This window comes from Roseobacter fucihabitans (assembly GCF_014337925.2).
Classification (GTDB): domain Bacteria; phylum Pseudomonadota; class Alphaproteobacteria; order Rhodobacterales; family Rhodobacteraceae; genus Roseobacter; species Roseobacter fucihabitans.
On sequence record NZ_CP143423.1, the window covers coordinates 2496229 to 2957601 of the forward strand.

431 protein-coding genes, 1 tRNA gene, 21 pseudogenes and 1 riboswitch (2 of these 454 cut by a window edge) are annotated in these 461373 nt (G+C 57.8%); of the genes and pseudogenes, 190 read left to right on the plus strand and 263 right to left on the minus strand.

The window, feature by feature from the left end; all coding sequences use genetic code 11:
* On the plus strand, positions 1–97 hold the final stretch of the coding sequence (locus tag ROLI_RS12240) for a hypothetical protein (protein ID WP_187429593.1). 608 nt of this gene lie to the left of the window's left edge; only the last 97 of its 705 coding nucleotides appear in the window; the start codon falls outside the window, past its left edge; it ends in the stop codon at positions 95–97.
* Positions 98–103: 6 nt separating this feature from the next.
* Here ROLI_RS12240 and der read toward each other — a convergent pair whose 3' ends face one another.
* Genes der through ROLI_RS12255 form a run of 3 tightly spaced genes read right to left on the minus strand, consistent with a single transcriptional unit; the run spans position 104 to position 3719 of the window.
* Entirely contained in the window at positions 104–1582 is a 1479-nt protein-coding gene (der, locus tag ROLI_RS12245; RefSeq protein ID WP_187429592.1) for a ribosome biogenesis GTPase Der, read from the minus strand.
* Between the two features lie 51 nt (positions 1583–1633).
* Complete coding sequence (locus tag ROLI_RS12250) at positions 1634–2983, minus strand: PQQ-like beta-propeller repeat protein (protein WP_262386460.1); 1350 nt, start codon at positions 2981–2983, stop codon at positions 1634–1636.
* 58 nt (positions 2984–3041) lie between these two features.
* Entirely contained in the window at positions 3042–3719 is a 678-nt protein-coding gene (locus ROLI_RS12255; protein WP_187429591.1) for a hypothetical protein, read from the minus strand.
* A 218-nt stretch (positions 3720–3937) separates the two neighbouring features.
* Between ROLI_RS12255 and ROLI_RS12260 the strand changes: the two genes are divergently transcribed.
* The 3 genes from ROLI_RS12260 to ROLI_RS12270 all read left to right on the plus strand — a co-directional run bounded on the left by ROLI_RS12260 (position 3938) and on the right by ROLI_RS12270 (position 9563).
* On the plus strand, positions 3938–5215 hold the full coding sequence (locus ROLI_RS12260) for an efflux RND transporter periplasmic adaptor subunit (protein WP_187429590.1): 1278 nt from the start codon (positions 3938–3940) through the stop codon (positions 5213–5215).
* Positions 5212–9024 carry an efflux RND transporter permease subunit gene (locus ROLI_RS12265; protein WP_187429589.1) on the plus strand — a complete coding sequence of 1271 codons (3813 nt, stop codon included), beginning with the start codon at positions 5212–5214 and terminating at the stop codon, positions 9022–9024. Before ROLI_RS12260 ends, ROLI_RS12265 begins: the two co-directional genes overlap by 4 nt.
* Before the next feature lie 80 nt (positions 9025–9104).
* On the plus strand, positions 9105–9563 hold the full coding sequence (locus ROLI_RS12270; protein ID WP_187429588.1) for a DUF302 domain-containing protein: 459 nt from the start codon (positions 9105–9107) through the stop codon (positions 9561–9563).
* 50 nt (positions 9564–9613) lie between these two features.
* Here the strand turns inward: ROLI_RS12270 and ROLI_RS12275 are convergent, their stop codons facing one another.
* Positions 9614–11467, minus strand: coding sequence for an ABC transporter ATP-binding protein/permease (locus ROLI_RS12275; protein ID WP_187429587.1), 1854 nt, complete (start codon positions 11465–11467; stop codon positions 9614–9616).
* Between the two features lie 114 nt (positions 11468–11581).
* Complete coding sequence (locus ROLI_RS12280) at positions 11582–13129, minus strand: LysM peptidoglycan-binding domain-containing protein (RefSeq protein ID WP_187429586.1); 1548 nt, start codon at positions 13127–13129, stop codon at positions 11582–11584.
* Positions 13130–13263: 134 nt separating this feature from the next.
* On the opposite strand from ROLI_RS12280, the gene ROLI_RS12285 reads away from it, so the two are divergent.
* On the plus strand, positions 13264–13815 hold the full coding sequence (locus tag ROLI_RS12285) for a TIGR00730 family Rossman fold protein (RefSeq protein WP_187429585.1): 552 nt from the start codon (positions 13264–13266) through the stop codon (positions 13813–13815).
* Between the two features lie 641 nt (positions 13816–14456).
* On the opposite strand, the gene ROLI_RS12290 is transcribed toward ROLI_RS12285, so the two are convergent.
* The 3 genes from ROLI_RS12290 to ROLI_RS12300 all read right to left on the minus strand — a co-directional run bounded on the left by ROLI_RS12290 (position 14457) and on the right by ROLI_RS12300 (position 17024).
* Positions 14457–15488: an IS110 family transposase gene (locus ROLI_RS12290; RefSeq protein WP_187428280.1), complete on the minus strand. Its 1032-nt coding sequence runs from the start codon at positions 15486–15488 to the stop codon at positions 14457–14459.
* 264 nt (positions 15489–15752) lie between these two features.
* A complete protein-coding gene (locus tag ROLI_RS12295; protein ID WP_187432067.1) occupies positions 15753–16352 on the minus strand; it encodes a superoxide dismutase in 600 nt (199 codons plus the stop codon).
* 468 nt (positions 16353–16820) lie between these two features.
* The gene (locus ROLI_RS12300; protein ID WP_187432068.1) at positions 16821–17024 is read right to left on the minus strand and encodes a hypothetical protein; all 204 of its coding nucleotides are present in this window, start codon (positions 17022–17024) and stop codon (positions 16821–16823) included.
* 274 nt (positions 17025–17298) lie between these two features.
* On the opposite strand from ROLI_RS12300, the gene ROLI_RS12305 reads away from it, so the two are divergent.
* The 4 genes from ROLI_RS12305 to ROLI_RS12320 all read left to right on the plus strand — a co-directional run bounded on the left by ROLI_RS12305 (position 17299) and on the right by ROLI_RS12320 (position 19852).
* Positions 17299–17490, plus strand: a complete 192-nt coding sequence (locus ROLI_RS12305) for a hypothetical protein (protein ID WP_187432069.1) — start codon at positions 17299–17301, stop codon at positions 17488–17490.
* A 410-nt stretch (positions 17491–17900) separates the two neighbouring features.
* Complete coding sequence (gene ccmI, locus ROLI_RS12310; protein ID WP_187432070.1) at positions 17901–19133, plus strand: c-type cytochrome biogenesis protein CcmI; 1233 nt, start codon at positions 17901–17903, stop codon at positions 19131–19133.
* Positions 19130–19618: a Holliday junction resolvase RuvX gene (ruvX, locus tag ROLI_RS12315; protein ID WP_187432071.1), complete on the plus strand. Its 489-nt coding sequence runs from the start codon at positions 19130–19132 to the stop codon at positions 19616–19618. Before ccmI ends, ruvX begins: the two co-directional genes overlap by 4 nt.
* 3 nt (positions 19619–19621) lie before the next feature.
* Positions 19622–19852, plus strand: a complete 231-nt coding sequence (locus tag ROLI_RS12320; RefSeq protein WP_187432072.1) for a DUF1289 domain-containing protein — start codon at positions 19622–19624, stop codon at positions 19850–19852.
* On the opposite strand, the gene ROLI_RS12325 is transcribed toward ROLI_RS12320, so the two are convergent.
* Positions 19853–20995, minus strand: a complete 1143-nt coding sequence (locus ROLI_RS12325; RefSeq protein ID WP_187432073.1) for a DUF3095 domain-containing protein — start codon at positions 20993–20995, stop codon at positions 19853–19855. It lies immediately after the preceding gene.
* A 143-nt stretch (positions 20996–21138) separates the two neighbouring features.
* Positions 21139–22044, minus strand: coding sequence for a LysR family transcriptional regulator (locus ROLI_RS12330; RefSeq protein ID WP_187432074.1), 906 nt, complete (start codon positions 22042–22044; stop codon positions 21139–21141).
* Positions 22045–22132: 88 nt separating this feature from the next.
* Here ROLI_RS12330 and metF point away from each other — a divergent pair, with 88 nt between their 5' ends.
* Positions 22133–23002: a methylenetetrahydrofolate reductase [NAD(P)H] gene (metF, locus tag ROLI_RS12335; RefSeq protein WP_187432075.1), complete on the plus strand. Its 870-nt coding sequence runs from the start codon at positions 22133–22135 to the stop codon at positions 23000–23002.
* A gap of 301 nt (positions 23003–23303) precedes the next feature.
* Here the strand turns inward: metF and ROLI_RS12340 are convergent, their stop codons facing one another.
* The 3 genes from ROLI_RS12340 to ROLI_RS12350 form a co-directional block, all read right to left on the minus strand.
* The gene (locus ROLI_RS12340) at positions 23304–24383 is read right to left on the minus strand and encodes a DUF2235 domain-containing protein (RefSeq protein ID WP_405048955.1); all 1080 of its coding nucleotides are present in this window, start codon (positions 24381–24383) and stop codon (positions 23304–23306) included.
* Positions 24361–26658 (minus strand): xanthine dehydrogenase family protein molybdopterin-binding subunit, encoded by a 2298-nt coding sequence (locus ROLI_RS12345; RefSeq protein WP_187432076.1) that lies wholly within the window; start codon positions 26656–26658, stop codon positions 24361–24363. The genes ROLI_RS12340 and ROLI_RS12345 overlap by 23 nt, the downstream gene beginning before the upstream one ends.
* Positions 26659–26754: 96 nt before the next feature.
* Positions 26755–26994, minus strand: a complete 240-nt coding sequence (locus ROLI_RS12350) for a hypothetical protein (RefSeq protein WP_187432077.1) — start codon at positions 26992–26994, stop codon at positions 26755–26757.
* A 305-nt stretch (positions 26995–27299) separates the two neighbouring features.
* On the opposite strand from ROLI_RS12350, the gene ROLI_RS12355 reads away from it, so the two are divergent.
* From ROLI_RS12355 to ROLI_RS12365, 3 genes are read left to right on the plus strand one after another with little or no spacing between them, the layout of a single operon-like run.
* Positions 27300–30515: a valine--tRNA ligase gene (locus ROLI_RS12355; protein ID WP_187432083.1), complete on the plus strand. Its 3216-nt coding sequence runs from the start codon at positions 27300–27302 to the stop codon at positions 30513–30515.
* A 9-nt stretch (positions 30516–30524) separates the two neighbouring features.
* Complete coding sequence (locus ROLI_RS12360; RefSeq protein ID WP_316247506.1) at positions 30525–30635, plus strand: DnaJ family domain-containing protein; 111 nt, start codon at positions 30525–30527, stop codon at positions 30633–30635.
* A complete protein-coding gene (locus ROLI_RS12365) occupies positions 30589–30786 on the plus strand; it encodes a hypothetical protein (RefSeq protein ID WP_316247507.1) in 198 nt (65 codons plus the stop codon). Before ROLI_RS12360 ends, ROLI_RS12365 begins: the two co-directional genes overlap by 47 nt.
* A gap of 102 nt (positions 30787–30888) precedes the next feature.
* Here the strand turns inward: ROLI_RS12365 and ROLI_RS12370 are convergent, their stop codons facing one another.
* Complete coding sequence (locus tag ROLI_RS12370; RefSeq protein WP_187432078.1) at positions 30889–31677, minus strand: crotonase/enoyl-CoA hydratase family protein; 789 nt, start codon at positions 31675–31677, stop codon at positions 30889–30891.
* Between the two features lie 112 nt (positions 31678–31789).
* On the opposite strand from ROLI_RS12370, the gene ROLI_RS12375 reads away from it, so the two are divergent.
* Both ROLI_RS12375 and ROLI_RS12380 read left to right on the plus strand, forming a co-directional pair.
* Positions 31790–32899 carry a pyridoxal phosphate-dependent aminotransferase gene (locus tag ROLI_RS12375; protein WP_187432079.1) on the plus strand — a complete coding sequence of 370 codons (1110 nt, stop codon included), beginning with the start codon at positions 31790–31792 and terminating at the stop codon, positions 32897–32899.
* Positions 32900–32949: 50 nt separating this feature from the next.
* A complete protein-coding gene (locus ROLI_RS12380; protein WP_187432080.1) occupies positions 32950–33165 on the plus strand; it encodes a hypothetical protein in 216 nt (71 codons plus the stop codon).
* Here ROLI_RS12380 and ROLI_RS12385 read toward each other — a convergent pair.
* Both ROLI_RS12385 and ROLI_RS12390 read right to left on the minus strand, forming a co-directional pair.
* Entirely contained in the window at positions 33162–34370 is a 1209-nt protein-coding gene (locus ROLI_RS12385) for an alanine--glyoxylate aminotransferase family protein (protein ID WP_187432081.1), read from the minus strand. The two genes, ROLI_RS12380 and ROLI_RS12385, sit on opposite strands and share 4 nt — an antisense overlap.
* Before the next feature lie 91 nt (positions 34371–34461).
* A complete protein-coding gene (locus ROLI_RS12390) occupies positions 34462–35136 on the minus strand; it encodes a TIGR04283 family arsenosugar biosynthesis glycosyltransferase (protein ID WP_338469159.1) in 675 nt (224 codons plus the stop codon).
* 68 nt (positions 35137–35204) lie between these two features.
* On the opposite strand from ROLI_RS12390, the gene ROLI_RS12395 reads away from it, so the two are divergent.
* The gene (locus ROLI_RS12395) at positions 35205–35945 is read left to right on the plus strand and encodes a folate-binding protein YgfZ (RefSeq protein WP_187431767.1); all 741 of its coding nucleotides are present in this window, start codon (positions 35205–35207) and stop codon (positions 35943–35945) included.
* 13 nt (positions 35946–35958) lie between these two features.
* Here ROLI_RS12395 and efp read toward each other — a convergent pair whose 3' ends face one another.
* On the minus strand, positions 35959–36522 hold the full coding sequence (gene efp, locus ROLI_RS12400; RefSeq protein ID WP_187431766.1) for an elongation factor P: 564 nt from the start codon (positions 36520–36522) through the stop codon (positions 35959–35961).
* A 219-nt stretch (positions 36523–36741) separates the two neighbouring features.
* On the opposite strand from efp, the gene ROLI_RS12405 reads away from it, so the two are divergent.
* Positions 36742–37062 (plus strand): DUF6280 family protein, encoded by a 321-nt coding sequence (locus ROLI_RS12405; RefSeq protein WP_008228933.1) that lies wholly within the window; start codon positions 36742–36744, stop codon positions 37060–37062.
* Between the two features lie 246 nt (positions 37063–37308).
* Complete coding sequence (locus ROLI_RS12410; protein ID WP_187431765.1) at positions 37309–38775, plus strand: cobyric acid synthase; 1467 nt, start codon at positions 37309–37311, stop codon at positions 38773–38775.
* Positions 38776–38785: 10 nt separating this feature from the next.
* Here ROLI_RS12410 and ROLI_RS12415 read toward each other — a convergent pair whose 3' ends face one another.
* From ROLI_RS12415 to ROLI_RS12425, 3 genes are all read right to left on the minus strand, one after another.
* The gene (locus tag ROLI_RS12415; RefSeq protein ID WP_187431764.1) at positions 38786–39400 is read right to left on the minus strand and encodes a hypothetical protein; all 615 of its coding nucleotides are present in this window, start codon (positions 39398–39400) and stop codon (positions 38786–38788) included.
* Between the two features lie 83 nt (positions 39401–39483).
* Positions 39484–40926: a TolC family outer membrane protein gene (locus ROLI_RS12420; protein ID WP_187431763.1), complete on the minus strand. Its 1443-nt coding sequence runs from the start codon at positions 40924–40926 to the stop codon at positions 39484–39486.
* 48 nt (positions 40927–40974) lie between these two features.
* Positions 40975–41628 carry a protein-L-isoaspartate O-methyltransferase gene (locus ROLI_RS12425; RefSeq protein ID WP_187431762.1) on the minus strand — a complete coding sequence of 218 codons (654 nt, stop codon included), beginning with the start codon at positions 41626–41628 and terminating at the stop codon, positions 40975–40977.
* A 584-nt stretch (positions 41629–42212) separates the two neighbouring features.
* Between ROLI_RS12425 and ROLI_RS12430 the strand changes: the two genes are divergently transcribed.
* Positions 42213–42286 (plus strand) — tRNA-Cys (locus ROLI_RS12430).
* 166 nt (positions 42287–42452) lie between these two features.
* The gene (locus ROLI_RS12435; protein WP_338469160.1) at positions 42453–43868 is read left to right on the plus strand and encodes a tyrosine-type recombinase/integrase; all 1416 of its coding nucleotides are present in this window, start codon (positions 42453–42455) and stop codon (positions 43866–43868) included.
* Positions 43869–43942: 74 nt separating this feature from the next.
* Here the strand turns inward: ROLI_RS12435 and ROLI_RS12440 are convergent, their stop codons facing one another.
* From ROLI_RS12440 to ROLI_RS12460, 5 genes are all read right to left on the minus strand, one after another.
* Entirely contained in the window at positions 43943–44587 is a 645-nt protein-coding gene (locus tag ROLI_RS12440; RefSeq protein WP_187431760.1) for a TIR domain-containing protein, read from the minus strand.
* Entirely contained in the window at positions 44584–44985 is a 402-nt protein-coding gene (locus ROLI_RS12445) for a hypothetical protein (protein WP_187431759.1), read from the minus strand. Before ROLI_RS12445 ends, ROLI_RS12440 begins: the two co-directional genes overlap by 4 nt.
* Before the next feature lie 147 nt (positions 44986–45132).
* Positions 45133–45555, minus strand: a complete 423-nt coding sequence (locus ROLI_RS12450; protein WP_222869672.1) for a hypothetical protein — start codon at positions 45553–45555, stop codon at positions 45133–45135.
* A 145-nt stretch (positions 45556–45700) separates the two neighbouring features.
* A complete protein-coding gene (locus ROLI_RS12455; protein ID WP_187431758.1) occupies positions 45701–46390 on the minus strand; it encodes an ATP-binding protein in 690 nt (229 codons plus the stop codon).
* Positions 46391–46447: 57 nt separating this feature from the next.
* On the minus strand, positions 46448–47224 hold the full coding sequence (locus tag ROLI_RS12460) for a hypothetical protein (RefSeq protein ID WP_187431757.1): 777 nt from the start codon (positions 47222–47224) through the stop codon (positions 46448–46450).
* A 292-nt stretch (positions 47225–47516) separates the two neighbouring features.
* On the opposite strand from ROLI_RS12460, the gene ROLI_RS12465 reads away from it, so the two are divergent.
* From ROLI_RS12465 to ROLI_RS12475, 3 genes are all read left to right on the plus strand, one after another.
* Complete coding sequence (locus ROLI_RS12465; protein WP_187431756.1) at positions 47517–47687, plus strand: hypothetical protein; 171 nt, start codon at positions 47517–47519, stop codon at positions 47685–47687.
* A gap of 118 nt (positions 47688–47805) precedes the next feature.
* On the plus strand, positions 47806–48141 hold the full coding sequence (locus ROLI_RS12470; RefSeq protein ID WP_187431755.1) for a DUF6626 family protein: 336 nt from the start codon (positions 47806–47808) through the stop codon (positions 48139–48141).
* Positions 48138–48749 carry a hypothetical protein gene (locus ROLI_RS12475; protein WP_187431754.1) on the plus strand — a complete coding sequence of 204 codons (612 nt, stop codon included), beginning with the start codon at positions 48138–48140 and terminating at the stop codon, positions 48747–48749. Before ROLI_RS12470 ends, ROLI_RS12475 begins: the two co-directional genes overlap by 4 nt.
* A 383-nt stretch (positions 48750–49132) precedes the next feature.
* Here the strand turns inward: ROLI_RS12475 and ROLI_RS12480 are convergent, their stop codons facing one another.
* Positions 49133–50065 (minus strand): retron St85 family RNA-directed DNA polymerase, encoded by a 933-nt coding sequence (locus ROLI_RS12480; RefSeq protein ID WP_187431753.1) that lies wholly within the window; start codon positions 50063–50065, stop codon positions 49133–49135.
* Between the two features lie 175 nt (positions 50066–50240).
* On the minus strand, positions 50241–51086 hold the full coding sequence (locus ROLI_RS12485) for a retron St85 family effector protein (protein WP_338469161.1): 846 nt from the start codon (positions 51084–51086) through the stop codon (positions 50241–50243).
* Between the two features lie 406 nt (positions 51087–51492).
* On the opposite strand from ROLI_RS12485, the gene ROLI_RS12490 reads away from it, so the two are divergent.
* The 3 genes and pseudogenes from ROLI_RS12490 to ROLI_RS12500 all read left to right on the plus strand — a co-directional run bounded on the left by ROLI_RS12490 (position 51493) and on the right by ROLI_RS12500 (position 55131).
* Entirely contained in the window at positions 51493–52062 is a 570-nt protein-coding gene (locus tag ROLI_RS12490) for a site-specific integrase (RefSeq protein ID WP_187431751.1), read from the plus strand.
* A gap of 168 nt (positions 52063–52230) precedes the next feature.
* Positions 52231–54672, plus strand: coding sequence for a M48 family metallopeptidase (locus tag ROLI_RS12495; RefSeq protein ID WP_187431750.1), 2442 nt, complete (start codon positions 52231–52233; stop codon positions 54670–54672).
* A gap of 356 nt (positions 54673–55028) precedes the next feature.
* Positions 55029–55131, plus strand: a pseudogene (locus ROLI_RS12500).
* A gap of 86 nt (positions 55132–55217) precedes the next feature.
* On the opposite strand, the gene ROLI_RS12505 reads toward ROLI_RS12500, so the two are convergent.
* The 5 genes from ROLI_RS12505 to mobC form a co-directional block, all read right to left on the minus strand.
* On the minus strand, positions 55218–55454 hold the full coding sequence (locus ROLI_RS12505) for a hypothetical protein (protein ID WP_262386649.1): 237 nt from the start codon (positions 55452–55454) through the stop codon (positions 55218–55220).
* 582 nt (positions 55455–56036) lie between these two features.
* A complete protein-coding gene (locus tag ROLI_RS12510; RefSeq protein ID WP_187431749.1) occupies positions 56037–56366 on the minus strand; it encodes a DNA-binding protein in 330 nt (109 codons plus the stop codon).
* A gap of 1 nt (position 56367) precedes the next feature.
* On the minus strand, positions 56368–56697 hold the full coding sequence (locus tag ROLI_RS12515) for a type II toxin-antitoxin system RelE/ParE family toxin (protein ID WP_187431748.1): 330 nt from the start codon (positions 56695–56697) through the stop codon (positions 56368–56370).
* Positions 56698–56748: 51 nt separating this feature from the next.
* The gene (locus ROLI_RS12520) at positions 56749–58263 is read right to left on the minus strand and encodes a relaxase/mobilization nuclease domain-containing protein (protein ID WP_187431747.1); all 1515 of its coding nucleotides are present in this window, start codon (positions 58261–58263) and stop codon (positions 56749–56751) included.
* Complete coding sequence (mobC, locus tag ROLI_RS12525) at positions 58257–58424, minus strand: plasmid mobilization relaxosome protein MobC (protein ID WP_316247493.1); 168 nt, start codon at positions 58422–58424, stop codon at positions 58257–58259. The genes ROLI_RS12520 and mobC overlap by 7 nt, the downstream gene beginning before the upstream one ends.
* Before the next feature lie 125 nt (positions 58425–58549).
* Between mobC and ROLI_RS12530 the strand changes: the two genes are divergently transcribed.
* Positions 58550–58720, plus strand: coding sequence for a hypothetical protein (locus ROLI_RS12530; RefSeq protein ID WP_187431746.1), 171 nt, complete (start codon positions 58550–58552; stop codon positions 58718–58720).
* On the opposite strand, the gene ROLI_RS12535 is transcribed toward ROLI_RS12530, so the two are convergent.
* The 11 genes from ROLI_RS12535 to ROLI_RS12585 all read right to left on the minus strand — a co-directional run bounded on the left by ROLI_RS12535 (position 58717) and on the right by ROLI_RS12585 (position 69020).
* Positions 58717–59181 carry a hypothetical protein gene (locus ROLI_RS12535; protein ID WP_187431745.1) on the minus strand — a complete coding sequence of 155 codons (465 nt, stop codon included), beginning with the start codon at positions 59179–59181 and terminating at the stop codon, positions 58717–58719. The genes ROLI_RS12530 and ROLI_RS12535 overlap by 4 nt on opposite strands.
* A 339-nt stretch (positions 59182–59520) precedes the next feature.
* Positions 59521–60650 (minus strand): IS3 family transposase gene (locus ROLI_RS12540; RefSeq protein ID WP_338469156.1). Its coding sequence is split into 2 segments (ribosomal slippage): positions 59521–60404 and positions 60404–60650, totalling 1131 coding nucleotides; the frame shifts between segments, so codons are not numbered across the junction.
* 12 nt (positions 60651–60662) lie between these two features.
* Positions 60663–61166: a relaxase/mobilization nuclease domain-containing protein gene (locus ROLI_RS12545; RefSeq protein WP_262386712.1), complete on the minus strand. Its 504-nt coding sequence runs from the start codon at positions 61164–61166 to the stop codon at positions 60663–60665.
* Positions 61163–61717, minus strand: coding sequence for a plasmid mobilization protein (locus ROLI_RS12550; RefSeq protein WP_316247519.1), 555 nt, complete (start codon positions 61715–61717; stop codon positions 61163–61165). The genes ROLI_RS12545 and ROLI_RS12550 overlap by 4 nt, the downstream gene beginning before the upstream one ends.
* A gap of 546 nt (positions 61718–62263) precedes the next feature.
* The gene (gene ptsP / locus ROLI_RS12555; protein ID WP_222869725.1) at positions 62264–64450 is read right to left on the minus strand and encodes a phosphoenolpyruvate--protein phosphotransferase; all 2187 of its coding nucleotides are present in this window, start codon (positions 64448–64450) and stop codon (positions 62264–62266) included.
* Positions 64451–64553: 103 nt separating this feature from the next.
* On the minus strand, positions 64554–65792 hold the full coding sequence (locus ROLI_RS12560) for an aspartate kinase (RefSeq protein ID WP_187432317.1): 1239 nt from the start codon (positions 65790–65792) through the stop codon (positions 64554–64556).
* Between the two features lie 163 nt (positions 65793–65955).
* Positions 65956–66594, minus strand: a complete 639-nt coding sequence (locus ROLI_RS12565; RefSeq protein WP_187432316.1) for an SDR family NAD(P)-dependent oxidoreductase — start codon at positions 66592–66594, stop codon at positions 65956–65958.
* A 4-nt stretch (positions 66595–66598) separates the two neighbouring features.
* Positions 66599–67024 carry a DUF1178 family protein gene (locus ROLI_RS12570; RefSeq protein WP_187432315.1) on the minus strand — a complete coding sequence of 142 codons (426 nt, stop codon included), beginning with the start codon at positions 67022–67024 and terminating at the stop codon, positions 66599–66601.
* A 64-nt stretch (positions 67025–67088) separates the two neighbouring features.
* Positions 67089–67559, minus strand: coding sequence for an NUDIX hydrolase (locus ROLI_RS12575; RefSeq protein ID WP_187432314.1), 471 nt, complete (start codon positions 67557–67559; stop codon positions 67089–67091).
* A gap of 146 nt (positions 67560–67705) precedes the next feature.
* Positions 67706–68467, minus strand: a complete 762-nt coding sequence (locus tag ROLI_RS12580) for an EcsC family protein (protein ID WP_338469162.1) — start codon at positions 68465–68467, stop codon at positions 67706–67708.
* Between the two features lie 46 nt (positions 68468–68513).
* Positions 68514–69020 carry an N-acetyltransferase gene (locus ROLI_RS12585; RefSeq protein ID WP_316247441.1) on the minus strand — a complete coding sequence of 169 codons (507 nt, stop codon included), beginning with the start codon at positions 69018–69020 and terminating at the stop codon, positions 68514–68516.
* 85 nt (positions 69021–69105) lie between these two features.
* On the opposite strand from ROLI_RS12585, the gene ROLI_RS12590 reads away from it, so the two are divergent.
* The gene (locus ROLI_RS12590) at positions 69106–69711 is read left to right on the plus strand and encodes a flavin reductase family protein (RefSeq protein ID WP_187429948.1); all 606 of its coding nucleotides are present in this window, start codon (positions 69106–69108) and stop codon (positions 69709–69711) included.
* Between the two features lie 223 nt (positions 69712–69934).
* Here ROLI_RS12590 and ROLI_RS12595 read toward each other — a convergent pair whose 3' ends face one another.
* Positions 69935–71563 carry a SulP family inorganic anion transporter gene (locus ROLI_RS12595; RefSeq protein ID WP_187429949.1) on the minus strand — a complete coding sequence of 543 codons (1629 nt, stop codon included), beginning with the start codon at positions 71561–71563 and terminating at the stop codon, positions 69935–69937.
* Positions 71564–71847: 284 nt separating this feature from the next.
* Between ROLI_RS12595 and ROLI_RS12600 the strand changes: the two genes are divergently transcribed.
* Complete coding sequence (locus tag ROLI_RS12600; protein ID WP_187429950.1) at positions 71848–72723, plus strand: S-methyl-5'-thioadenosine phosphorylase; 876 nt, start codon at positions 71848–71850, stop codon at positions 72721–72723.
* Positions 72724–72767: 44 nt separating this feature from the next.
* Here the strand turns inward: ROLI_RS12600 and ROLI_RS12605 are convergent, their stop codons facing one another.
* Complete coding sequence (locus ROLI_RS12605) at positions 72768–73460, minus strand: hypothetical protein (protein WP_187429951.1); 693 nt, start codon at positions 73458–73460, stop codon at positions 72768–72770.
* A 275-nt stretch (positions 73461–73735) separates the two neighbouring features.
* Between ROLI_RS12605 and ROLI_RS12610 the strand changes: the two genes are divergently transcribed.
* On the plus strand, positions 73736–74359 hold the full coding sequence (locus ROLI_RS12610; protein ID WP_187429952.1) for a LysE family translocator: 624 nt from the start codon (positions 73736–73738) through the stop codon (positions 74357–74359).
* Positions 74360–74369: 10 nt separating this feature from the next.
* Complete coding sequence (locus tag ROLI_RS12615; RefSeq protein ID WP_187429953.1) at positions 74370–74900, plus strand: adenine phosphoribosyltransferase; 531 nt, start codon at positions 74370–74372, stop codon at positions 74898–74900.
* A 61-nt stretch (positions 74901–74961) separates the two neighbouring features.
* Here ROLI_RS12615 and ROLI_RS12620 read toward each other — a convergent pair whose 3' ends face one another.
* The 11 genes from ROLI_RS12620 to coxB form a co-directional block, all read right to left on the minus strand.
* The gene (locus tag ROLI_RS12620; RefSeq protein WP_187429954.1) at positions 74962–76377 is read right to left on the minus strand and encodes an FAD-binding oxidoreductase; all 1416 of its coding nucleotides are present in this window, start codon (positions 76375–76377) and stop codon (positions 74962–74964) included.
* 38 nt (positions 76378–76415) lie between these two features.
* Positions 76416–77231, minus strand: coding sequence for an MBL fold metallo-hydrolase (locus ROLI_RS12625; protein WP_187429955.1), 816 nt, complete (start codon positions 77229–77231; stop codon positions 76416–76418).
* A 133-nt stretch (positions 77232–77364) separates the two neighbouring features.
* Entirely contained in the window at positions 77365–77949 is a 585-nt protein-coding gene (locus ROLI_RS12630; protein ID WP_187429956.1) for a GNAT family N-acetyltransferase, read from the minus strand.
* Positions 77949–79211 (minus strand): pitrilysin family protein, encoded by a 1263-nt coding sequence (locus ROLI_RS12635; protein WP_187429957.1) that lies wholly within the window; start codon positions 79209–79211, stop codon positions 77949–77951. The genes ROLI_RS12630 and ROLI_RS12635 overlap by 1 nt, the downstream gene beginning before the upstream one ends.
* Positions 79208–80596 carry a threonine synthase gene (gene thrC / locus ROLI_RS12640; RefSeq protein ID WP_187429958.1) on the minus strand — a complete coding sequence of 463 codons (1389 nt, stop codon included), beginning with the start codon at positions 80594–80596 and terminating at the stop codon, positions 79208–79210. Before thrC ends, ROLI_RS12635 begins: the two co-directional genes overlap by 4 nt.
* A 5-nt stretch (positions 80597–80601) precedes the next feature.
* Positions 80602–81282, minus strand: a complete 681-nt coding sequence (locus tag ROLI_RS12645) for an SURF1 family protein (protein ID WP_187429959.1) — start codon at positions 81280–81282, stop codon at positions 80602–80604.
* A 68-nt stretch (positions 81283–81350) separates the two neighbouring features.
* Positions 81351–82172, minus strand: coding sequence for a cytochrome c oxidase subunit 3 (locus tag ROLI_RS12650; protein ID WP_187429960.1), 822 nt, complete (start codon positions 82170–82172; stop codon positions 81351–81353).
* 22 nt (positions 82173–82194) lie between these two features.
* Complete coding sequence (locus tag ROLI_RS12655; RefSeq protein WP_187429961.1) at positions 82195–82779, minus strand: cytochrome c oxidase assembly protein; 585 nt, start codon at positions 82777–82779, stop codon at positions 82195–82197.
* Complete coding sequence (locus ROLI_RS12660) at positions 82779–82943, minus strand: cytochrome C oxidase assembly protein (protein WP_187430024.1); 165 nt, start codon at positions 82941–82943, stop codon at positions 82779–82781. Before ROLI_RS12660 ends, ROLI_RS12655 begins: the two co-directional genes overlap by 1 nt.
* Before the next feature lie 2 nt (positions 82944–82945).
* A complete protein-coding gene (gene cyoE / locus ROLI_RS12665) occupies positions 82946–83884 on the minus strand; it encodes a heme o synthase (RefSeq protein ID WP_187429962.1) in 939 nt (312 codons plus the stop codon).
* A 58-nt stretch (positions 83885–83942) separates the two neighbouring features.
* Entirely contained in the window at positions 83943–84824 is an 882-nt protein-coding gene (gene coxB / locus ROLI_RS12670; RefSeq protein ID WP_187429963.1) for a cytochrome c oxidase subunit II, read from the minus strand.
* Between the two features lie 179 nt (positions 84825–85003).
* On the opposite strand from coxB, the gene tldD reads away from it, so the two are divergent.
* The 5 genes and pseudogenes from tldD to ROLI_RS12695 all read left to right on the plus strand — a co-directional run bounded on the left by tldD (position 85004) and on the right by ROLI_RS12695 (position 91884).
* Complete coding sequence (gene tldD / locus ROLI_RS12675) at positions 85004–86425, plus strand: metalloprotease TldD (RefSeq protein ID WP_187429964.1); 1422 nt, start codon at positions 85004–85006, stop codon at positions 86423–86425.
* 103 nt (positions 86426–86528) lie between these two features.
* The gene (gene dprA, locus ROLI_RS12680; RefSeq protein WP_187429965.1) at positions 86529–87689 is read left to right on the plus strand and encodes a DNA-processing protein DprA; all 1161 of its coding nucleotides are present in this window, start codon (positions 86529–86531) and stop codon (positions 87687–87689) included.
* A 241-nt stretch (positions 87690–87930) separates the two neighbouring features.
* Positions 87931–90495 (plus strand): type I DNA topoisomerase, encoded by a 2565-nt coding sequence (gene topA / locus ROLI_RS12685; RefSeq protein ID WP_187429966.1) that lies wholly within the window; start codon positions 87931–87933, stop codon positions 90493–90495.
* A 215-nt stretch (positions 90496–90710) separates the two neighbouring features.
* Positions 90711–90842: pseudogene (locus ROLI_RS12690) on the plus strand (succinyl-CoA--3-ketoacid-CoA transferase); the annotation flags it as partial.
* A gap of 16 nt (positions 90843–90858) precedes the next feature.
* On the plus strand, positions 90859–91884 hold the full coding sequence (locus tag ROLI_RS12695) for a PAS domain-containing protein (RefSeq protein ID WP_187429967.1): 1026 nt from the start codon (positions 90859–90861) through the stop codon (positions 91882–91884).
* Between the two features lie 27 nt (positions 91885–91911).
* Here the strand turns inward: ROLI_RS12695 and ROLI_RS12700 are convergent, their stop codons facing one another.
* A complete protein-coding gene (locus tag ROLI_RS12700) occupies positions 91912–92730 on the minus strand; it encodes a lytic transglycosylase domain-containing protein (protein ID WP_187429968.1) in 819 nt (272 codons plus the stop codon).
* Between the two features lie 351 nt (positions 92731–93081).
* Between ROLI_RS12700 and ROLI_RS12705 the strand changes: the two genes are divergently transcribed.
* The 16 genes from ROLI_RS12705 (at position 93082) to ROLI_RS12780 (ending at position 108824) form a co-directional block, all read left to right on the plus strand.
* The gene (locus ROLI_RS12705; protein ID WP_187429969.1) at positions 93082–93297 is read left to right on the plus strand and encodes a Flp family type IVb pilin; all 216 of its coding nucleotides are present in this window, start codon (positions 93082–93084) and stop codon (positions 93295–93297) included.
* A gap of 93 nt (positions 93298–93390) precedes the next feature.
* A complete protein-coding gene (locus ROLI_RS12710) occupies positions 93391–93591 on the plus strand; it encodes a Flp family type IVb pilin (protein WP_187429970.1) in 201 nt (66 codons plus the stop codon).
* 311 nt (positions 93592–93902) lie between these two features.
* A complete protein-coding gene (gene cpaB / locus ROLI_RS12715) occupies positions 93903–94751 on the plus strand; it encodes a Flp pilus assembly protein CpaB (RefSeq protein ID WP_187429971.1) in 849 nt (282 codons plus the stop codon).
* 194 nt (positions 94752–94945) lie between these two features.
* On the plus strand, positions 94946–96370 hold the full coding sequence (locus ROLI_RS12720; protein ID WP_187429972.1) for a type II and III secretion system protein family protein: 1425 nt from the start codon (positions 94946–94948) through the stop codon (positions 96368–96370).
* A 4-nt stretch (positions 96371–96374) separates the two neighbouring features.
* Positions 96375–96752, plus strand: coding sequence for a hypothetical protein (locus tag ROLI_RS12725; protein WP_187429973.1), 378 nt, complete (start codon positions 96375–96377; stop codon positions 96750–96752).
* 216 nt (positions 96753–96968) lie between these two features.
* The gene (locus ROLI_RS12730; protein ID WP_187430025.1) at positions 96969–98216 is read left to right on the plus strand and encodes an AAA family ATPase; all 1248 of its coding nucleotides are present in this window, start codon (positions 96969–96971) and stop codon (positions 98214–98216) included.
* Positions 98217–98236: 20 nt separating this feature from the next.
* The gene (locus ROLI_RS12735) at positions 98237–99643 is read left to right on the plus strand and encodes a CpaF family protein (protein WP_187429974.1); all 1407 of its coding nucleotides are present in this window, start codon (positions 98237–98239) and stop codon (positions 99641–99643) included.
* 150 nt (positions 99644–99793) lie between these two features.
* A complete protein-coding gene (locus tag ROLI_RS12740; protein WP_187429975.1) occupies positions 99794–100756 on the plus strand; it encodes a type II secretion system F family protein in 963 nt (320 codons plus the stop codon).
* 18 nt (positions 100757–100774) lie between these two features.
* Positions 100775–101752 (plus strand): type II secretion system F family protein, encoded by a 978-nt coding sequence (locus tag ROLI_RS12745; RefSeq protein ID WP_222869503.1) that lies wholly within the window; start codon positions 100775–100777, stop codon positions 101750–101752.
* Complete coding sequence (locus tag ROLI_RS12750) at positions 101752–102336, plus strand: tetratricopeptide repeat protein (RefSeq protein WP_187429977.1); 585 nt, start codon at positions 101752–101754, stop codon at positions 102334–102336. The genes ROLI_RS12745 and ROLI_RS12750 overlap by 1 nt, the downstream gene beginning before the upstream one ends.
* Before the next feature lie 32 nt (positions 102337–102368).
* Positions 102369–103220: a lipopolysaccharide assembly protein LapB gene (locus ROLI_RS12755; protein WP_187429978.1), complete on the plus strand. Its 852-nt coding sequence runs from the start codon at positions 102369–102371 to the stop codon at positions 103218–103220.
* A gap of 3 nt (positions 103221–103223) precedes the next feature.
* Positions 103224–103721: a prepilin peptidase gene (locus tag ROLI_RS12760; RefSeq protein WP_187429979.1), complete on the plus strand. Its 498-nt coding sequence runs from the start codon at positions 103224–103226 to the stop codon at positions 103719–103721.
* A 79-nt stretch (positions 103722–103800) separates the two neighbouring features.
* Positions 103801–105108 (plus strand): ATPase, encoded by a 1308-nt coding sequence (locus tag ROLI_RS12765; protein ID WP_187429980.1) that lies wholly within the window; start codon positions 103801–103803, stop codon positions 105106–105108.
* Between the two features lie 136 nt (positions 105109–105244).
* Positions 105245–107692, plus strand: coding sequence for a ligase-associated DNA damage response DEXH box helicase (locus ROLI_RS12770; RefSeq protein ID WP_187429981.1), 2448 nt, complete (start codon positions 105245–105247; stop codon positions 107690–107692).
* A gap of 40 nt (positions 107693–107732) precedes the next feature.
* Entirely contained in the window at positions 107733–108395 is a 663-nt protein-coding gene (pdeM, locus tag ROLI_RS12775) for a ligase-associated DNA damage response endonuclease PdeM (protein ID WP_187429982.1), read from the plus strand.
* A 9-nt stretch (positions 108396–108404) separates the two neighbouring features.
* Complete coding sequence (locus ROLI_RS12780; RefSeq protein ID WP_187429983.1) at positions 108405–108824, plus strand: PaaI family thioesterase; 420 nt, start codon at positions 108405–108407, stop codon at positions 108822–108824.
* A gap of 3 nt (positions 108825–108827) precedes the next feature.
* On the opposite strand, the gene folD is transcribed toward ROLI_RS12780, so the two are convergent.
* The 18 genes from folD to ruvC form a co-directional block, all read right to left on the minus strand.
* Positions 108828–109730: a bifunctional methylenetetrahydrofolate dehydrogenase/methenyltetrahydrofolate cyclohydrolase FolD gene (gene folD / locus ROLI_RS12785; RefSeq protein ID WP_187429984.1), complete on the minus strand. Its 903-nt coding sequence runs from the start codon at positions 109728–109730 to the stop codon at positions 108828–108830.
* A gap of 11 nt (positions 109731–109741) precedes the next feature.
* A complete protein-coding gene (locus tag ROLI_RS12790; protein WP_187429985.1) occupies positions 109742–110215 on the minus strand; it encodes a hypothetical protein in 474 nt (157 codons plus the stop codon).
* Between the two features lie 85 nt (positions 110216–110300).
* Positions 110301–111977 (minus strand): formate--tetrahydrofolate ligase, encoded by a 1677-nt coding sequence (locus ROLI_RS12795; protein ID WP_187429986.1) that lies wholly within the window; start codon positions 111975–111977, stop codon positions 110301–110303.
* Positions 111978–112124: 147 nt separating this feature from the next.
* On the minus strand, positions 112125–112721 hold the full coding sequence (locus ROLI_RS12800) for an MOSC domain-containing protein (protein WP_187429987.1): 597 nt from the start codon (positions 112719–112721) through the stop codon (positions 112125–112127).
* 115 nt (positions 112722–112836) lie between these two features.
* Positions 112837–114762, minus strand: a complete 1926-nt coding sequence (ftsH, locus tag ROLI_RS12805; protein WP_187429988.1) for an ATP-dependent zinc metalloprotease FtsH — start codon at positions 114760–114762, stop codon at positions 112837–112839.
* Between the two features lie 80 nt (positions 114763–114842).
* Entirely contained in the window at positions 114843–116090 is a 1248-nt protein-coding gene (gene tilS, locus ROLI_RS12810; protein ID WP_187430026.1) for a tRNA lysidine(34) synthetase TilS, read from the minus strand.
* A gap of 4 nt (positions 116091–116094) precedes the next feature.
* The gene (gene ybgF, locus ROLI_RS12815; RefSeq protein ID WP_187429989.1) at positions 116095–116916 is read right to left on the minus strand and encodes a tol-pal system protein YbgF; all 822 of its coding nucleotides are present in this window, start codon (positions 116914–116916) and stop codon (positions 116095–116097) included.
* A 3-nt stretch (positions 116917–116919) separates the two neighbouring features.
* Positions 116920–117435 carry a peptidoglycan-associated lipoprotein Pal gene (pal, locus tag ROLI_RS12820; RefSeq protein ID WP_187429990.1) on the minus strand — a complete coding sequence of 172 codons (516 nt, stop codon included), beginning with the start codon at positions 117433–117435 and terminating at the stop codon, positions 116920–116922.
* A gap of 89 nt (positions 117436–117524) precedes the next feature.
* Complete coding sequence (tolB, locus tag ROLI_RS12825; RefSeq protein WP_187429991.1) at positions 117525–118856, minus strand: Tol-Pal system beta propeller repeat protein TolB; 1332 nt, start codon at positions 118854–118856, stop codon at positions 117525–117527.
* Positions 118853–119971, minus strand: coding sequence for an energy transducer TonB (locus ROLI_RS12830; protein WP_187429992.1), 1119 nt, complete (start codon positions 119969–119971; stop codon positions 118853–118855). The genes tolB and ROLI_RS12830 overlap by 4 nt, the downstream gene beginning before the upstream one ends.
* A gap of 6 nt (positions 119972–119977) precedes the next feature.
* On the minus strand, positions 119978–120478 hold the full coding sequence (tolR, locus tag ROLI_RS12835; RefSeq protein WP_187429993.1) for a protein TolR: 501 nt from the start codon (positions 120476–120478) through the stop codon (positions 119978–119980).
* Between the two features lie 3 nt (positions 120479–120481).
* On the minus strand, positions 120482–121177 hold the full coding sequence (gene tolQ / locus ROLI_RS12840; RefSeq protein WP_187429994.1) for a protein TolQ: 696 nt from the start codon (positions 121175–121177) through the stop codon (positions 120482–120484).
* Between the two features lie 98 nt (positions 121178–121275).
* Entirely contained in the window at positions 121276–121674 is a 399-nt protein-coding gene (gene ybgC, locus ROLI_RS12845) for a tol-pal system-associated acyl-CoA thioesterase (protein WP_187430027.1), read from the minus strand.
* Entirely contained in the window at positions 121671–122087 is a 417-nt protein-coding gene (locus ROLI_RS12850) for a nuclear transport factor 2 family protein (RefSeq protein ID WP_262386497.1), read from the minus strand. Before ROLI_RS12850 ends, ybgC begins: the two co-directional genes overlap by 4 nt.
* The gene (locus tag ROLI_RS12855; protein ID WP_187429995.1) at positions 122047–122670 is read right to left on the minus strand and encodes a hypothetical protein; all 624 of its coding nucleotides are present in this window, start codon (positions 122668–122670) and stop codon (positions 122047–122049) included. The genes ROLI_RS12850 and ROLI_RS12855 overlap by 41 nt, the downstream gene beginning before the upstream one ends.
* Before the next feature lie 27 nt (positions 122671–122697).
* Positions 122698–123720, minus strand: coding sequence for a Holliday junction branch migration DNA helicase RuvB (ruvB, locus tag ROLI_RS12860; protein ID WP_187429996.1), 1023 nt, complete (start codon positions 123718–123720; stop codon positions 122698–122700).
* A 27-nt stretch (positions 123721–123747) separates the two neighbouring features.
* Entirely contained in the window at positions 123748–124407 is a 660-nt protein-coding gene (gene ruvA, locus ROLI_RS12865; RefSeq protein ID WP_187429997.1) for a Holliday junction branch migration protein RuvA, read from the minus strand.
* Positions 124404–124910 carry a crossover junction endodeoxyribonuclease RuvC gene (gene ruvC / locus ROLI_RS12870; protein WP_187429998.1) on the minus strand — a complete coding sequence of 169 codons (507 nt, stop codon included), beginning with the start codon at positions 124908–124910 and terminating at the stop codon, positions 124404–124406. The genes ruvA and ruvC overlap by 4 nt, the downstream gene beginning before the upstream one ends.
* 331 nt (positions 124911–125241) lie before the next feature.
* On the opposite strand from ruvC, the gene ROLI_RS12875 reads away from it, so the two are divergent.
* Positions 125242–125460 (plus strand): DUF1127 domain-containing protein, encoded by a 219-nt coding sequence (locus ROLI_RS12875; RefSeq protein WP_187429999.1) that lies wholly within the window; start codon positions 125242–125244, stop codon positions 125458–125460.
* Positions 125461–125591: 131 nt separating this feature from the next.
* On the opposite strand, the gene ROLI_RS12880 is transcribed toward ROLI_RS12875, so the two are convergent.
* From ROLI_RS12880 to ROLI_RS12895, 4 genes are all read right to left on the minus strand, one after another.
* Positions 125592–126467, minus strand: coding sequence for a 50S ribosomal protein L11 methyltransferase (locus ROLI_RS12880; RefSeq protein WP_187430000.1), 876 nt, complete (start codon positions 126465–126467; stop codon positions 125592–125594).
* Entirely contained in the window at positions 126467–127858 is a 1392-nt protein-coding gene (locus ROLI_RS12885; RefSeq protein WP_262386498.1) for an MATE family efflux transporter, read from the minus strand. Before ROLI_RS12885 ends, ROLI_RS12880 begins: the two co-directional genes overlap by 1 nt.
* Entirely contained in the window at positions 127855–129087 is a 1233-nt protein-coding gene (locus ROLI_RS12890; RefSeq protein ID WP_187430001.1) for an MFS transporter, read from the minus strand. Before ROLI_RS12890 ends, ROLI_RS12885 begins: the two co-directional genes overlap by 4 nt.
* Before the next feature lie 68 nt (positions 129088–129155).
* Positions 129156–131378, minus strand: a complete 2223-nt coding sequence (locus tag ROLI_RS12895; RefSeq protein ID WP_187430002.1) for a primosomal protein N' — start codon at positions 131376–131378, stop codon at positions 129156–129158.
* A 94-nt stretch (positions 131379–131472) separates the two neighbouring features.
* Between ROLI_RS12895 and fsa the strand changes: the two genes are divergently transcribed.
* The 6 genes from fsa to ROLI_RS12925 all read left to right on the plus strand — a co-directional run bounded on the left by fsa (position 131473) and on the right by ROLI_RS12925 (position 135381).
* Positions 131473–132126 (plus strand): fructose-6-phosphate aldolase, encoded by a 654-nt coding sequence (gene fsa, locus ROLI_RS12900; RefSeq protein ID WP_187430003.1) that lies wholly within the window; start codon positions 131473–131475, stop codon positions 132124–132126.
* A gap of 146 nt (positions 132127–132272) precedes the next feature.
* Positions 132273–132980: a DUF484 family protein gene (locus ROLI_RS12905; RefSeq protein ID WP_187430004.1), complete on the plus strand. Its 708-nt coding sequence runs from the start codon at positions 132273–132275 to the stop codon at positions 132978–132980.
* Positions 132977–133897: a tyrosine recombinase XerC gene (locus ROLI_RS12910; protein ID WP_187430005.1), complete on the plus strand. Its 921-nt coding sequence runs from the start codon at positions 132977–132979 to the stop codon at positions 133895–133897. The genes ROLI_RS12905 and ROLI_RS12910 overlap by 4 nt, the downstream gene beginning before the upstream one ends.
* 105 nt (positions 133898–134002) lie before the next feature.
* Entirely contained in the window at positions 134003–134356 is a 354-nt protein-coding gene (locus tag ROLI_RS12915) for a hypothetical protein (protein ID WP_262386499.1), read from the plus strand.
* Between the two features lie 3 nt (positions 134357–134359).
* Positions 134360–134587 (plus strand): hypothetical protein, encoded by a 228-nt coding sequence (locus ROLI_RS12920; protein ID WP_262386500.1) that lies wholly within the window; start codon positions 134360–134362, stop codon positions 134585–134587.
* Between the two features lie 95 nt (positions 134588–134682).
* Positions 134683–135381 carry a phosphatidylcholine/phosphatidylserine synthase gene (locus ROLI_RS12925; protein ID WP_187430006.1) on the plus strand — a complete coding sequence of 233 codons (699 nt, stop codon included), beginning with the start codon at positions 134683–134685 and terminating at the stop codon, positions 135379–135381.
* A gap of 93 nt (positions 135382–135474) precedes the next feature.
* Here the strand turns inward: ROLI_RS12925 and ROLI_RS12930 are convergent, their stop codons facing one another.
* From ROLI_RS12930 to ROLI_RS12955, 6 genes are all read right to left on the minus strand, one after another.
* Entirely contained in the window at positions 135475–135930 is a 456-nt protein-coding gene (locus ROLI_RS12930; protein WP_187430030.1) for a methylated-DNA--[protein]-cysteine S-methyltransferase, read from the minus strand.
* Positions 135931–136079: 149 nt separating this feature from the next.
* Positions 136080–139085, minus strand: a complete 3006-nt coding sequence (gene ileS / locus ROLI_RS12935) for an isoleucine--tRNA ligase (RefSeq protein WP_187430007.1) — start codon at positions 139083–139085, stop codon at positions 136080–136082.
* A gap of 224 nt (positions 139086–139309) precedes the next feature.
* Entirely contained in the window at positions 139310–140926 is a 1617-nt protein-coding gene (locus ROLI_RS12940; protein WP_187430008.1) for a cyclic nucleotide-binding domain-containing thioredoxin-disulfide reductase, read from the minus strand.
* Between the two features lie 41 nt (positions 140927–140967).
* Positions 140968–141975: a YcjF family protein gene (locus ROLI_RS12945; RefSeq protein ID WP_187430009.1), complete on the minus strand. Its 1008-nt coding sequence runs from the start codon at positions 141973–141975 to the stop codon at positions 140968–140970.
* Positions 141951–142433 (minus strand): GNAT family N-acetyltransferase, encoded by a 483-nt coding sequence (locus ROLI_RS12950; RefSeq protein ID WP_187430010.1) that lies wholly within the window; start codon positions 142431–142433, stop codon positions 141951–141953. Before ROLI_RS12950 ends, ROLI_RS12945 begins: the two co-directional genes overlap by 25 nt.
* The gene (locus ROLI_RS12955) at positions 142430–143845 is read right to left on the minus strand and encodes a YcjX family protein (protein WP_187430011.1); all 1416 of its coding nucleotides are present in this window, start codon (positions 143843–143845) and stop codon (positions 142430–142432) included. Before ROLI_RS12955 ends, ROLI_RS12950 begins: the two co-directional genes overlap by 4 nt.
* Before the next feature lie 113 nt (positions 143846–143958).
* Here ROLI_RS12955 and truA point away from each other — a divergent pair, with 113 nt between their 5' ends.
* On the plus strand, positions 143959–144732 hold the full coding sequence (gene truA, locus ROLI_RS12960; RefSeq protein ID WP_187430012.1) for a tRNA pseudouridine(38-40) synthase TruA: 774 nt from the start codon (positions 143959–143961) through the stop codon (positions 144730–144732).
* Between the two features lie 300 nt (positions 144733–145032).
* Here the strand turns inward: truA and ROLI_RS12965 are convergent, their stop codons facing one another.
* Together ROLI_RS12965 and ROLI_RS12970 are read right to left on the minus strand one after the other, a co-directional pair.
* A complete protein-coding gene (locus ROLI_RS12965) occupies positions 145033–145620 on the minus strand; it encodes a hypothetical protein (RefSeq protein WP_187430013.1) in 588 nt (195 codons plus the stop codon).
* 620 nt (positions 145621–146240) lie between these two features.
* On the minus strand, positions 146241–147476 hold the full coding sequence (locus ROLI_RS12970) for an acyl-CoA dehydrogenase family protein (protein ID WP_187430014.1): 1236 nt from the start codon (positions 147474–147476) through the stop codon (positions 146241–146243).
* 96 nt (positions 147477–147572) lie between these two features.
* On the opposite strand from ROLI_RS12970, the gene ROLI_RS12975 reads away from it, so the two are divergent.
* From ROLI_RS12975 to ROLI_RS13005, 7 genes are all read left to right on the plus strand, one after another.
* Entirely contained in the window at positions 147573–148592 is a 1020-nt protein-coding gene (locus ROLI_RS12975; RefSeq protein WP_187430031.1) for a phosphotransferase, read from the plus strand.
* 1 nt (position 148593) lies between these two features.
* Positions 148594–149208: a 2-hydroxychromene-2-carboxylate isomerase gene (locus ROLI_RS12980; protein WP_187430015.1), complete on the plus strand. Its 615-nt coding sequence runs from the start codon at positions 148594–148596 to the stop codon at positions 149206–149208.
* Between the two features lie 67 nt (positions 149209–149275).
* Positions 149276–150463 carry an FAD-binding oxidoreductase gene (locus tag ROLI_RS12985; RefSeq protein ID WP_187430016.1) on the plus strand — a complete coding sequence of 396 codons (1188 nt, stop codon included), beginning with the start codon at positions 149276–149278 and terminating at the stop codon, positions 150461–150463.
* 19 nt (positions 150464–150482) lie between these two features.
* Positions 150483–151316 (plus strand): NAD(P)-dependent oxidoreductase, encoded by an 834-nt coding sequence (locus tag ROLI_RS12990; RefSeq protein ID WP_187430017.1) that lies wholly within the window; start codon positions 150483–150485, stop codon positions 151314–151316.
* A 162-nt stretch (positions 151317–151478) separates the two neighbouring features.
* The gene (gene hutG / locus ROLI_RS12995) at positions 151479–152261 is read left to right on the plus strand and encodes an N-formylglutamate deformylase (protein ID WP_187430018.1); all 783 of its coding nucleotides are present in this window, start codon (positions 151479–151481) and stop codon (positions 152259–152261) included.
* Between the two features lie 614 nt (positions 152262–152875).
* Positions 152876–153154, plus strand: a complete 279-nt coding sequence (locus ROLI_RS13000) for a hypothetical protein (protein WP_187430019.1) — start codon at positions 152876–152878, stop codon at positions 153152–153154.
* Entirely contained in the window at positions 153138–153632 is a 495-nt protein-coding gene (locus tag ROLI_RS13005) for a hypothetical protein (protein WP_187430020.1), read from the plus strand. The genes ROLI_RS13000 and ROLI_RS13005 overlap by 17 nt, the downstream gene beginning before the upstream one ends.
* A gap of 53 nt (positions 153633–153685) precedes the next feature.
* On the opposite strand, the gene ROLI_RS13010 is transcribed toward ROLI_RS13005, so the two are convergent.
* Positions 153686–153820, minus strand: a complete 135-nt coding sequence (locus ROLI_RS13010) for a hypothetical protein (RefSeq protein ID WP_262386501.1) — start codon at positions 153818–153820, stop codon at positions 153686–153688.
* Between the two features lie 59 nt (positions 153821–153879).
* On the minus strand, positions 153880–155244 hold the full coding sequence (locus ROLI_RS13015) for an MATE family efflux transporter (RefSeq protein ID WP_187430021.1): 1365 nt from the start codon (positions 155242–155244) through the stop codon (positions 153880–153882).
* Between the two features lie 307 nt (positions 155245–155551).
* On the opposite strand from ROLI_RS13015, the gene ROLI_RS13020 reads away from it, so the two are divergent.
* The 8 genes and pseudogenes from ROLI_RS13020 (at position 155552) to ROLI_RS13055 (ending at position 161449) form a co-directional block, all read left to right on the plus strand.
* Positions 155552–156835 carry a dienelactone hydrolase gene (locus ROLI_RS13020; RefSeq protein ID WP_187430022.1) on the plus strand — a complete coding sequence of 428 codons (1284 nt, stop codon included), beginning with the start codon at positions 155552–155554 and terminating at the stop codon, positions 156833–156835.
* A gap of 189 nt (positions 156836–157024) precedes the next feature.
* Positions 157025–158211, plus strand: a pseudogene (locus ROLI_RS13025) (IS3 family transposase).
* Between the two features lie 172 nt (positions 158212–158383).
* A complete protein-coding gene (locus tag ROLI_RS13030) occupies positions 158384–158704 on the plus strand; it encodes a hypothetical protein (protein ID WP_262386629.1) in 321 nt (106 codons plus the stop codon).
* Positions 158705–158784: 80 nt separating this feature from the next.
* Positions 158785–159552 carry a CDP-alcohol phosphatidyltransferase family protein gene (locus ROLI_RS13035; protein ID WP_187431516.1) on the plus strand — a complete coding sequence of 256 codons (768 nt, stop codon included), beginning with the start codon at positions 158785–158787 and terminating at the stop codon, positions 159550–159552.
* A gap of 35 nt (positions 159553–159587) precedes the next feature.
* Positions 159588–160406, plus strand: coding sequence for an NTP transferase domain-containing protein (locus ROLI_RS13040; RefSeq protein ID WP_187431515.1), 819 nt, complete (start codon positions 159588–159590; stop codon positions 160404–160406).
* Between the two features lie 63 nt (positions 160407–160469).
* Complete coding sequence (locus ROLI_RS13045; protein ID WP_262386628.1) at positions 160470–160598, plus strand: hypothetical protein; 129 nt, start codon at positions 160470–160472, stop codon at positions 160596–160598.
* 155 nt (positions 160599–160753) lie between these two features.
* Positions 160754–161032 carry a hypothetical protein gene (locus tag ROLI_RS13050; protein WP_187431514.1) on the plus strand — a complete coding sequence of 93 codons (279 nt, stop codon included), beginning with the start codon at positions 160754–160756 and terminating at the stop codon, positions 161030–161032.
* 192 nt (positions 161033–161224) lie between these two features.
* Positions 161225–161449 carry a hypothetical protein gene (locus ROLI_RS13055; protein ID WP_187431513.1) on the plus strand — a complete coding sequence of 75 codons (225 nt, stop codon included), beginning with the start codon at positions 161225–161227 and terminating at the stop codon, positions 161447–161449.
* A gap of 105 nt (positions 161450–161554) precedes the next feature.
* On the opposite strand, the gene ROLI_RS13060 is transcribed toward ROLI_RS13055, so the two are convergent.
* From ROLI_RS13060 to ROLI_RS13075, 4 genes are all read right to left on the minus strand, one after another.
* Positions 161555–162316, minus strand: coding sequence for an SDR family NAD(P)-dependent oxidoreductase (locus ROLI_RS13060; RefSeq protein WP_187431512.1), 762 nt, complete (start codon positions 162314–162316; stop codon positions 161555–161557).
* Positions 162317–162327: 11 nt separating this feature from the next.
* Complete coding sequence (locus ROLI_RS13065; RefSeq protein WP_187431511.1) at positions 162328–163311, minus strand: acetamidase/formamidase family protein; 984 nt, start codon at positions 163309–163311, stop codon at positions 162328–162330.
* 138 nt (positions 163312–163449) lie between these two features.
* Positions 163450–164760, minus strand: a complete 1311-nt coding sequence (locus tag ROLI_RS13070; protein ID WP_187431510.1) for a glutamine synthetase family protein — start codon at positions 164758–164760, stop codon at positions 163450–163452.
* A complete protein-coding gene (locus tag ROLI_RS13075; protein WP_187431509.1) occupies positions 164757–165605 on the minus strand; it encodes a MurR/RpiR family transcriptional regulator in 849 nt (282 codons plus the stop codon). Before ROLI_RS13075 ends, ROLI_RS13070 begins: the two co-directional genes overlap by 4 nt.
* A 193-nt stretch (positions 165606–165798) precedes the next feature.
* Here ROLI_RS13075 and ROLI_RS13080 point away from each other — a divergent pair, with 193 nt between their 5' ends.
* From ROLI_RS13080 to ROLI_RS13110, 7 genes are all read left to right on the plus strand, one after another.
* The gene (locus ROLI_RS13080; protein WP_222869649.1) at positions 165799–166461 is read left to right on the plus strand and encodes an isochorismatase family cysteine hydrolase; all 663 of its coding nucleotides are present in this window, start codon (positions 165799–165801) and stop codon (positions 166459–166461) included.
* A gap of 27 nt (positions 166462–166488) precedes the next feature.
* A complete protein-coding gene (locus ROLI_RS13085) occupies positions 166489–168363 on the plus strand; it encodes an ABC transporter permease subunit (protein ID WP_187431507.1) in 1875 nt (624 codons plus the stop codon).
* Positions 168360–169511, plus strand: a complete 1152-nt coding sequence (locus ROLI_RS13090; protein WP_187431506.1) for an ABC transporter substrate-binding protein — start codon at positions 168360–168362, stop codon at positions 169509–169511. The genes ROLI_RS13085 and ROLI_RS13090 overlap by 4 nt, the downstream gene beginning before the upstream one ends.
* 12 nt (positions 169512–169523) lie before the next feature.
* Entirely contained in the window at positions 169524–170237 is a 714-nt protein-coding gene (locus ROLI_RS13095) for an ABC transporter ATP-binding protein (protein WP_187431505.1), read from the plus strand.
* A gap of 3 nt (positions 170238–170240) precedes the next feature.
* Positions 170241–171128 (plus strand): branched-chain amino acid ABC transporter permease, encoded by an 888-nt coding sequence (locus ROLI_RS13100; protein WP_222869648.1) that lies wholly within the window; start codon positions 170241–170243, stop codon positions 171126–171128.
* A 40-nt stretch (positions 171129–171168) separates the two neighbouring features.
* Complete coding sequence (locus ROLI_RS13105; RefSeq protein WP_187431504.1) at positions 171169–171945, plus strand: N-formylglutamate amidohydrolase; 777 nt, start codon at positions 171169–171171, stop codon at positions 171943–171945.
* A gap of 207 nt (positions 171946–172152) precedes the next feature.
* Entirely contained in the window at positions 172153–172383 is a 231-nt protein-coding gene (locus ROLI_RS13110) for a hypothetical protein (RefSeq protein WP_187431503.1), read from the plus strand.
* Between the two features lie 616 nt (positions 172384–172999).
* Here ROLI_RS13110 and ROLI_RS13115 read toward each other — a convergent pair.
* The 12 genes and pseudogenes from ROLI_RS13115 to dld form a co-directional block, all read right to left on the minus strand.
* The gene (locus ROLI_RS13115; protein WP_187431502.1) at positions 173000–176011 is read right to left on the minus strand and encodes an aminotransferase class III-fold pyridoxal phosphate-dependent enzyme; all 3012 of its coding nucleotides are present in this window, start codon (positions 176009–176011) and stop codon (positions 173000–173002) included.
* A gap of 220 nt (positions 176012–176231) precedes the next feature.
* Positions 176232–177233 (minus strand): 2-hydroxyacid dehydrogenase, encoded by a 1002-nt coding sequence (locus ROLI_RS13120; protein ID WP_187431501.1) that lies wholly within the window; start codon positions 177231–177233, stop codon positions 176232–176234.
* Positions 177234–177347: 114 nt separating this feature from the next.
* Positions 177348–179015, minus strand: coding sequence for an L-lactate permease (locus ROLI_RS13125; protein WP_187431500.1), 1668 nt, complete (start codon positions 179013–179015; stop codon positions 177348–177350).
* 188 nt (positions 179016–179203) lie between these two features.
* Positions 179204–179857: an LUD domain-containing protein gene (locus tag ROLI_RS13130; protein ID WP_187431499.1), complete on the minus strand. Its 654-nt coding sequence runs from the start codon at positions 179855–179857 to the stop codon at positions 179204–179206.
* Positions 179854–181278 (minus strand): lactate utilization protein B, encoded by a 1425-nt coding sequence (locus ROLI_RS13135; RefSeq protein ID WP_187431498.1) that lies wholly within the window; start codon positions 181276–181278, stop codon positions 179854–179856. Before ROLI_RS13135 ends, ROLI_RS13130 begins: the two co-directional genes overlap by 4 nt.
* On the minus strand, positions 181275–182054 hold the full coding sequence (locus tag ROLI_RS13140; protein ID WP_187431497.1) for a (Fe-S)-binding protein: 780 nt from the start codon (positions 182052–182054) through the stop codon (positions 181275–181277). The genes ROLI_RS13135 and ROLI_RS13140 overlap by 4 nt, the downstream gene beginning before the upstream one ends.
* A gap of 55 nt (positions 182055–182109) precedes the next feature.
* The gene (locus ROLI_RS13145; RefSeq protein WP_187431496.1) at positions 182110–182556 is read right to left on the minus strand and encodes a phasin family protein; all 447 of its coding nucleotides are present in this window, start codon (positions 182554–182556) and stop codon (positions 182110–182112) included.
* 38 nt (positions 182557–182594) lie between these two features.
* On the minus strand, positions 182595–184340 hold the full coding sequence (gene lpdA / locus ROLI_RS13150; protein WP_187431495.1) for a dihydrolipoyl dehydrogenase: 1746 nt from the start codon (positions 184338–184340) through the stop codon (positions 182595–182597).
* A gap of 12 nt (positions 184341–184352) precedes the next feature.
* Positions 184353–185600 carry a 2-oxo acid dehydrogenase subunit E2 gene (locus tag ROLI_RS13155; protein WP_187431494.1) on the minus strand — a complete coding sequence of 416 codons (1248 nt, stop codon included), beginning with the start codon at positions 185598–185600 and terminating at the stop codon, positions 184353–184355.
* 24 nt (positions 185601–185624) lie between these two features.
* Positions 185625–188282, minus strand: a complete 2658-nt coding sequence (gene aceE, locus ROLI_RS13160; RefSeq protein ID WP_187431493.1) for a pyruvate dehydrogenase (acetyl-transferring), homodimeric type — start codon at positions 188280–188282, stop codon at positions 185625–185627.
* 208 nt (positions 188283–188490) lie between these two features.
* Positions 188491–189387, minus strand: a pseudogene (locus ROLI_RS13165) (acetyl-CoA C-acyltransferase); the annotation flags it as partial.
* 25 nt (positions 189388–189412) lie between these two features.
* The gene (gene dld, locus ROLI_RS13170) at positions 189413–191095 is read right to left on the minus strand and encodes a D-lactate dehydrogenase (protein WP_187431517.1); all 1683 of its coding nucleotides are present in this window, start codon (positions 191093–191095) and stop codon (positions 189413–189415) included.
* 163 nt (positions 191096–191258) lie between these two features.
* Here dld and ROLI_RS13175 point away from each other — a divergent pair, with 163 nt between their 5' ends.
* Entirely contained in the window at positions 191259–192071 is an 813-nt protein-coding gene (locus tag ROLI_RS13175) for a FadR/GntR family transcriptional regulator (RefSeq protein ID WP_187431491.1), read from the plus strand.
* A gap of 170 nt (positions 192072–192241) precedes the next feature.
* On the opposite strand, the pseudogene ROLI_RS23970 reads toward ROLI_RS13175, so the two are convergent.
* Both ROLI_RS23970 and ROLI_RS13180 read right to left on the minus strand, forming a co-directional pair.
* Positions 192242–192397 (minus strand): annotated as a pseudogene (locus tag ROLI_RS23970) (IS630 family transposase); the annotation flags it as partial.
* A gap of 642 nt (positions 192398–193039) precedes the next feature.
* Positions 193040–193789 carry a Crp/Fnr family transcriptional regulator gene (locus ROLI_RS13180; protein ID WP_187431345.1) on the minus strand — a complete coding sequence of 250 codons (750 nt, stop codon included), beginning with the start codon at positions 193787–193789 and terminating at the stop codon, positions 193040–193042.
* A gap of 614 nt (positions 193790–194403) precedes the next feature.
* On the opposite strand from ROLI_RS13180, the gene ROLI_RS13185 reads away from it, so the two are divergent.
* The gene (locus tag ROLI_RS13185; RefSeq protein WP_187431344.1) at positions 194404–195036 is read left to right on the plus strand and encodes a hypothetical protein; all 633 of its coding nucleotides are present in this window, start codon (positions 194404–194406) and stop codon (positions 195034–195036) included.
* Positions 195037–195065: 29 nt separating this feature from the next.
* Here the strand turns inward: ROLI_RS13185 and ROLI_RS13190 are convergent, their stop codons facing one another.
* Positions 195066–196046 carry a hypothetical protein gene (locus ROLI_RS13190; RefSeq protein WP_187431343.1) on the minus strand — a complete coding sequence of 327 codons (981 nt, stop codon included), beginning with the start codon at positions 196044–196046 and terminating at the stop codon, positions 195066–195068.
* Positions 196047–196536: 490 nt separating this feature from the next.
* Between ROLI_RS13190 and ROLI_RS13195 the strand changes: the two genes are divergently transcribed.
* The 7 genes and pseudogenes from ROLI_RS13195 to ROLI_RS13215 all read left to right on the plus strand — a co-directional run.
* A complete protein-coding gene (locus ROLI_RS13195) occupies positions 196537–197136 on the plus strand; it encodes a DUF2589 domain-containing protein (protein ID WP_187431342.1) in 600 nt (199 codons plus the stop codon).
* Positions 197084–197362 (plus strand): transposase, encoded by a 279-nt coding sequence (locus ROLI_RS13200; RefSeq protein WP_187431341.1) that lies wholly within the window; start codon positions 197084–197086, stop codon positions 197360–197362. The genes ROLI_RS13195 and ROLI_RS13200 overlap by 53 nt, the downstream gene beginning before the upstream one ends.
* On the plus strand, positions 197359–197862 hold the full coding sequence (locus tag ROLI_RS13205; protein ID WP_187431340.1) for an IS3 family transposase: 504 nt from the start codon (positions 197359–197361) through the stop codon (positions 197860–197862). Before ROLI_RS13200 ends, ROLI_RS13205 begins: the two co-directional genes overlap by 4 nt.
* Positions 197792–197953, plus strand: coding sequence for a hypothetical protein (locus ROLI_RS23815; RefSeq protein ID WP_350340404.1), 162 nt, complete (start codon positions 197792–197794; stop codon positions 197951–197953). The genes ROLI_RS13205 and ROLI_RS23815 overlap by 71 nt, the downstream gene beginning before the upstream one ends.
* Positions 197954–198204: 251 nt before the next feature.
* Complete coding sequence (locus tag ROLI_RS13210) at positions 198205–199323, plus strand: IS110 family transposase (RefSeq protein ID WP_187431339.1); 1119 nt, start codon at positions 198205–198207, stop codon at positions 199321–199323.
* Positions 199324–199470: 147 nt separating this feature from the next.
* A pseudogene (locus ROLI_RS23820) lies at positions 199471–199659 on the plus strand (integrase core domain-containing protein); the annotation flags it as partial.
* A gap of 400 nt (positions 199660–200059) precedes the next feature.
* Positions 200060–200182: pseudogene (locus tag ROLI_RS13215) on the plus strand (IS630 family transposase); the annotation flags it as partial.
* A gap of 467 nt (positions 200183–200649) precedes the next feature.
* On the opposite strand, the gene ROLI_RS13220 reads toward ROLI_RS13215, so the two are convergent.
* Positions 200650–202770, minus strand: coding sequence for a N,N-dimethylformamidase beta subunit family domain-containing protein (locus tag ROLI_RS13220; protein ID WP_187430299.1), 2121 nt, complete (start codon positions 202768–202770; stop codon positions 200650–200652).
* 138 nt (positions 202771–202908) lie between these two features.
* Between ROLI_RS13220 and ROLI_RS13225 the strand changes: the two genes are divergently transcribed.
* Positions 202909–205212 carry a molybdopterin guanine dinucleotide-containing S/N-oxide reductase gene (locus ROLI_RS13225; protein WP_187430300.1) on the plus strand — a complete coding sequence of 768 codons (2304 nt, stop codon included), beginning with the start codon at positions 202909–202911 and terminating at the stop codon, positions 205210–205212.
* 46 nt (positions 205213–205258) lie between these two features.
* Here the strand turns inward: ROLI_RS13225 and ROLI_RS13230 are convergent, their stop codons facing one another.
* From ROLI_RS13230 to ROLI_RS13270, 9 genes are all read right to left on the minus strand, one after another.
* Positions 205259–206896 carry an ABC transporter ATP-binding protein gene (locus tag ROLI_RS13230; protein WP_187430301.1) on the minus strand — a complete coding sequence of 546 codons (1638 nt, stop codon included), beginning with the start codon at positions 206894–206896 and terminating at the stop codon, positions 205259–205261.
* Entirely contained in the window at positions 206893–207723 is an 831-nt protein-coding gene (locus ROLI_RS13235; protein WP_187430302.1) for an ABC transporter permease, read from the minus strand. The genes ROLI_RS13230 and ROLI_RS13235 overlap by 4 nt, the downstream gene beginning before the upstream one ends.
* Positions 207724–207726: 3 nt before the next feature.
* Positions 207727–208713: an ABC transporter permease gene (locus ROLI_RS13240; RefSeq protein WP_187430303.1), complete on the minus strand. Its 987-nt coding sequence runs from the start codon at positions 208711–208713 to the stop codon at positions 207727–207729.
* A 79-nt stretch (positions 208714–208792) separates the two neighbouring features.
* Complete coding sequence (locus tag ROLI_RS13245) at positions 208793–210376, minus strand: ABC transporter substrate-binding protein (RefSeq protein WP_187430304.1); 1584 nt, start codon at positions 210374–210376, stop codon at positions 208793–208795.
* Between the two features lie 370 nt (positions 210377–210746).
* Positions 210747–211685 carry an acetamidase/formamidase family protein gene (locus tag ROLI_RS13250; RefSeq protein WP_187430305.1) on the minus strand — a complete coding sequence of 313 codons (939 nt, stop codon included), beginning with the start codon at positions 211683–211685 and terminating at the stop codon, positions 210747–210749.
* 455 nt (positions 211686–212140) lie between these two features.
* Positions 212141–212893 carry an SDR family NAD(P)-dependent oxidoreductase gene (locus ROLI_RS13255; protein ID WP_187430306.1) on the minus strand — a complete coding sequence of 251 codons (753 nt, stop codon included), beginning with the start codon at positions 212891–212893 and terminating at the stop codon, positions 212141–212143.
* A gap of 3 nt (positions 212894–212896) precedes the next feature.
* Positions 212897–213454, minus strand: coding sequence for an SIS domain-containing protein (locus ROLI_RS13260; RefSeq protein WP_187430307.1), 558 nt, complete (start codon positions 213452–213454; stop codon positions 212897–212899).
* Complete coding sequence (locus tag ROLI_RS13265) at positions 213451–214824, minus strand: sn-glycerol-1-phosphate dehydrogenase (protein WP_187430308.1); 1374 nt, start codon at positions 214822–214824, stop codon at positions 213451–213453. Before ROLI_RS13265 ends, ROLI_RS13260 begins: the two co-directional genes overlap by 4 nt.
* 10 nt (positions 214825–214834) lie before the next feature.
* Positions 214835–215848 (minus strand): ABC transporter ATP-binding protein, encoded by a 1014-nt coding sequence (locus ROLI_RS13270; protein ID WP_187430309.1) that lies wholly within the window; start codon positions 215846–215848, stop codon positions 214835–214837.
* 138 nt (positions 215849–215986) lie between these two features.
* Between ROLI_RS13270 and ROLI_RS13275 the strand changes: the two genes are divergently transcribed.
* The 5 genes from ROLI_RS13275 to ROLI_RS13295 all read left to right on the plus strand — a co-directional run bounded on the left by ROLI_RS13275 (position 215987) and on the right by ROLI_RS13295 (position 221530).
* Positions 215987–217327 carry a sugar ABC transporter substrate-binding protein gene (locus ROLI_RS13275; RefSeq protein ID WP_187430310.1) on the plus strand — a complete coding sequence of 447 codons (1341 nt, stop codon included), beginning with the start codon at positions 215987–215989 and terminating at the stop codon, positions 217325–217327.
* 75 nt (positions 217328–217402) lie between these two features.
* Positions 217403–218269, plus strand: a complete 867-nt coding sequence (locus ROLI_RS13280; protein WP_187430311.1) for a carbohydrate ABC transporter permease — start codon at positions 217403–217405, stop codon at positions 218267–218269.
* A gap of 1 nt (position 218270) precedes the next feature.
* Positions 218271–219095 (plus strand): carbohydrate ABC transporter permease, encoded by an 825-nt coding sequence (locus ROLI_RS13285; RefSeq protein ID WP_187430312.1) that lies wholly within the window; start codon positions 218271–218273, stop codon positions 219093–219095.
* Positions 219096–219107: 12 nt separating this feature from the next.
* The gene (locus tag ROLI_RS13290; protein ID WP_187430313.1) at positions 219108–220076 is read left to right on the plus strand and encodes a sugar-binding transcriptional regulator; all 969 of its coding nucleotides are present in this window, start codon (positions 219108–219110) and stop codon (positions 220074–220076) included.
* Positions 220073–221530: an FGGY-family carbohydrate kinase gene (locus tag ROLI_RS13295; RefSeq protein WP_187430314.1), complete on the plus strand. Its 1458-nt coding sequence runs from the start codon at positions 220073–220075 to the stop codon at positions 221528–221530. The genes ROLI_RS13290 and ROLI_RS13295 overlap by 4 nt, the downstream gene beginning before the upstream one ends.
* A 172-nt stretch (positions 221531–221702) precedes the next feature.
* Here the strand turns inward: ROLI_RS13295 and ROLI_RS13300 are convergent, their stop codons facing one another.
* Both ROLI_RS13300 and ROLI_RS13305 read right to left on the minus strand, forming a co-directional pair.
* Entirely contained in the window at positions 221703–222551 is an 849-nt protein-coding gene (locus tag ROLI_RS13300) for a sugar phosphate isomerase/epimerase (RefSeq protein WP_187430315.1), read from the minus strand.
* Entirely contained in the window at positions 222551–223525 is a 975-nt protein-coding gene (locus ROLI_RS13305) for a sugar-binding transcriptional regulator (RefSeq protein ID WP_187430316.1), read from the minus strand. Before ROLI_RS13305 ends, ROLI_RS13300 begins: the two co-directional genes overlap by 1 nt.
* Before the next feature lie 228 nt (positions 223526–223753).
* On the opposite strand from ROLI_RS13305, the gene ROLI_RS13310 reads away from it, so the two are divergent.
* The 6 genes from ROLI_RS13310 to ROLI_RS13335 all read left to right on the plus strand — a co-directional run bounded on the left by ROLI_RS13310 (position 223754) and on the right by ROLI_RS13335 (position 229973).
* Positions 223754–224743 (plus strand): autoinducer 2 ABC transporter substrate-binding protein, encoded by a 990-nt coding sequence (locus tag ROLI_RS13310; RefSeq protein ID WP_187430317.1) that lies wholly within the window; start codon positions 223754–223756, stop codon positions 224741–224743.
* Positions 224744–224815: 72 nt separating this feature from the next.
* Positions 224816–226312, plus strand: coding sequence for a sugar ABC transporter ATP-binding protein (locus tag ROLI_RS13315; protein WP_187430318.1), 1497 nt, complete (start codon positions 224816–224818; stop codon positions 226310–226312).
* Entirely contained in the window at positions 226309–227310 is a 1002-nt protein-coding gene (locus tag ROLI_RS13320; RefSeq protein ID WP_187430319.1) for an ABC transporter permease, read from the plus strand. Before ROLI_RS13315 ends, ROLI_RS13320 begins: the two co-directional genes overlap by 4 nt.
* A gap of 7 nt (positions 227311–227317) precedes the next feature.
* Positions 227318–228331 carry an ABC transporter permease gene (locus ROLI_RS13325; protein WP_187430320.1) on the plus strand — a complete coding sequence of 338 codons (1014 nt, stop codon included), beginning with the start codon at positions 227318–227320 and terminating at the stop codon, positions 228329–228331.
* A gap of 44 nt (positions 228332–228375) precedes the next feature.
* Entirely contained in the window at positions 228376–229377 is a 1002-nt protein-coding gene (locus tag ROLI_RS13330) for a dihydroxyacetone kinase subunit DhaK (protein WP_187430321.1), read from the plus strand.
* Complete coding sequence (locus ROLI_RS13335; RefSeq protein ID WP_187430322.1) at positions 229374–229973, plus strand: dihydroxyacetone kinase subunit L; 600 nt, start codon at positions 229374–229376, stop codon at positions 229971–229973. Before ROLI_RS13330 ends, ROLI_RS13335 begins: the two co-directional genes overlap by 4 nt.
* 24 nt (positions 229974–229997) lie before the next feature.
* Here ROLI_RS13335 and ROLI_RS13340 read toward each other — a convergent pair whose 3' ends face one another.
* The 5 genes from ROLI_RS13340 to mtnK are packed head-to-tail and all read right to left on the minus strand — an operon-like array spanning position 229998 to position 235140.
* Entirely contained in the window at positions 229998–231077 is a 1080-nt protein-coding gene (locus ROLI_RS13340; RefSeq protein WP_187430323.1) for an aldo/keto reductase, read from the minus strand.
* Between the two features lie 15 nt (positions 231078–231092).
* Complete coding sequence (locus tag ROLI_RS13345; RefSeq protein ID WP_187430324.1) at positions 231093–231767, minus strand: class II aldolase/adducin family protein; 675 nt, start codon at positions 231765–231767, stop codon at positions 231093–231095.
* Positions 231764–232771 (minus strand): sugar-binding transcriptional regulator, encoded by a 1008-nt coding sequence (locus ROLI_RS13350; protein WP_222869533.1) that lies wholly within the window; start codon positions 232769–232771, stop codon positions 231764–231766. The genes ROLI_RS13345 and ROLI_RS13350 overlap by 4 nt, the downstream gene beginning before the upstream one ends.
* A gap of 9 nt (positions 232772–232780) precedes the next feature.
* A complete protein-coding gene (gene mtnA / locus ROLI_RS13355) occupies positions 232781–233884 on the minus strand; it encodes an S-methyl-5-thioribose-1-phosphate isomerase (protein ID WP_187430326.1) in 1104 nt (367 codons plus the stop codon).
* Positions 233881–235140, minus strand: coding sequence for an S-methyl-5-thioribose kinase (gene mtnK, locus ROLI_RS13360; RefSeq protein ID WP_187430327.1), 1260 nt, complete (start codon positions 235138–235140; stop codon positions 233881–233883). Before mtnK ends, mtnA begins: the two co-directional genes overlap by 4 nt.
* A 129-nt stretch (positions 235141–235269) precedes the next feature.
* Here mtnK and ROLI_RS13365 point away from each other — a divergent pair, with 129 nt between their 5' ends.
* From ROLI_RS13365 to ROLI_RS13385, 5 genes are all read left to right on the plus strand, one after another.
* Positions 235270–236787 (plus strand): sugar ABC transporter ATP-binding protein, encoded by a 1518-nt coding sequence (locus ROLI_RS13365; RefSeq protein WP_187430328.1) that lies wholly within the window; start codon positions 235270–235272, stop codon positions 236785–236787.
* Positions 236784–237794, plus strand: a complete 1011-nt coding sequence (locus ROLI_RS13370) for an ABC transporter permease (protein ID WP_187430329.1) — start codon at positions 236784–236786, stop codon at positions 237792–237794. Before ROLI_RS13365 ends, ROLI_RS13370 begins: the two co-directional genes overlap by 4 nt.
* A 25-nt stretch (positions 237795–237819) precedes the next feature.
* Entirely contained in the window at positions 237820–238860 is a 1041-nt protein-coding gene (locus ROLI_RS13375) for a substrate-binding domain-containing protein (RefSeq protein ID WP_187430330.1), read from the plus strand.
* Between the two features lie 180 nt (positions 238861–239040).
* Entirely contained in the window at positions 239041–239253 is a 213-nt protein-coding gene (locus tag ROLI_RS13380; protein WP_187430331.1) for a hypothetical protein, read from the plus strand.
* A 459-nt stretch (positions 239254–239712) separates the two neighbouring features.
* Positions 239713–240216 (plus strand): hypothetical protein, encoded by a 504-nt coding sequence (locus tag ROLI_RS13385; protein WP_187430332.1) that lies wholly within the window; start codon positions 239713–239715, stop codon positions 240214–240216.
* Between the two features lie 48 nt (positions 240217–240264).
* Here the strand turns inward: ROLI_RS13385 and ROLI_RS13390 are convergent.
* The 3 genes and pseudogenes from ROLI_RS13390 to ROLI_RS13400 form a co-directional block, all read right to left on the minus strand.
* A pseudogene (locus tag ROLI_RS13390) lies at positions 240265–240384 on the minus strand (IS630 family transposase); the annotation flags it as partial.
* Positions 240385–241566: 1182 nt separating this feature from the next.
* Positions 241567–243789 (minus strand): TRAP transporter fused permease subunit, encoded by a 2223-nt coding sequence (locus ROLI_RS13395; RefSeq protein ID WP_187430333.1) that lies wholly within the window; start codon positions 243787–243789, stop codon positions 241567–241569.
* A gap of 120 nt (positions 243790–243909) precedes the next feature.
* A complete protein-coding gene (locus ROLI_RS13400; protein ID WP_187430334.1) occupies positions 243910–244896 on the minus strand; it encodes a TAXI family TRAP transporter solute-binding subunit in 987 nt (328 codons plus the stop codon).
* Positions 244897–245112: 216 nt separating this feature from the next.
* Between ROLI_RS13400 and ROLI_RS13405 the strand changes: the two are divergent.
* Both ROLI_RS13405 and ROLI_RS13410 read left to right on the plus strand, forming a co-directional pair.
* Positions 245113–245411: pseudogene (locus ROLI_RS13405) on the plus strand (helix-turn-helix domain-containing protein); the annotation flags it as partial.
* A gap of 1259 nt (positions 245412–246670) precedes the next feature.
* Positions 246671–247096 (plus strand): annotated as a pseudogene (locus ROLI_RS13410) (IS30 family transposase); the annotation flags it as partial.
* Between the two features lie 42 nt (positions 247097–247138).
* Here ROLI_RS13410 and ROLI_RS13415 read toward each other — a convergent pair.
* The 7 genes from ROLI_RS13415 to ROLI_RS13445 form a co-directional block, all read right to left on the minus strand.
* Positions 247139–247396, minus strand: coding sequence for a hypothetical protein (locus ROLI_RS13415; RefSeq protein ID WP_187430335.1), 258 nt, complete (start codon positions 247394–247396; stop codon positions 247139–247141).
* A 392-nt stretch (positions 247397–247788) separates the two neighbouring features.
* Entirely contained in the window at positions 247789–250068 is a 2280-nt protein-coding gene (locus tag ROLI_RS13420; RefSeq protein WP_187430336.1) for a hypothetical protein, read from the minus strand.
* 635 nt (positions 250069–250703) lie between these two features.
* Positions 250704–252170, minus strand: coding sequence for an aldehyde dehydrogenase (locus tag ROLI_RS13425; RefSeq protein ID WP_187430337.1), 1467 nt, complete (start codon positions 252168–252170; stop codon positions 250704–250706).
* 15 nt (positions 252171–252185) lie between these two features.
* Positions 252186–253223 carry an LLM class flavin-dependent oxidoreductase gene (locus ROLI_RS13430; RefSeq protein WP_187430338.1) on the minus strand — a complete coding sequence of 346 codons (1038 nt, stop codon included), beginning with the start codon at positions 253221–253223 and terminating at the stop codon, positions 252186–252188.
* 3 nt (positions 253224–253226) lie between these two features.
* Positions 253227–254144 carry a flavin reductase gene (locus ROLI_RS13435; protein WP_187430339.1) on the minus strand — a complete coding sequence of 306 codons (918 nt, stop codon included), beginning with the start codon at positions 254142–254144 and terminating at the stop codon, positions 253227–253229.
* Positions 254141–254947 (minus strand): alpha/beta fold hydrolase, encoded by an 807-nt coding sequence (locus ROLI_RS13440; protein WP_187430340.1) that lies wholly within the window; start codon positions 254945–254947, stop codon positions 254141–254143. Before ROLI_RS13440 ends, ROLI_RS13435 begins: the two co-directional genes overlap by 4 nt.
* Complete coding sequence (locus ROLI_RS13445; protein WP_187430341.1) at positions 254919–255521, minus strand: amino acid synthesis family protein; 603 nt, start codon at positions 255519–255521, stop codon at positions 254919–254921. The genes ROLI_RS13440 and ROLI_RS13445 overlap by 29 nt, the downstream gene beginning before the upstream one ends.
* Positions 255522–255622: 101 nt before the next feature.
* On the opposite strand from ROLI_RS13445, the gene ROLI_RS13450 reads away from it, so the two are divergent.
* The 4 genes and pseudogenes from ROLI_RS13450 to ROLI_RS13465 all read left to right on the plus strand — a co-directional run bounded on the left by ROLI_RS13450 (position 255623) and on the right by ROLI_RS13465 (position 257665).
* Positions 255623–256327 (plus strand): GntR family transcriptional regulator, encoded by a 705-nt coding sequence (locus ROLI_RS13450; RefSeq protein ID WP_187430342.1) that lies wholly within the window; start codon positions 255623–255625, stop codon positions 256325–256327.
* Positions 256320–256589, plus strand: a pseudogene (locus ROLI_RS13455) (DUF1330 domain-containing protein); the annotation flags it as partial. The gene ROLI_RS13450 and the pseudogene ROLI_RS13455, both read left to right, overlap by 8 nt.
* A gap of 57 nt (positions 256590–256646) precedes the next feature.
* A complete protein-coding gene (locus tag ROLI_RS13460; protein WP_187430359.1) occupies positions 256647–257027 on the plus strand; it encodes a carboxymuconolactone decarboxylase family protein in 381 nt (126 codons plus the stop codon).
* Between the two features lie 338 nt (positions 257028–257365).
* Positions 257366–257665, plus strand: coding sequence for a chorismate mutase (locus ROLI_RS13465; protein WP_187430343.1), 300 nt, complete (start codon positions 257366–257368; stop codon positions 257663–257665).
* A 239-nt stretch (positions 257666–257904) separates the two neighbouring features.
* Here ROLI_RS13465 and ROLI_RS23825 read toward each other — a convergent pair whose 3' ends face one another.
* Positions 257905–258150, minus strand: coding sequence for a helix-turn-helix domain-containing protein (locus tag ROLI_RS23825; protein ID WP_350340418.1), 246 nt, complete (start codon positions 258148–258150; stop codon positions 257905–257907).
* Positions 258151–258304: 154 nt separating this feature from the next.
* On the opposite strand from ROLI_RS23825, the gene ROLI_RS13470 reads away from it, so the two are divergent.
* The 3 genes and pseudogenes from ROLI_RS13470 to ROLI_RS13480 all read left to right on the plus strand — a co-directional run.
* Positions 258305–258508, plus strand: coding sequence for a hypothetical protein (locus tag ROLI_RS13470; protein WP_187430345.1), 204 nt, complete (start codon positions 258305–258307; stop codon positions 258506–258508).
* Positions 258505–258693, plus strand: a complete 189-nt coding sequence (locus tag ROLI_RS13475; protein WP_262386522.1) for a hypothetical protein — start codon at positions 258505–258507, stop codon at positions 258691–258693. The genes ROLI_RS13470 and ROLI_RS13475 overlap by 4 nt, the downstream gene beginning before the upstream one ends.
* Positions 258694–259038: 345 nt before the next feature.
* A pseudogene (locus tag ROLI_RS13480) lies at positions 259039–259568 on the plus strand (class I SAM-dependent DNA methyltransferase); the annotation flags it as partial.
* A 444-nt stretch (positions 259569–260012) separates the two neighbouring features.
* On the opposite strand, the gene ROLI_RS13485 reads toward ROLI_RS13480, so the two are convergent.
* Both ROLI_RS13485 and ROLI_RS13490 read right to left on the minus strand, forming a co-directional pair.
* A complete protein-coding gene (locus tag ROLI_RS13485; RefSeq protein WP_187430346.1) occupies positions 260013–260501 on the minus strand; it encodes a YbjN domain-containing protein in 489 nt (162 codons plus the stop codon).
* A gap of 18 nt (positions 260502–260519) precedes the next feature.
* Positions 260520–263525 carry a DUF4157 domain-containing protein gene (locus tag ROLI_RS13490; RefSeq protein WP_187430347.1) on the minus strand — a complete coding sequence of 1002 codons (3006 nt, stop codon included), beginning with the start codon at positions 263523–263525 and terminating at the stop codon, positions 260520–260522.
* A gap of 736 nt (positions 263526–264261) precedes the next feature.
* Between ROLI_RS13490 and ROLI_RS13495 the strand changes: the two genes are divergently transcribed.
* Entirely contained in the window at positions 264262–265899 is a 1638-nt protein-coding gene (locus tag ROLI_RS13495; RefSeq protein ID WP_187430360.1) for a glucan biosynthesis protein, read from the plus strand.
* A gap of 288 nt (positions 265900–266187) precedes the next feature.
* Here the strand turns inward: ROLI_RS13495 and rhaI are convergent, their stop codons facing one another.
* Together rhaI and ROLI_RS13505 are read right to left on the minus strand one after the other, a co-directional pair.
* The gene (gene rhaI, locus ROLI_RS13500) at positions 266188–267462 is read right to left on the minus strand and encodes an L-rhamnose catabolism isomerase (protein ID WP_187430349.1); all 1275 of its coding nucleotides are present in this window, start codon (positions 267460–267462) and stop codon (positions 266188–266190) included.
* A gap of 11 nt (positions 267463–267473) precedes the next feature.
* Positions 267474–269576, minus strand: coding sequence for a bifunctional rhamnulose-1-phosphate aldolase/short-chain dehydrogenase (locus ROLI_RS13505; protein WP_187430350.1), 2103 nt, complete (start codon positions 269574–269576; stop codon positions 267474–267476).
* 186 nt (positions 269577–269762) lie between these two features.
* Between ROLI_RS13505 and ROLI_RS13510 the strand changes: the two genes are divergently transcribed.
* The 8 genes and pseudogenes from ROLI_RS13510 to ROLI_RS13545 all read left to right on the plus strand — a co-directional run.
* A complete protein-coding gene (locus ROLI_RS13510; protein ID WP_187430351.1) occupies positions 269763–270575 on the plus strand; it encodes a DeoR/GlpR family DNA-binding transcription regulator in 813 nt (270 codons plus the stop codon).
* 25 nt (positions 270576–270600) lie between these two features.
* Entirely contained in the window at positions 270601–271596 is a 996-nt protein-coding gene (gene rhaS, locus ROLI_RS13515) for a rhamnose ABC transporter substrate-binding protein (protein ID WP_187430352.1), read from the plus strand.
* Positions 271597–271671: 75 nt separating this feature from the next.
* Positions 271672–273204: a sugar ABC transporter ATP-binding protein gene (locus ROLI_RS13520; RefSeq protein ID WP_187430353.1), complete on the plus strand. Its 1533-nt coding sequence runs from the start codon at positions 271672–271674 to the stop codon at positions 273202–273204.
* Entirely contained in the window at positions 273201–274193 is a 993-nt protein-coding gene (locus tag ROLI_RS13525; protein ID WP_187430354.1) for an ABC transporter permease, read from the plus strand. The genes ROLI_RS13520 and ROLI_RS13525 overlap by 4 nt, the downstream gene beginning before the upstream one ends.
* Positions 274190–275194: an ABC transporter permease gene (locus ROLI_RS13530; RefSeq protein ID WP_187430355.1), complete on the plus strand. Its 1005-nt coding sequence runs from the start codon at positions 274190–274192 to the stop codon at positions 275192–275194. Before ROLI_RS13525 ends, ROLI_RS13530 begins: the two co-directional genes overlap by 4 nt.
* Positions 275191–275508 carry an L-rhamnose mutarotase gene (locus tag ROLI_RS13535; RefSeq protein ID WP_187430356.1) on the plus strand — a complete coding sequence of 106 codons (318 nt, stop codon included), beginning with the start codon at positions 275191–275193 and terminating at the stop codon, positions 275506–275508. The genes ROLI_RS13530 and ROLI_RS13535 overlap by 4 nt, the downstream gene beginning before the upstream one ends.
* Positions 275505–276893: an FGGY-family carbohydrate kinase gene (locus tag ROLI_RS13540; protein WP_187430357.1), complete on the plus strand. Its 1389-nt coding sequence runs from the start codon at positions 275505–275507 to the stop codon at positions 276891–276893. Before ROLI_RS13535 ends, ROLI_RS13540 begins: the two co-directional genes overlap by 4 nt.
* Positions 276894–276937: 44 nt before the next feature.
* Positions 276938–278044 (plus strand): annotated as a pseudogene (locus ROLI_RS13545) (IS3 family transposase); the annotation flags it as partial.
* A 255-nt stretch (positions 278045–278299) separates the two neighbouring features.
* On the opposite strand, the gene ROLI_RS13550 reads toward ROLI_RS13545, so the two are convergent.
* The 5 genes from ROLI_RS13550 to ROLI_RS13570 all read right to left on the minus strand — a co-directional run bounded on the left by ROLI_RS13550 (position 278300) and on the right by ROLI_RS13570 (position 282612).
* The gene (locus ROLI_RS13550) at positions 278300–279028 is read right to left on the minus strand and encodes an amino acid ABC transporter ATP-binding protein (protein ID WP_187431269.1); all 729 of its coding nucleotides are present in this window, start codon (positions 279026–279028) and stop codon (positions 278300–278302) included.
* Positions 279025–279681: an amino acid ABC transporter permease gene (locus tag ROLI_RS13555; protein WP_187431268.1), complete on the minus strand. Its 657-nt coding sequence runs from the start codon at positions 279679–279681 to the stop codon at positions 279025–279027. Before ROLI_RS13555 ends, ROLI_RS13550 begins: the two co-directional genes overlap by 4 nt.
* Before the next feature lie 3 nt (positions 279682–279684).
* Positions 279685–280404 carry an amino acid ABC transporter permease gene (locus ROLI_RS13560; RefSeq protein WP_187431267.1) on the minus strand — a complete coding sequence of 240 codons (720 nt, stop codon included), beginning with the start codon at positions 280402–280404 and terminating at the stop codon, positions 279685–279687.
* Positions 280405–280464: 60 nt separating this feature from the next.
* Positions 280465–281331, minus strand: a complete 867-nt coding sequence (locus ROLI_RS13565) for an amino acid ABC transporter substrate-binding protein (protein ID WP_187431266.1) — start codon at positions 281329–281331, stop codon at positions 280465–280467.
* A gap of 330 nt (positions 281332–281661) precedes the next feature.
* The gene (locus ROLI_RS13570; protein WP_187431265.1) at positions 281662–282612 is read right to left on the minus strand and encodes a LysR family transcriptional regulator; all 951 of its coding nucleotides are present in this window, start codon (positions 282610–282612) and stop codon (positions 281662–281664) included.
* 118 nt (positions 282613–282730) lie between these two features.
* Between ROLI_RS13570 and ROLI_RS13575 the strand changes: the two genes are divergently transcribed.
* From ROLI_RS13575 to ROLI_RS13615, 9 genes and pseudogenes are all read left to right on the plus strand, one after another.
* Complete coding sequence (locus ROLI_RS13575; protein ID WP_187431264.1) at positions 282731–283744, plus strand: D-cysteine desulfhydrase; 1014 nt, start codon at positions 282731–282733, stop codon at positions 283742–283744.
* Between the two features lie 12 nt (positions 283745–283756).
* Positions 283757–284488, plus strand: a complete 732-nt coding sequence (locus ROLI_RS13580) for an amino acid racemase (protein ID WP_316247476.1) — start codon at positions 283757–283759, stop codon at positions 284486–284488.
* A 379-nt stretch (positions 284489–284867) separates the two neighbouring features.
* Complete coding sequence (locus tag ROLI_RS13585) at positions 284868–285206, plus strand: P-II family nitrogen regulator (RefSeq protein ID WP_187431263.1); 339 nt, start codon at positions 284868–284870, stop codon at positions 285204–285206.
* A 43-nt stretch (positions 285207–285249) separates the two neighbouring features.
* Positions 285250–286653: a type I glutamate--ammonia ligase gene (gene glnA / locus ROLI_RS13590; protein WP_187431262.1), complete on the plus strand. Its 1404-nt coding sequence runs from the start codon at positions 285250–285252 to the stop codon at positions 286651–286653.
* A 265-nt stretch (positions 286654–286918) separates the two neighbouring features.
* Positions 286919–287703: pseudogene (locus tag ROLI_RS13595) on the plus strand (IS5 family transposase).
* 95 nt (positions 287704–287798) lie between these two features.
* The gene (locus tag ROLI_RS13600) at positions 287799–288725 is read left to right on the plus strand and encodes an alpha/beta fold hydrolase (protein ID WP_187431261.1); all 927 of its coding nucleotides are present in this window, start codon (positions 287799–287801) and stop codon (positions 288723–288725) included.
* Positions 288726–288967: 242 nt separating this feature from the next.
* On the plus strand, positions 288968–290308 hold the full coding sequence (gene dddP, locus ROLI_RS13605) for a dimethylsulfonioproprionate lyase DddP (protein WP_187431260.1): 1341 nt from the start codon (positions 288968–288970) through the stop codon (positions 290306–290308).
* Positions 290309–290587: 279 nt separating this feature from the next.
* Complete coding sequence (locus ROLI_RS13610; protein ID WP_262386594.1) at positions 290588–291280, plus strand: VPLPA-CTERM sorting domain-containing protein; 693 nt, start codon at positions 290588–290590, stop codon at positions 291278–291280.
* Positions 291281–291447: 167 nt separating this feature from the next.
* On the plus strand, positions 291448–292668 hold the full coding sequence (locus tag ROLI_RS13615; RefSeq protein ID WP_187431259.1) for a bifunctional alpha/beta hydrolase/OsmC family protein: 1221 nt from the start codon (positions 291448–291450) through the stop codon (positions 292666–292668).
* A gap of 325 nt (positions 292669–292993) precedes the next feature.
* Here the strand turns inward: ROLI_RS13615 and ROLI_RS13620 are convergent, their stop codons facing one another.
* The 4 genes from ROLI_RS13620 to ROLI_RS13635 all read right to left on the minus strand — a co-directional run bounded on the left by ROLI_RS13620 (position 292994) and on the right by ROLI_RS13635 (position 294929).
* Positions 292994–293242, minus strand: a complete 249-nt coding sequence (locus ROLI_RS13620; protein WP_222869613.1) for a hypothetical protein — start codon at positions 293240–293242, stop codon at positions 292994–292996.
* A gap of 456 nt (positions 293243–293698) precedes the next feature.
* Positions 293699–294304 (minus strand): biotin transporter BioY, encoded by a 606-nt coding sequence (locus ROLI_RS13625; protein WP_187431257.1) that lies wholly within the window; start codon positions 294302–294304, stop codon positions 293699–293701.
* Positions 294305–294379: 75 nt separating this feature from the next.
* Positions 294380–294796, minus strand: coding sequence for a DUF6314 family protein (locus tag ROLI_RS13630; protein WP_187431256.1), 417 nt, complete (start codon positions 294794–294796; stop codon positions 294380–294382).
* Positions 294783–294929 (minus strand): hypothetical protein, encoded by a 147-nt coding sequence (locus ROLI_RS13635; protein WP_187431255.1) that lies wholly within the window; start codon positions 294927–294929, stop codon positions 294783–294785. Before ROLI_RS13635 ends, ROLI_RS13630 begins: the two co-directional genes overlap by 14 nt.
* Positions 294930–295012: 83 nt before the next feature.
* On the opposite strand from ROLI_RS13635, the gene purB reads away from it, so the two are divergent.
* The 4 genes from purB (at position 295013) to ROLI_RS13655 (ending at position 298341) form a co-directional block, all read left to right on the plus strand.
* Positions 295013–296317: an adenylosuccinate lyase gene (gene purB, locus ROLI_RS13640; RefSeq protein ID WP_187431254.1), complete on the plus strand. Its 1305-nt coding sequence runs from the start codon at positions 295013–295015 to the stop codon at positions 296315–296317.
* Positions 296318–296421: 104 nt separating this feature from the next.
* Positions 296422–296586 carry an adenylosuccinate lyase gene (locus tag ROLI_RS13645; protein WP_187431253.1) on the plus strand — a complete coding sequence of 55 codons (165 nt, stop codon included), beginning with the start codon at positions 296422–296424 and terminating at the stop codon, positions 296584–296586.
* Between the two features lie 99 nt (positions 296587–296685).
* The gene (locus ROLI_RS13650; protein WP_187431252.1) at positions 296686–297210 is read left to right on the plus strand and encodes a hypothetical protein; all 525 of its coding nucleotides are present in this window, start codon (positions 296686–296688) and stop codon (positions 297208–297210) included.
* A 63-nt stretch (positions 297211–297273) separates the two neighbouring features.
* The gene (locus ROLI_RS13655) at positions 297274–298341 is read left to right on the plus strand and encodes a FliG C-terminal domain-containing protein (protein ID WP_187431270.1); all 1068 of its coding nucleotides are present in this window, start codon (positions 297274–297276) and stop codon (positions 298339–298341) included.
* Positions 298342–298458: 117 nt separating this feature from the next.
* Here the strand turns inward: ROLI_RS13655 and ROLI_RS13660 are convergent, their stop codons facing one another.
* Complete coding sequence (locus ROLI_RS13660; RefSeq protein WP_187431251.1) at positions 298459–299154, minus strand: thioredoxin family protein; 696 nt, start codon at positions 299152–299154, stop codon at positions 298459–298461.
* A gap of 228 nt (positions 299155–299382) precedes the next feature.
* Between ROLI_RS13660 and acnA the strand changes: the two genes are divergently transcribed.
* Positions 299383–302070, plus strand: a complete 2688-nt coding sequence (gene acnA / locus ROLI_RS13665) for an aconitate hydratase AcnA (protein WP_187431250.1) — start codon at positions 299383–299385, stop codon at positions 302068–302070.
* Positions 302071–302210: 140 nt separating this feature from the next.
* Here acnA and ROLI_RS13670 read toward each other — a convergent pair whose 3' ends face one another.
* The 11 genes from ROLI_RS13670 to yajC all read right to left on the minus strand — a co-directional run bounded on the left by ROLI_RS13670 (position 302211) and on the right by yajC (position 309632).
* Positions 302211–302579, minus strand: a complete 369-nt coding sequence (locus ROLI_RS13670; protein WP_187431249.1) for a hypothetical protein — start codon at positions 302577–302579, stop codon at positions 302211–302213.
* A 184-nt stretch (positions 302580–302763) separates the two neighbouring features.
* Positions 302764–303306 (minus strand): DsbE family thiol:disulfide interchange protein, encoded by a 543-nt coding sequence (locus ROLI_RS13675; RefSeq protein ID WP_187431248.1) that lies wholly within the window; start codon positions 303304–303306, stop codon positions 302764–302766.
* Positions 303299–303454 (minus strand): heme exporter protein CcmD, encoded by a 156-nt coding sequence (gene ccmD / locus ROLI_RS13680; RefSeq protein WP_405049025.1) that lies wholly within the window; start codon positions 303452–303454, stop codon positions 303299–303301. The genes ROLI_RS13675 and ccmD overlap by 8 nt, the downstream gene beginning before the upstream one ends.
* Complete coding sequence (locus ROLI_RS13685) at positions 303454–304215, minus strand: heme ABC transporter permease (RefSeq protein WP_187431246.1); 762 nt, start codon at positions 304213–304215, stop codon at positions 303454–303456. The genes ccmD and ROLI_RS13685 overlap by 1 nt, the downstream gene beginning before the upstream one ends.
* A gap of 52 nt (positions 304216–304267) precedes the next feature.
* Positions 304268–304924 (minus strand): heme exporter protein CcmB, encoded by a 657-nt coding sequence (ccmB, locus tag ROLI_RS13690; RefSeq protein ID WP_187431245.1) that lies wholly within the window; start codon positions 304922–304924, stop codon positions 304268–304270.
* Positions 304921–305538, minus strand: a complete 618-nt coding sequence (gene ccmA / locus ROLI_RS13695; RefSeq protein ID WP_187431244.1) for a heme ABC exporter ATP-binding protein CcmA — start codon at positions 305536–305538, stop codon at positions 304921–304923. Before ccmA ends, ccmB begins: the two co-directional genes overlap by 4 nt.
* Before the next feature lie 42 nt (positions 305539–305580).
* Positions 305581–305934 carry an Mth938-like domain-containing protein gene (locus tag ROLI_RS13700; protein ID WP_187431243.1) on the minus strand — a complete coding sequence of 118 codons (354 nt, stop codon included), beginning with the start codon at positions 305932–305934 and terminating at the stop codon, positions 305581–305583.
* An 8-nt stretch (positions 305935–305942) separates the two neighbouring features.
* Positions 305943–306695: a sulfite exporter TauE/SafE family protein gene (locus tag ROLI_RS13705; RefSeq protein WP_187431242.1), complete on the minus strand. Its 753-nt coding sequence runs from the start codon at positions 306693–306695 to the stop codon at positions 305943–305945.
* Positions 306688–307656 carry a protein translocase subunit SecF gene (gene secF / locus ROLI_RS13710; protein WP_187431241.1) on the minus strand — a complete coding sequence of 323 codons (969 nt, stop codon included), beginning with the start codon at positions 307654–307656 and terminating at the stop codon, positions 306688–306690. The genes ROLI_RS13705 and secF overlap by 8 nt, the downstream gene beginning before the upstream one ends.
* Position 307657: 1 nt before the next feature.
* The gene (gene secD, locus ROLI_RS13715) at positions 307658–309319 is read right to left on the minus strand and encodes a protein translocase subunit SecD (protein WP_187431240.1); all 1662 of its coding nucleotides are present in this window, start codon (positions 309317–309319) and stop codon (positions 307658–307660) included.
* Positions 309320–309353: 34 nt separating this feature from the next.
* Positions 309354–309632 carry a preprotein translocase subunit YajC gene (gene yajC / locus ROLI_RS13720; RefSeq protein ID WP_187431239.1) on the minus strand — a complete coding sequence of 93 codons (279 nt, stop codon included), beginning with the start codon at positions 309630–309632 and terminating at the stop codon, positions 309354–309356.
* An 830-nt stretch (positions 309633–310462) separates the two neighbouring features.
* Positions 310463–310575: riboswitch (TPP riboswitch) on the plus strand.
* Between yajC and ROLI_RS13725 the strand changes: the two genes are divergently transcribed.
* From ROLI_RS13725 to ROLI_RS13740, 4 genes are all read left to right on the plus strand, one after another.
* Complete coding sequence (locus tag ROLI_RS13725; RefSeq protein WP_187431237.1) at positions 310569–311177, plus strand: YkoF family thiamine/hydroxymethylpyrimidine-binding protein; 609 nt, start codon at positions 310569–310571, stop codon at positions 311175–311177. Its footprint overlaps the riboswitch before it by 7 nt.
* A 4-nt stretch (positions 311178–311181) precedes the next feature.
* The gene (locus ROLI_RS13730; protein WP_187431236.1) at positions 311182–311970 is read left to right on the plus strand and encodes an ABC transporter permease; all 789 of its coding nucleotides are present in this window, start codon (positions 311182–311184) and stop codon (positions 311968–311970) included.
* Positions 311967–312722, plus strand: coding sequence for an ABC transporter ATP-binding protein (locus ROLI_RS13735; protein ID WP_187431235.1), 756 nt, complete (start codon positions 311967–311969; stop codon positions 312720–312722). Before ROLI_RS13730 ends, ROLI_RS13735 begins: the two co-directional genes overlap by 4 nt.
* Positions 312719–313708 carry an ABC transporter substrate-binding protein gene (locus ROLI_RS13740; protein WP_187431234.1) on the plus strand — a complete coding sequence of 330 codons (990 nt, stop codon included), beginning with the start codon at positions 312719–312721 and terminating at the stop codon, positions 313706–313708. Before ROLI_RS13735 ends, ROLI_RS13740 begins: the two co-directional genes overlap by 4 nt.
* A 73-nt stretch (positions 313709–313781) precedes the next feature.
* Here ROLI_RS13740 and ROLI_RS13745 read toward each other — a convergent pair whose 3' ends face one another.
* The 5 genes from ROLI_RS13745 to ROLI_RS13765 all read right to left on the minus strand — a co-directional run bounded on the left by ROLI_RS13745 (position 313782) and on the right by ROLI_RS13765 (position 318490).
* Entirely contained in the window at positions 313782–315065 is a 1284-nt protein-coding gene (locus ROLI_RS13745; RefSeq protein WP_187431233.1) for a TRAP transporter large permease, read from the minus strand.
* Entirely contained in the window at positions 315062–315610 is a 549-nt protein-coding gene (locus tag ROLI_RS13750) for a TRAP transporter small permease subunit (protein ID WP_187431232.1), read from the minus strand. Before ROLI_RS13750 ends, ROLI_RS13745 begins: the two co-directional genes overlap by 4 nt.
* A 27-nt stretch (positions 315611–315637) precedes the next feature.
* Positions 315638–316669, minus strand: a complete 1032-nt coding sequence (locus tag ROLI_RS13755) for a TRAP transporter substrate-binding protein (protein ID WP_187431231.1) — start codon at positions 316667–316669, stop codon at positions 315638–315640.
* Between the two features lie 24 nt (positions 316670–316693).
* Entirely contained in the window at positions 316694–317518 is an 825-nt protein-coding gene (locus tag ROLI_RS13760; RefSeq protein ID WP_187431230.1) for a putative hydro-lyase, read from the minus strand.
* Positions 317519–317611: 93 nt separating this feature from the next.
* On the minus strand, positions 317612–318490 hold the full coding sequence (locus ROLI_RS13765) for a LysR family transcriptional regulator (protein WP_187431229.1): 879 nt from the start codon (positions 318488–318490) through the stop codon (positions 317612–317614).
* Positions 318491–318706: 216 nt separating this feature from the next.
* On the opposite strand from ROLI_RS13765, the gene ROLI_RS13770 reads away from it, so the two are divergent.
* The 3 genes from ROLI_RS13770 to ROLI_RS13780 all read left to right on the plus strand — a co-directional run bounded on the left by ROLI_RS13770 (position 318707) and on the right by ROLI_RS13780 (position 321147).
* Complete coding sequence (locus tag ROLI_RS13770) at positions 318707–318916, plus strand: hypothetical protein (RefSeq protein WP_262386593.1); 210 nt, start codon at positions 318707–318709, stop codon at positions 318914–318916.
* Positions 318861–319100: a nuclear transport factor 2 family protein gene (locus ROLI_RS13775; protein ID WP_405049026.1), complete on the plus strand. Its 240-nt coding sequence runs from the start codon at positions 318861–318863 to the stop codon at positions 319098–319100. Before ROLI_RS13770 ends, ROLI_RS13775 begins: the two co-directional genes overlap by 56 nt.
* An 862-nt stretch (positions 319101–319962) precedes the next feature.
* The gene (locus tag ROLI_RS13780; protein WP_187431227.1) at positions 319963–321147 is read left to right on the plus strand and encodes a hypothetical protein; all 1185 of its coding nucleotides are present in this window, start codon (positions 319963–319965) and stop codon (positions 321145–321147) included.
* A gap of 567 nt (positions 321148–321714) precedes the next feature.
* On the opposite strand, the gene ROLI_RS13785 is transcribed toward ROLI_RS13780, so the two are convergent.
* The 6 genes and pseudogenes from ROLI_RS13785 to ROLI_RS13810 form a co-directional block, all read right to left on the minus strand.
* Positions 321715–322002, minus strand: a complete 288-nt coding sequence (locus ROLI_RS13785) for a hypothetical protein (RefSeq protein ID WP_316247475.1) — start codon at positions 322000–322002, stop codon at positions 321715–321717.
* 8 nt (positions 322003–322010) lie between these two features.
* Positions 322011–322349 (minus strand): annotated as a pseudogene (locus ROLI_RS13790) (transposase); the annotation flags it as partial.
* Positions 322350–322435: 86 nt separating this feature from the next.
* A pseudogene (locus tag ROLI_RS13795) lies at positions 322436–323898 on the minus strand (IS1182 family transposase).
* Between the two features lie 75 nt (positions 323899–323973).
* A pseudogene (locus ROLI_RS13800) lies at positions 323974–325365 on the minus strand (transposase); the annotation flags it as partial.
* Positions 325366–325444: 79 nt separating this feature from the next.
* Positions 325445–325957 (minus strand): IS66 family insertion sequence element accessory protein TnpB, encoded by a 513-nt coding sequence (gene tnpB, locus ROLI_RS23975; RefSeq protein ID WP_405048962.1) that lies wholly within the window; start codon positions 325955–325957, stop codon positions 325445–325447.
* A 492-nt stretch (positions 325958–326449) separates the two neighbouring features.
* Positions 326450–327895 (minus strand): exopolysaccharide biosynthesis polyprenyl glycosylphosphotransferase, encoded by a 1446-nt coding sequence (locus tag ROLI_RS13810; protein ID WP_187429273.1) that lies wholly within the window; start codon positions 327893–327895, stop codon positions 326450–326452.
* Positions 327896–328324: 429 nt separating this feature from the next.
* Here ROLI_RS13810 and ROLI_RS13815 point away from each other — a divergent pair, with 429 nt between their 5' ends.
* Positions 328325–329584 (plus strand): aminotransferase class V-fold PLP-dependent enzyme, encoded by a 1260-nt coding sequence (locus tag ROLI_RS13815; RefSeq protein WP_187429171.1) that lies wholly within the window; start codon positions 328325–328327, stop codon positions 329582–329584.
* Between the two features lie 160 nt (positions 329585–329744).
* Here the strand turns inward: ROLI_RS13815 and ROLI_RS13820 are convergent, their stop codons facing one another.
* The 6 genes from ROLI_RS13820 to ROLI_RS13845 all read right to left on the minus strand — a co-directional run bounded on the left by ROLI_RS13820 (position 329745) and on the right by ROLI_RS13845 (position 335884).
* The gene (locus tag ROLI_RS13820) at positions 329745–330962 is read right to left on the minus strand and encodes a CaiB/BaiF CoA-transferase family protein (RefSeq protein ID WP_187429172.1); all 1218 of its coding nucleotides are present in this window, start codon (positions 330960–330962) and stop codon (positions 329745–329747) included.
* Complete coding sequence (locus ROLI_RS13825) at positions 330959–331735, minus strand: enoyl-CoA hydratase/isomerase family protein (protein ID WP_187429173.1); 777 nt, start codon at positions 331733–331735, stop codon at positions 330959–330961. The genes ROLI_RS13820 and ROLI_RS13825 overlap by 4 nt, the downstream gene beginning before the upstream one ends.
* A complete protein-coding gene (locus tag ROLI_RS13830; protein ID WP_187429174.1) occupies positions 331732–333012 on the minus strand; it encodes a TRAP transporter large permease in 1281 nt (426 codons plus the stop codon). The genes ROLI_RS13825 and ROLI_RS13830 overlap by 4 nt, the downstream gene beginning before the upstream one ends.
* Positions 333012–333578 carry a TRAP transporter small permease gene (locus tag ROLI_RS13835; protein ID WP_187429175.1) on the minus strand — a complete coding sequence of 189 codons (567 nt, stop codon included), beginning with the start codon at positions 333576–333578 and terminating at the stop codon, positions 333012–333014. Before ROLI_RS13835 ends, ROLI_RS13830 begins: the two co-directional genes overlap by 1 nt.
* A 111-nt stretch (positions 333579–333689) precedes the next feature.
* Positions 333690–334670 (minus strand): TRAP transporter substrate-binding protein, encoded by a 981-nt coding sequence (locus ROLI_RS13840; protein ID WP_187429176.1) that lies wholly within the window; start codon positions 334668–334670, stop codon positions 333690–333692.
* A 56-nt stretch (positions 334671–334726) separates the two neighbouring features.
* The gene (locus tag ROLI_RS13845; protein ID WP_187429177.1) at positions 334727–335884 is read right to left on the minus strand and encodes an alanine--glyoxylate aminotransferase family protein; all 1158 of its coding nucleotides are present in this window, start codon (positions 335882–335884) and stop codon (positions 334727–334729) included.
* Positions 335885–336074: 190 nt separating this feature from the next.
* Between ROLI_RS13845 and ROLI_RS13850 the strand changes: the two genes are divergently transcribed.
* The 3 genes and pseudogenes from ROLI_RS13850 to ROLI_RS13860 all read left to right on the plus strand — a co-directional run.
* Positions 336075–338912 (plus strand): FAD-binding and (Fe-S)-binding domain-containing protein, encoded by a 2838-nt coding sequence (locus ROLI_RS13850; protein ID WP_262386429.1) that lies wholly within the window; start codon positions 336075–336077, stop codon positions 338910–338912.
* Positions 338913–338928: 16 nt separating this feature from the next.
* Entirely contained in the window at positions 338929–339621 is a 693-nt protein-coding gene (locus ROLI_RS13855) for a GntR family transcriptional regulator (RefSeq protein ID WP_187429179.1), read from the plus strand.
* Positions 339622–340169: 548 nt separating this feature from the next.
* Positions 340170–340313, plus strand: a pseudogene (locus tag ROLI_RS13860) (IS630 family transposase); the annotation flags it as partial.
* Positions 340314–340370: 57 nt separating this feature from the next.
* On the opposite strand, the gene ROLI_RS13865 reads toward ROLI_RS13860, so the two are convergent.
* Entirely contained in the window at positions 340371–341063 is a 693-nt protein-coding gene (locus tag ROLI_RS13865) for a helix-turn-helix transcriptional regulator (protein WP_187429180.1), read from the minus strand.
* A 72-nt stretch (positions 341064–341135) separates the two neighbouring features.
* On the opposite strand from ROLI_RS13865, the gene ROLI_RS13870 reads away from it, so the two are divergent.
* Both ROLI_RS13870 and ROLI_RS13875 read left to right on the plus strand, forming a co-directional pair.
* Positions 341136–341459, plus strand: coding sequence for an NIPSNAP family protein (locus tag ROLI_RS13870; RefSeq protein WP_187429181.1), 324 nt, complete (start codon positions 341136–341138; stop codon positions 341457–341459).
* Complete coding sequence (locus ROLI_RS13875) at positions 341456–341809, plus strand: antibiotic biosynthesis monooxygenase (RefSeq protein ID WP_187429182.1); 354 nt, start codon at positions 341456–341458, stop codon at positions 341807–341809. Before ROLI_RS13870 ends, ROLI_RS13875 begins: the two co-directional genes overlap by 4 nt.
* Here the strand turns inward: ROLI_RS13875 and ROLI_RS13880 are convergent.
* The 3 genes from ROLI_RS13880 to dctP are packed head-to-tail and all read right to left on the minus strand — an operon-like array spanning position 341806 to position 344912.
* A complete protein-coding gene (locus tag ROLI_RS13880) occupies positions 341806–343206 on the minus strand; it encodes a TRAP transporter large permease (RefSeq protein WP_187429183.1) in 1401 nt (466 codons plus the stop codon). The genes ROLI_RS13875 and ROLI_RS13880 overlap by 4 nt on opposite strands.
* Positions 343206–343835 (minus strand): TRAP transporter small permease subunit, encoded by a 630-nt coding sequence (locus tag ROLI_RS13885; RefSeq protein ID WP_187429184.1) that lies wholly within the window; start codon positions 343833–343835, stop codon positions 343206–343208. The genes ROLI_RS13880 and ROLI_RS13885 overlap by 1 nt, the downstream gene beginning before the upstream one ends.
* Positions 343836–343895: 60 nt before the next feature.
* Positions 343896–344912, minus strand: a complete 1017-nt coding sequence (dctP, locus tag ROLI_RS13890) for a TRAP transporter substrate-binding protein DctP (RefSeq protein ID WP_187429185.1) — start codon at positions 344910–344912, stop codon at positions 343896–343898.
* Positions 344913–345358: 446 nt separating this feature from the next.
* Between dctP and acs the strand changes: the two genes are divergently transcribed.
* Together acs and ROLI_RS13900 are read left to right on the plus strand one after the other, a co-directional pair.
* Positions 345359–347323: an acetate--CoA ligase gene (gene acs / locus ROLI_RS13895; protein WP_187429186.1), complete on the plus strand. Its 1965-nt coding sequence runs from the start codon at positions 345359–345361 to the stop codon at positions 347321–347323.
* Between the two features lie 181 nt (positions 347324–347504).
* A complete protein-coding gene (locus ROLI_RS13900; RefSeq protein WP_187429187.1) occupies positions 347505–348017 on the plus strand; it encodes a flavin reductase family protein in 513 nt (170 codons plus the stop codon).
* A 9-nt stretch (positions 348018–348026) separates the two neighbouring features.
* On the opposite strand, the gene ROLI_RS13905 is transcribed toward ROLI_RS13900, so the two are convergent.
* The 8 genes from ROLI_RS13905 to ROLI_RS13940 all read right to left on the minus strand — a co-directional run bounded on the left by ROLI_RS13905 (position 348027) and on the right by ROLI_RS13940 (position 360604).
* The gene (locus tag ROLI_RS13905; RefSeq protein WP_222869438.1) at positions 348027–351641 is read right to left on the minus strand and encodes a translocation/assembly module TamB domain-containing protein; all 3615 of its coding nucleotides are present in this window, start codon (positions 351639–351641) and stop codon (positions 348027–348029) included.
* Positions 351641–353443 carry an autotransporter assembly complex family protein gene (locus ROLI_RS13910; protein ID WP_262386430.1) on the minus strand — a complete coding sequence of 601 codons (1803 nt, stop codon included), beginning with the start codon at positions 353441–353443 and terminating at the stop codon, positions 351641–351643. Before ROLI_RS13910 ends, ROLI_RS13905 begins: the two co-directional genes overlap by 1 nt.
* Positions 353444–353710: 267 nt before the next feature.
* Complete coding sequence (locus tag ROLI_RS13915; RefSeq protein ID WP_187429188.1) at positions 353711–354112, minus strand: DUF3307 domain-containing protein; 402 nt, start codon at positions 354110–354112, stop codon at positions 353711–353713.
* A gap of 163 nt (positions 354113–354275) precedes the next feature.
* Complete coding sequence (locus ROLI_RS13920) at positions 354276–355376, minus strand: ABC transporter ATP-binding protein (protein ID WP_187429189.1); 1101 nt, start codon at positions 355374–355376, stop codon at positions 354276–354278.
* A gap of 27 nt (positions 355377–355403) precedes the next feature.
* Complete coding sequence (locus ROLI_RS13925) at positions 355404–357056, minus strand: alpha-glucosidase (RefSeq protein ID WP_187429190.1); 1653 nt, start codon at positions 357054–357056, stop codon at positions 355404–355406.
* A 15-nt stretch (positions 357057–357071) separates the two neighbouring features.
* Positions 357072–358196, minus strand: a complete 1125-nt coding sequence (locus ROLI_RS13930; protein WP_187429191.1) for a carbohydrate ABC transporter permease — start codon at positions 358194–358196, stop codon at positions 357072–357074.
* Complete coding sequence (locus ROLI_RS13935; protein WP_187429192.1) at positions 358196–359176, minus strand: carbohydrate ABC transporter permease; 981 nt, start codon at positions 359174–359176, stop codon at positions 358196–358198. Before ROLI_RS13935 ends, ROLI_RS13930 begins: the two co-directional genes overlap by 1 nt.
* A 72-nt stretch (positions 359177–359248) precedes the next feature.
* Positions 359249–360604: an ABC transporter substrate-binding protein gene (locus ROLI_RS13940; protein WP_187429193.1), complete on the minus strand. Its 1356-nt coding sequence runs from the start codon at positions 360602–360604 to the stop codon at positions 359249–359251.
* 252 nt (positions 360605–360856) lie between these two features.
* Here ROLI_RS13940 and ROLI_RS13945 point away from each other — a divergent pair, with 252 nt between their 5' ends.
* A complete protein-coding gene (locus tag ROLI_RS13945) occupies positions 360857–361888 on the plus strand; it encodes a LacI family DNA-binding transcriptional regulator (protein WP_187429194.1) in 1032 nt (343 codons plus the stop codon).
* Position 361889: 1 nt separating this feature from the next.
* Positions 361890–363203, plus strand: coding sequence for a GH1 family beta-glucosidase (locus ROLI_RS13950; RefSeq protein WP_187429195.1), 1314 nt, complete (start codon positions 361890–361892; stop codon positions 363201–363203).
* A 289-nt stretch (positions 363204–363492) separates the two neighbouring features.
* Here the strand turns inward: ROLI_RS13950 and ROLI_RS13960 are convergent.
* The 25 genes and pseudogenes from ROLI_RS13960 to fabD form a co-directional block, all read right to left on the minus strand.
* Positions 363493–363916, minus strand: a pseudogene (locus tag ROLI_RS13960) (DDE-type integrase/transposase/recombinase); the annotation flags it as partial.
* A gap of 481 nt (positions 363917–364397) precedes the next feature.
* The gene (locus ROLI_RS13975; RefSeq protein WP_262386432.1) at positions 364398–364514 is read right to left on the minus strand and encodes a transposase; all 117 of its coding nucleotides are present in this window, start codon (positions 364512–364514) and stop codon (positions 364398–364400) included.
* 400 nt (positions 364515–364914) lie between these two features.
* A complete protein-coding gene (cysE, locus tag ROLI_RS13980) occupies positions 364915–365733 on the minus strand; it encodes a serine O-acetyltransferase (RefSeq protein ID WP_187429196.1) in 819 nt (272 codons plus the stop codon).
* Positions 365734–366243: 510 nt separating this feature from the next.
* Positions 366244–370188, minus strand: coding sequence for a glycoside hydrolase TIM-barrel-like domain-containing protein (locus ROLI_RS13985; RefSeq protein ID WP_338469164.1), 3945 nt, complete (start codon positions 370186–370188; stop codon positions 366244–366246).
* A gap of 2 nt (positions 370189–370190) precedes the next feature.
* Complete coding sequence (locus ROLI_RS13990; RefSeq protein WP_187429198.1) at positions 370191–370634, minus strand: peptidase; 444 nt, start codon at positions 370632–370634, stop codon at positions 370191–370193.
* On the minus strand, positions 370631–371518 hold the full coding sequence (locus ROLI_RS13995; RefSeq protein WP_187429199.1) for a DUF2163 domain-containing protein: 888 nt from the start codon (positions 371516–371518) through the stop codon (positions 370631–370633). The genes ROLI_RS13990 and ROLI_RS13995 overlap by 4 nt, the downstream gene beginning before the upstream one ends.
* A complete protein-coding gene (locus tag ROLI_RS14000; protein ID WP_187429200.1) occupies positions 371518–372150 on the minus strand; it encodes a DUF2460 domain-containing protein in 633 nt (210 codons plus the stop codon). The genes ROLI_RS13995 and ROLI_RS14000 overlap by 1 nt, the downstream gene beginning before the upstream one ends.
* A gap of 18 nt (positions 372151–372168) precedes the next feature.
* Entirely contained in the window at positions 372169–372825 is a 657-nt protein-coding gene (locus ROLI_RS14005; RefSeq protein WP_187429201.1) for a phage tail tape measure protein, read from the minus strand.
* Positions 372815–373024, minus strand: a complete 210-nt coding sequence (locus ROLI_RS14010) for a rcc01693 family protein (protein WP_187429202.1) — start codon at positions 373022–373024, stop codon at positions 372815–372817. The genes ROLI_RS14005 and ROLI_RS14010 overlap by 11 nt, the downstream gene beginning before the upstream one ends.
* Positions 373021–373338 (minus strand): gene transfer agent family protein, encoded by a 318-nt coding sequence (locus tag ROLI_RS14015; protein ID WP_187429203.1) that lies wholly within the window; start codon positions 373336–373338, stop codon positions 373021–373023. The genes ROLI_RS14010 and ROLI_RS14015 overlap by 4 nt, the downstream gene beginning before the upstream one ends.
* A gap of 2 nt (positions 373339–373340) precedes the next feature.
* Positions 373341–373754, minus strand: a complete 414-nt coding sequence (locus ROLI_RS14020) for a phage major tail protein, TP901-1 family (RefSeq protein WP_187429204.1) — start codon at positions 373752–373754, stop codon at positions 373341–373343.
* Between the two features lie 28 nt (positions 373755–373782).
* Entirely contained in the window at positions 373783–374193 is a 411-nt protein-coding gene (locus tag ROLI_RS14025) for a DUF3168 domain-containing protein (protein WP_187429205.1), read from the minus strand.
* Positions 374190–374528 carry a phage head closure protein gene (locus tag ROLI_RS14030; protein ID WP_187429206.1) on the minus strand — a complete coding sequence of 113 codons (339 nt, stop codon included), beginning with the start codon at positions 374526–374528 and terminating at the stop codon, positions 374190–374192. Before ROLI_RS14030 ends, ROLI_RS14025 begins: the two co-directional genes overlap by 4 nt.
* A complete protein-coding gene (locus ROLI_RS14035; RefSeq protein WP_187429207.1) occupies positions 374525–375124 on the minus strand; it encodes a head-tail connector protein in 600 nt (199 codons plus the stop codon). The genes ROLI_RS14030 and ROLI_RS14035 overlap by 4 nt, the downstream gene beginning before the upstream one ends.
* Positions 375125–375283: 159 nt before the next feature.
* Positions 375284–376462 carry a phage major capsid protein gene (locus ROLI_RS14040; protein WP_187429208.1) on the minus strand — a complete coding sequence of 393 codons (1179 nt, stop codon included), beginning with the start codon at positions 376460–376462 and terminating at the stop codon, positions 375284–375286.
* Positions 376463–376529: 67 nt separating this feature from the next.
* A complete protein-coding gene (locus ROLI_RS14045) occupies positions 376530–377087 on the minus strand; it encodes an HK97 family phage prohead protease (RefSeq protein ID WP_187429209.1) in 558 nt (185 codons plus the stop codon).
* Between the two features lie 38 nt (positions 377088–377125).
* The gene (locus ROLI_RS14050; RefSeq protein WP_187429210.1) at positions 377126–377347 is read right to left on the minus strand and encodes a hypothetical protein; all 222 of its coding nucleotides are present in this window, start codon (positions 377345–377347) and stop codon (positions 377126–377128) included.
* Positions 377340–378518 (minus strand): phage portal protein, encoded by a 1179-nt coding sequence (locus ROLI_RS14055; protein ID WP_187429211.1) that lies wholly within the window; start codon positions 378516–378518, stop codon positions 377340–377342. Before ROLI_RS14055 ends, ROLI_RS14050 begins: the two co-directional genes overlap by 8 nt.
* A 179-nt stretch (positions 378519–378697) precedes the next feature.
* On the minus strand, positions 378698–379924 hold the full coding sequence (locus tag ROLI_RS14060; protein WP_262386436.1) for a DNA-packaging protein: 1227 nt from the start codon (positions 379922–379924) through the stop codon (positions 378698–378700).
* Positions 379925–380598: 674 nt separating this feature from the next.
* Positions 380599–381756, minus strand: a complete 1158-nt coding sequence (gene mltG / locus ROLI_RS14065; RefSeq protein WP_187429277.1) for an endolytic transglycosylase MltG — start codon at positions 381754–381756, stop codon at positions 380599–380601.
* Positions 381756–383015, minus strand: coding sequence for a beta-ketoacyl-ACP synthase II (gene fabF, locus ROLI_RS14070; RefSeq protein ID WP_187429212.1), 1260 nt, complete (start codon positions 383013–383015; stop codon positions 381756–381758). The genes mltG and fabF overlap by 1 nt, the downstream gene beginning before the upstream one ends.
* A gap of 89 nt (positions 383016–383104) precedes the next feature.
* Positions 383105–383638 carry a GNAT family N-acetyltransferase gene (locus ROLI_RS14075; RefSeq protein ID WP_187429213.1) on the minus strand — a complete coding sequence of 178 codons (534 nt, stop codon included), beginning with the start codon at positions 383636–383638 and terminating at the stop codon, positions 383105–383107.
* Between the two features lie 167 nt (positions 383639–383805).
* Positions 383806–384039 (minus strand): acyl carrier protein, encoded by a 234-nt coding sequence (locus ROLI_RS14080; RefSeq protein ID WP_187429214.1) that lies wholly within the window; start codon positions 384037–384039, stop codon positions 383806–383808.
* 251 nt (positions 384040–384290) lie between these two features.
* Positions 384291–385028 carry a 3-oxoacyl-[acyl-carrier-protein] reductase gene (gene fabG, locus ROLI_RS14085; protein ID WP_187429215.1) on the minus strand — a complete coding sequence of 246 codons (738 nt, stop codon included), beginning with the start codon at positions 385026–385028 and terminating at the stop codon, positions 384291–384293.
* Positions 385029–385034: 6 nt separating this feature from the next.
* Positions 385035–385967 carry an ACP S-malonyltransferase gene (gene fabD, locus ROLI_RS14090; RefSeq protein ID WP_187429216.1) on the minus strand — a complete coding sequence of 311 codons (933 nt, stop codon included), beginning with the start codon at positions 385965–385967 and terminating at the stop codon, positions 385035–385037.
* 199 nt (positions 385968–386166) lie between these two features.
* Here fabD and ROLI_RS14095 point away from each other — a divergent pair, with 199 nt between their 5' ends.
* Entirely contained in the window at positions 386167–387366 is a 1200-nt protein-coding gene (locus tag ROLI_RS14095; protein WP_187429217.1) for a cytochrome b/b6 domain-containing protein, read from the plus strand.
* Between the two features lie 63 nt (positions 387367–387429).
* On the opposite strand, the gene ROLI_RS14100 is transcribed toward ROLI_RS14095, so the two are convergent.
* Complete coding sequence (locus ROLI_RS14100) at positions 387430–388002, minus strand: YceI family protein (RefSeq protein ID WP_187429278.1); 573 nt, start codon at positions 388000–388002, stop codon at positions 387430–387432.
* A gap of 371 nt (positions 388003–388373) precedes the next feature.
* Between ROLI_RS14100 and rpsF the strand changes: the two genes are divergently transcribed.
* From rpsF to rplI, 3 genes are read left to right on the plus strand one after another with little or no spacing between them, the layout of a single operon-like run.
* Complete coding sequence (gene rpsF, locus ROLI_RS14105; protein ID WP_187429218.1) at positions 388374–388727, plus strand: 30S ribosomal protein S6; 354 nt, start codon at positions 388374–388376, stop codon at positions 388725–388727.
* Positions 388728–388753: 26 nt separating this feature from the next.
* Complete coding sequence (gene rpsR, locus ROLI_RS14110) at positions 388754–388981, plus strand: 30S ribosomal protein S18 (protein WP_011569173.1); 228 nt, start codon at positions 388754–388756, stop codon at positions 388979–388981.
* Between the two features lie 10 nt (positions 388982–388991).
* Positions 388992–389621, plus strand: a complete 630-nt coding sequence (gene rplI / locus ROLI_RS14115) for a 50S ribosomal protein L9 (RefSeq protein ID WP_187429219.1) — start codon at positions 388992–388994, stop codon at positions 389619–389621.
* 96 nt (positions 389622–389717) lie between these two features.
* On the opposite strand, the gene ROLI_RS14120 is transcribed toward rplI, so the two are convergent.
* Positions 389718–390212: a GNAT family N-acetyltransferase gene (locus ROLI_RS14120; RefSeq protein ID WP_187429220.1), complete on the minus strand. Its 495-nt coding sequence runs from the start codon at positions 390210–390212 to the stop codon at positions 389718–389720.
* Between the two features lie 262 nt (positions 390213–390474).
* On the opposite strand from ROLI_RS14120, the gene ROLI_RS14125 reads away from it, so the two are divergent.
* Positions 390475–390912, plus strand: a complete 438-nt coding sequence (locus tag ROLI_RS14125; protein WP_316247417.1) for a lytic transglycosylase domain-containing protein — start codon at positions 390475–390477, stop codon at positions 390910–390912.
* Between the two features lie 202 nt (positions 390913–391114).
* Here ROLI_RS14125 and tig read toward each other — a convergent pair whose 3' ends face one another.
* A complete protein-coding gene (gene tig, locus ROLI_RS14130) occupies positions 391115–392446 on the minus strand; it encodes a trigger factor (protein WP_187429221.1) in 1332 nt (443 codons plus the stop codon).
* A 532-nt stretch (positions 392447–392978) separates the two neighbouring features.
* Complete coding sequence (locus ROLI_RS14135; protein ID WP_187429222.1) at positions 392979–393362, minus strand: hypothetical protein; 384 nt, start codon at positions 393360–393362, stop codon at positions 392979–392981.
* A gap of 468 nt (positions 393363–393830) precedes the next feature.
* Between ROLI_RS14135 and ROLI_RS14140 the strand changes: the two genes are divergently transcribed.
* Positions 393831–394520 (plus strand): hypothetical protein, encoded by a 690-nt coding sequence (locus ROLI_RS14140; protein WP_262386433.1) that lies wholly within the window; start codon positions 393831–393833, stop codon positions 394518–394520.
* Here the strand turns inward: ROLI_RS14140 and ROLI_RS14145 are convergent, their stop codons facing one another.
* On the minus strand, positions 394521–394928 hold the full coding sequence (locus ROLI_RS14145; protein WP_187429223.1) for a c-type cytochrome: 408 nt from the start codon (positions 394926–394928) through the stop codon (positions 394521–394523).
* 108 nt (positions 394929–395036) lie between these two features.
* Between ROLI_RS14145 and ROLI_RS14150 the strand changes: the two genes are divergently transcribed.
* Positions 395037–395471, plus strand: a complete 435-nt coding sequence (locus ROLI_RS14150) for a DMT family transporter (protein ID WP_187429224.1) — start codon at positions 395037–395039, stop codon at positions 395469–395471.
* A 101-nt stretch (positions 395472–395572) separates the two neighbouring features.
* Here the strand turns inward: ROLI_RS14150 and ROLI_RS14155 are convergent, their stop codons facing one another.
* The 6 genes from ROLI_RS14155 to ROLI_RS14180 form a co-directional block, all read right to left on the minus strand.
* Positions 395573–396556 (minus strand): Ldh family oxidoreductase, encoded by a 984-nt coding sequence (locus tag ROLI_RS14155; RefSeq protein WP_187429225.1) that lies wholly within the window; start codon positions 396554–396556, stop codon positions 395573–395575.
* A gap of 74 nt (positions 396557–396630) precedes the next feature.
* Complete coding sequence (locus tag ROLI_RS14160; RefSeq protein WP_187429226.1) at positions 396631–397314, minus strand: ABC transporter ATP-binding protein; 684 nt, start codon at positions 397312–397314, stop codon at positions 396631–396633.
* The gene (locus ROLI_RS14165; RefSeq protein WP_187429227.1) at positions 397307–398593 is read right to left on the minus strand and encodes a lipoprotein-releasing ABC transporter permease subunit; all 1287 of its coding nucleotides are present in this window, start codon (positions 398591–398593) and stop codon (positions 397307–397309) included. Before ROLI_RS14165 ends, ROLI_RS14160 begins: the two co-directional genes overlap by 8 nt.
* Before the next feature lie 52 nt (positions 398594–398645).
* The gene (locus ROLI_RS14170) at positions 398646–399143 is read right to left on the minus strand and encodes a DUF2937 family protein (protein ID WP_187429228.1); all 498 of its coding nucleotides are present in this window, start codon (positions 399141–399143) and stop codon (positions 398646–398648) included.
* Between the two features lie 69 nt (positions 399144–399212).
* Positions 399213–400604 carry a proline--tRNA ligase gene (gene proS, locus ROLI_RS14175; protein ID WP_187429229.1) on the minus strand — a complete coding sequence of 464 codons (1392 nt, stop codon included), beginning with the start codon at positions 400602–400604 and terminating at the stop codon, positions 399213–399215.
* A gap of 33 nt (positions 400605–400637) precedes the next feature.
* Positions 400638–400928, minus strand: a complete 291-nt coding sequence (locus ROLI_RS14180; RefSeq protein ID WP_187429230.1) for a hypothetical protein — start codon at positions 400926–400928, stop codon at positions 400638–400640.
* Between the two features lie 90 nt (positions 400929–401018).
* On the opposite strand from ROLI_RS14180, the gene ROLI_RS14185 reads away from it, so the two are divergent.
* The 4 genes and pseudogenes from ROLI_RS14185 (at position 401019) to ROLI_RS14200 (ending at position 406648) form a co-directional block, all read left to right on the plus strand.
* Positions 401019–402086: an AI-2E family transporter gene (locus ROLI_RS14185; protein WP_187429231.1), complete on the plus strand. Its 1068-nt coding sequence runs from the start codon at positions 401019–401021 to the stop codon at positions 402084–402086.
* 1 nt (position 402087) lies between these two features.
* Entirely contained in the window at positions 402088–402762 is a 675-nt protein-coding gene (locus tag ROLI_RS14190; protein WP_187429232.1) for an HdaA/DnaA family protein, read from the plus strand.
* A 41-nt stretch (positions 402763–402803) separates the two neighbouring features.
* Entirely contained in the window at positions 402804–404978 is a 2175-nt protein-coding gene (locus ROLI_RS14195) for an RNA degradosome polyphosphate kinase (RefSeq protein WP_187429233.1), read from the plus strand.
* 89 nt (positions 404979–405067) lie between these two features.
* Positions 405068–406648, plus strand: a pseudogene (locus ROLI_RS14200) (Ppx/GppA family phosphatase).
* Here ROLI_RS14200 and ROLI_RS14205 read toward each other — a convergent pair.
* The 6 genes from ROLI_RS14205 to ROLI_RS14230 form a co-directional block, all read right to left on the minus strand.
* Positions 406645–406965 (minus strand): hypothetical protein, encoded by a 321-nt coding sequence (locus tag ROLI_RS14205; RefSeq protein WP_187429234.1) that lies wholly within the window; start codon positions 406963–406965, stop codon positions 406645–406647. The pseudogene ROLI_RS14200 and the gene ROLI_RS14205 overlap by 4 nt on opposite strands.
* Positions 406966–407171: 206 nt before the next feature.
* Positions 407172–407852: a molecular chaperone DjiA gene (locus ROLI_RS14210; RefSeq protein WP_187429235.1), complete on the minus strand. Its 681-nt coding sequence runs from the start codon at positions 407850–407852 to the stop codon at positions 407172–407174.
* A 50-nt stretch (positions 407853–407902) separates the two neighbouring features.
* Positions 407903–408382, minus strand: a complete 480-nt coding sequence (locus tag ROLI_RS14215) for a GNAT family N-acetyltransferase (protein ID WP_187429236.1) — start codon at positions 408380–408382, stop codon at positions 407903–407905.
* A complete protein-coding gene (locus ROLI_RS14220; RefSeq protein WP_187429237.1) occupies positions 408379–408990 on the minus strand; it encodes a VOC family protein in 612 nt (203 codons plus the stop codon). The genes ROLI_RS14215 and ROLI_RS14220 overlap by 4 nt, the downstream gene beginning before the upstream one ends.
* A 244-nt stretch (positions 408991–409234) precedes the next feature.
* The gene (scpA, locus tag ROLI_RS14225) at positions 409235–411364 is read right to left on the minus strand and encodes a methylmalonyl-CoA mutase (protein ID WP_187429238.1); all 2130 of its coding nucleotides are present in this window, start codon (positions 411362–411364) and stop codon (positions 409235–409237) included.
* Positions 411327–412268, minus strand: coding sequence for a hypothetical protein (locus tag ROLI_RS14230; protein WP_187429239.1), 942 nt, complete (start codon positions 412266–412268; stop codon positions 411327–411329). The genes scpA and ROLI_RS14230 overlap by 38 nt, the downstream gene beginning before the upstream one ends.
* Between ROLI_RS14230 and ROLI_RS14235 the strand changes: the two genes are divergently transcribed.
* Positions 412251–412892, plus strand: coding sequence for a DUF4174 domain-containing protein (locus tag ROLI_RS14235; RefSeq protein ID WP_316247413.1), 642 nt, complete (start codon positions 412251–412253; stop codon positions 412890–412892). The genes ROLI_RS14230 and ROLI_RS14235 overlap by 18 nt on opposite strands.
* Before the next feature lie 40 nt (positions 412893–412932).
* Here ROLI_RS14235 and ROLI_RS14240 read toward each other — a convergent pair whose 3' ends face one another.
* The 6 genes from ROLI_RS14240 to ROLI_RS14265 all read right to left on the minus strand — a co-directional run bounded on the left by ROLI_RS14240 (position 412933) and on the right by ROLI_RS14265 (position 418418).
* Positions 412933–414933, minus strand: coding sequence for an acetyl/propionyl/methylcrotonyl-CoA carboxylase subunit alpha (locus tag ROLI_RS14240; protein WP_187429240.1), 2001 nt, complete (start codon positions 414931–414933; stop codon positions 412933–412935).
* Between the two features lie 292 nt (positions 414934–415225).
* Positions 415226–415573, minus strand: coding sequence for a hypothetical protein (locus ROLI_RS14245; RefSeq protein WP_187429241.1), 348 nt, complete (start codon positions 415571–415573; stop codon positions 415226–415228).
* Positions 415574–415658: 85 nt separating this feature from the next.
* Entirely contained in the window at positions 415659–416033 is a 375-nt protein-coding gene (locus ROLI_RS14250; protein WP_187429282.1) for a DUF6497 family protein, read from the minus strand.
* A 2-nt stretch (positions 416034–416035) separates the two neighbouring features.
* Complete coding sequence (locus ROLI_RS14255; protein ID WP_187429242.1) at positions 416036–416434, minus strand: cupin domain-containing protein; 399 nt, start codon at positions 416432–416434, stop codon at positions 416036–416038.
* A complete protein-coding gene (locus ROLI_RS14260) occupies positions 416431–416916 on the minus strand; it encodes a hypothetical protein (protein ID WP_222869432.1) in 486 nt (161 codons plus the stop codon). Before ROLI_RS14260 ends, ROLI_RS14255 begins: the two co-directional genes overlap by 4 nt.
* Positions 416886–418418: an acyl-CoA carboxylase subunit beta gene (locus ROLI_RS14265; protein WP_187429244.1), complete on the minus strand. Its 1533-nt coding sequence runs from the start codon at positions 418416–418418 to the stop codon at positions 416886–416888. The genes ROLI_RS14260 and ROLI_RS14265 overlap by 31 nt, the downstream gene beginning before the upstream one ends.
* A gap of 181 nt (positions 418419–418599) precedes the next feature.
* Here ROLI_RS14265 and ROLI_RS14270 point away from each other — a divergent pair, with 181 nt between their 5' ends.
* Complete coding sequence (locus tag ROLI_RS14270) at positions 418600–419829, plus strand: multidrug effflux MFS transporter (RefSeq protein WP_187429245.1); 1230 nt, start codon at positions 418600–418602, stop codon at positions 419827–419829.
* A 222-nt stretch (positions 419830–420051) separates the two neighbouring features.
* Here ROLI_RS14270 and ROLI_RS14275 read toward each other — a convergent pair whose 3' ends face one another.
* From ROLI_RS14275 to ROLI_RS14290, 4 genes are all read right to left on the minus strand, one after another.
* A complete protein-coding gene (locus tag ROLI_RS14275; RefSeq protein ID WP_222869434.1) occupies positions 420052–420597 on the minus strand; it encodes a hypothetical protein in 546 nt (181 codons plus the stop codon).
* Positions 420536–421051, minus strand: a complete 516-nt coding sequence (locus ROLI_RS14280) for a hypothetical protein (RefSeq protein ID WP_222869435.1) — start codon at positions 421049–421051, stop codon at positions 420536–420538. Before ROLI_RS14280 ends, ROLI_RS14275 begins: the two co-directional genes overlap by 62 nt.
* Positions 420997–421815: a CoA-transferase gene (locus ROLI_RS14285; protein WP_222869436.1), complete on the minus strand. Its 819-nt coding sequence runs from the start codon at positions 421813–421815 to the stop codon at positions 420997–420999. Before ROLI_RS14285 ends, ROLI_RS14280 begins: the two co-directional genes overlap by 55 nt.
* A 370-nt stretch (positions 421816–422185) precedes the next feature.
* Positions 422186–422695 carry a MarR family winged helix-turn-helix transcriptional regulator gene (locus tag ROLI_RS14290; RefSeq protein WP_187429247.1) on the minus strand — a complete coding sequence of 170 codons (510 nt, stop codon included), beginning with the start codon at positions 422693–422695 and terminating at the stop codon, positions 422186–422188.
* Between the two features lie 167 nt (positions 422696–422862).
* Here ROLI_RS14290 and hmgA point away from each other — a divergent pair, with 167 nt between their 5' ends.
* From hmgA to ROLI_RS14320, 6 genes are all read left to right on the plus strand, one after another.
* A complete protein-coding gene (gene hmgA, locus ROLI_RS14295) occupies positions 422863–424212 on the plus strand; it encodes a homogentisate 1,2-dioxygenase (RefSeq protein WP_187429248.1) in 1350 nt (449 codons plus the stop codon).
* A 5-nt stretch (positions 424213–424217) separates the two neighbouring features.
* On the plus strand, positions 424218–424406 hold the full coding sequence (locus ROLI_RS14300) for a glutathione S-transferase N-terminal domain-containing protein (protein WP_316247414.1): 189 nt from the start codon (positions 424218–424220) through the stop codon (positions 424404–424406).
* Entirely contained in the window at positions 424370–424618 is a 249-nt protein-coding gene (locus ROLI_RS14305; protein WP_316247415.1) for a hypothetical protein, read from the plus strand. The genes ROLI_RS14300 and ROLI_RS14305 overlap by 37 nt, the downstream gene beginning before the upstream one ends.
* Positions 424618–424848 (plus strand): hypothetical protein, encoded by a 231-nt coding sequence (locus ROLI_RS14310; RefSeq protein ID WP_316247416.1) that lies wholly within the window; start codon positions 424618–424620, stop codon positions 424846–424848. The genes ROLI_RS14305 and ROLI_RS14310 overlap by 1 nt, the downstream gene beginning before the upstream one ends.
* A 10-nt stretch (positions 424849–424858) precedes the next feature.
* Positions 424859–426109 carry a fumarylacetoacetase gene (gene fahA / locus ROLI_RS14315; RefSeq protein WP_187429249.1) on the plus strand — a complete coding sequence of 417 codons (1251 nt, stop codon included), beginning with the start codon at positions 424859–424861 and terminating at the stop codon, positions 426107–426109.
* A gap of 231 nt (positions 426110–426340) precedes the next feature.
* Positions 426341–427741: a short-chain fatty acyl-CoA regulator family protein gene (locus ROLI_RS14320; protein WP_187429250.1), complete on the plus strand. Its 1401-nt coding sequence runs from the start codon at positions 426341–426343 to the stop codon at positions 427739–427741.
* Here the strand turns inward: ROLI_RS14320 and ROLI_RS14325 are convergent.
* The 7 genes from ROLI_RS14325 to ROLI_RS14355 form a co-directional block, all read right to left on the minus strand.
* Positions 427738–428403 (minus strand): thermonuclease family protein, encoded by a 666-nt coding sequence (locus tag ROLI_RS14325; protein ID WP_187429251.1) that lies wholly within the window; start codon positions 428401–428403, stop codon positions 427738–427740. The genes ROLI_RS14320 and ROLI_RS14325 overlap by 4 nt on opposite strands.
* Before the next feature lie 66 nt (positions 428404–428469).
* A complete protein-coding gene (gene betA, locus ROLI_RS14330; protein ID WP_187429283.1) occupies positions 428470–430128 on the minus strand; it encodes a choline dehydrogenase in 1659 nt (552 codons plus the stop codon).
* Positions 430129–430213: 85 nt separating this feature from the next.
* A complete protein-coding gene (betB, locus tag ROLI_RS14335; RefSeq protein ID WP_187429252.1) occupies positions 430214–431671 on the minus strand; it encodes a betaine-aldehyde dehydrogenase in 1458 nt (485 codons plus the stop codon).
* 42 nt (positions 431672–431713) lie between these two features.
* Positions 431714–433222 carry a choline-sulfatase gene (gene betC, locus ROLI_RS14340; protein WP_187429253.1) on the minus strand — a complete coding sequence of 503 codons (1509 nt, stop codon included), beginning with the start codon at positions 433220–433222 and terminating at the stop codon, positions 431714–431716.
* The gene (gene betI, locus ROLI_RS14345) at positions 433219–433794 is read right to left on the minus strand and encodes a choline-responsive transcriptional repressor BetI (RefSeq protein WP_187429254.1); all 576 of its coding nucleotides are present in this window, start codon (positions 433792–433794) and stop codon (positions 433219–433221) included. The genes betC and betI overlap by 4 nt, the downstream gene beginning before the upstream one ends.
* Positions 433795–433862: 68 nt before the next feature.
* Positions 433863–434768, minus strand: coding sequence for a DMT family transporter (locus tag ROLI_RS14350; protein WP_187429255.1), 906 nt, complete (start codon positions 434766–434768; stop codon positions 433863–433865).
* 39 nt (positions 434769–434807) lie between these two features.
* A complete protein-coding gene (locus ROLI_RS14355) occupies positions 434808–435407 on the minus strand; it encodes a LysE/ArgO family amino acid transporter (protein ID WP_187429256.1) in 600 nt (199 codons plus the stop codon).
* Between the two features lie 90 nt (positions 435408–435497).
* Here ROLI_RS14355 and ROLI_RS14360 point away from each other — a divergent pair, with 90 nt between their 5' ends.
* Together ROLI_RS14360 and ROLI_RS14365 are read left to right on the plus strand one after the other, a co-directional pair.
* Positions 435498–436403 carry a LysR family transcriptional regulator ArgP gene (locus ROLI_RS14360; RefSeq protein WP_187429257.1) on the plus strand — a complete coding sequence of 302 codons (906 nt, stop codon included), beginning with the start codon at positions 435498–435500 and terminating at the stop codon, positions 436401–436403.
* A gap of 88 nt (positions 436404–436491) precedes the next feature.
* Entirely contained in the window at positions 436492–436749 is a 258-nt protein-coding gene (locus tag ROLI_RS14365; RefSeq protein ID WP_187429258.1) for a hypothetical protein, read from the plus strand.
* Between the two features lie 342 nt (positions 436750–437091).
* Here the strand turns inward: ROLI_RS14365 and ROLI_RS14370 are convergent, their stop codons facing one another.
* Positions 437092–437388, minus strand: a complete 297-nt coding sequence (locus tag ROLI_RS14370) for a hypothetical protein (protein ID WP_222869437.1) — start codon at positions 437386–437388, stop codon at positions 437092–437094.
* 133 nt (positions 437389–437521) lie between these two features.
* Between ROLI_RS14370 and ROLI_RS14375 the strand changes: the two genes are divergently transcribed.
* The 3 genes from ROLI_RS14375 (at position 437522) to ROLI_RS14385 (ending at position 440208) form a co-directional block, all read left to right on the plus strand.
* Complete coding sequence (locus ROLI_RS14375) at positions 437522–437884, plus strand: hypothetical protein (protein WP_187429260.1); 363 nt, start codon at positions 437522–437524, stop codon at positions 437882–437884.
* 386 nt (positions 437885–438270) lie between these two features.
* A complete protein-coding gene (locus tag ROLI_RS14380) occupies positions 438271–440040 on the plus strand; it encodes an AAA family ATPase (protein WP_338469165.1) in 1770 nt (589 codons plus the stop codon).
* A 33-nt stretch (positions 440041–440073) separates the two neighbouring features.
* The gene (locus ROLI_RS14385) at positions 440074–440208 is read left to right on the plus strand and encodes a hypothetical protein (RefSeq protein WP_338469166.1); all 135 of its coding nucleotides are present in this window, start codon (positions 440074–440076) and stop codon (positions 440206–440208) included.
* A 59-nt stretch (positions 440209–440267) separates the two neighbouring features.
* Here the strand turns inward: ROLI_RS14385 and xrtE are convergent, their stop codons facing one another.
* The 3 genes from xrtE to ROLI_RS14400 form a co-directional block, all read right to left on the minus strand.
* A complete protein-coding gene (gene xrtE / locus ROLI_RS14390) occupies positions 440268–441944 on the minus strand; it encodes an exosortase E/protease, VPEID-CTERM system (RefSeq protein ID WP_338469167.1) in 1677 nt (558 codons plus the stop codon).
* Positions 441945–441980: 36 nt separating this feature from the next.
* Positions 441981–442175: a VPEID-CTERM sorting domain-containing protein gene (locus tag ROLI_RS14395; RefSeq protein ID WP_187429699.1), complete on the minus strand. Its 195-nt coding sequence runs from the start codon at positions 442173–442175 to the stop codon at positions 441981–441983.
* Between the two features lie 130 nt (positions 442176–442305).
* Positions 442306–445350: an SdrD B-like domain-containing protein gene (locus ROLI_RS14400; RefSeq protein WP_187429698.1), complete on the minus strand. Its 3045-nt coding sequence runs from the start codon at positions 445348–445350 to the stop codon at positions 442306–442308.
* A gap of 493 nt (positions 445351–445843) precedes the next feature.
* On the opposite strand from ROLI_RS14400, the pseudogene ROLI_RS14405 reads away from it, so the two are divergent.
* A pseudogene (locus ROLI_RS14405) lies at positions 445844–446086 on the plus strand (transposase); the annotation flags it as partial.
* Here the strand turns inward: ROLI_RS14405 and ROLI_RS23980 are convergent.
* From ROLI_RS23980 to ROLI_RS14435, 6 genes are all read right to left on the minus strand, one after another.
* On the minus strand, positions 445968–446396 hold the full coding sequence (locus ROLI_RS23980) for a type IV secretory system conjugative DNA transfer family protein (protein WP_405049027.1): 429 nt from the start codon (positions 446394–446396) through the stop codon (positions 445968–445970). The pseudogene ROLI_RS14405 and the gene ROLI_RS23980 sit on opposite strands and share 119 nt — an antisense overlap.
* Positions 446397–446807: 411 nt before the next feature.
* On the minus strand, positions 446808–447746 hold the full coding sequence (locus ROLI_RS14415; RefSeq protein WP_187429697.1) for a hypothetical protein: 939 nt from the start codon (positions 447744–447746) through the stop codon (positions 446808–446810).
* Between the two features lie 96 nt (positions 447747–447842).
* The gene (locus ROLI_RS14420; RefSeq protein WP_262386471.1) at positions 447843–448079 is read right to left on the minus strand and encodes a site-specific integrase; all 237 of its coding nucleotides are present in this window, start codon (positions 448077–448079) and stop codon (positions 447843–447845) included.
* A gap of 528 nt (positions 448080–448607) precedes the next feature.
* The gene (locus ROLI_RS14425; protein ID WP_187429696.1) at positions 448608–448790 is read right to left on the minus strand and encodes a hypothetical protein; all 183 of its coding nucleotides are present in this window, start codon (positions 448788–448790) and stop codon (positions 448608–448610) included.
* A 160-nt stretch (positions 448791–448950) separates the two neighbouring features.
* On the minus strand, positions 448951–449166 hold the full coding sequence (locus tag ROLI_RS14430) for a WGR domain-containing protein (protein WP_187429695.1): 216 nt from the start codon (positions 449164–449166) through the stop codon (positions 448951–448953).
* 5 nt (positions 449167–449171) lie between these two features.
* Positions 449172–449768: a site-specific integrase gene (locus ROLI_RS14435; protein WP_262386470.1), complete on the minus strand. Its 597-nt coding sequence runs from the start codon at positions 449766–449768 to the stop codon at positions 449172–449174.
* A gap of 336 nt (positions 449769–450104) precedes the next feature.
* On the opposite strand from ROLI_RS14435, the gene ROLI_RS14440 reads away from it, so the two are divergent.
* Together ROLI_RS14440 and ROLI_RS14445 are read left to right on the plus strand one after the other, a co-directional pair.
* On the plus strand, positions 450105–450596 hold the full coding sequence (locus tag ROLI_RS14440) for a hypothetical protein (RefSeq protein ID WP_222869474.1): 492 nt from the start codon (positions 450105–450107) through the stop codon (positions 450594–450596).
* Entirely contained in the window at positions 450593–450955 is a 363-nt protein-coding gene (locus ROLI_RS14445) for a hypothetical protein (RefSeq protein WP_222869473.1), read from the plus strand. Before ROLI_RS14440 ends, ROLI_RS14445 begins: the two co-directional genes overlap by 4 nt.
* A gap of 323 nt (positions 450956–451278) precedes the next feature.
* On the opposite strand, the gene ROLI_RS14450 is transcribed toward ROLI_RS14445, so the two are convergent.
* From ROLI_RS14450 to ROLI_RS14460, 3 genes are all read right to left on the minus strand, one after another.
* The gene (locus ROLI_RS14450; protein ID WP_187429690.1) at positions 451279–453348 is read right to left on the minus strand and encodes a hypothetical protein; all 2070 of its coding nucleotides are present in this window, start codon (positions 453346–453348) and stop codon (positions 451279–451281) included.
* 257 nt (positions 453349–453605) lie between these two features.
* Positions 453606–453884 carry a chromosome partitioning protein ParB gene (locus ROLI_RS14455; protein ID WP_187429689.1) on the minus strand — a complete coding sequence of 93 codons (279 nt, stop codon included), beginning with the start codon at positions 453882–453884 and terminating at the stop codon, positions 453606–453608.
* Complete coding sequence (locus ROLI_RS14460; RefSeq protein WP_222869472.1) at positions 453868–454203, minus strand: hypothetical protein; 336 nt, start codon at positions 454201–454203, stop codon at positions 453868–453870. Before ROLI_RS14460 ends, ROLI_RS14455 begins: the two co-directional genes overlap by 17 nt.
* A 418-nt stretch (positions 454204–454621) precedes the next feature.
* Between ROLI_RS14460 and ROLI_RS14465 the strand changes: the two genes are divergently transcribed.
* From ROLI_RS14465 to ROLI_RS14475, 3 genes are read left to right on the plus strand one after another with little or no spacing between them, the layout of a single operon-like run.
* The gene (locus tag ROLI_RS14465) at positions 454622–455137 is read left to right on the plus strand and encodes a 2Fe-2S iron-sulfur cluster-binding protein (RefSeq protein ID WP_187429687.1); all 516 of its coding nucleotides are present in this window, start codon (positions 454622–454624) and stop codon (positions 455135–455137) included.
* The gene (locus ROLI_RS14470; protein ID WP_187429686.1) at positions 455134–456120 is read left to right on the plus strand and encodes a xanthine dehydrogenase family protein subunit M; all 987 of its coding nucleotides are present in this window, start codon (positions 455134–455136) and stop codon (positions 456118–456120) included. Before ROLI_RS14465 ends, ROLI_RS14470 begins: the two co-directional genes overlap by 4 nt.
* Positions 456117–458315, plus strand: coding sequence for a xanthine dehydrogenase family protein molybdopterin-binding subunit (locus ROLI_RS14475; protein ID WP_187429685.1), 2199 nt, complete (start codon positions 456117–456119; stop codon positions 458313–458315). Before ROLI_RS14470 ends, ROLI_RS14475 begins: the two co-directional genes overlap by 4 nt.
* Before the next feature lie 210 nt (positions 458316–458525).
* Here the strand turns inward: ROLI_RS14475 and ROLI_RS14480 are convergent, their stop codons facing one another.
* Complete coding sequence (locus ROLI_RS14480; RefSeq protein WP_187429684.1) at positions 458526–458954, minus strand: hypothetical protein; 429 nt, start codon at positions 458952–458954, stop codon at positions 458526–458528.
* A gap of 322 nt (positions 458955–459276) precedes the next feature.
* On the opposite strand from ROLI_RS14480, the gene ROLI_RS14485 reads away from it, so the two are divergent.
* The 3 genes in view from ROLI_RS14485 to ROLI_RS14495 are tightly spaced (at most 48 nt apart) and all read left to right on the plus strand, a layout consistent with a single transcriptional unit that may run on beyond the window.
* Positions 459277–459918 carry an NAD(P)-dependent oxidoreductase gene (locus tag ROLI_RS14485; RefSeq protein ID WP_187429683.1) on the plus strand — a complete coding sequence of 214 codons (642 nt, stop codon included), beginning with the start codon at positions 459277–459279 and terminating at the stop codon, positions 459916–459918.
* 6 nt (positions 459919–459924) lie between these two features.
* The gene (locus tag ROLI_RS14490; RefSeq protein ID WP_187429759.1) at positions 459925–461151 is read left to right on the plus strand and encodes an MFS transporter; all 1227 of its coding nucleotides are present in this window, start codon (positions 459925–459927) and stop codon (positions 461149–461151) included.
* A gap of 48 nt (positions 461152–461199) precedes the next feature.
* A protein-coding gene (locus ROLI_RS14495) for a CIA30 family protein (protein WP_187429758.1) crosses the window boundary here: on the plus strand, positions 461200–461373 show its beginning. 303 nt of this gene lie beyond the right edge of the window; 174 of the gene's 477 nt are visible here — the first part of the coding sequence; its start codon is at positions 461200–461202; the stop codon falls past the right edge of the window.

Below are 461373 nucleotides of genomic sequence, written 5' to 3' on the forward strand. Positions count from 1 at the left end.
GGTGCATAACCTCAGCGGGGATCAGACCGTGGCGGCGCTGGCGGCGGGCGGTGCGATTGCCCTCCTGGTGCCCACCTGGAAAGCCGCCCGCACCTGAAAGCCGTCACTCCCGGCGACGCCCATCTGTGTGTTTACGCAGCTTTGAAGGCGGTGCTTTCTTGCGTCCCTTATAGGGGTTGGCGTCGTTCTGCCCGCGCATCCAGAGCCGGATCGGCGTGCCGGGCATGTCGAAATCGACCCGCAGACCGTTCACCAGATAGCGGCTGTAACTCTCAGGCACCTTATCGGGATGCGAACACATCACCACAAACCCCGGAGGCCGCGTTTTGGCCTGCGTCATGTAGCGCAGCTTGATGCGTTTGCCTTGGGGGGCGGGCGGCGGATGCGCCTCGACCATACCCGCCAGCCAGCGGTTCAATTGCGCCGTCGGCACCCGGCGGTTCCAGACCTCATAGGCCCGCATAATCGCCTCTTGCAGACGATCAAGCCCGCGACCGGTCTTGGCCGACACCGTAATCAAAGGCGCGCCGCGCAACTGTGGCAACAGCCGCTCGAAGCTCTCCTTGAGCTCCTTGAGCTTGGCCTGACGGTCCTCTTCGACATCCCATTTATTCACCGCGATGACGACCGCGCGCCCCTCGCGCTCGGCCAGATCGGCAATACGCAGGTCCTGCTGCTCAAAGGGAATCTCGGCATCGAGCAGAACCACGACGACCTCGGCGAATTTCACCGCGCGCAACCCGTCACCGACGGAGAGCTTCTCAAGCTTTTCCTGAACCTTGGCCTTCTTGCGCATGCCTGCCGTATCGAAAATGCGCATCGGAACGGCGACACCATCCGGCCCCGCCCAATCCATGCGCAGCGAAATCGCATCCCGCGTGATCCCCGCCTCCGGCCCGGTCAGCAAACGATCCTCCCCGAGGATCTGGTTGACCAGCGTGGATTTTCCCGCATTCGGGCGCCCGACCACGGCCACCTGCAAGGGTTTGGCATTGGTCGGCATCGGGATGGCGGCTTCCATGTCGCCGTCATCCTCATCAAGGGTCACATCGGTTTCAGGTGCATCTTCTGCGGCCCGTTCGGCAAACTGATCGGCCAGCGGCATCAGATGCGTATAGAGATCATTGAGACCCTCGCCGTGCTCCGCAGACAAGCGGATCGGTTCACCCAGACCCAGCGAATAGGCCTCGATCACACCGGCATCCGCCGCCGAGCCTTCGCCCTTATTGGCGGCAAGAATCACATGGGCGGAGCGTTTGCGCAGGATGTCGGCGAACACCAGATCGGACGGCGTGATCCCCACCCGTGCATCCACCATGAAGAGGCAAATATCGGCCATATCGACAGCGCGTTCGGTGAGGCGGCGCATGCGCCCCTGAAGGCTGTCATCTGTGACCTCTTCCAGACCCGCCGTGTCAATCACCGTAAAGCGCAAATCGGCCAGACGCGCAGCCCCTTCGCGCAGATCGCGGGTGACACCGGGCTGGTCATCGACCAGCGCCAGACGCTTGCCCACCAGACGGTTGAACAGCGTGGATTTCCCCACATTGGGGCGCCCTACTATGGCGAGCGTAAAGGACATGATCGTGGCTCCGACATCCGGATTAAAAACGCGCTGTACCTTAGTTAGCGGTCAACGGAAAGCGTGCAATTGCCCTTTGGTGGAGACAACGTAGAGCACCCCCCCCGCCACAACCGGTGCCGTGGTTGCCCCACCATCGATTTCGATCGAACCGACAAGCGCCCCGGAGGCGGGGTCAAAGCTGCGGATCAACCCATCGTTGGAGGCCAGATAAATTCGCCCCCCCGCCAGAATTGGTCCGTGATGCGCGACCACTTCGGAGCGACGTTTGGGCTTATCCTTGACGAAATTGGGCAGCTGCGTGCCCCAGATGCGGGACCCGTCCGAGGCGCTCAGACGCAGCAGTTCGCCCAATTCGGAAATCACGAAAATGCTGTCGCCCACAGGCAGCGCCGGGCTGATTGCCCCCTCGCGCGTTGTCCAAGCGCGCGCACCCGAGGCGAGATCAAGCGCCACGACGCGGCCCGCCTGGTTGCCGATATAGACTCGGTTTCCCGATATGACCGGCGATCCGGTGACATCCCCGACCGACCCCAAAGCCCGCGCCGCACGCTTGCCCAGAGCCGAGGCATCCCAGCGCCGCAAACCGCCACGCCGGAAAACCGCCTGAATTTCGCCCGACCCAAACGCAAAGATCGCCAGATCATCCGACACCGCCGGCGCTGGTCCGCCCAGCACGTTATTCACGTCCTCTGATGCGGCGAGTTGCCATTCAATCCGCCCATCCGCAGCCCGCAAGGCCCAGCCGGTATCATCCCCCGAGGTCGCATAAACCAGATCACCAAAGACGGTCGGGCTGCCCGAGCCGGTGCCTTCCAGGCGCTGACGCCATTTCTGCGCGCCCGTCGCAGCGTCCAGAGCCACCAGCGAACCATATCCGAGCGATACAAACACCGTCCCGTCCTTGAACGCCAAGCCTCCGCCCGTTGCACTGCCTGAATTATCGCGGGGCGGTCTGGTATCCTGTTGCCAGATCCGTTGCCCACTGGTCGATGTCGCCGTTACCAAAGCATCCGCATCCAGCGTATAAACCACGCTCCCTGCGACCACAGGATCCGCCGTAATGCGCTGGCGGCGGCTGTCACCGGCACCGATGTCGGCGCTCCAGGCCAATTGCGGGGCACCGCTCAGCGCGGCATTGCCAACACGTGTGGAGGGCGTGCCGATACTCTGCGTCCAATTAGCGTTGGATTGCAGCGCCGGAAGCGAAATGGCGCGCGGCGCATCCGGTGTGGTTTGAACGGCCTGCACCGATTCTTCGCTTTGCAGCGCGGAGCGGATGTCTTCACGCTTGCCGGGCAGGATAATATCAGGCTCAGAACAGGCCGACAAAAGCACTGCCACGGCGACGGCGGCGAAGGGGCAAAGCCTGCGCGCAGGTGTTTTCAGTATTTGCATCATGACCAGCCCGTTTTGTCCCTTGTAACACCCGATACCGAAAAACAGTGTGACCGTTGGGTCAGTTTCCTGTGATTGGCAAGTTTTCCAGATCCGGCGTGCCTCCGAGCGCCACAATCACCTGTAAGGCGCGTTGTTGCAAGTCCGAGGTCACGGCGGCATCCTCGATAATGCTCTGATACCGCGCGATGGCCGCGTCCTTGGCACCACTTGCAACATCCATCAAGGCCAATTGCTCAACCGCCAGTAGACGCAAGGGGGAGCCTGCCATGGCCAGCGCCTCATAGCCCTGCCGCCGCATCCCCGAATCCATCGTGTCCCCTTGCAACGTCAGCGATTTGAAACTGGCAATCTGGCGATAGATTTCTGCAATCTCGGGGTCGGATGCAACCGCATCAAGCTGCTGGGCTGCGATGTCGAGATCCCCCGTACGCTGCGCCTCGCCCGCTGCAAGCATCGCCACCAACGCATTGCCGGTCGGATTTGACGCCGACACATCCTGCAATGCCACCATGCGCGCGCCGTTTTCATCGCTGGACAGCGCCATCAGCATCGCATCCCCAAGGGCTTCGGCCTCTGCCCTGGACTGGGCTTTGCGAAACTCCGACCATGCCGCGCCGCCGACAATCAATACGACCGCCAAACCACCGATCCAGCCATAGCGTTTGAGCAGGCCAAAAAGCCTGTCGCGCCGGACTTCGTCGTTCACTTCTTCGATAAAACTTTCGCTGTCGCTCATGGGATCCTGCCACTATGCCTTTGCGCCCCTCTTAGCGCGCTCCTTGCTGCAAGCCAAGAGGCGCAATCAGACCGGCTGCGGCGGCGCATTGCGCAGGATGGAATAAATCGCTAATCTGAACTGGTCAGTTCAGTATTTATGTCATACACAATGCCTGCGTCCGAACGACGTTTTTTAGCCGCAGGTTGCTCAGGCGGTTCTGGTTTAAGGCACATAAAATGCGTATTTTATCGATCTTTGCGGCTCTTCTGGTTTCGGCGGTGCTGGCGTTGTTCATTCTGGACCGTCCGCGTTTGCTTGCGCTCTTTGGCGGTGACACAGGCACCACAGAGACAACAACCGTTGTCGCCGCCGATGCCCCAACCCGCCCGGACACGGTTGATGCATCTTTGGTCAAGGTGGTCGTGCAAAAATCCATCGCACGCCAAGTTGACACTGCCGTGGTGTTGCGCGGCCAAACCGAAGCGGCCCGGACAGTAGATATTCGCGCAGAGACTTCAGCCACGGTGATTTCACCCCCCCTGCGCAAAGGCGCGCGGGTGGAGACCGGTCAGATGCTGTGCCAGCTGGATGAGGGTACACGCGGCACAGCCCTGGCACAGGCCCGCGCACAGTTGGACGAGGCCCGCGCCCGTGTGCCCGAAGCCGAAGCCCGCCTCAATCAATCCCTTGCCCAGCTTGATGAGGCCAAGATCAACCAAAACGCCTCCTCAAAGCTCAGCGCGGGCGGTTTCGCCTCCACCACACGCGTGGCCAATTCCGATGCCGCCGTGGCAACCGCCGAGGCCGGTGTACAAAGCGCACGCGCCGGGCTTCAGGCCAGCCAATCCGGCATCCAGAGCGCGCAGGCCGCCGTGGCAACCGCAGAAAAGGAAATCGAGCGTTTGACCATCAGGGCCCCCTTTGGCGGCCTGCTCGAAATCGATACAGCGGAGCTTGGCTCCTTGCTGCAACCCGGCGCGCTTTGCGCCACGATCATCCAGCTGGACCCGATAAAGCTGGTGGCCTTCGTGCCGGAAACCGAAGTCGCCCGTGTCTCGCTCGGGGCCATGGCCTCTGCCCGTCTGGTGGCGGGCAGCGGTGCTTTGACGGGCGGTACGGAGGCGCGCGGCAGTGAAGTGCACGGCGCTGTCACGTTCCTGTCAAGCGCTGCTGATCCCACCACGCGCACCTTTCGCGTTGAGATCGAAGTGGCCAATAGCGACACCAAAATCCGCGATGGGCAAACCGCCGAAATCCTGATCTCCGCCGAAGGCGCGCGCGCGCATCTGCTGCCGCAATCGGCGCTGACGCTGAATGATGAGGGCACGCTGGGCGTGCGCACCATCAACGCAGAGGCCATCGTGGAATTCCACCCCGTCGCCCTGATGCGCGATTCGGTGGACGGCGTCTGGCTGACCGGGCTTGCCGATAAAGCGGATGTGATCGTGCTGGGACAGGAATATGTCGTGGCCGGGGTGCAGGTCGCGCCAACATTCAAGGAGCTCAGCCAATGACCGGAATCGTTGATTGGGCCGCCAGTCGGGCGCGGATGGTCATTGCCTTCATCCTGCTGTCCATTGTTGTGGGCGGCTATGCCTATACCACGCTGCCCAAGGAAGGGGAGCCGGACATCGAGATCCCGGCGCTTTTCGTCTCCGTTCCATTTCCCGGCATTTCCGCGGCGGACAGTGAGACCTTGCTGGTCAAACCGATGGAAACCGAACTTGTCGATCTCGACGGTCTCAAAGACCTGTCGGCCACGGCAGCGGAAAATTACGCGGGCGTCGCGCTGGAGTTCGAGTTTGGTTGGGACAAGACCAAGGTGCTTGCCGATGTGCGCGACGCGATGGGCAAGGCGCAGGCGAATTTTCCCGAAGGGGCCGAGCAATATACCATCAACGAAATCAACTTCTCCGAATTTCCGATCATCATCGTCAACCTGACCGGCCCCGTTCCCGAACGCACGATGATCAGGGTCGCCAAGGATTTGCAGGACGATCTGGAAGCCGTTGATGCGATTCTGGAGGCGGGCATCGCGGGCAGCCGTGACGAAATGCTGGAGGTGCTGATCGACCCCCTGCGGCTGGAGGCCTATAACGTCACCGCCGCCGATCTGATCAATACCGTGCGCAACAACAACCAGTTGATTGCGGCGGGGGAAGTCGACACGGCGCAGGGGTCTTTTGCCGTCAAGATCCCGTCGTCCTTTGACGACGCGCGCGATGTTTATAACCTGCCGGTCAAGACCAACGGCGACCGTGTCGTAACACTTGGCGATCTGGCAGAGATTAACCCGACCTTTGAGGATCGCACCGGCACCGCGCGTTTCAATGGTCAGAATTCCGTCGCCTTGCAGGTCGTGAAACGCAAAGGGTTCAACCTCATCGACACGGCTGAGATCGTCAAGCAATTGGTGGCTGCCAAGGCCGAAACCTGGCCCGAAGGCCTGCAGGCGGCGGTCGAGCTGGGCACCTCAAATGACCAATCCCGCATCGTCAATGGCATGGTGCAACAGCTTCTGGGTTCCGTCTTCACCGCCATCGCGCTGGTGATGATCGTGGTGCTCGCCGCTCTGGGTATCCGCGCGGCCTTGCTGGTGGGTTTTGCGATCCCGACCTCCTTCCTGCTTTGTTTTGCCTTTCTCGCGGTAATGGGCATTTCCATCTCCAACATCGTGATGTTCGGATTGATCCTCGCCGTGGGCATGTTGGTGGACGGGGCGATCGTGGTCGTGGAATACGCCGACAAGCGCCAACAAGAGGGCGAAGGCCCGATGCGCGCCTATGTCGAGGCGGCCAAGCGGATGTTCTGGCCGATCATCTCCTCCACCGCGACCACGCTATGCGCCTTCCTGCCGATGCTGTTCTGGCCCGGCGTGCCGGGCGAGTTCATGGGCATGCTGCCGGTCACGCTGATTTTCGTGCTTTCCGCCTCTCTGGTGGTGGCGCTGATTTACCTGCCCGTCATGGGCGGGGTCACGGGGCGTCTGGAACGCTGGATGGCGGATTACATGACGATCATCGCGGGGCTGCGCTGGTATCTGCATCTGGCGCTGTTCCCCATCGCCGCGGTGATGATGGCGGTGGCGGGTTTGATGGGCCCGGTCTTTGGCGGCATCAGCGCGCAGTTCGCTGGTATGGACAGCCTGAACCTTCTCGGCTCCGTGATCCCGACACTCTTCGTGGTGTTCCTGCTCATTCTGGTGGCAACAGCCTGCCTGTTCATCGCCCTGGGTGGGTTGATGTTAGGTCTGGTCTCCGGATTTGCCGTGCTTACCCGGCTCGGGCGCAAGGGCCAGTGGTTGGCCAGCCGCCTGTTTCGCGCCGAACCCGATAGCATCCGTGCGGGCTATCAACGCTCCGCTTTCGGGCGCGTGATCGAGGTGATCGCAGGCAATCCGGTGATGCCGCTGGTGGTTGCGGGCACGGTGTTCATCTTTGTCGGCACCGTCTTGATGTTCTTTACCAACAACAACAACGGCGTCGAATTCTTTGTCGAATCCGAACCCGAACAAGGCATCGTCTATGTGCTGGCGCGCGGCAACCTGAGCCTTGAGGAGAAAGACACGCTGGTCCGGCAAGCCGAGGACATCGTGCTGGGCCATCCGGGTGTGATCAACGCCTTTTCCTTTGCCGGAGAAGGTGGGTTAAACACCGACACCGGCGGCGGTACCGCCCCCAAGGATATGATCGGTCAGGTTCAGTTTGAAACGATCCCCTGGGAAGATCGCGCGGACCGCCCCGATTTGGACGGCGACATTGTGATTGCAGAGCTGACCGAACAGCTTGAAGCCCTGCCCGGCATCAAGATCGAAATCCTCGCGCAGGCGCGCGGTCCGGCCTCCGGCAAACCGGTGCATTTGCGGTTGAAATCCGATAGTTTCCCCGACCTGATCGAGGCGGCCAAAGTCGCGCGCGCGGAATTTGATAGCACGCCCGGCCTGACCCTGATCGAAGACACCCGCCCCCTGCCCGGCATCGACTGGCAGATCGACGTGGATGTTGAAAAAGCCGGGCGCTATGGGGCCAATGTCGCCACCGTGGGGGCGATGGTGCAACTGGTCACGCGCGGTTTGTGGCTGGACACGATGCGCGTGGACACATCGGATGAGGAAATCGACATCCGCGTGCGTCTGCCCGCAAAAGACCGGGTGCTATCGACGTTGGACACGATGAAAGTACGCACCGAAGACGGGCTGATCCCGCTGTCGAATTTCATCACCCGCACGCCGGTGCCCAAGCTGGCGGAAATCAACCGCATTGATCAGAAACGCTATTTTGACGTGAAGGCGGATGTGGCACCCGGCCTGATGAAAATCGTCGAGACCAGACGCGAGAACGGCGTGGATGTGGATGAAACACTCGCCATCCTGCGCCCGGCGGGTGCGGATGCGGATGTCACGGGGGCGGATGGTGCCACATTCAAGATTACCGACCGCATCAATCAGCCAACACGCGACGTGCAGGAAGGGCTGAGCGCGGGTACCTTGCGCCTTGTGCCGATAAACGCAAACGAGCGCATTACCGTCCTTTCACAGTGGCTGGACACAAACCCGTTGCCTGTTGGCGTCGAATATGAATGGACCGGAGATCAGGAAGAACAGGCGGAAAGCCAAGCCTTCCTGCAAACCGCCTTCACCGCCGCCTTGGGGTTGATGTTCATCATCCTGCTGGCGCAATTCAACAGCTTTTACAATGCGATACTGGTGCTGCTGGCGGTCGTTCTGTCAACCACGGGCGTATTGATCGGGATGCTGGTGATGGGACAGACCTTCTCCATCATCATGACCGGGACGGGGATTGTGGCGCTGGCGGGCATCGTAGTGAACAATAATATCATCCTGATCGACACCTATCAGGAATACAGCCAGTACATGCCCCGCATCGAGGCGATCATCCGCACCGCACAAGCCCGCATCAGGCCCGTTCTGCTGACCACCATCACGACCATGGCGGGCCTCGCGCCGATGATGTTCGGCCTCAGCCTGAATTTCGCGGATGGCGGGTATACCGTGAATAGTCCGACCGCCCTGTGGTGGAAACAACTGGCCACGGCGGTGGTGTTTGGCCTGGGGATCGCGACCGTTTTGACGCTCATGGTCACGCCATCGATGCTGGCCATTCGGGTCTGGGCCTCGACTTATGTGCAATGGCTCGCAACGCTGTTGGCGAAAATGTCGATGGGCCGGGCGTCGCGTGCCGCACGCGACTGGGCGCTACAAAAGGACGCCCGCCATGTGGTATCAGGCGAAATCCTCTGGGAAGATCCACCGCCGCGCGAAAAGGCTGTCGATACGACGGGCACGCTGAAAGCTGCTGAATGACTTTGGAACACGGCGTTGTGATGTGCTCTCCAGGCGTATTTCGCTAGGGTCGCGCAAGAAACAGATGACAGGAAACCGCTATGATAAAATCGCTCACGCTCAACCTCGCGCTCGGAACGGCGCTGCTTGCAACCCCTTTGATGGCAGATGACATGATCGAACTCACCAGCCCGCACTCGGTTACGGACACGATGGATAGACTGGAACAGGCCGTACAGGGTGCCGGCGCGACCGTTTTTGCACGTGTCGATCATGCGGCGGGTGCCGCCAAGATTGACGCCGAGTTGCGCCCCACGCAGCTTTTGATCTTCGGCAACCCAAAGATCGGAACGCCCGCGATGCAAGCCGCTCAAACAATAGGCTTAGATTTGCCCCTGCGAGTCTTGGCATATGAAAACGAGGCGGGTGAAACCGTGGTCGTTTATCATGCGCCCGCCGCCATAGCCGATGTGCATGGCATCGATGCCTCCGCGCCCTTCGTGCAGACAATGACCGGTGCTTTGAACAAGCTGACCACCAAAGCGACCGCCGCCGAGTGATCCGGGTGGCCTAAAAGCCCACCTTACGGCGCGCACCGTAAGGTGGGCTTTTAGGCCACCGCTGCCGCGCCCTCGTCTGATTGCTGACGGTGCCAAAGTTGCGCATAGCGCCCCTCTGTTGCCAGAAGCGCGTCATGCGTTCCTTGCTCGACAACTTTGCCGCTCTCCAGAACCACGATCCTATCGGCCTCGGCAATCGTTGAAAGGCGGTGGGCAATCGTCAGGACGGTCCGCCCGCGCCCGGCCTGCATCAAGGCCTCCTTGATCTCCTGTTCCGTCTCCGAATCGAGCGCGGAGGTCGCCTCATCCAGTAACAGGATCGGGGGATCCTTGAGCAATGTACGCGCAATGCCAACGCGCTGTTTCTCACCCCCGGAGAGTTTCAACCCGCGCTCACCAACCGTCGTGTCATACCCCTCGGGCAGGCTCAGAATAAACGCGTGGATTTGCGCAGCCTTCGCGGCGGCCTCGATCTCTTCCTGCGTTGCACCGCCGCGACCGTAGGCGATGTTGTAGCGAATGGTGTCGTTGAACAGAACCGTATCCTGTGGCACCACCCCGATGGCAGCATGAAGGCTCTCCTGCGTCACATCGCGGATATCCTGACCGTCAACGCGCAAAGCCCCCTCGCCCACATCATAAAACCGGAACAGCAACCGCCCGATGGTGGACTTGCCCGATCCGGTTGACCCGACAATCGCCACCATTTCACCGGGCTCTGCGATCACCGACACGCCCTTGAGGATCACCCGCTCGGGATCATATCCGAACCGCACATTGTCCAGCTCGATCCGCCCGCCGCTGACCACAAGTGGCTTGGCATCCGGTTTATCCGTGACTTCCTGAGGCTGTTCCAGCAAATTGAACATCTCCCCCATATCCACCAGCGCCTGGCGGATTTCGCGGTAAACAGTACCGAGGAAATTCAACGGCACTGTGATCTGCACCATATAGGCGTTGACCATGACGAAATCGCCCACCGTCAACGCGCCGCTCTGCACGCCGATGGCCGCCATGACCATCACCCCGATAAGCCCACAGGTGATCAGGAAAGACTGCCCGAAGTTCAAAAATGCCAGGCTGTAGTTCGTCTTGATCGCCGCGGCCTCATAGCCCTCCATCGCCGCGTCATACCGGCTGGCTTCGCGGTTTTCGGCACCGAAATACTTCACGGTTTCATAGTTCAGAAGGCTGTCGATGGCCTTTTGATTAGCGTCCGTATCCTGATCGTTCATCTCACGGCGCAGCTTCACGCGCCATTCCGTCACAGCGAAAGTGAACCACACATAAAGCCCGATCGTGACCGCCACAATCAGCAGATAATAAAAGTCGAACACCACCGCGAGGATGACGCCCACCATCAGCAGTTCGAGCATCAAAGGGCCGATGGAAAACAGCATGAAGCGCAAAAGGAAATCGACCCCCTTCACGCCGCGTTCAATGATGCGGCTGAGCCCGCCGGTCTTGCGCGTGATGTGATAACGCATGGACAGGCGGTGGATATGCTGGAACGTTTCCAACGCCAGCATGCGCAGCGCGCGCTGACCCACGCGCGTAAATACCGCATCGCGCAATTGCTGAAACCCCACCGTCATCAGGCGCGCCATGCCGTAAGCGACCGTCAGACCAATCGCCCCCAGCGCCAGCATCGGCACTCCCTCTTCGGCCAGCGCATCCACGGCACCCTTGTAGAAAAAAGGTGTGGTGACGGAAATCATCTTGGAAAAGATAAGAAGCGCCATCGCCCCGAGAACCTTGTGGCGCACCCAGGCGGGGTCGGCTGGCCAAAGATAGGGGGCCACCTTGCGGATCGTGCGCAAACCGGAGAGACGTTCTTCGTTGTCGATTTCTTTGGGGTCCTGCGCCTTTTGGGCGTCAGGTGTCGCGGCGGTATCGGCTGGCATGAAGTATCCTGCTTGCTATCGCCGCGTTACTTAGGTCACTCGCCGGGTCATTGCCAGCCTTGGCGTGTATTATTCGACCCATGTCCCGACACGCACAGGGGTATAAAATTGCGGCTACTCGCTGGGCAAATCAAAAACCTGACCGGGATAAATCAAATCCGGGTCACGAATGGAGCCGGCATTGGCCTCAAAAACCCGCAGGAAAAACAGACCCTCGCCGTAACGTTCCCGCGCAATCGCCCAGAGCGTATCTCCGGTCTGAACGGTGATCGCGCGCACCGGCCCCTCCTGTGCGGCACTGGCCTCGGCCAGAGCTTCGGGCGCTTCCCGGCGAAACGGCGTTTCCAGACGGCTTGTGACATCGCCCGCCGCATTCACCTCATCCACGCGCAGCGTATATGTGCCTTCATCCAGGTCCGGAACCGTCCCGCGCCACGCGCCCTGTGCATCCACCGCCAGCGAGGAGACGAACCTGTTATCCAGATACACCCGCGCCTCAAGACTGCCCGGCACGGCGCGTCCGGATAATTCGACATCGCCCAGATCGCTATAGCCGATGGTATCAATGTCAATGCTGAGCGCGGGCGCGGCGTCGGGCTGCAACAAACCAACACCGTCGGCGTCGGATTTCAAAACGGCAACCGCTCCGATGTCTGCACCCGGCCAGGGCGCTGCGGCCTGTGCCAAGCCGGTTTCTTCGCCGTCCTTCTGCTCGGGGTCTTGTGATGGCGCGCGCGCAATTGTTCCGGGCGCGGCCTCAGAGGCACCCGGCTGCGAGGACGCAATCGTGCTTGGTTCCGGTTGCGGTGCAACATCAGGGGCTGGCGCGGCCACGGCATCTGATGCTGCTGCGCTATCTTCTATTGTTCCCACGAGCCCCCCCGCATCAGGCGCAGTGTCGGCACTGATTTGCGCAACGTCGGTCCCCGGTTGGGGTGCCGGTGCCGTGACATCCGATGATAGGGCCAGAACATCATCCCCCCCCAGCGCCCCCGTTGGCGACAATGGGCCGGGGGCTGGGGGTGACGCGGTATCCGTTTGCGCGGTGGCCTCTGCCAGCTCCTGCTGACCCTTTGCAGCACTCGCGATCGTTGATCGATCTGCGGCCTCCGTGGCAGCCGGTGTGTCACCCGATGCGCGCTGCGGTGCAAGAATGACATCCGCCGCCGAGGCGACAGTTTCCCCGCCCGTCTCCGCTTCCAGCGTCAACACCCGTGCTGCCGCGCCCGGTGCAACAAAAGCCACGGCTGCAAATGCGCCACGTGTATCTGCGCGCGCAGTGGCCACAACGACACCATCCACCAGAACGGAAACATCCGCATCCGGGGCCGCGCGCCCGGCAATAACCGTCAACCCATCGCTTTCGAGGCGAACCTCTTCGATACGGGGCAGGATCGCAGGGCTGCCAGTCGCGCCCTCTGTTGCGCCTGGCTGCTCGTCATTCGTTGCCGGTTCCGGGCTCACCTGCGGGATGGCCGCGATTTGACCTTCCCCCGGTGCCACGGCCTGCGGCGCTTCAATCGCGTTCAATTCCTGCGGCATGAGCGTGCCGTCAGAGCCGACGCCAATGTAAACCCCAACCGCCGCCAGACCTGCGATAATCACACCAGCCATCAGCAGCCCTGAGCTGCCAGATTTTGGGATCGACTGATTTTCGCGCATACCGTCTCTTCTTTCTGTCGAACCGCCTGTTAAGCCCCGCGCTATGGCGTTGAGCCTGGATAACAACTGTTCTATCACCGCTCAAAACCCGCCGCGTCACATTTCCTTTAATAACAACTGCAAGAGATGACCATATGAGAGCGAAATCCGTCTGCGTTTATTGTGGATCGCGCCCCGGCAGTTCCAAGGCTTACATGAAAGAAGCCGAAGGTTTGGGCCTGGCGCTGGCGCAGGAGGGCTGGCGGCTGGTTTACGGCGCGGGGGATGTGGGGTTGATGGGTGCTGTCGCGCGATCCGCTCAGGCGGCGGGAGGTGAAACCTTTGGCGTGATCCCGCAGCATCTTGTGGCATGGGAGGTCGGCAAGACGGACCTGACCACCTATGTGGTCACCGAAACGATGCATGAACGCAAAAAGGTCATGTTCATGAATTGTGATGCGGTGGTTGTTCTGCCCGGTGGTGCGGGCTCGCTTGATGAGCTTTTCGAGGTATTGACCTGGCACCAGCTCGGTCTGCATCAAAAGCCTGTTTTTCTTGTAAATACAGAAGGGTATTGGGATCCTTTGATCGCGTTATTGAAGCATGTGACTGATCAAGGATTCGCGGCGGAAACCTTGCATGACTTCTATACCGTGGTGTCTGATACGGATGGCGCGCGCGTCGGTTTGCGCAGCGCCTTGTCCTGACGCACCGTGGCTGCTCGGGAGGGCTTGAGCCCTCCCGAGCAGCACGCAGGCCGCCACAGGCGCGCCGGGACAGGGTTATAACGCTCAAAGGACGTGCGCGGAAAAGCGCAACGCAGGGGCGAAAGCTATGAGCGGTCATTGCCTTAGGCCTCATCAACCCTCAGACGACGAAACGGGTTCGGCTTAAAGACAGTCCAATCCGTGATCGGCGCGGGCCCCGCAAAATGCGCGCCTGAGGATCCCCCCTAAAATGGGCACGCGATTGTGATCGGTTTGCAACAGTAAAAACCGTTCGTGGTCACCCCCCGGCCCGCGATCAGATGTTTTCGATCCTGCCTCAAACTCTGGCACTAAACCACGACCGCCTTTTATGGTTACCGCCTATGGTGCAAGTTGTTTTTGACGCTGTAAGCATGTGATTGAGTGCGGTCTTCTATCAGGCCTTTGAGTGCGGCACTTCAGCAGCCGCTGGCCGGTATGGTGATCTGCGGATCAGGTCCAAATCTGACGTACGAGCTTTGCTGCTCTGCCGGTAGTCTTGGTTTTCCTAATCCAGATCTATTCGATCAATTTGCCCATTCAGGTCATCGACTTCTCACACCTCCTTCACCGACGTCAGATTGCTGTGCGCAGAGCTAGCGTCATACTGCTGCTGCCGCCTGCGTCGGATCTCTGTAATCTTCATTATGCGTCATCATGGCCCAGATCGCGCGCGCCATTTTGTTTGCCAATGCGATTGCCACCAGCATCCGAGGCTTTCTCTCTAACATTCGCGCCAGCCACGAGCCTGGCCGGATCGACTTGCGTCCAAGCCAGTTGAGCCGCATCATTGCTCCAATGATCAAAAGCCGGCGAATGTCAGCCTGCCCTGCTTTTGAGATCCGCCCAAGCCGGGCCTTGCCGCCTGAGGAATGTTGACGGGGCACCAAACCAAGCCAGGCGGCAAAATCCCGCCCACATTTAAAACTGCTCATCGGCGGAGCAAAAGCTTCAATAGCTAACGCCGTTAGAGGTCCAACGCCTGGCATCGTCTGTAATTGCCGGGTTAAATCCGCATTCTTTGACAGGACCTTGGCTTTCTTCGTTTTGGCTTCAATTCGGGCTGTCTTCTCGGCGATCTGTAAAATGAGATCTCGGCACGCTTCAAGGGCCAGTTCAGGTAGCTCTCCGTTCGATCCCTCAAGGGTGGCCTCGATACGCTTGAGGTTCGCAATGCCTAGCGGAAAAACATGGCCATATTCATACATCACCGCCCGAAGAGCATTCACCAATTCTGTCCGATGGCGAACAAGGCGTTCTCTGGCTCGGAACAATACCGCCCGGGCCTGCTGCTCTTGTGTTTTAGGCTCGACAAAGCGCATCTCAGGGCGCTGTGCTGCAATCACAATGGCTTCTGCGTCCGCCGCATCATTCTTCTGCCGCTTTACGAAGGGCTTTACATACTGAGGAGCAATTAACTTTACCCTATGTCCAAATTTTACCATCTGACGAGCCCAGTAGTGAGCACCACCACAGGATTCCAGAACCACTACACAAGGTGGGTGATCTGCCATAAATTTATGAAACTGCGGTCGCGAGAGCTTCTTTCGAAACTTGACCTCCCCAGTCATAGATGCTCCGTGAACTTGGAGCACATTCTTTGCTAAATCCACCCCGATCATAGTATCTTTCATCCTGCCGCCCTTTCCGTATTGTGAGTTTCAACACCACATATTGGCACATTGCGATGCCGTCTGGGGAGGGCGGCAACCATCCCGTCTGGCGTCGGTAGGATTAGCGATATGATTTTTCAGGTCCTGAGCGATGTTATCAAATATTTGACGTAAAAACAAAAACCTGCCGGCTTTTCAGCCGACAGGTTTTCAAGGTCTTTGTCCTACATGACGAAAGGCCCCCGCCACATGGCAGGGCCCCCGAAACTAAATCTGGCGCTTTCCTTACATCCGCGAGGCGACGTTTTCCCAATTGACCAGATTGTTCAGGAAATTCTCAAGGTATGCAGGGCGCTTGTTACGGAAATCGATGTAATAAGAGTGCTCCCACACATCACACCCCAGCAAAGCCGTCTGCCCGAAACACACCGGGTTCACACCGTTTTCAGTCTTGGTGACCTTCAGGCTGCCGTCCGTATCCTTGACCAGCCACGCCCAGCCCGAACCGAACTGTCCGGCACCCGCCGCCGAGAACTCCGCCTTGAATTTATCCACGGACCCAAAGCTCTCGTTGATGGCTTTTTCAAGCGCGCCGGGCATGGCGCTATCGCCTGGCCCCATCATTTCCCAGAACTGGTTGTGGTTCCACAATTGGCTGATGTTGTTGAAGATCCCGTTTTGCGCCACAGCAGAGGCGTCATAGGTGCCCTTGATGATGTCTTCGAGCGATTTGCCCTCCCACTCAGTGCCCTCGATCGCCTTGTTGCCATTGGTGACATAGGCGTTGTGGTGTAGGTCGTGGTGAAATTCCATCGTCTCCGCCGACATGCCTTTGCTGGCAAGCGCGTCATGGGCGTAAGGAAGATCAGGAAGTGAAAAAGCCATTTTGGGCCCCCTTGTTATTTCAGTTGGGTACAGTGCACATGAAGCGCACCGGCTCATGAGATCAAGCCTTAACCATACCAAAAAGTTCCAATGCCGCCATTTTCTGGCCGCCTCGGCGCGCTGACTAGCGGCTTTGATGGCTTTTTTTCTTATATGGCGGTGCGGTGGGCTAAAGCGCGTGCGGTAAGCGAACAGCCCGGATCAAAGATGCGGGATATTTAGATCAAGATTTCGAAGCGACCGGTACGGTTTGATACAGACATGATGCGGCGTTGTTCAGACATGGATGGTGCTCGGCATCCGCAAGGTGTCAGGCGGCTGATCACCGGACGCTCTCAGGTTGTTGCGGACCCTATCGCCAAATGGGTGAAACCTGACCTGCATCACCACACCAAGCAGTCTCAGAAGGCAAAAAAGGCGGGCATTGCAAAACGCCCGCCTGTCGCAATCCGCAAACTTGATGTAGCGTTATTCAGTGACCGCCGGTGCCGGATCAATAGTGGCAGCGGGAGCGGTCCCGATGGCCGCAGGTTGCGCAGTACCATCAGGGTCCACAGGAACCGAACCTGTACCAAGCATCGCCAGCAGGAAAACAAACGCACCGATAACCAAAAGCGCGATAAAGATGCCTTTCCCACTGAGGCCGTCATTGTGGGTCGTATAGTCAGCCATATCTGTTTCTCCTTGTTACGGGAGTTCAGATTGACGGTTGCGGGATATATCGCAATATCGGCGGAAATCCCCCCGGACTTTAGGCATCCGCCAGCCGTATATGCCGGTTCGCAGTGGCCGCATCGTGCCGAAACAGCACGTTTGCAATAAACCAAGGAAGCCTGGCTGCACGATTATGTAAAATTATTTTTGCGCATTTGCGGCTCACTTGACCGTCGCCATCCTTGATCCATTTAGTTAAACTCGTGACATCACAGGTGAAGGAGACCCCGAAATGAGCAAGGAAATGATGGCCGTTTTGGTTTTCGGCGGAATCGCCGCAGTGGCGGTTGTAATGCTGATCATGGAACGGCGTGGTATTGCGACGCGCAAAGCAGCGCGCGGCGGACGGGAAGTGGACGTCAGCGATCTGATCGCTTTTGGATCCGCAGCGGGCGAAGCCGAAAAGACGCAGACACCAAAATAATGGTGGTCTGCCAACCTTTTTGTTTTCTTGGCACCCGGATCATTGCTCAGCGCAAAATGGGTTGAAAAATCACCCATATCTGCGATCCAGGCACGCCCCGGTGGCGGTTGAACTCAATCCATTTTCGGGGGGGGCAAGCACATTAGCCTCGGGTCCCGTCGTTGCACAAACGGTTCATGCCAAATCATCGGCACAAGGCGCATGCTCTTTCATGATGGCCACCGCCATCGACCATCAAAGCGTGTGACGCCCCGCCAAACCGATGTAAAAAACACCACACAGCGCGACAACCCCACGCAAACTCTCATCCCGGCACACACGCAGGGCAATTGTGGCGCATGGCGTGATCATTTGTCTCTTTTGCCCGGACGCATTCATGACTACATACACCCTCAACGGAGCGGGGGACTATGACGTTATTCTGGATCACGGCTGGCGTACTTGCCTTATGTGTTACTCTTTTGCTGGCTCTGGGGTTGCGGGCGCCGCGCCTTGGAACTGTGGAGCCGGCAGCGGCCTATGATTTGCGTGTGTACCGCGATCAGCTGCGCGAGATCGACAAGGATCTGGCGCGCGGGGTCGTCGATGAGGCCGACGCAGAACGTATCCGCGCCGAAGTGTCCCGCCGCATTCTGACTGCTGACGCCAACCTTCAGGCCGACCAGATCACACTGGATGCAACAAGAGGCGCGGCAAAACTGGTCGCCGCGGCAATTGCGCTGGTACTTATCGGCGGCAGCTTTGGGTTGTACCTGCAATTGGGCGCGCCGGGTTACGGGGATCTGGCGCTGGCAGACCGGATTGAAATGGCCGATACCGCGCGCACCGAACGTCCCAGCCAGGCAACCGCCGAAGCCTCCCTGCCCCCGCATCAGATGCCAAGTGATGCAAGCCCGGATTATGTCGCATTGGTCGCGCAATTACGTGAAACGGTTGCCGCGCGTCCCGATGATCTGCAAGGGAATATCCTGCTGGCGCAGAATGAAGCAAATATGGGTAATTTCGCAGCGGCAGCGCGGGCCCAGAGCCAGGTATTGCGGATCAAGGGCGCGGATGCCGGTCCTGCGGATTTCCTCGATTACGCTGATATGTTGGTGCTGGCGGCGGGGGGGTATGTCTCGCCTGAGGCTGAAACCGCGCTGCGCCGCACGTTGAGTTTTGATCAGGCAAACGGCGCTGCGCGCTACTACATGGGGTTGATGATGGCCCAGACCGGGCGTCCTGATACGGCGTTTCGGATGTGGGATGCCTTACTGCGCGAAGGCCCCGAAAGCGCGCCCTGGATCCCTCCCATTCTGACGCAGATCGAAGAAATGGCGTTTCGCGCAGGCGTCACCTATCAAATCCCGCAAATCGGTGCGGGTCGCGGACCAAATGCCGCCGATATTGAAGCCGCCGGTGACATGAGCCCTGCCGAGCGGATGGAGATGATCCAGAGCATGGTCGGCGGCCTGTCCGAACGGCTCGCGACCGAGGGTGGCACAGTCGATGAATGGGCCCAGCTCATTGGCGCTTTGGGCGTGCTCGGACGCACCGGACAGGCGCGCGCGGTCTATGAAAACGCCATCGAGGTCTTTGCCGATGACACCCGTGCGCTGGATCATCTGTTGCGTGCCGGCCAACGCGCCCAGGTGGCGGAGTGATCTTTGAGGATGTCGGAGCATTCGCGGACGCCCTGCCCGCGCTGCAAGGTATCGCAGGTCTTGATCTTGGCACGGTGACGATTGGCGTCGCGGTATCGGACACGTTCCTATCCGTTGCCACACCGCTCGAAACCGTAAAGCGGCGCAAATTCACGCTGGACGCGGCGCGACTGGCGGAAATCGTATCGCAACGTCGCATCGGCGGGCTGGTTCTGGGATTGCCGCGCAACATGGATGGCTCGGAAGGGCCGCGCTGCCAGTCCACGCGGGCCTTTGCGCGCAACCTGTCCCGCGCGCCGGGTCTGGACATCCCGCTGACGTTCTGGGACGAGCGGCTTTCGACGGTTGCCGCTGAACGCGCCCTGCTGGAGGCGGATACGTCGCGAAAACGTCGCGCCGAGGTCATTGATCACGTCGCCGCCGGGTATATCTTGCAAGGGGTGCTGGACCGCATGCGTATTATTCGTGACAAAGCCGAGGGGTAAACCATGACCGACGATATTTGGCGACGTGACGAGGTCGAAAGCCCCTGCATCAAAGTCTGTGTCATCCACCCGGATGCGCGCCTGTGCACGGGGTGTCTGCGTTCCATGGACGAAATAACGGCCTGGTCGCGCATGTCACCCGACGCCCGCCGTGCCATCATGGACGAATTGCCACTCAGAACCGGGCAGATCACCAAGCGCCGGGGCGGTCGCGCCGCACGCATCACGCGTTAGTCAGTTGCGCGCCTTGATCATCTTGGCGGCCTGCGTATAGCCCCCCGCCGCGCCGTCGACGAAATGAATATGATCATCCCGCATCACTGACGGCACGATACAGGTCATCATGGCTTCTTTCTGCTCGAACAGACCATATTGCACGATCCCGTCCTCCTGCGCGCGCACCAAAATGGTTTTGATCTCGGCCAATGTGGTCGAATCGCAATCCAGCGTCATTTTCAGACCGTCATCATATTTGCGGAAATCCGAATTGCGCCCGGTGACACGGGCATAGTGACCTGCGCTGAACCCCCCGATTGTCCATCCCGTTCGAAAAAGTACCCAAGCGATCAGAGTTTCCAGCAGGATTTTGCGCCGAGATGCACCAAGCGAGCCTTTGCCCTTGCGCGCATGGGCCTCCAGCGTCACACCCGGCGGTGGCCATTGCGTCCCCGGACCGGCGTCCGGGACCGGATGCCCGCCCCGCGCGAGGTTCGCGCTCAGCGTTATGATCTCCGCCGCCACCGCATTGAAACGTGCATCTGCCGCCCCCCTCGCCGGTTGCACAAGCAGGGAGAGGATGGTGCCGTTTTGCGAAGCGGTGGGCGACCATCTGCACGACAGACCGGTCAAATCCGGCACCGTGCCGCGCGGTGCCGGCTCAAACCCGAACACGCCTGATTTCAGCGCCGCCTCCGCCCAGGATACCCCGCCCCCGTTGAACATCGCATAATCCGCCCCCGCAGAGGCCTGAAACCGCGCGACACCAATATCCATCCCCGCCGCGCGAATGTCATGGACAGGCACCAACCCCGCACGCAAGCCGATGTCAAATTCATCCAAGGCCCAGCGTTGCACGGCGCGCAAAGCCTGTTCGGCGGCATCCGCATGCTCTGGCGGGATCGCAAAACTCGCCCCATCCCCGCCAAATACAAAGGGAAAGGGCCGGTTCCCAATTGCATTGATCTGCGCCGAAATCACCGCCGCGCCAACCATATTGACCGTCTTGTAGCGCCCGTTTGCAACCTCGGTTGTGGAATTGACCACGTCACACACGCCAACGACCCATGTTTCAGGCATCGGGGTGAAACTGGCCAGATCGCATAGCGCGTCAAAGGATGTGGTCCGCACCAGCCTGTCGTAAAACTCAGCCTCTGCCACCCGCCTTATCGCCCCCCGCGTTTCCGCGCATCAAAACGCGCCGCTACCCGGACCCTATCATAGCTTGCGCACACATAAAGATATTCCGATGTGCCCGAGTTTTCCCGCGGTCCGCGACGATCCAAGGGACCGCAAAAGTTCCGCTATTGGGATTGCAACTTGCGGGCTTCTTCCCCGGCCAGTTTCAACAATTGCTGCATGAAGGGTTTTCCAAGATCATCTTTGCGCACGGCCGCATAAAGACGTCGGGTAATGCCCAGTGCGGTCAGGGGCCGGGTAATGTAGTCGGAGGAGTATTTCACCTCGCGCACCACCCAATCCGGCAGCACCGATACCCCCCTGTTCGAGGCCACCAGAAGCAGGATCACCGCCGTCAATTCAACCTGCCGGATCGCGACGGGCTCGACCTTGGCCGGGATCAACAACTGGCTGAACACATCCAGACGGGTGCGCTCCACCGGATAAGTAATCAGCGTTTGATCGCGGAAATCCACCGCGTCAACGAAGGGCTTCTTGACCAGCGGATGGGTACTGGCGGCCACAAAAACAGGCGCGTAATCAAAGAGTTCTACAAATTCGATACCTGGAAGCACCTCCGGATCAGAGGAGACCACAAGATCGACCTCCTCCTTGAGCAAGGCAGGCAGCGCGTCAAAGGCCAGCCCCGGACGGATATCGACATCGACGTCGCCCCAGCTTTTGCGAAACTGCTCCAGCACCGGAAACAACCATTCAAAACAGGCATGACATTCAATGGCGATATGCATCCGCCCCGTGCTGCCCGCACGCAGCCCGGTGAATTCATCCTGCAACGCCTGCACCTGCGGCAGGATCTGATGCGCAAGCTTCAACAGGCGCATCCCCGCCGGAGAAAGCTTGAGCGGTTTGGAGCGGCGCACGAAGAGTTCCACTCCGGCCTGATCCTCCAACCCCTTGATCTGATGGCTCAGAGCCGACTGGGTGATGTGCAGCTGATCGGCGGCCCGCGCCAACCCACCGGCCTCGTGAATGGCCTGAATGGTGCGCAGGTGGCGGAACTCAATATGCATATGATCCTCATGTTAAAGATGAGAGTTATGAATTTGTCTCACGAAGCCGAGTGTGGCACAAGGGATGAAATGATGAGGAATCCCACAGATGCCAACGCCTTCCGTCTCTTTTGAAGTCTTCCCTCCCCGCTCGATTGATGCGTCCTTCAAGCTTTGGGAGACCGCGCAGGCGCTGGCCCCTCTGGAACCGCGGTTCTTCTCCGTGACCTACGGTGCCGGGGGCAGCACACGCGATCTGACGCATGACGCCGCGTATACGTTGCATAAATCTTCCGGTTTGCCGGTGGCCGCGCATCTGACCTGTGTTGGCGCGACAAAGGCCGAAACCATGGCCATGGCGCAACGGTTCGCCAAGGCCGGTGTGACCGATATCGTCGCGCTGCGTGGTGACGCGCCGGAGGGCCAGGACCGCTTTACGCCCCACCCCGACGGGTTCGCCGATTCCTGTGAGTTGATCGAAGCCCTGGCGCAATCGGGGCAATTCACCCTGCGCGTCGGAGCCTATCCCGAAAAACACCCGGAAGCGGCCAGCCAGAAAGCGAATATCGACTGGCTCAAGGCAAAACTCGACGCGGGCGCGGATGAGGCGATCACGCAATTCTTCTTTGAAGCCGAAACCTTTTTGCGCTTCCGGGATGCATGCGCCAAGGCCGGGATCACCGCCCCGATCACCCCGGGCGTCTTGCCGATCGTAAATTGGACGAATGCGCGCAAATTCGCCCTACGCTGCGGAACTTCGATACCCGCATGGCTTGACCAGGCATTCGAGGCGGCTCTGCGCGATGATCGTCACGACCTGTTGGCGACGGCAGTATGCACCGAATTATGCTCCGAGCTGTTAGATGAAGGCGTGGATGCGCTGCATTTCTACACGCTGAACCGCCCCGACATGACCCGCGAGATTTGCCATGCACTGGGTGTCACACAGGCCGTCACAGGCATCAGAGATGTCGCTTAACCTTTTTCATAAAAATAACGTCGAGACGGTTTGAAGATAGCAAATATCAACCAGAGTGGTTGGGACGATAGGTTGCTAACCGTCAGAGCGGCGTGGGACTGCCACAGCGCATCGCAGTTCCCAGTTTGGAAAATCGCGCTGCGCTGACCGGGCGGCAATCAAATACATCTGCCGTGATCAAAGGGGCAAGCGCACCGGTCAGGAGGGCTCCCCGGCTTTCAGAGCATGGCGCGGATCGGCGCGGGGTTTTTCATGTGCCTCAAACGACCTGGACGCTCGATGGAAAAGGCAAAAAATCACGTTAAACCGCCTTGCCGAAACCGGCCCAGCCTCGCGGCGCGGGCTTTGCTGCGGCGCGCAAGGCCACGCTATCGTGGATGACCTCGGAGGGGTCTTTCATGATCTTGCGGCCCCGGCGGGTCACGAACCACTTGCCATTGCCGCGAAAGGTGCCGAGCATCGGCGCACTCGGATCTTGTTGCATCCGGCAGGACCATCCATCCGGCAGTGGAAGCCCGTTCATCTGCGCCCTTTCCAGCATCCAGACCAGCGGAATATTGGCCAGCGGTCTCGCCACCTCAAAGCCGCCCAATTGCCCCCCCACATCGCCATGGGTGCCGGAAAACCAGACTTGCTCCACATGCCCCTGAAACCCTTGCGGCGAGTCCCACAAAATCGGCTTATAGGCCACGCGCGTCTCATTCAGCGCCAAGGCATGATAGCCTGATTTCACATTGTGACTAAGCTGGTGGTTGTGAAAGGAGTGCCGCTTTTCGCTCAACCGCCAGAGCACCGGCGCGTTGAAACCCAGAGATTTCACCGTATCCCAGACGCCGATCATTTCGATTTCCACGCTCGCGAGGCAATGGGAGGCTGCGAACTGGCGCGCGCATGGGCTGTTTGGATCCCCTTCATAAAAACGGTATACATCGCGGATGTTGCGCTCGGTGGCGCTATCGGCCTTGAGCAACCCCATCAGATCGATCACCCCGGCAAGACTGCGCACCGCGTATGCGCCTCGGGAATATCCCATCAGAAAGATCTTGTCGCCCGGACGATAGCGCGAGGCGAGATACCCATAGGCCCGCCTGATCTGGCGATTGATGCCGCGCCCCTGCATCACATCAAGGGCGGAGCGCCAGTCATTCCATTGCAATCCCGGCTCATAGTATATCGAGACGGACCCGGTCATTTCACGGCATAATTGATAGGCACGTCCGGCGTTGGTTTCACTCCCCGGTTCCAGCGAGGACATGGTGCCATCCAGAATAACAACATGGGTGACGGGGCCTCGGCGGGGGCCAAAATCACGATCGGGTCGACGCCAGAACCTGCTGTGCAGCCACCCGAACCATTTGTTATTCTGCCGCGAGGACCTCACCGTTCAACAGCTCCCAAACTTTATGCGGGGTAAATGGCATATCGGCCTGTCGCACCCCCCGCTCCCAAAGTGCGTCCTGAACCGCGTTGGCCACCGCGGCCAATGCGCCAACCGTTCCCGCTTCACCACACCCCTTCATGCCCATGATATTGGCCGTGGAAGGTACGGGTTCGGAATTAAAACTGATAATGGGGACGTCATCGGCACGCGGCAAGGCGTAGTCCATGAACGATGCCGTGAGCAATTGGCCGTCCCCGTCAAAAACAACATGCTCTGTCAGCGCCTGCCCAATACCCTGCACCACCCCGCCGTGGACCTGACCTTCGGCCAGCATCGGATTGATAAGGTTACCAAAATCATCCACCACCGTATAACGATCCACCCGCACGACACCGGTCTCGGGATCAATCACGACCTCTGAAATATGGCACCCATTGGGAAAGCTGCGCGCAGGCAGCGTCGCGCGGGCCTCATGCACCAACAGATCATCCCGCCCTTTGGCACGGGCCATATCGGCCACCTCCAGCATGCTCGGTGTCAGGTTGGAGCCCTCCGCGCGGAAACACTCGTCATCAAAACTGATTTCGGATGCCGGGACACCCATTTCATCCGCGAGGAACGCGGTGAATTTCTCCGTCATCTCGGAAACGGTCGCGAGCGTTGCATTGTTTTGCACCGTCACGGAACGCGATCCGCCGGTGCCGCCGCCCTGCGCAATCCGGTCACTGTCGCCTTGTACGACGGTGATCATATCCGCGGGGATACCGGTCTGATCCGACAGAAACGCGGCATAGACCGTTTCATGCCCCTGCCCTGTGGATTGTGTGCCCACGTAGATCGTCACAGTACCATCCTCATTAAATTCAACCTTCGCACCTTCCGAAGGATCACCCAAAATACTTTCAATATAGTAACAGAGCCCAAATCCGCGCAGAAGACCCTTGCTGGCGTCGGCGTTTTTACGCGCGGCGAACCCCGCCATATCGGCCTCCTCCAGGGCCCGGCTCAGCAGTTTATCAAAATCGCCAACGTCATATGTCTCCCCCGTCGAGGTCTGATAGGGGAACTGTTCCGGTTTGATGAAATTGCGACGGCGCAACTCAATCGGATCAACGCCCAATTCACGCGCGGCCCTATCCATCAGGCGTTCCAGCAGATAAATCGCCTCGGGGCGCCCCGCGCCGCGATAGGCATCGACATAGGTGGTGTTGGTATAAAACCCTTCGACGTGCAGCCAGGTGTTTTGCACGTCATAAACCCCCATCAGAACGCGGCTGAAAAGCTGGCTCTGAATGACCTGGCCGAAATGGCTGTTGTAGGCCCCAAGATTGCAACGTGTGTGCACACGGTAGGCGGTGATCTTATTGGTCTCGTCAAAGGCAAATTCCGCCAGCGAGGTCAGATCGCGCCCGGCGTTATCCGTCAACATCGCCTCGGTACGGTCTGACATCCAACGCACGGGACGCCCCGTCACGCGCGCCGCATGTGCGGCCAGCGGGTATTCCGGATAGGGAAAACCCTTCATCCCAAAACCACCCCCCACATCCGGATTGCTCACTCGCACATCTTCGGGGTCAATCGCCAGCGCCTTGGAAATCGCTTCCTTATGCGCCCAGACGCCCTGCCCGCCCAAGGACACATGCACCCGGTCGCCGTGCCATTGGGCAAAACACCCACGCGGTTCGAGCGAGCTTACGAGAATGCGATTATCACCGACTTCAAGGCTAACCGTGCGCGCGGCCGCCTTGAACGCCGCATCCGTGGCCGCCTGATCGCCCATGCCCCAGTCAAACGCGCGGTTATCCGGCACATCCTCATGCACCGGTGCGCCGCCAACGGCCATATCCATTTTCGCGGGCAAATCATCGTAATCCAGCTCGATCAGTTCCGCCGCATCGCGCGCCTGCTCCAGCGTATCGGCCACGATGAAAGCCACCGGCTCGCCCACAAAGCGCATCTTGCCCTTGGCGAGCAACGGCCTGTCCGGACTGGCACCCTGCGTCCCATCGAGGTTCTTGACCGTCGCCCCGAACATGTTGATGTCCATGCCCGCCGCTTCCAGATCCGCCACCGTCAAAACCGCGTGCACGCCATCCGCTTGCCGCGCATCCCTGACATCCAGTGTGGTGATCACGGCATGTGCAACCGGTGCGCGGAAGACGAAAGCCCGCAGAGCGCCTGCGGGGGCAATGTCATCCACATAACGCCCGCCCCCGGTCAAAAACCGTACATCCTCGACCCGCTTGACCGATTGTGATTTGCCGAACTTATCCATGGGAGGCTCCTTTTTTGGGCGCTGCGTCGAGAGGGACACTAGCGGCGCGCGCCCGCTTGTCCAGCCACCGCGATCTTTTGCGCAGGGTGGCGGTCCTCACCCCTTGGGTCTGCGTAAAATTGAGGCGGCATCCGATGTTTCATCTGTTACGAAAATCGCGCGCATCTGACGCGTATAAATTCGTTCGCCGCCCGAAGAGGCAAACGCGCATCCAGCGGCACCGGTGCCGCCGCGCTTCAACGCCGCCTCCCTTGGTTTCATCCGCTGGGTCATATTGGCGACGTGGGTTGCCTGGCCCGCTGCCAGAGGCAGAGCAGAAGTGTACCCTTGGCACATGAGAAAGCCTTACGAACTCAATAGGTCTGCGCAAACCCGGCAATAAAGCCCTCCAGCCCGAAAAGCGCCGGTCAAATACCCTGTGCAACGTCTTGCAGGATCCTTCCCTCACCGGGTGGTGCGCCCACATCCCCACGCCCCGCATCGCACCAAAATCACACCCTTATTGAGAACCGCCATCGAAACACAGCTGGCATTGCGGGCCCGCTGCACGTGATCACACGGAATAGACACCCAACGCCTCTTTCCCTCTTGCCGCAGTTTGGATAGATCACAGGTCAATCACAGTTTTGATGGGTGCCGCGATGCCGATGGAAAAGAAATTTGACGCAAACGAAGCCGAAGCACGCCTTTACGCCGCCTGGGAACAGGCCGGGGCTTTCAAGGCGGGGGCCAATGCCACGCGCGATGAAACCTTTTCCATCATGATCCCCCCGCCCAATGTGACGGGATCGCTGCACATGGGGCACGCGTTCAACAACACGCTACAGGACATCTTGGTGCGCTGGCACCGGATGCGCGGTTTCGACACGCTCTGGCAACCGGGCACGGATCACGCGGGCATCGCCACGCAGATGGTCACGGAGCGCGAGATGGCCGCGAACGGCGAAGGCACCCGCCGCGAAATGGGGCGCGAGAAATTCGTCGAGCGTGTCTGGGAGCAGAAGGTCAAATCTCGCGGCACGATCATCGGGCAATTGAAACGGCTTGGCGCATCCTGTGACTGGTCGCGCGAGGCCTTTACCATGGGCGGCGCGCCGGGGGATCCGGACGCAGGCACAGGTCCAAATTTCCACGATGCGGTGATCAAGGTCTTTGTGCAGATGTATAATGACGGGTTGATCTATCGCGGCAAGCGGCTGGTCAATTGGGACCCGCATTTCGAGACGGCAATCTCCGATCTTGAGGTCGAGAATATCGAGGTCGATGGCCATATGTGGCACTTCAAATACCCGCTCGCGGGCGGTGCCACCTATGAGTATGTCGAGAAGGATGAAGACGGCAACGTCACCCTGCGCCAGACGCGGGATTATATTTCAATTGCCACCACGCGCCCCGAAACCATGCTGGGGGATGGCGCGATTGCGGTTCATCCATCGGACGAACGGTATGCGCCAATCATCGGAAAACTTTGTGAAATTCCTGTTGGCCCCAAAGAGCATCGCCGCCTGATCCCAATCATCACCGATGAATACCCGGATAAGGATTTCGGTTCCGGCGCAGTGAAGATCACCGGCGCGCATGACTTCAATGACTACCAGGTGGCCAAGCGCAACGACATTCCGCTGTATCGCTTGCTTGATACCAGCGGACATATGCGCAGCGACGGTGCGCCCTACGCCGAAGCCGCCGCGATCGCGATGAAAGTCGCGCAAGGTGAACGCACCCTCACCGAGACTGAAGCCGACGCGATCAATCTGGTGCCGGATGATTTGCGCGGCTTAAATCGTTTTTGTGTCAAAGGGCAAGACAGCGGCCCTCAAGCCCGCGAGCAGGTCGTGAGCCAAATCACCGATGAAGGCCTCGCTGTCATGGTCGCTGCCGATATTTTGGAACCCGGCACCACATCCGCAACCGCGCCATCCTCGGGCTTGACCCGAGGATCTCCGGACGCGGACGCCGCGATGCCAGAGCCGGATATCCCCGGTCAAGCCGGGGATGCGTGGGTTCCATTGGTCGAGAAAAAGAAGATCATGCAACCCTTTGGCGACCGCTCCAAAGTGGTCATTGAGCCGATGCTGACAGACCAATGGTTTGTAGAGACCTCCAAGATCGTGCAGCCCGCGATTGATGCGGTGCGGGACGGCGACGTCGCGATCCTGCCCGAGCAGGACAAGAAGGTCTATTTCAACTGGCTTGAAAATATTGAGCCTTGGTGCATCTCGCGCCAGCTGTGGTGGGGGCATCAGATCCCGGTTTGGTATGGGCCGCCGAAAGTGATCGCTGAAAGCCTAAAAAACGGTCTGCCTGAAACTGAATTTGACAGCCGTTTGGAACCCGTTTTATTTTGCGGATCAAATTTGGAGGAAATTCGCAGTCAAGCGTTGGACTTTTACGGTACCGAAATTGAAATCGTTATTTCCGAGACTGGAACTGAATACTTTGATGTCGATGGCCGCCAACGCTCAACACAGGGTGGAGGTTACTATTGGTGGGATGAAACCGAGAAAACCGGCTTTTTAGAACTATCCCGCGACCCTGACGTCCTGGACACATGGTTCTCCTCCGGCCTTTGGCCCATTGGCACACTAGGCTGGACGGGCGACGCGGCCCAGGACGCCGCAAACGAAGCACTACAGAAATACTTCCCCACCTCAACCCTGATCACCGGCTTTGACATCATCTTCTTCTGGGTCGCGCGGATGATGATGATGCAATATGCCGTGACGGGGCAAAAGCCGTTCAGCACCGTCTATGTCCACGCACTGGTGCGTGACGAGAAGGGCAAGAAAATGTCCAAATCGGTCGGCAATGTCATCGACCCGCTCGACATGATCGACGAGTTCGGCGCGGATGCCGTGCGCTTCACGCTGACGTCGATGGCCGCCATGGGGCGCGACCTTAAGCTCAGCACGCAACGCATTGCAGGCTATCGCAATTTCACTACCAAACTGTGGAACGCCGCCTCATTCGGCGAGCGCCATAATGTCCACACGATTCCGCATCGCGACACGCCGCCGATGGCAACAATCGCGCTCAACAAATGGATCATCGGTGAGGTCGCAAAGGTGCGCGAGGAGGTGGACGCGAGCCTCAACGCCTATCGTTTCAACGATGCGGCCAATGGGCTTTATGCCTTTGTCTGGGGCGTGTTTTGCGACTGGTATCTGGAACTCAGCAAGCCAGTGTTTGAGGGTAATGACCCGACGGCGGCACAGGAAACCCGCGAAGTCTACGCCTGGGCGCTGGATCAATGCCTGATCCTGCTGCACCCGATCATGCCCTTTGTCACCGAGGAACTTTGGGGCCTCAAGCAGCGCCCTTGCATGTTGGTGCACGCGGATTGGCCCACATATACCGCCGCCGACCTCGTGGACGCGAATGCAGACGGCGAACTCAACTGGACCATCGCGCTGATCAACGCGATCCGTTCCGCCCGCGCGCAGATGCATGTCCCCGCCGGTGCCTATGTGCCGCTGGTCGTGGTTGGGTTTGAAACCCCGGCGCGCGCCGCATTTGACGCCAATGAAGCGATGATCAAGCGCTTGGCCCGCGTCGAGACGATGATGGAAGTCGAGACGTTTCCCAAGGGTTGCGCCGCATTGGGCGTCACCGGTGGCAGCTTTGGCCTACCGCTTGCGGATATCATTGATGTGGCGGAAGAAAAGGCGCGGTTGCAAAAGACGCTCGACAAGCTGGGCAAGGAATTGGGGGGGCTCAGAGGCCGTCTGAAGAACCCCAAATTTGCAGCCTCCGCCCCGGAAGACGTTGTCGCGGAAACCCGCAAAAATCTCGCCCTGCGCGAAGCAGAAGAAGGCAAGCTCAGGGAAGCCCTCGCGCGGTTGGCCGAATTGGGGTAAACTGCTGCCATGCGCAGCTTGAGAAATCTCGTTGAACGACAGATCGCCAAGGCACAGACCTGTGGCGCGATGGATGGGTTGGAAGGGGAAGGTAAACCCCTGCCTGACCGTCGTGTTTGAAACCGCCGCTGCGGCAGCTCTCTGCGCAGGTATGCAGATCATGGCCGAAGCAGGCGTGGTCCCGGAAGAATTCCGTTTGAAAAAGGACCTCCGTGCGGCGCGCAAAGCCCATGCCGCCTGTGAGACCGAAGCACAGCGTAAGGAAGCATAAGGTAAGAAAGCCATGGCCCGGCTGGCCGATCTTGAATTGCGCTCTGAAATTGTCCGTGAAGCGCGGCGGAAATTCATGTTATAAGCCCGGCGCAGACACCGCTTATTTGAATACAGGGGCGCGTTTGGCGAATTGCGCCGCGATCACCTCCATTTGCTCCGCTTGACCCAGCAGCCCTGCTTGCGCGCGCGCTTCGGCCATCAAAACCGTGTCGACATCGCCGCTTTGCGCGATATTCGCAAGCGCCTTCGCCGCGCGGATCGCCTTCGGGCTCTTGCCCGCGATCTCATGCGCCAGCGCAAAAGCCACCGCCAGCGGGTCGTCCGCAATCTCGCTTACCAACCCCCAGGCCTCCCCCTGCGCTGCATCCACGGGGGTCGCCGTATAGATCAAACGCCGCATCACATCCGAGCGCACCAGAGCCGGTAGCAAAACCATTCCGCCCATATCCGGAATGATCCCCCATTTCATTTCCATCACGGCCAGTTTTGTATCGGGCGCGGCGATGCGCATATCCGCCGCCAGCGCAATTTGCAGCCCCGCGCCGTAAACCGCGCCCTGCAACGCCGCGATGACGGGGATTTCAAGCCGGTGCCAGATCATCGCGGCCTCCTGCCATTTGTTGGTGGTGCCGCCGCCATGCGTGCGCGGCAGGATCAGCGCCTCCATATCCTGACCCACCATCGCGCCAAGGCTTGCAATGTCGATGCCGGCGCAAAAACTCTCCCCCGCCCCGGACAAGACCGCAGCCCGCGCGCCCGACTGCGCCACTTCCGCGCCCGCCGCGATCAGATCATCAAACATCTGCTGGTCCAGCGCGTTGCGTTTTTCGGGCCGGTTCAACTGCACATGCGCGATGTGATCGGCGACGTTTACCGTGATATGGGACATCTTTTTCTCCTAGCGTTATTGCCATGTGACCCGAGAAGCGCGTTTTTGACCAGAAAGACGTTGGGGCAATCTCGTACTTGCCCAAACCGGTAAAGCCGTTTTAAAGAGCGCCATGACACATTTTCGACTGACTCCGCTCGCCCAGGCCCTGCCCGATACTGTTCCTTTTGTCGGGCCGGAGACGCAAGAGCGGGCGCGATGCCAGCTTTTCAACGCCCGCCTTGGGGCAAATGAAAACGTCTTTGGCCCCTCGCCTGCCGCTGCGAGCGCCATGGCCGACACGCAAATGTGGAAATATGGGGACCCCGAAAGCTACGACCTGCGCGAAGCGCTGAGCGATCATTACGGCATCCTGCCCGAGATGATCGCGGTTGGTGAAGGCATCGATGGGTTGCTGGGATATATCGTCCGCCTGATGGTGGGCCCCGGAGATACGGTGGTGACCTCGGATGGGGCCTATCCGACGTTCAATTACCACGTCGCAGGGTACGGCGGGGTCATCCACAAGGTCCCCTATGCCGATGATTTCGAGGATATCGACGCGCTTTTTGCCAAAGCGGGTGAGGTAAACGCTAAACTTGTCTATCTGGCAAATCCCGACAACCCGATGGGCACCGCGCATAAAGGTGGCGACATCGAGGCCGCGATGAAAAACCTGCCCAAAGGCACGTTACTCGTGTTGGATGAAGCCTATATTGAATGCGCCCCGGGCGGCACCAGCTTGCCTTTGGCGATGGACGATCCGCGGGTGATCCGTTTGCGGACTTTCTCCAAGGCCTACGGTCTGGCCGGTGCGCGTGTGGGGTATGCGATGGGTGCTGTGGATCTGATCGCGTCCTTTAACAAGGTGCGCAATCATTTCGGGATGAACCGGGCGGCGCAGGCCGGGGCCTTGGCGGCGCTGGATGATCAAACATGGTTGCGCACGGTCCAGGCACGCATCGCGGCCTCACGCAACCGAATATGGACAATGGCCGTCAAACACGGCCTGCGACCGCTGAAATCGGCGACTAATTTCGTGACCATCGACTGCAAGCGCGATGCTGTTTTTGCCCAGAAGGTCATGCGCGAAATGATCAATGAAGGCGTCTTTATCCGCATGCCGCTGGTCGCACCGCAAAACCGATGCATCCGGATCAGCTGCGGCACCCCCGCCGATCTGGATATTCTCGCCGATGTGATGCCAATCGCGTTACGGGCGGCAGAAAAAAGCTGGCGTTAACCATTGTCACGTTATAATTTTGTCATCTGTTGGCAAATGAGACGCTGATCATGGACAATCATAAGCTTGGCCGCGCGCCGAATTACACAACCGCCTGTATCGTCATGTTTGGCGTGAATTTGACCTTGATGCTTCTGTTTCTTTTCGCGCTCTGGGGTTTGGTGGTTGCGGCTTTCGTGGCGCTTGCGGTCAATCACTGGCTCAACTGGCTTGAAGAGCGGCGCCGTCGCGAAGACGCGCGTTGGGCCACACCCACGTCCCGCTAGCGCCCTGCGATGATCTCGGCGGCGGCGCTGAGCCCGCCGCTGTCATGGGGGATGTCCAGAGCGCGCATGCCGGCCTCGATCCCACCGAGTAGCCCAAGGATCATGTGACCGTTGATATGGCCCATATGGCCCAGCCGGAAAAATCCGTGCCAGGCCGGATCCTGTGCCTCCACCATGCCCAGCCCAATGCCCAGCGTCAGCCCCAATTCACGCTCTGTCCATGCGCGCAACGCTGTCGCCTGAGGCGCTTTGAGGTGCAGAGATGTGACCGCATGGCTGCGCCAGTCCGGATCGGGCACGTTCAGGCGCAGCGGTCCGCCCTGCGCCCAGACATCGCATGCCGCCCAAACCGCGCGGGCAAGCGTCGCGTGGCGCGCCCAGACCGCCTCCATCCCCTCCGCATGGATCAAATCGAGGGCGGCGCGCAGCCCATAGACATGATGCGTCGGTGCCGTGCCGTTCCAGTATTCGGAAAACCCCTGTGGATTGGCGCGCGGTGTCCAGTCCCAATACCTGCTGACCCGCTTCATGGCCGCGCGCACCTCGGCGGCCTTGTCATTGAAGAAAACAAACCCCATGCCCGGCGGCACCATTAACCCCTTCTGGCACCCCGTCACCATTACATCCACGCCCCAGACGTCCATTTCAAAGACATCACAGCCCAGCGAGGCGATGCAATCCGCCATCAAAAGCGCCGGATGCCCGGCCCCGTCCATCGCGCTGCGCACTGCCGTCATGTCATTGCGTATGGAACTGGATGTATCGACATGCACCGCCAGCACCGCTTTGATCTCATGGGACGCATCCGCCTTGAGCCGCTCTGCGAGCCGGCCAGGGTCCACGCGTGCGGCCTTGCCGAAATCCATCACTTCGACCTCTGCACCAAGGGCGGTGGCCATGCCCGCCCAGCCGTGGCCGAAAAACCCGGTCGCCAAGACCAGCACCTTGTCACCGGGTGCCACGACATTGGCCAGCGCCGCTTCCCAGACGCCATGCCCGTTGGCGATATAGATCGCGACATGCCCGTCTGTGCGCGCCACGCGGCGCAAATCCGCAACCAGCCCCGGCATCATATCCGGCAATTCACCAGCATAGATATTGGGGGCGGCGCGGTGCATGGCATTGAGCACGGCCTCCGGCATTACCGAGGGGCCGGGAATGGCGAGGTATCCGCGACCAGCGGCGGGTGTCGGCGATTGAGCCATGCGTATTATCCTCTTGATATCGGCTGACCCTAACCGCCCCACCCCTGGGGTCAATCGGTGGTTGGCTCAAAATTCAGCTAAGGGGTGCGCATCAGCGCCGGTAGCTTTCGGCGAGGCCAACGGGGGAAGCACCGGCGAGATAGCGCAGCAAACACCACAGGTTACGGGACCCGCGCCGCACCCAGCCCTGGCTTTGGTAACGGGTCGCTGAGGTCTGTGCGACAGCCTCAATCGGAGCCAGCTTCCCCTTCAGGGCCAGCGCGATGGCCACGTCCTCCATCAACGGCTGATCCGGGTATCCCCCGACCTCGCGGTAAAGTGTCTGCGGCAGCAGCAACCCCTGATCGCCATAAGGCAGCCCACACCGACTGCGCAGGTTCGCCCAGCCCGCAACCCACCGCCCCGCCACCCCACCATGGGCAAATGCCAGACGGAACCACCCGGCCCGCCCCGTATCAAGATGTAAGACCGCAGGCCCGACCCAACCCGGTTGCAAAGCGGTATCGGCATGCAGCACCAGCAACCAGCGTCCCTGGGCTTTTGCACAGCCGCGCGCCAGTTGCCCACCGCGCGAGGGCGCCCCCAACACGACCTCCGCACCCCAGGCCTTTGCGATGGCCACGGTGGCGTCATCCGAACCACCATCCGAGACGATCAATTCGCGGATCAACCCCGCTTCGACCCCCGCCATGAGCCCCGCCAGACAAGCACCAAGATGCGCCTCAGCGTTCAATGTGGGAATGATCACCGAAATCGGTGCACGCATAGGTTATGCCCCTTCTTCTTTGCGGCGAAACTTCTATATGTCATGACAGGCCAGAAGAGGAACCCCCCATGACCAAACGTCGCATTCTATATTTATCCGGCGCGGATCTGCGCGATTTCCTGCAGGGTCTGATCACCAATGACGTGAGCCTTGTGGATCAGGGTTTGGTCTATGCCGCAATGCTGACGCCGCAGGGTAAATTCATCGCCGATTTTTTTCTCGCCGCTGCGCCGGAGGGTATTTATCTGGATGTTGCGGAGGGGCTGGCTGATGGCTTGGTTCAGCGGCTGAGCATGTATAAACTGCGCGCCGACGTCACAATCGGGGATAGCGGGCTTTATCTGCACCGCGGATTGGGAGAGCCGCCCGCGGATGGGCTCGCGGACCCGCGCCATACCGCTTTGGGCTGGCGCGCCTATCGCGAGACGCCCCAGACGGATGATACGGTGGATTGGACCGCAATCCGGGTGGCGCATATGATTCCGCAAACGGGGATCGAGCTGACGCCTGATACGTTCATTCTCGAAGTGGGATTCGAACGCCTGTCTGGCGTCGATTTCCGCAAGGGGTGTTATGTCGGACAAGAGGTCACCGCGCGCATGAAACACAAGACCGAGTTGCGCAAGGGGCTGGCCAAAGTATCCATCATCGGGCAGGCCGAAACCGGCAGCGCCATCACCAGCGATGGAAAACCCGCAGGCACCCTGCTGAGCCGATCAGAAGGGCAGGCTCTGGCCTACCTGCGGTTTGACCGCGCACAGGGCGAAATGCAGGCCGGTGAAGCCCTGGTGACACGCGACACCGCTTGAGCCCCCGAAGGGCTCAGGCGCGCTCGGAATATTCCATGGTTTCGGTGTTGACCACGATGTCTTCGTCCTGCCCGACAAAGGGCGGCACCATAACCTTGACACCATTGTCGAGAACCGCCGGTTTGAACGAATTCGCCGCCGTCTGACCTTTGACGACCGGTTCGGTTTCCACAATCTTGCAAGTGACTTTTTGGGGCAGCCGCGCGTTTAGGGCCTCATCGTCATAAAATTCGACCACGATGGTCATGCCATCTTGCAGGAACGGGCGACGCTCGCCCAGAAGTTCCGCAGGAAGCTGGACCTGCTCATAGGTCACACTGTCCATCACCACCAACATGCCCGCATCCTCATAGAGGAACTGCTGGTCTTTTTGCTCCAGCCGCACCCGCTCGACTTTATCCGCGCTGCGAAACCGCTCATTCAGTTTTGAACCGTTACGCAGGTTGCGCATCTCCACCTGAGCAAAGGCACCACCCTTGCCCGGCTTGACGTGATCCACTTTGACCGCCGCCCATAAACCATCGTTATGTTCCAGGACATTTCCGGGGCGGATTTCGTTACCGTTTATTTTAGGCATGTGATCTAACCATTGCAAAAGGTTGATGAATTCTTAATGCACCCTATATCTGGCTCAAGAGGTGGTGACAAGGTGAGGATAGGGCCAGATCGCGACGCAAGACCCATGCACCTGACGCATGGGAGCCATGCAAAAAGAGGGTATCCGAATCATCTTATCTCAGCCATAAGGGGCTTCACGCCGAAAAGACAAGAGCAAGAATAATGGAAAGGACGACGAATGAAGGATTTCGTTGACGGCACGGCCTTTAACAACGAGCAAGGCAATCGTGCACGCAAACTTTTTGCAGCTGTGGTACTGGCTGCATTGGACGACGCTATCGCTGACGACAAGAAATATGGCAACGGTCCTGAGCAGATCGCCCGCTGGGCACGCTCCAGAGACGGGCGCGAAGTCTTGAGCTGTGCAGGCATTGATCCTAACGAGCGGGTTGTGACCGGCTTGATGGATTTCGTCGGCAAGGGCGTGCGCACATCTGTTGCGCTGTCTCGTGAAGAATCCGAGCGCAGAAATGCGGCGCAACAGGCCGAAGCCGCCTAGAAGCACCCGACATTTCTGAAAAAGACGCGTCCGCTTCGGGCGCGTTTTTTTTGACATCATCGCGGGGCCGGACCGGTTATCATGACGTCGCCGCGCGGCTTTGTAGTGGTCACGAGCCCGCATCCGTTCCAATGCCCCGCCCCCAGGGACATTGCCTCTGAGCGAAACTGCGGTTGCAGGGGTGTTTGGTGCTTTTCCTGCCAGGCATCATGCGTCACTCTGCGTAAAACAGCAAAAAGGCGAGCGATGGCACGCGCGATAATGATCCAGGGCACCGGCAGTAATGTCGGTAAATCCATAATCTTAGCGGGGTTGGCCCGCGCCTACACGCGCCGCGGGCTTCGGGTGAAACCCTTCAAGCCACAGAACATGTCAAACAACGCCGCGGTGACCGCTGATGGTGGGGAGATTGGGCGCGCACAGGCGTTGCAGGCCCGTGCCGCAGGTGTCGCGCCTCATACCGATATGAACCCCGTGTTGCTGAAGCCCCAATCGGACACCGGCGCGCAGATCATCGTCCAGGGGCAGGTCTTCGGGGCGCAGGACGCGCGCGCTTTCGGAGCGGCCAAAGACAGGCTGATGCCATATGTTCTGGAGAGTTTTGCGCGGCTGGCAGGCGATTGTGATCTGATCCTGATCGAGGGCGCGGGCAGCCCGGCGGAAACCAACCTGCGCGCCCGCGACATTGCCAATATGGGTTTCGCGCAGGCCGCTGGGGTGCCGGTCGTTCTGATGGGTGACATCGACCGGGGCGGTGTGATCGCACAGGTCGTCGGCACGCAGGCGGTCCTCGACCCCGCTGACAATGCACTCATAAAAGCGTTCTCAATCAATAAGTTTCGCGGCGATGTTCGCCTTTTTGATGAAGGGCGCGATGATATCGTGATCCGCACGGGCTGGCCTTGTCTCGGCGTAATCCCGTGGTTTTCCGAAGCGCACCGCCTGCCCGCTGAGGATGTCGCTGACCTGCCTGCGCGGGCGCGCTCACAGGGCCGTGGCCTCAAGATCGTGGTCCCACGCCTGCCGCGTATTTCCAACTTCGACGATCTTGATCCGCTGGCAGGGGAACCGGATGTAGACCTCGAGATCATCTCGCCCGGCACGCCATTGCCTGTGGATGCCGACGTGATCCTACTGGTCGGGAGCAAGGCAACGCTTGCCGATCTTCAGGCCCTGCGTGCGCAAGGGTGGGACATTGATATCGCGGCCCATATCCGACGCGGCGGGCATGTGCTGGGGCTCTGCGGCGGCTATCAGATGTTGGGCAAATCAATCGCCGATCCCGATGGTCTGGAAGGCGTTCCCGGAAGTGCCAGGGGATTGGGTCATCTGGATGTTGAGACCGTCCTGCAACCGCGAAAAACACTTGTTCTGAGCAAAGGGTCCGATCGCGCCAGCGGTGCGCCCCTATCGGGGTATGAGATCCATATGGGACGGACGACCGGCCTTGATTGCCAAAATGCCTGGCTCGATCTGGAAGACGGCCCGCAAGGTGCAACATCCGGTGACGGGCTTGTCCAGGGGTGTTATCTGCATGGGTTGTTTAGTTCCGATGCATTTCGCGCGGCCTGGCTTGGGAGCTTCGCCACCCGGTCCCAGATCGGTTATGAGCGGACCGTTGAAGCCACCTTAGATGGGCTTGCGGATCACCTCGAAACCCATATGGACCTGGACGCTTTGCTCGCCTTGGCGGCTCCTTGTGCGCAACGCTGATCCGTCGGCGTTATTGCGCGTCTCGCGCAGCCAGAGCACGCTGAATTTCTTGGCGCACCATGATCCGAAGGTTGCGCGTGATCTGCTCTCCCGCTGCCCCTTCAAGCTCACGGCGCACGACCTCGGCCACAAGCTGGCGTAGCGCACCTTCATCAGGCACCTGTACCTGCAACGCCGTATCCGCCGTGACCGGTGTCCCCGTTGCATCAAGCTCGATGCTCTCCTGCCATGACATCATAGCGGACGGTGTGCCAGAATAGGCATCCCGGCTGCTGCCATCCGGCTCCCATTGATCCGACGTCTTTGCAATGGCCGTCTCAAGGGCTGTGATTTTTGCCGTCAACTCGTCGATCCCAAAATCCGCGGCTGTTTTCTTTGATCCCACGTCGCCGTCATGATCCGGCAGGCGTTTTTGCGCGCCAGTGGCCTCGCCCGGATTATCCGCTGGCGATACCGCATGCCGGGACTCTAGTCGTAAGATATCAGAGTTTTGCACGCGCAGCTGCGGCGACAGGACCAGCCGCTCTGCGCTCATTTTGGCCGGCTTCTCAGGCCCACCCGATTTATTCCCACGCAACCGCCGATCGGGCGGATCGGTATCCCCATTCGAAACCGGTTTAGACATTTGTACACGACCTCTGATCACCACTCATCAACGGCGCAAGGATAACGTTTCAACCGATTTTGCACAATGGGGCGGGATGTGCCTTAGTTTTTCTGCAATGCGCGCAACACCCTGTCCAATTGCTGCCCCTGTGCTGAGGAAGGCACAGGCGCATCCTTTACGAGGTCGTAATAGGCATTTGGATCATAGAGTTGAACGTTGAGAGACAAGTCACGCGCGGTCAGGCGGCCCGTGGATTGCAGCACCGAATAGGCCGCGATATAGAGATTGGCCTGCGCGGAAATACGCGATGTTTCCGCATCCAGCAGCTCCTGTTCCGCGTCCAGCACATCCAACGTGGTTCGCGCGCCCAGGGTCGCCTCTTCGCGCACCCCGTCAAAAGCGATGCGCGCTGCACGGATGCGCTCTTCGCTGGCCTGAAGGCTGGCTTGTTGGGCGGAAAACGCCGCATAGGCGGACCCTACATTCTGCGAAATACGGCGGCGCACATCGAGCAGATTGCCGCGCTGTGCGTCCCGCGTGGCCATCGCAGACCGAATTCCCGAAGATAACGCCCCGCCGCGATAGATCGGCCCGGTCAATTCAATACCGACCGACCCGGATTGAGAATCGTTTATGCTGTCAAGACTTTCGAAAAGATTGAGCGAGCCAACCGCCGAAACGGTCGGGCTGAGTGTCGCTTTGGATCGCATGATGTTGAGTTCTGCGACGGCGACCAAATGTTGCGCCGAGCGCAGATCCGGGTGATTTTGAACCGCAAAGCTGCGCGCGTTTTCAACGCTGCCATCCAGGGACGGCAAGGAGGGGGGCGGTGCCAATTGGCCGGGCGCACGACCGACGACGCTGCGGTATTCCTCAACGGCCTGAATGAGGTCGCCCTGTGCTGTCGCCAAACCACTACGCGAATCAGCCAGGCTCGATTCGGCCTGCGCCACATCGGTCCGCGTCACCTCACCCACCTCAAAGCGGTCTTGGGCGGCGCGCAGTTCCTGTGTCAAAAGCCGCAGGTTATTTTGGCGCAGCTCAACAAATTCCCTGAAAGCAAAGACGTTCAGATATGCCTGAACAGCGCGGATCAAAACGTTTTGTTCAATGCTGATAAGCTGTTGACGCGTTGCCAAGACGGTCTCTTTGGCCGCATCGGCCCCTAGCGCGGTGGCGCCATTGTCAAACAGCAGCAAGGACGCAGAGAGCCCGACAGATGCCGTCGTGGTTTCAAGGTTTGTTGTTGTTCGAAGGCCATTGGACAAACGCGAATCCCGGTCTTCAAAGTTGCGCGCAACGCTGGCGGTATAATTGATAATTGGACGCAACGCCGCGATGGCCGTTGCAACATCCTCATCAGCCGCACGCAGCAAAGCCCGGTTCTGCTCCAGAAGCCCGCTGCTTTCATATGCCCCGATCAATGCGTCCGCGAGGGTTTCTGCCCTAAGCGTATGTCCGCTGAAAACCGCCATCATCCCCACGGACATCGCCACGCCCCGACATAAAACTGCCAGCCTGGCTTTTTGTTTCATCACGCCCATATCAACATGCCTTTTCGACTCTCGCCCTATTGCGGGCTTTGATTATCATTAGAATTCAAACGCTTGCTCTTTGGCAAAACCATCTAGCACAGCGGCACCGGCATTGAAGGCCATCCGCCAGGAGATCTGGCCATCCCTTTTGTATCCAATACGCACCTCGCCGAGCGCGCCCTGCATGAACAGGCATGCAACCCGCCCACCCTCTTTGATTTGATCCGCAAGCGCTTGCGGCAAATGGTGCACACCGCCCTCAACTAGCACCACATCATAGGGCCCATGCTGCGCCGCACCGCCCGCCAGAGGGCCCTCGTGCAGGATGACATTGTCTATGCCCGCTTCCACCAGCGCTTCCTGCGCCTCACGGATCATGTCGCTGTCCTCTTCTACGGCCACAACAGCGGCCGCCATATGCGCAATGATCGCGGATGAATACCCAAGCGCACAACCGACATCGAGCACAAGTTCGTCATTTGAAATGTCCAGAGCGTCCAGCATTTTGGCCAGGGTGCGCGGCTCAAGCAGCACACGCCCGTTGCCCAGATCAATGTTTTCGCCCATATAGGCCGCCTCACGCCGCGCTGTGGGCACGAAGTTCTCGCGCCGCACCCGCAGCATCGCGTCAATGATCGGGAATTTTGTCACATCTGACGGTCTGACTTGCGTATCAACCATCATCATGCGGCGGGTGTCGAAGTCGGTCATATGGTTAAACTCATTCATTCGCCTCGGATTAAAATAGATGTGCCACATCTGCGGCGCTGCGGCAACGTCGATGCGTGGCATTTTGCCAACCTGTGGCAGGCGCATCACCTTTGGCGCGTGGATGCACATTCGCGGGGCCAGCCAGGCGTTCTTTGCAGGATTATTGCGCCATATTTTAAAGTTCCCGCCAATTGAGGTCATTCTTAACCGATCCGTGGGAGATGGCATTTACCTGACCATCCATAAAATCTGAACCAAATTGATTAAGGCCTGATGGACAAATCCAGCTTGTATTCGAAAGAAGTCCAAATGAATGAAGCGTGACCGATACTGCCCCCGGGACTATGGCCCAGTGGAGGTTTTTGACTGGATCGATCCCGCCATGCCCCGCCCCGCGCCACCATCCGATTTCAGAGCACCAAGCAATACGCGAAAAGATCGATGAAACTGCAAGCGCGGGGTTATGAAAACAGCGGCAATTCAAGACAGATTAAGCAAAATTGGAAACAAACTGACCAGGGATGGAAGAGAGATATGATAACTACTTGCAGGCCGTTACAGAAAACCGTAAATCGATAAACAATGGCGAGTTGGCGGAGTGGTTACGCAGCGGATTGCAAATCCGTGTACAGGAGTTCGATTCTCCTACTCGCCTCCATATATCTTGTATATTTCCCAGCATTTTAGCCAAGCCGACACAAGATATAGTCGCGCGCATTCTGTACACAATTCGTACACACCTTTTGCGCGCTATCAGATCGCATTTTATTAAAACTTTAGCTATTGTACGTTTATTTACAGTTACTTGGCTATCACAGCGCGTTATGAGCTATGGCACACCCACATTTTTCGTCCACAAAAAGCTGAAGCTGGACAAGCGGCGCGGCAGTGACAGCTGGTATGTGCGGCTCACGCTAGAGAACGGCAAACGCGTTGTCAAAAGCACAAAAACCGAAGATTTAGAGTTGGCGACAGAGCGTGCGTGGGAACTTTATCACGACACAAAGGCACGCGTTCGAAACAATCTCCCGGCGCAAACGCGCAAATTCAAGCACGTCGCAGTGCACGCGATCCGTCGCATGCAAGCTGAACTGGACGAAGGTGTCGGCAAGCAGGCGTACAAAGACTACAACTCAGCACTGCGTCGGTGGCTGATCCCCTATTTTGCGGACACAGACGTTGCCAAGATTGATTTGGCGGCGCTGAAAGCCTTTGACACGTGGCGCACCAAGCGCAACAAAAAGCCGTTCTCGCAAAGCGGTATTAACAATCATAACGCAGCGCTGAACCGTGTTTTAGATGAAGCTGAGTTGAATGGCTGGATCGTGAAGGCGATGCGCCCGACGCTGCTGAACAAAGGCACCAAGAGTGAAAGTCGCGGCAGCTTTACGGATGCGGAATACAAGCAAATCTACACGGCGCTGCGCACATGGCACAAAAAGACGCACAATCCGAAAGCGGCGGCAACACGCGAAGTGCTGCGCAACTACGTGCTGTTTCTGGCGAACACCGGCGTGCGGCACGGCACAGAAGCTCTTGGGCTGCGCTGGCGTGACATCACCTGGCACGAGAACAAGGGCGAGCGTTATCTGGTTGTGAACGTGGACGGCAAAACGCGCAAACGCGCTGCTGTAGCGCGGGACACGGTGGAGGGCTACTTGCACCGCCAAAGCGGGCTGAACCCCACCATACGCGCTGCGAGCTTTGACGTGCTGCTGTCACAGCGCAGTGCGGAATATGTGTTTGTCACGCGGCTGGGCGATGTCGCCAATATCTTCAATCTCAACCGGGCGTTCAATGCTTTGCTTGATGCGCTGGATTTCAAGACAGGTGCCGATGGCAAAACGCGCACGCTCTACAGCCTGCGTCACTACTACGCCACGCGGGATTTGAAACGCGGTGTCACAACGCACGTTCTCAGCAAACAGATGGGCAACAGCACGGCAATGGTGGATCGGTTCTACAGCAAAGTCAGCCCAATTCTAAACGCGGATATTCACAGTGGGCGTGATATGCTGAAGAAGGCAAAACCTAAGCCTAAAGTGGTGCAGCCAAGTGTTGCTGATTTTGCGTTCGATATGCTGACGTCCGGAAAGCTGGACGACGCAGAACTGCTGGCAGCTTTAGGCGTACATCGGGATGGCTATGTTGTCACCGAGGACATCGCAATCAAAGCGCTGGCGGCAAAACAGAGCGAACTGATCAACGGCGATACGTTGATGCGCATTCTGAATGGCTAGAGCGGCACTACACGTCGCCAATCACAAGAGCTTTTATTGCACGCAAAGGACGTGCGCCTGACAAAGAAATCGTCCTAACATGCGCCTAGTCCAGCCAGTGCGTTTAGCGGATTGTGGTTTTTCATACGCATCGGAAGGGTAGTATCGTATTCATTGTTCACACCTGCTCTCGCTGTTGCGTCGACAAGAAACTTGAGATTTTGCGGTTGGTTTTCAATTTTCGCCCATGGCACGACAGACATCTGCACACCGGGCTTCATCAGGTTGTCGATTATTCGTTCTGGCAAGTCCGGATAGCGTTCGCGGTATTGATGCTTGTGTTCAAGGCTGAACCATCCCCCGCCAAAGTCTGAGTAAATGGTTTCTTTTTCACCGGGCAATCCCGCATGCCATGACGTTGAAGCTGTTGTGGGCAAATCAATCACAAGAATTCCTGAACGCCTGTTTACGGAACCATCAATCATGCTTGACTTCAATTCCCAATCCACATGCTTGCGAAACCTCGTTTCTGTCCCGCAAAGCAGTATTGTGACTTCTGTATCACGCAGGTAATTGTCTCTGATTATGCGCCTTATAGTCTGTGGTGGTAGTCTTTCGTCAATGTCGCCAACCAATACGGATTTATCCTCGAATGCGCCATCCCACATCGCAAGTTGGGCTAAGTGTTCACGATAATACTGATCGTTTTTATGGTGGTAGCTTACAAATGCCTTCGTCATGACTGTGCCTCAATGAAAAATGAAATTTGAATTGATTTGAGCAGGAGCGCGGTTCCAAGCATGAAAACCGCCCAAGCCAACCAATAAGCCACTGATTTCCATTTGTTGCCGGTGTCAGGAATACCCATATCGCCAAGCTCCACAGCTGCTTTTTGGAGAACGACGGCGTTGCCTCGGATAGCACCGCCGATGCGAAACATCACAAAGGCTATTACCAATAATGAGAACCCCACAAGTGCGTAGAACCACCACTCAATATCACCAGTTGTAGTCCTTAGGACAAGAGCCGTCCCAGTCGCGACTGCGATGAGCAATTGCAGCATCTGCCATCTTAGCTTGTCGAGATGCCTGAAGGTTTCGTATCGCTGAGCGTAAATTTCAGGGGCTTTGCCTTCCAACGGACTATAACTCCAACACTGATGGAAGTGACATGGGAAGTCGGTAAAGATATTTCAAGATTTAGTGGCGGATTTTTCGAAAACAACTAAATACGCCTTCGTGCATCGGACAGTTGGCGCGGATTTCGCCGCGCCAACTATGCCATCTTACTTCGGTTTTTTGCGCTCGACGGCTGTGCTGATTGCTTCGTCAAGTTCGCCTGCCGTTGCCGCAGCTTTGAACGCCGCCAGCACGCCCGTGACATCCTTCAGAGCTTTCACCTGCACAGCGTTGCCATCACCGAGTGGCAGCACCTTGTTGCCGTAGCGGCATTGGACGTACCAGCCGCCATCTTGTTCGAAAAACCACGGACGCACCTTGCGGACGCGATCAATCAGAACGCTCTCGCCTGCTTCGTTCTTCGCCCAAACCTTGCGCGTGACTTCGTAAGTTTCGCCGCTGATTGCAGCTTGGGCAACCAGCACCTGTTCGTCCAGTGCTGCCAAGAGCTTTCGCTTGCGCTGCTCGGACGCGGGCAGCTTCGCGGCGCGGGTTGCGGTTTTGATATTCAGTTTTGCCAGTTGGGACATCGTTACCTCCATACTTGATAGCCAAAATATAGAGGTTTCAAATGCGCTCAGCGACCAAAAGAAGGCACCAAATACCTAATAAAAAGAGAAAAAGCGCCGTATTGAATGGCGCTTTTGAAAGTCATTCAGATTTTGACTATGGCTTCTATTTGCGTGTTTTCTGTGCGATTTGCCCGACATTTTGCCGAGATGTTGGCACAGCGTTTTGCTGATTGGCTGATGTTACCTGAGCTATCGCTGCATCCATCTGTCGCAACACCGCGCGAATATCGCTCTGGGTATTGATCGCTGTCAGAATTTGCTTGTCCGTCCATGTAACGCCACCTTGTTGCAGAACTTTCCGACACATCGGCAACAACGTATTAGGTGACAGCGCTGGCATTTCGATCACATCGCACCGGCTCTGTATAGCATTGTGAATTTTGTAAAGCTCGTTGGTCGTCAGGATCAAACCATATACACCGTAGTGCTTATCCATGATCTTGCGGATCTTGCTCATAGTTTTATTGTCCAATTGATCGAACTCGTCGATAACAGCATACCGGAAATTCGTACCTGCGCCCGTCCAACCATTTTCAATTCGGTTCAGTGCATTTGACGGAAAATCATCTCCGCTGAAAGTGTTGATAGGAAAGTCGATCATTCCGTTTGTGTGCTTTCTGGTCTGCTCCGCTACAATTGCAGCAGCGGTTGATTTACCAGTTCCGTAAGGTCCGTGCAAAATGATGCTCCCTTGCAGCGTGCCATTGGCATATTGCTGGAGCTTTTGCTGCGCATTGGGATTTTCGAAGACGAGATCGTTGAAAGTCGTTGGCTGTATTGCATGCTTAAGCATTTGATTTCCTATGCTGATGAAACCAGGCACGCCCCCGGTGCCCGGTTGATGACTGGTTCAGGCTGCCGATGTGTCCGCTTCAGCTGCGTCGGTGAGCTTCGCGGCGAGTTCGACAGCGTTCGCATTAATAAACTCGTTCTCGCGCTGTCGTTCCTCCGCACTTTTTTTAATTTCAGCAAAGTCTTTGTCCTTGCCTGCAATTTCGAGTGTTGTGTTCAAAGCAGATATCGCACTGGTCTCATAAACCATGCTGTACACACCGTTTGGCTCCTGCCGCATGATCGCAACAAACAGCTTGTGGTCCGCACCTTTGTCACTTTCGCGAACGGGTCGCTCAAAATTGAAAGGCTCAGCCAAGGGAGCATTACTGCTCAAGGCTTCCTTCGCTTCTTCGATGCGCTCTCTGCGCACCTCAGCGGGGGATTTTCCATCTGGCTTGGCTCGGCGAATTTCGTCAACGCCGCCGCGAGCAGTGATGAAGTCGCTGAGGTTGTGGTTTCGCTTCATTTCTGCGGCAGCAACAGTGATGACACGAGCGTATGTATAAGCGCGCTTTTGAAAATTTGAGTTGAACACGGCACGCACGATGCGCGTTGCCAGACTTGTGCCGTCCTTAAACTCAATCTCTTTCATGCGCAGGTAGCTGTTGAGCGCGCGTGACTTGGATACATCGTCAACGATCTCAAAGTAGAATTTCAGACAGTCGCTCAGCAGCGCATAAAGTTCTTCGTTACTGCGCTTGTAGGAACCTTCTTCCCACGCCTTTCGTTTCTCTATCAAATCATCCGTGCTATTTTGGATGAATAACAATTCGTTTACCTCTTTCTCGCTCATGTGCTTACTCGCTCCTTACAGTTTTTTACAACGCCAATAGGATCACTGACCGCGTAATTCCTGATGGGAACCGCCTAATAAAAAGATAACGGCGTTAAGAAATTCTCGAAACGGTTAACCGATCATTAAGCGTCTCTTGGCTTGGGCAATTTCGCGTGGCTTTCCACCCATCCAATAGAGAGTTGTGTCTGTTAACAGACACAACTGAACACGGTAAAAGCCGTTCAACCGGCACTGTGTTTTCCATACTCCTTAGCTGCTTAACGCTAAATACAAGCGACAGGAGACAGCCATGAGAGTTCATCAACTTACTGACAATATTAAGAAAACGACAACTGCGTCGCGCAGGCGGGAATTGCAGCGCCGCGAAACAGCGCTTGACCCGAAGAAACCAATCAAGCCGGTAAAGGTGGCAGAACCTACAAAGCCGAAAAAACCAAAGCCTGCAGGTGAAACCACGTAATCAGCGTCACGATGATAAATAACTTAGCAAGTTAAGGTGAGACGTTCAGAAGCAATTTGAGCCTGAAAATTAACCAATTTGCCGTGCGTAATGATTACAGGAGATCGCCATGACATTGATGGAAAACATCTACAAAAGCCTCAACGAAAACGCGCTTGTCGATACAGCCGAAGAGTTCAGCACAGACTGGTGCTGGCGCTCGAAAAGCTGGTTTGCCGTGCAGAAAAACAAGCAAGCTGATTTTGCCATACCGGCTGCAATCAACTGCCTCAACGTCGTCAAAATCAAGCTTGCTCTGCAACACATACGACACGGCAAGCTCGGCAGCTTTGTTGACGACGAGATCGAAACCTTGCGCGACGTCCGCGATCAACTCGAAGCATATCTGTTGAAGCAGCACCGCATTGCCGTTGTGACCGACGCGCCAGAATTGGGCGACAAGGAAACAGCATGAGGCACGGGGCGCGTGCAGAACAAGAACGCATTTTGGCTGAGTGGCTGGCACACTATGATTGGCAGGTATTTGGAACGCTAAAGTTCACGGACGGTGAAAGCATCGCTGAGCGTAACGGTGAAGCGATTGCACGCAAGTTTTTCAATTCCCTCGACAGGGCATATCTCGGAAAATCAATGGTGGATGCTGGACACAGGCTGGACCGCGTGGTGTTCAAACAGTTTGGGCATAGCGGCTCAAACCTACACTTTCATTTTATCGCCATCCCAACATCAAGCGTCGGACACTTCTGCGAGACAGCGCGATGCCTGTGGGATGATGCGAGCACCCGTACGATGGGCTATGAAAACACCGTAATCGAGCCTGTGCGCAGCGCAACACGCAGTGGCAGCTACGGACTACACGAATACAGAAAGCTCGGGGCAGACACGCTCTATCTCGACGCAACGCACCTGCATCAAAAGCACGTGCGCACCAAACCAATCCAGCACCTGCGCAGGCTTCTGAACAGGCAAGACAAAAACGAGCACACCAAGGAGCGTGGGCTAAGACGACAGACGGACGCGATGCGCCGCAGAAACATGGCAGCGCAAGCTGCACCACACTGAAACACGGCGATGCTGACTGAGGTGTGATGGCGGAAACGCCGAAAGTTGAGGCGCAAGTCTCAGCTAATCCTATGGAATTGAATATTAAAAAGAAAAAGAAAAACATCAACTTAAGAAACGTTTCTAGAATGCTTTGATATCGAATAAGTGATTTTGAAGAGTAGATAGAATTACTTTTACGAAAGCGTTCGAACAGACTGTGAGGGCGTGCACGTAACTAGACAGATATCAGTGTGCAGGAAAAGAGTGCGCTTTGGAAAAATAACTGTTTGCATCGTCCGGGAAAATTTCGAACATCTGCACGAAAGCCGACCTCGATACGGCGCACGGTCTAATGACCGTTTCCAGCCCTAAGCGGACATCCAACAACACATGGTCACGCGCTATTGGCTGCGATACGACGTATGAATCTTCAATGTGTTTATGTTCTTATGTATTGAGCTGTAATGGTTGTATGCGTCATCTTTACCGTGAACACTTTTGTACCATTCAAGGATACCTTTTAACCGGGCCTCATTATGGTAGGCCCATTCGAAATCGCGTGACGCCCTGTGGAAAGCAGCCCGGTACTGCCTCCGTGCAGGGCCAGGAATACTTGGCTTGTCCCCGTGCGTCAGCAAACCTAAGGTTATTCTTGGTTGTCCACGCGGATGAAAACGAGTTTTCGATTGGTTGACTGCGAAACCATTCTGTTCAATTATTCGAGTCACATAAAAAGCCAATTTTGGATGATTGAAATTTTTGTTTTTATAGAGAAAAACATCATCACTGTAGCGCAAGTAGCTCATTTCCCATGAAGCTGCGAGCTTCTCCATTTGCCGATCAAAGCGCCTCATTATCAAATTTGATACGGCGGGGCTAGTCGGGGCTCCCTGTGCTATGCAGTTGTTCCTCAAGCACAGTTGAGACAAAATATATGAAATGCTTTGATTGAAACCGAGGCTTTTGAACAGGCCAAGAACTCGTTGCCCAGTTATGCTGGGGAAGAAGTCTGCTATGTCCATTTTGAGAACTGCTTTTCCACCACAAAATTCATGAGCAGCTGCGTAGATAGATTTGCCGCTCACGTATGAAAAAGCACAATCGTTTAAGGGAAGTTTTTGAAGGATTTTTCGGTTAATTACTCGCTGGACTCCCTTTAACTCGCTATAAGGGATATCCAGAGTTCGGTAGGTGAGAGGGTCTGAATTTTTTGGTATTCGAATGGTGGTATAAAACTTGTCAGGGTCTTCTACTAAATAGAAAATATGCTGCGGAGCAAAACCTAAGAAAGAGGAAATATCCTGTAAATCAAGGCTGTCCTCCGCAGCATTCATATCCTACTTCTTCTCTGTTTCGATTCTTCCTAATCGGTTTCTAAGGCGAAGAGCCTTAGACTCCGATTGGGAAGAAGGCCTCTACGTACTTTTCGTGCTCACAACGATAGCATTGTGACTCCCGTGAGGGACATGCTAGGATATTTTGAAAGATGACCATAGGAAGCCTCTATGGTCAAGCGGCAGCAAGCAGTTTTGCTCGCGCGAGGCTGATTGCAGTTGTGCTAAAGGGTTTTAGCATGGCGTCATCAAAGCCCTCAATCGAGTGGTATCTGGCTGCTGAAATTTTCGTAATTTTCTTTTCCAAATAGAGCGCACGGAGACTGGCGTTTAGTTGAGTCGGACCCAATCCGGTGAGGACGAGTAGCTCTGAGTAGCTTGGGTGATCACCGACCAATACTCCTATCAGGGTTATGGCCTTATGGAACAAGTTTCGTACATCTTTGGTGTATTCGCTATAAGGAACGACATTTTTTCCCTTCATCCGCGAAATACGTGTCTTCGCAATGTATTCCCCTCCCATGACGTAATGCGCGTACTTATAGAAAGTGAGTGGATAGAGAACACGACCGATCATTTCCGACTGACGCGAGCTGTCAAAATAGATCACGTTTTGCGGATTCCTTTGCGAAAGCAAGCTTAAGGGGCCACGCGCAATATAGCTTTCTGCACGAAAAAAATTATTCGGAACCAGAACTACCAGTCTGTCCCGTAGATGCGGTAGTTGCGTGAAGGTTCCGAGTTCAGCTATTGACCCCGGAGACTCGAGTATCAATAGGGTGAAATCAACGTCGTGAGCAAACCTTGCTTCCAGAGTTTGCAAGTCCATTCCCCTTTTCGAGTACAAGTACTGTTTCTCGATCTCCTCGCCATACACCACTTTGACATTTTGCATTTTTTCCAGCTCTTGCCGAGCTAAGTTTCGTATGTCGACGCGCCCCGAGGTCAATCCTGGCCCACAGACAAAAATCGTCGACTGAACTTTTTGTGCCTTGTCGTTGAGTAGGTTTGGTTGGATCAACATTCTGCTATATTAACTGTAAACACTTGAGGCGCTCAAGTGTGGTTTGTCCACAGACCAAGGTTGAACAAAATTGCTTCTTGCCCGCATGGCTGCTTTTGAACAGGTACAGCCAAATGTTGTCAGGTGCTATGTTGTCGTAGGGGTCTGGATCAGAGCGTATCTGCAACTTTGCAAAGTCCGGTTTCTGCGCATAGCCGCCAATCGCGCAGCACGCTAGACAGACTGTTCTCAACACTCTTGTGCAAAGTGCCCATCACAAAATGTTAGATAATTAGTAATCTCTAACATCTTTGCAGAACAACGCCGAAATTCAAAGACTTAGCAAGTCGGTTGTTTTTGGTCGTTCTGCAAAATGTGTGGCTTTACAATACAGTATGGCAAAACAACACATTTCAGGTGATATATGAAGCAAGCAAAGTTACTGACACCGGCAGAGCAAAAACGCGTCCACGCCGTCATCGACGCCCACCGCTACAGCACGCGCAACCGGACGATCTTCGCACTCAGCTTCTTTGCTGGGCTGCGCGCGTGCGAGATTGCTGCACTGCGTGTCGGTGACGTGTTTGAAGGCAACGGCAGCGTCCGAGACACCATCTACCTGGCTGCGGTACAGACGAAGGGCGATGAAGGCGCTACGGTGCTGGTGAGCAAACGTCTTGCAAAGGCACTCGCGCATTATGCCGTCACCTACCATGTCCACACCAGCAAACCACAAGCACCGCTGTTCTTCAGTGCAAAGCGCGGCGGCTTCAGCGCACAAACCATAGTCAATCTGTTTGCACGCTTTTACGGACTGGCTGGCATCAAAGGCGCAAGCTCGCACAGCGGGCGGCGGCAGTTCCTGACTGAGCTTGCCGACAAGGGCGTGAACGTGCGGGTGATACAGGCGCTGGCGCGGCACAAGGACATCAGCACCACGCAGCGATACATAGACTACAACGAGAGCAAGCTGAGGAATGCAATAGAACTGTGAATTGACCAGAGACTTGCGATCACTAAAGCAGACACTCGTTTACGCCGCAGCAAATGATCGGTCAGAGCCTAAGGCGGTCATTGCGTTTTCTCGCTGCGCGCGCTCGAAGCGTAAAAAATGCGGCCTGAGCGAAATCAGCCATGCCGCCGAGCGGCAGGACAAGGGCCATTGGTACGGCCCGCAGCATGGATCAAACGGCCATTCAAAGCGAAACATGATAACTCGAATCTGGTTGTGTTGTTTTTGCATCGCCGCCAAAGTCAGCAAACGGGGATCATGCTCGAGGGTGAAGAATTGACTATGTCAACAAAGGGACCATTCGCCAAACTACGTAGCCTTAACTTCGTTGGACGAACTCCAGAAGTCGACGCGTTTGTCCTCGCTTTGGACTCGGTTCAACGGCACGACGAACATCGGATTATCAATTGGTTCGCCCCAGGTGGGTATGGAAAGAGTACGCTACGCAGAAAACTCGAAGAATATGTTGAGAAAAGCAAAGCAGCTTCTATCTGTGCGTTGGATTTCGAACACGACCGGCATAGATCGCACGTTGAGTGGCTGCTTCGCATTCGCGAGAGATTTGGAAAAGACAAAAGGATAGATTTTTCAACGTTTGACTTTGTATTTGCTCGGTACTTTGCTCTTACAAGACCAGATGAAGATGTTCGCGAAGCATACCCACGGATATTTGCAAACGGTAGCAGCCCTATTGTCGAAGACCTATTCAGCTGGGCCGATGAAGGGCTTGGAGTTCTGATTGGCGGAGCCTCTACTATCCTGCCCGGACTAAACCTACTCTACAAGTACGGATCAAGACTTAAAGGCGCCCTCGCTGATTGGTGGAGGACCAAGTCGGTCAAAGAGCAGCTAGAGGGCATCGATGACGTAGAGGCCGCCGAACTGGAGAACGCACTACCCAGCATTCTTGCTTATGACATTCAGAGATCGCAGACCAAAAAGGATCGACCTCGAATTGTACTCTTTCTTGATGCATACGAGGTGGTTTCGGGCAGCGGACGTATGATTGCTCGGAATCCATATGACAGTTGGTTTCGGAATTTGGTAGAGCTCCTGCCGGGCTGTTTGGTAGTCATTTTTGGGCGAGAACCTCTTCGATGGGGTTTCTACAATAAGTTATTTCTAGACGTCATAGATTCTCGGCGACTTCCAGAGATCAATGTGACAGCGTCTGCCGAACTCTTGGAGCATTACGACGTCACAGATCCTGCAATTCGGAGCAAGATCATATTGAGCTGCCAAGGTATACCATACGCGTTGATACTGGCTGGCGAGTATTATCTATCATTGGCTCAGACTACGGCCAATCCCCCACTTGAGCTATTCGGCAACACCCCCGACGAAGTTGTTGATCGGTTCATTGACCATTTGAATGAAAACTCCATCAACGAAATCAGGCTAGCCTCCTATCCCCAGTTGCTCGAAGAACAACTTTTTCAAGAAATCTATGAAGGGTTTTTTGGAGGTTCAGCGCTTCCTGATTGGAACAGGCTTTCTCAGAGTAGTTTGATGTCTCCGCATGTGCCCGGATTTTTCACTATGATGCCGGTGCTTAAGGCAGAGATCCAATCACGCGAAAAGAAATTCAATCCAGATATCTTTAGGAAAATCCATGAATTTCTGTCACAAGTAAGCTTGAACAAGGCAGAGGCGAAAAGGAAAGAAGGCGATCTTCGCTATGCATTAGCCTATGTCAGATCGGCGATTTACTCTCTTCCTAGCGACTTGGATTCTGGAAATAGCGCAGTTCCTTTAAAGCTTGAACTAGCGAAGATTCAGATTGGAAGAGGTAACCTTATGAGTGCTCACAGGACTCTGGAGCAAATTGCAGATTCAACGACCTCCTCAACATCGGTTTGCACCGAAAAGCTGCAAAAAAAAGCTACCGGATACCTTGGAGTACTCAATGTCTTGAAGGGGAACTTGAGTACCGCCGAAATCCTTCTAGAAAGGGCCCGAAATGCTGAGGAGGTAGACCTCTATTTGCGCAGCAACATGTTCCTGTCGATCTGGCAAGCCAAAATTCGAAGCCTCCAAGGCTGTTCCAATGAGGCCGAGGTAATGCTTCGAAGTCTATGTTCGCAAGCAAAGGCAAAAAAATACTGGGACTTGTATGGCAAGGCTATGATAGCCTTGGGTCATTCTCTCTTCGAACGAGATGAATACCATGAGGCCGCCACTCATTTTCAAGCCGCCTTAAAAGCGGCGGATCAAACTGAGAGAGCTGATCTCGATATTGAGGCTAAGACTGGGCATGCGCTATGCCTACTAAAACTGGGTCAGCAAAAGAATGCAGGTTACCTCATAGTAAAAGCAATGACTCGGGCGCAACAGGGTGGTCTGAGGCTTCTTCGAGCTAATGCAATGGTTGCCTATGCTGACATTTTGGTCTCTAGAGATCAAGAAGAGGAAGCAGTTCGGATACTCCAACACGCGTCCAAAGAAGCTCAAAGTTGCGGCTATATGATCACTTGTGCTCAGATACAGAAGCGACTGAAGCAACTACATGTTCTACCTGACAAACCTTCTAACGAGAGAATTCGCACAGATCGGCTTGGCACCGACCGAGAGAATCCGTGGCGACGGTTCTAGCGTCGGGCGAGTTGCCAAAACTGCTTCAGCTCAATGAGAAAGATTTGCAGAGCGTCGCCAAGCAGTTATATGAGTTTCGTTAAATCTTCGCCTGGTAATGGCCGAGATCAGCGATACTGGCTGCCTTGCAACCGAGGTTCCGCTGTACTTGCGAATGTATGCCGCGTCAGCGAAGCTCGAAAATCCAAAGACGGGTTTGTCCACGTCATGCCAATTCGTGCATGACGCAGCGAACGACCAATTCTGATTTGCGCCTAAAAGGTAAGAGATAACTATTCAGCAATCACTAAAATTTTAGTAAAATGCTTTGTGAGCGCAGCGACGCAAAAACGCAGCTTGTGCACAAAAATGTACACGGCGATTTTGAACGCAGATAAGCCACTGAAAACGAACGCGGCTTTAGAATGTATGCTTGTTGCAAATCCGTGTACAGGAGTTCGATTCTCCTACTCGCCTCCAATAAAATCAATGGGTTACGATTTTCTCTGCTCATTGGGTATCACCTCTAGTATCAGGTTCACGTTCTGTGCCTGTTCTGTTCGGGGTCATTTGCGCTTCGCTACCGCCTGTCGCGCCCGCATAATTTGCCGCGCCTCGCCCGCATATTTGATGATCATCTCTTTGGATGTGTGGCCGCTGTAGCTGGCGATTTCATCGTCAGTGCAGCCCGCCCACGCCAATTCCATCACGCCGCGATACCGCAAGGCGTGTTGGTCATGGGCCATCAGGCCTAACCGCTTACGCTCGCGCACCATCACACGCGCCATCGCGTGATAGTCCATTTTGGAACCATTAGCGCGCGTCAGGATGTGGCGCGATGGGTGGGGCGCTAGGCGAGTATTAGACGGCTACAATGAGCATCAGCGGTTGGCGGGTGGTGGTCTATCGATCCAGATACCGACAAATGAGCATGTCGCTGCTGCAGTCACGAGTTTTGAACAGTGTCCTTGGTTCACGACTTGGGACAGCATCAACCTCCTCCGCCTTATTGAGAAGAAAGAATTGAAGCGTTCATATGCATAGTCTATCAACTAGGTAAATCCGCCTTCCGGCGTCATCGCTTTGTAGTAATTTCGCGAGATTTGCTGCTGAACGCTCGACAGTGCTGACTACGTTCAGTCGATACCAGTGCTGTGTTTGCGGGTTGATTGGCGTTGTGTCTTTCGGGACATTACTTCTTTGGAAGGGCGGCATGTCTGCTGATCTGCACGTCTTCTAGAGGCGGAATTTGTTGAAGCTTGCTGCACACACCTAAGGTTGGGTTATTGGCGTGGACATCAAATTTAAGTAGATGTTCACGCCTCTTATCAACAAATTGAAAGGCTTACGATCTATTCACAGCTGTCAGCTTTCAAACCGCAATTCTAGGTATGAACACTGTTGTTTTGGGTGACTGAAAAATACATGCCCTCACGCTGTTTCAACCGCGACACCATCGCCAGCAAATTGTCCGCACGCGGGTTTCCTTTGGCGCTGAGCATCCGCATCAGGCTTTTAGGGTCCTTGTCCATATCTTGCGCCAAGGCTTCAAACCCCACAGTGGCATTCACGTAGTCGCGCAGCAGCACCTTACCCGTCTCCAGATCATCGCTGAGCATCGCCTCAACGGCTTCGCGGAACAGACCCGCCCGAAACTCAGGATCGCGCTCAGCGCGCGCTTTGATCGTATCTTTGAAGTCTTTCGTCAGGGGCATGTCAGTCGCCTTTCTCTTTACGAGCCTTGTAGTCGTCCCAATAAGCTTTGGCCTGCTCGATATCTTTCGACTGGCGTTTCTTCGTGCCGCCGCAGAGCAAGATCACAAGCGTATCGCCATCTTTGCCAAAATAGACGCGGTAGCCCGGACCAAAGGTAATGCGCCGTTCAGACACCCCTTGTCCGACTGGCTTCACGTCGCCAAGGTTCCCAGTCTCGATCCGTGCAAGCGCCGTCCGCACCTTCAATGCCGCCGCCGTGTCCAGTCCATTGAACCAATCCTCAAACGGCGTTTTTCCCGCCTCAGTAACATAGACAACAAGCTTATTCATTGGTGTTGTTGGTGACATATACGTTACCATTTGTCAATCGATTTGGCATCATCAATGTGTCATCCCCCGATCCATCTCAACCTCCCGCGCCTCTAGCTCTGTCTCAGCCTCTCTTCGGCGTCCTTCGCTAAGCTCAAGCTCCTGCTCAATTGTTCGTCTAGCGTCGCGTAGCTCGCTTCCTCGTTCAACAATCCACGCAATGCTTTCAGTGACACGGCTTGCGAACGAATGAGCAGCGTCACGCATTGTGCGATACCATCCATCTGGCTCTGCATCTTGTTCGTCGAGCGTTCCTCTAACCCGCTCAATTCCTTTGCTGAAACCTCGCAGGCCGTCACCAACCGCTCGACGCAGGCGAGCAAATCGCGTTCCAGGGGTGTCGTCATCTAATCCTCCTCGATCTTGATGCAGGTCACTGATCTGCCGCCCAGCGTGCAGGTCCTCAGGCGTGTCTTGGTCGGGTCCAGCACCAGCCATGTCCTGTCCTCCCTGTCGATCCGCGTCAGGCCCAAGTCCGTCATCTCTGAGCTGGTCAGTATCAACGTCCAAAGCAAGCTCGCGGCCATCATCGAGACGGTCCCCACCAAGAGTGTCCCCGTGATCAGCCAGGGCGAGATCGTCAGCCAGCTCTTGTTCTGTCGCAGAAAGGTGCGGGTATCGATCTCGATTGTACGCTGCGCGTAGGTCGCAATGCTGTTCAAATCGGTCCTGAAGCTCTCCAGTTGCGATGCCATCGAGGCGGCGTAGTCCTGCCGGATCGTGTCCAGTTCCGCGTTCAGCTTCTCGCTCAGCCGGGTCGGCTTGCCAGTTTTCATGGAAAATTTCTCCTTTCAAACGCCAGCGCTCGCCGGTGTCGGGGTCTTGGGCGGTCAGGTAGGCTTTGCCCGCACGCGGGATATCGAAGACAGCATCGGTAAGTGCGTCGAGCATGCTGCCACGATCAGTGATTAGGCCAACGCTGACTTGATCCAAAACCCACGCGTGCAGCTCGTCGCGCCCGTGAGCACGGCTTGGCGTCTCTATGATGTCACGGACCTCTTGGGTACGCTCCAACTCCATCGGATCGGCCCAGCCATGGCGCTGGTTCATCACGTCACGCAAGCTGTCGAAAGCGTTCTGATAACCGGGCGGTGCGATGTTCAAGCTTCGCCCGGAGGTCAGCTCCAAGCGTGGTGTGCAGAAGTGAAGCTCGACACGGTCTTCGTGGGCATGTCGGACCCAAAGCACCTCATATTGCGTCGGGTCCAGCCCCGCGAAGGCCAGACGCTCGAAGTGGTCCATGACCTCGGCTTGCTGTTCCTCGTTCGGGGCGTCGGTTGCGGCAAAGCTGATCACGCCCGCGCGGTAAGTCCACTGGTGGCGGCTGGCGTCGATCAGGGCCTCAGTGCGGTCGGGATTGCCGCGCAGAACCTCGGGCAGCGGGTCGCGCGTGACGGTCATAGGGTGGCCGTCTGCATCGCGGATCAGGTCGCGGTTGTCGTTATAGGCCAGCACCTTGTCCGCGACGAGGTAGCCGACCGGACCAGCGCCCGCGCCTTTGCCGTTGCGGAAGAACTTGATCAGCATCGGCGCGCGGCCTCGATGATCTGGGCAAGCTGGCGTTCGATGGTCAGCAGGCGGCGGGCAACGGTGAGCGCGTCGAGGTCGGTGTGGCCCGCTAGCATCGCGCGGTTCAGCCAGCGGGCGATCTGGTTGAGGTTGCCGCCAATGCGTCCAACAGCCAGCACGAGCGCCGGATCGACGCGAGGGATGGGCTTGCGACGGCGGGTCGAGTTGCGTGCGCAGCGTCCCGTAACTCCGCCCCTCGCTCAACAAGCCGTTCAACGCATCCACGGACACCGTTTGCGATTGAATGAGCACCGATACGCAGGCGGCCAATCCATCCATCTGGCTCTGCATCTTGGTCGTCGAGCGTGCCTCTAACCCGTTCAATTCCTTTGCCGAGACCTCGCAGGCCGTCACCAAGCGCCCGACGCAGGCGAGCAAGTCGCGTTCCAAGGCTGTCAGAGGTGTCGTCATCTAGTTCTCCTCGATCTTGATGCAGGTCACTGATCTGCCGCCCATTGTGCAGGTTCTCAGGCGCGTCTTGGTCCGGTCCAGCACCACCCACGTCCCGTCCTCCCTGTCGATCCGCGTCAGCCCCAGTTCCGTCAATTCCGAGCGCGTCAGCTGGACTGTCCAAAGCCAGCTCGCGACCATCATCAAGACGATCCCCGTCACGATGATCCCCGTGATGATCCAAGGTGAGAACGTCATCCAATTCTTGATCAGTTCGATCCGTTCCTCGAACAAGTTCCTGTTGTGAAACAGAAAGTGCGCCGTATCGTTCTTCATTGTAGTCTGCGCGTCGTTCAACATGGTCTGCGAGGTCTTCACGAAGGCGCTCATGTGAGATGCCATCAAGTCTTCTTGTTCGGTTTGCATCTGCGCCAGTTTCATACTCAGCCGCGATTTCTGCGTGTCGGGTTGTGGACCAGTTTTCATGGGTGAGGACGCCTTCAAGTTTGAACGGTTTTGAAAATTCAGGATCACGGACGCTGATTGATTTTGCGGCTTGGCGCGGGACCTCGAACCCCGTGTCCTCAAAGAACGCGACCATCGACGCGCGGTCGGCAATCAATCCCGCATCAATCTGGTCGTAGAGCGCCCCAAAGATGACCTGCCTCGCCTCGGCGCGTTCGGCGCTTTCGCGCACAAGTTTGAAGTCACGGGCAAGGTCAGGTTCCATCGGATCGGCCCAACCATGGGTCTTGTTCAACACGTCGCGCAATGTGCTGAACGCGGCTGGTCTTGTCGCGGTTGCGTTCCGGTCTCTCAACTCATTTAGGCAGCCTTTCGTTCGAAGGCCAAGGGGCTTTTGCCACCTAATGACGAGTGCCGCCGTCGTGGATTGTAGAACCCATTGATATACTGGAAAATCGCCCCTTCGGCTTTACGCCTGGTTTCCCAGCGGTTGCGCCAAATCAGCTCTGCCTTGAGTGATTTGAAGAACGTTTCAACCATGGAATTGTCGTAGCAGTTTCCCTTACCGCTCATCGAAACTTGGAAGCCGTGTTTAGACAGCCGTTTCTGATAGTCGCCTGAACAATATTGCGACCCGCGATCCGTATGATGCATGCAGCCCTTCGGCGGTTGCCGCAGTGCCACAGCCATATCCAATGCTCGGATCGCCAGATCCCGCTTCATACGATTGCTAACCGCCCAACCGATGACACGACGGGAATACAAATCAAGGATCACTGCCAGATACAACCAGCCCTCACTGGTCCAGATGTAGGAAATGTCATCGGCCCACTTTTGGTTTGGACCATCTGCAAAGAAGTCCTGGCCCAGCAAGTTAGGGGCGATGTTAAACGCATGATTGCTGTCGGTCGTAACCTTGTATTTCTGGGTCCTGATGATTTTGATGCTATTCTCCCGCATTAAGCGGCCCACGCGCCGGTGCCCAACTTGCAGACCCAGTTCTTGCAGTTCTTCGGTCATGCGAGGCCCGCCATAGCTTTGCAGGCTTAAGCGGTGCTGTTCGCGGATATGCGCCAGGATCACCATATCGTCGCGCTGTCGCTGGCTCATCGGGCGGCTTCGCCACGCGCGAAATCCTCGCGACGTAACCTGCATGACGCGGCAAAGAAATTCGACAGGCCATTCTTCTTTCCAGGCGTCGATAAAGGCGAACCTCACCGACTTTGGCCTGCAAAGAAGATTGCCGCTTTTTTTAACACTTCCCTCTCCTCGCGAAGCAACCGAACTTCCTTGCGAAGGCGTTCGTTCTCTTTCTCGACATCCTCGTGAGGACCCGACATCAGGTTGTCATGCTGATGCTTTTGAACCCACTTGTTCAACGTCGAAAGCCCAACTCCTAAATCCGCTGCCGCTTGCGGTCGTGTCAGCCCACTGGTCGTTGCGATGCGTACTGCATCAAGACGAAACTCGTCTGTGTATCTCGGTGCCATTCTCTATCTCCTTCATAGCAAACATTGCTCGAAAGAGACCGGAACTAAAACGTGGCAAGACCAGGCTTCATGCCCCGGCGGTGCGATGTTCAACGCCCTGCCCGTCGCCAGTTCCAAGCGCGGCGTGCAAAAGTGCAGCTCGACATTGCCTTCGTGCACATGACGCACCCAAAGGCAGTCGTATTGATCCGCCTCAAGCCCCGCAAAGGCCAGAGCCTCAAATAGCTCAATGGCCTCTTGCTGGGCGTCCTCGCTGGGCTGATCGCTATCCGCAAAGCTGATCACGCCAGCGGTGTAGCTCCACTTGTTAGCACTTGCGTCGATCAAACCCCGCGTACGGTCGGGATTGCCGTGCAGCACTTCGGGCAGCGGGTCGCGGATTTTCATCTGCGGCTGGCCGTATTCATCGCGGATCAGGTTGCGGTTTTCGTCATAGGCCAAAACTTCGCGGGCGGTCAGGTAGTCAACGGGTGCCGCGCCGCCGCCAGTGCCGGACGAAAAGAACGAGATGATCATTGCTGGCCCTCGCTATGCTGGCCAATGATCTGCGCAAGCTGGCGTTCAATCGCGACAAGCCGCACGCTGACAATGAGGGCGTCGATGTTGCTTGCGCGGCCAGATTTGACGGCCCCGTTGATCCAGCGGGCCAGTTGGTTGAGGTTGCCGCCGACGCGGGCAACGGCAACGGTCAAAAGCGGATCGACACGCGGCACGGGCTTGCGCCGCCGTGCTTGGACCAGCCCCAAGGCCTCACGCATCAGCGTGGCGTTGGGCAGGCCAGCGGCGTCCGCCTTGGCGACAAGCGCGGCCTTCTCCGCAACTGTGCATCGAAAGATCACAGTCTCGGAAAGGCCTTCTTTGACGCGCTCGCCGCGCGTCTGGTTGGGGTTTGAAGGGGAGGCACGCCGCCCCTCACAAGTCCCGCCGATGTAATCGGTGGGTATACGGGGGATGGAGACGTTCTCGCGCAGGCCCGGCAAGACCCGCGCGCCAAGCTGCATCACCTGCACTTCGGGCCGCAAAGGCCACACATCAAGCGACACATTGCCGGAACTGTCGCTGTCCACATCGGCTAGGACCTTGTATAGCCCTGTGCCTATCTGGACATAATCGCCAGCGCGCAACCAACCTGATTGACTTGGCCTCGCACCGTCAATTTCAAGTGTTTGCCCTGTCTGCCCCGCGCCCTTTATGACTGGCACCCCCCCGCCGACCCGAGCGGCGTTGAGCCGACCGGATCACCTAAAAGAAACGTCCCGAACTGCCCCCGGAGGCTCAGAAGAAACGCAACCCAATCCTCCGCCTCATCACGGCCTAACGCCGGAATGCGAACATCGGCCTGCCATGACTGTCCCGGATAGGCGTGTGCTTGACCTGCGAAGGTGAATGGGACATTGAGTAGGTAACATCTTGCTTGCTGCAATTAGATCACGCGGCGGGGTGGCCATGATCGCCGCCGATTGATTGGCATACGCGTGTCCATGTTCCAAAATCATCCGAACCGCGCGGGCACGCACCTTGCCTGAAAACCGGTTTGCTCTGTTACTTTTTCCATAGGCTCCATCCATACTTAGCTTGGAGCCTATGGCAAACTGGGGACGGTTCACGGCGCATTAACTCTGCTGGCGCAACCACTCCATGACAGACGGGCGCACGGACATTTCACCACGGTGACGTGCGTCCGCGATGATCTTGCGCAGCTTATCCAAATCCGTGCGGCGCAGGAGACTTTTAACGGGACCGATAGACGCGGGACGCATCGAAAGGCTGCGGAATCCGATTGCGGCCAAACACATCGCTTCGACCGGGCGACCTGCGTCCTCTCCGCAAAACGACAGCGGGGTTTTTGTCAGGCCGCAGCGCTCGACAATCCCCTCAAGAAAACTGAGGAAGGACACGTTGAGCGTGTCATAGCGACGTCGCACCCGCTCGTTTTCACGATCAGCTGCGAAAAAGAACTGCTTGAGATCATTGCCCCCAATAGACAGGAAATCGACTTCCTCAAAGAACTTGACCGGCGCAAAGGCAAGGCTCGGGGTCTCAAGCATCGCGCCAATCTCCAGACTTTCCGGCAGCACATGGCCCAGCCGTTTCTCGGCGGCCATTGTTTTATCCATGAGTCTGCGCGCTTCGCGGTATTCTTCGAACTGCGCCACGAAGGGGAACATGACGGTCAGCGGGCGACCATTGGCAGCACGTATCAGCGCCTGCAACTGCATCCGCATGATGCCCGGCTTGTCCAGCCCGACGCGGATGGCGCGCCAGCCAAGCGCCGGGTTAGGCTCATCATTGGGTTTCATATAGGGCAACACCTTGTCGGACCCGATGTCGAGCGTGCGAAACACCACACGCCTGCCTTGCGCCGCATCCAGCACCCGCGCATAGAGCGCCACCAACTCCGAGCGGCGTGGCATCTGGTTGCGCACCAGAAACTGCAACTCGGTCCGGAAAAGCCCTACACCCTCGGCACCCGAATTCACCAGAGAAGGCAAATCCGCCATGAGGCCCGCGTTCATGTGCAAAGACACCACCGCCCCGTTCCGTGTTTGCGCTGGTTTGTCACGGATCGAGGTATAGCGTTCCTGCGCTGCCGCGAGCATGGCGATCTTATCGCGAAAGGCCGTCACAACCGTGTCATCAGGGCGTAGGTGCGCAATGCCCTGCTCGCCATCCACCATGATGTGATCGCCATTGAGCGCTTCCGTGGTCACGCGGCTGGCATGCACAATCAAAGGGATCGCAAGCGCGCGCGCGACAATCGCCGCATGGCTGCCCACAGAGCCCTCTTCGAGCACGATGCCCTTGAGGCTGCGCCCATATTCCAGCAACTCCGCCGGGCCGATGTTGCGCGCCACAAGGATGGGATCGGCGGGCATCTCCGCCCCGGTATCCGCCCCCTGCCCGGTCAGGATGCGCAGCAACCGGTTGCTCAAATCATCCAGATCGCTCAGGCGTTCGCGCAGGTAATTATCGCTCACCTGTCCCATGCGCGCGCGGGCCAGTGATTGTTCCTTTTCCACCGAGGCTTCGGCGGACAGACCGTTGGAAATATCCTCTTCCATCCGGCGCATCCAACCCTTGGAATTGGCAAACATCCGGTAGGCTTCAAGCACTTGTTGCTGGTCTTTGTCATGATTGCCGGCGATCTCCAGCATCTTGTCCACGCCCACGCGTAACTGCTCGACCGCCTCGCGCAGCCGCTCCGATTCGCGCACCGGATCATCGGCAATGACATTGGTAACGACCACGCGGGGCTCGTGCAGCCAGACATGGCCTTCCGCCGCACCCTCCTGACCGACCGTACCACGGTACATGGCGGGCTGGAGATGGCGCGCAGACATCGCGGCCCCCTCGCCGACAAAGGCACCAAGCTCGGTCATTTCCGCCAGAACCATCGCGACGACTTCGAGCGCATAGACCTCGTCGGGCAGGAATTCACGCGCCGTTCTGGATTGCACGACCAAAACACCCAGCGCATCCCCCAGCCGCTGGATCGGCACGCCAAGGAAGCTTGAAAACACCTCCTCGCCGGTCTCGGGCATATAGCGGAACCCCTTGGTTTGGGGCGCATCTGCGGTATTCACCACGCGGCGGCGCCGCGCCACCATGCCCACCAGACCTTCGCCGAGCTTCATCCGCGTTTCATGCACCGCGTCCTGATTGAGACCCTCAGTGGCACAAAGCTCCAAAGTGTCCTCATCGCGAAACAGATAGATGGAGCAGACCTCACAGCCCATGCTGTCGGCAATCAGATGGGTGATCCTGTCCAGACGCGCCTGTCCCTCAACATTGCCCGCCATCGCGTCCCGCAGCCGCCCCAGCAGCTTGCGCGACCCTGTCTCCTGACGTTCAGCCACGCGAAACCCTCCCAAACAGGCCCCTCAAAGACGCAACGCGCGCAGATCAGGCCGCTTTTTCCAGCTCGAAAGCATCATGCAGCGCCTGCACGGCAAGTTCCATGTATTTCCGGTCGATCAGCACGGAAATCTTGATTTCCGATGTCGTTATGACCTTGATGTTGATGCCTTCAGCGCTCAGCACCTGGAACATCTTCGCCGCAACGCCTGTATGGCTACGCATCCCGATCCCGACCACCGAAATCTTTGCCACATCTGTGTCGGCAATGATCTCGTGGTAGTTGATAATGCCGTCCGATTTGGCATCCGCCACCGCCTTTTGCGCGCGCACGACCTGATCTGTGGGGCAGGACCAGGTCATGTCCGTGCGCCCTTCCTCAGAGATGTTCTGTACGATCATATCGACATTCACACCGCCCTCGCTCAGCGCCGTAAAGATATTTGCTGCAATGCCAGGACGGTCCGCGACACTCACCAGCGTCATCTTGGCCTCATCGCGTGAAAAGGCGACACCGGCAACCACATTGCTTTCCATGATTTCTTCCTCCGCGCAGACCAACGTGCCCGCATCATCTGATTGCTCTTCAAAACTGCTCAAGACGCGCAGCTTCACCTTGTAGCGCATGGCCAATTCAACCGACCGCGTTTGCAATACCTTGGCCCCCAAAGAGGCCAGTTCCAGCATCTCCTCAAACGCAATCTTGTCCAGTTTGCGTGCCTTGGCAGACACCCGAGGGTCGGTTGTGTAAACCCCGTCCACATCCGTATAGATATCACAGCGTTCCGCCTCGAAAGCGGCCGCAAATGCGACGGCGGTGGTGTCCGACCCCCCCCGGCCCAAGGTGGTAATACGCCCCTCGGGGCTGACGCCCTGAAAGCCGGCGACAATCGCCACGCGCATGCCTTCGGCAAACTTACTCATGATGTTCTCGGGCGGTATCTCCTCGATGCGCGCCGCAGAATGCGCCGAGGTCGTCTTCACCGGCACCTGCCAGCCCTGCCAACTGCGCGCCGGAACATCCATTTCCTGCAAGGTCAACGCCATCAATCCTGCGGTCACGTTCTCACCCGAGGACACAACCGCATCATATTCACGCGCATCATAAAGCGGCGAAGTCTCGCCGACCCACCCGACCAGCTCATTGGTTTTACCCGACATGGCCGAGACAATCACAATGACGTCATAGCCTTTGGCGACTTCAACGCCGACGCGTTTGGCCGCGCGTCTGATACGATCCAGCGTGGCCACCGACGTGCCACCAAATTTCATCACCAAAACAGGCATGACGCGCCCCTCGCATTAATCGCGGCGGGTGTACGCGCAGTTGGCCCGACACGCAAGACACAGCAAACATCGCGGATGACAAGCGACACCAAGTCACGCACCAATTCAGGTGCATCTTGCACCTGATCACAATGGCGTGGCGGCGCAAGCCGCCTCCTTTGGATCAAAAAGCGTGGGCGCGCCCGTCCCAGGTTTCAAAAACACCGGTGGTAGACAGATCAAGCGCATCAAATCGGTTCACCAATCCCGAAACCGCTTGAGCAACATCAATTTCGGCCGCTTGGCCGCCCATGTCGGTTTGTACCCAGCCCGGATGATAGATACCAACGGCGATGCCCTCTGCGCGCAGGTCCGCAGCCAGGTTGCGCCCCAGATTGAGCACAGCCGCCTTGGATGCGCGATAAATGTAACTGCCACCGGGGGCGCGTTCGCTGGAGGCCATCTGCGAAGAAATGATCACAATTTTAGCGGATGTCGCAGCCCTCAGATTTGGCAACAGCGACTGCACGCTCAAAAAAACACCCGTGACATTGGTCGCAAAGCTATCCGCCCATTGCTCTACGGGATATCCCCCCTCAAGCTTCTGCCCCTTGTCCAGATAAACGCCCGCGTTGCACACCAGCAACTCAACCGGCTGCCCCGATAAACTCTTTGCGAATGTCGCATGGCTGGCGCGATCCCGCACGTCCAGCGGATGCGCCCCGTCACGGGTGGTGCCGATGACATCGCCGCCACGGGCCCTGTAGGCTTCAAGCAGCCCCGCTCCGATCCCCCGGCTGGCCCCCGTAATGACAATGGTCATATCCTCAATTCGCCTTTCGGCTGGGTAGAAAGGGCAAGGGGGCCACCGGCACGCCGTCATCAATCAAGGCCTTGGCTTCCTGCACATTCGCCTCACCGTAAATGGCGCGTTCCGGTGCCGTACCAAGATACATCGATCGCGCCTCCTGGGCAAAGCGCGGTCCGACATAATCGGCGTTTTCTTCGACGTGCTGGCGCAATTGGGAAAGCGCCTTCTCGGGCTCGCCCTCCTGGGTTTGGAGAGGTTTGGTTGCCGTATCGCCCGCACCCGAAGAGATGCGCGGTGCCATGATCGCCTTACTGACGTCGCCGCTTCCGCAAATCGCACAGGACAGATGTCCGGCTGCTTTCAGCGTGTCAAAAGCCGACGCAGACTGAAACCAGCTGTCAAAGGAATGGTCGTTGTCACATTTGAGCGCAAATTGAATCATGTCGCGCAGGTTACTCCAAATTCATTATCATTTCTTTACGAAATGGGGCCCATCCCGCCCCGCGTCAAGCAGATGCGGCGTCTTCGCGGGGGTCAAAATCCCGCAGGATGCGGGCCAATTCGGGCTCATCCACCACTTGCGCGGCTTTTTTACGGCTCATCCATGCGCGCTTTCGCTGCCCCACCTCGGGATAATCCTCCGCCAAATCCGTGACTTCCACCGCATAAACCATGGCCAGACAGGGCAATGCGCCAAGATCATCCGCGTCCTTGCTGTAGGAATAAATCCCCAGGCAGCGCCCATCCGATCTGCCGCGCACCCCCGCTTCCTCCCAAGCCTCCTGCATCGCCGAGCCCGCAGGCGTTTGCCCATCCATCGGCCAGCCTTTCGGCATGATCCAGCGTCGCGTGCCGCGCGATGTGATCAACAAGACCTGCAGCTTCTTTTTCTTGATCCGATAGCAAAGCGCCGCGAATTGCGTGCGCACATCCCTTTTGTGCGCACCTGCAAGTGATAAAGGCAGTTGTTTGATCATTTCGTCAATTGCGCCAGTGGATTTTAGGTTTTGAACGGGTTTGTGGTGCGAGATATGACCTAATCGAAAAGATGTGCCAACAATTTATGGCCCCATACACCCCATACGCCACAGAATGTTGATTTATTGCAGCAGTGGAACAGGCTTTACATCATGTCGCGCGATTGCATTTTATCGCGCAACCGTGACACGAGTGTTTCAAGCGGTACATCGGCATCAATGGCCAGTTTACGCAAACCAAAATGAACATGTGCGATTTCCTGATAGTAGTTGGTGTAGGCGTAATTCGTTGCGGCCCCCGCCACCGCCCCCAGAACCGGCACCGTCTGCGCAGCCAGCTTCTGCCCCAGAACAGTCGCAAGCCGCGGAGCGACGCGCGCTATGATCCCCTGAAACGCCGCACCGGTCAGTGTGACGCGCGCAGACAGAAACCCCAGATCGGCACCATCATCCTGCGCCAGGGGGCCGGCGGAAGCAAAAACCTCGATGCAATCAAATTGCACGCTCTGGGATGCAGGGTCAAACCCATGTTCAACCGCAACACCCTGAATGATGCGCAACAACAAGGTGGTCGTCACCGGCAATTCGGCCAGCGCCGTGGGCAGCCCCCCCGCCCCCCCGACAGCACCCATCGCCGCGCCAACGGCCGTGTTGACCCAGCTTTTCTGGTCCGGCACATAGGACCTGCTCGACCCGGCCGCCTTCATGGCCTGTTCCAGCGCGCGCTTTGTCGCTCCCTGAAGCCCGGAGCGTGCCGCAGCAGGCAACTTGTCCAGCAACCCCTCCGCGCGACCGCCCACCATATTCAAAAGCTCGACCGCCCCGCCGCTCGCACGTCGATAACGGCGCGCCAGAAGATCGAGTTCCGCGTCCAGGTCTATCGGGCCGATCTGTGTCATTTCCTGCATTGCGCGTCTCCATTCGTAACTGAAGTGGGAAGTCCGGCAAGGTTTTTCAATCGCCCGGACGCACCGCACCCTTCCAGCGCGTCACATCCCCCCGAATGTCCAACCAGGCCCCGGGAACCAATTCGCGACCCAAAACCCGCTCCGGGTTTGTCGGTGCGGGCATCACAACGCCCCCTAACCTCTCGAACCCAAACCGCTGGTAATAGGGCGCATCTCCGACAAGCATCACCCGCGCCCAACCTAACCCAGCAGCCCGCGATAGCACCTCCCGGATCAAATCACCCGCAAGCCCCTCCCCCTGACGTGTCGGATGAACCGCAATCGGACCCAACAAAAGAGCAGGTGCGCCCGCCACGCGCACGGGCCAAAACCGGACCGCCCCGGCCAGAATCCCCGCGCCGTCCCGCGCAACAGTGTTAAGCTGAGACACCGATGCCACATCATCGCGCAACCGATAAGAGGACAAGGCCTCGCGACCCGGTGCAAAGCACAGATCAAAAAGCGCCTCGACCTCATGCACATCCCGCGCCGTTTCCAGTTTCAAATCATACACGGTGCCGGCACAGCCCAGTTTCTGTTTCAGGTAGCCCGCCCCTAGCACATGCGTTACATGGCCTGCAAATGATCAGGAGATTGCAATGTTCTACCGCCCTCAGGATGGCCACGGTCTGCCTCATAATCCGTTCAATGCCATTGTGACGCCGCGCCCCATCGGTTGGATTTCAACCCGCAACGCCCAGGGGCAGAACAATCTGGCACCCTATTCCTTTTTCAACGGTGTCTCCTATACGCCGCCACAAGTGATGTTCGCCTCCACCAGCCACAAAAGCGATCAAGGCGATACCAAGGACTCGGTGGCCAATATACGTGAAACCGGCGTGTTCTGCGTGAACATCGTCGAATACGCAATGCGCGATGCGATGAATGCCTCTTCGGAAATGCTTCCCAAGGAGGTCGATGAATTCGCCGCCGCAGGCCTGACAGCTCAAGCCTGCAACCAGATCGATTGCGCGCGTGTCGCCAATGCGCCCGCCGCGCTGGAATGTCGGATGACGCAGGTTGTCGCCATTGAAGGGGAGAACAACTTCGTGGTCTTCGGTGAGGTCATCGGTGTGCATATCCGCGATGACACCTTGGTAGAGGGCCGCTTTGATGTCACGAGTTTCCAACCGCTGAGCAGATTGGGTTACCGCGATTACACGCGCGTGACGGAGGTTTTCGAACTCGCGCGCCCGGACGATTGAAAGCCGCCCACGATCGCAGCGGCACAAGATTTTCAGACGGGTATATCGCCTACATCAAGAATGCCTGAGCAACCGCATATGATGGCACTATGGACCAAACATCCGCGTAAATATTCCCACACGCCCCACGGCCAACACCGCAACATTCAGTGCACCGCGCGGGACGGTCATTCGGGACGGTGGGCGGGGCGCCTTGGCTAAGGGCCAACAGCGCCGCTCACTGTCAGTGCCCGCCTAAAATACCTGTGCGCACTTGGTAGTTGACGGCCAATTCATACTCAGGATCATCGTCACTATCCACCATCAGATGGCCCGCCTTGGTCAAGAGGCGATGACAATCCCGGCTCAAATGGCGCAGCTGCAACCGCTTGCCAACGCTTTCATATTTACCGGCCACAGCCTCAATCGCCTGCAAGGCGGATTGATCCACAACGCGGCTGTCGGCGAAATCCACGATCACCTCAACTGGGTCGCCATTCACATCAAAAAGCTCTGAAAACCCCTCGGATGATCCAAAGAACAATGGCCCCTGAATCTGATAAACACGCGCGCCTTCCGGTGTCGTATAGGTCTTAGAATAAATCCGCCGCGCGTTGTTCCAGGCATAGGCCAATGCGCTGACGATCACACCAACCACGACGGCGACCGCAAGGTCCTCGTAAACCGTCACGACTGTCACGAGCAGGATCACGAACGCGTCCGTCAGCGGCACCTTGCGCAGGATCGTCAGGCTGTTCCAGGCGAATGTCCCGATCACCACCATGAACATAACCCCCACCAAAGCGGCCAGCGGGATCAGCTCGATAATCGAGGATCCAACAAGAATGAACAGCAATAAAAACACCGCCGCCGCGATCCCGGCAACACGCGTGCGCCCGCCGGATTTCACGTTGATCATGGATTGGCCGATCATCGCACAACCGCCCATCCCGCCAAAGAAACCCGTGACGGTATTAGCGATGCCCTGGGCGATGCACTCCTGTGATGCGCCGCCGCGCTTATTGGTCATATCACCCACCAGATTGAGCGTGAGCAGGCTTTCAATCAAGCCAATCGCCGCCAGTATCACCGCATAGGGCAGGATGATCTCAATGGTCTCCCAATTGAGCGCCACCATTGGAATATGCAAACTTGGCAAGCCCCCCTGAATGGAGGCAAGATCACCAACCCGCGGCACATCCAGACCAAAACCGATCACCACGGCGGCCACGATTCCGATCCCGGCCAGCGGTGCGGGGATGGCACGCGTGATCCGCGGCATGACCCAGATGATCGCCATCGTCGCGCCCACCAGCGCCAACATCAGATAAAGCGGCATCCCGGACAACCATTCGCCGCCCGACATCCCGTGACCTGTATTCACAATCGTGCCCGGCACTTTGAACTGGCTCATCTGTGCAAGAAAAATGACGATCGCCAGCCCGTTCACAAAGCCCAACATCACCGGATGCGGTACCAATCGGATGAATTTCCCCCATTGCATGACCCCCGCGATCATCTGCAAGATTCCCATCAAAACGACAGTCGCAAAAAGATATTCAACGCCGTGCTGCGCCACCAGCGCCACCATGACCACGGCCAAGGCACCGGTCGCACCGGAAATCATGCCCGGACGCCCCCCGATCAGCGCGGTAATCAACCCCACGATAAAGGCGGCATAAAGCCCCACCAGCGGGTTCACCCCGGCGACAAATGCAAAGGCCACGGCCTCAGGAACCAGTGCCAGCGCAACGGTCAGCCCCGACAAAAGCTCAATCCGCAGTCGCCCGATGGAAAACCCATCCTCGGGCATCCAGCGCAATTCAGTCATTTCAAGGTTCTTCGTGAAGCTGCGGAACGCTGTTCGCACCATGCCAGTTATCCTAAATTCTGTTCCGGAAGGGGAGCCAGCCACAGCCAGGCCCGGTTGCGCGCTGCCTAGACGGTTTTGCGCAAAATGAAAACCCCAAGCCCAGGATCCCCTATCTTGGTGAAGATTTGATGAAATCCACCTCGGTTTGGCAGAACGCGCCACTGCGCTGCATAAACCCATGCAACTTAAACGGACCCGTAACCCCTGCAAATAACGCCAAACCACTTGATCTTCCGGCATAATCTGGCCACGATCACGCACAGATAAAACCAATGGAGCCCCTCATGACCTCACCTAAAATCGCCGTGATTGGCGGCTCCGGAATCTATGATATCGACGGTTTGGAAAACGCCGCCTGGAACACGGTCGACACACCCTGGGGCGCGCCCTCCGATGCGATTTTGACGGGATCGCTGGACGGCACTGAAATGGCCTTCCTGCCACGCCATGGCAGGGGTCACATCCACAGCCCCACCACCGTCCCCTACCGCGCCAATATCGACGCGCTGAAACGGATCGGGTGCACGGATTTGATATCGGTTTCCGCCTGCGGATCGTTTCGCGAAGACATGGCACCGGGTGATTTTGTGATTGTGGATCAATTCATTGACCGCACCATCGCGCGCGAAAAATCCTTTTTCGGGACGGGTTGCGTGGCGCATGTTTCAGTGGCGCACCCGACATGCCCCCGCTTGTCTGATGCCTGCGAAACAGCGGCCCGCGCAAGTGGGATCACCGTGCATAAGGGCGGCACGTATCTCGCCATGGAAGGCCCGCAGTTCTCAACGCTGGCGGAATCCAAAATGTACCGTGAAAGCTGGGGCGCGGATGTGATCGGGATGACCAATATGCCCGAAGCAAAACTCGCGCGCGAGGCAGAGCTTTGCTATGCTTCCGTCGCCATGATCACTGATTATGACAGCTGGCATCCCGATCATGGCGAGGTTGATGTGACCCAGATCATCGCAACTCTGATGGGCAATGCCGAAAAGGGCCGCGATCTGGTGCGCCGTCTTCCCGCGCTCCTCGGCGCGGACCGCACGCCCTGCCCGCATGGCTGTGACCGGGCGCTCGACCACGCGATCCTGACCGCACCAGAGGCCCGTGATCCGGCGCTTGTGGCAAAATTAGACGCCGTCGCGGGACGCATATTGGCGTAGGGTTTTGAAACCCCACGCCTGCTACTCATTACATTCATACCGGTTCAATTGATCTCAACGATATTCCAATCCACTTTCATCCGCGTAAACGCGTCCGCGCCGATAATATCGCGCACGGTCTTGGGTTGCGGACATTGCGTGCAAGATGACGGATCAATCATCAGCGGATTGGCAAAGCGCACCCATTTGGACACGTTTTCGCCGCCATGCACCTCATAGATCGAATCCACCACAAAGGGCGTCAGCGAGATATTGGCGGCCATGGCCACCACCGTTTGCAGGCAAGCCGGGTTCATCGGTGCATTAACGGCCGGGCGGTGCGTTTTGGAATAGCTCCAGTCTTTCTGGGGCGAATCAACCTTGGCCAGACCAATGATTTTCTCGCCAACCCAGCCACCGACCGAATCCATGGTCTTATTCACGCCAGCGCCCCAGATGTTGGAGGCTGACAATTTCGCCTCCACCGGCGCGACCGTCGCATAGGTCTGCAAGGAACAGATCTTGCTTTCGACGAAATCGTTGATGTCATGGTTGAACACATAAACATCGCCGGGAAGCGGATTGCTGACACGGGTGTCAGGAATGATCATCCGCGCATAGCCGATATCATCTTCATCCGCATCCAACACCAGCGTTTCGGCGATATTAAAGCCCAGCACGGCGGCAATCATGCCAGCGATGGTCCAGAATTTCAGATCGATCTTTTTGGATTTGACGGGTTTTTTGACCTCCTCCATGGCGGTCACTGTGGACAGCAAAGGTTGCTACCGCAATTGTAGTAACCTTGTGGACAGGCCGCATAAGCCGCGACGGATGAAACAAAAAAGGCAGCGAGTGCCAGAGCAACGATGGCGCGCATGATAATCTCTCCAAGTTGAATTAAATTTGAGCAGTGAAGAGATGATTCCACATATGCGGGAAAACGTCTGTGAAACACATCACATTGGGAACGCCTTGATGTTTTATGTGCAATCTGAAACGAATGCAGGCGAGCCCAAAAAGGACGAACCCCATGCCGCTTGACCTCTGGCTCACCTTCGTGGCCGCCTCCACTGCGCTGCTGTTGATCCCCGGACCGACGGTTCTGTTGGTGCTCAGCTATGCGCTCTCCAAGGGGCGTTGCGTTGCTGCGGCCTCCGCTGCGGGTGTCGCCTTTGGCGATCTTGTGGCCATGACCGCGTCCCTCGCCGGTCTGGGCGCGCTCGTTTTGGCCTCTGCTGCGCTGTTCACCGTGTTGAAATGGGCCGGTGCGCTCTATCTGATCTGGCTCGGAATCAAGCTGATCCGCTCGGCCCCCGGCACCGGGCTTGACGCCCCCAAACAACAGATCAACGCCCGCGGCGTTTTTCGCCACACCGCCGCCGTAACCGCGCTCAACCCCAAATCCATCGCGTTTTTTATCGCTTTTGTGCCGCAATTCCTGCGCCCGGATGCGCCGCTGCTGCCGCAATTTGCCATCCTGATTGCGACTTTCGTTACCCTCGCCGCGCTCAACGCCATGGCCTATGCGCTCATGGCAGATCGCTTGCGCCGAATGATCGCACGCCCCGCAATTCTGTGCTGGATCACCCGCGCAGGGGGTGCCACATTGATCGCCATGGGCGTCTTGACCGCCACCCTGCGCCGCGCCAACTGAGAGAGCCGACATGAAAACCGTTCAGGACTACATCCGCACCATCGTTGATTTTCCCCATGAGGGTATCATGTTTCGCGATGTCACCACGCTCTTTGCCGATCCACGCGGGTTTCGCATGGCAATCGATCAGATGTTGCACCCCTATGCCGGGCTGGAAATCGACAAGGTCGTCGGTCTGGAAGCCCGCGGCTTCATCCTCGGGGGGGCCATCGCGCATCAACTCTCGGTCGGTTTCGTGCCCATCCGCAAGAAGGGCAAACTGCCCGGTACCACCATCTCACAGGACTATACGCTGGAGTATGGCGAGGCGATCGTCGAAATCCACGATGATGCGATCCAGCCGGGCGAAAAAATCCTTGTCGTGGATGATCTGCTGGCCACGGGCGGCACGGCAGAAGCCGGGATCAAACTGATCGAACGTTTGGGCGGTGAAATCATCTCCACCGCCTTCATCATCGACCTGCCCGACCTCGGAGGGCGCACCAAGCTGGAGGCTCTGGGCATGGAGGTCCATGCGCTCTGCACATTCGAGGGCCTCTGAAACACGCGCCAATACCAAATCCCGGAGGGATTTGAAAAACATCGCGCGGCGCGTCAGCGCCTCATGTCTTGAAAAGCGCGCCTGGGTTCATGATGCCCACCGGGTCGAGCGCCGCCTTAACCGCGCGCATCGCCGAGAGTTTCGCCGGATCGCCATAGCGTTGCAAATCATCCACCTTCAGGCGTCCGATGCCGTGCTCCGCGCTCACCGAGCCGTCAAGATCATGCACCAGATCATGCACCACACGCTGAAGTGCTGCGCGTTTGTCGTTATGCTGCGCGGCCGTTTCACCGGGAACCGGGAAGATATTGAAATGCAAATTCCCATCCCCCAAATGCCCAAAACAATTGATCCGAAACGCGCCGACCTCTGCAATCAATTGCCTCGCCCGCGTGATGAAACCCGCAATACATCCCAAGGGCAGCGACACATCACTGGAAATGATCGCCCCGATGCGCTTATTCGCCTCGGGGATATGCTCGCGCACGGACCAGAAATCCTTTGATTGCTGTGCGTTCTGCGCGATCAGACCATCCAGCGCCAGACCCTGTGCGCTGGCCTCTTCAAACACCCGTTCGAGCGCAGATGCCGGGTCCATCCCACTCACCAACCCCACCTCGATCAGCACGCACCATTCGGGCGGCGTCTCAAAGGGTTGGCGGACGTTGGGCAGCACCTCGCTCAAAAACCGCAGACCCTGTCCGTTGATCAACTCAAACCCGCTGACCATCTCACCGAGCTGGCCCCGCGCCAGCGCCAGAAGCGACAGCGCCGCCGCAGGCGAAGGCACCACAAAAAACGCCGTGCCCGATTGCGCCGGGCGCGGGCTCAGCTTCAGCGCCGCCGCCGTGATGATGCCAAGCGTGCCTTCCGAGCCGATCAGCAGATTGCGCAGATCATAGCCGGTATTATCCTTGCGCAGACGTTTCAGCCCATGCCAGATCTGCCCATCGGGCAAGACCGCCTCCACGCCCAGACACAGATCGCGCGCATTGCCATAGCGCAGCACCGCCGTGCCGCCAGCGTTTGTCGCAAGATTGCCCCCGATGCGCGCGGAGCCCTCAGAGGCCAGCGACAGAGGAAACAAGCGATCCACCTCCTCTGCGGCGCTCTGGATATCGGCCAGCACGCAACCCGCTTCGCAGATCAACACGTTTTCCTGCGCATAGATGTCGCGCAATGCATTTATCCGCTCCAGTGACAGGATCAGCGGCAAAGGCCCCTCCGGCGAAATCTGCCCGCCCACCAGACCGGTCCCACCGCCATAAGGGATGATACCAACACGCGCATCCGCCGCGAGCGTCACGATGCGTGCGACCTCCTCGGTGGTTCTTGGACGCACCATCGGGCCTGCGCGCCCCTGCCAGCGTCCGCGCGGCTCTTCAAGGTGGCGCGGCTCTGTCTCGCTCAACGACCCTGCGGGCAGGTTTTGCGCAAGCAGGGCGGTGAAAGCGGCATCAGCGGAATTCAAATTCATGCGTATTGATCCGATGCAGGGCGCGAGGATGCAAGCCCCTAAGGTTCAGTGAGCCACGCCGGGCGCAGCACCATGATGGTCGGGCGCCCCGGCAAACGATCCAGCGATATATCCAGCGACGCCCCGCCGACCTCAACCACGGCAAACTCATCCGACATGCCCGCCAGAAATTCATCCAGCGCAAATTGCGAGAACCAATGCATCGGAATCACTACAGAAGAACGAAGGCGTTTGAGGACCTGCGTCATCGTCGCCAGATCCAGCGTATATCCCCCATCCACCGGTGCCATGACCACATCCAGCCGTCCAAGGGCCGCGTATTGCGCAACGTCCGGTTCGTGATGCAAATGGCCCAGATGACCAATGCACAGACCCGCCATTTCGAAAACAAATATCGAGTTGCCCTTTTCCTCCACGCCGGAGAATTGCGATCTGATGTCGGTCGATACATTGCGCACCAGCACTTCGCCCAGATCAAGGTGATGCGTGATGCCTTCGCCAAAGGGGCCCCATCCGGGCAGCACATGCGGGATCGCCGGATCAGGATTGGCCGTCCAATGCGTGCCATGCGCGTGGTTCATCGTGACCACATCCGGGATCATCGGGGCGGATCCGGTGAAGCCGGTAAAATCCGTGACCATGTTCAACCCGCCGTGGCTGCGGATCAGGAAACTGGCATGGGAGATATAATGGATGCGCACGGTTTCGGATGCGACCGGCCCCAAGCTCGCGGGCACGATATATTCCAGCCCCGGCGCGGTTTGAGCCAATGCGAGGCAATGGCTGGGCGTGCGTTCCTGTGCCGTCGCACCGGATGCGGCCAGAATGAAAAATAGAAAAACCCGTATCAGCATGTGGTCCCCTCCCTGCGCATAAAACTAGCGCGCCTGGGGGAATTCCAAATAGCAATTATGCTCCATCTTGGCGGAAATTTAACGCCGGTGCCACATTTTCAGACGTTTAGGACCCGGTTCACGGCCCAGATATCTAACCCGCGTCTGTCTTACCGCGCCGATCCCCGCGAATAGCGGCATAAAGCACATGCGTGCGCCAGCGCCCGTCGATCTGGAGATAGCTTTGCGCCACCCCCTCGTATTTGAACCCTGAGGTTTCCAACAGCCCGCGCGATGCGGCGTTCTCTGGCAGGCACGCCGCTTCGATCCGGCTCAGGTCCAGTTGCGTGAATGCATGATGCACAAGGGCGGTGATCGCTTCACGCATATATCCCTGGCGCGCGAAGGGCTGGCCCGTCCAATACCCCAACGTCCCCGATTGCGCAGGGCCACGTCGAATATTGTCCAGCGTGATCGCCCCCATGAGCGATTGATCCTGTCGGCGGATCAGAAACAGCGGCATCGCCGTCCCCCCGGAGACCGAGCGTTGTGCCCAATAGACCCGATTGGTGAAGGCCTTGCGGCTCAGATGATCCTTCGCCCAGGTCGGCTCCCAGGAGGTCAGATAGCCCTTGCTTTGCACGCGCAGCGACGTCCAGGGGCGAAAATCGGAATGGATGGGCGGGCGCAGGGTCATGCGCTCGGTTTCGATCCGCAGTTTGCGAAACCCCCGCAGCATCAGGCCGCTCGACGCTCCTGTAACGCCGCAAGGCTCGGGGCCGCCTCAATCGGCCCGTAGAGCGCGAGCGCGGCAGGTGACGCCGCGGCCATATCTTGTGCAAACTCGCGTACATCCCCGGTTGTGACCGCATCAATCAGCGCCACGGTTTCCTCCAGCGGTGGCACCCGGTCCCAGATCTGTATAAGACGCGCAAGCCGCTCGGCGCGGTTCGAGGGGCTTTCCAGACCCATCAACAATCCCGCCTTCATCTGCGCGCGCGCGCGGGCCACTTCGGCGGGGGACATGTCATCAGCAGCGCGTTTCATCTCGTCGATGGTGATTTCGGCTAGCTGCGGCAATTGCTCCGCCGAGGTCCCCGCATAGATCGTGGTCATGCCGGTGTCGGCATAGGCCCCGGCCTGCGCAAATATAGAGTAACACAGACCCCGGTTTTCGCGGATTTCCTGGAACAGGCGGCTCGACATCCCACCCCCCAATGCAGAGGCGTAAATCTGCGCCGTGTATATCTTGTCATCCCGGTAGCCGGGGCTTTCAAAGGCCAGCGCGAAATGCGCCTGCTCCAGATCCTTGCTCTGGCGTCGCTCGCCGCCCAGAAATTGCGCGGCATTCACCTCAAACACAGGCGTTGGCGTCATGTCCCCAAACAGCGTTTCGGCCAGTTTCACAATCGCCTCGTGATCCACCGCTCCCGCAGCAGACAGGATCATCTGTTCGGGTCCGTAATGCTGCTTGATGAAACGCTGTAGGTCTTTTCGACAGAAATTACTGACCCGCTCGGTCGGGCCCAAAATCGTGCGCCCCATCGGATGATCCGGATAGGCCTCCTCCTGAAGCCAGTCGAAAATTACATCATCCGGCGTGTCCAGCGCCTGCCCGATCTCTTGCAATATAACACCGCGCTCGACCTCAATCTCGGATTTTTCCAGCGTCGGATTGAGCAGGATATCCGCGATCACATCCAGCGCCAGCGGCACGTCGTTCTGCAACACCCGCGCGTAATAGGCCGTCACCTCGCGGCTGGTATAGGCGTTGATATAGCCCCCCACATCCTCGATGCTTTCGGCGATCTGGAGGGCGGTGCGGCGTTTGGTGCCCTTGAAGGCCATATGTTCGAGGAAATGCGCAATGCCATTTTGGGCGGGCGTCTCATGGCGCGCCCCGGCGGTGACCCAGACCCCGATGGAGGCCGAGGCGAGCCCTGGCATTTCTTCGGTTACGATGCGAAAGCCGTTCGGCAGGCGGTGTTGATTAAGTGTCACGCAGTAAGATGCCTTTTGATATGCGCGGTGAGCGCGGCCAGATCATTTGGCACCCGGCTCACCCGTTCGCCGCGTTCATACAGGTCGTCCATGCGCGGGGGCAAGGGGGGGTGTTGCCCGGAGGCTTTTTCTACGGCGTCCGGAAATTTGGCCGGATGGGCCGTGGCCAGCGTGATCATCGGGGTGCCGGTGACGCGCATCTCATCCGCGACCTTCACACCAATGGCGGAATGCGGGCAGAGCAATTCACCGCTGGATTTCAGCGTGGCGGTAATGGTCGCCATCGTCTCCTCTTCAGAGGCACGCCCGGAGATGTAGTTCGATTGCAGCACCTGCATCGCGCCCTGACTGACGTCAAACCCGCCCGCCTTTAGCTCATCCATCAGCTGTTTGATCGCATTGCCGTCCCGGTCATAGGCATCAAATAACGCACGCTCAAAATTGGAGCTAACCTGAATATCCATCGAGGGGCTGATGGAGGGCACGGTTTGCCCCTTGTGATACCCCTGCCCGCTCAGACAGCGGTGCAGGATGTCATTTTGGTTGGTGGCCACCACCAGCTTGTCAATGGGAAGCCCCATGCGCTTGGCGATATAGCCTGCGAAAATATCGCCGAAATTACCGGTCGGCACGGTGAAACTTACGGGTCGGTGCGGCGCGCCCAAAGCCACGGCAGAGGAGAAGTAATAGACGACCTGCGCCAGCACCCGGCCCCAGTTGATCGAGTTGACCCCGGCCAGCCGCACCCCATCACGAAATTCGAAATCGTTGAACATATCCTTGAGACGCGCCTGACAGTCGTCAAAATCCCCGTCCATGGCCAGCGCATGTACGTTGCTTTCGGTGGGCGTGGTCATTTGGCGGCGCTGGACCTCCGAAATGCGACCATGCGGATAGAGGATGAAGACATCGACATTTTCAAGGCCGCGAAACGCCTCGATTGCCGCCGATCCCGTATCCCCCGAGGTCGCCCCAACAATGGTGACGCGGTCGCCCTTGCGCCCCAATGCGGTCTGGAACATCTGGCCAATGAGCTGCATCGCGAAATCCTTGAACGCCAGCGTCGGGCCGTGGAACAGTTCCAGCAGGAAATGCCCCTGATCCAATTGAACCAAAGGCGCGCGCGCAGCGTGACCAAAACCCGCATAGGCGCGCTCGATGATATCACCAAACTCATCATCGCTGAACACATCACCGACAAAGGGGCGCATCACGCGATACGCAATCGCCTCGTAGGAAAGCCCCTCAAGCGCGGCGATTTCGGCCAGCGTCAATTGCGGGATCGTTTCGGGCACATAAAGCCCGCCGTCACGGGCAAGGCCGGTCAGCATCGCCTCCTCGAAATTCAGAACAGGCGCAGTGCCACGGGTCGAAATATAACGCATATGTTTCAGCTTTTATTGGTGCCGGATCGTCGGCGCAGGAAAATTGCGGTCATTGCCAGCCAGATGGCCGAGAGCGAAAACCAAGTAATCGCATATTGCAAGTGATCGTTGGGAATAAGGCGCGTGTCTACCGGCATTGGGCTCACAGGTCCGCCCAATTGCGCAGCCTCGCGGCGCACGACAAGCACGGGTTCGGTATTGAGCGCCCGCGCCATGGCATCGACGTCACGGGCAAACCAGATGTTTTCATTGAGATCAGGTTCCGGGGTAAAACCGTCGGTTTCCTGGGGCCATTGCAGATTGCCCACGATGCGCTGCGGTGGCCCCTCTTCAAACCGCAACCCATCGGCGTCCGCGACCGAGACAAACCCGATGTCGATCATGATGTTGCCCGTTTCGCGCTGCATGGGCCGGATGATCCGGTAGCCCGCCCCGATCTGTTTTTGCGACACTAGCACCCGCAGGTAATCTGCGCCCAGAACGCCTGTTACCTCAACGGGCAAATAAGCGTCGCGCTGCGCGTCCAGATCCGTTGGCAATGCCACCGCCTCCGCAGCAATGCGGGTGTTAATGTCCGCGATGACGCTTTCTTTCCAGCTCAGGCGTTGAACTTGCCATATGCCGAGGCTGATCAGGATCGCGGCCCCGCCGAGACCGACGATCAACAGGAATACAAAGCGCCGCATGACATGCGATCCCCCAAAGAAAAGCGCGCGAGAACCGCGCGCTTTTACCCTATATCGATGGCGTCAGCCTAGTGACTGCCGGGCATCTGTCCCACGCCGTAAATGTAGACGGCAAAGAACAGGAAGAGCCAAACAACATCAACGAAATGCCAATACCAGGCGGCCGCCTCAAACCCAACGTGTTTTTCAGGCGTGAAATCGCCCTTGATCGCCCGGATCAGGCAGACCCCAAGAAAGATCGTCCCGATGATCACATGCGCGCCGTGAAAGCCCGTCGCCATGAAGAAGTTCGAGAAGAATTTATCGCCACCAAACTCCCAGCCCTGATAAAGCAGATAGGAATATTCGTAAGCTTGCAAAGCCGTAAAGAGCACACCCAGGATGATCCCCAGAGACAGACCCATGATGAGGTCTTTGCGGTTATTTTCATGCACCAAAGCATGATGCGCCCAGGTCACGGCACACCCCGAGAGCAGCAGGATCAACGTATTGATCAGCGGCAGGTGGAAGGCATCGACGTGGTAGATTTCCGGCTGAACATATTCGGTGCCGGCATATCCGCTCATCGGGTAGATGGCGTGTTTGAAGAAGCTCCAGAACCAGGCGGCAAAGAACATGACCTCGGACATGATAAACAGGATGAAGCCATAGCGCAGCCCGATCCGCACCACCGGCGTATGATCCCCGATGCGGCTTTCGGCGACCACTTCTGACCACCAGCCGAACATGACATAGAGCACAGCGACGAAACCGGCCCAGAACATGAAGGGCGTGATGCCCTGCATCCAAAGGACCGCGCCAAAGAGCATGAAAAACCCAGCCAGCGCGCCCAGCAGCGGCCAGATTGAGGGGTTCAGAATGTGATAATCGTGGTTCTTTTCGTGGGCCATGACGTCGCTTACCTTATTTTGGTCAGTTCAGGCTTGTGCCTGAGGTTTGTTCCATGTCCTGCACGGCAGCATAGCCTTCGGGCAGGTCAATTTCGTAGAATGTATAAGAGAGCGTGATGGTATGTATATATTTTCCATCACGATCATCGACAATTTCCGGGTCCACATAGAATGTCACCGGCATCTGCACCCGTTCGCCGGGTTGCAACACCTGCTCTTCAAAGCAGAAACACTGGATTTTGTTGAAAAAGCCACCCGCCTGATAGGGGGTGACATTGTAGCTGGCCGAGCCCGCGATCGGGCGGTTTGTCGGGTTGTAGGCCTCATAGAACGCCAGGCCCGTCTCGCCGATACGCACTTCCATTTCGCGCTCAACCGGTTTGAAGGTCCAGGCCATGTTGCTGTTCAGCGATCCATCAAAACGGATCTTGATAGTCTGATCCAGCACATCATCGGGGGCGACTTCGGACACGCCTGTGACGCCGCCAAAGCCGGTCACCCGGCAGAACCAGTCGTAAAATGGCACCGATGCCCAGGCCAGCGCGCCCATGACAAACACGAGGCTCACGGTCTGTGCAACGGTTTTCGCGGGGCCCGTCATCGCCATTACTGGGTCAGCTCCTCTGCGTTGGGGAGTTGGAAATCACCACTGGTCACCTTGGTAAAGGTGAGCGCCATCACGAGGACGACGAAAGCGGCCAGCATCACGCCCACCCCAATGTTGCGGGACTTACGCCTTGTGTGCAGCTCATGTTCAGGGCGAAAAGTCATATTCACCAGCCTCCCCATCCGAAGGGGCGCAGCATCGCCTCAATCCAGATCACCCCGAAATGGGCAAACAGATACCACAGCGACAGGCGAAAGAACTTCTTCTCGATCTTGTAACCATCCGCCTGCGCGACGGTCTCATCCCGTCGCCAGATATCAAATGCGCCCTTGAGGAACAGGAGGTTCAAAACGACGGCAACCGCCAGGTAGAGAGGCCCGCCGATCGCGGTAAAACCAGTCCCCACAGCCAGAATTGCGAGCAGCATAGTGTAGATAATGATGTGAATACGGGTTGTGCGACGTCCGTGTGTGACAGTGAGCATCGGCACTTCGGCATCGTTATAATCGGTCTTCATGAACAGCGCGAGGGCCCAGAAATGCGGCGGCGTCCACATGAAGATCAGCGCGAACATCAACCAGGCTTCAATCGAGAAACTGCCCGTGGCGATGACCCAGCCGATGACGGGCGGAAACGCCCCTGCGGCACCGCCAATGACGATGTTTTGCGGCGTCAGGCGTTTGAGCCACATGGAATAAATCACCGCGTAGAAGAAGATGGTGAAGGCCAGAAGGCCCGCCGCCAGAAGATTCGCGGCAAGGCCGAGCATCATGACGGAGAGGCCCGAGAGCGCCAGCCCGAGAGACAGGGCCTCCCCCGCGGGGACACGGCCGTCGGGGATGGGGCGCTTGGCCGTGCGCGTCATCACAGCGTCGATATCCGCGTCCCACCACATATTCAACGCGCCCGACGCGCCCGCGCCGATGGCAACAAAGAGGATCGAGGCAAAGCCGATAACAGGATGCACCGAAACCGGCGCGGCCAGCAGGCCAACCAAGGCGGTAAAAACCACCAAGGACATCACGCGCGGTTTCATCAAGGCGAAGTAATCGCCCAATTGCGTGTCATACTCCCCGGCGGGGCTGGTGTAGCTTACATCAGTCATTCAAGCGCCTTGATCTGGGTGTCGCGCGTAAGGTGGCCTAAAGCCCACCCTACGGCGTTCATCTGGAAGCGATTACGCGTGTTTGGGGAATACCGGCATATTCTTCCTTGGCGTCTGCCAACCAAGCCGCATAGGCCTCCTCAGACACGACCTTTACCGTGATCGGCATATAGGTGTGGTTCAGCCCGCAAAGTTCAGAACATTGCCCGAAGTAAATGCCTTCCTGTTCGGCTTTGAACCACAGCTCCGCCAAACGGCCCGGCACCGCGTCCTGCTTTACGCCAAAGGCCGGGATCGTCCAGGCGTGGATGACATCGCCCCCCGTGACCTGCATGACGATGGTCTTGTTCACAGGCACCACAACGGATGTATCTGTTGCCAGCAGAAATTCCGCCTCGGAATAGCCCGCCTCTTCAAGCTGCGCGATCACCTCGGGCGTTTTCATGTTCGTTCCGCCTGTGGCCGGGGCACCGATCATGTAGCTGGAGAATTCGAACCCATCGTCCACGTATTCATAATCCCAATACCATTGGTATCCGGTGACCTTGATCGTGATATCCGCCTCGGGGATCTCTTGTTGCTTGAACAGGATCGGCAGGGAAAACGCCCCGATGAAAACCAAAATAACAATCGGCACGATGGTCCAGGCGATCTCAACCGGCGTGTGATGCGTAAAGCTGGCCGCCGTCGGGTTGCGCTTGGCATTATAGCGATAGGCGACCCAGAGAATCAGGCCCGTCACAAAAATCGTGATCACCGTGATGATGACCAAAATCATCCCATCAAGCCATTGCAGATCTTCCGCCAATTCGGTCACTGCGGGCTGGAATCCCATCTTGCCATCCACCGGGCGCCCGATGATTTCAAGGCCGTCTTGGGCCTGCGCGGCGGTTGCCGCAAACCCGGCCATGAGGCCAGAAAGAGTGAATAAACGTTTCATGTGATCGTCCTGATCTTGGGATCAAAATTGCGCACGCGGGAAATGGGAGAGTCTGCGCACTGTCCCTATCCGTTGTAATCTGCTCCCTTACAATCATATTCTGAACACGAGATAAAGAGTTGAGCTTGCGTCATTGAGACGCGATGGGCATTTTTGCCCGATCTTTTTAGGATATTGCCATGACCGATGCGCCTTTCACCCCTTTTGATGATGCCCTGGATCGCGATGCGGCACTTGCCGTGTTGCGAGAGGCTACGCGGGGGGCGGATGATGGAGAGCTGTTCTTTGAGCGGCGCCGATCCGAGTCGCTGATGTTTGACGATGGTCGCCTCAAGACCGCCAATTACGATGCGGCCCAGGGGTTTGGTCTGCGCGCGGTCTGCGGCGAGGTCGCGGGATACGCCCATTCCACGGAAATTTCGGAAGCCGCGCTGCGCCGGGCCTGCGAAACCGCGCGGCTGGCCGTGGGCGCGGGCGGTGGAACATTGGCGGATGCGCCTAACCGTACCAACGCAAAGCTTTATACCGACGAGGACCCCATTGCCGGGGCGGCCTTCCCGGTCAAGGTCGACACGCTGCGCGAAATGGATGCCTTTGCGCGGGGGCTGGACGCCCGTGTTGTGCAGGTTTCCGCAAGCATCGCCGCCAGCCTTCAGGAAATCGAAATCCTGCGCACCGACGGGCAATCGCTGCGCGATATCCGCCCGATGACACGGGTGAATGTGTCGGTGATTGTCGAGGAAAACGGACGCCGCGAATCCGGCTCTGCGGGGGGCGGCGGTCGTGTGGGGCTGGATGGGCTGCTTGATCCGGCGGATTGGCAGGCCAAAACCCGCGAGGCCCTGCGGGTGGCTTGGGTGAACCTGAAGGCGGTTCCGGCCCCTGCGGGTGTGATGGATGTGGTGCTTGGCCCCGGCTGGCCGGGAATCCTGCTGCATGAGGCGATCGGGCACGGTCTGGAGGGGGATTTCAACCGCAAGGGCTCCTCCGCCTTTGCCGGGCTGATGGGCCAGCGGATCGCCAGCAAGGGCGTGACGGTTCTGGATGACGGCACCATCCCGGACCGGCGCGGCTCCATCAGCATTGATGATGAAGGCACGCCTTCGGCCAAAAACACGCTGATCGAAGACGGAATTCTGGTCGGCTATATGCAGGATCGCCAGAACGCCCGCCTCATGGGTGTCGCGCCAACGGGCAATGGACGCCGTGAAAGCTATGCCCATGCGCCGATGCCGCGGATGACGAATACCTATATGATGGGCGGGGACAGCGATCCGCAGGACATCGTCGCGGATCTGAAGGATGGCATTTATGCCGTGGGGTTCGGCGGTGGCCAGGTCGATATTACCAATGGCAAGTTCGTGTTCAGTTGCACCGAAGCCTACCGCGTGGAGAACGGCAAGATCGGCGCGCCGGTCAAGGGTGCTACCTTGATCGGGGATGGCGCGACCGCCTTGCAGAAGATCCGGGGCATTGGCAATGACATGGCGCTGGACCCCGGCATGGGCAATTGCGGCAAGGCGGGACAATGGGTGCCGGTTGGTGTCGGGCAGCCAACATTGATGATCGGGGGGCTGACCGTCGGCGGGTCGGCGGCTTAATGAAAACCATTCCCCATAAATAGCGATCTTATCTTAGAGGTTTTATTCATGGGTTGTTAACCAAGTCAGTTTAAACCTGATTCTGCAACGGACGGAGCCCAGGATGACTGACAAGGACCACAATCCTTCTTCCACTCACCCCCCACTCCCACCCACCTCGGAAGATGAACAGTTCTCCCGGCTCCGTCTGTTGCGATCTCGCCGGGTTGGCATAACGACGTATAAACGACTGCTGACTGAACACGGCACTGCGCAGAACGCGCTGGCCGCGCTACCTGAGGTAGCGCGCGCCGCCGGCGTTCAAAAATACGAAATTTGTCCCGAAGCCGTCGTGCAAAGCGAATTGAACGCAGCGCGTGCAGCGGGTGCCAAACTGATCATGCAGGGGACTGCGGCCTACCCCGACATACTTGCCGAACTGGAAGACGCCCCGCCCTTTCTGTGGGTCATCGGCGATGCGCGGGCCCTGATGCGTCCGATGATCTCGCTTGTCGGCGCGCGCAACGCCTCCTCCTTGGGGACGCGTATGAGCAAGGCGCTGGCGCGCGATCTGGGGGCTGCGGGCTATGTGGTGGTTTCCGGTCTGGCACGCGGTGTCGATGCAGCCGCCCATCTCGCCGCCCTGCCCACCGGGACGGTTGCCGTTCAGGCGGGTGGCGTTGATGTCATATATCCGACCGAAAACACCCAATTGGCGTTGGATATTGCGCAATCCGGTTTGCGCCTTTCCGAACAACCCATGGGCCTGAAACCCATGGCGCGACATTTTCCGACACGCAATCGCATCATATCAGGGTTGAGCCGCGCAACGATTGTCGTTGAGGCCGCTGCCAAGTCAGGCAGCCTCATCACCGCGCGCGACGCCCTTGATCAGGGACGCGATGTTCTCGCCGTGCCAGGTAACCCCTTTGATGCCCGCGCATCCGGGTGCAACCAGTTGATCCGCGAGGGGGCGACGCTGATACGCTCGGCCGCTGATGTCATTGAGGCGCTGACCCCTCTGCATGGGGAGGCCGCACAAATACCGCGCCCCCCGCGCCCTGAGACACCGCCGCCACGTGACACCACCAAGCAGCGCGCGCTGTATGACGTTGCCGCGTTGCATCGCCAAATCCTGTCGCGCCTGAGCCCTTCGCCCATCGCCGAGGATCAGTTGATCCGGGATCTGGCGGTGACTGCGGCGGATGCCGCACCGATCTTGCTTGATCTGGAAATGGACGGTCAGATCACACGTCGATCCGGCGGCCTGTTATCGCGTGCATGATCTGAAACGCGCTCGTAGTATTTTTTGACGCATTCACATTGCCCGAAAACCTGCCCCTGCATCCTCTCTTTTGAAAATGACATCGCAAGCGGCGCGCAGAGGGGACAAAGCCACATTGCATACCGATGAGCGAACGGTTTTCAAGGCGCAACGAGGTCAAGCGCATTGACAAATCGACTTGAACACCACATCTGCCAAAGCCATAGAGGCAGAATAATTCTACCTAGAGGTACTCCAGTATATGCCAGTTGTCGTCGTCGAATCCCCCGCAAAAGCCAAGACCATCAATGCCTATTTAGGTAAGGATTACGTGGTGTTGGCCTCTTACGGGCATGTACGCGACCTGCCTCCCAAGGATGGTTCCGTCGATACCGAGCAGGATTTTGACATGCTCTGGGAAGTCGCCAGCGACAGCAAAAAACACGTCAAGGCAATCGCAGATGCGCTCAAAGATGACAACGCGCTGATCCTTGCGACGGACCCGGATCGCGAAGGCGAGGCGATCAGCTGGCACCTCCAAGAGGCGCTCACCAAACGCAAATCGATCAAGAAAGACACGCCCGTCAGCCGGGTGGTCTTCAACCAGATCACCAAAAAAGCCGTGACCGAGGCGATGGCGAACCCGCGACAGGTCGATATGCCGCTGGTGGAGGCTTATCTTGCGCGTCGTGCGCTGGATTACCTCGTGGGTTTCAAACTCTCGCCCGTGCTCTGGCGTAAATTGCCCGGTGCCAAATCCGCCGGGCGTGTGCAATCGGTGACGCTGCGGTTGATCGTCGAGCGCGAGATGGAAATCGAGGCCTTCCGCAACCGCGAATATTGGACCGTCAAAGCGATGCTCGCGACTCCGCGCGGGCAGGAATTTGAGGCGCGCCTGACCCTTCTGGCCGGCAAGAAGCTCGATAAGTTCGATATTGAAAACCAGACGCAGGCCGAAATGGCCGTGCAGGCTATCACATCGCGCGACCTCAAGGTCAAAACCGTCGAGGCGAAACCGGCCAATCGCAACCCATCGGCCCCCTTCATGACATCGACCCTGCAACAGGAAGCCAGCCGCAAATTCGGCATGGGCGCGCGCCAGACCATGAGCACGGCACAGCGGCTTTATGAAGCGGGTTACATCACCTACATGCGGACCGATGGCATCGACATGGCCCCCGAAGCCGTGCAGGAAGCGCGCGCTGCAATCGCAACGCTTTATGGCAAGGAATACGTGCCCTCCGGCCCGCGCATCTATAAAAACAAGGCCAAAAACGCCCAAGAAGCGCATGAATGTATCCGACCCACGGAGATGTTGACCAAGGCGGAGGATTTGAAAACCTCCGATGCGGACCAGCGCAAGCTCTATGATCTGATCTGGAAACGCACGCTGGCCTGCCAGATGGAAGCCGCGCGCATGGAGCGTACCACGGTTGATGTCGGCAGCGCAGACGGTCAGGTTGCCCTGCGCGCCACCGGCCAGGTGGTGTTGTTTGACGGGTTCCTGCGCGTCTATGAGGAAGGGCGCGACGATGTCGTGGATGAGGATGACAAGCGCCTGCCCCAGGTTGATGAGGGTGACGCGATGGACAAGAAATCCGTCACCCCCGAGCAGCATTTCACCCAGCCCCCGCCGCGTTACACCGAAGCGACATTGGTAAAAAAGATGGAGGAACTCGGCATTGGGCGCCCTTCCACCTATGCCTCCATCGTCACCACGATTCAGGATCGCGAATATGTCCGCAAGGATAAAAACCGCCTGATCCCGGAGGACAAAGGGCGTCTGGTCACGGCCTTTCTGGAGAATTATTTTAGCAAATACGTCGGCTATGATTTCACCGCCGATCTCGAAGGGCAGCTGGATGATGTCAGCGCGGGGGATGCGGATTACAAAGAAGTGCTGCGCCGGTTCTGGCGCGATTTTTCTGCTGCCATCGCCGAAACCGCCGATCTGCGCATCACCGAGGTGCTCGAGAAAATCAACGAGGTTCTGGAACCGCATCTGTTTCCGCCCAATGAAGAAGGCACCGACCCGCGGCTGTGTCCCAATTGCGGCGCGGGCCGGCTTTCGATGCGCACGGCGCGCTCGGGTGGGGCGTTTATTGGCTGCTCAAACTACCCCGAATGCCGCTACACCCGTGCCTTTGGTCCCCCCGGTGAGGAGGATGACAGCGGCATCCCGCCCGAAGGCAAGCTTCTGGGCGAAGACGCTGACGACAAGATCTATGCCTTCAAAGGCCGGTTTGGGCCTTATGTGCAGCGCGGCGAAGTGACCGAGGACAACAAGAAACCGCCACGCCAGTCGATCCCCAAAGACTGGCCACCCGAAGACGTGGATTTACCAAAGGCGCTCAAACTGCTGTCCTTACCGCGCGAAATTGGAGCCCACCCTGAGGATGGCGTGATGGTCTGGTCCAATATCGGGCGCTATGGCCCCTATCTCAAACATGCGGCCAGCACCTCTGAGCGCGGTGGAACCAACGCCAATCTGGAGAGCATCGACGAAGTTTTCACGGTGGGTATGAACCGTGCAGTGCAGTTGCTGGCCGAAAAGGTCGCAAGCCGCGGCGGTCGCGGAGGCGCCGCGAAAACACTGCGTGACGTCGGCGAGCATCCCGATCAAGGCGGCCCGATCAGCATTATGGAAGGCAAATACGGCCCCTACATAAAGTGGGAAAAGGTCAATGCGACGCTTCCAAAGGGCACCGAGCCGGAGGATGTGACATTGGAAGCCGCCGTCCTGTTGATCGAAGAAAAAGCCGGAAAGAAGGGCAAAGGACGCCGGAAGGCCCCTGCAAAGAAAAAAGCGGCGGCCAAAAAAGCCTGAGGCAGGCCGCTAATTTGCAAGATAATGCAGATTTCAAGGTTTGATGCGCGAAACAATTGACCGCACATATGCCCACATTGTATCCTCGATTGTATGCGGAAGTGTGCAGCAATTGACGTTGTCTGGCGGCTTTTGTTAGGAGGACGTTTGGTCGCCAGCCAAGCGAAGGAAGCACAATGAGCAAGATCTATTCCACGGCGTCTTTGGCCCTTGAGGGGGTGCTGGAGCCCGATATGATCCACCTGCCGGGCATCTACGTGCACCGCATCGTGCAGGGCACCCACGAAAAACGCATCGAACAACGTACCACCCGAGCGCGCGCCCCTGCGGCGGCGTACGCGGCCTAGAAGAGGGCTGTCACCCATGGCGGATACACTTCAAAAGCTGATCCTGGAAGATACGTCATTTGACGGATTCAGCCGGACACAGGTGCCGATGGTGGTCAGCAACCCGCATCTGGAGGATAACCCTCTGATCTATGCCAACCACGCATTTACGGTTCAAACCGGCTATGCCCGCCGTGCGGTGATCGGGCGGAATTGCCGGTTTCTGCAAGGTGAAGACACCGATATTACGGCGGTAAACCGGCTGCGCGAAGCCGTAAGCCGCCAGGAAAGCGTTTCTGTGGATATCTTGAACTACCGCGCCAATGGTGAGGCCTTCATGAACAGGTTGTTGGTCGCCCCCATCATGGATCGTGCTGGCGCATTGAAATACTTCGTCGGCATTCAAAAAGAGCTGACCTCCGGCAAATCGGACATGGCCAGCGATCGCGTTCAAAGCCAGCTTTCGCAGGTTCAGGACCGTGTCGAGACCGACATGTCCTTGATCATCGGCATGGTGCGTCGTAAATCAAGCGAGGTCTCGGTGCCTTCCGAATATGCGGCTTTGACGCGACGCATCGAAACCTTTCAACTGCTCTATGAAGAAATGAAGCTCTCGGATGGGCATTCCAATCGGGACAGTATTCACTTGGGCAGCTACCTGTCACGGCTCTGCTGCGCAATCGGGCATGTCTACGGGCGCTCCGGCGTGCGCCTCACATTGCAGCTTGAACCCATTGACGTGCCGATTGAAACCGCATCGCGGGTTGGTATGGTCACCTCAGAGGTGCTGACCAACGCCTTCCAGCATGCTTTCGAGCGGCTCGAAACCGGGCTGGTCGAAGTGCGCATGTCCCAATTGAGCGGGGGCGGGTTTCGCATCATGATATCGGATGATGGCCTGGGGCTTCCCGGTGCAATGGCATGGCCTGATCCGGCAACTGTTGGCGGGCAAATCATATCCGGGCTGATCGAAGGGTTGGAGGGGACGTTGCACCTCAGACGGGGGGCTGCGGGCAGTATTGTGACGATTGACGTTCCGGCCGGCGCCTCCCTGAGGTATTGAACCGGTGGCGCAGCACCGCCAGCCAGATCATTTCATACCTGCAAAGACGCACCCATCGCTGATCAATTCAGGCGGCGTCAGACACAGACCACGCGCGACCTGAAACGCGGCCAGCACTTTGGGGACATAATCACGCGTTTCCGCAAAAGGTGGAACACCGGCATGGTTGCGCAAATTCCCCTCCCCCGCATTATATCCCGCCAGAACCAAAACCGGATCACCGGCAAATTCCGCCATCAGCCAATCGAGATATTTCACACCCCCGGCAATATTCTGATCCACACTCAGGCTGTCTTGCACTCCGAAACGTGCGGCGGTATCGGGCATCAGTTGCATCAACCCTTGCGCGCCTGCTGTACTGACCGCATCGGGCGCGCCGGAGGATTCCACCGCGATTACGGCCAGAACCAAGGCCGGGGACACGGCAGTGCCAATGGTGGATTTAAGGATCTGCGTCCCGTGGCGCGATACGATGATTTGCAGGCTCTGAAGGCGCGGGGCCGCGATACTGCCTGATCCCGCGATCACCGCCATGACCTCTTGGAGCCGACCGGGGCCTGTGTCAAAAATTGAAGGCGACACGCGCTCCCAGAACCATCCATATCGCCCGATTGCACCCGGTGGCACCCCCGGCGCTTGCGCGCCTGGCACAATCACCGGTGCCAGATCCGGCACGGCCAGCGCGGCTTTCTGGGCATCGGGATCAATCTGGACCAGATTGCGCTTTTGGCCCGCCAGCGGCACGCCAATGCGTTTTGCCTCAAACGTGGCAAAGGGCTGGGGCGCTTCGGCACGGGCCGAAAACGCCAAGGCAACCGTCAAAACGGTTGTCAAAACTGCACGCATGATCACTGCTCTTTATTGGGTCTTTTGCGTTTCTTGTGAGGATTCATCGCAGAAACCACGCCCTCGCACCAGAAAATCCGCTCCCAAAACGCGGTAATTTGGTCACATTCTTCGAGCTCTGCGAAAAAAATCCGGCGTGGGAGAAATAATTTCAACTATAAATCATAGGCTTGTGCATTTTAGATAAAGCTTAAGACGGTAACGATGAAATCAGCCATTGCTGCCTAAATCATGCCGCAATCGCTTGGCTATATGGCTCAACACCAAGCCGCACGGACAGCCCAAGGCAACCGTCCGCAACATGGCAAGGTGAGCAAATGAAAACTGAGTGATCCTTTGGAGGGACAGACCATGATGAAATTTATCAAGACTTTTCGTGCCGACGAAGACGGTGCCGTAACCGTTGACTGGGTCGTTCTGACGGCCGCCGTTGTGGGGCTGGCAATCGCTGCCTACACATCCATCGAACAGGGTGCGACCGATCTGACCGCCGATACATCCGATTATCTGGGTACAACACTCGGCGGCAACATTGGCAGCATCGGCGCACCCGAAGCCGCCGAATAGGCGACGCACCAGCCATGACAGGGTCAGGGGCCGCGTTCTGAGTGCAGGGCGCGGCCTTTTTTCATCCCCATCACTTTTTCAAAGGAGCCGATCATGGCCCGATTTTTGAAACATTTTCACCACAGCGAAGATGGCGCGGTTACTGTTGACTGGGTGGTTCTGACGGCCGCCGTCGTGGGCCTGGCGATTGCCGCCTATACATCCATCGAAGAGGGCGCGACCGCCCTGACCGAGGCCACCGAAATCTTTCTCGAAAACCAGACCCCCGGTGATGTGGGCGCACAGGTAGAGTAATGTCGAACGGCTAAGGGCACCAATTCGCTCGAAAAAGCCCAACCCTGGCAGGGTGGCGGGCAAGCCCTATCGAGCACCGTCAAGCGGACACCATCGGTCCGGGCAGATTGCGCGCAGGGCCTGGCTCATTGCGGCCCCTAGCCGTCTGCAAACTTCCCTCGGTTCACGGATCACCCATACCAACGGGTTGCAGAGACAGGCCAAAAAGGTCTGCGCAAAGCCACCCCGTCACCCCGGAAATGCCACAATCTGATGATCATGATCGCCAACCCCGGCCAATGTGCCAGGTGTCCAAGTCAGAGGTTCAGATTATGCGTATGGTATTCGGATTGGTATTGCTTGCCGGCGTCGCGCTTGCCGGCAGTGCGGTGTTTATGGCAAAAAATTACATCGGTGCCTATCAGGCTGAACTCGCCCGTGCGCAGCAGAACCAGCAAGCGGTTGTGCCGATGCAAACCGTCTATGTCGCGGCGCGGCCCTTGCTTTATGGCGAGGTTCTCAAAGAAAGCGACGTGCGACCCGTGACCTGGCCGATTGATGCCATTCCGCAGGGCACTTTCAACGACATGGCCGCAATGTTCCCGCAAGGCGAGGAAGATGTGCGCCTGATCGTGCGCGCCATGGAGAAGGATGAGGCGATCATGGCCGTCAAGGTGACGGAGCCCGGCGAGGATATCGGGCTGACCACGCGCCTTGAAAAAGGCATGCGCGCCTTTGCGATCCGGGTCGATGTGGCCAGCGGCGTTTCGGGCTTTTTGCGTCCGGGCGACCGGGTCGATATTTACTGGACCGGGCGGATCACCATGGGGCCGGATAACGGCGATGTCACCAAATTGATCGAGGATTCCGTGCGTCTGATCGCAGTCGATCAGAACGATGCGCAGACCAGCGGCACAAGAATTGCGCGCACGGTCACGGTCGCGGTAAAGCCCGAACAGGTCGCCGCCCTCGCGCAAGCGCAATCCACGGGCAATCTGTCCCTCTCCCTCGTCGGCGCGGGGGATGAGACGCAGTTGGCGGAAATCCAGGTGGATCAGATGTCTTTGCTTGGGTTAAGCGCGCAGGCGCCCGCCCCCACCCTTGAGCCCGCGCGCGAATGCAGCATCCGAACCCGGCGCGGGGCCGAGGTGGTCTTGATGCCGATCCCCTGCACAAACTGAAACAAAACCAACGCGCTAGCGCGGCTTTCCCAGGCCCGAAACCGCCCGAGATAGAAACCATACGCGCGCGGTTTTTACATTAATTCGACCGAACAACCCTTTGATTCTTGCAAAAAAGGCAAATCTGTAGCAAGATTCACCCTATGCGGGCAAAAAGACCTGCAACAGAGGCGTGATCACAAAGGGCAGGTCACATGAAAATTGACGGTTTTGTAAGAGCAGCCCTGCTAGGGCTGTCAATGGGCGTATTGCCTGTGGGGCTGATGGCCCCCGTGAATGCGCAGGCCGATACCCTGCGCGTTGTCACCAAAGGGACCGGCAAGACGCTGGCCGTGCCGATGAACCGCGCGGTGGTGGTGGAGAGCGAAATCCCCTTTGCCGAGTTGAGCATCGCCAATCCGGGCATTGCGGATATCTCGTCGCTGTCGGATCGCACGATCTATGTGCTTGGGAAGACGCCGGGCATGACGACGCTGACGCTGCTGGACGCTGCGGGGCAGTTGATCACCAACGTCGAGGTGCGCGTCGCCCCTGATGTGACCGAATTCAAGGAACGTCTGGGACAAATCCTACCCGGTGAGCGGGTCGAAGTGCGCACGGCCAATGACGGCATCGTCCTGTCGGGCACTGTCTCGAGCAGTCAGAAACTGCAAAAGGCGCTGGATCTGGCGCAACGCTACGCCCCGGACCGTGTGTCCAACCTGATGAGCGTGGGTGGCGTGCAGCAAGTCATGCTGAAGGTCCGTTTCGCCGAGATGAACCGCACGGTTTCCAAATCGCTCAGCTCCTCTTTGGCTTTGGGCAGCCGCAGCAATCAGGGCGGCAGCGGGACGACGAACACTGTTGGTGGTGTGCTGAATTCGCTGGCGGGCAATATTCCCGCAGCCAATGAAAACGCCGGTGCTGTGCTTTTTGGCTTCAACGTCGGCTCCACGCAGGTCGGCCTTTTGATCGAGGCGCTGGAACGCAAGGGCGCGGTGCGCACCCTGGCCGAACCGAATTTGGTCGCCCTCTCCGGGCAGGAGGCCAATTTTCTCGCCGGGGGCGAATACCCGGTGCCGGTGGCGCAGGATAACGACACCATCAGCGTCGAATTCAAACCCTTTGGCGTGGAACTCAATTTCGTCCCGCGCGTGGTGGATAGCGATCTGATCAACCTGCAACTGTCTGCCGCGGTCTCCGCGATTGATCCCTCCAACGGTGTATCGCTGGGCAATGGGTTCGAGTTGGACGCCTTTTCGCGCCGTGAAACCTCCACGACCGTTGAAATGCGCGACGGCGAGAGCTTTGCGATTGCGGGGCTTTTGCAGGATGATTTCACCGATCAATCATCACAATTGCCCTGGATCGGAGATGTGCCCATTCTGGGGGCGCTGTTTCGCAGCGCAGATTATCAGCGCAGCCAGACGGAGCTTGTGATCATCATCACCGCGCATCTGGTATCGCCCACAAGGGGACAGGCACTGGCGCTGCCCACGGATCGCATCAAGCCTCCCACGGAAAAGGATTTTTTCCTGATGGGGCGCACGGTCAGCAATGTCAGCGCGCCGCAAAGTGGGGCTGCCCGTGAGGTCGCAAAACAGGATTTCAGCGGCTCTTATGGCTATGTGATGGAGTAAGAAAATGCATCACCGAACATATCGGAACGCCCCCATCCTGGGCCTTGGGGTTGCATTGAGCGTTTTAAGCGCTTGCGGCGAGGCGGGCGGCTCTTTTTACCGCGAGGCCGGTGCCCAGCTTGATGCTGATGAATTCGGCAAAGCAAGTTTGCAAAATATGATCGCCCAGACCTGCACCACTGCCGGTTCCGGGGTCGGCAAGGCCGGCGCTGCCCCGGCCGATCCAATCGTTGCGCTTGACCCGGTGAGTACAAGCTCAAACCCTGTTTACCGGGTATATTGCGATGGTCGTCTTGATGGCAAATACGCGCAAGTCATTTACGCCGAATATATCGAAAGCGCCACGCAAAAGACTATCACGGATGACGTTGAGGCGGAGTGAACCCGCTCTCTCCTGCCCTCCAAACCGTGCAATAAAACTCTCACGTTCCAGCAATTGCGCGGATTAAGCCCTATTCTCGCCCCAGTTCCATGCCATCCCTGACCCCAAAGGACTATTCTGTTCGGACGCAATGCCGCAGAAGACATGTCCCAGAGAGGTCACGGCGGGTCTGAGGACAAATGCTCTGATGTGACCTTTCGCAGTTGAAAGGTGAAGATGATGAGAGCGATGCCACAGCCCAAACCTGCGCCGATCCTCGCCTGTACCATCAGCCGGGACGTTCAGAACTTCGATCTGCTGATTGAGGAAATGGAATTGGCGCTTGGAGAAAGCTGGGGCGATCTGGGATTTAGCGAAGCGCTTGCCTATATCGCTCAGCCCGAAGCGCAGGCGCTTCAGTTCATCGTGCTGGCTATTGATGGAATGGATGAGGGCGATCTCGAACTTATCCTGCAATTGCTGGAGCAGGGAAAATCCCAAGGTCTAAAGGTCATTTTGATCACGCAGGAGGTGGAGCCGACAGCGCTGCATGTGCTGCTGGCCAAGGGTGTTGACGCCTTCCTTCCCTACCCGCTGGAGGACGATCAGCTGCGCCAGGCCATTGAGCGTGTGCACACAACCCATCTGCCACAGGCCCCGGTCGATACCGCGCCGCGCTTGAAGCAAAGCGATCCAAAAGAAGGTGCCGTGATCGCCGTACACGGGCTGGCGGGCGGTACCGGGGCCACGACCCTTTGCGTCAACCTCGCCTGGGAATTGGCCAATGCCGGGTCTGGGCGCAGAAAGGAGGATGGCCCAAGTGTCTGTCTGCTCGATCTGGACCTGCAATATGGTGCGGTGGCGACCTGCCTTGATTTGCCGCGCCGCGAGGGCGTCTATGACATGCTCTCGGACACCGAGGCCATGGATGATGAAATATTCGCGCAATCCCTGCAAACCTATGACGACCGCCTGCAAGTTCTGACCGCGCCCGCAGAGATGTTGCCGCTCGATCTGATGTCATCACAGGATTTGCAACGCATCCTCAGCATGGCACGCAAACATTTCGATTATGTGGTCGTCGACATGCCCTCGACCTTGGTGGGCTGGTCCGAAGCGGTGCTGCATGAAGCGCATGTCTATCTGGCCACGCTGGAGCTTGATATGCGCAGCGCCCAGAACGCCTTGCGTTTCAAACGCGCGCTGCAAGCCGAAGACCTGCCCGCAGAGAAACTGCGCTATGTCATGAACCGCGCGCCCAAATTCACCGATCTGAGCGGCAAGAGCCGCCTCAAGCGTATGGCCGAGGGGCTGGATATCTCCATCGACCTGCTGATGCCGGACGGCGGCAAGCCGATCACCCAAGGGGCCGATCACGGTCTGCCTTTGGCGCAATCGGCTCCGAAAAATCCTCTGCGCCGCGAAATTCTCAAACTCGCCCAGTCCCTGCATGAGCTCAACAGCTCCAGTGCAGAGGCCGCCTGAGCCCCTCAAGGAAAACGCCCATGTTCTCGAAATACCGGAAATCACCGGCGGCCCCGGTGCCCCCCCCGGAACCGGCAACGCCGGCACCCGCACGCGTCACGCGCAAACTGCCCCAACAGGCGCAGGCCCTGCCGATGGACAAGGAGCGCAAACGCAAGGAACGCATGGGGGAGATCAAGCTGGATCTGCACCGCGTATTGCTGGACAGTCTGAACCTGGCTGCACTTGAGCATGCTTCCGAGCAGGACCTGCGTCAGGAAATCAGCGCCATCGCCAGCGAGTTCCTGGAGGAGCGTAGCATCGTGCTCAACCGCGAGGATCGGCAGGTTCTGACCTCAGAGCTTTATGATGAGGTGACAGGGCTCGGGCCGCTGGAAACCCTGCTCAAGGATGATACGGTCAACGATATTCTGGTCAACGGCCCGCAGCAGATTTTCGTGGAGCGCGACGGCAAGCTCGAGCTCAGCGAAGTCACCTTCAAGGATGAACGCCACCTGCTGCGCATCATTGACAAGATCGTATCCGCCGTCGGGCGGCGCGTGGATGAGAGCAACCCCTATGTCGATGCGCGCCTCAAGGACGGTTCACGCTTCAACGCGATGGTGCCACCCGTCGCCGTGGATGGCTCGCTCGTTTCGATCCGAAAGTTCAAAAAAGACAAGCTGGGCATCGATGATCTGGTGCAATTCGGAGCCTTAACCGAAGAAATGGCCGCTTATCTGCAAGCCGCCGTCGCCACGCGCCTAAACATCATCGTCTCGGGCGGAACCGGTTCGGGCAAGACGACCACGCTCAACGCGCTCTCCTCCTTTATCGACAATAACGAACGGATTCTGACCATCGAGGACACGGCGGAACTCCAACTGCAACAGGCGCATGTGGGACGCATGGAAAGCCGCCCGCCCAATGTCGAGGGGCGCGGCGAAGTCTCCCCCCGCGATTGTCTGCGCAACGCGCTGCGGATGCGACCCGACCGCATCATCGTGGGCGAAACCCGCGGCGAAGAGGTCATCGACATGTTGCAGGCGATGAACACCGGCCATGACGGCTCGATGACCACGATCCACGCCAATTCCGCGCGCGACGGGATCAGCCGTCTTGAGAATATGATCGCCATGGCTGGCATCGAAATGCCCCTCAAGGCCGTGCGCAGCCAGATTTCAAGCGCGGTGAACCTGATCGTGCAGGCCTCCCGGCTTCAGGATGGCTCGCGCCGCATGACTTCAATCACCGAAATCACCGGCATGGAGGGTGAAGTGATCTCCATGCAGGAAATCTTCCGCTATCAACGCACAGGGCTGACCCCGGAGAACAAGATCATCGGCCATTTCACCGCAACCGGCGTGCGCTCGGCCTATGCCGAACGGTTCCGGATGTGGGGCTATGATCTGCCCGCCGCCATCTATGAACCCAGCGCGGGAGGGTAAGGGGATGCGATATATGCCACCTTTTCGATCGTTAGGGTTTGGTTTTTCTATGTCCTACCGCTTCGCTACTTGAGGACCGTAATAACGTCCTACCGCTTCGCTACTTGAGGACGACTATGTCCTACCGCTTCGCTACTTGAGGACTAACACATGAGCGTCGAACCCATCATCTACGGACTGATCTTCCTCGGCGTTCTGGCGCTGGTGGAGGGGCTGTACCTCGTTACCTTCGGCAAATCCATCAGTCTCAACAGCCGGGTTAACCGTCGCCTCGACATGCTCGACAAAGGCACGGGCCGCGAAGAGGTGCTCGAAAAGCTGCGCAAGGAAATGCAGCAGCACATGAAATCCCGCACCATCCCGCTCTACTCCCTGCTCGGCGAGAAGGCACAAAAAGCCGCCATCGCCTTCACCCCGCGTCAGCTTGTCATGATCATGGGCCTGCTCGCGGTTGTGGCCTTTGTGGGCCTCAGTATCGCGACCCAAACCGAGGTCGGTGTGCGTGCTTTGATGTCGGTCGGCATCGGTATCGGCGCGGTCTATTTCTGGGTCTCGACCAAGGCCAACAAACGCATGTCCATGATCGAAGAGCAACTTCCCGATGCGGTCGAACTCATGGTGCGCTCGCTCCGGGTCGGGCATCCCTTCGCCTCCGCCGTACAGATCGTCGCCAAGGACGTGCAAGACCCGCTCGGCACCGAATTCGGCATGATCGCGGATGAATCCGCCTATGGGCGTGACGTTGGTGATGCGCTCAAGGAAATGGCCGAACGTCTGGACATGCAGGATCTGCGCTTTCTTGCCGTGGCCGTCACGATTCAGCAAACCTCCGGCGGTAACCTCGCTGAAATCCTCGCGGGTCTCGCCAAGGTCATCCGCGCGCGCTTCCGCCTGTTTCGCCGCGTCAAGGCGATTACTGCGGAGGCCAAATGGTCGGGTAAATTCCTCTCCGCCTTCCCGGTCGTGGCGCTGATCGTGATCAATGTGGGCGATCCGACCTATTACGACGAGGTGCGCGATCATGCGCTGTTCATCCCGGCCTGTTTCGCAGTGGGCATCCTGCTCGCGCTGAACCTGCTGGTCATGCGCATTCTGACCGACATCAAGGTGTGAGGAGATACGCCCGTGGACATGATAAGCACGCTGAATACGTTGATTGTGGATGCGCTGGGGCCTCTGGGGCCGATGATCCTGCTGGGGACGGCGGGGCTTTTGATGATCGCGCTGACCGTGGTGTTGATGCTGAACCAGCCCGAAGACCCCATGGCCAAACTGAAACGCACCGCCCATGCGCCCAGCCCCGACAAGCCCGCGCAACACCGCCTGCGCCAGGGCGAGCGCAACGAGCAATTGCAGAAATTCGCCAGCTTTCTGGAACCTCAGGACGTGGCGGAGCTCAGCAAGAAACAACTGCAACTGCGCCAGGCAGGCTATCAAAGCCAGGATTCAGTGCGGTTTTTCTACTTTGCGCAATTCGCCCTGGCGATATTGGGATTGCTGGCCGCTTTCCTCTATCTGATCGTGATGGACGGCGGGGCGGGTTTCAGCAGCACCAAGATGATGATCTATTTCATCGTGCCCTGTTTTTGTGGCTATTACCTGCCCACCTATTGGATCACGCGCCGCATCGAGATGCGCAAGGAAGAGATCACCCAGGGCTTTCCCGACAGTCTGGATATGATGCTGGTCTGTGTGGAGGCTGGCCAATCGCTCGATCAAAGTATCGTGCGCGTCGCGGGGGAATTGCATGCCTCCTACCCCGCGCTGGCGCAAGAGTTCAACGTCGTCGCCTATGAGATGAAGGCGGGCAAGGATAAATCCACCGTGCTCAAGGACATGGGCGAGCGCTGCGGCGTGGCGGATGTGTCCTCCTTCGTGACCGTACTGATCCAATCGGCCAGCTTCGGGACATCCATCGCGGAGGCGCTGCGGGTCTATGCCGCCGAAATGCGCGACAAACGCGTGATGCGCGCAGAGGAGGCGGCAAATAAGTTGCCAACCAAGATGACGCTCGCCACAATGATGCTGACAGTGCCGCCGCTGTTGATCATCCTGATCGGCCCGTCGGCACATGGCATCACGCAATTGGGCAGCATGGGCGGGCCGTAATGATCAACTGGCATCCGCGCGCGACATGGCCATATCTGCTGGTGGCTTTCGCGCTGGCAGCCTGTGGCCCCGCTGCTTTTGATACGGATGTGCTGAAACAAGGTCCGCTGGATGCCCCCGGTGTTGATCCCGACGCGGCGGCTGTGGACGGGGTCGAGGTCGGGCATCGCCTGATTGCGGCGGGGGAATATGAGCTTGCGATCAAGGCGTTCAACCGCGCCGCGCTGGATCGCGGTGCCCTCGATGCGGAAATCCTCGCGGGGCTGGGAAGTGCCAATCTGGGGTTGGGACGTTTGGGACAGGCCGAAACGCTGCTGCGGCGCGCCATTACCTTAGACGACGCGCGGCCCGAGGATTGGAATAACCTCGGGGTTGTGCTGATGGAAACCGGCAAGACCACTGAAGCCGCACAAGTTTTCCGCCGCGCCTTCGCGCTCGACAATGGCGAAAGTGTCGCAATTCGCGATAACTTGCGCTTGGCACTCGCAAAAACTGAAAATTCTGCTACCGTTCAAGTTGAGGCCGACGGTTACAAGTTGGTCCGGCGCGGCGACAGCGACTTTCTGATACGCCAGAGCCCGTAAATTGAGGTTAGAGCAGTAAAAAGGACGCAAAAATGCGCCACCCTATTCTTTTGTCCGCCTGCCTGGCAGGGGTTGTTCTCGTGGCTGGCTGCGCGCAGAAACAGGATGACACGGTTGATCGCGCCTTTCAGGACATCAATGTGGTCGATGAATCCAACCTCAGCGATGTGATGCTGACGGTGGCCGACCCCAATGAGGCCGCAAATTATTTCAGCCGCACCGCCAAGGAAAAACCGGATCGCATCGATTTGCAACGCGGACTGGCCTATTCCCTGATCCGTGCGAAACGCTTCTCCGAAGCCGTGCCGGCCTGGGAGCGTGTGACCGAGATGGACGACGCGCTGCCAGAGGACCGCGTGGCATTGGCCGATGCGTTGATCCGCACCGGCGATTGGGCCGAGGCCGAAAAGACCCTCGATAAATTGCCCCCCACGCATGAGACCTTCAACCGCTACCGCATTGAGGCCATGCTGGCGGATAGCAATGAGGAATGGACCAAATCCGACAGCTTTTATGAAATTGCCACGGGGCTGACGACCAAACCCTCAGGTGTGCTGAACAATTGGGGCTATTCGAAACTGTCGCGCGGGGATTACAAGGAAGCCGAGCGGCTTTTTGGCGAGGCGATCCGGCAAGACCCGTCGCTCTTTACGGCCAAGAACAACCTCGTTCTGGCGCGCGGTGCGCAGCGCGATTACACCCTGCCCGTGATCCCGATGGATCAATCCGAACGCGCGCAGCTTTTGCACACCATGGCGCTTTCCGCGATCAAGCAGGGCGATGTCAGCATCGGTAAAGACCTGCTGCGCGAGGCCATCGAGACCCATCCGCAACATTTTGACGCCGCCGTGCGCGCCTTGAACGCGCTCGAAACCAAGACCTGAACCATGGCGATCACGGCACTGTCGGCGTGGTGGTTTTTGCCTTTCGTGCTGCCGATCTGCGCCTATGCCGCCTATACCGACCTCGCGCGCATGAAGATCACCAACAGGGCCGTGCTGGCGCTTGCCGGGGTGTTCATCGCGCTGGGGTGGGCGGTGCTGCCCAGTTTGGATGTCTACCTGTGGCGGCTGGCGCAGCTGGCGATCATGTTGGGGTTCGGTATCGTGCTCAATGCCGCCGGCACCATGGGGGCGGGGGATGCGAAATTCATCGCGGCCTCTGCCTCCTATATCGCGCTCGGGGATCTGCGACTGGTCATTGCCTTGCTGGCGGCAGCCCTTCTGGCGGCTGTGCTCACGCACCGCATCGCGCGCCATACCCCCCTGCGCAAACTGGCACCACATTGGCAAAGCTGGGAGCAGGGCAAGAAATTCCCGATGGGTTTCGCGCTTGGCATGACGCTTGCCCTTTATTTGATCCTCGGAGCCCTTAATGGTGCCTGAATTCCGCCATGTTCCCCCGCTAACGTGATCTCCGGATCGGCACCGCGCCGACAGGATTGACGCTTTCGGGGGACCCCAGATGAACATGCAAACGGCCACTGTCATGGCCCCGCCGCCGCCCCGCACCCTGGCGGAGATGAAGCTCTCCACGGTCATGATGCGCGACATTATCCTCAAAACCATGTTCCGCAAAAACGTCGATATGGTCAGCGATCTGAGCCGCGCCGTCTGCCTGCCCATTCTGGTAACGCAGGAATTGGTCGATATGGCCCGCGAGCAGCGCCTTTTGGAGGCCACCGGGACGCTCAACGCCAATAACGGCAATGAAATGGGGTACCAGCTGACCGAACAGGGCAAGGCGCGCACGCTCGACGCGCTGGCGCAGTCGGAATATTTCGGCGCGATGCCGGTCCCGCTGGAGGTCTACCGCGAACAGGTCAAACGCCAATCCGTGCGCAACATGCAAATCACCCGCGCACAACTAAGCGGTGCCATGGGGCATCTGATCCTGCCCGACAGCCTGTTGGGGCAACTGGGGCCGGCTGTTTCCGCAGGTCGCTCGATCTTGATGTATGGTCCGCCCGGCAACGGCAAATCCTCAATCTCCAATGGCATCCGCGACGCCTTGGGCGATCACGTCTATGTGCCGCGCGCCATCGAATATGCCGGTCAGGTGATCACCCTTTATGATCCGATCGTACATCGCCCCCTGCCCCTGGAGGAGGAGGATCCCACCTGCCTGCGCCGCGCAACCCGGTTTGATACACGCTACGTGAAATGCGAACGCCCGACGGTCATCACGGGTGGTGAATTGACGCTCAACATGCTCGATCTGGTCTATAATCCGACGGCGCGCACCTATCAGGCCCCGCTGCAATTAAAATCCACCGGGGGTATTTTCATCGTGGACGACCTTGGGCGGCAAGCCGAACCACCGCAATCCCTGGTCAACCGCTGGATCGTGCCGCTTGAGGAAAACAAGGACATTCTGGCTCTGCAATCAGGTGAAAAATTCGAAGTGCCGTTTGATACATTGGTGATTTTCTCCACCAACTTCCATCCCAATGAAATTTTCGATCAGGCCGCGCTGCGCCGGATTTTCTTCAAGATCAAGATCGACGGGCCGGATCAGGAGAACTTCCTGCGGATCTTTGCGATGGTGGCGCAAAAGCGCAATATGCCACTGGATGAGGCCGCGATGGCGCATCTGCTGGAGGTCAAATACCGCGAGATCGACCGTGTTTACGCAAATTACCAACCGATTTTCCTGATCGATCAGATGATTGCCATCTGCGACTTTGAGGGCATCCCGTATCAAATGACCCCCGATTTGATCGACCGGGCCTGGGATAATATGTTCGTGAAGGACGCGCAGATCGTGAAATAACGCGCAGAGCGGCACGCCTCTCTTGCGCATCGCTCAGGGTTGCGCATGACCTCCATGTTGCGCGCGCATATGAATAACTTCGACAAACGCGGCGTTCAAGACTGGTGCATCGACATCGCCACGCTACACTTGCCTCATGCGCGTGCTTCCCCAGAAATTCACAGATTGGTTTGCCTCCAAAGGCTGGCACATCCATCCGCATCAACGCGACATGCTGGATCGCGCCGAGGCCCCGGCCCTCCTGTTGATCGCGCCCACGGGCGGCGGCAAGACGCTCGCCGGATTCCTGCCCACGCTGGTCGATCTGGCACAGGTGCCGCATGATGGTTTGCACACGCTTTATATTTCGCCGCTCAAGGCGCTGGCCGCCGATATCCGCCGCAATCTCACGACGCCCGTTACCGAAATGGGCCTTGATATCCGCATCGAGGACCGCACCGGCGACACCCCTGCCAGCCGCAAGAAACGCCAGCGCGCCGATCCACCCCATATCCTGCTGACCACGCCGGAAAGCCTTGCGCTACTGACCTCCTATGAAGACGCGCCGCGCATGTTCAAGGGGTTGAAACGCGTGGTGGTCGATGAAATCCACGCATTGGCGGAATCCAAACGCGGGGATCAATTGATGCTGGCGCTGGGGCGGTTGCAACGGCTCTGCCCCGATCTGCGGCGCGTCGGGCTGTCCGCAACGGTGGAAGACCCCGCTGCCATCGCGCAACACCTCGCACGTCACCCCGACCCTTGCGAAATCCTCATGGCCGACCCCGGACCGGCACCCGATATTTCCATGCTCACGACGGAACAGCCCCCACCCTGGGCCGGGGGCAACGCCGCCTACGCGATCCCCGCCGTGCTGGAGGAGGTACGTAAACACAACACCACGCTGATCTTTCATAACACCCGCGCGCAGGCGGAGATCTTCTTTCACAACCTTTGGTTGGCCAATGAGGACAGTTTGCCCATCGGCATTCACCACGGCTCGCTCGACCGCCAGCAACGCGAACGCGTCGAAGCGGCGATGGTGCGCGGGGAATTACGCGCGATTGTTTGTACCGGGAGCCTCGATCTGGGCATTGATTGGGGCGATGTCGATCTGGTGATCCAGATCGGTGCGCCCAAGAACGTCAAGCGGCTGGTGCAACGGATCGGGCGGGCCAATCACCGCTATAACGCGCCCTCCAAGGCGCTGCTGGTCCCGGCGAACCGCTTTGAGGTGGTGGAATGTGTTGCCGCGCTGGACGCCGTGCGCGACGGCGCGCTGGATGGTGAGCCGCGCGGGTCCGGGCCGCGCGATGTGCTGTGCCAACACATCCTGATCACCGCCTGTGCCGGTCCGTTTGATGCGGATGCGCTGTTTGCGGAAATCACAACCGTCGGGGCCTATGCGGGGCTGTCGCGCGCTGAATTTGACGACTGCCTTACGTTTTGCGCAACCGGGGGATATGCTCTGCGCGCCTATGATCAATGGCAACGCCTGCAACAACGCGGCGATGGTGCCTGGCATCTGCGCGATCCGCGCGCCGCGCAGAAAATCCGTATGAACATCGGCACGATCCAGGATACCGATACGCTCAAGGTCCGCCTCAGACGAAATCGTGGCGGCAAACCGCTGGGTGAAGTCGAAGAGGGGTTTGCGGCCACGCTCACGCCCGGCGATACGTTTCTGATCGGCGGGCAGATCGTGAAATACGAGGGCCTGCGCGAAATGACCGTCGAAGTGAGCCGCCATGCGGCCAAAAAGCCCAAGGTCGCGACCTTCATGGGCACGAAATTTGCCACCTCCACCGTGCTCAGCGCCCGCGTGGTGGAGATGTTCCAACAGGAAGATTGGCCCGCCCTGCCCGCGCATACCGCCGACTGGCTGGCCCTGCAACGCCGCGTCAGCCAACTGCCCAAACCGGGCCGCTTGCTGATCGAGAGCTTCCCCCACGACGGGCGCGAACAGACGGTGATCTATGGGTTTGCCGGGCGTAATGGGCAGCAGACATTAGGGCTGTTGTTGACCAAGCGGATGGAGGAAATCGGGCTCAACCCGCTGGGGTTTGTCGCCACCGATTATGCCACGTTGATCTGGGGTCTGGATGCCGTGCAAGACCCGGCGCCGCTCTTTGATCTCGCCGCCCTAAAGGACGGGCTGGACACCTGGCTGGCCGGAAATGCGGTGATGAAACGTACCTTTCGCGCCAGCGCCACGATTGCCGGGCTCATCCAGCGCAACAGCCCTTCGGCGCGCAAATCCGGCCGGCAGGCGACGTTCAGTTCGGATATTCTGTATGACACGCTGCAAAAATACGATCCCGACCACCTGCTTTTGGATATCACCCGCGAAGAGGCGATGCGGGGCCTCGTTGATTTTGGACGGATCAAAGAGATGGCACAGCGTATCGGCGGGCGGATTGATCACCTCAAGCTGTCGCGTGTGACACCGCTTGCCGCACCGATGTTGCTGGAAATGGGCCGGGTGCCGGTCAAGGGAGCCGCCGAAGAAAAGCTGCTCGCGCAGGAAGCCGCAAGCCTGATGGAACAATCCGGCCTTGCCGAGATCACGCCAGCCGCCGCCCCGCACTGGCGCGCCGGTTCTTGAGCGGCTTGCGCGCGCGTGCGAATTACGCGATGAACAAATCATGAACTCTTTTGATTTTTCTTTCGCGACAACCGCGCTGAAGGCCCTCGGCTCCGGTGCTTTATGGTGGCCCGCGCAAAGCCTCCTATGCGTGTCCGATCTGCATCTGGGTAAATCGGAGCGGGTTGCGCGGCGCAGCGGGCAATCCCTGCCCCCCTATGAGACCCGCGAAACCCTATCGCGATTGGCGAGCGATCTCGACGCCACGCAGGCGCGGACGGTAATTTGTCTCGGTGACAGCTTTGATGATCTGAGCGCCGCCGCCGCCCTGCCCGAAGCCGAACGGTTATGGATTGCGCAGCTTCAGGCGGGGCGGCGATGGATCTGGATCGAAGGCAACCATGATCCGGGACCTATCGAATTTGGCGGCACACATCTGGAACACCTTACCCTAGACGCGCTGACCTTTCGCCACATCGCAAGTGCGGAGGCGCGCGGTGAAGTCTCGGGCCATTATCACCCCAAGGCGCATGTCCAGACGCGCGGACGGCGTATTTCCCGGCCTGCATTTTTATGCGATGACCGGCGGCTGATCCTGCCCGCTTATGGCATCTATACCGGCGGGCTGCGCAGCGACAGCGCCGTATTACAAAAGTTGATGGGCCCAAAAGCCCTTGCCATCCTGACCGGTCCCATGCCCACATGTGTGCCGATGCCACGTTAGGAATTGAAAATGGACGCTGCCAACCGCAACCGGATCGAGGCGAGCTTTGCCGCCCAGAATATGATGCAGACCTTCGGGGCCAGCCTAAGCCATGTCGCGCAAGGCGAGGTGGTGATCACCGCCCCGATCCTGGAAGGCGCGCTCCAGCAACAGGGGTTTGGTCACGCGGGGCTGACGTTTTCCATCGGCGACAGTGCGGCGGGTTATGCAGCGCTGAGCACCCTGCCGCTGGAGCACGAAGTCGTCACCGCTGAGATCAAGATCAACCTGCTGGCCCCCGCACGCGGGGAGTTGTTGCGCGCCACCGGCCGGGTCGTCAAACCCGGCAAGCGGTTGATCATTGTGACCGCCGAAGTACACGCCATCGCGCAGGGCGTCGAAACGCTGATCGCGCTTCTGCAAGGCACGATGGTGCCGGTACCGGCGTAAACCTTACGCGGTCAGGCCTTCGGGTTCCGCCAAGCCATTCGCACGACAACAGGCCGTGACCGTATTGGCCAGCAAGCAGGCAATTGTCATCGGCCCGACACCGCCCGGCACCGGAGTGATGGCACCGGCAACCGCCGCGCAGCTGTCGTAATCCACATCGCCCACAAGGCGGGTCTTGCCCTCGCCGCGTTCCGGCGCATCCAGACGGTTGATGCCCACATCAATGACGGTCGCGCCCGGTTTGATCCAATCACCAGGCACCATTTCGGGGCGACCGACAGCGGCGACCACGATATCCGCACGGCGCACCACATCCGCCAGATCCTTGGTCCGGCTATGGGCGATCGTGACCGTGCAGCTATCCCCCAGCAACAATTGCGCCATGGGTTTGCCGACGATATTGGAGCGCCCGATCACCACCGCATCCATGCCCGACAGCGATCCGTGATAATCGCGCAGCATCATCAAACAGCCGAGCGGCGTGCAAGGGACCATGCTCTTCTGCCCCGTGCCCAACAAGCCGACGTTGGAAATGTGAAACCCATCCACATCCTTGGCCGGATCAATCGAGTTGATCACGAGGTCCTCGTCCAGATGTTTGGGCAGCGGCAATTGCACCAGAATGCCGTGGATGTCGGGATCATTGTTCAATTGGTCGATCACCGCCAGAAGGTCCGGCTCGGAGGTATCAACTTCGAGCTTGTGCTCCACAGATTTCATGCCCACTTCGGTGGTCTGCTTGCCCTTGGAGCGCACATAGACCTGGCTTGCCGGGTCTTCCCCGACCAGAACCACCGCCAGCCCCGGCGTAATCCCGTGATCCTGTTTAAGGCGGCTCACATGCTCTGCGACCTGGGTGCGGACTGTGGCGGCGAAGGCTTTTCCGTCAATGATTTTGGCTGACATCTGATATTTTCCTATTGTCTTTGAAACGTGACCCTATGGGCCAATGTGTGACCATCCGTGATCACAAGCTCATCAAACTGCATCAGTTGCAGCAGATCATAAAATGTCGCGACATATTGCAGTTCCTCCTGCCGGAAAAACCCGCCTTCGCGCACCGACACGGTCAGTTGCGCCATAATCGCACGGGCGCGGTAGATGGTGGAGAACACCTCGTCATCCAGCGCCATCAAAATGAGCGTCTCCGCCCCTTCGCCCTTGGCGAAAAACACGAAACGGGGGCTTTCCGGGGCCTCCAGCTGCGCCTTTGTCAACAGGTTCACAAAGTCGATCCGGACCGCTTTGCCGGCCCCTTGGCTGGCGCGGACCACGCGGTCAAATGTCTCTTCCGAGGTGATCTGCGGATAATAATATCCGACGTATCGATCCTCGGCGATGACCGCCCCCGCAAAGATCAGCGCAAAGCACATGGCAATCAATCTGGTCATCACGGTCTCCTTTGTTTCCCTGACGCCCAGCTTGGCGGTGGAGCGGTCGGGGGACAACCGAAATCGTCCCCCGACCCCAAACCCTTTAGAACAGACCTTCGACGTCGCCATCCGCGTTCAGCTTGATGTTTTCAGCTGATGGTACACGCGGCAGGCCGGGCATGGTCATGATCTCGCCGCAGATTGCGACAACAAAACCGGCACCCGCACTCAGGCGGACTTCGCGCACCGGAATGTCAAACCCGGTGGGCGCGCCGCGCTCATTGGGGTCGGTGGTGAAGCTGTATTGCGTTTTCGCCATACAGACCGGGAGGTTACCGTAGCCCTGATCTTCCCAGTCTTTCAACTGGTTGCGGATCTTCTGATCCATCACGGCGGCATCGGCGCGATAGATTTTTTTGGCAATGGTGTTGATCTTATCGGCAAGGCTCATCTCATCAGGGTAGATCGGCGCGAAATTGCCCTCCCCCTTGTCGATGGTCTCAACGACCTTGCGCGCGAGGTCTGCGGAGCCTTCCGAGCCCAACTCCCAGTGGCGCGACAGCACCGCCTCCGAGCCTTGGCTGGCCACGTAATCCTTGACCGCCTGCACTTCGGCGTCGGTATCCGTGACGAAATGGTTGATCGCGACAACCACCGGCACGCCAAAGGATTTCACGTTCTCGATGTGGCGTCCAAGGTTGGCACAACCGTTCTTGACCGCATCCACATTTTCGCCACCCAAGTCGGCCTTGGCGACGCCACCGTTCATCTTCATCGCCCGGACCGTGGCCACAACCACCACACAGGAGGGTGACAACCCTGCTTTGCGGCATTTGATGTTGAGGAACTTCTCGGCCCCCAGATCGGCTCCAAAACCCGCTTCGGTCACAACGTAATCGGCCAGTTTCAACGCCGTCGTCGTCGCGATCACCGAATTACAGCCATGCGCGATATTGGCAAAAGGACCGCCATGCACAAAGGCCGGGTTGTTTTCGAGCGTCTGCACCAGGTTAGGTTGCATCGCGTCCTTGAGCAGAACGGTCATCGCGCCGTCCGCCTTGATGTCGCGCGCATAGACCGGCGTGCGATCGCGTCGATACGCCACGATCATATCGCCGAGGCGTTTTTGCAGATCCTCAAGGTTCTTGGACAGGCACAGGATCGCCATGACCTCGGAGGCCACGGTGATGTCGAACCCGGTTTCACGCGGGAAACCATTGGCCACACCACCCAGCGAGGCGGTGATCTGGCGCAGGGCGCGGTCGTTCATGTCCACCACGCGGCGCCACACAACACGGCGCGTGTCGATGTCGAGCGCATTGCCCCAGTAGATATGGTTGTCGATCATCGCCGACAGCAACGAATGCGCGGAGGTGATCGCGTGGAAATCACCGGTGAAATGCAGGTTCATCTCTTCCATCGGCACGATCTGAGCATAACCGCCACCCGCAGCGCCGCCCTTCATCCCGAAGTTCGGCCCCAGGGAGGCCTCGCGGATACAAACGGCCGCTTTTTTGCCGATGTGGTTGAGACCATCGCCCAGGCCCACGGTCGTTGTCGTCTTGCCCTCACCGGCGGGCGTCGGGTTGATCGCTGTGACCAGGATCAGCTTGCCGTTCTCATTGCTCTGTACTGAGTTGATGAACTTTTGGCTCACCTTCGCCTTGTCATGGCCGTAGGGCAGAAGATCATCGCTGGCGATCCCCAGCTTGGCACCAATCTCCTGGATTGGCTGCTTGCTCGCCTCACGCGCGATTTCGATGTCGGTTTTATAAGCCATGGATTTGTCCCCGTTGAAGTGCCGCGCACGGCAGAGTTGCTTTATCCTGCATAAGAGCGTCACAGGGGACACAGAAGGTCAATCCCGACATTTCCGCGCCACGTTGCGGCGGGCAGCGGGCCAATCGTTTCTTTTCGGAAACGAATGTTACCTTCGGGCCGCTTCAAAATACGTCCAGACCGGTTGGTCGGGAATATGAAGGGTCACGCTATCACCCGGCGCGACCGGACCCTCGCGCTCCACCCATGCGGTAACACCGCGCCGGTTCTCGGCGGCTGGCTTGAACGCGGCCCCAAAACCGGGGCGGTCCTTTTCAATCTCGCGACCGGGCAGGATACAGGGGCGGTTTTCCATATCCACGGCGATGCTTGCGCCGCTTTGGAACAGAAGTCTTGAAGAGGGCGGGATGTGGCTGAAATCCGGGATGCCTTCGATGACCAGGGACGCGCCGACCCAGGCCGGATCGATCATCTCCAGCCCCATATCGGCCGCGATCAGGGCCAATTCTTCGGCGGACAGGACCGAAAGCTGCCGCACGTTGCGGATTTCGGTGCCCTTGGGGTATTGCGCCTTGGTGCGCACACAGGACGGGCGGATCAGACCGCCATGGCATTCCCCGTCGATGCCGGTGAATTTCAACTCTGCGCTCTCAAGGGCGTCGGCACGCAATGTCGCCACGCTATCTGAGACGCGGCCCAACCATTTAACGGTGCCGGAATAACGGGTGGGTAAAAGCGCGGGCATGTTGAAACTCCTTTTGCGTGGCTGCGCCGATTTGAACAAACCCTGTCCCAAAAGAAAAGGCCCCGCGGGTGCAGGGCCTCATGACTTTTTATGATGTCTCCAGTGCGAGCGGTGATCAGGCCGAAGGTTCCGGCTCCATACCACCATCGGCGGGCGGCGATTTCTTGTTCTTCGCCTTGGCCTTCGGGATACCCGTGATGCTTGGTGCCGAGCCGCTGTCGGGTTTGTCATCCTTATCTGCAGGCGGTGCGGGGGGCTCGCCGTCCATCACGCGCTGGATTTCTTCGCCTGTCAGCGTTTCATATTCCAGCAGACCTTGGGCAAGCCGTTCAAACTCGGTCTCACGCTCGGTGATAATTTTGAGAGCCCAGTCATACCCGTCCTGAATGAACTGGCGGACTTCTTCCTCCACCGTCTCCTTGGTGTTGGCGGAGACCGAAAAACCACCCGTGGCACCCTGATAACCTTGGGCCGCCTCGGAATAATCGATGTTGCCGACCTTATCCGACATGCCCCATTGCAGCACCATCGCGCGTGCCAGAGCCGAGGCTTGCATAATATCGCCTGCTGGACCGTTGGAGACTGAATCGGGTCCATATTTGTGGATTTCCGCCGCCTTGCCCGCCATCGTCATGGCCAAACGCTGGTGACATTCATCCTTGAACATGTTTAGGCGGTCCATTTCCGGCAGGCTCATCACCATGCCAAGCGCACCCCCACGCGGAATGATCGTGGCCTTATAGACAGGATCACATTTCGGCAGGGTCATACCGACCAAAGCGTGACCGGCTTCGTGATAGGCGGTCATTTCCTTTTGCGCGGTCGTCATCACCATGGAGCGGCGTTCCGCCCCCATCATGATCTTGTCCTTGGCGCTCTCAAAATCGATCATCGTCACGAACCGACGCCCGACCCGCGCCGCGCCCAAGGCCGCCTCATTGACAAGGTTGGCCAGGTCGGCACCGGAAAAGCCCGGCGTCCCACGCGCGATGATGCGCAGGTCCACGTCTGGCCCCAGCGGTGTTTTGCGCGCATGCACACCGAGAATTTTCTCGCGACCCTTGATGTCGGGATTGCCCACCGTGACCTGGCGGTCAAAACGACCGGGGCGCAAAAGCGCAGGATCAAGCACATCTTTACGGTTGGTCGCGGCGATGATGATCACGCCCTCGTTGGCCTCAAAACCATCCATTTCGACCAGCAATTGGTTCAACGTCTGTTCACGCTCATCATTACCGCCGCCATAACCGGCACCCCGGTGACGGCCCACAGCGTCGATTTCGTCGATGAACACAATACAAGGCGCGTTTTTCTTGGCCTGCTCGAACATATCGCGCACACGGCTCGCACCGACGCCGACGAACATCTCAACGAAATCCGATCCCGAAATTGTGAAGAAAGGCACGCCCGCCTCCCCCGCGATGGCACGCGCAAGCAGAGTTTTACCCGTGCCGGGAGGGCCTTCAAGCAGCGCGCCTTTTGGAATTTTACCGCCCAGACGGCTGAACTTTTGCGGATTGCGCAGAAACTCGACGATCTCTTCGAGCTCTTCCTTGGCCTCATCGATTCCCGCAACATCGTCAAAGGTAACGCGGCCATGCTTTTCGGTCAGCATCTTGGCCTTGGACTTACCAAAGCCCATCGCACCGCCTTTGCCGCCACCCTGCATCCGGTTCATGAAATAGACCCAAACCCCGATCAACAGCAGGAAGGGCAGCAGCGACATCAAAAAGGTCTGAAAACCCGACTGCTGTTGCTGCTCGGCGCGCACGGCGATGTTGTTGTCGATCAAAAGGCTCGTGATTTCAGCGTCTTCCGGCTTAATCGCGACGTAATCAACGCCGTCCTCCTGACGAAAGCGGACCTCTTCGCCATCCAGCGTCACGTTGCTGACCGAGCCGGATTCGACGGCGTTCACGAATTCAGAATAGCTGATCTCGCGGCTTTGCATGGTGCTGCCGGGACCACTGAACAGATTGAACAGGGCCAGGATCAAAAGAAACAAAACAACCCAAAAAGCGATGTTGCGTGCGTTACCCAACGAAATTCTCCCAAATATGCGTGTGGTGCGAACCGCAATGATACCACCACAGCCCTAAGATAGACACTGTTACCATATGTTCAATGCGATAAAACTGCGGCAAAAAATGCCTCATCGTCAAATTCGGGGCGCGCGTGCCACCCGTTTTGAAAACCCGCGAGCGGTGCCGCAACCAGATTGGTGCCGTTCCAGACGGCAGGTGTGCTCAGCAAAACACCGCGCGGCACACCCAGCCCACGCCACTCCGGCAGCTGTTTCAAACCCTCCGGCCCGAGGGCCGCGATATGAAGCGGCACGCTCCCCGCCTCTCCGATCAAACGCCATCGCCGGTCCCAGATATCACCGATCGACCCGGCCATATCCCGCACCGGATCATATTCGCGATAAACCCAAAGCGCGTCACTCTTGCGCGACACCTGACAGCCGTCCGCCGTGGCGCTGACACCTTGTTTCAAGGCTTCGATCAGACCCAAAACGGATTTGCGTCGGGGCGGATAAGGCGAGCCGCTGATCCATCCCATGGCCCCCACCAGAAGCCGTCTTGCGATCTCATCGGGCAGCGTCACATAGCCGCGCCAATTCATGCGCACGGCCCCCCGCTCAATCTTTGCCATGGAGCGCGCGGTCAAGAATGCCTGCCACCGCAGCGCATCGCGCGCCCGTGACATGTTGAATGCGACCTGTCCAAGCGCCTCGGCATTGATCCCGAGCGGTTCCAGAACGGCCAAGGCCTGACGGACCTTGACCCGATCGAAATGCGGGTCTTCGTTGCTGGGGTCATCGCACCAGGTGACGCCACGTCGCTTCAGGATGTTTCGTAGATCCAAGCGCGAAACATCGAGCAGGGGGCGAAGCCATGTGATCCCGCCGGATGTGCGCCGGGGCGACATCGCGCTCAGCCCATCGACTCCAGCGCCCCGCGCCAGCCGCATCAGCACGGTTTCGGCCTGATCATCCAGCGTATGACCAAGGGCCACGGTCTCGATGTCGCGCGCGCGCGCCCAAGCGGCGATCAGACGATACCGGGCCTGTCGCGCTTCGTTTTGCAGGTTGCCTTGCCGATCCCATCCCGTCCAATGCACGGTTTCATGCGGCAGCCCCAGCCCCGCGCATAATGTCGCCACGAAGGCGGATTCCTGCGCCGCCTCCGCGCGCAGGCCATGATCGACCGAAACGACCTGCAATTGGGTGCCATAGGTCTGCGCGAAATCATACAAAAGATGCAACAGCGCGACGGAATCGCTTCCCCCCGAGACGGCAATCCCGAGACGTCGGGGGGGGGTGGGCAACAGATGCCGCGCCACCGCGTTCCCCGGCCCCTGTGGCATCAGATCATGCACAGCCCAGCGTTTGCATTTCCGAACGGGCCAGCTCTGCCGCCGGATCGCCCGGAAAACGCAGCCCGACTTCACCCAATGTGACACAGGCCTCCTCGGTCTGCCCTAAGCCTCCCAGCGAGCGGCCCAAACGATACAGGGATTGCGCGGCGACCGGACCGGTGGGGTCCCCGCTGAAACTGCTGAGATAGGCGCGCGCCGCCTCGCGTGTATCGCCCAGCCCCTCAAGCGCCTCGCCGCGCCCCAGATCCGCCCCCGCCGCCAGCGGGCCTCCGGGATAGGTCTGAGTAAAAGTCGCAAAAAGTTCGGAGGCGCGTTGAAATTCGCCCGCCGCCAGCGCGTCCTGTGCCTTTTTAAAATCCTCTTCTTCGCCAACCGCCAATTGGATGCCCGTGTCCGGTGTTGCGGGCGCGACCCCCGAACCGGGTGCCAAAACCCCCGTATCACCGCCAAGCGTGCTGGTTTGCCCCAGAGCGGCAATATCCCCCCCCTCAAGCTCGACCAGCCGGAATTCCAGATCGCCGATCCGGTTCGTGCCATCCTCAACGATGCGATTGATGCGGAACTCCAATTCTTCGGTCTTGGAGGTCAGCCGCTGCATTTCGGATTCGATCACATTCATGCGCTCGAGCACGGAGCCGCCAGATGTATCCACCGACGGCCCGCCCGTCGTGGATAATTCCCGCCGCAGCTTTTGGATTTCCACAAACAGCACCGTCATTTCCTGACGGATATCCGCCAGCGTCTGCTCATTTTGAGCGGTGGCCCCGAAGGGCGACAGCACCGCTATCGTGGCGAGAACGGCCAGAATACGCATGGCTTACCCCGTCAGCCCGCTCGCCAGCACGGTGACTGCGCGGCGGTTCTTGGCATAGCAGGCCTCGTTTGAACAGATCTCGATCGGGCGTTCCTTGCCATAGCTGACGGTGCGCAGACGGTTGCCCGCGACGCCGCGCGAAATCAGATATTCCCGTGCCGCATTGGCCCGCCGCGCCCCAAGTGCGACGTTATATTCACGCGTGCCCTGCTCGTCCGCATGGCCTTCTATGATCGCGGTGAAATCGGTGTTGGTTTGCAACCAGACCGCCTGCCCGTCCAGCACAACGCGGCCCGCGTCGCTCAAGGTGGATTGATCCACCGCAAAGAGCACACGATCCCCGACGGCCTGATTGAAATAGGCCACCGATGTCGGATCATTCACACTGCCCGCACCAAAGGCACCATTGCCCCCATTGATGCCACCGGCTGCGCCATCACCGCCCAACCGGCTGGGATCGGTACAGGCCGAAAGCGCCAGGCCCGCGACCAAGAGGAGGATTTTTGTTGATGTTTTCATGTTTTCTGCCTCAGAAAAATTTGATTATCGTTGTTGTTTTACTGGTGTTTTAGCACAGTCCAACCGGCTTGGAAACGTTTTGAAACACCTCACTTCTGCAAGGGCGACCAGGACGGATCTGACCCCCCCTCCGGCGTGCGCACAGGGCGCAGGTTTCGCCCCGATATATCAACGGAATAGAGCGTGGAACGCCCACCCGCCCCTTGGGTTTCACGTGTAAACATGATCACCCGACCATTGGGTGCCCATGTGGGACCCTCATCCAGGAAGGACGCGGTCAAAAGCCGCTCTTCCGCCCCATCCGTGCGCATCACACCAATGTGAAACCGCCCGCCGTTCTGCTTGGTAAAGGCAATCAGATCGCCGCGCGGCGACCACACGGGCGTACCATAGCGCCCCGGCCCGAAAGAAATACGCTGCGCCTCGCCTCCGCCTGCGGGCATGATATAGAGCTGTTGCGAGCCGGATCGGTCACTTTCGAACACGATCTGGCGGCCATCCGGCGAAAAGCTGGGCGCGGTCTCGATGGACGGCGCAGAGGTCAGGCGCGTGGCACCGCCGCCTGCAATATTCATCATCCAGATATCGGTATTCCCCCCCTGGCTGAGCGAAAAGACGATGCGCTGACCATCCGGCGCAAAGCGCGGGGCAAAACTCATGGTGCCATCCTGACTTTCCAGCGCACGCCGCTGCACCGAGGCGACGTCGAGCACATAAATCTGGGGAAACCCGGTTTCATAGCTGGTATAAAGCACGCGGTCCCCGTTGGGCGAAAACCGCGGGGCGAGCACGATGGCGCTGCTATCGGTCAGGAACTGCACGTTGGCACCGTCATAATCCATGATCGCCAATCGCTTCTGGCGCGCGTCCTTGGCCCCGGTTTCAGAGACGTAAACCACGCGGCTGTCAAAATAGCCGCCCTCCCCCGTGATCCGGCTGTAAACCGCATCCGCCACCTTATGCGCCATGCGCCGCCAGCCTTCAGCCGTGCCGCTGAATTGCAGGCCCGACCCCATTTCGGCGCCGGAAAACACGTCATAAAGGCGGAATTTGACGTTCAATTGATTACCCTGCACCGAGACCGCCCCGGTGATCAGGGCCTGGGCGTTGATCGCCTTCCAGTCGGCGTATTGGATGGGGGCGGCGAAATTATCGACGCGGGCGATGAAAGCTTCCGCCGGGATCTGGCGGAACAGCCCGGTGCCGATCAGATCATCCGAGACTACCTGGCTGATCTGACCCGCCCATGTGGCGGCATCAGGATTTTCCGCCTGAAACACCGGCAGCGCGAAGGGCAGTGGTTCGATCACGCCTTCGGTGATCTCGATCCTCAGCGGACCCTCGCCCTGGGCCTGTGCGGGGCTGGCGGGCAAAATGGCAACCCCGAGGGTCGCAAGCAAAAGAATTCCCAGAAATCTCATTTGATACGCATCCTTTCGGGATTGAACGTCATCTCAATATCCTGCCACTGACTATATTTTTCTACGGGTAAATCGAAACCTTTTGCGCCACATCTGATGATGGCGCGCCGTGCCGCTTCAAAGGCCTGGCGCGCGGCCTGTTCCGATCCGCCTGAACTGGAGGCCATCCGGATCGACGCGGGGACGGGTTTGCCGTCCTGTGTCATGGCCACCGTGACCACGACGGTGGTTCCCAGTGCATCGGTGGAGAGCGACCCTACGTTCCAGCAACTGGAAACGGCAACGCGCAGGGAGTCCTTTTCCCCGACAGACAGCGGCGGGCCCTGCGGCACCGCGGGCGCACTCGATTCCGTGGCCAAGGCTTCGGCAAGCGCGGCGGCGACCGCGTCATCGGTACTGGGTGCGGCCGGTGCCGGTGTCGGCGCCTCTGGTTGCGGCGTCTCGACCGGTTGCGCGGTCTGCACCGGGGCTGCGGGGCGCGCGGGCGGGCGCGGCGATGTCGTAATCCGCGACCTTGGCGCTTCGGCTTCGGTCACGATCTCGGTCGCGGCAGCCTCCGGGGCGGTCGCCTCGGCAGTCTCTTGCGGTGTCTCTCCGGCGGCATCAGGGCTCACGGCCTCCTGCTCGACCGGATCAGGCAAGGCCTCGGGGTCCGGCTGTGCCACCGCTTCGGGGGCCACGCGTTCTGCGGCTTGCGGCACCGGCGTATCGCTGATCTCAGGTGCCAATACCGCCACATCCGCCGGGGGTTCTGGCAGCACGGGGGCTGCGTCACTCACCTCGGCCTGCGGTGGTGCGAGTTGGGACACATCCGGTGCGTCCTCGGCACTTGGCGTCGCGGCCTGCACGGGGGGTGTCTGCTCGGTTGCCGCATCATCAATGGCGGCGATGGCGGGCGCATCCGGCGTCACCTCGGGACTGGTGGGTTGTGCCACCTCAGTGCTTGATTGCGGCGATTGTCCCGCCGCCATTAAAGCCGCGAATTCAGCGCCCGAAACGACCGACACGGAGGTCGCCTCAAACGGCAAGGGCTCTGCGGCGAAGACATCGCCAAAGATCAGCCAACCGATCAGGACCACATGCCCCGCACCCGAAATATAATGACCGGTATGCACCGTGCCCTACCGATCCACCCCGCCGGTGGCCCCATCCTGACCATCCAGCGTGGGGCCACCGATGTCGGTGACCAACCCTATGTTGGAAAAACCGCCCGCGTTCAGCGCGCCCATGACCTCCATCACCTGAGCGTAAGGCACAGCGCCATCGGCACGCAGGAAAACCTGATCACCCGTGCGTTCGGCGGCAATCGCGCGCAGCTTGGGGATCAGCTCATTGCGCGCGGTCTCAGTGGTCTGGATTTGCAGACTGCCCTGCGCCGTGATCGTGATCGTGAGCGGCTCTTCCTGATCCGCGGGCAAGGCCCCGGCGGCGGTTTTGGGCAATTCCACCGGCACACCCACGGTCAAAAGCGGCGCCGCAACCATGAAGATGATCAACAGCACCAGCATCACGTCGACAAAGGGCGTGACGTTGATCTCCGACATCGGTTGCGCCTTGCCACGCCCGCGACGGCGGCGTCTGTTACCGCCCCCATCCTGGTTCTGGATAACGCCCCCACCCATGGCTCAACCGTCCAACTGGCGGCTGAGGATGGTGGCAAACTCATCGGCAAAGGATTCGTAGCCCGACAGGATCTTGTCGCAATCCGCGCTCAGCTTGTTGTAGAAAATCACCGCCGGGATCGCCGCCAGCAAGCCCAGACCCGTGGCCAGCAAGGCCTCCGCAATCCCCGGCGCCACGACGGCCAGGTTGGTGTTCTGCTGCTCTGCAATCTCGATGAATGCGTTCATGATCCCCACCACGGTCCCGAACAGACCGATAAACGGCGCCGACGACCCCACCGTGGCCAAAACGGTCAGCCCCCCGCGTAGATAATCCGCCTCCTTGTTGATCGCCACATCCATGGACCGGTCGATCCGCGAGGTTGCCCCGGCGATCAGCCCGCCATCATCGCGGTGCGAACGGCGCCATTCCGTCATCCCGGCGGCAAATATCTTTTCAGAACTGACCGAGGGCGCGGGTCCGGTGGTCTCATAAAGCGCATCCAGCGGTTCGCCCGACCAAAAGGCCTGGTCGAACTCGGCAGACTCGGCGCGCGCCTTCTTGTAGACCAGCAGTTTCATAACGATGATCGACCAGGACCAAAAGGACGCAATGATCAACATGATCATCACCAATTTGACGATTAAAGTCGCGCGGGCGAATAGCCCCCAGAATGAGAAATCAATCTCATGCGCCAGTGCCAGCGTGTCTGCTTCCATGATGCCTGCTCTATTCTATGTACCGCGACGGGTCGTTTGCCGACCTCGATTGTAGGTGATTCTAGCGGGTTACAACGCAAATTGCTATCACTATGCTGTCATTGGGCCTCAGCAATGGGCATTAAGCGGAGTTCTGCTGGCAATCGAGCGGGTTTTCCGCCTGCCCCGATACAGGCAATCGTAACCTTTGCGGCAAAAACCAACGTCTCGCCACGCCGCACGTCTTGCCCCATGATCATGCGCGCGGGCGTGATTTTCATCAGGCGCGTGACCACCTCCAGCACATCATCGAACCGCGCAGGCTGAATGTAGTCGGCCTCGATGCGGCGTACCGCGAAAACGATGCCTTGGGCCTTCATGGCCAATTGGTCGATGCCAATCTGGCGGACCCAATCGCTGCGCGCCCGCTCGATGTAGCGCAGGTAATTGGCGTAATAGACAATGCCCGCCATGTCGGTGTCCTCGTAATAAACGCGGATCGGAAAGCTGTGCATCAGGAAGCCTCCAGCCGGTGACAGGCCGCCGCCTGCGTGACTATTCCGTCAGCGTCGAAGTAAAACGTCTCTGCCGCGAGCACATCGCGGTGATTGAGATAGCTGATCACGGTCATGTTGTATCCTGCAAACACATCCTGGATACGAAAAGCCAATTGCGGTTGTGCCTCCAGCGCCGCTGTCCAATAGGCACGCAAGGCCTCGCGCCCCTTGATAACTCCCTTTCCGGTCAAAGCCTGCGCTTTGCGCGAGTGAAAGAGAATATCGGCATGATAATGCGACAGGATCCGGTCCAGATCATGGCTGTTCCAGCCCGCCTCCCATTGCCGCGCGAATGCATGATAGTCGATCATATCGCGCGCCGCGCATAGATAGTCATTGCGCCAGCCCAACCCGCGCGGCCAGCCGCAGCGCATGGCTCTTGTCCTGGCTGACAGGTGGCATCACCGGATCATAGGCCGCGCGGATCAGGGCGGCGACATCGGGGCGCAGGATGGTCTTATCCCCCGCCACGGCCAGAGGGGATTTGCCGCGAAACGCAACGTCCGACCAGAGTAGGACGGATTGCACGATCTGGCTCAGCGCCAGCGTTTCCGCAGGCACCGCGCTCAAATCGCCATCCATCCGCAGGAACACAAAACACGCCTTGATCGCGCCGTCCGGCTCAAAATGGAAAATACGGTATTGGTTCGCCTCCACCGATTTCAGCCGGTCAACAAGAGGACCAAGCTCCGGGATCAAGCGGTCCAAGCCCGGCACTTCGGGCAATTCATCCCAGTCGCGGAAAAAGAACATCATGAAATTGCTGCCGAGTTCCGGGTCGGTTTCCGCCATCTGGTGGCCGGATAAAACCATCACCGCCTCCAGCGCGCCCTTGACCACCGAAAGCGTGTCATCGGTGACGCCAAAAACCACCGGCGCGATGGGCCGGTTCCAGCGGGCGAATGAAAATGCACCGTTTTCGCGCGTGAAAAGCGCCTCGATCTCGCTTGCGTCCATACGCCCTCTCCTCTCGCGCCTCGCCCCTTAAACCCCAAACAGATCCGTCTGCGATTTCGGCGGCTGCATGCCCAAATGGGTCCAGCCCTTTTGCGCCAACATGCGACCGCGCGGCGTGCGCTGGATCAACCCTTGTTGCAGCAAAAACGGCTCGATCACCTCTTCCAGCGAATCCCGACTTTCCGACAGCGCCGCACTCAGCGTCTCGATCCCCACAGGACCGCCCGCGTAATTCTCCGCAATCAGGCGCAAATATCGACGATCCGCACTGTCCAGCCCCAACAGATCAACCCCCAACCGGGTCAGCGCCATATCCGCAAGCGCTTGCGTCACACGGCCATCGCCCTCAACCACCGCAAAATCCACCACACGACGCAACAATCGTCCCGCAATACGTGGTGTACCACGCGCCCGTTGTGCGATTTCGCGCGCACCACCCTCATCCGCAGGCGCGCCGAGTTTTCGCGCATTACGCTTCACGATGATGAATAATTCATCCACCGTGTAGAATTCCAACCGTGTGGGGATGCCAAACCGGTCGCGAAGCGGTGTCGTCAACAATCCCATCCGCGTCGTCGCCCCCACCAGCGTGAAGGGCTGCAACTCGATACGCACCGTGCGCGCCGCAGGCCCCTCGCCAATCACCAGATCAAGTTCGAAATCCTCAAGCGCGGGATATAACACCTCCTCAACCGCCGGGTTCAACCGGTGGATTTCGTCGATGAACAACACATCACGCGGTTCCAGATTGGTCAGGATCGCCGCCAGATCGCCCGCCTTGGCCAAGACCGGCCCGCTGGTCATGCGGAAATTCACACCCAACTCGCGCGCCATGATCTGCGCCAGCGTGGTTTTCCCCAAGCCGGGGGGGCCGTGAAACAGCGTGTGATCCATCGCTTCGCCGCGTTGGCGGGCCGATTGGATGAAAACGCGCAGATTGGCACGCGCCTCAGCCTGTCCGACGAACTCCTCCAGCATCTGCGGACGCAGCGCACGGTCGAAATCCCCCGGCAAGGGGTCGGGCCGCACGGTGGGGTCGATGTCGCTCATGTGATGTCCTTCAAGATGCGCATGCCCCTAGCCCTTCGGTGCGAGCAGTTTCAGCGCCGCCCGGATCAGCGTCGGCGTATCGGCACCGGGGTTTTCACCTGCCGCCTGCGCCACGGCCCCCGCCGCATCGCCCGGACCGTAGCCGAGGTTGCCAAGCGCCGAAAGCGCATCCGCCTGCGCCGAAGAGGACGGTTGCGGGATCGGCGCAGCTGTGGCGGAGGTCTCGATGACCTCCGCCACAGCTTCTCCCCTCGCCTGCGCAACCGTCCCGCCCATGGCCATCATGCTGGGCGCCTTATCCTTCAAATCCAACACCACGCGTTGCGCGATTTTCGGCCCCACACCCTTGGCGGCCTTGACCGCGTTCCAATCGCCCAGCGCAATCGCGCGGCTGACACCATCCGTCCCCAGCGTCCCCAATATGGCCAGCGACGCCTTGGCCCCCACGCCCTGCACCGAGGTCAACAAACGGTGCCATTCCTTTTCCGCCAATGTGGTGAAGCCAAACAACTGCAACAGGTCCTCGCGCACCACAAGATCGGTAAAAAGCGCCACCACCTGCCCCACACCCGGCAGGCTCGCCATCGTCCGATCCGAGCAATAGACCAGATATCCAACGCCGCGCACGTCGATCAACACATGATCCAGCGCGCGGTAATCAATCCGACCGGTGATTTTGCCAATCATGCCCGCGCCCTCTCGATGGCCGCGCTCAACCCGCTGGCCCCGCCGTAATGCGCATGACAAATCGCAATGGCCAAGGCATCCGCCGCATCCGGGCCCGCGATCACGGCACCGGGCAATTGCATCTGCACCATGTGCAAGACTTGGTTCTTATCCGCATGGCCGACACCGACAACGGCCTTTTTCACCGTATTGGGGGCGTATTCCCCCACGCTCAATCCGGCTTGTGCCGGGACCAGCATCGCAATCCCGCGCGCTTGGCCGAGCTTGAGCGTCCCGGCACCGTCTTTGTTCACGAAGGTCTGCTCGACAGCGGCCTGATCGGGTAAAAACTGCGCGAAAATCGCGCTCAATTGGACATGCAAGGACAGCAATCGCGCACTCAGCGCCTCACCGGTTGATCGGCAAATGCCATTGGCGACGTGAGTCGTTTTACTGCCGACGACATCAACCACGCCCCATCCCAGGTTGCGCAACCCCGGATCAATGCCAATTATCCGTACCAAATGCCCTGTCCCGCTCATTTATGTCTTTTTTTATGCATTAGCACGAATGGCGAACATCCGCCAAGCGGTTCCTTTTGACATCGCCATAGGCTGCGCCACGGGGTGATACCGCAATTTCCGGGCCGAAATACGTCACTTCAGGACCGATTTCCGACAGATCTCAATCATTATTTATTGTTTATTTACCTATGGTTAACCAACCCAACGACCCATGCACGGCGCGCATATCACACATGCAAGTTCTCACCTTGCTGAAAATTCGGGCACACCCTATCTGCCCTTCATCACACACCGGCCCGACCGGTTCACATTCAAAAAGAGGACGGCCCAAATGTCTACATTCGACACATCCCGCACCACCTACGGCACCGCATCCGCAGTAAGCCGTTTCTTTGCCATGATCTCCGATATCACAACATCTGTTGTTGCCTGGAACGACGCCCGCGTGACACGTAACGCTTTGGCCGCATTGAGCGACCGGGAACTGGATGACATCGGCCTGAGCCGGTCGGACATCGACGCTATCGCAGATAGAAACATCATCCGCTGATGAGGATCGCGCGCCCCTTTTGATCGGCGCGCCTGAATGAAACCGCCTCTTCTTGCCGGAAGGGGCGGTTTTTTCGTGCCATATTTTTTGTCCCGGACCCGGTGCAGAGCAGGCGGTCGCGCATTAGGGGTTCAGCGCTCGGTGTTGACCAGGGTCAGGGTCGTCCAATCCATGATCTCTTCGCGGTGGTGGAGGCCGAGGCCTGCATGAGCGTAGGTTGCGATCACATCATCGGCCTGCTCATTCAGGATGCCCGACAGGATCGCATATCCGCCAGGTTTCAGGTGGCGCGCCATGTCCGGTGCCAGGGCGATCAGCGGGCCCTTGAGGATATTGGCAAAGACAAGATCAAAGGGGCTGGCCTCCAAAAGAGCCGGATGATCGAACCCGGCGGCCTCAACGCAGATCACACGCCCTTCCAACCCGTTGGCGGCCGCATTGCTGGCGGCAACCTCAACCGCAACCTGATCGATGTCACTGGCCAGAACCGGATGCGGCCAGATCCGCGCGGCTGCCATCGCCAGAACCGCCGTCCCGCAGCCGATATCAACGACGTTTTCTCCGACGACCCCGGCATTCGCGAGCCGGTCCAGGGCGCGCAGACAGCCCAAGGTCGTGCCGTGGTGCCCGGTGCCAAAGGCCATCGCCGCCTCGATCAACAACGGCTCGCAGCCCTGTGGCACCTTATCGGCGTCATGGCTGCCATAAACAAAAAACCGCCCCGCAGCGACGGGGGAAAGCTCCCGGCGCACATGCGCCACCCAATCGGTTTCGGGCAGTTCGGATACCACGAAAGGTTTGGCCCCCATGGCCAGCGCAAGTAGGGTCAGCGCCGTATCATCGGGCATTTCGGTAAAGTAACCGCCAACCTCCCAAAGCCCCGAGCCGTCCTCGACCTCAAACACACCAATGCCGGTCGGCTCGGGCATCAGGTTCTCCATCGCCGCACCAAGATTTTCGGCGGCGGCTTTGCCAGGCAGAGTCGTCAGGGCGGTGAACGTAGGCATCAGTCTCTCCGATAGCGGTCCGGGTTCGGGTAGGGCCGCGCGGCGGGAAGGTCAAGCGGGTCGGGCGCATCTGCGCGCAATCCGCGCACGAAATGCCACCCCCAGAGCGCGGAGAGCAGACCGACAAGCGCGCTGGCCGCGGCCTGCCCGTAGATCACCCCCGGCGCGCCATAGATCGTTGCCAGAAACGCCGCCGCAGGCCAGCTGAGCACCCCGTCCTTGGTCCAGTTCACCAATGTCGAGCGCCCCGGCCTGCCCAGATTGTTGAAGGCGGCATTGGACACGAACAAGGCACCGATAAAGATGAACCCGCCGACACCGATCGTCGAGAAGGCATAAAGCACCTCTGCCCCCTGCCCGGTCAGCCCGAAGGCCGCGATCACATAGGGCGTCGCCAGGAACAGCACGCCCCATGTGGCCATCGTATAGGCCAGACAGAATATCAAAGCGTCGCGGTAGGTGCTGCGCAGCCGATCATATTGCCCCGCGCCAAAATTCTGACCGAAAATGCCACCAACGGCACCTGACAGCGCAAAGACACCGCCGAAGGCCACAACCGTCAAGCGCCCCACCACAGCCCAGGCCGCCACCGCGTCATCACCAAACGGGGCCATGACGATGGTCAGGAAGTAATTCCCCGCAGGGGTCGCCATCTGCGTCGCGATCGCGGGCAAGGCGACCAGCATATAGGGGCGCAGAACCCGCGCGAGGCGGCTGCGCGAGGGTAAGGCGATTAACCCGTGCTGGTGGGCCGCGAAATAGAGCCCCAGCCCCATGAGCGCGATGCGAAAGCTGAACAATCCAATCGCCGCCCCGTCCAACCCAAGCCCCAACCCCAGGATCAGGATCGGGTCGATCACCATCAACAAGCTCCCCGACAACAACGTCACATACATCGCCTTGGCTCCGAAGCCATCCGCGCGCAGAACACCGGAGGCGATCATCCCAACGGCCATAAACACCAGCGACGGCATGGTGAAGGCGAGGTAGCGCGCAGCAAGGGCCGCCGTTTCCCCCGTGGCCCCGGCCAGCGCAATAAGGTCATGGCGCAACAGGACGACGAGCGTGGCCACCAGCCCCTGAATGGTGGCGGCAATGATGATGGCGGCCCCGGCCTGTTCGCGCGCCGCGTCGCGCTGGCCTGCGCCGATGCTGCGTGACACCAGCGCGGTCGCGGCGATCATCAGACCAACGCCGGAGGAGACGGAGAAGAACTGCACCGCAAAAGCAAAGCCGATGGCAGCAACGAGCGTGGCGTCCCCAAGCTGCGAAATCCACAGCAGGTTGGCGGCATCTACCAGAAACACGAAAGTGATGCCCATCGCCCCGGTCGCCGTCATCCGAACGACATGCCCCATGGTGGAGCCCGTCAGAAAGCGGCCTTGCGTCATTCCGCCGGGGCCGGGACCACGCGGGCGAAAATCGTCTCATTGCCCTTTTCGGGATGGCGCGGGATCATCGTGGCGAGGATCAGCGAGATGCTGGCCATACCGGCCGCCATCAGGAAAACGGCAGCGGGAGACACCAGCCAGATCAGGCCGAGCAGCACCGGCAGGAACACCGCCGCGATGTGATTGATCGTGAAAGCCACGGCGGCAGTGGGCGCGATATCGCCGGGGTCACCGATTTTCTGGAAATAGGTTTTCATCGCCAACGCCAGCCCAAAGAACATGTGATCAATCACATAGAGGAATGCGGCGACCTGAAACCCCCAGTCATAGAAATAGACGCCGCCGTAAGCCAGAAACACGCAGACCAGCCCGGCATATTCAAACACCAGCGCATTGCGTTCGCCAAAACGCGCCACGATATGCCCGAGAAAGGGGGCGACCGCCATGTTGATCACCAGGTTGATCAGATAGAGGCCAACGACCTCATGCACCTGAAAGCCGAATTTCTCGACCATCATGAAGCCCGCAAAAACCATGAAGATCTGACGCCGCGCGCCCGACATGAATTGCAGCGCGTAATAGAGCCAATAGCGTTTGCGCAGGATCATGCGTTTGATCTGCGGATGAGGGGCCTCGAATTGCGGATAGGCGATCATGGCGAAAATCGCGATGGCGACCGTGACCCCGCCCCCTGCCATAAAGACGATGTTATAGGTGAGCCCCAGCGGCTCCCACAGGATCATGATCACGAAATAAACGATGAACGTCGCCGCCGACCCAGCAGCCAGCAACCAGCCCAGGATTTGTGGCGCTTTGTCCTTGGGCAGCCATTGCAATTGCAGCGATTGGTTCACCGTCTCGTAATAATGAAAGCCCACCGAGCTGAGGAAGGTCAGGATCAGGATACCCGTAAGCTCTGGAAACCAGGCGGTGATGGCCGTGGCACAGCCCAGCAGGACCAGCGACACAAGCCCCAGCACCTGTTCGCGCATCACCATGATCACGGCGATCACACCCACGGCCAGAAACCCCGGAATTTCGCGGATCGTGTGCAGCAGGCCAATGTCGGCCCCATCAAAACCCGCGACCTCCTTGGTGAAATTATTCAGCAGCGCGTACCAGGTGAAGAACGCAATCGGCATCGCAAAGGCCATGACGAACAGCAGCGTGATGGGCCTGCGCCAAAGCGGCATGTGCCGTGCATCGGCAAGGGGAACAAATCTGGCCATGGAATTTGTCTATGCCTTTTGTCGCGACTTGGCGAGACGCAAAAGCGCAAGGGTCCTGTGCACGCACGTCAATAAAAACTCTGCGGGTCGATGTCCACGGCCAGACGCAGATCGCCCTTGAGGCGCAGCTGCGCAACCCATTTGGACAGAGCCGCTTGCAGGGGCGCGGATTTCTCCGCCTTGACCAGCAGGCGTACCCGGTGACGCCCGCGCACGCGGGCGATGGGGGCGGGCGCGGGCCCGAAAACCTGCGCTCCGATGGCGCGCAGGGGGGCGTCTTGTCGTGCCAGCGAGTTACCCGCCTCAAAGACCGCCGCCACATCCGGCCCGCTCAGAATGATCCCGGCCATGCGCCCATAGGGCGGCACGCCAGCGGCCTCGCGTTCCCGCGCCTCCGCCGCCCAGAACCGCTCCTCGTCCCCTGCCAGAATGGCACGGATCACCGGATGTTCGGGTTGATAGGTCTGCATCAAAGCAGTACCAGGTTTTTCAGCGCGCCCGGCCCGCCCCGCGACCTGGCGCATCAATTGAAACGTGCGCTCTGCGGCGCGCAGATCGGACCCTTGCAGGCCAAGGTCCGCATCAATCACCCCCACCAGCGTCAGTTTGGGAAAATTATGCCCCTTGGCGACCAGTTGCGTGCCGATGATCACGTCGGCAGCCCCCTCAGCAATCCCCTCAATCTCCGCCTTGAGGGCGCGCGCGGTGCCGTACATGTCTGAACTAAGCGTTGCAATCCGTGCTTCGGGAAACAGCGCTGCCGCTTCTTCGCCCAACCGCTCCACACCCGGACCCACCGCCGCCAAACGACCCTCGACCTCGCAGGACGGGCACACCTCTGGCATCGGTTTGCTCTCGCCGCATTGATGGCACACGAGCCGTTTGAGAAACCGGTGCTCCACCATGCGCGCGTCGCAATCATCGCACCCGATCTGATGCCCGCACGCCCGACATAATGTAATCGGGGCGTAGCCCCGGCGATTTATGAACAGCAGCGATTGTTCACCCCGCTCAAGGCGTGCGGTGACCGCGTCCTGCAATTGCTTGGAGACCCACCGATCCGAGGGCAGCTTCTCGGCCCGCATGTCGATCGCGCGCATCTCCGGCATGACAGCAGGGCCAAAGCGCGAGGTTAGTTCTAGACGCTTATACTTGCCCGCCTGCGCATTGGCCCAACTCTCCAGGCTGGGCGTGGCCGAGGCCAGCACCACCTGCGCCCCGCAGATCGACGCGCGCAACACCGCCATATCCCGCGCATTATAAAGTACGCCCTCCTCCTGCTTATACGATGTGTCATGTTCCTCATCGACCACGATCAGGCCAAGGTTCTGGAACGGCAGGAACAGCGCCGAGCGCGCACCGATCACCAATTGCGCATCCCCCTGCCCGACCATGCGCCAAATGCGGCGCCGTTCGGTCATGGTCGCCCCGGAATGCCACTCAGCCGGTTTTGCCCCGAACCGCGCCTGCACCCGCGTCAGGAACTCCGCCGTCAGCGCGATTTCAGGGAGTAACACAAGCGCCTGACGTCCCGAGCGCAGAGCCGCCGCGACCGCCTCCAAATAGACCTCGGTCTTGCCCGATCCCGTCACCCCGCGCAACAATGTGGTGCCATAGGTTTCGCTTGCAACAGCGTCCGCCAATTGCGCGGCCCCTGCCGCCTGATCCGGGGTTAGTGCCTTGCCGGGCAGCGCGGGATCAAGGCGTGCAAAAGGCAAATCGCGTGGGCTGTCCTCTTCGGCCACCGCATTCTGCGCCACCAGCCCCTTAACCACAGACGTCCCCACGCCCGCCATTTCGGCCAGCTCTTTGAGGGTAAATGCCAGATCGCCATAAGCGCTCAGCGCATCCAGAACCTTGCGCCGCGCCGCCGTCATCTTATCCGGCTCGTTCGCACCGCGCCGGTAGATTTTGCGCATCGAGGGCGGATCACCCAGCCCCGGCGCGCGCGTCGCCAAACGCAACATCGCGGGCATCGGCGTCAGCGTATAATCCGCCGCCCGCTCCAGAAAGCGGCGCATTTCCAAACGCATCGGAGCCACATCCAGCACCCGCATCACCGCGCGAATTTTCGTGCGATCATAATCCCCCTGCCCCGGCCCCCAGACCACGCCCAACACCTTGCGCGGGCCCAAAGGCACCTCGACAAAAGCGCCCAGATGGCACCCGCCCTCGGGCGCGCGATAATCCAGCGCACGCCCCAGCGGCTGCGTGGTAAGCACACCGATCAGATCACCAGGCTCGTAAAATTGCGGCAGGCTCAACAGGCAAGCTCCGGAGGAAGGGGACATTTCAGGGTTTCAGCATCGCAGATCATGCGCTAAAGCCAAGCGCAAGAGACAAACCTGTTAGCGGTCACATCAATTTTCGAAAGGAACACTACGGATGAAATTCTTTGTCGACACAGCCGACACCCAGGCCATCAGCGAGCTTAACGACCTTGGCATGGTGGACGGGGTCACGACAAACCCCTCCCTGATCCTGAAATCCGGGCGCGATATCCTCGAAGTCACAAAGGAAATCTGCGCGATTGTGCAAGGCCCGGTGAGCGCCGAAGTGGTCGCTCTGGAAGCCGAAGCGATGATCGCCGAGGGGCGCAAGCTGGCGGAAATCGCCCAGAACATCACCGTCAAACTGCCACTGACCTGGGACGGGCTGAAGGCCTGCAAAGTGCTGTCGGGAGAGGGCAAAATGGTCAATGTGACGCTTTGTTTCTCCGCCAATCAGGCGCTTCTGGCCGCCAAAGCCGGCGCGACTTTCATCAGCCCGTTCATCGGGCGGCTCGATGACATCAATCTGGACGGCATGGAATTGATCCAGGACATCCGTACGATCTATGATAATTTCGGCTTTGAAACACAGATCCTTGCTGCCTCCATTCGCTCGGTGAACCACGTGCAGGACGCCGCGCTGATTGGCGCTGACGTGATCACCGCGCCCCCCGAGGTCATCAAGAAACTCGCAACCCACCCGCTGACCGACAAGGGGCTGGAGCAGTTCATGGCTGATTGGGCCAAGACCGGTCAGAAAATCATCTGATTACCGCTCAAACTTCGGTGCCCGTGACCTCAAGGCGCTGGCACCGAACAGCAACACCCGCAACGATCTTGAGGGGGCGGGCTCATTTGAGTGCAGATTTCATAGGGGTTTTGTGATACCTGTATGAAAAAACAAAAGAGCATCAAATGAGCAGCACCCCAAAAATCGAAGACGCCCTGCGCGAGGCAATCATGTCGCGCCCCGATGTGATCCTTGAAGACAGCGATGTCATGAAGGCGCTGATTGCGGCGAATGACCGCTCTCTGGGCGATAATATCGTCGATCTGCGCGGGATCGCCATGGCGCGTATGGAAAACCAGCTGGACCGGCTGGAAAACACCCACCGCTCTGTCATTGCCGCCGCTTACGAAAACCTCGCCGGCACGCAACAAATCCACCGTGCGATCCTGCGGATGATGGAGCCTGAGACCCCGGAGGGGTTCCTGCACGATCTGGGCGGTGAAATTGGCGACATCCTGCGTGTGGATGGTATCAAGCTGGTGCTGGACTCCGGTGATCCGGACGGCGCGCTTTTCGCCAATACCCCCGATGACGTGCTGCGGATTGGCGATGCGGGGTTCATCAATACTTACCTCGGCACCAGAGGACAGAGCGGCGCCCGCAAAGTAATCCTGCGCCAGATCCAAGGGGGGACGGCGTTCATTTACGGCGAAAAAGCGGAGCAAATGCAATCCGAAGCCTGCCTGACGCTTGATCTGGGGGGGGATATGGGCGCTGGCCTGCTGGTCCTGGCCTCCTGCGATCCGCTTATGTTTGCCCCTCAACAGGGCACGGATTTGCTCGATTTTCTGGCCAGTGCCGCGGAACGAATCCTGCGCCGCTGGCTGGTATGAGCCTGATCAGCCCCGCCGCACGCGACGCGCTTGAAAACTGGCTGAGCCATCAAAGTGCCCTCAAGGGCGCGGCGGGCAACACAATCACGGCCTATCAGGGCGATGTGACCGAATTCCTCGCCTTCATCACCGAATACAAAGCCGACCAGCAGGGTCTGGCCGCCCTCGCCCGCATCAACGTGACCGACATGCGTGCCTGGATGGCACAGGCGCGCGGCACGGGACTTGGCGCGCGCTCAATGGCGCGTAAACTCTCGGCGGTAAAGGCGTTTTATCGCTGGCTGGCGGAGCGGGAGGGGTTTGAACCCACGGCCGTTCTCTCCATCCGCGCCCCGAAATTTCAGAAAAAACTGCCCCGCCCATTGGCACAGGACGCGGCGCGCAACCTCATTGACGCGATCGAGCTGCAATCGGAAAAGCCCTGGGTCGCGCTGCGCGACGTTGCCGTTGTGACGGTGCTCTGGGGCTGCGGGCTGCGGATCTCCGAGGCCTTGGGATTGCGCGGCGATGATGCGCCCCTGCCCGAAGTGCTGCGCATCATCGGCAAGGGTGGCAAGGAGCGCGTGGTGCCGGTGGTGCCTGCCGCTCGGGTGGCGGTGGATGCCTATCTGCGCGCCTGTCCGCATCCGCTTGAGACAAACGGACCTCTTTTCCATGCGGTGCGGGGGGGACCCCTTCGGCCAGGCGCGATCCAGAAAGTCATGGCCCGTGCACGCATGCAATTGGGCTTGCCCGCCAGCGCGACGCCGCATGCAATGCGGCACAGTTTCGCAACACATCTGCTGGATGCTGGCGGTGACCTGCGCGCCATTCAGGAATTGCTGGGCCATGCCTCGCTCTCCACCACCCAGACCTATACGGCGGTGGATACGGCCCGCCTGATGGAAGTTTACGAGCGCGCCCACCCAAAGGCCTGAAGGCGCTCACAGGTTTGTGCGCAATGGTGTACTGCGCGCAGCACCCCTGCCGTGCGAAGGATTTCCCTGCGGCATTCCGCCGCACATCGTATTTGAGGGATCTTCATGAGACATTTCAGCCTGAGCATTTTTGCAACCGCCCTGTCGCTGACCGCCACGGGTTCATATGCCGCCGATTGCCCGGTGGATGTGCAAAGCGCCTTTGATCTGGACGAGACACAGGTTGTCGCGCTTTATGACTGCGTCAAAGACGCCATGGCCGCTGGATATGCCAAAGAGCGCGACGCAACCGGCAGCAATTATCGCGGCTGGACCGTGACATCAACGCGCCCCGCCGTGGCTGGCCCGCATGGCAATCGCTTGCTGCAAACCTTTGCCAATGACATCGCCGCCGAAGAATACCTGAAATTTGCCGAAGAAGATGTGCAGATGCCCGTCGGGTCAATTCTGGCCAAGTAGAGCGTGAGCATCAGCAAGAAGAAGAAAGCCGCACGCCCCGGCCCGCTTTTTATCATGACAAAACTGGCAAGCGGCGGGGCCGCTGAAACCGATGACTGGCTCTATGGCGGGCTGCAACCCAACGGCAAATCGATGAAATTCAAGCAGGCGTTTTGCCATGACTGTCATGCCGCCTGGGAAGATCAGGATTTTCTGGCCTATCCGCTGGAAGAGGTCCGCCTCGCCAAGTGATGTGACGGGGACGCGACGCCAGGAAATGCCCGCTCTCATCGCGTGACGGGGTTTTTCCTTTTGCATCCGGCGGTGGCTTGCGGCAAACACAGGCTATGACTGTTCAACTGCGCGCACTCCTGGTGCACCTCTTCACCGCCACAGGTGCCGTTTTTGCAATGCTGGCCATGCTGGCCGCTGTGGATGGCGAATGGGATCTGATGTTCCTGTGGCTGGTGGTCGCGTTTTTCGTCGATGGCATCGATGGCCCCCTGGCGCGCCACTATGATGTCAAAACGAATGCGCCGGAGTTCGATGGGGTCCTGCTGGACCTTATCATCGATTATCTGACCTATGTGTTTATCCCCGCTTTCGCGCTGTTTAAGTCAGGGCTGATGGATGGCTGGACGGGATGGTTCGCCATTATCGTGATCACCTTTGCCTCCGCGCTCTATTTTGCCGATACTCGCATGAAAACCAAGGATAATTCGTTTTCCGGCTTTCCGGGGTGCTGGAATATGCTGGTGCTGGTGATTTTTGCGCTGGAGCCCAATTTCTGGGTGTCCCTTGCGATGGTCACGGTGTTGGCGATTGCCATGTTCGTACCGTTGAAATTCGTGCACCCCGTTCGCACGGAACGCTGGCGCGCTGTCACCTTGCCTGTGGCGATTGGCTGGACGTTTTTTGCCGGCTGGGCCGCCTGGGTCGATTTTCACCCACAAAGCTGGGCGCATTGGGGGCTGGTGGTGACATCAATCTACCTCGTTTTCGCAGGGATTGCGCAACAGATGTTTCCCACCGAAGGAGAGGTTTGAACCTTGCCAAAGGTGGCCTGAAAGCCCACCCTACGGTGCGTCAAATCCAACCTCTGTGTGAGCGCGTAAGGTGGGCTTTCAGGCCACCTTTGTTCAAATGAGCAATCCAGCCGCCTTTTCATGGCGCAGCAGGGCAACCTTCGTCTCCACACCCCCCGCGCCCGAAAATCCGGTAAGCCCCTTGGCCCCAAGAACCCGGTGGCACGGGATGATGATCGGGATTGGATTACCGCCACAGGCCTGCCCGACCGCTTGTGCTGGTACCTTCAGCGTCTTGGCGATATCGCCATATGTGCAGGTATCCCCAAATTTGATTGCATAGATCGCATCACAGACGTCTCGTTGAAATGCGCTCGCCCGCACCCGCAACGGCAGATCGAAACTCTCGCGCATTCCCGCATCATAGGCCTTGATCTGCCGCACGGCCTCACGCAAAATTTCCGTTTCGTCGCTTCGCGCTGAAACACCCCAGCGCAAAGCCACGATGTACCCGCCGTCCTGCGCGACGATCAGCGATCCAAATTGCGTATGAACTGTGGCTTCTAGCATCATTCGATCCTGTCCCACTGAACCCGGTACAGCAACCCGCTTATTGCGCAATCCACGTCCCCATCAAGGTCACGCCCTGACGTGCCCAGGCTCAGTCGTTCCTGATCACGAGGGGGCGGCGTGGCGCACCGCCGGACCCTCATCCCTATTCATGCGATGGCGCTGTCGCACCGCGCACAAACGCCGGGGTGGGTGTGATCCCCGACATCCGGCAGAACCTTCCAGCAGCGCGCGCATTTCTCGCCCGTCGCCTTTTCAAGGAAGACGCCCTTGATAACCGCTACTTTCACTGAAGCGTCCAAACCTGGTGGGTTTTCTATGGAGAAACTAGCGTCTGAGGTCACACATACATCAGAAAATTCTTTTTCAGAAATATATCCCTCAATATACATTTCATAACACCTTCTGTCTTCATCCAAATAGAAGTGAACTGTCGGCTTAACTTCGAGGCTAGAACCAATTTTTTTGTCCTGCCGCCAATGTTCGATTTCTTCTGTTACAGCTTTCCGCACTTGTCGGATGTAAATCCAGCGGCGACCCAAATCTTCATTGAGCCACTCGCTCGGTGTTTCGGCGAAATCCGTCAGATGAACCGAACTATCCGTACCGGGGAAGCGCTCCAACCAGACCTCTTCCATGGTGAACACCATGATCGGTGCCAGCCACGTCGTCAGCCGATGGAACAACAGGTCCAGCACTGTGCGCGCGGCGCGTCGCTCCGTCGTATCGCCATCGCAATAGAGAACATCCTTGCGCACATCGAAGTAAAACGCTGATAAATCCACGGTCGCAAAGGTAAAGACCGCCTGAAACACGCCTTGAAAATCAAACCGCGCGTATCCCTCGCGCACGGTCTTGTCCAGCTCGGCCAGACGGTGCAGCACCCAGCGCTCCAACTCGGGCATATCGCTCGGATCCACCCGATCCGCCTCGCTGAAATCATTCAATGACCCCAACATATAGCGCATGGTATTGCGCAGGCGGCGATAGCTGTCGGACACACCTTTGAGGATTTCGGCCCCGATCCGCTGGTCCAGCGTGTAATCCGTCTGCGCCACCCAGAGCCGCAGGATATCCGCGCCATATTGCTGCACGATCTTCTCCGGCACGATGGTGTTACCCAAGCTTTTGGACATTTTCATGCCCTTTTCATCCAGCGTGAAGCCATGCGTCACGACATTGCGGTAAGGCGCGCGTCCGGTGGTTCCCACTGATTGCAGCAATGACGAATGGAACCAGCCGCGATGCTGATCCGTACCTTCCATATAGACATCCGCGATGCCGTCCTCGGACCCATCCGCCCGGTCGCGTAAGGTAAAGGCGTGGGTTGAGCCAGAATCAAACCACACATCCAGAATATCGGTGACCTGATTGTAGGCGTTCGGATCAACGATGCCGGTCAGGAACCGCTCTTTGGCCCCCTCGGCGTACCATGCATCCGCGCCCTCGGCCTCGAAAGCCTCCACGATACGCTGGTTCACATCCGCGTTGCGCAACAGGAAATCATCGGCTGTGGGCAAGACGCCCTTCTTGGTAAAACACGTGAGCGGCACACCCCAGGCACGCTGGCGCGACAACACCCAATCGGGGCGCGCTTCCATCATCGAATGGAGGCGGTTACGCCCGGATTTCGGCGTCCAGTTGACGTTGTCGATTTCTGTTAACGCGCGCTCACGGATGGTGGTGCCGTGCATGTCCAGCCCATCGCCCACCGGCTTGTCGATGGCGGCAAACCACTGCGGCGTGTTGCGATAGATTACCGGCGCTTTGGAGCGCCAGGAATGGGGATAACTGTGCTTGATCTTGCCGCGTGCGAGCAGCCCACCGACCTCCGCCAGCTTGTCGATCACGGCGGCGTTGGCATTCCCCTCCTTGCCGTTTGGTTTGAGGATGGCCTTGCCGCCAAAGAACGGCAGATCATCGCGGAACCGTCCGTCATCATTGACGTTGTAAGTGATCACGTCCTGCAGCATGCCCAGATCGCGATAGAGTTCATATTCCTCCATCCCGTGGCTGGGCGCGCAATGCACAAACCCGGTACCTTCATCATCGGTCACGAAATCAGCGGCGCGGAAATCGCGGATCTCGTCCCATTCGCCATCACTGTCTTCGGCTCCGGCCAACGGGTGTGAGAGGGTAATGCTTGCAAGCTCTTCGCTGCTCACGTCACGCACCCGGCGATACATGCCTTCTTCAAGGCGCGCATGGGCCATTACATCAGCGGCGCGATTATCGGCTAGCAAATAGCGGTCGCCGACAGAAACCCAAGATTCTTCGGGACAGCCTGTTACTTCATAAAGTCCGTAGGAAATATTCTCCCCGTAAACCACCGCCTTGTTGGACGGCATCGTCCAGGGTGTTGTCGTCCAAATCACGACGTATGCATTCTGTAAATCTTCAATACCTAGGACGCCGGGGATTTTCGGCTCTGGCGCAAAATCTATCCCAGCAACCGCACCCTCATTGATCACCACCTTAAACTTCACCCAAACCGTAAAGCTTTCCTTGTCGTGATACTCGACCTCCGCCTCGGCCAGTGCGGTCTGCTCAATCGGCGACCACATCACGGGCTTGGACCCCTGATAAAGCGTGCCGTTCATCAGGAACTTCATGAACTCCTCGGCAATTACCCGCTCGGCATGGAAATCCATCGTCAGATACGGATCAGCCCAATTCCCCGTGATGCCCAAACGCTTGAATTCCTCTCGCTGGATGTCCACCCAACCAGCCGCAAATTTCCGGCATTCCGCGCGAAAATCATTGATCGCCACATCGTCCTTGTCGCGCCCCTTCTTGCGGTATTGCTCCTCGATCTTCCACTCGATGGGCAAACCGTGGCAATCCCAACCGGGGATGTAGCGCGCATCAAACCCCATCATCTGATGGCTGCGCACGATCATATCCTTGATCGTCTTGTTCAGCGCATGCCCGATGTGCAAATGCCCATTGGCATAGGGCGGCCCGTCATGAAGCGTGAAACTCTCCCGGCCTGATTTCTCCCGCAACCGATCATAAATCCCGATCTGCTCCCAGCGCGCCAGCCACTCGGGCTCACGCTTGGGCAGTCCCGCGCGCATCGGAAAATCCGTCTTCGGCAGGTTCAAAGTTGATTTATAGTCGAGCTTTTCAGGGGTGTCGGTCGTGTCGGCGCACATTGCGGGCGTCCTTCGGATAGGGTGTGGAACAGGAAAAAGCGGTCGGTGCGAGGGTCTCAAACACCTTGGCCCGGCGTCTCAACTCTCAGAGCGCCGGGGATATAATTCGTATGATGATCGCACAAACGTATCGCATGCAAGCCTTATAGGCAGAGAGACCAAGACGAACAAGACCCAAGACCAACGCGCCGTAAGGTGGGCTTTCAGGCCACCTTTGCACTGCCTCACGCGTTCACATGCGCCCAGACGGCCGACATCACCACCGACCCCTCGCCAACGGCCGAGGCCACGCGTTTGACCGACCCCGCGCGCACATCGCCCACCGCAAAAACACCAGGACAGGACGTCTCATATTGCGAGCGCGCCTGGGCATCTCCACCCGTCTGAACGAAACCCTTGCCATCCAGGCCGACCAGCCCGGACACCCACTCTGTATTGGGCGCGGCACCCACCATCACAAACAACGCCGCCGTGCGCAGATCCCAGTCCTGCCCCGAGGCCTTGTCACAGATCGTAATCCGCTCCAGCCCTTCCTGCCCGTGCAAGCCAATCACCTCCGTGCGCGTATGCACGGTAATACGCGGATGCGACGTGAGGCGCTGCAACAGATAATCCGACATCGACGCGGCCAGCGACTCGCCTCGGATCAACACATGCACATGCCGCGTGCTGCGCGCCAGAAACATCGCCGCTTGACCCGCCGAATTGCCCCCGCCGATCACCGCGACCTCGCCGTCCCGGCAATAGCGCGCCTCGACCTCCGTGGCGGCATAATAGACGCCCGCGCCCTCAAACCGCTCCAACCCCTCCAACGGCAGCTTGCGATATTGCACGCCAGTGGCCACGATCAACGCTTTGGCGCTCACTTCTTGATCATCATCCAGCATGACATGAAACCACGCATCCTCACATCGCCGCAACGCCACGGCACGGCGCGGCACCGAAAACCGCGTGCCGAATTTCATTGCCTGCACTTCCCCGCGCCCGACCAGATCACCGCCCGAAATCCCCGTGGGAAAGCCCATGTAGTTCTCGATCCGGCTCGACGTGCCAGCCTGCCCGCCGATCGCCATATCCTCAAGCACCAGCGCGCTCAGCCCCTCGGCACCCGCGTAAACACCCGCCGCGACACCGGCCGGCCCCCCGCCCACGATCAGCACGTCAAAGGCGCTGTCCTGTGATACCTCAAGGTACAGCCCCAGAGCCTTGGCCACCCCGCGCGGCGTCGGCGGGTCAATCTTATGCGCGCGCCCGAAAATCACCCCCGGCTGCGCCGCACCGACCACGCATTGCGCCGCCAGGGCCAGCGCCTCCTGCGATGTCACTTCGATCTCACGGTACGGGATCCGATTGCGCGCGGCGAAGCTGGCCACATGGCGGATGTCCCGGCTGATCTCGGAGCCGATCAACGTCAGAGCGGAATCCGATTGCTCCACGGCGCGCCTGCGCCGTGCAGCCATTACGGTCACGATGATATCACTCATTTCCGGCAAATCCGACATCAGGCGCAACACATCATCTCGCGGCACACAAAGCACCTGACTGTCCTGCACCGCCCGCGCGCCCGCCATGGACACCCCGCCGGAGAGGAATTGCAGATCCCCGAAAAACTGGCCTTCGTTCAGGGTCGCAACACCAATCCGCGCCATCGTAGTGGGATCGACCGCCTCGATTTCGCCGCTCAGCACGAAATGGAGCAGATCCATCCCCGTGCCCGGCTCCTGGACAAACTCACCGGATTTGAAATCAAAGACCTCACCGCATTTTTCAAGTGCTGCGACATGCGCAGGCTCCAGCGGCCTGCGGATCATCGTGGCCAGATCGGCGGCGAAACTTTCCATGACACTCTCTCCTCACAGCAGGCGCGCCTGCAACACGTGTTTCAGGATTTTGACGAGGTCGAGAACAAACCGCCAAGGCTCCTTTTGATTATATCGCGCGTTTTCGGCTTTTTTCCAGCAACGAACGGCAAGGGGCGACAGACTTCCATCGCCGCGACGCCAACGCGCGCCGTCAAGGCGCCGTTCACGAGGCCCTCGCCAAAACGGCGCGACAATTTGCCGATGATCGATCCGCCCAGGATTGGCTCCAGCAGGTCATCGCCGACGGCCACCGCCCCCGTCGCCACCAGATGCGCCATTACCGCGCGGGTCAAACGCCACCCGCCCAACAACCCGGAACGCCCGCCGTAAACTTCGGCAATCGCCCGGATCATGCGCAAATTCGCGGTCAGCGCGGCGGCGACATCCGCAAAGGCCAGTGGCACAAGGGCCGTGACCGTCGCCACCTGCCGGGCTGCCGCCTCAATCTGGCGCGAGGCGGCCACATCCAGCGGGCCGAGAATTTCGCGCTCCGCCAGCATCAACAGGCTCGCGGCATCCATTTGATCACCCCGCGTCTGGGCAAAGCGGTCCCGGCCCCAACGGGTATCTTCGCGCCCCTTATAGAGCGCGATGAGCCGGTCACTGACATCGCGCGCCGCACTCAAATCATCAGCTTCACGCGCGCTATCCGCGGCATGGCGTAACCCATCAAGACGGCCTAAACGACCCAGGGCCGCAATTTCGCGCAGACATATCGCGGCCAGAACCAACACGAACCCCGCCGTCAGCGCCATGACGCCCCAGCCCAGCAACGGGTGGCGCGCGATCAAGCCGCTGAGGTATTCCCACATGGCGATGGAGACCAGCGCCCCGACCAACCCAGCGGCCAGCCCCCAGAACCAGCGCGCCAGCCGCGAGGGACGCCCCAGCGCCAGCGCCGCCGCGCGCTGCATCGCCTGCCCCTGTGGGCCGTCGCTCTCGAGATCAGGCACCGGGGCGGCATCCGCCACCGATACGGGTGTCGCGTCCTTTTCGAGGTCGATCAGTACCGGGTTGGTATTTGCCATTTTTTCTGAAGCTGCTTTTGTTTGTTCCACTCAAAGCGGATGTCGGGCAGGCCTACGTCATTTTCGCTGCCGTCGGTGCGCTCCATCTCGACGAACCCGCGCAGACCGTAAAATCGGGTCGCGCCGAAATTCGCCACATAGCTCCAGAGCGTCAGCGTTTCGCACTCTTGCTTGGCATCTTCGATCAGCGCCGTGCCAACCCCCTGATCCTGAAAATCGGGCAGGACATAGAGCGCGTGAATGTCTTTTTCATAGCGCGCAATGAAGGCGACGACCTTGCCATCGGCCACGCCAAGCTTGATCCATCCCGCCTTGATCATCTCTTCGGCATACATGATTTCTTCGGCCGCCGAATGCATGCGCGGCAGCCAGGGCATCATGTCATTTGACGCTGACAAAATGTCGCCCACCTTGCCGGCATCCAGAAGTCGCGCGGGTTTTATCGTGATCGTGATCATAGCCTATCCCCTAAAAGGAATTCGGCTGCCTTATCAAGTCGGATATGCGGCGGACCGTCGCCGGGACGCAAAGTAAGTGGCTGTGGTGCGAAATTCATCACACGATAGTCCTGATCGAGCCATTTTTCGGCTCCCTGACGCGCCGCTGTTAACAAATGGTTAGGATCTTGCGGCAAATCACCGGGGTAGAACGCGGCCTGTTTGCCGGTATCCAGCAGCTTGCCACGCACCACATCGAGCGGCGCGCCTGCGTGCGTCATCGTATCCTCAGTCGTGGCGCGCAGGGCGGCAATGGCCAGCGCAGAGGTTTGCGCCCCGGCAAAACGGGCGCGCTCCGTGGCCTCGCGCAAAAGCGCCTGCATGATGGCGCTGAGGCGCGCGTGCTGTTTGTGGTGCAGATGATCGGCTTTGGTGGCGGCAAAGAGAATCTTCTCCACGCGCTTACCCTGAAAGATCTGGCTGAGGAAAGCGTTGCGACCGGGGCGGAAAGCACCCAGAATATCGGCCATGGCCCCGCGCATGTCCTCCACCGCACGCGGCCCCTTGTGGATCGCACCCAGCGCATCCACCAGCACGACCTGGCGGTCGATGCGCGCAAAATGATCGCGGAAAAACGGGCGCACGACTTCGCGTTTATAGGCCTCATAGCGGCGGTTCATCTCGCGCAGGAGCGAGCCGCGCGGACCCGTGTCCTCCCCGCGCAAGGGCGCGAAGGTCAAAACCGGCGAGCCCGCCAGATCGCCCGGCAACAGGAACCGCCCCGGCGTGCAGTCATAGAACCCTGCATTCCGCGCGGCGTTCAGATAGGTGGTGAAGGCCACCGCGAGCGCCTTGGCGGGGGGTTCGTCCAGACGCGCGGTAGGATCGGTTTCGCGCGCCAGGGCGGCGAACTCGGCCCCCTCAGGGCGATCTTGCAGCCGCGCCAGTGTTTCACGCGACCATTCGCCATAGGATTTATCCATCAGCGCCAGATCGAGCAGCCATTCGCCCGGATAATCGACGATATCAACATGGATGGTACGCGGCCCCTGCAAGCCTGCCAGCAACCCCGCGCGACGCACCCGCAGCGACAGGCGCAATTCGGAAATCGCGCGTGTGCTGTCAGGCCATTGCGGCGTGCGCGCCGTCAGTTGGGACAGATGCGTTTCATAATCAAAGCGCGGCAGGGTATCATCGGGCTGCGGTTGCAGGAATGCCGCCTCAATGCGCCCCTCCGCAGCCGCCACCAGATGCGGCATACGTCCCCTGTCCAGCATATTGGCCACCAGCGAGGTAATGAAAACGGTCTTGCCCGAGCGCGCCAGCCCCGTGACACCGATGCGGATCACGGGCTCAAAGAGCGCTTCGGTGACCGTGTCCTGCACCGTTTCGATCTGGCGCAGAACCGTATCGGCGAGTGACGTGAGTATCAAAACCAGACTGCCCTTGCGGTTGAATTACCCGCTACATAGGCTTTGGCGCGCGCGCCTGCCAGAGCGAAGAAAGCCATTTGACGCAAAACCCGTCACAGGCTAGGGGCTGGCCCATGCCCCGTTATGCTTTGAAAATCGAATATCACGGCGCGCCCTTTGCCGGGTGGCAACGCCAGAACGACCAGAAAACGGTTCAGGGGGCCATTGAAGACGCCCTGGCCCGGCTGGAGCCGCGCGCCCATACGATTGCCGCCGCCGGGCGCACCGACGCGGGGGTGCATGCGCTGGCGCAGGTGGCGCATTGCGACATGGAGCGGGACTGGGATCCGTTTCGTTTGTCCGAGGCGCTGAATTATCATCTCAAGCCCGCGCCGGTGGCGATTGTTGATTGTGCGCAGGTCGCTGCGGATTGGCACGCAAGGTTTTCCGCGCTTCAGCGGCGCTATCTGTTCCGCATCCTGATGCGGCGTGCGCCCGCCACGCATCAAAGCGGTCTGGTGTGGCAGGTCAAACAGGACCTGGACGTAGCGGCCATGCGCGAGGGGGCGGCGCATTTGATCGGACGACATGATTTCACCACCTTCCGCTCAACCATCTGTCAGGCCGAAAGTCCGACCAAGACGCTCGATCATCTAGAGGTACGTTCAGTGGAAACGCCCGCTGGACCGGAAATACATTTCGACGTGCGCGCGCGGTCCTTCCTGCACAATCAGGTGCGCAGCTTCGTGGGTACGTTGGAGCGTGTGGGGGCCGGGTCCTGGCACCCGGACCAGGTTGGTGTGGCATTGCAAGCCCGAGATCGCGCGGCCTGTGGTCCCGTCTGTCCGCCGCAAGGTCTCTATCTGGCGCATGTTGACTATAACATAGCGCCATTTGAGAGCGCGTAAGGTGGCCTGAAAGCCCACCCTACGGTGGATGATCGCTATCGGCGCGCCCCTTCGATGGCCAGTCGCACGTGGGGTGGTGTTTTGGGGGTGCCTGGGATGTTGCATTTCTTTATGCCAAGCATGGGATCAGGCCATCCTGGTCCAGAGGAAGCAGGCCGAAACAGCTGGCGCGCAGACTGCCCGGATGGCACACCCTGCTCGCCTGGGCCACCCTTCTGGCTTGACAGTGCAATTTCGGCTCTGCGCCCTGTTGGGAGATCATATGCATCAAAAAACAGGCCTTTAGGGGCTGAATTTGAATCAACTAGTGACGTCTTCGATAAGGCTGATCGCCTCAAACGTGGCCTTCGTCATATCCAGGATCGTTTGGAGGACGGGGTTGCCTTGCAGTATTCCAACCTCGTCAAAAAGGATGTCAGCGGTAGGTTCCCCATAGCGCTCCACTGTCACGCCCCCACCGCCAAAAGCAGCAACACGGCAAATTCCGCCAGGTTGGACAGTCGCGACGACCTTTCCTATGACAATGTTATTGGGGGCACGCAGATTCCAACATGTTATGGTCTGGGGCACCGTGACCGGGAGCAGGAGCCTGTGTTTATTTCTGGCGTCAAGCTTGCCAAGATGCCACAAAAGACCACCGGAGGATTTGTAAGGTCCTATCGTGTCTATGGTGATGTCTTTGATGCCAGGAACACAGACCTCCAGAGCAGCGTTGCGCCCCTTTCCCTTGCTCTTACCGGCAACGACCTCTGGCTCTGTGCGAAACGACGCGACGAGGTCTTCCCTCGTCTCAGCAATGGGGAAATGAACTCTTTTGTTATCAGCGCCGACAATCGCGGACGCAGTGTAGTCAAGAGAGCTTCTCAGGTTGTGAACAATATCGCCCAAAGTCAGAAGAATTTGGGCTGGGGAGAGGTTGAACAGACACGACACGGAGGAACTGAGTAGAGGTATCCGTATCCTCCTCAATGACGGTTTTGCAGAAGTCGGTTTTAAGGCACTCAATCCAGAGCTGGTGAAACTTATTGATGTGCTCAGCAGCCCAAATGTGCTTTAACTTCGCGTGAAGAAGTCGGTCATCGGAGGCAATTTTTTCAAAAGTTAGTTTTGAAGCCACCGTAAAAAAACCTCTTGGATTAAAACCGAAGCCTCACAAAGACGGCTCGGTGTCATCCAAAAGTCAATCCAAGTCGGACCAATCATCCAGTAAACGGGCGATCCATGAGCGGAACTCAGGCCAGTCCTGTAACAGCCCGCCGATAGGTTAAACGTCTGCCCTCAGCGCCTTTGAATACGGTGTTGGCGCGCATGGTGCCGTCAACGTCATTTGCCATCCGGTGATTGTAACGAAACTCAAACTCGACTGTTTAGTTATGCAAATGTTGTTTGCCGCAGCGCAACGCCCTTGATGCCGCGCTTGAAGTTAAAAAACTTCAAGCGTGCCAGTTGTCCCCCCAAGATCAAGCGATATGCAAGCGGATTGGCGTCAGGCAGTCACACACCCGCATTCATACCTTTTCCTGTGTATATTTGCGCAATTCCGCCCGCGCCACCTGACGGCGGTGCACCGCGTCCGGCCCATCCGCAAAGCGAAGCGCGCGCTGCCAGGTCCAGGCCATGGCCAGCGGTGTGTCCTGGCTGATGCCCTGCCCGCCGTGCATCTGCATCGCCTCGTCGATGACCTTGAGCGCCATGCGTGGGGCCACGACCTTGATCTGGCTGATCCAGGGGGCCGCGGCGCGCGCATCGCCGCGGTCCATCATCCACGCCGCTTTCAGACAGAGCAACCGCGCCATTTCGATCTCCATCCGGCAGTCGGCGATGATATCGAAATTCGCGCCCAGCTGCGCCAGCGGCTTGCCAAAGGCTTCCTTGTGAAGCGAGCGGTTGCACATCAACTCCAGCGCCGCCTCCGCCTGACCAACCGAACGCATGCAGTGATGAATGCGCCCCGGCCCCAGCCGTCCCTGCGCGATCTCGAACCCGCGCCCCTCCCCGAGCAACAAGCTCGCGGCAGGCACGCGCACATTCGTGAAGCGGATATGCATATGACCGTGGGGCGCGTCATCATGGCCAAATACATGCATCGGTCGCAGAGTTTCGATGCCGGGCGTGGCGACATCCACCACGATCATCGAATGACGCTGGTGTTTGGGGGCATCCGCGTCGCCGGTGCGCACCATCACGATATAGACCTTGCAGCGCGGATCGCCAGCGCCAGAGGCCCAGTATTTCTCGCCATTCAGCACATAATCATCGCCGTCGCGCACACAGGACATGGCGATATTCGTGGCATCTGAGGAGGCGACCTCCGGCTCGGTCATCAGATACGCGGAACGGATCTCGCCCTCCAAAAGCCGCGCCAGCCACTCTTGTTTCATTGCCTCAGTGCCATACCGCTCAAACACCTCCATGTTGCCGGTATCGGGTGCGGAACAGTTGAACACCTCCGCCCCCATCGGCGTACGGCCCATTTCCTCCGCGAAATAGGCGTATTCCACTGTGCTCAACCCGAACCCCTTGGCACTGTCGGTCAGCCAGAAGTTCCATAGCCCCGCGGCCTTGGCCTTTGCTTTTAACCCCTCCAGAATCTCCGCCTGCCGGTCGGTATATTGCCACCGGTCCCCCTTGCCGATCTCGCCGTGGTATTCAGCCTCCATCGGCATCACCTCATCGCGGATCATGCTCGCCACGCGGGCCAGCAGATCACGGTTTTCCGGTCTCATCGCAAAATTCATATCCATGACCCATCTCTCCCTGGCGACAATCGGGGCTTTCCCCGCCCGCGCAGGTTTGCTTAGATCGCGCCATATTGTCCATGCCGCATGAAGGGTTTCGCGATGCATGCCTATGATCACGACGAATTGGAAACCTATCTGGCGGCCCATGTCGCGGGTTTCACCTCGCTGGATGACATGGTGAAATTCTGTGACGGGCAATCCAACCCGACCTACCGGATCACCAGCAGCGCAAATGCCTTTGTGCTGCGCGCCAAACCACCGGGCAAATTACTCAAATCGGCCCATGCGGTGGACCGCGAATACCGCGTGATGCAGGCGCTGAGCGCGACCGATGTGCCGGTGCCAAAGGTCTATCACCTCTCAGAGGATGACACGCCTATGGGTACGCAATTCATGGTGATGCAGATGGTGGCGGGGCGGATTTTCTGGGATCCGGCGCTGCCCGACCTGGACGCCGCCGCCCGCACGCGCGCTTACGGGGCGATGAACAAGGTGCTGGCCGATTTGCACAGCATCGATCCCGACGCCATCGGGCTGTCGGAATACGGCAAGCCCGGCAATTATTTCGCGCGCCAACTCACGCGCTGGTCCGGGCAATATCATGATACCGCGACGCAGCCGCGCCCGGATGCGGACTGGATCATCGCCTGGCTGAACGATCACATGGTCGCCGATGACGGGGCCGCAAGCATCGTGCACGGTGATTTTCGCATCGACAACATGATCTTTGACCCTGAGGCCGAAGAGGTCATCGCCCTCCTGGATTGGGAGCTCAGCACTTTGGGCCATCCGCTGGCCGATCTGGCCTATCAATGCATGCACTGGCGCTTGCCGCACGCTGGGCATTTCCGCGGTCTGGGCGGGGTGGATCGCGCGGCCCTCGGGCTGCCCGATGAGCAAACATATGTTGCGAGCTATTGTGAGCGGCGCACCATCCCATTGCCCGATCACTGGACGTTTTATGTGGTCTTTTCCTACTTTCGCCTGCTGGCCATATTGCAGGGCGTCTTGCGGCGCGGGCTGGAGGGGAATGCGTCCAACCCCAAGGATGCAGGGCGTCTGAGCGATATCATTGACCTCATGGCACATGACGCGCGCACTCTGGCACAACAGAGCTGACATGCGCAAAACCATCGAATATTTCTATGCCTGCCATTCGGTCTATGCCTATCTCGGCGCGGGCCGGCTTGCGGAAATTGCCGCGCAAAAGGGGGCAGAAATCATCCACCGCCCATTTGATTTCGACCCGGTCATGGCGGCGGCCGGTGGCGCGCCTTTTGGCAAACGCCCCAAGGCTCATATGGATTACTTCTTTGGCCGCGAACTGCGGCGGTGGGCCGAGTACCGCGACCGCGCGATGATCCAGCACCGCCCCATGTGTCACGATAACCCGCTCGCCCTTGGCAATGGCGCAATCATCGCCGCGCAAAACGCAGAACTGGACGCGGATGCGCTGTCGCGCGGGTTGCTGGCGGCCCATTGGCGCGATGATGCCGATCTCGCCGCGCCCAAGACGCTGCACACCATCGCCGCAGGCCTCAACATGGACGGTGCGATGCTGCTCGAAGCCGCCAAAAGCAGGGACGTTCAACACCAGCATGGCACCAATACCGATGAGGCCATCGCGCGCCATGTGATCGGCTCGCCGACATATTTCGTGCAGGGCGACATGTTTTACGGGCAGGACCGGCTGGAGCTGGTGGCGCGCGCCCTCGATACGCCCTTCGCCCGATGAACGGATCACAGCCCTTGACCCGGCCCCGTCACCCGTGCTCCACAAACAACAACAGGGCGCGGACATCATGACACAACACACAACATATGACGTGATCATCATCGGCGGGGCGATCTATGGCTCCAGCGTCGCCTGGTGGCTGAGCCGGATGGCAGGGTTTCAGGGCCGGGTGCTGGTCATTGAAAAAGACCCCACCTATGAACACGCCGCCACGAGCCACACCAACAGCTGCATCCGCCAGCAATTCTCCAACCCGACCAATATCGCCGTATCGCAATTTGGGGCGCATTTCATCAAGAATTTCCAAGCCTTCATGGAGGGTGCCGACGCCCCCAGGCTGACCTTGCAAAGCTATGGTTATATGTATCTGGCCGATACGCCCGAATTTGCCGATACCCTGCGCCAAAGCCAAAAAGTTCAAGCCCAACTCGGGGCCGGAACCAAGTTCATGACGCCAGAAGAGATCGCCGCAGATTACCCGTTCTACATGCTGGAGGATATTCTTGGGGCGAACCACAATCTGGTGGACGAGGGCTATTTCGACGGTGGCACCATGTTTGACTGGTTCAGACGCATGGCACGCAAGAACGGTGCGGAATATGTAACGGATGAGGTCACCGCGATCGCCCGCAGCGCCAGCGCGATCACCGGTGTCACCTTGAAATCCGGCGCGACGCTGTCCTGTGGCACGGTGGTGAATGCCACCGGCACGCGCGGGGCATTGACCGCGCGCATGGCCGGGCTCGACATCCCCGTGGAGCCGCGCAAGCGCTACACCTACATCTTTGACGCCGCCCACCCGCTGGCGCGTGATCTGCCGCTGACCATCGATCCTTCGGGCGTGCATATGCGCTCTGACGGGCGGTATTACCTCGCAGGGGGGCCACCCGATGCAGACCCCGCCGTGGATCACAATGATTTCACCGCCGATCACGCGCTGTGGGAAGAAAAATTCTGGCCCATCATCGCCACCCGCATTCCGCAGTTCGAACGCATCAAGCTGATCAATATGTGGGTTGGGCATTACGACTATAACACGCTGGATCAGAACGCGATCATCGGCCCGCATCCGCAGGTGAGCAACTTCATGTTCCTCAACGGATTTTCCGGACATGGGCTGCAACAATCCCCCGCTCTGGGGCGTGGTCTGGCCGAGTGGATCGCATATGGTGAATACCGCAGCCTCGACCTTGCGCCCTTCCATGTGGAACGCGTATTCAGGGGCGAGAAATTCTTGGAAAAGGCCGTGATCTGATGGGCCGGGAGGGACAGATATGAAACTGGTTTTGACAGGGGCCGCGGGCCGGTTGGGCTCTTATTTGCGCGAACCGCTTGCGGCGATGTGTGATGCGTTGATCAGTACAGATATCGTCAAAGACATCGGCACGCTCTATCCCGGCGAGACCTATATCCGCGCCGATCTGGCCGATATGGCGCAAATCGCACCGGTGCTGGAAGGCGCGGATATGGTGATCCACTTCGGGGCCATCGTGGATGAAAAGCCGTTTGAGGAACTGCTCGGGCCCAATTTCGTCGGCTCCTATAATATATGGGAGGCCGGATATAAGGCGGGCGTGAAACGAATTGTTTATGCCTCCTCCATCCATGCGGTGGGCATGCATCTGAAAACCGATGGTATTGGCGTGGATGCCGAACATCGCCCCGATACGTTTTACGGCCTGGCAAAATGTTTCACCGAAGATCTGGGCCGCATGTATTGGGACAAACGCGGGATGGAATCGGTGCATCTGCGCATCCTCTCCTGTGCGCAGGTCAATAACGCCCGTGCGCTGGGAACCTGGCTCAGCTACGACGACCTGATCCAATTGGTCACCCGCGCGATTGACACGCCATCCGTTGGGTTCACCATCGCCTACGGCGTGTCAAACAATGACCGCGCGCCGGTGAATAACGCCAAGGCCTCCTTTCTCGGCTACCGCCCCAAGGATAACGCCGAATACCTCGCCGCGCAGGTCCTCGCAGAGGCCCCCCCGGTCGATGTCACCGACCCCGGCGAAATTTGTCTTGGTGGACCCTTCGCCAAGGTCGATCTGGGGCAAAGCGGCATGGCCCATCTGAATGTGATCGATGACCGCAAAGAAACCTGAGTGCGCAGCCCTCTATGCCCCAACAGGCTTGGTGATACGGCAAAGGTGAACACCCCATCCGCGTTACCACTCATGTCAAACGGCACGCCAGCGTGATATGCTCAACCCTGCGGCAGGTGTTTGCGCCCCGCAGTGTCGCGCCACCAACAGGAGCCCCGTGCCATGCCCGTTGATGTTATTGCCGGATCAAGCCCGCTTATCCTCACCTTTTCTCATGCAGGCACAGAGATCCCGCAGTCGATCCACGCACGCCTCAACGCGACGGGGTGCTGCCTGACGGATACGGCCTGGCATGTCGACCGGCTGTACCGCAGTGTCGTGCAGGACGTGACGGTGGTGCGCGCGAATTATCATCGCTATGTTTGTGATGTTAACCGCGATCCGGATGGGAAATCACTCTATCCGGGCCGCTTCACCACAGGGTTTGTGCCCTTGACCACTCTGGACGGAGATCCCATCTGGCACAACCCGCCAGGCACAAAAGAAGCAGCGACCTGGCGCTCGGCCTTTCATGCCCCCTACCACGCGGCGATCTCCGCACAGATCGCACGCGTGCGCGCAAAACACGGGTTCGCCATCCTCTATGACTGCGACGCCACCCGCTCACATATCCCAAAACTATTTGAACACACGCTGCCCGATTTTAGCATCGGCACCTTCATGGGAACCACCTGTGATCATAAAATCACCGCGCAAATTGCCAGCATCTGCATGAAGGCCCCCAATTACACGAGCGTTGTGAATGGACGTTTTACGGGCGGGTGGAGCACGCGTCGCCATGGCAATCCCAAACTCGGTGTGCATGCGTTACAAATGGATCTGGCGCAATCGACCTATCTGACAGAGGAGCGGGACCCCTGGCTTTACGATGAGGCCAAGGCAGCCCCCCTGCGCAAGGTTCTTGCTGATGTTCTGGGCTATCTGCAAGACTGGCGACCGGCCTAGGCTTCCGAAGGAGCAACAGGTCAAAGGCGCGCCATATGGCGCGACCTTTGAAATTATAAATGCGTTTATTTTCAATATTTTGAACAAATAAAGCAAGGTATCACAAGAGCATTGCAACTGCGACACTGCAGCGGCTGGCCCAAAAATACCGGCCGGAGAATGACGGGGAACGGCCCTGCATCGCTTCGGGATTACGGCGCGCACAGCCCGACCCCATCACTTGAATTATGCAGCGTAATACTCTGAAATTAAAGGCCGACATAGCGTCGCCAACGCGCGCGTTTCTTCTGTGCAACCCTGTCGCATCAGGCAAGCCAGCAGGCTGTGCTCGACCAGATCCCGTTGCGCGCGACTGCCGCCAATCCGGGCCGTATCGGTCATGGTGAAAAAAACACTTCCGCTCCAGCATCGTCGATCATCAGGTTTGTTTGCAACAAAATATCGTTAGCATTTCGTTGAGATTGATTAAGCCGCCCTTAACGGGTCGGTTGATACAAATCAGTAAAGCGCAACAGCACTGTTTCGCTCTTACTTTTCAGACACCAATTAGGGAGATCATGATTTGACGAATCTTGCTGTCGCAAATACCGTCGCGATTGCTCAAGCGAGGGATTATGACCAAACAAGCAGAAGTGACCGACAAGGTGGTACATCTGGACTATGCAGAATTGAGAGATACGATCTTTCGCAACTGCAAGATGGTTTATTCGGGTGGTCAGCCTCCGGCTCTCGAAAACGTGACCATAACGGAATGCAAATTCGTATTCGAAGGGCCGGCATTGAATACAAGTTCCATGATGGCGCTACTTTGTCATACGGGGGATGCAAATTTAGTCGTGAAGGGTATGTTGGGGCTGTCGAACTGGGGACCGCTGAATGGCGAAGAGCAGTAACTCATTCACTGTCATTGAAGGCGGTATATCCAAGGTTTATACTAACGTCGTATTGGGCAAAAACCAATATGGGGCTGGATCAGGCGGCGGAGGTTTTGAGGTGGACGCAGAGACAAAAAACTACCTTGATGCGAAAGTTGAAGCCGTGAAAGCTCAAAATGATGCTCGATTTTCTGAGGTTATTACCAAACTAGATTCGTTCAATGGGAAGCTAGACTCATTCAACCCTGTTTCGTGGCAGCAACAGGCAGGTATTGCCATAACTGGTATCGTGGTGACAATTGGCTTGGTATTTTCCGTTCTTGCTTATGCAAGTGATCGTTTTGACAGCGGCATCGGGGCGATGGGTGCCATTGATGATACCCTTGATGTTCAGCGAGAACTGAACGCTGCACAGGATAAAAGGCTAAATCGTGTCATCCAGTTACTGGAACGTCAAGGTTTTGAGCCACAGGCTGTCCCCGAAGGACAAGACTGACCGTATCAAAGGATGAGAGAGTAGCAACTATTGTCGGCATTCGAGTGCCGCCACTACAACTTTGCAGCGACGAAACCGGCGTCCGTGTGAGGTTGGCCCGCCAGCAACCGATCCAGCGACAGGTGATAGTGATCCGCCGCCCGCGCATCGGACGTCGTGAGCCGGTTGTCATAACGATCCTTGAACATGGCCTCTCCAAAAGACGTTTGCGCAGGCTAGGTCAGCACCGGTGCCGGCGCAAGCGGGCTCACAGCGCAGCTGTCATAAGCTGGCGCAACATTACCCCCCAGAAGCGCACCGACAGCAGCAGGCCCGCCAATCCGAGCCCCACCACAAGACCCATCCAAATACCGATCCCCCCAAAGCCCAGCACGAAGCCGAAGAGATAGGAACAGGGGATGCCCACCACCCAATAGCTGAGGCCAGCGCAGATCATCGGCACCCGCGTATCCTGAATGCCGCGCAACAAGCCAAGCGCGATCACCTGCGCCCCATCCACCAATTGAAACAGTGCCGCCATCGCCAGCAAGCCCACACCAATCGCCAGGATCGCCTCGCGTTGTGGTTCATCACGCTGCATGAAGAGCGAGATCAAATCCTCTGGCATCAAAAGGAAAAGCACCACAGTCAGAGCGGCCATGATCAGCGAGGCAAGCGTAACGACGCGCGCGCCTTTTTTCATATGCTCCGGGTCGTGGCGCCCAAAGGCGTTGCCCGCGCGGATGGTCGCCACATTGCTCAGACCCATGTGTACCATGAATGTAATCGACGCCAGTTGCAGCGCAATCCCATGCGCTGCCAGCGGCACCGTGCCGAGCCATCCCATCATCATCGCCGAGGTGGCAAAAAGCCCGACTTCGCTCAGACCCGTCAGCCCAATCGGCCAGCCCAGTCTGAACACCTGCGCAAGCATTTTCCAATCCGCCCGCCAGAGCCGCTGAAACAGCGCATGTTCCGGCAGGACCGCGCGCGCATAGATCACGATACCGATGAGGGCGATGAACTGCGTGGCAACAGAAGCGATCGCCGCTCCCGCAATGCCCAATTCAGGCGCGCCCCAATTGCCAAAGATCAGGGCGTAATTCACGAGCGCGTTGACGATAGCGCTCAAAACAGTGATCCAAAACACCACCTGCGTACGTTCCAGGGCGGCGAGGTAGGATTTCAGCACCATCACCTGCAGCGCCGGAACAATGCCAAGGCCCGCGATGCGCAGATAGGCGCTGGCATCCGCGGCCAGCTGTTCGCCCTGCCCCAGCAGGCCCAATAAGGGCTCGGAGTACAACATCATCGGCAGCACCAGGACCGCAAAGCCAAGGCTGAGCCAAAGCCCCATGCGCGTGGCGCGCCGCAACCCGACCTCATCCCCCTCCGCCTCAAAAGAGGCAACCATTGGCATCACGGCCCAGGCAAAACCGGAACCAAAGATAAACAGCACAAAAAAGAAGGTCGACCCCAGGGTCACCGCCGCCAGCGCCTCCACCCCGTACCAGCCCAGCATCACCGTGTCGGTCACGCCAATCGCCGTCTGCGCGAGGTGCCCCCCGATCAGCGGCAACCCTAGCGTCAGGATCGCACGGCCGTGTTCGAAATATGTCATCTCTTTGCGCATATATCTCCCTTACGCCGCGCGCGCCGCGCTGGAAAGGGGTAGGCTTTGGCCGCATCGGATCAATCGACCAGTCCCCATTCCCGTTTGATGAGGTCCGGTTAGTGGAAGATACCAGCTGCTGCTTGTGAAACAAATTCCGTTAATCTGACCCGATCTGTACCATTGCTGCCCCTGAGATGTGACAAGAGTGCACATGAAGGAAACCCGATCAAACCAAAAATTTGCAGCATAACGTCTTGAACGGTTGAGAAACTTGTCTCTCTATACGATAGAGTATGTCAACAACCGCGCCGGTGGAGCCCCAAGAATGAAGTCCAGACGATCCCTAGCTGCCATGACTGCGCTTCTGGCGGCGCCCGCGCTGGCGAATCCGATTGATCTGATCCGTCCGGATGCACCGGAATTGGCCGACTATGGCCTGTTGCCTGTCGGCGTGCAGACGCTGGATCTTGTGAACCCAGGCCAGATTGACATCGTCAACATCACTGAGGATGCGCAGCCGCTGTATGACCGCCCGCTGCGCGTGGAAATATGGTATCCGGCAGCGGCAGGAACCGAACCCGGCGGCACCTACCGCGCCATGTTGCGCGATGGCCGGACCGAGGTCACGCTAAGCGGGCGCGCCGCGCGTGACGCCACGCCCGCTCAGGGCGAAAAATACCCCCTGATCCTGATCAGCCACGGCTATCCCGGCAATCGATTTCTGATGTCGCATTTGGGTGAAAACCTTGCCTCCAAGGGGTATGTCACCGTTTCCATAGACCACACCGACAGCACCTATAGCGACCAGGATGTTTTTGGATCGACCCTGCTCAACCGCCCCATCGACCAGAAATTCGTGCTGGACCAGATGGCGAACCTTGGAGGAGATCTGGGCGCGCTGATTGACGCAGATGTCGCGGGTGTTATCGGCTACTCGATGGGGGGATACGGTGCGCTTGTCTTTGGGGGCGCGGGCGTGACGCAATCGGCGACGGAATACAGCTGGGGGGCGCCAAACGGGCTTCTGGCGCAACATCTTGCCGGATCAGAAAGCCACGAGGCGCTGGTTGATCCACGCTTGCGCGCCATCATCGCCATCGGTCCCTGGGGGCGGAATGCGGAACTGTGGGACGCAAATGGTCTGGGGGGGTTGCGTGTGCCGACGCTTTTCATGGCAGGCAGCGCGGATGACGTCTCCGTCTATGGCACCATCCGCACGATGTTTGCCGAGACCGGTGGCACCGACCGGCATTTGTTGACCTTTGAGCACGCCAATCACAACGCCGCCGCCCCGATCCCGGCACCGCGCGAGGCCTGGACCACGGCGGAGGATCTGGATTTTGTACCCTTTGAGCATTATGCCGATCCGGTCTGGGACAGCACGCGCATGAACAATATCGCCCAGCATTTTGCCACCGCCTTCATGGATTTGCACCTCAAGGGAGACGTCGCCAAACGCCCCTATCTCGATTTGATCCCGGATTCTGAGGCCGGCATTCAGGCGCTGGATGAAGAGGCCAACCCGACCGAGGATCACACCTATTGGACAGGGTTTGCCCTGCGCACCGCCAAAGGGCTGCGGTTTGAAACACTGCTCAAGGGGGAGTAGTTTGTACAACATCTGAGAGCTCAAGGGCGCACTGGCCAATAGTAAAATCTCTTCTGACGCGTGAGGGCGCAAGCGCTCTCTGTTTCTGGCATGAGCTCAGAACTTGGGAAAACGCCCTTCAGGAAATGGGACTGAGCCTCCCCCATTGAAGTGGTCCGCCCCTATAGTTAGGAAAACGGAGGACCAGAGATGGCCATTAAGAGACCCAAGCCCGAAGGGATTGTCGTGAAGTTACGGCAGGTTGAAGTTCTGATGGGGCAAGGCATGCCTCGGATTGACGCAATCAGACAGATCAGCGTGACTGAACAAACCTATTATCGCTGGAAGAAGAAGTATGACGGAATGGGCACGGAACAACTCAAGGAACTGAAGCGGCTACAGAAAGAAAACGAGCGCCTTAGGCGTGCGGTTTCTGAGCTGACGTTGGACAAGTTGATCTTGAAGGAGGCCGTATCGGGAAACTTCTGAGCCCCTCGCGTAGGCGGGTCTGCATCGATCATGTGCGTAGTCGGTTCAAGGTTTCTGAGCGACGTGTTTGCCGCGTTCTGTGCCAGCACAGATCCACACAGCGCCGATTGCCACGTGGACGCGCTGACGAAGAACGCTTGGTCGCGGATATGATCGAATTGACGCGCCAATTTGGTCGATATGTCTACCGTCGGATTGCGGCCCTGTTGAGAGATGCAGGCTGGCAGGTGAACGACAAACGTGTCGAACGGCTTTGGCGGCGTGAGGTGCTTAAAGTGCCAATTCCGTCGTTTCACGAAACGACGTTAACAACCAAAGAAGGGACGGCTCTGGCTCAATGATGGTTCCTGTGTGCGGCTGCGTCCCGAGTATCGTAATCACGTCTGGTCATACGACTTCGTGCATTACCGAACCGACGACGGCAGAGCCTTTAGAACGCTCAACATCTTGGATGAGCACAGCAGGGAATGTCTAGCGATCCGGGTGAAGCGCAAGTTGAATTCGACCGAGGTCATCGACGCCCTGACGGACTTGTTCATCCTGCTCGGTGTTCCTGCCTACATCAGGTCTGATAACGGCCCTGAGTTTATTGCTGAGGTTGTCAGGGATTGGATCAAGGCCCCCTCTCAGCGATGCTTTGCATCGCCTGCCGGGCAAAGGTTGGAACAAAGACTACATATATCGAGACTGGGTCACCGTGGGAAAACGGATACTGCGAAAGCTTCAACGGAAGAATGCGTGATGAATTGTTGAACGGCGAAATCTCCTACTCGCTGCGGGAAGCACAGATTATTATTGAAAGATGGAGGAACCATTACAACACAAAACGACCACATAGTGCTCTGGGCTACCGCCCACCTGCGCCAGAGGCCATCGTTCCGATGGACCAAACGCCAATCATGCAATAATTTTCAAACTGGACCACCCAAGTGGGGCTGCTCAATTCGGCCAAGACAACCTACCTGAACCTTGCGACGTTTTATGCTTTCCTGAAACGCCACAGCCAAGACACCAAATACACCCGCCATACCGCTGATCTTTGCGCTGGATCAGGCGCTGACTGACATTCTGCGGATCGGCGTGACCAAACGCTATGCGCGTATCAGGGCCCGCGCGGATCTGCTGCGTGTCGGCATGCGCAGGCTCAACCTCGAATTCCTGATTGACGAGGCCGACATGTGTTCGATCCTGACCACCGTGCGGGTGCCGCCCTCGATTTTCGTGCGCGATCTGCGGGACCGGTTGCGGGAGAAATCCATCATCATCTACGAAGGTAAAGGGTGCTTAGCAGGCAAGGTGTTTCAGGTGGGCAATATCGGAGAATTATCGGACTACGACATCCAGTTCTTCCTTGCCGCCCTCAAGGATGTGTTGCTGACCTTGCAGGCTGAGGCGGCTTAACTCGTGGCCCCGGTCAGACCCAAGCGTGCAACTTTGGTTATGCTTCCCAAGCCCGAAGGCGCGCTGGTAAAGGTGGTGTCGTGAGCGGCAAAGTGACCCGGCTTTGGGCCACCAAGACCCGCGATGATGAATGGTGGTCGTCTTTCGTGACGTCGCCATTGGCCATTATCGCCAATTCCGTTGCGGTGGACGTTGCGTGGATGACGCCGAACCGGATCACAGCGGCGTCATTTCTGTTCGCCGTGATCGCAACAGTCGCAATCCTGTTGGGCGGAACCGGATGGTTCATCGCGGCGGCAATCGCGATCCACGTCAGCCACATCCTTGATTGCATGGACGGCCAGATGGCACGCTACCGGCAGGTATCCTCCCCCGAAGGCAGTTATTATGACCGCCGGACGGATCAGGTGCAGGTCGCGATGTGGTTTGGTGCTGCCGGGTATGCGGCTTTTGTGCAGACTGCCAGCGTGATCCCTGTCTTCCTCGCGCTGATCGGGATCGCGTTCTATGGCCTGCGCGGCTATGCCAAATACGTTGCCCTGGAAATCGAAACGACCCGCGACCCAGGCTATCCCGCCGAGATCGCGCGGTTGAAACCAGTAAGGACTACGACGGGGATCGGCTTTGCTCTGCGCGATAACCTTCTGTGGTTTTTGAAGGAGCAACGCAAAGTGCTCGCCTTTGACGAAGGCGTGTTCATCTTCATGCTTTCCGCCGCCCTCCTCTTTGACCAACTCATATCGATGCTCTGGGTTTTTGCGGCAAGTCAGCTCTTCTGGGGCAGCTATAAATCCTGGCAGCGCGGCAAAAACATCGCCGAAAACCGGACACGACACCTTCAAAAGTAATCACACCCCTTGCAGCCCATTCAGGACATAATGATATGAAAAACGAAATCAATCGCCCTCCCATGGCTGTGATACTGGCCGCAGGCGTCGGCTCCAGGCTCAGTCCACTGACAGATAATTGCGCCAAAAGCCTTCTGTCCGTTGGCGGATCGGTCATTCTGGAAAGGATGATCCGCAATTGCCTGAGTTGCGGTCTGTCACAATTCGTTCTGGTGCTCGGGCACCGGGCGGATGAGATCAAACAATTCGTGGACAAGACGTTTCGGGGCATCCGTGTCACCTATGTGATCAACGACCGCTACCGCGAGACAAACACGGGATATTCCCTGATGCTGGCGTCCAAGGCGGTCGGCACGGCAGAATTTGCCAAATTAGATGCCGACGTCGTGTTTAATGTGAAGATCCTGCGCCAGCTTGCAGATGACCGGCGCGCCGATGTTCTGTGCATCGACCAGAATATCGTCCTTGAGGACGAAGAGGTTAAGGTCATCACGGATGATCAGATGCAGGTGCTTGAGGTTGGTAAATCCGTCGATCCCAAACGGGCGCTGGGTGAATACATTGGGATCGAGAAAATCAGCGCCAAGACGGGCCCGCTGCTTTTTGCGGAGCTTGCGCAGATGATGCAGAGCCCGGCACGGTATCAGGATTACTATGAGGATGCTTATGCGCGGCTCTTGGCAAAGGGGGCTGTCTTTCACGTGCTGGATATTACGGGCACAAACTGGACAGAAATCGATGACGCTGATGACTTTGCAGCCGCAAACGCGATGTTTGGAACGCCGGTCACGACGGTGTCGCGCGGCCAGCAACGGGCGATAGACGAGGCTGCGGCAAAACCGATCAGAGCATAGGAACGACCGCAGCCGCCCTATGCCCTTTTGGCACCGGACCGCTGCACCTTGGAAGGACGCAAAATGGCCAAAGGTAAAAACAGCAACAAAGAGGCGAAGAAACCAAAGCAAGAGAAGCCTAAAGTGGTGGCAACGGCAAATTCTCTGGCGGGCAAGCCCGCACTTGCGATCGGGAGAAATATGAAAAAGTAGACGGCGATCTCGCACGCTGGAACTTGTAGGGTATCACAGTGCCTCTTTGAACAGGGTGTTCAGAGAGGCCGCATTTTTGACGTGTCTTCGGGGTGGGATTCAATGATCTGCGTTATACAATTAAGGTGCCCCGCAAAAAAACCAAGAGGGCGGCCATGACAGACGAACAAGAAAAAACCACCACAAAGGTACATTACATCTGCCAGACATACACTGAAAAGAAGACGGGGCGTGGTGCGCAGGTCAGCTTACAAATAGATAAACAGCTCCAGTATGCCACTGCCTCACAGGCGCAGGAGCGCGCAGAACGCGAAGTACGCTCTGATAGCTGCGCGGGCGCTGATGCCTATATGGTCACAGAAGACCCAAGTTCAGGCGAAGTAGGAGAGCCGACGTTTATTGTTCGGCTCGGTTGCGTACCCGAAGCGGATTGATCCCGGGCTATGTAAGATCGGTCCTGCGCCATGTTTATGTCCTGCCCTGAGGAGAAAACGTCGCAGTAGGATAGTCGGGACAGGCTCTTGGACTGGCGGCAGGGCCTGACCTGCTCCCCGTAGGTGGCGCAAATTTGGGTTCGCTTTGTTCAGGTCTTGGTCTTCTTGTGACCTGTTCCACCGGGGTCTGTGGTGATTGAAATCGACGCGCCAGACAGCGATGCGGGCGCGCGCGATCTGCCGTTCGAAGAATGGACAGAAACCTTCGGCACCGAACGCCTTATGGGTGCACTGCTGTTGGGGCAGACCCGGAGATATGATAAAAGCATAAGAGATCCCAGCAGCGCTCGCAAATGGGAGAGCGTTGCCATTTGCTCTTTCTGCCTGCGCTCACCCATGAAGCTGCCGATTGAATGACCAATCGACCGCACCACGGTCTGATCGGTTGTTCAAAGCGACTTCTGTCGTGTCGAAAAACAAACCAGGTTTTCGCAGGTGGTGTCCCGGCAAATCAGAAAACCATCAGAGCTGAACGCCCTTCGTCAACGCGCCGTCGATGACCAGATTGGTGCCCGTCGTAAAGCTGGATGCGGGGCTCGCCAAAAAGACAACACCGCGGGCAATCTCATCTGGTCCAGCCATGCGCCCCATGGGATTGAGGCTCATTGCTTCGGCAAATAATTCCGGCATATTCTCTTCGATATTCTGCCAAATGCCGTCTTCGAAATATGTGTTGCCGGGCGAAACCGTATTGGCACGAATACCCTGCGGGGCCAATTTCACGGCCTGACCCTGAGCATAGTGCACCAAGGCCGCCTTGAACGCGCCGTAAGCAGGGCCGGTGAAGTCAATTTCACGGCCCGATACCGATGAAACAAGCGTGATTGAAGCCGCATCAGATTTTTCCAGATACGGCATGGCGGCATTTACCAGACGCACGGAATGCATCATGTCGACCGCAAAACCCGCCTCCCAAGCGGCCTCGTCATCGGCCACAGCAAGGGCCGAGACATTGGCCACCACGATGTCAATCCCGCCCAAAGCATCCGCTGATGCCGATACCCATTGTTCCAGCGCGGCTTTATCAGCGACATCGACGCCGTTTCCAAATGCGTTGACGCCCTTCGCCTTGAGCGCGTCAACCGTTTCAGTAACACCTGCGGCGTCGCGCGCACAGATCGCAACATCCGCGCCCTCGGCTGCGAACACTTCCGCGCAACTGCGCCCGATGCCTTTTGTGCCGCCGGTGATCAGAACGCGACGTCCTTTAAGTCCTAAATCCATGATGTTTCCTTCTAGGCTAAGTATTCTTTGCGCATTGATGCGCCCAGCGTATATTTTGGATCGACCATATTGCCGACGCGCATCTTGCCCGCTTGTGTGGCAAGAAAATAGGCTTCGCTCTCTTCAAAACCATAATCATCCACCATCCAGCGGATCAGATCGCGGTAGGCCATCCGGGCGGCATCTTCCATCGGCCGTGCGGATCCGACGGACATGATAAACTCTTCTGTTTCCAAGCGCACGCCTGGGATGGACCATCCCTTGATCAGATCAATATGCAACACCACCGTCGCAGGAATTTCAACGGCAACGCCGCAAAGCTCCCCATCGCCCTGTCGGCCATGGCAATCGCCAACAAAGAAATGGGCGTCTTTGCGCTGGACCGGGAAATACACCACAGCACCGGGTGCCACATCGGGCAGATCCATATTGCCGCCCCAATAATCCGGTTGCAGAGCCGACACCGCTTCGATTTCCGGGCTGATGCCCATCGTCCCAATGAAAGGCTCAAACGGCAGCGTGATGCGATCAGAAAACTTCACGCCATCTTCGGTCACCTCCATTTTTTTGACGCGTTCCGGCATGCCGGGATTGAGCATGAGGTTCGCATCCGCCACCAATGCACCAAAGCTGGGGATCAACGCTGTGGTGCCTGCGGGCTGTGGTCCGCGCGGCAGCACGCTGTGGATATGAACGGCCAGAACATCGCCTTTTTCGGCACCCTCAACCGCGATCGGGCCATTTTGCGGGTTCACAAAGGGCATATTGAGCACCTGGGAGGGCATGTCGTTTTCGGTTTTGATAACGCCTCCGAAGGCGTCAAGTGTTTCAACCTCAACGACATCGCCGGGCGCGATGCGCAGCACCGGATCTGCATAGGGCCCGTAAACGTAGTGAAACGTGCCCTGGTCCTCCTCGCTCAGCTGGTGCTTTGATCCGAGCTGACCTTTGGCAACTGCTTTTTGACCCATGATTGATTGAGATATCCATGACATACGAGACGATTCCTTTGGGGCGTGGATTGTTTGAGACAATTTAGCCCGGATCAACAACGGCGCCAGAGCGCGGACAAAACGAATGCCTGATACCCAAGATAAATCCGCCAGCTTTCCCGACCCGGCGAACCCGAGCGCTTAATATGTGGCTTCATAGGCCGCGCATCTCTCGACCACATCCATATCGGCAACATGTGCAATCTCAGCAGCCTTATGCGCTCGGTACACGGCCGCAAACGGGTCCCCAAACCAGGACGTGGCGGTTGCATCCTGCTCAAACGCATCAATTGCGGCCTCAAGCGTTTCCGGCAACCTGACAAATCCGCGTTTGTGCAAGGCTTCCTCGTGGAGCAGGGACAGGTCTTCTTCTGTCGGGTGGCCCGCCGACAAACCGTCCTCAATACCTTGCGCCCCCGCATGGACAATCGCCGCCAGTGCCAGATAGGGCGAGGCGGCGGCATCAGCAGCGCGATATTCGATGTTGAACTGCTGCGCAATTGAGATCGGATCTTTGGCCGTAACGGGGCAGACCCGCAAAGAGGCCTCTCTGTCGCGAAACCCAAGATTGTTATAGGCGGCGGACCAACGGTGCGGTGTCAGGCGTTCATATGAAATGACCGAAGGGGCCGTCAGCGCGATAATGCTGGGCAAATACTTCAGCACGCCGCCGGCAAAGGCGTCGGTGAGCTGCGACATGCCGCAGTTGCCGGCCTCATCATAGGTGACCGGTGTTCCTGCGTCATCGACAAAGCTCATGTGGATATGCACGCCGTTCCCAACACTGGCCACATCGCGAATAGGTGTGAATGTCGCCGCCTCGCCCAGGGAGCGCGCCACGGAGCGGGTGAGTTCTCGCAATATCACCGCCTCATCGGCGGAGCGCACACCCTGAGCCGGGCCAACAACAACTTCATATTGGTTGGGCCCATATTCTTTCATGATGCTGTCGGGTGCCAATCGGGCTGTTTTCAGCGCAAACATAAGCGTTTCACACAATTCCCGTTGCAACTCGAACCCCTCACGACCGTAGGCCTGATACTCCAGCGCGGGCGGGGATTTGAGCTGAAACTCATGCTCAAAGGCGCTAATCAGGTGCACACCCGCCACGTCATGCAATCGCTTGAGCGCGGCTTTCAGGAGTGAGCGCATGCAAAGTTCCCAGGGATCGCCGTTCAGTTTGGTAATGTCCCCGATGAGGAAATGTTCGTTCTGTCCACCCGGCAAACTGACGTCAACCGCGGTATTTCCGTCCGGTATCAACAGCAGATCCCCCAAGGCACCAAAAGGGCTTTCCCCGATGCGGTCAAAACAGGTGATCTGGACATTGGTTGGCGTCCAGCCAACCCCCCTCACCAGACGCTTTTCCAATTGATCGGCGGGAAATGCCTTGCCACGCACCTTACCTGCGATATCGCTGGTGGCTGCAAAAATCAGAGGCATAGTGTTCATGTTTGCTGGTCCTTTGGGGCGATCCTGAGGTCTTCCCAGGCTTCCATGCGGGCGCGCGTTTTGTCCCAATTGTGCTCAGCGATGCGGGTCACAATGGCTTCTGTCACGGCAAGTGCGGCTGAATAGGTATCCCATAGCGTCCCGCTGTCTATGGGGACGGGCAAGACTTCCCGGGCATGTTTCGAAATTGGTGATATCCATTTGTCCGTCATCAGGACGATCCGGGCATGACGCACCCCGGCGGCCCTGCGCGCCAGCTGTTCCAGCAGCGGATCGTAGCGGCGAAAATCGACCATGTAGAGAATATCACCCTGGCGCATCCGCAGCAGATAATCGGGCCATTCCTCCGCATTGCTCGGGAGTTGAAACACGTCCTTCCGGATCAGCTGCAAGTGAAAGGTCAGGTGTTTTGCAATCGTATCACTGATCCGCCCGCCCAGCACGTAGATGCGGCGTTTCGGGTCAGTCAGCAAGGCGCATATCTGAACGAATTGATCTTCGGTAATGGCATCTGCGGCAATCGCCATTTGAGACGTGGATTTTGCGATGAAATCCTTGAGAAAACCACCTTCTACCTGCCTGTTGGGCGCATGAAGCTCGATCGGCGAGCGCAGGCCTTGTTTAAGCTCGGAAATCAGCTCGCGCTGGAATTCCTGATAACCCTCCAAACCAATCTTGGTCACAAAGCGGGAGATGGATGGCGCCGACACCTCGGAGTGTTTTGCAAGCTCATGGATCGGCGACAGACCCGCAAACGGATAGTCCGACAAAATGGTCGCGGCAAGCTTGCGCTCTCCGGTCGTCAGGTTTTCCGCTTCTTTTTCAATACGCTCACGGATCATCATATGCCGGTAATTGCCTTTCTTTTCAACAAAGGTGTTCGAATTATAATTTCACGTCAACAATTTTTATTGACAATGAAATATTAGTTTCGTTTGCTTTACCGAACGAAAACGGATCACGGATGCCCATGCCTGCTCAGAACACCTCCTTTTTCTGTGGTGTCTGAAGATGCTCGCACAATCCTAAGAGGACATGATGACCAGCAACACGAATGCGATTCTGACCCGTGAGGTCCCGTTGGTCCCTGATCAATCGGGCCTCCTCTTTATTGACGTGCAAAACTTCAGCGCAAAGAGAGAGGGTGCGGAATTCAAAGACCTGACGGATGCGGAATTTGACAAAAGCTATGGCTGGTTCTTTGAGCAGCTCAACAGCCGCGTGGTGCCAAATATGCAAGCTCTGCAATCGGGATGCCGCGCGGCGGGTATCGAAGTGATGTATACCACCATTGAGAGCCTGACCAAGGATGGGCGTGATCGCAGCCTTGATTACAAAATCACCGGGTTCAATGTGCCCAAAGGCTCCTGGGATGGCAAAGTCATTGATGAAATCGCACCGGACGAGGATGAAATCGTTTTACCCAAGACCTCTTCGTCGGTCTTTGTCTCCACGCATATCGACTACATCCTGCGCAATCTTGGGGTAAAACAAATTGTGCTATGTGGTCTGATCACGGACCAATGTGTGGAGAGCGCCATTCGCGATGCCTGCGACCTTGGGTATTTGGTGACACAGGTTACAGACGCTTGTCTGACCTACTCCATGGACCGCCATGAGACCTCATTGCGCGCGATCAAGGGGTATTGCCGGCAAGTCACAACGCAGGAATTGCTCGACGAGTTGACCCACAATGGGTGAGTGTGGGCCGCAAAGCCGGTGCACCAAATGAGTGACAGCGCGCTTCTGTCGCATCCTGCGCGACTTCGGGCGGCCAATATCGCGCGCACAGCGGTGTGTCTGGCACTGCTGGGCGCGGTTGTGCTTGTCCTGACTGTTGTTTTTGGCCGTTCCGGGGAACGCATTGCGGTCCAGATGTGTATTAATGTGGCCGCTGTCGTGGCGCTTTGCGTGTACTGCGGCAATACCGGGATCGTATCATTTGGCCATGGTGCCTTTATGGCCATCGGAGCATATGTTTCAGGCATTTTAACGATGCCCGCGGCGATCCAGCGTACGGCGCTGCCAGATTTACCAAGCTTTTTGGCAGGGCATGAGATGTCGCTGTGGCTCTCTTTGCCTCTGGTTGCGCTAGCCGGGCTGGCCTTTGCCGCCCTGAGCGGGAGCGCCATTGCCCGCCTGATGGGCGCATCGGCGGCGATCGCTTCGCTGGGCCTTTTGATCATTACCCACAGTGTCGCTGTTGGCGCGCGCGAGATCACACGCGGCAGTCAGACCTTTTTTGGTGTGCCCCGCGTTGTTGATCTGACCTTGGCGTTTGGCGCTGCCGTGGTGTTTATCATTCTGGCCCGTCTTTACCGTGAAAGCCCGGCGGGGCTGTTTGCACGCGCGGCGCGCGATGATCCGGATGCGGCAGCAGCTTTGGGGATCAACCCGCAACAAACGCGATTTGTCAGCTGGTGTTTATCGGGCATGATGTGCGCTGTTGCGGGGGCGCTTTACGGGCATATGCTGGGTGCGTTTTCGCCCGCCTCATTTTACCTCTCACTGGTGTTTGCCCATGTGGCGATGATGATTGTCGGTGGCATGGCCTCGGTCGGCGGGGCCGTTACGGGCGTTATTGGGGTGACGCTGCTACAAGATGGCGTGCGTCAATTCGAAGGCGGCTTTGATCTGTTTGGCATCGCAATCCCCGCGGTTTTCGGCCTGACAACCGTCTCTTTGGGACTTGCGATCCTCTTGGTGATCTGGCTGCGGCCAACCGGTTTGGTCGGCAGTTTTGAATTGGGTCCGGGCGCGGGCGCAAGATTGTTCAAGAACATCATCAGACCGTCAGACCCCGCACCAGCACCGACGCGCGTCAAAGAGAGTGTTTTGGTCGCGGACGGTCTTTCCAAGAGCTTTGCTGGTGTGAAGGCCGTCACGAACATGAGCTTTGAGGCACCAACGGGGCGCGTCACCGGATTGATCGGCCCCAATGGCGCGGGCAAATCGACCTTGGTCAATCTGATTACCAGACAATACCACGCTGATGGCGGCCAAACGCGCCTGTCTGATCACGATCTGAGCACCGTATCCCGCGAGGACATCGCCAGGGCAGGTATTTCACGCAGTTTTCAAAACCTGCGACTGTTTCAGGGGCTGACGGTTTACGAAAATGTCATTGTATCGGCCTTGGCCGCAGGGCATACGCGGCGGCGCGCAGCAGAAGTGGCATTACGCGAATTGCAGGCTTTCGATCTGGGCGCATGGGCTGCAACGCCAGCACAGTCCCTACCTTACGGCGCGCGCAAGCGTCTGGAAGTTGCACGCGCCTTGGCACAAGAACCCGTCATTCTGCTGCTGGATGAGCCCGCAGCCGGCATGAACCCCTCTGAGACAGATGATCTTGCGGATCGTCTGGTCAAAATACGCGACGAACGTGGCTTGGGGATTTTGCTGATTGATCACGATCTGAGGTTTGTAAACCGCCTCTCCAGTTGGACGGTCGTGATGCACAGGGGCACGTTGATCGCACAGGGTACCCCGGAAGATGTCCGCGCAAACCCTGCGGTCATTGAGGCCTATATCGGTCGGGGCAGAACCGCTGCGGCCGTTACCAAGGAAGAAGAAAATAACCTAAAACAAGGAGTAAGACCATGATTTTAAGAAAGCTTCTACTCACCACGACAAGCGCGCTTGTGCTTGCAGGTGCCGTTCAGGCAGAGGATTACGTGATCGGCGTGATGTCCGCGCAATCGGGATATCTCGCTCCCTATGACGGCCCTGCCTATGCCGGGTTTCAGTTCTGCATCGATCAGAAAAACGCAGCAGGCGGGCTGAATGGCACGCATATGGTCAAGACCATCGTCAAAGACACCCGCTCTGACATCGCCGAGGGCGTAAAAGTGGTGCAGGAGATGATAGATGACGGCGCTCAGTTCATCGTGTCCTCTGCGGATGCGGACCCGACCATCGCCGCGGCTCAAATCACGATGGCGGATGGCATCCCCACGATGACCTTTGCCGGAACCGCCCCCGTTCTGACGCAGGTCGGCACCCATGTGTTTGGTAGCTATCCAGCCGACAACCAGCAAGGCGCGGTCCTTGCGGGGTACGCGCGCGACCAGGGGTTCGAGAATGTCTATTTGGTGAAATCACCGGACAGCGCCTATACGCTTGGCGGTCCCGAGTATTTTGGTGAAGTGTTCGAGAGCTTGGGCGGCAATATTGTCGGCACCTCGAATTACTCGCTCAACCAGCCGGATTTCTCGGCAATTGTGACAACGATCAAGGCCGCAGAGCCTACACCTGATGTGATCGTCACCTGGGCGTGGGAGCCTGACTTCCCCGCCTTTATCAAAGCCTTGCGTGGTGCGGGCCTTGATACACAAGTAATGGGCGGCGATGTGCTGGATACCCCCACGGTGCGGGGATTGGGCGATGTCGTTGACGGTGTCGTGCATACCTCGGGTGGCTTCCCGCATGAAGGGTCCGATTATGCCAAGTTCATCGATGATTTCAAAGCGGCGACCGGCACGACGCCGGATAATAATTACTACGTCAACGGCTGTGACATCGCAAATATGATTGAACAAGCCGTGATGGCAGCGGGCTCGACTGAACCCGGTGCAGTTGCTGCGGCGATGGCCGAGATCGAAAACGGCAAGGGCATCATGTCCGACTTTACGTTCAAGGGGACCGACCGGATGCCGCTGCGCGATGTGGTTGTCGCGCGCATCACCGGGGCCGGTGACAAAGAATTCGTTCTGCGGACCACTGCGGACCCTGAAACACTGCCGCAACCGTAAAGGCATTTGGGGATGGAAACTGCACTCACCCTCAAAGGGCTCGACGTCCGATATGGTCCGGTACAGGCGGCGCGCGGCGTCGACCTGATCGCGGCCAAAGGCGGCGTCACCGCATTGTTGGGTGCAAATGGTGCCGGCAAGACATCAACGGTGATGGCCATTGCGGGTGCACGCAAGATCCATGCGGGGTCGGTTTCCATCTTTGGGCAAGATATGACAGGGGCAACGCCTGACGCCATTGTGCGGGCAGGCGTTGCCATTTCTCCGGAAGGGCGGCGCGTGTTTTCTGCCCTGTCGGTAGAGGATAATTTGACCTTGGCGGGGTCTGTTCTGGGGGATGGTGCGCGCGCGGCACGCCAAAAAGCCGCCATGATGGAACGGTTCCCCATCCTGGGCGAGCGACGCAAGCAATTGGCGGGCCTGTTGTCGGGTGGCGAACAGCAGATGCTGGCAGTCGCCCGTGCCTTGATGAGCGGTCCGCGTCTGTTGCTGATGGATGAACCTTCCCTTGGGCTTGCACCGCAAATGGTTGATACAATTTTCGGGATTGTCGAAGAGTTGCGCGATGAAGGCATTTCGATCCTTCTGGTCGAACAAAACGCGACGCTCGCACTTGATGTGGCGGATCACGCGGTGATCCTGGCCAACGGCGAGGTGGCCGCCGCAGGGGCACCAGGGGATTTGAAAAATGACAAGCTGCTGCAAGCGGCCTATCTGGCGGCCTGACACATGGATTTGATCTTACAACAATCGATCAACGCGATCAGCCTCGGCGGCGTCTATGCGATGCTGGCTTTGGGATTGGCAATCGTCTTTTCCATCGTCGGGCTGATCAACTTTGCCCATGGCGATATCATGACCTTTGGCGGGTACGGCATATTTCTCGCGCTTGCTTTTGGCATGTCGCCGGTATCCGCATTGGCCGTCGGGATTGGCGCTGCGGTGGTGATGGCACTGACGTTGGAGCGCACCGCATTCCGCGCGATGCGCGGCGCGGATGTTGTGACCTTGCTGATCACCAGCTTTGCCGTGTCCGAAATCCTCAAGGTGCTTTTCCAAAACGGCATCTCCGCCCGCCCGGTGCCGATTTCTTTTCCATCCGCCTGGTCGGGCACCTATCAGGTGGGCGGGGCGACGATCGGCGTTGTCCCGACGGTTTCGATCATCGTCGCTCTGGCGTCGCTCACGGCGCTGACGCTTGTGTTGCGCAGAACTGCGACGGGTATGGCAATGCGCGCCGCCGCCGAAGACATTGAAATGCTGAAGCTATTAGGGGTGCGGGCCAATCGCGTGGTGGCGATTGCCTTTGCAATATCGGGATTGCTCGCTGGTATTGCTGCCGTGATCTGGACGGCCCAGCGAGGATCTGTCGATCCGATGATGGGCTTTTTCCCAGTGCTCAAGGCCTTTATCGCAACGGTTCTGGGCGGATTGGGCAGCCTTGGCGGGGCTGTGCTCGGGGGCTTTGTGATCGGGATCCTCGAAGTGCTGACGCAGGCCTTTCTGCCGGACAGCCTTTCCCCTTACCGTGATGCCATTGTGTTGGCGCTCGTGATCGCAGCGTTGCTATGGCGCCCGGACGGGTTGCTGCCCGCCAAAAACGCCAATCGTTCATAATGGGACGGGCGCAGGCTCAGAGAGCGCAAAGGGGGGTGTAATGGGCGATGCCGAGGCAAGGCACGTAGGGGCGGTGCATAACGACCCGGCACCTGTTGAGTGGATAAATGCCGACAGCCAAGCTGAAGTTCTGCTGCTATGTGAACATGCAGGACAAGCAATCCCGTCGCATTTGTACGACCTTGGGCTTCCCAAGGGGGCGATTGATCGGCACATCGGATGGGACATTGGTGCCGAGAAACTGGCAAGAGCGGTTGCTGAGAAACTGGACGCGCCGCTCATTTTGCAACGCTACAGCAGGTTAGTCCTGGATTGCAATCGCCCGCCACATTCAGCCGGCTCGATTCCAGAAGTGAGTGACACGGTGGTTATTCCGGCAAATCAGGGGCTTGATCCCAAGGCCCGTGCGCAGCGTCAAAGCACGATCTTCGACCCCTTGAATGACGCGATCCAAGATGGGTTTTTGCGTGCGCCGCGCCGCGCGGGTTTTTCAATTCACACTTTCACGCGACAGATGCAGCTAGGTGAGCGGCGCACATGGGATGCGGGTATCTTATGCCGCCGCGATTTGCCCACCGCACAAACCATCCTTGAAAGCATCACGCGGGCGGACCCGGCGTTGACTGTCGCGCTCAATGAACCCTATCAAATCGAAGAGGACGGCGACTGGTTTATTCCACAGCACGCAGAACCTCGCGGCCTGCGCCACAGCCTGATTGAAGTCTGTAACGATCAGGTAGAAACGGAAGTACAGGTTGAAAAATGGGCGGAACTCCTGGCCGTCGCTCTGAGGGATGTTCTGGCTCAAACGCGCTGACCTCTGCCCTCGTTGTTTTATGAACGTCTTGGCTCTTGCGTCACACTAGCGCCATCGACCAGCGCGGCGTTTGTGGCGGGGATGGGGCGGCACCGCGCGAGTTTTCAAAGAACCGTACTAGAGTAAGATCGTCCCCGTCTTTTTCCCATGGCCTGAATGGATAAGAGGGGGCCAGCGGCCCCGAATGACAAGCAGAGGATTCGGAAAATGACGCTTCAAGCGATCGGTGTAGATGTGTCGAAGGTGCATCTTGATGTTCATAGCTTGCCAGATGGCAGGTATGCTCAGTTTGAGAACGATATGAACGGTTTTCGAAAGTTCCTGCAGTGGGCGCGTGAACAACCCCTCAGAATGGTGATTTTTGAACCGACTGGGGGCCTATCATCGCGCATTTGGGCATGCCCTTCACCGGGCAAAATACCCCTTGGTGAAGGTTAATCAGCTATTTACGGCTCGATTTGCCCAAGCGAGAGTTTTTCTGACAAAGACGGATAGGGTTAAAACCGCCGTTCTGGCGCGCATGGTGATGGAGCTGGAGCCGCAGAAAGAAACACTTCCCATTATTTTGGTGTTACGCGAATTCTACATGGCAAACGCAGTTTGTTGAAGGAACGGACAGCCGCATTGAACCGGCAAAAGACCGCATATCTTTCGCGCGGTGGCTTGGTGTTTTGACGTTTTATGCTGGTTTCCAAGGGGCGGCCTGACATCTCGCTGCCCTTCATTTTGGGCAACCGGTATGAAAGGCCAACGGGAAATTGCCTACGTCGGGCTTGATGCGTCGAAGGACACCCACCTATCCCGCGGCCTCACAGCCACCGTCAAGGGCCATAAACAAAAGGACACCGGCCAGCTGATATTCCAGAACTCCAAAGGATGAAGTAATAAATGCAATGATGTGGGTATTGGAGCTGGAAACCCTTAAGGCTCCAAAAAACCGCTACAGCGAAATCAACGGGATGGGAGCGCCATAGATCAGGTATTCGCAACCCACGGCGGTGTTCAAAAATCGCCCTCAGCCCTCCTTAAAACCGCTTGCCGCATAACGCATACGCTAGCTCTGCCAAAGTTCTACTTCCGCCAGTATTTTTTCCAGCGTCGCTGCAATCATGTCAATATCATCGGCTTGAATGGTAAGGGGCGGTCGTATTTTCAGGATGTTGTCTTTGGGCCCTTCGCTTCCGATCAAGATGCGATGATCCCGCATCCGATTTTTGACATAGGCACAAATCTCAGGGCTTTCGCTGCCATCAGGGTTGATCAATTCAACGCCTACAAAAAGACCCATGCCGCGCACATCGCCCACAGTGTCAAAGCGCTGCTCGATATCGCGCAGCTGTGTCATCAACCGGTCGCCCATGCGTTTGGCGTTGTTTTGAAGGTTTTCCGCATCCACAATATCCAAAACCTCTTTTCCGATGCGGCAAGACAGTGTTGAGCCGCCAAAGGTAGAGAAAAACTCGATACCATTGTCGAAAGCCTCGGCAATATGGCGTGTGGTCACGACCACACCAATCGGATGGCCATTCCCGATGGGTTTGCCCAGGACAACCACGTCAGGCACGGCACCTTGCTGCTCAAAGCCAAAATAGTATTCGCCCAGGCGACCCAGTCCAGTCTGTACTTCATCGGCAATGCAAACACCCCCTGCCGCGCGGATTTTTTCATACACTTTTGGCAAATACCCATCCGGGGGAATGATCTGGCCACCCACGGATGGAAAGGTTTCTGCGATAAACCCCGCCACGCCGTGGCCTTTGGTTTTGAGTGCGGCGATCGCCGGATCCACCAGATTGGCAAACTGCTGGGCACGATCGGGATCATTGCGCCCAAAGCGTCCGCGATAATCATCCGCGACATCAACCAATTCCACCCAATCCGCTTGTCCGACCCCGCCGGGTTTAGCGAATTTGTAAGCCGAGATATCAATCGCGCCGGTGGTATTGCCGTGATATCCGTGATCGGGCGTGATCATTCCCTTGTCACCGGTGTGGGCGCGGGCCAAACGCAGCGCCAGCTCGTTGGCCTCTGATCCGGAATTGACAAAAAAGCACACCTCAAAGCTCGCGGGCAGCTTGGACAGGATTTTCTCGGCAAAAGCAGTTTGCGCCGGGTGCAGATACCGCGTGTTGGAATTGATGCGTTTAAGCTGTTCGGCGGCCACGTTCTGGATGCGCGGATGGGCATGCCCGACATGCGGGACATTGTTGTAGGCATCCAGATAGACCCGCCCCCATTCGTCAAACAAGTGGTGGCACCAACCGCGCAACACCATGACAGGTTCTGAATAGGTCAAACTGAGGTTCCCCGCAAAATAACGCTGGCGTTTGGTCTGTTCCTCAGATTTTGCCGCAGCGGCATAGGCCAGTTTTGTAGCGGGCAGATTGAGAAGCACCGCGGGGTTGGGACAGAGTGCCTCCCACATTTGCAAATCATCAGGATCGGCCACACCCGGCCAGGAGGGTGCCATGCCATCCGCAGTCATCAGAAATTGAAAATGCAGGTGCGGGGCCCAACCGCCATTCACATTCTGCGCCCCAAAGGCGCAAAAAACCGCGCCCGCTTCAACCCAATCCCCAATCTGAAGCTGGTCCAGAAACATCGGATCAAGGTGACCGTAAAGCGTGTAAAAACCGTCGCCCTGCGGTGTTTCATGCCTCAGAACAATCATGCCGCCGTAATCGAGCGGGTCAGATCGGTATTCGGCCACCATCACCTGGCCGCGCAGAGGCGCATGAACAGACGTTCCGGCGGGGGCAAAGATATCAACGCCCAAATGCACGCTGCGCCGATCATCTGCTTTGAAGGGACCCGCCCGAAAGGCATCGTCGGTGTAGATCAACCGCGGCTCGCGATAATACCCCAACCAAAGGTCATTTGCCTGTGCATCAAGCCCTCCCAAGGCGGCGGCTTCGGAGGGGGTCATGGCAAAGGGGTTCTGCGGTTCTGAGGAATGCTCAACCGAAAGCGCGCCCATGGGGACCTCATCCAGTTTCATGTCCGTAATTGGGGCAAAATCGCCCTGCCCTGCCAACCAATCCAGAACACGCTCAGCGCCCTCTGTGACAGGCAGGCCGCATGCTGCGCGCAAGCGTGCATTGATCATGTTGGGGTGGCTGTGGACCCGTTCCAGAAACCGCCATGCGGGCGCTTGGGATATCGTGACGTAGGGATCATCCGGGTTCTGTGCAGCCATCAGGGTTGAATTCACCACGCTGACCGCCAGGCGCGCGCGCAACAGCGGCCAAATCAAATCAACCTCGCGCGCTTGAAGCGGAGAGGTGCTGTGAAAACCTGCCACCAGAGCCGCAAGTGCCCGTTCAGGATGATCATGATCCAATACGATATATGCGGCGGCAATCGCCAGATCGCAAACCCGTGGTGCTGCACACATATCGCCCAGATCGATCAGCCCGGAAACTGAAAGATCAGCGCCAAGCCGACCCTCGACCAGAATGTTATAGTCATTCGCGTCATTGTGGATGGCCTGATGCGGCATCGCTTTAAGCGCGGTCTGTATTTGTCTGAAATCGTTTCCGATTTCTTCTATTAGGACCCGCCGCTGAGTATCCTGAATGCTGTCGATCTGTGCGGTGAACCAATCGGCCTGTGTCAGGTTCCATTTGAAGTCGCGAAGAAGTCCGGGGTGTTCAAAGCTTTTCAGCGCAGTGGCGCACCGACCTAAGACGGCCCCAACATCCTGGATCAACGCGAGGCTTTTGGGCGCAATCTTCGCATAGCAACGCCCCGCCCGTTTTGTCAGCACCCATAAAAGCCTGAGCTCGCCGTTTGCGTCGCGGATTTCTGCATAGCGTCGCCCGTCCTTGCAACGCACAACTGAGGGCACCGGCACTGTGGGATCGTTCTGCCGTATATGGTCAAACGCCTTGATTTGCATGTCGATCAAGTCCGACGCGCAGCCCGGACGCATGACTTTCAGAATATAGCCCTGCCCATCTTGGGTGGCCGCAAGAAAGTTAAGATCATACTCCCCGTCAAGCGCTTGGAGCTGCGCTGTGATCTGCCAATGCTGCGCAAGCTCTTGTGTCCAGAAGTCTATCGACATGGTCTCAATCCATCTTTTTTCCCTATGTAGATGGTTGCCGCATTTCGTTCTGGATTCACAGCCAGAATGTTTGGGGTGGTGTCAAAGGTTGGATCGAGACGATGTCACATTTGACAAATCAGCGATTGATCGAAGGGCGCTGCGCACCAGAGTTGGTTGTGAGGGCGTGGCGGAATTGGTCTGCGCGCTCCCTTGCCAAAGCCCATGAGGGGGTCGAGAGTTATCTATCGCTCGCCCCCGGCACGCGGTAAAGAGGTTCCCCATCGCGCTGAAAACCCGTCACGTTGGCGATTGTCATCTCAGCAATGGCGGTCAGGGCCTCATGAGTAAAAAACCCCTGATGTCCGGTGATCAAGACGTTGGGAAATGTCAGCAGGCGCGCAAACAGATCGTCCGAAATGAAGCTGTTGGACAAATCCTGAAAGAAGAGATCCGCCTCCTCTTCGTAAACGTCAAGACCGACGCTGCCGATCACGCCGCTTTTCAAACCTCCGATCATCGCGCCCGTATCTACGACCGCGCCGCGACTGGTGTTGATCAGCATTACGCCACGCTTCATCTTCGCAATTGCCACCGCATCAATCAGGTGGTGCGTCTGGGGGGTGAGCGGACATTGCAAAGTGATCACGTCGCTGAGGCCAAAAAGTTCATCAAGGCCGACATAGCGCACACCGAGCGCCTCGCAGGCCGGGTTCTGCACTGGATCATGGGCGAGCAGGCAGCAGCCAAAACCGTTCAGGATCCGGGCCACAACCGCGCCGATCTGGCCGGTCCCGACAATGCCGACCGTTTTTGCGTGCAGATCAAAGCCAAGCAGCCCATCGAGCGCAAAATTCCCCTCCCGGACACCGTTATAGGCACGGTGAGTTTTGCGATTGAGCGTTAGCATCATTGCCACGGAGTGTTCCGCGACGGCATGCGGCGAATAGGCCGGGACGCGTGCCACGACAATGCCCGCCTTATCTGCGGCGGCAAGATCGACGTGGTTGAACCCGGCTGAACGAAGCGCGATCAGCTTGACACCGCCATCGGCCAACGCGGCGATGACCGGTTCACTGAGGTCGTCATTGACAAAGGGGCAAATGACCTGCGCACCGGCTGCAAGCGGCACGGTGTCCAGCGACAGGCGCGCGTCAAAGAAGGCCAGCTCATGCGTGTCGCCGCTCGCCTGCGCCAGGTATTTTACATCGTAGGGTTTTGTGCTGAAGACTGCGATCCGCATTTACATCCCGGAGGCCGACGTATCGATGTCCGCCATATTATTTGCGTTGTTTCTTATCGATTGGGCGCATCCCGGCGTTACGGCAGCCGGCCCGAATGCGCCCGTACCGGTTGTTTACAGAGCCATCACAACGACACCAATGATCCCGGTAAAGACCAGATAATAGATCGTCGGAATGATTGTTTTCGATAATACAGCCCCTTCACGCCCCAGAAAGCCCACGGTTGCCGCCGCGGCGACCACGTTGTGAATGGCGATCATGTTACCGGCAGCCGCACCGACCGCCTGCAGGGCTATGATCATCGGTGTCGATTGTCCCAGTTGTTCCGCCACGCCGTATTGAAACTGGCTGAGCATCATGTTGCTGACGGTGTTGCTTCCGGCAATAAAGGCCCCCAATGCGCCCACCGTTGCGGTGAAGAACGGATAGACGTCACCGACGACCGCTGCCAGCCAGGTCGACATGGCAACGGGCATGCTCATCAAATCCGCGGTGTTGACGCCTGAGTTAATCAGGATCCGGACCATCGGAATTGTAAAGGCCAGCACGAATCCGGCACCCACCAGCAGCTTTGCAGACTCGCCCACAGCCTCCCCGAATTGCGCAGGTTTCATGCGGTGCAACAGCACCGTCATAAGGGCGACGAAAACCAAGATGCCACCAGGCAGATAGAGCGGTTGGATGCTTGCCGAAATGCCAGTTTCGCCAAAGATATCCTTCATTCCAAAAGAGACTGAGACCAGGAAGCTTTTGAAGTCAGGCCAGACACGGCTGAGCACCAGGATACCTGCGACCAAAATATAGGGTGTCCATGCCATCACGGAAGAAATGGGCGCTTTGTCGGTCAGTTTTTCGAGCTTGATCTCCAGATCACCAATCCACTCCGAGGGCCATTGCTCGGCGGGCGCAAAATCCCAGTTGTCCTTGGGCAGCAAAAACCCCTTGCGCGCTGCCGTCACCACAATGGCAAGTGCAACCAACGCACCGATCAGGGAGGGGAATTCCGGCCCGAGAAAGACGCCCGCAAGCGCGTAGGGCACCGAGAAACACGCAGCGGCAAAAAGCGCAAATGGCACAATCGACAGACCCTCCGTCCAGGATTTATGCGCGCCAAAGAAACGGGTCATCATCATCACCATCAGGATCGGCATAAACAGCCCAACCAAAGCATGGGTCATCGCCACATTTGAGACAATAGTGCCATAGAAGGCTTCCCAGGACGATCCCTGCGCTTCAAGCTGCGCAGTCACCGCGACCTTATCCAGACCGCTTGTCACACCGATCACGATGGGTGTGCCAACCGCGCCAAATGAAACGGGCGTGCTTTGTACCATCATGCCCATGACGACAGCGGCCATGGCCGGGAACCCGATCGCCACAAGCAGGGGCGCAACGATCGCGGCGGGGGTGCCAAAACCAGACGCGCCTTCGATGAAGGATCCAAACAGCCAGACAATGATGATCATCTGCACCCGTCGGTCCGGGCTGATCTCGGTAAACCCGGAACGGATCGTCGTGATTGCGCCGCTGTGTTTGAGCGTGTTGAGCAGCAAGATCGCGCCAAAAATGATCCACAGAACCGATACGGTGATCAACAGGCCTTGCACCGTCGATGCAGCGACACGGCTGAACGGCATGCCCCAGAAAAACAGCGCAATAAGTGCTGCGGACAGATACACCAGCGGCATCGCGTTGCGTGCCGGCCATCGCAATCCGACCAACAGGATACCGGCAAGCGCAATGGGCGCAAAAGCGAGTAAAGCTTGAATTCCTATAGACATATTCTGGTCTTTCTCTGAAGAAGTTGACGCTGAGCAAACGGCTGACGCAAGGAAAGCGGGACTGGGAAAAGACCTTGAGGGTGCCAAGAGCTTTTGGGGTCCACGCAGTTACCAACGCGGGTGATGTCGCCTTCGTTCGTCAGCCAAGGTGCGCGCGCGCACGGCCTGAAGCGCGACATATTTTCGCGTCACGGTGGCACGATCAAAATATGCATGTGCTTTGGCCCATGCGCACCGCGAACATTTATGGCTTCGATATCTGCGGTGCCGCTGGTGCCAGTGACAATCGTGAGCAATCTTGATTGCGGGGCATGCGCGCCCCCCAACAGAGGCCAAAGGTCTTCGGTGTATCCGATCAAGGTGTCTGTTCTTAAAACCACAATGTGGTACATCGGCAAGAAGTTCAGAAGTATGGGGCTGTCAGCACCCGATCGGAACACCACGGAACCTGTTTCGGCAATTCCGTATTCGGCCAGTGTCACCGCACAGCCCCGGTCTTTTTCAAGATCTGGCGAACACGCGAACCCGGACCAATCCAACCCGTTCAATACAGCGCAGTTTTGCACGCAGATGTCTGTGCCCTGCCCGATCTTTTTCAAATATTCCGACACAGCCCTCGGGATATCGCGCTTGGCCGCCAACTGATCCACGGTCGCGGTGACACGTTCTGAGGTTGCTTTGGCCACGAACCGGTCGAGCAATGTCTCGCCCGCAAAACCCGGTTGGGTGACCTCTGGGTGGGCCACTAAATCTGCCGCCTCTTTGGCGATGTCCTCTGCCGGGCGCGCGGGGGATCTTTTGGCCGACCTGATTGCCCCAAAAATCAAAGCCCTGTCGCTCATGGTCGTTTCTCCCCTGCGTGCTTTGAGGCTTTATATTGCTGCATGAAGCTGCCTTTTTCGGGCCGCGGCAAATCGCGGTATTTCACCCAGCCTCCGGCCATGGGCATACGCCGGATACGTGTGCGCCCGAGCGACAGAAGGCGCATCCCAAACACGGCCATTCCGGTTGCAAAATGATATAATTTCGGACGGCGGGCTACAAAACGCCACGCGCCCAAAGCGAGTTTCGTCACGGGCGAGGCCAGTTTCGCTTCCCACTGGCGCGCCCTTAGATTTCGCAGCATGTCCGGCAGCGGGATATTGACAGGGCAGACCTCTTTGCAACGCCCGTTCAAAGTGCAGGCATTTGGCAGGTCCTTGGCGGCCTTCAAAGATGACAGCGCAGGGGTCAAAACCGATCCCATCGGGCCGGGATAGACAGCACCGTAGGCATGCCCACCGATGGCGGCATAAACAGGGCAATGGTTCATACAGGCCCCACACCTGATACATTTGAGCATCGCCTGCAGGTCGCTGCCCAACATTTCGCTACGATGATTGTCAACCAGAACAATATGATAGGCCTCGGGTCCATCCGCATCACCGCTGCGTTTGGGGCCATTGTAAAAGGTCGTGTATTGAGTGATTTCGGCCCCAATGGCGGCGCGCGCCAAAAGCCGCAAAAAGACGCTGGCATGCGCCATTCCCGGAACAAGCTTTTCGATACCGGCCGTCACGATATGCACCTTGGGCGGTGTACAGGTCAGTTCCGAATTGCCCTCGTTAGTAACGGTTACAGTCGCACCAGTGTCCGCGATCAGAAAGTTGGCTCCGGATATGCTGACGTCCGCCGACAGGAATTTCTGGCGTAATTCACGCCGCGCAGAGCCTACCAGATCAGGAATATCATGCGTATCCGGTGCGATGTCGTGCAAATCATCAAAGAGCTGTGCGACTTGTTCGTGGGTCTTATGCATGGCCGGCATCACGATGTGGCTCGGCGGGTCTTGTGCCAGTTGAATGATGTGCTCGGCCAGATCGGTTTCGATCCGTTCAACCCCTGCATCGCTCAGCGCTTGGGCGATGCCGATTTCCTCGCCCAGCATCGATTTGACCCGTGTGGCGGTCTTTGCTCCGGCCTGCGTGCAGATCTTTGTGACGATCCGCCGCGCCGCCTCGGGGGTTTTGGCCCAATGTACAGTGGCACCATTGGCGCGCGCGTTGGTCTCGAACATCTCAAGGTAGTGGTCCAGGTGCGCAAGCGTGTGGTCCTTGATCGCGCCAGCCCTTTCGCGGGCCGCGCCGTATTCCGCGTATTCATCGATGACTTGCCTGCGCCGCGCCTGGAGCAACCCTGTTGTGCGCGAAAGCGCGATCTTCAGATCATCATCCGCAAGGGCACGCGTCACATGTTCCTTGAACCGATCAGAGGTTTGAATCATGACCCCTCCCCGCAAATACCGCCATCGCCAGCCATGCCCGCCAGAACCTCAACAGTGTGAAACGCTTTGACCTTATGCCCCTCACGCGACAGCTTGCCCGCCATATTCATCAGACATCCCAGATCACCAGCCAGCAGCGTATCCGCTTTGGTTTCCACGATGTTGCGGGTTTTTTCGGCGACGATAGCGTTGGAGATATCCGGGTATTTCACACAAAACGTGCCACCAAACCCGCAGCAGGCATCATTGTCTTTGAGCGGTGTCATCTGCAGGCCGTCAACATTTGCCAACATCGCGCGCGGCTGATCACGAACCCCCAGATCGCGCAGCCCCGAACAGCTGTCATGATAGGTCGCAAGCCCGTCATAGCGGACATCCTCGGGGTGATACCCTATCACGTCCGACAGGAAGCTTAAAACTTCCCACGTCTTGGCGGACAAAGCGGACTGACGTTCAATCCAATCCGGCTCATCGCCGAAAACCTCGCCGAAATGCGTGCGGATCATGCTGGCGCAGGACCCAGAGGGCACCACAACATAGTCATATCGCGCAAAGCTCTCAATGATCTGCTTGGCGATGGCGCGGGTCGTCGCGTCATCACCGCTGTTAAAGGCGGGTTGTCCACAACATGTCTGGGCTGATGGCACCTCGACATCACACCCCGCCGCTTCCAATAGCTTGAGAGTGGCAAACCCGATGTTGGGTCGCATCGCATCAACAAGGCAGGTCACAAACAGACCAACGCGGGGCCTGTCTGAAGCTGTATGTTCTGTCATCCGATTTCCTTTCCGATCTATCCCGAGGCCCTGAGCCGCTGCCCCTTGACTGGTGTTATGACCCTTTCGAGCCCATCATGTTTTCGGCCTGGTCTTTTATGGATTCAAACGCCTTTTCATTGGCCTCGCGCGTGGCCTCGGCCATTTTCTGCATCAGAGAAAGCGCCTGTTCCACGGCCTCATTCATCGCCTCGGTTCCGGCTTGGATCGTGGCGGGGTCACCTGCGTCTTTCAGCTTTTGTTGAGCGGGCTCGATCGCTGATTGAAAGATCTCCATCTGTTTTGCCAGCATGTCCCTATAGCCTTCGGCAGCCGCCTTATTCGCCTCTGCCATGGCTTCGAAGTTGCGCTGGTTGGTCTCAATGAACGCCGACAGATCGGGCATGCCTTTATGTGTCTGTTGCAGCGATTTCATCATCTCTGAAGGATCAAAGACCTTTGACATCGCCTCCGGGTTGAAGGCTTTGAACATGTCCGACATATCAAATGGGGTCTTGGTCATTTTTTGTCCTCTCATTGGTGTTGCATCAAAATTGGGGGTTAGTGGCGTTTCTTCGGCGGCATCAAATCCGTGATCGTTCCTTCATACATCTCTGCCGCAAAATTCACCGTTTCCGAGAGCGTTGGGTGGGGATGGATCGTGTGGCCCAGATCAGTCGCGTCACAGCCCATTTCGATGGCCAATGCGACCTCGGCAATCAAATCGCCCGCGTTGGTGCCCACAATGGCGGCGCCGATGACCCGATCATCGGTCGGGTCAAAGAGCACCTTTGTCATGCCTTCGGAGCGTGCATTGGACAACGCACGCCCGGATGCCGCCCAGGGAAACACGCCCTTGCCAAATTTTACGCCCTTTGCCTTGGCTTCGGTTTCCGTGATGCCGACCCATGCGACCTCGGGATCGGTATAGGCCACGGATGGGATCACCATCGCGTCAAAGGCGCGCTTTTCACCGGCGGCCACTTCGGCGGCGACCTTGCCTTCGTGCACGGCCTTATGCGCCAGCATCGGCTGGCCAACGACATCCCCGATGGCAAAGATATGTGGAACACCGGTGCGTTGCTGATTGTCCACGGCGATAAAACCGCGTTCATCCACGGCAACGCCAGCCGCTTGCGCATTTATCAACTTGCCATTGGGCCGGCGCCCTACGGAAACCAGGACCTTGTCAAAAGTATCACTTGTGACCTCGCCCTTGGCATCCTCGAAAGTGACCTTGAGGCCTTTCTTCTGCGCCTCCATCGCCGTCACCTTGGTTTTCAGCAAAATCTTCTCATAACGCTTGGCGATCCGCGTGTGCAGGGGCTTCACCATATCCTTATCCGCACCGGGCATCAGCTGGTCCATGAACTCCACAACCGTAATTTTGGAGCCGAGCGCATCATAGACACAAGCCATTTCCAGACCGATGATGCCACCGCCGAGGATCAACATGCGCTTTGGAATATCGCCCAGTTCCAGCGCCCCTGTGCTGTCCAGAACCCGCGGATCATCATGCGGAATAAAGGGCAGCTCAACGGGTTCGGACCCCGCAGCGATAATGCATTGATCAAAGCTGAGTGTCTTGGTGCCGTCGTCGCCCGTGACCTCAATCATATTGGGGCCGGTGAATGTACCCGTCCCGCTTACAACCGTGACTTTGCGCCCTTTGGCGAGCCCATCAAGACCCCCGGTAAGCTGCGCTACGACACCGTCTTTCCAACCACGCAAAGCATCCAGATCAATCTTGGGCTTGGCGAAGGTCACACCGTGGGCGGACATTTCTTCAGCTTCGGTCAACACCTTGGCCACGTGAAGGAGCGCTTTTGATGGGATACAGCCCACGTTGAGGCAAACGCCGCCCAGCGTCGGGTTGCGTTCGATGAGAACCACGTTTTTACCCAGATCAGCGGCGCGGAATGCCGCTGTGTAGCCGCCGGGTCCAGACCCCAGAACAACCACCTCGGCATGGATGTCGCCTGGGCCGGTGGCGGTAGCGGTGCCTGTTGCCGCTGTGGCCACGGGTGCCGGGGCGGCTGTGGGTGCTGGAGCAGCCGCAGCGGGCGCCTCGGCAGCCTCCGCGCCTTCAAGCACCACGATCACCGACCCTTCGGAAACCTTGTCACCTTCGGCCACCTTGATCTCTTTCACCACGCCCGCTGCCGGGGATGGCACTTCCATTGTAGCTTTGTCGCTTTCCAGCTCGACCAGCGGATCTTCGACGGCAACGGTGTCGCCGACGCTGACCAGAATGCCGACCACGGGGACCTCTTCGAAGTCACCAATATCAGGAACTTTAATGTCCATGTCCGCGCCCCCTTACAGCATCAGCCGGCGTACATCGCCGAGCAGGTGTTTCAATGTGGCGCAGAACCGCGCGGCGAGCGCGCCATCAATGGCGCGGTGGTCATAGCTCAGCGACAGAGGCTGCATGTTGCGGGGCTGGAACGCCTCGCCATCCCAGACCGGTGCAATTTTCGAGCGTGTCAGGCCAAGGATCGCCACCTCGGGGGCATTCACAATCGGTGTGAAGGACGTACCACCGATCCCGCCCAGCGAGGAAATGGTGCAGGTTGCCCCCTGCATATCTGCGCTCTTCAACTTGCCGTCACGAGCCTGTGCGGACAGATCGCCAAGTTCCTTCGATATCTGCACCAAACCCTTGCGATCCGCGTCCTTTATCACCGGCACCATCAAACCGTTTGGCGTGTCGGCGGCAAAACCGATGTTGAAAAAATCCTTCTTGATCAGCTTGTCGCCATCAGGATGCACGGAAGAATTCACCTCCCAATGCTGTTTGAGCGCGGAAACGGAAGCCTTGATCACAAAGCTGAGCAAGGTCACCCGGTAACCTTCGGTTTTGGCCTGGGCGTCCAGCTCCCTGCGGTATGTGTCGAGGTCGGTAATATCCGCCTCCTCATTATGCGTCACATGCGGGATGTTCAGCCAACTGCGGTGCAGCGCGGGACCGGACAGCTTTTTGATGCGGGGCATCTCCACGTTCTCGATGGGACCAAACTTGGAAAAATCCACAACCGGGATTGGCGGGATCCCCATCCCTCCAGATTGAGCGCCCCCTCCCGCAGCAGGTGCCGTGGTGGCTTTGAGAAACTTGGTGACGTCCTCGCGCAGGATACGACCTTTGCGGCCTGTACCATTGACTTTGGTGATGTCGATATCGAGCGTGCGTGCAAAAGCCCGGATCGAAGGCGACGCATGAGCCTTGCCAAATCCCGCATCAGTGACCGGCGCGACAGAAGCCTGCGCAACGGGGATGTCCGGCACCGCAGCCGCCGGGGTCGCCGCAACAGGTGCGGGCGTGTCCCCGGAACCCTCTTCCTCGATGACCAGCAAAGGCGTCCCCTTCGAGACATTCTGCCCTTCGGAGATGAGGATCTCGACGATCTTGCCGGCTGCCGGACTTGGCACCTCCATCGTGGCTTTGTCGCTTTCGATCTCGACCAGCGAGTCCTCGAGCGCGACCATATCACCAACAGCAACCAGAATGCCCACAACGGGTACATCTGCAAAGTCTCCGATATCGGGAACCGTAACTTGGGTTGTCATATTTCTTCTCCTTTTCCGGCGTCCTCAGACGAGCCGTGGGTTCGGCTTGTCGCCGTCAATGTCATATTTGATAAGCGCTGCTTGCATTTCGGCCTTGGTAATGGCCCCGGCCTCAAACAGCTCACTCATCGCGGCGGCCGCGATATGGTTTGCGTCCACCTCAAAGAAACGACGCAGGTTGACGCGACTGTCAGAACGCCCAAAACCATCAGTGCCCAGAACGGTATACCTGTTGGGAACAAAGGCGCGGATCTGTTCGGCGTAATTCTTCATGTAATCCGTCGCTGCGATAACCGGACCTTTGGCGCGGCTCAGCAATTCAGTCACATAAGGCACTTGTTTATCAGACAGCGGACTGAGCCGGTTGTGGCGCGCCGTATCCTGACCCTCACGGGCCAGCTCGTTGAAGCTGGTGGCCGACCAGATGTCGGAAGTGACACCAAAATCCTCTTTCAACATGCGTGCCGCTTCAATCGCTTGAACCAATATCGTGCCAGACCCCATCAGGTTGACGTGCTTTTTGCCGGGCCTTTTGGTCTGAGACATGCGGTAAAGGCCCTTGATGATGCCCTCTTCGACCCCCATCGGCATATCCGGGTGGCTGTAGTTTTCATTCATCAGAGTGATGTAGAAACTGATGTCTTCCTGATCGACGAACATCCTTTGCAGCCCGTTGTGCAGGATGACGGCCAACTCATAGCTAAATGTCGGATCATAGGTCACACAGTTGGGAATGGTGGCGGCCAGGATATGGCTGTGGCCGTCCTCATGCTGCAACCCTTCGCCGTTGAGCGTTGTGCGTCCCGCCGTGGCCCCCAAAAGGAACCCGCGTGCCCGGCTGTCACCCGCCGCCCAGGCCAGATCACCTACGCGTTGATGCCCGAACATCGAATAATAGATGTAGAACGGGATCATCGGCACACCATGGTTGGAATAAGACGTCGCCGCCGCGATCCAATCGGCCATGGCACCGGCCTCATTGATGCCTTCCTGCAAGACCTGCCCATCGATGGTCTCTTTGTAAAACATCATCTGATCGGCGTCTTCGGGCGTGTAGTTCTGCCCCAGCGGATTGTAGATGCCCGCCGAGCGGAACAACCCCTCCATCCCGAAGGTCCGGGATTCATCGGGGACAATTGGCACCACGAATTTTCCGATCTTTTTGTCCCGCAGCAGGGTCGTCAAAATGCGCACATAGGCCATTGTCGTCGAAATTTCGCGATCCCCGGTGCCCTTCAGCTGCGCTTGGAAATTGGACAGGGGTGGTATTTCCAGTTTGGGTGCATCCCGCCATTCACGTTTGGGGAATGGGCCGCCAAGGGCGCTACGGCGATCCGCCAGATAGGCTTTTTGCGCGTTGTTCAAGGATACAAACGGTGCCTTTGGCAGGTCCTCATCCGACACTGGAATCTTGAACCGGTCGCGGAAATCACGCAGCTGGTTATCGGCAAATTTCTTGGCCGAATGAGTGGTATTCTGACCCTCACCCGCCGTGCCCATACCGTAACCTTTGACCGTCTTGATCAGCAAGCAGGTCGGCTGCCCCTTGGTGTCGCTGGCCGCTTTGAACGCGGTGTATACCTTTTGCGGATCATGGCCGCCCCGACGCAACGCCCAGATTTGATCGTCTGACCAGTCGGCAACCAGTGCCGCTGTTTCTGGATATTTGCCAAAGAAATGCTTGCGGATATAGGCGCCGTCCTTGGATTTGAACGTCTGGTAATCACCGTCAACGGTTTCATCCATCAATTGTTTCAATCGCCCGGTGGCGTCATTTTCCAGCAGATTATCCCAGCCTTTGCCCCACAAAAGCTTGATCACATTCCAGCCTGCACCGCGAAAATCGCCCTCAAGCTCTTGCACGATCTTGCCGTTTCCGCGCACGGGTCCATCGAGACGTTGCAGGTTGCAATTGACCACAAAGATCAGATTATCCAGCCCTTCGCGGGCCGCCAGGTCAATTGCGCCACGCGATTCTGGCTCGTCCATTTCACCGTCGCCGAGGAAAGCCCAGACCTTGCGATCGTCCATGTCGATATGGCCCCGGTTGTGCATGTATTTCATGAACCGCGCCTGATAGATCGCCATCAGCGGGCCAAGCCCCATCGAGACCGTCGGGAATTGCCAGTAATCCGGCATCAGCCAGGGGTGCGGATAGGATGACAACCCGCCACCATCGACCTCAGAGCGGAAGCTCTCCATCTGTTCCTGCGTCAGGCGCCCTTCCATGAAGGACCGCGCATAGATGCCCGGAATCACGTGACCCTGAAAGAACACCAGATCGCCACCGTGGATCGCTGATTTAGAGCGCCAGAAGTGGTTCAACCCGATGTCATACATGACCGCTGAGGAGGCAAATGAGGCGATGTGCCCCCCGTATTCACTGCTTTCCTTGTTGCGCTGCACAACTGTCGCCATCGCGTTCCAGCGGTTGATGGTCCGAATGCGCCATTCCATTTCCAGATCGCCAGGTATCTCAAGCTCATCGTCCGCAGGGATCGTATTCTGATAGGGTGTCGTGGCGGAAAACGGCAGTGTTGCTCCAGCGGCACGGGCCTGCTGCACAGCCTTATCCAGCAGATAATGGGCGCGGTTCGCCCCATCTTTTTCAATAACGTCCTGAACGGCCTCCTGCCATTCCTGCGATTCCAGGGGGTCTATATCGGTGTTTTGAATGATCATAGTTTCTTCCTCACACAAAGAATTGGGTGCCATTGGCGCGGAGTGTGGAGCTCTTGTTAAAGCCCGCATCATCAGACGCGCGCAAAGCCATGCAGCGCGCGATTTCTTCAGGTTCTCCCAAGCGAGCGGCAGGTATTTCCGCGATGATGCTCTCGCGGATTTTCTCGGGCACGACCAACACCATGTCGGTGCCAATGTCGCCAGAGCAGATCGCATTGGCTGTGGCATAAATTGGACCAACGCCCATGATCGACGGATCGAGGCCCGCCGTGGCGTAGGATGCGATGCGCGCAAGAGGTTCGATCCCACGTTTTTCTGCATCATCCGCATGCATCAACAGCCCTGCAGCGGCACCATCATTCAGCCCAGAAGCGTTCGCAGCGGTTACCGAGCCCTGCTTGGCAAAGGCAGGGCACCGTTTTTCAAGGGCACCGATAGTTGCCCCGTGGCGGTTATATTCGTCCTGCTCGACGACAATGTCGCCCTTGTGGGTCTTCACCGCAAAGGACGCAATTCCATCGTCAAACCTGCCCGCCTTTTGCGCCGCTTCGGCCTTGTTCTGTGACGCTACGGCAAAGGCGTCCTGATCTTCACGGCTGATCTGCCAATGGTTTGCAACGTTCTCTGCGGTCTGGCCCATGTGATAGCCATTAAAGGCATCCCACAACCCGTCCGAAATCATGGTATCGACCAGTTTCAAATCGCCCATCTGCTGGTCGGCACGCATGTTTTGCGCATTGGGAGACAATATCATGTTTTCCTGACCCCCGGCGGCTACGACCTGGGCATCACCCAGCTGGATATGCTGGGCATCCAAGGCAACGGCGCACAGGCCCAAGCCGCAGACCTGATTGATCGAGCATGCGGAACTTTCTTGCGGCAACCCTGCTTTGATATGGGCCTGACGGGCCGGGTTTTGCCCTTGGGCAGCGGTCAAGATCTGACCCAGAATGGTCTCGGATACCTTGCTATTTTCGATCCCCGCGCGCGCCACCACGGCCTCCAGAACGGCCGCACCCAGATCATGCGCCGGCGTCGTGGCAAACCCGCCCCCAAAGGAGCCCACGGCGGTTCGGGCGGCGGATGCGATTACAACATGTGTCATGGGACGTGCCTTTCTGGCCTGTAGGTCAGGCATAGTTCTTTTTCTTGGACATTTTGCCGATGCCCGGATTCATCGAATTTGTTGGATCAACCGATTTATAGAACGCCGCCAGATCGGGCTTGGCCTTATACAGATGCCCGACGTTGTGTTCAGCCGGGTATTCGGCACCGCGTTTTTCCAGCAGATCCAGCATCTGCGCCTTGATCGCTTTGACGTCCGCGCCTTTGCGCAGGATGTAATCCTGATGCAGGACGTGGCACATGAAATGCCCGTAGTAGAGACGGTGGACGATTTGATCACCAATCTTAGCGGGCAGCTTTTCAAACCAGTCGCGATCGTTTCGTCTCAGCGCGATATCGAGCGCAAGAATGTCCTCGACGTCCTGCGCGTGCACGTTCTGATACCGAATGGCCGCACCTGCGGCTGCAAAACGATGAAGCCCCGCCAGTTTGCCTTCGCGCTGGGTGCAGGCAAAAAAATCCGCCTCGCTGTCAGCAAAGGCGCTGTGCAGGAAGGCATCGGTTTCAGCAATGCCGCCGTCTCGTGTTTTGATGATCAGGTGATGTTCAAACCGATCCCGGAATGCCATCATCTTATCGGGCAGAATTTTGGGCCAAGCACCACTCAGCACCTGCATGAATTTATCGGTAAATCCGCGCAACAGAGGGATTTTATTCAGTCGCGCATCCACAGCCCCCTTGATCGCAAAGAACATCGGCAAACGCGCGGTGCCCAGCTTGTCGATCATGACCATCGTATCTTTGCCGTATTTGGTTGTGATATCGAATACATCGCGGTGCATATATTCAGCGCTGACAGGCAGCGTCTCAAATTCGGCCAGCATGTGGCGGCGTAACATTGTCAGATCGGCGGGATCGTTGGTGCCGACATAAAACACCTGTTCGCGATCATTCTTGGGGTAGGTATCAAGGCGCACGGCGAAAACCGCAAGTTTACCCGCGCAGCCCGCAGTCTCGTGCAGACAACGCGTGTCACTGTTAAAGCGCGCAGGCGTATCCGCCTCAACCGCCCGCACAATCCGCGTGTAATCCGTATCAGAGGCCTTTTTATTGCTGTCCTCGAAATCCGCGTCGCTAAATCTTCCCGCCTGAACACGGCGCAGGATGTCTTCGGGATCGTCGCCCAAGGACAGCCCGAGATGATTAACGAGGCGCAATGCACCTGTCGCGTCAATCTGCGCAAAGAGCGACAGTTCCGTGTAAGAGGGCCCGCGTTCAATCAAAGAGCCGCCCGAATTATTGCACACGCCCCCCACAACGGATGCGCCGATACAGGAGGACCCAATCACGGAATGAGGCTGCCGTCCCAGCGGGTCGAGCAGCTTTTCCAGTGCAAACAAGGTGGACCCCGGAAGGGCGAGCACCTGCGCCCCCCCTTTGAGCAAATGCAGCCCATCCATGCGCCGCGTGTTGATCAGCACCACATCGCGCTCATAGCTGCCGCTGGGCGTACTCCCTTCGGTCAGCCCCGTATTGGCGGCCTGCATGATGATGATCTTATCCGCCGCCACACAGGTTTGCAGAACACGCCATTGCTCCACCAGATCGCCCGGCTGCACCACGCATAGCGCATCCCCCTGCCCCGAACGCCATCCCTTGCGGAAACGTTCTGTTTTCTTTTGCCCGGTCAGCACGTGTCGTTTGCCGACAATCTGACGCAGGCTGTTTAGAATGTCATGATCGGTGATTGTCTTTCCTCCCGGTTTCGTCTGGGGCACTTGCGTTGAGCGTGGCACCCGCGGGATCAGCCTCCCAAAGCGCAATTCGGTCTACGGGTTGATTTCCATGAGAAAGAGGTAAATATTGTTGACCATGGCTGTCGGCCCAACCCTGTAAAACAACGGTAAATTTATGCCCAAAACTGCAATACTCGATCCGGTCGACCACGACTCCGTGTCTGAAGCGGTGATTGCCCAGATCGAAGATGTCATCATCGCCGGCGTCCTCAAGAGCGGACAAAAACTCCCCTCTGAACGCGAGCTTGCCCAGCAGACGGGCGTCTCCCGACCAAAGATCCGGGCCGCGATCCAGACGCTCGAAGATCGTGGGCTGTTGACGGTCAAGCACGGAGAGGGGACGTTCGTTGCTTCGCTGACCGGCACGGCCTTGTCGCCCGCCATGATCGATCTTTTTGCGCGCCGCCCCCAGGCGTTTGGCGACTACCTTGAATTTCGCAGAGAGGTCGAAGGTTTCGCAGCCTTCACCGCCGCGCAACGTGCAACCACCGAGGACCTTGCTATCATTCAACAAATTCTGGATGAAATGGCGGATGCCACTGTCGCTTTCGACGCCGCGCATGAATTGAAGCTTGATGTCCAGTTTCATGGGGCGGTCGTGGATGCCACACATAACGCGATGCTGGTGCACACGATGGCGTCGATCTACGAGCTTCTGGCGCGCGGGGTGTTTCTGGGTCGTAACATGGAATATCTCGACACCACCCGCCGCGCCGTTCTTTTGGAGCAGCACCAGGCGATTGGGCTTGCGATTTTGGACCGCGATGCCCAGGCGGCGGCGGCGGCAGCCGAAGAGCATATCAATTTTGTCGAACTTTCTTACCGGGAAGCGAACAGCCTGGAACGGCGCACAGATATGGCGCGCAAACGAAGAAGCCTGTTTACCACCCAGCGACCGATGAAAACGCGATCGCGCCCGCCGTCCTGAGGCCCGCCCGATCAACGCGCCGCACACCGCATCCGCGGCGTGACGAGAGTCACTCAATGTCCTCATCGTCTGTACCTCCCCGCACAAGTTGTGAGTTTGGGCAGCATTTGTGATTGTGGCGTTCGAGTCTCTGATCATAATCAGAAAAAACTCATTAAAACATTTTGCATTTAATCTGAGGCGTATCCGGCAGCTTTGAGGAGGTTCCGGCATTCGCTTGGATCAAACAGATCACAAATGTCGCCGAGGGCCTGGAAGTTTGTATCAAACGTTTTTGGCCCGATCCGTCTCAGATGGGCTTTGAGCTTTGAGAAAGCCATCTCGATCATTGGCCGTCAGGGTATTGCGCAGCAATGTCCCGAGAAGCAATAAAGTGTGGCTCCTGGCGCATGCGCGGCTGGCGGTGGTTGATCCACCCCCGCCTTGCCCTGCGCAGGGCAGGCCGATTACGTTCCCGTGCGATAAGTCCTTTTTTCATATAAGAACCCGGCGCGTACCAAGGCGCGGTGAATTGATGAGAGGTGAACAGATACGCCAGACGTGTCTTCCAGCGCGCCGGATAGTTCATGCAATGTTATGTCTGGTTCGGCACGGATAACCCCGATTAAGAAATCCTTATACGGTGCCAGCTGGCCAAATCGGCCCACCGGCCTGCCCTGTGGTCTGGGCGTGACGTCGCGCCGCTCTCGTTTGTCCGCAGCATAACGCACCCCCGTTGCCGCACTGACACCAAAAATACGCCCTGCTGCACGACAAAAGATCCCAGCAGCAACATACCCGCAAATCCGGTGCCGAAGATCTAAAGAAAGAGGTTTGCCCATCATCCACCTCCACACTGAAAATGAAGCAGACAAAGACTCCTTTGGGAAACACAAATCAATTCAGATTAAACGCAAACCGCTTTAAGGTTCTGGACGCTATCTCGCCGTCAGCAAAAAATGTGAGGCGGCACCGGGAAAACCACACTGTTACTCAGCCGCAATAGATCCGCCGTTGCTCAAATGCGCCAGGGAATGCCAATCCCTGACAACAACGCGGCTTGGCGATAGCAGGCTTATGTAGCCATCAGATTTCAGGCGTGTGAATTGGCGGCTGACGGTCTCGCTTTCCAACCCGATGTAGTCACCGATCTCGCCGCGCGATATTGGTATGCGGATTTCGCCGCTTGCGTCATTCACCCCCATTCCCCGATCGTTTAATTCAATCAGCAGTGATGCCAGCCGTTCGATCGGCGATTTGCGACCAAGGGTGACAAGATGCGCCAGTGCCCAACCGATCTCTCTATTCGCGTGGGAACTCATATCAATATTGAATTGACGACTTTCCAGACGGAGCTTTTCGGTTTTTTCAGCACCCAAAACCAAGAGCGCCGCATCTTCTACAACTTCAACTCTGGCAAACCATGGTTCCGCCTGCGTCAGAAGGGTGATGAATTCACCCGGAAACCTAAGGCCCACGATCTGGGTCCGACCGTCGCGAAACGACGTTGATAATTTCACCATGCCATTCAGGACCGCAATGAGTCCTTGCTGCGCCGAACCCTCGTTGGCGATGATGCTATGCTTGTTTGCGCGCTTTATGTAAGCGCCCTCGGCGCAGAGTAATGCGTTCAGCGAGCCGCCAAGTATCGCCCCATTCAGCGTCCCGGTGAAAATCCCAGGATCAACGCCGACATCGGCCTCTGTTTGCTGAAGCTTGTGCGGATATCTGTCATTCACGGTGTCAGGCTCGCTTTTTGACCACACCCACATGCGGCACTATTATTTACCACCTAACCACCCACCTCCCTTAGATTAACAGTTGGTTCAGTAGAGGCGCTTGTTTAGAACTCAAATTTATAACTTAGTGGTAAACATTATTTACCTCTAAAGTCAATCATTTTATGCCGCGCCGCAGCAATTCAATGCGCATTGCTTGATCTTGTTAAGAAAACTTTTTGTGATCAGCGCGTCCAAACCAAAAATGCGCAGGTATATGCGTCAAGACAGGATCACGCTTACGAATCAAATTTCATCGGACCGCAGGCGCTTTCATCGTGCTCCATAAGCCGTCAGTGACGTGACCCAGATTTGCCGGATCGACGAACCTGACGCGCATCCCATAAGCCCGTTGCTCAGTGCGCGCCGTACTCCACGCTCACGGAACTCACCTTCGCGCTCACGACCCGTCTTTCATTACCTTCGGTGTAGCAAACGCAATCAATGGAGCGACATCAAAACATGCCAGGTCCACGTCACCTCAAGCCACTCTGCCCGGCACAGTTCGCGTGAAAGAAATTGTAAAATTAGAAAAGCTACTTTAGGTTGCAAACGTGGGCTATGGAGTAGAGACGATGAAAAAAATTGACAGAAAAGCCTTTTTCGACACCATCCGGCAGAAACTATTTGGCGGAACCCTGAGCACAACTCAGGTTACTGGTATAACTACTTTTCTTGATTATTGGGAAAAAAATTACGGTGATGCCGATGACCGCTGGCTGGCTTATGTGCTCGCCACGGCGCATCATGAGGTCAATCAAACCTTTACCCCGATAAGTGAATATGGCGGGGATAAATACTTCTTCAGAATGTATGATATCGAAGGCGACCGACCCCATGTTGCCAAGAGATTGGGCAATCTTGCGAAAGGAGACGGCGTGCTGTTTCACGGGCGCGGGTTTGTTCAACTGACGGGTCGATCAAATTATGCGTTTTGGGAAAAGCGTGTCCCGAGCGGCGATCTGACCAGCAATCGCGCAGCTGCGGACCGTGTGCTTGAGGTTGGCATTGCAACAGAAATCATCTTCGAGGGCATGGTGGAAGGCACATTCACGGGTAAAAAGCTTGCGGATTATATTGCCAACGTCAAACAGGATTATGTGAATGCGCGACGGATCATAAACGGCGTGGATAAGGCCGATTTGATTGCTGGCTATGCCAAAAGCTATAACAATGCCATTTCTTACGAAACGTCGCTGTCGGCCTAAAGGTCAACGGGGATAGACACAATCAGCGCTTAATCCTGAGCATCGCGCTCAGCGGGTTGCCGCGCTGAGTAGCTTGTCTCCCCCCTTCCTTGCCCCCCTTGGACCGAGGACGGATTTGCCACGCGCGGCTGAAAGGGCATTTGAATATTAGACGGCGTCTGTTCATCGGGTGTGTAATCAAAGGCGCGCTTTAATGCGTTAACGATGCTGTTAAGCACCATATGGATAACGCTGGCGGAAAACCCTCCGAGAAGCGCAAGGAGCGTGTCTGACATCCCGCCAAAACCGGCACCTGTATCGCTGCCCTCAACCAGAACCTGCTCACTTCCGATAATCTCGGCAAGCATCAGGCCAGCGACCACACCAAGGCCGATCTGCATCCAGATTGCACTATCAGCCAGCGGCTCATAGCGGTGTTTTCGAAGGTCCTCCCAAACGGTAAACAACGCTGAAAAACTCGCCCCCAGGCCAGCAGCGGACAGGATGAGAGCAAGCTTGACTGCCAAAGGCGTGCCGTTCAGTTCATAAATGCTTTTGGACATCGCCTCAATGTTGATGTCGGCCGACAGGCTGATGGCAAAGAATGTGAGGGCGAAAAAGAGGCTTGCAATCGACAGCCTTCGCACGCCCGGCGTTGGCCCGAGAAAACCTGACATCCGCCCGGATGCTTTGCCTTGCTGAAGCGACAGGAGTGAACGCTGCTTGGCAGGTGCGACCGCTTCCGCCAGAAGCCCATGCAGCGAAATCAGGCCCTCCAGCGGCATATCCGCCTGTTGTTCCAGTTGCGAAAGCCCGGCGGCAGCCTCCTGCCCGATCGCACGGCCATCTGAGAGGAGAAACAGCGCCATGGCTTCGATCTCGCGAACCGTATCGGTTCGCAGTTTTTCGCTCAAGTTATTGACCCTCATGTTCCGCTCGCGCTTTTGAACCGGGGCTTTGGGGTCTTTGGCCGTACGCGGGGTGTCGGACTGATCACTCTCGGTCGAAATGGTGGCAATTTTGGTATTCACAGTGACAGCCCTCCCGTGCAGATAGAAAATCCTAGCACTTCAAACCCTTCGATTCCAGCGGCACTGCAAACCCTCTCCAGCGCGTGCACCTGAAGGGCGGGATCCGCTGTTTGATTTTTATCGGCGCCGGGGGGTCGAATGCACCGCGCGGAATCTGCAATAAAAACCGAGTGAAAGACATTCCTGGCACGATGCGCAAAGCAGAAAACGCCCCATTGCCATCTCATCATGCGCACCACTCTCCGCGCCGTGCAGCTACGCTGACAGTCCTGTTTTGAAATGCCGAAAAATTGCCGCTAAGCGACTGTGATTTCCGCCCGTGTTATCCAAAACCATGCGCACATGGTGCGCTTGGATATCGCTTTGCGAAGTGCTTTTATACCCCTGCATCAGTCCTCAAGCAGTGCGACAGGTTGCCCCCAGGACATAACGCTTGTTGGAAATATCCGCGCTGTGCACTCACTTTTAAACCCGATTTTAGGTGATTATCTTGGCCAGCAGTGTTGATCTCGGAGACCTAGTAGATGCCATTGCGAATGGTGTCTTAGAGGCTCAAGACCATGTGAAGAGACATCAAATCGCCCTTCTTCACAATTACTTCGATAAAAATCATCGCCCCATTACACTCAAAATCCGTGTGCCCTCAATGCGAGATGATCTTGATGAAGACGAGATGGGAGTCCCCCTTCTCTCTCTGGTCGGCACAACAAGACTGGCAATCAAAGACCTCGAGGTATCCAGTACCCTTGCGCTTGGTGATTTGAGCAGCGTGCCAATTGAAAGCGCGGACGGGGATGAAAAAGCCGACGCGGCGGGGTATCCAAAGGACGACGTTGACGCAAACAGTCCGAAAAAACAGATTTCTGCGTGTGGTCTTACCAAGAGATCAGCGCTCAACGTCGACATGAATGCGACAAAGAAAAACCCGGTCAAATCATCCGCCGAGCTCAAATTAACGGTGGAAGCCCAAGTGAAGTGGTCCGGCAAAATCGGACAGCGTGCTAAGATGTATCCAACAACGACGACAGGATACACAAATGACGAAGAGACGCAGTTTTTCAGACAAGTTCAAAGCTACGGTGGCGCTTGAGGCGCTTCGTGGAGACAGGACGGCGCAAGAGATTGCAACCAAACATAAAGTTCATCCGACGCAGGTGACGACATGGAAGCGGCAGGCGATTGATGGCCTGACGGACGTGTTTTCTGATAAGACCAGGAGAGCGGAAGACAACGAAGCCGAGGTCAAAGAGCTTCATGCAAAGATCGGTAAGCTGGCGGTCGAAAATGATTTTTTGTCACAAGGGCTGAAGCGATGAACCCGACCGAACGCAAGGCGATGATCCGCAAAGACCTGGCAGATCTGAGCCTGACGAAGCAGTTTAAGTTGCTGAAGATAAGCCGGTCGTCACTGTACTACGTGCCAGTCGGCGTGAATGCTGAGACGCTGGAACTGATGAACGAGATTGATCGGGTGTTCACCAAATATCCGTTCTTCGGCAGCCGCCAGATTGCGGCATACTTGCCTAGAAATCGTTTCCGTGCTGGCCGTCACCGTGTGCGTCGGCTGATGGGCATCATGGGCATACAAGCAATCTACAAAGGACTAAACACCAGCAAAAACACCCACAGCATCGCATCTACCCCTACCTGCTACGGAAGTTACCAATCACGCGCCCCAACCACGTTTGGTGTAGTGATATCACCTACATCCTCATGCGGCGCGGGTCTTGTATCTGGTGGCGATTATGGATTGGGCGGCGCGCAAGGTGCTGGCGTGGCAGTTGTCGAACACGCTGGATGCCACCTTCTGTGTTGAAACCCTAAACGAAGCCATCGCAAAACAAGGCAAGCCCGAGATCATGAATTCCGACAGTCATAGAATGGACACCAGTTCTCGGGTGGTTTGACTCTAACACCGATCGACCATTCGTTGGGTTGGTACCGCTTGGCCTCTTGGTGTGATCTGACCCTCACTCCGATCGACCTGACTTGTGTCTTTCCCTGGACCTGTCGATCATCCGGGAACGCTTTGCGGTGAGGCTTCGTCTCGAAGATATCGCGTGACCAAAGAAGGGCCTGACCACTTGGTCTCATGACTGTCCTGTCCGTGCATTCTTTCTGGTGAAGTATGTCGAAAGCCGCCGCAAAGGATGATCCCATGGGCAAAACTAAGCAAACCATCCCAGTCGTTGGCGGGGTTGATACGCATAAAGATCTTCATGTTGCGGCAGTTGTCGATGATAATGATCAAGTGCTGGGCACGCAGAACTTTGCGACGACGCGGCAGGGTTACAAGTTGATGCTGGCGTGGATGCGGTCATTCGGGAACCTGCAGCGCATTGGGGTGGAATGCACCGGCAGTTGCGGCGCAGGACTTTTAAGATATATGCAGGTCGCTGATGTTGATGTTCTGGAGGTAACCGCACCACACAAGCTGGATCGAAGACGGCGCGGCAAGAATGATGACTTTGATGCTGAAAGTACCGCCCATGCGGCTTTCGCAGAGCGGCGCACAGTCACCCCGCGCAGTCGAGATAGAATGGTGGAATCCCTGCGTGTATTGAAGGTTTGCCGCAATGAGGAGGACCAGCAAACAGCGTGGGGCGCTGTTTGCCCGACGCATGCGGTTCAAGCACGCCGGATCGCGCTGCAAATAATCCAGACGACAATTGTTTGCGCTCCGGATCGATTGCGCGACACTCTGCGCAAAATGACCCGTATGCAATTGATACGGACTTTGGCGGCCTGGCAGCCCGACTTATCAGGGTATCGGGATGTTGAAGAAGCCTACAAGATCGCGCTCAAATCACTGGCACGTCGTTATCTCGAACTGCATGACGAAGTGGCCGACCTTGACGATATGATCGAAGCAATTGTCAAAGACCTGGCTCCAGAGCTGATCGCACGCAACTCAATTGGGTTGAACAGCGCGGCCCAACTTTTGCTGACTGCAGGTGACAATCCTGAACGACTGAGATCAGAGACAAGCTTTGCTGCTCTATGCGGTGTCAGTCCGGTTCCGGCGTCATCAGTCAAAACAACACGCCACCGGTTGAACCGGGGCGGCGACCGTGCCGCCAACAGCGCGCTTCATATCATTGCAATTGGACGGTTGCGACTGGATTCAAAGACCCAAGAATACGTGGCGCGCCGAGTAGCCCAAGGCCATTCCAAACTCGAAGCAATCCGCTGCGTCAAGCGATACATAGCTCGCGAAGTCTTCAACATCATCGCGCGACGCCACAAACAGATCAATCGGGCTCAGATCGCGGCTTGACACTTAGAAGGGCGTCCAGGGCTATAGTTCACGGGTGCAGAGTGGATCACCACCTTGACCGAGGCAGATGTCAAAATCTCAATGGATGGTCGAGGTCGTCATCTCGATAACATCTTCATCAAACGGCTGTAGCGGTCGCTCAAACAGGAGGCCGTTTATCTGCACGAATTACAGGATGGGTTCCAAGCCAAACGCGTGATCAAAGACTGGATTGGGTTCTACAACTCTGAACGGCCTCACACAGCCCTAGACAAGCGATCCCCCGACGATGCGTTCTTCGACATGGAACGAACCCAAAAGGCGGCATGGCTCCAAACCCGATTACATCTTAGCTGAGCCGCAAAACTGTCCAAATAAGTGGGACCACTTCAGTCAAAGCAGACGGCACCCTAGCCACCCCCGGTGAGACAATAGGGCACATACGCATTGCCAGGTTCCAGTTTCAGCACCCCGCAACCCCTGTCGTTGCGGGCCAGGACGCACCCGACATCGAAACCGTCTCCTTGGGTGTTCCTTTGCTGGCAATCCTGAATATTCCAGCCTTATCGACAAATCGTAACTGCTCCATTTTTACCGCAGTGACTGAGCGTGATCGGCCTGCGCTGCGCCAGACACGTCAGGAGTGGATCACGCGCCGCCAGCCAAGGATGCGGCAGCGAACCTCACGGGCTGGTCTTTATTGCTTCTCGGGACATTGCTGCGCAATACCCTGACGGCCAGTGATCGAGATGGCTTTCTCAAAGCCCATCTGAGACGGATCGGGGCCAGAACCTTCGAAGCCCTTGGCGACATATGCGACCTCTTCGATCCCCAAAAATGCTGGAACTTCATCAAAGCTGCCGGATATGCCTCAGATTAAATACAAAACGCTTTAAAGGCGCTACTGACAAGATATCAGCCGGTGCTCAAAGGTTGTCGCGAAATTTCAGACCAATCGTTAAGGTGGATCGCATGACGAGAGAAGTGATCCAAGATGACGAAACGAAAGAACCATTCGTCCCATTGCCCGGCAGGGTCATGCATAGCATGATCCCGAGAGGGTGAATTCAAGGCCAAGGTTGCGCTTGAGGCGATCTGCGAAGAAATGACATTGGCGGAGTTGTCGAAGAAGTAGGGTGCCCACCCCACGCAGATTGGGACTTGGAAGCGTGCAGCGATAGAAAACATGGTAACGGCATTTACGCGCAGAGATCCAGTTCCAGAACAGGTGAGCTCGGCTGACGTTGATAAGCTGCATTCTATCATTACAGACCACGACCAACAGCAGTGATACCCTTAACATCGTCCCTGCGGGTGGTTGTCAACAGGCCCGAGATCAGTGGCGTTTCAATGCTCCGCCCCCAGCAGGTGCGTGATCACGTTTTGCAGCAGTCGGGATACATCGTTCTTGTAGCCGTTCCATGGCAAACAGCCACAAAAAGTAATCGATCCCGTTGCGAACACCGAGCCACCGCCGGGGTATTCGATGAGGACCATATCGGCGTGCATCGCTTCTTTGGCGGTGCCACCGGTCAGGTTTGTCAGATGGGTCAACTGCTCTTCGGGCACCAGCATGAAGCCATTGTCCCGTGTCACTGATTGCGCCAGCAGAACCGCGTTTTGAGGGGTCCCAAGGCGGTAATCCATATGGTCAAGCTCGAACCCCGCAGCGCCGTTCCCCGAATACCCGTAGTCCCCGATCAATGTGTTCTCAACGCCCTCAAAAACCCAATCATAAGCGGGATCTGTGCAAATCCGGCGGTACGGGTCGCCAAAGAATTCACCCTGGGCGGCAAAACCGATCCCAACCAGATCCTGCGGGGCCCGTCCATTGCGCCGCCATAACCCGCCATAGGTGCCATCAAATGCGTTGTAATATTCGCCCGGCTCAGCCGCCCAGGCGCGTATCCCGTCTTCGGCGCGGCGGATTTCCAACATATCCTCGCTTTCGGGGTGCAGGGCGACGCGCCAATAAAACCCATTCCCACCAAGATAAAGCAGATGACCGCCCCCGTCGCGATAATCGCGCAGCGCGTCCAGCGTCTGGCTGGTGTGGTATTCGGGATGCGAACCGGTCGTCACAGCGCGGTACCCCGCGATTGCGGCAACACCGTCATCATGCAGCTCCCTGTCGGTGACGATGTCATATTCGATGCCCTTGGCATGCAGCCAGGCGATCAGATGCATATCGGCAGGAAAATGGCGCAGGCCCGAACAGATCGCCTCGCCAAAGGTCAAATAGCCGGGTCTGAGATTGAACAACGGGCGTTTGTGTGAGGCGTGGCAGATCCCCGACCCATCTGCGTGGTAATTATAGGTCGACAGGCCATATTCGGGATGCTCCGCCGGATTATGGGGATATGCGTTCCAGTCGCGGATTCTGTCCAACCAAGCCGGTTTGTAATCAGGCCGCGCGTGATTGCCATAGATGGCGTAGGTAAAGGTCGAGACCAGCACGCAGAGCTTTGCTTTGGGTTGCCCCGACGGCGGGCAGACAAAGAAGGGGATCGCGTCCTCATGCCCGTCACAGCTGAGGCGCATGACATAGACGCCGGAGGGGATATCCTGCGGCAATCTGTAAGAAAAATCCGTGTCCCATCCAAAATCATAGATGTCGTCAGGGTGAAAATGGATGGCCGCGTAATGGGCGGGCTTGTGGGTCCAGTTCATTTCTGATCCGTCCCAAGCGGAACCGGTCACCGCGCGGGTGGGATAGTTGATCAGCTCCAAATCTGGCCCTGACTGTGCGGGTACGACCCGGCTGGAAATATCGGAGGCGAAATCCCATTGGCACAACATTTGCCCATCGACCAGAATCTGAGGTGCCTCGATCTTGCCGTTGAATTGCTGTGCTGGCACCGCGTCTATCAGATGCGCACCAATGGTGGGCCGTCCTGAGAGCGACAGATCGGTATTTCCGGGACCCGTTATTTCCTGCGCGGTGGTCGTCTTGTGCCCGACGGGGCGCTGCGAAACGGTGATGCTGTCGCGCGTGATCCGGGCCTTGATAACATACCACTGGCGCAGCGGCAGCGCGTTTTCCAATGTGATGGCGCGCCCATCGACCGCAAGGCTGATCCCCCCGCCCGGATGAAGGCTCAGATCATAACGGCCAATGCCGATCACGCTCTGCACCTGCTCGCTTTGCAAGGTGGGATAGATATGCGCCGACAAGATAACCTCGGCGTTCGGCGTCGCTGAAACACCGGTCCGTCCGATACCGTATGACCCCGCCGCAAAGGGGCGATGCACCGAAGCACAGCGCGCGGGCGTGAAATACCGGTCGGCCTCTTCCTCGATGATGCCCGGACCTTTGGGGTTGGGATCGGCGCTTATGGCGCGCATCAGCCGTGCTCTGAAGGGCGAGGCGGACGTAGAGGAGACCTTAAAGTTCAGCGTATCACCGGGCCGACCCGAAAGGCGGTCCACATAGCCCAGAAGTGGGATGTCTTTTGCTTGTGTCGCCATTGTGCCTGCCCCGCTGGTTTTGCCCAATCAATTGCCCATTCCATCGGGAATGGCAATGTGTCGGGGGTTCCGCGGTGTGTTCAGGATTGACGCCACGGGTTCATTCGCGATCATGATGCGAATGAAGAGGACGTTATCATGAAACAGACTCACCGGGACCTTCTGACCAGCGCGCATTGGGGCACCTATCACGTCGATGTAGACGCGGGAGGTGTCACGGCGCTGCGCCCGTTTGAGCAGGACGGTGACCCATCGCCGATTGGTCAGGGGATTGCGGGTGTTCTGGACGGGCCAACACGGATCACGGCCCCAATGGTGCGCAAAAGCTGGCTGGAAGGTGGGCCAGGCAGCGCGGGCCATTTGCGGGGCGAAGAGCCTTTTGTTGAGGTCAGCTGGGCAGAGACGGATCGTCTGGTTTCGGCTGAGTTGAGCCGCGTGATTGAGACGCATGGAAACCGCGCGATCTATGCCGGGTCCTACGGCTGGGCCAGTGCGGGGCGTTTTCACCACGCGCAGGGCCAACTCAAGCGGTTCCTCAATTGCATTGGCGGTTATACCGGCTCGAAAAACACCTACAGCTTTGCCGCCGCAGAAGTCCTCGTCCCCCATGTGCTGGGCGATTTCCGCGGCCCGCTGGACAGCACAACAAGCTGGCAATCCATTGCCAAACATTGCGAGCTGTTCGTGGCCTTCGGGGGTGTGCCGCTGAAGAATGGCCAGATATCCCAGGGCGGGCTTGGGGCGCATGTCCAAAAAGCCGGGATCACAGGCGCCGCAGAAGCCGGCGTGACCTTTGTGAATATCTCGCCGCTCAAGACGGATATGGACGCAGTGGCGCAGGCCGAGTGGATCGCGCCGCGCCCCTCCACGGACACCGCGCTGATGCTTGGGCTTGCCCATGTTTTGCTGGATGAAGCGCTGCACGATACGGCGTTTCTGGCCAAATACACCGCGGGGTTTGATCGGTTTGCGGCTTACCTGCGCGGTGAAACGGACGGGATCCCAAAGAGCGCGAATTGGGCCGCTGACATTTGTGCCATTCCTGCCGATAAGATCCGAACCCTCGCCCGGCGCATGGCGAGACAACGCACGATGATCTCGGTGAGCTGGTCCCTGACCCGGCAGGATCACGGAGAGCAGCCCTTCTGGGCGGCGATTGCGCTGGCCTCGATGCTGGGCCAGATCGGACTGCCGGGCACGGGCTTGGGTTTCGGGTATTCCGCCATGAACAACGTTGGTTTGAATCGACGCCAGATTGAGTATGCCTCCCTGCCCCAGGGTCACAACCCGGTGCCGGATTTCATCCCCGTGGCGCGGGTGACGGATTTGCTCGAAAACCCCGGCGGGTATTTTGATTATGACGGGCAAAGCCGGAGCTATCCTGATATCCGGCTGGTCTGGTGGGCGGGTGGCAATCCGTTTCACCACCATCAAGACCTCAACCGCATGCGCCGGGCCTGGGCGCGCCCCGAGACCGTGATCGTCAACGAATGGTGCTGGAACAGCCTGGCGCGCCACGCTGATATTGTTTTGCCCTGCACGACGCCGCTTGAGCGCAGCGATATCGCCCTGACGCCCAAGGACCCGTTTCAGGTCGTCATGGATCAGGCGATCGACCCCGTAGGGCAGGCCAAAAGTGATCATGATATCTTTTGCGGGATCGCCGCTCGGATGGGGGTTGAGGCCGCTTTTACCGAGGGGCGCAGCCCAGAGGACTGGCAACGCTGGCTCTATGATATTTCGCGTCAATCCGCAGCGCGTGAGGGCGTGAGCCTGCCCGATTGGGACAGTTTCCAGCGCGATGGTTACTTTCGGGTGCCAGAGCCTGAGCAGGACATGATTATGCTGGAAAGCTTTCGCAAGGATCCGGTGGCCCATCCGTTAAAGACCCCGAGCGGCAAAATCGAAATATTTTCGCAAACGATTGCGGGGTTCGAATATGACGATTGTCCAGGCCATCCGGCATGGATGACGCCGGTTGAGTGGTTGGGCGATGCGCGTGCTTACCCGCTGCACATGATCTCGAACCAGCCCCGCACCAAACTTCACTCGCAGCTGGATCATGGGATTGTCAGCCAGTCCGGCCGGATCAAGGGGCGTGAACCCTGCATGATGCACAGCGCAGACGCCGCAGCACGCGGGCTGGTCCCAGGGCAGGTCGTGCGGATTTTCAATGATCGTGGCACCTGCATTGCGGGCCTGGAGGTCAGTGACGACATCATGCCCGGCGTGGTTCAGATTTCAACCGGGGCGTGGTATGATCCGCAGGCAGATGCCTGCCGCAACGGCAATCCGAATGTGCTGACCCCCGACAAGGGCACATCACGTTTGGCGCAAGGGCCGATTGCGCATTCCTGTCTGGTCGAGATCGAAGCCGCCCCCGAAGGCCTGGCGCACTCGCAGATTTACACCCCACCGGAGCTGATCAGCCGCGCGCCATGAAACGCCTGATGTAAGGCCCCTGCCCCGGCAGACCCCGCAAACGCCCTTATGACGCTTCGGTCAGCGTCTGCCCTTCGGCTGAAAACCACCCCTTGCCCGGAACAGCCGCCAGCAATTCAGCGGTATAGGGATGCTGCGGGTTGGCGAATATTTCCGCCGTCGGGCCGATCTCAACCACCTCACCCCGCTGCATGACCGCAATCCTGTCACAGACCTGTGCGGCGACCCGCAGATCATGCGTGATAAAGATCATCGACAGGTTCATGCGGTCGCGGATTTCATCCAGAAGATCAAGAATCTGCGCCTGAATGGAGACATCCAAAGCAGAGACAGGTTCATCGGCCACGAGGATCTTGGGTTCTAGCGCCAGCGCCCGTGCGATCCCGATCCGCTGGCGCTGACCGCCAGAAAATTCATGGGGAAAGCGGTCATAGGCGCGATCATCCAACCCCACGATGCGCAGCAACTCCAGCGCCTTTTCGCGCGCTTCGTCACTGCTGGCACCATACATTTCGGGTCCCTGCGCGATGATCCGCCCCACCTTCGAGCGTGGGTTGAGCGAGGCAAAGGGATCCTGGAACACCATCTGGATTTGCGCACGGTGCGGGCGCAGGGCGGCGCGCCCCAGTGGCCGCAGATCAATATCCCCCAGCAGGATTTCCCCGGCCTCTGCATCGTTCAGGCGCACGATACACCGTGCAACCGTGGATTTGCCGGACCCTGATTCGCCAACGATACCCAGCGTTTCGCCCCGTGTCAGATCGAGCGTTACCTCTTTGGCCGCATGCACCACCCGCGCCTTACCGCCAAACAGCCCGCCACCACCAGTATATGTTTTGGTCAACCCGTTGACCCGCAGGACCGTTTCGTCAGACCGCGGGCGTGCCGCGCGCGGGATCAGACTGGGCACGGCCGCCATCAAGGCTTGCGTGTAGGGGTGGGTCGGGTTGCGCAGGACCTCTTCTGTGGTGCCGGTCTCAACCACCAGACCGTTTTGCATGACCGCCACGCGGTCGGCAATATCGGCCACAACGCCAAAGTCATGGGTGATGAAAACAACGCCGGTGCCGTGGGTTTCCTGCATCTCTTTGATCAGGCGCAACACCTGCGCTTGGGTGGTCACATCCAGCGCCGTCGTCGGCTCATCCGCGATCAGGATTTTGGGATCAAGGGCAAGGGCCATGGCAATCATCGCGCGCTGGCGTTGCCCACCTGACAATTGGTGCGGATAGGCGCTCAGGGCTTGTTCCGGGTCGGGCAGCTGCACGTCCCGCAAGAGTTTAAGCGCGCGACTGCGCCGCTCATGGCCGGGCATTTTCTCGTGGAATCGGAAAACCTCGTCGATCTGGTTGCCGATGGTCATCACCGGGTTCAGCGCGGTCATCGGTTCCTGAAAGATCATGGAAATCTCGGATCCGCGGATTTGCCGCAAACGGGCCTCGCTGACAGCGGTCAGGTCCTCGCCCAGAAAATTGACCTGTCCCTTGGCAATATGCACATGGGGTTTGGGCAGCAAACCCATGATGGCACGGGCAGTCAGGGACTTGCCCGAACCGGATTCGCCCACCACGCAGAGGATTTCATTCGCATTCAGATGAAAATTCGCGGACTCAACCGCAAACTCGCGCTGCCCCCCGGCGGGAAGGCCGACATGCAGGTCGGTGATCTCAAGCAATCGGGTCATGAGCGGTCCCTCAGACGGGGGTTGAGCGCGTCGTTCAGGCCTTCCCCCACAAGGTTGATGGCGAGCACAGTCAGCAGAATGGCAATACCGGGAAAGGTGCAGACCCACCAGGCCGAGCGCAGCAAGGTCCGCCCCGCACCGATCTGAAAACCCCAGCTCATGATATTGGGATCGCCCAGCCCCAAGAAGGCCAGCCCACTTTCGATCAGGATCGCCGTAGCCACCATAAGGGAGCCGATAACGATAATCGGTGACAGGCAATTTGGCAGGATTTCCCCCAGCATTATGCGAATGTCGCCCATGCCCAGCGTGTGACAGGCCTGCACAAATTCGCGGCTGCGCAGGCTCAGGAATTCGCCGCGCACCAGCCGCGCAACGGCGGGCCAGGACACCACGGCGATGGCGATGACGATGCTTTCAATGGAGGGCTTCATGATCGCAACCAACAGGATCGCAAAGAGAAACGAGGGGATCGTCTGAAACATTTCGGTCGTGCGCATCAGCAGATTGTCAACGATACCGCCGTAATAGCCCGCAAGTGCGCCCATGATGACGCCGATAAACACGGCAACCAGCGTGGCAAGCAAGCCGATCAGCAGGGAGGTCTTGGCCCCATGGGCAATACCAGACGCCACATCACGGCCCAGCGAATCGCTGCCCAACAGGAAGCCGTTCTGGCCGGGGGGTGACATGGATTGACCCGCCAGGCTGAACGGATCTGCGGGGAAAAAGATCTGCGCTGTGATCGCCATCAAAAAGATACCCACGAGGATGATCATCCCCATGACAGCGGAGCGGTTGCGCGCGAAGAGTTTCCAGAATGCCATGGATCAGGCCATCTCGATGCGCGGATCAAGCGTAGAGTAAATGATATCGACCACCAGATTTACGGCCACCACAAGGACGGCAGAGAGCAGGAAAATTCCCAGAAGAAGGTTCAGATCACGGGCAAAAAGCGCCTCGAATGCGAGCATCCCCAGACCTGGCCAGGCAAAGACGGATTCCACAATGACCGAGCCTCCGATCAGCGCGCCGACCTGCACGCCCGCCATGGTCACGACCGGCAAAAGGGCGTTGCGCAAGACATGGACAAAAACGATACGGCGCTCCGTGAGGCCTTTGGCACGGGCTGTTGTGACATAGTCCTGTCCGGCTTGTTCCAGCATCGACGCGCGCATCAGCCGGGTGTAAAGCGCAAGATAAAACAGCGATAGGGTGATGGTCGGCAGCACCAGATGATGGGCGATGTCCACGACCCTGTCCCAGCCCTCATAGAACATCGAGAAGTTTTCCATTCCCGAGGTCGGGAACCACCCAAGGTTCAGCGAAAAGACCACTATCAACATCAGACCCACCCAAAACAGAGGGGTCGCATAGGTGATCAGCGCAAAGATCGAGATCGCCGTATCGCGCCACGTGTTCAACCCCGAAGCCGCGACGAGACCCAGGATGATGCCAAAGCCCACGGCCAGCAGGATCGTCGAGGTCATGAGCAGCAAAGTCGGCATGAAACGGTCAAACACAAGCTCGCTGACGGGCATATCGTGTCGGAAGGAATAGCCCAGATCGAGGCTGACAACGTTTTTCAAGTAGACGCCCAGCTGCACGATAAGCGGTTTGTCGAGACCGAATTTTTCACGCAATTCGGCCATGTATTCCGGTGTTGCGGATCCCGCCTCGCCTGCGAGCACATCAACAGCGTCACCTTCGGCCAGTTGCAGCAGGAAAAAATTGAGCACCACAATGGCAAGAACAATCGGAATGGCTTGTACGAGACGCTTGAGCACATATCTCGTGCGCCGCTTTGAACTTTCCATTTAGTCGTGACCCTTTTGGTAGAGGGCACCGGTCATATCTGCTGACCGGTGCCCTTATGGACTTTATGTGACGTGAAAGTTACTCGGAGACCGAGGCCTTCTCGAACGGACCATATGCACCCAACGCAGAAGTCGCGTGATCTGCCAGTTTTTCGTTATAGACGGTCAGGAATTCCATCTCGAACAGGTTCGCCACCGGCATATCCGTTGCCAGGATCGTCTGGATTTGACCATAGATCTCAGCACGTTTTGCCGCATCAGGCTCTTGTGCACCGGCATTCAGAAGGGCGTCGAGTTCCGGATTGGAATAGCGTGAAGAATTCACGAAATGCGTACCCTGACGAATCTGGTCCGTACCGTAATGGCGGTGAACGCCCAGCACCGGGTCAGGCAGCTGGTAAAAGTAGTTCACGTTCATCTCAAAGTCGTAATCCGCATAGATACGGTTCAACCATGTGGGCACGTCTTCGTAACGCAACTCGACTTCGATCCCCAGCGGCTTCATCGCCTGTTTCATGTACTCACCGGCCCGGCGCCAGTCTTCACCGTAAGGGATGAGATCAATCGTGATGCTTGCGCGCACACCGTCGCCATCTGGCATGATCCCGGCATCATCAAGCTCTTTGATCGCAGCTTCCAGATCGCCCGTGGCCGGGTAATTCGGCAGTCCCGATTTATAGAGGCCAACCTTGTCAAAGTTGGAGGACAAAGCCGAGGTCGCAGGCTTGCCGTAGCCAAACCAGATGTTATCGATCAGGAACTGACGGTCCATGACCAGCGACACAGCGCGACGCATGGCCGGATTATCAAAGGGGGGTTTGGTGGTGTTAAACTCGATCAAGGCCATCGGGTTGATCATCGAATAACCATCGGTTGTCACCGAAAATCCATCCATCTCGCGCAAGCGAACGGCGTCGATGTTGGGGATCGCGCCGTAAGCACCATACATCACTTCGCCGTTTTCCATGGCAGCGGTACGCGTCGAGGCATCCGGCACAAAGCGCCCGACGATGCGTTCGATCAGAGGCAAACCGGGCTTCCAGTAATTCTCGTTCTTGTCGAGGCGGATATACTGGCCCTTTTTCCATTCCGTAAATGTGAAAGCACCGGTGCCGACGGGATTGGTTCCCAGATCAGAACTGCGAATGTCTGTACCGTCCAAAAGGTGCTTTGGCACAATCGGGCTTTCATAGGCAGACAGGGCGCGCAGCATGTAGGGGGCAGGATTGTCCAGATTGAAAACAGCCGTGAAGTCGTCGGGCGTATCGATGGAGGATACTTCGCGGAAAGAGTTCGGACCACGTGGGTGAACTTTCTTAAGTACTTCCATGACCGTAAAAGCAACATCGGCGGAGGTGAATGGCGCGCCGTCATGCCATTGAACGCCCTCGCGCAGCTTGAATGTCACGGTCTTGCCGTCTTCGCTGACCTCGTAGCTTTCGGCCAAAGAGGGTACGATGTTCAGATCATTGTCATAATCAAACAAACCGTCATAAATTTTGGGGGCTACAAGGCCAATCGGCCCTGAGGTGGACAGAAACGACGCAAGCGAGGGCGGTTCCGGCTGGACCAGATACACAAGGTTCTGCGCCATAGCGGAGAGGGGTGAAAGCGCGAGTCCAACCGCACATGACGCCCCCATAATCAGGGTCTTAAAATTCATTCAGGATTCTCCTTGTTGTTGCTCGTCCTTCAAATCGGATCGAGCTTATATTTTTAGCGAGTTATGCCTGACTTCATAGGCACTTCTCAAGAGCGCAAGGTCAAATTAAAACTTAACCCTCTGAGACCATGGCATAAAGTCTCAACAGATTGCCGTTTTTTTAACCGGTTCGGGTAAATAAATGAGTGAATCAGCCGACCCAGGCACCATGGTTTGACGGCCTTCGGACCGAGATTGAGGGATTTATCGCGGCAATCTGCATGGCGCTGTGGACAAGCCCATTTCGGCTTGCCAGGGCAGGCTCTGCAACCGGGACACGGCCCGCACAATGTTGCTCGCCGCCTGCGATTTATCAGAACCGGGCCTCTGATCAGCCACGATCAATCAGGTTTTTCGCCATCATCATATGGACACCTTTTTCGCGGTTCACTGTTTGCGTGATCCTCAGATCCCCCGCGAGACTGCACAACATATAGGCATCTTCGCGGCAGATACCGGCCCGCTCTGACACCAATGCGATCATATCACGCAAGGCCATCTCAGCGCAGCGATCAAGGTCGGGGGCCATTCCCATCGTGATATAATGAGTGGGCGTTTCAGCCTGCGGGTAAGTGAGGTCAAGATCTTTGCGAACGCTGAGCCGAAAGCGCCCCTGAAGCGCGGTTTCAATGGCGGTGACGCAGACCTCGCCGTCCCCTTGGGCACCGTGACCATCACCGCATGAAAACAGCGCGCCTTCTGTGAAAACAGGCAGGTAAAGCGTTGTACCCGCAATCAGTTCCTTATTGTCGATGTTGCCCCCGAAGGCACGCGGTTCAATCGTGGAAATCCGTCCCCAGGCGGGGGGCGGCGCGACCGCCATAACACCAAAAAATGGGTTCAAATCCAGTTCAAGACCCCAGGGCAACGTGGCGATACCGCGCTCACCATCCAGCGGGATAATCGTGTGATGCGGCGTTGGAAAATCAGCAGGAAGGGTGCCGGCCAGCGGCCTGATAAAGTTAAAACCCCAGTCCTGTCGCAATGAAACCTCCAGAATATCGACCTGCAGCACATCCCCCGGCATCGCACCGGCAACGGCAACGGGCCCCGTCAGCAGATGTCCCGGCACAGAAGGCACACCCGCTGCATGCAGTTCCAGCAGTTCAGGGGGCACATGAAAGCCATCGCCGGGCAAATTCCGGGGCGCACCAGAGAGGGTGTCGATTGTGATCTCGGTGCCACTTTCGAGTGTCATGACGGGCTGCAAAGCGGCGTCAAAAAAGCCCCAATGGCAGGTGTCGGTCGATGCCTTGAGCATTTTGGTCATCGCGTGGCCATCTCTTTCACTGAATATTGCGTTTCATTTGTAATCTTGAATGGCATTTTACCTGATAATTATCTGGTTTGACACACACTGATCTCTCCAATCAACATACTGACCTTGCCAGACGTTTCGCGTGGTCTCCAGGTTGGTTTGGAACGGGTCAGTTTTCGGGATGACAATTTGAGATACCCTCGCGAAATTTCCAAGCCGTTCATGGATACCGGCGCGCGAATGTTTTGCCGTTTTGATCTGTAGGCGCATTTGGCGGCGGCCTCCAGCAGTGTCGTGACCTTGGCCAGTTGGTGAGATGTGGGCATAAGCCTGACCGTTCTATGATGCCGCATAGACAACACAGCGCTGCGTCTCGATCTCAAGGACGTTGGCCTTCCAAAGCCTGCGAGACGCCCCGTTCGCATCCCGGGACAGGGTCCACATGCAAGTATAAACGCCAAAACCCTTCATACGCTGGAAAAACCCCCTTCGATCATCATAAGCGCCCCGTTGACCAGATCAGAGGCGGGTGCAGCAAGGTACAGCGCCATATCGGCAATCTCGACCGGTTCGCCGAACCGGCCCAACGGGGTTGCAGCAATCATCGGTCCGGACTTTTCCGGCGGGCTCCAGATTTGCCGACCCATTTCGGTCAGAACAACCGTTGGGCAGATCGCGTTGACCTGAATGTTATGCGGGGCCAGTTCGGCCATCAGCGATTTGGTCAGCGCGTTCAACCCTCCCTTGGACGCTGCATAGGCGGCGTGGTCGGGCAGCGCGATCACCCCGGTCTGCGAGGAGATGTTGATGATCTTCCCGCCCCCTGCGGCGATCATCCCAGGTGCCACACCTTTGGCCAAAAGGAACGGCGCGCGCAGGTTGATCGCCATCGTCCGGTCCCAGTCGGCCGGGTCAAACTCAAGAACGGGCCCGACAAGCGCGACGCCAGCCGAGTTGACCAGAATATCGACCTGTTCCTGTCCTGCCAGCGCCTGCGTGATGACGCTTTCACAGCCCTCCACCGTGGCAATATCCGCCGCAATCGTGGTGCAGGCGGTCTGCTGTGCAAGCGTGTTCAGGCGGTGTTCGCAACGCCCGGTCGCGATGACAGTCGCACCAGCCTGCGTAAAGACCCGCACGATCTCCGCCCCGATGCCAGAGGATGCGCCCGTAACCAAAGCGACCTTACCAGCAATCGAAAACCTGTCTTGCCACGTCATAGGCTACTCCAGATTGGTGTGATTGGCGCGCATTGCATTAGCGCTCAGACCCATTTGATCCCGCAAATGCAGGATTACCATTTCAAAGAACAGGAACTGTACCGCTTCAAACAGCGAGCCCATAGGCAGAACCGAGGTCGCGCCCTCCTGATCATTCGCCATGGTTTGCGCCTCAAGGTGAACCACATGGGTCACGGATTGCGGCACCGTGCCATCTGGCGTTGCGGTAACGCACATGGTGGCTGCCCCTGCGGTCTTGGCGACGTCAATCAAACCGCTGACTGTGGAAAATTCACCCGGACCCGCGCTGACAATCAACATATCACCTGTACCAAGCGGCGGCGTTGTCATGTCCCCAACCACATGCGCATCCAGCCCCAAATGAAACAGCCGCATCGCAAGCGACTTCATCATCAGCCCCTCGCGTCCCACGCCGTAAAGGGCGATACGTTTGGCGTTCAGGATTGGCGCGGCCATCACCTCAACCTGATGTGGCAGCGCGCTGTCCAGAACGGCCCCGATTTCGGTGATCGCGCGGGATGCAAGTTTCTTGAGTGTCATGAGGCCATCGCCGATTTGCCGGAGATGAGTTTGGGCATGACCGCCGCGAATGCCGCTTCGGTCTGGCCAATATCATGCAGCAGATCAAAAATCGTATACCGGCGGCGGATGAAGGTGGCGGCACGCATCGTCGAAAGCAGATGCTCCGGCGTTACCCCGATCTGGCGCGCAAAGGCTGGGGCACCGGCCTGTCGCAACATATCGGCCATGTCTTGATGGCGGTAAAGATGGCTCTGCAAACGGTTGCGCAATGCTGGCCAGCAATCCTTTAGGACCATCAACCGGGCCGCATGCACGTCCGCGGTTGCGAATTTGGCCTCAAGCTCCACCCCTGCCTTCTGCGCGATCTTCGGCGCGTCGATGGCGTTCAAAAGGGCCTCTTTGCGGGCTTGCAGGCTGGGGGTCGCACCCAGAATATCCGCTACATTCAAGCGGCTCAGATCTTGATCCAGCAACCAGTCAAACAGCGCCAGCGCAGCGACGCACCCGACAGAGACCGCAGCGCCATGGCTGACCTTTTGATCCTGATGCGTGAGGCCCTCCATTTCCCACATATGGGCGATCTGATGATCCGCCCCCGATGCAGGGCGCGAGCTGGCATGGGCTTCCATCGCAAAGCCGACCGCTGCCAGGCCCACAAACAAGCGCGCCAAGCTGTCACGCTCACCTGAGCGCACACCATCTGGCCCGGCAAGCCACCCCTTCAGATGATCCTGCACCATGGGCCAAGCGACAGTGTCGATCGGCTCCACGCCAAGCGCATCTGCCAAAATCCAGTCGCCTCCCGCTGGGACTTTGCCCGCAAGATCGCCGTAGCCCCAACCGTTCATCTCGGCCGGTGCCGTCGCTATGATATCAAGATCAGCCAGCATCGCGATGGGCGCGCGGGTCGGAATGGTCACTTTGAAACCGTTCTCGGCCAAGGGTGCCCCGGCGCTGGTGTAGCCATCCATGGAAGCTGCCGTCGCCACGGTCACATAGCGGCGGTCGGTCCTGAAGGCTGCATATTTGGTAAGGTCGTTGATCACCCCTGATCCGACGGACACTGGAAAAAGATCCGCGTCAGCCGCCAGGGCGACGCGAAAGGGCTCCGCCTCTTCTACGGAGGCCTTTGGGAGCGGGTTGACCGGCAGAACATGCGCCTCCACCTCAAACCCGGCGGCTTCCAGCGATGTGACAACGGCTTGTCCCGCCGCCTGAAACCCTGCTTCATCCGCACAAAGAAGCACGCGGGGCATGCGGGTCATCCGGGCCACCAGCGCGCCGGTATCACGCAACCTGCCCGCCCCCAGGACAACTTCGTCCGTCACTTCCGAGCGCGCAACAGCTGGCGCAATCAGGCTGTCCATCTGGGAAGTCCATGTGCTCATGGGCGGCTCCTCATTTCAGCGTTTGTCCATCGGCATCAAAATGGTGCAGCCGATTTTCGCGAAAGATCATATTGACTGTATCCCCGGCGTTGTAGCTGTCCTCCCCATCCGTCTTGACGACGATCTGCGTGTCATCCCCTGCCATGATGTAAAGGTAGCTTTCGCTGCCCAGCTTTTCCTTGACACGTATGATGCCCGCATGACCCGTGTCGCCCAATTGGACATGTTCCGGCCGAATGCCAAGTTTTGAGGTGCCGCTTGGCACAGCAAAATCTGCTCCCAATGCGTTGGTCGCAGAAAAAATATTCATGGCGGGCGACCCGATGAACCCGGCAACAAATTCTGTTGCCGGTGCGTGATACAAATCCATGGGTGATCCGACTTGTTCAATCCGCCCACCGTTCAGGACAACGATTTGATCTGCCATGGTCATGGCCTCAACTTGATCATGGGTGACATAGATCATCGTTGCATCCAGTTCCTTGTGCAGCGCTTCAAGCTCGATCCGCATCTGCACCCGCAGTTTTGCGTCAAGGTTCGACAGCGGCTCATCGAACAGGAAAACCTTGGGGTTTTTCACGATCGACCGCCCGATCGCCACGCGCTGACGCTGCCCGCCAGAAAGCTGTCCCGGTTTACGCTCCAACAGCTCAGTCAGTTGCAAAACCTGCGCGGCCTCCTCAATGCGCGCTTTGCGCTCAGCGGGCGGGATGCGGTTGACCTTCATGCCGAATTCCATATTCGCACGCACAGTCATGTGCGGATAAAGCGCATATGACTGGAAAACCATCGACAGGTCGCGATCAGCTGGTTCAAGGTTCGTGACGTCTTGGCCGTCAATGTTGATCGTGCCATTGCTCACCCCTTCCAGACCCGCAATCGCGCGCAGCAAGGTGGATTTACCACAACCCGATGGCCCCACGAAAACGACGAAAGCACCGTCAGCCACCGATAGGGACACGTTTTTCAGGGCGTGCAAGTCACCATAATACTTGTTGATTTTCGAAAGCTCTACAGTCGCCAAGTTCTCATTCCCTCTGATCGACCCGCTTCGGTCCAAGTTGGCCTTACGTCAATTTATGTTTGACATAGCCCCGTCATTTACATTTGTATGCAGCACGAAGCAAAAGTATGTCAACCAATTCTAAAAAGGGAGGTCACCATGAAATTGAGGACATTAATGGCATCGACAGCACTTGCCGCGACACTCGCGTCCGGGGCTCTCGCTGACGGTCATGGGTGGAGCCTGAAGAAGGCAGCCGAACCCTATGCTGGTACGACAGTTGATGTGGTATTCCTGCTACGCCCAGGGTATGAGGCCATCGAAGCCATGTTGCCCGCGTTCGAACAAGAGACCGGCATAAAGGTCAACATCATCAAACACCCCTACGAGAATGCACTGGGCGAGCAGGTCCGTGACTTTGTCGCAGGGGGCGACCTGGACGTGGCGCTGATCGACCTCGTCTGGATCGGCAGTTTCGCCGAAAATGAATGGATTCTACCGCTTGCAGATGTGCAGGCGAAGTTCCCTGAGACCGTTGACCCCGATCTTGATATAGACGACTTTTTCCCGCTTGTTCTGAACGCGTTCGGGGGTTGGAACGATACTACCTATGGGCTGCCGGTCGATAATTATTCAGGCTTGTTGTTCTACAACCGCTGCATGCTCGAAGACGCCGGCTTTGACGGACCGCCACAGACCTGGGCAGAGCTGAAAGATATCTATGGCCCCGCACTGACAAAGGATGGCAAATACGCCTATGCCTTGCAGTCCAAGCGCAATGAAACGCAATCTGCGGATAGTTTCGCGCGGATGATCTGGCCCTTTGGCGGCTCGTTCCTGGATGAAGATTTCAAATCCAACCTGATGAGCGCGGAGAGCCAGGCGGGTCTGAAATTCCGTCAGGATCTGATGCAATACATGCCCGATGGTATCGTCGCCTATGACCATGCAGAAGTGGTCAATGGTTTTGCGCAGGGTGACATTGCGATGATCACGGAATGGTCTGCGTTTTACTCCTCTGTAGTGTCGCCTGATACCTCGACGGTTGCGGATTGCGTTGAAATCGCGCCTGAGCCAACCGGCCCGGCGGGCCGCAAACCGGCGCTTGGCGGATTCTCAATGGCCGTTGCAAGCCAGGCGGACGAAGCGGAGCAGGCCGCAGCCTATCTGTTCATCCAATGGGCCACGTCCAAGGCAAATGCGCGCGCGTATTTGGAGCGCGGCGGCGTGCCCGCCCGTCAATCGGTCTATCAGGAAGACGGGCTTGAAGCGTTCAAGTTTGTTCCCGCCTTGGTCGAAAGTTGGCAGGAGGGTGTTCCAGAGTTCCGGCCGCGCTTTGCTGAATGGCCCGAAATCACCGAGATCGTGCAAGAGTGGGGCACCAAAATGATGCTTGGCGAGGTCACCACCGAAGAAGGGGCGATGGAGATCGGCGAGCGGATGGAAGCCGTGTTGGAAGAAGCGGGATATTATTCCGGCGACAAGCCACTCGCGCAATAGTCTGATAAAATATACGGGGTCAGGGGCTGTTTCATGCGGCCCCTGACGCATCAGTTCAAACTGGGAGGGGCACCCATGCGCGATCGAATCTCGGGACGCACCATCTTTGCATTCATTGGCCCCGCCGTGATTGCGCTTGCCGCAATCGGGATCGTGCCCTTGCTCTATGCGGCGTGGACGTCGCTGCATTTCTTCAACCTGACCAAGCTTAAGAACGCCAGGTTCATTGGTCTCGAAAATTACCGGGAAGTGCTGACCGATGAGGTCTTCTGGCAGGCCATGGGGCGCACGTTCTTTTTGCTTGGTACATCGCTGCCATTGCAGATCGGGCTTGGGATGATCATCGCATTGGTGCTGCATCAACCCGGACTGAATATTCTCAAGACCCTGGCCCGGCTCAGCCTCGTGCTGCCGATGGCAACGACCTATGCAGTTGTCGGCCTGCTGGGGCAAGTCATGTTCAACCAGAAATTTGGCGTGGTGAACCAGCTCATGGGCGGTGCGGATATCAACTGGATCGGGGATGGCACGAACGCCTTCATCATGATTGTCTTTTGGGACGTTTGGCAATGGACGCCCTTCGTCGCACTTGTCCTTTTGGCCGGTCTGACAATGGTGCCGGGCGAGGTCGAGGAGGCGGCGCGGCTGGAAACGAAAAGCCGTTGGACCGTGCTGCGTTACGTGCAGCTGCCTTTCCTGCTGCCCGGACTTGTTGCAGTCCTGATCCTGCGAACCGCAGACACGCTCAAATTGTTCGACATGGTGTTCACGCTGACACGAGGCGGGCCCGGCGCCTCGACCGAGTTCATTTCTCTGATGATCCAAAGGGTGGGCTTTCGGGGCTTTGATCAGGGCCTCGCCTCGGCTCAGGCGATCATCCTGCTGATCATCACCATTGTTCTGGCGCAGATCTACATCCGCGTTTTCTACAAGGAGGTTTGACATGAGCGCGCGCAAACAGCCATCACTTTGGGGGCAGATCATTTTGCTCAGCCTGATCATAATGATCTGCGTGTTCCCTTTTTACTGGATGGTCACAACCTCGCTGAAGACGCATATCGTCGCTTTGCAAACCCCACCCGCTTGGATTTTCGAGCCGACCCTGCAAAACTACCGCGAAGCCCTGTTTGAGGACGGTGTGCTGCGCACGCTGATCAACTCTCTGGTGATTGCGCTCAGCACCACGGCTCTGGCGGTTTTGCTGGGCGTGCCGGCAGCATTTGCGCTCGCGCGCTTCGAATTCCGGGGTAAAAAAGATCTGTGGTTCTGGTTCATCACCAACCGCATGGTATCGCCAATTGTACTGGCCTTGCCGTTCTTCCTGATCGCGCGCAATCTGGGCATGCTGGACAAACACATCACACTGATCCTGATTTATCTGACCTTCAATCTGCCCATCGTCATCTGGATCGTCACCGACCAGTTTCGCGGAATTCCCTATGATCTGGATGAATCGGCCCGCCTTGAAGGGGCTTCGCAATTCACGATCATGACAAAAATCTGCCTGCCGCTGGCGATGCCGGGCGTCGCTGTGTCCTCGATATTTGCATTCATCTTTTCGTGGAACGAGCTGATGTTCGGTATGGTCCTGACCCGATCAGAAGCCAAGACCGCGCCCGCCATGGCAGTCAGTTTCATGGAGGGGTACAACCTGCCCTACGGCAAGATCATGGCCACCTCGACGCTGATCGTGATCCCTGTCTTGATCTTTGCGCTTCTGGCGTCAAAACAGCTTGTTCGTGGCCTGACAATGGGGGCCGTAAAATAGGAATATTTTGTAATGTCGCGCCAATCCAAGACCGAAATTCTGGATGCCAACGAGCAGCTTTTGGTGCGGCTGGCCTGGGCCTGTGAGGTGCAGGGCATGACCCAGGGGCAGGCAGCCAAGCAATTTGGCGTCACCCGTTTGAGGGTCAACAAATCCCTCGCCGAGGCCCGTGAACGCGGAATCGTGCGCGTGACGATCAATTCCTCCTTTGGCCCTTGCATCGAACTGGAAGACCAGCTGCGCCACAGATACGGGCTCGAAACCGCAACCGTAGCGCCGGTGGGTGGCGAAGATTTCAAGCTTTATACGGTATTGGGCGCGGCCTTGGGGCAATTCCTGAACCGCCTGTTGGAGCGCCCCGATATTAAACTCTTCGGGATGTCCTGGGGCAATACTCTGAATATGGCGACCCGTTTCATGGAACCGATGAACCGCCCCGACCTTGAAATAACTTCTGTAATGGGCGGGCTCACCAAAGGCTCCGACGTCAATAGCTACGAAATTACGACGCGCTTGGCTGACCTGTGCAACGCATCCCACAGCTATTTCACAGCACCGGTCTATGCCGCCAGCCTGGCGTCGCGCGAAATTCTGGAACAGCAACAGGAATTCAAAGGATCCATTGAAAAAATCCGCTGCGCAGACGGGCTGGCCCTGGCCGCTGGCGACATGCAGCACTCTTTGTTGTTGGCGGATGGTTTACCCGAAGACATTGATGTCAACGAGCTGATTGAAGCCGGGGCCGTTGGCGACATCATCGGGTATTTTCTGCGCGCGGACGGCAGCCTGATTGATCACGATATCAACGCTCGGGTCTTGGGTATCAAGCTGGCGGATCTGAATGACCTCGCGAATGTGATCCTGGCGGCAGGCGGCATGAACAAAGTCCCAATCATTCAGGCGATCCTGCTGCGCAACTGCGTCAACCATCTGGTCACGGATGAACATACGGCGCGTGGTCTGTTGGCGGCACCGACATGATCTTTGCGGGTATCGACCTGGGGACCTCTGGCATCAAGATCGCGCTGGTGAACGAGGAGGGTGCGTGCCTTGCCTCCGCTGCCCGCCCCTCACCTGTGGAGATCCCCCATGTCGGGTGGAGCCAACAGGAACCGGATCAATGGTGGCACCTGACCTGCGACATCTTTGACGCGCTTGCCGTGAGCGATCCGGATTTGATGGCGCGGCTCGGGGGGATTTCGGTGTCGGGGCATATGTTAGGCCCGGTCCTGCTGGACAAGGACAATCGGCCCACCACCCCCTGCATTCTGTGGAATGATCAACGCGCCCTTCTTGAGTGCGATGAGCTGCTTGCCACAATCCCTGACATTGGATGGCGCACCAACGGGCATCCCGATCCCGGACTAGGGGCCCCCAAGCTGCTATGGCTGGCAAAACACATGCCAAAGGCTTTGGATACCGCAGATGTCCTGATGTTGCCAAAAGACTACGTCGTGTTGCAGCTGACCGGCGAAAGATGCACCGAATACAGCGATGCATCCGGGACGATGCTGATGGATTGCGCCACGTGCGATTGGGACGACGAACTGCTGGCCGCCGCCGGCTGGGACCGCGCACGCCTGCCCCCGCTCCTCCAATCCTGTGATCCGGCCGGGCAGCTTAAACCGGACCTGTGCAGGCGCTGGAAAACGCCAGGCAATGTGCTTGTCGCGGCCGGAAGTGGCGACAATTACGCAGCCGCCCTTGGTGTCGGCGCAGCGGTGTCCGGGCGTGCCGCGCTCAGCATCGGAACATCCGGTGTATTATGTGCCGCAGATCACGTTTTTCATCCGGCACCCCATCAGGCCATCCTGACAACACCCCATGCGGCACCGGGCCTGTTTTTATCAATGGGCGTGGTCATGTCCGCCACACAATCGCTGGATTGGTTGAGCCGTTTGACCTCGATCTCGGCGCCAGACCTGGCCGCAATGGCCCAAGCCCGCGCCACCAAGGGCATCATGGGCTGTCCCTTGTCGCGCCCTTCCGTCACCGGTGTGCGCACGCCAGATAATCGTCCCGACGCGCAGGGCTTTATCGGCGGGTTGACCGCTGGCCATGACGCCTCAGACCTGGCTTTTTCGATCCTAGAGGGCGTTGCGATGCAGATTTGCGCCGCTTATACAGCGCAAAAAGCCGCAAAAGTCCCGATACAATCGCTGAGCGCTGTTGGGGGCGGCACGCGTTCCCTGTTTTGGGTGTCACTGATTGCAACGCTTTTGGACACTGAGATCAACATCCCCGAACAAGGCGAGATCGCAGCCTGCCTTGGGGCAGCACGCATGGCTCAAAGCGCGGTCTACCCAGAACAGCGCGATGCAATCTTGTCACGCCGCAACCAGACCAAAGCCACCGCGCATCCAATTGCATCGCTAAAAGAAAGTCTTCTTGAAAGATATCAGGGGCATCGCACCTTGCCTTTTTCGGTTGGTTGACGTGTTGTGCGGGTTTATTTTGCCCCGCCACCGCCCCGCCGAAATACCGTGCCGGCCCGTGGCTCCAGTGTGACGCAAGAGCCAAGACTTTCATTAGACAAGCGTGGGAACACGGCGCAGTTTTGGGCGAATCATTGGTCGCTTTTAAGTTCTCGTATTTTCTTGATCCCGCTCAGATCAACCCGTATTGCCGCGCCTTGTTGCGCAAAAAGGGCAATCCGTTCTCCATTACCTCCGCTTCGCCCGAAGCCACAGGACGCCAGACCGACAATCCAACGGCGATTTCCGGTGGCATGTTGACGAAGCTCTCCATCGCCAGCCCCCCCTTGAAATCAACCGCGCGCAGGGCAGCAAAAATCTCGTCCCACGCAATGGTGCCGACCCCCGGCGTGCCACGATCAGACTCCGACAGGTGGATGTAGCGCAGGTGCTCGCGCGCATCGATGATACCCTGTGCGATCCCCTTTTCCTCGACGTTCATATGGTATGTGTCGAGATGCACAAACATGTTGTCCGCACCAATGCGTTCAATCATATCAACCGCTTGCCAGCCGGTGTTGAGCAAGTGGGTTTCGTAGCGATTGACTGGTTCAATCCCAAACAGCAGCCCAAGTGATTTGGCATGCTTTGCCGCGCGCGTGAGGGCTTGGGCGACGTTGTCCAACTCGGCGCGGGTGGGTGGGTGCCCGGAGCGCTCCCCAATGCCGCCGTAAACGACACCCGTCAAGGCTTCGGCCCCGATGGCCGCGGCTTTATCCAGCGCCAGTTTGAGAAAATCCACCGCGCCCTCTGGGTTATGCGACGGCCAAACCGGCTCAGGCAGCCCAAGTGAGCACACTGACCTCATCTTTGCAGCCTCCAGAACCTTTCGGCTATGCGCGGCGTCTACGGCCGCAGGGTCCAACAGCGCAATCTCGAGGAAATCCATACGGTAGGACCCCGCCTTTGCCACCGCCCTTTCGCACCCCGCCCTGTCCCAGGACATCGTCCACATGCTCGTATGAACACCAAAACCTTCCATTATGCGCTCCCTTTCTCGCTGACGGCGAGAAGTGCCACCGCCAACCGTTGATCCACCAGCAGTTTTTTCACGAAGCCGGCCCGCAGGACCGCCAGCGTCGCCGCGAGCTTACCCGCCCCACCAGCAAGCAGCACCGTGTCCATCCCGACCATGTCGTTTGGCCGAACGCAAGGCGTGCAGCGGTTCAATTCGATATCCGCAACCGACCCATCCGCCTTGTAAAATACGCCGCAACAATCCCCGACCACATCCGCATCACGCAGCTGCTGGATCTGGTCCGCACTAAAAATATCGCTGTCAAAAAGAATGGCCCCTTCACGGCATTCCCCCACGCTCATCAGGGTGTGATCGGCACCGCGCGCCGCATCCATTGCATCGCGCACAAGGCGCTGTGCCATGATGCGCGCGCAATCTGAGGCGCTGTCAGCCACGAAGGGCGCAGGCATCAGAATTGCCCGCCCCCCCGTTTGTGCCGCAAGCCGAACACAAACATCGCCCGGAGCCGTGTGCGAGGCATAGGTCACGGAGCCCATCAAGGACACAAACGTCAGACCGCTGTTGCGCACGCCCGTCAGGTTATCGGCCATCCCGGATAGCGTGCGCCCCCAGCCAACGCCAACGGTGACCGGCGCATCCGACCCCGCGATCCGGGCAAGATAACCGCTCGCCAGTATCGCGACCGCATTGCGCGCCAGGACATCATCCCCCGCCGCAGCCTCGATCGGTGCGACCTGCGCTTCCTGCAAATCAAAGGCACTCACCAGACGGTCGGCCAGCGACAATGTGCGCGCCGTGCGATGCTCAACTGTGACCCGGACAAGCCCCTGTTCACGCGCATCCGCCAGCATGCGCAGCACTTTGAAGCGAGAAATGCCAAGCCGTTTGCTGATTTCCTGCTGGCTCAGATTGCCAACGTAATACAGCCACGCCGCCTGCGCGATATCATGATCAGCCTGGCGTTTGTGCAGCAGCATGACGCGTTCAGTTACCCCTGGAGACCGGCGACAAAATAACTTGACCAAGGGTTAACTGATTATATAGTCACAAACGTGCAGTCAATGCACAAGTGTTATACAAACCGCTGCTGTCATCAGATTGCAATCTCACGCTGCGGCATGGACATGACGCATTCCAAAGGGGTTCTGGCGTGTGCCTGACTTCGGAAAACGACCCGCAAATGCGGGCATAGGGAGGAAGAATAATTGAAAACCCAGTTTAAATTGTTGGCCAGCGCCGCACTGGCGTCAACAGCGCTTTTCGGCACGCAGGTTGCAGCCGATGGGCATTCCAAGGACATCGCCACCGTGGTCAAGATTGCGGGCATCCAGTGGTTCAACCGCATGGAGGAAGGCGTAAACAAGTTTGCCAGTGAAACCGGCATGAACGCCTTTCAGGTGGGCCCGGCACAGGCCGACCCGCAACAGCAAGTCGCCCTGATCGAAGATATGATTGCGCAGGGCGTTGACGCCCTGGCCGTCGTGCCCATGTCACCCGAAGCGCTTGAGCCGGTGCTTGGCCGAGCCATGGCAGCCGGGATCGCCGTGATCACGCATGAGGCCGCAGCCCAGCAGAACACGACTTATGACCTCGAAGCATTTGTGAATGAAGACTTCGGCGCAAACCTGATGGAGCAACTGGCCACCTGCATGGGCGGCGAAGGCGAATACGCCGTGTTTGTCGGCTCGCTAACCTCCCAGACCCACAACCAATGGGTCGACGGTGCCATCGCGCATCAGGAAGCCAATTTCCCGAACATGACGCTGGTCGGGGACAAAAACGAGACCTTCGATGATGCCGAACAGGCCTATACCAAGGCCCAGGAAGTGCTGCGCGCCTTCCCCAACATCAAGGGCATGCAAGGCTCGGCATCCACGGATGTGGCGGGCATCGGGCGCGCAATCGAAGAGCGCGGCATGGAAGACGCCTCTTGCGTCTTTGGCACCTCCCTGCCCTCCATCGCGGGTCAATACATCGAAACCGGTGCCGTTGATGGTATCGGCTTCTGGGATCCGGCGGTCGCGGGCGAGGCGATGAACAAGCTGGCCGTTATGGTCATGAACGGCGATGAAGTCACCGACGGCATGGATCTTGGCCTGCCGGGCTATGAAAGCATCTCGCTGGATGGCAAGGTCATCTATGGTCAGGCCTGGGTCAACGTGAACGCGGACAATATGGCTGACTACCCGTTCTGATCCCCTGCTTTTCGGGGCGGTCTGTGGGCCGCCCCGCATCTATCCGACACATTTAATTCAAGTTGGTTGTTCATGTCCTCTGACCATGACACAGCGTTCATCGACCTGCGCGCGATCACCAAACGCTACGTGGGCGTTACCGCGCTCGACTCCGTCGACTTCACCGTCCAGCCGGGCGAAGCTGTTTGCCTTGCCGGGGAAAACGGGTCGGGAAAATCGACGCTCATCAAGATCATCTCGGGTGTCGAGCCTGCCACTGAGGGCAGTGTGCACATCGCCGGCCAGGAACGACCCGTCCTGAACCCGCGCATATCCGCCGCCGCCGGGGTGATGGTGATCTTTCAGGATTTTTCGCTGTTCCCGAACCTGAGCGTTGCGGAGAACATTGCCTTTGCGACCCAGCTTTCCAAACACGAGCATTTCTTTAAATCCGGCATGGCCCGCGAGATCGCGCGCAAGGCACTTGATCGCATTGGCGTCACAATTGATCTGGATGCGCGTGTGGAATCCCTGCCCGTCGCGCAAAAACAGCTTGTCGCGATCTGCCGCGCACTGGCCTCTGAAGCGCAGCTCATTATTATGGATGAACCGACGACAGCGCTCACCGAAAAAGAGGTGCGTCGCCTGCAAGGCATCATCCGCATGCTCAAAGACGATGGTGTCGCGGTGATTTTTGTCAGCCACAAACTGGCCGAAGTGCTCGAGGTCTCCGAGAAGGTTGTCGTACTGCGCAACGGTAAGAAAGTCGCAGAAGGCCCCGCGTCAGAATTCGACACACAGTCCCTGACCTATCACATGACCGGTCGTGACGTGCCCGACGTGCCGCCCAGCGACGTGAGGCCCGGCGCAGAAACGCTCATGCAGGTGCAGGGTCTCACCAAAGAAGGCTCCTTCGCGGATATCGGTTTCGACCTCAGGGCCGGTGAGGTCCTTGGCATCACCGGGCTTCTGGGCAGCGGGCGGACTTCGGTCGCCAAAGCGCTGTTTGGACTGGTTGCACCGGATGCGGGCACAATCACTGTGGACGGACACCCCGTCTCGCTCGGGGACCCGCAAGCAGCCTCCATGGCACGGATCGGATACGTCCCCGAAGACCGCCTGACCGAAGGGCTGTTCCTCAGCCAGTCTATCCTGCGCAACGTCGCCATCGGACGGCTGGATGCCCATACGAACGGGGGCTTTCTGCACATGGGTGGATTGGCGCAAGAGGCCACGGGCTGGCTCAAAAAGCTCAAGGTCAAAGCGCCGGACCTCAACGCGCCGGTGCAATCGCTCTCTGGCGGGAACCAGCAGCGCGTGGCCCTGGCCCGATGGTTGTCGCGCGCGCCGCGCGTGTTGATCCTGAACGGGCCAAGCGTCGGTGTTGATGTCGGCTCCAAAGCCGATATCCATCACATTATTCGCGACCTCGCCAGTGAGGGTATCGGGATCATCGTGATCTCGGATGATCTGCCCGAACTCCTCGCCACCTGCCACCGCATCCTCGTGATGCGCGATGGGCGGATCATTGACGCTTTGGACGGCAAATCGGTGAGCGAGGATGATCTTGCCCGCAGGCTCGCCTCATGAGCGACTGGCTGCCCAAGGATTTCTGGACCCGCAACGAAACACTGGTCGCCGGTGTCATCGTGGTGTTCTGCGTCATCGCCACAATATCGGACCCGCGCTTTTTTACGATCACGACCGTATCGGACCTTTTGCGTGCCGCCATCGTCATCGGCATCCTTGCCGTCGGCGCGATGCTGGTTCTGGTCTCCGGCGGGATCGATGTCAGCTTCACCGCCATCGCCGTGTTTGCGATGTATTCTTCTACGGTCCTATTCCTCACCATCTGGCCGGGTGCGCCCTGGCCTCTGATCTTTGCCATATCCGTAGTTTTCGGCGCGATACTAGGGGCGATCAACGGTTTTTTCATCGCCTTTCTGGGCCTGCCGACGCTGATTGTAACACTGGGCACGCTCTCGGTCTTCCGGGGCTTTCTGCTAACCTTCATCGGCTCGCAACGCATCTCGGACCTGCCCCCCGCCATGCGGGATTTTTCGCGCGGCGTTCTGGCGCGCGGCACCACCGAGGCCGGGAATTTCTATTCCATTCCATGGTCCGTCCTGGCGCTGGTCTTCGTGATCGTGCTGACGTGGTTTATCCTCAAAAAAACCATACTGGGGCGGTCAATCTATGCGATTGGCGGATCCGTTGAGAGCGCGCGGCGCATCGGGATCAACGTCAGGTGGACACAGCTTTTTGTCTATGTCTACGTCGGCGCTTTGGCAGGTCTTGCCGGGATCATCCACGGGTCGGTCGGGCGCATGGCGGACCCCTTCTCACTGGTCGGTCTGGAACTCTCGGTGATTGCCGCCGTTGTGCTGGGCGGTGCCAGACTGATCGGCGGTTATGGCACGCTGACCGGGACGCTTCTTGGCGTTGCACTCATCGTTATCGTGCAGAACAGCCTGATCGTCATCGGCATCCCGACCACATGGCAATCGGTCACCATCGGCATGCTGATCCTCTTGGGCACCGGCGTTCCCGCCTACCGGGCCAAGCGGGCCGCCGCACGGGCAGGATGAGGGCATCATGACATCACGCATCCCCACAAAAGACATCACCGCCGCTCCGGAATTCCGCCTGCTGGTCATCGCGGTTTTCGTTTTTGGCCTGATGTCGGTGCTCTCCCCGGACAGATTTCTATCCGCGCAAAACCTCACGTCAATGGCCTTTCAGTTTCCTGAATTCGCCATCCTGGCCCTGGCGATGACCCTCACCATGATGACCGGTGGGATCGATTTATCCGTTGTCGGCATTGCAAACCTGTCGGCCGTGACGGCGGCTCTTATCCTGACGCAGGTTTCAGACCCCTCCATGCCGGCCGCGCAATCCGCTCTCTGGCTTGCTTTGGCCGTTACCGCTGCGATGTCCGTCGGTGCCATTGCCGGATTGTTGAACGGCGCGCTGGTGGCCTTTTTCGGCCTGCCGCCCATTCTGGCCACGCTGGGCTCAGGGCTGGTCTTCACCGGCTTTGCCATTGCGATGACCGGGGGCAGTGCGGTGATGGGGTTTCCAGACACCGTTGCCCTGATCGGAAATGCGCAGGTTTTTGGCGTCCCCGTCCCGCTGATCCTGTTTGTGGCCCTCGCGGTCATATTGCATCTGATCCTGACACGCACGGCGTTCGGTTTGCGGGTCACCATGTATGGCGCAAACCCCGTGGCAGCCCTTTATGCTGCCATCGACATCAACCGCATGCTGCTCAAGGTTTATGTGATCTCTGGCATGTTTGCCTCTGTTGCGGGGCTGATCATCATGAGCCGTGCGAACTCGGCCAAGGCGGATTATGGCTCCTCCTACCTGCTGCTGGCCGTTCTGATCGCGGTGCTGGGCGGCGTGAACCCCTACGGCGGGTATGGCCGCGTGATCGGCGTGATCCTTGCGGTGCTGTCGATGCAATTCCTGTCCAGCGGGCTAAACATGCTTCAGGTCTCGAATTTTGCGCGTGAGTTGATCTGGGGTATCCTGCTGATCCTCGTCATGGTCATGAACACCCACGCCGTCGCCGCCCTGCGCGCGAGTTTTGCAAAATCACCTAAATAGCGGGCCCAGCCCGATTAGCCTGTCCCGACCGAGCGGAGAAGAAAATGAAAAAGATACTCAACAACCCCGAAGATTATGTGGATGAAATGCTGGCGGGCCTGACCGCGGCGCATCCGGAATATTACAAGCTGCACGGCGAGGGCGGCAAGGTTGTCCTGCGCGCCGAGCCGGGACAGAACGGCAAGGTCGGCATTGTCACCGGGGGCGGTTCGGGCCACCTGCCCGTGTTCACTGGCTATGTCGGCAAAGGGCTGCTCGATGCCTGCGCCATTGGCGATGTCTTCTCCTCCCCTTCCGCCGAACAGATGGCGGATGCGATCCGGGCCGCTGACAGCGGGGCGGGTGTTTTACGCCTCTATGGGAATTATGGCGGGGACGTGATGAATTTCGACATGGCCGGGGATCTGGTGGAATTCGACGATATCACCTGCTCAACCGTTCTGCTGGCCGATGATGTGGCCTCTGCGCCCCCTCAGGAGGCCGAAAAGCGCCGGGGCGTGGCCGGCATGGTCTATGCGTTCAAGATCGCCGGGGCGGCAGCCGAAGAGGGTCGCGATCTGGACGGTGTGACCGCCGTGGCGCAAAAGGCGGCAGATGCCTGTCGCTCAATTGGTGCCGCACTGTCGCCCTGCACCGTGCCACAGGCCGGGAAACCAACCTTTGAGATCGCTGACGAAGACATGGAAATGGGCATGGGCATCCACGGCGAACCCGGCGTGTGGCGCGGCAAGCTGCAAACGGCGGATCAGATTGCGGGCGAGATGATGGATCGTCTGTTGGCGGATATGCCCGTGGCCGCAGGCGACCGTGTGTCGGTCATGGTGAACTCGCTGGGTGCGACGCCACCCGAAGAGCTCTACATCCTTTACCGCGTTGTGAAAGCCCGCTTGGAAGAAGCGGGTGCCACCATCGTCAAGCCACTGGTCGGGCGCTACGCCACATCTATGGAAATGACGGGGGTGTCCTTCACCCTGTGCAAGCTGGACGACGAGTTGGAAACCCTGCTGAACGCCCCCTGCGATTGTGCCTTCTGGAGCGTCAGATGAACATCACACGGGACACGTTACTGGCCGCGATAGACCGCATCACAGCGGCGATGGAGCGGGATTTCGAGATGCTCAACGCCGCTGATGGTGCGCTTGGGGATGGTGATCTGGGCGTGACCATGGCCCGTGGCATGCGCGCCATCACGCAGATGAAAGAGGAATTGCCCGAGGACATCGGCATGGCGCTGCTGCAATGCGCGCAGGCCTTTACCAAAACCTCCGGGTCGTCTTACGGCACCTTGATGGCGACCGGATTGATGAGCGCGGCCAAGACCCTGCGCGGCGCGCAGGTGATCGAGCCTGCCAGCATCCCCGAACTGATCGCCGGGGCGCGCGACAAGATGCAGGCGCGCGGCAAGGCGGAGCTGGGCGGCAAGACCGTTCTGGACAGTCTGGATTATATCGTCCGTGCCACCGCCGATGGTGACGACAAGGCGCGCGCGGCGGCTCAGGCCGTCGACAAAGCCCTCGATGATTTCCGCGACAAACCCGCCACTGTGGGGCGCGCGCGCATCTTTGGCGACAAGAGCATCGGACTGGACGATCCTGGCATGCTGGCCATGCAGTCCATCATCAAGGCCGCCACCGGATCCTAAACCCAGCCGAGGGGTGCCCGGCCGCTAGACCAGCGGGTCTTCCCCGCCGTAATGCCGGTCTGGGTAATCCGCATGCAAAGCCTGATCCGCCGCACTAAACCGGGCACGTGCGAAATTATGCTGGTGCCAATAGGGATAGACCAAAGGCAGGCGGCTGACATCATTCAGACGCTTCAATTCATCATCTGAGAGTACAAGATCAACCGCGCGGAAATTGCGCTCAAACTGATCAGCATTGCGACCGCCCACCACCAATGACGCCACCGCCGGGCGCGTCAGCAGCCAGGCCAGCGCGATCTGTGCGGCCTCGACGTTATGCGCCTCGCCGATCTCAACCAATAAATCAACGATGTTCCACAGCCGCTCTGTGTCGCGGATCGGCGGCTCATTCCACCCTTCGGCCTGCCGTGATCCTTGCGCAGGACCCGCGCCGCGGCGGTGTTTCCCCGACAGCAATCCGGCGGCCAGCGGCGACCAGATCAGTACGCCCAGACCCTGATCGACCGACAGCGGCAAAAGCTCATACTCCGCCTCGCGCGCCTCAATCGTGTAATGGATCTGCTGGCTGGCGAAACGGCTGGAATGGCGCGGTGCTGCGGCGAGCGATTTCATCACCTGCCACGCGGAATAGTTCGAACAGCCCGCGTAGCGAATTTTCCCCTGTTGGATCAGCGTATCCAGCGCCTCCATTTTCTCCTCAACCGGGGTCAACCCGTCCCATTCGTGCATGTAATAGATGTCAATATGATCGGTGCGCAGCCGCTTGAGCGAGCGTTCACATTCCCGGATCAGATGCCAGCGCGACACGCCTTCGTCGTTGGGACCCTGCCCAATCGGCATCCGCGCTTTGGAGGTGACCAGAACGTTGTCGTATCGGCCTTCCAGCACTTCGCCCAAAATCTCTTCGGAGAGGCCCGTGGAATACATGTTCGCGGTGTCAAAAAGATTGACGCCATGATCAATGCAGGTGTCCACAAGCAGACGGGCGTCGCTCACCCCCTGGCTTGCCGCGCGCGCAAAATCACCCCGCCCACCGAAGGTGAAGGTGCCCATCGTGATGGCCGAAACCTTCAGCCCGGTCCGTCCCAAGGTGCGATATTTCATGATGTCTCCCCCGTTTTATGTGTCGCTCGCAGCCCGCGGCCCGTAGTCCTGAAAGGCGACCAACACCTCTGCAATTTCGGCATCCGACAGGATAACAGCCTCGCCACCGATGCTGCTGAACAGATAGGTGCGCGCGAGCGTTTCAAGCTCTTCCAGCCGCCAGAAGGCCTTGTCGATGGTTTCGCCAAGGACCGTCGCCCCGTGATTGGCCATCAAACATCCATGCCGGTCCGCCATGATCTGCGCCATATTGGCACAAAGTTCCGGGCTGCCAAAGAGCGCATAATCCGCAAGCGGCACGTTATTCCCGCCAAAGGCCGCGATCATATAGTGGCACGCCGGGATCGCGCGGCGCTGTACGGCGAGGACACTGCAATAGGGCGGATGCGCATGTAAAACCACGGGCATGTCAGGGCGCGCGCGATGCATGCCTTGGTGGAACGGCCATTCGGACGACGGCTTCGGGCCATTGCTGGCGGGCAAGCCGGTCAGCGGGATCGTCACCATCGCATCGGGGGTCAAATCCTCATAGGGCACACCGGAGGGCGTGATCAGAATACCACCGTCGATCCGGGCCGAGATGTTGCCCGACGTGCCTTGGTTCAGGTGCCGGTCGTTCATCCGAAGACAGGCGTCGATCAAGGCTTGGCGCGTCACGCGCGTATCGGGAAGCGGGTTTGCAGGCGTCATGATGTCATCTCCAACAGTTCCTCTGCCACCCGCGCGCTGGTCGCAAGATGCGTCACAAACCCACCCTTGATGGCGGCCTGCGCTGGCCCGGCGCGTCCCGGCCCGGCGGCAACCAAAAGCGCCATATCCTTGCCCCGCATCTGCTCCAGCGACACGCCGATCATGCGCTCTTCGACATCGGCAAACATGGGCTGCCCGTCCGCGTCAATCAAGCGACCACAAATCACTCCCGCCGCGCCCTTATCGCGGTATTCGGCAATCCCCGCGGCACTCAGGATACCGCTGCGCACGACATGCGCGTCCGCATCACAGGTGCCACAGGCCAGAATGGTCTTGTTGCACCGCGCCAAGGCCCCAAGCTGGTCGCGCACCACCGGTTCGTCGCAAAGCGCATCGCGCAGGCTTTTGGTGGAAAGGACCAATGGCACATGCAGGTTTATGCACTGCCCGCCCAACCGGTGCGCCAACATCGACGTGCAGGCCTCTGCTTCAAAACCAAGGGCTGCGGGGCGCGAACCCAAAAGCTGGATCACCGTGAGATCCGATACCGGCGTATGAGGGACCTGCTGCGCCATCTGATAGACAGTTGCGCCCCAGGACACCCCGAGAATGTCACCCGGCTCCAACAATCGTGGCAACCAATCCGCCGCCGCCCGCGTCACCCGCGAGACGCTGGCCGCAGCCCCGTCCCGATCACCAGACCCCTCAGGCACCACCAAGGCCTCCGCCAGCCCGTATTTAGCGCAAAGTTGTGCTGCCAGGCGGTGTCCACAAAACACATCGCTGTCCAGATGCACCCGGACCCAATCGCGCGCGCGCACCTCGTTGAGGTAATTCACCACCGACGCGCGGCTGATCCGCATACGTGCGGCGATCTCGTTCTGGTTCAGCCCATCGTGGTAATAGAGCCACGCCGCCTCGACATAAAGCGCGTCCTCACGCGGGGGAAGTCGCACCAGATCGGGGGCGCTGCTTTTGGCTTTGCCGATGGACCCCGCAGACATCGGCACGTCTTATTCTGCCGCCTCGGCAAAATCCGGAAACAGACCGGATAACCCGGCCTCAGAGGCCTCGCAGACCCCGCGTTCGGTGATCAGCCCGGTGACCAATCGGTTCGGCGTCACATCGAAGGCCGGATTGCCCCCTGTCGTGCCTTCGGGCGTGACCTGCACCGTGCCAAGGCCGCCGCCCTCGATGAGCCCCTGAACATGGGTGACCTCCTGCGCATTCCGTTCTTCGATCGGGATTTCGGCGACACCATCACTCACCGTCCAATCAATCGTGGGCGACGGCAACGCCACGTAAAACGGCACGCCATTGTCATGCGCCGCCAGCGCCTTGAGATACGTGCCGATCTTGTTGCACACATCGCCGCGCCGCGTCGTGCGGTCGGTGCCGGTGATCACCATATCGACCATGCCGTGCTGCATCAGATGGCCGCCCGCATTGTCGGTGATATAGGTGTGCGGCACCCCGTGCTTGCCCAGCTCCCAGGCGGTCAATGCGCCTTGATTGCGCGGGCGGGTTTCATCAACCCACACATGCAGCGCAACCCCTGCGTCCTGAGCGTGATACATCGGGCTGGTCGCAGTCCCCCAATCAACGGTCGCGAGCCATCCGGCGTTGCAATGGGTCAGCAATCGCACCGGTTCACCCGCAGGTTTGCGCGCGGCAATTTCGCGGATCAGGGCCAGACCGTTTTCCCCGATGCGGCGGTTGATTTCCACGTCCTCATCGGCAATTTCATGTGCCAAGGTCAAGGCGACAGCGGCGCGGTCCGCTTCCGGCACGGGCCGCAACGCCGCGCGACACCGATCCAGTGCCCACCGCAGGTTGATCGCGGTCGGGCGGGTTTTCTCAAGAAATGTCCACGCCGCATCCATATTTGCATCTGACGCGTCCTGCGCCATCGCCAGCGCCATGCCATAAGCCGCCGTGGCCCCGATCAGCGGGGCACCCCGCACACGCATCTGGTAAATGGCATCGGCAAATTCCTGCATGCTGGCCACCGGGATGACGCGGAACTCATGCGGCAACCAGCGTTGGTCGATGATCTCCAGAACCTGGTTGTCGCTGTTCCACCACAGGGACCGGTAATGTGTGCCGTCGATCTTCATAGGACGTCCTTTCCGTTGAACTCTCGCGCCAGGGCGCACACCGCCTGCGCATCGGCGATGGTGTCTGCCGTATGGATCAATTCCGCGCCCATGCTCAGATTGCGCGCTTCAAGCCGCGCGCGCAGCGCTACGTCATCAATTTCCTCGAAATCTGCGTTATGCGCCAGGGACAAGCATCGCCGGTGCATTTCGATCCCACAAACCGCCCATGCATCGCGCCAAATCCCGGCCAGCACCGCATCGCAAGCCGCAGTGCTGTCGTGACCCTGATCCTCGAAGAGGGCCGCAGGGTACAGGATGCCGGTTCGCTCGGTGGCCCACAGATGGCGGAACTCTTGTTCAAAATGGTCGCTGATGTCCGCGATGACCTCCAAGATCCACTCTTGATACGCCGATAGGTTCGCACCGCGATGCGCAGGTTGACTGAAATAGGCCATCAGGAAATTAGCACAGAGCATCCCAATATCAAATCCCATCGGGCCATATTGAACAAATTCGGGATCAATCACGCGACTGTCGTCATCCGTCGACATGATGGAGCCGGAATGCAGATCGCCATGCACCATGGTTTGCGTGTTCGACACAAACTGCTGCAACATCTGTTGCACCTTGACTTTGAGCCCGATGTCATTGCGCAATTTGGCAATGACGGGCGCCAGCCCTTCGGTGTGGCTATTCATGTCAGCGTCGAAATAGGGGTCGGTGAAAACCAAGGCTTCGGTGATCGCGGGGATCTCCACGTTCCCGGCAAAAAGCGCCACATCCGCTTTCTTATCAGGGCTCTGCATAGACAGCTCGGACCCGCGAAAGGCGGTTCTTGCGCAATATCGGCCCAAAAACGCCGCCAGCCCTGCCACCTGTTCCCCAGCGATCAGCTTGCGGCGCAAGATCACATGCGGCGCAAGGAACTCCATGATGATCATCGCCTGAACCTCGTCGAAATGGTATATGACAGGCACGGCACCGGGATCGCGCGCGGCCTGACGCCTCAGCGCGTGATATTCGAAAAATGCGCGGTAGAGCGGCAAAGGCCAGCTGTCCCCGACCAGGCGCACATAGGGCAAGGCCTGCTTGACGATGGCCTTGCCGTTCGGACCGCTGACGATGAACACAAGATTGAGGTTACCGTCCCCGACCTCCTGCACCTGCCAGGTTGCCGCGTCTTGCCCCACGTGTTGTATCAGGGCGGCGACGTCTTTTAACCGCTCTGGCAATGTCTCAACGGTTAAGGCCTGATATGCCGTGTCTGCGGTCATCGTCGCCCCCCTCTCGTGCTCAAACGCGCCTTACCCAAATTACATACTTGCCGATTTATACTTATGTCAAATTATTTGACAAAAGTATTTCACCCTGCCTATCGTCAGGCCACAAAGGGGAGGAAATGAGTGGTCAGCGACGCGCTCAACGTGAACGGTTTGCAAAAATCATTCGGGAAAAACTATGTACTGCGCGGCATTGACCTGGCCCTGTCACCGGGGTCCGTGACTGTTCTTATGGGTGCAAATGGTGCGGGAAAATCCACGCTGGTCAAGGTGATCTGCGGCCATCACCCTGCCGATGGCGGCACGGTGACACTGTCCGGGGTCCCTTTCGACCCCGTCGATGAGGCAGACGCGATCCACAAGGGCGTGGTCACGGTGCACCAATCCATTGATGACGGCGTCATTCCGGATCTGGACGTGGCTAATAACCTGATGCTCGACCGTCTTGTCGAGCCCGGCCACGGTTTTTTTGTCCGCGAGCGTCATCTGCGCGCCGAGGCCACCAAGGTGGCCGCCGCCATGGGCATCCACGTGGATCTGCGCGCACGGGTGTCGGATCTGTCTGTCGCGGACCGGCAGATGATCGCAATCGCGCGCGCCATGGCACGCGCCCCCAAAGTCCTGATCCTGGACGAGCCGACCTCGTCGCTGTCGGCCTCCGAGGCGGAGCGGCTTTTTGCCTTGATCAATCGTTTGCGCACACAAGGCGTGGCGATCTTGTATATTTCGCACCGCATGTCGGACATCCGGCGCATTGCCGATCGCATCGTGGTGATGCGCGACGGCGCGATTTCGGGCGTGTTTGAGAGCGAAGCCCTCGATTATAACGCCGCCGTCACCGCAATGCTGGGTCACCGCATGACCGATGTGGATGTCACTGTGCAATGCGGCACGGCTCCGGTATTGGACCTCTGCGATCTGTGCCTCTTTGACAGTGCCGCGCCTTTCAATTTGACAGTGCATGACGGTGAAGTGGTGGCGCTTGTGGGTCTTCTGGGCAGCGGTAAAAGCCGGTTGGCCGATATTCTCTATGGGATCGCACGGCCCGCAGATGGACATATCCGCCTTGAAGGGCGCGATTACGCCCCCCGTTCGGTTGAAGACGCCGTGGCGCAGGGCGTGTTCATGTCGCCCAAGGACCGCAGCACAAACGCGGTGATCCCGGCCTTTGATATTGCCGATAATATGACCCTGCCGTTCCTTCAGACCCTCAGCGCCGGACCCTTCCTCAAATCGCCACAACAGCGCAACCGCACCCAAGAAATGGTGGATCAACTTGGCATCGTCTGCCAGTCGGTCAGCGATGGCATTGGCAGCTTGTCAGGGGGCAACCAACAAAAGGTCATGATCGCCCGGTGGCTGCTGGAACCGGCAAAAGTGCTGCTCCTGGATGAACCGTTTCAGGGCGTGGACATCGGTGCGCGCCGCGACATCGGGCGACATATCCGGGCGACGGCGCAGGGACGCGCCACTCTGGTTTTCCTTGCCGAGATCGATGAGGCGCTTGAAATTGCCGACCGGATATTGGTCATGAGCGAGGGAACAATCGTCGGCGAGCATGTCAATCAGAACATCGACCTTACCGCGCTGGTCGCGGACGTGACCGGCACAACATTACCCGCAACAGGCATATCTCTATGAACGACCGCACCCTCGATTTTGCCATTCGCTATGGCTTCCTGCTCCTTCTTTTCGGGCTGATCGTCTATTTCAGCCTCGCCGCGCCGGGCTTCTTTGGTCCCTTGTCCGCCGCTTTCGTGCTGCAATCGGTGGCCATCACCGGCATTCTCGCGCTTGGCGTGACCTGTACGCTTGTCGTGGACGGGTTTGATTTGTCCATTGGTGCTGTGGCGACATCGGCGCTGATGCTGTCGGCCTATTCCATGGTGATCCTGGAGCACCCCGCGATCGTCGCCGTCGCTCTGTGTCTGGGCATGGGTGCGCTTGTCGGGCTGATCAACGGGCTGCTGATTGTGAAATTTCGCGTGCCAGACCTGTTGGCAACGCTCGGCATGATGTTTCTGCTCATCGGCCTGCAACGCATCCCGACGCAAGGAAATTCCATCGCAACGGGCATGACATTATCCAACGGCACCGTCGCCGAGGGCACGTTTTCCGCGGCCTTCCTATGGCTTGGACGTCACCGGTTTGATGTGGTCATCGAAAGGCTGTTGCCGATGCCCGTGGTGATCTTTGTGGTCATCGCCGTGCTGATCTGGCTGCTCCTTGGCTTCACCCGTCACGGGCGGCTGATGTATGCCATCGGCTCAAATGCGCGCGCCGCCAGCCTCGTGGGAACGCCGGTCAACCGGTATAAAATTATTGCCTATATGATTTCCGGCGTGACCGCCTCCGTGGGGGGCATCCTGCTGGCCGCAAGGCTGGGGCGCGGCGATATTGCCAGCGGCAACAACCTGCTGCTGGACAGCGTCGCGGCGGCTCTGATCGGGTTTGCTGTGCTCGGTGCCGCCCGGCCCAACGCCTTCGGGACCGCCATGGGCGCGCTTTTTGTCGGGATTCTGCTGCAAGGCATGACGATGATGAACGCGCCCTATTACACTCAGGATTTCGTCAAGGGGGCCGTTCTGGTCGCAGCCCTTGTGTTCACATTTTACCTGTCCTCGCGCCGCACCGGCACGGGGCATTGATCATCAGCAATAGGGAGGACTACATATGCTGAAACGTCACTTCATGGCCCTTGCGAGCGTGGCTAGCCTTGCGCTTGGCGCGGGCGTTGCAACGGCGCAGGACGCGCCTGCACCTCTGGACAATCCCGAGGACGTCACAATTGCGCTTGTGCGCTATCTCTCAACGGGGGATTTCTTTCAGGCCTATCTGTCGGGTGTCGAAAAACAGGCAGCGGCGCTCGGCGTCAATCTGCGCGTGCTCGACAGCCGTCAGGACGCCGCTCTTCAGTCCGACATGGTCGAGCAGGCCATCGCCCTGGGTGTGGACGGGATCATCATCCAGCACGGGTTGACGGAATCCATGCGGGATGCGGCCCAGCGGGCGGTGGATGCGGGCATTAAGGTCGTTGCGTTCGACGTGAACGTCGAAAACGAAGCCATCCCGCAGATCGAGCAATCCGATTACCTGCTGGGCAAATTGGCGTTGGAACAGGCGATTGCGGACAATGGTGACAGCTTTTCCGCAGGCTACGTCTATGTTCCCGGCATCGCGCCGCTGGATCGCCGTCACGTCGCCTGGGAAGAGGTGAAACAAGCGAATTCCGGCATCACAGAGGCCGCGCGGATCGGCACCCTCGACAACCCAATCGCCAACGCCAATGCCAATCAGGCGCGCGCGGCCCTTCAGGCCAATCCCGGTATTTCGGTCTTTTTCGCGCCCTACAACGAGTTCGCAAAGGGCGTTAAGATCGCCGCGGACGAGTTGGGCATCAGCAATGACATGTCCATCTACTCTGCCGATATCTCCACTGCGGATATCGCCCTGATGCGCGAAACCGACAGCGCCTGGAAGGCAACCGTTGCCACGAACCCCGCCGTGGTGGGTGAGGTCTCAGTGCGCGCGTTGGCTCTGATGCTGGTGGGCGAAGATCCGGGTGCGTCGGTGATTGTGCCGCCCACTTTGATCACGCAATCCTTCCTCAATGACAACAACATCCGCAACATGGAAGACCTGGGCGTGAAGATGCCCCAATTTCAGCATGCCGATGTGGCGATGGCCGACTGGATGCCCCTGCCCGCCCGGTGACAAGACCCGACCCGGCCCAATATACCCAAGGGCCGGGTCGGTCATGAGGACGCAGCGCGCCCAGCTCAGCGGAATGTATCTGAGACGGGCATCTGAATTGCTTAGCATGTCCAATCAAATGCGACTTGGCCGGGGCATCATGATCGAAACGCGATAAGTTCCGAAAACGGGATCGGCGTTTTGGCGGATATACCTGGTATTTTCGGTCAAGCTGATAATGGGAGGTCGGCTGGGGTTTACGCTGTCCCTGCAGAAGTGAAGATGCTTGAGGCGCTTCTCGCCGCTGAATTGATCAGGCGAGAGGGTATCAAAAAAGTGACGCCATTTTTGGTTTTTGAGGACTTCAGAGTCCTCTTCCATTTCAGCGAAAAACCGCAAGGGAAGCATGAATAACGAAGTGCTGAAGCTGACTAGTGGTCAGGTGCAAAGGAGGAATTAACTGGGAAAATTGAATCCACAATTAAACGAGCAGGTTGAAGGATTCAAAGCGGCCGTTAAACACGTAAGGGCTGAGACATCCGATGAGGTCCTTGATAAGATCATGGACAAACCGGACCTGACGCAGAAGTCGGAATCTGACGCGGAGAAAGACGACTGACTAAGCGCCGTTAGTGTCTGCTTCTTTGGCAGATATTTGAGACCAACATCGTGCATCCCAATGTCCCTGGGGCGAGCTTCCACTCCTTAAGCGACTGGTTTTGCTGCCTCTCACACCGATGGCCATGAACTTCGGTTGACCCGGCTATGAAGCGCGTGGCATGAATAGCGCATCGTAACATCAGAGTTTTCAGGCGGATGTATTTACTGCTGGCACGGTAGTCTGAGTATCTTTCCAACTCAAAGAGGCCTACCATGTCATTGTTATTTCACTCATTATATAAAGCAGCCAAACCGCTGCTTTGGCTCATGAGCGCCTTCCTGACTTTATCAAATGGTGCTGCAAGTGCATCTGAATTTTGCGAGAACATGAAAGTTCTGACGGCCAAAGCGCGGTCGAACTTTGAAACAAAATCCACTCAGCCCGCTGAATTCATGGTGCTAAAAACCTTGCCTGATGCAAAAAAATGTACTTTGGGACGCGCGCTATCGGGCGGCAACACATATCACTGTGCCTGGAATTACCCTTTCAGAGATGACGCGGCAAATATGGCGTTTGAGGCTTTCAATCTCATGATGCGGGAGTGTTTTAAGAACCGTTCTGAAAAGATTGAAGACACGGGCGTGAACCATCCTGACACTTACTACCAGATCCATCATATTTTGGATGAAGTTGTCGTAAGTGTCTCCCTTAAAGACAAGAGTTCCCTTCAAGAAACCTACTTATTCGTAGGTATTCAGGGCAAAAGAAGCGACTAAAGCATTTTGCATTTAATCTGAGGCATATCCGGCAGCTTTGAGGAGGTTTCAGCATTCGTTTGGATCAAACGGATCACAAATGTCGCTAAGTGCCTGGAAGAGTGTATCAAACGTTCTTGGCCCGATCCGTCTCAGATGGGCTTTGAGCTTTGAGAAAGCCATCTCGATCATTGCCCGGCAGGGTATTGCGCGGCAATATCCCCAGAAGCAATAAAGTGTGGCTCCTGGCGCATGCGCGGCTGGCGGCGGTTGATCCAGCCTTGCCTTGCGCAGGGCAGGCCGATTACGTTCCCGTGCGATAAGTCCTTTTTCCATATGAGAACCCGGCGCGTACCAAGGCGCAAGGCAGGCCGCCCGGACGGTTTGGCAAGCGGGCCCCGCATCTCGACTTTCTTCTCGATATCATGCGTGCAGAACCAGACATCACGTTGAAGGAACTGGCCGCCGCACTGTGCGAGACCGAGGGGGTTCAGATGCAGCTCTCATCGCTGCATCATGCGCTGGATCGCGCCAGGTTCTCATATGAAAAAAGGACTGATCGCAACTCAGCGTGATCGGCCTGCGCTGCGCCAGACACGTCAGGAGTGGATCACGCGCTGCCAGCCAAGGATGCGGCAGGAACCTCACGGGCTGGTCTTTATTGCTTCTCGGGACATTGCTGCGCAATACCCTGACGGTCAATGATCGAGATGGCTTTCTCAAAGCTCAAAGCCCACCTGCGACGGATCGGGGCCAGAACCTTCGAAGTCCTTGGCGACATATGCGACCTCTTCGAGCCCCAAAAATGCTGGAACTTCATCAAAGCTGCCGGATATACCTCAAATTAAATAGAAAACGCTTTAGGATGCGCTGCTGACAAGCGCTCGGCGCGAAACTCTGCCGCAATCCGATATGCCCTCATCGGCTGACGACGTGAGCGACCCTCCCCGTGCTGCGGTGCAGCCCATTATTGAATGGCCTTTACTGCAATTTCGAGATTTGCAACGGACCCATTCAATTTGAGAAATATCGGCTCGCCGCATAAGTGCCTTCGAGATTTCGTGCAAATGCGACGGCAGCGCGAGCATGTTCATCGGGATCAGCAAACTGATAAACGATACGCAGGCCGTCCCCGGTTGCTTCGCAGGTGCCTCACCCAAACTCATCATTGGGCTTGAGCGGTGATAAAACCCTCTGGCGCGACAAAGGGCCGCCTTCGCCGGAGGTTTGCGTGACCTCAACCCGGTTTGGCTCCCCACATCCAGGACCATCTCGCAAATTTCTTTGAGGTCCATGACCCCAAAAGGAAGGAACGGGCTGTCTTGCTGTCCCCAGCGATACCCCCCGGTCAGCACTCTCAGCACCAGCTGGTTATGGCGCCGCCGGCTTGGCGCTTGTGGCACGTGACAGGAAAAACAGCGCAACCGCCCCACCAATACCGATCAGATCCGACACCAGACCGCCCTCAATCATAAAGAGCGCAACAATGATCAGCCCACCACGGATAGGCCAATTTGCCTTGCGCGCGGCCCACCAGCCTTGCACGCCAGAAGATAGAAGATAGACACCAAAAATCGCAGTTGCCGCCGCGCGAAATACCTCGAACCATGTGCCATCCATCAACAGGGCCGAGTTATAAAAGAACATGAACGGCACGATGAAAGCCGAAATGCCGATCTTGAAGGAGGCAACCGAAGTGGCCATGGGATTGGCCCCCGAAATACCGGCGGCGGCGTAACTGGCCAGCGCCACAGGCGGGGTGATTGCAGAAACAACGGCGAAGTAGAACACAAAGAAATGTGCCGTCAGTGCGGGGATGCCCAATTGTATCAGCCCCGGTGCCACCACGCTTGCCGCAACGGCATAGGCGGCCGTCGTCGGCATCCCCATTCCCAGCAGGATCGAGATGCACATCGCGAAGAACAGCGCCAATAGCTGGTTCGCATCCGCAATGCTGAGCAAGACAGAGGAGAACCGCGCGCCCACACCGGTGAGCGAGATGACCCCGACGATGATGCCCGCACAGGCACAGACGGCGATAATCTGGATCGACATGATGCCCGCAAGTTCAAACGCCTTGGCTATGGATTTGAGGCCCATTCGGTAGGGCGTAAACCAGCTGACCACAGCCGCCGCCGCAGTCGCCAATGTCCCTGCCCGGATAACCGAATACCCCATGAAGAGCGCCGCGATCAGGATGACGATGGGGAGAAACAGGAATACACGCCGCACCATATCGCGGAATTTTGGCAGCTCATCCTCGCGCATGCCGCGCATCCCGAGTTTGGCCGCCTCAAAGTCCACCATGAAGTAGACCGACACGAAATACAGCACCGCAGGGATGATCGCAGCGATCGCAATGTCGGTGTAAGGGATACCGGTGATTTCGGCCATGATGAAGGCACCCGCCCCCATGATCGGCGGCATGATCTGCCCCCCGGTGGAGGCCGCGGCCTCAACCGCGCCCGCCGTGGTTGGTTTGTAGCCGACTTTTTTCATCAGCGGGATCGTCAGTGACCCGGTGGCCACGACATTGCCCGCAGAGGTGCCGTTGATCATGCCCATCAGACCGCTGGCAAAGATGGATACTTTGGCAGGCCCCCCCCTTGCGCGCCCGGCGGCGGCAAAGGCGAAGTTTACGAAATATTCACCAACTTTGGAGGCCTGTAGAAAGGCGGCAAAAATGATGAACAGGATGATGTAGGTCGAGGAGACGGCCGTCGTCGGGCCCAGGATGCCCGCATCGGTATATACCTGGCTGAAGAACCGTTGCCAGGCAATATCAGGCGCGTTGAGGAAGCCGGGCAAGAGGTCACCGACAAAAACATAGACCAGGAAAATGCCTGCAATCACGATCAACGCAAGCCCTGCCACGCGGCGCGTCATCTCCATAATCAGGGCGGTCCCGGCCACGGCGGCAAGGCTCATCCCGATGGGCGCAAAGGGCGTACCCGTCGCGTTACGCATCAAGGTGCCAAAGATAGTGATGAGGTAAATCGCCACCCCCACAGAACAGACGACAAGCACAAGATCAGCCGCCGCAATCGAGCCGCGCACGCGCGGGCGCAACCATCCGATCACGATGCCAATGGCAGTTGCCGCGATCAACGGCGCGCCGTAATGCCATGTCTCAGCCGTACGAATGCCCGGATCAATGCCGTTCCACATCACACCACCGGCGATCTGATTGGCAAAACCCATCGCGATGTAGCAGGCATAAAACGCAGGTATCAGCGCCAGATAAGCAACGATATCAAGCGGATGCCGCCCCCCCTTGTCCTGATCGGGAAAGGCGCGCGCAGAATAGAGCAGAAATCCAAGGATCAGAGCCCCGGCGATGTGCACGATGCGAAAATTCCAGGTCTCCATCGGAAACACCGGAAGGCCGGGAATATCCACGCCCGTCCAGGCGTTGATCGACCAGCCGTTCAACACCGCCATGTGGAAAATCGCATAAAGACCGGAAATCGCGGCAATGGCCAGATAGGCGCGGCCCTCAAACATGCGCCGATTATGCTCAACCGGTTCGTCGTCGACGCCTTCTACGTTGATGGGGCCGTCGGACAAGCCATCCTGTTGGGCGTCATGGGTCATTGTCTGTCTCCCCCGTGCTGCAGGCGCGTGCGCGACAGCAGCCGTATTGCGCAGGTCTTGAAAGTCATGAATTATGAAAAAGCGGTGACCACACCACAGGCGCGGTCACCCAGAAAATAGTTATTTGCTGTGGATCTGATCGGCTGGGATATCAGCGCCTGCATTGTCAATGAACCACTGCGCCGCACCAGGATGCCACGCGATCACGCCCGCGTTCTTTGTCCAGTTTTCGGGCAAAGTGGAGCGCGCCGCTTTGTGGATGTTCATCATCCGCTCGTTGTCGGACATGATGATGTCGACGACCGCATTGACCATGCTGTCGGGCAGATCGCAGTTTGCGATGGCAAAGTTCCACATCGAAACGGAGCGCGCATCCGCTTCCAGCGTGGAATAGGTGCTGGCCGCGATGTCGAATGGGGCAACCGGGAAGGCCCCCATGATCGTCGCCTGCTCGGCTTGGGTGAACTCGATGATGTTCACATCCGTCTGCACTTCAAGCTGGCTGACCGCAGGCACCGGCACACCGGCGGCAAACGCGATCACGTCGATCAAACCGTCCTGCAGCTGACCACCCAGATCGCTCCAGGAACCGTTGCGGCGGTCAAATTCGACGCCAAGCGTTTCCATCATACGCGGGAAATACGTGTCCGATGTCGACCCCGCGGGGCCAAAACCAATACGCGAACCGGCAGGGATTTCCGCAATTGAGGTGATGCCCGACGAGGACAGCGCAGTTACGGAGAAAGGTGTTTGATACATCGGGAACATCGCGCAGGCGTTTGTCATCGCAAGACCGGGTGCAATCGGGCTGAGGCCCGCAATCGCCTCGGCTGCGGGGCCCATTGTGGTCATGCCGAATTGTGCGTCACCGGTATGGACGAGCGCCATGTTCTGACCCGGACCGCCCGTGACTTCGCCCCCACCGGTCAGACCCAACTCTTCGGCAACCAGGTTTGCCCAGCCCGACCCATAGGCAAAATAAGTTCCGCCTTGCGAAGCCGTCGCAACGGTAAAGCTCTCCGGCCAGCCGGTGCGATCCTGATGCCCATCCGCAAAGGCAGTTGTCGCGGCGAGTGCGGATATTGCTAAAGTTGCAATCAATTTCATAGGTTAGTCCTCCACTGTTTTTTGTCCGATCTTCGAGAGATCAGTTTGAGCTGACGGAGATGCAAGAGCGCAATCCATTCAAGATCAAGTAGGTGTTAGCGTGGAAATTCCAAGCGATAACCAACTATTATTGTAAGTTTTTATACTTACCGGGTCTGGATTCACGAACGAAGTGCAAGTTTTGTATCAAGGTACTGAACTGCATGGCGTTAAATTATGGGCCGCTGCTACCCTCACCTGAACCTCGAAGAACGTCGTAAGCTGGCCAAATGGCTTGATGCGAAGATATCGATCAAGAGGTCGCCGAAAATCTGTGTCGAGACGCCTCGACGATCTAGCGCGAGATCAGGCGGAACTTCTATTTTGGCGAAGAACTGCCACAGCTGAACGGTTATCATGCGTTGAATGCGCAAGACCTGTACGAAGACCACCGCGCCATCCATCGCAAGCTGAACCGAAACACTGACATCATCGCCGCTGTGCGCAGTGGTTTTGATGCGGGATGGTCGCCTGAGTAGATCGCAGGACGAATGCGATTGAAGATCACATCCAGTTCGGGCACCGGGAGTGCGATCTGCTCATGTTCCGTAAGGAATTTGGCACGGCTAAAGCGTTTTGTATTTAATCTGAGGCATATCCGGCAGCTTTGATGAAGTTTCAGCATTTTTGGGGATCGAAGAGGTCGCATATGTCGCAAAGGGCTTCGAAGGTTCTGGTCCCGATCCGTCGCAGGTGGGCTTTGAGCTTTGAGAAAGCCATCTCGATCATTGGCCGTCAGGGTATTGCGCAGCAATGTCCCGAGAGGTGGGATTAAGGTCGGGGACGTATAGCGGTAGGAACAGGAACCAGCAGCCATGCCGTCTCAAGGCCTGCGCGGCGCGTGGGCTTTTGTGAGTGGATAGATTGTCCCTTGCCCGGCAGTTGATTGCGGAGCAATCAAGGAGAGGAGAGAATGACGACAGTATCAGGGGCGAGCATCGGTGCGGGTTGTATTGCGATGTAGGTGTCGAATGCTGGGCCATTCATGGCACCAGTGATGACCCAAGGCGCGATCAGCGCGTTCTGCGTTGACCCTGCGATGAAGTTCTGTGTGTCCCCCATTTATCGAAGAGTGCGGCACCGTAAAGCCGTTCACCGACCGGCCCACGTCCGCATAGCCGCGTGACATTGGTTTTTACGGCTGTCTCATCCACTGGTTGGCAGGGTATTGCGCAGCAATGTTCCGAGACGCAATAAAGACCAGCCCGTGAGGTTCCTGCCGCATCCTTGGCTGGCAGCGCGTGATCCACTCCTGACGTGTCTGGCGCAGCGCAGGCCGATCACGCTGAGTTGCGATCAGTCCTTTTTTCATATGAGAACCTGGCGCGATCCAGCGCATGATGCAGCGATGAGAGCTGCATCTGAACCCCCTCGGTCTCGCACAGTGCGGCGGCCAGTTCCTTCAACGTGATGTCTGGTTCTGCACGCATGATATCGAGAAGGAAGTCGAGATGCGGGGCCCGCTTGCCAAACCGTCCGGGCGGCCTGCCTTGCGGTTTCGCAAAAATGGTGCCCCGTTTCCGATACTGCGCCGCAAACCGCACAGCCGTCGCGGCACTCACACCAAATACACGCCCCGCAGCACGCGCCGAATGCCCCCCCGGCTACATACGCACAAATTCGTCCCCGAAAATCCAAAGAGTAAGGCTTGCCCATAATCCACCTCCCAAAGAAAGTGAATCAGACAAATGACATCTTGTGAATCCCCGTTCAATTCACATCAAACGCAAAACGTTTTAACGTGACTTCCCTCGTCAAACGTATCACCCGTTTTGCCGATGTTCTCAAGAACCAGACAGGCATTCTCAACCCGTCATGGAGGGCTTAATCGAAGGGCTATCTCCCCTGCCCAAACATGCACGCCGCTCCATCACCTTTGACCGTGGGACGGAATTCAGTGCCTTGCCACATTTGAAAGCCGGTCTGGGCATTGATCCATGGTTCTGTGATCCACAGTCTCCGTGGCAAAAAGGTACATTCGAGAACAGCAACAATCGGTTGCGTAGATACCTGCCCCGCAAGTCCGACCCCACCGAATTCACAACGCGATATTAAAGGTCGATTTGCGACCGCCTCAACGCAACGCAAATGCTCAGACTACAAGGCGCCAGCCGAGGTGTTGAGTGCAAAACTTGTGGAGGGAGCGAAGCAGACCAGCTAAACTGAATGAATAGAAAGTGCACTTCAGCGTGAGTTCACAGGGTCATTCAACGGGATGAGAAACAGGCTGGATGCGCAAAAGGCCCGAAGGGTCGGTGAAACTGTAGCGTTCCGTTTTTTGATCGCGGCTGAAAAACAGCCCAACCCGATGGCCGTTGACCGGGAATCTGTCGGCGGGCGGCGGCAGCCGTTCTGTCGAAGCGTTTGAGAATCTGGCATGCTTGCGAGGCGGTGAAGCGGGGTGCTCTTGAGATTGGCGGGTGGGAATCCGATCAGGGTAATCGATTTCAAAGCGAGCCATTATCCGAAACCCCTCAGGGCACCGTGAATTTTAGGATCACGTGGCACGTTTGGGGACCTCCAAATTTGTGTCCCTCATGTCGATGGGAATACGGTCCGGGACAGCTTTTATGCCAAAAGCCCGCGTGAAGAACCATCGTCTCGAGGCGATACCTCGCTGTTCTGACACCTAAAATTCAAGGCTTTGGTCGTATCGACCAATGCCACGGTGGGCCAGGATGTCTTCAATCTCTCGAACGTCTACCGCGCGAGCAAAACCTGAGTGCGGGTTGAAAACTCAACAATTGCCAAGGGGGCCAAGGGGTGCGTGAAATCCCACCCTCTGGGATGCAGGCAGAAAAACGGCCCCTGAGTGATTTACTCAAGGGCCGTCAGCTATTGATTTACTGTTGGTCAGGAATCGATTTCGATCACAAATGCCGCTGTGTCGCCACGGTATTGGAACCCGTAATCATCACCATCCGTCCGCTTGTTATAGATGTTCAGGAACGCCGTGAACGCACATTTGTTTCTTGGCGGATCGACGGCAGCAGGCAGCAACATTTGTGCAAATGTATTCGTGGCACTTCCCGCATTCGGGTCCGTGACATTTGTCGAAATGGTCGGCTGGAGCACCCCCGATGACCCAGGCGTCGATCCAAGGCCACGACGCCAGGTGATGTTGTGATGTAACTGGAACATCTCGTTTGGATGGTAGGCTTGATAGCCGACACTGAACGTCGTCGCCCCCGTGCCACCAAAAAACAGACATTCTGCATCGAACTGCATTCCGTCTTTGCGCAGATTGATAATATCCGCAAAGACATCACGGTTATCCCACCAAAACATATGGGTGAGCGCACCGAATTGCACTTCATCCGTCGCGCCGGTTTCCTGAAAACGACGCCGATAGGTAAAGGCCGCCGTGGTTTCCTGTCCCCCTAACCCGGTCGCCGGGGTGCCCGTGGGCCGTAGACGGCGACCATCTTCATCAAAGATCTCGAGGGTAACAAGATGTCGCGTCAGCGGATCATTCCAACGCGGATCATTCGTGTTCAGTTTTGCGTGGAATTGATTGTCGAGCCAGTCGGTCGTCGGTGCGGTATCATAGGGAATTAGGAACAGCGCGTTTTGTTCATTTGCGCCCGCCCCGGCTGATTGCGGTCCTAACCCGACGGGGACAATATCGACGCCACCGCTGCCATCCGACACCGCCTTGTTCCAGGATAGCCCTTCGGTCAAATACTCAGGACTGCCAACAGGATTGCCATTCGCGTCCGCCTCATAAACGCTCAACCGATAGAATTTAGCGCCGAGAGCCTGCATGCCTTCGCTGATCGTGAAGTTCAGCTTCAGCGTGCCGCCCCAGTTGCGGTTGATGACGTTGCTTGGCGCTGTTGCCGGATCCGTAAACACCAATCCGCTATGGATTGCCGGTGTCGCCACAGAGGTCGCGCCAGTTGCGGTTGGCGTGTTCAGATGATGCGCGCCTGTGTCGGCAATGGCGTTCAGGAACACGAAATTGCCATCCGGGTTATTGCGGCATCCGTATGCAAAACGGCTGTAGGTGGTCAACGTCGGGTTGTCGTTCTGGTGATACCATTGATTTGCCGCAAGGCCGTTATAGACAACAATTGAAAACGGACCGAACTGTTGGCGGATCACATAAGCATATTCAAAATGGCAGCCCGCACGCAGGCTTACAGGGAATTGCCGCCAGCAGATGTTGAACTGCCCATCCGGCCCAATCGATCCCGTCGCGATATTCGTGGCGCTCCCGCAGGAGCGATTGGGACAGAACAAATGCGGGCGCGCATTGATGTAAGTCGGGACTTGTTCAGCGGGCATTTTACGCAGAGCGGCGAGGTCCCGTGCGGCGTGTATCGCGCGCACATCCAAGGTGCCGTCTTTAAAGATGGGATTACCGTCGATTGGCAAAGGTCTCGGGCCATAGGGTCCGGGATCCGGGGGCAATGGAATATCCGGTATCAACCGATCAAGATCGTCGAGCAGATCCGGAATGCGCGGATCAAAGACAATCCACGGATCACAGCAACACACGCGCCGCCAAACTTCGACCGTACCCTCACAAATCGGGGCGCATCGAACGGGCCATGCAATCAATTGGTCGATGGATTGTGCCGCAGGTAAGCGTGTTGCAGATTGCAACGACTGTCGGTCATCCACCAGCTTTCGATTGTCCAGCGGGCGCTCAACGGCGCGCATCCGAATTGAGGGTGATTTTGTAGCGCGCGCAACCGTTGCGGGTTGTGCCGCCAGTGTCACCAAATCATCAAACCACCACCGGCCTGGCCGACAAACGCGCACCCGCCCGGTCACACATCGCAACCATGGCAGCCAGCCGATCCAGATATCACGGCCCACATCCAGCATGCCGGTCTTGAGGACGCTTTGGAACTGCCGTGCAGTCGCGTTCAGCCCAATCTTCATAAGATCATCCGCGTCCGCGCTCTTTGGACCAACACGTATGAAATCGGTCTTTTCCAGAGCACCGGGGTCGATCTTGACGGTCCCGTCATCCGCGACGTCAGCCGAAAAAATCGCCTTCCCGTTTCCGCTCCAAAATGACAAAGCGATGTCTGGTGCCTTATCTTTGGACGTCTTGCCTTCGAGGTTAAGTTGGATTGTGTTTTGGGCTTTTTTGTTGCCCGAACGCGTTGGTGTTTTAGCCATTGGAAATTCCTCCAAATAACAGAGTTCCCCTGCCCGAAATCACATTTGTGATATCAGCAATCGCAATTGAAACCCCAAGTAAGGGTTTGAATTATTTCTCAAAAGAGACCGACCGAGATATCAGACTAAGCTTCTGTTCGGATCGCATTGTGTGAAGTTTAGGCTTCGAAAAATATGAAGCCGAAAGGGGAAAAAGATTTAACGGTCAATTAATAAAAGTATTTTGGAGCAAAACGCCCCGATTTCGTAACTGTTTCTAACATATCCCATGATTCGAATCAAGAAATCGGACATTCAAGAGCCGTTGCCCCAGTTACCCTGCCCCTCCAAAAATCTCGCTGAGCACCATTCGGTTTACCGAGCGGGAAAGGATTTATATCTAAGTTTCTGGGCGTTACGCTACGCGCATGATGTCTGGGACATGGACCAATTGATATCGGCGGCTTCATGCCACCTGAAGATTTTTTCTTCTGGTGATCCGGGGTGGTGAAGACGCAGGGTATATCCAAGTTTTTCGGCAGCTTCGTTGAAACTGCGCCCCCCCCCCTCATGACCCTAAAAGCCAACGTGCACCCCGGAAGAAACTTCGCTTTGCGCGTGAAGTCAGCGCTCGGCATGTTGGACGTTGTACCGCTTTAGCGCATCACAAACGGATCTGGAATCGGATCATCGCTGGTGCGCAGCCAAACCGATTTGACCTTTGTGTAATCAAGGGCGGCCTGCAAACCGCCTTCGCGACCCTGTCCACTCAGGCCGCTCCCTCCAAAGGGGGCGATTGGGCTGACCGCGCGGTACGTGTTCACCCACACGATGCCTGCATCAAGGCCGCGGATCATACGGTGCGCGCGTGCGAGGTCTTTGGTAAACACCCCCGAGGCGAGCCCGAATGGCGTATCATTGGCGATTTCGAGCGCTTGTGCTTCTGTGTCAAAGCCCAGAACCGACAAAACGGGGCCAAAGAACTCATGGCGCAGGCAAGGCGCATCCGGCGCATCCGTGCAGTCGATAATCGTCGGTGGGAAGTAGTTTCCCTCACACTCCAACGGGTGCCCGCCAGTGATGACAACCGCGCCCTGATCGACAGAGGCGGCGATAAGCGAGATCGCTGTGTCCAACTGGCCCCTGGTGCACAGAGGTCCCACCTCTGTTGTCATATCATCCGGCGCGCCGATGACGATGGCCTCGGCTTTTTCTTTCAAACGGTCCAGAAACCGGTCTTTGATCGTGTTGGCGACAATCAGGCGCGAGCCCGCCACACAGCTTTGACCGGTTGCGGCAAAGATGCCGGAAATCTGCGCGTTCACCGCACTTCCCACATCAGCATCGTCAAACACGATAAACGGAGACTTCCCGCCCAGTTCCAATGAGGTCGACGCGAGGTTTTCAGCCGAATTCCGAACGATGTGCCGTGCGGTTTCCGGCCCGCCGGTAAAGGCGATATGATCAATTTTCGGATGTGTCGTCAGGATGGTCCCACAATCCGCCCCAAAGCCCGTGATTACGTTCAGCACGCCTTTGGGAAAGCCCGCCTGATCAAAGATCCGCGCAAATTCCAGCAGAGGTGCCGGGCCTTCTTCGGAGGCCTTGAGCACGATTGTGCAACCGGCAGCAAGGGCGGGGCCGATCTTGACCGCCGACAGGAACAATTGCGAATTCCACGGCACGATGGCCGCCACAACACCCACCGGTTCACGCCGCAACCAAACTTCCATATCGGGCTTGTCGATCGGCAAATGGGCACCTTCGATCTTATCCGCCAGGCCCGCGTAATAACGATAATATTCGGCCACATAGGCAATCTGAGCAGAGGTTTCGCGGATAATCTTACCGGTATCGCGCGTCTCGAGTTCGGCCAGGGACTGTGCGTTCTGGGCAATCAGATCGGCCAGACGGAACAGCAGCTTGCCCCGTGCCGATGCCGTCATGCCTGACCATTCCTGGGACATGAAAGCAGCCGCTGCGGCCTCAACGGCGGCGTTGACATCATCTGCACGGGCCTCGGGCATTATCGCCCATGTCCGTCCAGTCGCCGGATCGCGGCTTTCAAATTGCGCCGCGCCATCGGTGAATGCCCCGTCAATATACTGCTGAAATTTCTGCATTATTCCACCACTCTCCTACTCAAACGCCGGCATCACGTCTTTGATAAACCGCTTCAGCGACGCCTTTTTGCGCTCGAAACTCATCCCGCTGTCAATCCAGAAAGCGTATTCATCATATCCCATGTCTTCGTATGTTTTGATCCGCGCGATCGCGTCTATTGGCGTCGCGATGACATTGTCACGCAACATCGCCTCGGCTGAATAGAACGGATGGTTGGCGATGTCTGCGTCGGACAACCGCTCAATGAGGCCCTGTGACACAGCGCGCTCATTCTTGAACCATGCGCCGAAATAGCAATAAAACCGGTTGATCTCCTCTGCGGCCTGCTGTGCGTCATCGGCATCAGCAGCAATATAGGTATGGTTCAAGAGCATGATCTCGGGCCGTGGCGTGCCAGGAAACTTTGCGCAGGCGGCGTTGAATGTGTCCATCAGCTTGGTGATTTCAGCGTCACCCTGCCACAGCGGCGTCACTTGCACGTGGCAGCCCTGGGACACGGCAAATTCATGGCTGTTGGCATCACGCGCGGCCACCCAGATGGGGGGGCCGTTTTCCTGCATGGGCTTGGGTGACGACGTGGTGGCGGGGAAGGAATGATAGACGCCCTCTTGCGCGTAATCCCCCTGCCAAAGGCGCTTTACCGCTGGGATCAACTCGCGCATCCGCTGCCCTGCATCCCAAGCGTCCATGCTTGGCACCATGCGCTCGTATTCATAACTATAGGCGCCGCGCGCAATGCCCAACTCAAGACGCCCGTCAACAATCATATCGGTCATCGCCGCCTCTCCGGCCAGGCGGATCGGATGCCAGAAGGGGGCGATCAGCGTGCCGGTGCCCAATCGCACATTCTTGGTTTGGCGGGCCAGGTCGATGAGGTTCAAAAACGGGTTTGGCGCAATGGTGAAATTCATACCGTGGTGCTCGCCGGTCCAGACCGCATGCATCCCATTTTCATCGGCGATTTTCGCCAAGGCGATGAATTCATCATAAAGCTGCTTTTGATCCTGCTCCTGCGAGATCCGTTCCATGTGGACAAATAGTGAGAACCGCATGTGCTAGCGTCCTTCCTTCATCGGGCGGACTTCTCCGCTGGTCTGATCGCCGTAATAGATACCGTAGTTGCCAAGTTTCGTTTCCTGCGCAAAACGGTCGAGCATCGTAAGCGTCGCGGGATTGGAAACATCGTCCAGGCATGAAGGGGTCAGAGGAACAAAGGCACCGCGTTTCGGCTCGCCCGCAGCTGTCTGGCACAGAAACGAGATATGCTGGCGCTTTTGGCGCAGATCTTCAAAGACCGAGTAGATAAAGCCGGGCTTTGCCTGCAATCCCGTCGACGCAATGAGCTTTTTCGCCGCAGCAGAGGCCCCCTCGCCGTCCACCCGCATTTCCGGCAGCGCCATCCCCCCCTGGCCATCGTCCACCAACAGAACGTGACCGTCCCGCTCGATAAGGGTCGAGACAATCAGACCCGTCGAATGGCTGAGTGCATCAGCGGCAAGGGCCGGTGTCACATAAGCGCCGCGCGCATAGCCAAGACCCGGACTCGCGGTCTGGTCAAACGCCACGACTTTACCAATCAGGATAACATGATCGCCGGCTTCAATGGTCCGGTGCATCGCGCAATCAAACCATGCCGATACGCCCTCCAGAATGGGCGAGCCCTGCGGCCCCCTGCGCCAGTCAACGGAAGCGAAACGATCCTCGACCGGTCGCGCGAACCTATTCGAAATGTCGATCTGGGTTTGCGACAGAATGTTCACCGCAAAGCCGGGCGCGTTCACCAGCGTGGCATAATTTTGCGACGTATTCGCCAGACAAACAAGGATCAATGGCGGATCAAGCGACACGGAGGTAAAGGAATTGGCGGTGAACCCCACGGGCGCCCCCTCCCCATCGAGTGCCGTTACAACGGTCACACCTGTCATGAAGGTGCCAAACGCATTGCGCAGCGCACGTGGGTCAATCGGCGTCATCGGATTTCCTTTGCTTGCGGGGATCTGTCCAGCCACGCCTCAAGGTGAGTGTTCACTTGCTCAGCCGCTGTAAGATTGATCATATGGCGATGCCCTTTGAGCGTAATCGCCTGTCCGCCTGGCACGCTATCAGTCATCGCCCGTGCCATTGCAGGGGTTGAATTCGGATCACCATCGCCGGTCATGGCCAGGAACGGGCATGTGATATCGCCGTAACGGTCCGCATAGGTCGCATCGCCCTGTGCGAAGGCGGTGTAGGCCGTGGCATAACCGCCCTGATCAACCGCGCGCAGCCATGATGCCACCCGTGCGCGTTCACATGTCTGTTCCGCATCAAACCAGCGGGCAAGCGGGGTTGCGAGGTCCATTTTACCCTCGCGGATCTCTGCTGCGCGCGCATTTACAGCAGCTTTTGCAGCCTCATCACGCCGGAACACGCCGTTCAGCAAGGCCACGCGTAAAACAAGTGCGGGATACATCGCGGCGACCCCGCCTGCGATCAACGCCCCCATGGAATGCCCGATCAGATTTACCGCGCCAAGCCCCACTGCCTCAATCGCCGCTTTACACCAATCAATGTAATCCGGCAGTTGGCTGTCGGCGGCCAAAGGATCGCTGCCACCGTGCCCCGGCAAATCCAGGGCAATGACGTGGTAGCGATCTGCAAAATGATCGATCTGCGGGGTCCAGGCCGCCGATTGCATGCCGACGCCGTGGATCAACACCAAGGGCGCGCCCGCGCCATGCGCGCGAAATGTGATCTTTTGGCCGGAGTCAGACAGCGGCAGGGTTGTCAACGTCATGACCCAACTCCTTGAGGTCCTGATAACGGTCGCCGATGCGGTGATGCGGGCGCCCGCCAATTGAGGCACCAAGCCCAATCAGGATTTCATCTGATGCGGGGGCATCCGCCACTGAAGTCTGGATGGTGAGATAGTGCGAGCGTTTGCCCCCATCGTGCTTGTCCATCAACGGGATCATCAGCGGCGCATTTGCAGGTCCACGCGTATTGCAAAATGACAGATATGATTTCGCACCGACCGCGTTGCGGTAATGGTTGCCGAAATGAAGCGTATGAATGAGCGCGGAGGCGTGCTCCACTTCACCGTTCAGACCGACGATCGCGGATTTGCCATAGGCTTCGACCCTATCGCCCCCGCCTGCCGCATCCAGCACCATTTTCGTGAGCAATTCACCCAGGCCCGGCGCGCAATCGCGGATCGCGAGGGAGAGGTCCTCAACAAAACCCTGATGAGCCCAAGGGTTTTTGATCACGGCCATCGCCGCGATCAGCTGGAGCGGTTTCGCCGCAGCCTTGCCGCCCTCGATCAGGGTGTTTTCAACATGCAGGAGCGTTTTTCTAATTTCAGCAGGCACAATAGAATCCTATGATAGTTCGGATGATGTAATGTGGTATACCATCATACAATATGTCAATACACTTGTTCTAAGACTGCGCCTCTGATAGGTAATCGGCCATGAATATAGAGAAAAATACCCTTGCCAAGATTGACAGGGCCCCGCAAACACTACGCGACATGGTTCAGGACCGGATGCGAACGGCCATTATCGAGGGCCATTTTGCACCGGGAGAACGGCTGGTCGAACGGCCGCTTTGCGAACAGCTTGGTGTCAGCCGCACGGTGATCCGTGAAACCATTCGGTTTCTGGAAGCAGAGGGGCTTGTCGATATTATCCCAAATCGCGGACCAATCGTGGCCAAAATGGATTGGCAACTAGCAAGGCAGATTTACGAAATCCGGCGCCAGTTGGAGGGATCTGCGGCAGCAACCTGTGCGTTGAGCCATGATGCTGAATTTGCCAATAACTTGACCTCGGCGCTCCGCGAAATACAGGCGCGGCTTGGCGATACGACCTGGAGCAACCTTCTACAGGCCACGACCCAATTCTACGAACTGATCTTTGCGCAGGCGGATCACACGGTGGCCTGGGAGATCGTGCAGCGCCTGAATGGCCGGATCAGCAGGCTTCGCGCGCTTACCCTGGCAGCAAAGGACAGAGCGCGCCCGGGCATCAGCCATATGACTGAAATTCATCGCGCGATCCTGAGCACAAACCCCGTGGCCGCCCGCCAAGCGGTGCATGCCCATATCGATGATGCAGCAACGACGGCGCAGAGATTTCTTGCAGCAACCCCAGAGGGTGGTGCGCGCGATGCCTAAAGCCTACTGGATCGCTTTCGTGACCGTGACAGACGCGCAAGCCTACGCGGGATATCAGCAACACGCCCCTGAAGCCTTTGCGAAACACGGTGCAAAATTCCTCGTAAGAGGGGGGTCCGCCGAGACACTTGAGGGCGAAGAATGGCAGCGCCATGTGGTAATTGCCTTTGACAGCAAGGCGCAGGCATTGGCCTGTTACAATTCACCGGAATATCGACATGCGCGCGAAAAACGCAACGGTGCGTGCCAGGCCAATATCGTGATCGTCGATGAATATGCCGCGTCGCAAGCGATTTTACCCGCGAAGGATAGCAAAACCATGGATACGTTTGACGAGGATTTGTTCCTCAAAGGGCTGGGACACCGCAAGGCGACCCTGGGTCGAGAGTATGTCGAAAAGAACCTCGCCGCCGCCGATGATTTCACCCGCCCGTTTCAGGAAGCCATGACGGCCTGGTGCTGGGGATTTGGCTGGGGCGATGATGTGATCGACGCCAAAACACGTTCCATGATGAACCTGTCGATGATCGGCGCTTTGGGCAAGATGCAGGAATGGGAACTGCATTGTCGCGGGGCAATTAACAACGGCGTGACCAAAGAGGAAATCCGCGCGATCATCCATGTTATCGCGATTTATTGCGGAGTTCCGCAGGGGCTGGAGTGTTTCAGGGCAGCGCGTAAGGTATTTGACGAGGGCTAGGGCCGCGCTGGTCTGGCGCTTCCAAAGCGCGCCGACAACGGTCTCGATTGCTCGGGAACCCCCGAAAGGCCCCGGCCGTGTAAAAAGACCGCGCTGCACAGCAACGAGCAGGCAATGCTGATCCGGTCCGATCGGTACCGCAATGGCCGGTCATGCGCCAAACATGTTGAAATGTGCCCTGGTGATCCATACGCAATCGGTATCTGTTGTGACGCCACCTATCATCATTGTCACCCAGTCAACATGCTGCTCGGCGCGCGCGATCAATTTGCTCAAACAACTCTTGTGCTGATTGCGTAAAAAATCAACAAATCACTTTCAACAATTAGGACTTCACAATGACAGACCTTATGCCGCCTAAAGACTGCGCATCAATGGCCGACCTAAGACGTCAAATCGATCTCATCGACACGATGTTACTGGACCTTCTGGCGACCCGCAGCCAGTATATCGATCGTGCCATTGATCTAAAGCGGATCGAAGGTTTGCCTGCCAGGATCGTCGAGCGCGTCGCGGAAGTTCTGCAAAACGTCACATCGAAAGCTGCGCACATCGGTTTGGACGAAAAGCTTGCTGAGACCCTTTGGTCGGAACTGATCGAATGGTCAATAGAACGGGAAAGCAAGCATTTGGGATAGGTGCCAAAGAGCATGTTCCGTGTCAAAGGCATAGTGCAGAAAACTCCGCAGAGACGGCACGATACTCTAAAAAACAGCTCTGTCTCGCTCCTTTTCGCGCAACAGCGTTGCGTTTTACATGCGTTGGGAATGCCTGCCCTTTTCAAAGCTGCGCCCCCCAGTTTGTGATCACGGTCAGGCCCCCCAACGGATCCGGTATCGTGAGCCGCGTGAACAACTGGGTTTGGGGAGGCCAATGATCACGTTCTTACCGTGCACCTTACGCCAAAGCGTTCTCGGTACGCAGTTGGTAGCGTGCCAAGCAGCTTGAGGAAACTCCGGCGCATCTTTTGTTCGGTCGCAAAGCCGGACAGAGAGGCAATTTCTTTGAGGGGTTTGGGACTGTTTTCAAGATATCTCCTCGCGATGGCCAGTCTTGCGCTGCCGGGACTGATCCCTTGAGTGTTGATCACAGAGACAATCGGTCTCGGTGACAAAGCCTTCACCGCCGGTGGTATCAAATCTACGTCTTCCTGCTGGCGGCCAGCGTCTATGCCGGTCTAAAAGTCTGGTATAAAAGCTACCGTGAACGCACTGAGAATGCGCGGGCGGAAATCGACCGCCTGCTGTCTCAGGCGCAAGCCAGCGAAAGTTGATGCTATGCAACAAACCAAACCACTTGAGGAAATCACAATTGATGAGCTCGACGCCATACTGGCCGAGGCTTGCGCAAAGGTGATCGCCGAATCCTTTGCCGAAGGCGTTCCGATTATCCACAGAGATGAGGAGAAAACATGCCGTGAATGGCCTGATGGCCACAGTGAAGTCATCCATGAGCGCATGAGGCCGGAGACTAAGCCATGACCGTCTGGTACACGGTCGACACGCACTTCGGTCACGACAACATCATCAAGCATTGCAACCAGCCGTTCACATCGGCGGCGCAGATGGATGCTGTTCTAATGAAAAACTTGGGTGCGAAGGTCGGCCCGAAGGACTCGCTCTGGATCGTCGGCGACTTTGCTTTCGGGCCAAAGGCGAAGGATTGAAACTGGTTGATGAAGCTCTGTTCGCAAAACTGCCGGGCGCGGAAAAACACCTCGTAATCGGCAACCACGATGGCGAGGCGACCCAGCAACTGCCTTGAACCAGCGCAACACATCTGGCTGAGGTGGCGGATGCCAAAAGCCCCCATTCGGTCCTCTGCCATTGCCCAATGATCACGCGGCACCGCGCCCGGAAAGGCGCGCTACACTTGTTCGGCCATGTGCACGATCAGTGGATGGGTAGCCGCAACGCCGTCAACGTCGGCGTGGATGTTTGGGGCTATCGGTAAGATTTACGGCCAAGAACGCAACATCACTACCTACAACTTGGCCCGGATGAACATGCTCTTGCAGGGGTTAAAGACACCGAGTTCAAGATTTTTCACGGCGACATCTTGACGAACGACTGGGACATGCTGAGGGAGCCAAATCCAGCCAAGATGCCGCGTTTCGATGCGGTGGTTGCGAACCCGCCTTTCAGCTATCGCTGGGACCCCTCCGAGGCCCTTGGAGAAGATGCCCGGTTCAAAAACCATGGCCTAGCCCCCAAGTCTGCCGCCGATTTCGCGTTTTTGCTTCATGGCTTTCACTACCTGAAAGACGAGAGCACGATGGCAATCATCCTTCCGCATGGTGTGTTGTTCAGACGCGGGGCCGAGGAGAGGATTAGAACCAAGCTACTGAAAGATGGCCATGTCGACACCGTCATTGGTTTGCCCGCGAACCTGTTTTTCTCGACAGGCATCCCCGTCTGTATCCTCGTGCTAAAGAAGTGCAAGAAATTCGACGACATCTTATTCATTAATGCCACTGGACCTGACCACTTCAAAAAGGGCAAGCGTCAAAACCAGCTGGCCCCAAGCACATCCGCGACATAGTCGAAACATATCAGTTCCGTAGAGAAGAAGACCGCTACTCTGGCGTGTTGACATGGATGAGACCGAGAAGGAGATAGACATTGCCCAGACGAACCTTGCACTTAAGGCATTGGAAGAAAAAAACTTGGCCGTTAAAGCCGCCCATAATGGGTTTCTTGACGAGCTTGGATCGCCTACGCTTCCTTAGGGACAGAGCTCTCAGAACAAGCTTTCTGCGGTGGTAAGATTCAGGAACAAGAAATCTTCCGTGTTCTGTGGAGCAGAGGTGTGCCGATATGACCAATATCCGCCGGAGGCTTTCACTGCCGCTTAGCTCCTCGAGGCTATCTTGCGTTTGTCGCCCTTCGGGAACCGCGCAGGCGTGAACGACACCACAGAACAGGCCTCATCGACACATCACGCGCGTTGGCAGATGGGGGCCTTCGCGCGAACCCCGAAAGACCATCAATAGCCGTCATCGCGCAGGTCCAAATCGGGCTGCTCCTCAAGATGCACTTCCGCCGCACTTGCGGGGTCAATGCGGCCCGCAATAACATCTTCAAGCCCGCTCAAATGATCGCCGTAGCTTAGAAGATTGATCTTGAGCGCGGGCACAAAGGGCACCGGGTTGATGTCGCCCTTGCCAAAATTCACCGATGTGCGATAGCGGGTTTCACCCGTGTCGAAATTCATCTCAAAGCAGCCGCGCGACTGACCGTAATTCACCCGTGTCAGGAACTCCGACACATCGGCCCTGCGCCCGGCGGGCACCTCAATGGGCAGGATCGAGTAGATCAGGATCTGCGACTCCTCCTCGATGTACCAGATCAGGCAGACCCAGCTGCCGGCTTCATTGCCGTACTCAAAACGAATATAGGGTTCGGTTTCATGCTGCTGGACCTGCCAGTTGTCGCGCGCAAAATAATCCAGGATCATCTCTTCAAGCGCACCCATGCCGGTCCCTTTCGTGGTTTACCACTTGCTGATGTCCAATTTGCTCTCTCGGGCCTGCTCGATGAAGTTCGCGCGGGCCTTTGCGGGCCAGCGGTCCAGTCTCTGAAATTGTTGCTTCAAAACGTCCTGGGGTGCTGTCTTCAGGTCCATCGTCATATTGACACCCTTGTTCGTTGACAATCTGGCAAAACCGCCCGAGCCATAGCGCATGAGGAATTCCGATCGTATCTTGTGATCGTAAAGCCCTGATTGCTTGAGCGGACCATTGTCATATCCGATCAAACGGTCAAGGCGATCCCTTTGCGCCCTATTAAGCTGGTTGATCGTTGGCACATTCGTCATGTTGACCACCAAGACACGCGCCCCTGTGAAATCGCCATAGGTGATGGACCCAATGATCGAGCTCGCGACATAAAGGCCCGGCCCCTGCAGCGACGATGTGTTACTGATTGCCGTCGCTTCGCGCAGGGACGGTGCAGCGGCATGAATGTCATGGCTCCCCGGCGGCCCCCAAGAGTACCACGTTCCGGTCGTGGTCTCCATATTGATAATCTGCTCCACCTCCCGGATGCGGTTCATTTTATCCGCAGCGATCGAGGATAGCGGCGCTTCTGGTGCGTTGGGGTGGTAATGGCGGATCAACGCCGCAACGACCATGTTTACGCGAGGGACATCGAGGGAGGTTACGGGTGTCGTTACAGTAAGCGCCTGAACGAAGGGAGCCGGGCTGATCGGGCCCGCTGCCGGCGGGGCCACCGCGCTGATGTCCCGTCTCACCCGATCCAGATGGAGGATTTCTTCGGGCTTGGCAAAATCGATCACCACATCGGGCAGACCTGCATCGCGCAAGCGGGCTCTTGCGCCCTGATCGCTCAGGACAGCCGCCACGTGGTGATGGGCCAAAAGATCGCTGAGCGTGCGGCGTGCGCGCTCGGCACCAAAGGTGTTGGCGAGGTAAAGATAGGAGGGATCCTCCTTGATCCGGCGCACGGCTTGCCGCCTCTCGGAGCCCGCAACACTTGCATCAATCTGGCGCGTCCGCACGACCTGCTCAAGGCGCTGCATCGCCACGGTATCGCGCTCGTTCATCGCACTCAGGGAAAGCTTATTGACCCCGCTCGCAACCAGCGCCCCCTTGGCTGCCGCTTCACTCTGATTGGCATTCAGCACAGTGTTTTCGAGGTGGTCTTTCCAGGCAACTGAGAAATAATCGGCCGGAAATACATTCACCAAAGGCCCGTCATTCGGCAAGATTCCGGCAAAGTTGACACGGGTCATCGGGCTGAGGTTCATCATGTGCTCATATTCCGCGCCGGGGCGTGTCGGATCGACGTGAAAAGGCACGCCGTAAGCCTCCGCCGCTTTGAAGACTTCGTAAAAACTGTGATCGCGCGCGGCAATCATCCAACCGGCAAGCCCTAGGCGCAACGACATCTTCTGAACGGAATTCTTGACGCCCAGATGTTCTGCGGCATGCATCATCAGATCGGTGGAGCCGGAAATGCCTGCCTCCATACGCGCCTTGATCTGGGCGGCTTCCTTGGCGCTGTCGGAATCGAGGTTGATGTCGTAATGCTCACGACCCTGCCCCCAACTCAGATTCGCCGTCCCGCCCTGGCGGAACATCGTGCGTGACCCGCTTGTGATGTTTTCCGCCAACCCCCGGCGCTTGATCATCAGATCGATTTCCTCATCCGTCAGATCGGGCACATCCCCGACCGTCAGATGGCGTTGTTTATCCTCAGACACCGCCGCACGCGGGTCGTGAAACCGTTCCCCATGCGCTTTGTGGGTTGCGGGTTTCCAGCCAACAACATTGCTCATCGTTTTATGATCAAACATGTCGCGCTTTCTGCGCGTGACCCCTGTCCTTTTGCGCGTTCTTTCCTTCTTTGCCTTTGCGATATTGATCAGGTCGCCTGTTTCGGCGGGATTATGCAGCGCCTCGATGCCGGAGCTCTCGGCAAAGCCTTTCGTGACCGTCTCATTCTTACTCCTGGAGACACGTTTTTCAGTATCGCCACTGCGATCAACGGACACGCCTTCGCTGCGCACCTTGATAGTCTGGCCCGATTTCCCACGCGCCTTTTTATCAAGTTGCAGCGCCGCGACCTTGAGCCATTTTGACAGCGCATTGTTGCGTACAGCGTTGTAAATCAGCTTGAGCTTTGTGCGCAGAGGTTTGTTGGTATCCGCAAAGAGCGCCGTGATATTTTCAGCCGTCATCTCGAAAGCGCCGTAATATCCGTCACCCGGTGGCCAGCCAAATTCATGCTCATAGACCGCCGCCTGCTCCTGGGAAGTATGTACCGCCCAGGCATCAACGATGTTCTTGATGTTGAGCAGGATCCCATCAATCGCCATATTGACGGCAGGATTGGTCATGATGAGCGGTGCCATGCCAAGCTCAAAGGCCAGCGCTTTTTGAGCGTAATCCACATCCGCCTGCTGATCGACGCGTGCCTTTCCCATACGGTCAAGCCCCGCATAGACGCGTTGCACCGGCATCCGTTGGCGCGGCACCCGTTGCAGGGCGTTTGATGGTGTTGCAGCCGCCTTATGGCTCAAGGCCCGCGCGCCCATCTGGTCCGCTTCATGTTCAAGGCCGGGATTATCGTTGATCGGCTGCCCCTGTTCCGAGGTCGTCGCTCTGACGCGCCCTTTGGCCTGTTGCACCACATGCCAGGCCTCATGGGGCAAATGCCGTTCCTGGCCCGGCGCGATGTGGATGTCGCGACCCTGCGCGTAGGCATGCGCCCTGAGTTGCGCCGGTCGTGGCGAGTTTCGATGAACTTTGACCCCATCAAGAGAGACCCCCGAGAGGGTCTCAATCCCCGATCTCAGATCATGAGGGACACCATCGCCCGCGACATTGGCGCTTTGGCGCGCAGAAGCTGACGTATTAGCAAGGCGCTGGAGCGTGGCCAGCGGTTGAATGGTTTGGCTCGCGTTCGCCACCGCCTGAAGCCCCGAAACCGACGTTGCAGGACCCGCAGAAACGGGACTACCGGTTTTCCGGGACATGGTGCCTTTGAGCGGATTCAGACTTGTTCTCGTCACGACAGACAGCCCCAGCTTACAAACGGACGGTTTCCTTTGACAGGACTCGCACCACCACCCCAACCCTAGACAATCAACCGGGCATGACACAACCGATGATGGAAAAACATGCGCCGGTCTTTTCGCGTCAGGCGATCCGTTTCAACAGTAAAGCCATCGGTGCAAGACAGGAGATGCGCTCCCTGCGGCGGGTTTGGAGGCCGGGGAGGTGTTTCGCGCGGCTGGAGTATAATAAGTCACATCGAAGTGGTTTTCGCGCTCCAGCGCAGATCGATACCGACATACCCGGCTTTTGGGTAACGCGCGCGCCGCATCAACGCCTTTGCGGCCTCTCTGCGCCACCTCCCCGCACCGCTGGCAGGTGCCCGTCCTAAATACGTACCAGCCGAGTTCGCCGCCGAGCAAATCAAGCTTCTTGCAACAATGGACGAGCACCCGGAATTGCCTGCGGTTTTTAGCCAACTTTTCCAGCCACATCCGATTTGGATTGAGCGGTAAAAGGAAAACTGGCACTCAGCCTGAATGGACGACACCGCCGATCAACCTCTATCGGGAACGTGAAGTGCATTTGATCCAGAAAACGGGCTATTTGCGCGCTTAGGAAAACCACGAAGGCCATGTATCCCCCGCGTCAAACACAAACGCGGGCGCATGCGAACCAAGGGCTGCCGTTATGCATGGTGAAGGAGCCAAATATCTGATGTTGTTTGACAAACCCATGGGACGGCGACGTGTACTGGCAACGCTCCTGGCGAGTACGATGGTGGCGACATACGCAATGGCGCAAACGACAGGCGCGCCGGTGCCTTTCTCATTTGAGGGGCTCAAAAACCGGATGCGCGCGCGCGCCAAAATGCCCGATGCGCCGCCAGTGCCATTGGATAACTTTCTTGAGAACCTGAGCTATGATGATTATCGCAACATCTATTTCCGCCCTCCCCGATCCCGCTGGGCAAATGCCGTTTTACCCTTTCAACTCCAGGCGTTTCATCCCGGTTGGCTGTTTCAGGACCCCGTGCAGGTGTTTGAAGTCGTCGATGGGCTGGCACAGCCATTGATCTTCAACACCGACGACTTTGAATATCGAAACGATATCGCTGAGCGCGTGCCACAACACGCCGAATTATCAGGCGTCGCCGGCCTCAAGGTCAACGCGCCGCTGAACACGCCGACAAAGTTCGATGAGCTGGTTACATTTCTGGGCGCCAGCTACTTCCGCGCTCTGGGGTCTGGCAATAGCTATGGGCTCTCGGCGCGGGGTCTGTCGATTGACACCTGGCTGGAGGGCGCGGAAGAATTTCCGCGCTTCACGGCCTTCTGGGTGGTGCGGCCCAAGACGCAGGATACATCTTTGGAAATCTATGCCGCCATGGATAGCACCTCCGTCACGGGTGCCTATCGCTTTGTCATCTCGCCGGGTGCGGACACGGTGATTGAGGTCGATGCAGAGCTTTATTTCCGCGCGCCCGTCCGCCAGCTTGGCCTCGCGCCTTTGACGTCGATGTTCTACTTTGCCGAACACTCAGAGCGCCGGTTCGACGATTACCGCCCGCAGGTCCATGACAGCGACGCCTTGCAAATCATCCGCGGCTCGGGCGATGTGCTGTTGCGGCCTCTGAATAATCCGCATCGCGTTTCCAATTCGTATTTTTCGGGAGAGGATGTGGTTCAATTTGGTCTGATCCAGCGCGACCGGGATTATGAAGCCTACCAGGATGCAGGCGCGCAGTACCACAACCGCCCCTCCGTCATGATTGAACGTATCGGGGAGTGGGGTGACGGCGCCATCCGTTTGGTCGAGATCCCTGCCGATCTGGAAATAGACGATAACATTGTGATGTTTTGGGTGCCCGATGATGCGCCCCAAGCGGGCGAGACGCGCGCCTACCGCTACAAGATGCATTGGGGTGCGCTGCCCCCCGATGGGACGGGCGCATTGGCCTATATCTTTAGCACGCGCTCGGGTGTGGGCGGACCATCCGGCGTGCCGGTTGAAAACCCAAATCTGCGAAAATACGTCATCGATTTCGAGGGCGGCGCGCTTGGAAATATGGTACCGGAGGCCATCGTGAAACCTGTGGTAACAGCCTCTGCGGGCAGGGTTTCGGGCTTGGTCTTGCACAAGATTGACGATGCCGCGCAGCGTTGGCGTTTGTTTTTCGATATCGACGGGCAAGACGCAGATCTGATCGAACTCACAGCGCATGTTGCAGGTGAGGATCGTAAATTGTCTGAAGTCTGGTTGTTTCAATGGGTGCGGGACCCGGCCAATCCGCGCACTGGCGAGGCGCTTGAACCGGTAGCGCCTGCGGATAAGCGACCGGATGCAAATGACTAGGGCCTGCATTATACCCTCGTTGGGCGATCGGTCTGTTTTTCATCTGGATGCAGGTGAGCACGGGATTGCGATCCAGCCCCGCCACGATTGAGCAAGCCGCCGCCTTTGCCGACAGGTTTGCGTTCAAATCCGGGCATGCCGGGCTTTGGGGTGGAAGGCCCAAGCACGTGAAACCCCAACCGCCGACAGCCAGGCAGTCCCGCATTGCCCCCATGATCCTGCGCGCGCCGGTCAAACGCCATGCCCCATGGGTCTGTTCCTCGGCGGCAAAGGTGCCGATCTGCGCGCCTAAACGATACCGCCGCCTGCCCCGCTGACCGCCGGACGCTGCGACGCGACCCTGGCGCGGTACCCCGATGCGCGGTAGGCGGCAACAGGATCAATCGCCCCGCCTCCCTCAAGCCGCGCCATGGCAAGGATCGGCTCGACATCCGTGCGGAACGCCTGCTTGAGCGTCGCGCTCGCCATTAGCGCATCATTGGCATCCTGAAACCCGGCGAGTGATGTGCGATCTACCAGCAAAGCCTGCGCATAGGCGCGCTGCACTTCGGTTGCGGAGACCATCAGGCTTTCGATCGGGTCGGTCACGTTATGGCTTTGATCCAGCATATGCATGGGGTCAAAATCCGGATCACTTTCGGCCTCAACCAATTCATTGAACACCAGGAAAAGACGATAGGGATCGATGCTGCCGGTATCGAGGTCATCATCGCCATATTTGCTGTCATTGAAGTGGAACCCTCCCAGCTTGCCGAACTGCGTCAGCCGCGCAACGATCATTTCGATGTTCACGTTGGGGGCGTGATGGCCAAGGTCCACCAGACATTTGGCTTTCTCCCCCATCTGCTGGGCGATCAACAGATTGGTGCCCCAATCCTGCACAACCGTGGAATAAAACGCAGGCTCATACATCTTATGCTCGCTCAGCATGGTCCACCCCTCCGGCAAGGCAGCATAAACCTGTTTGACCGCATCAAGGTAGCGTTCAAACTGCCGGGTGAAATTTGTTTGACCGGGAAAGTTCGATCCGTCCCCCACCCAGATCGTGAGCGCTTTGGAGCCGATCTGCTGGCCCAGCTCGATGCAGGCGATGTTGTGATCCACCGCTTGGCGGCGCGTGGCAGCGTCCGTATGCGACAGCGACCCGAACTTGTAACTATGCGCCTGACCCGGATGGTCCTGAAACGTGTTGGAATTCATCGCATCAAAGGTCAATCCGACCTCTTCGGCCTTACTGTTGAGGTCCGCGGCAGGCTGTGCGTCCCAGGGGATGTGCAATGACACGGACGGTGTTGCACGGGTCAGTTGATGGATGACGCCGCAATCGTCCATCTTGTCAAAGATATCGCGTGGCTCCCCGCTGCCGGGGAAGCGGGCAAAGCGGGTGCCACCGGTCCCAACCCCCCAACTGGGCACCGCGACGCCGTATGTGGCGACCTTGGATTTGATCACGGTGATATCGATCCCGCGCCGGTCCAGATGATCGCCAAGTGCTGCGTAATCAGCCCGCAGTTTGGCCAAAGCGGTGTCGTTGGTCTTGGTCATAATATCTGAATGGATCATCAGATTTCTCCCTAGCGTGTGAACGCCTGGACGTTGCCAGCGTCCACGTTAATGATATTACCGGTCGATTTAGCCGAGAGATCGGAGGCCAGGAAATACGCCGCCTCCGCGATGTCCTCGGGCAGTACGGAGCGTTTGAGCATGGAACGGTCGCGATACATCGCCTCCAGCCCGTCCTTATCGGTACCATAGGTGTGGGCACGCTGATCAAGCCATTCGCCCTGCCAAATCTTGGAACCCTTCAGCACCGCATCCGGATTGACGACGTTCACGCGCACGCCCATCGGCGCGCCTTCAAGGGCCAGACAGCGCGCCAGGTGGATTTCGGAGGCTTTCGCTGTGCAATAGGCCGAGGCGTTGGGCGAAGCTGCCAACCCGTTCTTGGACGCCACGAAGACAATCGCGCCCCCAATGTCCTGTGCTTTGAACAGCCCGAACGCGGCGCGGCTGACAAGAAAATATCCCGTCGACAGGATCGCCATGTTCTTGTTCCACAGATCCAGCGTGGTCTCCTCAATCGGTGCGGAACTTGCGATGCCCGCGTTGGACACGAGGATATCAACACCGCCGAATGCCACCGCGATGTCACCATAAGCAGAGGCGACCGCCTCCTCGCTGGTGACGTCCATATTGACCGTGCGCACGACGTCAGCGGAAAAGCGCGCCGTCAGGCTTTGCGCTGTTTCGGCCAATGCGGCGGCGTCGATATCGGCCAGCATGACGCAGGCCCCTTCGCGCAGATACCGCTCAGCCGTGGCCGCACCGATACCGCCAGCACCGCCCGTCACCATTGCCACCCGTCCTGCCATGGATTTTGGCGCGGGCATCCGCTGCAATTTGGCCTCCTCGAGCAACCAATATTCGATATCAAACGCCTCTTGCTCGGGTAGGCCCTGATACTCCGACACCGCATCCGCCCCGCGCATCACGTTGATCGCATTCACATAGAATTCACCGGAAATTCGCGCCGTGGCCTTATCCTTGGCAAAGGTGATCATGCCCACACCGGGGACAAGATAGACAACCGCATTCGGATCACGCATGGCGGGGCTGTCATCCCGCCTGCACCGCTCGTAATAGGCCGTGTAGCCCGCCCGGTAGGTCGTCACCGCATCGGCCAACCCCGCCAGGGTCGCTTCGATATTGGACTTTTCGGGATCAAAATCGACCACCAGCGGGCAAATCTTCGTGCGCAAAAAATGATCCGGGCACGACGTGCCAAGGGCGGCCAACCGCTTCATATCCCTGGCATTGACGAATTCCAGAACCGCATCACTGTCGCTAAAATGCCCGACCATATGCTGCTGGCCCGACACCATGCCGCGAATGGCGGGCATCAGCCGCGCTGCGGCGCTGCGGCGCGCCTGCGGGGCAAGGCTCTGGTGAACCGGGCCGCCAAACGCCGCTGTGCCGTCCGTTTTTTGCGCAAACCAATCCATAGCAGTCTGGATCACCTCAAGCGTCAATGCGTAACATTCCTGCGCATCATCCGCCCAGGTAAACAACCCATGGCTTTCCAGAATGACGCCTTTGGCATCCGGGTTCTTGACGCAAAAATCAGACAACCAAAGCCCCAACTCAAAGCCGGGTCTCTTCCAGGGCAACCACCCGATGCGGTCGCCGAAAACCTCTTGCGTCAGCGCCTTGCTGTCCTTGGCCGCCGCAATCGCGATGATCGCATCAGGGTGCATGTGATCCACATGTTTGGCGGGGACATAGGCATGCAGGGGCGTGTCGATGCTTGCCGCACGCGGGTTCAGGTTGAAGGTGCAATGCGGCAGGTAGCCAACCATTTCATCCTCAAATTCCACCCCGCGATACAGCCCCCGGAGCGCCTTCAGCTTGTCCATGTAAAGCGTCGAGAACCCGTCCATCTTGATGGAGCCCACATCCCCACCAGACCCTTTCACCCAAAGCACCTCAACCGTGACGCCGCTCAACGGATCAACTTCCATTACTTTGGCCGACGTATTGCCGCCGCCATAGTTGGTGATTCTCTTATCCGAGCCCAGAAGGTTGGACCGATACAACAGCCGCTCCGCCTCGTTCATTTCTTTTGCGAGGGCGTCATCCCATTTATTTTCAAGGCGTTGGCTGGCATTGGAAGAGGTCATCTGTGTCTCCGTAGACGGCGGGTTACGTCGAAGGTGTCACGTACAGGCTGGCGGCGGCAGCTCACCAAGTCAATCAATTTCAATCACCTTCGATCATATTATTATAATTAGTGATTGGGTGTGATAGAAAATGATTGACAATGACGGGCGACTCGCGCCACGCTGACGTCATCGAAAGGGTCACCAATGCACGAGAAAGATCGCCATCGCGTCATTTTATCCGCCGTTCAGGACCGCGCGCTGGTAACGGTGACGGATTTATGTGCACTCACCGGTGCCTCCGAGGCCACAGTGCGGCGCGACATCAACACATTGGACGATCAGAAACGCTTGCGCAGGGTGCGCGGCGGGGCTGAGGCGCTGACCGCAACACCCTTTGTGGGCCTGGCCGGGCGTCCGTTTTCCGTCAACGAAACCATGAATAATGCCGAGAAACAGGCCATCGCCGCCGCCGCCGTTGATCTGTGTGAGGATGGTGAGCCGATCATCATCAATGGCGGGACAACGACGTTTCAGATGGTACATCCGCTGGCATCGCGTCGGATGCAGGTCTTTACCAATTCATTTCCCATCGCGGAACATCTGCTCAAAAACAGCCGCAACACGGTGATGTTGTCGGGTGGGATCATATACCGCGAACAAAACATCATCCTGTCGCCTTTTGACAATGACGTGACGCGCAATTTCTACGCCAAACGTATGTTCATGGGCGCGCAGGGCATCGGCCCGCTGGGTCTTATGGAACAGGATCCCCTGCTCATTCAGGCGGAACAAAAACTGATCGGTCAGGCCGAGGAGCTGATCGTGTTGGTGGACAGTTCCAAATTCGCCAACCGTTCCAGCCTGGTGCTCTGCCCACTTGAGCGGATTGACACGATCATCACCGATGACGGCATTCACGACCGCACCGCGGCCATGCTGGAATCGGCAGATATCACATTGATCGTGGTGCCTACGGGTGCTGCGCAAAAAGAGGGGGTGGCGAAACTGCCAGCCTGATTGCAACCACTCCAGGGAGGAAACCATGAGTGTATTCAAGAAACTAGCCGCATCCGTTGCATTGGCCGGCGCGATGCTGGGCACACCTGCTTTTGCACAAGACAACGTGCGCATCGCATTGGTGGTCAAGGCATTAGGCATTGGCTTCTTTGAGGCCGCCGCCGAAGGTGCCGAGGAAGCCGCAGCAGAGCTGGGCAACGTCGAGATCATTTACACCGGCCCGACGGACACGACCGCAGAAGGCCAGATCGAGGTCATCAACGCATTGATTGCCCAGCAGGTTGATGCGATCGCCATTTCCGCAAATGATACGGACGCTTTGGTGCCCGCACTAAAGCGTGCCATGCAGCGCGGCATCACCGTGATCAGCTGGGATTCCGGTGTCGCCTCTGAGGGGCGTCAACTGCACCTGAACCCGTCGTCAAACTCGCTGATTGGCAATATGATCATCAAACTGGCGGCGGATCATCTGCCCCAGGGCGGTGATGTCGCCGTACTCTCAGCGACCACCACCTCGACCAACCAAAACACCTGGATCGAGGAGATGAACAAGGTGATGGGCGATTATCCCGGCATCGAGGTTGTCGCGACGGTCTACGGGGATGACCTTGCCGATAAATCCTACCGCGAAGCGACGGGCCTGATGCAATCCTACCCCGATCTGGACGCGATCATCGCGCCAACCTCCGTCGGCATCGTGGCCGCCGCACAGGCGGTTGTTGATGCAGGCAAAGTGGGTCAGGTCAACGTCACGGGCCTTGGTCTGCCCTCCGAGATGGCGGGTGCCATCGGCTCCGGTGCCTCGCAGTCCTTTGCGATCTGGAATCCAATTGATCTTGGCTATTCGGCAACGATGCTGGCCTATGAACTCAGTCAGAACGGTGTAAAGGCCAGCCCCGGCGCGGAAATCCCGATGGGTCGCATGGGCAGCCTGACGCTGGACGATAAAAACGAAGGCGCAATGGCCGATCCTTTTGTCTATGACGCCAGCAACATCGAGCAGTTCAAGTCGATCTTCTGAACCGCTCTGCATGACCGGTCCGGCGCGTCCTGGGCACCGGGCCGGATACCCCACCCCGCTCCCATGAGGTTTCGAATGACGACGCAGATCGCGCCAAATGCGCCCGTCGTGTCGATGGACATGATCACCAAGACCTTTCCCGGAGTGAAGGCCCTGGATGCGGTGAAACTGGACCTCTACCCCGGTCAGGTCACCGCCCTTGTGGGCGAAAACGGCGCTGGTAAATCCACCACGGTCAAAATTCTTACCGGAATCTACCACCCCGATGCGGGCACGGTGCGGATCGACGGCAAGCCCACCGTCTTTTCCAACCCCAATGACGCTGTGGATGCGGGCATAACCGCGATCCATCAGGAGACCGTGCTGTTTGACGAACTCTCGGTTGCCGAGAACATCTATATCGGTCACGCCCCGCGCACGCGGTTGGGCCTGATTGACATCGCGCAGATGCACCGCAGCGCCAGCACGCTTTTGGATGAAATCGGCGCGCCCTTCAGTTCGCGTACCCCGTTGCGCGATCTTGGCATCGCCAACAAGCACCTCGTAGCCATTGCGCGCGCGCTTTCCATTGATGCCCGCGTGGTGATCATGGACGAACCGACTGCTGCGCTGTCCCACAAGGAGATCGAAGAGCTTTACGCGCTGGTCGAGACCCTGAAATCGCAGGGCAAGGCCATCCTCTTCATCAGCCACAAGTTCGATGAGATCTTCCGCATCGCTGATCGCTATACCGTGTTTCGCGACGGTACTTTTGTGGGGGACGGTATGATTGCGCAGATCGACGAAGATGCTCTGGTCAGGATGATGGTTGGCCGTGCAGTCGATCATATTTTCCCGCAGCGTGATCCCGTCGTGGGCGAGAACGTGTTGCAGGTTGTGGGCTACGCGCACCTCACCGAATTTGCCGACATCGGGTTTACCCTGAAGCGCGGTGAAATCCTCGGGTTCTATGGCCTCGTGGGCGCCGGGCGGTCGGAATTCATGCAGGCTCTGTTCGGCATCACCAAACCCAGCAAGGGAGTGACAAAGATCAACCACCAGATACGCGTGATACGCTCGCCTGCCGATGCGGTAAAGAACGGGATCGTCTATGTCCCGGAGGATCGCGGCAAACAGGGCGCGATCATCGGCCTGCCGATTTTTCAGAACATCACCCTGCCCTCCCTTGCACGCACCTCGCGAAACGGTTTTTTGAAATTGGCCGAAGAATTCAAACTGGCCCGCGCATACGCCGAACGGCTCGACCTGCGCGCCGCAAGCCTTGATCAGGACGTCGGTAATCTATCGGGGGGAAACCAGCAAAAAGTTGTGATTGCCAAATGGCTGGCCACGCAACCCCAGGTCATTATTCTGGACGAACCCACAAAGGGCATCGACATCGGATCCAAGGCCGCGGTGCACGCCTTCATGGCCGAGTTGGCCGCGCAGGGGCTGTCCATCATCATGGTCAGCTCGGAAATTCCCGAAGTCATCGGCATGTCGGATCGCGTCATCGTCATGCGCGACGGGCGCATCGCGGCCGAGCTTGCGGGGGTTGATCTGACACCCGAAACCCTCGTGCGGCACGCCGCCGGCATTGTCACCGCGACAGAAAGCGCCTTGGCATGACCCGGTACTGGCTGACACGCGAAACGCTCCTCGCCAGTGCTATTCTGGCGCTGATACTTCTGATCGCATCGCGGTTTCCGGGCTTTGTCGCCCCCGCCAACCTCGCCAATGTGTTCAACGATACTGCCCCGCTGATCATACTGGCGCTGGGACAGATGGTCGTGATCCTGACGCGCTGCATTGATCTGTCGGTGGCGGCCAATCTGGCGCTGACGGGCATGGCCGTGGCGATGATCAATGTCGCCCTGCCCGGCTTGCCGATCCCGATCATCGTCGCCATCGCCATCGCCATGGGGGCGGTGATGGGTGCGATCAACGGCCTTCTGGTTTGGAAACTGGCGATCCCGCCCATCGTGGTCACCTTGGGCACAATGACGATCTTTCGCGGGATTATCTTTCTGATCTCAGACGGGAAATGGGTGAACTCCCATGAAATGTCACCCGCCTTCACGGGGTTTCCGCGCGCTGAATTCCTGGGCCTGCCGGTCTTGTCATGGAGTGCAATCGCCACGGTTGTGATCTTTGCCATCATGATGTCGCGCACGCCCCTAGGCCGCTCGATCTTTGCGGTGGGCGGCAATCCGCATGCGGCGGTCTATACCGGCATCGACGTGGGCCGCACGCAGTTTCTGGCGTTCACCATTTCCGGGGCCCTCGCAGGGCTGACCGGGTATCTTTGGGTAGCGCGTTATGCCGTGGCCTATGTGGATATTGCGGGCGGGTTCGAGCTTGAGGTGGTCGCAGCCTGTGTGATTGGCGGCATCTCGATTGCGGGCGGCATCGGATCGGTGGGCGGTGCGGTCTTGGGCGCAATATTCCTGGGCGTGGTGAAAAACGCCCTGCCCGTCGTGAACATCTCCCCCTTCTGGCAACTGGCCATCTCCGGCAGCGCCATCCTCATTGCGGTCGCCTTTAACGCCCGTGCGGGGCGCCAAAAAGGCCGCATCATCCTCAAATCAGCCGAAAAACCAACGGGGGCCACCCCATGACCGAGGCAAGCGTTCAATCCCGCCATGTGCCCGACCGCCTGAACAGCCGCGCCCATCGTATCTTGCGCAGCTGGGAAGCCCTGTTGCTGGCGGTCGCCATCGCCATCTTTATCGTCAACAGCTTCGCGTCCCCCTATTTTCTCAACGCCTGGAACCTGAGCGATGCGACCTTCAACTTCACCGAAAAGGCGATGATCGCCTTTGCCATGGCGCTGCTGATCATTTCGGGCGAAATTGACCTCTCGGTCGCCTCGATCATCGCGCTGGCCAGCACGGCCATGGGCTTTGCGCTGCAATACGGTGCAGGCACGCCCGAGCTGGTCGTGATCGGCCTGACGGTGGGCCTGCTCTGTGGGGCGTTCAACGCCTTTTTCGTTACCATCCTCGGCCTGCCCTCGATCGTGGTCACCATCGGCACGATGAGCCTGTTTCGCGGCATCAGCTTCATCATTCTGGGCGATGATGCGTACCGGGGGTATCCGGCGAGCTTTTCGTGGTTCGGTCAGGGCTATATCTATTGGGTCTTCACCGTGGAAATGCTGCTCTTTGTGATCATCGCGGTGATTTACGGCGTGGTTTTGCACAAAACCAACTTTGGCCGTGCCGTCTATGCCATCGGCAACAACCCCACCGGCGCGCTGTTCAGCGGCATAAGGGTACAGCGGGTCAAGTTCATCCTGTTCCTGCTTACCGGTCTGATGTCCGGCATCGCCGCCGTGTGCCTCACCTCGCGCCTTGGCTCCACCCGCCCCAGCATCGCCACGGGCATGGAGCTTGAGGTCGTCACGATGGTCGTGCTGGGCGGCGTCAATATCCTCGGCGGCTCCGGCTCAATCCCCGGCATCGTGATCGCAGCCTTCGTGATGGGTCTTGTGACTTTTGGGTTGGGCTTGCTGAACGTGCCGGGCATTGTGATGTCGATTTTCATCGGCCTGTTGCTGATCGGTGTCATCGCATTGCCACGCCTATGGGCCATGGCCGCCGCGCGGAGGGCAAAATGACCGAACGCTTCGTCTTTCGCATGCGCCTGAACGCCGGGATGGAGGCCGAATACCAACGCCGTCATGACGCGATATGGCCGGAGCTGGTGGCGCTGCTGCGCAGGGCAGGCATCCGCGACTACTCAATCCATTTTGACCCCGAAACCCTGTTGTTGATCGGCGTGTTGGAACGCAGTGACGCTCACACCATGGACGCCCTTCCCGCTCATCCGATCCTGCAAAAATGGTGGGCGCATATGGCCGATCTCATGGAAACCGGGCCTGATAATGCGCCTGTGGCCGTTCCATTGGCGCGGGTGTTTCACATGCCATGACCGCACCGCGCCACATCGCCGTCATCGACATCGGTAAAACCAACGCCAAACTCGCGCTGGTTGATCTTGCAACACGCACTGAAATCGCCGTTGTCACCCGACCGAACAAGGGTCTCCAAGGCCCGCCTTGGGCGCATTTTGACACCGACGGGCATTGGGACTTCCTGCTGGGCGCGCTCAAGACGTTCCACCGCGCGCACCACGTCGATGCGATTTCCGTCACGACCCATGGTGCGAGCATTGCCTTGCTGGATCGTGATGGCGTGCTCGCGGCCCCGATCATCGATTATGAACACCCGATCCCGGACGCCATCGCCGCCGCCTATGACGCGCTGCGCCCGCCCTTTGCGCATACTGGATCACCGCGCCTGGCAAACGGTCTGAACGCTGGCGCGCAGTTGCACTATATGTTTGCCCAAGACCCAAGATTGCTTGCCCGCACCGACAAAATCGTGACGTACCCGCAATATTGGGGCCATCGGCTGACCGGTGTTGCCGCCTGCGATGTGACGTCAATCGGGTGCCACACGGATCTTTGGCACCCCACAAGCGGCACCTTTTCAGACGTGGTGGACCGCTTGGGTCTTGCGGGGAAAATCGCGCCGGTGCGCAAATCCGGTGATATCCTTGGCACGCTGCTGCCCTCGATTGCCAAGGCCACCGGCCTCCCCCCTGCCACGCCCGTCGCTGTGGGTATGCACGATTCCAATGCCTCGCTCTATCCCCATATCCTGGAACGGGATGCGCCCTTCAGCGTCATTTCCACGGGGACATGGGTCATCGTTATGGCCCTGGGCGGGCGCCCTATTGGTCTTGACCCGGATCGCGATACGCTGATGAACGTCTCGGCTTTGGGCGATCCGGTCCCCTCCGCGCGCTTCATGGGTGGGCGGGAATACGAGAGGGTACAACAAGCGCACCCCTGCGCGCCAACACCCAATGACATCGCGCAGGTGCTGGCAGAAAAACGGATGCTCCTGCCCGCGGTCGAGGCTCAGACCGGACCCTTTCAAGGGCGCCAAATGCGCTGGATTGGGACGGAACCGGCCGTCGGATCCGGGCTACGGGCCGCAGCGCTCTCCTTCTATCTGGCGATGATGACCGATACATGCCTTGACCTTACGGGTGCGGACGGGCCATCGATTGTCGAGGGCCCGTTCGCGGGCAACCCCGAGTTTCTGAGGATGCTGGCTGCCGCGACAGGTCGCCCCGTTTTTGCCAGTGATGCCGCGACAGGCACTGCCATCGGGGCGGCATTGCTCTTTGCTGACAAACCCCCATCGGGGCGGATGCTGCCCGCAACCAAGCTCGACAACCCATCGCAATGGCGGGCTTATGCCGCGTTATGGCGCAAATTTTGCCAGTCTGGACCTGTCGCGGTTTGATGCCGCTCCTTTGATAGCATTTACTGCACCAAAGGAGACGGACTATGGGACTGAAACGAACGGACGAATTCCGCCAAGATGCAATGCGTATCGCATTGACCAGTGGGCTGACGCGCAAGCAGGTGGCTGACGATCTGGGTGTCGGGATGTCGACGCTGAACAAATGGATCACCGCGCACCGAGATACAGACGTGGTGTCGAAAGAGGATTTGAGCCTCGCTCAAGAGAATGATCGACTTCGACGGGAGAACCGACTCCTGAAGGAGAAGAGGGAGATCTTAAAAAGGGCCACCCAGTTCTTCGCGGGCCTAAAGCAATGAGATTTAGGTTTATCCACTGCCCGGCAGTGCATTGAAAATGCACGAGAGGGGAAGAACACAGGTGCAGCTTCCCAGCCAACCGGTTGTGCAATGTTGTGGGCGTCAGCACAAGCGGGCTACGCGCATTCCGCAACCGTCCTGCCAGCCGAAGACGGCGGTCTGACTTGGTCACGCTTGCGCACATCCATTGCCCGGCAGTGTATTGAAAATACATGAGAGGGAAGGAGCGGTCCCGTCTCAGCCCGGGCAGCTATGGTCGACCGCGCATGACTGAAGAGCTGAAGGAGATCGGTCTGAATGTTGGCCATCGTCGTGTTGGTCGTCTGATGCGTCAGAACGGAATAACCGTGGTCAGGACCCGTAAACACAAGGTCACAACCATTGCCCGGCAGGCGATTGCACAGCAATCTGCTGAGAGGGGGACAGCGACCATAAGTTCAACATAGCGCCGAACCTGCTGGATCGGGACTTCACCGCAGATGCGCCAAATCAGAAGTGGGCTGGTGACATCAGCTACGTTTGGACCCGAGAGGGTTGGTTGTACCTGGCTGTCATCCTCGACCTGCATTCAAGGCGCGTCGTTGGTTGGGCCGTCAGTAATCGCATGAAGCGCGATCTGGCAATTAGGGCGCTGAAGATGGCGATTGCATTCCGGTTACCGCCGAAAGACTGCATTTATTACCCGACAGGCGATTACAAGGTAATCTGCCGAGAGGGCACCACACGGATCGCGGCAGCCAATATTGTTCTCATGATTATCAGAAGGTCCTGCGCCAGCATGGCTTCAAGGTATCGATGAGCGGCAAAGGAAATTGCTATGATAATGCCGCCCCCTCTCGGCAGATTGCTTTGCAATCGCCTGCCGGGCAATGGTACGCTTTTGAACGGAAAGTGGCTTAAACGAGCACCTGGGGCGGCACAAAAGCGCGACAGGTCCAGTCCGGATAAAAGCGGGTCCCTATCCGCCCTCACAAGGAGCCGCGCTGCACCGCAGGAACGCGCGCCCATTCCACCGACATGCCCCTTTTTAACGCCAACAAAACGCGCAGGGCATGGCGGCATCCGCTGGTACAATGAAACCGCCTGTCAGTGGTTCAATATCTTAGACAGGAAGTCTTTGGCACGCGCACTCTCAGGGTGGTCGAAAAATTCAGTGGTCGGCCTGTCCTCGATAATGGCCCCTTCATCCATGAAAATGACCCGATCTGCGACCTTGCGCGCAAAGCCCATTTCATGGGTGACGACCATCATTGTCATGCCTTCCTGCGCCAATTCAACCATGACATCCAGCACCTCCTTGATCATCTCCGGATCAAGCGCCGAGGTCGGCTCGTCAAAGAGCATGGCAATCGGATCCATCGCCAGCGAGCGCGCAATTGCAATACGCTGCTGTTGACCCCCCGACAACTGGCTGGGGAATTTCTTTGAATGATCTTCCATACCCACCCGCGCCAGCAGTTTTTCGGCGCGCGCAACAGCCTCCGCCCGGCTGCGTTTCAGGACTTTCTCCTGCGCCAGACACAGGTTTTCCAGCACCGTCATATGCGGGTAAAGTTCGAAATGCTGGAACACCATGCCAATGCGAGAGCGCAGCGCCGTCAGATTGGCCCCCTTGGCCGTCACCTCGTCGCCGTCCACGCTGATCTTGCCCTGCTGTACCGGCTCCAACCCGTTGACGCATTTGATCAATGTCGATTTTCCCGATCCTGACGGACCACAGACCACGACGACCTCACCCTTGGTCACATTGGTCGTGCAATCGGTCAGAACTCTGAAATCGCCATACCATTTGCTAATGTTATCAAGAGTGATCATGTGCTCATCCGGGACTTGAGGCTTCTCACGTACATTGACCCGGAGAAGCAGATTACGAAATAGACGACGGCGGCAAAGAGGTACATTTCAACCAATCGCCCTTCGGTCCGCGCGACGATGGAAGAGGCCGTCATGAAGTCGCGCAGCGACACGACAAAGACCAGCGATGTATCCTGAAACAGAATGATGCATTGCGTCACGAGGATCGGGATCATGTTGCGAAAGGCCTGAGGCAACACGACATAACGCTGGATCTGCCAGTAGTTCAGCCCCGTGGATTGGCCCGCGTGGACCTGACCCCGTTTGACGCTTTGGATGCCAGCGCGCATGATTTCCGAGTAGTAGGCCGCCTCAAAGAGGACAAAGGCGATGAGTGCGGAATAAAAGCTGCCGATCGGACGCCCGATGGCCAGAGGCACCAGAAAAAAGAACCAGAAGATCACGAGGATCAAGGGAACCGAGCGGATCAGGTTCACATAGGTGGCGGCGACAAAAGCCAGCGGTTTGATGCCCGACAGTCGCGCGAGTGCCAGCAATGTGCCCAGAACGATCCCGCCGATGATCGACAGAAAGGTCAACCAGAGGCTGAGTTGCAGGCCCTGCCACAGGAAAGGCAAAGAGGTCCAGATCAGGTTGAAATCAAAATCTGCCATGATTTAGCCCTCCTTTCCGACATAACCCGGAATGCGGGTGTATTTTTCCAGGACCTGCATGATGATCGTCGCGATCAGCGCAATGCATACGTATATCACGGTCGCGGCGGTGAAGGCTTCAAAGCCTTGAAAGGTGTATTCAGCAATCTGCTGGCTTTGCGCAGTCAATTCCAAAAGCCCGATGGTGAGAGCGAGAGAGGAATTCTTGAAAACCGTCAGGAATTCGGAGGTCAGCGGCGGCACGATCATCCGGAAGGAGATCGGCAATAGCACATAGCGATAGGTTTGGGAGACATTGAGACCATGCGCGGTGGCGGCGGCCGTCAAGCCGGGCGGCACGGTTTCGATCCCCGCACGTACCTGCTCGGCGATCCGCGAGGCCGTGTAGAGCCCGAGCGCCACGACGGCGGTGACAAATTCGGGGTTCGGCATGTCGCGCTTCATCCATCTGCCCCAATCCGCGGGCAGCAGTTCAGGCACGGCGAAATACCAGATGAACATCTGCACCAACAAAGGCACATTGCGGAATATTTCGACATAGGTGGCACAGATGCCCCGGATCACCCCGTTCGGCACCGTCTTGCCGACCCCGACAAGCGCGCCGATGACAATGGCAATGCACCAGGCGCTCAGCGCGACTGAGACGGTCCAGCCAAAACCACTGATGAGCCAGTTGAGGTATTGTTCCTCAAACAGGACCGACCAGTTCCAATTATAGTTCATGCCTAATGCCCCCGCATAAGAAAAGACCGGTAGGGTTTATCCTACCGGTCCTGTTTTCGACTACTCTGGCAATGCGCCAAGCTTGAAAGCTGCTTTGAGCAACGGATCCGCAGGCACACCCAGCGGATCGAACCACTTTGAGTAAATCGCATCGATCTCCCCGGAGCGGAACACGGCGGCAAGCGCCTTTTTCCCGACGAGTTCAAAGGCGCTGTCATCGCGACGCACCATCAGGGCATAGGGGTCAAAGGAGAGGAACTCGCCGACAACCGCAAAATCATCCGGGTTCTTGGATTTCGAGATCAGACCATAGAGCAGGATGTGATCGGTCGCATAGGCATCCACGCGGTCGGTCTCAAGCGACAACATCCCTTCGGCATGATCGCGCACCGGCAGGACTTTAACGTCCATTCCGGCGGCTTCAACAGCCGCCATCACGGCGCGCTCATTGGTCGTACCTTGGGCCAGGGCCACAGCCTTGCCATCCAGGTCGGCGACCGAATTAATACCGGAATCCTTGCGGGTCAAAATCTTGGTGCCGGTCACAAAAGTCACCGGCATATATTCAACCTGCTGTTGGCGTGTGAGGTTATTGGTGGTGGAGCCGCATTCCAGATCAATGGTGCCATTGGCCATCAGCGCGATGCGCGTCTTGGGATTAACCGGCACGTATTTGACCGTCAATTCCTGATCAAGCTCTGCGGCGACGGCCTCGACGATCTTCATGCACAGATCGATGGAATAGCCTACGGGCTGCTGATTTTCGTCAAGATACGCGAAGGGGACCGAGCTTTCACGGTGGCCGATCACGATTTCACCGCTCGCCGCAATCTTGTCCAATGTGCCGCCGTGGCCGTCAGCAAAGGCTGCCGGGGTCGAAAGACCCAGCGTGACCGCCGCTGTTAATAGCATGTTTTTGATAAACATTTGGATACTCCCTGCTTATTTTGGTTATCGATGCTTTCAGATTTCAGTATTTTACCTGATCAGTTACCATCCCCTAAGTTCGGCTGATGCGCCAATGCGAAATCCGAAAATTGCATAAATCAGACGCTAACCCTTCGTTAAGGTCAGGTCTAATGCAAATTAGCGCTTACAAATTGCACAGATCGCAATTTTTTAATGCAAACCAGCCGAGCGTCGCTGTCTTGCTACAAGCGCCCTCTCGCCACACCAATACTTTTTGGCATCACGAATAGTGGCACCGCACGACACCCCACCGGGTGTCGTGGCCTTCTGGAGGCGACAGGATTGATCTTATCCCACGTCAGCGGGCCCTTGCGACGGATCAGATGCGGGCGCGCTGCTCTTCAAGTGCTCGGGCAGTGCAATTTGCCCCAGGATGTCATGCCAGGCGCATACTGATTCCGCACCCCCATTTTCCGACAATCGGAACGCTTTGATATCGAGGCGCTGAACGGGCAACGCCGCTTCCAGCGACATCAACGTCCCTTGCGCCAGAGCGGCACCAACCATGGAACGCGGCAACCACGCCACGCCGATCCCGCCAAGCGCAAATTCATAAGCGGCAAGCGTGAGGGCTGTTTCGGCCTTGGTGACAACCTGCGTCTGCGCATTCAGACGCGGCGCAATATGGCGGTCAAACACTTGGCCCAGAAACACACCGGACGGATAGCTGATCCCAGGGATCTGTGTTGCGCCAATGCACTCGCGCAAGGCGGGCGCACAGACCGGAATGAGCGTATCACCCCCCAAGGTCAAAGGCTCAAAGGCACGCTCCAAGAACGGCACCGGCTCACCGGGCACACTATACATAACCGCAAAATCGACCTCGCCAGACAACAGCAGCATCAGGCACTCTTCCTGATTGCACGACCGCACCTTGACCGACGCATCGCTTTCGGCTGTGAACGCGCGCACAATCCACGGCGCCACAGTCGTGGTGATCGCATGCTGGCAGGCAAAACTGAGGGTGCCGCCGGTCTGGCCGGTTGCCACTTTCAGCTTATGCCTCACTTTTCGCAGGCGCATAGCGAGGTCGCGCAACTCCGGCGCAAGCGCCTCAACCCCCGCCAACAAGGTGACCGGTTTGCGCCGCCGGTCAAACAGCTCCACGCCGATGCTGTCCTCAATCAACCGCACACGCCGCGTAAAGGCTGATTGCGTCAGCAGACGCTTTTCCGCAGCCCGCGCAAGGGATCCGTTGTCGAGCACCGCCAAGATGTCATCAATCCACTCCAATCGCATTCGCCGCTCCACCACCCCATAACAACATGCGCATATTGCAATTTAATGGGGTCACTTTGCATTATCATTTGGCCGCCTTAAAGGTTAAAAAACGATAACAGCAAATTAAGGATCTGAAATGCATCTTGCCCGCTTTCCCCGCCGTTTTCTCGCGCACCTGCCGACACCATTGGAACGTCTTGACCGTCTGACCAAGGAATTGGGCGGACCGGAGATATGGATCAAACGCGACGATTGCACCGGCATGTCCACCGGCGGGAACAAGACGCGCAAACTGGAATTTCTGATGGCGGAGGCCGAGTTGCAAGGCGCCGAGATGGTCATCACCCAAGGGGCCACCCAATCCAACCACGCCCGTCAAACCGCTGCTTTTGCGGCGAAAATGGGCATGCAATGTCACATCGTTCTGGAAGACCGCACCGCCTCCAATAACGCCAATTATAACAACAACGGTAACGTGCTGCTGGACCACCTGCACGGCGCGACGACCGAAAAACGCCCCAGCGGGCCTGATTTCAACGTGCTGATCGAGGAAATGGCCGCGCAAATGCGGGCAGATGGCAAGAAGGTTTATGCCATTCCGGGCGGCGGTTCGAACCCCACCGGGGCCTTGGGGTATGTCAATTGTGCTTTTGAGATGCTGGCGCAGGTTAACAGCAGCGGCACCAAGATTGATCACATCGTCACCGCCACAGGCAGCGCCGGAACGCAAGCCGGGCTGATTGTCGGTCTGAAAGCGATGAACGCGCAAATCCCGCTTTTGGGCATCGGTGTGCGCGCGCCAAAGGCCAAGCAGGAAGAGAACGTCTATAACCTCGCCTGCAAAACGGCGGAAAAACTGGGCTGCCCCGGCGTCGTCGCGCGCGAGGATGTGGTGGCCAATACCGATTATGTGGGCGCAGGTTACGGCATTCCAACAGAAAGCGGGCTTGAGGCGATCAAGATGTTTGCCGAGCTTGAGGCGATCCTGCTTGATCCGGTCTATTCCGCCAAAGGGGCCGCCGGTTTCATCGATCTGATCCGCAAGGGTCACTTCAAAAAAGGCGAAAGGGTTGTCTTCCTTCACACTGGCGGGTCGGTTGCCCTGTTTGGTTATGACGCCTCCTTTGATTTCTCGGATCGCTGGTCCTGATCGGCGCTCAACGTGGCAAACACATCCCGCAAGTTTCGCAAAATCGGCATTCTGGGCGGGATGGGTGTCGAGGCCACTCTTGAGTTGATGAAAAGGGTGCATGGGGAAACCGTCGGCGAGGATGATCAGGATCATATTCCGATGTTTGTGGATATGAACCCGCAGGTTCCGTCCCGGATTGCCCATCTGATCGAAAAGGCCGGTCCCGATCCGGGTCCGGTGCTTGCCGAAATGGCGCTCGGATTGGAACGGGCCGGTGCTGAGGCTTTGGCAATGCCGTGCAACACGGCTCACCTTTATGCCCCGCAAATTGAGCAGCAGGTGAGCATTGATCTCTTGAACATGCCAAAACTTGCCTGCGCGCAAGTGGCGGCGGGGCTGAAACCCGGTGACACCGTCGGTATTCTGGCCTCCCCGGCGACCAACAGCAGCGGTCTGCTTGGGGGTTTTCTGGCTGAGTTCGGGATAACGCCAGCTTATCCCGAAAATGAGACCGAAATTCTGGCATCGATACGCAGGATAAAGCAAGCAGGCGCGAGCGTCGCCGACATCGCTCTTTTGGAGAGTGAGGCCAAAAAACTCGTCCAAAGGGGGGCGAAAAAAATGATCATCGGATGTTCTGAGTTTTCGCTGATCAGTGCTCAGGTCCGCTCACCCATACCCGTTCTGGATACGTTGGATGTTCTGGTGCAGGCGATCATTGCATTCTCCGGCGCGCGCGCCAAGGTTGGAACCCCGATTTAAAAGAACAATACGCAATCCAATCCGCCCGCGGCCCTGCGCTTTGCATAAAAGATCCGCGATGCCGTCACCTTAATTGACGTTGGTTGCGCGACATTGCCCTTCCAAAGCGTTGGCGCGCCGAGCGGCAACTTATACTGTCGGGCAAACCCCGCGTCCTGCCTGGCTGCCATTTGTCCGGGGTCTTGCACATTTTGAGCGGTCATTGTTTTGTCCTTCTCATTCAACGGATTCAATTTCGATTATTTTTTGAGCATAGAGCTTATTTTTTGACCGTCCGCCACTCAAACGCACTCCTGGGTGCGGCTGCGACACCTCTGGTTATGGACCCTCCTAAACCATGATGTTTTGTCCAACATGAAATGCGTCATGGGAGGCTATCATGAAAAAAATCGAGGCGGTTATCAAACCGTTCAAACTTGACGAGGTCAAAGAGGCCTTGCAGGAGGTCGGCGTTCAGGGTCTTTCCGTGATCGAAGTCAAGGGCTTTGGCCGTCAGAAAGGCCACACCGAGCTTTATCGCGGGGCGGAATATGTTGTTGATTTCCTGCCCAAAGTGAAGATCGAGATCGTTCTGGATGACGATATGGTCGATGCCGCCATTGAGGCGATCGTGACCGCCGCAAAGACCGAGAAAATCGGCGATGGTAAGATTTTTGTCACTCCTGTTGAACAATCCATCCGCATCCGAACCGGCGAAACGGGTTCTGACGCACTCTGACCCCCCCCTATAAAATCATTCCAACCAAAAGGGATATACGAGAATGAGCACTGCACTACTGAAGATGATCAAGGACGAGGACGTCGAATATGTCGACATTCGTTTCACCGACCCGCGTGGGAAATTACAACATGTCACGGTGATGTCCGATCAGGTTGATGAGGATTTCCTTGAAGAAGGTTTCATGTTTGACGGCTCCTCTATTGAGGGCTGGAAATCCATCGAGGCTTCGGACATGAAGCTGATGCCCGACACCGACAGCGCCTATATCGACCCCTTCTATGCGGAGAAAACCGTTTGTCTGCATTGCTCGGTCGTGGAGCCGGATACTGGTGAGGCTTATGAGCGCGACCCGCGTGGCACGGCGCAGAAAGCCGAAGAATACCTGAAATCTACCGGCATCGGTGATGTGGCCTATATGGGTCCTGAAGCGGAATTCTTCCTCTTTGACAACGTGCGCTATTCCAACACCATCAATAAAGTGTCCTACGAAGTGGATGCGGTTGATGCGTCCTGGAACACGGATACCGAATATGAGATGGGCAACATGGGCCACCGTCCTGGTGTCAAGGGCGGCTATTTCCCGGTGAATCCGATTGATGAATCCCAGGACCTGCGCTCGGAAATGCTCTCCACAATGAAGCGTTTGGGCATGAAAGTGGACAAGCATCACCATGAGGTGGCGTCTTGTCAGCATGAATTGGGCTTGATTTTCGACAGCTTGACCAAACAGGCCGATGAGCTGCAGAAATACAAATATGTGATCCACAACGTGGCCCACGCTTACGGCAAATCCGCGACCTTCATGCCCAAGCCCATCGCGGGCGACAATGGCACGGGGATGCATGTGAACATGTCGATCTGGAAAGACGGCAAGCCGGTTTTTGCGGGCGACAAATACGCCGATCTCAGCCAGGAAGCGCTCTATTTCATCGGCGGCATCCTGAAACACGCAAAGGCGCTCAATGCCTTCACCAACCCCGGCACCAACAGCTACAAACGCCTCATTCCGGGCTTTGAAGCCCCCGTTCTGCGCGCCTATTCCGCGCGTAACCGGTCGGGCTGTGTGCGGATCCCATGGACGGAAAGCCCCAAGGCCAAGCGTGTCGAGGCGCGTTTCCCTGATCCCTCCGCCAACCCCTATCTGTGCTTTGCCGCGCTGTTGATGGCGGGTCTTGATGGTATCCAAAGCAAGATCGATCCCGGCGAAGCGATGGATAAGAACCTCTATGATCTGCCCGCCGAAGAGCTGGCCGGTATCCCGACCGTCTGTGGATCGCTGCGCGAAGCGATGGAAGAATTGCAGGCGGATATGGATTTCCTGATCAAGGGTGATGTGTTCACCAAGGATCAGATCGAGGGCTATATCGCGCTGAAAATGGAAGAGATCGAGATGTACGAGCACACGCCGCACCCGGTCGAATTCGCGATGTATTACAGCTGCTAAGCTGCGCGGGGTGCCTGAGGCGTCCGCCCCATAATTACGATCGAGGGCGTCCCTTTCGGGGGCGCCTTTTTTCTATGACCATCAACGGTCGGCACCGTTAAAGCGTTTGCCGGAATACCTGAAATATGATCTACCCTTTAGCCCGTTGAAATTTCTAATTTCCGGTAGGGTAAAATGATTCAGGTTTTGCCTATGACCTGTTGACGTTCGGGATTCCCAAATCATCTGACTTCTGCTTCAAGGTTGCAAACATAGGGGAGCAGCCTTGACGCGAAGGGTCCTGAGCGATGCCCAGTGGGCGATCATCGACCCTTACTGCCTCGGAAAATCCAGCGATCCGGGGCAGACCGGGCGTGCTCCCCGGCTGTTTTTAGAGGCCGTCCTTTGGATCGTCCGTACCGGGGCGCAATGGCGAGAACTGCCCGAATTCGGCAAGTGGAATAGCGTGTTCAGGCGATTTCGCAGATGGGTCAAGGTGGATACTTCCTATCATATTTTCAAGGTATTAGCCTCATACGCCGACCTCGGATACGCCATGATCCTCTCTCATCGAAACTGCGTTTCGACTGCCTGGCGAGGGACGGCACCATCGTTAAGGTTCATCGTTCGGCTCAGGGCGCAAAAGGGGGATTCTTTGCCAGGCCATTGGGCGCTCTCGCGGGGGCATAAACACGAAGATATTGGCCGTAACGGATACACTCGCCAACCTCGTTGATTTCTGCCTGATGCCCGGACAAGCCCATGACCTGCGCGAAACCGACACTGATCCGCAATCAGACTGGCGGACATCTTCTCGTGGACAGGGGCTTTGACGCGGATTGGCTGCGAAATGACCTGCTGGATCGTGACATCATCCCGGTCATATCCCCGAAATCTAACCGGAAATTCCCGGCAGAGTTCGACAAGAAGACCTGCAAATGGCGGCATCTGATCGAAAACTACTTCGGCAAAATGAAGGAAAACAGAGGCATAGCCATGCGCTCGTGCAAAACAGACCAGAGCTTCAAAACCCTCATCTCGATTGCGGCGACAATCATCCAAATGCGGTGAACGTCAACAGCCCCTAAAACGCCATAGGTTTGAATTTTCTACTAATTGGTGCATTATCGCCGAATATTTTAACAATTTTTTCCGGAGACCCTGTTATGACACTGTTCCTGTCGCGTCGCACCTACGACGCTTCCAAATCCAAATTCACCAATAATCCGGCGCAGCTCACCCGCTACGTGCGCATCACGCAAGGGCCTGATGCGGCTGGCAAGTGGCAGGGCGGCATCATTGACCAAAAAGACTGGCTCGACTGCGTTGACGCGGAAGGCGATACCGATGAGGTCTTGATCTTCGTGCATGGTTTCAACAACGATCAGTTTGACGTGCTAAGCCGGTTCGACAAGATCAAAAACGGGCTCAAACAGAACGGATATCGTGGGGCCTGTATTGCCTTTGACTGGCCCAGCGGCGGTAATGTTTTCGCCTATGACAGCGATAAGCGCAACGCCAAGGCCACCGCGCGCTGTCTTGTGCAGGACGCAATCATCCCGCTCACGGAACGCGCGCCGGGCCGCAAAATCAATCTGCTGGCCCATTCCATGGGGGCCTACCTGACCCTGCGTGCGATTTCGGATTTCGACGATACCGCAACCTCGGGCGCAGGCGCGTGGTCCCTCAACGAGATCATGTTCGTTTCAGGCGATGCCGATGCCCGCTGGTTCGGGCGCGGGGCGTGGGCGTCACTGCTTCTGGCACATCGCAGTGCGCGTTTTACAAACTATTTCAGCCAGTTGGACGAAACTCTCAACCTACCTGCCGTGATCGGGAATGGCCTGCGCAAACGCGTTGGCCGCGCCGGGATGCCACCCGTCGTGGACGCGCACCACATTGACGTCTACAGCCACGAGCAATACCTCAAGGATGTACCGTCCAAGAATCAGACCTCCGCCTATTCGCACCAATGGTGGTTTGATAATGCCAAGTTTTACAAGGATTTAGCCTTGACCCTTGCGGGCCAGAACGCGCATCAAATGCCGACGCGCCAGCCGATGAACACCTCCGATCTGGCGCTGCTCAGTTGATGCCCCCGCGACGGGGCCTGCGGATCACACAACACCCACTACCGATGCCTTAGATTTAGCGCCGCTTTGGCAATCTATACGAGCCCGCCCGATGCGGTCTGATCCTGCAATGTCAAGCGCGCCACCCACCTTTGGCCGGGCGGTAGCCTTCAAAAACTACGCTTTTTCAGGTCGCAATCAAACGGGCCTCGCGCCGGATTTTACGCAAAATTCGGGGAGCGGAAGGATCACGTGAGGCCCGGATGAACCAGCATTACCGCGACAGCCGCAAGATAGACCCAGCAGGAGGTGCCCTGCTCGGGGATGGGTCGCCCAACGACATGAACCGCGTCGAAATCGGCCCGACGCAGCTGGCATTTGCCGAATGGGCGCAGGGCGGACTGGACCTGCCTGACCTTGCGGCCATGCGCGCCTTTCGCCACGCCCGTCTGACGGCGCATGTGGTGGCGCGGGGCTACGCCGGTGTGCTCATGTTTGACCCGCTCAACATCCGCTATGCCACCGACAGCACTAACATGCAGCTTTGGAACACGCATAATCCGTTTCGCGCGGTGCTGCTCTGTGCGGATGGCTATATGGTCATGTGGGATTACAAAAACTCCCCTTTTCTCAGCGAATTCAACCCTTTGGTGCGCGAACAACGCTCCGGGGCGGATCTGTTCTATTTTGACCGGGGGGATAAGGTCGGCGCGGCGGCGGATGTTTTCGCCAATGAAATCCGTGTCCTGTTGGCCGAACACGCGCCCGGTCTCAAACGGTTGGCGGTGGATAAGATCATGCTGCACGGCCTGCGCAGCCTTGAGCGGCAGGGGTTCGAGATCATGGACGGCGAGGAGGTCACCGAAAAATCCCGCGCGATCAAAGGCCCCGATGAGATCAGGGCGATGCGATGTTCCTCGCATGTCTGCGAGATCGCCGTGCGCCAGATGGAGGATTTCGCGCGCACCAACATAGGTGATGGGCAAACCTGCGAAAATGACATCTGGGCGGTTTTACACGCTGAGAATATCCGCCGCGGTGGTGAGTGGATCGAAACGCGCCTGCTGACCTCGGGGCCGCGCACCAACCCGTGGTTTCAAGAATGCGGGCCGCGTGTTTGCCAGCCCAATGAGATCATCAGCTTTGATACCGATCTGGTCGGTGCCTATGGGATCTGCACGGATATCTCGCGCAGTTGGTGGATCGGGCCGCAGAAACCGCGCCCCGATATGGTCTATGCCATGCAGCATGGCGTCGAAGACATCCGCCACAACACGGCGCTGCTCAAACCGGGCGTCATGATCCCGGAGCTTTCGGCGGGCACGCATGTGCTGGATGCGCAATTCCAGAAGCTGAAATACGGCTGCCTGATGCACGGTGTTGGGCTGTGTGATGAATGGCCGCTGGTCGCCTATCCCGATCACGCGGTGCCGGGGGCCTATGACTATCCGCTGGAGCCGGGCATGACGCTCTGTGTCGAAGCATTGGTGTCACCGGAAGGCGGTGACTTTTCGATCAAGCTTGAGGATCAGGTGTTGATCACGCAGACCGGGCATGAGGTGCTGACGCAATATCCTTTCGATTCTGCGTTGATGGATGCGTAAAGCATGGCTTTATGCACGTCACTTATCGCTCAATAGCGGCACGGCGATCCGGCGTTTCCCGCAATTCCCGAATACAATAGGGCGTTGGACCTGCCATTGTTCACCTTTGCGCAACGCGCCCCGGTTTCATTAACCAAATCCAGAATTGGCTCTTTCGAAACCGCGAAAATTTGATGTAAAACCCTTTCAACGCTTAGTACGGGAAAAATCTGCCGGACTGGCGAGTGGATTGAATAAGGTGCGAAAATAGTCTCGCGGTAATCAGTAGGAGTAGTAGTTTTGAAACTGACAGCAATCGCGGCAGCCGCCGTCGTATCCTTCGCAGCATTTCTTCCGGCGGCCCAGGCGGCCACACTTTCCGGGATGTTTGAAGTCCAGGTCGTAAATTTCGACGCCGGAGGCTCCAGTACTGGCGCACGTGCGGATCGCACAAACTTTGATGCGCGTTTTGCGGCGGCAGACAACACGCGCAAGGCCACGTTCACGTATAATGGGGCATTGGATTTCTTCATCCCAAACCCAACCAACCAGGATCTGGAAAAAATCGCCGATTTCTTCGGTTCCAACGCCACCGGTGTGGTGTCCGGCCTTGACGCTGGTGTCGCCGGGCTGCGTTTGAGCAACCCGACATTCCGGACAACCACGCTGTTTTCCTTCACCGAAGTCTTCTCGAATGCCTTCGACACGCGGGTGACACATGACGACGGTTTCACGATATATGATGACACCGTCGAACTCATTGGTTTCGCCAACCCAACGGGCATCCGTACAACGCCAAGAACGGGCACGATCAATTTCACCGGTGGTGAATTCAACCTGATCTACTCGGCGGCCAACGGTAACCCGTCCAAATTGCTGGTTGAAGGCGAAGGTATCTCAGCCGTGCCACTGCCTGCATCGGCACTGTTGCTGCTCGGCGCGATGGGTGGATTTGGTGTCGCAGCGCGTCGTAAGGCCCGCAACGCAAGCTAAGCCTCCAAATTACCGCAAAATGGAACGCGCCTCGCTTTCGGGGCGCGTTTTTTGTTACATCTGCTCCTTCGGCGCGCCCCGCGGCGTCACCTCCGCGTGAAGAGACTGTCACAGACCTTGTCACCGCCTGGCAAGCCCCCCACTCTGTCAGCCAAAGGAGCACTGCCATGCCTACCGAACGCATCACTTTTCCCGGTCATGATGGATCGACACTGGCCGCCCGGCTGGATCTGCCGGATGGTCCCCATCTGGCCACGGCGATTTTTGCGCATTGCTTCACCTGCGGCAAGGACATCCCCGCCGCGCGGCGCATCGCGGCACGCCTGTCCTCCATCGGTATTGCCGTGCTGCGTTTCGACTTTACCGGGCTTGGTCATTCGGGTGGCGAATTCGCCAATACCTCCTTTAGCTCGAATGTGGACGACCTGATCGCGGCACATGGGTATCTGGCCGAACGCTCCATGGTGCCGTCCCTGATCATCGGCCATTCGCTGGGCGGTGCGGCGGTTCTGAAGGCGGCAGCCCTGCTTGACACGATCAAGGCGGTCGTAACGCTGGGGGCCCCCTTTGATCCGGGCCATGTGACGCATAACTTTGCCGATGCCTTGCCAGAAATCGCGGCTCAGGGTGTGGCGGAGGTGTCATTGGGCGGGCGCCCCTTCCGGATCGGCCAGGCCTTCGTCGAGGATGTCGCGCAGGAGGAATTGACGCCCGCCATTGCCAAGCTGAACGCTGCCCTTTTGGTATTGCACGCGCCGGGCGACGAGATTGTTTCGGTTGAAAACGCCAGCCGGATATTTCTGGCGGCGAAACACCCCAAGAGCTTTGTGACACTGGATACGGCGGATCATCTGATCACCCGCGCGGAGGATGCCGAATATGCCGCTGACGTCATAGCCACCTGGGCGCGGCGCTATATCGCGCTGAAGCCCCCCGCCCCGCCACCGGGCGCGCCCGAAGGCGTCTTGCGTGTATCAGAGGCCGATAAATCGGGGTTCCTGACCGATATCACCTCCTCGGAGGGGCACCATCTGTTGGCGGATGAACCCATGGCCTATGGCGGCAGCAACAAGGGGTTGAGCCCTTATGGATTGCTTTCCGCCGGGCTTGGGGCCTGCACGTCGATGACCATTCGGATGTATGCGCGCCGCAAGGGCTGGCCGCTGGATCATGTCTCCGTCGACGTCAGCCACAACAAAGTGCACGCACAAGACGCCGACACCACCGTGGGTGAAAAGATCGACACATGGCGCAGGCGGATTTGCCTGAGTGGCAAGCTGAGTGAGGAACAACGCACGCGCCTGTTGGAAATCGCCGATAAATGCCCGGTGCATCGCACCTTGGAACGCAGCTCGACCGTCATCACCGAATTGGCGCAGCCCGCCTGACACCGCCCTTTGAAGCCGCCTGCCGGTCTGTAGATCGGGGCGCTTGGGCGGTGCGGGCGCGAGAAGCCGGGATCGATTGGCCAGTTGGGCCGCACGGGTCGATCCGGGCGGTTGGGTCTGTCTGGACGTACCGGGCACTCGGGGTGGTTCGCCGCGACGGGGCGGGCGTTGCCGTAGTATTAGTCATTCCACAAAACGGCATCGCAATAGACGCTACCACCGCCACTGACGCCGACTGGGGTACAGGCCGACAACCCCAAGCCCGCGCCTGTCAGTACAATCATCAAGTAGAGGTTTCTTACGCTCAATCGCATTGACTTTATACCTAATGTATAGATTTAAGATAATTCAACAACGCATTGATATTACTTATAACATTGACATCTTCACCCGCCTCGAACACGCCGACACTAACGGCGACGCGCCCGTTTGGCATGTCGATCGTGATTGCCGTGAAGTCGAGCGACTTTCCTTTCCGATGCCCTGTTCCTGAAAACGTCTGCGCGGGTAAACCGGCCACGCAACGCGATTTTATCGCCTTGACGCTGGCGTCCTTGACCAGAAACGCGCCCATCTCCGTGAGGTAGCCGCGGGCCGCCTCCAGCGTGCTAACGTCATGGGGCGAAATGAAGCCGACCCAGATTCCATCATTCTCTTCCGGACACAAGCCCAGCAGACGCGAGACATCCCGCCGCTCTTGGGCATCCGGTCGCCTCAGATCGCGTATGCCCCCGGTGCGTATGGACCAGAAGTCGGGAACCTCGATTTCAAACAGAGGGGTGTCGCCATCCTTGTAGACAAGCGGGGTTCCCGCAATGGCATCTTACGGGAGCAAGAGCATCCCCCCGATCAGGACAAGTGCTTTGAGAGAGGCCGCCGGTATTCGCATGGGCGCAGTCCTTGATTTGGCCGGGGCTGGCGCGAGAGGATCACTTCGCGTTGCCACACAGGAGAGCGCAAGCCAGTCGGCATACAAAAAAAGCCAGAGCGCGAGCTCTGGCTTTCCATCGTTTCAAAAAAGTTGCAAGCCTTAGCGGCGTGCGGTGCCAACCAGCTTCCACACCGCAGGCAGCAAGGCCGCGGCAAGTGCGAGCTTGAGAAAGTCACCGATTAGAAAGGGTGTGAGACCCCACGCGAGGATCGGCTGGTCCCAACCGTACAAGTGACCAAGCCACAACAGGCCCGGTACATAGAGCAGCACATTCCCGATCAGCATGGCCAGAGCCATCCAGACAACGGAACGGTCCCAGCCGCGCGCCGCGAGCAGTCCAAGCATGATGGTCGCCATGACGTATCCCAAAAGATAGCCACCCGTGCTGCCCATCATATAGGCTGTGCCATTCAGCTCTGCTGTGGAGCTTTGAAAGATGTCAAAGCCAAGCGCGCCGATGATCATATACCCCAGAATGGTCGCCAAACCGAGCCGCGGGCCATAGGCGGCACCAATGGTCAAAACCGCAAATGTGCCCATGCTCATCAGAACCGGCGAGCCTGGCACAGGCACTTTGATTTTGGCCATAACGGCCAGTAAAGCGATGCCGAGCACGACCAGAACGGCCTGTTTGATGCGCCGCGCAGTGCCTTCGTTCGGCCCGAAGGTCTCTGCCAGAACGGAATGAGAAGCGGACAATTGCATGGGGGTGTGTCTCCTGTTGAGAATAAGTTGCGTCATGAATGCCGCAGCAGCCGCAGCAGCGCAAGGCCTGTTGCGCTAACAGCGGTGGTAGAGGCTCGCCAGCGTATAGGATTTTTTCGGCCCCACCACCCGCCAGATCACCTTGAAACGCGGCCATTTGGTGAAATCATAGGTGACGTCATAGGTGTCCGGGTCACACCAATGACGCGCATCCCCCCCCGCCGCCGGAACACGGTGAAAAAACCGCCCGTCCTCGAAATAGATGTCCAGATCGGGACCCCAATGATACCGCCGCTCCGCCTGCATCGGTGTCGCATGCGCCATCTCGAGAAGTCCGGTCTCCAGATAAGCCATCCCCAGACCGTCAGGCGTCCAGAGCGCCGTGCCCTCAAAGCGGGCCTGGCTCCCATCGTCATGGGTGATCTGGCGCGTGAGGTCCCATTTCCCCTCAAAATCTGCCAGCACGCGCGGTTTCAGGTCACGCTGCATCATTGCCGACCATCACACGCCCGCCCTGCCCCATAAAGCGGCGCGCGTCCCGCGTGCGGATGGCGTCTTCTTCCAGCCCTTGCCAGGTTTCACCCTGTGCTGTTAGCGGACAAACAACGCTCCCGGTGGCTTTCATTTCATCCCCTCTCGCCTTGTGGCTCTGCGCCGCGCAGTTTAAGAGCGCGCCAAGCCCAAGACAAATACCAAAAAGGTGAGCCGATGATCCCCCGCTATTCCCGTCCCGACATGGTTGCAATCTGGTCTGCGGAAACGAAATTCCGTATCTGGTATGAAATCGAGGCGCATGCCTGTGACGCGATGGCCGATCTGGGTGTGATCCCGCGCGCCAATGCCGAGGCCGTCTGGAAGGCCAGGGACGTTGAATTCGACGTTGCACGCATTGATGAGATCGAGGCCGTGACCAAACATGACGTTATCGCATTCCTGACCCATCTGGCGGAACATGTGGGCAGCGATGAGGCACGGTTTGTGCATCAGGGCATGACGTCTTCGGATGTGCTCGACACCTGTTTCAATGTGCAACTGGTGCGCGCCACCGACATTCTGATCGAGGATATGAAGGGGTTGCTCGCAGCACTCAAGCGCCGCGCGCTGGAGCATAAGGACACCGTGCGCATCGGGCGCAGCCACGGTATTCACGCCGAACCCACGACCATGGGCCTGACCTTTGCGCGGTTTTACGCGGAGATGGACCGCAACCTGAACCGTTTGCTAAAAGCGCGTTATGAAATCGCGACCGGGGCGATTTCCGGCGCGGTCGGCACATTTGCCAACATTGACCCGGCGGTAGAGGAGCATGTCTGCGCGAAACTGGGGCTGGAACCGGAACCGATCAGCACGCAGGTGATTCCCCGCGACCGTCACGCGGCGTTTTTCGCAGCCCTCGGCGTGGTCGGCTCCTCGATCGAAAACATCGCAACCGAAATCCGCCATATGCAGCGCACCGAAGTGCTGGAGGCGGAGGAGTTCTTTTCCGCCGGGCAAAAGGGCTCCTCGGCCATGCCGCATAAGCGTAACCCGGTGCTGACGGAAAACCTCACCGGGCTGGCGCGGTTGGTGCGCATGGCCGTGGTGCCGGCGATGGAAAACGTCGCCCTCTGGCATGAGCGTGACATTTCGCACTCCTCGGTGGAGCGCAATATCGGCCCCGATACCACGATTACGCTGGATTTTGCGCTCGCGCGGCTGACGTCGGTCGTGGACAAGCTGGTGATCTATCCCGACAACATGCTCGCCAATATGAATAAATTCCGTGGTCTGGTGATGAGCCAGCGCGTGTTGCTGGCCCTGACGCAGGCGGGTGTGAGCCGCGAGGATGCCTATAAGTTGGTGCAGCGCAACGCGATGAGGGTCTGGGAAGAGGGCAAGGATTTCAAAACCGAACTTCTGGGGGATACGGATGTGTTGGCCGCGCTGAGCGCCGAGGAGATCGAAGAGAAGTTCGACATCGGATATCACACCAAACATGTCGATACGATCTTCAAGCGGGTGTTCAAGGATTGAGCGTTTTTATGCGTCGCGCAGACCGGCGTGCATGAGAATCGTCATTTTTGTTGACCGAAAGTGCCGGGCTGCTACTTTAACGGTATCAACAAAGGAGAACCGCAATGACGATCAAGACTTTGGCCGCCGCGGTGGCCCTAACACTGACACCCGTATTGGCCTTTGCTGGTGGGTGTAACTACGGCAAAGAAAAAGTGACCATGTCCTGTGCCGCCGGCACCAGTTATGACGCCGCCTCCGGGACCTGCGTCACCGGCGTTACCAGCTAAATGCAGAGAATTTTATTCAATCACCCACGCGTGATTGAATAAAACACGCCCCTAACCCGTATACCCTGCATAAGATCTCTTCTGATAAGGAATTCTGGTATGATGCGGATTGCTCTGGGCGCGGCCCTTCTTTTTCCAACGACACTTCTGGCAGCCGGTGGCGGCAATGATGAGCCGCCGATCAAGCCTGCGATCTCCTGCGAGGGTGCGCAGGTATTTGACGAGCGCATAAGACGCTGCGTCGACTCCAAGGAAAGCAGCCTAGAGCGCGACCAGCTCTATCAGACCGTGCGACAGTTGGCCTATGCTGGCCGTTATGAAGATGCGCAGGTTGTCCTGAGCGCCATGGCGGCGGATGACCCTGGCCGGTTGACTTATATGGGTTTCACGCATCGCAAACTTGGTAATGTGGCGCTTGGGAACACGTATTATGAACGTGCGATTGCGCAGGATCCGGCCAATATCCTAGCGCGCTCTTACATGGGGCAAGGATTCGTGGCCAGCGGTGACATTGAGGCGGCCAAGGTCCAACTGCGCGCCATCCGCGCGCATGGTGGAACGGGGAGTTGGTCCGAAACATCACTGCGTAAGGCAATCGCGACTGGCGCAACTTACAGCTACTGATTTCAGCCAATATTTACCTTTATCTGGCAATCCTTGGAAAGACTTTTACCAAGGCGGATAATGATGACTGATATGGTTCCAATGGCGCCGTTTCCGGCCCTGCCGGGAATGGGAGACGCCGCACCCGTGACGCTGAGCCGACGCGCAAAAGCGGCAATTGTTGTGCGTTTGCTGCTGAATGAGGGGGCCGAAATTCCGCTCGAAGACCTCCCCGAAGATCTTCAGGCGCATCTGACCAAGCAAATGGGTTCCATGCGGCTGGTGGATCGGGCCACGCTTGCCAGTGTCGTGTCAGAATTTGCCGATGAATTGGAGAATATCGGCTTATCCTTTCCGGGTGGCATGGCGGGCGCGCTCGACTCCCTTGACGGTCGTATTTCCAAACAAACCGCGACCCGGCTGCGCAAGGAGGCGGGCGTGCGCCAATATGGCGACCCCTGGGCCCGGTTGAAGGACATGGGCGTGGAAAAGCTCCTGCCGGTCCTGGAAAACGAAAGCATCGAAGTCGCCGCTGTCTTGCTGTCCAAGATCAATGTGGCGCGCGCCGCAGAGCTGTTGAGCAAATTGCCCGGACCCAAGGCGCGTCGGATTACCTATGCCGTCTCCCAGACCAGCGCCGTCACGCCTGATGCGGTGGATCGAATCGGTATTTCGCTTGCAACGCAATTGGACGCCGAACCGCTTAAGGCCTTTGACAGCGGACCGGTGGAGCGCGTGGGGGCCATTTTGAACTCAGCAAAATCCATAACCCGTGATGATGTCCTGGAAGGGTTGGATGAAACCGATGCCGGATTTGCCGATCTGGTCCGTAAAGCAATTTTCACTTTCGCAAATATCCCCCAGCGTATTGCCCCACGAGATATTCCACGCGTCATTCGCGAGTTGGAACAGGAACAGCTTTTGACTGCATTAGCCGGTGCAGAAGCAGCTGGTATGAAACTCTCTGCGGATTTTATTCTGGAAAACATGTCCGGTCGCATGGCCGATCAACTGCGCGAAGAAATGGGCGAAAAAGGGACCGTCAAAACCACAGAGGTCGAGGAGGCCATGGCATCCATCGTTTCGGTCATCCGCGAAATGGAAACTACGGGCGAGTTACTGCTTGTTGTGGAAGAAACCGACGACGGCTAACACAGCCCCGGCACCGATCTCAGCGTTGCAGCCCCGCGTGGCAAAGACCGCCTCGTGCGTATCACTCTCTCTGTGGATCGTATGAAGCCGACGCCACATCATACCGCTCGCCGCTTCTCACCTGATGCGCGCCGCTGCCACAATCGGCCCCATCTCGGTGCTTTGGATCAGCACGACAACGGGATCATCGCCCGTGGCGATTGCGTTCATCGAAAACGGCGCGCGCCCGTCCCATTCCGCCAGGACCTTCCAATCTTGCGTCACATTCGCGTAGTCTATTGTTTTACCTGCGTTTTCACCGCGTGTTATCCGCGCCTCGCGGCGGGGTTTGTAACGCAGAATCTGGACCACCAACGGGCCTTTAACATCACGCAAGACCTGCGCCTCGATCCGCAGATCATCACCGGACTTTTGCAGCGAAACCGTAACACTGGCCGGCACCTCCTTGTGCTCTGCAATTGCCTTGGAAATTTCCATTGGTTTTGCGCCCACGATATCAGTCAACCCGTTTACGATCATTTCAGGGGTGTAGATCGAGCGCCGCCCCGCTGTCGTAGCATAGGCGCGTTGACGTTCAGCGTTTCTGGGGTCGGCGAATTCATCCTTCCAGCCGATGTAATCCCAGTAATCCACATGCAAAGCCAGCGCGATCACATCGTCGCGTTCGGCCAGCCCATGCAACAGCTCATCTGCGGGCGGGCAGGAGGAACATCCCTGTGACGTAAACAATTCAACGACAACCGGCGAATTCTGGGCCACAGCTGGCGCGCTGATCAGCCAAAAAGCCGCCAAAACGTAAGACAGTTTTTTCATGTGATTCCTTGCCAATCCGCCAACCTTAGAATGCATCCTAGAGCCGCGACGCTGCAATGACCAATCAAGGTTTGTTGAGAGAATGAGAGCAGAATAGACCAAATTCCCGCATACAGCGGTATACAACCGAATGCTCTTGCTGTGATTTGAGTTGAATTGCCCATCGCCTTAGGGCATTCAACCTCCAGTTCACAAGATGATCCAGCCCATAGCAAGAGGAACGCTTCCATGCCCATTACCGTTGGTCACGACACCTCGAAAACGCGCAAGACCCTGAATGTCGGCGCGCAAACCGTAGATTACTACTCGATCCCCGCCGCGACAAAAGCAGGCCTTGGAGATTTTTCAAAATTGCCCGCCGCGTTGAAAGTCGTGCTGGAAAACATGCTGCGGTTTGAGGACGGAAAGACGGTCACGACTGATGACATCAAGGCCTTTGCCGTTTGGGGTGCCAATGGTGGCAAGAACCCGCGCGAGATTGCCTACCGCCCTGCCCGCGTCTTGTTGCAGGATTTCACTGGTGTTCCGGCTGTGGTGGATCTGGCCGCGATGCGCGATGCCATCATCAGCCTTGGCGGTGATGCGGAGAAGATCAACCCGCTGAACCCGGTCGATCTGGTCATTGACCACTCGGTGATGATCGATGAATTTGGCAACCCTCGCGCGTTTCAGATGAATGTTGATCGCGAATATGAGCGCAATATGGAGCGCTATACCTTCCTCAAATGGGGTCAGAAGGCGTTCAACAATTTCCGCGTTGTGCCGCCCGGCACCGGCATTTGCCATCAGGTAAACCTTGAATATCTTGCGCAAACCGTCTGGACGGATACGGATCAGACCGGCGCGAATGTCGCCTATCCCGACACGCTTGTGGGCACCGACAGCCACACCACGATGGTCAATGGCGCCGCCGTTCTGGGCTGGGGTGTGGGTGGGATCGAGGCCGAAGCCGCCATGCTCGGCCAGCCGATCTCCATGCTGATACCCGAGGTCATTGGTTTCGAGCTGACCGGCACGATGATGGAAGGCACCACTGGTACCGACCTCGTGCTCAAAGTGGTTGAATTGCTGCGCGCAAAGGGTGTTGTCGGCAAATTCGTCGAATTCTACGGCGAAGGTCTGGACCGTTTGCCACTGGCAGATCGTGCGACCATCGGCAATATGGCCCCGGAATACGGTGCTACCTGTGGCTTCTTCCCGATCGACGGGGAAACTCTGCGCTACCTGCGCACCACAGGCCGGGATGAAGACCGCATTGCGCTGGTCGAGGCCTATGCCAAAGAGAACGGGTTCTGGCGCGGCGATGATTATGCGCCGATCTATACCGACACACTGCATCTGGACATGGGCACCATCGTGCCTGCGATTTCCGGCCCCAAACGGCCACAGGATTATGTGGCGCTCGATCAGGGCCAAACCGCCTTTCGCCGCGAAATGGAGGAGACCTTCAAACGCCCGATGGGCAAGGAGGTCGCCGTTGTGGGCGAGGATTACACCATGGAAAGCGGCAAGGTCGTGATCGCCTCGATCACCTCCTGCACCAACACCTCCAACCCCTATGTGATGATTGGGGCGGGTCTCGTGGCGCGTAAAGCGCGCGCGCTCGGCATGAACCGCAAGCCTTGGGTCAAAACATCGCTCGCCCCCGGCAGCCAGGTGGTTTCCGCCTATCTGGAAGCGGCGAATCTGCAAGAGGATCTCGACGCCATCGGTTTCAACCTGGTGGGCTATGGCTGCACCACCTGCATCGGCAATTCCGGACCGATCCAGAAAGAGCTTTCCGCCGCCATCGCCGAGGGTGATCTGGTGGCAACCTCCGTGCTCTCGGGCAACCGCAATTTTGAGGGCCGGATCAGCCCGGATGTGCGCGCGAATTACCTCGCCTCCCCGCCGCTGGTTGTGGCCTATGCGCTGGCCGGGACGCTGGACATTAACCTCGCGACGGATGTGATCGGACAGGACAGGGATGGCAATGACGTCTTCCTCAAGGATTTGTGGCCGACAAGTCAGGAAGTCGCGGAATTGGTCGAGCAGACCGTGACCCGCGAGGCCTTCCAGACCAAATACGCCGATGTCTTCAAAGGCGATGATAAATGGCAGGGCGTCGCGACCACGGACAGCAAAACCTATGACTGGCCAGTGTCCTCGACCTATGTGCAAAACCCGCCTTATTTCCAGGGCATGGGCAAAGAGCCGGGCACGATCAGCAACATCGAAAACGCCTCCGTATTGGCGATTTTGGGTGACATGATCACGACCGACCACATCTCACCGGCGGGGTCGTTCAAGGATACGACCCCTGCGGGCCAATATCTGATCGAGCGGCAAGTGCCGGTGCGCGAATTCAACTCCTACGGCTCGCGACGTGGTAATCACGAGGTCATGATGCGCGGCACCTTCGCCAACATCCGCATCAAGAACGAGATGCTGGACGGGGTCGAGGGCGGCTATACCAAGGGGCCAGACGGCAATCAGGCGTCAATCTATGACGCCGCGATGGCCTATCAGGAGGCCGGCACGCCGCTGGTGATCTTTGGCGGTGAGCAATACGGTGCCGGCTCCTCGCGCGACTGGGCGGCAAAGGGCACCGCACTTTTGGGCGTGAAGGCCGTGGTAGCGGAGAGTTTCGAGCGCATCCACCGCTCCAATCTGGTCGGGATGGGTGTCATTCCGTTTGAATTCACCGGTGGCGACACGCGTAAATCGCTGGGTCTGAGCGGGGATGAAACGGTGTCCATCTCGGGTCTGGATACGATCAAGCCTCTGCAAGAGGTGCCCTGCACGATCACAATGGCGGATGGTGCGGTAACAGAGATCACCCTGAAATGCCGGATCGATACCGCGATTGAGATCGAATATATCGAACACGGCGGCGTGCTGCACTACGTCCTGCGCAATCTGGCGCAAGCCGCCTGATTGCGGATTATCGGTAAAAACCAAGAAGGCCCGGAGTGCGATTCCAGGCCTTTTTTCTTGATCGGGCCGTTTTGAACACCAACTGAACGATGACTCCCAGCCTAATTTAGCATCCAAAGGTTAGACTTGGATTTGTACGGTTATTTTAACGACAATACTGTCGATTGACCTTTTCCTTGGTCGCGTGTCAGGCGCATACTATTGCCGTCAATTTCAACAGTCTGACAATTAGTGCCAGTTTCTTTCTTATTGATAACAAGATTTCGGCAGTAGAACCCCTTACTGAAGACCCAATTACCCGCGTATTTCCCCTGTTTCTTGAGCTTTCCATCCGTTTTGCCGTTAGCGTGGATCATAGCTGTGCCGCCATCCCATTCGATTTTCTTGCCGACGACCAATGCGGTAAACTCCTCAGCTGATTTGATCCGTTTGAAATTGCCGGCTAACGCAGGTAGAGCGCTGGTTGTTACGAGTACGACGACTGAAATTGCGAAAATTGAAGTGCGCATGAATGTTTCCTTTATAGTTGCTGGCCTCTGGACTAATAGAAATTAATGTCCCTATTGAGTTGCCAACGATGAAAATGATCTGTTCATATAATGCAGAGCGAAACACTACTTTCATTTTCTGTCAACCGGAACGATTTCAACTGTCACCAAGTTTTCCTGAACCTCACTTTAGTCATTAACGCTTTCACTCACCTTGCATCGCCGCATTGAGCGCGGGTAAAAACCGCTGTTCATAGTCACTGCCAACCAGAGGGCCTGCGAAGCGGAACAAAACCGTACCCTCGGCGTCCAGGATGAAGGTTTCCGGCGGCGCGGTCACGCCCCAGTTGATTGCGGTGCGCCCTTGTGGGTCAAATGCGACGGCGGCAAAGGGGTTGCCGTCATCATCCAGATACGACGTTGCGGGTCCTTCTTTGTCCTTGAAGTTCACGCCGATTATCGGCATGCCCTCCCCGGCCATTTCCAACAGCTTGGGGTGTTCGGCGCGGCACGGCGGGCACCAGCTGGCCCAGAAATTCACCAGCGTCACCTCCCCGGTCGCCATGGCCTCGGGCGTCACGGGCGGGTAATCGCCAAGCGCGACGGATGTGATCTCTGGCGCGCTCTGGCCGATCATGGTGGATGGTAGTTGGTTTGGGTCATCGCGAAACATACCGACCCCGGCCATGGCGACGAAGGCTGCAAAAATCACCGGCGGAGCGATCATCAGAGGCGAGATTTTAGCCATTTGGCTTGATCCTTTTTTCGACGCTTTCCAAAGCTTCGCGTGCCGCACGCCCCCGGCGCAGGGTGAAGATTACCAGCAACAAAAGCAACAAGATCGTGCCCCCATAAGCGGAGAGCACAGCATCGGCGTATTTTCCCAGATCAGGCATCATGCGCGCACCTCACGGGCTTGCAACGCGCGGGTGCGGCGCAGGCGGATTTCGGTGCCGGTCCGGTAGAGGACCAGAGCGAAAAACAGCAACACGAAACCGGCGATGCAGACCAGAAGCGGGAAGTAGAAAACATCCGCAACGTTTTCTTCCTTGTCCAAGCTCAATGAGGCCCCTTGATGCAGCCCCTGGTTCCAGAAGTTTACCGCATAGCGCGACAGCACGGCAAAGACAGAGCCGACGAGACATAACACGGACGTAAGGTCAGCCGCCGTATCCGGGTCCTCGATCGCCGACCACAGGGCGATGTAGCCGAGGTAAAACAGGAACAGGATCAGGAAGGAGGTCAAGCGCGGGTCCCAGGCCCACCAGGTCCCCCACATCGGCTCGCCCCAGACCGCACCGGTAAAAAGCGCGATCAGCGTCATGACCACACCCACCGGGGCGGCGGCCTTGGCCGCGAGGGCAGAGACGTGGTGGCGCCGGATCAGCCAGATCAGTGAGGCCACCAGCATCATGAACCAGGCGTTAATGGCCATCAGGGCGGAGGGGACGTGGAGGTAGATGATCTTGACGGTCGAGCCTTGCCGGAAATCGTCAGGCGTGAAGAAGAAGCCCCAGATCAGCCCCACAACCAGACAGATCGCCGACAGCACCCAAAGGGTGGGCAATATCCGTTGGCTGAACCCCAGGAATTTCACAGGGTTGGCGTAGCTCCAGAAGCCCGAGGGGCGTTTGGGTGTGTGATCGCTTACTGACATGGGATTGATTTAAGCCCTCCTGCGGTCCGGCTCAATGGGCAAATCGTCTCGCTCACCGCAAGTTCACCCGCAAAGCGGCGGCAGAGGCAAAGGGCATGATCGCAATCACGCCCGCAGTGATCCCCGCCAGCATCAAAAGCGGTGTGGTGGCGTCCATGCCGGTCGCGCCCCGGCGCGCGGCTTCGGCCCCGAAAATCAGCGTCGGCACATAGAGCGGCAGCACCAGCAGGGACATCAGCAAGCCGCCGCGTTTAACCCCGACCGTGAGGGCCGCGCCAAAGGTGCCGATCACCGAGAGCGCAGGCGTGCCGAGCAGGAGCGAGAGCACCAGCCAGCCATAGCCCGGTGTGGGCAGGTTGAGCAGGATGCCGAGAACGGGTGCGGCCAGCACCAGCGGCAGCCCGGTGCTGATCCAATGCGCCAGCGCCTTGATGCTGAGGCCTGCCTCCAGTGGCAAGGGCGAGGTCGCCAGCAGATCGAGCGTGCCGTCCTCCCAATCCAGCGCGAGCAGGCGATCCAGCGACAGGAGGCACGCCAGCAAAGCCCCGAGCCAGAGTATGCCCGGTGCAATGCGCGACAACAGGTCCGAGTTTGGCCCGACGCCAAAAGGCACCAGCACGGTCACGATGAGGAAAAACGCAAGGCCGAGGCCAAAACCACCCCCTGCGCGAAAGGCCAGCATCAGGTCGCGTTTCAGGAGCGCCTTCACAGGAAGGCCTCGTCGCTGGCACCAGCGCGTGCGTCCAGGGCGGCGCGATATGGCGTGACGTCAAACACCTCCGCCTCAAGGCCAAGGTCGATGTGCGTGGCGATCAACGCCGAACCGCCCGCCCCAAGATGCGCGCTCACCGCAGAGGCAAATTGCACAACCGCATCCACGTCCAGCGATACCGTGGGTTCATCCATCATCCAGATGGGACGCCCGGTCACCAGCATGCGCGCCAGCCCAAGGCGGCGTTTTTGCCCAGCTGACAGCGTCCCGGCCATGCGGTCCCTGAGAGGGGACAGGGAGAAAGCCGCAAGGGCGGGTTCGATGTCACCCTGGCCAAAAACATCCGCCCAGAAGCGCAGGTTTTCCGTGACCGTGAGCATGGATTTCAACCCATCGGAATGACTGGAATAGGCGATACTCTCCTCAGCTGCCTCGATATGCCCGCTCAAAGGGGGCTGCAACCCGGCCAAGGTGCGCAGCAGCGTGGTCTTGCCCGAACCATTGGGACCGCGCAGGATCAGCGCCTGCCCCGGCACAAGCGCAAAGGAAAGCCGATCGAGCACCGGAACACCGCCACGCGCCACGCAAAGATCACGGATCGTTAATGTCATAGCGCCAGCGTTAACCGATTGAGGCCGCGCACAAAAGCCCGATCAGACAGGAAGGAGCGCCAGAGCAATGCGGCGCCCCTCGCTCAAGAGCACATTATAGGTGCGACAGGCCGCCGGGGAGGCCATGATCTCGACCGCGATCCCGGCCTCCTCCAATGCATCACGCACAGCCGCGGGTAAGTGCGCGATTTCCGCGCCAGTGCCGATGAAAAGGACGTCAATCTCGTCCTTGAGCGCGACAAGAGCGGCCAGATCATCATAGCCGTCCCATGCAACCGTGCCGCCGGATCCGGTCAGCACCGGGCTGTGAAACACCTCTCCCCCGATGCGGAAAAAACCTTTGCCATAGCCTTCAACAGGTTTGGCATCGGTAAATGTTATCTCATTCAGGCGCATGTCCTCTCCTACTTCCAGATTGGCAGGCCAATAATAGCCGAAAGTGCAATCACAAGGTAGGCCACGCGGCGAAAAATCACCTCTGCATTCGGATTGAAAAGCCGCGCACCAATCATATTGGCGATCACATTGGGAATGCCCGCCATCAAGCCGAGCAGCGCGATTTTCCATACAAACAGATCAAGCACGAAGAACACCGCGATCATCACCACGTCAATGGCCAGCAGATAAAGCAGAAAATTCGCCCGTATGACGGCGATGGGCAGGCGGCTGGACATGTAGAGCATGATCACCGGCGGGCCCGGCACCCCGGCGAAACCGCCCATGAAACCCCCAAGCCCCCCCGTCACAACCGTCAGTTTTGGGGTCAGTTCGCCCTTGTAACGCCAACCGGTCATCAAAAGCGCCAGCAGAATACCCACCGAGATCGACACCACCCAGCCAAAGAAATTCGCGTCCATAACCGACAGGCAGAGGATCCCGATGGGCACGGTGATCACCGCACCGATCATCAGACGGGCGACATCACGCGGCGCGCCCTCACGCCAGGCGGCGGGCAGATTCGGCAAGGGGCCGAGGAGTTCCGCCATCATCATGAAGGTCACAGCCGCGACCGGGGACAGCACGGCGGAGGCGACCGGCATGATGATCATCCCGCTGCCAAAGCCTGCAAAACCGCGCACCAGGCCAGCCGCAACCACCCCCATCATCAGCCAAAGAAGCCCGTCTGTTTCGAAAACGCCTGCGAGCGCCTCAAGCATCTATGTTGGCGTATTGGTTGCCGGAATTGGCATCCGGCTTGGACCAGTCGCGTTTGACGCCGAGATACAGCAGGGCTGCGGAGGCCACAAAAATGGAGCTGTATGTCCCCACGATCACGCCCCAGATCATCGCGAAGACGAAGCCGCGAATGACGTCCCCCCCCAGCACGAAGAGCGCGATCAGCGCCAGCAATGTGGTCACGGAGGTCATGAAGGTCCGGCTGAGCGTTTCGTTGATCGAGATGTTGAGCACCTCGTTCAGCGGGCGTTTCTTGTATTTTCGCAAGTTCTCGCGCACCCGGTCAAACACCACCACCGTATCGTTGAGCGAATAGCCCACGATGGTCAGCAGGGCGGCGATGATCGCCAGATCAAACCGGATTTGCAGTTCCGAAAACACCCCGATGGTCAGGATCACATCATGCACCAGGGCCAGCACGGCACCGAGCGCGAATTGCCATTCAAACCGCAGCCAGATGTAGATCAGCACCGCCCCGATAGCGAGCACCACGGCAATGGCTGCCGTCTGGATCAATTCGCCGGATACTTTCGGGCCAACCGATTCCACCGAAATGAATTTGATATCGGGCCGCACGGTTTGCAGTACCTGTTCGACCGCCACGATCACTTCGGTGGTGACCGCTTCCTGACCGTCCTGCGCCTGAATACGGATCATCGCGACGTTTTGATCCGGTGCAAAAGTGGGATCGAACACTTCAGTGATCGATACGTCGCCCAGTTCCAGCGTGGCAATCGCATCGCGGTAAATGCCGATCTCGACCGGCAGCGGGCTTTCGGTCCGGATCGTGGTGCCGCCGCGAAAATCGATGCCGTAATTGAGGCCCTGGAGCAGGAATGAGGCAAAAGCCACCACCATCATCAACCCCGAAATACCCAGCCAGAGTTTCCAGCGTTTGAAGAAATCGAAACTCGTGTTCTGCTTGACCAGGCGCAAACGCATATCAGACCTCGATTGTTTTGGGGCGGCGGCGCTCGAACCACATCACGATGATGAGGCGCGTCACGAAGATCGCGGTAAAGACGGAGGTCAGGATGCCCAGACCCAGCGTGATGGCAAAGCCACGCACCGGCCCCGAGCCCATCGCAAACAGGATCACCGCCGTGATGAAGGTGGTGATATTGGCGTCCAAAATTGCGCTGAGCGCCTTTTCATAGCCCAACTCGATGGCGCGCGCGGGTCCTTTTGCGGTCTTGAGTTCCTCGCGGATCCGCTCGAAAATCAACACATTGGCATCTACCGCCATCCCCACCGTCAAGACGATCCCGGCAATGCCCGGCAGTGTCAGCGTCGCGCCTACAAGGCTCAGCAGGCCAAAGATCAGCCCGATATTGATGATCAGCGCAACATTGGCAAAAAGACCAAAGAGCCCGTAGCTGAGCGCCATGAAAACCAGCACCGCGCTGAAGGCCACAATGGTGGCAATTTTACCCGCGTCGATGCTGTCTTGCCCCAGTTCCGGCCCGATGGTGCGCTCTTCGAGGAACTCGAGCCCCGCAGGCAAAGCACCGGCGCGCAGCAGAACGGCCAGATTGGTCGATTCCTCAATGCTGAAACGTCCGGTGATGATGCCCGACCCGCCCGGAATATGGCTTTGGATCGTGGGCGCGCTGACGACTTCATCATCCAGGATGATTGCGAAGGGCGAGCCGATGTTTTCCGCTGTATAGTCACCAAATTTACGCGCACCGGTTGAATTGAACCGGAAATTCACCGCCGGGCGGCCATTCTGATCAAAGGCGGGCTGCGCATCCACCAGTTCCTCACCGGTCACAACAGCCGCGGATTCGATCACGTAAAATGTACCGGGTTCATCGAGCGACGGCACGACCCGATTGCCAATTCCGGGGGCGGCACTGCCATCCGTGCCGCGTGAAACAACCGGGTTGAAGGTCAGCTGCGCCGTGGTGCCGATGATCTCTTTCAACTCGCTGGCCGAGCCGACACCGGGGACCTGAATGAGGATCCGATCCGACCCCTGCCGTTGGATCGTGGGCTCGCGGGTGCCGACCTCGTCGATACGGCGGCGAATGATTTCAAGGCTTTGCTGGACGGTACGCTCATCCGTGGCGAGTTTTTCAGCCTCCGAAAGGGAGACAATGATCAAATCATCCTGCGCGCGCACCTCTATGTCATTGGCCCCGACCCCGGTAATCGTCTGCACCGGGCGCGCGAGTCCGCGCACAACTTCCATGGCCCGCGCCATGCCTTCAGGCTGGCTGACGCGCACACGCACCTCGTCTTCAGGCGAGGGTTGCAGACGGATCGTACCGATCGTTGCGCGTTCTGGGCGCAGAGCGTCGCGAATTTCCGGCCAGGCGGCCTGCATGCGGGCGGCATAAACGTCGGCCACCTTCACCTCGGCCAACAAATGCGCTCCCCCACGCAGATCAAGGCCAAGGTTCACCAACCCCGAAGGCATCCAATCCGGCCAAAGCGCACGGTCCGCGCTCACCTGCGCCGTCCCGCCGCTCAATTCAAATGCTGCGATTGCATCATTGTGCTTTTCAACATTGGTGTAAAAGGCATTTGGCAGCGCCAACCAAAGGCCGACCGCACAGGTCAGCCAGATAGTGATCCGCTTCCAGAGATCAATTTGCAGCATTAAAGACGCCTTTTCAACGTTTTACTTGGCGTATTTACTTAGCCGGTTCAGTCTTGGACATCACCGTGGCAATGGTCGATTGAATAACACGAACCTTCACGCCATCCGCAATTTCCAGTTCCAATTCGCCGTCATCCTTGACCTTGGCCACCTTGCCAACGATGCCACCCTGGGTAACCACCTGATCGCCACGGCGCAGAGCGGAAACCATCGCCTGATGCTCCTTCACTTTCTTTTGCTGCGGACGGATCAGCAGAAAATACATGATCGCAAAGATCAGGATGAGGGGCACAAATTGCGCAAATGCTTCCATTGAGAGGGTCCTTCCGGGTAGGGCGCGCAGTCACGGTCATGTGGCGCGAATTTCGCCGGAACCTATGGGTTGGCAGTGAGGTTTGCAAGAGAGGCCGTGCAGGATTTGCGTTTCGCGTTCCGCAGATGGAAACCGCGTTGGTAAACATATTGTTTAATGCCACTTTTACGGGTGTTTTGTCATGCTAAAAGCCATGATGATGGCCCCCGGTTTTGGATCCGATCTGGGAAGGCTATGGTCGTCTTTGCCCACAGGGGTCAAGGGCGCACCTGCCGATGCGGCGATCCAGCGGCAACCGTCCTGCTGTCGTGTATATTCGTCGCCCTCCCGGCCCTCGCGTCGGTTTGAGAGGAACAAAAAGTCTTTCCACATTCTCTCAAAGCCGAACCGAGATTTCGCATCGCCTGGTTTTGGAAATGTTCTGGACGACCTGGCGCGTTTTGATGTTCTTTACGGGCGATCTTTGGAACATCTATTTTCGGTCCGTATTTAACTTCGGCGGCAAGGCTAAGCCGCTGTGTTTTTACGCTGGATATTTGGGGATGCCTGTTCCGGCCGGCCCCCGGCTGGGAGGGGAGTGGTTCTGACGTAAAGCAGCAGTTCTAGGACTAAGATAACGCCCCTTCAAAGCGCACTCATCGCGCGGCACCAAAACCCGCACATACACCCCGAACCGCGATTTTCCTTTTGCCGAGCCTGCCGCGTCCGATGAAGAGCCACCGTACGGCAAGCAGCCATCGTCCCAATCGCTTGCACCCTTCCGTTAGATGCGATTGTCGGTCGCACCCGCTCGGTTGGGGTTGCATTCGCTGCGTTTATCTGTGAAACGTGCATTACCACAGGGGAGCCGCGTTACGCCGCGGCTGAGATGGGGGCGCAAGCCCACGGACCCTCAAAGCTGATCTGGATAATGCCAGCGTAGCAAGGAGGACAGAAATGTTTGCAGGCGCACAAGTTTCCCTTTACCCGATGGCCGACGGTTTCGTTGACATCATCCTCTCTTCGCTCAGCGCACTAGACCCCTGGCGGGATAGATTGCGGATCGAAACAGACGATATCTCGACCCTGATCGTCGGCCCGCCAGAAGTGTTATTTCCCGCGCTGCACGATCTGTATGTTGCGGCGGCAGCCTCTGGCGCGCATCTCGTGTTACGCGCCACCTTGTCGCGGGGCTGCCCCGGTGAACCCGATGATCCGATCTGCCAAACGGGCGCGTTGGCCAATCCGTCCGAGCCGTTGGTGTCACGCCAGCAGAGTGCCCTGACAGCCCTTGCCGCAACGCCTGAGACGGGCCAAGCGACAGATGCGCAGTTTTCGCTTTATGTCATGGGGGCGGGTGATCACATGGCCGAAATCATGGGCTGCATTGATTTTCTCAAGCAAAGCGGCACGTTCGATCGGTCCAAGAATTTTTGCACGCGCCTGACGGGTGACGCGGGTCCGGTGTTTGCCACGCTCCAGCAGGCGTTTTGCCAGTTTGGCCCCCCTGTTGGCCATGTCACGATTGATTTGACGGTCTCCGCCAACAGCCCCTCCAAGCGCTGATCTGATGCAACACCCTGCGCCTCGCCCTTTGGGCGAAGGTCTGACCCGCGGTATTCCTGCTGTGCTGAGCGTGGTCAGTGCCTTCGTGATCTGGGAAATCTACGTTCATGTCTCGGGGGTTTCTCCGTTGATGTTACCCGCCCCTTCTCGGGTGCTGGATCAGATGGTGCTGAACCGCGTTCTATTGTGGCACAACACCATACCGACGCTGAAGGCCACGCTTGCAGGGTTTGCACTGTCGCTGACACTCGCCTTTGTGCTGTCGGTTGTCCTTGACTTCATGCCGCGCGTGCGGCGCGCATTATTCCCGATCTTCGTGGTCAGCCAAACCCTGCCCCTGGTCGCCATTGCACCCTTGGTCGTGCTTTGGTTTGGCTTTGATCTGACGCCAAAAGTGTTGCTCGTGGCGCTTGTGACGTTCTTTCCGATGCTCGTGGCGCTGGTCGACGGATACGCCGCCACCGACCCCGAGATCGAAGATCTGTTGCGCTCCATGGGAGCCTCGCGCCGCGTCGTGTTCCGCCGGGCCCGCCTCCCCTCTGCCATGCCGTATTTCTTTGCCGGATTGCGCATTTCGATCACCTATGCGGTGGTCGCCGCCATCTTTGCGGAATATGTCGGCGCGCGGGCGGGCTTGGGCATCGTGATCCTGAACGCCAAGAACAGTTTTCGACCAGACCTTGTGCTGGCGGCTGTTGTGATCAGTTCGGCTCTGACCCTGGTGCTCTTTGCCCTCACCGCAGTGCTGCAACGCGTGGTGTTGCGGTGGCGCAGTTTTGGGGAGCGCCGATGAGTTTCCTGGAGCTGCAAGACATCGGCGTCACCCTGGGCGACACGGCAGTGCTCAACGATATCTCGATGCATGTTGCTGAGGGTGAGTTCGTGTCGATTGTCGGCCCTTCGGGCGCGGGCAAATCGACCATCTTTCGCCTTTTGACAGGCGCGTTGCAGCAGAATCGCGGGACCATCACCTGCAACGGGCGCGCCCTTGATCAAACCGCGCAGGTCTTTGCCTTCCTGCCGCAGCGGGATGCCTTGATGCCATGGCTGCGCATCCTCGACAATCTGACCTTGGGTCTGGAGGTGCAGGGCGTTTCCAAAGGGGCGGCGCGCGCGCGCGTCTTGCCGCTGTTGGCGGATTTTGGATTGGTCGGTTTTGAGGGGTATTACCCCGCACAATTGTCGGGCGGGATGCGCCAGCGCGCCGCCCTATTGCGCACCATCATACAGGCACGCCCCATGCAACTTCTGGATGAACCCTTTGGCGCATTGGACGCCTTGACGCGGATGCAGATGCAAAAGTGGTTCGAAGATCGCTGGCAAGCCGCGCGCTGGACGACCTTGCTGATAACGCATGATGTGCGCGAGGCGGTCGCCCTGTCGGACCGCATCTATGTGCTGTCACGCCGCCCGGCCCGCGTAATCGCCGAAGTCATCGTGCCCGACCCGCGCCCGCGTCTTGGACACCCCGCCACCGCATCAGCACATGCGCTGGAGGCTCAGCTGCTTGGTATTTTACTTAACCAAACCGGAGATGACATATGAAACATCTGATCACTGCTCTATTCCTTTGTGCCCCATTTGCGGGTGCGGCCCAGGACAAACTGAGCGTGGCGCTCGACTGGACGCCCAACACAAACCACGTCGGCCTATACGTCGCCCACTCCAAAGGGTGGTTCAAAGAGGCAGGGCTTGATGTGGATATTTTGCCCTATACGGATACATCCTCGGGGACGCTGGTGGCCGCAGGTGTTGCGGAATTTGGGATCCTGAGCGCGGTGGGGTTTCACAGCCAGCGCGCGAGCGGAGCCGATATGACCGTGGTCATGGCCGTTGTGCAACATGAGACCGGGCGGCTGGTGTTTAACGGCGCGCGGGACGATATTCAGCGCCCCGCAGATCTTGACGGTAAAAGCTACGCCGGGTTTGGCAGCGCTTGGGAAGAAGCATTGATCTCAACGATTATTCGCAACGACGGCGGCGTCGGCACCTTCGACACGGTCACATTGGGCACCTCGGCTTATGAGGCGCTGGCCAATGGTCGGGTTGATTTCACGCTTGAAGTCAGCACCTGGGAAGGTGTGAATTCTGTTCTTCTGGACCGCCCACAGCGCGCATTTCGTTATGCCGATTACGGCGTTCCGGATCAGCACACAACGTTTTTGGGTGCCAATGGAAGCTGGCTTGCGCAGAACCCCAACAGCGCACGCGCCTTTGTGCAGGCCGCCCAGCGGGGCTATGAATTTGCGGCCAATAATCCAGAGGATGCAGCCGAGATACTGATTGCACAAACCGATGGCATGATGAGCAACCCAGCACTTGTGCGTGCCTCAATGGAGGCACTGGTGGCGGGCGGATATTTGCAGGATCCCGGCGAGCCGGTGGGCATGATCGATGATGAGATGTTCCATAACATCACGGGGTTCTTGTTTGAAGCGGGTATCCTGCGCGGCGAAGATGGCCGCCCCCTGTCGCAAAAGCCCGACGTGTCATCATGGTTTACAAATGATTACCTTTTGGGCGCGAACTGAACATTCTTTGAAACGCGAGTATGGCATTTCTGATGCCATACTCGCGGCCTTCGGGGCGTACCCGCCCCATGGATCATTGCAGATAGTTTGGCAAGAAAAGCGCGATGCTCGGGAAAGCGATCAACAGCAAGGCCATCGCCAGCATGGTCAGGCAATAGGGTAACGCGCCCAACATGACCTCATTCAAACTGCCCGATTTGCGCGCGCCCTGCACCACATAGAGGTTCAGGCCGACCGGCGGCGTAATCAGCGCCATTTCGATCAGCACAATCATCAAAATACCGAACCAGATCACGTCATACCCCTGGGCAAGCACCAGCGGTACGATGATCGGAATGGTCACAACCATGAGCGACAGCGTCTCAATGAAGAAGCCCAATACGATATAGAGCACCACAACAACGAGGATGGTTTTCAGCGGGGTCAGACCCAGACCGGTCATAAATTCGGTCAATTCACGGCCCAGCCCCGCAGAGGCCAGCGTAAAGTTCAGAAATGACGCACCGATCACGATGAGCATGATCATCGAGGTGATCTTGACCGTGCCCGTCAGGCTTTGGCTCAGCATGTCCCAGGAGACGCCACCAAAGATCAACGCGATCACAAAGGCCCCGGCGACACCAACGGCGGCGGCCTCGGTGGGGGTGGCCCAGCCGCGATAGATCGCACCGATGATCACACCAAACAACAGCAGGATCGGGATCAGATCGATCAGCGCGCGCAGCATCTGCGGGAAGGGAAACGTCCGGCGCGTCCCGCCCAGATCGGGACGCACAAGGCAAATGAGCACGGTGATCAGCATGAAACACAGCGCCAGCGCCAGACCGGGGATGAGCCCGGCAAGGAAAAGCTGCGGGATGGAGGATTGGGTTAAAAATCCGTAAACGATCAGGTTGATCGACGGCGGGATCATGATGCCCAGCGTGCCGCCTGCGGCGATGGCACCGGAGAAGAGTTTGGGGTCATAGCCGAGCTTTTCCGCCTGCGGCATGGCCACGGTGGCCACGGTTGCGGCGGTGGCAACCGATGAGCCGGAGGTTGCGGAAAACATTGTTGCTGTGGCGATATTGGCATGCACCAAACCGCCGGGCAGCCAGGACACCCACCGATCCAGCGCGGCATAGGTGCGGGTCGCCACGCCGCTGCGCACCAGAATTTCGCCCAGCAGAACGAAAAACGGGATCGCGATCAGCGTGGCCGAATTGGACGACGACCAGACCATATTGCCCAGGCCCCGCGTCAGCGGGAAACTGGAGAAAAACGTATCAATGCCGAACCCCAGCAGAAACAATACGATGCCGACCGGGATCGACAGCGCGAGCAGCCCCAAAAGGGCAATCGAAACGAAACCGATCATTGCAATGTCTCCTGTTCGGCAAAGGCGCCGACAAAGCCCTCTGTCTCGCCGTGACGTCCTTTGAGCAGCAGGCTAAGGGCTGCCAAGGTCACAAGCGTGGACATCAGCGCAAACCACACCCAGCCCGCAAACCACGGCAGATGGACCCAGACCAGCGGTGTTTCCAGCGGCGTATTGGCGGTGGAATCGTTTTTGATGGAGCGTTCCAGCACCGGCCAGGCCTTGATCGCGATGGTAATAATCACACCCGACATGACGATCATGGAGAAGACATCAAAGAGCGCGCGCTTGAAACCACCCGCGCGGCTGCGCAGGATATCGATGCGCACATGCCCCATTTCAAGCAGCGTGTAAGACATGCCCCAGGAGGTCGCGAGCGCCATGGCATAGCCCGCGATCTCCTCTGTGCCCCCAAGGGACGTGCCGAACCGTCGCATGATGATATCGGTCAGCACAAAAGCCGCACAGATCAGCAATCCCGCGCCAACGCAAAGGGCAATGCCCTTGTTCAGTCGACGCAGAGCATCAATCATCTTGAGTTCCATGTTCGGTCCGCCCCTCGGATTGATCGTTTAGTTAATGGTGACGCCGACGGTCTTGCCGACGCTGTCATTCCAGCGCGCGGCCCAATCTCCACCGGCGCGTTCTGCCCATTCCGGCAGCACTTCACTGGTCAGGATATCACGCGCGCGGGTGAAATCCGCATCGCTGACATTGACCAGCACCATGGCGCGCGCATCACCCGACGGGCAATCCCCGTTGCCTGTGAGACAAGCGATGTCATTGACCAGCGCGTCCTGTGCGCTCGCCCAGGCGGGCTCTTCGAAGCCACTGGAAACCTGCGCGGTGATCAACGCCTGAGTATCGCCGTCCAGGCTATTCCACTTGTCCATATTCATCGCGGTGACGACGGAATCCCAGCCGCCCAGCGGAATGGGCAGCAGATGCGTGGAAACTTCCCACCAGCCCGCACTGTAACCCGATCCGGCACCGGTTACGGCGCAATCCACGACGCCCTTCTGCAAGGCACCCGGCACCTCGGAAAAGGACACATTCACCCCCTCGGCGCCCAAGGCCTCGAGCAGCTTGGCTGTCATCCGCCCGGAGGCGCGTACTTTGAGCCCTTCCAGATCCGCAAGACTGGAAATCTCCGCATTGCAGAACACGACCTGGGGCGGATAGGGCGCAATGGCGAGCACATGGGAATTGAAACGATCGCGGTAAATATCCGACACCATCGGACGCGCGGCATCCACCATGGCACGGGCCTCATCCGCCGTCAGCGCCAACAGCGGCACATCGAGACCTTCAAGCTCCGGTGCGTCCGACACAGCATAATCCGCCACCGTCATTGCTACATCATAGACCCCCTGCCCCAGCAGCGGATAAATATCACCCAACCCCAGGCTCATCTGGTTATGCGTGGTCAATTCAACGGTGATCTTACCCTCGGAGGCTTCGGGCAAAGCCGTCCCCCAGAACGGCGCTTCATATTGGTTGTGCAACGGCAGGCTGGACCAGCTGCCCACAACAGACAGGTTTTCCGCGAAAGCGGGCGCTGTGAGAGCCGAGCTTGCAATGAGGATTGAGAGTGCTTTTTTCATGGTTTTTCTCCGTGTTGGCATTGTTTATGGCGTTGTAAGAATTGTTGTTTCCGCGTCCTCCGCGACATCTGCGATCAACATATGCCCCGGTGAATGGGTTATGCAGAGCGGCAGTCCGGCATCCAGCAGCACATTTTGCGGTGTCACCCCGCAGGCCCAATAGACGGGAACCTCACCCTCCCTGATCTGCACGCCATCCCCCCAATCCGGGCGCGACAAATCCGCGATCCCGATTTGGGCGGGATCGCCTGTCGCAATGGGCGCGCCATGCGCCTGCGGAAAACGGCTGCTGATTTCTTTGGCCTGCGCGACCTGCGCTTGGGGGATCGGGCGCATTGTGACGACCATTTTGCCGCTGAATTGACCCGCCGGGACGAGATCAATATTGGTGCGAAACATCGGGACGTTCTTGCCGTCCTCAATATGGCGCACAGGAATTTGGTGACGCAACAGCGCATTTTCAAACGTGAACGAACACCCCAGCGCCACGGTCACCAGATCATCGGCCCAGACCTGCGAAATGTCGCTGATCTCCTCGCTGAGCGCCCCATTGCGGAACACCCGGTATTTGGACACATCCGTTCGGATGTCGATGTTCGAACCCAAAGTCGGCAGGTGCGGATTACCCGTGTCGCTGACACCGACAATAGGGCATGGTTTAGGATTGCGTTGACAAAAGCGCAAAAAATCCAGCGCGTAGCGTTCGGGCAGAATTGCAAGGTTGCATTGAAGTTTGCCCGCCGCCAGCCCGGCAGTGTGACCCCCATAAGCCCCCTCGCGAATGGCGGCTCGCACCTTATGCGCGGATAAGGTGGTCAGATCAGCATGCGAAACAGCAGAACGTGTCATGATGGCAGCCCCCAAATAACGATGCAAGGTTCACACGAGGCCGTCGTTTCATGCAAATTATCATTTTATATCAAATATGATAAATATATTTAATTACCCTGGATTGGTTTTATCCCATTCCAGCGCGACCTTGCGGGCGATCTCTGAGCTGTTTTCAACAACGAAACTGCGGGGCTCTGAGAGATAGGAGGCTGTAAACGCAAGAGGTGCGGGCCGAAATCCAGGATCAAATTCAACGATCTGGCCGGAAACCAGATAGTCATGCGCGATCGCACTTGGATAAGGGCCGACGGCAATTCCAGCAGCGATCATCTTCAAACTGGCTGACAGCGACGCGGAGGTATAAACCCGCAGCTTTGGCCCCACTCTGCGGGTCAACTCTGACATCAATTCCCGATAGGGGCGCGTTTTGCTCGAATAGGAAATGACAGGAATTTCCGTGAGGTCGGTTTGCGTATTGGCGGTCGAGCGATACCAGTGCAACTCGAAGGGCGGCAAAGCGACATTCTCGACCGAAAAATCCGAAACGGGCCCCATCAGGATCGCAAGATCAAGGCTGCGCTCTAACAGGGCTGCACGCAGGTTAACGGAAATATCAACTGTCAGATCGACGTTCACCCTGGGATACAACTCGCTGAAAGCCTTTAGGAATTCTGGCAACCAGGACTGCGCAATGGTCTCGGACGCACCAACACGAAACAACCCTTCCGCCTCTGAAGGGTTGGCGACGCGCTGTTTGATCTCTTCCTCCACAAACAACATCTGCTCGGCGTATGACAGCAGTAAGGTTCCCTGTTTGGTGAGGACAAGCGCGCCCGGCCCACGCTCAAATAACTGAACGCGAAGCTCTTGTTCCAGGTTGGAAATGCGGGTGGAGACGGCGGGCTGGGACAGATGCAATTGCTCGGCGGCCCTGCGAAAGCCGCCCAATCGCGCCACCCATAAAAACGCCCGAATTTGATCAAATGTCATTACCCATTCATATAATGGATCACAAGAACATCAAAACCATAAAAATTACTGCACCAACATTCGGTACCATCTATTTTCAGCCTTTGCCATTATTCGAGGCATGGGCTGACAAACGCACGACGTTCACGCCCGCGTCAAAAGGCGTCGGTCAGACATTCCACCGGACGACAGAAGCCAACATGTCATGCCGGGGGAACAATGGGGAAATGTGGAACAATGCCTGATGCGCAAGCCGTGGCGAAGATGGCCGCAGATTACACAGCCGCCGGGAATTCCAAGTCGGCAAAGGCGGTAGCCTCTTTTTATGCGGAAGACGGCGAAATTATCATCAACAACGGCGCGCCCTCGCGGGGACGCGCGCGCGTGCAGGATATGGCCGCAGGGTTTTTATGCGCATGCACCGGATTTGTCGCTGAGCTGCGATGATGTGCGTTGCGCCGGAGGCCATGTGATCTTTGTTTGGACATTCACCGGGCATGACGCCGCCAGCGGAAACCCTCTGGAAATTCGCGGCTGGGAAGAGTGGGAAATTGATGACGACCTCAAGGTAAAGGCGTCGCGCGGATGGTTTGATGCCGAAGATTATGCGCGGCAAGCCGAAGGACGCTAAGCAATTTCTGGACGTCCCAGACCCCTTTTGCGGCACAAGGGTCGCCATGTTCTGGTATCGGAAACCCTTTGTACCCCCCACAGATCATCAAAGTCACGACAAAGCCATCCGTCGAAATGGGCGCCCGATAGAGCCCCTGTCCGCGATAAAGCCCCACCACTTGAGCGCGCCGAGCCGGTGAAGAAGGCTACGACAGGGGGCCTCCTTCCGCCCTATGTGAAAGGGTATTTGATATCCGGCGGTGGCGCGAAATCAAAAGGCCTATGTTCTTGCAGCGCGCCGTATTGCCTGCGGATACTGAAGGTGCCCAATAGAAATGCCGCGCGGTGCAGAATGTCGACCACGATTGGTCAACGCCGCCCGATGCCTGTCAAAAATCCGAAACATGAAGACGGGTCGGGATGATCAAAGTTCGGCATGGCCCAGATGAGGCGTGCAGAGATCTGCGGCCTGTTGATTTGTCCCGAGCGGTCAGGTTGTGCGGGCCATTTCCTTGCCCCATTCCGAATAAGCGCGCATACTTCAACCTACAGCGTTCACAAATCGATGGTGCTGCGTGACAATACTGCATGGTCCAAGTCCAGATACGTCCAGAAACGCGCCCGCGATGCGCAAGCCGCGCGATGAGCAACGAGGCGATGTGAATGCGTTGGAAGCTCCGGCTGTGAGCGGCGCACAGCGCGCACTTCAAAACGCCGCGGATGCCGGAGCACAGTCAAGGAGTACGCAAGCTTTGCAGGCTATGGCCGATGCCAGCACACAAGCCGACCAGCCTCCCGCGCAAAGGCTGCAAAATAATCTCCCGCTGCGCGCAGAGCCATATGCCTCTTTGCAACCCGCGAACAAACCTCCGGCGCGTGCTGTGCTCCAACGCGAATATGACGGCGTTAAGAAATTGCGCATCGGCGTGATCTATGCCGGGAACACGGTGCCAATCTTTGCAAACCAGATCCCCGCACAGACATATGTATGGGTTTTGTCCAACGATATGGTGGGGGCGCGTGAGTTAGAAGGCGTCACAAGCGGTCAAAATAAATCCTCCCCCAACGAAATCATTACCGCGAATAAAACCAATGTCGCTGCGTCGAAAAAGCAGGATGAAAACCGCTCCGGCGGAGAAGTGGTAGGCCGGGTTTTTCAATCTGGTCCTTTCCATATCCCGCGCAACGGGGATGTCGGGGGTGATCGAAACAAGCTGGATTACTCGTTCTGGCGTTTTGCGGCACTCAAATCCTATGGCATCTGGTACGCGTCCTCGGAGGCTGCCGCCAAAGGCTGGCCGGACATCACATCCAACAAAACGCTCGTCGAAACCATCGATAGCGACGTTCCCGGCATGACCGGAACCACGAATGCGGGGAAGGTCACGGATGACAACCCCAAAGAGATGAAAACGGATTGGCTGGCCGTGGCCGGGCTTTATCGCTGGGACTGGCAGGATGTTAAAGATCACCCCACACTCCACCGACTTTTCGGCGATAAACACGCCACGCGCGACACCGCGTTGCGCGCATTTTCAGACCAATATACCGAAGCAGAGGGTGACGCGCGCGCGGCCGCATCCAGCGATATTTTCAAGATTTATTTCCCGGAACCGGCCACGCGGCTCAGTGGTCCGGCGATAACGCTGCTGACGACTTCCGGGCTGGGTGATATGGCGGTCTCTGCGGGGACCCAGATCGGGCACAAGCGCGAAAGTATCGGTATGATCGCAGCACTTGTGCGTCTGGATGTGACGAAAAATACCGGTAGCCAGTCTGCGTCCAAAGGCAAGCTGTCCTTCAACAGGTCTTTTGAGACGACCACCGGGCTGGGTAAACGCGACGGTGCCTATGCATCACTTTTTGCGCAATGGTACGACAAAGCCAAGACCCCAACCGAAAAGCTCAACAAGATTGATTTCGCGACCTTGAGCCGTGCGAAAGAGTTCGATCAGTCTTATCTGAATGACGCGCTGGCCGGGAATGTGTTAAAATGGCACAATGAGACCTATGATGCCATGTCCGATGATGACAGCACCAAAAAGCGGTTTTTCAACCCAAAATAGCGATGAAAAGCGGAGAAACCATGGGTCGTACTGCAGCTAACGTCCGTGCCCACCCGAGATCCCAATGTCATAACCGGGGAAAAAGGCGCTTTGAGGCAGATGCCTTTGCCCGGTTTGGTATCCCGCGATTTGCAACATTTCATTCCATCAAGTTTTGAGACAAGATTTGACCCGCTTTAGGATCAAAAATTGGTCATCTTTTTTCCGCTCCTGCGTGCCCGAAGCGCTTCGGAATTTGCCGCCCTATTCCGCAGCGCTACGATGTTATCGATACATTCGCAGTCAACTGTGCTTTCCGATGGAGTTTTGAGATTCTACGGTGCCGCGATCTTTTTCAATGAGATATTCCTCACCAAAGAGCTGAGACGCAAAACCTCCGCCATGCTCAGAACACCGCCAAGAAATCACCGCAAGACCCGGTTGTGGCCTGCGCAGATCAGAAACGCTCTTTTGTATCGAAGGCCTCGGTCGATCCTATGCCTGCGCGCTTCAAGTGATCGCCATGCCTGCCCTCGTTGCCATCAAACCTGCCTGTGGCTTCAAAGACAAATCGCAACCGCTTCATTTTTACTGTAGTGACTGAGCTTTAATTCGGCTGACAAGGTCAGCGTCATCGACGAAGTCGTCAAGGAATTCATGCCAGGTTTTGGTGGTGATACGAGCGGCTCGGATCATGTCCGTCAGTTCTTTCTCCCCGTCCTCTTTCAGTGCGGAGATTGTTTCGTGGGGTCCGAGGTAAACGCTCACGATGTTGGCATAGGTCAGGTTGTCGTCGTTGGAGATGATCGCTTCGGGAAGCGCGACATCTTCGTTCAGCATTTTGGCGACGTAGTCGATGGTGCAGACATGGATCACCGCAGCCCTCAAGCGGCTTCGGGATGGGCAGCAGCCAGCGGCTCCCAATTCCACGTGAGCAATTCATCGAGCCGGTTGATCTTGTGATCGTGGATGCGGTTCAGGATGTCAGCGAGACAGGCCAACGGATCGCGACCCCTCTCGGCAGATTTGCCTTGCAAATCGCCTGTCGGGCAATGGTTGAGCTTGGCGGTTTCGATGATGGTCATCGCGCGCGCGAGGGTTTCCGCGCCGGTGTCGGCCCCTGCAAATAGCCAATTCTTCCGCCCTATTCCAATCGGACGCAGAGCCCGCTCAGCGGGATTGTTGTCGATTGCGACGCGGCCATCGGACAGGAACGATTTGAAGGTCCGCATTGGCTGATTCTGTGGAAAAACAACGTGTTGCGAGCGCAGGAAGTGGTGATCTAAATGGAGCGCGAGCGCCTTTCTTATCAGGCTTTTTGCATTTGCTGCGGTGCAGGAAAGATCTTGGCGAGTTTGCGGAGGTTTTGGGCGGTGGCGGCGAGCAGGAATTCGTCATTTGCGCCGCATGGGCCACGTAATCGGGGACGTCCCAGCCCGAGGATGCGTTTGAGATGCGCGAAGAGCATCTCAACTTTCTTGCGCAGCCGCATTGAGATTGCGTATTGCTTGGTCTTGGCAATGTCGCGGGCGACCTGACGGGCGTCTTCATGTTCTTCGCGGGTAATTTTTCGCGCATCAGCATTCGGGCAGCATTGCATTTCTGACAGACAGGCCTGACACGTCTGTTTAAGGGCCTTATACTTGGCGACGCCTTTGCCGGTTGGCCCACGATTTGGGTCAGAATAGTTGCGCCGGAATTGCTTGAGCGGCTCGCCTTCCGGGCAGATGTATTGGTTATTCTCCGCATCCCATTCAAAGTCCGCGCAAGACCATGTGCCATCCGTGCGGCTCGCTTTATCCATAACCGGAATGTGCGGTTCGATCTTGCGATCAACCAACCACCCGAGCATCGGGCCGGAACCGTAAGCTGTGTCCATTGCCCGGCAGTTGATTGCAAAGCAATCAATGAGAGGGGGCGATAATCCATTCGGGATGCAGATCGAACGTGTCTTTGACCCGATCCAACATTGAGCGCACAGACCCGACTTCTGCTTGCCGGATTGATCGTCTGGCCTCCACATCGACGATCACGGCATGATCCGTGTCGATCAGGTAATTGGTGGAATAACTGAAGAACGCAGGGCCTTTACGGGCTGCCGTCCATTGGCTTGCAGGATCAGAATGGGACGTGAACTTGGGTTCAACCTCAGATGCTGCGCCAAAAGCTGCGTTATCCAAGACATCAAGATACTCCTTCACGGCACGCGGCGCATCGTTTGGATCGATGGCATTATGGTCCCAATCTTCCTTCGGCGTCGCGTTTTGTTTGTTCGCATCTGCCTCGATCAAACTGGCGTCTGCCGCAAGGCGCTGGCCACTCACCAAGCCATCCGCGATGCACCGAGCTACGGTCTTCTCGAACAGGTGTCGCAACAATGCACTCTCCCGGAAACGCCCATGCCGGTTCTTGGAGAACGTCGAGTGGTTCGGCACCGGATCAGATAGATCGAGGCGGCAAAACCAACGATACGCCAGTTTCAAATGCACCTCTTCACAAAGACGGCGCTCCGAGCGGATGCCAGAACAATAGCCCACGAGCAGCATGCGCCCTCTCATGCATGTAAACATGCACTGCCGGGTAATAGATCAGCAGTTCTGGGTCGATGGACGGGCGGCCAGTGTGGCTATAAAAGTCCGCTAGGTATTGGCGGATGTCGCTTAGATCAACGAACCTATCAATTGACCGCAGCAGGTGATCTTGGGGCACATGATCGTCAATCGAGAACTCGTAAAACAGCGCGCCTTGTGCTTCTTGCTTTGGTCCCAGCATCGAAATCACCCCCGTTGCTAAGGAAAATTGAATCAGCGAATAGCCACCCGATCAAGCAAGAGTTTTTCAACAGAATCGGCTCAGACCGTATCTGAAGGCTCTGGTCAGATCACTCTTGCCCGGAATGCACAGAAGCTGCTGCTCGGACCAGGCAAAGAAGGCCACAATCTTTGGCTGGCTCAGCTTTTGACGCGCGGCCATGCGGACGTCGGCTGGCTGGCCGTTGGTGTCGCGCTCGATGTCGTGGAGTTTGCCGATCCTGTCGAGGGCCTCGTGGGCGATATCGGACTTGGTCGAGGTCCGAAAATCGTGGAAATCGCGCCGCAGGCAGGGCCAGCAGGCCGCCTCCCGCAAACGCGGCACACCACCCGGTTCAGGCGCGTAAAGCTTGGCATAGCCTTTGTAGCCGTCGGCTTGGAGGATGCTGCGGGCATCTGCCAGATGGGTCAGGACATGCTCTTCCTTCCAGTCTGGCGCAAACCGATAGACAGCGCCGGGCGGTGCGCCCCCCGCCCAAGGACGTTGGTCCTGCACACAGGCCCGGATCCGGCCTTGCTTGACACCTTTGCCAGGTCCTTTGTCGCGCCTTGAACGATCCGGCACCCGGATCGGCGTGTCATCCACTGGCTGGCAGGGCATTGCGCAGCAATCTGCCGAGAGGGGGCGTGCAGCAGATCGCTGCCCATGATGTGCGCCTCGATCCGTTCAATAATGGGCGACAGTGTTTTCATGGCACGGCCACCCTGGGCTGCGCCCGTTCACACCTCAGACTGTCCCCCGGGACAGCCCGTAGCTTCGCGAACCGGTGCTCACCCAGCCGACCAGCGTGGTTTCGGGAATGTCGCCCCCCATACGCGCAAAGATCTCATGCTGGCGATATAACGGAAGGTGATCGTCGAACTTCGACACCCGCTGAGCGACGGGCGATGCCTGCATCGCCAAGAGGGGCACATGCGCCAGCAGGTCTGGCCCTGCCATGCTGCCCGGGATCGGACGGCCTGGCGCGGGCTCCTGCACCATCTTTTCGCAACGACGGCAGGATTTCCTGATCCGGACGATCTGCACAACCTTCATCCGTGCGGCGATCATGTCGAGAAGTTCGCTGACATCCTCGCCCACGACGCGCAGATCGCCACCACAGTCGGGGCAGCACGTGCCCGGATCAAGCTCACGGCGTTCTCGCAGGGTCACCTTCGACACACGCGGGCAGCGGCGCAAAACGGGCGCGCAGGGCTCATCAGCGGCCGGTGCGTCCTGACCTTCGTCGATCATCGCGTCATCGTCTTCGGCCACGGCGACCAGCAGGTCTTCGAGCGCCGGTTCCAGCTGCTTGATCTTCTCTGAGGATTTGCCAAAAGCCAGTTTCTGGAGTTTGGCGATCCGCAGCCGAAGGGCCTGAACCGGTTGATCGTGGACCCGCAAGGTCGCTGTGATCCTGGCGTTCTCTGCCTGCAATTCCGCGATCATCGCCTTCAAAACAGCGGGATCATCCGTTTGCCCGGCAGGGCATTGCGCGAAGCCAATATCCCGAGAGGGGGAGAGGTTTTCAGCAGGTTTCGACAGGCGTCTGATTACCAGAAAGCAGGCCAAAGCACCATATAAATAACGCAAATACAGACGCAAAATCACCCCACACGCGCAGGCGGAGCCCCCCCAATCCAGACGCCGCCAGTCGATCGAGCATCGCGAGCTGCGCTGACGTCATCCGCACAGCCCCGTCTTGGGCGCTTGGCCACGGGAAACGGCAACGTTCCAGCACCTTGTAACAGAGACAAAAGCCCTGGCCATCCCAATACAGCAGCTTGATCCGATCCCCACGCCGCCCCCGGAACGCAAACACGGCACCACTGGCAGGCTTCTGCCGCCACGCGTAAATTTGTTGTCGCCTTATCTCATGGCGCTGCGCCACCTGTGTAACGCTCGCCCCACCAACCCCAACCGACATGACAATCTCGAGCTTGTGATCACCATGCCAGAAGCGTCGTCGCTCAGCCCCAATAAGTTCACCACAAATCACAAATCCCGCATAAAAGACGTCGCTAATGACGTCTTTAAACACATCTCTCAGATCATCGCGTCGTTATCAGGCAGGCCGTGCCAATCGAGCGGTTGCGCAAAGAGGCTACAATCCACCAGCTTTCGCAGTTAGGTTTCACCGATCACATGGTGTTGGAATAAGGGCGGCAGTTCTACCTTCTCATGTCCCGGAGATTTGCAATCCCAGCATCAACTGCCTGAGATATCCAAGCAACTGCGAGTTGCCACCGGTTGAGGTGTAACTCGAAAAAACCCACATGGCTTATGTAATTTCGTCGTCTTTCTGGCCTTTGATGAAGACGTCTACGGCAATGGTACGCATGGGTCGACCCGCTTTGGCTGAACATCCTGCCTATCTCAAAAAGCGCTTGGCGCAAGACATTGACCGGTTTTCCGCTGTGCTCATCCCGAACCTGGACGCGAGGGTGATTTCTGAGGGCGGCGCTCAAAAAATTTCCTCCCTGCGTGGTGATGCAAGACGAAAGCTGCGACGTTTTTTCCAAAAGTTATCGGCTCAATAGGCACCCTTGCTGCTCAACAGACTGAACGGCGTTAGGACGAGAATTTTCAAATCGAGCCAAAGCGACCAGTTCTCGATGTAAAAGAGATCATGTTTGTAGCGCGCCTCCAACTTTTGCGCGTTATCGATTTCTCCGCGCCACCCATTGATCTGCGCCCATCCTGTAATGCCCGGCGGCAGACGGTGCCGGGCAGAATACCCGTCGACGATCTGGGTAAAACGCTCTTGCTGGCTGGATTGGGCCTCAATCGCGTGGGGTCTGGGCCCCACCAGGGATAAATCTCCGCGCAACACATTGAAAAGCTGGGGCAGTTCATCAATGGAGCTGCGGCGCAAAAAGCGGCCCACCCGGGTGACCCGTGGATCGCCTCGCGTGACCACTTGCCGCGCCTTTGGGTCCGATGCGTCTGCATACATCGAACGAAACTTCAACACATCGATAATCCGGTCATTATAGCCATGGCGTTGCTGTCGGAACAGGATCGGCCCAGCACTTTCCAGGCGCACCGCAAGGGCTGCACACACCAAGACGGGCCACAGCAGTACCAAGGCGAAAATCGCGAAAAACACATCGAAAAGCCGCTTGGTCAGGCGACATTCCGGCGAAAAGCTTCGGCGCAGGCGCTCCAGGTAAGGGCCGCGCGCAGCGTTACGATCAAAGGCATAATCCTTGCTATAGGTGGAAATCCCGACCTCTACTGGCAACACGCGAAATTCATCCAGCAGCCATTTTATCCGCTGTTCCGCAGCAAAGGGCAGCGCGATGATCACTAAATCGACCTCCGATGCGCGCACAAAGGCAAGAAGATCCTCATAACCGCCAATTTTGGGTACTCCCAGCACCTGTGTCGGTGAGCGCGTATCATCGCGGTCATCGAAAATCCCGAACACCCGAATATCATTCCCCTGCCGTGCGCCCAACCCCCGGATGAGGCGCGCAGCCTCCTCTCCGCCGCCAGCAATGACCGCGCGCCGTGCAATCAGCCCGGTCTCGATCACCCATCCGACAATAACCCGCGCGCCCATCCGCGTCGGAATGATCGCCCCGCCAAGCGCCAATGCACCGGCCAGCACCGCTGCGCCAAAGCTCTCCATCGGGGCAACACCTGCGAGGCCCAATACAGGAATGATCACACACAAAAAACTGCGCATAACAAACCCGAAACGATCTGCCATGATCGCACTTCGATAAGCACCGATTGCCACCATGCTCGACACAAACACCGCCGCTGCGAACAAAGCCCAGGTTGCCGCAATCAGGGGCTGAAATAATGCACTTTCCACGGTGCCATAAAGCATGAACCAGAAGGCCAGCGCGAAAACTGGAACATCAATACAAACGGCCACACATAACAACCACAAAGGCTCAAGCGCGCTGCGCCGCAAGCCGAGGGCCACGTTGCGGGCCGCCTCATTCAAAGTGATCGAATGTCCATCCACATGTGCCAAAATATCATTTTTCCCATCCCACGCCGGATCAGTTCCGCAGCTTCGGGATCAAGCTATACGCTGCATTCGGTTAAAGCCGGGTAATCAGATCTGTGAATAAGAAAAAGTATTGCCCGCCACCGGGATTTTCGAAAAGAAAGGCGCGTTAAGGTTTTGAACATCCAATTGGCACAAAGTACCGGCACGCAATCCACGATTCCTGACAAGAAGGATGTATCTATCGCAAGACCCGTCAAAGACCCCAAATGAACACGATTTCTATGAGTTACATGTCCCTTCTTACAAATGGTGAGCAGAAATCACCGCTTGCTGAATTCCTGTAAAACGGTCAATTTGCAGCGACCGGGCGATCGCTTGCCGTGGTGTCCCCCGGGGCTGCGCAGTACAGTGCCTGGCCGGAGTATATGAGCGAGACAGGAAATGACCCCGAGCCTAAGAGCGATCAGCCCCGAGATCAGAAGCCGATTTGCCCACGTGGACGCCTGCCCTTTTGAGGGACCACGCGTTTATTTCGAAAATGCCGGTGGGGCTTTGACGCTGAACAGCGTGATCGAGACCTCTGGCGTTTTTGCCGCATATCCGGATAATGCCGCGGGTCGCGATAACCCGGCCGGTGCCGCATTACGCGCCAGCATTGAGAGAGGCAAGGCAGACGCGCGGGTGTTCCTGAATGCGCCGGACGGCCAGATTTTCATCGGCGAAAGCGGGACGGAAGTGCTTTTCCGATTGGTGCGCACCGCAGCCCTTGGTGCAAAAAGCGGCGGTAAAATGCTCGGCAGCACATTGGAGCATCCTGCCTCTCGCAGCGCCGTGGCACGTTGGGCGGAAGTGACGCAACGCCCCCACATACTGGTCCCCCACGATGATGCCACGGGGACCGTCGGCCTTGACGCCTACCTGCCCCATATCACGCCAGATTTGCGGATCGCGACGATCGTGCAGACCTCACCGGTCACGGGGATTTCGGTGGATGTCGGCGAAATCACCGCCGCTATTCGACAGGTGGCCCCGGCGTGTTTCATCATCATTGACGGGATCCAGCATGCAAGCCACGGCCAGATCGACATCGCGCAATATGGCGCGGATGGGTATGCGGTTTCGCCCTATAAGGTGTTTTCACGCCACGGTTATGGGCTTGGGTGGGCGTCGGAGCGATTGAGCGCCTGTCCCAAGGAAACCGTCATCGGCGGCAGTGAAACCAGTTGGGAGCAAGGCACACGCGACGCCGGCAGCTATGCGACGTTTTCGGATGTGGTGGCCTATTTTGCATGGCTGGGTCGGCATTTCACCGACAGCACAGACACGCGTGCCCAGATCCTTGCCGCTGGTAAGGCGATTCAAGATCACGAGCACACCCTGATATCCGCGCTCATGCATGGCACAGGCAATCATCGGGGGTTGGCCGATATTCCCGGCGTCATGATCATCGCTGGTGCCGACAACCCGCGCCGTGAGGGCGTTATCTCCTTGACCCTGGAGGGCATGGAGGCTGGCGCTCTGGTCGGCTTTCTCAACACTCAAGGCATTCGCACGCATATTCGCAACAATGACCATTATTGCGGCAACATTCTGTCGCCGCTGGGGTTGGAGTCCTGTGTGCGCGTGTCCATCAACCACTATAATACCGAAGACGAAGTCAGCCAGTTCTTGCAAGCCATGAATGCGGCGGCCCTGCTCTAGGGTCTCGCTTGTCGCGCATCGCAAAGCGCAGGGATTGCGGACTTGTCTATGGCACATGGAGCTGCGCGATATGGTTCTGCGCGGGACCCAACAACCTCGAACGGGTCAAAACGACCAGATCGCGGCGCAAACAAGCGCTTTCCTCTTTAGGTTTCGGTGATTAACCCTGCGATCGCTGCGCAACAACGGCCTTTGCGTCGATCAAGCCTTCAATTTGCGCGGCCGTATATCCCATTTCACTTAGAACTTCCCGTGTGTGCTGCCCAAGCAGCGGCGCGGCGGTTTCGACCCCGGCAGGTGTTTGGCTGAATTTCACCGGATGGCCGAGGGTTCGCATTCTACCTGCGCGCGGGTGATCGACCTCCAGGATCATGTCACGCGCAAGGGTCTGCGGATCACTGTGCATTTGCAGTATATCATTCACTGGCCCAGCAGGCAGGTTCGCCGCTTCCATCTGCGCCAGCCAGTTGGCAGTCGTGTCGCGACACAGATAGCCATTCAGGATCTCGATCAACGCAGGCAGGTTGCGGATGCGTTCGGCGTTCGAGTTGAACCGCGGATCCTGATCCAGTTCCGGGGCCTTGATCACATCGAGAAACCGTAACCAGTTGCTTTGGTTCGCCGCCCCCACGTTGATCCACCCGTCGCTTGTGCGAAACGCCTGATAGGGCGCGTTGAGCGGATGCGCAGAGCCCAGCGGCTCCGGGGTCTTGCCGGTGGCAAAGGCGATGGCGGATTGCCAGTAGGTCTGCACAATCGCGGCCTCAAAAAGCGACGTGTCCACCTTCTGCCCCTGCCCGGTCTTGAGCATATTGGAATAGGCCGCACAGACCCCCATGGCACCCAGAATACCGGCGTTGATGTCGGAGATGGGCGCGGCGACCTTGACCGGCGGGCGGCCCGGCCCCTCACCGGTAATTGACATGAGACCCGACATGCCTTGGGCAATCAGATCGAACCCGCCGCGTTCCGCATAAGGCCCCGTGCGCCCGAAACCGGAAATTTCACAATAGATCAGCCGGGGGTTGATTTTTGTCAATTCATCATAGGAAAGCCCCAGTTTTTCCATCGTTCCTGTACGATAATTCTCAACCACCACATCGGCCTCGGCCAGCAGTTGGCGCAGAATTTTCACCGCATCGGGGGCCTTGAGGTTCAGCGATATGCCGCGCTTGTTGCGGTTCATCATCATATAGGCGGCGGCCTCGCCGTTGATCTCGGGCGGGGTAAAGCGGCGGCTGTCATCGCCGGTGGGTTTCTCCACCTTGATCACATCCGCGCCCATATCCGCCAACATCACCCCACAGACCGGCCCGGCCATGATATGGGCAAGTTCAATCACCTTGACGCCCTTCAGCGGTCCGCTCTTTGCGCTCATTTGCCCGTCCAGACCGGTTTCTTTTTGTTCAGAAAGGCTTCCATCCCGATGCGAAAATCATCGCTCATGTAGCAGGATAAGATCAGATCAGAATCCTCCACCTGCGCGACCGTGCGATTACGCCGCATCGCCTCCTTGGTGGCGCGCAGCGTCAGGGGGGCCATGCTCCCGACCTGCTCGGCCAGTTCAGTGGCGCGTAACAGAAGCGTGGTTTCATCCGGGAGCACTTCGCTGACCAGCCCGATATTCAACGCTTCCGCCGCCTCGATCAACCGCGCGGTAAAAATCAATTCGCGCACGCGCCCCGCCCCGATCAATTCGGACAGGCGCGCAAGATTTCCGGCCCCCAGACAATTGCCCAGCGTGCGCGCAATCGGAAAGCCGAACTTGAGGCTGGCCGAGGCGATGCGGAGATCGCAGGCCGCCGCAATCGAGCCCCCGCCGCCGGTACAGGCCCCGTTGATCGCCGCGATGGTCGGCACCGGGCAGCATTCAACCGCGTTTAAGACCGCATCAATCTGGTGTTCGTAATCCAGCGCGTCCTGCGGCGTGTCAAAGGCGCGAAACTGCGTCATGTCCGTACCGGCGGCAAAGGCCTTGCCGCCCGCGCCCGATATTACCACCGTGCGCACGGACCCGCCTGTCGGGACGCCGCGACAAAGTTCTGCCAGCCGTTCATACATGGCGAAAGTCAGCGCATTGCGCGCCTGTGGCCGCTGAAACGTGATCCACAATACGCCATCGCGCAATTCATCCGTGATTTCACCATTCATCGATAAAAATACTCCACAAGGAACATCGGCACCGAAGGCACATAGGTGCAGAGCATCAACACGGCGAGCAACACAGCGACAAACCAGACGTTGACCTTGGAGACCTCCCAGATGTTGGCACGCGCCACCGAACAGGCGGTGATCAGCACCGAGGCCACGGGCGGGGTTTGCTGTCCGATCGCGAGGTTCAGCGTGACCACCAGCCCGAAGTGCACCGGATCAATCCCCGCCGCCGTGATCAGCGGGATGACAATCGGGATCACCAGAATGATGGCGGCTGCGGAGTGCAGAAAGAAACCGACGATCAGGAAAAAGAAGTTCAGGATCAGCAGGATCGCCCATTGCTGCGTGGTGATCGACAGGATGCCTTCGGCCAATTGCTGCGGGATTTGCGCGCGGGTCAGGAAGCCGCCCATCAGCACGGAGGCCGCCACCAGCAACATCACCACAGCTGTCTGGATACCGCCGTCCAGCATGGCCCGGCGCAGGTGGCTGAAATCGAGATTACCGTACCAGGCAGAGACGACCAGCGAGGCCAGAACGGCCAAACCCGCCGCTTCGGTCGCGGTAACGTAGCCGCCAAAAATACCGCCCAGAATGATCACCGGAAGGGTGAAGGCGGGCAGCGCATCGATAAAAGTTTCACGCAAACGGCACAGGTTGAACGCCGCTTCGGTCGGGAAATTGTAGCGTTTGGCAAAGAGATAGGCGACACTCATCAGCCCTGCGGCCCCCAGCAAGCCCGGTACGATCCCGGCCACGAACAGCTGTTCCACAGAGGTGTTTGCAGACGCCGCATAGAGGATCATCGGGATGGAGGGCGGAATGATGATGGCCAGCGACGCAGAAGAAGAGGTGACGGCGGCGGAGAATTCCTTGGAATAGCCGCGCTTTTTCATCTGCGGGATCAGGATGGAGCCCATCGCCGCGACATCCGCGACGGCGGAACCGGAGATTTCGGCGAAAAACAGGGACACGCCGATGTTGACCATCGCCAGACCACCGCGAATGAAACCGATGATGGCGGTCACGAAATTGATCAGCTTGTCGGTGATCCCACCCGCGTTCATGATGGCCCCCGCCAGCACGAACATCGGGATCGCAATCAATGAGAACTTGGTGGAACCATCATACATATCGAGCGCAATGGTCACGAGGCTGTCCGTACCTTCGGTAAAGAGCAGCCCCAAGACACCGCACATCGCAAGCGCCACGGCGATGGGGATGTTGATGCAGATCATCAGGAGCATCGCAATGAAAATTCCGGTGATGAGCATCAGACGCGGTCCTTGTTCTTTTCGAGTTCGGTTTCGACCTCTTCTTCGATCTCGGCATGTTCAAGCGATACACCTGCGGCGGTGAGCTTGAGGTATCCCGGCAGGCTCAGAATCTGGCAGATCATGAAGAGAATGGCCCCTATGGGGATGACCGATTGGGTCAGCTGTATCGGGACCCATGTGAGGGAGATCAGCGTATCCCCCGCCAGCACTTCGAGCACCTGCAACCCCGCACGCGCCATCAGAAAGAAAAACGTCAGCACGATGATTTCGCCGACAATCAATGCCGCGATACGGAATTTGACCGGCATGGCGAGCAACACCGAGTCAAAGCCGATGTGGCGTCGATGCAGTGCCGCCAGAGCGGAACCGTAATAGGTGATCCAGGCCAGCATGATCGCGGCGACCTCATCATACCAGGAGAAGCTTTGCCCCATCAGCCGCGCCAGAACCGCCATAGTGACCACAAGCGTCAGAAGGATCATCAGGCTGATGGTGATCCATTCGAGCAGTTTGCTGAGCAGGCGATTGATGCGCGACAGCGTGGGATAAGAAGCATGTTCCATGTCGGCCAGACCTGTTTGAGTGCGAACGGTGCCATCACGCGCAAAACGCGGATGCAAATCGTTTCTACATAGGAAACCGGCGGCAGGGATCGCCTGCCGCCGCGTGATCCATTAGCCGGAATTACCCAGACCAAGCACAGTGTCGATCATGTCCTGACCACCCTCGACCTCATCCGCGAACTGCTTATAGATCGGCTTGGAGGCCTCGATGAAGGCGGCTTTGTCGGCGGTGTTCACTTCGACGCCCGCGTCCTCGATGACCTTCAACAGGCTCGCCTCAAGCTCGGCGGCTTTTTCATAGGTGAAGTCCTGTGTCTTATTGGCGCAATCCGTCAGCCCCGCCTGCATATCCGCAGGCAATTTATCAAACTGCTTTTTTGACGCCAATATATACGCAGGCGTATAGACGTGACCGGTCACGGAGAGGTATTTCTGAACCTCCTGAAACTTGGCCGATGCGATCTGTGCATAGGGGTTTTCCTGCCCGTCGATCACGCCCGTCTGCAAGGCCGTGAACACATCCGAAAACGCCATGGGCGTTGGGTTCGCGCCATATTCCTGGAACATCTTCAAACGCCACACGCCGTTGGGGGTGCGCAGCTTGACCCCTTCGAGATCGGCGGGCACGTTGATCGGACGCACATTGTTGGTGATGTTGCGAAACCCGTTTTCGGCCAGCCCGACGATATGATACCCGTTTTCATGGGCTGCGTTCTGGAAGGTTTCCATCATCGCGCCTTGGACGCGGCGCATATGGTCGCGGTCGGCGATGATATAGGGCATCTCGAAAATGCCGAAGGAATCATCCACCGACGACATGATCGAAGAAGGCAGCGCGAAATCGACCTGCGCCAGCTTGAGCTTTTGCAGCAACTCCTTGTCCTTGCCCAGTTGCGAGGAGCCAAAAGTCTGGACCTCGACCTTGTCGGGCATCGCCCCGTTCACGCAGGCGGCGAAATTATCCACCGTGACCTCAAACAAGGAGCCCGGTGCGCCAACATGGCCGAATTTCATCGTCATATCGGCCGCAAAAGCACTCGTCGCCATACCGATGGCCGTGGTTGCAGCCAGCAAATTTGCAATTACTTTCATGAACTTCTCCTCCCAGAGTTTATTTTTCTATGTTCAGCCCCTGCGGGGCTTAGATTTCAGGCCAGCAAGCGCATCGCTGCTTGCACGCCACCCTCCGCGTGGGGCACATTTGCCTTTTTGAGCCCCATTTCGACACCTGCCAGCGTGCCGACAAGCATCAGATCGTTGAAATCACCCAAATGGCCAATGCGGAACACCTTATCCGCCACTTTGGACAATCCATTGCCAAGCGAAATGTCATAATGTTCCAGCGTTGAGGCGCGGAATGCATCCGCACTATGACCTTCGGGCAACCTTACCGCCGTGAGCACACCGCTTTCCTGACCCTGCGCGAAACACAGAACCTCAAGCCCCCAGTGCCGCACAGCCGCGCGGGCCGCCGATCCATGGCGGGCATGTCTGGAAAACACATTCTCCAGCCCTTCTTCGTGCAACATGTCGATGGCCTCGTTCAGCCCATAGAGCAGGTTGGTGCCGGGCGTGTAGGGGAAATAGCCGGTCTTGTTCGGCCCGACCATTTCTGCCCAATCCCAATAGGAGCGTTGCAGTTTGGCGGATTTGTTCGCGGCCATGGCCTTGGCGCTCGCGGCATTGAACGACAGGCCGGGCGGCAGCATCAGACCTTTTTGCGACCCCGACACGGTAACATCGACGCCCCATTCATCATGCTGGTAATCCAGCGAGGCCAGGCCCGAAATCGTATCCACCATGAAGAGCGCGGGATGGTTTGCGTTGTCAATCGCCTGGCGTACCGCGGCAATGGGCGACACCGAGCCGGTTGAGGTCTCGTTATGCACGACGCAAACGGCTTTGATTTCATGCGCTTTATCTTCGGTCAGATAGGCCTCGATCTGATCAGGATCCGCGCCGCCGCGCCAATCCCCCTCAATGAACTCGGCCCATAGCCCGAGTTTTTCGGCCAGCTTCTTCCAGAGCGTGGCAAAATGCCCGGTTTCAAACATCAAGACCCGGTCTCCCGGCGACAGCGTATTCACCAGAGCGGCTTCCCATGCCCCTGTCCCCGATGCCGGGTAGATGAACACATGCTCTTGCGTCTTGAAGATCGATTTCAATCCGTCGAGCGCGCGCAGGCCTACCTTGGCAAAATCCGGTCCACGGTGATCAATCGTCTGTTGCGAAATCGCGCTCAGGATCCGGTCCGGCACCGCGCTAGGTCCGGGAATTTGCAGGAAATGGCGGCCAGCTTTTCTCATCACGGTCGGTCTTTCACTCAGAGTATTCAAATTCAGCCACAAAGACGCAGCACTGCTTTTCAGTTGATCCAACGTAATTTTGAATTCATAATTAAGTCAATCAGAATATTAGCAGCCTTGCCCCCATCGCATTGGAATGAAAATGTCTCAGCTCTCAGCCCTTCTTAAAAATCGTGTTGAAGGCGATCTGATGTTTGATCGTTTTGACCGCGGGCGTTATGCGACGGATGCATCGCTTTACCAGATGATGCCGCTTGGGGTTTTGTCACCGAAATCCGAGGATGACATCCACGCGGCGCTTGAAATTGCCCGCGCGCAGGGCGTCTCGATCCTGCCACGCGGGGGCGGCACGTCGCAATGTGGACAGACCGTCAACGAAGCGCTGGTTTTGGATAACACCCAGTATTTCAACGACATTCTGGAACTGGACGTCGAAGGCCAGCGCTGTGTCGTGCGTCCGGGCATCGTGCTGGATGATCTGAACCGGGCGCTGAAACCGCATGGGTTGTGGTTCCCGGTGGATGTCTCCACCGCCTCGCGCGCGACCATCGGGGGGATGGCGGGCAATAATTCCTGTGGTGGGAAATCGCTGCGCTATGGCATGATGCGCGACAATGTTCTGTCCATCGACGGATTTCTGGCGGATGGCAGCAAGCAGCATTTTGGACCCGTCGAAACACCCCCGCCCCCTGGGTTAATGGCGGATATGCTGTCTCTGGGCGCGCGTGAGGCCGCTGAGATCGACGCGCGATTCCCCAAAGTCATGCGCCGCGTGGGCGGGTATAACATCGACGCGCTGGTGCCCGCCGCGCGGCCCAACAACCTCGCGCACCTTTTGGTGGGGTCTGAGGGCACGCTGGCTTATTCCACCGCGATTGAATTGAAACTCTGGCCGCTGATCCCGCACAAGGTCCTGGGGATCTGCCATTTTCCGACCTTTCATCATGCCATGGATGCGACCCAACATCTGGTCACGCTCGCGCCCCAAGGCGTCGAACTGGTCGATTCCACAATGATCGCTTTGGCCCGTGACATTCCGCTGTTCCGCGCCACGATTGAGGAGGTCGTGACCGGTACGCCTGAAGCGCTATTGCTGGTGGAATTTGCTGAAACTGACCCGAGCCTGCACCGGGGAAAACTGCGCGACCTTGACGCCATGATGGGCGATCTGGGGTTTTCCTGGCGCGGCTCGGGGGACAATTGGGGCGGTGTGACGCAGGTCACGGACCCCAAGATGCAGGCACGTATTGCCGATCTGCGCAGCTCCGGGCTCAACATCATGATGTCCATGAAGGTGGACGGCAAGCCCGTGTCTTTTGTCGAGGATTGCGCCGTGGAATTACCCGATCTGGCGGCCTATACCGCCGGTCTGACAGAAATTTTCGAGCGATACGGCACCAAGGGTACGTGGTACGCGCATGCCTCTGTCGGCTGTCTGCATGTGCGCCCGGTTTTGAACATGAAGCTCGATAAGGACGTCAAAACCATGCGCGCCATTGCCGAGGAATGTTTCGACCTCGTGGCACGTTACAAGGGCTCGCATTCGGGCGAACATGGCGACGGGATCGTGCGTTCGGAGTTCCACGAAAAGATGTTCGGGCCCCGCATGGTTGCGAATTTTGCCGAAGTCAAAGAACGCTTCGACCCCGAGGGGCTGTTCAACCCCGGCAAGATCGTGAATGCGCCAAAAATGGATGATCGCCGCCTGTTTCGCTATGGGCCCGATTACACCGTGCCTGATTTCAAGACCGAATTGGACTGGTCGGACTGGACCGGGGGCGGTGCCGGGTTTCAGGGCGCGGTGGAGATGTGCAACAACAACGGGGCCTGCCGCAAGCTCAAGGGCGGCGTGATGTGCCCGTCTTTCCGGGTGACGCGCAAGGAACAGGACCTGACGCGGGGGCGTGCCAATACGCTGCGGCTGGCGATTTCGGGACAATTGGGGCCGAACGCACTGAGTTCGGATCAGATGGCCGAGACGATGAAACTTTGCGTGTCCTGCAAGGGGTGCAAGCGCGAATGCCCCACAGGTGTGGACATGGCGCGGATGAAAATCGAGGTGCAATCTGCACGCTCCAAAAAGCACGGGATCAGCCTGCATGACCGTCTGGTCGGTTTTCTGCCGCGCTATGCGCCCATGGTGTCGCGCCTCCCCTTCCTCGCCAATCTGCGCAACCGTGTGCCCGGCCTGGCCCGATTGAGCGAAAAACTCACCGGCTTTACCGCGACGCGGGACCTGCCGATCTGGAGTGGGGACCCGTTTCGTGACACGGAAGTGACGCCGCAGGACACCCCGAAGACCGTCCTATTCGCCGATTGCTTCAACCGGTATTTCGAACCGGAAAACCTGCGCGCGACCCTCAAGGTGTTGGCGGCGGCGAAGGTCCCGGTGGAGATTGCCGCCGCCCCGACAGGTGCGCGCCCCTTATGTTGTGGGCGAACTTTTTTATCCGCCGGGCTGGTCGAGGAGGCCAAGGTAGAAGCGCAAAGGCTGGTGGATGCGCTGCTGCCATACGCCCGCGCCGGTGTGCCGATCATCGGGTTAGAGCCCAGTTGCCTTTTGACGCTGCGCGATGAGATCCCGGCGCTGATCCCCGGAGAGGGCACCGCCTTGCTGGCGCAGCACGCGCGCATGCTGGAGGAATATATCGCTGATCAGGCGGATAACCCGGATTTCACTCTCCCCCTGACCTCGCCTGCGCACAAAGTGATGGTGCACGGGCATTGCCACCAGAAAGCCATGGGCGTGATGTCGGGCATCGAGAAAGCCCTGTCCCTGCTCCCGGACACAGAAGTCGAGGTGATCGAGACAAGCTGTTGTGGGATGGCCGGTGCCTTTGGATATGGCAATGACACCCACGAGATTTCGCGCAGGATGGCCGAGGCCGACCTGATCCCGGCCCTTAATGTGGCCAGTGAGGACACGGTGATTGTCGCAGATGGCACGTCTTGTCGGCACCAGATTGCGGATCTAAGCACGCGCAAGCCGATCCATATCGCGCGCTTGCTGGAACAGGCCTTGAAATGAGCAGACAGGACACACCATGACGCATGCCCCCGCACCGCAAACCATCCTGCGCAAATCCCTGCATCACGAGTTGGTGGATCGCCTGCAAAACCTGATCATCAACGCCGAATTGGAACCGGGCAGCAAAGTGCCAGAAAAGACGCTTTGTGATACGTTTGGGGTATCACGCACGCCGCTGCGCGAAGCCCTGAAGGTGCTGGCCTCGGACGGTTTGGTGCGCCTTGAGCCGAACCGCGGGGCCTGGGTGACGCAGGTCACGGTGAGCGAAGTGGAGGAAGTTTTCCCGGTGCTGGGCGCGCTGGAGGCTTTGTCCGGGGAATTGGCCTGCAAACACATAAGCGACGCTGAGATCGAGCAGGTACGCGCGCTGCATGCCCAGATGATCGAGAGCTATGAGCGGCGCGATCTGGATGCCTATTTCACCATCAACCAGAAAATCCATCGCGCCATTCTGCTGGCGGCGCGCAATGCGACGCTGACCACCTCTTGTCAGGCGTTGTCGCTGCGCATGCAGCGCGCGCGCTACCTGGCGAATATGACCGAAGGGCGCTGGTATGAAGCCGTGCAGGAGCATGAGAACATCCTGAAATACCTCAGCGCGCGTGACGCCAAAGCACTGGCGCAGACGCTGCTGGAGCATATGGACGCCAAACGTCTCTCGGTGATCCGCTGGCTGGAAGCGCAGGAGGCCAGAACGGAGCAGCCCTGAGCTTGGTATGCCTGTTGACGGTGCCGGCGGTTCCAGGATCGAAAACCTCGCCAGCTGCGGATTTTTTTGGATCACGTTAAAGCGTTTCGCGTTTGATGTGAATTGAACGGGGATTCACAAGATGTCATTTGTCTGATTCACTTTCTTTGGGAGGTGGATTATGGGCAAGCCTTACTCTTTGGGCTTTCGGGAACGGATTTGTGCGTATGTCGCCGGGGCATTCGGCGCGTGCTGCGGGGCGTGTATTTGGTGTGAGTGCCGCGACGGCTGTGCGGTTTGCGGCGCAGTATCGGAAACGGGGCACTATTTTTGCGAAACCGCAAGGCAGGCCGCCCGGACGGTTTGGCAAGCGGGCCCCGCATCTCGACTTTCTTCTCGATATCATGCGTGCAGAACCAGACATCACGTTGAAGGAACTGGCCGCCGCACTGTGCGAGACACGTCAGGAGTGGATCACGCGCCGCCAGCCAAGGATGCGGCAGCGAACCTCACGGGCTGGTCTTTATTGCTTCTCGGGACATTGCTGCGCAATACCCTGACGGCCAATGATCGAGATGGCTTTCTCAAAGCTCAAAGCCCACCTGCGACGGATCGGGGCCAGAACCTTCGAAACCCTTGGCGACATATGCGACCTCTTCGATCCCCAAAAATGCTGGAACCTCCTCAAGGCTGCCGGATATGCCTCAGATTAAATACAAAACGCTTTAGGATGCGCTCAGCACGCCCACTCAACGCACGCACCCCTACGTTCAAGGTAGGCAATTCCCGATCAGCTCGGATTGAAACGCCTGCTCACCGCGGCTTGAAAAACCCACCACCCGGCTGTCGGCTCGGCGTTTTGCCCAGCCGCGCGCCTCGATTTCAGACAATAGCGCTCGCCCGAGACTGCCCGCCAGATGCGAGCGGCGCGCGCTCCAGTCCAGACATTCCTTGCACAAAGGCGATTTTTGAGATCGAAGCCGTGTCACATCCACGCCGAAACCTTGCACAAAATCATCCCCGCGCGGTGTCAGTTGCAAAACACCAACCTCTATCACCAAAAACCCGCGCCCCATAAAGCTGTCAAACAACGCGATGCCCATATCCCCCGCCAGATGGTTGTAACAGACGCGCGCCTTGCGCAGGGCTTCGTCTTTGGGACCAGTGCGCGTGCGCAGATGGCCGGTTTTGACCGCAAGCCCCATCAACCCTTCGAGCACCTGCGCCACGTCCTCATTGGCGAGCGAGAAATACTTATGCCGCCCCTGTTTCAGGAGCCGCAACAAACCTCCCGCGTCCAGTTTCGCCAGATGCGAGCTGGCCGTCTGGCTGGTGATCCCGGCCTCTGCGGCCAATTCGGTGGCTGTCAGCGCCTTGCCGGTCATCAGTGCGGTGAGCATATTGGCACGCGCAGGATCGCCCATCAGGGCAGCGATGCGGGCGATATCAGGGCCTTCTTTCATAGTTCGACCCTAGTCGAAGCATTAAGTGTGATCAATCCGCTATGTCCGGGTTCAGACATGAAAGGAAACCCTATGCTGACCTGTATTATCCGCTACCAGATCGACCCCACCAAGAAGGCTCAATTCAACCAATACGCCCGCAATTGGGGGCAAGCCATCCCGAGATGTGGCGCAGATTTGATTGGCTATTACGCCCCGCATGAAGGATCATCGACGCTGGCTTATGGGATCTACAATGTGGCAAATCTCGCCGATTATGAGGCTTACCGCGCACGGCTTGCAGATGATCCTTTGGGCCGTGAGAATTATGAGTTTGCGCAAAGCGAAAAGTTCCTGCTGCGCGAACATCGTACATTTTTGAAACTGGCCTCTGCGCCACATGGAGAGCACAAGTGATTGCCGTGATATTCGAAGTCGAACCCGCAGAGGGGCGCAAGGAGGATTACCTTGCGATCGCCGCCAAGATGCGCCCAATGTTGCAGGAGGTCGAGGGGTTCATTTCCGTGGAACGGTTCCAGAGCCTGACCAACCCCGACAAGATCCTGTCGCTGTCGTTCTTTGAAGACGAGGCGGCGTTGAAACGCTGGCGCACTCTGAGCGCGCATCGCGGGGCGCAAAGCGACGGGCGCGCCGGGGTGTTTGCGGGCTACCGCCTGCGCGTGGCGGGTGTGATCCGGGATTACGGCATGTTTGATCGCGATCAGGCCCCCGAGGATAGCAAAGCGGCCCACACGGTGGCACCCTAACCCGCGAGCGAGGGTAGGAAGAGAACGATCCCGGGGAAGGCCACCAACAGCGCGATGGTCACACCATCGGCGATGAAAAACGGCGTCACACCCTTGAACACGTCCTGCACGGTCAGGTCATCGCGCACGCCCGCCACCACAAAGCAGTTGAGGCCAATGGGCGGGGTGATCAGACAGAATTCCGCCATCTTCACCACCAAAATCCCGAACCAGATCGCGCACATCGGCCCGGACATGCCAAAGGCGCTGTCGGCGGCGGCGACGTTTTCACCACCATTGAGCGCCATGACCGCCGGATAGACCACCGGCAGCGTCAGGAGCAGCATGCCGATGGCATCCATAAACATGCCCAGCACCGCATAGGCCAGCAGGATGCAGATCAGGATCAGCATCGGCGACATTTCCAGCGAGGTGATCCAATCGGCAAAGGCCTCGGGCAATTCGGCAAACCCAAGGAAGCGCACATAGATCAGCACGCCCCAGATGATCGAGAAGATCATCACTGTGAGCTTGGCCGTATCGAGCAGTGCGCTTTTAAGTTGCGGCCAGCGCATGCCACGATAGAGCGCCATCAGGAAGATGATAAACGCGCCGATGGCGCCGCCCTCGGTCGGTGTGCCCCAGGCATCGCCGAAGGGGTTGTAGACAAAGAAGATAATGATCACGACCACTGCGAAAATCGGCAAGGCGGGGGGGAGTGATTCAAAGCGTTCACGCCAGGTGAAACCGCCCACCGGCGGACCGACGTTCTTGAAAATCATCGCAATGCCGATGATCAGCGCAGCGTAAACCACGGCGGAGAACATGCCCGGCAGGAACCCTGCGAGCAACAGTTTGCCCACGTCCTGTTCTACGATGATGGCATAGATCACCAGGATCGCCGAGGGGGGGATGAGCGAGGCGAGCGTGCCCCCTGCGGCGACCACACCGGCGGCGAATTGTTTGTTGTAGCCGATTTTGAGCATCTCGGGGATGGCGATGCGGGCGAATACGGCGGCTGTTGCGACCGAGGCGCCTGATACGGCGGCAAACCCGGCGGTGGCAAAGACCGTGGAGACCGCCAGCCCGCCCGGCACCCAGGCGATCCAGCGTTTGCAAGCGGTGAAAAGGGCGGTGGTGAGTTTGGCGTGATAGGCCATATAGCCGATCATGATGAAGACCGGGATCAGGCTCAGCACCTGTGCCGAGACCTTGGAATGCGGCGTGAGACCGGCGATCTTGACGCTGATCTCAACGGCTCTCCAGAAGCGTTCCGGGTCGTAGTCAAACCCGTTCCAGCGCAACCACACGAGACCCACAAACCCGGCCAATGCGGCGGCAAAAGCCACGCGCATGCCCAAAACGACGAAGGTCAGCAGGCCCGCACTGACCCATAATCCGATTTCGATAGGTTCCATCAGTCCGCCCCGTCCAAGCTTTCGGCCTCAAGGCGCGCCTGTTCCGCCACGCTCAGGTTCAGTGGCACGGCCACCGGATTTTCCAGCCCCAGTACCAGCGCGCGCCCGTAGCCCCAGGTTTGCAGGAGCAGCCGCAAAGTCAAAACTCCGAACGCGACCGGCACCACCAGCTTGGAGGGCCAGACCGGCAAGCCGACGTCAATCGAGCTGTCCCGGCTGCACCAGGGGCGCGCACAATCAAACGAGCGGTCGAAGTGTTCCCACGCCCCCCATGTGAGCGCGACAATGACCAAAAGTATCAACAACACCGAGACCAGTTCGAAAAACCACAGCATGCGCCCCTTGAGCGCGCTGACCAGCATATCCATGCGCACATGGGTGCCGTCGCGTTGAACATAGGACACGCCCATGATCGCGATAATCGGCATCGCCGCCTCAATGTAATCGACATATCCGGCCATCGGGGAGGCAAAGAACTTGCGCCCCGTCACCGAATAGGCGGCCAGAAACATCAGCGAAAAAATCGCCAGACCACTGAGCAGAGCGCAGAATTTTTCCAGTGGTAATAATGCACGGTCCAGCCTGCTGAGCAGACTGGAATCTTCGAGCACGGCTGCGGATCCCGCCATCGCTCTGCCCCCTTTTTAGGATTGAAAAGGCCGCCCCCTTGTGAGGAGCGGCCTATGCCTTTAGCTGCCGCTCTTGGCATCAGCGAGCGTTTTGACCACCAGATCATAAAGCTCCTGACCCGGCAGGCCCTGCGCTTCCATATCGGCAATCCACGCATCCTTGGCCGGATCTGCGGCCTTGGCGCGGAACTCCTCGATCACGGCCGCGTCGATCTCGACTTTCTGCACGCCCTTCTCTTCAAGTACGGAATCCCATTTCTTTAGCAATTCACCGTAGTTCGCCAAATAATGGTCAATCGACTCCGACACCGAACTATCCAAAGCCTCGCGCTCGGAATCGCTCAAGGAGTCATAGGCGTCGATGTTCACCACAACCGGGCAATTCACCGTGCCGGGGTTGAGGTTGGCCGTCCACCAATCCGCTTGATTGATCGTGCCAAAACTCAGATGCGCGTGCTGGGCAAAAGCCACCGTGTCGACCACGCCGCCTTCCATCGCCTGGTAGGCTTCGGTCGCCGTCACGGATGTCGGCACACCGCCAACGGCGCGGAACGCTTCGCCCAAACCGCCCGTAGCGCGGACCCGCATGCCTTCGAATTCGGCCAATTCATCGCGCGGCTCGCCGGTGCCGACGATGTTATATTGCGGCATCGGCGAGGTCATCAACAGCTTGGCGTTCCACTGCGCCATTTCCTCGGTCGCGGCAGGATGTGCGTAAACCGCAGCGGAAACCGCAACTTCCTGCTCCAGGTTCTCAACACCCAGGAACGGCAGTTCAAGCACGGTGATCACGCGGTTTTTGTCCGGGTGATAGCCCGCACAGAACTGCGCCATCTCAAAGGCACCGATGGAAATCCCATCGAGGTTTTCGCGGTTCTTGGACAGCCCGCCATAGCTGACGTTCATGATGAATTCGCCGTTGGTTTTCTCAGAAACAAGTTCCGCCAGTTTTTCGACATGTTCGGTAAAGGCGCGACGCTTGCCCCAGACGGAAACGTTCCACTCGGTCGCTGCGGCCTCAGAGACAAAGGCAAAGCTGATCGCGGCGACGGCCGCACCCGAAAGATATTTGTTCATTTGATTTCTCCCTTTTTGCGCGCCTCAATGAGGGCGCGCTTGGCGCAAAGCTAGCGAAGCCTGCGCGCAGTGCCAAGCCCTGATTAGTAGCGTGCTCAAGACGGGTTGCGGGTTTGATTCTGCGCATCCGCGTGATTTTTACAGACGACTTTCCGTCACGATGCCCTACACCCGAGATGGGCAAGCCTCCAAAGACGCCCAAAACAACGCGTCATTGTTGACATGGAATAAACTGAGTTTGTTTTATAAAAACGAGATTTGTCGGCTCACTTTACACATTCCTTATCGAGAACAGAAAATTATTTACAGCGAAACCCTTATATTTCTGTACCTTATTCCTTTCTTTTCAAATCGCGGTATGATCCCGCTCGGAGGGGATGTGTTACCGGTGCACCGCAATTTCGTGCCCACCCTCCGATATGTCACGACCCAAGGGAGGAGCCTTCATGTCCGACACAGCCACATCTGCCAAAACCTATCCGCCTGCGCCTGAAATGGCCGCAAAGGCGCATGTGAATGCCGCCAGATATGACGAGATGTACGCCGCATCCATCACGGATCCGGACGCATTCTGGCGCAAGGAAGCAGGGCGCATCGACTGGATCAAACCCTTCACGCGGGTGAGCGACGTCAATTTCGACCTCGGCGCGGTGGCGATAAACTGGTTTGCGGATGGCACCCTGAACGTCGCTGCCAATTGCATCGACCGCCATCTGGCGACACGCGGTGAACAGACCGCGATCATCTGGGAGCCCGACAGCCCGGATGAAGACGCCCTGCACATCACCTATAACGCACTGCATGCCAACGTCTGCAAAATGTCCAATGTGCTCAGGGGGTTGGGCGTGGGCAAAGGCGATCGCGTCATCATCTATATGCCGATGATCCCCGAAGCGGCCTACGCAATGCTGGCCTGTGCGCGCATCGGTGCGATCCATTCGATTGTTTTTGCAGGGTTTTCACCCGATGCTTTGGCCGCAAGGGTCAATGGTTCCGAGGCCAAGGTGGTCATCACCGCCGATCACGCCCCCCGCGGCGGTCGCGCCACACCTCTGAAATCCAACGCGGATCAGGCGCTGTTGCATTGCTCGGATAAGGTCAAATGCCTGGTGGTGAAACGCACCGGTGGGCAGACCACCTGGGTCGAGGGGCGCGATTACGATTACAACGCGCTGGCCGCTGAGGCCTCCGATGAGTGCGCCCCCGAAGAGATGGGGGCCGAAGATCCGCTCTTTGTGCTTTATACCTCCGGTTCCACCGGGCAGCCCAAGGGGGTGGTGCATACCACAGGCGGCTATATCGTCTATGCGGCGATGACCCATGAAATCACCTTTGATTACCACGAAGGCGACGTGTTCTGGTGCACGGCGGATGTGGGTTGGGTCACGGGACACAGCTATATCGTTTATGGCCCGCTGGCCAATGGGGCCACCACGGTCATGTTTGAGGGCGTGCCGACCTACCCCGATGCCAGCCGCTTCTGGGAGGTCTGCGACAAGCACAAGGTCAACCAATTCTACACCGCACCCACCGCCATCCGCGCTCTGATGGGTCAGGGCAAAGAGTTTGTCGAAAAATGCGACCTCTCCAGCCTGCGCCTGCTCGGCACCGTGGGCGAGCCAATCAACCCGGAGGCCTGGAATTGGTACAATGACGTTGTCGGAAAAGGCAAATGCCCCATCGTGGATACCTGGTGGCAGACCGAAACCGGCGGGCATCTGATGACCCCCCTGCCCGGCGCGCATGCGATGAAACCCGGCTCTGCGATGAAGCCGTTCTTTGGCATCAAACCCGTCGTTCTGGAACCGACCACCGGCGAGGAAATCAGCGGCAATGACGTCGAAGGGGTGCTGTGCATCGCAGGCAGCTGGCCCGGACAGATGCGCACCGTCTGGGGCGATCACGAACGGTTCGAGAAGACCTATTTCTCCGACTACAAGGGCTATTACTTCACCGGGGACGGCTGCAAGCGCGACGCGGATGGGGACTACTGGATCACAGGCCGCGTGGATGACGTGATCAACGTCTCGGGCCACAGAATGGGCACGGCGGAGGTGGAAAGCGCGCTGGTGGCCCACGCCAAGGTCGCCGAAGCCGCCGTTGTCGGATACCCGCATAACATCAAGGGGCAGGGCATCTATTGCTACGTGACCTTGATGGGAGGCGAGGAGCCCAGCGAGGAATTGCGCAAGGAGCTGCGGACCTGGGTGCGTACCGAAATCGGACCCATTGCCAGCCCGGATCTGATCCAATGGTCACCGGGCCTGCCCAAGACGCGCTCGGGCAAGATCATGCGCCGCATTCTGCGCAAGATTGCGGAGGATGATTTTGGAGCCTTGGGCGATACATCGACACTGGCGGATCCGTCGGTCGTCGATGATCTCATCGAAAACCGCATGAACAAAAGCTGATCGCCTCCAAAGGCGCAAGGACTTCGGGCCGGCTCTGTTCAGGGTCGGCCCCTTGTTTGCCCCCGATCCCCTCGGAATTAAATCCCTTGCCCTCCCTGCCCCGTGACATAGGTTCCACGCAAAGATAACAGGACGCCATCCATGACACACCCGCGCGCAGAAATGATGAGGACAAGGTCGCATGACCTCTGAACAAGAATACTTCGCGCCCTCGCCGGAAAATCACGCCGATCTGCGGCGCGCTTTTGGCTGCTTTGGCACCGGCGTGACGGTTGTGACCATACAGACGGCGGATGGACCGCTTGGCATGACGGCGAATTCCTTTTCGTCGGTGTCACTCACGCCGGCGCTGGTGCTTTGGTCTCCGGCTCTGGCTGCGCGCCGCCATGATCCCTTTGCGCAGGCCGAGCATTTTTGCATCCATATCCTTGGTGAAGACCAATTGGCGCTCGCGCGGCACTTCGCAACCAATGGCGATGGTTTTGACGCGTTCGACTGGTCTGCGGGGCCTTTGGGCGCGCCCCGGTTGGCCGGGTGTCTGGCGGAGTTTCATTGCACAAGATTTGCGCGCTACCCCGCGGGGGATCATTCGCTGATCCTTGGAGAAATCCAGCAGGTTTTCCATGCACAAACACATGGGCCCGGTCTTCTCTTCAAACGCGGTCAGTTCGGCCGTTTCACAGCGGATGCGTGAGGCAAGCCGTTAATAGTCGCGCTCGAAAAACAGCCCGATGCCAGTGTTGCCATCATTCTCAACCGTGCCGCGCGCCTTGAGCGAGTCCGTCAGTTCCAGGTTAATGGATAATTCGGTCTCGCCCCCTCCGGTAAACACATCCGTATATATTGTGTCCGTGAGGTATTTACCCGCCCGCACCGCCGCTTCGCCGTCATCCGTGGTGGTGACGTCAAAATCATCCAACCCGAACCCTTCACGCAGGTTCCCAACCAATCCAACACCGCCGCGCCCGGCCAGCTGCGCCACCGCATTGGCCAGCTGCAACGCCTGAAAGCCGGAAATTTCGCTCAGGTTACGACCAAAGAGCAGTTGCGACAGGACCTCATCCTCTGGCGCTTCGGGCACGGATTCAAACCGCACTTCCGGCTCATCCACCGGACCCTCCACCACAATGCTGGCGGTGCCATCATCGGTATCTGAGAGCGTCTTGAAGAAAACAAAAGGCACCAGGTCGCCCTGAAACTGGATGGAACCTTCATCAAGGACGAACCGCTTGCCCAGAATGTCGATCCGTCCGCGCACCAGATCGAATTGACCGGCCGAAATCACCCGCGCCGTGGAGCCGGTGATGTCCAGACTGCCGCCCAGTTCCGCATCGACACCGCGACCGCGCACGAAGATCTTGTTGGGCGCATTGATCCGCAATCCAAGGCCATAGACGCTCCCCGCACCGCCGCCCGCCTTGGTCTCCGGTTCCGGGATCACCCCGGCCCGCCCGCGCGTCGCCGTCACCGATCTGGGTGCCCCGACGTGGGTGATCTCGGGAATATCGCCAATGCTGGTCAGACCGGAGGAGGGAACCGACACCAGCGTTTCGCCGATGTTGATTGTACCGCCAATACGCGCGCCACCGCTCAGCGGACCCGTCACAGCGATGTCGCCGCTGATCAGGGTCGAAAACAAACGCGGATCCGATAGGGCGACGTTGTTCAATGCAATATCTAGATCTGCTGCCAGCGAGGCAAGGTTGACCCCACCCTCCACTGCAAGCGTGCCGCCACCATCAACCGCGCTGTTGAGATCAATCTGTGCGTTGCTGCGCGCCAGCTGGATCGTCGTGGCCAGATCGACCAGCGTCAGGCGCAGGTTTGGCGCGGCAAAAGTCGCCCCGGTCGTCGAAATACGACCCGAAATCGCCTCCAGCCCCGGCGCGCCCTTGGCGGTCAGATCAAATTGCGCCTGTCCCTGCAAGCTGCGCGGCTCCAGAAACGGCTCTGACAGACCGAGCGGCAAGGATCCAACGATCCCGAGGTCCAACATCCCGTCTTCGCCGACGCGCCCCGCGATATTGGCCTGCGTGCCTGACGGCCCTTGTGCGGCGGTGTCAATCTGCCATCCCGCGCCGTCTTTCTCGGCGTCCCCCTCTATTGAGAAGGGTCCCGCGATCTTGGGCACCAGCACGCCGATATCAGGCATGGCGGCGGAAAAGGCGACGGCGGCCTCTGGCCCCGTGGCCAGCCCTGCCACGCTCACTTCGGATTGGAACGGCCCGGCGGCATCAACGTCCACATTATATCCGGCCTCGGTAAGCCAAACCCGTCCATTGGCATTCAACGGGCCGTTGATTGACGGCACCAGCGGCTGCACCTCTGGCACAGATAACGTGAAGCGCACATCGGTTTGCGGCCCCGTAGCTTTGCCCTTGACGCTCAGCCTGCTGTCAAAGGGCGCATTGGCCAGCGCGTCCACGCTCCAGCCAAGCGCGTCCTGCGTGGCCTTTGCATCCAGCGTGAGCGGGCCGGAATACTCAGGGGCCACCAGGGCCACATCACTCAGCCGCGCCAGGATATCAACCGCACCGGCATCGGTTTGCAGCTTCACGTCCCCTGTGATGTCCAGCGCCGCATTCCTGAGATCCAGATCGTTGATATACGTCCCGGTCTCGTCGCGCCGCGCCTGCATCGACAGGATGGTTTCCCCGGCCATGACCGCATCCGCCTGTTCGATATCAACCTTCAAATCCCGCGTGGTGCCCTTGATGGTCAGATCGAACATGCTGCTCAACGGGGTGATATTGCCCGCAACATCCAGACGCGCGGCTCCGGCGATGGGTTGCCCTGCAAGCCCGGCAAACCGTGACAGATCGCGCGCCTGCACATTGAGATCAAGATCGGTTGGAAAGCCGCCCTCCAGACCCTGTATGGTCACATCCCCGGCAAGCCCGTAATCCGCTCCCGCCAGTTCCAGCCCGGTAATCCGGATCGGTTGGTCTTGGGTATAATCAATCCGGGCTTTGCCGGTGATATCCTGCCCCAGCGCCTCTGCCGCCTGCGGATCCTCCAGCGCCAGCCCGCGCGTTGTGAGGTCCAGATCGCCGAGGAACCGACCCAGCGTGCCCGTTTCACCGCTCAGCGTGCCATCCAGCGCCAGCTTGGTGTTCTCAAACCGAATACCTTCGCGCGCAAAATCCGTGATGTCGAAGGCACCGCGAAAGGCATCCCCCGAGGCGGCGTCGTAATCCACGCTGAGCTTCACCAATTGCACCGTCGTCGCAACATCAGAGCCCGGCAACAGAACCGGGGTGCCGTCGGCCTGCGCGATAGTGCCATCCACATCGATGAATTCCGGCCATTGCGCGCTGTTGAGCTTGACGCGCCCGGCCAGTTGCACCGCCTTGGCATCCAGATCGAAATCCGACACGTCAAGGGTCCCATCCGCGCCGCGCAAGGCGTCCACCCGGATGGCCACGCGGGTGCCGAAGAAGTCGCGCGACTGCGGGGCGACCAGTGCCGTTATGTCCCCGCCCAGATTGGCCCTAATGCGCCTGTCAGGCAGCGCGCCTTCAGTTTCGACCGGCAGCGCGGTCAGACTCACCTGCCCCGCCACACGTTGGGTGCCATCTGTGGCCAGGCCGATATCGGCGGTGAAATCATCCAGCGGCCCGGTCCCTGCAACCGTCAAATCGATGGAGGGCTGCCCCGGCAGGTTCATCAAACGCCCGGCAATGCCGCCCGAAGCCTCATCCAGTTGGATTTCCACATTGATGGCGGAATCCGCCCGCGCAAAGCTGCCTTTGATGACATAGGCACCTTCGGTATTATCCACGCGGTTGGCGGTCAGATCGATAAACGCGCCTTCATCATTGAGTTGCACCGAGGCGCGCACACCCAGAGCGGCCTGCGCACCGAGGATGGGTTCGCCCAGATCAATGCGCGTCACTTCGAACTGCGCGATGTTCACCGAGACCGGTAAATCCGGCAAGGCGAAGGGGGCCGCTTCGGCGGCGGGCACCTCCACGCTATCATCGGCCTCTGGCAAGCGCGGCAGATCAAGGGACGCAGCCTTGAGGCTCTCGACCTCCAGCTGCCCGCGCAGCAACGCCAGCCTGCTCCAGTTCAGCGTCACATCTTCCAATGTGAGCCAGATGCCCTGGTCATCCGCAATCGTCATCTGCTCAAAAGAGGCCTCAGAACTCAGCGCACCGGCAAATCCGGTGATGCGCACCTCGCGCCCGGCCCCGGACAAAAGGTCCTGTATGGTGCGCGTCAAAAAGCCGCCGCCGTCCTCATCCTGTGCCGTAACCGTGACAGGGAACAGCAAGGAGATAACCACCAGCCCGCGTATGATCCAGTTTGAACGCATCAAAATGCCTGCCCTATGCCAATGTAAACCTGCCAGGAGGATGTGTCATCACCGCCGGATGTCGGCACGGCGACATCAAAGCGGATCGGCCCAATCGGCGTGTCATAGCGCAGACCCAGACCTGCGCCGCTTTGCCACTCACCCGACCCGTCCGGAAAGGCTTCCCGCCCGATGTAGCCCGCATCGATGAAGCCGACATACCCAAGGCTGCCCGCCGTGCGATAGCGCACCTCAGCAGACAGCCCCAGGAACGAGCGGCCCCCGACGATCTGGCCGTTTCCAATATCCACGCCGAGCGATTGATAATCATGCCCGCGCACGGTGTCCCCACCCCCGGAGTAAAACAGGAAATCGGTGGGTGCGTCCTCCAGCCCCGGCCCGATGACGGACCCCAATTGACCGCGCAAGGCAAAGGTCGTGCTGGTTTCGGTCCCGAATGTTCGGTACACCCGCGCATCGACCTCGGTTAAAAGCCCGTTATCCGCGCCCTTGATCGCATAGAAAGGCGAGACTTCCGCGTCCAGATAATAGCCCTTGCGCGCATCCAGAAGCCTGTCGCGATAATCAAAGGTCGCGCCTGTCGGGAGCAACAACAAAGTGTATTGATCTTCGCCAAAGGCATCCCGTGTATTGGCCCGGCGCAGCGCGACACCAAGGCGGTAGGAACGCTGATCAGAGGCGATGCGCTCGATCCCCGTCCCGATTGTCAGCTGGCGAGAGAAGAAATTCACCTCATCCTGCTGTTCGATTTCCCCAAGAACATAAAGATCGGTATCCTCATTAAAGGTCGAGGGCCGCTGATAACGTGTCGAGAGAAGGAAATCCGTCCCGCCCGTGTCCCCGCCGATGCCCTCGATTTCCGCCTCCACGCGCAGCCGCTCGGCACCGCCAAACAGGTTACGGTGCATCCAGAACGCGCTGAGCGACAGGCCCTCGATGGTCGATACCTCGCCCCCAAAACCGAAGCGGCGCGGCTTGTCATCGACAACCCGCGCGGTGATGGCCAATTGATCGCCCGGCCCGATGGTGTCGGCCTCGATCATCGCGACCGAACTAAAGGCACCGGTGCGCCGCAAACGCCCCGCGGCGTCGGACAGTTCCTTGGGAGAGTAGGTTTCACCGACCGGCAGACCGGCAATCTCCAGGATCCGTTCCGTGCGCACGGCGCTGTCGCCGGACACGGACAGATCACCAAACCGCAGTTTGGGGCCGGGATCGAGCTTCAGCCTGGCATTGAGCGTGCCGTCTGTGTGACGGGCGGTGATGGTCTGGCTTTCAAGCTTGGCCTTGGCATGACCTTCATTGCGCCAGCGCGTTGTCCCCGCGCTGACGGCATCGCGCAGCAAACTCAGGCGCGCAGGCGCGCCCGGCCTGAACCCTTCGGGCAAAGCGGTGCCGGGCACAATCGGGGTAATCTCGGCCCGCCCGAAGCGAAATGCCTTGCCCGGTGTGATAGTGATCTGGGCGCTGTTGACTTGCTGTGGGGGGGCCACGGATGTGATCGAAGAGGCCTCCCGACCATCCAGTGAAATACCGATATCTGCGCCGTAATAGCCGTAATCGTAAAGCACCGCGAGCATGCGTTTGTAATCCGCCTGCGCAATGGACACCAACTCCTGTGGTGAGACGTCGGTTTCGGCGTTCGATTGCTCGATCAGCAGCGATCCGCCCTCCAATGCTGCGCGCAATTCCTCCTCCAGAGACCCCTGCAGGCTGGCGTCAAAGGCGAATACCGGCGGTGCCAGCATCCCGGCACACAGTAAATACGCCGCAGGTTTGCACCACCACGAAGAAAATTCCAATTTTAGTTTGCGCAAAATGTCCCCCGGGAGCAGACGAGCCTTGTTGATATCAATAGAGCGCTGGCCAAATCGAATAGTGACTCGATGTTTTGCCAGCAGTGTAACGGAAGTCGGTTTAGACCTGCAAACAACAATACCAGATGCGCCGCGCCGAAGCGGTCAAATGGCAAAAATCTGGCGCGAGAATGACACTCGCCAATCACGCGGTGGTTCGGGGGCGAGCGATCCCGGATCGGAATGCCAAAAGAGCATTGCGCCGCGTGCGGCTTAGGCGGTTGCACCATTTCCCCAAACCAACCACGCCCAGAGCATCGCCACATAGGTCAGCTGATGCAGCGCCTGATCCACACCCGACGCGCGCCAAAAGGCCGCATCATTGGGCGTCAGCTGTCGTACGTAGGTAAAGCGCCCCTTGCACCAGTCGATATGAAAATGAACCACGCCCTCCAGAACCACCACCAACAGGATAAACACCACCGGCGTGCCAAGCAACAAAAACGCCATGACCGATCCGAGCGCATGAATGCCCGCATGCAGGAGCCGTCCCATATGACGGTAGCGCGCACGCCCCTCGAGCATGAAGCTGGTCTGAAGAAAATAATCCGCCAGCATGTGTTTTATTTGCAAAAGGCACAATAAAATCAGTAACTCAAATAAATCTTCACCCAATACAACTTCCTTCCGGCCCAAACCTGGCCAATCCAGCGCCTGTGCAATCAGCTCAGGCGCAAAACCCTGACCGATCCTGGCGTTTTAACATTTACCTTTCAGCGCGCAGACCCAACAGAAGGCAAAAAAAAACGCCTGCATCTTGATCCGGCCTAGAGCACCGTCAGTCGCGATAAAGCAGCGAATGTCCGTTGGCAAATAGGTGCAACTTGGAGGGATCCGCCGTCATCTTGAGCTGTGTACCACGCAACCCCGCATGAATACCGGGGAGTTTTGCAATAATTGACGCATTTTCGGGGGCCGGTTTGGCAAAGTACAATTGCGTGACCTCGCCAAGCGCCTCCGTGATCTCGACCGTTCCGGCAAAAGCGTAATTCTCGCTATTGGCCGTCACCATATCCTCGGGGCGGATGCCAACGTTGACTTTCTGTCCCTTGTCACTGTCACGCGTGGGGATGTTGGCGGCAATCGTCCCGGCTCCCTGCTCCAGGCGCACCTGTGTGACCTGCCCGGTCTCCACGATCTCCCCGGCCAAAAGGTTCATCGCAGGGGAGCCGATAAATTGGGCCACGAATTCGTTCTCCGGGCGCTCATAAAGTTCCAGCGGGGAGCCGACCTGCGCGATCCCCTTGTTGGCGAGCACCACAATGCGAGTGGCCAGGGTCATCGCCTCCACCTGATCATGCGTCACATAGATCATGGTGGAATTGGGCATGCTTTCCTTGAGTTGCGCGATCTCGATCCGGGTCGCGACACGCAGGGAGGCATCAAGATTGGAGAGCGGTTCGTCAAAGAGATAGACCTTGGGATCGCGCACGATGGACCGGCCAATCGCCACGCGCTGGCGCTGCCCCCCGGAGAGCGCCTTGGGCAGACGGTCAAGGTATTCGTCCAGTTGCAGAACCTTGGCCGCGCGCCCGACCGCCTCGTCGATTTCAGCGGGGGTTTTCTTGGCGAGCTTGAGCGCAAAAGCCATATTGTCGCGCACCGTCATATGCGGATAAAGCGCATAGGATTGAAACACCATGGCGATGCCGCGCTGCGCGGGGGGGACGTCATTCATACGGTCCCCGTCGATTTGCAACTCGCCCGCGGTGATCTTTTCAAGCCCCGCGATCATGCGCAGCAAGGTGGATTTACCACAGCCCGATGGGCCGACAAAAACGATCAACTCACCGGTTTGAATGTCCAGGTTGATGTTCTTGAGCACCTCGACGCCTGCGCCGTATGATTTTCCCACATCCGTTAATTTCAGATCGGCCATTTTCTTGTCCCTCCCAAGACGCGGGTTTTAGCCCTGTTTCACGGCCAGGCAAACTTGCCAGGGGCCCAGGTGCAGTTTGAAATCCGGCGACGGGGTGGCCCCGCCCAATTCATGTCCGATGGTATGCCATTCCCCCGGCGGCATCCCGTGCAGCGAGGGCGTATCCGACAGGTTAAAGGCGCAAAATATCGTCTGGCCTTCATGTTCACGGGTGAATTGCAACACATCGCCATAGGCGAAAACGCCGTTATGTTTGCCTTTGACCAAGGCCGGGTGATCCTTGCGAAAGGCGATGGCGCGGCGATAATGATGCAGGATCGCGCCTGGTTCATCCTCTTGCGCGGCCACCGAACGGTTCAAGTGATCATGGCTGACGGGCAACCAGGGGAAACCGTCGGAAAAACCACCATTTTGGTTCGACGTCTCCCAGACCATCGGCGTGCGACACCCATCGCGCCCCTTATATTCAGGCCAAAAGGTGATGCCATAGGGGTCTTGCAGATCCTCAAAGGCGACATCCGCTTCGGGCAGGCCAAGTTCCTCGCCCTGATAGATGCATACCGACCCGCGCAAGCACATGATCAGCGTGGCAAACAGGCGCTGCGCCTGCGGGGACAAGTCCCATCGAGAAGCGTGGCGCATCACGTCATGGTTCGAGAATGCCCAGCACGGCCAACCGTCTTTGGCCACGCGGCCCAATTCGTCAAAAACCTGCGCCACACGGGTCGCGTCCAGTTTGGTTTTAGCGAGAAATTCAAACGCATAGCACATATGCACCATTTCCGGCCCGCCGGTGTATTGGCCCAGCAATTCCAAACCGCGTTGCGCATCACCGACCTCACCCACGCAGGACGCCGCTGGATATTCGTCCAACAACGCACGGAAACGCTTGAGAAACGTAATGTTTTCAGGCTGATTTTTGGAATGGATGTGTTCCTGGTGATTATAGGGGTTTACCGAGGGCGCGATATTGGCATTGCGCTTTTCCGGCGGTAGCGCTGGATTGTCGCGCAGTTCTTTATCGGCAAAGTAAAAGTTGATCGTATCCAGCCGGAACCCATCCACGCCGCGATCCAGCCAAAACCGTGTGATCGCCAGAATGGCGTTTTGCACATCATCATTGTGGAAATTCAGATCCGGCTGTTCCACGAGGAAGTTGTGCAAGTAGTACTGTTCGCGTCCCGCATCCCATTGCCAGGCCGGACCGCCAAAGATCGACAGCCAATTATTTGGGGGCGTGCCATCGGGTTTCGGATCAGCCCAGACATACCAATCGGATTTCCGGTTGGTGCGATCCTTTTTGCTTTCCTGGAACCAGGGGTGTTGATCCGAGGTGTGGCTCAACACCAGATCAATCATCACCTTTAGGCCATGTTGATGCGCGGATTCCACCACCACATCAAAATCCGCCAGCGTGCCGAACATCGGATCCACGTCGCAATAATCAGAGACGTCATAGCCGAAATCCTTCATCGGCGAGGTGAAGAACGGCGAGATCCAGATCGCATCCACGCCCAGCGACGCGATATAGCTCATGCGCTGCGAAATCCCGATCAGATCGCCGATGCCATCGCCGTTGCTATCCTGGAAACTGCGCGGGTAGATCTGGTAAATCACCGCCCCGCGCCACCAATCTTTGTCCACCGCAGGCAGATGCAAATTATGTTCCATCCTGGTCATTAAACGGAAACTTTCCTATTTGACGGACCCGGCCAACAGACCGCGCACCAGATAACGTTGCATTGTAAAGAACACGATCAGCGGCACAGCAATCGAGATGAAGGCCGCAGAGGCCAGGATGCCCCAATCGCCACCGCGTGAGCCCAGCAGGTCATCCGCGATCTTGACCGTCATCACCCAGGATTCCGAGTTGGAGGGCAAGAACACTTTGGCCACCAACAGATCATTCCAGGTCCACAGGAATTGGAAGATGGCAAAGGAGGCCAAGGCCGGGAAGCTGAGCGGGAGGACGATCTTGGTAAAGACCTGGAAATCCGTGGCCCCGTCGACCTTGGCGGATTCGATGATATCGCGCGGCAGACCGACCATATAATTTCGCAACAGATATATCGCCAGCGGCAGCCCGAACCCGGTATGCGCCATCCATATGCCTAAGAAACTCTGGCCGATCCCGATTTTATTGTGGAACTGCAAGAGTGGCACCAGCGCCAATTGCAAAGGCACCACCAGCAGGCCCACGACCATCGCGATCAAGAACCCCCTGCCCGCAAAATCCATCCAGGCCAGCGCATAGGCCGCAAAGGCGGCGATCAGGATCGGGATGATCGTTGCGGGGATTGTTACCGTCAACGTGTTGATAAAGGCCACGTCCATGTTGTTGGAAAACAGGATGTTGCGATAATTTGACAGCGAGAAATCAGGCGGTGTGGCCGTGGAATAATAGATACTCGGATCGCGTTTAATCTCAGCCGGCGAGAAATAGGTAAAATCACCGTTTTGTTGCACCGTGAGCGTTCGGTCGCGCGTCAATTCAGCGGTTTCACCCACGGCGGCAATGGTCGGATTGGAGCGCGCGCCACCAAAGCGGATGACTTCTGTATCCGCGCCACCAAAGATATTGCCCTCAATGACAAAACCACCCTGATCCGGCTTGGCCTCTTCGGCTGGGATCTTGGCCTGGAAGTTTTGCTCCACGGCAAAGGGGGAGAGCCACCAACCGGAGGCGGAGATCTGATCCCGGTCCCGGAAAGAGGAGACCAGAAGCCCGATTGTGGGCACTAACCAGATCACCACTAGAAGGATCACCGAAATTTGCACCGCCCAGCTGAGCGAGGATTTTGTACCTGCGATATTATCCATTATCTCATCTCCGCTCTGGCTTGACGAATGTTCCAGATCATCACCGGCAAGACGATGATCATAATCACGAAGGCCACCGCCGTGGCGCGCCCATCGTCGCGGAACATATAGGACATCATGTAGCTGGGCAGGATTTCGGTCCCGAAATTGCCCCCGGTCATGGTGTAAACAATGTCGAACACCTTGAGCACTAGGATCGTGATGGTCGTCCAGACCACCACGATGGTGCCCATGATCTGGGGCACTTTGATCTTGAAAAACACCTGAAACGGGTTGGCCCCGTCGATGATCGCAGCCTCGATGGTTTCTTCGGGGATGCCCCGCAGGGCAGCCGACAGGATCACCATGGCGAACCCCGTTTGGATCCATACCAGAATGAACATCAGGAAAAAATTGTTCCAGAAACGCAGTTGCAGCACATCCAGCGGATCGGACGCGCCAAAGACATCGCGGATCGCGTTGATCAAGCCGATATCGGCGTTATTGGCATAGACGAATTTCCAGATCAGCGAGGCCCCGACAAAGGAAATCGCCATCGGCATGAAGATCAGGGATTTGGCGATATTGCCCCATTTGAGCCGGTCCGTCAGCTGCGCGACCAGCAGACCAAAGAAGGTAGCAGAGGCCGGGACAACCAGCACCCAGAGGAAGTTATTAAACAGCGCCGTCTGGAACCCGTCATCCGCGAACATCACCGCATAGTTGCCAAAGCCGATGAATTCATCGCCCGACCGGTTGTGCAGCGAGCGCCAGAAAGAACCGACCACCGGATAGACCAGATAGAGCCCAAGGGCGGCCATTGCGGGGAAGAGAAACAGCCAGGGACGCACGAGGTTCGCGCGATTGATGTTTTTTCCGGGATTCTCGGCCCGCGTTGGAAAGATCACCTTGTCGAGAATGAGGTTGGACAGAAAGAAATACCCAACGCACCCGCCGACACCGACAACAACCGTCACAATTCCCTGAAGCAGCGGTGACATGGCATTCCCTCCCAAGATGCATATTGTTTTCAGGCCCGGCAAACCAATCGCCGGGCCCGTTTTAGCGTGGAGTTACTGGATCGTGTCCCAGCGGTCCTGGATACCCTGGGCGACGTCCTCGGCACTGGCACCGGTGGTGTAATCGACCATCCCTGTCCAGAAGGCACCCGCACCAATTTCACCCGGCATCAGGTCAGAAGCATCAAAACGGAACGTCGTCGCATTCAGCAGAATATCGCCCTGCGCCTTGAGGCTCGCATCGGCATAGAGGTCGGTATTCACGCCCGCATGTGCAGTAAGAAAGCCACCCTGTGCCATCCATAATTCATGCGCGATCGGCGTTTTCAGGAACTCGATGAAAGCGTTGGTGGCATCCGAGGGGTTCGTGATGGCCACAACCGTGCCCGCGCCCAACACCGGCTTGCCAAGGTCCTTATCCGCATACGCCGGGAAGTAGAAGAAATCGACATCTTCGCCGACCACGGTTCCCTCAGGGAAAAACGCCGGGATGAATGACGCCTGACGGTGCATGTAGCATTTCGGCGGAATGTCGAACAGACCCGTGGGGCTGTCGCGGAAGTCGGTATTGGCCACCGCAGAGGCCCCACCGTCCACATAGTCATCGTTGCGCGCGAAATATCCGAATTCCTCAATCGCGCCGATCACCTTAGGATCGTTGAATTTCATCTCATTGGAGACCCAAGCGTCATAATCCGCCGGGGACTGCGTGCGCAGCATCATTTCTTCCACCCAATCGGTCGCGGGCCAGCCCGTCGCCGCACCAGAGCCCAGACCAATGCACCAGGGCGTGCCGCCATCCTCAACGATCTGATCCGTCAGCGCCTTGATCTCTTCCATCGTCTCGGGGATGTCATAGCCCGCCTCATCAAAGGCTTCGGGCGAATACCACACCAGCGATTTCACATCGACGCGGTAGAAGATGCCATACATCTGATCCGCGCCATCGCCATCCGCATAGGTGCCCAGATCAACCCAGGATTGGCCAGCCGCGTAATTGTCGCGCACCCAATCCGCGGTGCCATCGACAAGCGGCGTCAGCAATCCCTGGCTGGCCATATCCGCCGCCAATCCCGGCTGCGGGAAAACGGCAAGGTTGGGCGCAGAGCCCGAGCGCGCAGAGATCACAATGTCCTGTTCAAAGCTGTCGGAACCGGAATAATTTACCTCGGCCCCTGTGGCAGAGGTGAAATAGGAAAACGCGATATCCACCTTCTCTTTTTCATTGCCTGTCCAAGGTCCGGTGATTTCGACCGTCTGACCACTCAGATCATATTGATCTGCAAAGGCCATATAGCTGTCCCAATTGAATCCACCCTCACCTACTGCAAAGGGCTGATGCCCATCCGCCTGCGCCATGCCAGCGCAAAGTGCCAGCGCCGCGGCACCCGCGTAAAACCGTGATTTCATGATATCCTCCCGTTGTGACGCCTATTTTAACGCCGTCGTGCTTATTCTTTACGCGCAAAGAATCACTTCAAAGCGCTTTGGATGGTAAGACCGTGGCTCAACCTCCTAATTCTGTCAACCGATGGTTGGGTTTCGTTTGCGTTTTCAAAGACCTAGATTTCATGCCTTTCGGATGCGCCGTTTGTGCTTTGACGTGGGCGGCGCGCTTGCCTAGGCTGGCGGAACCGCCGCAATAAAAGATCACTGGAAATTATGAACTTACGCGAACTCTCTGAGCGGTTGAACCTGTCCCAAACGACGGTAAGCCGCGCGCTGAATGGCTATCCGGAGGTCAATGAAGCCACCCGCAAACGCGTCGCCGACGCGGCGACCCTGTATAATTATCGGCCCAATATTCGCGCCCAGAGGCTCGCAACGGGCCGTTCCATGTCGGTCGGCCATATCATCCCCTTCTCGAAAAAGAATGAAATGGTGAATATCGTCTTTGCCGACTTCATAACCGGTGCGGGTGAAATCTATTCGCGCCACGGCTATAATATGACGCTCTCGGTTGTGCGCGATGAAGACGAAATTGAAACCTACCGCACCTTGAGCGAACAGGGCGCGGTCGATGGGATCATCGTGCATTCGCCCACGCGGGATGATCCGCGCATCCCCTTCCTGGCCGATCTGGACATTCCGTTTCTCGTGCATGGGCGGGCCTCCGAGGTCACCACTCCCTATTCCTGGCTGGATGTGAACAACACGCGCGCCATCGAAAGGGGTACCGAATATCTGCTGGAACTCGGGCATTCGCGCATCGGGTTCATCAATGGCCAGGAGCATATGGATTTTGCACAACGCCGCCGCGAGGGTTACCTGGCGGCGCTGCGCGCGCAGGGTGTGGCGGCGGACAAAACCCTCATGCGATCCGGCGAGATGAGTGAGCCCTTTGGCCATGCATCGACCGTGCAGATGTTGGATGGGCCGCACCCGCCCACCGCCTTTGTCACCTCCTCCATCGTCCCGGCGCTGGGGGTTCGCCGCGCGGTTCAAGAACGTGGGTTGCACATGGGGCGGGATATTTCGATCCTGTGCTTTGACGACGATATTTCCTATCTGCCCAACGGGTTGGAAACGCCGGTATTCACCGCAATGCGCTCTTCGGTACGGGCTGCCGGACGCCGCTGTGCGCAGATTTTAATGGAACAGATCGCGTCCGGCTCGGGCGGCGTGCGCACGGAACTCTGGGACGCGGAATTGATTGTGGGCCAATCAACCGGTCCCGGCCCTCAAAGGACATAACATGGATTTCAGCAGATCGGACTTTCCGCAGGGTTTTCAATTCGCCGCCGCCACCTCGAGTTACCAGATCGAAGGGCATAAGTTTGGCGGTGCAGGCAAGACCCAATGGGACACCTTCGCCGCCACGCCCGGCAATGTGGTGCGCGCAGAAAACGGCGATACCGCCTGTGATCATTACCACCGGATGGAGGAGGACCTCGACCTGATGCAGGCGCTGGGACTGGATGCCTACCGGTTCTCGACCAGCTGGGCGCGGGTTCTGCCAGAGGGGCGCGGCACGCCAAATCCGGAGGGGCTCGATTTTTATGACCGGCTGGTGGATGGGCTGCTGGCGCGGGGGCTGAACCCCATGGCCACGCTATATCATTGGGAATTGCCCGTGGCGCTGGCCGATCTGGGCGGTTGGCGCAATCCGGAGATCGCGCATTGGTTTGCCGATTTCACAGCCGTGATCATGGGGCGGATCGGCGACCGGGTTTACAGTGTTGCGCCCATAAACGAGCCATGGTGTGTCGGCTGGCTGTCGCATTTCATGGGCCATCACGCGCCCGGCCTGCGCGATATCCGCGCCACCGCGCATGCCATGCACCACGTGCTGACCGCCCACGGCCGCGCCATCGAAGTGATGCGGGGATTGGGCGTTAAAAACCTCGGGGCCGTGTGCAATTTCGAATATGTGCACCCCGTCGATCACAGCCCCGAAGCGGCAAAGGCGGCACATCTTTATGATGGCTATTACAACCGCTTCTTTTTGGGGGGGCTGTTCAAGGGGGCCTACCCCGATGACGTGATGGAGGGGCTTGGCCCTCATATGCCAAGGGGGTGGGAGGATGACTTTGATCTCATCGGGCAGCGCCTCGATTGGTGCGGGTTGAACTATTACACCTGCAAACGCATCGCGCCTGTTGATGGTGCATGGCCCGCGCATCAGGAGGTCGACGGACCCTTGCCCAAGACCCAGATGGGGTGGGAAATCTACCCGCAGGGCCTGCATCATTTTCTGACCTGGGTGCATGAGACTTACACCAAAGGCCTGCCGCTTTATGTCACCGAAAACGGCATGGCGAACCCGGACACTGTCAATGTGCCCGATCAGGCGCGTATTGAGTACCTGAATGCCCATATGGCCGCCGCACAAAAGGCGATGGCAGAGGGTGTGCCGCTTAAGGGCTATACCTTCTGGTCGCTGATGGACAATTACGAATGGGCCTTGGGCTATGAAAAACGCTTCGGGCTGATCCATGTGGATTTCGACACGCTCAAGCGCACACCCAAGGCCTCCTATCATGCGCTGGCAGCGGCGCTGAAACGCTGACGGCTCAGGGGGTAAACCAGACGGGCACACCAAACGGTGGCGTATGGAGTGCGCTCTCGGTCAGGCTTTCCAGAAACGCAACGATCTGGGCAATCTGCGCGTCTTCCAACCTCTGCGGGGTGATCTTTATCGCCTGCGCCTGACGCGCCATTTCACGGATATCATCCCCAATTAGAAAATCCGTCGCTGCCAACCATGGGACATCGGGCAGTCCGGCGTCCTGCGATTTCCACGCGCGCCGCGCTGAAAGGGGATCAAGGTGATGGCGCACCATGCCTTCCAGCGTCGCATAGCCCCGCATCTCAGCAATGCGGTCCAATTCACGGGCCACACTGTCGCCGGAGAGCGACGTATCCACAACAGCAGCAAGACATTCGCGGCTGAAGTCATCGATCACGTTTAGAATGCGGAACCTGCGGCCACACGACAGGCTGTCGGACACGAAATCCAGCGACCACCGCTGGTTTGGCCCCTGCGGTATCGCCATGGGCGTTCTGGTACCCACTGCACGCTTGCGTCCGCCCGCTGCCCGGCAGTCGAAACGTAGTTTCGATGAGAGGGGCGTTTACGGACTGTTAGTCCTTCTTCGCGGTAGATCCGGTACAGCTTCTTCCAACCTCTTGGGATATCGCTACGCGATACCCTGTCGGTCAACGGTTCACGTGCCAGCCTTCGCGTTTCAGCAGGATATGCAGTCGTCGATATCCGAAGCGTCACTGACACCATGCTTACGACACAGCTCCTTCGCGCCAAGCCCCGCCTGATGTTATTTCAAAATCCCAATAATCTGTTCTTCGCTAAAACGGCTTCTCTTCATCGTCTGTCTCCTCAGTTGGAAAACAGGCTAACTCAAAACACCGGACATTTCAGGGGAGCAGGTCACCCTCTTTCTTCTTGTGCTTTTGGCCAATGAAAGTCTCGTCAACCTCAACAACACCGCCACCAGAACCAAACATGGGGCCACCATCAGAGCGCATTGCCTCACGGATACGGTGAGACATAAACTATGCGGACTTGTGCATGATTTCCAGAACGCGATTTAGCTGGTGGCTGCTGATGCTCTTCTTGCTGGACACCATCAGGTGAATGGCTTGAAGCTACTTGTGCAGCGGGATGTGGCATTCTTTGAAGATCGTGCCAATGCGCACGGTGAATTTCTTGCGGCACTCTGCGCACTTCTTAAGGCCGTGGCGCTCAATGCCCTCTGGGTTCTGGGTTCTTCCTGGAAGGCTTGGAGCGAACGCCTTTCAGTTCGTAAATTTTTCCGCAGTTACCACAGTGCGGGCAAACCGGCGTATCACCCCAAAGCATGGCCTAAACGTGCGCAAAGGCTGCTGCCTCATCATGCATGCATGGTTTAGAAAAAGTAGAGATTGTGGCAGCCTCAACTTGCTGATTCCAAAATAGAAATTTTATTTGGGTTTGTCAAATACACAATCACCCTTAGATAAGTAGTGCAAAGCGCGCCACCCAAATGCACAACGCAATTTGGGTTCCGTTCATGATAGGTTGACGGGCGCCTGTGCAAGCGAGGGCATTTGTAGACATGTCTGATGATTTGCCACGACGGGATAGCACACAGGGTACGACACCCCAGGTTGTTTTAAAACTTCATGGCTCGGAAACTTGGTGTATTGATCAGCAACTGATTGGCAGTTTCAATTATACGTCACATATTAACGCTTGTTATCATCATCAACATGTTCAGTTTTCAGGCCAATGTCCGATCTGGGCCAAACATGTGATTCATCGAAATTGACGGCTGGTCACAACCCGCTTCGCCCACGATGCGTGCCGGAATCCCGGCGACTGTCTTGCATGCAGGTACGTCCTCTAGAACCACGGAACCGGCTGCAATCCGGCTGCATTGCCCAACCCTAATATTACCCAAAACCTTCGCCCCCGCTCCAATCAAAACGCCATCGTCGATTTTCGGATGACGATCTTCTTCTTCCTTACCGGTGCCCCCAAGCGTCACGGAATGCAGCATAGACACGTTATCGCCCACAACCGCCGTCTCACCGATCACAATCGAATGCGCATGATCAATCATAATCCCTTTACCGATACGGGCAGCAGGGTGAATATCGACGCCAAATATTTCAGAGACGCGCATTTGGACGAAATAGGCTAGGTCGCGGTGCCCGTTTACCCATAGGTGGTGCCCGACGCGATAGGCTTGCATTGCCTGATACCCTTTGAAGTAAAGTATCGGCTGCAACAAACGGTGACATGCGGGATCACGTTCGTAGATCGCGACAAGATCAGCGCGCGCGGCTTGCACAAGACCAGGGTCGTTGGCGTAGGCCTCTTCGACCATCTCCCTTACGACCACCATAGACATCTCATTTGATGCAAGCTTGGCAGCAATTCGATAAGATAGGGCTTTTTCGATACTCTTGTGGTGCAAGATACAGGCGTGCAAGAAACCGCCCATGAGCGGTTCAACCTCAGTCGCCTGACGCGCTTCCAGGCAAATCTGATCCCAAGCGGGATCCAAAGCGGAAATATTAGGGTTCGTCTCTGCCATTTCAATGATCCTTATCGCATTCGACACTACCCTATCTAACAGGCAGACACCAAATGCAAACTGGTGATGGGTATCATTCCAGTTGCTTATACAGGACACACCCTATGAAAATGGGCATTGAGGCACGATACAATTTGATGCGCGTATTTGACAGACATCTTGGAAACAATGGTTTTCCGACCGCATGGGCCTCACGGGACATGGCGTTGCAATGCCCCGTGAGCAAATCGATACACTGACGCCTTCACCATCAACCCTATCTGTTGGACGACAAATGGATCAGGTGGCTGATCAAATTCACAGTTTTTTGACCGTCAAACAGGAGTTCGGTGCTACCAAGGCTGCGCGGGGACACAGGTTTTTTTCCTACCTTTTTTGTAAGTTTTGGGTGAATCGCCCCCCCCAAAAAATCGCGTGCGCCAGCATATCAAATCTATCGACTGTCGCGAAATTGCGGCACAGCAACCCAACTTGGAAACCGCAATAGCCAAACTACTGTCCGCGACAGTTTCATCTAACGACGCTTAAGCTACGCTCGAAACCCGCGCCAAATACCGCAGACATTTGTGCAACCCGTATCTCGAACGGCAACGCTATTCCGTCGGCTATTTGCTGGGAAAGCGGATACCCCCATTCTGCGGCTGATACCATTTCTTCCTTGACGACCGCGCCATCCTTGAAAACCTGAACACGGTAACTTTCGGATTCTTCTCCCAAAGGAACTTCTGGAACACTCCAGCTATCACCATCGACCCGTGTTCGCCTGATCCAAGATACCGTAAGGTCTCCAAGCTCATTGAAATCAACGGTCAGGTGTACGGGCGCATATGGGCGTTCCCCATTACCGTTGAAGACGAAAGATTGTTGTGTGAACGACGGGTCATCAACAGGCCGCCGTGCCGGACCGACACGATAGGTTTGTGAAACGCGCCTTAAATTCCGGCTCAGGTCAATTTGCTCTGGAAGTCCGTTGAGCAATACGAACCAAGATCCGACTGGCCAGACATCAGGCATCAACCCGTCACTGCCAAGTTGCCCTCTCAGTCTTGAACTCAAATGATAGGTGCTCGTGTCCACAAGCTCTGCCTTGCCGAATTGAAAAAGTTCCCAGTTGTCAGGGTTGCCATCACCGATCGCAGCTAAGTTTGCACCGCTCAACATCACCTCAAGGTCAACCGAACTGAGTGATCCGCTGATCAGTTTGACTTCCAAAGGCGCGCCTCTGTCCAGTTTTCCTGGCGCAGCGGCGAACAGGCTTGATTGCGTGGTTCCGATAATTGATCGCGCACCCACCTGGCTCAAGAGGCGAAAATTACTCTCACTGGGAGATTGATAGACGGCGACCGCACCCGGCCATGGATTTGCCGTCGCAGCGACATAAGGTGCATGGGGTATCTCATCACCTGTGATCAGGGGCAAATCGAGAAACAGCGCGGAGACAGGCACCGGCGGAACAAACGCTTTAGCACTCGGAATGTCATCAATCATTTCCGCTGAGGTATAGACTTCCGGATCCATGCGGACCGCTTCAACAATCTGCAGCATCCCCTGCTCTACCCGGTCGATACGATAAAGCGCGCGCCCTTCGGTCTGATCCCCCTGCAATTCGATGACATCCCCGGCCCCCATCGCCAAACAAGATGGTGGCAGCGCAAATCGGATGGCTTCGCGCGCGATCCGGGATTCGGCAAGCCAACGCTCAGCAACCTGTCGCCCCTCGCCGCGGGTCAAAGCCAGCGGTATCTCTGAGGTCGAAACCGAATGTGTGCGCTCATCGGCAAGAACGGACTCTTCTGCGAGAACGTCAAATTCCGCATCAGCCTGTACAAAACGCAGCCGGATGCGCCCGGCCATTTCAGCTTGTGCCGCACGGGATTGCTCTACGACGCCATCCAATTCATCACTGATCGCCAATATACTGCGATCTAGCGGAATCGGCGTTTGTCCTTGACGCATCCGGAACACCAGAAATCCATCACGCTCGATCGCATCAAACGAATATCGCAGCATCAACGGCTGCAACGAAGCACGCGCGTCATTGACGTCGTTAACGATATATCCGCGCACCGTCCCATAGAGCTTGCTGGTATCAATTTGGCTCAACCCTGCTTTGGTACAGATTTCCGCAACGACCGAAGCAAGCGAGCGCGCAGACGTACGCCCATTGATCCAATGACCACGCGCGTAGTTTTCAGCATCCGTCCAGAGGCCTGAGTTATTTGGAAAATAAGGATATGGACGCGCATCCCAAGCCCATACGAAAGCCCTGTTCATATTCACCATCGGGCCACCGTAGGTCGGCGAGATAGGATTGTTATCCTCTTCACCCCAATAGCTCACCATCGCCCGGATGTATTGCGCCTGAATAAACTCATCGCGCGCACCATTGGAGTATTTAGGCAAACTGCTTTCTGATGATTTCATATCAATGAACTTATTGGGTTGATTTGTACCCTTGTCTATCGATGCGCATCCCATCTCGGTAAACCACACCGGCTTTGAGCCTGGTGCCCAGGCGGTAGGGGTCTGCGACCTGACCCCGCCGATCCGGTCATGATGTTCGTGAGACCACCAATTCTTGATATCTTTATACCGGTAAACCCATGGCTCATTATAAGCCCCATCTTCTATGGGTGTCCGATCCTGAAGTGCTGCCGCCTCCTCTGAGGCATAATACCAATCGTACCCCTCCCCGCCGGCAATATTGCCGCGCAGGTAGTCGAGGTTGTAGATCGATTCCGCCCCAATGTCCGAATGCGCATCACCGTCGCGCCAATCGGAGAGGGGCATATAGTTATCCACGCCGATAAAATCGATATTGGGATCAGCCCAGAGCGGATCCAGATGGAAATATCGGTCGTTAGAGCCGTCCTGTGGCTGATGCCCGAAATACTCACTCCAATCGGCGGCATAGCTGATTTTCGTATTGGGCCCCAAGATGGCACGTACCTGTCCAGCAAGAGCGCGCAGTTTTTCCACGGCAATAAACACGTTGCCAGCACCCCGGATTTGGGTCAGCCCCCGCATTTCCGAGCTAATACAGAAAGCCTCGACACCCCCGGCGGCTTTGCAAAGCGCCGCGTAGTGCAAGATAAACCGCGAAAGCGACCATTCATTGGGACCGGTATAGTTGACCACCGGGCCAGACGTGGAAAAATGGGCTGCCGTCGCATGACCAAAGAATGCGTTGACTTGCGCATTCGCGGCAGCGGTGCCGTCGGGTGATCCCGCGATGCCAGGCGCGCGCGACAGCGTGATCCTGCCCCGCCAGGGCAGCTTTGGCTGGGTCCCGTCCGTCGTATAGGGGTCCGGCAGCGTGTTACTTTCGAGCTGATCCATCAGGATGAACGGATAGAACAAGACCTGCTTTCCGGCGGCATGCATAGCTTGAATGGCTTGGATTACAGACAGATCCGTCGGTGTGCCGCCATAGACAGGGCGCCCATCAATCGTGGGCATGGCTTGCGCCGATGACCTTGTCAGCCCCGCGACGGACCAAGGCATATTCTCGCCCTCGAATTGTTTCTTTTCGACGCGCGGGCGCACCGAACATGAGCCACAACGCAGATCATCGCCAAACCATGAAACGACGAGCGAGCCTGCCTCACAGTTGGGCAGGTCTTCAACAAGGCTCTCGAGTGATACCGAAAAATCTGTTTTCTGATTGGGCGTGTTTACATTGGCACTCCAACGGCTGCCCGGTCCGCTCGTATAGTGAACCGGTGTCGTCGCCAGCGCATATTCACCCGTGCCCGGAATGATGGCCACACTTTTTATGGCATAGGTCAACGCGAGGTCGGCGGCCTCTTCATCCAATTGTTCGGGCCGTGAAACCTCAAAGGAAAACTGCGGGATACGGTTGCCAAATCGTTCCAACCCCAGGTTCTCAAAAACCACATAGGCCGTGCCGCGATAGGCCGGGACATTCCCGGTGCCCTCTACCGCTTCAATTACCGGATCAGGCAACTGCCCGCGCCCACCCTTATAGATCCGCAGATTTAAATCGTCTGGCGCAATTTCTTCACCATTCGCCCAGATGCGGCCAATTCTGGTTATTTCACCTTCGCAAATGGCCACAGCCAGATTCACTGAATAAGAATAGCTGCGCGTTTGTGTTTTTGGTTGGCTCGGTGACCCTTTGCCCCCCCCGCCACCGCCGCCCGAGACATTCACCGTTTCCAGGAAGTCTGATGCCCAGATGACCTGACCTCCCAACCGCATCCGACCGTAAATCTGGGCAAGCGCCTCACCCTCCCCGACACTGGAAATTCGGAAACGGTCAACACGGCCCGTTTCAACGACTTCCGATCCCTGTCCAAGCAATTTCTGGTCGATGACCTTACCAATTGTGGCACCAACTGCACGACCAATCACGGCAGTCGATAGACCAGCAACCGTGCCTCCAATGGAGCCGCCAACAGCGGCACCGACCGCAGAAAGAACTATCGTTGCCATTTTTATGCCCCCTTGGGAAAATTGAACCGCGCGACAACGCGGCGTCGCCATGGAAAGCTCAGAGAACTCTCAATGACGCCGTGATTTGAGTAAGCGTGTATAAAGCTCGCAGCATCACCAACCCGCCCGGCAATACCCAAATGCTTGGCGACGGCATTGGAGCGCATTCGAAAAAGCAAGACATCGCCCTCAGCTTCATCCGCCACGTCTTTTTGGTTTAGATGGCGCAAAGCCGCATCCCAAAGCCGCTCTTCTCCCTGCGGTTCCGACCAATCCATTGAATAGGCGGGAATGGCTTCGGGTTCACTGCCATGCAGCGAGCGCCAGATGCCCCTCAGAAGACCCAGGCAATCCGTTCCCGCCCCCTTCACCGCAGATTGATGAACGTATGGTGTTCCAATCCAGGATCTTGCCTCGGTTACGACTTTTTCCTGCAAGGGTGTCATCTGCGGCTCCCGCCTGTGTTTGCGCCGGTGGATTTAGGAACGGCAAGCATCCAATCTTCACTGGGCACGTCCGGAAAGCCTTGGAAGTTCAATAGATTAGAAAATTTTTGTCGACAGGTTTCGCTGCGCTTATCACACCCGGCCGTCAGGCGAACACGTGTACCAACCGCCAAGGCGCTACGAATGGGCTCCCATAATTCGATGACCCGTTTGGAACCCTCAAAACGATCCTGCTTGACCATGCCCCACAATCCGGATGCCGGCCCGGTCAGCACTTCAAGGCGTCCTCGGGCGAACCAGCTCGGTTCGAAGCCATCGAAGTAATCCCAGCAGAAGATGCGTGCTTGCGAGACGTCTTGGATGGTCAATTCAATTGCGTATCCGGGCGCGGAGAGGTCGACCTGGCAACTTTGATCGCCCAATACAGCCGTGCAAGGTCTTTGGTAAACGCGCCCCAAAGGCCTGTTCAAAGCTTCTGTGAGCCCGCGCAATTCTGCTTGAAAACCGCTATCCGCGCGCCGCAATTCGCCGATGGTCCCGCGAAACTGTAACCACCGCTGGCTGACGTCTTTCCAGTTCAACAACCAGGCTTCTACCTCTGCGTCATCAAAGCGACCTTGTTCAATTTCATCTTCGCGAATTGAAAGGTCACTCAAAGCACCCAGGGCTTCCGTGTTATCAACCGACAACCCTGTGCTCTGCGCAAGCGACAGCGCGCTCAAGCCGGTATCCGCCCTAAAGGTTATCCCGTCAAATTTGATTTCGTGATCATGATCGGTAAAACCAAGCACAACACCATCTTTTCGCTTGATCGACCATGCATGGGCAACAGTCGTCAATCCGCCTTCCAGATGTACCTGAAGGCCTGCATGCATCCCCTCCATCAGATCCGCACCTCAACAATCGGCACATTCGGCACTTCGCCCGCCTTGAAACTCGCGATGCTGGTCTGAATGCGATCGGTATCAAACCGCACAGGCACATCAAATTCGAAACCGGCTGTCACCTCAGCGCCTATCGCCGGGGCATTGGTAAAAGCGATTAAGCCGCTCGAAAAATCAATTGAATAATCCGCATCTTGCACGAGCTCTACGCCCGCGAGGCCAACTCGGACGGAGCCATTGACCGGCTTACCGATTGGGCGGGAATAGTCATAGGCACCGGAACGATAGGTTTTCAGCAGTGAAAATTCCGTCTGCTCCCCGTCACCAACTCCCAAAGGTTGATCGAAAGCTGAAATATCAAGCGAGGGTTTGGCAGAGCGATAATCTGACCAGTCTTTCCATCTGAAGGCATATAACTGTCCGAACCGTGCTTCAAAGAAGGCGATCAAGGTTTCGATGTCATCCAGAGAACGCATGCCCATGCCTGCGTCATATCGCCTGCGTGAATGTGCCCAGGGCGAATTGCGCTCTTCATAACCATTACTGATGGTCACGACATCTGTGCGCCGCTCCGGGCCGCCGACCGAGCCAAAACTCAGTGTTGCTGGAAATCTGACTTCATGGAATTGCATGTCTGTGCTCCCCTCTACTTAACGATTACGTTGGCCGCGCCCCAGGGCACGTGACATCTGGGCGGCGATCTGGCCCTGGCTGCGCTGGAATCCCTGAACATCAGGCGTGGAAATATTCACCACGACAGTGCTGCTACCACTGCCAGCACCGCGAACGCCCAGCTTGCCGTCAGGTCCTCGCGCAAGCGGCATGATGGCCTCCGGTCCGGCCTCCCCCATCACGCCCATCCCGCCACGCATTCCGAAAGGCGTCGCGCCGCTCACAATGCCACCCGTCGCAAAAGGCATCACGCGACCCTGACTGAAGGGCGCGCCATCGGCAAAGGGCAGAATGCTGCCGACGAGCCCGTCAACACCCTGTGCCAGCAGACCACCGACATGGTTCGTGACCGGGCTAATTGCGGCGTTATACGCTGTATTGGCCAGACTCTGCGTAAGGGTCGTCAAGGCTTCAGACAGGTTCAGCCCGTCGAAAACGACGCCATCAAACGCCCGACGCAATCCTTTGCTCAGCCCGCGCTCAAGTACCGCAATGTCCCTACCCGTCGCTTCGAGCGAGGTTTTCATACGCTTCAATTCGCTGTCAAAACCCGTCACCAGCACGCTGGTTTGCGCCAGCGTGTCGTTCAGGCCATCGGCGCGTTGTTCAAAGTCATCAAAACCATCATCTGTCATCGCCATCGTCCTTGTTTTCTGTGTCCGGGTACAGCGCCATCAGCGTGTCCAGCCCCGTGCTGAGCAGCGGACCCGTCTTTCCCGGATCCTCCAGCATCATTTGGAATTCGGCTGGCGTCAGCGCCCAGAATGCCTCGGGCGACAATCGCAAGCCACGCAGCCCGACCTTCATCAACGCGGGCCAGTCGAGTGTCTTCATGCCGGGGGCACCGCGAAAGCGCGTGCCAGTAACTCAGCAGCAGCCCGCGCCGCAGCGATCGGTCCGCCTTCGATCTGCGCATGAAACAACTGGTCCTGCGTGACATCGCATTGCCCGCCGCGCAGCCCCGCCCCCAGCAAGGCCAAAACATCCTGGCTGGAAAATGTCGCATTCTCAAAGCGTTCGACTATTTCCATCAAGGATCCTGTCTTCATTTCCGCTTCCAACTCGGCCAGTGCACCAAGCGTCAACCGCATCACCCGGGTTTCCCCATCTATGCGCAAGGCAACATCGCCCCTCCAGGGATTGGCCATGATCAGATCGCCGTAAAGGTCAGTGAACCAGCGCTCGCCAGGGACAGCTCATAGGTTGCCTCGCCGTTATGACTGCCGCCGTATTCGATGGATGTCACCTGAAACGGCCCCTCAACGATCCCGAAATCCGGGATCACCACCTGAAACGCCGGGGCTTCGCCGTCAAAGAACAACTGGCGCGCGCGCTCATCTGTTGCCGCGTCCCGGAACACACCTGACCCGCTGATGGACACCGACCGCACCCCGGCGCCGGACAACAGCTCGCGCCATCCGCCCTGGCTTTCCAGGCTGGTGACATCAATGGTCTCGGCATTGAAGCTCACCCTTGTGGCGCGCAGGCCTGCCAAGGTGGTAAACTGGCCATCGGCCGCCATATCGACCTTGATCAAGAGGTCTTTTCCGTTCTGAGCACCCATGGGTTATCTCCTGTTTTAAATCAAAGGTTTATTGGTCTTCGACGCGGGCACGAAATCGCATTCTGATCTCGCGACCTGCGGCTTTATCAATCCGGCGCGCCTGAGCACGCTGGAAACGCAGGGAAACCAGGCGGCCCCGCGCCAACGACAGATCTGCATCTTGCAGAGCATCCGATACCGCCGCGGCAATGGCTTTGGCACCCGCGTAGCCCGGCTGTGACGTGATGATCGAAATATCGACCGTATGCACGGCACCGTCACCGGTTTGATCAGAGGCATCGCGCACTTGCTCACTGCCCAGGCTCACATAAGCTTCGGGCAGATTGCCGGTCGGCACAGCATCATAGATGTTGGAACCGATCAGCGTGCCAAGAGCGGAATCCTGGATCAGCGCGTCAAAAATGGCCGCCTGAAGAGCGCCTGCAATCGCATAGCTCATACCGCCGCCTCCTCTGTGGCATAGCAGGTGACGTAACGACCATCCGCATCTGTATCGGCAACAGCCTGAATGGCGAATACCTGCGCCCCGTCGCGAAACCGTTGCTCCGGCCTGGGTCTGCTGGGCGTGCCAAATGGTGCGCCGCGCACAATGATCTTGTAGCTGATGGCAGAGACAGCGGTCCCGGATTGCACCGTTTCGCGCCCAGAGCGTACTGTGACCTGCGCCCAATGCGTCCCCAAAGACTGCCAGGTTTTGACATAGCCACCTGATCCGTCAGAGGCGGTTTGCGGGGTCTCAAGCACGAGCTCACGGTTCAGGCGTGGCGTTTTCATCGCAGCGCCCCCGAACCCAACCGCAGCACCTTGTAGCGCTCAATCAAGCTCGTCACGCCAAAGGGCATGCATCCACCGCTTAAGGAGGTATCATTGCGGTATTCATAATAATGCGCCGCCAGCAATAAGACCGCCTGACACAGATCCGCCGGCAGATCATTCCATACGGCACCGTATCCCGCTTCAAATTCCATCACAGCAGATCCCCCCTGCGGGATCGTCGGCAGGCAGGCCCCCGCTGAACGCAATCGCGGACGCTGACTGTCGCGCTCCAGCCAATATTGGCTCGCAGGGATTTCTGTCTCGCTGCCATCGCGCGCGATGCTCGACAACCGCGTCAACTGGGAAATCGGGGCAACAGGCAAAACCTGTGCGTCCCGGTCACGCCAGAACGTCACGGACCAGCCAAAGGCCCGCCTCAATAATATCTTGCCTGTGCGCGCTTCAACAGCGGCCATTGCGGCGCGCAAAAAGCCGCTCAGGACCTCATCTTGCGCACTATCCTGACCAAAGCTGGTGCCCAGCCGCAGATGCGCTTTGAATTCATCGACTGGGAGTGCAGCATCCGGCACCGTCGTCTCTTCGATCAACATCATGGAACGTCTCCAATTACTTGCTCCCCACCCCTGAGGATCCGGGCGCGCACCCATCTGCATTGCTCGGTCGGAGGGGAGCAGCTAGACAATACGGATGATCCGGCACGCACCCGGACCGGAGCGCAGGGAAATCCCCAGCTCCGGCTTCAGCACCCCGGTTTAGGAAGTGCCGAATTTCAGCAGTTTGATGGCTGCGAAATCGCTGACGTCACCGCCCACCCGCTTGGTCGCATAGAACAAAACATGCGGTTTGGCGCTGAAGGGATCACGCAGAACGCGCAGGTCGGGACGCTCCGCAATGGTGTACCCATTGGCAAAATCACCGAACGCGATCGACGTGGAATCGGTGGCTGCATCCGGCATGTCCTCAGCAACCAACACCGGATATCCCATCAGACGCGCAGGCTCGGCAGCCGCCAGACCATCGGACCACAAGAAGCGGCCATCATTGTCTTTGAGCTTGCGCACAAGACCGGCAGTTTTCGAATTCATCACGAATGTCGCGTTGGCGCGGTATTCCGCCCCCAGCGCATAAACCAGATCGATGATCGAATCTGCGGAAACATCGCCATTCTGACCGGTCGGTACATAGCCCAGATTGCCCCATGCCCAGATGTCATTATCCACCGATGTGTGGGTCAGGAACCCCTTGGGCTTATCCGCGCCATCACCCTTTACAAAGGCTGCGGCTTCAGCACGCGCAAATTTATCTGCAATGCGGTTTGCCAGCCAGGTTTCGATATCGAATGCGCTGTCATCCAGCAGACGCTGGGACGCTTTGGGCAATGCACTCAATTCATGCAGCGGGATGGTGATACGATCCAACTGCGGCGTATCGCTTTCCACTGTGGAGGCAGTCTCAGACGCCCAACCAGCACCCACATCTGTGTGATCCACCAGCACATCATAGGATGTGGCTTCGACATTCACCACGGCGGCAATCGAACGGATGGAGGCCGTTGCGTTCAGCACCGATCGCACCGACTCCGACGTTTGCGGATCAACCAGGTATCCACCATCCGAATTCACGGCGGAAGACAGTGATTTGACGTCCATTTCAAGGCCACGCAGCCCATCGTCATCACCCGAACGCAGGTAGGCGTTGAAAGCCTTCTGATGCGGCGCACCGGCATCGATGGCACCGCCAAGGGGGCTGCGTTGGGGAGTGTGTGTTTTACGGTCCAGCATGCTCAGTCGCTCTTCTGTTTGTTGAAGTTTTGTTTCAATGTCGGTTTGGAAACTCTTGAAATCAGTAACAAAGCCGGTCACGGCCTGTCTGACGTCCTCGGCAGGGGACAAACCTTCCCCGCCCGCCGCCTTTGCTTCGGTCTTGCTCATTGGCAGATCCTCGATGATGGTATGTTATGGCCGTGGAAATCCCCGCGGCCGGGACGAAAGGGGCGCTTTAGCGGCGCGCCAGATCAGCGCGCGCGCCTGCAAAGACGGCCGCCATGTCACGCAGGGAACGGTCAAACGCGGTGTCCTCCGATTTACCCGCAACCCGCGCACTGGGAAGCATCGGGAAGGTCACGAGCGACACCTCCCAAAGCTCCAGTTCACTCAAGAGCCGTTGGCCCTTGGAATTCTTGGTGGCTTTCTTGGTGCGATACCCGATGGACAACCCATCAATGGCACCCGCCTCGATCAGGGCTGCCGCCTCACGCCCTTTGGCGACGCTGTCAAGCAGCCGTCCCTTGACCCAGAGACCGCGCGCGTCTTCGCGCACCTCGTCCCAAATGCCAATGGGCTGGGTCGGATCATGCTGCCAGAGCATCTTGACCTTGGTGCTCTTGGCCAATAGCGCGGCCAAAGAGGCTGCGTATGCGCCTGCCTCGACCACGTCGTTGCCCTGATCAACCGCGCCAAAAAGGCTGGCGTAGCCGCTGATCACGCACCCGTCTTCCACTTCCAGCGCATCGCCGAAACGGGCGAATTTGCGCTCCAGCCCGGTGTCGATATCCATGGCCTCACTCCTCATGATTGTTCTTTTTCTCTGCGCGTTCATGGCACGGCCACCAACACGGATTGTATCGCTTCGCCCAGGATCATCGCGACGATCCCGTAGACCGTCAGCCACAACCGTTTCTCCAGCCGTTCCATCATTTCCTCGATGCGGTCCAACCTTCGGACCAGGTTGTCGTGTTGAATCTTGGACACCTGCTCATGAGCCTGCAATTTCAGGCCCGGCGCGCATTGAAACCTCTCAAAACCCGCATCACTCATCCGCACTCACCGCTGGCAGCCCCAAAAGTGCACGTTTTTCGGCCTGGCTGAGGAAATCCGCCTGCGCGACCCGGCTCCATTGTGCATCACGTTCCGCAGAAAGCGCTGGCACCTGATCCAGATCCGGTTTCAACGCCAATTGCTCGCCCGTATAGGCCGCGATCCAATTGGCCAGTGCCGCCGTGACCCGCGTGGCCAGGGGCAGTACCGTCAGGCGATAAAACGCGCGGTGCGCCTCCTGGTAATTGGCATATGTCGCATCCCCCTGAATGCCCAAGAGCATCGGCGGCACCCCAAAAGCGAGCGCAATTTCGCGTGCTGCGGCCTCTTTGGTTTTCTGGAATTCCATGTCCGAGGGTGAAAACCCCATCGGCTTCCAATCCAGTCCACCCTCCAGCAACATCGGGCGACCGGCATTGCGCGCGCCCTGATGGTGGCTTTCCATCTCCGCGACCAGACGCTCATATTGATCATTGGCCATCGTGCCCTGACCTTCGGCTCCGCGATAGACGATGGCTCCAGAAGGACGCGCCGCATTATCGAGCAACGCCTTGGACCAACGGCTGGCAGAATTATGCACATCCACTGCCATTGCTGCCGCCTGCATGGGCGTGAAACCGTAATGATCATCCTGCGGGTGAAAGCTCTTGATGTGGCACAAGGGGATTTGCGCGCCCGTCGCATCGAACCGATGCTTGCGCCCGCCAACGGCGTATTCATAGGCAATCGGCCAGCCATCATTGCCCGGCACAACGCTCATGCGGTCCGAGCGCAAAACATGCAGCTCCACAGGCAAGCCGCTCTCATCGGCAACCGCTTCCACATAGCCGTTCCCGGTCAACAACAGCTGCGAATAGAGCGCTTCCAGCAATTCGGCGCGCCCTTGCATCGGGTTGGGCCGCGCGACCAGATCCACAACCGGATGCACGTCAAAGCGCTGCTCTGCGTCCTGCAAAACCAATGGCAAGGCCGCCGCGGCTTCTGCGATCAGCTTGACGGACCGAAAACCGACGGGGTTGCTCGAAAACCCCGTGCGCGTCAAAGAGACCGCATCACGTGGGCTCCAGGCCACGCGCCCGGAGGATTGATAGGCCACGACAGGCCCGGTAGCGCTCGCTTTCTGCTCCAGCACCTCCGTCGGTGCACCGCGCTTTAGAAAGTCAAAAACCATGTCGTTTGCTCCTCATATGGTCACCGGCACACCAAATCTGCCCGCGCCAGGGTTTCACAGCGCAGGGCTGATCTTGCAGCCTCGAATATAGTCTGATTAAGATTTCAAAGGTCCGAAGGCACCGTACGGTGCCTTGCCGCCTTTAAATTGCGTTAACGCGGCCCTGTGAGGCCGCCCCGTTACAATGATCGCACGCGGGGTGCGCGCCAATTGGCGGCAGGCTCGATCATCAGTTCATGCAAGGCCCAGACAAGCGCATCCACCCGGTCAGGCGATCCCTTGCCCTCATAGCCCTGCAACGTCATGCGACACATCTGGTCTTCCAAACCATCAAGCCCAGGCATATGACGCACGCGCCCTTGCTCATAAAGCGCAGCAATCGGTTCGGCGCGCGCGACCTTCCCGCGGCTGGCATGCACGCTCTTATAGGGCACCAACGGGTCAACCTGGCGCAAAACCTCAGCGACCATCTGACCGCCCTGGTTTACCTCTGCAACCAGCCGGTCCGCACCATACTGCTTCATAGCGGAAATCGCGGCCTGCGCCCATCCCGCAGGCGATGCACCCGCGATGGTGCAATCGGCCAGAACGACGGCGCGCCAATCTTGTGGTGCGCCGCCCATTTTTACGCCCGCAACGACAATGCCGCACTCATCAGAGCCCGACCCGGAGGTGGTTGCGGGGTCAAGCGCGACAACGATACGGTCCAGATCGGGAGCCTTAAGCACCCGGCATTTTTCCAGACTGGCCGAGGTCCATAAGGCTCCCTCCGCATCTTCCAGCAAAATACCGTCCAGCTCCTGACGCCCAAGGCGCGTACCCTTGTAACGCTCGCGCACCTCCTCCAGAAACGACGCCGCCAAATTCGCGGCATTCGCTTCCGTCGGCGCTTGCGTCAAAACCGTCGAGGGTGATTTCAATAGTTTCTTCAACACATCCACATTGCGCGGGGTGGTCGTCACACAGACCTGCGGCTTCTCCCCAAGCCGCAGGGCGAATTGTAACATGTCCCATGTGTCCTCGGCCTTCTTCCACTTGGCCAATTCATCCACCCATGCCGCGTCGAACTGCGGCCCTCTGAGGCCTTCGGGATCAAAGGCAGAGTGCACCGATGCAATCGCACCGTTTGGCCAAACGAGCCGTTTACGTCCGGCTTCCCACACCGGACGTCGGTCAGGGGGCGAGCAGGCAAGAATGCCGCTATCGCCGAACACCATCACTTCGCGCACTTGATCGAAGGTTTCACCCACCAAAGCGACGCGACGGGCGCGCCCCTCATCTGTAGGTTTTGATCCTTCGACCTGTGCGCGGACCCATTCAGCGCCTGCGCGGGTCTTCCCCGCCCCGCGCCCACCCATGATGATCCAGGACCGCCAGTCTCCCGTCGGTGGTAATTGATGTTCCATTGCCCAAAATTCAAACAAATAAGGGAGAGCCAGAAGCTCCCCCTCGCTGAGGTCATTCAAGAATTGGTCCTGTAGGTCGCGTGCAGCGGAGCCTATCCAGCTTGCACCCAATCGAAGCCCGCGCTCTTTCGAGGTCGAGGGCATAGCCCCCTTGGACGATTCCTGCGTGTTTGCTGCGACATTCGACAAGGCGATTCTCCACTTTCTGGCAAGTCTCCAAGAGCGACACGGCCTGTGTCACGGTCTTGGACCCCTGCGCCGTCACTGCACCATCACTTGCGCCGGCCCGTTCTTTGAGGCCTTCGATTTCTTTGCGCAAATCTTGGATGGAACCGATGACTGAATTTAACAGATCTTCGGTTTGCGACTCTACGAGCTCTGGGGTTATTAAAGTCATTCAGGTTTTACCTCTCATGCGCGTAGTCTCCGCACGAGAGAAACGAAAAAACGACCCATCGGGATCACTCCCGGGGTCGTTTGCCCACTTCTTCTAGCATGCCACAAGATATACGTGTAACCGTTCGCAAAGTCAAGGTTTTTCAAACCAAGCGAAAAGGCTAAGCGTACGGTATGGTTAACAAGTTCCTAATTCTCGAGCAGCCAAACCCTCTGACCGACGATCCAATTGCCATCGCGCGCCTGTAAGGTGGGCTTTCAGGCCACCTCTGCAACACTCAATTCCCGGACGCACGTTCCGCCTCAATCCGGCGCCACTTTGCAACGTTGCGATTATGCTCATCCAGCGTCTTGGCAAAAGCATGCCCACCCGTCCCGTCGGCCACGAAAAACACGTAATCGGTTTCCAATGGACGCGCCGCCGCCTCAAGGCTCTGCGTTCCGGGGTTCGCAATCGGTGTAGGCGGCAATCCCTCAATCACATAGGTATTCCACGGCGTGGCCGCACGCAATTCACTGCGCCGCAATCCACGCCCCAAAACGCCCTGCCCCTTGGTCACCCCGTAAATGACCGTTGGATCCGTCTGCAATCGCATCCCGCGGTTCAGACGGTTCACGAACACACTGGCCACCTGACCGCGTTCCTCAGCGACGCCGGTTTCCTTTTCGATGATCGAAGCCAATATCAATAACTCTTCGGGCGTCTGCACCGGCAGATCTTCATCCCTGTTCTGCCAAGCCTCAGCCACGCGTAACTCCTGAGCACTCTGCATGCGCGCGATAATCTCCGCACGATCATCGCCCGGGCGCACCTCATAACTGTCCGGGGCCAACGACCCCTCCGGCGGCAATTCCGCCACGGTGCCTTCCAGCACATCCATCCCCTTCAGGCTCTCCACAACCTGCCAGCTGGTAACGCCCTCCGCCAAAGCCACCCGAAACCGCGTGTCACCCTGCGCCTTCTTTTGTACATAAATATCCGGCGTTGCTTCCTCGGCGGGCGTGAAACTCGCGCGCTCCTCGAACCGGTTGGTTTGCGGGTCCAATTCGCGCACCTGCACGCCAAGCCGGTTCACACCAATGCGATATACCACCTCTGTGCCACAGGTGCTCGCACCGCCCCGCGTCACGACATCCACAATCTCAGCCATGGAGGCTCCGGGATCAACCAGATAGCTCCCGGCCTTCAACTGGCTGGTCTTATCCGCGTAATCCGCCCCCATGCGAAAAATCACCGGCGATGTGACCGCCCCCTGATTTTCAAGCTCCGCACTGACGCGCCGCATGTTCGTCCCGCTTGGCACCTGCAGGCAAATCGCCTGCTCCAACGGTCCGGAACCGTCATACTGCCCTTTGCCCCACAGGATCAGCCCGCCCATCAGGAACAAGAGCACGATCAGCATGGTCACGGCATTGGAGGCGATATGTCGCCACATCATCTGACCTTTCCAAAGATCACACTGGCGTTTGTCCCACCAAAGCCAAAGGAGTTGGACAGCGCCACATCCACCTTGCGCTCGCGTTTCGCGTTTCGAGCCAGATCAATCGGTGTTTCAACCGCCGGATTATCGAGGTTGATCGTCGGCGGTACCACCTGATCCCGGATCGCCAGGATCGAGAAAATCGCCTCAATCGCACCGGCAGCGCCCAACAGATGGCCCGTTGAGGATTTGGTTGAGGACATCGTGACATTGCCCGCATGATCCCCCATGACCCGCTCCACCGCGCCCAACTCAATGGTATCCGCCATGGTCGATGTCCCATGCGCGTTGATGTAATCGACATCCGTCGCGGCCAACCCGGCATTGCGCAGCGCATTGCGCATGGCGCGCTCACCGCCCTCACCATCCTCGGAGGGCGCGGTGATGTGGTAGGCATCGCCCGACAGACCATAGCCCAGAACTTCAGCGTAAATCTTTGCGCCGCGTGCTTTGGCATGCTCATATTCTTCGAGGATCACGACACCCGCGCCCTCACCCATCACGAAACCATCCCGGTCCACATCATAGGGGCGGCTGGCTTTGGTCGGATCATCGCCCCGCTTGGTGCTCAGCGCCTTGCAGGCATTGAACCCGGCAATACCAATCTCGCAAATCGCCGCTTCCGCACCGCCCGCCACCATCACATCCGCATCGCCAAATGAAATCAAACGGCTGGCATCGCCAATCGCATGCGCACCGGTCGAACAGGCCGTCACCACGGAATGGTTGGGCCCCTTGAAGCCGTATTTGATCGACAGCTGCCCCGAGATCAGATTAATCAACGCCCCCGGCACAAAGAAGGGCGACACGCGACGCGGCCCCTTTTCATGCATCATAACGGCGGTATTGGCGATGGAATTCAGCCCGCCGATGCCCGACCCGATCAACACACCCGTGCGCTCAAGGCTTTCGCGGTCCGTCGGCATCCAGCCGGAATCCTCGACCGCCTGTTGTGCGGCGGCCAGACCAAAAAGGATAAACGTATCCACCTTGCGCTGATCCTTGGGCGCCATGTAGGCGTCCGCATTGAACGTCCCATCAGAGCCATCGCCCAACGGCACTTCGCAAGCATATTGCGTGACCAGTTTACTGGGATCAAACCCGGTGATCGGGCCCGCACCCGAATGACCAGCCAGAAGCCGCGACCAGCTTGCCTCGACCCCATCTGCCAGCGGTGTAACCAGACCCAGACCTGTGACCACTACTCTGCGCATCTTGATGCCCCTCTTCGTTTCGTCCCCCCCATACAGCCTTGCGCGGTTTTTGTGCAAGGGCATCTGGTGGGGTTCGCGCTATCACGCGTCTATTGCGGCGGCCCTTTTCGCACCATCAACGAGACTACACTGCCTTCGTATTCGGTTTCACGCAGGGGGCAATATCCGACCGCCTCCGCGATCTTAATGGACGCCCCGTGCTCAGGAGCCACCATACAAACCAACTGGCCCGTCACCACACGATCAAACCAATCATGCGCAGCCCGCACCGCCTCAAGCCCGAACCCCTGCCCATGCGCATCCGGGGCCAAGACCCAGCCCGCTTCTGGAAATTGGTCGAAATCATCGCCAAGATCTCGCTTGGCATAGAAAAATCCGACCTGACCACACATGTCAGGAGCACGGTGGCGGTGAATGGCCCATTGCCCGAAACCGGTGATCTGCCAATGACCTGCATGGCGCAGAAACGCCGCCCAGGATTTGCTGCGCGCCCAGGGCTCCCCGTTGATATGGCGCACCACCTCCGGCATCGCCCAGATTTCGGCGAATCTGCCAAAATCCTCCGGACGCATCCCCCGCAGGGTCAGGCGGGCCGTGTTGATTGTCGGTATCGTGCGCGACATCTTGCTGCCTCTGCTGTGAAGGTGGGGTTTTGCACCCTCTGGAGCCAGAATTGCGCGAACACAGCCACCATTTCAACCCCCGAGCACGGCCGTAACACCAAAAAGCGCCCCTCCTTGCGGAAAGACGCCTTTGATTTTTGCACCGCCGGGAAAGACCCGGCTGCTGCTCAGGACGCTTCGGAAATAAACTTCACCGCATCGCCAAAAGTCTGAATTGTTTCGGCTGCGTCATCAGGAATTTCGATGCCGAACTCTTCTTCAAAAGCCATCACCAGCTCAACAGTGTCGAGGCTGTCAGCGCCGAGGTCGTCGATGAACGAAGCGTTTTCGACCACTTTGCCCTCTTCAACACCCAGGTGCTCCACAACGATTTTCTTAACGCGATCTGCGATGTCGCTCATAGTAGTCCCTCATTCGTTCGGGCCAAAAATGGCCCCTTTCGGTTGTTCCCCGCCCCGTCACTTTCGAGATCGGCAAACGTTTGCCCCCAAAAGGGCGGCTCTGTCCTGCGCGGCGCCCATAACGAGGCGCTTGGCCGGATCGTCATACACATGAAACTCATGTGCAGGGTCAAATCTGCGCCCCCTTTAGCACAAGAGGCGACGATGGCAAACGGATTGTGCACTCTTCATACGTGTCGTGCAAACCCCAATTACAACATGGCCATACCGCCATTCACATGCAAGGTCGTACCCGTGACATACCCCGCTTCCGGGCTGCAAAGATACAGGACCGCCGCGCTGATCTCCGCCGGTGTCCCCATGCGACCGGCAGGGATTTGCCCCATGATCGCGGATTTCTGATCCTCGTTCAGCTTATCCGTCATCGCCGTTTCGATGAACCCCGGTGCTACCGCGTTCACTGTAATCCCCCGGCTTGCGACCTCATAGGCGAGGCTCTTTGACATGCCAATCATGCCCGCCTTGGAGGCCGCATAATTGGCCTGTCCGGGATTACCGGTCGCGCCCACGATGCTCGAAATATTGACGATCCGCCCCCAGCGGGCCTTCATCATGCCCCGCATCACGCCTTTGCAAAGCTTGAAAGTCGCCGTCAGGTTAACATCTAGAACCGACCGCCACTCCTCATCCGACATGCGCATGAACAGATTGTCGCGCGTGATTCCGGCGTTATTGACCAGAATATCAACCGATCCCATCGCCTCGATGGCCTGTTTGGGCAAAGCCTCAACCGCGGCCATATCGCTCAGATTACACGGCAGCACATGCGCCCGCTCCCCCAATTCAGCTGCCAGCGCTTCCAGCGGTTCCACCCGTGTGCCCGACAAGCCAACGCTTGCGCCCGCCCCGTGCAAATGGCGCGCGATCTCGGCTCCAATGCCACCCGATGCACCGGTCACCAGCGCGTTCTTTCCCGTCAAATCAAACATGACCCTCTATCCTTCCACTGCCGCTTTGATGTCATCAGGTGCGCCGATATTGCGCGTGACGCTGTCCTTGGCGATGCGCCTTATCATACCGCTCAAGGCCTTGCCCGCGCCGATTTCCCAGAATTCCGTAACGTCCTGCGCGACCATCCATTCAACGGAGGTCTTCCAGCGCACCTGTCCCGTGACCTGCTCAATCAGCCGGGTGCGGATCTCTGCGGGATCACTTATGGCCTCTGCCAGCACGTTGGAGACAAGCGGCACGCTGGGGGCCTGCATCGCAACATCCGCCAGCGCCGCGGCCATTTTTTCCGCCGCAGGAGCCATCAGCGCACAATGAAACGGTGCGGAAACCGGCAGCATCAGCGCGCGTTTGGCCCCGGCTTCCTTGGCCAGCACAATGGCGCGTTCAACCGCCTCCCTGTCACCGGAAACGACATTCTGCGCGGGGTCATTTTCATTGGCAACCTGGCACACCTGCCCCTCAGCCGCGCGCGCCGCCACATCCGTGGCCGCCGCGTAATCCAGCCCCAAAATCGCCGCCATCGCGCCCACGCCCACTGGAACGGCATGCTGCATCGCCTGTCCCCGCACGCGCAACAGACGCGCCGTATCGCCCAGGCTGAACGTCCCCGCTGCGGCCAATGCGGAATATTCACCCAGCGAATGCCCGGCCACAAATTGCGCCTTATCGAGGGTCGCGCCTTCGGCTTCCAACGCCCGCAGGGCCGCGATCGACGTTGCCATCAAAGCGGGCTGCGCATTTTCCGTCAGGGTCAGTGTTTGAATATCCCCCTCCCAGATCAGCGCGCTCAACTTCTCTCCGAGCGCAGCGTCGACCTCTTCAAAAACCGCGCGCGCCGCCGGATAGGCCTCGGCCAACGCCCGCCCCATCCCAATGGTCTGCGCGCCCTGCCCTGGAAAAACAAATGCGATGCTCATGAAATCGCCTCCCCTGTGGTTTGTTGTTTCCGGCTTAGCCCGCACAATCGGGCGTGGCAACGGGGCCGAGCGCAATTCCTGGCCGCCTAGGGCTTGCAAGCCACGCATCTGCGCGCGAAGGCTGTGCACGTCCTGCCATTGCCGTTGCCGCAATTGCGGTTAGGTTCAGACTAACACTTGCGACTCCCGGAGACCTGCGATGCCCCTGTCCAATTCCGCCACGCATTACGGCGCGATCACCAAAACCTTTCACTGGCTGACCGCGCTACTGATCCTGACGCTGATCCCGCTGGGCATCTATGCCAATGATCTGCCCTATGACACCTCCCAACAGTTAGCGCGCAAAGCCTGGCTGTTCTCGCTTCATAAAACATTGGGCGTCACGGTCTTCTTTACCGCGCTGGCGCGAATCCTCTGGGCGATCAGCCAACCCAAACCCGGCCTGCTGCATGCCGACCGCAAGCTCGAAAGCCTCGCGGCTGAAACCGTGCATTGGCTGCTCTATGGCTCGCTGTTGCTGGTGCCGCTCTCGGGATGGGTACATCATGCGGCGACGGATGGTTTCGCGCCGATCTGGTGGCCGCTGGGCCAGAACCTGCCTTTCATTCCGAAATCCGAATCCCTCGCAAATGCGGCGGCTGGGTTGCACATCGTTTTCGAACGCGTTCTGGTCGTTTCGATCCTGCTGCATGTTGCCGGAGCCTTGAAACATCACCTCATTGACAAGGACGTCACCCTGCGGCGGATGTTGCCCGGCACGCCGAGGGTTCCCCGGACCGGCGGCGGCCATCGCATCGTGCTGCCCCTGTTCAGCGCGGTTGTGATCTGGGCGGGCGCGCTTTCGGTTGGCGCCGCGCTGAACCTCTATTCGGGTCACAGCACCGCCGTGAGTGCCGCATCCCTGGAGGAGGTCCAATCGGATTGGAGCGTGCAGGAGGGCGAGCTTGCCATCGTCGTCCAACAACTCGGCTCGGACGTGCGGGGCAGTTTCGCGGATTGGACAGCAAAGATCAGCTTTGATGAAACCGTCACCACGGGCGTTGCGGGCAACGTCGAGGTGACGGTCTCTATCGGATCGCTGACCCTCGGCTCGGTTACAACTCAAGCGCTGGATACGGATTTTTTCAACGCAGAGGCTTTCCCGATCGCGCTCTTCCAGGCCGAGATCATACGCTCGGACATCGGATATGAGGCACAGGGCAGCCTCACCATCAAAGATCAATCCATGCCCGTGAACCTGCCCTTTACGCTCGAAATCGTGGACGGCGTCGCCACAATGCAGGGCAGCACTCAATTGGACCGGCGTGATTTCGCCATCGGCAACGGGCAGAAGGACGAAGGCACCCTTGGGTTCAATGTGGCGGTCGAAGTGTCCTTGAGCGCGGCACGATCGCAATAGGGGCGGTGGCAACGAAAAAGGCCGCCTCATCAGGGCGGCCTTTTCCGGGGTAAGGGCGGTGGATTATTCCGCCTTCATCGCTTCGATGGAAATCATCACTTCGACCTCATCACCGACGAAGGGTGCAAAATTACCCACACCGAAATCGGAGCGCAACACCGTGGTTGTGGCGTCAAAACCGGCCCAGGGCTTGCCCGCCCGTGGATGAACGCCCATCTGGTTCAGCTTGGCATCCAGAACGACGGATTTGGTCACGTCGTTCATGGTCAAATCGCCCGTGATCAGAGCCGTATCATCGCCCGTCACTTCGATGCCCGTTGACGTGAAAGTGATCATGTCACCCTCTTCTGCACCAAAGAAATCCTCCGACATGAAGTGACTTTCGCGCTTTTCCCAGCCGGTGAACATGCTCATCAACGGCATGGAAACATTCACCGATGACGCGCCGGGATCTTCGGCGTCCAGCATGATTTCACCCTCAAAGCCGGAGAACATGCCAAAGGTCGTGGAAAAGCCTAAGTGGTCGTAACTAAACAGAACTTGGCTGTGGCTGGCGTCCAGGACGTATTTTTCGGCGGCGGCTGAAGCCATCCCGGCAGTAGCGGTCAGAGCGGCGGCGAGGAAAAGCGATTTCATGAATGTGATCTCCTGTTGGTTGTTCATAGATTGATATGTGGGGTTTTTCGGGATCATAACAATTCCGTAGTCCCAAACAATTTCTGCGCGCATATGAACAGTTGCGCCAAATCTAGAGCGGTTAACAGCGCATCTGCACATGAACACCAAACACGCCATAGCGCACTGCCTTCTATGACCGCCCCCATCGTACGCCGCCTATTTCGGCTTTCGGCATTGGTGCAACACCTTCAGACTTGCGCCACCGATCAGAGCGTGTATATCGACGTTTCCTTTTGCACTTGAATTGAACCGCGCAGTCTCTCGTGGCGGGGCCGCAAAAGGAATAGGCCCCCCTTTGAAATGCGCCTTGATATAAATGAGGAAGTTACATGCCAAAGTATGAGCATGTTATGATCGCGCGTCAGGACCTGTCCAACACGCAAGCCGAAGGGCTGATCGAACATTTTGGGGCCGTCCTGTCCGACAATGGCGGCGCACTCGTGGATCACGAGTATTGGGGCGTCAAAACGATGGCCTATAAGATCAACAAAAACCGCAAGGGCCACTATGCTTTCCTGCGCTCGGATGCCCCGGCACCGGCAGTTCAGGAAATGGAACGCCTGATGCGTTTGCATGACGACGTAATGCGCGTTCTGACCATCAAGGTCGATGATCACGCCGAACTGCCCTCCGTGCAGATGCAAAAACGCGACGAGCGCCCAGAGCGCCGTGAGCGCCGTTGATCAACATTAGGACAAGGATATAACCCATGGCCTCTAAACCATTTTTCCGCCGTCGCAAGGTCTGCCCCTTCTCGGGTGATAACGCGCCGAAAATCGACTATAAGGACACACGTCTGCTGCAACGCTACATCTCTGAGCGTGGCAAGATCGTGCCCTCCCGTATCACCGCAGTCTCCGCCAAGAAGCAACGCGAACTGGCCCGTGCCATCAAACGCGCGCGCTTCCTCGCCCTGCTGCCCTATGCTGTGAAGTAAGGAGAACATCATGCAAGTTATCCTACTCGAACGCGTCGCAAAACTCGGTCAGATGGGCGAAGTCGTCGATGTAAAACCCGGCTACGCGCGCAACTTCCTGCTGCCACAAGGCAAGGCGCTCTCCGCTTCCAAAGCCAACATCGCGGCCTTTGACGAGCAAAAAGCGCAGCTTGAAGCCCGCAACCTTGAAACCAAAGCCGAAGCGGAAAAACTCGCCGAGAAGCTTGATGGGCAGCAGTTCATCGTGATTCGTTCTGCTTCTGATTCCGGCGCGCTTTACGGGTCTGTGACAACACGCGACGCCGCCGAAGCCGCCACAGAAGCCGGTTTCTCCGTGGATCGCAAACAGGTCATTCTGGAGCCGATCAAGGAATTGGGCATTCATAGTGTCCAAATCGTTCTGCACCCAGAAGTCGATGCGATGATCGAATTGAATGTGGCGCGCTCCCCCGAGGAAGCCGAACTTCAATCCGCCGGTAAGTCCATTCAGGAACTGGCCGCCGAAGAAGAAGCCGCAGCAGAGTTTGAAATCTCCGAACTCTTTGAGGACATCGGGGCGGCAGCGTCTGACGATGATGATCTGGCTGACACCATTTCCGAAACCTCTGGTGACACCGAAGGAACGGCTGACAAAGCCTGATCTTTCGCCATCTGAACATGTAAATGCCGGGCATAGAAATGCGCCCGGCATTTTTTGTGGGGATATGCCGCGGATCCGGGGCAACCCTGCTGATTGCTAAAGTCGCAGGCGGTAAAAATAATCGCTACGTGACACCCCATCAATCCTGACACCGTCCGGATGCATGGCCGTTCTTTCAAACCCTTGTCTTTCGTAAAACCGGATGGCCGGGTCATTTTCAGTATCCACGAACAGTTCAAGATATTCGATACCCGCCGCCACCGCCTCCTGGATAACGCCGTTGATCAAAACCTGCGCCGCGCCCTTGCCATGATAGGCGGCTGTCACAAAAAAGGGTCCAATTTCAGCGCGATGACGGATGCGCTCGGGGAGCAGCGGGCGATAACCGCAAAAACCGATGAGCGTCTCCCCATCAAATACGCCGCGCATCGCGCCGTGGTTCAGAATGTCCTTTGCGCCGTCGATGGGTGTTGCAAGCGTTTCTGCTTCGCTATGCAGGAAGCCCAGCGGGAAATCCCGGACTCCTTCCAGCTTCAACGCCCGCCACACCGCCGCATGCTCACTTCTCAGTGTTGTAAAAGAAAATGCCATTGCGACCTCGTACCCGACCCTTGGGAACAATTTATGTGCCGTCCCGTGATGGTCGCAACCCTGTCATTGAACAACGCCGATATGAGCCGCGCTTGACCTGCGTCGAGCGCTCTCAGCAGCTACTTGCCGCTGAGACCGGACCCTACACTTGCCTGCGGCACTCAAGCCGTTAAGCTTTTCGTAATACAAACAATCTGTGGCGTATCATGCTCCATTTTTTTCGATCCCCCCAATTCTCATACCACGGCGCAGCTTTCTTGCGATCAGCACGGCGATAATTGTCACCGCTTGCGGCTCTGGCGAGCCTGTCGCGCCTGATCCGCCGCTCTACCCAAACGAGACGCCCGAATTACGCAGGCTGATCAATCAATACGCCGACGCCTATGGTCTGCCCCGCGCATTGCTCCACAAACTGGCCATTCGCGAAAGCGCACATCGACCTGGCGCGCGGAATGGCCCTTATTACGGCTTGTTGCAAGTCCTGCCGCAGACAGCCCGAACAATGGGATTTCGAGGTCAGCCTAACGCCTTGCTAGATGCGGAAACCAATCTGAAATATGCGGGCAAATATCTGCGCGGCGCATGGCTTTTGTCTGACGCAGATCCCGACCGCGCCATCATGTGGTATGCGCGCGGCTATTATTACGAAGCCAAAAGGCGCGGGATGTTGGTGGAAACAGGATTGCGCCCATCTTCTTGAATATGGCGTGGGCAGAGATCGTCACTGCGCGTGCCAAATGCAACGCGCCAAGGCGCAAGCCCGTTTACCGACCGCGCAACCCGCGATCACACACCGCTTGAAGAGCAGCAAACTGCCTAAATCACGCCTTCCGCTAACGATCTGTCATAAAAAAAGCCGCCCCCCTTTGGGGCGACCTTTTAACAGTTCCTAAGAGCGCGGCTTATGCGTCTTCAAGCGCTTCCACGGCCTTTTGCAACTCATCCTTGGAAATGGTCTTTTCCGTGATCGTCGCGTTTTCGAACACATGATCGACAACCTTGTCTTCAAACAACGGTGCGCGCATCTGCTGTTGCATCTGCTGGTTTTGCTGCACGAATTCAAAGAACTGGCGCTCCTGACCAGGGTATTGACGCGCCTGGTTCATGATCGCCTGGGTCATTTCTGCATCGGTCACTTCGACACTGGCTTTCTGGCCGATTTCCGCCAACAACAAGCCCAGACGGACGCGGCGTGTGGCGAGCGTCGTATGCTCGTCGGTGGTTTCGATCTCCGGGTGATCGTGGCCCTCGACCTCGGGGTTTTCTTCATGCCAAAGCTGATGTGCGATCTGCTTGGCTTCTGCTTCCACCAAGGAGGGTGGCAGATCAAAGCTGACCAAACCATCCAACGCATCCAACAGGCCGCGTTTCATGAGTGCCCGCGCCGCGCCAGCGTATTCCGCTTCAAGACGCTCTGCGATCTGGGTTTTGAGGGCTGCAAGGTCGTCCGCGCCGAATTTCTTGGCCAGCTCGTCATTGATTTCGGCAGCAACCGGCTCTTTGACTTCCTTGACCGTACAGTCAAAAACAGCCTCTTTGCCCGCAAGATGTTCGGCCTGATAGTCGTCGGGGAAGGAGACCGTAACGGCTTTCTCCTCACCGGCCTTGGCCCCGACCAATTGCTCCTCAAAACCGGGAATGAAGGAATTTGACCCCAACACCAACGGATAATCCTCCGCCGCACCGCCATCAAAAGCCTCACCATCCACTTTCCCCAGGAAATCCATGACGATCTGGTCGCCGTCCTTTGCTTTGGATCCCTTTTTGCGCGCTTTAAAATCCTGAGCGGTCTCGGCGAGATTTCCCAGCGCCTCATCGACCGCTTCATCTTCGGCCTTAACAACCATTTTTTCAAGCTTGATCTGGGTGAAATCAACCTCTGGAATCTCGGGCAATGCCTCATAGGACATCGCCACCTCGACGTCATCGCCCTCTTTCCAGTCGTCATTGGTCATCTTGACCTCAGGCTGCAAAGCCGGACGATCGCCGGAGGCTTGGAAATGATCACTCATCGCGCCGTCGATGCTTTCCTGCATCGCTTCGCCCATGACTTTCTGGCCGAACTGCTTTTTCAGCAGCGCCATCGGGACCTTACCTTTGCGAAAACCTTTCATTTCGACTTCCGGCTGCGCTTCGGCCAGTTTATCGTTGACCTTCGCTTCCAGCTCAGCGGCGGTAACCGTGATGGCATAGCTGCGTTTCAGACCTTCGTTCAGCGTCTCGGTGACCTGCATGTGTGCTCCATGTAAATAGGGTGCGCCGGGCCGGCGCGCGCGTAAATTTCCGCTCTTCTATTTGGCCTGCCCCAAAGGTGCAAGAGGGGTTCCCTTCAAAGCGTTTTCAGCGCCATGTTCATACATTCGACAGATCCAGGCTGTTTTTCATTTTTCTTCCGCAGCGCAAACCCCTGCGCATGAATCGCCTTGAGTTTTTGAAAAGCAAGCGACGCTCACAACACAGCTACCGCGCCAGGTGCGTTCCAAACCGAAGCGGCTTTTTACATAATAAGCATCATGTTTCCAGCCCCGGATTTACGCGTGCCGCAAAACAGCTGATGGTGTAATAAATGTCTGTTTTCAAGAAGACGACAGCCGCGCTGCTTGATCACGCGACGCCGCGCCGAACCCCGTCACCGCCGGTTCTACTCGGTTGGCCGGACCATCGGCCACACCGATCGGTCGTACCGCTCCGGTTTTCAGATCACAAATTCAGATGTCGCGGGCCGCCAATGCCTTGGCAAAAAAAGGGGTTCTGCATCAGGGTACTTCAGACCAATTTATAGACACGGCCTTCTGATGTAATGACCTTCGCCTTTTTCAACGCGGCCAGCGCGTTGGAAATCGATTGCTGCGCAGGTTTGTCTGTCGCGTTCAAAGCCGCAATGATCTCTTTTCGCATAAGACCAGAGTCCGCATCCGTGATCAGCTGCTGAACCTTCTCGCGCGTGTCACCGCGACGCGGCTTTGATGCTGGCTTGCGCGGCGTGCGTGGCAGTTTGGGCTTGGCCCCTTCCGCCAGATGATACTCAAAACCCAGCGCTTTCAGGTCACCAATCGCCTTTTGCGCGGCCTTGAGCGCCTCAGCTTTTGCAGCACTCAGGAGCTTTTGTTTCTTCGCTTCAAGTTCTTTAATTTCATCAATTACGGACATCGGTTTGCCATTTGTTGTTCTGTTTGATGTGCTGAGGTACGCATTCTCACGGATAAACACAAGACCTTCACGGTTTTGGGGCTGGCGTCCACCTTCGCGACTACCAAAGACCCGTTTTGCGAACGCAGCCTGGCGGGCAAGAGGTCGCGCCTTTCACTTCAACTCTCTTGAGCCCGCAAGATCGCGCGTCTCTCTTTTGACCGCGGTCAACACCTTGCGCGGGCCAACCATTCGTACCGGCGGATGGTAGACGTCGGTACGAAACGAAACCATCAAGACGCTCTGCGACTGCCGATCTTGCGATGTCCTATAGGAATTTTTCGCGCAGGTCGTCCGCGATTTCCACGTAAACCTTTACGCTGGGTAAACGATAGGCGCACCAACCGCCTCGAAGATCTGACAGTGAATTTACCAAAGCAATCAATTTTCCATCTTGATCCCGGCACCGGTTTAAGGCCCACTTCCAAAATGCGCTTATTCCTCACTGGACTGGTCATTTCTGCTGTTTTCATGTCGGGCTGCGGGCGTGGGCTGACCCCGACCGAAACCGCCTTTGCCCGGACGCTGCACGGTGATACGCTCGATACCAGCAAGGTCCGTCTGGTTGACGGGGCTCCGACGCGCGCCGTCACATTCGAACGTAAACCGCGCCCGCGCACCACCTGCCGTGAACGCATCCTGCCACCTGTCAAAACGCAAACCGTCACGTCAAAGCCCGCCGCTGTCGCGCTCTATAATCATGTCCTGTTTGACCGCGACTGGTATCTGGACGACTACCTGCCTGATTACCCTGATCAAATCGGGCTTGTCGCCGCCATGCTTTTTGCCCATGAAATCCTTCATGTTTGGCAATGGCAGAACAGGAAGCAGACCGGATACACGCCTTGGCGCGCTGCTTTTGAACATGATGGCGCGCGTGATCCCTATCTGTTTGAGCTCAACGCCGACCCGAAATTCAGCGATTTTGGCTTTGAGCAGCAAGGGGCCATCATGGAGGAGTTCATCTGTTGCCGCGCCCTTGATCCGGCGGCCCCGCGCACGCAGCGCCTGCATGATCTGATGTCACAGGCCATGCCGGTTGCCCCCCTGCCGACGACGCGGGAATATGCGGTCCGCTTGCCATGGGACGGCGTCGAATTGAAAGGGATTTGCAGTTGATCAGGGGCGCTGCACGCTTTCCAGAAACACCATCATATCAATGATTCTATCGCCGCTTCTGATGCGGCGGCGGTCAATGCGCGCCCGTTTTTTGCGATCACTTTGCAGCGCGCCAATGCCCGCCATCTGGCGACCCCGCATCCCGCCTTGCGCGTAACCCTCGACGGTCTCCAGCGTTTCATAGACGGGAAATGACCCCCCGTTTCTGAGCCGCAGACCGGTGAGGTCGGGAGGTGTCTTGCTTAAACCGGCCACACCGCCGCCACCGCCGCCCCGCGCATTGCCACCGTGGCAAACGGCACATTCGGAGGCATAAATCGCGGCACCGTCGCTCAGATCATTCCGCCCGATGCCGCCACACCCTGCCACCAGAGCACATACCATCCCCAGGAGAAACAACCGAAACATCACTTATCCTCGCCTCTAACGCCACATCGTCCCCGTTGCATAATCGGGCTTGCCCAAGTGGGACCGCGCCACCATGCTCGGTCGCAACACTATAATGGAGATGTATGAATGGCCCATTACGCGATGATCATGTTGTTGGCCGGTATCGGCATCCCCGTTCTGGCCGCCTTGAACGCGGCATTGGGGGTGCGGATCGGATCCCCCGCAGCCGCCGCAACCGTGCTTTTTGTAGTTGCATTCACAAGTTGCCTGATCGTGATGCTCCTGACCGGGCCGCAGGCGTTGGCCAAGGTGACATCCGCCCCCCGTCATCTTTTTCTGGCTGGGGTCCTCGTTGCTTTTTATGTGCTCACGGTCACATATATTGCGCCTAGTTTCGGCGTCGGAAACGCCGTTTTCTTTGTGCTTTTGGGCCAGTTGATCAGCACCGCCGCCATTGACCATTTTGGTCTCTTTGGCGCGCGTGTGACGCCGATGGACACCACAAGGGCGCTCGGAATCGCTCTGATGACAGCGGGCGTTTTCGTGACCCAGAAAACCTGAAGCAATGCGATTTGACGTTACCCACCTTGCACGGCCCGAAATCTGGTGGTTGTGACGTCGACATCTGATGGGCCTGCATGTCAGGCCAAGGTCGCAACGTTTTAATCCGCGCCCGCAAGCTCTCGCAACCGGTCCCAGGTCTGATCTCCGACCTCGACGCTTTCCAAAACCTGCCGGCGTTGACCCGGCATCCGCGCGCCCGCGTCGTGATTTGCCGCCGCGCCAAGCGCGGCAAGGCGCGCATCGAAAACCGGCGAGGTGCCTGGATCAATCAGAATGTAAAACTGTCCCAGATCATGGGGCGGCCCGTCCGGGGATTTCAACGGCTTGACGTTTTGGGACAAGACCGACCCCGTCATGCCCGCCGCAAGAATTTCCGCCATAAGGCCGAACCCCCAGCCCTTATGTCCACCCACGGACACCAAAGACCCCGACAAAGCCGCATCCGGGTCCGTTGTCGGAACCCCATTAGCATCCAGCGCCCAGCCCAGAGGAATTTCCTGCCCCATCGCCTTGGCCATGGTGATTTTACCCAGCGCCACCGCTGTCGTGGATTGATCAAATTGCATCGCCAGCCCACCGTCCTTTGCAGGCACCGAAAAGGCGATCGGGTTGGTCCCGATCACCCGGCTTTTGCCGCCCGGCGCTGCAACGATGGGCGAGGCGTTTGTGAACCCGATACCGATACATCCTGCACGCGCTATCTGTTCGGTAAAATACCCCAGAGAGGTGCAGGTATGGGCATGGGCAATGGCCAGCGTGGCCGTGCCAAACTGGCGCGCGCAGTCCAATGCAGGGGCCAGCCCGTAAGCAAAGGCGGGCTGTGCAAAACCAAAACCCGCATCGACATGCACAGCCGCCGGGCGCGGCGTCGATACAACCGGCGTCACCTCCCCTTTGACACGCCCGCTGCGCAATTGCAGGCAGTAGCTTTCCACGTAATAAAGTCCGCAAATCTTGTTGCCATAACCTTCTGCCGCGCGCACCGCACGGGCGACTTCGCGGGCCGCAAAGGGCGCGGCACCGTGGGCCAGCAACGCTTTTGCAGTCAGTGTTTCAATTTCATCCAGCGTGTGCAGAGCCATGGGCGATATTCCATTCGGTGAATTTCCCGCAGGTTGTCCGCAATTCACGCGCCTCGTCAAGCGCGCCTTTGATCTCAGAGCGCGACAAGCTTGCCGCTTTCAAGACGAATCTGGCGATCCATCCGGGCGGCAAGCTCCATGTTATGCGTTGCAATCAGCGCGGACAGGCCAGTCGCCTTGACGAGATCAATCAGCGTTGCGAACACCTGCTCGGAGGTGGCGGGATCAAGGTTGCCCGTCGGCTCATCGGCCAGCAACAACCGGGGTTCATTGGCCAGCGCGCGACAAAAGGCAACGCGCTGCTGTTCGCCCCCCGATAAGGCCGCAGGTCGATGCGTGGCGCGCGCCCCCACGCCGACACGTTCAAGAAGGTCCTGCGCCCGCGAGACCGCCGCTTTGCGGGCCACCCCATTGGCAAGTTGGGGCAGCACTATGTTCTCAAGCGCGCTGAATTCCGGCAGCAGATGGTGAAACTGATAGATGAATCCAATGTCTTGGCGCCTTATGGCGGTGCGCTTGGCGTCAGGCAGATCGGTCATGTCGTGACCCGCGATACCAACTGTGCCCGCATCCGCGCCATCCAACAGCCCGGCAATATGCAGCAGCGTCGATTTGCCCGCACCGGAAGGCGCCACCAATGCGACGACCTCGCCCCGGTTCACGCTCAAATCGATCCCTTGCAGCACCTGAACTTCACCGGGCAAACCAAGGTTGTAGGATTTCGCAACCCCGCTCAAGGCCAGCATCACCTCACTCATACCGCAACGCCTCAACAGGGTTCATCCGCGCCGCGCGCCGGGCCGGAAATATCGTCACGATGAAGGACAGGCCCAGGGAGAGCGCAACCGCGGAGAGCACATCCCTCAGGTGCAATTGCGCCGGTAGCGCATAGATGCCGCGGATGGAGGGGTCCCAGACGCCGCCGCCCATCAGGACGTTCACAAAGCTGAAGATCGGATCAATATAAAGCGCAAAGAGTGTGCCCAGAATGACGCCAAACAGCGTACCCAGAATTCCGGTAAACGCGCCACAGATGAAAAAGATGCGCATGATCGAGCCCTGTGTCAGCCCCATGGTGCGTAGAATCCCGATGTCGCGACCCTTGTTTTTCACCAGCATGATCAGACCGGAGACGATGTTCATCGAGGCAATCAGAACGAGTATCGACAGGATGATGAACATCACGTTATCCTCCACCTCCAGCGCGCGCAGGAAACCGCCCGAGGCGTCCTGCCAGGTCCAGACCTGGGCGCGCTCACCTGCGGCAGCCAACAGGGTCGGTGTCATCGAGCGGACGTTTTCCGGATCTTCAACCATCACTTCAACTTCATCCGCTATCCCTTCGCGATTAAAGAAGGATTGCGCTTCGAAAAACGGCAAATAAGCCCGCGTCCGGTCGATGTCATAGCGCCCGGCAGTGAAGATATAGGTGACCTCATAAGCGTTGATCCGCGGCGAGGTGCCGAAGGCCGTTTTGACCCCATCGGGCGAAATCAGCTTCACCTTGTCGCCGATGCCGATACCCAATTCGCGCGCCACGCCTGAGCCGATGGCGATGCCGTTTTCGAAATCAGCAATATTACCGCGCGCGACTTCTGGATCAGCAATGCGCGGCAATGTCGCGAGGTCCCCCGGTGCGATGCCAAAGACTTCGACGCCGGCATTGCGCCCCTCAAAAGCCGCCATGACCTGCCCCCGCACAAGGGGCGCGGCGCGGGTGACACCCGGAACGGTTGCAATACGCTGCGCCAATTCTGCATAGTCGGTGATCGAGCGATCCACCCGACCGTCCTCGGTGATCTGCCCCAGCGAATAGAGCGTCACATGCGCATTCGCTCCGAGGATCGTGTCGACAAATTCGGCGCGAAACCCGGACCGGACAGACAATGTCGCGATCAGTGCGAAGACCGCCAGCATGACGCCGATCAGGCTGATCCAGGTCATGGTACTGACCCCACCCTCTGCACGGCGCGCGCGCAGATAGCGCCAAGCGATCATCCATTCAAAGGGCGCAAAGGGGACGGTGGAAGTGGCCATGAGAGATCCTGTCGTCAGATTTGGCGCAACCTGAGGCTTTGCCATCAGCGGGTCAAGCCGCCATCGGTTTACGCCGCCGCCTGAGGCGCGATACGGCCAGAATGGCGCGCAAACCCCCAGCCGACACCGCAAACCCCACCCCCGCGAAAATCACGCTTGTGACGGACAGGGGAAGCGCGGGTTGAAACGCCTGCCAGGCCCGCGCCGCGATTTCGGGATCGGTAAAACGTGCGCCGTGATAGGCCCGCATGAACGGCCCCTGCCCTTGCAAAACGGCAAGGTCCGCGCGCAGCCTGTCGTAACGGTCGATGGTGCGGGTCATATCTGCGCGGCGGCGCTCCACAAAAGCGCTGCCCTGCATCTGCGAGAGGGCGCCACCCCGCGTCAGACCTTCGGCTTTGGCAGAGGTATCAAAATCGCTCACGACCTGTTGCAAGGCGTCAACGGCCCCGCCAAGGCGCTGCATGTACTGTTGGGAATAAGCGGGGAATTGGGCGGCTCCAAAGCCACCTGCCAGCCCCGCCGCCAATGTCACGGCGCGAAGGATCATCGCTTGCTCCTGCTCTCCCCCAGAAAGCACGACACCGAGCGTAACAGAATATCACAGGGCGGCAAAGCCTCAGATATAGGTGTGGAACGACCGCTTGCCCATCATCTGCACATGCTCGCCGGTATGATGCCCGCCATATATTTCGGCGATTTTCTTGATCGCCTGTTCGGGTGGGATCTCTTCGTTTTCGCCCGTACGGCGGCTGGTCAACTCGACCAACCCGCGCTTGAGCCCGCGCGGCCCAACGGTGATGCGCCAGGGCAGACCGATCAAATCCATCGTGGCGAATTTACCGCCCGCCCGCTCATCGCGATCATCATAAAGCGGCTCCAGCCCAAGTGCTGTCAGTTTGGCATAGAGGCTTTCGCAGGCCGCATCCGCTTCGGCGTCACCCTGCTTGAGGTTCACAATACCGCAATGAAACGGCGTCACACCTTCGGGCCAGATGATCCCCTTATCGTCGTGGCTCGCCTCTATGATCGCGCCCACCAGACGGCTGACACCAATGCCGTGGCTGCCCATATGGACCGGCGTGGGTTTGCCATCGGGACCCTGCACGGTGGCGCCCATGGCCTCGGAATATTTGGTGCCGAAATAGAAAATCTGCCCCACCTCGATGCCGCGCGCCGTGCGACGACGTTCCTCGGGAACCTGCTCAAATAGCGCCTGATCGTGAGTTTCATCGGTGCGCGCGTATTTCGAGGTGAACTCTTCCAGCACACCGGCGCATTGCTCGACGCTGTTGTAATCGATGTCACGATCCCCAAAGCTCAGATCGGTCACGGCGCTGTCATAGAACACCTCCGATTCACCGGTGTCGGCCAGCACCAGGAATTCATGCGTGTTGTCCCCGCCGATGGGGCCGGAATCCGCGCGCATCGGGATCGCTTGCAAGCCCATCCGCTCATAGGTGCGCAAATATGTCACGAGGTGACGGTTGTAGGCGTGCAGCGCGTCCTCCTTGGTCAGGTCAAAATTATACCCGTCCTTCATGAAGAATTCACGCCCCCGCATCACGCCGAAACGCGGGCGCATCTCGTCGCGGAATTTCCACTGGATGTGGTAGAGTGTCAGCGGCAGGTCCTTGTAGCTCCCCACGTGGCTGCGGAAAATATCGGTGATCATTTCCTCATTGGTGGGACCATAAAGCATGTCGCGGTCCTGCCGGTCGCGCACACGCAGCATTTCGGGGCCATAGGCGTCATAACGCCCGCTCTCGCGCCACAGATCCGCCGATTGCAGGGTCGGCATCAACATCGCGATGTGACCCGCGCGGGCCTGCTCTTCATGCACGATGTTTTCCAGCTTGCGCAGCACCTTGAACCCCAGCGGCAACCACGAATATATCCCGGCCGCATTCTGTTTGATCATGCCCGCGCGCAACATCAGCCGGTGGCTTACGATCTGAGCCTCGGCAGGGTTTTCGCGCAGCACAGGCATGAAATAACGGGTCAGGCGCATGGGACGTCCTCTCAAATGAAAATCACGTCCTGATTAGGCCAAAGACCGCGCACCCGCAATCGTGAAACCGCCCCGCAGCACAGGGACGGTATGCGCAGATTTGGCAATCGCCTTGGGGGACACCGAAAGCCCCCGCAACGGCGGGCCGTGCAGGAGCAGCTTGACGCCTTGCGCTGTGCATGGCCGCGCCGTTTCGAAAAAAGCCAATGCGCTTGCACCATGATCGGTGCGCAAAACGTATCCCAACCAGCATGCGACATCCGCCCGCGCGCCGCGACCCGCATGGTGCCAGAACGTGGCAAGAGACCGCGAAAACGCAAGCAAGAACGCCTTTTCCAGTGGATCGCCCCCTTAATTGCTTGAAACACCTCCCGGCATGGGCGATGTCAATACAGAGTAACCTTTGGAGTTTTCATGGCCCTGCCCGTCCAGAAACAAGTGATTTATTGGGGGATCTCAACGGCGGTTTTCCTCGTGATCCTGTGGTCATTGGGCAACGTACTGATGCCGTTCATCCTGGGCGGTGCCATCGCCTATTTTCTGGACCCTGTGGCGGATCGGCTCGAGCGGTTGGGGCTGAGCCGCATCGCGGCGACGGGCATGATCACGGTTGCGGGCCTTTTCATCTTCGTGACCATGGCGCTTCTGGTCATTCCGACCCTGACCAATCAGGCGCTGGCCCTGTTCAACGCCGCCCCTGAATACACCAGAAGCATTGGCGCATTTCTCACGGAACGTTTTCCCTCGCTGCTGGATGCGGGCTCCACGCTGCGCCAATCCATCGATACCGTCGGGGAGACCATCAAAAGTCGCGGTGCCGAACTGCTCGAAACCGCTCTGGGATCGGTCGCCTCCATTCTCAACGTGGTTGTCCTGATTGTGATCGTGCCGGTGGTGTCGGTCTATCTGCTGCTGGATTGGGACCGCATGGTGGCGCGCATTGACGATCTGTTGCCGCGTGATCACGCCGAAACCATTCGCCGTCTGGCGCGCGAGATTGACGCGACGCTCTCCTCCTTCATTCGCGGCATGGGCACGGTTTGCCTGATCCTGGGGACCTATTACGCCGTGGCCCTGATGGTGGTGGGGCTGCAATTCGGGCTGGTCGTGGGGTTTATTGCCGGGCTTGTGACCTTCATCCCCTACCTCGGGGCCCTGATCGGGGGCGCGCTGGCCATCGGTCTGGCGCTGTTCCAATTCTGGGGGGATTGGGTGTCAATCGGGCTGGTGGCCGGTATTTTTGCCATCGGACAGGTGATCGAGGGCAATATCCTGACGCCCAAGCTCGTGGGAAGCTCGGTCGGGCTGCACCCGGTCTGGCTTATTCTCGCCTTGTCGGTTTTTGGGGCATTGTTCGGGTTTGTCGGAATGTTGGTCGCGGTGCCGGTCGCCGCCGCCATTGGTGTGATTGCGCGCTTTGGCGTGGAGCAATATAAGATTTCGTTGCTTTATCGGGGCCTCTCCGGGCGCGACGAGCCCTGATATGCCTGAACAGCTGGGTTTCGATCTGCCACGGGTTGCGGCGCTGCGGCGCGCGGATTTTCTGGTGGCCCCCTCAAATGCCGTGGCACTCGCGATGATCGAGGACCCTGCTACCGATAAACTGGTTCTGAGTGGGCCTGACGGGTCTGGCAAGACGCATCTCGCCCATATCTGGGCGGCACAGCGCGACGCGAAAATCCTCCCGGCCACCGCGCTGCGCGAGGATGCGGTGCCGAACCTCGCGCAGGGCAGTGTCGCCCTGGAGGACGTCCCCCTGATCGCGGGGGACCCCGAGGCGCAAACCGCGCTGTTTCACCTCTATAATCTGGTGCTGGCAGAGGGGCATGCGCTCTTGTTGACCGGGCGCAGTGTGGCGCGCGACTGGGGTCTTACCCTGCCCGATCTGGCAAGCCGGATCACCGCCGCCCCGGCCGTCTCGGTGCAGGTGCCGGATGATGCGCTGCTGGCGGCGGTGCTGGCAAAGCTCTTTGCGGATCGTCAATTGACGCCCAAAACGGACCTGATCCCCTATCTGATCCGCCGCATGGATCGTTCTTTTGCCGCCGCCGGTGCCATCGTGGAACGTCTTGACGCCGCCTCGCTGGCACAAAAACGCCCGCTTTCCAGATCCTTCGCCGCCACCCTGCTGGACAAAGAGGACCCAGGCGCGCGATAGTTGTCACATAACCCTTACATAACACATCGTAAAAGGCCTGCATGACACAAGCGGACTTCCTGATCTCTGACTTCCCCGAAGCCACCGAAATCCCCGATCTCGGCACCCAGGGGCCCGCGCGGTTTTTCAACCGCGAACTCAGCTGGCTGGGGTTCAACTGGCGCGTGGTGCAGGAAGCCGACAACCCGCGCGTTCCGGCGTTGGAACGGCTGCGGTTCCTGTCGATTTCGGCAACCAACCTCGATGAATTCTACACGGTGCGCGTGGCGGGCTTGCGCGAATTGGCCCATGCAGGCAATACCACGCCTGCGGCGGATGGGCTTTCTCCTGCCGAACAGCTTGTCCTGATCGACCAGAACGCGCGCGAATTGCTCGACACGCAACAGCGCGTGCTGGTCTCCCTGCTCAAGGAACTCGAAGCGGATGGCATTTTTGTGCTGCGCAACGGCGATCTGACGGCGGCGGATCGCACCTATCTCGAAGACGTCTTCCTCACGCAGGTTTTTGCCGTTCTGTCGCCGCTTGCCATTGATCCCGCGCATCCCTTTCCCTTCATCCCCAACACTGGCTATGCGCTGGCGCTGCAATTGGAACGTACGGCGGATAAACGCCCCCTACAGGCGCTTTTGCCGATCCCCGCGCAGATCGACCGCTTCATCGCCCTGCCCGCCGAGGAGGGACAAAACCGCTTTCTGCCCCTCGAGGAACTGCTGGTGTTGAACATCGCGGGCCTGTTTCCGGGCTATAAGCTCAAGGCGCATTTCGAGTTTCGCGTGTTGCGCGACAGCGACCTTGAGGTCGAAGAGGAAGCCGAAGACTTGGTGCGCGAATTCGAGGTTGCGCTGAAACGGCGCCGTCGCGGCGAGGTCGTGCGCCTGACCCATTCCACCGGTGCACCCGAAAAGCTCAAATCGGTAATCATGCAGGAGCTGGGCGTGGATGAGGAAGAGGTCATCGCCATTGACGGCATGATCGGGGCCTCCGACCTCAAGGAATTGGTGCTCGACAGCCGACCGGACCTGTTGTGGCCGATGTTCACGCCCCGCATCCCTGAACGCGTCACCGATCACGATGGCGATATGCTGGCCGCGATCCGCAACAAGGACATGCTGCTGCACCACCCCTATGAAACCTTCGACATGGTGGTCCGTTTCCTGCAACAGGCCGCGCGCGACCCGCAGGTTGTCGCGATCAAACAGACGCTCTATCGCACGTCGCGCGACAGCCCGATCGTGGAGGCCCTCTGTGAGGCTGCCGAGGATGGCAAATCCGTCACCGCACTTGTCGAATTAAAGGCCCGTTTCGATGAGGCCGCCAACATCCGCCAGTCCCGCAGGCTGGAACGCGCGGGCGCGCATGTGGTGTACGGGTTTCTGGACCTCAAAACCCACGCGAAAATCTCCACCGTGGTGCGGCGCGAGGGCAATCAGCTGGTGACCTACACGCATTACGGCACCGGCAATTACCATCCCATCACGGCGCGGATTTATACCGATCTGTCGCTCTTTACCTGCGATCAACGGCTGGGGCGCGATGCGACCAAAGTGTTCAACTATCTGTCTGGCTATGCGCTGCCGGATTCTCTGGACAATCTGGCGATCTCTCCGACGACTCTGAAACCACGATTGCTCGAATTGATCGCGGCGGAGGCAGACCATGCGCGCGCGGGCAAACCCGCCGTGATCTGGGCCAAGATGAACTCGCTGATCGACAGCGAAGTGATCGACGCGCTTTATGCCGCAAGCGATGCAGGCGTGAAGATCAGCCTGGTGATCCGCGGCATTTGCGGACTGCGCCCCGGCGTCAAGGGTCTGAGCGAGAACATCCGCGTCAAATCCATTGTGGGGCGGTTCCTGGAGCATTCACGCATCGTGTGTTTCGGCAACGGTTTTGGGCTGCCGCATAAAAAGGCGCGGGTGTTCATCTCCTCGGCCGATTGGATGGGGCGTAACCTGAACCGCCGCGTCGAAACGCTGGTGGAGATCGAAAACGCCACTGTCAAGGCCCAGATCGTCAGCCAGATCATGGCCGCAAACCTTGCGGATGTGGCGCAAAGCTGGGTCATGGGGCCAGATGGCAATTTTGACCGCCCCCCGGTTCCCGAAGGGGCCTTTGCGTTTAACTGCCACCGGTTTTTCATGGAAAACCCATCGCTGTCCGGGCGCGGCAGCGCCGGTGCGTCGGATGTGCCCAAACTGACCCACACCGAGGATTAACCGCGCTTTGCCGGTCGTTAATTGGCACCGTGAATATTGACCCGCGCGTCATTATTGAACAGGGTGCCCCAACGAACACCGGGGGCCATATGACCGAAACGACCGACCTTTCCGCGTCCGCCACCCCGCCGGAGAATTCCCCTGACATGGGTCTTTTCGGGCGACCTCTCTTTGAGGACCCGCGCGCACGCGCACTTTCGCGGGTCGGCGTCGTCGATGTGGGCTCCAACTCTGTCCGCTTGGTGGTTTTTGACGGGGCCGCACGCTCGCCCGCATATTTCTATAACGAAAAGATCATGTGCGCCCTCGGGGCGGGCCTGTCCGAGAGCGGTGTCTTGAACCCCGAAGGACGCATACGCGCGCTCAACGCGCTGCGCCGTTTTCAACATCTCGCGCAGGGCATGGGGCTGGCGGAATTAACCGTGGTGGCCACGGCAGCGGTGCGCGATGCCAGCGATGGTGCCGATTTCCAGGCCGAGGTGAAACGCCAAACCGGGCTGCGTATCTGGGCGATTGACGGCAAGGAAGAGGCGCGCCTCTCGGCCCAGGGTGTCCTGCTGGGCTGGCCCGGATCATACGGCCTGGTCTGTGATATCGGTGGCTCCTCCATGGAGCTGGCCGAAATATCCGAGGGCCGTGTGGGACGGCGCGAGACCTCCTCGCTTGGCCCGCTCAAGCTGCGCGAAATCAAGGGCGGTAAAAAGGGGCGCGACGCCCATATCAAGCAGACCATGGCCGAGCTTCAGGCGGCAATGGGCGCACAGCGTGACCGCTTGTTTCTCGTCGGGGGGTCCTGGCGCGCGATTGCCCGCGTTGACATGTACCGGCGGAGCTATCCGCTCCATGTCTTGCATGAATATCGCATGACCGCGCGCAGCGTCAGCGAAACCGTGGCCTATATCCAGAACGCCGATATCGAAGTCCTGCGCAATGCCTGCGGCATCTCATCGGCGCGGATGAGCCTTGTTCCTCTGGCCACCGAAGTGCTGAGCAGGTTGGTCAAAACCTTCCGCCCCAAGGACATCGCGATTTCGAGCTATGGCATCCGCGAAGGCATGCTTTATGAGCAAATGCCGCAACGCCTGCGCGACCGTGACCCGTTGATCGAGGCCTGCCGGTTTGCCGAAGCCAAGGACGCGCGAATGCCGGGCTTTGGCAAATCGCTTTACGCCTTCATCCACCCAATCTTCAAATCCGCCCCTATCGCGCGACGCCGCCTAATCAAGGCCGCCTGCCTTTTGCATGACGTCAGCTGGCGCGCGCATCCCGATTATCGCGCGGAAACCTGCTTTGACAATGCCACGCGGGCCAATCTGGGCGGGTTGAAACACTCGGAACGGGTGTATCTGGGGCTCGCTCTGCTGCACCGCTATTCAAACAAACGCCAAGGGACCCGGTTTGAGGATCTTTACGGGCTGATCGACGAAAAGACCCAGTTGGATGCCGAAATTTTGGGCAAGGCCATGCGCTTCGGCGCGATGCTGTGGATGACGCAAGACGCAGAACGCGGGACACTGCGCTAGTTTCCCAAGAAAAAACAACTGCACCTGCGTCTGACACCCGACATGGTACCGCTCTTTGGCGAGGTGGCACAGGCGCGGCTGATGTCACTGGCGTCTTCGCTCGGCGCAGAGGTGCAGGTGAAAAAAGCCCGCCTCACGCGCGCCTAGAGTTCGATCTGCGGCGGCGTCTCTTCGGGCGGGATGTCCTGAGGTTTGCGGCGGATGATGATATCCCCATTCTCAAGTATTTCGGGCGCTTCATAGACCGACCAATCCTCGATCTGGCCCATCAGCTCGCTGAGCGCCGGGCCCATCTCCTGCATGAAACCACGCATGCCTTCAAAGGCGGGTTCCATCTCCAGAAGCAACCCTTCAAGGAACTGCTGCGCGCCGCGTTCCATAATGGAAGGCGCATCTTCCTCCTGCGCCCGCAGGGGGTGGGACAGGACCAACACAGCAAAAAGAGCAATCAGCAGATTTTTCATAGAACCAGGATACCTCAAAGCACGCGATTCTTCGAGATCGGATATTTATGCTGGCCAAGATGCGCGCAGAATCTTGAACCATCACCCAGACCGGCGCGAACCACTGTCACTTGATCCGAAAGAACCGCCCTAAATCCGCTGTTTTGAGGCCCCGAGATCAGTCACGGTTCATATTTTGACACGGCCCTTGGACGCAAATCATTGCATCACTGCGCTGTCGCCGAAATCTCTTCCCAGGCGCGATTGATATCTGCCATCCGCTTTTGCGCCAGTTGCATCGCCTCTTCGGGTACACCGCGCGCCATCACCACATCGGGATGGTTTTCGCGCACCAGCCTGCGCCAGATTTTGCGAATCGCCGCTTTGTTCATGTCAGGCGTCACCCCCAGAACCGTATAGGGGTCCTTCAACGCATCAGGTACGAACCGCATGCGCAGCGCCTTGAAATCAGCAGGCGGCAATTCGAAAATCTCGCTGACGCGCTCCAGAAAGGCATCCTCGTTGGGGTGATAAAACCCATCCGCCATCGCAATATGAAACAAGCCCTCAAGCAAATCGCGCAGCGTTTCCGGCGCGCCTGCAAACATGGTGGCGATCCGCGCGGCGTATTCCTCATACCCCGTCACATCCTGGCGAGCGAGGTTGAAGACCCGCGCCGCACCGGCCTCATCCTGCGCCGCGATATGAAAGACCTCGCGAAACGCTGTCACCTCATCGCGTGTCACCTGCCCATCCGCCTTGGCCATTTTGGCGCCCAGCGCGATGATCGCAATCGCAAAGGCAACCGAGCGTTCGGGCGGGCTGCGCAAGCGGTCAAACACCTGCGCCAGGCCTTCACCTGCGGTGAGGGCCGATAAGGCGTCAGAGATACGAGTCCAGATCGACATGGGTGAACTCTATCTGCAAGCGCTGCCCATGTCAGGGGGCAAGCGTCACCTCAGAGTATTTTCTGCATCAGGACAAGATCAAGCCACTGTGCGTTCTTGAAGCCAACCTGTGCCATGCGCCCGACTTCATCGTAGCCCATTTTGCGGTGGAATTTTTGAGCCGCGATGTTGGTGTGGCTGATCCCTGCCACCATCACATGCACCCCTTGCGCGCGCGCATTTGCTTGTAACGCCTCCAACAAATGACGCCCGACGCCCGCGCCCTGATGCTGTGGGGAAACCAGAATGGTATGCTCGACGGTTGCAGCGTAATCGGGGCCTGCCCGAAAGGGTCCATAGGTGGCAAAACCGGCAAATTCATCCTGCTGCAAGGCGATAAGAACGGCACCTGCGCGCGCCTCTATCATCTCCTCGATGTCGGCGGGGGATTTTTCGAGCGTCGTAAATGTCGACAAGGTATCGCGGATCATCCTGTTCCATAGCGCCGCGATCTCCACCGCATCCGCTCCTGTCGCGCTGCGCAGCCTCATGCCATAATGCGCTCTCCATGGGGTGTGTCGAACACGGCCCCGAGAGCGGCAGGCCCGGTTTCGAAGCGCAAGCGATCATCCCCGAGCCTCGGCGCAAACAGCTGTTGCACCCGATCGGCCTCGGGATGCGAAATTGTCAGCCGTCGCAGTCGCACACCGGAGCAGGCCAGACGGCGCGCCGGGTGTTGCGGCGTGTCCCATTGAATGAGCGCGGGCGCGCAATTGTCAAACGGCAGGATACCATCCAGCGGAACGGCCATGCGCCACCGTAAATCTGAGCGTTGCAAGGCGACGGGCGTGCCCATATCCACGGGCAACTCTGCGCAGGCCGTTATTATATCTGCGCTGCGGCAAATCCAATTGCTCAGGCGCGGTGGCCCCGCAAATCGGTCGAGATCGAACCAACGCGCGCGTTCCGGCACCGCCGCCGTCGGATCAATGGCGATGGCTTCCAGATAGAGCCCGTCTTCCAGACCCAACAGCGCATTATGCGTGAAGAAAACATCATGCTGACCGCCCGGTTGCATTGCGACCCCAAGCGCGCTTTCGACATGCGCGGTGGCCTCTTCCAGCGTGGCACCGGCCACCGCGATGTGATCAAGTTCCATATCTTGCCTTTCTTTTGCGGGCCTGCGCCAAACTGTTCGCGCCGCGCGCGCGGGCAGAGGTTGGTATCAGATCCACGACGGCACAAGGGTTTATAAGCATACCAGCGTCCAGCCCGGTTTGGTGCCGGTCCAATAAGCGAGCGATCCTGCCCCAAAGGACAAGGCAAAACGCTTTGCCGCGCGACACCAACACCCACCCCGCACGCCAGATTGCGACGTTCGCGGCGCGCGAACGCGCCGCCGTTCAGGACCGGGCCGACCGGATCAGCTTCAAGATATCCTGCGCCGCCTTGGGAATGTTGGTGCCGGGGCCGAAAATCGCCTTTACGCCCGCGTCATATAGAAATTTGTAATCCTGTTGTGGAATGACACCACCGCAAATCACCAGAATATCCTCCGCGCCTGCTTCTTTCAGCGCCTGCACGAGCTTGGGGGCGAGGGTTTTATGCCCGGCGGCTTGTGAGCTTATGCCGATCACATGGACATCATTGTCCACCGCATCCTGTGCGGCCTCCTGCGGCGTCTGAAACAGCGGCCCGACGTCCACGTCAAAACCGATGTCGGCAAAGGCCGTCGCAATAACCTTGGCCCCGCGATCATGACCATCCTGTCCCATCTTGACCACCAGCATGCGCGGCCTGCGCCCCTCGGATTGCGCAAAATCCTCTACCGATTTCTGGATCGCCGCAAACCCCTCGTCGCCTGCGTAAGCCGCCCCGTAAACACCGGCGAGCGTTTTGACCTCTGCGCGGTGGCGGCCAAAGATTTCTTCCATCGCCATGCTCATTTCTCCAACGGTGGCGCGCGCACGCGCCGCTTCAATGGCGGCTTCCAGCAGGTTGCCCCCCTCTGCCGCGCGGCGCGACATTTCCGCAAGCGCATGTTCACAAACGGCCTCGTCCCGCGTCGCTCTGATCTTCTCTAGACGCGCGATCTGGCTGTCGCGCACAGCGGCATTGTCGATGTCCAGAATATCAATGGAGTCTTCGGTCTCACGACGATATTTATTCACGCCCACAATAACTTCGGTGCCGCGATCAATGCCCGCTTGCCGTGTCGCGGCGGCTTCTTCGATCCGCAGCTTTGGCATGCCGGAGGCAACGGCCTTGGTCATGCCGCCCATTTCCTCGACTTCCTGAATGATCTTCCAGGCCGCATCCGCCATATCCGCCGTCAGTTTCTCCACGTAATAGGAGCCGGCAAGCGGATCGATCACATTGGTGATGCCGGTTTCTTCCTGCAAGATCAACTGTGTATTGCGCGCGATCCGGCTGGAATTTTCCGTCGGCAAGGCAATCGCCTCATCCAGCGCGTTGGTATGCAGGGACTGCGTGCCGCCCAGAACCGCGCTCATCGCCTCATAGGCGGTGCGGATCACGTTGTTATAAGGGTCCTGTTCCTGAAGACTGACGCCGGAGGTCTGGCAATGGGTGCGCAGCATCGAGGACTTGGGGTTCTTGGGCTCAAACTCCTCCATGATCCGGCTCCAGAGCAGACGCGCGGCGCGCAGCTTGGCCGCTTCCATAAAAAAATTCATGCCAATGGCGAAAAAGAACGACAATCGCCCGGCGAATTTATCCACATCCATGCCCCGCGCGATAGCCGTGCGCACATATTCGCGCCCATCCGCGAGGGTGAAGGCCAGTTCCTGCACAAGGTTCGCACCGGCCTCCTGCATGTGGTAGCCCGAGATCGAAATCGAGTTGAATTTCGGCATGTGATCAGAGGTATATTCGATGATATCCGCCACCAGCCGCATCGAGGGTTCGGGCGGGTAAACATAGGTATTTCGCACCATGAACTCTTTGAGAATGTCGTTCTGGATGGTGCCGGACAGGACGGATTGATCATGCCCCTGCTCTTGTCCGGCGACGATGAAGCTCGCCAGGATCGGGATCACCGCGCCGTTCATGGTCATGGAGACCGACACCTGATCGAGCGGGATGCCATCAAAGAGAATTTTCATATCCTCCACGCTGTCGATGGCCACGCCCGCCTTGCCCACGTCCCCCTCCACGCGCGGATGGTCGCTGTCATAGCCGCGGTGGGTGGCCAGATCAAAGGCGACGGAAACCCCCTGCTGTCCGGCGGCCAGCGCACGGCGGTAAAAGGCGTTGCTTTCCTCGGCAGTGGAAAAACCTGCGTATTGGCGGATCGTCCAGGGGCGCCCGGCATACATTGTGGCCTTGACCCCGCGCGTGTAGGGTGCCTCGCCGGGGATCGAGCCCATATGCGACAGGTCCTCAGCGTCCTCAGCCGTATAGAGCGGTTGCACGGCAATCCCCTCCAGGGTCTGCCAGGTCAGATCGTCCAGAGATTTACCGCGCAGTTCAGCCTCAGCCAGGTCGCGCCACTTGTCTTTCTTCGTGCTCATCTGCATGTCCTTGTGTCTGTGCACCGGCTGGCAGGGTTGTTCCTGCTCTTGTCCGGGCTTGATCCTCTGTCAGTGTAGCCAGCCCATCCGCACCCGCGACCAGCCACATCATATCATCCGCATATGTTTCGCGCAGCGCCGCGTTCTCCTCAGGCGTGAACGGGTTCCACCGGTCCATGCCAAAGGGCAGCACGGCCCCCGCAATGCCGCGAGCAATCAAAGCCCGGCGCAGGGCGGCAAGGTTTGGTGCCGGATTCAACCAGGCGCGATCCATGTCCTTTGGCGCATCCACATCCGCAGCGCGCGCCAGGAAAACCTCCGAGCGGCCAATGAAATTCTCAAACGGCATCACCCTTATCTCAACGCCGGGAAGCGCGCGGGCAAGATCAGTGATCACCTCGCGCCATCCCCGCAAACTCTGCGCGATCGCGCGCAACTTATCGCGGTCCGGGATGGTATGGCCACAGGCCACACCATGCGACAGCGCCGAACTCCAATACCGCTCCAGACTGCGCGGGCTGAAAACGACTGTTGTGGGATACCCTTCAAATGCGCGCGCAAACCGCGCCATGCGCCCGGCGATACCACCATATAGACGATTGTCATCGATCATGTCACCCAGCGGTCCCGCCATATTGGCATCGCTTACAATCAATGTCTGCGCACCACTTGCCTCAACGGCGCGCAGCCGTAATTTCACACGCCCCTCTGCGCGACGGCGCGCATCGCGCACAAGAGCGTTCAGCGGCTCAGGGAACAAGCCACGAAACAACCCGCCCCGTGTCTGCTGCGGTCCCCAATAGCGCACGCCCGCCTCTTGCAAAGGCGCGACATGCCGGTGCATGTAGTCCTGAAACGTCGATGTGCCGGTAAGGTGCGCACCGATATGAAGAACGACTTTCATAACGCAGTTGACCCATCTCATGGCGGCCGCCCCGATCGGCCCGGTAACGGGGATGAACGTGATCACTACCCTAAATCCCTTGCTGTGGATTTAATGGTAAATTTGCACGTATTTCCCATCGCATATCGCGTTAGCACGCCTATATTACCCCTAACAGGAGACCCGATGAAACCAATATTACCCTTTGTAATCGCGTGCTTTTTTGCCACTGGCAGCACCGCGCAAACAGTCATAGTTCCAGGCCCCGAAACGCTGTTTGTGGAGATGGACGACGTGGATTTGAACCAATTTAAGTGGAAAAAACGCCCCGTGGTGGTGTTTTCTGACAGCGAAAATAACAACGCTTTCATAGAACAGATGGAATTACTGGCCGCGCGCCCGGGCGAATTGATAGAGCGCGACGTGGTTGTGATCATCGATACCAACCCCGAGGCGCGATCAGAATTGCGCCGTAAATTGCGCCCACGTGAATTTATGTTGGTCATTATGGGCAAGGATGGCGGCGTAAAATTGCGCAAACCATTTCCTTGGGATGTGCGCGAGATCAGCCGCAGCATTGACAAGATGCCCGTGCGCCAACGCGAAATTCGCCAGGAAAAGGAACGCGCGGCAGAGCAGCAGTAACGCGCGGACCCCGTACCAACAGATATGATCCGCCGCGGCGTCATTCAAACTCCATGATCACGTCATCCACAGCCAGGCTGTCCCCGGCGGCGGCGTTGATTTTGGAGACAATGCCCTTGCGTTCGGCACGCAGGATGTTCTCCATCTTCATCGCCTCAATGGTGCAGAGCGCCTGACCATCCTGGACCTCATCGCCCACGGCCACATCCAGTTTCACCACCAGACCGGGCATCGGGCAGAGCAACATTCTTGACGTATCGGGGGGCAGTTTTTCGGGCATCTTGCGGGCCAATTCCGCCTGGCGCGGCGTGCGCACATGCACCTTCATATCCGCGCCACGCGTGCGGATCCGGAAACCACCGCTGATCTTGCCAACCTTCAGGATCAGCGGGGCATCAGCAACCGTCATTTTCGCCAGCTTGTCACCGGGCGTCCAATCGCCGCTGACACGCAGCGTTGTGCCATCCTCGAACTGCACGGTTGACCCGCCCTGATCCGCATCGGTCGTCACGTCATAGGATTGCCCCTGCAACGTCACGTTCCAGTCGCTGCCAACCTTGCGCTCGTGGTTATCCATTCGGCCCGACACGCGCGCGCGGCGAATCTCGGCAACCCGGTGCATGGCCGCACAGGCCGCCGCGATCCGGTGCAATTCAGCCTCCGGCAGTTCTACGCCTTCAAACCCATCGGGGTATTCCTCGGCGATGAAGGCGGTGGTCATATCGCCCGAGATGAATTTCGGATGATCCATCACGGCGGACAGGAACGGAAGGTTATGCCCGATCCCCTCAACCTCGAAACTATCGAGCGCGACGCGCATCCGCTCAATCGCTTCGCCCCGCGTGGGGGCCCAGGTGCACAGCTTCGCGATCATCGGATCGTAATACATGCTGATCTCGCCGCCCTCATAGACGCCGGTGTCATTGCGCACCACGTGATCGGGCTCGCGCACCTCCGCAGGCGGGCGATAGCGCGTCAACCGCCCGATAGAGGGTAGGAACCCGCGATAGGGGTCCTCGGCGTAAAGCCGGTTTTCAATCGCCCAACCGTTCAGTTTCACATCCGATTGTTTGAGTGTCAGTTTTTCACCATTTGCCACGCGAATCATCTGTTCGACCAGATCGACGTCGGTGATCAATTCGGTGACGGGATGTTCCACCTGAAGCCGCGTGTTCATCTCGAGGAAGTAGAAGTTCTTGTCGCCATCTACGATGAATTCGACCGTCCCGGCGGATGTATATCCCACCGCCTGCGCCAGTGAGACCGCCTGTTCACCCATCGCCTTGCGCGTGGCCTCGTCCAGAAACGGGCTGGGGGCTTCTTCCACAACCTTTTGGTTGCGCCGCTGGATCGAACATTCACGCTCACCCAGATAGATCCCATTGCCGTGGGCATCACAGAGGACCTGAATTTCGATGTGGCGCGGCTGCGTGACGAATTTCTCGATGAAAATCCGGTCATCGCCAAATGAATTGGCCGCCTCGTTCTTGGAGGATTGAAACCCCTCGCGCGCCTCCGCGTCATTCCAGGCGATCCGCATGCCCTTGCCGCCGCCCCCCGCCGAGGCCTTGAGCATCACGGGGTATCCGATTTCGCCCGAAATCTTGACCGCCTCATCCGCATCTTCAATGATACCCATATAGCCGGGCACGGTGGAGACACCGGCTTCCTGCGCGATCTTCTTGGAGGTGATTTTATCCCCCATCTTTTCGATCGCGCCCTTGGGTGGGCCAACGAAAGCCACGCCCGCCTTTGCCAGCGCATCGGCGAATTTGGCGTTCTCAGAGAGGAACCCATAGCCCGGATGCACGGCCTGCGCCCCGGAGGCTTTGATTGCCGCCATGACATTGTCGATCACGATATAGGACTGATTGGCCGGGGGCGGGCCGATGTTCACCGCCTCATCCGCCATTTGCACGTGCAACGCCTGCCGATCCGCATCCGAATAAATCGCGACGGTTTTAATGCCCATCTTGCGCGCGGTTTTGATGACACGGCAGGCGATTTCGCCCCGATTGGCGATCAGGATCTTGTTAAACATGTGGTGTCCTTTTGAATGTCTTGGTGTCTTTTGGCATCGCGCGCGCGACGTGATCCGGCGCGTGCACGCGGCAAACGTAAAAAGGCGGGCAGCCGGTGCGCTTTCACGCCAGACTGCCCGCCAGGGGAAGGGGTACGAATAGTGTACACAGCAATGGCACGGGGATATTCGCGCAGTGCCGCGTCTTCCAGATTACTCGCTGGAGTTGAATTGGCGAGCTTTTTCCTGATATAATTCCCGCTATGGGCGAATGATTGCCCATCGGACCTTTTTACAGGCAAGAACACGCCGATCATTCCTCAAACGCCTCAGGAAAAGATTGACGCGCGATGCGTTCATCAATGACCAGCATCGCGTCGTAATCCGCCGGATCAAACGGGTCCGTGGCCGGGACCACCTCGCGCCCGAACATCCAGGACAAGCGTCCCGCATCCAGATTGCCACGCGCAAAAGGCTCTGCGCCGAAATGCTCCCACAGGGCCTTGAAGAACGCGGCATCCGCGCGCCGATCGGCGGGTTTGCGATCACTGCGGCGCGCGCGTTCGGTAAGGGGCGTGACGCCACGCGGATTGAACCGGCGCAAGGTGAATTGAAAATCCGTACCGGGCAGCCGCCCCGGAAAGCCGCGGTGTTTCAGCATGATCCGACCCCATTCATTGCAAATGACCCCGCGCAGGCGCGCATCAGACGCATCGGCTTGGAGCGGGGGGCAAAGCCATGCCGCATCACAACCCCTCCCAGACGCAGGCACCCGAACTCACCCGGAACAGATCGACAAACTGCGTGACGTCGGGATCGGAGACGCCGAATCCCATGGGTTGATCCAGGATCATTACGGCGACGATTTCAGGGGCAAGGTCAAATTCCATCATATAGGGCAATGCGACCTTGGCGCAGAGATACTCAAGATCCGGCTCCGCCTGTACGAAACTGATGCTCCCGGTATCACGTGCAATCTCGGGTGCGAGAAAGCGAAACCGCAGCCAGGTTTCGGCATTCACCTCGTCGATCAGCACATCGAACAGTTCCACCGGCTGTCCCGACGGGACATCCAGCACCGGGACTGCAAGCCCCAGGGCAAACACGCTGGCCAGCAACACACTCAAGGTGCTGCCTCATCGCGTGTCTCAAACGCCGCAGGCGAAATGATCTCGAGCAACTCCAGATCATCCGAATGGCGCACTTCGCGGTGCTTGATACCGGGCGGTTGCAACACACAGGACCCCGCGCGCAGCATGTGCTTACCGGTGCCCTCATATTCGAACACAACCCAGCCTTGGGTGATGTAAACCATCTGGAACTCCAGATCATGGCTGTGCCAGGTTGCTGGGCTTTCCATCCCAGGCACCGCACGAATGACATGCGCGCCATAGGCCCCTTTGGTCGCGGCGCTGATCCCGAGATCGCGATATTCAAAGAACGGCCGCAGCCCCGCGCCCGCGAACTTGCCATCATCTGCATGGGCGATGGTGAAGGCCTGATTTTTCCAAATGCGGGTCATGCGAAGACGCCCCACACAATACTCAACAATAGCACCAGAAGTGAGACATAACCGACGATTGTGAACGTCCAAAAAGGCAAGACAAGTGGTTCAGATATCGCGACCATACCCTGCTCTGTAAAAGGCAACTCATCCTGTTTAGTTAGTCGTTTAAGGAAGGCCAAGTAGTGCTGTCCTTTTACGGTTGTATTGCCATTCTTGCGATAAATTTCCATTGCCAATGTGCATTGAATGAATACGGACATATACCAAGCAATTAAAACTCCACAGAAAAGAGCGATAGCAGCAATCGATGTCCATAACGAAAGCCAGACACTCTCAACCTGAGCTAAAAATCTGAGTTGCGCCAAAAGTATGCCCAAAGGTAAGGCGCACACTCCGATCGAGGACTTGGACTGCGAGGATACTTCCTTCAAAGCCTCAACGTAGTTTGATTCATCTTTAGTCATACTCACAACGGAATATTGTCGTGTTTCTTCCACGGCATTTGCGACTGCTTGTTACGCAAGGACGCAAAGGCGCGCGCGATGCGTTTGCGCGTGGTACGTGGCATGATCACCTCATCCACGAACCCGCGCTCGGAGGCCACGAAGGGGTTTGCAAAACGCGTCTCGTAATCGGCCGTATGCTTGGCGATTTTTTCCGCATCACCCAGATCGGCACGATGGATGATCTCAGTCGCGCCCTTGGCCCCCATGACGGCGACCTCGGCCGTCGGCCAGGCATAATTGAAATCGGCGCGCAGGTGTTTGGAGGCCATCACCACATAGGCACCGCCGTAGGCTTTGCGCGTTATCACCGTCACCATTGGCACCGTCGCCTCGCCATAAGCAAAGAGCAGTTTCGCCCCGTGTTTGATCACGCCGCCATATTCCTGGCTGGTGCCCGGCAGGAAACCCGGCACATCCACCAGCGTCAGGATCGGGATCTCAAAGGCATCGCAGAACCGCACAAACCGCGCCGCCTTGCGCGAGCTGTCAATGTCCAGACACCCGGCCAACACCATCGGCTGATTGGCCACCACGCCCACCGTCCGCCCCTCCAGACGGATGAAACCGGTGATGATATTCTTGGCGAACTCCGCCTGAATTTCGTAAAAATCACCCTCATCGCCCAGCTTGAGGATCAATTCCTTCATGTCATAGGGCGTGTTGGGGTTTTCCGGCACCAAGGTGTCCAGCGAGGCCTCAACGCGGTTCGGATCATCAAAGAACGGGCGCACGGGCGGTTTTTCGCGGTTGTTGGAGGGCAGGAAATCCACCAGACGGCGCACCTCTGCCAGTGCCTCCACGTCATTCTCAAAGGCTGCATCGGCCACGGAGCTTTTGCGCGTATGGGTCGAGGCCCCGCCCAGTTCTTCCGCGCTGACCTGTTCGTTGGTCACGGTCTTGACCACATCGGGACCGGTGACGAACATGTAGGAACTGTCTTTCACCATGAAGATGAAATCGGTCATGGCTGGCGAATAGACCGCGCCGCCCGCACAGGGGCCCATGATCACGCTGATCTGTGGCACCACGCCGGAGGCCGTGATGTTGCGTTGGAAGACATCGCCGTAGCCTGCCAGCGAATCCACGCCTTCCTGAATGCGCGCGCCACCGGAATCGTTGATGCCGATAACCGGCGCACCGTTTTGTACGGCCATATCCATGATCTTGCAAATCTTGCGCGCGTGGGTTGCGGAGACCGACCCGCCCAATACAGTAAAATCCTGGCTGAACACATAGACCAGACGCCCGTTGATGGTGCCCCAGCCCGCAACGACCCCGTCACCCGCAGGCTTTTGCTGCTCCATGCCGAAATCGGTACAGCGATGCGTGACGAACATGTCGAATTCCTCAAAGCTGCCCTCATCGAGCAGCAATTCAACCCGCTCGCGCGCCGTGAGTTTACCGCGCCCGTGCTGCGCGTCGATCCGCTTTTGACCGCCTCCCATGCGGGCGGTTTCCCGGCGCTCTTCCAGCTGTTGCAGAATATCTTTCATGACGACCCCGTTACGTTGATTGCGCGCACCCTATCGCCAAGTGTCGCTGGATCGAAGGGGATTTTAGCAAATTTGCAAATCTTATTCACAATATCAATTGAATAATGCAAATCAGCAAACTTCATTTTGTGCATAGCAGCTATGCATGGACAACAAAAAAGCTCCGGCCTAGGTTTGGTCGATGAAAAAGCCCCCCATCATTCGCTTTCTGGACAGGAAAACACCACCCCATATCGTGACCTTGATCCTATTGGCCGGGATGTCGGCGATGGTGATGAATATGTTCCTGCCCAGCCTGCCGAACATGACCGCGTATTTCCAGACTGATTACAGCACAATGCAACTTTCCGTTGGCCTCTACCTGGGTGTCAGCGCAGGCCTGCAAATCCTGATCGGACCGATTTCGGATAAATACGGGCGCCGCCCGGTGATCCTATGGGGGTTGATCATCTTCATGGCGGCGACGATCGGGTGCATTTTTGCGCCCACGGCGGAAATCTTTCTCGCCTTCCGCATCAGCCAGGCGGTCATCGCCAGCGCCATGGTGCTGAGCCGCGCCGCGGTGCGCGATATGTTTGATCAGGATCAGGCCGCCTCGATGATCGGCTATGTCACCATGGGTATGGCCATCGTCCCGATGGTCAGCCCGATGTTCGGCGGTGTGCTGGATGAGTTTTATGGCTGGCACGCGAATTTCTGGGCGCTGTTCATCCTCGGCGGCCTGACGCTCTGGCTGGCCTGGGCGGATCTTGGCGAAACCGCAACGAAAAGCGGCAAGTCACTGCTTCAGCAATTTGGTGAGTACCCGGAACTCCTCACATCCCCCCGGTTTTGGGGGTACTCGCTCGCCGCGGGCTTCTGTTCGGGGGCGTTTTTCGCCTATCTGGGCGGCGGGCCGTTTGTTGGTTCCGTGGTCTTTGGCCTGTCGCCCTTCTGGGTCGGCATCTACTTTGGCGCACCCGCTTTAGGGTATTTCTTTGGTAATATGTTCACCGGCATGCTCGCGCAACGCGTAGGTCTCAACAAGCTGGTCCTGATTGGCAGCCTGATCAATGCGGGGGGCGTATTGCTGTCGCTGATGATCTTTGTCGCAGGCCACGGCAGCGCGTTGAGTTTCTTCGGTTTGATGACCTTTGTGGGTCTGGGCAATGGCCTGGTGATCCCCAATGCCACCGCCGGCATGTTGTCCGTACGCCCTCATCTTGCGGGGTCGGCCTCTGGTCTGGGCGGGGCCATCATGATCGGTGGCGGTGCAGCCCTCAGCATTCTGGCCGGTGCCACGCTGAGCGCAGAAACGGGGGCGTTTCCTCTGCTCTATATTATGCTGGCAACTTCTTCGGCCGCAGTGGTGTCAATCCTGATGGTGTATCGGCGCGAACGTCGCATCACCATGCAAGCCCCCTTGCGCTAAGCTAAATCGCTGGCCTGCCCTTTCCTTTCAAGGAAAACGTTATATTTCTGGCGACCGGCCAGAATAAGCGGCCATCACGGTCATTTGCGTTCCTTATCAAGATAGGACTGCGCTTGCGCGCGGCTTTCAAAAATATGGGTGCGCGCGACGGGGAGCACTTCGCCGATTTTCAACCGCATAAAGGCGGATCCCGAATAACGCGAGACATTGCGGTAAAAATCTTTAGTCAAAACCCGCCACCATCTCGGCCCCGTTACTTCCAAGCGCCGCGTCAATGCGCAAAACGTCATAGTTCACAATCACATCGACGGGCTTTCCATAGGCCGCGCAGGTCGCGGCCACAGCGCCCTTGACGCGGTCGATCTCTGCTTGCGTGCGGATGCGCATCTTCTCGAAATTAAGGAATAATTGCCCCGATTTACTTTCGATCGCAACGCGTTCGAGCAGATCCAGATGCAACAGGTTCCGGCGCAGATCTATCTCGATGTTACGAAAAATACGCGCATCCATCGGGCGCAGCTCCTCCACGATGGGGTGGTGGTCCATAAGGGCGAGAATATCGCGTTCCAGATCGATTCCAGGCGCAATTTCGATCAGTTTCAGCCCCTTTTGGGTCAATTCGAACACACAGCGCTCGGTTACATACAGAACCGGTTGCCCCAAGCGGGCAGCACGCACGCCAGAAAAGGACACCTGCTCGACATGTTCAAGGAGCTTTCGCGTCTGCCCCTCCTGGCGGATTTCCACGCCGTCTTCGCTGATCTGCACATCCAACCCCCGCGCCGTGAAGGTGCCCGCAAACACCACCGCGCGCGGTCTGGCTGATGTTGATGAACCCACCCGCCCCGGCAAGCCGAGGCCCGAACTGCGGCACATTGACGTTGCCCGCCGCATCCGCCTGCGCCAGGCCAAGGCAGGCCATATCAAGACCGCCCCCATCGTAGAAATCGAACTGGTTGTTCTGCGGGATGACTGCATCGGTGTTGACCGCTGCGCCAAAATCGAGCCCCGAGGCCGGTTGCTCCCCGATCACGCCGGGTCCGGCCGTCAGCGTCAAATGCTCCAGCAGACCTTCCTCGGCTGCAACCGATGCGACCTCTTCGGGCATGCCGATGCCAAGATTGGCCACACCATTGACCGCCAACTCAAAGGCGCACCGCCGTGCGATCACCTTGCGCACATCCAACTGTAGCGTGGGGGTTTCACCGACCGGCGGTCGCATGCGGTTGGTGAAAGCCTGACTGAAAGCGGTGCTGTAGGTTTGCAGGTGGTTCTCTGGCTTGGCCACAACCACGGCGTCCACAAGAATGCCCGGAATATGCACATCGCGCGGGCCATACGTTCGACCTGCACGATGACCACGCCACCGGCATTATGCACCGCCATGGCCTGCGCCAGATTGTCGATGGTCGGAGCTTCGCGCTCCATCGTGACATTGCCTGCCTCATCGGCCGTGGTGCCGCGCAACAAGGCCACTGTCAATTTCTGGGACGGGTAAAACAGGACCTCTTCACCGTTGATCTCCATCAACTCAACTTGGGGCTCGGTTGAAATATCGTTTATCGCACCACCGCCCTGACGCGGATCGACAAACGTCTCCAAACCTACTTTGGACAACATCCCCGGCTTGCCCGCAGCGATGTCGCGGTAAAGCTGGCAGATTACGCCTTGCGGCAGGTTCCAGCCTTCGATCTTGCCCTCGGTCGCTAACGTCGCAACCCTCGGGATCAGCCCCAAGTGGCCGCCCACAACCCGTTTCAACAACCCATCATGGCCCAACCGGTTCAGGCCACGCTCTTTGCCATCGCCCTGCCCTGCGGCAAAGACCAAAGACAGGCCACGCGGATGTCCTGTTTCGATAAACCGCGCCTCAACCGCCGCCAAAAGCTCATCCGGCACGCCAATGCCGACAAAGCCCGACGTTGTGAGCGTATCGCCATCCTTGATCAGGGCGGCGGCCTCGGCAGCGGAAACGCGCTTGCCCACCTTTATGGCACCATCTAGCCGCCATCAACCGGTGCCGTGGTCCCAGAGGGGTTTTCCGCCGCATCAGCACAAAAGAACAACGCCCATTGTTTACCGGTCGGGCATGTCTGCTTCCCTTGCGCCGCGGCGCCCACATCGCGTTTGACCGCCTCTTGGGTCATTCCGCACAAACGGGCGGTGTCGGGATTTTGCGTCGCACCCAAGGGCCCCGGACAGTGGGCGGTGCGACGGACATCGGTCCCCTCAGGCGCGCGCGTCCCTTAGCCTGTCCCAAGCCGGTGATGACAGCGGTTTTGCCTGTCGGATCCGTCATTTTTACGCCCTCAGTGCTGTCGTATCTTATAACTTCGAACAGCTTGCGCGCCCGCCGCTAACCTGCGCCATTTGGACGGGCGGTTGGGCCTTCTTTGTCCACCTGCGGACGCCGTGTGGCCCCCGGATGCATGTCCAGCACATCATGCAGCCGTTCCAACAAAGCGTCCAGTTGATCGCGTTCTGTGTCTGAAAATGCGCCCAGCAGCGCAGCTTCAAAGGATAACGCCTCAGGAACGATCCCGTTGAAAACGTCAAGCCCTGCCTCGGTCAGTTCGATTTCGACCAGGCGATGGTCCTTGTCACAGGTCGTTTTTGCCAGAAAACCTGCCTTTTCGAGCTTGGTGACAGCACGGCTCACACTCGGTTTTTCCAAATACACGCTGTCATGGATTTCACGCACGGACATCTTTTCGCGGCGTGCAACATGCACCAACACCCGCCATTCAGGCGTCGAAAGGCCATATTTTTCACCGTAAACGTTCGAGAGCATCTTGGTGACGCGAGACGAGAGCACCGACAGCTTGTATGGCAAGAAGTCGGACAGGGTGAAACCGCCTGAAGCCATGTAACCCGATCTCCTGTATTTCGTTGCATATGAAATGACCTTGACACAGTTTTTCACAAAGGAGTATTCGTTGCAAGTGAAACGATTTGTCTCGCCTCTGGCAAAGCGCTGCCAATACCTGATACCGGCGGCCAGGACCCAAGTTTCTCAATGCAAGGAGACGCAGGATGAAAGACGCAGATATCAGCCCCCTGGTTCAAGCTGACGGCACCACAACCACGCCCGGATATATGCCTGGGTTTGGCAATGATTTCGAAACCGAGGCCCTGCCCGGTGCTCTGCCCCAAGGCATGAACAGCCCGCAGAGATGCAACTATGGTCTTTACGGCGAACAGCTTTCGGGCACCGCCTTCACCGATGTGCGCCCTGAACGGACGTGGTGTTACCGCATCCGCCCATCGGTCAAACACAGTCACCGCTATGAGAAAATCGAACTGCCATATTTCCGGTCGGCGCCGGACATCCACCCGGATGTGACCTCTCTGGGCCAATACCGCTGGGATCCGATCCCGCAGCCGGGTGAACCGCTCACGTGGTTGACGGGCATGCGCACCATGACGACGGCGGGGGATGTGACCACCCAGGTGGGTATGGCGAGCCACGTCTATCTGGTGACCGAATCCATGCAGGACGCGTATTTCTACTCTGCCGATAGCGAAATGCTGGTGGTGCCTCAGGAAGGCCGCCTGCGCTTCGCCACGGAGTTGGGCATCATTGATCTGGAGCCCAAGGAAATCGCCATCATCCCGCGGGGCCTTGTGTACCGGGTCGAATTGCTTGATGGGCCCGCACGTGGCTTTGTATGTGAGAATTACGGCCAGAAATTCGACCTGCCGGGGCGTGGCCCGATTGGCGCGAACTGCATGGCCAACCCGCGCGACTTCAAGGCACCCGTGGCCGCGTTTGAGGACCGCGAAGTGCCCTCCACCGTCACCGTGAAATGGTGCGGCCAGTTTCATACCACCAAGATCGCCCAGAGCCCGCTGGACGTGGTCGCCTGGCACGGCAACTATGCGCCCTATAAATACGATTTGCGCAATTACTGCCCGGTCGGTGCGATCCTGTTTGATCACCCGGACCCGTCGATCTTTACCGTGCTGACGGCCCCCTCCGGCCAGCCCGGCACCGCGAATATCGATTTCGTGCTGTTCCGCGAGCGCTGGATGGTGATGGAGGATACCTTCCGCCCGCCCTGGTATCACAAGAACATCATGTCCGAGATGATGGGCAATATTTACGGCGAATATGACGCCAAACCACAGGGCTTTATCCCCGGCGGCGTGAGCCTGCACAACATGATGCTGCCCCATGGGCCGGATCGTGAGGCGTTCGAGAAGGCCTCCAACGCCAATCTTGGCCCTGACAAGCTGGACAACACCATGTCCTTCATGTTTGAGACGCGATTCCCGCAGCAATTGACGCAATTCGCGGGCAAGGAGGCGCCGCTTCAGGAAGGTTACATCGACTGCTGGGCGGACATCGAGAAGAAATTCGACGGCACACCGGGCAAGAAGTAACCGGGATGCTGACGCTCTATTCCTACTGGCGATCCACCATATCCTACCGGGTGCGCGTGGCGTTGAACCTCAAGGGGCTGTCTTACGAGACGGTCCCGGTGGACCTTGTCGCGGGTGCAAAACGCACACCGGACTATACCGCCAAAAACCCTAGGGCGTGCCAACGCTGGTGCTGGAGGACGGCACTGTGCTGACGCAATCGCTGGCGACCCTCGACTATCTGGATCATATCGCCCCTGATCCGGCCCTGCTGCCGGAGGACCCGGCCCTGCGGGCCAAGGTGCGGGCCGCAGCGCAGGTCATCGCGCTCGACATCTATCCGTTGAATAACTTTAAGGGCGTGAGCCGCCTGAAGTCCGAATACGGCTTGACCGCCAATCAAGGTATTGAATGGATGCGCCATTGATGACTGATGGCTTCCACGCTTATCAGGCGCTACTGGCTGATGGCCCCGCCTACAGTTTCTCGGACACACCGTTGTTTTGCGACATCTGCCTCGTCGCCCAGCTTTATAATGCACATCGCCGGGGCGTTGACATGACGCCCTTCGCCCGCCTGCTTCAGATCGAAGAACAGGCCCTGAACCTGCCGGCCTTTGACACCGCGCGCCCTGAAAACCAGCCAGACGCCACTTGAAGGATACATCATGACACAGCTCCTCCGCTCCTGGGTCGAAAGCGCAAATTCGCCCGATACCGACTTCCCACTCAACAACCTGCCTTATGGTGCCTTCCGCATCGGCGGCGGCGACCTGCATGCGGGTGTCGCGATTGGAGACCGCATCCTTGAGGTGACCGCACTTGAACAGGCCGGTCTGCTTGACTTGCCCGAAAACGGCGTCTTTGCCCGTGGCACATGGAACGACTTCATGGCCCTTGGCGAGGGCGTCTGGGCCAGCTTCCGTAACCATCTGACAAAGGCGCTGTCTGAGGGTGCATCGCAGCAATCCGATCTTGAAACGCATCTGGTTGCGATGGCCGATGCCACGCTTGAGATGCCCTTCACCGTGACGGAATTCACCGACTTTTACGCAGGCCGCCATCACGCGTTCAATGTCGGTTCGCTGTTCCGCGATCCGGCCAACGCCCTGCCGCCCAACTGGCTGCATATCCCGATCGGCTACAACGGCCGTGCGTCATCCGTTGTGGTCAGCGGCACCGACATCACCCGCCCCATCGGCCAGATGAAATCGCCGGACATGGACATGCCGGTTTTTGAGGCGTCCAAGCGTTTTGATCTGGAACTTGAGATGGGGGCCATTGTCGGCACCCCGTCCAAAGGCCGCGTGGGCGTACAAGAAGCCGACGACATGATCTTTGGCTATGTCTTGCTGAACGACTGGTCTGCGCGCGACATTCAGGCCTGGGAATACCAACCGCTGGGGCCGTTCCAATCCAAAGCGACCGCGACCACTATCAGCCCGTGGATCGTGACCAAAGCTGCCCTTGAGCCGTTCCGTGCCTCGACCCCGCCGCGCGAAAAGGAGCTGCTGCCTTATCTGACTGAGCCCGGTCCGATGCTATACGACATTGATCTGGAGGTTGGTCTTGCGCCCGAAGGCAAGAGTGAGACCAACCTGTCGCGCACAAATTACAATGTCATGTATTATTCCGCGGCCCAGCAATTGGCCCATCATACGACAAGCGGCTGCCCGATGCGTGTGGGCGACCTTCTGGGGTCCGGTACGATTTCCGGGCCCGAAAAGGGCAACCGTGGCAGCTTGCTGGAACTCAGCTGGGCTGGCAAGGAACCCTTGATACTGGACACCGGCGAAACCCGGAGTTTCCTGGAGGATGGCGACACCCTCACCCTGCGCGGCAGGGCCATCGGTGACGGATATAAAATCGGGTTTGGTGAGTGTGCGGGTACGTTGCGACCTGCTCGCGCTCTGGATTGAACCACCGCCAGGAGGGATATTCCAACTTGATTGCAGCATGCCAATCTGGTCCGTTTTCAACCCCATGGCCTCAAACCAAATCAATGGACCTCTGATCTTGGTATCACCGTTTTTTTTGAGGTATTAAACCATCTGTTAACCGTCATCATTGCAACTTGCCTCAAAAGGTTTGCAAAGTCGCTGCAAACGAATCTGCATATTTGCAAATTGCCATGAAGGGGTGCCTGCGGGATGGCCACACAGAAACTCTATGCAGGTGCAAAACTGCGCGAGTTGCGTACCAGGCTTGGTCATACGCAAAAGGACTTTGCCGCCAAATTAGGCGTATCGTTACCCTACCTGAACCAGATGGAAAACAACAACCGGCCCGTTTCCACGACCGTGGTGCTGGCCTTGGCGCAGGAGTTTGGTCTGGATGTGACCGAGCTGAGCGCGGGTGACAGCGAACGCCTGGTCAGTGACATGCGCGAGGCGCTCGCCGACCCGCTTTTCGCCGATACCTTGCCACCGATTGCCGATCTTCGATTGGCCGCCTCCAACGCACCCAGTTTTGCGCATGCTTTCCTGGAATTGCACCGCAGCTATCGTCAAATGCAGGAACGGCTTGCCTCGCTGGATGAGGCTTTGGGACGCGAAGATGCCCGCGCCACGCCCAGCCCCTGGGAAGAGGTGCGCGATTTCTTTCACTATTGCGATAATTACATCGACGCCGTGGACCGTGCGGCCGAACATTTTGCCAGTAAGGAAGGCGGCCATCGCAACATCAGGGTCGCTGCGGTTTCTGCGCTCGGTAATGCGGGCGTCACCGTGGAGTTTGCGGACACCGACCAGCTGCGTTGCTATGATCCGGCAACCAAATCGCTGTCCCTGTCGCGCCGCGCGCCACCCGAGACCCAGACCTTTCAATTGCTGTTGCAGGTTGCGTTGGTCAAACAGGACGCGCTGCTGGAAGCCACGCTTGATCTGGCGCGGTTCCACACTCTAGAGGCCCGCGCGATTGCCAAGATCGGTTTGGCCAATTACTTCGCGGGTGCCGCGCTGATGCCCTATGACAGCTTTCAACAGGAAGCCCGCGCCTGTCGGCACGACGTCGAAGCGCTGGCCGGACACTTTGGGGCCTCCATTGAGCAGGTGGCGCATAGGCTCTCCACGCTGCAACGCCCCGGTGCCAAGGGGATCCCGTTCTTCTTTGTCCGGGTCGATCAGGCCGGTACGATTACCAAACGCCATTCCGCCACGCGCCTGCAATTTGCGCGATTTGGCGGGGCCTGCCCGCTCTGGAACGTGCACCGGGCGTTTGAGCTGCCCGGGCGCTTCCTGCGCCAGCTTGCCGAAACCCCCGATGGTGTCCGCTACATCAATCTGGCGCGTGATGTGTCCAAATCGGCGGGTCGGTTCGGCGCGCCGGTCCGGCGCTATGCGATTGCCTTGGGGTGTGAAATTCGCCATGCGCGCGATCTGGTTTATGCCGACGGGATGGATCTCAATCGTGACAGTGCCTTTGAGCCGATCGGCATTTCATGTCGGATCTGTGAACGGGCGCGTTGTCATCAGCGCGCAGTGCCCCCTTTGGAGCGCAAACTGCGGGTTGATCCGAACCTACGCGATGTGCTGCCGTATCAGGTGGATTAACGTTTTGCCTGCCGCCATCCGGCGCGACGTGCCTGCTCGGGGGTGCAAAACCAGCGTTCACCGGTCTCGGGTCTGATCCCGGTGCGTTCATAATCCCGCTGACCGGGCATGTGAAAAATCCGAACGCCTTTGCGTGACACATTGCCCTTGATAGGACAGGCCCGATCCGGCGGGATGCGCCCCACTGCGCGGGTTTGACGAAATTGCGATGGGTTCTGTACATGGCTTGCGTGCAAGCCGACATCGCGCACCGCCGCCGCCTTTTCCGCCAGAACATAGTCGCGCGCATATTTACGATAGGCAAAGGCCAGCCCGGCGCTCACGATTTCATACCCAATGTCTTGGCCACGCACCTGGCACCGCGCCACGATTCGGTTGTAGCGATCCATTGTTACCGTCTCGCAAGTGGCCTGCCTGCCTTCATAAAGCTGGCTCACCTGCTCTGTCACCCAGGTCCCGCAGTTCCAGGTCATCCCTTGCTCGGTCCGACAGGTCTGTCGCGCTTCGGGTGCATCGATGCCATGGATGCGGACGCGCCTATCCCCGACATCGATCGTATCCCCGTCAATCACGCGCACCACGCCGGACGGATTTGGTGTCGCCAGCGACGCATCGGGCAATGTCACAGCACCCAGGATCAAACAAAATAAAAAACCACGCATAGGATGGATATGCCCACGACCTAACCGCGAAACAAGACAAATCCATTAACCTAGGTTAATTGACGGTTAACGCTGGGAGGTTTCCCAATCCGGATGCAGCCAGGGCGCATCATTGGAGCGTGCCAGCGGATCGCGTCCCAACAGGTGATCGGATATTTTTTCACCCACCATGATAGAAGGCGCATTGAGGTTGCCATTCGTGATCCGCGGAAAAATGCTGCTGTCAGCCACGCGCAGCCCGTCGACCCCGATCACGCGGGCTTGCGGGTCCACGACGGCACCCGCATCATCCAGGTGCCCCATCCGGCAGGTGCCGCAGGGGTGATAGGCGCTTTCGGCGTGTTCGCGGATGAAATCATCCAGCGCGTCATCCGATTGCACCGACGCACCCGGTTGTATTTCACTTTTGACAAAAGGCTTGAACGCCTCCTGCGCAAAAATCTCGCGGGTCAGGCGGATGCAGCGCCGGAAATCCGTCCAATCCTGATCGCTCGACATATAGTTGAAAAAGATGCGCGGTGCCTCCGCCGGATCAGCCGATGCAAGCGTGACGGCCCCGCGCGAGGGGGAGCGCATCGGCCCGACATGAGCCTGAAACCCATGACCTTCCGCCGCGACCTGACCATCATATCGCACGGCAATCGGCAGGAAATGATATTGGATGTCCGGGTAGGGCACACCGGCTTGCGAGCGAATGAAGGCGCTGCTTTCAAACTGATTGGACGCGCCCATGCCGGTCTTGGTGAACAACCATTGCGCCCCGATCAAGGCCTTTGAAATCGGGTTCCAGTGTTTGTAAAGCGTGATCGGCTGGCTGGAGGCCATCTGAATATAGAGCTCCAGATGATCCTGAAGGTTCTGCCCGACCCCCGCGCGATCCGCGACAACGTCAATACCATGCTCGGCCAGATGCGCGCCCGGACCGATCCCCGACAACATCAGCAACTTGGGCGAATTGATCGAAGAGGCCGCCAAAACCACCTCGCGGTTCGCTTTGATTACTTCCAAACCGCCACCACGCCGGATTTCGACACCCCTCGCGCGCCCGTCCTCAATGATGACACGCTGCGCCAACCCATTGACCAGCGTGCAGTTCTGATACTTCAAAGCCGGGCGCAGATAAGCATTGGCCGCCGACCAGCGCCGCCCCTGCCAGACCGTCTGCTCCATCGGCCCGAACCCTTCCTGTTTCTGGCCGTTGTAATCTTCGGTCGTCTGATACCCCGCCTGCCGTCCGGCCTTAACAAATGCCTCATAGAGCGGGTTCTGGCGCGGTCCCCGGCTGACATGCAGCGGCCCGTCCGAGCCGCGCCACGCTGGATCCCCGCCATGCCCGTTGTGGTGCCAGCTTTCCATGCGCTTGTAATAGGGCAAAACATCGCCGTAGCCCCAACCCTGCGCCCCCTGCTCTTCCCAATGATCAAAATCCATCGCATGGCCGCGCACATAAACCATGCCGTTGATGCTGGAGGAGCCGCCTATCACCTTACCGCGCGGACAAGCCAACCGGCGGTTGTTCAAATGCGGCTCGGGCTCGGAAGAAAACCCCCAGTCATACCGCTTCATATTCATCGGATAGGAAAGCGCCGCCGGCATCTGGATGAACGGTCCCACATCGCTCCCGCCATGCTCGATGACGATCACCGAGGAGCCGGCCTCCGCCAATCGGTACGCCATCGCACATCCGGCACTGCCTGCGCCCACAATCACAAAATCCGCTTGCATCATATCTCTCACCTATCCGGATGGCACCGCGCGGCACGCGCATAAAACATGGCGTGCGCGTCAGCGCTCCTTTGGATCACATCTGTTAAAAAGGCGCTTCCAGATCGCCCATGCGCACATAGACCGACTTCAACTGGCTGTAATGCGCGATCGCCGCCTTGGAATTCTCACGCCCCACACCGGAGGCTTTGGAGCCCCCAAAGGGGGCCTCGACGGGCGCGTCGTTATAGGTGTTGATATAGCAGGTCCCCGCCTCAAACCCCGCCGCCACGCGATGCGCACGGCTCAGATCCCGCGTGAAAACACCCGCCGCCAGACCAAATTCCGTGTCATTGGCCCGCGCCATCACGTCGGCCTCCTCGGTGAAATCCAGCACCGCCATGACGGGACCGAAAATCTCTTCGCGCGCGATCATCATGTCATCTGTGACGTCGGCAAACACGGTCGGTTGCAGGAAAAACCCTTCATGATCGACCCGCGCGCCGCCATAGACCAACCGCGCGCCTTCCGCCTTGCCTTTCTCGATATAGCCCAGAACGATATCCATCTGCCGCTGCGACACCATCGGGCCGAAACTCGTCTCGGGCTGCATCGGATCACCAATCACCGCTCCCGCCAGACGTTCACTCAAGCGCTTCAAAAACGCCTCCTTGATATCAGCATGCACAAAAACCCTTGTCCCGTTGGAACAAACCTGACCGGACGAGTAGAAATTCCCCAGAATTGCGCCGCTCACCGCGTTTTCGATATCCGCATCCTCGAACACGAGGATCGGGGATTTACCGCCCAATTCCATCGTCACGTGCTTGATGCCCGCCGCCGCCGCCGCGTAAACCTTGCGCCCCGTCGGCACCGATCCGGTGAGCGAGACCTTATCCACGCGTGGGTCGCTGACCAGCGCACCACCCACCTCTCCCATGCCTTGAATGACGTTATAAACGCCCGCTGGCAGCCCGGCCTCATGCAGGATCTCGGCGATCTTCAGAGCGCAAAGTGGCGTGGTTTCGGAGGGTTTAAACACCATCGTATTCCCGCAGGCCAGCGCGGGCGCGCCCTTCCAGCAGGCGATTTGTGTCGGGTAATTCCACGCGCCGATCCCGACACAAACACCCAGTGGCTCGCGGCGCGTATAGACCCAATCCTCGCCCAATTGGATATGCTCACCCGTCAGGGTCGCCGCCATCCCGCCAAAATACTCCAACGCATCCGCCCCGCTCGTGGCATCCGCAACGCTGGTTTCCTGATAGGGCTTGCCGGTGTCATAGGTTTCCAGGATGGACAGCTCATGGTTGCGCTCACGTATGATATCCGCAGCGCGGCGCAGGATCCGGCCGCGTTCGGTGCCACTCATCGCCGCCCATTCAGCCTGTGCGGCGCACGCGCAAGACAAGGCCTGATCAATGATTTCGGGCGTGGCCGCATGGACGGTCGCGATGACCTCGCCCGTGGCGGGATAGATCACCGGAATGGGCGTGCCGGAGGTGTCTTCGACATAGGCACCATTGATGAAATGGCTTGCGGTGGGTTGTGTTGGATAGGTCATAATCGCCTCCGGCGGGCATATTTTGGGAACAATGAAGAAGGCTCACTCAGCGCGCGGGAAGCGTTTGCTGTCTTCGAGCACGTTGAGGTCCATGTGGTTGCGCATGTATTGCTCTGAGGCATCACGCAGGGGCTGATAATCCCAAGGGTAGTAGCCGCCCTGTCGTAGCGCATCGTAAACCACCCAGCGGCGCGCCTGGCTTTTGCGTACATCCGCGTCAAAGGCTTCGAGGTCCCAGCGCGCTTCGGATTTTGCCCTCAGCTGGTTCAGGGTTCCCTGGTGTTCGGCTACATCGGCGAGGTTGTGCAACTCATGCGGGTCGGCCTCCAGATTAAAGAGTTGATCCGGGTCCAACGCGCATCGGTTGTATTTCCATTTGCCGTAGCGCAGCGACACCATCGGCGCGTAGGTGGCCTCCGCTGCATATTCCATCGCGACAGGTTCGGTACGCGCGACACCCTGGCCCATCGCCACCAAGGACGTGCCCGTGGTCCATTCGACGACCTCCTCCATCGACACACCCGCCAGATCGCAAAGCGTCGGGCAAACGTCGATATTGGAGACCGGTGTGGTGTGCAGGCCCGGCGCCATCTGCGGTGCACAGATCATCAGTGGCACGCGCGCAGATCCCTCAAAGAAGGACATCTTGAACCACAAGCCGCGCTCGCCCAGCATGTCCCCGTGATCGGAGACAAAGAGGATAATCGCCTCTTGCCGGGTGTCTTCGAGCGTCTGCATTATTTCGCCAACCTTATCGTCCAGATAGCTGATATTTGCGAAAAAGGCCTGCCGGGAACGGCGGATGTCGGTCTCTGTGATGTCGAAGCTACGCCAGTCATTGGCGTCGAAAATGCGTTTGCTGTGCGGGTCCTGATCGGTGTAGGCGAATGCTGGCACCTCCGGCAGCAGGTGTTCGCAATCCGCGTAGAGGTCCCAGTATTTCTTGCGCGCGACATAGGGGTCATGCGGATGGGTGAAACTGACCGTCAGGCACCAGGGCCGTGCATCACCGCCGCGTGACAGATCGTAAAGTTTGCGCGTCGCGTTGAAGGCGACTTCATCGTCATATTCCATCTGGTTGGAAATCTCGGCCACGCCTGCCCCGGTCACCGAGCCCATATTGTGATACCACCAGTCAATCCGCTCGCCGGGCTTTCGGTAATCCGGCGTCCAGCCGAAATCGGCGGGGTAAATATCGGTGGTCAGGCGTTCTTCGAACCCGTGCAATTGATCCGGGCCCACAAAATGCATCTTGCCCGACAGGCAGGTCTGATAGCCCGCACGGCGCAGATGATGCGCATAGGTCGGAACGGAGGACGGGAATTCGGCGGCATTGTCATAAACGCCGGTGGCCGAAGGCAATTGCCCGGACATGAAAGCCGCACGCCCCGGCGCGCAGAGCGGCGAGGCGGTATAGGCATTTTTGAACCGGGTGGAGCGTGCCGCCAGTTTCTTGAGGTGGGGCGCGTGCAGCCAATCCGCCGGGCCATCCGGGAACAGCGTGCCATTCAATTGGTCCACCATCAGGATCAGGATATTGGGACGGCTCATCTGCGGCTCTCCAGCAGGATGTTCAGGGTATCAAGGGCGGTGGTGCGTGCCGCATCGGGTGTTTGGGAGCGCGACAGGGCGGCGCGCAGATAAAGACCGTCGATCAACGCAGCCAGGGTTTCGGCGATGGCTTCGGGTCGGTCCGCCAGAGGGCGCAGCGCATGGCTGAGATTGGATTTCAGCCGTCGTTGGTACAGCCGTAACAGTCGTAGCATCTCGCGGTTTGTCTGGGCCTGCGCATAAAGCGTCATCCAGGCGCTCACGGTATCGGGTGAAAAGCAGGTTGGTGAAAAACTCGCCTCGATCACGGCAACAGCGCGCGCCTTGGGGTGCGTCGCACCCGTCAGGCCGCGGCGCACTTCGACCCCGAAATCGCGCAGGATCTGGCGCATGGCGGCCAGAAAAATCTGATCCTTGCCGCCGAAATAATGATGCGCCAGTGCCGTGGACATGCCTGCACGTTTGGCGATCTGTCCGACGGTGATATCCATCGACCCCTTGGAGGCCAGTTCCGCGATGGTGGCATCCACCAACTCCGACCGGCGGATCGGTTCCATTCCGATTTTTGGCATACGACTCCCCTTTTGCGATCAAGGGGGTCAGCTAGCGGGTTTTTTATTGATCAGTCAATCAATAAAAATCATACCTTGGTTTCATGTACCAAGGGGGTGGTCTGGCCCCGTTTCAACACAGCCTCGCGCCAGGTGATGAAAACAACCGAGGCCAGGATCACCACGCCGCCCAAGACCACCCAGATATCAACGGCTTCATCAAAGAAGAGATACCCGAGTAAGACTGCCCAGACCAGTTGCGTGAAGGTCACGGGCTGCGTGACAGTCAACGGGGCAGCGGCAAAGGCCAGTGTCATCGTATAATGCCCCGCCACCGCGAAACAGGCCACGCCGAAGAGTAAAACCAGATCCCCAAAACTCGGCGTCACCCAGACCGCGATGGCAAAGGGGGCCAGCACAATTGTGACGAATATCGACAACATCGCCACCACGACGGAGGGTTTGACCTCATCCGCCATGACCTTGGCTGTCAGGTAAGAGCCGCCAAAAACGACCGCCGCGCCCAGCATGGCCACATGGCCGCTGCTGATTTCGCGAAACCCCGGACGCAGGATGATCAACGCGCCGATCAGCGCCACAACCACCGCCAGGATACGGCGAAACGCCAGTTTTTCGCCCAGAAACAGCGCCGCCCCAATGGTCACATAGACCGGTGCGAGGTAATTCATCGCCGTTACGTCCGCGATGGGGATGCGCACCATCGCGTAAAACCACAGCATCACGCCGCAGCCATGCACAACCCCGCGCAGCGTGAAAAACCCCCATTGCCGCCTTGTCAGATGCGCCGCGCGCAACGATCCGAGCACCGGGAGCAGAAACACCAGCCCGAGCAGATAGCGCAGAAAAGCCATCTCAACCGGGGGCAAACGCGGCCCGATATATTTCACCAAGGCGGTTACGGCGACGAAACACAGGCCCGTCATCAGCATCCAGAAGATGCCGGCAATCGGGCGGGAAGGCGTGCGGGTGACCATACGCCATAGACAGCGCGTTTTATGCCGGACCGCAAGGGGTCATACCCATAATAACCCCGCGGCGATGGCCCACATCGTCAGCGCGATCAGCCCGTCGAGGATACGCCAGCTTACGGGCCGCGCAAACAACGGGGCAAGGATACGCGCACCATACCCGAGGGCGAAAAAGAAGCTGATGCTGGCCAGAACCGCACCTGCGCCAAAAATATGCCGGTCCTCATATTGCGCGGAAACAGAGCCGATCAACACGAAGGTATCGAGATAAACATGCGGATTCAGCCAGGTCAGCGCCGAAAGCGTCAGCAGCGTGGGCATGAGGGGCTTGCCGCCCTGCCCCTGCGCGTGCAGGGCATGCCCGCCCACCCAGGCCGCACGCGCATTGCGCCAGCCATACCACAACAGGAAGGCCGCACCACCGTAGCGCATAACCGCTTCGAACCAGGGCAATTTCTGAGCCAAAGCGCCAAAACCCGCCACACCGCCCATGATCAGAACCGCATCAGACAGACCGCAGGTCAGGCAGACCCAAAACACATGTTCACGCCGCAACCCCTGGCGCAGAACAAAGGCGTTTTGCGCACCGATGGCCAGAATGAGCGACAGGCTCAGCAGAAATCCGGGAAGAAAGGCGTCAAACATGCAGAGGTTCCTTAGTCGTGATCTGCGTTGACTAATTGCCGCTCCCGGATTAATCAAATTAAGAAAGCTAAGCTGGGTTTAGCCAGATTAATGTCGATTGACCCCCATCAACTGGCCGCGCTCGCGGCAATCGTACGCCATGGCAGCTTTGACGCTGCTGCGGCACATCTGCACGTGACCCCTTCGGCAATTTCACAGCGCATCAAGGCTTTGGAAGAACAAATGGGCACGGCTTTGATTTATCGTGCGCACCCCTGCCGCCCCACGGCATCCGGGACCAGGCTCGCGCGCCATGCCGATGATGTCGCATTGCTGGAATCGCACGTCCTGAGCGATATCGCCCCCGCTGCGCGAACGTCCGCGCCCCGCGTCCGGGTCGCTGTAAACGCTGACAGCCTCGCGACATGGTTCATCACTGCGCTGGCCGATGCGCCGGGCATGCTGTTTGAACTGGTGATTGACGATCAGGATACCTCCTGGGACTGGCTCTTGCGCGGCGCGGTCAGCGCGGCACTCACCGGACAAGCGACGGCGGTTTCGGGTTGTAATTGCCAGGCGCTGGGGGCCTTGCGCTACGTGGCGACCGCCAGCCCCGATTTCATGGCGCGTTGGTTCAGTTCGGGCGTCACGGCGGAGCATCTGAAGCATGCGCCACTGCTGACATTCAACGCCAAGGACCGGCTGCAACACCGCTGGATGACCCAGATCACGGGTGAAAAGCTCTCCCCCCCCGCGCATCAGCTGCGCTCGACACAGGCTTTCATTGACGCGACCCTTGCGGGGCTGGGATGGGGGCTCAACCCCTTGCCCTTGGTCCAACATCACCTGCAGCGCGGCACACTTGTGCCGGTGATTGACGATGAGCCATTGGATGTGAGCCTTTATTGGCAAACGAGCCGATTGATGTCCGCCGCATTGGACCCTTTGACGCGGGCCGTAAAAACCGCCGCAAGACAGCATCTTGTTAACACGCCTCACGCAACTGTGACCCCGTAGGATACATCACGGAAATCTGATCCGTGATAATTGGCGTATCCCTATTTGTCCCCCATATAATGAAGAGAGTAAAAAGGATGCGATTCAAATGTTAAATAATCTGCACAGTCTGGACCTGACGGCCGATGACATCGAGATGATCGAGTCTGCCCTCCACACGCAGAAAAAAATCCTGGCCGTTCAAAGCGAAGCGGGTGGGAGCGGCGCGCAGAAACGGTTGACGGATTTGCAACATCTGATGAAACGCATCAACCGAAACGCAAAGCGCAAACCCGCGGCACAAATGCAAAGCTGGTCGCATTTTTTCCGCATGTTTTTTTGCACGGAATGCAAACAGACGCGATAGGCAAACCGACGCCAGGGACAACGGATGGGCGCGGCAAGGCGTGACTTTCCATCGCGCGTCACTTGCCGGAAAAGCCGCTGAGGAATTGGAAACCGCGTCTGGTATTGCAAACCGCACCCTTGCGTCTTTGGAACTGTCCTGGAAAATGGATATTGGTCATCCGGTCTTCATGGATACACGCCTCGCAGTACGCGCCGAATGCCCCCCCGGCTACATACGCACAAATTCGTCCCCGAAAATCCAAAGAGTAAGGCTTGCCCATAATCCACCTCCCAAAGAAAGTGAATCGGACAAATGACATCTTGTGAATCCCCGTTCAATTCACATCAAACGCAAAACGCTTTAAACCGCCTGCAACGGGGTCGTTTCCAGAACGGCTAATATGTCTTCCTCAATGATATTCGCCTGCTCTAGGGAAGACGAGAAGAGACGGGAATACAGCCCATCGTCAAACGTCAGAACCGCGCCTCCATCGGAGAACTGACGGGTCTTTTGCTTAACCTCTATCAATTTATTATGGTGGCAAGCCATAAAGACGGCAAAACGGTAGACGTACTCGCGACTAAAAATCTCTTTGTATCTTTTTCGAACGCCCCGTTTGGCTGTGATGAAGGTTTTTAGATATTTCTGCTTTAACATGGTAAGTTCGTCTTGCGCCGCAGTGGCGAGCAAGGATTCGAACTGATCAGGATTGCTTGAAATATCCGGCCTTATATATCAAACGCACCAACAACATATCTTATAAAAAAGGCTACGAATCCATAATGCGAGCATGCAAAACACGATACACGGACTTATCAAAAAGCGTGGCGAGCACAAGGTCGCGCAGAAGGCCGCTGATGCCCTCAAGACCGATCTGGACGCCATAGACCGCGCGCTGGTGCTGTGTAATTATCAGGACGACCCCAAAGCCATAGCCCCATGCGGGAAGTACAAGCAGCTATTCGGGCGCAATGAGTTGAAGCTGACAATCATCGACATACTGCGGCAGTCGCCTGCGGATGATGAAGCAATAGCGCCGGGTATCATGGACGCTAGACGCCACTGCCTTTCAGATCATGACTTCTGCGTTTGTACATCGCTTTTCCTGAGCTTCGCTTGGCGGCCTCGCCCATTGTCTGAGCTTAGTTTCTAAATCAGTCACCGATAATTCTTTAAAATCTATTACTTGGATGTCAGCATTCAAGCGCGGGTTTTCAAGGCGTCGTCCAGCCAGATGTTTTCAGCAGGAAATTTCAGAATTGTTGCGGGAATTGGTGCGCAATCCCGCAACAATCGAACCTCGTTAAATTTTACCGTTTAAATTCAAATTATTACGATGAAATATGGTGCACCGGAGGGGAACAACCTAGAATCCTCCGAGTGCGCTTTGGTTCTTGAAGAATTAGAGAACTGGAGTGAGGTTCTCAAGTCTGGGCCGGAAGTTATCCACACGTTAGCTGCCTTTGCCGATGCAGCGTCAGCTGATGCGGATGGGCATAAATTAGCGCCTCTTGCGACTGATCTGCCGGAGCTTGAACCATGAGCGCTGGTGTCGACAGAGAGGCTGGACAGGCAACGGTGGGCTTTAATGAAGTTGCTGCTGTCGCTGCAACGACAGGCAATCGTCGTGATCGCTCGCCCCTTACCTTGCGGCTCACGCCAGAAGAGCGTCAACGGCTAGAAGAATTGGCAGCGGGCATGACGTTGAGCGCCTATGTGCGCGCTTGTATGTTTGGGGCCGAGGCGGCGAAGCGCAAGCGGCGGCCAAAGGACGTGGTTGAGGATAAGAAGGCCGCAGCGGAGGCACTGGCCCTGCTGGGGCAATCGCGGATTGCGAGCAATCTCAACCAGCTTGCCTATGCCCTCGCCCGGGGCAATCGGCGGGGGCTTGTCGCGGTTGATGCCGATGGCAAGGTCTGGTCGCTATCACGGTGGTGTGGCGTCAAGCCAAGGGCGCTGGCGCAGAAGATCACAGACATTGAGCAATTGCCTGCGGTGGATGCGGCGCGGGCGTTGGCACAGGCATTGCCCGCGCAGGCTCCCCGACCTCAAACCGATTCAAAGATCAAAGTGCTTGCCGCGTTGGTCGCGCAGCAACGTGGCGAACGGGCCGACCTTGTTTCGCAGCAAAAGCTGGATGAAGCCACGCGGGTGGCGCAGCAGCCCAAGGGGTTGCAGATCGCTTTCATGAAAATGACGGGGCGCTTTGACGCCCATGTCGACCGCTGTGCGCGGCAAGCGGCTGCGACGCAGGCAGCGGCGCAACTGGCACAACAGGATTTGATTGATCGCCACCTTACCGAGCGCCGGGCACTCATGCCCGCACCTGCTCATAAGCCCACGCAGCAACGTCTGGAGATCAAGGCCGAGCCAACAGGGCTGACAAGAGAGCGTTTGATTGCACACCCAACACTGATTTTAGACGAGCTGTCCAAAACACGTGCGGCTTTTACGCGGACGGACACGTTGCGCGCGCTGTCGCAGTGGATCGACGATCCGCAGACCTTGAGCAAACTTGCCGACGGGGCACTAAAGTCATCCGAGGCCGTTCGCCTGTCGAGCGACAAACACCCTGTCTATACGACGATTGACTATCAAAAAGCCGAGACACAATTGCATCAATCTGCGGCTGCACTCCGTGCAGACAAGACGTCTCCGGTGATGTCATCGCACATTACCACTGCTTTAGCAGCCAAGACCCGAGAAATGCGCCGTGCTTTTGGCTGGGCGCTTAGCGCAGAGCAAGAGGCCGCTGTTCGTCATGTGACCGGGCCAGAACGGCTCGCCAATGTGGAAGGCCTCGCAGGTGCGGGCAAAAGCACCATGCTGGAAACCGCAACCGATGCCTGGCGCAAAAAAGGCGTCACCGTTCACGGCGCGGCCCTCGCTGGCAAAGCAGCGGATGGATTGCAGGAGGCCTCTGGCATCCAAAGCCGCACACTCGCGTCTTTGGAATTGTCATGGGAGAACGGACAACCGCACAAAGGAGACCATTCCATGTCTGATGACACCAAAGCCACTCACCGTCCCGAAGAGACCCTGCGCGAAGGGACCCTCAAAGCAGCCATCTGGCGCAACGAGGGCGAAAAAGGTGCCTACCATTCCGTGACCGTGGCCCGCACCTACAAGGACGGCGACGGCAATCTGCAGGACACTCAAAACTTCCGCCCCAAGGACATGCTGGGCCTGTCTGAGCTCGCCCGGCAGGCGCATCACACAGTGCATGAGCGGGATCGCGAGATGTTCAAAGAGCAACGCCGCGAGGGACAGGGAAAGGCCCAATCCCGTAACCGGGGACAAAGTCGGTAGCTAGGGGCGGCAGACCGCCTCGCGCCCAAAGTCATGGCCCTTATCAAAGAAGGCCGTTCTTACCGATGGATCGCACGTGATCTGGGCATCTCAAAAAATACCGTTTTCGATATCGCAAAAAGAAACCAAAATTCCTTAGCGCAGGATTCCGCCCCTATCCGTAACTGACCCCTATGTTGGGGTACCTGGATCGGCGCTGGAACGGCCCGTTGATCCTTTGAGAGGCATCAGATGATCGCTAGATTGCCGGTGATCAGCGCCACAGAGTAAACTAAAGCATTGGCGGCGGCATGGGCAAGAATGGCATCTACCACCGAGCCGCGTCTGGACATGACCCACGAGAAGATGAGGCCAGCTGCAAATGCCTCGGCCCAACGGTCATGGAGCGCTGCAAAGAGGGCAGCAGTGATCACCGCCGCCAGAACACGCCACCCCGCGCCGGTACCAAGACGCAGGCGATTTTCAAGGTAGCCTCTGAAAAACAGCTCTTCGATCACCGGCACAAGAACGATCGTCCCGATGCCACGAAGGACGAACCACCCCAGCAACAGGCCGCCCGTCAGGCTCCCATAGGGTGCCGCATCGGATGGGGGAACTGGAATGACGACCCACATGATCCCGATGGCCAGACCTGCGGCAAAGGCTACGCCATCCACATGCCAGCTCAGACGCCGATAGACCTGCAGGAACAAGATCAGGGCAGCTGCCATCGCCAACACTCGCAATGGATAGACCACACCGGGACTGTTGGAAAAAACCTGTGCAAGAAGCGCGCTGAACATGAAGACAACAAAAGGCAGGATATGGGCAACGATTGGGTCGTCCAGAAAGGCCGGTTGCGCTTGGGGGGCATTTCCATACGTTTGGGACTGTGATCCTGCTTTTTGGAATGCGGGGAATGTCTGAGCCAATGCGATAATGCCCAGAGCGACAAGCGTGAACATCAGCCAGCCAGCGTGAGAGTGGAAACCGCCCACGGCGAGTTCCGGGTTTCCTTCCAGTCCGATAATCAACAGGATCGCGATCCGCAGCACATTAAAGGCAGCGGAGGCGGCAAGCCCGGCTGGGAACAGTATCAGGGCCCATGGAAACCGCAGATCCGCCCGGAAAAGCAACAGATACAGAGACACAAAGACGGTGACGAGCACAAAGCCCTCGATGCCCGAGCATTGCGGGGCGACATTGATGTAGAAATCACCCGATCCGATGACCTTGGTTCCGGGAGGCGTATCAACTTGATACCCTAAGGCGCGGACAACGAAAGCAACCGCGTCAAAGGTGATCTGTGAGATCGCGTCAAGATTATGCCACAACGGGCGGATCTGGATGGCAAGCGTTGGAGCGGCGGCGGCGGCGACCAGCATCGGGATCAGCGTTAGACCATATTCTTTCAGAAACCGATGCCAGCGCAGGTGCGTCGCGAGGTAGAGTGCCAGGCCTGTCAGCAGCAGCCCCATGCCGAGACTCCAGAAAACGAAGGCGGGAACGATAACCTCGGTGCCGGCCCCGTCTTGCAGAAAACTGACCGGGATCAGCGCGACCAAGACGCCCAGAAGGTTGATACCCAGCGGCCAGATTCGATCTCCAGCATGGCTGAAAAGGATACCAAGTGACGCAGGACGGAGCATGCTGAACAGGAACAGACCGGCCAGCATGCAATAAAGCGCGACCAATGTCCCACTGGCATTTGCGCAGGCGCGCGGTGGCCAGTTCTCCAGGCAATTGAATGAGATACTGTGTTTGAAGATAAGTCCGATCGCCATCAACTCGATTACCAATAATAAACCGGCGACGATCAGTGGACCGCGGCGGGCACGCATAGATGATGGCGGAGAGTCAGCTGCAATCATGGTACAATCAAGCTCGTTAATACAAAGACCTACAAAGGAAGCAGGCCCGCCCATTCAAATGGGCGGGCCTGCTAATTTCAGTCGTCCAGTTTAAGCCGCGCGACGGCGACGTTCCCAAGCGATCAGCACAACGGCAGCTACAGCGGCCAGAGCTGCGGTGCCTTCCAGTGCGCTGATTTCAGGGACAGGTGTCGCCTGCCCACCGAAGTCACCGGGATTTCCGTTTGCCATAGCCATACCAGCCATCGCAATTAGCGCTGATGCTGAGAAAAGTACCGTTTTCATAATGGTTCTCCTTGTCGAACACGTATCATCGTTAAACTGTCTGGACTTAATAGCTTGGTTCAGACAGCCAGCGGAAAACCCGCCTGCCGCATGATGCCCAATTCTTAGGCACCAGCAATTTCGTTAGCCTTTAGCACAAGCAATCAAAAGTCTCAAAATCAATTCCGATGATGAAAGGCTGTGAATTTTCAGGGGTCTCAGGATTGGGTTCGATAATGACGCCCACCTTGTCGTCGATACCCGCAACGAAGTTCTCTCCATTCAAAGCCGCATCAGCCAGAATAGCTTGCGTATCTCCCAAATCACCGAAGACCGAATTGGCTGCAAATGCGATGGCACTGTCAAAATTATCCGTTAACTCCCAGATCGCAAACTGGACTTCCCAACCGTTGAACTGGCTCTCATCTTCATAGCATTGCGCGATGATGTAATTAACGAGGTCCAGGTTGTCCTCTGCATCCTGGCCATTGAACGCGCTGGTCTGGTTTGCGTTAAACACACCCAAGCCAGCAGCGGACTGAGCACCAAAGACGTCCGCACCCAAAACCGGCGCATCATCAAAAGTGACACCTGCATTTGCTGGATCAAGGAAGCTGAGACAATACGCATCGAAGATTTGACCGTCAAACCGCGCATCGCCACTGTCCACAATTTTGATGTCAAAGCCGCCATCTGTGTTTGGTGTGGCGTTAAGCCCTGAAGTGATCTGGTAAGAGGCCGAAGTTGGTATGCTGGCATAAAGCGACTCTACTGAATTCGCATCACCGCAGAACGTCACGCCTATGCTGGCTGTCACGCTGCCGCCATCGCTGTCCTCTACTGTGACGGTATAATCGCGCACGGCTTCCTGGCCGATATCGAGACTGGCAAATTCGGTCTCACCGTTGAAGATGAACTCATCATCTACCGTCAAAGAGACTTCCACGCCATCTAGCACAATCGCCGGACCACCCGCCGTTATGGCTTGCCCTTCGATCATCGTGATCCCCACCGACGTGCTGTCGCTGTCCGCGAAGTTGTCGGAGAAATTAACAACGATGTCCTCGTCCGCACAGCCTTTGCCCTGATCGTCCGTTGCCGTCGGATCGTCGTTCGGTTCAAAGACACCGGCGTCATTGTCGGGGGTGTCCTGTCCGGCCAGAACCACGATCCCCTCGATCTGGGATGCACCGCCGCCCAGATCGCTGGCATCGCTGTCAATTTCGTCAGATACGTTTCCGTCTACGTTCTGGGTGGTCAGTTCCTTGCCGGAGACGGCATCCGTGAAAACAACCGCATAAGTGGCGGCCACCAGACCCGCGAAGGCATAGTTGCCCTGCGCATCCGTAGTAGCGGTTCGCGGGGCACCGTTGGCATCCAGGACCGGATTGCCATTTGCGTCCAGAAGTGCCACAGCGACCCCCTGGATCCCGTTGTCGGCACCGTCATTGTCCAGACCATCCTTATCGTCATCGCAGAAATAGCGACCAGACAGAGACCCGAGCAGGGCCTGCACGCCGACATCGACATCTTTCGTCTCTTCGTTCGCAACAACCGTCACCGCGTCAGTCATGCCATTGGTTGGATTGGCGTCGCTGTCGATGGTGTCATCAGAACCGACATCCTGAGCGATGAATTCCTTGTCATCGGTGGCCTCGAACATGACCTTGTAGTCACCCGCAGCAAGGTTATCGAAACGGTAGTTACCTTCCGCATCGGTCAGAATCGCGGCGACGGGATTGCCGTCGATGTCCAGAGCCGGCGTGCCATCGGCATTCAGAAGAGTAACGGTCTTGCCCGCCACGTCCTTGTCGCCGTTCGCGGCACCGTCGTCCACACCGTCCCGGTCCTCGTCACAGAAATACGTACCCGACAGAGCGCCCGGTTGCTTTTCACAGACGCCAAGATCCACATCGACAGTGCCATTGGCCGTTACGGTCACAACGCCGGACATGCCGTCTGCATTCACATCGCTATCGATGGTGTCATCAGACCCAGCGTCCTGGATGGTGAATTCCGTACCGTCAGGAGCAACGCCCATGATAGTGTAATCGCCAACCGGCACGTCATCAAAGCTGTAGTTACCATCGGCGTCGGTCAAGGTGGTGATGGCATTGCCGTCCGCGTCCAGAACCGCGTTACCGTCGGCATCCAGCAGCTTGATCACAACGCCCTGCTTGGTTGGCTCGGATGTTGTGGTTTCAATGACCTGACGCAGTTCGATATCATCCAGACCAGCGCCAATATAGCTCTGGCTCAGGGATTTGAAATCGAAGCGGTTACTCCCAGCGCTCAGATCCAACTGGATCTCAACGGTTTCCTGACCAGCGGCCACAAATGTCTCGACGAGTTGGCCATTAACAAAAAGTTGGAATTTATTGTCCTGATCCACGGTGCCGCGACGCGATACATCGAACGTCAGGCAATATGTGCCTGCCTCGGCCACGTTCACCTGCTGGCAGATGACAACGCCGCATTCCAGTTCGGCAATTGCATCGCCTGTCGCATTGCCGTGACCGTAATCCTGTTCCAGCACCTGAACCTTTTGCGAACCGATGTCATACCAGCCGCTGCCCAAGCCACCCCAGGTAAAACCGGCATCGTGCAGGCTGTTGTCCTCGAAATCACCATTCACAATCAGGTTTTCACCCTTTGAGATAGTGGTTTCACCTTCGTTCAGACCATCACAATTGATGTCGCAGAACACTGTGCCCGAGATCGAGCCGGTTTCAATCTTGTCGCCGGCATCCAAGCATTTGTAGTCGATCCAGTTTGAGGTCACATTGCAGGTTGAATGAACCGTCAATTGCGTCCCGGCAGGCGGGGTGCCGTAACCGGAGCCGGTGAAAAAGGTAAAGTAGTCGGCCCCATCACCTTCCTGTTCGATTTCGATCATCACGTACCAGTTGCCGTTCTGATCATGCACCCAGTGGTAACTCTCGGCGTAGATCTGGCCGCCATTACCCAGTTCATCGCCGTTTTCACCCATGATTGTCGCCTGCTGACCATAGTAGTCATTGGCCTTTTCGTTCGTGCAGTTGTCGCCGCTGAGGAAGGGATCATTGTCATGTACCGTGATACAGGTTGTCGCGGTGGCCGGCATGGTGAAGACATCTCCACATCCGAGGTTTGTATCACCTCCGCTCAGCAGATCGGCTTCCGCAAAGGCGGTGAATTCGTAGTTCTGGTATGTCATCTGATGTCTCCCAACGGTACTAATTAAGGCAAAGCCTCTTCAAAAAAATTCGAATCCAGCCCTACTGCTGGCACAATGACGCGTAAAATAAAGCTACTTGAGCGATGCATCCCGCCCGATACGGACTCAGAAAGTACGGGTCGGCAGACGGATACCAAACAAAGCGATCGCTTTTACAAAGCTCGATGCAACTTTGATGCTATAAATAAGGTCAAACTCCCACAATATTCAACGGCACATTTATTCGAGGTCACTTTAGTAAATTTTTCCAGAAATGGTAACGAAATATCAACTCTTTGTGCTTTTTCCTTAATTTTCAACCAATGCGGGTTTTATGGTCTGAAAATTTGCAAAAGTTCTCGCAGGGATGGAATTTGGAAAGTATCATAACGCGGGGCGCAACTACGCTGTCATTTTGACGTGCCCGGCGTGGACCTGTCGCGGTTTGATGCCGCTCCTTTGATAGCATTTACTGCACCAAAGGAGACGGGCTATGGGACTGAAACGGACGGACGAATTCCGCCAAGATGCAATGCGTATCGCATTGACCAGTGGGCTGACGCGCAAGCAGGTGGCTGGCGATCTGGGTGTCGGGATGTCGACGCTGAACAAATGGATCACCGCGCACCGAGATACAGACGTGGTGTCGAAAGAGGATTTGAGCCTCGCTCAAGAGAATGATCGACTTCGACGGGAGAACCGACTCCTGAAGGAGAAGAGGGAGATCTTAAAAAAGGCCACCCAGTGGCGCTCAGAGGGGCCGCAGGAGCCCCGGAGAGGGCAGAGGAGCACGGGCCTTTTGTGGCCCCGGCGTCCCGTGCGATGTCCTGGAGAGCCTGAGAGACGAGGAGACGCAGCCAGCGGCTGTAGGCATCCATCCGGTTGGGCGGCAGCACGAGGAACACCGAGGTGATCCGGTGGCGCAGGTCGGCGAAGTGGAAATCGGATCGGGACATGGCCTGCACGATGCGCGGACTGTCCAGAAAGTGCGTGTGGCGTTGCGCGTTCGACAGGACCGACGCGGCTTCCCGGTCCGCCTTGCCCAGGAAGCGGTTGTCCGTCTAATTTTTGAGTTGTCAGCACTTATTCAAAACTGGAACCGCAACAGAGGGCGCAAGTCGACTCTGAATGTTATGGCGGGTTAGGAAAGCGAATTGACTTTGTCTTTTGCTTCCGTGGAACTGCCGCGTATAGACATGAAAGCCCGTTGTTCGCGCCTTCTTGCTCGCTCTTCTATGTGAGATACCGCTGAAATATATTCAGCGCTCTCAGGCATACAACAACGAGGATTTTCTCGAACTACTCGACCACAGACTCAACTTCGCAAGAGGGTCAAGGCGACCCTAAGCTGCATGCCATATTAACGAAAAGCGCCTTTCGCTTCATCATTGCCGATGGGCGGTGTTGCTTGATACATGTACAGAGCGCTTAACCCATCCTTGAGCGATAGTTCTGGTTTAGGAACTGCACCGCCAGAACCTGACCCCGTCTACTGTTCGCTCAGGTGCTGTCGGTATATTGTCACACCATTCGGTCGTATTGCGAATGTATCCGCCGTAGCGCAGTTTGCTCTTTTTCGCATTAAGAGCCTGTTCGGCGTCAGGTTTGCTATCAAAATAGGTCACCGTGCGTCGCCACGATCGGATGAGGAACACTTCAGTCGATCCAAACCCCTCCGTCCCGGCCAATACATTTCGTGCAGCTTTGACTTCGTGGAGCGCCCCGGCATCAGATTGATCGGCACCCGACACCAAAATCCATGGGCCAGGAGAGCCCGTTGCCGTGGGAACAGAGGGCGGGCCGGTCGATGGGGGATCGATTGTTTCCACATCTTCCTCGGGCGCGCCCGAACACATCTCTTGTTCCAATTGGCTTTTATCTTGCGCCATATGACGGAGAAGGCACATGATCTCGTCCGATAAATAGCCCGGCACTGCAGGATAGCGATCCAAAATTGCTGCGAATTCACCTTGTCGAATTTGGGCTTCTTCAACATGCATCTCATCCAAAAAGAAACTTCCGCTACCGGTAGCGGCTAATTGTACTGAGCCAACCCCGACACGCGAAAAATTCGAACACAGAATAAATCGTTGAAACTTCCCTACAAAGTCGGACGGAGACACCTCCTGACGAGTTACTTCCATCAACGAGAAATACCTGTGGCGTATCTGGTCGGAATCGCCCGAATTTGGCGATTTCGGCCCTACCTGTGGGCGACAAACGAACTGGTGATGTGCTTTCTGGCGTTCAGCATAGTCCCCCTGCCCAAGCCAAGCTGATCCCCAATAGCGGCCTTGTGACCACACGATTGTTAAGGTCAAAAGGAAGATAAGAAAGACCGCCAAGTAGGCAACTACATACTTCAAAAGCAGTTCAGGGCGTTGATACAGCGACATAATCCGAACTTTCTAAACCAGAAATTAAGTCTCTAGACGACTATTAATGAACGCTTGAATGGCACATGTGTCTAACCCTTTACCTTAAGCAATACTTCACCAGAAGCCTACTGTTTGAAGATATTTCTTAATTTTGCCTCCGATAGAAACTCTTGGCTCACGTAGCCGAATGGCATCCTTGCGCTTCTTCAAAGACCGGATCGTCACCGTGCCCCCTGACAGATCAATCCGCGCTGGCGTGATCTCGATCAGCTCGGACGGGCGGCGGCCGGTGAAGTGTAGCGTTTCGATAAGTGTTCTGTCACGGGCAGATCGCTTGCGGGCCTCGACCAAGACGGCATCGCGTTATCCGCCGAAAGCTGCTTCTAGCACTGGCCACAGCATGCCTGCACAGGGTCAATCACTTGATCAACAACCCGATGGTCCTAGTCTCACGCATGATTTCAACGCTAGATCAATGGATGGTGGTCGCGATGACGGGTACGAACGATAATCAAATTTGATAAGGTTCATTATGTTGTTTATATTCTGCACGCCTTGAGGATCTGATCTAATAGCCTGTTGCAATGCAAATAGCAGCTTCGATATGTGACGACAGGCTATGAAGAACAGTATGCGGAAGTTCAAATCCTCCAATCTATCCAGCATGCGCTGACGTCAGGCACCAGAACTGGTCTTCTAGGATTCGCGCCTACCGATATTCCGTAAGGGCCAATTTGCCCATAAATGCTAATCGTGGTCATCTTTTCATTTCGTCAATAAGTAGCGGATTAAGTATCTTAACCGCCCCGTTCTTTTGCTCATCACTCAATAGAACGTTGTAAAAAAACGTGTAAACAACAGGAAACAACGCGCCGCAGATCAGATAGAAAAAGTAAGAAGAACCGAAACCACCATAAGTGCAGAACGAAAGAGCAATAGAAAATCGCTCTCATCTGGGTACGAGCTGGTAGCAGACAAACGAGTAATCAACACAATCCCAACAGCACCCGAAAGAAAAATGACGCCTTTGATGGCGTTCCGAATGGCGACTTTAAGTTTCATTTCATCGTAATCCCACAATTTCCGCCAAGCTGCGTAATCCCGACCCTGCGGAAAAACCGAGCTGCGCGCGGCGAAGTATATTCAATGACTTAGCCTGCTTAAAACTTTGTAGCGCAAGATCGTTATTGTGCTCAGGTTTGCGCAACAAGACTGCCCTGCCCTACTCATAGCCCCGCTTGGCCTTCTGCATGTGCAGCTCGAACCGCGCATCTTTCGCGTCGGCCTCGCTGTCGAACCAGTCTGTCCGCACCCGCCCTGAAGAGCCAATACGTCCCCATTCACGGATCAAACCCCAGTCGCCAAAGAGGCCGCGCACAATCTGAATCCGGTAGTATCGGTACAGGTTTGCGCCCTCATTTGTTCGCGTCAGATGCATGTCCCCTACCCCCACATTCTCGATGCGATGTCCTGTTCTTCTTTGCCCACAGCATCGGCATAGATCGCGGTCGTGCTGAGCTGGGCGTGGCCCATCCACTTTTGCAGCATGTGCAGTGGAATGCTGTTCACCGTGGCGTTGATCCCGAACCCGTGGCGCAATCCTTTGGGGCTGCGATGCGGCGCATCTGTGATCCCAGCCTCGATCATGAGGCGCTTGACGATCTGCCAAATCCGCACGCGGCTGAGCGGCCAGATCGGCGCGGCAGCCAGCTTGCGCGACTTCTGCGCCTCGCGAATACCGTGCGCCGTGTTAAGCGTATCCAGGTAATCGGGCGGCACAGGCACGGTGCGATAGACGATCTTTTGCGCCCCAGAGGCGTCCTTGCGCTTCTTGAGAGACCGCAGGGCAACCGTGCCGCCTGACAGATCAATCCGGGCTGGCGTGATCTCGATCAGCTCAGAGGGCCGACAGCCGGTGAAGTGCAGCGTTTCACATAACGTGCGATCCCGCGCGGGCTGTTTACGCGCCACATCGAGGAAGGCTGCGCGCTCTTCTGCGTTCAGATAGAGGCGGTTGCCGTGACTGTCATGGAGGCTCATTTCACTCATATTTAACATTTTATCCGAAAACCGTTAAACCATGAAGAGGAAATTACGCTCATATGTGACTTATCCACGTTGACGGAGGCGGCTGCGTTTAACAGAATGGGGTATTGTGTTAAATCGTCGTCAAAGGGGAGGCCAGCAGTGAGTCTGTTGCCAAGCACTTGGACGGGCCGAAGCTGTTTCTCAACAACGTCGAACCCTATGTCTACCTGACAGCAATTCTGGAAACCATCACCGCGACCACCCAAGCGCACGGATCGAAGAACTCACGCCGTGAAAATTTGACAAACAGAGCTGAAACCGCTTACAAAAATTCGGATGGATGACAAGGTGAATTCGAATATTTGGGGTAAAAAATTTGCCTCATTATGTGGGTTACTTGCACTGTTTGGATGCAGCAATCAGACAGAATTGTTTTTCAACACTGCGCTGATCAAGAAAACGCCGCAGGGTGACACGATGATGTTTTCGGTGTCGGAGCTAGTTCCATCCGAAACAGCGCACATTTGTAGTTTAGGCGCGTATTTTAACGCAGAAAGTGCAGCCGATCTCGGGGTGAGCGACTTGTCAATTTCCATGTTAAAAAAGGTCGATATTTTCCCAATACCGGAAGGTGCAGGATATTTCGTCTATTTTGATCGGGATGGAAAATTGCTCCAATCTGACGTCATTGCCAGAGAAGTAGGCGATATTCGTTGGCGAAGGTCAGAAGACGGTATCCCTTGGCGATGCTTAGATGTGCAGGAAGCATCCATTCGCGCAAGTGCCCACCGGAACTACCATCAGGTCAGCCTAGAACCTCTTAAAATGAAGGAAAATTGAAGTCTTTGCGACTTATCCCTGTTGACGCAGGGGCTGTGCTTAACACTATGGCTCATACCGTTAAATTGCCATCAATTGGCGTGCCTGAAAAACTCAGTCAGCTGACGGTCTTGGTACAGGTGGAAATTAGAATGAAACAATCGCGTATTACCTTGAGGCAGTACCTTCGTGAAGAGATAAGGGAATTACTGGCAGTATTTTTTGGCTGGCTATTGTTTTTAGCGATGAAGTTTTTTCCCGAAATCGGTCCAGACCTTTTTCAGAATCCGGGTATTGTGGATTTTGCTATTTTTGTTTTGCCAATCCTGACGATTGTTGAAAAGTGTCATAAATTTAGAAACCGAAATGCAGACAGGTAAATATTACCGATGCTGTTGCTGTCGGTTAAAAGTGTTAGGCTTGGTCATTCGTTCGCGTATAGCGAAGTGGTGCTTCATCTGCAGTCCCGCGATTTAACACTTTTAGTAATTGTGTTAAATACCTGAGCACCTGGATAGAAGTTGTGTTTTTTGCACGCGCTTCCGACGCCAACTACATCAGAGGCTTAGCGCCTGCATTTGACATCTCGCCACCGCACAAACGTCCAACAGTAGTTCTGTTGGGCGTTTGTGTATGATGGCGACCAAATTGTCGATATGCTTCGTACCCTCCGACGGGTCACTCACACGTTAGGCCTTTTGGATCAGGTGGCCTTTGTGCAGGTGCTCTTGGTCTTGCGGCGCCATATATAACCAAAGGCAAACAAACCCTTAGCCAGCATCGGCAATCCGGCTGGAAGAGGGACCGCTGACACCGGCGTGTCGCTCTGTGCGAAGCTGACCACGCCGGAGATAAAATCGATCAAGAAGGCTGAAGAATCGGGCACCCCGGCCACCGAAAAGTTGATCAGCTCGGGCGTGTCAAATATTGAAGCTGACCCGGCCACTTTGAAAAGGTCAAACACATCATCCGTCGAAGGTAAAAACTCATCCAAAAAAGAGATCGAGATGTCGAGCCCGTTTGGTGTCAAAAGACTGCCTGATACGAACAATTGGTCAAACAGTCCCGCTTCGTTGCCGGCAATCTCAAACTCAAGAAGACCCGACGTTACCGTCAGATTACCATCAATATCCAACCGGCCTGGCGACGCACCGGGCGCAATCGTGCCGCCTTGCAGATTGACATCTGCAACGATGGTGCCTCCGTCGCCGGAGATGCGTCCCCCTTGGTCCACGTCAATTTGGCCCTTCAGAAACCCACCAAAGAATTCAAAGTCCTGACCGACGGTAACAATGCCGCCGTCTGACACAATCAATTCACCTTTTGAATTCGGCGATTCGGTATCGCTGAAACCAAAGCCTAAACTTGGATTGTGCCCGCCGATATCAATGGACGAGGCCACGTTCAGCAGTCCGTTCTTACCAACTTCGACAATGCCGTTTCCCGGCTCAATCTGACGTGCGCTGCCCGACACAATATAGCTTTCCCCGATTTGTAATTGCCCGCCAGATCCGAAAATCGCTTCAGAAACCTCGTCTTCGAAAACAAAAACCTCACCGTCGAATTCGTCAGTGAATTCCTTCGTAATCAAGGGGTCCAGCAAGTTGAGGGATGACAGCAGGCCTGAATCGGTGCCTCCAAAATCACCGATGCGCACGATACCGGTTCCAGCAGCGCCTACGCCAACAGGACCGAAGCCATTTGCTACATTTACCGTGCCACCGGCTGACACATCAAGACGCGCAACGGGTTTGTCGGTTAAAGCATTGATGTCCTCTGCGGCGGCAAGGTCACGATGCAAACCAACAAACAGGTTCCCGGTTTCCAATTCCGATCCTGCCCCCTCTACAGACACTCTGGAGCCAAAATCAATGCGGGTGGTCCCAAAATCGGCATAAAGATCATCGTCTTCAAAGCCGAATTCCCGTAATTGATCATACTCCGCTAAATTCACTGGTGTGTTTCTTTCTCCCAGAAACTCAAGGTTCTGCGCTGTCACTTTGCCGCTATCGCGTATCCGCAGATGGCCCGTGCCATCCGTGACGGAGTTTCCGATACTGATATCTCCAGAAAAGGCCGACGAACCGGCGCCTGTGACCGTGACAACCCCGTTAAATGCGTCTGGGCCGTTTATATCAACAGATTGCGGTAGCCCATTCACAGTATATTTGCCGACCACTTCACCGATGCGCATAAACCCGCGGTTGTCAGTTGTTTCATCAATATCCGGTCCGATTTGTAGCGAGCCGCCCTCTTTGATCGTGATCGTACCAACGCCGCCGTTTCTGTTTTCCCGTGAGAACTCAAAATCCCGAATGTCTTCGTTGCCAAAATCAAGTTCTATGATTTCCGGAAACGCGCTACCGATAAACGCATTCTCGCCAATCTCAACTCTTGCTTCGGGGCCCGTCACGATCAACTCACCAGTTGCTCCATTGTATCCCACGACTGGCAACGCGCCAGCAGCAGTGCCGATCGCGAGGTTCCCGCTGGTACTTATTTCCGTTTGCCCGACGGTTTGCACGCCCCCAAGAGCAAAATCGTTAAAAATGGTTCTGTCGGAATTCACTTCAATCGTTGCATCACGAAAGAACTGAAACACTTGATTCACAATGATTGAGTTGCCTGCAACCACGTTGTCGGACAGATTGATTGAGTTCTCTTCCAGATCTAACGGGAAAGCGCCGTTGCCTGCGACGATGACGTCGGCACTCGCTGCAGTTGAAATGGCTGCCGTTGAAAGTAAACAACAAATTACACTTTGGTATTTCATGAAAGAACCCTTAATCAATAGTTAAAACTGTCGATAATTGACGACCTGACAGACTTCAATACGTTCTGCGCATCAAAGTTAAGGTGCCATTTTCCACAGGCTAAAAAGTATAACAATCGCGCTCAGAGGGACCAAAAGCCATCAATTAGCAACTGATCCACTTGATCCAAGGAAATTCATCCCAATGGCTGGCTTCATCCGATAGTATCGAGCAACGTTCCTGTCAGGATCATGTTTTCGAGATGAACTTTCATCACCTATGACGACTCTTGATAGGTTTCCCACATCTGTTCGATGAGCTGTCCTTGGGTGATACCAAGGCGTTCAGCTTCACTTGCTATAGCCTCTTCCACCTTAGGAAAAACCTTTGGATGCAACTGATAGGTCCTTGGACTTGGTTTCCGCCCAGGCATTTTCCTTGGTGTGCGGTCAACAAAGCCGCGAGCCTCACCCACTTCATCAACCTTACGCACCTCTGCTGGGCCTGTGTCTTTTGGCCGGGCCGTGAGGCCTGCTAATCTATTTGAGCCGCTCATATACCGCCTCCGCAAATGCCTGAGCGTTTAGGAGAGCCTTATCCACCTTACCGCCAGTCACAATTTCTGGGTTGTTCAGCATCAAAGTAAGATCACCGCCGTAGGCAAAAAGTTCCGAAAACGCCGCGCGGGCCACGAGGGACGGTTCAATCATATCAATCCCTGCCCCACGCAATTGGTTCTCAAGTTCTTTTTGTACCCGGCTTTTTACTGCTGCGCTTGTCTTGGTCAGGACCACTGCATGTTTAATTGTCCGGCTCAGCGCCTCTTCTTCTTCTCTAACAAGAGCCAAAGCCTCTGAACCGATCTCAGCATCCAAGGCGGTCGGCTGCATTGGGACAATTACAAGATCAGCTTGCGAAATCGCACGGCTTAAGACCTGCGACGGCTCATTTCTGGGGAGGATAAGATCATAAGACGATTCTTCGTGCTAAAGCGATCCCGTCTGGAAGACGGGGGTTTAGACCAATAAGTGGATACTAAAAACGCATGGCTGTTCATCGGTCTGATATATGACCCCTCCACCCTCTCCAGCGATGCTCCCGTCACAGCAAGTGGGACATTTCTACTTTGCGCAGAGGCGGACGTTTTAACCTGGTGGCAACATAAATGAATGTGCCGCCTCACTTAACGGAAGGCATGCAAGCGCGGAACCTTCTTGGCACCCAAACGTTTGCCACTATTGAACCCTAAATTCAAAGCTTCGCTTCATAGAAAATTAGAAGAAAGACGCCGCAATGACCTACAGAACGACCCTCTCGATCAATGGCAAAACGCACAGTGTGAACGTTGATAGTCGCACCACTTTATTAGACCTTTTGCGGCACAACCTGGACCTGACAGGAACCAAAAAGGGCTGCGACCATGGCCAGTGCGGCGCGTGCACAATTCTGGTTAACGGACAACGCATCAATTCCTGTCTGACCTTGGCGTGCATGCACGACGGCGACGAAATCACTACCATCGAAGGTTTGGGTACTCCTGACGAAATGTCAGCATTGCAAAAGGCGTTCATCAAGCATGATGGGTTCCAATGCGGTTATTGCACTGCCGGTCAGATATGTTCTGCGACTGCGATGCTGGAGGAAGCCAAGGCGGGGTGGCCTTCCAACGTTTCGGCTTCGCTGCAAGGGGACATGGCCCTGTCGGATGCGGAAATCTCGGAGCGGATGAGTGGCAATCTGTGTCGGTGTTCCGCGTACACAGGGATCGTTATTTCAATCAAGGATGCCGCGCAGGAGACCAACCAATGAAGTCTTTTGAGTATCAGCGTGCAGGGTCAGCTTCCGAGGCAACGAAGGCCGCGTCAAATCACGGAGCCGCAATTATCGCTGGCGGCACCAACCTGATTGATTTGATGAAGCTTGAGGTAATGTCACCGGCGACATTAGTGGACATTAACAGGTTAGACCTGCACGAGATCACTTTGGCCGATGATGGCGGCATGCGGATTGGCGCGCTGGTTACAAATAGCGATCTTGCGGCACACGACCACGTGAGGCGTGATTACGAGGTATTGTCCCGCGCGCTGCTTGCCGGTGCATCCGGGCAGTTGAGAAACAAGGCCACTACCGGTGGAAATTTGCTTCAACGGACGCGGTGCGCTTACTTTTATGACACCGCCATGCCCTGTAACAAGCGCCAACCAGGCAGCGGCTGCCAAGCCCGTAACGGGTTCAACCGTATTCTTGCGATCCTCGGGACGAGCGACCATTGCATCGCGACCCATCCGTCCGACATGGCCGTGGCAATGATGGCTTTGGATGCCGTGGTCGAGGTCGAAGAGGCCAGCGGTGAAACCCGCAGCATTGGCCTGGATGACCTATACAAGCTGCCCGGAACGACGCCCGATGTTGAAACTATGCTTAAGGCGGGCGATTTGATCACAGCTATTACGTTGCCTGCACCTAAGGAGGGTCTGCACATTTACCGCAAGGTTCGTGACCGTGCATCTTATGCGTTTGCGCTTGTTTCTATCGCTGCCGTCGTGCGGATGGAAGGAGGCAAGATCGCCGATGTCGCGTTGGCATTCGGGGGCCTAGCACCCAAACCGTGGCGAAACTTTTCGGTCGAAGACGTGCTGATTGGGCAGACGCCATCAGATGCGCTGTTTGATCAGGCCGCAGATATCTTGCTGGCTGAGGCGACTGGATACGGCGCAAATGACTTCAAAATCCCATTGACTCGTCGCACGCTCAAAGCGGTTCTAAAGAACGCCACGGAGGTAAGTAAATGAACGCACGTCATAAAATGGACAGCCAGTCAGAGGATGTTTTGGCTGAAATGGCACAAGGCGTTATAGGAACTGGTGCACCGCGCCTTGATGGACCTGTAAAAGTTACGGGCCAAGCAAAATATGCAGCCGAGATCGGGGATGGCTCCGAGGCGGTCGGCGTTTTTGTACGTGCAACAATCGCCAAGGGCCGCGTGGCCTCCATTGACAAGGTTTCAGCGCTGGCCATGCCGGGTGTTTTGTCTGTGATTACCGATGAGCGGCTGTTGCGAAACCCGGCGCAGGGCACCGCAAACGAGGCACCCGTTCAAGGCGCTTCAGAAGTCGCTTACTTCGGCCAACCTATTGCTTTGGTCGTCGCGGATGGTTTTGAGCAGGCACGCCACGCCGCACAGAATATTACTGTAAACTATCATTCCGAAGACGCGGTGACCGACCCACTTGATGGGACTGCACAGATTGAATTGCCAGATGCGAAACAAACTGCGCAAGGCGATGTCAGTACCGCGATGGCGCAGGCCGCTTTCAGTGTTGACAAGACTTACACCACGCCCTCTCAGAACAGCGCCGCGATGGAACCGCATGCGTCGATTGCGCAGTGGGCGGGAGACAAGTTGACACTGCATGGTTCTTACCAGATGTTGAAATATAACCGCAACGAACTGGCAGATGCGTTGGGTATTGAACCAAAGAATGTGCGCATTCTGGCGCCTTACGTGGGGGGCGGATTTGGTTCTAAACTGGGGTTGGCACCCGAGGCTGTTGCGGCGGCCATCGCAGCGAAAGAATTGAACCGACCTGTGCGGGTCGTCATGACCCGCCCACAAGTCTTCGAGGCGACGATCAGGCGGAGTTCGACACTGCAGCGCTTGAGATTGGCTGCTGACATAGACGGCAATTTAACGGCGATAGGTCACGATGCGACAGTATCGAACTTACCGGGCGAGGGGTTCAGTGAGCCTGTCGCATTGGCCACCCATTTTCTTTACGCTGGCAAGAACCGCGCATACGCGCACCGCATCGCACGTGTTCACCGGACCTGTGCGGGTTCCATGCGTGCACCGGGTGAAGCCATCGGCATGCTGGCGCTTGAAAACGCGATGGATGAATTAGCGCACAACTCGGGCATTGATCCGGTTGAGTTGCGTCTGCGCAATATCCCCGAAAAGCATCCCGAAAACGACAAGGATTTTTCGTCGCGCAGATTTGCTGATTGCCTGGCGCTAGGCGCGGAAAAATTTGGTTGGTCTGCCCGTAGCGCGACGCCCGGTCAGGTGCGCGATGGCGAGTGGCTGATCGGTATGGGTATGTCATCGGCGGCACGTGGCAACATCCTGTCAGATGCAAAAGCCCGCGTGACTTTGCATGCTGATGCGACCGTCACCGTTGAAACGGATATGACCGATATTGGCACTGGCACCTATACTATCCTCGGCCAGATTGCGGCCGAGATGCTTGGCCTGCCATTGGAAAGCGTGACCGTGAAACTGGGTGATACTGACTTTCCGGCGGCTGCTGGTTCTGGTGGTTCATGGGGTGCGAGCTCGGTCGGGTCCGCTGTGTTTTTGGCGTGTCAAAGCTTGCGCAAAGACATCGCCCAGATGGTGGACGCTGCTCCCGCTGACATCACTTTGAAGGATGGTGTTGTTACTACCGGCAATGTTCAGAAATCCCTAGCTGAGACTCTGACTGTCGATTTTACCGCAGTTGGCCAGATTGAGCCCGGTGACACCAGCAGCGCTGTGGAGCAAGCGGGTTTTGGCGCTCATTTTGCAGAGGTTGCAGTGAATGTTGTGACAGGTGAAACACGTGTGCGTCGGATGCTTGGTGTCTTCTCGGCGGGGCGTATCCTAAATGAACGGACGGCCCGTTCACAGTGCTACGGCGGTATGATCTTTGGCATTGGTGCGGCGCTGACCGAAGAATTGGTACACGACCACCGCGACGGGCATATCGTGAACCACAATCTGGCCGAATACCACATTCCGGTGAATTTGGACGTGCCGCAGTTGGACGTTGTGTTTCTTGAAGAGCGCGACAGTTGGGCCAACCCAATCCAGTCCAAGGGTGTCGGGGAATTGGGCATTTCAGGCGCTGGCGCAGCAATCACCAACGCCATCTTCAATGCGTCTGGCGTGCGAGTACGTGACTACCCGGCAACGCTGGATAAGATATTGCCGGAATTACCGGGCGCGTAAATTTGCATTGCGGGATCGAGGTTGGCCGATCCCGCAAGATTTTAAAGGATAAGCTTGGCGGTCTCTCCAATGTCCGATCTGTGATTTGAAAGATAGCCTTGGCCTTTTCCACGGCGATACCGATTTTTCATTTGCCGTCTCGATATGCTGCCTGCGTTGGGTTGGTCTCAATCACCGCAACACCGCTTTCGCCCAGCCTGACGGGGGAACTCATCGCAGGATGAGCCCCAAAGAGTTTTGATCAAGGCGCGGTCTTTGTTCGGGTAGGGTTTCACCATGATTCGCGGGAGCTAACTTCGTGAGAAGTTTCCCACCAGAAGGTGTCAGTAATATAGAATGCACGATCGGAAATTGCGCGATCAGGGCTGCATTGGCCAGGACCGACCAAGGCGCGGGAACGGTTCCTAAACTCAGGCTCATTCCAAGAAACATCGCGACAATCATCGATAACACCGCAAGCGCAAATATGACATGGCAAACGATGCCATAGATCAGCGCAATCGCGATGCGTGCCGTACCAGGTGGTGGCGAAAGGGTGCCCCGCGCCAGGCGAAATAGCCGTGTGAGCGAAGATGGGTGTTTTTTGTTCATATAGCCCGACGTAGCTGGCCCCTGCATCACGTCCAGCCAGCCGCTCATGATCGTTTGCTATCGCAGCCACTTGGCGAGCGCAGGTTCCAAACTATTTCAAGCGGCAGCGTAGAAAAGACAGTTTCAGGCTTCCTGCTGTGAAGGGGTAAAATTATGACGGTCCAAACTCAGAAAAACGCATCGGCAATTGACGCGCGCTGTGATCGTCCGTGCGAACACCTTGCATCGAAAAGATCCGCAGATGCACCATGGGGACTTGTATCTAAACGTGGCGCACTTGATCTGAGAAAGGACGGCGCGCAGCCTCACCGGTTCCATTCATTTTACGAAGATCTGCTGAACTAAACAGGTCTGCCGGAAGGATTTGCGCATGACGCAGCCGATTTTGATTATGGGTGCCACATCGGGCATAGGGAAATGTGCAGTTGAAGATGCACTGTCCCGCAATTTGCCGGTGCGCGCATTTGCACGAAGCGCGGACACGCTTTCTGCGGAGCCAAATCTTGAGATCGCAGCAGGCGATGCGCGCGATCCTCACGAGGTCGCTGCCGCGTTGAAAGACGTGCGGGCCATCATTTATGCTTTGGGCATCAAAGAGCGTTTATCGATGCTGTGGCAAGAAGAGACGTTGTTTTCACACTCCACCCGCATCCTGTTGGACCAGATGGACAACGTCGGAGTTTCGCGGCTCATTGCTGTCACCGGATTTGGCGCAGGCCGCAGCAGAGACGCGATGAGCACGCTTGAACGCATCGGACACAAAGCGATTTTTGGAAAACCCTATGCAGACAAAAGTCGTCAGGAAACAATGATCATGCAAAGCGAAACGGATTGGACAATCGTGCGCCCAACCATCCTGACGAACAGCAAGAAAACATGCCAATATCGCGTGTTGCGGTCTCCGTCCGAATGGCGGATGGGCATGATCTCACGCCGCGATGTCGCGGCCTATCTGATTGATGCGGCAACGCGAGATATCGACGTGAAAACCGATGTCGTGTTGACTCGGTAAACGATGATGAACCGTCCTTACCGCATACACGTTGCTTCCCTCACGCTGACCAAATTGGCGGATGGGCTGATTGATCCCAAATTGGTGCTGGCATGGTTGCTTAACGCAATCGGGGCGTCAGGCGTTTTGATTGGCCTGCTGGTCCCGGTCCGTGAGGCAGGCGCGCTGTTGCCGCAGCTTTTGCTGGCCCGCGCCATTCAACGTGCAAAGATCCGCAAATATTTCTGGGCGATCGGTGCCGCTGTTCAAGGTTTATCTGCTCTCGGGATGGCGGCAGCGGCGATTTTTCTGCCTGGCAAGACCGCCGGTTGGGTCATTATTGCACTGTTGGCAGTTCTTGCGGTCGCACGCTCTGCCTGTTCTGCCAGCTATAAGGATATCCTTGCGCGCACAGTCGAAAAAGGCACGCGCGGCAAAGTGTCGGGTAGTGCCGGAACCCTTGCAGCAATCGGGGTTTTCGCTTTTGCAATCCTTCTAAGCATCGGCTGGCTACCGCGCGAACCGCTGGTGATATCCGGCGCAATCGCGTTGGCGGGGTGCTTGTGGGTCTTGGGTGCGCTGACGTTTGTCACGTTGAATGAACCAAGCGACAACAGCGCATCTGATGCAGATGTATCCCTTTCCGGCCTGATGCGCCCACTTAAGGATGATACAGAGTTTCGCTATTATATCGCGACGCGCGCACAGCTTATTTCAACGGCACTGGCACCACCTTTCCTTGTGATGCTGGGCAGTGGAAACGGGGATAACGGTTTTGGCAATCTCGGTTTGCTTGTTCTTGCATCCTCTATCGCGTCCATCGCGTCGTCATATTTTTGGGGGGCCTTGTCAGACTGGTCGAGCAGGCAAACGCTTATGCTGGCAGGGGGCGTGTCGGGTGTAACGCTGACGGTGGCCGCAACGATAGGTTTTCTTCTTGATGCGGGGTCAGGCATACTTATCGCGGCATACGTGTTCGTGTCGCAAATTGCATATCAGGGAGCGCGGGCCGGCCGCAAGACACACCTGACCGATATGGACAGCGATGGTCAAAAAGCCGTCTACACCGCGCTTTCGAACACGTTGATCGGTGCCCTTCTATTGCTTGGGGGGATATTGGGCGCTATTGCCGATCTGGCGGGTGCTGAAACTGTCCTCGTGATATTGGCTGTTCTCAGCTTTTTGGCGGTTTTTTCAGCCTATCAACTGTCGGAAGTGCAAGCGGACGTCCGTGACGACGGCCCAGCCTCTTGATGCGAATGACCAAGCCAAACCCCTTTTGAAAATGCGGACTGATTGACCATGACAGAAAGACTTACACCAGACTGGGAGTTCATCGCTGATGGCGTCATGGGCGGCGTCTCACAGGGATCATTGACGACAGAAAAGCGCAAAGGTCGCACAGCGGTGCGTCTGTACGGTGAGGTCTCAACCGAGAACAACGGCGGCTTTCTGCAAATGGCTTTCGACATAAAT

What these genes read in the sequence shown, in the direction of transcription:
- der (WP_187429592.1), bottom strand. Translation starts at nt 1,582, where the DNA reads ATGTCCTTTACGCTCGCCATAGTAGGGCGCCCCAATGTGGGGAAATCC.
- ROLI_RS12250 (WP_262386460.1), bottom strand. Translation starts at nt 2,983, where the DNA reads ATGATGCAAATACTGAAAACACCTGCGCGCAGGCTTTGCCCCTTCGCC.
- ROLI_RS12255 (WP_187429591.1), bottom strand. Translation starts at nt 3,719, where the DNA reads ATGAGCGACAGCGAAAGTTTTATCGAAGAAGTGAACGACGAAGTCCGG.
- ROLI_RS12260 (WP_187429590.1), top strand. Translation starts at nt 3,938, where the DNA reads ATGCGTATTTTATCGATCTTTGCGGCTCTTCTGGTTTCGGCGGTGCTG.
- ROLI_RS12265 (WP_187429589.1), top strand. Translation starts at nt 5,212, where the DNA reads ATGACCGGAATCGTTGATTGGGCCGCCAGTCGGGCGCGGATGGTCATT.
- ROLI_RS12270 (WP_187429588.1), top strand. Translation starts at nt 9,105, where the DNA reads ATGATAAAATCGCTCACGCTCAACCTCGCGCTCGGAACGGCGCTGCTT.
- ROLI_RS12275 (WP_187429587.1), bottom strand. Translation starts at nt 11,467, where the DNA reads ATGCCAGCCGATACCGCCGCGACACCTGACGCCCAAAAGGCGCAGGAC.
- ROLI_RS12280 (WP_187429586.1), bottom strand. Translation starts at nt 13,129, where the DNA reads ATGCGCGAAAATCAGTCGATCCCAAAATCTGGCAGCTCAGGGCTGCTG.
- ROLI_RS12285 (WP_187429585.1), top strand. Translation starts at nt 13,264, where the DNA reads ATGAGAGCGAAATCCGTCTGCGTTTATTGTGGATCGCGCCCCGGCAGT.
- ROLI_RS12290 (WP_187428280.1), bottom strand. Translation starts at nt 15,488, where the DNA reads ATGAAAGATACTATGATCGGGGTGGATTTAGCAAAGAATGTGCTCCAA.
- ROLI_RS12295 (WP_187432067.1), bottom strand. Translation starts at nt 16,352, where the DNA reads ATGGCTTTTTCACTTCCTGATCTTCCTTACGCCCATGACGCGCTTGCC.
- ROLI_RS12300 (WP_187432068.1), bottom strand. Translation starts at nt 17,024, where the DNA reads ATGGCTGACTATACGACCCACAATGACGGCCTCAGTGGGAAAGGCATC.
- ROLI_RS12305 (WP_187432069.1), top strand. Translation starts at nt 17,299, where the DNA reads ATGAGCAAGGAAATGATGGCCGTTTTGGTTTTCGGCGGAATCGCCGCA.
- ccmI (WP_187432070.1), top strand. Translation starts at nt 17,901, where the DNA reads ATGACGTTATTCTGGATCACGGCTGGCGTACTTGCCTTATGTGTTACT.
- ROLI_RS12320 (WP_187432072.1), top strand. Translation starts at nt 19,622, where the DNA reads ATGACCGACGATATTTGGCGACGTGACGAGGTCGAAAGCCCCTGCATC.
- ROLI_RS12330 (WP_187432074.1), bottom strand. Translation starts at nt 22,044, where the DNA reads ATGCATATTGAGTTCCGCCACCTGCGCACCATTCAGGCCATTCACGAG.
- metF (WP_187432075.1), top strand. Translation starts at nt 22,133, where the DNA reads ATGCCAACGCCTTCCGTCTCTTTTGAAGTCTTCCCTCCCCGCTCGATT.
- ROLI_RS12345 (WP_187432076.1), bottom strand. Translation starts at nt 26,658, where the DNA reads ATGGATAAGTTCGGCAAATCACAATCGGTCAAGCGGGTCGAGGATGTA.
- ROLI_RS12350 (WP_187432077.1), bottom strand. Translation starts at nt 26,994, where the DNA reads ATGTGCCAAGGGTACACTTCTGCTCTGCCTCTGGCAGCGGGCCAGGCA.
- ROLI_RS12355 (WP_187432083.1), top strand. Translation starts at nt 27,300, where the DNA reads ATGCCGATGGAAAAGAAATTTGACGCAAACGAAGCCGAAGCACGCCTT.
- ROLI_RS12360 (WP_316247506.1), top strand. Translation starts at nt 30,525, where the DNA reads ATGCGCAGCTTGAGAAATCTCGTTGAACGACAGATCGCCAAGGCACAG.
- ROLI_RS12365 (WP_316247507.1), top strand. Translation starts at nt 30,589, where the DNA reads ATGGGTTGGAAGGGGAAGGTAAACCCCTGCCTGACCGTCGTGTTTGAA.
- ROLI_RS12370 (WP_187432078.1), bottom strand. Translation starts at nt 31,677, where the DNA reads ATGTCCCATATCACGGTAAACGTCGCCGATCACATCGCGCATGTGCAG.
- ROLI_RS12375 (WP_187432079.1), top strand. Translation starts at nt 31,790, where the DNA reads ATGACACATTTTCGACTGACTCCGCTCGCCCAGGCCCTGCCCGATACT.
- ROLI_RS12380 (WP_187432080.1), top strand. Translation starts at nt 32,950, where the DNA reads ATGGACAATCATAAGCTTGGCCGCGCGCCGAATTACACAACCGCCTGT.
- ROLI_RS12385 (WP_187432081.1), bottom strand. Translation starts at nt 34,370, where the DNA reads ATGGCTCAATCGCCGACACCCGCCGCTGGTCGCGGATACCTCGCCATT.
- ROLI_RS12390 (WP_338469159.1), bottom strand. Translation starts at nt 35,136, where the DNA reads ATGCGTGCACCGATTTCGGTGATCATTCCCACATTGAACGCTGAGGCG.
- ROLI_RS12395 (WP_187431767.1), top strand. Translation starts at nt 35,205, where the DNA reads ATGACCAAACGTCGCATTCTATATTTATCCGGCGCGGATCTGCGCGAT.
- efp (WP_187431766.1), bottom strand. Translation starts at nt 36,522, where the DNA reads ATGCCTAAAATAAACGGTAACGAAATCCGCCCCGGAAATGTCCTGGAA.
- ROLI_RS12405 (WP_008228933.1), top strand. Translation starts at nt 36,742, where the DNA reads ATGAAGGATTTCGTTGACGGCACGGCCTTTAACAACGAGCAAGGCAAT.
- ROLI_RS12410 (WP_187431765.1), top strand. Translation starts at nt 37,309, where the DNA reads ATGGCACGCGCGATAATGATCCAGGGCACCGGCAGTAATGTCGGTAAA.
- ROLI_RS12415 (WP_187431764.1), bottom strand. Translation starts at nt 39,400, where the DNA reads ATGTCTAAACCGGTTTCGAATGGGGATACCGATCCGCCCGATCGGCGG.
- ROLI_RS12420 (WP_187431763.1), bottom strand. Translation starts at nt 40,926, where the DNA reads ATGGGCGTGATGAAACAAAAAGCCAGGCTGGCAGTTTTATGTCGGGGC.
- ROLI_RS12425 (WP_187431762.1), bottom strand. Translation starts at nt 41,628, where the DNA reads ATGACCGACTTCGACACCCGCCGCATGATGATGGTTGATACGCAAGTC.
- ROLI_RS12435 (WP_338469160.1), top strand. Translation starts at nt 42,453, where the DNA reads ATGAGCTATGGCACACCCACATTTTTCGTCCACAAAAAGCTGAAGCTG.
- ROLI_RS12440 (WP_187431760.1), bottom strand. Translation starts at nt 44,587, where the DNA reads ATGACGAAGGCATTTGTAAGCTACCACCATAAAAACGATCAGTATTAT.
- ROLI_RS12450 (WP_222869672.1), bottom strand. Translation starts at nt 45,555, where the DNA reads ATGTCCCAACTGGCAAAACTGAATATCAAAACCGCAACCCGCGCCGCG.
- ROLI_RS12455 (WP_187431758.1), bottom strand. Translation starts at nt 46,390, where the DNA reads ATGCTTAAGCATGCAATACAGCCAACGACTTTCAACGATCTCGTCTTC.
- ROLI_RS12460 (WP_187431757.1), bottom strand. Translation starts at nt 47,224, where the DNA reads ATGAGCGAGAAAGAGGTAAACGAATTGTTATTCATCCAAAATAGCACG.
- ROLI_RS12465 (WP_187431756.1), top strand. Translation starts at nt 47,517, where the DNA reads ATGAGAGTTCATCAACTTACTGACAATATTAAGAAAACGACAACTGCG.
- ROLI_RS12470 (WP_187431755.1), top strand. Translation starts at nt 47,806, where the DNA reads ATGGAAAACATCTACAAAAGCCTCAACGAAAACGCGCTTGTCGATACA.
- ROLI_RS12475 (WP_187431754.1), top strand. Translation starts at nt 48,138, where the DNA reads ATGAGGCACGGGGCGCGTGCAGAACAAGAACGCATTTTGGCTGAGTGG.
- ROLI_RS12480 (WP_187431753.1), bottom strand. Translation starts at nt 50,065, where the DNA reads ATGAATGCTGCGGAGGACAGCCTTGATTTACAGGATATTTCCTCTTTC.
- ROLI_RS12490 (WP_187431751.1), top strand. Translation starts at nt 51,493, where the DNA reads ATGAAGCAAGCAAAGTTACTGACACCGGCAGAGCAAAAACGCGTCCAC.
- ROLI_RS12505 (WP_262386649.1), bottom strand. Translation starts at nt 55,454, where the DNA reads ATGGACTATCACGCGATGGCGCGTGTGATGGTGCGCGAGCGTAAGCGG.
- ROLI_RS12510 (WP_187431749.1), bottom strand. Translation starts at nt 56,366, where the DNA reads ATGCCCCTGACGAAAGACTTCAAAGATACGATCAAAGCGCGCGCTGAG.
- ROLI_RS12515 (WP_187431748.1), bottom strand. Translation starts at nt 56,697, where the DNA reads ATGAATAAGCTTGTTGTCTATGTTACTGAGGCGGGAAAAACGCCGTTT.
- ROLI_RS12520 (WP_187431747.1), bottom strand. Translation starts at nt 58,263, where the DNA reads ATGCTGATCAAGTTCTTCCGCAACGGCAAAGGCGCGGGCGCTGGTCCG.
- ROLI_RS12530 (WP_187431746.1), top strand. Translation starts at nt 58,550, where the DNA reads ATGAGCACCGATACGCAGGCGGCCAATCCATCCATCTGGCTCTGCATC.
- ROLI_RS12535 (WP_187431745.1), bottom strand. Translation starts at nt 59,181, where the DNA reads ATGAAAACTGGTCCACAACCCGACACGCAGAAATCGCGGCTGAGTATG.
- ROLI_RS12545 (WP_262386712.1), bottom strand. Translation starts at nt 61,166, where the DNA reads ATGATCATCTCGTTCTTTTCGTCCGGCACTGGCGGCGGCGCGGCACCC.
- ptsP (WP_222869725.1), bottom strand. Translation starts at nt 64,450, where the DNA reads ATGGCGGGCAATGTTGAGGGACAGGCGCGTCTGGACAGGATCACCCAT.
- ROLI_RS12560 (WP_187432317.1), bottom strand. Translation starts at nt 65,792, where the DNA reads ATGCCTGTTTTGGTGATGAAATTTGGTGGCACGTCGGTGGCCACGCTG.
- ROLI_RS12565 (WP_187432316.1), bottom strand. Translation starts at nt 66,594, where the DNA reads ATGACCATTGTCATTACGGGGGCCAGCCGGGGGATCGGAGCGGGGCTG.
- ROLI_RS12570 (WP_187432315.1), bottom strand. Translation starts at nt 67,024, where the DNA reads ATGATTCAATTTGCGCTCAAATGTGACAACGACCATTCCTTTGACAGC.
- ROLI_RS12575 (WP_187432314.1), bottom strand. Translation starts at nt 67,559, where the DNA reads ATGATCAAACAACTGCCTTTATCACTTGCAGGTGCGCACAAAAGGGAT.
- ROLI_RS12580 (WP_338469162.1), bottom strand. Translation starts at nt 68,467, where the DNA reads ATGCAGGAAATGACACAGATCGGCCCGATAGACCTGGACGCGGAACTC.
- ROLI_RS12590 (WP_187429948.1), top strand. Translation starts at nt 69,106, where the DNA reads ATGTTCTACCGCCCTCAGGATGGCCACGGTCTGCCTCATAATCCGTTC.
- ROLI_RS12595 (WP_187429949.1), bottom strand. Translation starts at nt 71,563, where the DNA reads ATGGTGCGAACAGCGTTCCGCAGCTTCACGAAGAACCTTGAAATGACT.
- ROLI_RS12600 (WP_187429950.1), top strand. Translation starts at nt 71,848, where the DNA reads ATGACCTCACCTAAAATCGCCGTGATTGGCGGCTCCGGAATCTATGAT.
- ROLI_RS12605 (WP_187429951.1), bottom strand. Translation starts at nt 73,460, where the DNA reads ATGGAGGAGGTCAAAAAACCCGTCAAATCCAAAAAGATCGATCTGAAA.
- ROLI_RS12610 (WP_187429952.1), top strand. Translation starts at nt 73,736, where the DNA reads ATGCCGCTTGACCTCTGGCTCACCTTCGTGGCCGCCTCCACTGCGCTG.
- ROLI_RS12615 (WP_187429953.1), top strand. Translation starts at nt 74,370, where the DNA reads ATGAAAACCGTTCAGGACTACATCCGCACCATCGTTGATTTTCCCCAT.
- ROLI_RS12620 (WP_187429954.1), bottom strand. Translation starts at nt 76,377, where the DNA reads ATGAATTTGAATTCCGCTGATGCCGCTTTCACCGCCCTGCTTGCGCAA.
- ROLI_RS12625 (WP_187429955.1), bottom strand. Translation starts at nt 77,231, where the DNA reads ATGCTGATACGGGTTTTTCTATTTTTCATTCTGGCCGCATCCGGTGCG.
- ROLI_RS12630 (WP_187429956.1), bottom strand. Translation starts at nt 77,949, where the DNA reads ATGCTGCGGGGGTTTCGCAAACTGCGGATCGAAACCGAGCGCATGACC.
- thrC (WP_187429958.1), bottom strand. Translation starts at nt 80,596, where the DNA reads ATGCGTTATATTTCGACCCGTGGCACTGCGCCTGTTCTGAATTTCGAG.
- ROLI_RS12645 (WP_187429959.1), bottom strand. Translation starts at nt 81,282, where the DNA reads ATGCGGCGCTTTGTATTCCTGTTGATCGTCGGTCTCGGCGGGGCCGCG.
- ROLI_RS12650 (WP_187429960.1), bottom strand. Translation starts at nt 82,172, where the DNA reads ATGGCCCACGAAAAGAACCACGATTATCACATTCTGAACCCCTCAATC.
- ROLI_RS12655 (WP_187429961.1), bottom strand. Translation starts at nt 82,779, where the DNA reads ATGGCGATGACGGGCCCCGCGAAAACCGTTGCACAGACCGTGAGCCTC.
- ROLI_RS12660 (WP_187430024.1), bottom strand. Translation starts at nt 82,943, where the DNA reads ATGACTTTTCGCCCTGAACATGAGCTGCACACAAGGCGTAAGTCCCGC.
- cyoE (WP_187429962.1), bottom strand. Translation starts at nt 83,884, where the DNA reads ATGACTGATGTAAGCTACACCAGCCCCGCCGGGGAGTATGACACGCAA.
- coxB (WP_187429963.1), bottom strand. Translation starts at nt 84,824, where the DNA reads ATGAAACGTTTATTCACTCTTTCTGGCCTCATGGCCGGGTTTGCGGCA.
- tldD (WP_187429964.1), top strand. Translation starts at nt 85,004, where the DNA reads ATGACCGATGCGCCTTTCACCCCTTTTGATGATGCCCTGGATCGCGAT.
- dprA (WP_187429965.1), top strand. Translation starts at nt 86,529, where the DNA reads ATGACTGACAAGGACCACAATCCTTCTTCCACTCACCCCCCACTCCCA.
- topA (WP_187429966.1), top strand. Translation starts at nt 87,931, where the DNA reads ATGCCAGTTGTCGTCGTCGAATCCCCCGCAAAAGCCAAGACCATCAAT.
- ROLI_RS12695 (WP_187429967.1), top strand. Translation starts at nt 90,859, where the DNA reads ATGGCGGATACACTTCAAAAGCTGATCCTGGAAGATACGTCATTTGAC.
- ROLI_RS12700 (WP_187429968.1), bottom strand. Translation starts at nt 92,730, where the DNA reads ATGCGTGCAGTTTTGACAACCGTTTTGACGGTTGCCTTGGCGTTTTCG.
- ROLI_RS12705 (WP_187429969.1), top strand. Translation starts at nt 93,082, where the DNA reads ATGATGAAATTTATCAAGACTTTTCGTGCCGACGAAGACGGTGCCGTA.
- ROLI_RS12710 (WP_187429970.1), top strand. Translation starts at nt 93,391, where the DNA reads ATGGCCCGATTTTTGAAACATTTTCACCACAGCGAAGATGGCGCGGTT.
- cpaB (WP_187429971.1), top strand. Translation starts at nt 93,903, where the DNA reads ATGCGTATGGTATTCGGATTGGTATTGCTTGCCGGCGTCGCGCTTGCC.
- ROLI_RS12720 (WP_187429972.1), top strand. Translation starts at nt 94,946, where the DNA reads ATGAAAATTGACGGTTTTGTAAGAGCAGCCCTGCTAGGGCTGTCAATG.
- ROLI_RS12725 (WP_187429973.1), top strand. Translation starts at nt 96,375, where the DNA reads ATGCATCACCGAACATATCGGAACGCCCCCATCCTGGGCCTTGGGGTT.
- ROLI_RS12730 (WP_187430025.1), top strand. Translation starts at nt 96,969, where the DNA reads ATGATGAGAGCGATGCCACAGCCCAAACCTGCGCCGATCCTCGCCTGT.
- ROLI_RS12735 (WP_187429974.1), top strand. Translation starts at nt 98,237, where the DNA reads ATGTTCTCGAAATACCGGAAATCACCGGCGGCCCCGGTGCCCCCCCCG.
- ROLI_RS12740 (WP_187429975.1), top strand. Translation starts at nt 99,794, where the DNA reads ATGAGCGTCGAACCCATCATCTACGGACTGATCTTCCTCGGCGTTCTG.
- ROLI_RS12745 (WP_222869503.1), top strand. Translation starts at nt 100,775, where the DNA reads ATGATAAGCACGCTGAATACGTTGATTGTGGATGCGCTGGGGCCTCTG.
- ROLI_RS12750 (WP_187429977.1), top strand. Translation starts at nt 101,752, where the DNA reads ATGATCAACTGGCATCCGCGCGCGACATGGCCATATCTGCTGGTGGCT.
- ROLI_RS12755 (WP_187429978.1), top strand. Translation starts at nt 102,369, where the DNA reads ATGCGCCACCCTATTCTTTTGTCCGCCTGCCTGGCAGGGGTTGTTCTC.
- ROLI_RS12760 (WP_187429979.1), top strand. Translation starts at nt 103,224, where the DNA reads ATGGCGATCACGGCACTGTCGGCGTGGTGGTTTTTGCCTTTCGTGCTG.
- ROLI_RS12765 (WP_187429980.1), top strand. Translation starts at nt 103,801, where the DNA reads ATGAACATGCAAACGGCCACTGTCATGGCCCCGCCGCCGCCCCGCACC.
- ROLI_RS12770 (WP_187429981.1), top strand. Translation starts at nt 105,245, where the DNA reads ATGCGCGTGCTTCCCCAGAAATTCACAGATTGGTTTGCCTCCAAAGGC.
- pdeM (WP_187429982.1), top strand. Translation starts at nt 107,733, where the DNA reads ATGAACTCTTTTGATTTTTCTTTCGCGACAACCGCGCTGAAGGCCCTC.
- ROLI_RS12780 (WP_187429983.1), top strand. Translation starts at nt 108,405, where the DNA reads ATGGACGCTGCCAACCGCAACCGGATCGAGGCGAGCTTTGCCGCCCAG.
- folD (WP_187429984.1), bottom strand. Translation starts at nt 109,730, where the DNA reads ATGTCAGCCAAAATCATTGACGGAAAAGCCTTCGCCGCCACAGTCCGC.
- ROLI_RS12790 (WP_187429985.1), bottom strand. Translation starts at nt 110,215, where the DNA reads ATGACCAGATTGATTGCCATGTGCTTTGCGCTGATCTTTGCGGGGGCG.
- ROLI_RS12795 (WP_187429986.1), bottom strand. Translation starts at nt 111,977, where the DNA reads ATGGCTTATAAAACCGACATCGAAATCGCGCGTGAGGCGAGCAAGCAG.
- ROLI_RS12800 (WP_187429987.1), bottom strand. Translation starts at nt 112,721, where the DNA reads ATGCCCGCGCTTTTACCCACCCGTTATTCCGGCACCGTTAAATGGTTG.
- tilS (WP_187430026.1), bottom strand. Translation starts at nt 116,090, where the DNA reads ATGCCACAGGGGCCGGGGAACGCGGTGGCGCGGCATCTGTTGCCCACC.
- ybgF (WP_187429989.1), bottom strand. Translation starts at nt 116,916, where the DNA reads ATGCGTATTCTGGCCGTTCTCGCCACGATAGCGGTGCTGTCGCCCTTC.
- pal (WP_187429990.1), bottom strand. Translation starts at nt 117,435, where the DNA reads ATGAAAACATCAACAAAAATCCTCCTCTTGGTCGCGGGCCTGGCGCTT.
- tolB (WP_187429991.1), bottom strand. Translation starts at nt 118,856, where the DNA reads ATGAGATTTCTGGGAATTCTTTTGCTTGCGACCCTCGGGGTTGCCATT.
- tolR (WP_187429993.1), bottom strand. Translation starts at nt 120,478, where the DNA reads ATGGGTGGGGGCGTTATCCAGAACCAGGATGGGGGCGGTAACAGACGC.
- tolQ (WP_187429994.1), bottom strand. Translation starts at nt 121,177, where the DNA reads ATGGAAGCAGACACGCTGGCACTGGCGCATGAGATTGATTTCTCATTC.
- ROLI_RS12850 (WP_262386497.1), bottom strand. Translation starts at nt 122,087, where the DNA reads ATGCGCTGCGGCTGGCCGCGCGGGTTGGGCTGGCGCAATGACTATCTA.
- ROLI_RS12855 (WP_187429995.1), bottom strand. Translation starts at nt 122,670, where the DNA reads ATGGACGCAAGCGAGATCGAGGCGCTTTTCACGCGCGAAAACGGTGCA.
- ruvB (WP_187429996.1), bottom strand. Translation starts at nt 123,720, where the DNA reads ATGAGCGACATCGACCCCACCGTGCGGCCCGACCCCTTGCCGGGGGAT.
- ruvA (WP_187429997.1), bottom strand. Translation starts at nt 124,407, where the DNA reads ATGATTGGCAAAATCACCGGTCGGATTGATTACCGCGCGCTGGATCAT.
- ROLI_RS12875 (WP_187429999.1), top strand. Translation starts at nt 125,242, where the DNA reads ATGTCTACATTCGACACATCCCGCACCACCTACGGCACCGCATCCGCA.
- ROLI_RS12880 (WP_187430000.1), bottom strand. Translation starts at nt 126,467, where the DNA reads ATGCCTACGTTCACCGCCCTGACGACTCTGCCTGGCAAAGCCGCCGCC.
- ROLI_RS12885 (WP_262386498.1), bottom strand. Translation starts at nt 127,858, where the DNA reads ATGACGCAAGGCCGCTTTCTGACGGGCTCCACCATGGGGCATGTCGTT.
- ROLI_RS12890 (WP_187430001.1), bottom strand. Translation starts at nt 129,087, where the DNA reads ATGGCCAGATTTGTTCCCCTTGCCGATGCACGGCACATGCCGCTTTGG.
- ROLI_RS12895 (WP_187430002.1), bottom strand. Translation starts at nt 131,378, where the DNA reads ATGTCCCCTTCCTCCGGAGCTTGCCTGTTGAGCCTGCCGCAATTTTAC.
- fsa (WP_187430003.1), top strand. Translation starts at nt 131,473, where the DNA reads ATGAAATTCTTTGTCGACACAGCCGACACCCAGGCCATCAGCGAGCTT.
- ROLI_RS12905 (WP_187430004.1), top strand. Translation starts at nt 132,273, where the DNA reads ATGAGCAGCACCCCAAAAATCGAAGACGCCCTGCGCGAGGCAATCATG.
- ROLI_RS12910 (WP_187430005.1), top strand. Translation starts at nt 132,977, where the DNA reads ATGAGCCTGATCAGCCCCGCCGCACGCGACGCGCTTGAAAACTGGCTG.
- ROLI_RS12915 (WP_262386499.1), top strand. Translation starts at nt 134,003, where the DNA reads ATGAGACATTTCAGCCTGAGCATTTTTGCAACCGCCCTGTCGCTGACC.
- ROLI_RS12925 (WP_187430006.1), top strand. Translation starts at nt 134,683, where the DNA reads ATGACTGTTCAACTGCGCGCACTCCTGGTGCACCTCTTCACCGCCACA.
- ROLI_RS12930 (WP_187430030.1), bottom strand. Translation starts at nt 135,930, where the DNA reads ATGCTAGAAGCCACAGTTCATACGCAATTTGGATCGCTGATCGTCGCG.
- ileS (WP_187430007.1), bottom strand. Translation starts at nt 139,085, where the DNA reads ATGTGCGCCGACACGACCGACACCCCTGAAAAGCTCGACTATAAATCA.
- ROLI_RS12940 (WP_187430008.1), bottom strand. Translation starts at nt 140,926, where the DNA reads ATGGAAAGTTTCGCCGCCGATCTGGCCACGATGATCCGCAGGCCGCTG.
- ROLI_RS12945 (WP_187430009.1), bottom strand. Translation starts at nt 141,975, where the DNA reads ATGGCAAATACCAACCCGGTACTGATCGACCTCGAAAAGGACGCGACA.
- ROLI_RS12950 (WP_187430010.1), bottom strand. Translation starts at nt 142,433, where the DNA reads ATGATCACGATCACGATAAAACCCGCGCGACTTCTGGATGCCGGCAAG.
- truA (WP_187430012.1), top strand. Translation starts at nt 143,959, where the DNA reads ATGCCCCGTTATGCTTTGAAAATCGAATATCACGGCGCGCCCTTTGCC.
- ROLI_RS12970 (WP_187430014.1), bottom strand. Translation starts at nt 147,476, where the DNA reads ATGGATATGAATTTTGCGATGAGACCGGAAAACCGTGATCTGCTGGCC.
- ROLI_RS12975 (WP_187430031.1), top strand. Translation starts at nt 147,573, where the DNA reads ATGCATGCCTATGATCACGACGAATTGGAAACCTATCTGGCGGCCCAT.
- ROLI_RS12980 (WP_187430015.1), top strand. Translation starts at nt 148,594, where the DNA reads ATGCGCAAAACCATCGAATATTTCTATGCCTGCCATTCGGTCTATGCC.
- ROLI_RS12985 (WP_187430016.1), top strand. Translation starts at nt 149,276, where the DNA reads ATGACACAACACACAACATATGACGTGATCATCATCGGCGGGGCGATC.
- ROLI_RS12990 (WP_187430017.1), top strand. Translation starts at nt 150,483, where the DNA reads ATGAAACTGGTTTTGACAGGGGCCGCGGGCCGGTTGGGCTCTTATTTG.
- hutG (WP_187430018.1), top strand. Translation starts at nt 151,479, where the DNA reads ATGCCCGTTGATGTTATTGCCGGATCAAGCCCGCTTATCCTCACCTTT.
- ROLI_RS13000 (WP_187430019.1), top strand. Translation starts at nt 152,876, where the DNA reads ATGACCAAACAAGCAGAAGTGACCGACAAGGTGGTACATCTGGACTAT.
- ROLI_RS13005 (WP_187430020.1), top strand. Translation starts at nt 153,138, where the DNA reads ATGGCGAAGAGCAGTAACTCATTCACTGTCATTGAAGGCGGTATATCC.
- ROLI_RS13010 (WP_262386501.1), bottom strand. Translation starts at nt 153,820, where the DNA reads ATGTTCAAGGATCGTTATGACAACCGGCTCACGACGTCCGATGCGCGG.
- ROLI_RS13015 (WP_187430021.1), bottom strand. Translation starts at nt 155,244, where the DNA reads ATGCGCAAAGAGATGACATATTTCGAACACGGCCGTGCGATCCTGACG.
- ROLI_RS13020 (WP_187430022.1), top strand. Translation starts at nt 155,552, where the DNA reads ATGAAGTCCAGACGATCCCTAGCTGCCATGACTGCGCTTCTGGCGGCG.
- ROLI_RS13040 (WP_187431515.1), top strand. Translation starts at nt 159,588, where the DNA reads ATGAAAAACGAAATCAATCGCCCTCCCATGGCTGTGATACTGGCCGCA.
- ROLI_RS13045 (WP_262386628.1), top strand. Translation starts at nt 160,470, where the DNA reads ATGGCCAAAGGTAAAAACAGCAACAAAGAGGCGAAGAAACCAAAGCAA.
- ROLI_RS13050 (WP_187431514.1), top strand. Translation starts at nt 160,754, where the DNA reads ATGACAGACGAACAAGAAAAAACCACCACAAAGGTACATTACATCTGC.
- ROLI_RS13060 (WP_187431512.1), bottom strand. Translation starts at nt 162,316, where the DNA reads ATGGATTTAGGACTTAAAGGACGTCGCGTTCTGATCACCGGCGGCACA.
- ROLI_RS13065 (WP_187431511.1), bottom strand. Translation starts at nt 163,311, where the DNA reads ATGTCATGGATATCTCAATCAATCATGGGTCAAAAAGCAGTTGCCAAA.
- ROLI_RS13070 (WP_187431510.1), bottom strand. Translation starts at nt 164,760, where the DNA reads ATGAACACTATGCCTCTGATTTTTGCAGCCACCAGCGATATCGCAGGT.
- ROLI_RS13075 (WP_187431509.1), bottom strand. Translation starts at nt 165,605, where the DNA reads ATGATGATCCGTGAGCGTATTGAAAAAGAAGCGGAAAACCTGACGACC.
- ROLI_RS13080 (WP_222869649.1), top strand. Translation starts at nt 165,799, where the DNA reads ATGACCAGCAACACGAATGCGATTCTGACCCGTGAGGTCCCGTTGGTC.
- ROLI_RS13085 (WP_187431507.1), top strand. Translation starts at nt 166,489, where the DNA reads ATGAGTGACAGCGCGCTTCTGTCGCATCCTGCGCGACTTCGGGCGGCC.
- ROLI_RS13090 (WP_187431506.1), top strand. Translation starts at nt 168,360, where the DNA reads ATGATTTTAAGAAAGCTTCTACTCACCACGACAAGCGCGCTTGTGCTT.
- ROLI_RS13095 (WP_187431505.1), top strand. Translation starts at nt 169,524, where the DNA reads ATGGAAACTGCACTCACCCTCAAAGGGCTCGACGTCCGATATGGTCCG.
- ROLI_RS13100 (WP_222869648.1), top strand. Translation starts at nt 170,241, where the DNA reads ATGGATTTGATCTTACAACAATCGATCAACGCGATCAGCCTCGGCGGC.
- ROLI_RS13105 (WP_187431504.1), top strand. Translation starts at nt 171,169, where the DNA reads ATGGGCGATGCCGAGGCAAGGCACGTAGGGGCGGTGCATAACGACCCG.
- ROLI_RS13110 (WP_187431503.1), top strand. Translation starts at nt 172,153, where the DNA reads ATGACGCTTCAAGCGATCGGTGTAGATGTGTCGAAGGTGCATCTTGAT.
- ROLI_RS13115 (WP_187431502.1), bottom strand. Translation starts at nt 176,011, where the DNA reads ATGTCGATAGACTTCTGGACACAAGAGCTTGCGCAGCATTGGCAGATC.
- ROLI_RS13120 (WP_187431501.1), bottom strand. Translation starts at nt 177,233, where the DNA reads ATGCGGATCGCAGTCTTCAGCACAAAACCCTACGATGTAAAATACCTG.
- ROLI_RS13125 (WP_187431500.1), bottom strand. Translation starts at nt 179,015, where the DNA reads ATGTCTATAGGAATTCAAGCTTTACTCGCTTTTGCGCCCATTGCGCTT.
- ROLI_RS13130 (WP_187431499.1), bottom strand. Translation starts at nt 179,857, where the DNA reads ATGAGCGACAGGGCTTTGATTTTTGGGGCAATCAGGTCGGCCAAAAGA.
- ROLI_RS13135 (WP_187431498.1), bottom strand. Translation starts at nt 181,278, where the DNA reads ATGATTCAAACCTCTGATCGGTTCAAGGAACATGTGACGCGTGCCCTT.
- ROLI_RS13140 (WP_187431497.1), bottom strand. Translation starts at nt 182,054, where the DNA reads ATGACAGAACATACAGCTTCAGACAGGCCCCGCGTTGGTCTGTTTGTG.
- ROLI_RS13145 (WP_187431496.1), bottom strand. Translation starts at nt 182,556, where the DNA reads ATGACCAAGACCCCATTTGATATGTCGGACATGTTCAAAGCCTTCAAC.
- lpdA (WP_187431495.1), bottom strand. Translation starts at nt 184,340, where the DNA reads ATGGACATTAAAGTTCCTGATATTGGTGACTTCGAAGAGGTCCCCGTG.
- ROLI_RS13155 (WP_187431494.1), bottom strand. Translation starts at nt 185,600, where the DNA reads ATGACAACCCAAGTTACGGTTCCCGATATCGGAGACTTTGCAGATGTA.
- aceE (WP_187431493.1), bottom strand. Translation starts at nt 188,282, where the DNA reads ATGATCATTCAAAACACCGATATAGACCCCCTGGAATCGCAGGAATGG.
- ROLI_RS13175 (WP_187431491.1), top strand. Translation starts at nt 191,259, where the DNA reads ATGCCCAAAACTGCAATACTCGATCCGGTCGACCACGACTCCGTGTCT.
- ROLI_RS13185 (WP_187431344.1), top strand. Translation starts at nt 194,404, where the DNA reads ATGAAAAAAATTGACAGAAAAGCCTTTTTCGACACCATCCGGCAGAAA.
- ROLI_RS13200 (WP_187431341.1), top strand. Translation starts at nt 197,084, where the DNA reads ATGACGAAGAGACGCAGTTTTTCAGACAAGTTCAAAGCTACGGTGGCG.
- ROLI_RS13205 (WP_187431340.1), top strand. Translation starts at nt 197,359, where the DNA reads ATGAACCCGACCGAACGCAAGGCGATGATCCGCAAAGACCTGGCAGAT.
- ROLI_RS23815 (WP_350340404.1), top strand. Translation starts at nt 197,792, where the DNA reads ATGGATTGGGCGGCGCGCAAGGTGCTGGCGTGGCAGTTGTCGAACACG.
- ROLI_RS13210 (WP_187431339.1), top strand. Translation starts at nt 198,205, where the DNA reads ATGGGCAAAACTAAGCAAACCATCCCAGTCGTTGGCGGGGTTGATACG.
- ROLI_RS13220 (WP_187430299.1), bottom strand. Translation starts at nt 202,770, where the DNA reads ATGGCGACACAAGCAAAAGACATCCCACTTCTGGGCTATGTGGACCGC.
- ROLI_RS13225 (WP_187430300.1), top strand. Translation starts at nt 202,909, where the DNA reads ATGAAACAGACTCACCGGGACCTTCTGACCAGCGCGCATTGGGGCACC.
- ROLI_RS13230 (WP_187430301.1), bottom strand. Translation starts at nt 206,896, where the DNA reads ATGACCCGATTGCTTGAGATCACCGACCTGCATGTCGGCCTTCCCGCC.
- ROLI_RS13235 (WP_187430302.1), bottom strand. Translation starts at nt 207,723, where the DNA reads ATGGCATTCTGGAAACTCTTCGCGCGCAACCGCTCCGCTGTCATGGGG.
- ROLI_RS13240 (WP_187430303.1), bottom strand. Translation starts at nt 208,713, where the DNA reads ATGGAAAGTTCAAAGCGGCGCACGAGATATGTGCTCAAGCGTCTCGTA.
- ROLI_RS13245 (WP_187430304.1), bottom strand. Translation starts at nt 210,376, where the DNA reads ATGAATTTTAAGACCCTGATTATGGGGGCGTCATGTGCGGTTGGACTC.
- ROLI_RS13250 (WP_187430305.1), bottom strand. Translation starts at nt 211,685, where the DNA reads ATGACCAAAATGCTCAAGGCATCGACCGACACCTGCCATTGGGGCTTT.
- ROLI_RS13255 (WP_187430306.1), bottom strand. Translation starts at nt 212,893, where the DNA reads ATGACGTGGCAAGACAGGTTTTCGATTGCTGGTAAGGTCGCTTTGGTT.
- ROLI_RS13260 (WP_187430307.1), bottom strand. Translation starts at nt 213,454, where the DNA reads ATGACACTCAAGAAACTTGCATCCCGCGCGATCACCGAAATCGGGGCC.
- ROLI_RS13265 (WP_187430308.1), bottom strand. Translation starts at nt 214,824, where the DNA reads ATGAGCACATGGACTTCCCAGATGGACAGCCTGATTGCGCCAGCTGTT.
- ROLI_RS13275 (WP_187430310.1), top strand. Translation starts at nt 215,987, where the DNA reads ATGAAATTGAGGACATTAATGGCATCGACAGCACTTGCCGCGACACTC.
- ROLI_RS13280 (WP_187430311.1), top strand. Translation starts at nt 217,403, where the DNA reads ATGCGCGATCGAATCTCGGGACGCACCATCTTTGCATTCATTGGCCCC.
- ROLI_RS13285 (WP_187430312.1), top strand. Translation starts at nt 218,271, where the DNA reads ATGAGCGCGCGCAAACAGCCATCACTTTGGGGGCAGATCATTTTGCTC.
- ROLI_RS13290 (WP_187430313.1), top strand. Translation starts at nt 219,108, where the DNA reads ATGTCGCGCCAATCCAAGACCGAAATTCTGGATGCCAACGAGCAGCTT.
- ROLI_RS13295 (WP_187430314.1), top strand. Translation starts at nt 220,073, where the DNA reads ATGATCTTTGCGGGTATCGACCTGGGGACCTCTGGCATCAAGATCGCG.
- ROLI_RS13300 (WP_187430315.1), bottom strand. Translation starts at nt 222,551, where the DNA reads ATGGAAGGTTTTGGTGTTCATACGAGCATGTGGACGATGTCCTGGGAC.
- ROLI_RS13305 (WP_187430316.1), bottom strand. Translation starts at nt 223,525, where the DNA reads ATGCTGCTGCACAAACGCCAGGCTGATCATGATATCGCGCAGGCGGCG.
- ROLI_RS13315 (WP_187430318.1), top strand. Translation starts at nt 224,816, where the DNA reads ATGTCCTCTGACCATGACACAGCGTTCATCGACCTGCGCGCGATCACC.
- ROLI_RS13320 (WP_187430319.1), top strand. Translation starts at nt 226,309, where the DNA reads ATGAGCGACTGGCTGCCCAAGGATTTCTGGACCCGCAACGAAACACTG.
- ROLI_RS13325 (WP_187430320.1), top strand. Translation starts at nt 227,318, where the DNA reads ATGACATCACGCATCCCCACAAAAGACATCACCGCCGCTCCGGAATTC.
- ROLI_RS13330 (WP_187430321.1), top strand. Translation starts at nt 228,376, where the DNA reads ATGAAAAAGATACTCAACAACCCCGAAGATTATGTGGATGAAATGCTG.
- ROLI_RS13335 (WP_187430322.1), top strand. Translation starts at nt 229,374, where the DNA reads ATGAACATCACACGGGACACGTTACTGGCCGCGATAGACCGCATCACA.
- ROLI_RS13340 (WP_187430323.1), bottom strand. Translation starts at nt 231,077, where the DNA reads ATGAAATATCGCACCTTGGGACGGACCGGGCTGAAGGTTTCGGCCATC.
- ROLI_RS13345 (WP_187430324.1), bottom strand. Translation starts at nt 231,767, where the DNA reads ATGACGCCTGCAAACCCGCTTCCCGATACGCGCGTGACGCGCCAAGCC.
- ROLI_RS13350 (WP_222869533.1), bottom strand. Translation starts at nt 232,771, where the DNA reads ATGTCTGCGGGGTCCATCGGCAAAGCCAAAAGCAGCGCCCCCGATCTG.
- mtnA (WP_187430326.1), bottom strand. Translation starts at nt 233,884, where the DNA reads ATGAAGATCGACGGCACACATTACCGGTCCCTGTGGTGGAACAGCGAC.
- mtnK (WP_187430327.1), bottom strand. Translation starts at nt 235,140, where the DNA reads ATGACCGCAGACACGGCATATCAGGCCTTAACCGTTGAGACATTGCCA.
- ROLI_RS13370 (WP_187430329.1), top strand. Translation starts at nt 236,784, where the DNA reads ATGAACGACCGCACCCTCGATTTTGCCATTCGCTATGGCTTCCTGCTC.
- ROLI_RS13375 (WP_187430330.1), top strand. Translation starts at nt 237,820, where the DNA reads ATGCTGAAACGTCACTTCATGGCCCTTGCGAGCGTGGCTAGCCTTGCG.
- ROLI_RS13385 (WP_187430332.1), top strand. Translation starts at nt 239,713, where the DNA reads ATGTCATTGTTATTTCACTCATTATATAAAGCAGCCAAACCGCTGCTT.
- ROLI_RS13395 (WP_187430333.1), bottom strand. Translation starts at nt 243,789, where the DNA reads ATGACCCATGACGCCCAACAGGATGGCTTGTCCGACGGCCCCATCAAC.
- ROLI_RS13400 (WP_187430334.1), bottom strand. Translation starts at nt 244,896, where the DNA reads ATGAAATTGATTGCAACTTTAGCAATATCCGCACTCGCCGCGACAACT.
- ROLI_RS13415 (WP_187430335.1), bottom strand. Translation starts at nt 247,396, where the DNA reads ATGGCTCGCTTTGAAATCGATTACCCTGATCGGATTCCCACCCGCCAA.
- ROLI_RS13420 (WP_187430336.1), bottom strand. Translation starts at nt 250,068, where the DNA reads ATGGCTAAAACACCAACGCGTTCGGGCAACAAAAAAGCCCAAAACACA.
- ROLI_RS13425 (WP_187430337.1), bottom strand. Translation starts at nt 252,170, where the DNA reads ATGCAGAAATTTCAGCAGTATATTGACGGGGCATTCACCGATGGCGCG.
- ROLI_RS13430 (WP_187430338.1), bottom strand. Translation starts at nt 253,223, where the DNA reads ATGCGGTTCTCACTATTTGTCCACATGGAACGGATCTCGCAGGAGCAG.
- ROLI_RS13435 (WP_187430339.1), bottom strand. Translation starts at nt 254,144, where the DNA reads ATGACGCCGATTGACCCACGTGCGCTGCGCAATGCGTTTGGCACCTTC.
- ROLI_RS13440 (WP_187430340.1), bottom strand. Translation starts at nt 254,947, where the DNA reads ATGACGTTGACAACCCTGCCGCTGTCTGACTCCGGCCAAAAGATCACA.
- ROLI_RS13450 (WP_187430342.1), top strand. Translation starts at nt 255,623, where the DNA reads ATGAATATAGAGAAAAATACCCTTGCCAAGATTGACAGGGCCCCGCAA.
- ROLI_RS13460 (WP_187430359.1), top strand. Translation starts at nt 256,647, where the DNA reads ATGGATACGTTTGACGAGGATTTGTTCCTCAAAGGGCTGGGACACCGC.
- ROLI_RS13465 (WP_187430343.1), top strand. Translation starts at nt 257,366, where the DNA reads ATGACAGACCTTATGCCGCCTAAAGACTGCGCATCAATGGCCGACCTA.
- ROLI_RS13470 (WP_187430345.1), top strand. Translation starts at nt 258,305, where the DNA reads ATGCAACAAACCAAACCACTTGAGGAAATCACAATTGATGAGCTCGAC.
- ROLI_RS13475 (WP_262386522.1), top strand. Translation starts at nt 258,505, where the DNA reads ATGACCGTCTGGTACACGGTCGACACGCACTTCGGTCACGACAACATC.
- ROLI_RS13485 (WP_187430346.1), bottom strand. Translation starts at nt 260,501, where the DNA reads ATGGGTGCGCTTGAAGAGATGATCCTGGATTATTTTGCGCGCGACAAC.
- ROLI_RS13490 (WP_187430347.1), bottom strand. Translation starts at nt 263,525, where the DNA reads ATGTCCCGGAAAACCGGTAGTCCCGTTTCTGCGGGTCCTGCAACGTCG.
- ROLI_RS13495 (WP_187430360.1), top strand. Translation starts at nt 264,262, where the DNA reads ATGTTGTTTGACAAACCCATGGGACGGCGACGTGTACTGGCAACGCTC.
- rhaI (WP_187430349.1), bottom strand. Translation starts at nt 267,462, where the DNA reads ATGATCCATTCAGATATTATGACCAAGACCAACGACACCGCTTTGGCC.
- ROLI_RS13505 (WP_187430350.1), bottom strand. Translation starts at nt 269,576, where the DNA reads ATGACCTCTTCCAATGCCAGCCAACGCCTTGAAAATAAATGGGATGAC.
- ROLI_RS13510 (WP_187430351.1), top strand. Translation starts at nt 269,763, where the DNA reads ATGCACGAGAAAGATCGCCATCGCGTCATTTTATCCGCCGTTCAGGAC.
- rhaS (WP_187430352.1), top strand. Translation starts at nt 270,601, where the DNA reads ATGAGTGTATTCAAGAAACTAGCCGCATCCGTTGCATTGGCCGGCGCG.
- ROLI_RS13520 (WP_187430353.1), top strand. Translation starts at nt 271,672, where the DNA reads ATGACGACGCAGATCGCGCCAAATGCGCCCGTCGTGTCGATGGACATG.
- ROLI_RS13525 (WP_187430354.1), top strand. Translation starts at nt 273,201, where the DNA reads ATGACCCGGTACTGGCTGACACGCGAAACGCTCCTCGCCAGTGCTATT.
- ROLI_RS13530 (WP_187430355.1), top strand. Translation starts at nt 274,190, where the DNA reads ATGACCGAGGCAAGCGTTCAATCCCGCCATGTGCCCGACCGCCTGAAC.
- ROLI_RS13535 (WP_187430356.1), top strand. Translation starts at nt 275,191, where the DNA reads ATGACCGAACGCTTCGTCTTTCGCATGCGCCTGAACGCCGGGATGGAG.
- ROLI_RS13540 (WP_187430357.1), top strand. Translation starts at nt 275,505, where the DNA reads ATGACCGCACCGCGCCACATCGCCGTCATCGACATCGGTAAAACCAAC.
- ROLI_RS13550 (WP_187431269.1), bottom strand. Translation starts at nt 279,028, where the DNA reads ATGATCACTCTTGATAACATTAGCAAATGGTATGGCGATTTCAGAGTT.
- ROLI_RS13555 (WP_187431268.1), bottom strand. Translation starts at nt 279,681, where the DNA reads ATGGCAGATTTTGATTTCAACCTGATCTGGACCTCTTTGCCTTTCCTG.
- ROLI_RS13560 (WP_187431267.1), bottom strand. Translation starts at nt 280,404, where the DNA reads ATGAACTATAATTGGAACTGGTCGGTCCTGTTTGAGGAACAATACCTC.
- ROLI_RS13565 (WP_187431266.1), bottom strand. Translation starts at nt 281,331, where the DNA reads ATGTTTATCAAAAACATGCTATTAACAGCGGCGGTCACGCTGGGTCTT.
- ROLI_RS13570 (WP_187431265.1), bottom strand. Translation starts at nt 282,612, where the DNA reads ATGCGATTGGAGTGGATTGATGACATCTTGGCGGTGCTCGACAACGGA.
- ROLI_RS13575 (WP_187431264.1), top strand. Translation starts at nt 282,731, where the DNA reads ATGCATCTTGCCCGCTTTCCCCGCCGTTTTCTCGCGCACCTGCCGACA.
- ROLI_RS13585 (WP_187431263.1), top strand. Translation starts at nt 284,868, where the DNA reads ATGAAAAAAATCGAGGCGGTTATCAAACCGTTCAAACTTGACGAGGTC.
- glnA (WP_187431262.1), top strand. Translation starts at nt 285,250, where the DNA reads ATGAGCACTGCACTACTGAAGATGATCAAGGACGAGGACGTCGAATAT.
- ROLI_RS13600 (WP_187431261.1), top strand. Translation starts at nt 287,799, where the DNA reads ATGACACTGTTCCTGTCGCGTCGCACCTACGACGCTTCCAAATCCAAA.
- dddP (WP_187431260.1), top strand. Translation starts at nt 288,968, where the DNA reads ATGAACCAGCATTACCGCGACAGCCGCAAGATAGACCCAGCAGGAGGT.
- ROLI_RS13615 (WP_187431259.1), top strand. Translation starts at nt 291,448, where the DNA reads ATGCCTACCGAACGCATCACTTTTCCCGGTCATGATGGATCGACACTG.
- ROLI_RS13620 (WP_222869613.1), bottom strand. Translation starts at nt 293,242, where the DNA reads ATGGGCGCGTTTCTGGTCAAGGACGCCAGCGTCAAGGCGATAAAATCG.
- ROLI_RS13625 (WP_187431257.1), bottom strand. Translation starts at nt 294,304, where the DNA reads ATGCAATTGTCCGCTTCTCATTCCGTTCTGGCAGAGACCTTCGGGCCG.
- ROLI_RS13630 (WP_187431256.1), bottom strand. Translation starts at nt 294,796, where the DNA reads ATGATGCAGCGTGACCTGAAACCGCGCGTGCTGGCAGATTTTGAGGGG.
- ROLI_RS13635 (WP_187431255.1), bottom strand. Translation starts at nt 294,929, where the DNA reads ATGAAAGCCACCGGGAGCGTTGTTTGTCCGCTAACAGCACAGGGTGAA.
- purB (WP_187431254.1), top strand. Translation starts at nt 295,013, where the DNA reads ATGATCCCCCGCTATTCCCGTCCCGACATGGTTGCAATCTGGTCTGCG.
- ROLI_RS13645 (WP_187431253.1), top strand. Translation starts at nt 296,422, where the DNA reads ATGACGATCAAGACTTTGGCCGCCGCGGTGGCCCTAACACTGACACCC.
- ROLI_RS13650 (WP_187431252.1), top strand. Translation starts at nt 296,686, where the DNA reads ATGATGCGGATTGCTCTGGGCGCGGCCCTTCTTTTTCCAACGACACTT.
- ROLI_RS13655 (WP_187431270.1), top strand. Translation starts at nt 297,274, where the DNA reads ATGACTGATATGGTTCCAATGGCGCCGTTTCCGGCCCTGCCGGGAATG.
- ROLI_RS13660 (WP_187431251.1), bottom strand. Translation starts at nt 299,154, where the DNA reads ATGAAAAAACTGTCTTACGTTTTGGCGGCTTTTTGGCTGATCAGCGCG.
- acnA (WP_187431250.1), top strand. Translation starts at nt 299,383, where the DNA reads ATGCCCATTACCGTTGGTCACGACACCTCGAAAACGCGCAAGACCCTG.
- ROLI_RS13670 (WP_187431249.1), bottom strand. Translation starts at nt 302,579, where the DNA reads ATGCGCACTTCAATTTTCGCAATTTCAGTCGTCGTACTCGTAACAACC.
- ROLI_RS13675 (WP_187431248.1), bottom strand. Translation starts at nt 303,306, where the DNA reads ATGGCTAAAATCTCGCCTCTGATGATCGCTCCGCCGGTGATTTTTGCA.
- ccmD (WP_405049025.1), bottom strand. Translation starts at nt 303,454, where the DNA reads ATGCCTGATCTGGGAAAATACGCCGATGCTGTGCTCTCCGCTTATGGG.
- ROLI_RS13685 (WP_187431246.1), bottom strand. Translation starts at nt 304,215, where the DNA reads ATGTCAGTAAGCGATCACACACCCAAACGCCCCTCGGGCTTCTGGAGC.
- ccmA (WP_187431244.1), bottom strand. Translation starts at nt 305,538, where the DNA reads ATGACATTAACGATCCGTGATCTTTGCGTGGCGCGTGGCGGTGTTCCG.
- ROLI_RS13700 (WP_187431243.1), bottom strand. Translation starts at nt 305,934, where the DNA reads ATGCGCCTGAATGAGATAACATTTACCGATGCCAAACCTGTTGAAGGC.
- ROLI_RS13705 (WP_187431242.1), bottom strand. Translation starts at nt 306,695, where the DNA reads ATGCTTGAGGCGCTCGCAGGCGTTTTCGAAACAGACGGGCTTCTTTGG.
- secF (WP_187431241.1), bottom strand. Translation starts at nt 307,656, where the DNA reads ATGCGTTTGCGCCTGGTCAAGCAGAACACGAGTTTCGATTTCTTCAAA.
- secD (WP_187431240.1), bottom strand. Translation starts at nt 309,319, where the DNA reads ATGCTGCAAATTGATCTCTGGAAGCGGATCACTATCTGGCTGACCTGT.
- yajC (WP_187431239.1), bottom strand. Translation starts at nt 309,632, where the DNA reads ATGGAAGCATTTGCGCAATTTGTGCCCCTCATCCTGATCTTTGCGATC.
- ROLI_RS13725 (WP_187431237.1), top strand. Translation starts at nt 310,569, where the DNA reads ATGTTTGCAGGCGCACAAGTTTCCCTTTACCCGATGGCCGACGGTTTC.
- ROLI_RS13730 (WP_187431236.1), top strand. Translation starts at nt 311,182, where the DNA reads ATGCAACACCCTGCGCCTCGCCCTTTGGGCGAAGGTCTGACCCGCGGT.
- ROLI_RS13735 (WP_187431235.1), top strand. Translation starts at nt 311,967, where the DNA reads ATGAGTTTCCTGGAGCTGCAAGACATCGGCGTCACCCTGGGCGACACG.
- ROLI_RS13740 (WP_187431234.1), top strand. Translation starts at nt 312,719, where the DNA reads ATGAAACATCTGATCACTGCTCTATTCCTTTGTGCCCCATTTGCGGGT.
- ROLI_RS13745 (WP_187431233.1), bottom strand. Translation starts at nt 315,065, where the DNA reads ATGATCGGTTTCGTTTCGATTGCCCTTTTGGGGCTGCTCGCGCTGTCG.
- ROLI_RS13750 (WP_187431232.1), bottom strand. Translation starts at nt 315,610, where the DNA reads ATGGAACTCAAGATGATTGATGCTCTGCGTCGACTGAACAAGGGCATT.
- ROLI_RS13755 (WP_187431231.1), bottom strand. Translation starts at nt 316,669, where the DNA reads ATGAAAAAAGCACTCTCAATCCTCATTGCAAGCTCGGCTCTCACAGCG.
- ROLI_RS13760 (WP_187431230.1), bottom strand. Translation starts at nt 317,518, where the DNA reads ATGACACGTTCTGCTGTTTCGCATGCTGATCTGACCACCTTATCCGCG.
- ROLI_RS13765 (WP_187431229.1), bottom strand. Translation starts at nt 318,490, where the DNA reads ATGACATTTGATCAAATTCGGGCGTTTTTATGGGTGGCGCGATTGGGC.
- ROLI_RS13770 (WP_262386593.1), top strand. Translation starts at nt 318,707, where the DNA reads ATGCCTGATGCGCAAGCCGTGGCGAAGATGGCCGCAGATTACACAGCC.
- ROLI_RS13815 (WP_187429171.1), top strand. Translation starts at nt 328,325, where the DNA reads ATGACCCCGAGCCTAAGAGCGATCAGCCCCGAGATCAGAAGCCGATTT.
- ROLI_RS13820 (WP_187429172.1), bottom strand. Translation starts at nt 330,962, where the DNA reads ATGAGCGCAAAGAGCGGACCGCTGAAGGGCGTCAAGGTGATTGAACTT.
- ROLI_RS13825 (WP_187429173.1), bottom strand. Translation starts at nt 331,735, where the DNA reads ATGAATGGTGAAATCACGGATGAATTGCGCGATGGCGTATTGTGGATC.
- ROLI_RS13830 (WP_187429174.1), bottom strand. Translation starts at nt 333,012, where the DNA reads ATGCTCATCACCGGAATTTTCATTGCGATGCTCCTGATGATCTGCATC.
- ROLI_RS13835 (WP_187429175.1), bottom strand. Translation starts at nt 333,578, where the DNA reads ATGGAACATGCTTCTTATCCCACGCTGTCGCGCATCAATCGCCTGCTC.
- ROLI_RS13840 (WP_187429176.1), bottom strand. Translation starts at nt 334,670, where the DNA reads ATGAAAGTAATTGCAAATTTGCTGGCTGCAACCACGGCCATCGGTATG.
- ROLI_RS13845 (WP_187429177.1), bottom strand. Translation starts at nt 335,884, where the DNA reads ATGAGAAAAGCTGGCCGCCATTTCCTGCAAATTCCCGGACCTAGCGCG.
- ROLI_RS13850 (WP_262386429.1), top strand. Translation starts at nt 336,075, where the DNA reads ATGTTTGATCGTTTTGACCGCGGGCGTTATGCGACGGATGCATCGCTT.
- ROLI_RS13855 (WP_187429179.1), top strand. Translation starts at nt 338,929, where the DNA reads ATGACGCATGCCCCCGCACCGCAAACCATCCTGCGCAAATCCCTGCAT.
- ROLI_RS13865 (WP_187429180.1), bottom strand. Translation starts at nt 341,063, where the DNA reads ATGAAAGAAGGCCCTGATATCGCCCGCATCGCTGCCCTGATGGGCGAT.
- ROLI_RS13870 (WP_187429181.1), top strand. Translation starts at nt 341,136, where the DNA reads ATGCTGACCTGTATTATCCGCTACCAGATCGACCCCACCAAGAAGGCT.
- ROLI_RS13880 (WP_187429183.1), bottom strand. Translation starts at nt 343,206, where the DNA reads ATGGAACCTATCGAAATCGGATTATGGGTCAGTGCGGGCCTGCTGACC.
- ROLI_RS13885 (WP_187429184.1), bottom strand. Translation starts at nt 343,835, where the DNA reads ATGGCGGGATCCGCAGCCGTGCTCGAAGATTCCAGTCTGCTCAGCAGG.
- dctP (WP_187429185.1), bottom strand. Translation starts at nt 344,912, where the DNA reads ATGAACAAATATCTTTCGGGTGCGGCCGTCGCCGCGATCAGCTTTGCC.
- acs (WP_187429186.1), top strand. Translation starts at nt 345,359, where the DNA reads ATGTCCGACACAGCCACATCTGCCAAAACCTATCCGCCTGCGCCTGAA.
- ROLI_RS13900 (WP_187429187.1), top strand. Translation starts at nt 347,505, where the DNA reads ATGACCTCTGAACAAGAATACTTCGCGCCCTCGCCGGAAAATCACGCC.
- ROLI_RS13905 (WP_222869438.1), bottom strand. Translation starts at nt 351,641, where the DNA reads ATGCGTTCAAACTGGATCATACGCGGGCTGGTGGTTATCTCCTTGCTG.
- ROLI_RS13920 (WP_187429189.1), bottom strand. Translation starts at nt 355,376, where the DNA reads ATGGCCGATCTGAAATTAACGGATGTGGGAAAATCATACGGCGCAGGC.
- ROLI_RS13925 (WP_187429190.1), bottom strand. Translation starts at nt 357,056, where the DNA reads ATGACCAGGATGGAACATAATTTGCATCTGCCTGCGGTGGACAAAGAT.
- ROLI_RS13930 (WP_187429191.1), bottom strand. Translation starts at nt 358,196, where the DNA reads ATGGATAATATCGCAGGTACAAAATCCTCGCTCAGCTGGGCGGTGCAA.
- ROLI_RS13935 (WP_187429192.1), bottom strand. Translation starts at nt 359,176, where the DNA reads ATGTCACCGCTGCTTCAGGGAATTGTGACGGTTGTTGTCGGTGTCGGC.
- ROLI_RS13940 (WP_187429193.1), bottom strand. Translation starts at nt 360,604, where the DNA reads ATGAAATCACGGTTTTACGCGGGTGCCGCGGCGCTGGCACTTTGCGCT.
- ROLI_RS13945 (WP_187429194.1), top strand. Translation starts at nt 360,857, where the DNA reads ATGAACTTACGCGAACTCTCTGAGCGGTTGAACCTGTCCCAAACGACG.
- ROLI_RS13950 (WP_187429195.1), top strand. Translation starts at nt 361,890, where the DNA reads ATGGATTTCAGCAGATCGGACTTTCCGCAGGGTTTTCAATTCGCCGCC.
- ROLI_RS13975 (WP_262386432.1), bottom strand. Translation starts at nt 364,514, where the DNA reads ATGCTTTGGGGTGATACGCCGGTTTGCCCGCACTGTGGTAACTGCGGA.
- cysE (WP_187429196.1), bottom strand. Translation starts at nt 365,733, where the DNA reads ATGGCAGAGACGAACCCTAATATTTCCGCTTTGGATCCCGCTTGGGAT.
- ROLI_RS13985 (WP_338469164.1), bottom strand. Translation starts at nt 370,188, where the DNA reads ATGGCAACGATAGTTCTTTCTGCGGTCGGTGCCGCTGTTGGCGGCTCC.
- ROLI_RS13990 (WP_187429198.1), bottom strand. Translation starts at nt 370,634, where the DNA reads ATGACACCCTTGCAGGAAAAAGTCGTAACCGAGGCAAGATCCTGGATT.
- ROLI_RS13995 (WP_187429199.1), bottom strand. Translation starts at nt 371,518, where the DNA reads ATGGAGGGGATGCATGCAGGCCTTCAGGTACATCTGGAAGGCGGATTG.
- ROLI_RS14000 (WP_187429200.1), bottom strand. Translation starts at nt 372,150, where the DNA reads ATGCAATTCCATGAAGTCAGATTTCCAGCAACACTGAGTTTTGGCTCG.
- ROLI_RS14005 (WP_187429201.1), bottom strand. Translation starts at nt 372,825, where the DNA reads ATGACAGATGATGGTTTTGATGACTTTGAACAACGCGCCGATGGCCTG.
- ROLI_RS14010 (WP_187429202.1), bottom strand. Translation starts at nt 373,024, where the DNA reads ATGAAGACACTCGACTGGCCCGCGTTGATGAAGGTCGGGCTGCGTGGC.
- ROLI_RS14015 (WP_187429203.1), bottom strand. Translation starts at nt 373,338, where the DNA reads ATGGCCAATCCCTGGAGGGGCGATGTTGCCTTGCGCATAGATGGGGAA.
- ROLI_RS14020 (WP_187429204.1), bottom strand. Translation starts at nt 373,754, where the DNA reads ATGGGTGCTCAGAACGGAAAAGACCTCTTGATCAAGGTCGATATGGCG.
- ROLI_RS14025 (WP_187429205.1), bottom strand. Translation starts at nt 374,193, where the DNA reads ATGAGCTATGCGATTGCAGGCGCTCTTCAGGCGGCCATTTTTGACGCG.
- ROLI_RS14030 (WP_187429206.1), bottom strand. Translation starts at nt 374,528, where the DNA reads ATGAAAACGCCACGCCTGAACCGTGAGCTCGTGCTTGAGACCCCGCAA.
- ROLI_RS14035 (WP_187429207.1), bottom strand. Translation starts at nt 375,124, where the DNA reads ATGATGTTGATCGAAGAGACGACGGTGCCGGATGCTGCACTCCCAGTC.
- ROLI_RS14040 (WP_187429208.1), bottom strand. Translation starts at nt 376,462, where the DNA reads ATGAGCAAGACCGAAGCAAAGGCGGCGGGCGGGGAAGGTTTGTCCCCT.
- ROLI_RS14045 (WP_187429209.1), bottom strand. Translation starts at nt 377,087, where the DNA reads ATGGATATCGACACCGGGCTGGAGCGCAAATTCGCCCGTTTCGGCGAT.
- ROLI_RS14050 (WP_187429210.1), bottom strand. Translation starts at nt 377,347, where the DNA reads ATGAGTGATGCGGGTTTTGAGAGGTTTCAATGCGCGCCGGGCCTGAAA.
- ROLI_RS14055 (WP_187429211.1), bottom strand. Translation starts at nt 378,518, where the DNA reads ATGGTTTTTGACTTTCTAAAGCGCGGTGCACCGACGGAGGTGCTGGAG.
- ROLI_RS14060 (WP_262386436.1), bottom strand. Translation starts at nt 379,924, where the DNA reads ATGGAACATCAATTACCACCGACGGGAGACTGGCGGTCCTGGATCATC.
- mltG (WP_187429277.1), bottom strand. Translation starts at nt 381,756, where the DNA reads ATGTGGCGACATATCGCCTCCAATGCCGTGACCATGCTGATCGTGCTC.
- fabF (WP_187429212.1), bottom strand. Translation starts at nt 383,015, where the DNA reads ATGCGCAGAGTAGTGGTCACAGGTCTGGGTCTGGTTACACCGCTGGCA.
- ROLI_RS14075 (WP_187429213.1), bottom strand. Translation starts at nt 383,638, where the DNA reads ATGTCGCGCACGATACCGACAATCAACACGGCCCGCCTGACCCTGCGG.
- ROLI_RS14080 (WP_187429214.1), bottom strand. Translation starts at nt 384,039, where the DNA reads ATGAGCGACATCGCAGATCGCGTTAAGAAAATCGTTGTGGAGCACCTG.
- fabG (WP_187429215.1), bottom strand. Translation starts at nt 385,028, where the DNA reads ATGTTTGATTTGACGGGAAAGAACGCGCTGGTGACCGGTGCATCGGGT.
- fabD (WP_187429216.1), bottom strand. Translation starts at nt 385,967, where the DNA reads ATGAGCATCGCATTTGTTTTTCCAGGGCAGGGCGCGCAGACCATTGGG.
- ROLI_RS14095 (WP_187429217.1), top strand. Translation starts at nt 386,167, where the DNA reads ATGCCCCTGTCCAATTCCGCCACGCATTACGGCGCGATCACCAAAACC.
- ROLI_RS14100 (WP_187429278.1), bottom strand. Translation starts at nt 388,002, where the DNA reads ATGAAATCGCTTTTCCTCGCCGCCGCTCTGACCGCTACTGCCGGGATG.
- rpsF (WP_187429218.1), top strand. Translation starts at nt 388,374, where the DNA reads ATGCCAAAGTATGAGCATGTTATGATCGCGCGTCAGGACCTGTCCAAC.
- rpsR (WP_011569173.1), top strand. Translation starts at nt 388,754, where the DNA reads ATGGCCTCTAAACCATTTTTCCGCCGTCGCAAGGTCTGCCCCTTCTCG.
- rplI (WP_187429219.1), top strand. Translation starts at nt 388,992, where the DNA reads ATGCAAGTTATCCTACTCGAACGCGTCGCAAAACTCGGTCAGATGGGC.
- ROLI_RS14120 (WP_187429220.1), bottom strand. Translation starts at nt 390,212, where the DNA reads ATGGCATTTTCTTTTACAACACTGAGAAGTGAGCATGCGGCGGTGTGG.
- tig (WP_187429221.1), bottom strand. Translation starts at nt 392,446, where the DNA reads ATGCAGGTCACCGAGACGCTGAACGAAGGTCTGAAACGCAGCTATGCC.
- ROLI_RS14135 (WP_187429222.1), bottom strand. Translation starts at nt 393,362, where the DNA reads ATGTCCGTAATTGATGAAATTAAAGAACTTGAAGCGAAGAAACAAAAG.
- ROLI_RS14140 (WP_262386433.1), top strand. Translation starts at nt 393,831, where the DNA reads ATGCGCTTATTCCTCACTGGACTGGTCATTTCTGCTGTTTTCATGTCG.
- ROLI_RS14145 (WP_187429223.1), bottom strand. Translation starts at nt 394,928, where the DNA reads ATGTTTCGGTTGTTTCTCCTGGGGATGGTATGTGCTCTGGTGGCAGGG.
- ROLI_RS14150 (WP_187429224.1), top strand. Translation starts at nt 395,037, where the DNA reads ATGGCCCATTACGCGATGATCATGTTGTTGGCCGGTATCGGCATCCCC.
- ROLI_RS14155 (WP_187429225.1), bottom strand. Translation starts at nt 396,556, where the DNA reads ATGGCTCTGCACACGCTGGATGAAATTGAAACACTGACTGCAAAAGCG.
- ROLI_RS14160 (WP_187429226.1), bottom strand. Translation starts at nt 397,314, where the DNA reads ATGAGTGAGGTGATGCTGGCCTTGAGCGGGGTTGCGAAATCCTACAAC.
- ROLI_RS14165 (WP_187429227.1), bottom strand. Translation starts at nt 398,593, where the DNA reads ATGGCCACTTCCACCGTCCCCTTTGCGCCCTTTGAATGGATGATCGCT.
- ROLI_RS14170 (WP_187429228.1), bottom strand. Translation starts at nt 399,143, where the DNA reads ATGATCCTTCGCGCCGTGACATTGGCGGCGGGGCTGGCAGGTGGCTTT.
- proS (WP_187429229.1), bottom strand. Translation starts at nt 400,604, where the DNA reads ATGCGCCTGACCCGTTATTTCATGCCTGTGCTGCGCGAAAACCCTGCC.
- ROLI_RS14185 (WP_187429231.1), top strand. Translation starts at nt 401,019, where the DNA reads ATGGCCCTGCCCGTCCAGAAACAAGTGATTTATTGGGGGATCTCAACG.
- ROLI_RS14190 (WP_187429232.1), top strand. Translation starts at nt 402,088, where the DNA reads ATGCCTGAACAGCTGGGTTTCGATCTGCCACGGGTTGCGGCGCTGCGG.
- ROLI_RS14195 (WP_187429233.1), top strand. Translation starts at nt 402,804, where the DNA reads ATGACACAAGCGGACTTCCTGATCTCTGACTTCCCCGAAGCCACCGAA.
- ROLI_RS14205 (WP_187429234.1), bottom strand. Translation starts at nt 406,965, where the DNA reads ATGAAAAATCTGCTGATTGCTCTTTTTGCTGTGTTGGTCCTGTCCCAC.
- ROLI_RS14210 (WP_187429235.1), bottom strand. Translation starts at nt 407,852, where the DNA reads ATGTCGATCTGGACTCGTATCTCTGACGCCTTATCGGCCCTCACCGCA.
- ROLI_RS14215 (WP_187429236.1), bottom strand. Translation starts at nt 408,382, where the DNA reads ATGAGGCTGCGCAGCGCGACAGGAGCGGATGCGGTGGAGATCGCGGCG.
- ROLI_RS14220 (WP_187429237.1), bottom strand. Translation starts at nt 408,990, where the DNA reads ATGGAACTTGATCACATCGCGGTGGCCGGTGCCACGCTGGAAGAGGCC.
- scpA (WP_187429238.1), bottom strand. Translation starts at nt 411,364, where the DNA reads ATGAGCACGAAGAAAGACAAGTGGCGCGACCTGGCTGAGGCTGAACTG.
- ROLI_RS14235 (WP_316247413.1), top strand. Translation starts at nt 412,251, where the DNA reads ATGAAGAACGACTTTCATAACGCAGTTGACCCATCTCATGGCGGCCGC.
- ROLI_RS14230 (WP_187429239.1), bottom strand. Translation starts at nt 412,268, where the DNA reads ATGAAAGTCGTTCTTCATATCGGTGCGCACCTTACCGGCACATCGACG.
- ROLI_RS14240 (WP_187429240.1), bottom strand. Translation starts at nt 414,933, where the DNA reads ATGTTTAACAAGATCCTGATCGCCAATCGGGGCGAAATCGCCTGCCGT.
- ROLI_RS14245 (WP_187429241.1), bottom strand. Translation starts at nt 415,573, where the DNA reads ATGCTGAAACACCGCGGCTTTCCGGGGCGGCTGCCCGGTACGGATTTT.
- ROLI_RS14255 (WP_187429242.1), bottom strand. Translation starts at nt 416,434, where the DNA reads ATGACCCGCATTTGGAAAAATCAGGCCTTCACCATCGCCCATGCAGAT.
- ROLI_RS14265 (WP_187429244.1), bottom strand. Translation starts at nt 418,418, where the DNA reads ATGAAAGATATTCTGCAACAGCTGGAAGAGCGCCGGGAAACCGCCCGC.
- ROLI_RS14270 (WP_187429245.1), top strand. Translation starts at nt 418,600, where the DNA reads ATGAAAAAGCCCCCCATCATTCGCTTTCTGGACAGGAAAACACCACCC.
- ROLI_RS14280 (WP_222869435.1), bottom strand. Translation starts at nt 421,051, where the DNA reads ATGCGACCGCCGGTCGGTGAAACCCCCACGCTACAGTTGGATGTGCGC.
- ROLI_RS14290 (WP_187429247.1), bottom strand. Translation starts at nt 422,695, where the DNA reads ATGGCTTCAGGCGGTTTCACCCTGTCCGACTTCTTGCCATACAAGCTG.
- hmgA (WP_187429248.1), top strand. Translation starts at nt 422,863, where the DNA reads ATGAAAGACGCAGATATCAGCCCCCTGGTTCAAGCTGACGGCACCACA.
- ROLI_RS14300 (WP_316247414.1), top strand. Translation starts at nt 424,218, where the DNA reads ATGCTGACGCTCTATTCCTACTGGCGATCCACCATATCCTACCGGGTG.
- ROLI_RS14310 (WP_316247416.1), top strand. Translation starts at nt 424,618, where the DNA reads ATGACTGATGGCTTCCACGCTTATCAGGCGCTACTGGCTGATGGCCCC.
- fahA (WP_187429249.1), top strand. Translation starts at nt 424,859, where the DNA reads ATGACACAGCTCCTCCGCTCCTGGGTCGAAAGCGCAAATTCGCCCGAT.
- ROLI_RS14320 (WP_187429250.1), top strand. Translation starts at nt 426,341, where the DNA reads ATGGCCACACAGAAACTCTATGCAGGTGCAAAACTGCGCGAGTTGCGT.
- ROLI_RS14325 (WP_187429251.1), bottom strand. Translation starts at nt 428,403, where the DNA reads ATGCGTGGTTTTTTATTTTGTTTGATCCTGGGTGCTGTGACATTGCCC.
- betA (WP_187429283.1), bottom strand. Translation starts at nt 430,128, where the DNA reads ATGCAAGCGGATTTTGTGATTGTGGGCGCAGGCAGTGCCGGATGTGCG.
- betB (WP_187429252.1), bottom strand. Translation starts at nt 431,671, where the DNA reads ATGACCTATCCAACACAACCCACCGCAAGCCATTTCATCAATGGTGCC.
- betC (WP_187429253.1), bottom strand. Translation starts at nt 433,222, where the DNA reads ATGAGCCGTCCCAATATCCTGATCCTGATGGTGGACCAATTGAATGGC.
- betI (WP_187429254.1), bottom strand. Translation starts at nt 433,794, where the DNA reads ATGCCAAAAATCGGAATGGAACCGATCCGCCGGTCGGAGTTGGTGGAT.
- ROLI_RS14350 (WP_187429255.1), bottom strand. Translation starts at nt 434,768, where the DNA reads ATGGTCACCCGCACGCCTTCCCGCCCGATTGCCGGCATCTTCTGGATG.
- ROLI_RS14355 (WP_187429256.1), bottom strand. Translation starts at nt 435,407, where the DNA reads ATGTTTGACGCCTTTCTTCCCGGATTTCTGCTGAGCCTGTCGCTCATT.
- ROLI_RS14360 (WP_187429257.1), top strand. Translation starts at nt 435,498, where the DNA reads ATGTCGATTGACCCCCATCAACTGGCCGCGCTCGCGGCAATCGTACGC.
- ROLI_RS14365 (WP_187429258.1), top strand. Translation starts at nt 436,492, where the DNA reads ATGTTAAATAATCTGCACAGTCTGGACCTGACGGCCGATGACATCGAG.
- ROLI_RS14370 (WP_222869437.1), bottom strand. Translation starts at nt 437,388, where the DNA reads ATGTTAAAGCAGAAATATCTAAAAACCTTCATCACAGCCAAACGGGGC.
- ROLI_RS14375 (WP_187429260.1), top strand. Translation starts at nt 437,522, where the DNA reads ATGCAAAACACGATACACGGACTTATCAAAAAGCGTGGCGAGCACAAG.
- ROLI_RS14380 (WP_338469165.1), top strand. Translation starts at nt 438,271, where the DNA reads ATGAGCGCTGGTGTCGACAGAGAGGCTGGACAGGCAACGGTGGGCTTT.
- ROLI_RS14385 (WP_338469166.1), top strand. Translation starts at nt 440,074, where the DNA reads ATGGCCCTTATCAAAGAAGGCCGTTCTTACCGATGGATCGCACGTGAT.
- xrtE (WP_338469167.1), bottom strand. Translation starts at nt 441,944, where the DNA reads ATGGGCGGGCCTGCTTCCTTTGTAGGTCTTTGTATTAACGAGCTTGAT.
- ROLI_RS14395 (WP_187429699.1), bottom strand. Translation starts at nt 442,175, where the DNA reads ATGAAAACGGTACTTTTCTCAGCATCAGCGCTAATTGCGATGGCTGGT.
- ROLI_RS14400 (WP_187429698.1), bottom strand. Translation starts at nt 445,350, where the DNA reads ATGACATACCAGAACTACGAATTCACCGCCTTTGCGGAAGCCGATCTG.
- ROLI_RS14415 (WP_187429697.1), bottom strand. Translation starts at nt 447,746, where the DNA reads ATGTCGCTGTATCAACGCCCTGAACTGCTTTTGAAGTATGTAGTTGCC.
- ROLI_RS14425 (WP_187429696.1), bottom strand. Translation starts at nt 448,790, where the DNA reads ATGAAACTTAAAGTCGCCATTCGGAACGCCATCAAAGGCGTCATTTTT.
- ROLI_RS14430 (WP_187429695.1), bottom strand. Translation starts at nt 449,166, where the DNA reads ATGCATCTGACGCGAACAAATGAGGGCGCAAACCTGTACCGATACTAC.
- ROLI_RS14435 (WP_262386470.1), bottom strand. Translation starts at nt 449,768, where the DNA reads ATGAGCCTCCATGACAGTCACGGCAACCGCCTCTATCTGAACGCAGAA.
- ROLI_RS14450 (WP_187429690.1), bottom strand. Translation starts at nt 453,348, where the DNA reads ATGAAATACCAAAGTGTAATTTGTTGTTTACTTTCAACGGCAGCCATT.
- ROLI_RS14455 (WP_187429689.1), bottom strand. Translation starts at nt 453,884, where the DNA reads ATGAGCGGCTCAAATAGATTAGCAGGCCTCACGGCCCGGCCAAAAGAC.
- ROLI_RS14465 (WP_187429687.1), top strand. Translation starts at nt 454,622, where the DNA reads ATGACCTACAGAACGACCCTCTCGATCAATGGCAAAACGCACAGTGTG.
- ROLI_RS14470 (WP_187429686.1), top strand. Translation starts at nt 455,134, where the DNA reads ATGAAGTCTTTTGAGTATCAGCGTGCAGGGTCAGCTTCCGAGGCAACG.
- ROLI_RS14475 (WP_187429685.1), top strand. Translation starts at nt 456,117, where the DNA reads ATGAACGCACGTCATAAAATGGACAGCCAGTCAGAGGATGTTTTGGCT.
- ROLI_RS14480 (WP_187429684.1), bottom strand. Translation starts at nt 458,954, where the DNA reads ATGAGCGGCTGGCTGGACGTGATGCAGGGGCCAGCTACGTCGGGCTAT.
- ROLI_RS14485 (WP_187429683.1), top strand. Translation starts at nt 459,277, where the DNA reads ATGACGCAGCCGATTTTGATTATGGGTGCCACATCGGGCATAGGGAAA.
- ROLI_RS14490 (WP_187429759.1), top strand. Translation starts at nt 459,925, where the DNA reads ATGAACCGTCCTTACCGCATACACGTTGCTTCCCTCACGCTGACCAAA.